The 461,373-nt window shown below is 53.1% G+C and carries 412 protein-coding genes, 13 tRNA genes, 3 other RNA genes, 9 pseudogenes and 1 other annotated feature (1 of these 438 only partly in view); of the genes and pseudogenes, 211 read left to right on the forward strand and 226 right to left on the reverse strand.

Annotation, left to right across the window (positions count from 1 at the left end):
* Positions 1–114 precede the first annotated feature (114 nt).
* The 8 genes from apt to M1D91_RS05510 all read left to right on the forward strand — a co-directional run bounded on the left by apt (position 115) and on the right by M1D91_RS05510 (position 8,974).
* The gene (gene apt / locus M1D91_RS05475; RefSeq protein WP_437432523.1) at positions 115–666 is read left to right on the forward strand and encodes an adenine phosphoribosyltransferase; all 552 of its coding nucleotides are present in this window, start codon (positions 115–117) and stop codon (positions 664–666) included.
* Between the two features lie 87 nt (positions 667–753).
* A complete protein-coding gene (gene dnaX / locus M1D91_RS05480; protein ID WP_437432524.1) occupies positions 754–2,688 on the forward strand; it encodes a DNA polymerase III subunit gamma/tau in 1,935 nt (644 codons plus the stop codon).
* Positions 2,021–2,085: a sequence feature (DnaX frameshifting element), on the forward strand. It overlaps the preceding gene by 65 nt.
* Before the next feature lie 54 nt (positions 2,689–2,742).
* Positions 2,743–3,075 carry a YbaB/EbfC family nucleoid-associated protein gene (locus tag M1D91_RS05485; protein WP_044184788.1) on the forward strand — a complete coding sequence of 111 codons (333 nt, stop codon included), beginning with the start codon at positions 2,743–2,745 and terminating at the stop codon, positions 3,073–3,075.
* Positions 3,075–3,680 (forward strand): recombination mediator RecR, encoded by a 606-nt coding sequence (recR, locus tag M1D91_RS05490; protein ID WP_437432525.1) that lies wholly within the window; start codon positions 3,075–3,077, stop codon positions 3,678–3,680. The genes M1D91_RS05485 and recR overlap by 1 nt, the downstream gene beginning before the upstream one ends.
* A 106-nt stretch (positions 3,681–3,786) precedes the next feature.
* On the forward strand, positions 3,787–5,661 hold the full coding sequence (gene htpG / locus M1D91_RS05495; RefSeq protein WP_437432526.1) for a molecular chaperone HtpG: 1,875 nt from the start codon (positions 3,787–3,789) through the stop codon (positions 5,659–5,661).
* Between the two features lie 225 nt (positions 5,662–5,886).
* The gene (gene adk, locus M1D91_RS05500) at positions 5,887–6,531 is read left to right on the forward strand and encodes an adenylate kinase (protein WP_437432527.1); all 645 of its coding nucleotides are present in this window, start codon (positions 5,887–5,889) and stop codon (positions 6,529–6,531) included.
* 112 nt (positions 6,532–6,643) lie between these two features.
* Positions 6,644–7,606, forward strand: a complete 963-nt coding sequence (hemH, locus tag M1D91_RS05505) for a ferrochelatase (RefSeq protein WP_437432528.1) — start codon at positions 6,644–6,646, stop codon at positions 7,604–7,606.
* A 63-nt stretch (positions 7,607–7,669) separates the two neighbouring features.
* Complete coding sequence (locus tag M1D91_RS05510) at positions 7,670–8,974, forward strand: inosine/guanosine kinase (protein WP_437432529.1); 1,305 nt, start codon at positions 7,670–7,672, stop codon at positions 8,972–8,974.
* A 129-nt stretch (positions 8,975–9,103) separates the two neighbouring features.
* Here M1D91_RS05510 and ybaL read toward each other — a convergent pair whose 3' ends face one another.
* Together ybaL and M1D91_RS05520 are read right to left on the reverse strand one after the other, a co-directional pair.
* A complete protein-coding gene (gene ybaL / locus M1D91_RS05515; protein WP_437432530.1) occupies positions 9,104–10,780 on the reverse strand; it encodes a YbaL family putative K(+) efflux transporter in 1,677 nt (558 codons plus the stop codon).
* Between the two features lie 232 nt (positions 10,781–11,012).
* Positions 11,013–12,233 carry an MFS transporter gene (locus M1D91_RS05520; RefSeq protein WP_437432531.1) on the reverse strand — a complete coding sequence of 407 codons (1,221 nt, stop codon included), beginning with the start codon at positions 12,231–12,233 and terminating at the stop codon, positions 11,013–11,015.
* A gap of 168 nt (positions 12,234–12,401) precedes the next feature.
* Here M1D91_RS05520 and ushA point away from each other — a divergent pair, with 168 nt between their 5' ends.
* Entirely contained in the window at positions 12,402–14,054 is a 1,653-nt protein-coding gene (gene ushA, locus M1D91_RS05525) for a bifunctional UDP-sugar hydrolase/5'-nucleotidase UshA (protein WP_437432532.1), read from the forward strand.
* Positions 14,055–14,510: 456 nt separating this feature from the next.
* Here the strand turns inward: ushA and ybaK are convergent, their stop codons facing one another.
* From ybaK to copA, 3 genes are all read right to left on the reverse strand, one after another.
* Positions 14,511–14,990 (reverse strand): Cys-tRNA(Pro)/Cys-tRNA(Cys) deacylase YbaK, encoded by a 480-nt coding sequence (gene ybaK / locus M1D91_RS05530; protein ID WP_437432533.1) that lies wholly within the window; start codon positions 14,988–14,990, stop codon positions 14,511–14,513.
* 183 nt (positions 14,991–15,173) lie between these two features.
* Entirely contained in the window at positions 15,174–15,974 is an 801-nt protein-coding gene (locus M1D91_RS05535; RefSeq protein ID WP_437432534.1) for a TraB/GumN family protein, read from the reverse strand.
* 78 nt (positions 15,975–16,052) lie between these two features.
* Positions 16,053–18,554 (reverse strand): copper-exporting P-type ATPase CopA, encoded by a 2,502-nt coding sequence (gene copA, locus M1D91_RS05540; protein WP_437432535.1) that lies wholly within the window; start codon positions 18,552–18,554, stop codon positions 16,053–16,055.
* 168 nt (positions 18,555–18,722) lie between these two features.
* Between copA and cueR the strand changes: the two genes are divergently transcribed.
* Positions 18,723–19,133, forward strand: coding sequence for a Cu(I)-responsive transcriptional regulator (gene cueR / locus M1D91_RS05545; RefSeq protein ID WP_437432536.1), 411 nt, complete (start codon positions 18,723–18,725; stop codon positions 19,131–19,133).
* On the opposite strand, the gene M1D91_RS05550 is transcribed toward cueR, so the two are convergent.
* From M1D91_RS05550 to tesA, 7 genes are all read right to left on the reverse strand, one after another.
* A complete protein-coding gene (locus M1D91_RS05550) occupies positions 19,123–19,833 on the reverse strand; it encodes a DUF3142 domain-containing protein (protein ID WP_437432537.1) in 711 nt (236 codons plus the stop codon). The genes cueR and M1D91_RS05550 overlap by 11 nt on opposite strands.
* Positions 19,803–21,962: a hypothetical protein gene (locus M1D91_RS05555; protein ID WP_437432538.1), complete on the reverse strand. Its 2,160-nt coding sequence runs from the start codon at positions 21,960–21,962 to the stop codon at positions 19,803–19,805. Before M1D91_RS05555 ends, M1D91_RS05550 begins: the two co-directional genes overlap by 31 nt.
* Before the next feature lie 2 nt (positions 21,963–21,964).
* Complete coding sequence (locus M1D91_RS05560; RefSeq protein ID WP_437432539.1) at positions 21,965–22,429, reverse strand: NfeD family protein; 465 nt, start codon at positions 22,427–22,429, stop codon at positions 21,965–21,967.
* Positions 22,426–23,343: an SPFH domain-containing protein gene (locus M1D91_RS05565; RefSeq protein WP_437432540.1), complete on the reverse strand. Its 918-nt coding sequence runs from the start codon at positions 23,341–23,343 to the stop codon at positions 22,426–22,428. The genes M1D91_RS05560 and M1D91_RS05565 overlap by 4 nt, the downstream gene beginning before the upstream one ends.
* Positions 23,344–23,428: 85 nt before the next feature.
* A complete protein-coding gene (locus M1D91_RS05570) occupies positions 23,429–24,283 on the reverse strand; it encodes a tetratricopeptide repeat protein (protein WP_437432541.1) in 855 nt (284 codons plus the stop codon).
* A gap of 57 nt (positions 24,284–24,340) precedes the next feature.
* Positions 24,341–25,108 carry an SDR family oxidoreductase gene (locus M1D91_RS05575; RefSeq protein WP_437432542.1) on the reverse strand — a complete coding sequence of 256 codons (768 nt, stop codon included), beginning with the start codon at positions 25,106–25,108 and terminating at the stop codon, positions 24,341–24,343.
* A gap of 28 nt (positions 25,109–25,136) precedes the next feature.
* On the reverse strand, positions 25,137–25,763 hold the full coding sequence (tesA, locus tag M1D91_RS05580) for a multifunctional acyl-CoA thioesterase I/protease I/lysophospholipase L1 (RefSeq protein ID WP_437432543.1): 627 nt from the start codon (positions 25,761–25,763) through the stop codon (positions 25,137–25,139).
* On the opposite strand from tesA, the gene ybbA reads away from it, so the two are divergent.
* The 8 genes from ybbA (at position 25,731) to M1D91_RS05620 (ending at position 35,274) form a co-directional block, all read left to right on the forward strand.
* Positions 25,731–26,417, forward strand: coding sequence for a putative ABC transporter ATP-binding protein YbbA (gene ybbA, locus M1D91_RS05585; protein WP_437432544.1), 687 nt, complete (start codon positions 25,731–25,733; stop codon positions 26,415–26,417). The genes tesA and ybbA overlap by 33 nt on opposite strands.
* On the forward strand, positions 26,414–28,831 hold the full coding sequence (gene ybbP / locus M1D91_RS05590; protein ID WP_437432545.1) for a putative ABC transporter permease subunit YbbP: 2,418 nt from the start codon (positions 26,414–26,416) through the stop codon (positions 28,829–28,831). The genes ybbA and ybbP overlap by 4 nt, the downstream gene beginning before the upstream one ends.
* 322 nt (positions 28,832–29,153) lie before the next feature.
* Positions 29,154–29,990 carry a MetQ/NlpA family ABC transporter substrate-binding protein gene (locus M1D91_RS05595; RefSeq protein ID WP_437432546.1) on the forward strand — a complete coding sequence of 279 codons (837 nt, stop codon included), beginning with the start codon at positions 29,154–29,156 and terminating at the stop codon, positions 29,988–29,990.
* Positions 29,991–30,049: 59 nt separating this feature from the next.
* Entirely contained in the window at positions 30,050–31,066 is a 1,017-nt protein-coding gene (sfbB, locus tag M1D91_RS05600) for a virulence-associated ABC transporter ATP-binding protein SfbB (RefSeq protein ID WP_437432547.1), read from the forward strand.
* The gene (locus M1D91_RS05605) at positions 31,059–31,718 is read left to right on the forward strand and encodes a methionine ABC transporter permease (RefSeq protein ID WP_437432548.1); all 660 of its coding nucleotides are present in this window, start codon (positions 31,059–31,061) and stop codon (positions 31,716–31,718) included. The genes sfbB and M1D91_RS05605 overlap by 8 nt, the downstream gene beginning before the upstream one ends.
* 1,069 nt (positions 31,719–32,787) lie before the next feature.
* Positions 32,788–33,312: a rhodanese-like domain-containing protein gene (locus tag M1D91_RS05610; protein ID WP_437432549.1), complete on the forward strand. Its 525-nt coding sequence runs from the start codon at positions 32,788–32,790 to the stop codon at positions 33,310–33,312.
* Between the two features lie 173 nt (positions 33,313–33,485).
* Positions 33,486–34,262, forward strand: a complete 777-nt coding sequence (locus tag M1D91_RS05615; protein WP_437432550.1) for an MBL fold metallo-hydrolase — start codon at positions 33,486–33,488, stop codon at positions 34,260–34,262.
* 52 nt (positions 34,263–34,314) lie between these two features.
* Positions 34,315–35,274 (forward strand): GlxA family transcriptional regulator, encoded by a 960-nt coding sequence (locus M1D91_RS05620; protein ID WP_437432551.1) that lies wholly within the window; start codon positions 34,315–34,317, stop codon positions 35,272–35,274.
* A 122-nt stretch (positions 35,275–35,396) separates the two neighbouring features.
* On the opposite strand, the gene purK is transcribed toward M1D91_RS05620, so the two are convergent.
* The 4 genes from purK to ppiB form a co-directional block, all read right to left on the reverse strand.
* Positions 35,397–36,464: a 5-(carboxyamino)imidazole ribonucleotide synthase gene (gene purK / locus M1D91_RS05625; RefSeq protein ID WP_437432552.1), complete on the reverse strand. Its 1,068-nt coding sequence runs from the start codon at positions 36,462–36,464 to the stop codon at positions 35,397–35,399.
* Positions 36,461–36,970, reverse strand: coding sequence for a 5-(carboxyamino)imidazole ribonucleotide mutase (gene purE, locus M1D91_RS05630; protein WP_437432553.1), 510 nt, complete (start codon positions 36,968–36,970; stop codon positions 36,461–36,463). Before purE ends, purK begins: the two co-directional genes overlap by 4 nt.
* A gap of 165 nt (positions 36,971–37,135) precedes the next feature.
* The gene (gene lpxH / locus M1D91_RS05635; RefSeq protein WP_437432554.1) at positions 37,136–37,858 is read right to left on the reverse strand and encodes a UDP-2,3-diacylglucosamine diphosphatase; all 723 of its coding nucleotides are present in this window, start codon (positions 37,856–37,858) and stop codon (positions 37,136–37,138) included.
* A 2-nt stretch (positions 37,859–37,860) separates the two neighbouring features.
* Positions 37,861–38,355, reverse strand: coding sequence for a peptidylprolyl isomerase B (ppiB, locus tag M1D91_RS05640; protein ID WP_437432555.1), 495 nt, complete (start codon positions 38,353–38,355; stop codon positions 37,861–37,863).
* Between the two features lie 173 nt (positions 38,356–38,528).
* On the opposite strand from ppiB, the gene cysS reads away from it, so the two are divergent.
* Positions 38,529–39,914 (forward strand): cysteine--tRNA ligase, encoded by a 1,386-nt coding sequence (cysS, locus tag M1D91_RS05645; RefSeq protein WP_437432556.1) that lies wholly within the window; start codon positions 38,529–38,531, stop codon positions 39,912–39,914.
* Between the two features lie 542 nt (positions 39,915–40,456).
* Here cysS and M1D91_RS05650 read toward each other — a convergent pair.
* From M1D91_RS05650 to folD, 5 genes are all read right to left on the reverse strand, one after another.
* On the reverse strand, positions 40,457–40,981 hold the full coding sequence (locus M1D91_RS05650; protein WP_437433773.1) for a metal-dependent hydrolase: 525 nt from the start codon (positions 40,979–40,981) through the stop codon (positions 40,457–40,459).
* A 208-nt stretch (positions 40,982–41,189) separates the two neighbouring features.
* Positions 41,190–42,206 carry a Mal regulon transcriptional regulator MalI gene (malI, locus tag M1D91_RS05655; protein WP_437433772.1) on the reverse strand — a complete coding sequence of 339 codons (1,017 nt, stop codon included), beginning with the start codon at positions 42,204–42,206 and terminating at the stop codon, positions 41,190–41,192.
* A 91-nt stretch (positions 42,207–42,297) separates the two neighbouring features.
* Positions 42,298–43,797 carry a PTS transporter subunit EIIC gene (locus M1D91_RS05660; RefSeq protein WP_437433771.1) on the reverse strand — a complete coding sequence of 500 codons (1,500 nt, stop codon included), beginning with the start codon at positions 43,795–43,797 and terminating at the stop codon, positions 42,298–42,300.
* 242 nt (positions 43,798–44,039) lie between these two features.
* Complete coding sequence (ybcJ, locus tag M1D91_RS05665; protein ID WP_437433770.1) at positions 44,040–44,252, reverse strand: ribosome-associated protein YbcJ; 213 nt, start codon at positions 44,250–44,252, stop codon at positions 44,040–44,042.
* 1 nt (position 44,253) lies between these two features.
* Positions 44,254–45,120 (reverse strand): bifunctional methylenetetrahydrofolate dehydrogenase/methenyltetrahydrofolate cyclohydrolase FolD, encoded by an 867-nt coding sequence (gene folD / locus M1D91_RS05670; protein ID WP_437433769.1) that lies wholly within the window; start codon positions 45,118–45,120, stop codon positions 44,254–44,256.
* Between the two features lie 221 nt (positions 45,121–45,341).
* Here folD and M1D91_RS05675 point away from each other — a divergent pair.
* Positions 45,342–45,418 (forward strand) — tRNA-Arg (locus tag M1D91_RS05675).
* 142 nt (positions 45,419–45,560) lie between these two features.
* Positions 45,561–46,028 carry a GNAT family N-acetyltransferase gene (locus M1D91_RS05680; protein ID WP_437433768.1) on the forward strand — a complete coding sequence of 156 codons (468 nt, stop codon included), beginning with the start codon at positions 45,561–45,563 and terminating at the stop codon, positions 46,026–46,028.
* Positions 46,029–46,088: 60 nt separating this feature from the next.
* On the opposite strand, the gene M1D91_RS05685 is transcribed toward M1D91_RS05680, so the two are convergent.
* Positions 46,089–46,679 (reverse strand): TetR/AcrR family transcriptional regulator, encoded by a 591-nt coding sequence (locus tag M1D91_RS05685; protein WP_437433767.1) that lies wholly within the window; start codon positions 46,677–46,679, stop codon positions 46,089–46,091.
* Between the two features lie 145 nt (positions 46,680–46,824).
* Between M1D91_RS05685 and M1D91_RS05690 the strand changes: the two genes are divergently transcribed.
* Entirely contained in the window at positions 46,825–47,226 is a 402-nt protein-coding gene (locus M1D91_RS05690; RefSeq protein WP_437433766.1) for a RidA family protein, read from the forward strand.
* 105 nt (positions 47,227–47,331) lie between these two features.
* Here M1D91_RS05690 and M1D91_RS05695 read toward each other — a convergent pair whose 3' ends face one another.
* Together M1D91_RS05695 and M1D91_RS05700 are read right to left on the reverse strand one after the other, a co-directional pair.
* On the reverse strand, positions 47,332–50,424 hold the full coding sequence (locus tag M1D91_RS05695; RefSeq protein ID WP_437433765.1) for an autotransporter outer membrane beta-barrel domain-containing protein: 3,093 nt from the start codon (positions 50,422–50,424) through the stop codon (positions 47,332–47,334).
* A 200-nt stretch (positions 50,425–50,624) separates the two neighbouring features.
* Entirely contained in the window at positions 50,625–50,939 is a 315-nt protein-coding gene (locus M1D91_RS05700) for a putative periplasmic lipoprotein (protein ID WP_437433764.1), read from the reverse strand.
* 179 nt (positions 50,940–51,118) lie between these two features.
* Between M1D91_RS05700 and M1D91_RS05705 the strand changes: the two genes are divergently transcribed.
* From M1D91_RS05705 to M1D91_RS05725, 5 genes are all read left to right on the forward strand, one after another.
* The gene (locus tag M1D91_RS05705) at positions 51,119–51,751 is read left to right on the forward strand and encodes a LuxR C-terminal-related transcriptional regulator (RefSeq protein ID WP_437433763.1); all 633 of its coding nucleotides are present in this window, start codon (positions 51,119–51,121) and stop codon (positions 51,749–51,751) included.
* Positions 51,748–53,529 carry a hybrid sensor histidine kinase/response regulator gene (locus tag M1D91_RS05710; RefSeq protein WP_437433762.1) on the forward strand — a complete coding sequence of 594 codons (1,782 nt, stop codon included), beginning with the start codon at positions 51,748–51,750 and terminating at the stop codon, positions 53,527–53,529. The genes M1D91_RS05705 and M1D91_RS05710 overlap by 4 nt, the downstream gene beginning before the upstream one ends.
* A 223-nt stretch (positions 53,530–53,752) precedes the next feature.
* Positions 53,753–54,589, forward strand: coding sequence for a PRD domain-containing protein (locus M1D91_RS05715; protein WP_437433761.1), 837 nt, complete (start codon positions 53,753–53,755; stop codon positions 54,587–54,589).
* A 94-nt stretch (positions 54,590–54,683) separates the two neighbouring features.
* Positions 54,684–56,594 carry a glucose PTS transporter subunit IIA gene (locus tag M1D91_RS05720; RefSeq protein WP_437433760.1) on the forward strand — a complete coding sequence of 637 codons (1,911 nt, stop codon included), beginning with the start codon at positions 54,684–54,686 and terminating at the stop codon, positions 56,592–56,594.
* Positions 56,595–56,656: 62 nt separating this feature from the next.
* Positions 56,657–58,084: a 6-phospho-beta-glucosidase gene (locus M1D91_RS05725; RefSeq protein ID WP_437433759.1), complete on the forward strand. Its 1,428-nt coding sequence runs from the start codon at positions 56,657–56,659 to the stop codon at positions 58,082–58,084.
* 52 nt (positions 58,085–58,136) lie between these two features.
* Here M1D91_RS05725 and M1D91_RS05730 read toward each other — a convergent pair whose 3' ends face one another.
* Positions 58,137–59,024, reverse strand: coding sequence for a LysR substrate-binding domain-containing protein (locus M1D91_RS05730; protein WP_437433758.1), 888 nt, complete (start codon positions 59,022–59,024; stop codon positions 58,137–58,139).
* Positions 59,025–59,191: 167 nt separating this feature from the next.
* On the opposite strand from M1D91_RS05730, the gene M1D91_RS05735 reads away from it, so the two are divergent.
* On the forward strand, positions 59,192–60,034 hold the full coding sequence (locus tag M1D91_RS05735; RefSeq protein ID WP_437433757.1) for an MBL fold metallo-hydrolase: 843 nt from the start codon (positions 59,192–59,194) through the stop codon (positions 60,032–60,034).
* An 845-nt stretch (positions 60,035–60,879) separates the two neighbouring features.
* On the opposite strand, the gene M1D91_RS05740 is transcribed toward M1D91_RS05735, so the two are convergent.
* The 5 genes from M1D91_RS05740 to M1D91_RS05760 all read right to left on the reverse strand — a co-directional run bounded on the left by M1D91_RS05740 (position 60,880) and on the right by M1D91_RS05760 (position 65,863).
* On the reverse strand, positions 60,880–61,908 hold the full coding sequence (locus M1D91_RS05740) for an NAD(P)H-quinone oxidoreductase (RefSeq protein WP_437433756.1): 1,029 nt from the start codon (positions 61,906–61,908) through the stop codon (positions 60,880–60,882).
* A gap of 278 nt (positions 61,909–62,186) precedes the next feature.
* Complete coding sequence (locus M1D91_RS05745; RefSeq protein WP_437433755.1) at positions 62,187–63,194, reverse strand: alpha/beta hydrolase; 1,008 nt, start codon at positions 63,192–63,194, stop codon at positions 62,187–62,189.
* A gap of 201 nt (positions 63,195–63,395) precedes the next feature.
* The gene (locus M1D91_RS05750) at positions 63,396–63,872 is read right to left on the reverse strand and encodes a nuclear transport factor 2 family protein (protein ID WP_437433754.1); all 477 of its coding nucleotides are present in this window, start codon (positions 63,870–63,872) and stop codon (positions 63,396–63,398) included.
* Between the two features lie 683 nt (positions 63,873–64,555).
* Positions 64,556–65,128: a TetR/AcrR family transcriptional regulator gene (locus tag M1D91_RS05755; protein WP_437433753.1), complete on the reverse strand. Its 573-nt coding sequence runs from the start codon at positions 65,126–65,128 to the stop codon at positions 64,556–64,558.
* 159 nt (positions 65,129–65,287) lie between these two features.
* A complete protein-coding gene (locus M1D91_RS05760; RefSeq protein WP_437433752.1) occupies positions 65,288–65,863 on the reverse strand; it encodes a CGNR zinc finger domain-containing protein in 576 nt (191 codons plus the stop codon).
* Between the two features lie 92 nt (positions 65,864–65,955).
* Between M1D91_RS05760 and M1D91_RS05765 the strand changes: the two genes are divergently transcribed.
* A complete protein-coding gene (locus tag M1D91_RS05765) occupies positions 65,956–66,867 on the forward strand; it encodes an alpha/beta fold hydrolase (RefSeq protein WP_437433751.1) in 912 nt (303 codons plus the stop codon).
* 165 nt (positions 66,868–67,032) lie between these two features.
* Entirely contained in the window at positions 67,033–67,437 is a 405-nt protein-coding gene (locus M1D91_RS05770) for a VOC family protein (RefSeq protein ID WP_437433750.1), read from the forward strand.
* A 188-nt stretch (positions 67,438–67,625) separates the two neighbouring features.
* Here M1D91_RS05770 and M1D91_RS05775 read toward each other — a convergent pair whose 3' ends face one another.
* Together M1D91_RS05775 and M1D91_RS05780 are read right to left on the reverse strand one after the other, a co-directional pair.
* Complete coding sequence (locus tag M1D91_RS05775) at positions 67,626–68,429, reverse strand: hypothetical protein (protein WP_437433749.1); 804 nt, start codon at positions 68,427–68,429, stop codon at positions 67,626–67,628.
* A 398-nt stretch (positions 68,430–68,827) separates the two neighbouring features.
* Complete coding sequence (locus M1D91_RS05780; RefSeq protein WP_437433748.1) at positions 68,828–69,322, reverse strand: glutathione peroxidase; 495 nt, start codon at positions 69,320–69,322, stop codon at positions 68,828–68,830.
* 294 nt (positions 69,323–69,616) lie between these two features.
* Here M1D91_RS05780 and M1D91_RS05785 point away from each other — a divergent pair, with 294 nt between their 5' ends.
* Positions 69,617–70,198, forward strand: coding sequence for a DUF4142 domain-containing protein (locus tag M1D91_RS05785; protein ID WP_437433747.1), 582 nt, complete (start codon positions 69,617–69,619; stop codon positions 70,196–70,198).
* Between the two features lie 210 nt (positions 70,199–70,408).
* Here the strand turns inward: M1D91_RS05785 and M1D91_RS05790 are convergent, their stop codons facing one another.
* The 4 genes from M1D91_RS05790 to M1D91_RS05805 form a co-directional block, all read right to left on the reverse strand.
* Positions 70,409–70,957, reverse strand: coding sequence for a GNAT family N-acetyltransferase (locus tag M1D91_RS05790; protein ID WP_437433746.1), 549 nt, complete (start codon positions 70,955–70,957; stop codon positions 70,409–70,411).
* A gap of 350 nt (positions 70,958–71,307) precedes the next feature.
* A complete protein-coding gene (locus M1D91_RS05795; protein ID WP_437433745.1) occupies positions 71,308–71,538 on the reverse strand; it encodes a hypothetical protein in 231 nt (76 codons plus the stop codon).
* A gap of 378 nt (positions 71,539–71,916) precedes the next feature.
* The gene (locus tag M1D91_RS05800) at positions 71,917–74,529 is read right to left on the reverse strand and encodes a bifunctional diguanylate cyclase/phosphodiesterase (RefSeq protein ID WP_437433744.1); all 2,613 of its coding nucleotides are present in this window, start codon (positions 74,527–74,529) and stop codon (positions 71,917–71,919) included.
* A gap of 273 nt (positions 74,530–74,802) precedes the next feature.
* The gene (locus M1D91_RS05805; protein WP_437433743.1) at positions 74,803–76,713 is read right to left on the reverse strand and encodes a methyl-accepting chemotaxis protein; all 1,911 of its coding nucleotides are present in this window, start codon (positions 76,711–76,713) and stop codon (positions 74,803–74,805) included.
* Between the two features lie 859 nt (positions 76,714–77,572).
* On the opposite strand from M1D91_RS05805, the gene M1D91_RS05810 reads away from it, so the two are divergent.
* Positions 77,573–77,857 carry a hypothetical protein gene (locus tag M1D91_RS05810; protein WP_437433742.1) on the forward strand — a complete coding sequence of 95 codons (285 nt, stop codon included), beginning with the start codon at positions 77,573–77,575 and terminating at the stop codon, positions 77,855–77,857.
* Between the two features lie 233 nt (positions 77,858–78,090).
* Here M1D91_RS05810 and M1D91_RS05815 read toward each other — a convergent pair whose 3' ends face one another.
* Positions 78,091–78,981 (reverse strand): oxidoreductase, encoded by an 891-nt coding sequence (locus M1D91_RS05815; protein ID WP_437433741.1) that lies wholly within the window; start codon positions 78,979–78,981, stop codon positions 78,091–78,093.
* Positions 78,982–79,506: 525 nt separating this feature from the next.
* On the opposite strand from M1D91_RS05815, the gene M1D91_RS05820 reads away from it, so the two are divergent.
* The gene (locus tag M1D91_RS05820) at positions 79,507–79,764 is read left to right on the forward strand and encodes a hypothetical protein (protein WP_437433740.1); all 258 of its coding nucleotides are present in this window, start codon (positions 79,507–79,509) and stop codon (positions 79,762–79,764) included.
* Between the two features lie 600 nt (positions 79,765–80,364).
* Here M1D91_RS05820 and cspE (M1D91_RS05825) read toward each other — a convergent pair.
* From cspE (M1D91_RS05825) to M1D91_RS05850, 6 genes are all read right to left on the reverse strand, one after another.
* Positions 80,365–80,577: a transcription antiterminator/RNA stability regulator CspE gene (gene cspE / locus M1D91_RS05825; protein WP_437433739.1), complete on the reverse strand. Its 213-nt coding sequence runs from the start codon at positions 80,575–80,577 to the stop codon at positions 80,365–80,367.
* Positions 80,578–80,929: 352 nt separating this feature from the next.
* Positions 80,930–81,142 (reverse strand): cold shock-like protein CspF, encoded by a 213-nt coding sequence (gene cspF / locus M1D91_RS05830; protein ID WP_437433738.1) that lies wholly within the window; start codon positions 81,140–81,142, stop codon positions 80,930–80,932.
* Positions 81,143–81,339: 197 nt separating this feature from the next.
* On the reverse strand, positions 81,340–81,504 hold the full coding sequence (locus M1D91_RS05835) for a YnfU family zinc-binding protein (protein ID WP_437433737.1): 165 nt from the start codon (positions 81,502–81,504) through the stop codon (positions 81,340–81,342).
* A gap of 958 nt (positions 81,505–82,462) precedes the next feature.
* Positions 82,463–82,867 (reverse strand): H-NS family histone-like protein, encoded by a 405-nt coding sequence (locus M1D91_RS05840; RefSeq protein WP_437433736.1) that lies wholly within the window; start codon positions 82,865–82,867, stop codon positions 82,463–82,465.
* A gap of 674 nt (positions 82,868–83,541) precedes the next feature.
* Positions 83,542–83,763: a hypothetical protein gene (locus tag M1D91_RS05845; RefSeq protein ID WP_437433735.1), complete on the reverse strand. Its 222-nt coding sequence runs from the start codon at positions 83,761–83,763 to the stop codon at positions 83,542–83,544.
* Between the two features lie 522 nt (positions 83,764–84,285).
* Positions 84,286–84,972, reverse strand: a complete 687-nt coding sequence (locus M1D91_RS05850) for a DUF2076 domain-containing protein (protein WP_437433734.1) — start codon at positions 84,970–84,972, stop codon at positions 84,286–84,288.
* A gap of 319 nt (positions 84,973–85,291) precedes the next feature.
* Between M1D91_RS05850 and M1D91_RS05855 the strand changes: the two genes are divergently transcribed.
* Together M1D91_RS05855 and M1D91_RS05860 are read left to right on the forward strand one after the other, a co-directional pair.
* Positions 85,292–86,737, forward strand: coding sequence for an MFS transporter (locus M1D91_RS05855; protein WP_437433733.1), 1,446 nt, complete (start codon positions 85,292–85,294; stop codon positions 86,735–86,737).
* 312 nt (positions 86,738–87,049) lie between these two features.
* Positions 87,050–88,357, forward strand: coding sequence for a sensor domain-containing diguanylate cyclase (locus tag M1D91_RS05860; protein WP_437433732.1), 1,308 nt, complete (start codon positions 87,050–87,052; stop codon positions 88,355–88,357).
* A gap of 275 nt (positions 88,358–88,632) precedes the next feature.
* On the opposite strand, the gene M1D91_RS05865 is transcribed toward M1D91_RS05860, so the two are convergent.
* Positions 88,633–89,082 (reverse strand): winged helix-turn-helix domain-containing protein, encoded by a 450-nt coding sequence (locus M1D91_RS05865; RefSeq protein ID WP_437433731.1) that lies wholly within the window; start codon positions 89,080–89,082, stop codon positions 88,633–88,635.
* Positions 89,083–89,626: 544 nt separating this feature from the next.
* Between M1D91_RS05865 and M1D91_RS05870 the strand changes: the two genes are divergently transcribed.
* From M1D91_RS05870 to M1D91_RS05885, 4 genes are all read left to right on the forward strand, one after another.
* A complete protein-coding gene (locus M1D91_RS05870; protein WP_457976074.1) occupies positions 89,627–90,556 on the forward strand; it encodes a fimbrial protein in 930 nt (309 codons plus the stop codon).
* Between the two features lie 44 nt (positions 90,557–90,600).
* Entirely contained in the window at positions 90,601–91,320 is a 720-nt protein-coding gene (locus M1D91_RS05875; RefSeq protein ID WP_437433729.1) for a fimbria/pilus periplasmic chaperone, read from the forward strand.
* Positions 91,321–91,380: 60 nt separating this feature from the next.
* Complete coding sequence (locus M1D91_RS05880; protein WP_437433728.1) at positions 91,381–94,041, forward strand: fimbria/pilus outer membrane usher protein; 2,661 nt, start codon at positions 91,381–91,383, stop codon at positions 94,039–94,041.
* A gap of 646 nt (positions 94,042–94,687) precedes the next feature.
* Positions 94,688–95,629: a hypothetical protein gene (locus M1D91_RS05885; RefSeq protein WP_437433727.1), complete on the forward strand. Its 942-nt coding sequence runs from the start codon at positions 94,688–94,690 to the stop codon at positions 95,627–95,629.
* Between the two features lie 11 nt (positions 95,630–95,640).
* On the opposite strand, the gene M1D91_RS05890 is transcribed toward M1D91_RS05885, so the two are convergent.
* The 10 genes from M1D91_RS05890 to M1D91_RS05935 form a co-directional block, all read right to left on the reverse strand.
* Complete coding sequence (locus tag M1D91_RS05890) at positions 95,641–96,879, reverse strand: EAL and HDOD domain-containing protein (RefSeq protein ID WP_437433726.1); 1,239 nt, start codon at positions 96,877–96,879, stop codon at positions 95,641–95,643.
* A 276-nt stretch (positions 96,880–97,155) separates the two neighbouring features.
* Positions 97,156–98,451, reverse strand: a complete 1,296-nt coding sequence (locus M1D91_RS05895) for a Zn-dependent hydrolase (protein WP_437433725.1) — start codon at positions 98,449–98,451, stop codon at positions 97,156–97,158.
* 24 nt (positions 98,452–98,475) lie between these two features.
* Positions 98,476–99,924: a dihydropyrimidinase gene (gene hydA, locus M1D91_RS05900; RefSeq protein WP_437433724.1), complete on the reverse strand. Its 1,449-nt coding sequence runs from the start codon at positions 99,922–99,924 to the stop codon at positions 98,476–98,478.
* A 195-nt stretch (positions 99,925–100,119) separates the two neighbouring features.
* Positions 100,120–101,424 carry an NAD-dependent dihydropyrimidine dehydrogenase subunit PreA gene (gene preA, locus M1D91_RS05905; RefSeq protein ID WP_437433723.1) on the reverse strand — a complete coding sequence of 435 codons (1,305 nt, stop codon included), beginning with the start codon at positions 101,422–101,424 and terminating at the stop codon, positions 100,120–100,122.
* Positions 101,417–102,823: an NAD(P)-dependent oxidoreductase gene (locus M1D91_RS05910; RefSeq protein WP_437433722.1), complete on the reverse strand. Its 1,407-nt coding sequence runs from the start codon at positions 102,821–102,823 to the stop codon at positions 101,417–101,419. Before M1D91_RS05910 ends, preA begins: the two co-directional genes overlap by 8 nt.
* A gap of 233 nt (positions 102,824–103,056) precedes the next feature.
* Positions 103,057–103,710: a TetR family transcriptional regulator C-terminal domain-containing protein gene (locus tag M1D91_RS05915; protein ID WP_437433721.1), complete on the reverse strand. Its 654-nt coding sequence runs from the start codon at positions 103,708–103,710 to the stop codon at positions 103,057–103,059.
* Positions 103,711–103,749: 39 nt separating this feature from the next.
* Positions 103,750–104,763: an ABC transporter substrate-binding protein gene (locus M1D91_RS05920; protein WP_437433720.1), complete on the reverse strand. Its 1,014-nt coding sequence runs from the start codon at positions 104,761–104,763 to the stop codon at positions 103,750–103,752.
* A 41-nt stretch (positions 104,764–104,804) separates the two neighbouring features.
* A complete protein-coding gene (locus tag M1D91_RS05925; RefSeq protein WP_437433719.1) occupies positions 104,805–105,881 on the reverse strand; it encodes an ABC transporter permease in 1,077 nt (358 codons plus the stop codon).
* Positions 105,878–106,762, reverse strand: coding sequence for an ABC transporter permease (locus M1D91_RS05930; RefSeq protein ID WP_437433718.1), 885 nt, complete (start codon positions 106,760–106,762; stop codon positions 105,878–105,880). Before M1D91_RS05930 ends, M1D91_RS05925 begins: the two co-directional genes overlap by 4 nt.
* Positions 106,752–107,591: an ABC transporter ATP-binding protein gene (locus M1D91_RS05935; RefSeq protein ID WP_437433717.1), complete on the reverse strand. Its 840-nt coding sequence runs from the start codon at positions 107,589–107,591 to the stop codon at positions 106,752–106,754. Before M1D91_RS05935 ends, M1D91_RS05930 begins: the two co-directional genes overlap by 11 nt.
* A gap of 372 nt (positions 107,592–107,963) precedes the next feature.
* On the opposite strand from M1D91_RS05935, the gene M1D91_RS05940 reads away from it, so the two are divergent.
* The 3 genes from M1D91_RS05940 to accC all read left to right on the forward strand — a co-directional run bounded on the left by M1D91_RS05940 (position 107,964) and on the right by accC (position 110,880).
* On the forward strand, positions 107,964–108,476 hold the full coding sequence (locus M1D91_RS05940; protein ID WP_437433716.1) for a cupin domain-containing protein: 513 nt from the start codon (positions 107,964–107,966) through the stop codon (positions 108,474–108,476).
* A gap of 573 nt (positions 108,477–109,049) precedes the next feature.
* Entirely contained in the window at positions 109,050–109,520 is a 471-nt protein-coding gene (accB, locus tag M1D91_RS05945) for an acetyl-CoA carboxylase biotin carboxyl carrier protein (protein WP_437433715.1), read from the forward strand.
* A gap of 10 nt (positions 109,521–109,530) precedes the next feature.
* Positions 109,531–110,880 (forward strand): acetyl-CoA carboxylase biotin carboxylase subunit, encoded by a 1,350-nt coding sequence (accC, locus tag M1D91_RS05950; protein WP_457976078.1) that lies wholly within the window; start codon positions 109,531–109,533, stop codon positions 110,878–110,880.
* Between the two features lie 26 nt (positions 110,881–110,906).
* Here the strand turns inward: accC and M1D91_RS05955 are convergent, their stop codons facing one another.
* Genes M1D91_RS05955 through M1D91_RS05970 form a run of 4 tightly spaced genes read right to left on the reverse strand, consistent with a single transcriptional unit; the run spans position 110,907 to position 113,872 of the window.
* Positions 110,907–111,671, reverse strand: a complete 765-nt coding sequence (locus M1D91_RS05955) for a GGDEF domain-containing protein (protein WP_437434203.1) — start codon at positions 111,669–111,671, stop codon at positions 110,907–110,909.
* Positions 111,665–112,081, reverse strand: a complete 417-nt coding sequence (locus M1D91_RS05960; RefSeq protein WP_437434204.1) for a DUF1987 domain-containing protein — start codon at positions 112,079–112,081, stop codon at positions 111,665–111,667. Before M1D91_RS05960 ends, M1D91_RS05955 begins: the two co-directional genes overlap by 7 nt.
* Positions 112,074–112,655 carry a SiaB family protein kinase gene (locus M1D91_RS05965; RefSeq protein WP_437434205.1) on the reverse strand — a complete coding sequence of 194 codons (582 nt, stop codon included), beginning with the start codon at positions 112,653–112,655 and terminating at the stop codon, positions 112,074–112,076. The genes M1D91_RS05960 and M1D91_RS05965 overlap by 8 nt, the downstream gene beginning before the upstream one ends.
* Before the next feature lie 5 nt (positions 112,656–112,660).
* Positions 112,661–113,872: a SpoIIE family protein phosphatase gene (locus tag M1D91_RS05970; protein WP_437434206.1), complete on the reverse strand. Its 1,212-nt coding sequence runs from the start codon at positions 113,870–113,872 to the stop codon at positions 112,661–112,663.
* Positions 113,873–114,540: 668 nt separating this feature from the next.
* On the opposite strand from M1D91_RS05970, the gene M1D91_RS05975 reads away from it, so the two are divergent.
* The 3 genes from M1D91_RS05975 to M1D91_RS05985 all read left to right on the forward strand — a co-directional run bounded on the left by M1D91_RS05975 (position 114,541) and on the right by M1D91_RS05985 (position 118,515).
* Positions 114,541–115,623, forward strand: a complete 1,083-nt coding sequence (locus M1D91_RS05975; protein ID WP_437434207.1) for a YncE family protein — start codon at positions 114,541–114,543, stop codon at positions 115,621–115,623.
* A 50-nt stretch (positions 115,624–115,673) separates the two neighbouring features.
* A complete protein-coding gene (locus tag M1D91_RS05980; RefSeq protein WP_437434208.1) occupies positions 115,674–117,872 on the forward strand; it encodes a TonB-dependent receptor in 2,199 nt (732 codons plus the stop codon).
* Between the two features lie 193 nt (positions 117,873–118,065).
* Positions 118,066–118,515, forward strand: coding sequence for a GNAT family N-acetyltransferase (locus tag M1D91_RS05985; protein ID WP_437434209.1), 450 nt, complete (start codon positions 118,066–118,068; stop codon positions 118,513–118,515).
* A gap of 89 nt (positions 118,516–118,604) precedes the next feature.
* Here M1D91_RS05985 and M1D91_RS05990 read toward each other — a convergent pair whose 3' ends face one another.
* From M1D91_RS05990 to M1D91_RS06000, 3 genes are all read right to left on the reverse strand, one after another.
* On the reverse strand, positions 118,605–119,072 hold the full coding sequence (locus M1D91_RS05990; protein WP_437434210.1) for a helix-turn-helix domain-containing protein: 468 nt from the start codon (positions 119,070–119,072) through the stop codon (positions 118,605–118,607).
* 163 nt (positions 119,073–119,235) lie between these two features.
* Positions 119,236–119,376, reverse strand: a complete 141-nt coding sequence (locus tag M1D91_RS05995; protein WP_437434211.1) for a hypothetical protein — start codon at positions 119,374–119,376, stop codon at positions 119,236–119,238.
* A gap of 254 nt (positions 119,377–119,630) precedes the next feature.
* Positions 119,631–120,173, reverse strand: coding sequence for a hypothetical protein (locus M1D91_RS06000; RefSeq protein WP_437434212.1), 543 nt, complete (start codon positions 120,171–120,173; stop codon positions 119,631–119,633).
* Positions 120,174–120,382: 209 nt separating this feature from the next.
* Here M1D91_RS06000 and pheP point away from each other — a divergent pair, with 209 nt between their 5' ends.
* The 6 genes from pheP to M1D91_RS06030 all read left to right on the forward strand — a co-directional run bounded on the left by pheP (position 120,383) and on the right by M1D91_RS06030 (position 127,979).
* Positions 120,383–121,771: a phenylalanine transporter gene (pheP, locus tag M1D91_RS06005; RefSeq protein ID WP_437434232.1), complete on the forward strand. Its 1,389-nt coding sequence runs from the start codon at positions 120,383–120,385 to the stop codon at positions 121,769–121,771.
* A 168-nt stretch (positions 121,772–121,939) separates the two neighbouring features.
* The gene (locus tag M1D91_RS06010; RefSeq protein ID WP_437434213.1) at positions 121,940–123,178 is read left to right on the forward strand and encodes an MFS transporter; all 1,239 of its coding nucleotides are present in this window, start codon (positions 121,940–121,942) and stop codon (positions 123,176–123,178) included.
* 15 nt (positions 123,179–123,193) lie between these two features.
* Positions 123,194–124,258 (forward strand): sugar phosphate isomerase/epimerase family protein, encoded by a 1,065-nt coding sequence (locus M1D91_RS06015; protein ID WP_437434214.1) that lies wholly within the window; start codon positions 123,194–123,196, stop codon positions 124,256–124,258.
* The gene (locus M1D91_RS06020) at positions 124,255–125,403 is read left to right on the forward strand and encodes a Gfo/Idh/MocA family protein (RefSeq protein WP_437434215.1); all 1,149 of its coding nucleotides are present in this window, start codon (positions 124,255–124,257) and stop codon (positions 125,401–125,403) included. The genes M1D91_RS06015 and M1D91_RS06020 overlap by 4 nt, the downstream gene beginning before the upstream one ends.
* Before the next feature lie 599 nt (positions 125,404–126,002).
* Positions 126,003–126,983, forward strand: coding sequence for a LacI family DNA-binding transcriptional regulator (locus M1D91_RS06025; protein ID WP_437434216.1), 981 nt, complete (start codon positions 126,003–126,005; stop codon positions 126,981–126,983).
* A 132-nt stretch (positions 126,984–127,115) separates the two neighbouring features.
* Positions 127,116–127,979 (forward strand): DMT family transporter, encoded by an 864-nt coding sequence (locus tag M1D91_RS06030; protein ID WP_437434217.1) that lies wholly within the window; start codon positions 127,116–127,118, stop codon positions 127,977–127,979.
* Positions 127,980–128,069: 90 nt separating this feature from the next.
* Here the strand turns inward: M1D91_RS06030 and M1D91_RS06035 are convergent, their stop codons facing one another.
* From M1D91_RS06035 to M1D91_RS06045, 3 genes are all read right to left on the reverse strand, one after another.
* Positions 128,070–128,867, reverse strand: a complete 798-nt coding sequence (locus M1D91_RS06035; protein ID WP_437434218.1) for a PhzF family phenazine biosynthesis protein — start codon at positions 128,865–128,867, stop codon at positions 128,070–128,072.
* A 69-nt stretch (positions 128,868–128,936) separates the two neighbouring features.
* Positions 128,937–129,305, reverse strand: a complete 369-nt coding sequence (locus M1D91_RS06040; protein WP_437434219.1) for an MmcQ/YjbR family DNA-binding protein — start codon at positions 129,303–129,305, stop codon at positions 128,937–128,939.
* Positions 129,295–129,885: a TetR/AcrR family transcriptional regulator gene (locus tag M1D91_RS06045; protein ID WP_437434220.1), complete on the reverse strand. Its 591-nt coding sequence runs from the start codon at positions 129,883–129,885 to the stop codon at positions 129,295–129,297. Before M1D91_RS06045 ends, M1D91_RS06040 begins: the two co-directional genes overlap by 11 nt.
* Positions 129,886–130,079: 194 nt before the next feature.
* Here M1D91_RS06045 and M1D91_RS06050 point away from each other — a divergent pair, with 194 nt between their 5' ends.
* Positions 130,080–131,180, forward strand: coding sequence for an MBL fold metallo-hydrolase (locus tag M1D91_RS06050; protein WP_437434221.1), 1,101 nt, complete (start codon positions 130,080–130,082; stop codon positions 131,178–131,180).
* A gap of 30 nt (positions 131,181–131,210) precedes the next feature.
* Positions 131,211–131,552: a RamA family antibiotic efflux transcriptional regulator gene (locus M1D91_RS06055; protein ID WP_437434222.1), complete on the forward strand. Its 342-nt coding sequence runs from the start codon at positions 131,211–131,213 to the stop codon at positions 131,550–131,552.
* 39 nt (positions 131,553–131,591) lie between these two features.
* On the opposite strand, the gene M1D91_RS06060 is transcribed toward M1D91_RS06055, so the two are convergent.
* Positions 131,592–133,748, reverse strand: a complete 2,157-nt coding sequence (locus M1D91_RS06060) for a TonB-dependent siderophore receptor (RefSeq protein WP_437434223.1) — start codon at positions 133,746–133,748, stop codon at positions 131,592–131,594.
* Between the two features lie 152 nt (positions 133,749–133,900).
* Here M1D91_RS06060 and M1D91_RS06065 point away from each other — a divergent pair, with 152 nt between their 5' ends.
* Positions 133,901–135,493 carry an alpha/beta hydrolase-fold protein gene (locus M1D91_RS06065; RefSeq protein ID WP_437434224.1) on the forward strand — a complete coding sequence of 531 codons (1,593 nt, stop codon included), beginning with the start codon at positions 133,901–133,903 and terminating at the stop codon, positions 135,491–135,493.
* Here the strand turns inward: M1D91_RS06065 and M1D91_RS06070 are convergent.
* The 3 genes from M1D91_RS06070 to pdxR form a co-directional block, all read right to left on the reverse strand.
* The gene (locus M1D91_RS06070; protein ID WP_437434225.1) at positions 135,455–135,700 is read right to left on the reverse strand and encodes a DUF1158 domain-containing protein; all 246 of its coding nucleotides are present in this window, start codon (positions 135,698–135,700) and stop codon (positions 135,455–135,457) included. The two genes, M1D91_RS06065 and M1D91_RS06070, sit on opposite strands and share 39 nt — an antisense overlap.
* A 71-nt stretch (positions 135,701–135,771) precedes the next feature.
* Entirely contained in the window at positions 135,772–136,890 is a 1,119-nt protein-coding gene (locus tag M1D91_RS06075) for a YbdK family carboxylate-amine ligase (protein WP_437434226.1), read from the reverse strand.
* A gap of 123 nt (positions 136,891–137,013) precedes the next feature.
* Complete coding sequence (gene pdxR / locus M1D91_RS06080; RefSeq protein WP_437434227.1) at positions 137,014–138,477, reverse strand: MocR-like pyridoxine biosynthesis transcription factor PdxR; 1,464 nt, start codon at positions 138,475–138,477, stop codon at positions 137,014–137,016.
* Between the two features lie 233 nt (positions 138,478–138,710).
* Between pdxR and M1D91_RS06085 the strand changes: the two genes are divergently transcribed.
* The 4 genes from M1D91_RS06085 to M1D91_RS06100 are packed head-to-tail and all read left to right on the forward strand — an operon-like array spanning position 138,711 to position 141,679.
* On the forward strand, positions 138,711–139,559 hold the full coding sequence (locus tag M1D91_RS06085) for a transporter substrate-binding domain-containing protein (RefSeq protein WP_437434228.1): 849 nt from the start codon (positions 138,711–138,713) through the stop codon (positions 139,557–139,559).
* Positions 139,560–139,604: 45 nt separating this feature from the next.
* A complete protein-coding gene (locus tag M1D91_RS06090) occupies positions 139,605–140,246 on the forward strand; it encodes an amino acid ABC transporter permease (protein WP_437434229.1) in 642 nt (213 codons plus the stop codon).
* Positions 140,247–140,259: 13 nt separating this feature from the next.
* Positions 140,260–140,925, forward strand: a complete 666-nt coding sequence (locus M1D91_RS06095) for an amino acid ABC transporter permease (RefSeq protein ID WP_437434230.1) — start codon at positions 140,260–140,262, stop codon at positions 140,923–140,925.
* Positions 140,918–141,679, forward strand: coding sequence for an amino acid ABC transporter ATP-binding protein (locus M1D91_RS06100; protein WP_437434231.1), 762 nt, complete (start codon positions 140,918–140,920; stop codon positions 141,677–141,679). The genes M1D91_RS06095 and M1D91_RS06100 overlap by 8 nt, the downstream gene beginning before the upstream one ends.
* A 2,922-nt stretch (positions 141,680–144,601) precedes the next feature.
* Here the strand turns inward: M1D91_RS06100 and M1D91_RS06105 are convergent.
* A complete protein-coding gene (locus tag M1D91_RS06105) occupies positions 144,602–145,369 on the reverse strand; it encodes an SDR family NAD(P)-dependent oxidoreductase (RefSeq protein WP_437433593.1) in 768 nt (255 codons plus the stop codon).
* Positions 145,370–145,549: 180 nt separating this feature from the next.
* Between M1D91_RS06105 and M1D91_RS06110 the strand changes: the two genes are divergently transcribed.
* The 3 genes from M1D91_RS06110 (at position 145,550) to M1D91_RS06120 (ending at position 148,205) form a co-directional block, all read left to right on the forward strand.
* Positions 145,550–146,887, forward strand: a complete 1,338-nt coding sequence (locus M1D91_RS06110; protein WP_437433594.1) for an aspartate aminotransferase family protein — start codon at positions 145,550–145,552, stop codon at positions 146,885–146,887.
* Between the two features lie 144 nt (positions 146,888–147,031).
* Positions 147,032–147,409 carry a hypothetical protein gene (locus M1D91_RS06115; protein ID WP_437433595.1) on the forward strand — a complete coding sequence of 126 codons (378 nt, stop codon included), beginning with the start codon at positions 147,032–147,034 and terminating at the stop codon, positions 147,407–147,409.
* 148 nt (positions 147,410–147,557) lie between these two features.
* The gene (locus tag M1D91_RS06120) at positions 147,558–148,205 is read left to right on the forward strand and encodes a hypothetical protein (protein WP_437433596.1); all 648 of its coding nucleotides are present in this window, start codon (positions 147,558–147,560) and stop codon (positions 148,203–148,205) included.
* A gap of 102 nt (positions 148,206–148,307) precedes the next feature.
* Here the strand turns inward: M1D91_RS06120 and M1D91_RS06125 are convergent, their stop codons facing one another.
* The 5 genes from M1D91_RS06125 to M1D91_RS06145 all read right to left on the reverse strand — a co-directional run bounded on the left by M1D91_RS06125 (position 148,308) and on the right by M1D91_RS06145 (position 153,393).
* On the reverse strand, positions 148,308–149,012 hold the full coding sequence (locus M1D91_RS06125; RefSeq protein WP_437433597.1) for an ABC transporter ATP-binding protein: 705 nt from the start codon (positions 149,010–149,012) through the stop codon (positions 148,308–148,310).
* On the reverse strand, positions 148,999–149,835 hold the full coding sequence (locus M1D91_RS06130) for an ABC transporter ATP-binding protein (protein WP_437433598.1): 837 nt from the start codon (positions 149,833–149,835) through the stop codon (positions 148,999–149,001). The genes M1D91_RS06125 and M1D91_RS06130 overlap by 14 nt, the downstream gene beginning before the upstream one ends.
* Positions 149,828–150,661 (reverse strand): ABC transporter permease, encoded by an 834-nt coding sequence (locus M1D91_RS06135; RefSeq protein WP_437433599.1) that lies wholly within the window; start codon positions 150,659–150,661, stop codon positions 149,828–149,830. Before M1D91_RS06135 ends, M1D91_RS06130 begins: the two co-directional genes overlap by 8 nt.
* Positions 150,661–151,683, reverse strand: a complete 1,023-nt coding sequence (locus tag M1D91_RS06140; protein ID WP_437433600.1) for an ABC transporter permease — start codon at positions 151,681–151,683, stop codon at positions 150,661–150,663. The genes M1D91_RS06135 and M1D91_RS06140 overlap by 1 nt, the downstream gene beginning before the upstream one ends.
* A gap of 141 nt (positions 151,684–151,824) precedes the next feature.
* Positions 151,825–153,393: an ABC transporter substrate-binding protein gene (locus M1D91_RS06145; RefSeq protein WP_437433601.1), complete on the reverse strand. Its 1,569-nt coding sequence runs from the start codon at positions 153,391–153,393 to the stop codon at positions 151,825–151,827.
* A 720-nt stretch (positions 153,394–154,113) separates the two neighbouring features.
* Here M1D91_RS06145 and M1D91_RS06150 point away from each other — a divergent pair.
* Positions 154,114–154,638: a VOC family protein gene (locus M1D91_RS06150; protein ID WP_437433602.1), complete on the forward strand. Its 525-nt coding sequence runs from the start codon at positions 154,114–154,116 to the stop codon at positions 154,636–154,638.
* A gap of 369 nt (positions 154,639–155,007) precedes the next feature.
* Here the strand turns inward: M1D91_RS06150 and M1D91_RS06155 are convergent, their stop codons facing one another.
* The 3 genes from M1D91_RS06155 to M1D91_RS06165 form a co-directional block, all read right to left on the reverse strand.
* Positions 155,008–155,871 carry a GNAT family protein gene (locus M1D91_RS06155; protein WP_437433603.1) on the reverse strand — a complete coding sequence of 288 codons (864 nt, stop codon included), beginning with the start codon at positions 155,869–155,871 and terminating at the stop codon, positions 155,008–155,010.
* A gap of 462 nt (positions 155,872–156,333) precedes the next feature.
* On the reverse strand, positions 156,334–157,104 hold the full coding sequence (locus M1D91_RS06160) for a MipA/OmpV family protein (protein ID WP_437433604.1): 771 nt from the start codon (positions 157,102–157,104) through the stop codon (positions 156,334–156,336).
* Positions 157,105–157,175: 71 nt separating this feature from the next.
* Positions 157,176–157,775, reverse strand: a complete 600-nt coding sequence (locus tag M1D91_RS06165) for a TetR family transcriptional regulator (protein ID WP_437433605.1) — start codon at positions 157,773–157,775, stop codon at positions 157,176–157,178.
* Positions 157,776–157,883: 108 nt separating this feature from the next.
* On the opposite strand from M1D91_RS06165, the gene M1D91_RS06170 reads away from it, so the two are divergent.
* The 3 genes from M1D91_RS06170 to M1D91_RS06180 are packed head-to-tail and all read left to right on the forward strand — an operon-like array spanning position 157,884 to position 163,689.
* Entirely contained in the window at positions 157,884–159,377 is a 1,494-nt protein-coding gene (locus M1D91_RS06170; protein ID WP_437433606.1) for an MFS transporter, read from the forward strand.
* Between the two features lie 37 nt (positions 159,378–159,414).
* Positions 159,415–160,551 carry an efflux RND transporter periplasmic adaptor subunit gene (locus M1D91_RS06175; RefSeq protein WP_437433607.1) on the forward strand — a complete coding sequence of 379 codons (1,137 nt, stop codon included), beginning with the start codon at positions 159,415–159,417 and terminating at the stop codon, positions 160,549–160,551.
* A gap of 33 nt (positions 160,552–160,584) precedes the next feature.
* Positions 160,585–163,689, forward strand: coding sequence for a multidrug efflux RND transporter permease subunit (locus M1D91_RS06180; RefSeq protein ID WP_437433654.1), 3,105 nt, complete (start codon positions 160,585–160,587; stop codon positions 163,687–163,689).
* 527 nt (positions 163,690–164,216) lie between these two features.
* Here the strand turns inward: M1D91_RS06180 and bglB are convergent.
* From bglB to M1D91_RS06205, 5 genes are all read right to left on the reverse strand, one after another.
* On the reverse strand, positions 164,217–165,359 hold the full coding sequence (gene bglB, locus M1D91_RS06185) for a beta-galactosidase BglB (protein ID WP_437433608.1): 1,143 nt from the start codon (positions 165,357–165,359) through the stop codon (positions 164,217–164,219).
* A gap of 110 nt (positions 165,360–165,469) precedes the next feature.
* Entirely contained in the window at positions 165,470–166,561 is a 1,092-nt protein-coding gene (locus M1D91_RS06190; protein WP_437433609.1) for an alcohol dehydrogenase catalytic domain-containing protein, read from the reverse strand.
* 246 nt (positions 166,562–166,807) lie between these two features.
* A complete protein-coding gene (locus M1D91_RS06195; RefSeq protein ID WP_437433610.1) occupies positions 166,808–167,800 on the reverse strand; it encodes a LacI family DNA-binding transcriptional regulator in 993 nt (330 codons plus the stop codon).
* A gap of 196 nt (positions 167,801–167,996) precedes the next feature.
* The gene (locus M1D91_RS06200; protein WP_437433611.1) at positions 167,997–168,614 is read right to left on the reverse strand and encodes a histidine phosphatase family protein; all 618 of its coding nucleotides are present in this window, start codon (positions 168,612–168,614) and stop codon (positions 167,997–167,999) included.
* Between the two features lie 263 nt (positions 168,615–168,877).
* Positions 168,878–169,495, reverse strand: a complete 618-nt coding sequence (locus M1D91_RS06205) for a LysE family translocator (protein WP_437433612.1) — start codon at positions 169,493–169,495, stop codon at positions 168,878–168,880.
* 238 nt (positions 169,496–169,733) lie between these two features.
* Here M1D91_RS06205 and M1D91_RS06210 point away from each other — a divergent pair, with 238 nt between their 5' ends.
* Positions 169,734–170,171: a GNAT family N-acetyltransferase gene (locus M1D91_RS06210; protein WP_437433613.1), complete on the forward strand. Its 438-nt coding sequence runs from the start codon at positions 169,734–169,736 to the stop codon at positions 170,169–170,171.
* Between the two features lie 33 nt (positions 170,172–170,204).
* Positions 170,205–170,363, forward strand: a pseudogene (locus M1D91_RS06215) (TetR family transcriptional regulator); the annotation flags it as partial.
* A 111-nt stretch (positions 170,364–170,474) separates the two neighbouring features.
* On the opposite strand, the gene M1D91_RS06220 reads toward M1D91_RS06215, so the two are convergent.
* The 4 genes from M1D91_RS06220 to M1D91_RS06235 all read right to left on the reverse strand — a co-directional run bounded on the left by M1D91_RS06220 (position 170,475) and on the right by M1D91_RS06235 (position 176,174).
* Entirely contained in the window at positions 170,475–171,383 is a 909-nt protein-coding gene (locus M1D91_RS06220) for an ArsR/SmtB family transcription factor (protein ID WP_437433614.1), read from the reverse strand.
* 389 nt (positions 171,384–171,772) lie between these two features.
* The gene (locus tag M1D91_RS06225) at positions 171,773–173,134 is read right to left on the reverse strand and encodes an MFS transporter (RefSeq protein ID WP_437433615.1); all 1,362 of its coding nucleotides are present in this window, start codon (positions 173,132–173,134) and stop codon (positions 171,773–171,775) included.
* A 176-nt stretch (positions 173,135–173,310) separates the two neighbouring features.
* Positions 173,311–174,831 (reverse strand): arabinosylfuranosidase ArfA, encoded by a 1,521-nt coding sequence (gene arfA / locus M1D91_RS06230; RefSeq protein WP_437433616.1) that lies wholly within the window; start codon positions 174,829–174,831, stop codon positions 173,311–173,313.
* A gap of 20 nt (positions 174,832–174,851) precedes the next feature.
* Positions 174,852–176,174: an MFS transporter gene (locus M1D91_RS06235; RefSeq protein ID WP_437433617.1), complete on the reverse strand. Its 1,323-nt coding sequence runs from the start codon at positions 176,172–176,174 to the stop codon at positions 174,852–174,854.
* A gap of 309 nt (positions 176,175–176,483) precedes the next feature.
* On the opposite strand from M1D91_RS06235, the gene M1D91_RS06240 reads away from it, so the two are divergent.
* Positions 176,484–176,921, forward strand: a complete 438-nt coding sequence (locus tag M1D91_RS06240) for a helix-turn-helix domain-containing protein (protein ID WP_437433618.1) — start codon at positions 176,484–176,486, stop codon at positions 176,919–176,921.
* Between the two features lie 679 nt (positions 176,922–177,600).
* Here M1D91_RS06240 and M1D91_RS06245 read toward each other — a convergent pair.
* Positions 177,601–178,377: an alpha/beta fold hydrolase gene (locus M1D91_RS06245; protein ID WP_437433619.1), complete on the reverse strand. Its 777-nt coding sequence runs from the start codon at positions 178,375–178,377 to the stop codon at positions 177,601–177,603.
* A gap of 143 nt (positions 178,378–178,520) precedes the next feature.
* On the reverse strand, positions 178,521–178,733 hold the full coding sequence (locus M1D91_RS06250) for a hypothetical protein (RefSeq protein WP_437433620.1): 213 nt from the start codon (positions 178,731–178,733) through the stop codon (positions 178,521–178,523).
* A gap of 563 nt (positions 178,734–179,296) precedes the next feature.
* Here M1D91_RS06250 and M1D91_RS06255 point away from each other — a divergent pair.
* Positions 179,297–180,847 carry a methyl-accepting chemotaxis protein gene (locus M1D91_RS06255; protein WP_437433621.1) on the forward strand — a complete coding sequence of 517 codons (1,551 nt, stop codon included), beginning with the start codon at positions 179,297–179,299 and terminating at the stop codon, positions 180,845–180,847.
* 150 nt (positions 180,848–180,997) lie between these two features.
* Positions 180,998–181,673 (forward strand): annotated as a pseudogene (locus M1D91_RS06260) (class I SAM-dependent methyltransferase).
* Positions 181,674–181,733: 60 nt separating this feature from the next.
* On the opposite strand, the gene M1D91_RS06265 reads toward M1D91_RS06260, so the two are convergent.
* The 3 genes from M1D91_RS06265 to M1D91_RS06275 form a co-directional block, all read right to left on the reverse strand.
* Positions 181,734–182,036, reverse strand: coding sequence for a DUF1330 domain-containing protein (locus M1D91_RS06265; RefSeq protein WP_437433622.1), 303 nt, complete (start codon positions 182,034–182,036; stop codon positions 181,734–181,736).
* A gap of 89 nt (positions 182,037–182,125) precedes the next feature.
* Positions 182,126–182,875, reverse strand: a complete 750-nt coding sequence (locus tag M1D91_RS06270) for an aldo/keto reductase (protein ID WP_437433623.1) — start codon at positions 182,873–182,875, stop codon at positions 182,126–182,128.
* Between the two features lie 28 nt (positions 182,876–182,903).
* Positions 182,904–183,485 (reverse strand): flavodoxin family protein, encoded by a 582-nt coding sequence (locus M1D91_RS06275; protein WP_437433624.1) that lies wholly within the window; start codon positions 183,483–183,485, stop codon positions 182,904–182,906.
* Positions 183,486–183,600: 115 nt separating this feature from the next.
* Here M1D91_RS06275 and M1D91_RS06280 point away from each other — a divergent pair, with 115 nt between their 5' ends.
* On the forward strand, positions 183,601–184,506 hold the full coding sequence (locus M1D91_RS06280; RefSeq protein ID WP_437433625.1) for a LysR family transcriptional regulator: 906 nt from the start codon (positions 183,601–183,603) through the stop codon (positions 184,504–184,506).
* A gap of 154 nt (positions 184,507–184,660) precedes the next feature.
* Here M1D91_RS06280 and M1D91_RS06285 read toward each other — a convergent pair whose 3' ends face one another.
* The 4 genes from M1D91_RS06285 to M1D91_RS06300 form a co-directional block, all read right to left on the reverse strand.
* Positions 184,661–184,987 carry an NIPSNAP family protein gene (locus M1D91_RS06285; protein ID WP_437433655.1) on the reverse strand — a complete coding sequence of 109 codons (327 nt, stop codon included), beginning with the start codon at positions 184,985–184,987 and terminating at the stop codon, positions 184,661–184,663.
* Between the two features lie 56 nt (positions 184,988–185,043).
* Complete coding sequence (locus M1D91_RS06290; protein ID WP_437433626.1) at positions 185,044–185,349, reverse strand: hypothetical protein; 306 nt, start codon at positions 185,347–185,349, stop codon at positions 185,044–185,046.
* 140 nt (positions 185,350–185,489) lie between these two features.
* Entirely contained in the window at positions 185,490–185,678 is a 189-nt protein-coding gene (locus M1D91_RS06295; RefSeq protein ID WP_437433656.1) for a DUF6500 family protein, read from the reverse strand.
* Positions 185,679–185,902: 224 nt separating this feature from the next.
* Positions 185,903–186,151 carry an SOS response-associated peptidase family protein gene (locus M1D91_RS06300; RefSeq protein WP_437433627.1) on the reverse strand — a complete coding sequence of 83 codons (249 nt, stop codon included), beginning with the start codon at positions 186,149–186,151 and terminating at the stop codon, positions 185,903–185,905.
* Positions 186,152–186,283: 132 nt separating this feature from the next.
* On the opposite strand from M1D91_RS06300, the gene M1D91_RS06305 reads away from it, so the two are divergent.
* From M1D91_RS06305 to M1D91_RS06315, 3 genes are all read left to right on the forward strand, one after another.
* Positions 186,284–186,718: a hypothetical protein gene (locus M1D91_RS06305; RefSeq protein ID WP_437433628.1), complete on the forward strand. Its 435-nt coding sequence runs from the start codon at positions 186,284–186,286 to the stop codon at positions 186,716–186,718.
* Between the two features lie 11 nt (positions 186,719–186,729).
* The gene (locus M1D91_RS06310; RefSeq protein WP_437433629.1) at positions 186,730–187,287 is read left to right on the forward strand and encodes a hypothetical protein; all 558 of its coding nucleotides are present in this window, start codon (positions 186,730–186,732) and stop codon (positions 187,285–187,287) included.
* Positions 187,288–188,258: 971 nt separating this feature from the next.
* Positions 188,259–188,522, forward strand: coding sequence for a DUF4225 domain-containing protein (locus tag M1D91_RS06315; protein ID WP_437433630.1), 264 nt, complete (start codon positions 188,259–188,261; stop codon positions 188,520–188,522).
* Here the strand turns inward: M1D91_RS06315 and M1D91_RS06320 are convergent.
* The 3 genes from M1D91_RS06320 to M1D91_RS06330 form a co-directional block, all read right to left on the reverse strand.
* A complete protein-coding gene (locus tag M1D91_RS06320) occupies positions 188,512–188,823 on the reverse strand; it encodes a hypothetical protein (protein WP_437433631.1) in 312 nt (103 codons plus the stop codon). The genes M1D91_RS06315 and M1D91_RS06320 overlap by 11 nt on opposite strands.
* A gap of 159 nt (positions 188,824–188,982) precedes the next feature.
* Complete coding sequence (locus tag M1D91_RS06325; RefSeq protein ID WP_437433632.1) at positions 188,983–189,369, reverse strand: hypothetical protein; 387 nt, start codon at positions 189,367–189,369, stop codon at positions 188,983–188,985.
* A 3-nt stretch (positions 189,370–189,372) separates the two neighbouring features.
* Positions 189,373–189,660, reverse strand: coding sequence for a hypothetical protein (locus tag M1D91_RS06330; protein WP_437433633.1), 288 nt, complete (start codon positions 189,658–189,660; stop codon positions 189,373–189,375).
* A 27-nt stretch (positions 189,661–189,687) separates the two neighbouring features.
* Here M1D91_RS06330 and M1D91_RS06335 point away from each other — a divergent pair.
* Positions 189,688–190,105 (forward strand): annotated as a pseudogene (locus tag M1D91_RS06335) (hypothetical protein); the annotation flags it as partial.
* Positions 190,089–190,310: a hypothetical protein gene (locus tag M1D91_RS06340; RefSeq protein WP_437433634.1), complete on the forward strand. Its 222-nt coding sequence runs from the start codon at positions 190,089–190,091 to the stop codon at positions 190,308–190,310. The pseudogene M1D91_RS06335 and the gene M1D91_RS06340, both read left to right, overlap by 17 nt.
* A gap of 579 nt (positions 190,311–190,889) precedes the next feature.
* Here M1D91_RS06340 and M1D91_RS06345 read toward each other — a convergent pair.
* Positions 190,890–191,813 (reverse strand): LysR family transcriptional regulator, encoded by a 924-nt coding sequence (locus tag M1D91_RS06345; protein WP_437433635.1) that lies wholly within the window; start codon positions 191,811–191,813, stop codon positions 190,890–190,892.
* A gap of 126 nt (positions 191,814–191,939) precedes the next feature.
* Here M1D91_RS06345 and M1D91_RS06350 point away from each other — a divergent pair, with 126 nt between their 5' ends.
* Both M1D91_RS06350 and M1D91_RS06355 read left to right on the forward strand, forming a co-directional pair.
* On the forward strand, positions 191,940–193,319 hold the full coding sequence (locus tag M1D91_RS06350; protein WP_437433636.1) for an MFS transporter: 1,380 nt from the start codon (positions 191,940–191,942) through the stop codon (positions 193,317–193,319).
* On the forward strand, positions 193,316–193,705 hold the full coding sequence (locus M1D91_RS06355; protein ID WP_437433637.1) for a DUF4440 domain-containing protein: 390 nt from the start codon (positions 193,316–193,318) through the stop codon (positions 193,703–193,705). The genes M1D91_RS06350 and M1D91_RS06355 overlap by 4 nt, the downstream gene beginning before the upstream one ends.
* A 115-nt stretch (positions 193,706–193,820) precedes the next feature.
* Here the strand turns inward: M1D91_RS06355 and M1D91_RS06360 are convergent, their stop codons facing one another.
* Positions 193,821–194,729 carry a LysR family transcriptional regulator gene (locus tag M1D91_RS06360; RefSeq protein WP_437433638.1) on the reverse strand — a complete coding sequence of 303 codons (909 nt, stop codon included), beginning with the start codon at positions 194,727–194,729 and terminating at the stop codon, positions 193,821–193,823.
* Positions 194,730–194,882: 153 nt separating this feature from the next.
* On the opposite strand from M1D91_RS06360, the gene M1D91_RS06365 reads away from it, so the two are divergent.
* On the forward strand, positions 194,883–196,079 hold the full coding sequence (locus M1D91_RS06365) for an MFS transporter (RefSeq protein ID WP_437433639.1): 1,197 nt from the start codon (positions 194,883–194,885) through the stop codon (positions 196,077–196,079).
* A 233-nt stretch (positions 196,080–196,312) separates the two neighbouring features.
* The gene (locus M1D91_RS06370; RefSeq protein ID WP_437433640.1) at positions 196,313–196,498 is read left to right on the forward strand and encodes a hypothetical protein; all 186 of its coding nucleotides are present in this window, start codon (positions 196,313–196,315) and stop codon (positions 196,496–196,498) included.
* A gap of 517 nt (positions 196,499–197,015) precedes the next feature.
* On the opposite strand, the gene M1D91_RS06375 is transcribed toward M1D91_RS06370, so the two are convergent.
* Positions 197,016–197,651, reverse strand: a complete 636-nt coding sequence (locus M1D91_RS06375) for a DUF2268 domain-containing putative Zn-dependent protease (protein ID WP_437433641.1) — start codon at positions 197,649–197,651, stop codon at positions 197,016–197,018.
* A 287-nt stretch (positions 197,652–197,938) separates the two neighbouring features.
* On the opposite strand from M1D91_RS06375, the gene M1D91_RS06380 reads away from it, so the two are divergent.
* Positions 197,939–198,154, forward strand: a complete 216-nt coding sequence (locus tag M1D91_RS06380) for a hypothetical protein (protein ID WP_437433642.1) — start codon at positions 197,939–197,941, stop codon at positions 198,152–198,154.
* A 420-nt stretch (positions 198,155–198,574) separates the two neighbouring features.
* Here the strand turns inward: M1D91_RS06380 and M1D91_RS06385 are convergent, their stop codons facing one another.
* Positions 198,575–198,835, reverse strand: a complete 261-nt coding sequence (locus M1D91_RS06385; RefSeq protein WP_437433643.1) for a hypothetical protein — start codon at positions 198,833–198,835, stop codon at positions 198,575–198,577.
* Between the two features lie 423 nt (positions 198,836–199,258).
* On the opposite strand from M1D91_RS06385, the gene M1D91_RS06390 reads away from it, so the two are divergent.
* Positions 199,259–200,266 (forward strand): NAD(P)-dependent oxidoreductase, encoded by a 1,008-nt coding sequence (locus tag M1D91_RS06390; protein ID WP_437433644.1) that lies wholly within the window; start codon positions 199,259–199,261, stop codon positions 200,264–200,266.
* Between the two features lie 366 nt (positions 200,267–200,632).
* Here the strand turns inward: M1D91_RS06390 and M1D91_RS06395 are convergent, their stop codons facing one another.
* Positions 200,633–201,151 (reverse strand): LysR substrate-binding domain-containing protein, encoded by a 519-nt coding sequence (locus tag M1D91_RS06395; protein WP_457976090.1) that lies wholly within the window; start codon positions 201,149–201,151, stop codon positions 200,633–200,635.
* Between the two features lie 813 nt (positions 201,152–201,964).
* Between M1D91_RS06395 and M1D91_RS06400 the strand changes: the two genes are divergently transcribed.
* From M1D91_RS06400 to M1D91_RS06410, 3 genes are all read left to right on the forward strand, one after another.
* Positions 201,965–202,438, forward strand: a complete 474-nt coding sequence (locus M1D91_RS06400; RefSeq protein WP_437433646.1) for a hypothetical protein — start codon at positions 201,965–201,967, stop codon at positions 202,436–202,438.
* A 1,008-nt stretch (positions 202,439–203,446) separates the two neighbouring features.
* Positions 203,447–204,031 (forward strand): hypothetical protein, encoded by a 585-nt coding sequence (locus M1D91_RS06405; protein ID WP_437433647.1) that lies wholly within the window; start codon positions 203,447–203,449, stop codon positions 204,029–204,031.
* A 1,772-nt stretch (positions 204,032–205,803) separates the two neighbouring features.
* Entirely contained in the window at positions 205,804–206,394 is a 591-nt protein-coding gene (locus M1D91_RS06410) for an imm11 family protein (protein WP_437433648.1), read from the forward strand.
* A gap of 915 nt (positions 206,395–207,309) precedes the next feature.
* Here M1D91_RS06410 and M1D91_RS06415 read toward each other — a convergent pair.
* The 4 genes from M1D91_RS06415 to M1D91_RS06430 are packed head-to-tail and all read right to left on the reverse strand — an operon-like array spanning position 207,310 to position 212,076.
* The gene (locus tag M1D91_RS06415; protein WP_437433649.1) at positions 207,310–208,821 is read right to left on the reverse strand and encodes an FGGY family carbohydrate kinase; all 1,512 of its coding nucleotides are present in this window, start codon (positions 208,819–208,821) and stop codon (positions 207,310–207,312) included.
* A 30-nt stretch (positions 208,822–208,851) separates the two neighbouring features.
* On the reverse strand, positions 208,852–210,270 hold the full coding sequence (locus M1D91_RS06420; RefSeq protein WP_437433650.1) for an L-fucose/L-arabinose isomerase family protein: 1,419 nt from the start codon (positions 210,268–210,270) through the stop codon (positions 208,852–208,854).
* Positions 210,271–210,305: 35 nt separating this feature from the next.
* Positions 210,306–211,253 carry a transketolase family protein gene (locus M1D91_RS06425; RefSeq protein ID WP_437433651.1) on the reverse strand — a complete coding sequence of 316 codons (948 nt, stop codon included), beginning with the start codon at positions 211,251–211,253 and terminating at the stop codon, positions 210,306–210,308.
* Positions 211,246–212,076 carry a transketolase gene (locus M1D91_RS06430; protein WP_437433652.1) on the reverse strand — a complete coding sequence of 277 codons (831 nt, stop codon included), beginning with the start codon at positions 212,074–212,076 and terminating at the stop codon, positions 211,246–211,248. The genes M1D91_RS06425 and M1D91_RS06430 overlap by 8 nt, the downstream gene beginning before the upstream one ends.
* A gap of 317 nt (positions 212,077–212,393) precedes the next feature.
* Here M1D91_RS06430 and M1D91_RS06435 point away from each other — a divergent pair, with 317 nt between their 5' ends.
* The 5 genes from M1D91_RS06435 (at position 212,394) to M1D91_RS06455 (ending at position 217,561) form a co-directional block, all read left to right on the forward strand.
* Positions 212,394–213,344: a sugar-binding transcriptional regulator gene (locus tag M1D91_RS06435; RefSeq protein WP_437433653.1), complete on the forward strand. Its 951-nt coding sequence runs from the start codon at positions 212,394–212,396 to the stop codon at positions 213,342–213,344.
* A 368-nt stretch (positions 213,345–213,712) separates the two neighbouring features.
* A complete protein-coding gene (locus M1D91_RS06440; protein ID WP_457976092.1) occupies positions 213,713–214,408 on the forward strand; it encodes a fimbrial biogenesis chaperone in 696 nt (231 codons plus the stop codon).
* Between the two features lie 35 nt (positions 214,409–214,443).
* Positions 214,444–215,451, forward strand: coding sequence for a fimbrial protein (locus M1D91_RS06445; RefSeq protein WP_437434568.1), 1,008 nt, complete (start codon positions 214,444–214,446; stop codon positions 215,449–215,451).
* Between the two features lie 358 nt (positions 215,452–215,809).
* Positions 215,810–216,511, forward strand: coding sequence for a fimbrial biogenesis chaperone (locus tag M1D91_RS06450; RefSeq protein ID WP_457976094.1), 702 nt, complete (start codon positions 215,810–215,812; stop codon positions 216,509–216,511).
* Between the two features lie 36 nt (positions 216,512–216,547).
* Positions 216,548–217,561: a fimbrial protein gene (locus tag M1D91_RS06455; protein WP_437434305.1), complete on the forward strand. Its 1,014-nt coding sequence runs from the start codon at positions 216,548–216,550 to the stop codon at positions 217,559–217,561.
* A 57-nt stretch (positions 217,562–217,618) separates the two neighbouring features.
* Here M1D91_RS06455 and M1D91_RS06460 read toward each other — a convergent pair whose 3' ends face one another.
* The 6 genes and pseudogenes from M1D91_RS06460 to M1D91_RS06485 all read right to left on the reverse strand — a co-directional run bounded on the left by M1D91_RS06460 (position 217,619) and on the right by M1D91_RS06485 (position 225,364).
* On the reverse strand, positions 217,619–218,707 hold the full coding sequence (locus M1D91_RS06460; protein WP_437434306.1) for an ABC transporter permease: 1,089 nt from the start codon (positions 218,705–218,707) through the stop codon (positions 217,619–217,621).
* Between the two features lies 1 nt (position 218,708).
* Complete coding sequence (locus M1D91_RS06465) at positions 218,709–220,235, reverse strand: sugar ABC transporter ATP-binding protein (protein WP_437434307.1); 1,527 nt, start codon at positions 220,233–220,235, stop codon at positions 218,709–218,711.
* Positions 220,235–220,843, reverse strand: a complete 609-nt coding sequence (locus tag M1D91_RS06470) for a DUF2291 family protein (RefSeq protein ID WP_437434308.1) — start codon at positions 220,841–220,843, stop codon at positions 220,235–220,237. The genes M1D91_RS06465 and M1D91_RS06470 overlap by 1 nt, the downstream gene beginning before the upstream one ends.
* A 13-nt stretch (positions 220,844–220,856) precedes the next feature.
* On the reverse strand, positions 220,857–221,798 hold the full coding sequence (locus M1D91_RS06475) for a D-ribose ABC transporter substrate-binding protein (protein WP_437434309.1): 942 nt from the start codon (positions 221,796–221,798) through the stop codon (positions 220,857–220,859).
* A 134-nt stretch (positions 221,799–221,932) separates the two neighbouring features.
* Positions 221,933–222,577 carry an enterobactin synthase subunit EntD gene (gene entD / locus M1D91_RS06480; RefSeq protein WP_437434310.1) on the reverse strand — a complete coding sequence of 215 codons (645 nt, stop codon included), beginning with the start codon at positions 222,575–222,577 and terminating at the stop codon, positions 221,933–221,935.
* Between the two features lie 535 nt (positions 222,578–223,112).
* Positions 223,113–225,364 (reverse strand): annotated as a pseudogene (locus M1D91_RS06485) (TonB-dependent siderophore receptor).
* A gap of 256 nt (positions 225,365–225,620) precedes the next feature.
* Between M1D91_RS06485 and fes the strand changes: the two are divergent.
* From fes to entF, 3 genes are read left to right on the forward strand one after another with little or no spacing between them, the layout of a single operon-like run.
* Positions 225,621–226,829, forward strand: a complete 1,209-nt coding sequence (gene fes / locus M1D91_RS06490) for an enterochelin esterase (RefSeq protein ID WP_437434321.1) — start codon at positions 225,621–225,623, stop codon at positions 226,827–226,829.
* Between the two features lie 29 nt (positions 226,830–226,858).
* Positions 226,859–227,059, forward strand: a complete 201-nt coding sequence (locus M1D91_RS06495) for an MbtH family protein (protein ID WP_437434311.1) — start codon at positions 226,859–226,861, stop codon at positions 227,057–227,059.
* A gap of 13 nt (positions 227,060–227,072) precedes the next feature.
* Complete coding sequence (entF, locus tag M1D91_RS06500) at positions 227,073–230,948, forward strand: enterobactin non-ribosomal peptide synthetase EntF (protein WP_437434312.1); 3,876 nt, start codon at positions 227,073–227,075, stop codon at positions 230,946–230,948.
* 384 nt (positions 230,949–231,332) lie between these two features.
* Here the strand turns inward: entF and fepC are convergent, their stop codons facing one another.
* The 3 genes from fepC to fepD are packed head-to-tail and all read right to left on the reverse strand — an operon-like array spanning position 231,333 to position 234,123.
* Complete coding sequence (gene fepC / locus M1D91_RS06505; RefSeq protein WP_437434313.1) at positions 231,333–232,133, reverse strand: iron-enterobactin ABC transporter ATP-binding protein; 801 nt, start codon at positions 232,131–232,133, stop codon at positions 231,333–231,335.
* Entirely contained in the window at positions 232,130–233,122 is a 993-nt protein-coding gene (gene fepG, locus M1D91_RS06510) for an iron-enterobactin ABC transporter permease (RefSeq protein WP_437434314.1), read from the reverse strand. Before fepG ends, fepC begins: the two co-directional genes overlap by 4 nt.
* Positions 233,119–234,123 (reverse strand): Fe(3+)-siderophore ABC transporter permease, encoded by a 1,005-nt coding sequence (gene fepD / locus M1D91_RS06515; protein ID WP_437434315.1) that lies wholly within the window; start codon positions 234,121–234,123, stop codon positions 233,119–233,121. Before fepD ends, fepG begins: the two co-directional genes overlap by 4 nt.
* A 110-nt stretch (positions 234,124–234,233) precedes the next feature.
* On the opposite strand from fepD, the gene entS reads away from it, so the two are divergent.
* The gene (gene entS, locus M1D91_RS06520; protein ID WP_437434316.1) at positions 234,234–235,469 is read left to right on the forward strand and encodes an enterobactin transporter EntS; all 1,236 of its coding nucleotides are present in this window, start codon (positions 234,234–234,236) and stop codon (positions 235,467–235,469) included.
* Between the two features lie 5 nt (positions 235,470–235,474).
* Here the strand turns inward: entS and fepB are convergent, their stop codons facing one another.
* On the reverse strand, positions 235,475–236,398 hold the full coding sequence (fepB, locus tag M1D91_RS06525; protein ID WP_437434322.1) for a Fe2+-enterobactin ABC transporter substrate-binding protein: 924 nt from the start codon (positions 236,396–236,398) through the stop codon (positions 235,475–235,477).
* A gap of 222 nt (positions 236,399–236,620) precedes the next feature.
* On the opposite strand from fepB, the gene entC reads away from it, so the two are divergent.
* From entC to entH, 5 genes are read left to right on the forward strand one after another with little or no spacing between them, the layout of a single operon-like run.
* Positions 236,621–237,796, forward strand: coding sequence for an isochorismate synthase EntC (gene entC / locus M1D91_RS06530; RefSeq protein WP_437434317.1), 1,176 nt, complete (start codon positions 236,621–236,623; stop codon positions 237,794–237,796).
* A gap of 9 nt (positions 237,797–237,805) precedes the next feature.
* Positions 237,806–239,416: a (2,3-dihydroxybenzoyl)adenylate synthase gene (locus M1D91_RS06535; RefSeq protein ID WP_437434323.1), complete on the forward strand. Its 1,611-nt coding sequence runs from the start codon at positions 237,806–237,808 to the stop codon at positions 239,414–239,416.
* A 12-nt stretch (positions 239,417–239,428) separates the two neighbouring features.
* On the forward strand, positions 239,429–240,280 hold the full coding sequence (locus tag M1D91_RS06540) for an isochorismatase (protein ID WP_437434318.1): 852 nt from the start codon (positions 239,429–239,431) through the stop codon (positions 240,278–240,280).
* Positions 240,280–241,026 (forward strand): 2,3-dihydro-2,3-dihydroxybenzoate dehydrogenase EntA, encoded by a 747-nt coding sequence (gene entA / locus M1D91_RS06545; protein WP_437434319.1) that lies wholly within the window; start codon positions 240,280–240,282, stop codon positions 241,024–241,026. Before M1D91_RS06540 ends, entA begins: the two co-directional genes overlap by 1 nt.
* Complete coding sequence (gene entH, locus M1D91_RS06550; protein ID WP_437434320.1) at positions 241,027–241,440, forward strand: proofreading thioesterase EntH; 414 nt, start codon at positions 241,027–241,029, stop codon at positions 241,438–241,440.
* 194 nt (positions 241,441–241,634) lie between these two features.
* Here the strand turns inward: entH and M1D91_RS06555 are convergent, their stop codons facing one another.
* Positions 241,635–242,594, reverse strand: coding sequence for an IS110 family RNA-guided transposase (locus M1D91_RS06555; RefSeq protein WP_457975816.1), 960 nt, complete (start codon positions 242,592–242,594; stop codon positions 241,635–241,637).
* A 455-nt stretch (positions 242,595–243,049) separates the two neighbouring features.
* Here M1D91_RS06555 and cstA point away from each other — a divergent pair, with 455 nt between their 5' ends.
* On the forward strand, positions 243,050–245,155 hold the full coding sequence (gene cstA / locus M1D91_RS06560; RefSeq protein WP_437434383.1) for a pyruvate/proton symporter CstA: 2,106 nt from the start codon (positions 243,050–243,052) through the stop codon (positions 245,153–245,155).
* Between the two features lie 87 nt (positions 245,156–245,242).
* Complete coding sequence (locus tag M1D91_RS06565; RefSeq protein WP_437434382.1) at positions 245,243–245,440, forward strand: YbdD/YjiX family protein; 198 nt, start codon at positions 245,243–245,245, stop codon at positions 245,438–245,440.
* Between the two features lie 398 nt (positions 245,441–245,838).
* On the opposite strand, the gene M1D91_RS06570 is transcribed toward M1D91_RS06565, so the two are convergent.
* Positions 245,839–246,582, reverse strand: coding sequence for an SDR family NAD(P)-dependent oxidoreductase (locus tag M1D91_RS06570; RefSeq protein WP_437434381.1), 744 nt, complete (start codon positions 246,580–246,582; stop codon positions 245,839–245,841).
* An 84-nt stretch (positions 246,583–246,666) separates the two neighbouring features.
* On the opposite strand from M1D91_RS06570, the gene M1D91_RS06575 reads away from it, so the two are divergent.
* Positions 246,667–247,224 (forward strand): TetR/AcrR family transcriptional regulator, encoded by a 558-nt coding sequence (locus tag M1D91_RS06575; protein ID WP_437434380.1) that lies wholly within the window; start codon positions 246,667–246,669, stop codon positions 247,222–247,224.
* A gap of 41 nt (positions 247,225–247,265) precedes the next feature.
* Here M1D91_RS06575 and M1D91_RS06580 read toward each other — a convergent pair whose 3' ends face one another.
* Complete coding sequence (locus M1D91_RS06580) at positions 247,266–248,189, reverse strand: DMT family transporter (RefSeq protein ID WP_437434379.1); 924 nt, start codon at positions 248,187–248,189, stop codon at positions 247,266–247,268.
* 74 nt (positions 248,190–248,263) lie between these two features.
* Here M1D91_RS06580 and M1D91_RS06585 point away from each other — a divergent pair, with 74 nt between their 5' ends.
* Positions 248,264–249,118, forward strand: a complete 855-nt coding sequence (locus M1D91_RS06585) for a LysR family transcriptional regulator (protein WP_437434378.1) — start codon at positions 248,264–248,266, stop codon at positions 249,116–249,118.
* A 106-nt stretch (positions 249,119–249,224) separates the two neighbouring features.
* Here the strand turns inward: M1D91_RS06585 and M1D91_RS06590 are convergent, their stop codons facing one another.
* The 7 genes and pseudogenes from M1D91_RS06590 to M1D91_RS06620 form a co-directional block, all read right to left on the reverse strand.
* The gene (locus M1D91_RS06590) at positions 249,225–250,553 is read right to left on the reverse strand and encodes a glycoside hydrolase family 28 protein (RefSeq protein ID WP_437434377.1); all 1,329 of its coding nucleotides are present in this window, start codon (positions 250,551–250,553) and stop codon (positions 249,225–249,227) included.
* Between the two features lie 772 nt (positions 250,554–251,325).
* Complete coding sequence (locus M1D91_RS06595; protein ID WP_437434376.1) at positions 251,326–251,694, reverse strand: STY0301 family protein; 369 nt, start codon at positions 251,692–251,694, stop codon at positions 251,326–251,328.
* Between the two features lie 78 nt (positions 251,695–251,772).
* Positions 251,773–252,114, reverse strand: a complete 342-nt coding sequence (locus tag M1D91_RS06600; protein WP_437434375.1) for a BPSL0067 family protein — start codon at positions 252,112–252,114, stop codon at positions 251,773–251,775.
* 204 nt (positions 252,115–252,318) lie between these two features.
* Positions 252,319–252,546: pseudogene (locus M1D91_RS06605) on the reverse strand (transposase); the annotation flags it as partial.
* Between the two features lie 21 nt (positions 252,547–252,567).
* Complete coding sequence (locus M1D91_RS06610; protein WP_437434374.1) at positions 252,568–252,780, reverse strand: class I SAM-dependent methyltransferase; 213 nt, start codon at positions 252,778–252,780, stop codon at positions 252,568–252,570.
* Between the two features lie 317 nt (positions 252,781–253,097).
* A complete protein-coding gene (locus M1D91_RS06615) occupies positions 253,098–253,508 on the reverse strand; it encodes an ASCH domain-containing protein (protein ID WP_437434373.1) in 411 nt (136 codons plus the stop codon).
* Positions 253,509–253,652: 144 nt separating this feature from the next.
* Positions 253,653–254,741, reverse strand: a complete 1,089-nt coding sequence (locus tag M1D91_RS06620) for an oxidoreductase (RefSeq protein ID WP_437434372.1) — start codon at positions 254,739–254,741, stop codon at positions 253,653–253,655.
* Positions 254,742–254,901: 160 nt separating this feature from the next.
* Here M1D91_RS06620 and M1D91_RS06625 point away from each other — a divergent pair, with 160 nt between their 5' ends.
* The 4 genes from M1D91_RS06625 (at position 254,902) to M1D91_RS06640 (ending at position 259,972) form a co-directional block, all read left to right on the forward strand.
* A complete protein-coding gene (locus tag M1D91_RS06625) occupies positions 254,902–256,404 on the forward strand; it encodes a sugar ABC transporter ATP-binding protein (RefSeq protein WP_437434371.1) in 1,503 nt (500 codons plus the stop codon).
* Positions 256,401–257,396 (forward strand): ABC transporter permease, encoded by a 996-nt coding sequence (locus M1D91_RS06630; RefSeq protein ID WP_437434370.1) that lies wholly within the window; start codon positions 256,401–256,403, stop codon positions 257,394–257,396. Before M1D91_RS06625 ends, M1D91_RS06630 begins: the two co-directional genes overlap by 4 nt.
* An 18-nt stretch (positions 257,397–257,414) precedes the next feature.
* Complete coding sequence (locus M1D91_RS06635) at positions 257,415–258,479, forward strand: sugar ABC transporter substrate-binding protein (RefSeq protein WP_437434369.1); 1,065 nt, start codon at positions 257,415–257,417, stop codon at positions 258,477–258,479.
* A 248-nt stretch (positions 258,480–258,727) separates the two neighbouring features.
* Positions 258,728–259,972 (forward strand): LVIVD repeat-containing protein, encoded by a 1,245-nt coding sequence (locus tag M1D91_RS06640; RefSeq protein WP_437434368.1) that lies wholly within the window; start codon positions 258,728–258,730, stop codon positions 259,970–259,972.
* A gap of 47 nt (positions 259,973–260,019) precedes the next feature.
* On the opposite strand, the gene M1D91_RS06645 is transcribed toward M1D91_RS06640, so the two are convergent.
* The 3 genes from M1D91_RS06645 to mtnK all read right to left on the reverse strand — a co-directional run bounded on the left by M1D91_RS06645 (position 260,020) and on the right by mtnK (position 263,661).
* Entirely contained in the window at positions 260,020–260,982 is a 963-nt protein-coding gene (locus tag M1D91_RS06645) for a 5-bromo-4-chloroindolyl phosphate hydrolysis family protein (RefSeq protein WP_437434367.1), read from the reverse strand.
* A gap of 13 nt (positions 260,983–260,995) precedes the next feature.
* The gene (locus tag M1D91_RS06650; protein WP_437434366.1) at positions 260,996–262,129 is read right to left on the reverse strand and encodes a toxic anion resistance protein; all 1,134 of its coding nucleotides are present in this window, start codon (positions 262,127–262,129) and stop codon (positions 260,996–260,998) included.
* Between the two features lie 332 nt (positions 262,130–262,461).
* The gene (mtnK, locus tag M1D91_RS06655; RefSeq protein ID WP_437434365.1) at positions 262,462–263,661 is read right to left on the reverse strand and encodes an S-methyl-5-thioribose kinase; all 1,200 of its coding nucleotides are present in this window, start codon (positions 263,659–263,661) and stop codon (positions 262,462–262,464) included.
* A gap of 106 nt (positions 263,662–263,767) precedes the next feature.
* Between mtnK and mtnA the strand changes: the two genes are divergently transcribed.
* Positions 263,768–264,787 (forward strand): S-methyl-5-thioribose-1-phosphate isomerase, encoded by a 1,020-nt coding sequence (gene mtnA, locus M1D91_RS06660; protein WP_437434364.1) that lies wholly within the window; start codon positions 263,768–263,770, stop codon positions 264,785–264,787.
* An 807-nt stretch (positions 264,788–265,594) separates the two neighbouring features.
* Here the strand turns inward: mtnA and M1D91_RS06665 are convergent.
* Positions 265,595–266,446, reverse strand: coding sequence for a Vmh family MBL fold metallo-hydrolase (locus M1D91_RS06665; RefSeq protein ID WP_437430823.1), 852 nt, complete (start codon positions 266,444–266,446; stop codon positions 265,595–265,597).
* A gap of 8 nt (positions 266,447–266,454) precedes the next feature.
* Positions 266,455–267,105: a DsbA family protein gene (locus M1D91_RS06670; RefSeq protein ID WP_437430824.1), complete on the reverse strand. Its 651-nt coding sequence runs from the start codon at positions 267,103–267,105 to the stop codon at positions 266,455–266,457.
* 110 nt (positions 267,106–267,215) lie between these two features.
* On the opposite strand from M1D91_RS06670, the gene M1D91_RS06675 reads away from it, so the two are divergent.
* Positions 267,216–268,100 (forward strand): LysR family transcriptional regulator, encoded by an 885-nt coding sequence (locus tag M1D91_RS06675; RefSeq protein ID WP_437430825.1) that lies wholly within the window; start codon positions 267,216–267,218, stop codon positions 268,098–268,100.
* Here M1D91_RS06675 and M1D91_RS06680 read toward each other — a convergent pair.
* Entirely contained in the window at positions 268,091–269,020 is a 930-nt protein-coding gene (locus M1D91_RS06680) for a LysR family transcriptional regulator (RefSeq protein ID WP_437430826.1), read from the reverse strand. The genes M1D91_RS06675 and M1D91_RS06680 overlap by 10 nt on opposite strands.
* A gap of 288 nt (positions 269,021–269,308) precedes the next feature.
* On the opposite strand from M1D91_RS06680, the gene M1D91_RS06685 reads away from it, so the two are divergent.
* Positions 269,309–270,733: a M20 family metallopeptidase gene (locus M1D91_RS06685; protein WP_437430827.1), complete on the forward strand. Its 1,425-nt coding sequence runs from the start codon at positions 269,309–269,311 to the stop codon at positions 270,731–270,733.
* A complete protein-coding gene (locus tag M1D91_RS06690) occupies positions 270,730–272,004 on the forward strand; it encodes an MFS transporter (RefSeq protein ID WP_437430828.1) in 1,275 nt (424 codons plus the stop codon). The genes M1D91_RS06685 and M1D91_RS06690 overlap by 4 nt, the downstream gene beginning before the upstream one ends.
* A gap of 32 nt (positions 272,005–272,036) precedes the next feature.
* On the opposite strand, the gene M1D91_RS06695 is transcribed toward M1D91_RS06690, so the two are convergent.
* Positions 272,037–272,495 (reverse strand): hypothetical protein, encoded by a 459-nt coding sequence (locus M1D91_RS06695; RefSeq protein WP_437430829.1) that lies wholly within the window; start codon positions 272,493–272,495, stop codon positions 272,037–272,039.
* 143 nt (positions 272,496–272,638) lie between these two features.
* On the opposite strand from M1D91_RS06695, the pseudogene M1D91_RS06700 reads away from it, so the two are divergent.
* From M1D91_RS06700 to M1D91_RS06715, 4 genes and pseudogenes are all read left to right on the forward strand, one after another.
* Positions 272,639–272,941, forward strand: a pseudogene (locus tag M1D91_RS06700) (type II toxin-antitoxin system HipA family toxin); the annotation flags it as partial.
* Positions 272,942–272,980: 39 nt separating this feature from the next.
* Positions 272,981–273,307: an SdpI family protein gene (locus tag M1D91_RS06705; protein WP_437431024.1), complete on the forward strand. Its 327-nt coding sequence runs from the start codon at positions 272,981–272,983 to the stop codon at positions 273,305–273,307.
* Positions 273,308–273,443: 136 nt separating this feature from the next.
* Entirely contained in the window at positions 273,444–273,677 is a 234-nt protein-coding gene (locus tag M1D91_RS06710; RefSeq protein ID WP_437430830.1) for a type II toxin-antitoxin system Phd/YefM family antitoxin, read from the forward strand.
* A gap of 30 nt (positions 273,678–273,707) precedes the next feature.
* Positions 273,708–274,043: a type II toxin-antitoxin system RelE/ParE family toxin gene (locus M1D91_RS06715; protein ID WP_437430831.1), complete on the forward strand. Its 336-nt coding sequence runs from the start codon at positions 273,708–273,710 to the stop codon at positions 274,041–274,043.
* 73 nt (positions 274,044–274,116) lie between these two features.
* Here M1D91_RS06715 and M1D91_RS06720 read toward each other — a convergent pair whose 3' ends face one another.
* From M1D91_RS06720 to M1D91_RS06735, 4 genes and pseudogenes are all read right to left on the reverse strand, one after another.
* Entirely contained in the window at positions 274,117–274,680 is a 564-nt protein-coding gene (locus M1D91_RS06720) for a hypothetical protein (protein WP_437430832.1), read from the reverse strand.
* A gap of 136 nt (positions 274,681–274,816) precedes the next feature.
* Positions 274,817–275,360, reverse strand: a pseudogene (locus M1D91_RS06725) (1,2-dihydroxy-3-keto-5-methylthiopentene dioxygenase).
* Positions 275,357–276,046 (reverse strand): acireductone synthase, encoded by a 690-nt coding sequence (gene mtnC, locus M1D91_RS06730; protein ID WP_437431025.1) that lies wholly within the window; start codon positions 276,044–276,046, stop codon positions 275,357–275,359. The pseudogene M1D91_RS06725 and the gene mtnC overlap by 4 nt, the downstream one beginning before the upstream one ends.
* A complete protein-coding gene (locus M1D91_RS06735) occupies positions 276,046–276,657 on the reverse strand; it encodes a methylthioribulose 1-phosphate dehydratase (RefSeq protein WP_437430834.1) in 612 nt (203 codons plus the stop codon). The genes mtnC and M1D91_RS06735 overlap by 1 nt, the downstream gene beginning before the upstream one ends.
* Positions 276,658–276,795: 138 nt before the next feature.
* On the opposite strand from M1D91_RS06735, the gene M1D91_RS06740 reads away from it, so the two are divergent.
* Positions 276,796–277,956 carry a pyridoxal phosphate-dependent aminotransferase gene (locus M1D91_RS06740; protein WP_437430835.1) on the forward strand — a complete coding sequence of 387 codons (1,161 nt, stop codon included), beginning with the start codon at positions 276,796–276,798 and terminating at the stop codon, positions 277,954–277,956.
* On the opposite strand, the gene M1D91_RS06745 is transcribed toward M1D91_RS06740, so the two are convergent.
* Both M1D91_RS06745 and M1D91_RS06750 read right to left on the reverse strand, forming a co-directional pair.
* Positions 277,957–278,583, reverse strand: coding sequence for an IbrB-like domain-containing protein (locus tag M1D91_RS06745; protein ID WP_437430836.1), 627 nt, complete (start codon positions 278,581–278,583; stop codon positions 277,957–277,959).
* The gene (locus tag M1D91_RS06750; RefSeq protein ID WP_437431026.1) at positions 278,568–279,791 is read right to left on the reverse strand and encodes a phosphoadenosine phosphosulfate reductase; all 1,224 of its coding nucleotides are present in this window, start codon (positions 279,789–279,791) and stop codon (positions 278,568–278,570) included. Before M1D91_RS06750 ends, M1D91_RS06745 begins: the two co-directional genes overlap by 16 nt.
* An 886-nt stretch (positions 279,792–280,677) precedes the next feature.
* Here M1D91_RS06750 and ahpC point away from each other — a divergent pair.
* Both ahpC and ahpF read left to right on the forward strand, forming a co-directional pair.
* Positions 280,678–281,241, forward strand: coding sequence for an alkyl hydroperoxide reductase subunit C (ahpC, locus tag M1D91_RS06755; protein ID WP_437430837.1), 564 nt, complete (start codon positions 280,678–280,680; stop codon positions 281,239–281,241).
* A gap of 246 nt (positions 281,242–281,487) precedes the next feature.
* The gene (ahpF, locus tag M1D91_RS06760; protein WP_437430838.1) at positions 281,488–283,053 is read left to right on the forward strand and encodes an alkyl hydroperoxide reductase subunit F; all 1,566 of its coding nucleotides are present in this window, start codon (positions 281,488–281,490) and stop codon (positions 283,051–283,053) included.
* 60 nt (positions 283,054–283,113) lie between these two features.
* Here the strand turns inward: ahpF and uspG are convergent, their stop codons facing one another.
* The 4 genes from uspG to dcuC form a co-directional block, all read right to left on the reverse strand.
* A complete protein-coding gene (gene uspG / locus M1D91_RS06765) occupies positions 283,114–283,542 on the reverse strand; it encodes a universal stress protein UspG (RefSeq protein WP_437430839.1) in 429 nt (142 codons plus the stop codon).
* A gap of 301 nt (positions 283,543–283,843) precedes the next feature.
* The gene (rnk, locus tag M1D91_RS06770; RefSeq protein ID WP_437430840.1) at positions 283,844–284,254 is read right to left on the reverse strand and encodes a nucleoside diphosphate kinase regulator; all 411 of its coding nucleotides are present in this window, start codon (positions 284,252–284,254) and stop codon (positions 283,844–283,846) included.
* 169 nt (positions 284,255–284,423) lie between these two features.
* Complete coding sequence (rna, locus tag M1D91_RS06775) at positions 284,424–285,233, reverse strand: ribonuclease I (protein ID WP_437430841.1); 810 nt, start codon at positions 285,231–285,233, stop codon at positions 284,424–284,426.
* A 97-nt stretch (positions 285,234–285,330) separates the two neighbouring features.
* Positions 285,331–286,704, reverse strand: a complete 1,374-nt coding sequence (gene dcuC, locus M1D91_RS06780) for an anaerobic C4-dicarboxylate transporter DcuC (RefSeq protein WP_437430842.1) — start codon at positions 286,702–286,704, stop codon at positions 285,331–285,333.
* 396 nt (positions 286,705–287,100) lie between these two features.
* On the opposite strand from dcuC, the gene M1D91_RS06785 reads away from it, so the two are divergent.
* From M1D91_RS06785 to cspE (M1D91_RS06810), 6 genes are all read left to right on the forward strand, one after another.
* Positions 287,101–287,463 carry a DUF2946 domain-containing protein gene (locus M1D91_RS06785; RefSeq protein WP_437430843.1) on the forward strand — a complete coding sequence of 121 codons (363 nt, stop codon included), beginning with the start codon at positions 287,101–287,103 and terminating at the stop codon, positions 287,461–287,463.
* 54 nt (positions 287,464–287,517) lie between these two features.
* The gene (locus M1D91_RS06790) at positions 287,518–287,871 is read left to right on the forward strand and encodes a copper-binding protein (RefSeq protein WP_437430844.1); all 354 of its coding nucleotides are present in this window, start codon (positions 287,518–287,520) and stop codon (positions 287,869–287,871) included.
* 11 nt (positions 287,872–287,882) lie between these two features.
* On the forward strand, positions 287,883–289,139 hold the full coding sequence (locus M1D91_RS06795; protein ID WP_437430845.1) for a TolC family protein: 1,257 nt from the start codon (positions 287,883–287,885) through the stop codon (positions 289,137–289,139).
* Entirely contained in the window at positions 289,136–290,584 is a 1,449-nt protein-coding gene (locus M1D91_RS06800; protein WP_437430846.1) for an efflux RND transporter periplasmic adaptor subunit, read from the forward strand. Before M1D91_RS06795 ends, M1D91_RS06800 begins: the two co-directional genes overlap by 4 nt.
* Positions 290,581–293,700 (forward strand): efflux RND transporter permease subunit, encoded by a 3,120-nt coding sequence (locus M1D91_RS06805; protein ID WP_437430847.1) that lies wholly within the window; start codon positions 290,581–290,583, stop codon positions 293,698–293,700. The genes M1D91_RS06800 and M1D91_RS06805 overlap by 4 nt, the downstream gene beginning before the upstream one ends.
* Positions 293,701–293,906: 206 nt before the next feature.
* Complete coding sequence (gene cspE, locus M1D91_RS06810; protein ID WP_004100146.1) at positions 293,907–294,116, forward strand: transcription antiterminator/RNA stability regulator CspE; 210 nt, start codon at positions 293,907–293,909, stop codon at positions 294,114–294,116.
* Between the two features lie 54 nt (positions 294,117–294,170).
* Here the strand turns inward: cspE (M1D91_RS06810) and crcB are convergent, their stop codons facing one another.
* The gene (gene crcB, locus M1D91_RS06815; protein ID WP_437430848.1) at positions 294,171–294,554 is read right to left on the reverse strand and encodes a fluoride efflux transporter CrcB; all 384 of its coding nucleotides are present in this window, start codon (positions 294,552–294,554) and stop codon (positions 294,171–294,173) included.
* Between the two features lie 90 nt (positions 294,555–294,644).
* Here crcB and M1D91_RS06820 point away from each other — a divergent pair, with 90 nt between their 5' ends.
* Both M1D91_RS06820 and tatE read left to right on the forward strand, forming a co-directional pair.
* Positions 294,645–295,433, forward strand: a complete 789-nt coding sequence (locus M1D91_RS06820) for a deaminated glutathione amidase (protein WP_437430849.1) — start codon at positions 294,645–294,647, stop codon at positions 295,431–295,433.
* A gap of 125 nt (positions 295,434–295,558) precedes the next feature.
* Positions 295,559–295,759, forward strand: a complete 201-nt coding sequence (gene tatE, locus M1D91_RS06825) for a twin-arginine translocase subunit TatE (protein WP_437430850.1) — start codon at positions 295,559–295,561, stop codon at positions 295,757–295,759.
* 73 nt (positions 295,760–295,832) lie between these two features.
* Here tatE and lipA read toward each other — a convergent pair whose 3' ends face one another.
* From lipA to M1D91_RS06880, 11 genes are all read right to left on the reverse strand, one after another.
* Positions 295,833–296,798, reverse strand: coding sequence for a lipoyl synthase (gene lipA, locus M1D91_RS06830; protein ID WP_437430851.1), 966 nt, complete (start codon positions 296,796–296,798; stop codon positions 295,833–295,835).
* A 209-nt stretch (positions 296,799–297,007) separates the two neighbouring features.
* Positions 297,008–297,961: a YbeF family transcriptional regulator gene (locus M1D91_RS06835; RefSeq protein WP_437430852.1), complete on the reverse strand. Its 954-nt coding sequence runs from the start codon at positions 297,959–297,961 to the stop codon at positions 297,008–297,010.
* A gap of 302 nt (positions 297,962–298,263) precedes the next feature.
* Positions 298,264–298,905 carry a lipoyl(octanoyl) transferase LipB gene (lipB, locus tag M1D91_RS06840; RefSeq protein ID WP_437430853.1) on the reverse strand — a complete coding sequence of 214 codons (642 nt, stop codon included), beginning with the start codon at positions 298,903–298,905 and terminating at the stop codon, positions 298,264–298,266.
* An 87-nt stretch (positions 298,906–298,992) separates the two neighbouring features.
* Entirely contained in the window at positions 298,993–299,256 is a 264-nt protein-coding gene (gene ybeD, locus M1D91_RS06845) for a DUF493 family protein YbeD (protein WP_017455881.1), read from the reverse strand.
* Positions 299,257–299,358: 102 nt separating this feature from the next.
* Positions 299,359–300,570 (reverse strand): D-alanyl-D-alanine carboxypeptidase DacA, encoded by a 1,212-nt coding sequence (gene dacA, locus M1D91_RS06850; protein ID WP_437431027.1) that lies wholly within the window; start codon positions 300,568–300,570, stop codon positions 299,359–299,361.
* 147 nt (positions 300,571–300,717) lie between these two features.
* Positions 300,718–301,887 carry an endolytic peptidoglycan transglycosylase RlpA gene (gene rlpA / locus M1D91_RS06855; RefSeq protein WP_437430854.1) on the reverse strand — a complete coding sequence of 390 codons (1,170 nt, stop codon included), beginning with the start codon at positions 301,885–301,887 and terminating at the stop codon, positions 300,718–300,720.
* Between the two features lie 10 nt (positions 301,888–301,897).
* Positions 301,898–303,010 carry a peptidoglycan glycosyltransferase MrdB gene (gene mrdB, locus M1D91_RS06860; protein ID WP_437430855.1) on the reverse strand — a complete coding sequence of 371 codons (1,113 nt, stop codon included), beginning with the start codon at positions 303,008–303,010 and terminating at the stop codon, positions 301,898–301,900.
* A gap of 2 nt (positions 303,011–303,012) precedes the next feature.
* Positions 303,013–304,914, reverse strand: a complete 1,902-nt coding sequence (mrdA, locus tag M1D91_RS06865) for a peptidoglycan DD-transpeptidase MrdA (protein ID WP_437430856.1) — start codon at positions 304,912–304,914, stop codon at positions 303,013–303,015.
* 26 nt (positions 304,915–304,940) lie between these two features.
* Positions 304,941–305,408, reverse strand: a complete 468-nt coding sequence (gene rlmH, locus M1D91_RS06870) for a 23S rRNA (pseudouridine(1915)-N(3))-methyltransferase RlmH (RefSeq protein ID WP_041852135.1) — start codon at positions 305,406–305,408, stop codon at positions 304,941–304,943.
* Between the two features lie 3 nt (positions 305,409–305,411).
* Entirely contained in the window at positions 305,412–305,729 is a 318-nt protein-coding gene (gene rsfS, locus M1D91_RS06875) for a ribosome silencing factor (RefSeq protein WP_437430857.1), read from the reverse strand.
* 259 nt (positions 305,730–305,988) lie between these two features.
* Positions 305,989–306,600, reverse strand: coding sequence for an adenosylcobalamin/alpha-ribazole phosphatase (locus M1D91_RS06880; RefSeq protein WP_437430858.1), 612 nt, complete (start codon positions 306,598–306,600; stop codon positions 305,989–305,991).
* Between the two features lie 103 nt (positions 306,601–306,703).
* On the opposite strand from M1D91_RS06880, the gene cobD reads away from it, so the two are divergent.
* Positions 306,704–307,798 (forward strand): threonine-phosphate decarboxylase CobD, encoded by a 1,095-nt coding sequence (gene cobD, locus M1D91_RS06885; RefSeq protein ID WP_437430859.1) that lies wholly within the window; start codon positions 306,704–306,706, stop codon positions 307,796–307,798.
* Here cobD and nadD read toward each other — a convergent pair.
* The 4 genes from nadD to leuS are packed head-to-tail and all read right to left on the reverse strand — an operon-like array spanning position 307,773 to position 312,592.
* The gene (gene nadD, locus M1D91_RS06890; RefSeq protein ID WP_437431028.1) at positions 307,773–308,414 is read right to left on the reverse strand and encodes a nicotinate-nucleotide adenylyltransferase; all 642 of its coding nucleotides are present in this window, start codon (positions 308,412–308,414) and stop codon (positions 307,773–307,775) included. The genes cobD and nadD overlap by 26 nt on opposite strands.
* 1 nt (position 308,415) lies before the next feature.
* Entirely contained in the window at positions 308,416–309,447 is a 1,032-nt protein-coding gene (holA, locus tag M1D91_RS06895; RefSeq protein WP_437430860.1) for a DNA polymerase III subunit delta, read from the reverse strand.
* Positions 309,447–309,995, reverse strand: a complete 549-nt coding sequence (lptE, locus tag M1D91_RS06900; protein WP_437430861.1) for an LPS assembly lipoprotein LptE — start codon at positions 309,993–309,995, stop codon at positions 309,447–309,449. The genes holA and lptE overlap by 1 nt, the downstream gene beginning before the upstream one ends.
* A 14-nt stretch (positions 309,996–310,009) precedes the next feature.
* Positions 310,010–312,592, reverse strand: coding sequence for a leucine--tRNA ligase (leuS, locus tag M1D91_RS06905; protein WP_437430862.1), 2,583 nt, complete (start codon positions 312,590–312,592; stop codon positions 310,010–310,012).
* 224 nt (positions 312,593–312,816) lie between these two features.
* Here leuS and M1D91_RS06910 point away from each other — a divergent pair, with 224 nt between their 5' ends.
* A complete protein-coding gene (locus tag M1D91_RS06910) occupies positions 312,817–313,299 on the forward strand; it encodes a zinc ribbon-containing protein (protein WP_437430863.1) in 483 nt (160 codons plus the stop codon).
* Between the two features lie 516 nt (positions 313,300–313,815).
* On the opposite strand, the gene rihA is transcribed toward M1D91_RS06910, so the two are convergent.
* From rihA to miaB, 10 genes are all read right to left on the reverse strand, one after another.
* A complete protein-coding gene (rihA, locus tag M1D91_RS06915) occupies positions 313,816–314,757 on the reverse strand; it encodes a pyrimidine-specific ribonucleoside hydrolase RihA (RefSeq protein ID WP_437430864.1) in 942 nt (313 codons plus the stop codon).
* A gap of 118 nt (positions 314,758–314,875) precedes the next feature.
* Complete coding sequence (locus M1D91_RS06920) at positions 314,876–315,601, reverse strand: amino acid ABC transporter ATP-binding protein (protein ID WP_437430865.1); 726 nt, start codon at positions 315,599–315,601, stop codon at positions 314,876–314,878.
* The gene (gene gltK, locus M1D91_RS06925; protein ID WP_437430866.1) at positions 315,598–316,275 is read right to left on the reverse strand and encodes a glutamate/aspartate ABC transporter permease GltK; all 678 of its coding nucleotides are present in this window, start codon (positions 316,273–316,275) and stop codon (positions 315,598–315,600) included. Before gltK ends, M1D91_RS06920 begins: the two co-directional genes overlap by 4 nt.
* A complete protein-coding gene (gene gltJ / locus M1D91_RS06930) occupies positions 316,275–317,015 on the reverse strand; it encodes a glutamate/aspartate ABC transporter permease GltJ (protein ID WP_437430867.1) in 741 nt (246 codons plus the stop codon). Before gltJ ends, gltK begins: the two co-directional genes overlap by 1 nt.
* Before the next feature lie 158 nt (positions 317,016–317,173).
* Positions 317,174–318,109: an amino acid ABC transporter substrate-binding protein gene (locus tag M1D91_RS06935; RefSeq protein ID WP_437430868.1), complete on the reverse strand. Its 936-nt coding sequence runs from the start codon at positions 318,107–318,109 to the stop codon at positions 317,174–317,176.
* 360 nt (positions 318,110–318,469) lie between these two features.
* Positions 318,470–320,011: an apolipoprotein N-acyltransferase gene (lnt, locus tag M1D91_RS06940; protein ID WP_437430869.1), complete on the reverse strand. Its 1,542-nt coding sequence runs from the start codon at positions 320,009–320,011 to the stop codon at positions 318,470–318,472.
* Positions 320,012–320,016: 5 nt separating this feature from the next.
* A complete protein-coding gene (gene corC / locus M1D91_RS06945) occupies positions 320,017–320,895 on the reverse strand; it encodes a CNNM family magnesium/cobalt transport protein CorC (RefSeq protein ID WP_437430870.1) in 879 nt (292 codons plus the stop codon).
* 102 nt (positions 320,896–320,997) lie between these two features.
* Positions 320,998–321,465, reverse strand: a complete 468-nt coding sequence (gene ybeY, locus M1D91_RS06950; RefSeq protein WP_437430871.1) for an rRNA maturation RNase YbeY — start codon at positions 321,463–321,465, stop codon at positions 320,998–321,000.
* A complete protein-coding gene (locus M1D91_RS06955) occupies positions 321,462–322,508 on the reverse strand; it encodes a PhoH family protein (RefSeq protein ID WP_437430872.1) in 1,047 nt (348 codons plus the stop codon). Before M1D91_RS06955 ends, ybeY begins: the two co-directional genes overlap by 4 nt.
* A gap of 168 nt (positions 322,509–322,676) precedes the next feature.
* The gene (miaB, locus tag M1D91_RS06960) at positions 322,677–324,101 is read right to left on the reverse strand and encodes a tRNA (N6-isopentenyl adenosine(37)-C2)-methylthiotransferase MiaB (protein ID WP_437430873.1); all 1,425 of its coding nucleotides are present in this window, start codon (positions 324,099–324,101) and stop codon (positions 322,677–322,679) included.
* Between the two features lie 207 nt (positions 324,102–324,308).
* Here miaB and ubiF point away from each other — a divergent pair, with 207 nt between their 5' ends.
* Positions 324,309–325,484, forward strand: a complete 1,176-nt coding sequence (gene ubiF / locus M1D91_RS06965) for a 3-demethoxyubiquinol 3-hydroxylase (RefSeq protein WP_437430874.1) — start codon at positions 324,309–324,311, stop codon at positions 325,482–325,484.
* An 89-nt stretch (positions 325,485–325,573) separates the two neighbouring features.
* On the opposite strand, the gene M1D91_RS06970 is transcribed toward ubiF, so the two are convergent.
* The 12 genes from M1D91_RS06970 to nagB all read right to left on the reverse strand — a co-directional run bounded on the left by M1D91_RS06970 (position 325,574) and on the right by nagB (position 332,531).
* Positions 325,574–325,647, reverse strand: a tRNA-Gln gene (locus tag M1D91_RS06970).
* Between the two features lie 77 nt (positions 325,648–325,724).
* A tRNA-Gln gene (locus M1D91_RS06975) sits at positions 325,725–325,798 on the reverse strand.
* 50 nt (positions 325,799–325,848) lie between these two features.
* Positions 325,849–325,925 (reverse strand) — tRNA-Met (locus tag M1D91_RS06980).
* Positions 325,926–325,941: 16 nt separating this feature from the next.
* Positions 325,942–326,016: transfer RNA gene (locus M1D91_RS06985), tRNA-Gln, on the reverse strand.
* A 33-nt stretch (positions 326,017–326,049) separates the two neighbouring features.
* Positions 326,050–326,124 (reverse strand) — tRNA-Gln (locus M1D91_RS06990).
* 23 nt (positions 326,125–326,147) lie between these two features.
* A tRNA-Leu gene (locus tag M1D91_RS06995) sits at positions 326,148–326,232 on the reverse strand.
* An 8-nt stretch (positions 326,233–326,240) separates the two neighbouring features.
* A tRNA-Met gene (locus tag M1D91_RS07000) sits at positions 326,241–326,317 on the reverse strand.
* 227 nt (positions 326,318–326,544) lie between these two features.
* Entirely contained in the window at positions 326,545–328,209 is a 1,665-nt protein-coding gene (gene asnB, locus M1D91_RS07005) for an asparagine synthase B (protein WP_437430875.1), read from the reverse strand.
* A gap of 283 nt (positions 328,210–328,492) precedes the next feature.
* Positions 328,493–329,245, reverse strand: a complete 753-nt coding sequence (locus M1D91_RS07010; protein ID WP_437430877.1) for an HAD-IIA family hydrolase — start codon at positions 329,243–329,245, stop codon at positions 328,493–328,495.
* A 43-nt stretch (positions 329,246–329,288) separates the two neighbouring features.
* Complete coding sequence (gene nagC / locus M1D91_RS07015) at positions 329,289–330,509, reverse strand: DNA-binding transcriptional regulator NagC (RefSeq protein WP_437430878.1); 1,221 nt, start codon at positions 330,507–330,509, stop codon at positions 329,289–329,291.
* An 8-nt stretch (positions 330,510–330,517) separates the two neighbouring features.
* The gene (nagA, locus tag M1D91_RS07020; RefSeq protein WP_437430879.1) at positions 330,518–331,666 is read right to left on the reverse strand and encodes an N-acetylglucosamine-6-phosphate deacetylase; all 1,149 of its coding nucleotides are present in this window, start codon (positions 331,664–331,666) and stop codon (positions 330,518–330,520) included.
* Positions 331,667–331,730: 64 nt separating this feature from the next.
* Positions 331,731–332,531, reverse strand: coding sequence for a glucosamine-6-phosphate deaminase (nagB, locus tag M1D91_RS07025; protein WP_437430880.1), 801 nt, complete (start codon positions 332,529–332,531; stop codon positions 331,731–331,733).
* 320 nt (positions 332,532–332,851) lie between these two features.
* On the opposite strand from nagB, the gene nagE reads away from it, so the two are divergent.
* The 4 genes from nagE to chiQ all read left to right on the forward strand — a co-directional run bounded on the left by nagE (position 332,852) and on the right by chiQ (position 338,854).
* On the forward strand, positions 332,852–334,867 hold the full coding sequence (nagE, locus tag M1D91_RS07030; RefSeq protein ID WP_437430881.1) for an N-acetylglucosamine-specific PTS transporter subunit IIBC: 2,016 nt from the start codon (positions 332,852–332,854) through the stop codon (positions 334,865–334,867).
* Between the two features lie 176 nt (positions 334,868–335,043).
* Entirely contained in the window at positions 335,044–336,711 is a 1,668-nt protein-coding gene (gene glnS / locus M1D91_RS07035; protein WP_437430882.1) for a glutamine--tRNA ligase, read from the forward strand.
* A gap of 392 nt (positions 336,712–337,103) precedes the next feature.
* Positions 337,104–338,504: a chitoporin ChiP gene (chiP, locus tag M1D91_RS07040; RefSeq protein ID WP_437430883.1), complete on the forward strand. Its 1,401-nt coding sequence runs from the start codon at positions 337,104–337,106 to the stop codon at positions 338,502–338,504.
* A gap of 17 nt (positions 338,505–338,521) precedes the next feature.
* Positions 338,522–338,854: a ChiQ/YbfN family lipoprotein gene (chiQ, locus tag M1D91_RS07045; protein ID WP_437430884.1), complete on the forward strand. Its 333-nt coding sequence runs from the start codon at positions 338,522–338,524 to the stop codon at positions 338,852–338,854.
* Between the two features lie 62 nt (positions 338,855–338,916).
* Here the strand turns inward: chiQ and fur are convergent, their stop codons facing one another.
* The 4 genes from fur to ybfF form a co-directional block, all read right to left on the reverse strand.
* Positions 338,917–339,366 carry a ferric iron uptake transcriptional regulator gene (fur, locus tag M1D91_RS07050; protein WP_437430885.1) on the reverse strand — a complete coding sequence of 150 codons (450 nt, stop codon included), beginning with the start codon at positions 339,364–339,366 and terminating at the stop codon, positions 338,917–338,919.
* Between the two features lie 286 nt (positions 339,367–339,652).
* Positions 339,653–340,183, reverse strand: a complete 531-nt coding sequence (gene fldA / locus M1D91_RS07055) for a flavodoxin FldA (protein ID WP_437430886.1) — start codon at positions 340,181–340,183, stop codon at positions 339,653–339,655.
* 134 nt (positions 340,184–340,317) lie between these two features.
* A complete protein-coding gene (gene ybfE / locus M1D91_RS07060) occupies positions 340,318–340,626 on the reverse strand; it encodes a LexA regulated protein (RefSeq protein ID WP_437430887.1) in 309 nt (102 codons plus the stop codon).
* 131 nt (positions 340,627–340,757) lie between these two features.
* Positions 340,758–341,531: an esterase gene (gene ybfF, locus M1D91_RS07065; protein ID WP_437430888.1), complete on the reverse strand. Its 774-nt coding sequence runs from the start codon at positions 341,529–341,531 to the stop codon at positions 340,758–340,760.
* 182 nt (positions 341,532–341,713) lie between these two features.
* Between ybfF and seqA the strand changes: the two genes are divergently transcribed.
* Together seqA and pgm are read left to right on the forward strand one after the other, a co-directional pair.
* A complete protein-coding gene (seqA, locus tag M1D91_RS07070) occupies positions 341,714–342,265 on the forward strand; it encodes a replication initiation negative regulator SeqA (protein WP_437430889.1) in 552 nt (183 codons plus the stop codon).
* 24 nt (positions 342,266–342,289) lie between these two features.
* Positions 342,290–343,930: a phosphoglucomutase (alpha-D-glucose-1,6-bisphosphate-dependent) gene (pgm, locus tag M1D91_RS07075; RefSeq protein WP_437430890.1), complete on the forward strand. Its 1,641-nt coding sequence runs from the start codon at positions 342,290–342,292 to the stop codon at positions 343,928–343,930.
* 57 nt (positions 343,931–343,987) lie between these two features.
* Here the strand turns inward: pgm and kdpE are convergent, their stop codons facing one another.
* Genes kdpE through kdpF form a run of 6 tightly spaced genes read right to left on the reverse strand, consistent with a single transcriptional unit; the run spans position 343,988 to position 351,776 of the window.
* On the reverse strand, positions 343,988–344,665 hold the full coding sequence (kdpE, locus tag M1D91_RS07080; RefSeq protein ID WP_437430891.1) for a two-component system response regulator KdpE: 678 nt from the start codon (positions 344,663–344,665) through the stop codon (positions 343,988–343,990).
* Entirely contained in the window at positions 344,662–347,349 is a 2,688-nt protein-coding gene (kdpD, locus tag M1D91_RS07085) for a two-component system sensor histidine kinase KdpD (RefSeq protein WP_437430892.1), read from the reverse strand. Before kdpD ends, kdpE begins: the two co-directional genes overlap by 4 nt.
* Before the next feature lie 3 nt (positions 347,350–347,352).
* Positions 347,353–347,928 (reverse strand): potassium-transporting ATPase subunit KdpC, encoded by a 576-nt coding sequence (gene kdpC, locus M1D91_RS07090; protein WP_437430893.1) that lies wholly within the window; start codon positions 347,926–347,928, stop codon positions 347,353–347,355.
* Positions 347,929–347,940: 12 nt separating this feature from the next.
* Positions 347,941–349,989 carry a potassium-transporting ATPase subunit KdpB gene (gene kdpB / locus M1D91_RS07095; RefSeq protein WP_437430894.1) on the reverse strand — a complete coding sequence of 683 codons (2,049 nt, stop codon included), beginning with the start codon at positions 349,987–349,989 and terminating at the stop codon, positions 347,941–347,943.
* A gap of 18 nt (positions 349,990–350,007) precedes the next feature.
* Positions 350,008–351,687 (reverse strand): potassium-transporting ATPase subunit KdpA, encoded by a 1,680-nt coding sequence (gene kdpA / locus M1D91_RS07100; RefSeq protein WP_437430895.1) that lies wholly within the window; start codon positions 351,685–351,687, stop codon positions 350,008–350,010.
* Positions 351,687–351,776, reverse strand: a complete 90-nt coding sequence (gene kdpF, locus M1D91_RS07105) for a K(+)-transporting ATPase subunit F (protein ID WP_041852093.1) — start codon at positions 351,774–351,776, stop codon at positions 351,687–351,689. Before kdpF ends, kdpA begins: the two co-directional genes overlap by 1 nt.
* A gap of 337 nt (positions 351,777–352,113) precedes the next feature.
* On the opposite strand from kdpF, the gene M1D91_RS07110 reads away from it, so the two are divergent.
* The 9 genes from M1D91_RS07110 (at position 352,114) to nei (ending at position 360,477) form a co-directional block, all read left to right on the forward strand.
* A complete protein-coding gene (locus M1D91_RS07110; RefSeq protein WP_437430896.1) occupies positions 352,114–352,320 on the forward strand; it encodes a YbfA family protein in 207 nt (68 codons plus the stop codon).
* A gap of 621 nt (positions 352,321–352,941) precedes the next feature.
* Positions 352,942–354,360 (forward strand): deoxyribodipyrimidine photo-lyase, encoded by a 1,419-nt coding sequence (phrB, locus tag M1D91_RS07115; protein ID WP_437430897.1) that lies wholly within the window; start codon positions 352,942–352,944, stop codon positions 354,358–354,360.
* Between the two features lie 10 nt (positions 354,361–354,370).
* The gene (locus M1D91_RS07120) at positions 354,371–355,120 is read left to right on the forward strand and encodes a type 2 GTP cyclohydrolase I (protein ID WP_437430898.1); all 750 of its coding nucleotides are present in this window, start codon (positions 354,371–354,373) and stop codon (positions 355,118–355,120) included.
* Positions 355,121–355,363: 243 nt separating this feature from the next.
* Positions 355,364–356,077 carry a fimbrial biogenesis chaperone gene (locus M1D91_RS07125; RefSeq protein WP_437430899.1) on the forward strand — a complete coding sequence of 238 codons (714 nt, stop codon included), beginning with the start codon at positions 355,364–355,366 and terminating at the stop codon, positions 356,075–356,077.
* A gap of 29 nt (positions 356,078–356,106) precedes the next feature.
* A complete protein-coding gene (locus M1D91_RS07130) occupies positions 356,107–357,237 on the forward strand; it encodes a fimbrial protein (RefSeq protein WP_437430900.1) in 1,131 nt (376 codons plus the stop codon).
* A gap of 124 nt (positions 357,238–357,361) precedes the next feature.
* A complete protein-coding gene (gene pxpB / locus M1D91_RS07135; protein WP_437430901.1) occupies positions 357,362–358,018 on the forward strand; it encodes a 5-oxoprolinase subunit PxpB in 657 nt (218 codons plus the stop codon).
* The gene (gene pxpC, locus M1D91_RS07140; RefSeq protein WP_437430902.1) at positions 358,012–358,944 is read left to right on the forward strand and encodes a 5-oxoprolinase subunit PxpC; all 933 of its coding nucleotides are present in this window, start codon (positions 358,012–358,014) and stop codon (positions 358,942–358,944) included. Before pxpB ends, pxpC begins: the two co-directional genes overlap by 7 nt.
* Entirely contained in the window at positions 358,934–359,674 is a 741-nt protein-coding gene (pxpA, locus tag M1D91_RS07145) for a 5-oxoprolinase subunit PxpA (protein ID WP_437430903.1), read from the forward strand. Before pxpC ends, pxpA begins: the two co-directional genes overlap by 11 nt.
* Positions 359,675–359,685: 11 nt before the next feature.
* On the forward strand, positions 359,686–360,477 hold the full coding sequence (gene nei / locus M1D91_RS07150; RefSeq protein WP_437430904.1) for an endonuclease VIII: 792 nt from the start codon (positions 359,686–359,688) through the stop codon (positions 360,475–360,477).
* A gap of 42 nt (positions 360,478–360,519) precedes the next feature.
* On the opposite strand, the gene M1D91_RS07155 is transcribed toward nei, so the two are convergent.
* Positions 360,520–361,803 (reverse strand): citrate synthase, encoded by a 1,284-nt coding sequence (locus M1D91_RS07155; RefSeq protein ID WP_437430905.1) that lies wholly within the window; start codon positions 361,801–361,803, stop codon positions 360,520–360,522.
* 657 nt (positions 361,804–362,460) lie between these two features.
* Here M1D91_RS07155 and sdhC point away from each other — a divergent pair.
* From sdhC to sucD, 8 genes are all read left to right on the forward strand, one after another.
* Complete coding sequence (gene sdhC / locus M1D91_RS07160) at positions 362,461–362,865, forward strand: succinate dehydrogenase cytochrome b556 subunit (RefSeq protein WP_437430906.1); 405 nt, start codon at positions 362,461–362,463, stop codon at positions 362,863–362,865.
* Positions 362,859–363,206, forward strand: a complete 348-nt coding sequence (gene sdhD, locus M1D91_RS07165; protein ID WP_437430907.1) for a succinate dehydrogenase membrane anchor subunit — start codon at positions 362,859–362,861, stop codon at positions 363,204–363,206. Before sdhC ends, sdhD begins: the two co-directional genes overlap by 7 nt.
* Entirely contained in the window at positions 363,206–364,972 is a 1,767-nt protein-coding gene (gene sdhA / locus M1D91_RS07170; RefSeq protein ID WP_437430908.1) for a succinate dehydrogenase flavoprotein subunit, read from the forward strand. The genes sdhD and sdhA overlap by 1 nt, the downstream gene beginning before the upstream one ends.
* A 15-nt stretch (positions 364,973–364,987) precedes the next feature.
* Positions 364,988–365,704 carry a succinate dehydrogenase iron-sulfur subunit gene (locus tag M1D91_RS07175; protein WP_437430909.1) on the forward strand — a complete coding sequence of 239 codons (717 nt, stop codon included), beginning with the start codon at positions 364,988–364,990 and terminating at the stop codon, positions 365,702–365,704.
* 276 nt (positions 365,705–365,980) lie between these two features.
* On the forward strand, positions 365,981–368,788 hold the full coding sequence (gene sucA / locus M1D91_RS07180; protein WP_437430910.1) for a 2-oxoglutarate dehydrogenase E1 component: 2,808 nt from the start codon (positions 365,981–365,983) through the stop codon (positions 368,786–368,788).
* Between the two features lie 14 nt (positions 368,789–368,802).
* Positions 368,803–370,029: a 2-oxoglutarate dehydrogenase complex dihydrolipoyllysine-residue succinyltransferase gene (gene odhB / locus M1D91_RS07185; protein WP_437430911.1), complete on the forward strand. Its 1,227-nt coding sequence runs from the start codon at positions 368,803–368,805 to the stop codon at positions 370,027–370,029.
* Between the two features lie 147 nt (positions 370,030–370,176).
* Positions 370,177–371,343 carry an ADP-forming succinate--CoA ligase subunit beta gene (gene sucC, locus M1D91_RS07190; protein WP_437430912.1) on the forward strand — a complete coding sequence of 389 codons (1,167 nt, stop codon included), beginning with the start codon at positions 370,177–370,179 and terminating at the stop codon, positions 371,341–371,343.
* The gene (gene sucD, locus M1D91_RS07195) at positions 371,343–372,212 is read left to right on the forward strand and encodes a succinate--CoA ligase subunit alpha (RefSeq protein ID WP_437430913.1); all 870 of its coding nucleotides are present in this window, start codon (positions 371,343–371,345) and stop codon (positions 372,210–372,212) included. The genes sucC and sucD overlap by 1 nt, the downstream gene beginning before the upstream one ends.
* 72 nt (positions 372,213–372,284) lie before the next feature.
* On the opposite strand, the gene M1D91_RS07200 is transcribed toward sucD, so the two are convergent.
* On the reverse strand, positions 372,285–372,746 hold the full coding sequence (locus M1D91_RS07200; RefSeq protein WP_437430914.1) for a winged helix-turn-helix transcriptional regulator: 462 nt from the start codon (positions 372,744–372,746) through the stop codon (positions 372,285–372,287).
* A 90-nt stretch (positions 372,747–372,836) separates the two neighbouring features.
* Here M1D91_RS07200 and M1D91_RS07205 point away from each other — a divergent pair, with 90 nt between their 5' ends.
* Both M1D91_RS07205 and M1D91_RS07210 read left to right on the forward strand, forming a co-directional pair.
* Positions 372,837–374,048, forward strand: a complete 1,212-nt coding sequence (locus M1D91_RS07205) for an MFS transporter (RefSeq protein ID WP_437430915.1) — start codon at positions 372,837–372,839, stop codon at positions 374,046–374,048.
* Positions 374,049–374,065: 17 nt separating this feature from the next.
* Positions 374,066–375,409, forward strand: a complete 1,344-nt coding sequence (locus M1D91_RS07210) for a pyridoxal phosphate-dependent decarboxylase family protein (protein WP_437430916.1) — start codon at positions 374,066–374,068, stop codon at positions 375,407–375,409.
* A 106-nt stretch (positions 375,410–375,515) separates the two neighbouring features.
* Here M1D91_RS07210 and M1D91_RS07215 read toward each other — a convergent pair whose 3' ends face one another.
* A complete protein-coding gene (locus tag M1D91_RS07215) occupies positions 375,516–375,704 on the reverse strand; it encodes a hypothetical protein (RefSeq protein ID WP_437430917.1) in 189 nt (62 codons plus the stop codon).
* A 409-nt stretch (positions 375,705–376,113) separates the two neighbouring features.
* On the opposite strand from M1D91_RS07215, the gene cydA reads away from it, so the two are divergent.
* The 21 genes from cydA (at position 376,114) to pnuC (ending at position 388,566) form a co-directional block, all read left to right on the forward strand.
* Entirely contained in the window at positions 376,114–377,682 is a 1,569-nt protein-coding gene (cydA, locus tag M1D91_RS07220) for a cytochrome ubiquinol oxidase subunit I (RefSeq protein ID WP_437430918.1), read from the forward strand.
* Between the two features lie 15 nt (positions 377,683–377,697).
* Positions 377,698–378,837, forward strand: a complete 1,140-nt coding sequence (gene cydB, locus M1D91_RS07225; RefSeq protein ID WP_437430919.1) for a cytochrome d ubiquinol oxidase subunit II — start codon at positions 377,698–377,700, stop codon at positions 378,835–378,837.
* A gap of 14 nt (positions 378,838–378,851) precedes the next feature.
* On the forward strand, positions 378,852–378,965 hold the full coding sequence (gene cydX / locus M1D91_RS07230; RefSeq protein ID WP_049292487.1) for a cytochrome bd-I oxidase subunit CydX: 114 nt from the start codon (positions 378,852–378,854) through the stop codon (positions 378,963–378,965).
* Complete coding sequence (gene ybgE / locus M1D91_RS07235; RefSeq protein ID WP_437430920.1) at positions 378,965–379,258, forward strand: cyd operon protein YbgE; 294 nt, start codon at positions 378,965–378,967, stop codon at positions 379,256–379,258. Before cydX ends, ybgE begins: the two co-directional genes overlap by 1 nt.
* Before the next feature lie 148 nt (positions 379,259–379,406).
* Positions 379,407–379,811, forward strand: coding sequence for a tol-pal system-associated acyl-CoA thioesterase (gene ybgC / locus M1D91_RS07240; protein ID WP_437430921.1), 405 nt, complete (start codon positions 379,407–379,409; stop codon positions 379,809–379,811).
* Positions 379,808–380,500: a Tol-Pal system protein TolQ gene (tolQ, locus tag M1D91_RS07245; protein WP_437430922.1), complete on the forward strand. Its 693-nt coding sequence runs from the start codon at positions 379,808–379,810 to the stop codon at positions 380,498–380,500. The genes ybgC and tolQ overlap by 4 nt, the downstream gene beginning before the upstream one ends.
* A gap of 3 nt (positions 380,501–380,503) precedes the next feature.
* Positions 380,504–380,932 (forward strand): colicin uptake protein TolR, encoded by a 429-nt coding sequence (gene tolR, locus M1D91_RS07250; RefSeq protein ID WP_437430923.1) that lies wholly within the window; start codon positions 380,504–380,506, stop codon positions 380,930–380,932.
* Between the two features lie 39 nt (positions 380,933–380,971).
* Complete coding sequence (gene tolA, locus M1D91_RS07255; protein ID WP_437430924.1) at positions 380,972–382,306, forward strand: cell envelope integrity protein TolA; 1,335 nt, start codon at positions 380,972–380,974, stop codon at positions 382,304–382,306.
* Between the two features lie 131 nt (positions 382,307–382,437).
* A complete protein-coding gene (gene tolB, locus M1D91_RS07260; protein ID WP_437431029.1) occupies positions 382,438–383,730 on the forward strand; it encodes a Tol-Pal system beta propeller repeat protein TolB in 1,293 nt (430 codons plus the stop codon).
* Between the two features lie 34 nt (positions 383,731–383,764).
* The gene (pal, locus tag M1D91_RS07265) at positions 383,765–384,280 is read left to right on the forward strand and encodes a peptidoglycan-associated lipoprotein Pal (RefSeq protein WP_437430925.1); all 516 of its coding nucleotides are present in this window, start codon (positions 383,765–383,767) and stop codon (positions 384,278–384,280) included.
* Positions 384,281–384,289: 9 nt separating this feature from the next.
* Positions 384,290–385,075 carry a cell division protein CpoB gene (gene cpoB, locus M1D91_RS07270; RefSeq protein WP_437430926.1) on the forward strand — a complete coding sequence of 262 codons (786 nt, stop codon included), beginning with the start codon at positions 384,290–384,292 and terminating at the stop codon, positions 385,073–385,075.
* 164 nt (positions 385,076–385,239) lie between these two features.
* A tRNA-Lys gene (locus M1D91_RS07275) sits at positions 385,240–385,315 on the forward strand.
* Positions 385,316–385,442: 127 nt separating this feature from the next.
* Positions 385,443–385,518 (forward strand) — tRNA-Val (locus M1D91_RS07280).
* 3 nt (positions 385,519–385,521) lie between these two features.
* Positions 385,522–385,597: transfer RNA gene (locus tag M1D91_RS07285), tRNA-Lys, on the forward strand.
* Positions 385,598–385,741: 144 nt separating this feature from the next.
* Positions 385,742–385,817, forward strand: a tRNA-Lys gene (locus tag M1D91_RS07290).
* Positions 385,818–385,849: 32 nt separating this feature from the next.
* Positions 385,850–385,925: transfer RNA gene (locus M1D91_RS07295), tRNA-Lys, on the forward strand.
* Positions 385,926–385,954: 29 nt separating this feature from the next.
* Positions 385,955–386,082: non-coding RNA, RtT sRNA (locus M1D91_RS07300), on the forward strand.
* A 28-nt stretch (positions 386,083–386,110) separates the two neighbouring features.
* A non-coding RNA gene (locus M1D91_RS07305) (RtT sRNA) lies at positions 386,111–386,238 on the forward strand.
* Between the two features lie 28 nt (positions 386,239–386,266).
* A non-coding RNA gene (locus M1D91_RS07310) (RtT sRNA) lies at positions 386,267–386,394 on the forward strand.
* Positions 386,395–386,766: 372 nt separating this feature from the next.
* Positions 386,767–387,810, forward strand: a complete 1,044-nt coding sequence (nadA, locus tag M1D91_RS07315; RefSeq protein WP_437430927.1) for a quinolinate synthase NadA — start codon at positions 386,767–386,769, stop codon at positions 387,808–387,810.
* A gap of 36 nt (positions 387,811–387,846) precedes the next feature.
* The gene (pnuC, locus tag M1D91_RS07320; protein ID WP_437430928.1) at positions 387,847–388,566 is read left to right on the forward strand and encodes a nicotinamide riboside transporter PnuC; all 720 of its coding nucleotides are present in this window, start codon (positions 387,847–387,849) and stop codon (positions 388,564–388,566) included.
* Here the strand turns inward: pnuC and zitB are convergent.
* Both zitB and M1D91_RS07330 read right to left on the reverse strand, forming a co-directional pair.
* Positions 388,563–389,501: a CDF family zinc transporter ZitB gene (gene zitB / locus M1D91_RS07325; RefSeq protein WP_437430929.1), complete on the reverse strand. Its 939-nt coding sequence runs from the start codon at positions 389,499–389,501 to the stop codon at positions 388,563–388,565. The genes pnuC and zitB overlap by 4 nt on opposite strands.
* A 116-nt stretch (positions 389,502–389,617) precedes the next feature.
* Positions 389,618–389,989: a protein YbgS gene (locus tag M1D91_RS07330; RefSeq protein WP_437431030.1), complete on the reverse strand. Its 372-nt coding sequence runs from the start codon at positions 389,987–389,989 to the stop codon at positions 389,618–389,620.
* Positions 389,990–390,307: 318 nt separating this feature from the next.
* Here M1D91_RS07330 and aroG point away from each other — a divergent pair, with 318 nt between their 5' ends.
* Positions 390,308–391,360, forward strand: coding sequence for a 3-deoxy-7-phosphoheptulonate synthase AroG (aroG, locus tag M1D91_RS07335; protein WP_437430930.1), 1,053 nt, complete (start codon positions 390,308–390,310; stop codon positions 391,358–391,360).
* A gap of 183 nt (positions 391,361–391,543) precedes the next feature.
* Here the strand turns inward: aroG and gpmA are convergent, their stop codons facing one another.
* From gpmA to modE, 7 genes are all read right to left on the reverse strand, one after another.
* Positions 391,544–392,296, reverse strand: a complete 753-nt coding sequence (gpmA, locus tag M1D91_RS07340; protein ID WP_437430931.1) for a 2,3-diphosphoglycerate-dependent phosphoglycerate mutase — start codon at positions 392,294–392,296, stop codon at positions 391,544–391,546.
* 207 nt (positions 392,297–392,503) lie between these two features.
* Positions 392,504–393,544, reverse strand: a complete 1,041-nt coding sequence (gene galM / locus M1D91_RS07345; protein WP_437430932.1) for a galactose-1-epimerase — start codon at positions 393,542–393,544, stop codon at positions 392,504–392,506.
* Entirely contained in the window at positions 393,538–394,686 is a 1,149-nt protein-coding gene (galK, locus tag M1D91_RS07350) for a galactokinase (protein ID WP_437430933.1), read from the reverse strand. The genes galM and galK overlap by 7 nt, the downstream gene beginning before the upstream one ends.
* Before the next feature lies 1 nt (position 394,687).
* The gene (gene galT, locus M1D91_RS07355) at positions 394,688–395,734 is read right to left on the reverse strand and encodes a galactose-1-phosphate uridylyltransferase (protein ID WP_437430934.1); all 1,047 of its coding nucleotides are present in this window, start codon (positions 395,732–395,734) and stop codon (positions 394,688–394,690) included.
* Between the two features lie 9 nt (positions 395,735–395,743).
* The gene (gene galE, locus M1D91_RS07360; RefSeq protein ID WP_437430935.1) at positions 395,744–396,760 is read right to left on the reverse strand and encodes a UDP-glucose 4-epimerase GalE; all 1,017 of its coding nucleotides are present in this window, start codon (positions 396,758–396,760) and stop codon (positions 395,744–395,746) included.
* Positions 396,761–396,981: 221 nt separating this feature from the next.
* Positions 396,982–398,445 (reverse strand): molybdate ABC transporter ATP-binding protein ModF, encoded by a 1,464-nt coding sequence (modF, locus tag M1D91_RS07365; protein ID WP_437430936.1) that lies wholly within the window; start codon positions 398,443–398,445, stop codon positions 396,982–396,984.
* Positions 398,446–398,510: 65 nt separating this feature from the next.
* Positions 398,511–399,299, reverse strand: a complete 789-nt coding sequence (modE, locus tag M1D91_RS07370) for a molybdenum-dependent transcriptional regulator (protein WP_437430937.1) — start codon at positions 399,297–399,299, stop codon at positions 398,511–398,513.
* Between the two features lie 246 nt (positions 399,300–399,545).
* Here modE and M1D91_RS07375 point away from each other — a divergent pair, with 246 nt between their 5' ends.
* The 4 genes from M1D91_RS07375 (at position 399,546) to modC (ending at position 402,390) form a co-directional block, all read left to right on the forward strand.
* Positions 399,546–399,695 (forward strand): AcrZ family multidrug efflux pump-associated protein, encoded by a 150-nt coding sequence (locus M1D91_RS07375; RefSeq protein ID WP_437430938.1) that lies wholly within the window; start codon positions 399,546–399,548, stop codon positions 399,693–399,695.
* Positions 399,696–399,863: 168 nt separating this feature from the next.
* Positions 399,864–400,637, forward strand: coding sequence for a molybdate ABC transporter substrate-binding protein (gene modA, locus M1D91_RS07380; RefSeq protein WP_437430939.1), 774 nt, complete (start codon positions 399,864–399,866; stop codon positions 400,635–400,637).
* Positions 400,637–401,326, forward strand: coding sequence for a molybdate ABC transporter permease subunit (gene modB, locus M1D91_RS07385; RefSeq protein ID WP_437430940.1), 690 nt, complete (start codon positions 400,637–400,639; stop codon positions 401,324–401,326). The genes modA and modB overlap by 1 nt, the downstream gene beginning before the upstream one ends.
* Before the next feature lie 5 nt (positions 401,327–401,331).
* A complete protein-coding gene (modC, locus tag M1D91_RS07390) occupies positions 401,332–402,390 on the forward strand; it encodes a molybdenum ABC transporter ATP-binding protein ModC (protein ID WP_437430941.1) in 1,059 nt (352 codons plus the stop codon).
* Here the strand turns inward: modC and M1D91_RS07395 are convergent.
* A pseudogene (locus tag M1D91_RS07395) lies at positions 402,391–403,210 on the reverse strand (pyridoxal phosphatase).
* Between the two features lie 149 nt (positions 403,211–403,359).
* On the opposite strand from M1D91_RS07395, the gene pgl reads away from it, so the two are divergent.
* Positions 403,360–404,355, forward strand: coding sequence for a 6-phosphogluconolactonase (pgl, locus tag M1D91_RS07400; RefSeq protein WP_437430943.1), 996 nt, complete (start codon positions 403,360–403,362; stop codon positions 404,353–404,355).
* A 54-nt stretch (positions 404,356–404,409) separates the two neighbouring features.
* Here the strand turns inward: pgl and M1D91_RS07405 are convergent, their stop codons facing one another.
* The 3 genes from M1D91_RS07405 to bioA all read right to left on the reverse strand — a co-directional run bounded on the left by M1D91_RS07405 (position 404,410) and on the right by bioA (position 407,638).
* Complete coding sequence (locus tag M1D91_RS07405) at positions 404,410–405,693, reverse strand: putative acyl-CoA thioester hydrolase (RefSeq protein WP_437430944.1); 1,284 nt, start codon at positions 405,691–405,693, stop codon at positions 404,410–404,412.
* A 113-nt stretch (positions 405,694–405,806) separates the two neighbouring features.
* Positions 405,807–406,283 (reverse strand): kinase inhibitor, encoded by a 477-nt coding sequence (locus tag M1D91_RS07410; protein WP_437430945.1) that lies wholly within the window; start codon positions 406,281–406,283, stop codon positions 405,807–405,809.
* Positions 406,284–406,348: 65 nt separating this feature from the next.
* Complete coding sequence (gene bioA / locus M1D91_RS07415; protein WP_437430946.1) at positions 406,349–407,638, reverse strand: adenosylmethionine--8-amino-7-oxononanoate transaminase; 1,290 nt, start codon at positions 407,636–407,638, stop codon at positions 406,349–406,351.
* Positions 407,639–407,724: 86 nt separating this feature from the next.
* Between bioA and bioB the strand changes: the two genes are divergently transcribed.
* The 4 genes from bioB to bioD are packed head-to-tail and all read left to right on the forward strand — an operon-like array spanning position 407,725 to position 411,370.
* Positions 407,725–408,765: a biotin synthase BioB gene (bioB, locus tag M1D91_RS07420; protein ID WP_437430947.1), complete on the forward strand. Its 1,041-nt coding sequence runs from the start codon at positions 407,725–407,727 to the stop codon at positions 408,763–408,765.
* Positions 408,762–409,919, forward strand: coding sequence for an 8-amino-7-oxononanoate synthase (bioF, locus tag M1D91_RS07425; RefSeq protein WP_437430948.1), 1,158 nt, complete (start codon positions 408,762–408,764; stop codon positions 409,917–409,919). Before bioB ends, bioF begins: the two co-directional genes overlap by 4 nt.
* Positions 409,903–410,655 carry a malonyl-ACP O-methyltransferase BioC gene (gene bioC, locus M1D91_RS07430; protein WP_437430949.1) on the forward strand — a complete coding sequence of 251 codons (753 nt, stop codon included), beginning with the start codon at positions 409,903–409,905 and terminating at the stop codon, positions 410,653–410,655. The genes bioF and bioC overlap by 17 nt, the downstream gene beginning before the upstream one ends.
* A complete protein-coding gene (bioD, locus tag M1D91_RS07435; RefSeq protein WP_437430950.1) occupies positions 410,648–411,370 on the forward strand; it encodes a dethiobiotin synthase in 723 nt (240 codons plus the stop codon). Before bioC ends, bioD begins: the two co-directional genes overlap by 8 nt.
* On the opposite strand, the gene M1D91_RS07440 is transcribed toward bioD, so the two are convergent.
* Complete coding sequence (locus M1D91_RS07440) at positions 411,312–412,034, reverse strand: ABC transporter ATP-binding protein (protein ID WP_437430951.1); 723 nt, start codon at positions 412,032–412,034, stop codon at positions 411,312–411,314. The genes bioD and M1D91_RS07440 overlap by 59 nt on opposite strands.
* Before the next feature lie 750 nt (positions 412,035–412,784).
* Here M1D91_RS07440 and uvrB point away from each other — a divergent pair.
* The gene (gene uvrB / locus M1D91_RS07445) at positions 412,785–414,806 is read left to right on the forward strand and encodes an excinuclease ABC subunit UvrB (RefSeq protein WP_437430952.1); all 2,022 of its coding nucleotides are present in this window, start codon (positions 412,785–412,787) and stop codon (positions 414,804–414,806) included.
* A gap of 172 nt (positions 414,807–414,978) precedes the next feature.
* Here the strand turns inward: uvrB and pmrB are convergent, their stop codons facing one another.
* The 4 genes from pmrB to yeiP all read right to left on the reverse strand — a co-directional run bounded on the left by pmrB (position 414,979) and on the right by yeiP (position 419,197).
* Positions 414,979–416,046 (reverse strand): two-component system sensor histidine kinase PmrB, encoded by a 1,068-nt coding sequence (pmrB, locus tag M1D91_RS07450; protein WP_437431031.1) that lies wholly within the window; start codon positions 416,044–416,046, stop codon positions 414,979–414,981.
* A 41-nt stretch (positions 416,047–416,087) separates the two neighbouring features.
* Positions 416,088–416,750, reverse strand: coding sequence for a two-component system response regulator PmrA (gene pmrA, locus M1D91_RS07455; protein WP_437430953.1), 663 nt, complete (start codon positions 416,748–416,750; stop codon positions 416,088–416,090).
* Positions 416,747–418,390 carry a phosphoethanolamine transferase EptA gene (gene eptA, locus M1D91_RS07460; RefSeq protein WP_437430954.1) on the reverse strand — a complete coding sequence of 548 codons (1,644 nt, stop codon included), beginning with the start codon at positions 418,388–418,390 and terminating at the stop codon, positions 416,747–416,749. The genes pmrA and eptA overlap by 4 nt, the downstream gene beginning before the upstream one ends.
* Before the next feature lie 234 nt (positions 418,391–418,624).
* A complete protein-coding gene (gene yeiP / locus M1D91_RS07465; protein WP_437430955.1) occupies positions 418,625–419,197 on the reverse strand; it encodes an elongation factor P-like protein YeiP in 573 nt (190 codons plus the stop codon).
* A gap of 220 nt (positions 419,198–419,417) precedes the next feature.
* Between yeiP and M1D91_RS07470 the strand changes: the two genes are divergently transcribed.
* A complete protein-coding gene (locus tag M1D91_RS07470) occupies positions 419,418–419,672 on the forward strand; it encodes a YkgJ family cysteine cluster protein (RefSeq protein ID WP_437430956.1) in 255 nt (84 codons plus the stop codon).
* Here M1D91_RS07470 and M1D91_RS07475 read toward each other — a convergent pair.
* Complete coding sequence (locus M1D91_RS07475; protein ID WP_437430957.1) at positions 419,641–420,729, reverse strand: bifunctional transcriptional activator/DNA repair enzyme AdaA; 1,089 nt, start codon at positions 420,727–420,729, stop codon at positions 419,641–419,643. The two genes, M1D91_RS07470 and M1D91_RS07475, sit on opposite strands and share 32 nt — an antisense overlap.
* Positions 420,716–421,489, reverse strand: a complete 774-nt coding sequence (locus M1D91_RS07480) for an isocitrate lyase/PEP mutase family protein (RefSeq protein ID WP_437430958.1) — start codon at positions 421,487–421,489, stop codon at positions 420,716–420,718. The genes M1D91_RS07475 and M1D91_RS07480 overlap by 14 nt, the downstream gene beginning before the upstream one ends.
* Positions 421,490–421,874: 385 nt before the next feature.
* Here M1D91_RS07480 and fruB point away from each other — a divergent pair, with 385 nt between their 5' ends.
* From fruB to M1D91_RS07515, 7 genes and pseudogenes are all read left to right on the forward strand, one after another.
* Positions 421,875–423,005 (forward strand): fused PTS fructose transporter subunit IIA/HPr protein, encoded by a 1,131-nt coding sequence (gene fruB, locus M1D91_RS07485; protein WP_437430959.1) that lies wholly within the window; start codon positions 421,875–421,877, stop codon positions 423,003–423,005.
* The gene (fruK, locus tag M1D91_RS07490) at positions 423,005–423,943 is read left to right on the forward strand and encodes a 1-phosphofructokinase (protein ID WP_437430960.1); all 939 of its coding nucleotides are present in this window, start codon (positions 423,005–423,007) and stop codon (positions 423,941–423,943) included. The genes fruB and fruK overlap by 1 nt, the downstream gene beginning before the upstream one ends.
* Positions 423,944–423,958: 15 nt before the next feature.
* Positions 423,959–425,647 (forward strand): PTS fructose transporter subunit IIBC, encoded by a 1,689-nt coding sequence (fruA, locus tag M1D91_RS07495; RefSeq protein ID WP_437430961.1) that lies wholly within the window; start codon positions 423,959–423,961, stop codon positions 425,645–425,647.
* A gap of 635 nt (positions 425,648–426,282) precedes the next feature.
* Positions 426,283–427,392: a fimbrial protein gene (locus M1D91_RS07500; RefSeq protein WP_437430962.1), complete on the forward strand. Its 1,110-nt coding sequence runs from the start codon at positions 426,283–426,285 to the stop codon at positions 427,390–427,392.
* Between the two features lie 301 nt (positions 427,393–427,693).
* Positions 427,694–428,634, forward strand: a pseudogene (locus M1D91_RS07505) (pseudouridine kinase).
* A complete protein-coding gene (locus tag M1D91_RS07510; protein WP_437430963.1) occupies positions 428,622–429,557 on the forward strand; it encodes a pseudouridine-5'-phosphate glycosidase in 936 nt (311 codons plus the stop codon). Before M1D91_RS07505 ends, M1D91_RS07510 begins: the two are co-directional and overlap by 13 nt.
* A gap of 95 nt (positions 429,558–429,652) precedes the next feature.
* Positions 429,653–430,903 (forward strand): NupC/NupG family nucleoside CNT transporter, encoded by a 1,251-nt coding sequence (locus tag M1D91_RS07515; RefSeq protein ID WP_437430964.1) that lies wholly within the window; start codon positions 429,653–429,655, stop codon positions 430,901–430,903.
* A gap of 56 nt (positions 430,904–430,959) precedes the next feature.
* Here M1D91_RS07515 and M1D91_RS07520 read toward each other — a convergent pair whose 3' ends face one another.
* Entirely contained in the window at positions 430,960–431,658 is a 699-nt protein-coding gene (locus tag M1D91_RS07520) for a transcriptional regulator YeiL (RefSeq protein WP_437430965.1), read from the reverse strand.
* 127 nt (positions 431,659–431,785) lie between these two features.
* On the opposite strand from M1D91_RS07520, the gene rihB reads away from it, so the two are divergent.
* Together rihB and M1D91_RS07530 are read left to right on the forward strand one after the other, a co-directional pair.
* Entirely contained in the window at positions 431,786–432,718 is a 933-nt protein-coding gene (gene rihB, locus M1D91_RS07525) for a ribosylpyrimidine nucleosidase (RefSeq protein ID WP_437430966.1), read from the forward strand.
* A gap of 127 nt (positions 432,719–432,845) precedes the next feature.
* Entirely contained in the window at positions 432,846–434,096 is a 1,251-nt protein-coding gene (locus M1D91_RS07530) for a NupC/NupG family nucleoside CNT transporter (RefSeq protein ID WP_437430967.1), read from the forward strand.
* A gap of 23 nt (positions 434,097–434,119) precedes the next feature.
* On the opposite strand, the gene M1D91_RS07535 is transcribed toward M1D91_RS07530, so the two are convergent.
* From M1D91_RS07535 to M1D91_RS07545, 3 genes are all read right to left on the reverse strand, one after another.
* Positions 434,120–435,214: a sugar kinase gene (locus M1D91_RS07535; RefSeq protein ID WP_437430968.1), complete on the reverse strand. Its 1,095-nt coding sequence runs from the start codon at positions 435,212–435,214 to the stop codon at positions 434,120–434,122.
* Positions 435,215–436,072, reverse strand: coding sequence for a deoxyribonuclease IV (gene nfo, locus M1D91_RS07540; RefSeq protein ID WP_437430969.1), 858 nt, complete (start codon positions 436,070–436,072; stop codon positions 435,215–435,217).
* A gap of 76 nt (positions 436,073–436,148) precedes the next feature.
* The gene (locus M1D91_RS07545) at positions 436,149–437,201 is read right to left on the reverse strand and encodes a YeiH family putative sulfate export transporter (RefSeq protein WP_437430970.1); all 1,053 of its coding nucleotides are present in this window, start codon (positions 437,199–437,201) and stop codon (positions 436,149–436,151) included.
* Positions 437,202–437,302: 101 nt separating this feature from the next.
* Between M1D91_RS07545 and yieE the strand changes: the two genes are divergently transcribed.
* From yieE to M1D91_RS07575, 6 genes are all read left to right on the forward strand, one after another.
* On the forward strand, positions 437,303–438,169 hold the full coding sequence (gene yieE / locus M1D91_RS07550; protein ID WP_437430971.1) for a DNA-binding transcriptional regulator YeiE: 867 nt from the start codon (positions 437,303–437,305) through the stop codon (positions 438,167–438,169).
* Between the two features lie 166 nt (positions 438,170–438,335).
* Complete coding sequence (locus tag M1D91_RS07555; protein ID WP_437430972.1) at positions 438,336–439,121, forward strand: transporter substrate-binding domain-containing protein; 786 nt, start codon at positions 438,336–438,338, stop codon at positions 439,119–439,121.
* 9 nt (positions 439,122–439,130) lie between these two features.
* Entirely contained in the window at positions 439,131–439,796 is a 666-nt protein-coding gene (locus tag M1D91_RS07560) for an amino acid ABC transporter permease (RefSeq protein WP_437430973.1), read from the forward strand.
* Positions 439,796–440,452, forward strand: a complete 657-nt coding sequence (locus tag M1D91_RS07565; protein WP_437430974.1) for an amino acid ABC transporter permease — start codon at positions 439,796–439,798, stop codon at positions 440,450–440,452. Before M1D91_RS07560 ends, M1D91_RS07565 begins: the two co-directional genes overlap by 1 nt.
* Entirely contained in the window at positions 440,433–441,170 is a 738-nt protein-coding gene (locus M1D91_RS07570) for an amino acid ABC transporter ATP-binding protein (RefSeq protein WP_437430975.1), read from the forward strand. Before M1D91_RS07565 ends, M1D91_RS07570 begins: the two co-directional genes overlap by 20 nt.
* A 735-nt stretch (positions 441,171–441,905) precedes the next feature.
* Positions 441,906–443,375 (forward strand): amino acid permease, encoded by a 1,470-nt coding sequence (locus tag M1D91_RS07575; RefSeq protein WP_437430976.1) that lies wholly within the window; start codon positions 441,906–441,908, stop codon positions 443,373–443,375.
* Positions 443,376–443,446: 71 nt separating this feature from the next.
* Here M1D91_RS07575 and M1D91_RS07580 read toward each other — a convergent pair whose 3' ends face one another.
* Positions 443,447–445,432: a ligand-gated channel protein gene (locus M1D91_RS07580; protein ID WP_437431032.1), complete on the reverse strand. Its 1,986-nt coding sequence runs from the start codon at positions 445,430–445,432 to the stop codon at positions 443,447–443,449.
* A 246-nt stretch (positions 445,433–445,678) separates the two neighbouring features.
* Complete coding sequence (gene fghA / locus M1D91_RS07585) at positions 445,679–446,515, reverse strand: S-formylglutathione hydrolase (RefSeq protein ID WP_437430977.1); 837 nt, start codon at positions 446,513–446,515, stop codon at positions 445,679–445,681.
* A 147-nt stretch (positions 446,516–446,662) separates the two neighbouring features.
* Between fghA and M1D91_RS07590 the strand changes: the two genes are divergently transcribed.
* From M1D91_RS07590 to mglC, 7 genes are all read left to right on the forward strand, one after another.
* Positions 446,663–447,790 carry a YbfB/YjiJ family MFS transporter gene (locus M1D91_RS07590; RefSeq protein ID WP_437430978.1) on the forward strand — a complete coding sequence of 376 codons (1,128 nt, stop codon included), beginning with the start codon at positions 446,663–446,665 and terminating at the stop codon, positions 447,788–447,790.
* Positions 447,791–447,915: 125 nt separating this feature from the next.
* Positions 447,916–448,581: a GTP cyclohydrolase I FolE gene (gene folE / locus M1D91_RS07595; RefSeq protein WP_437430979.1), complete on the forward strand. Its 666-nt coding sequence runs from the start codon at positions 447,916–447,918 to the stop codon at positions 448,579–448,581.
* 21 nt (positions 448,582–448,602) lie between these two features.
* On the forward strand, positions 448,603–449,763 hold the full coding sequence (gene yeiB, locus M1D91_RS07600) for a DUF418 domain-containing protein YeiB (protein ID WP_437430980.1): 1,161 nt from the start codon (positions 448,603–448,605) through the stop codon (positions 449,761–449,763).
* A gap of 155 nt (positions 449,764–449,918) precedes the next feature.
* A complete protein-coding gene (galS, locus tag M1D91_RS07605) occupies positions 449,919–450,944 on the forward strand; it encodes an HTH-type transcriptional regulator GalS (protein ID WP_437430981.1) in 1,026 nt (341 codons plus the stop codon).
* Between the two features lie 291 nt (positions 450,945–451,235).
* Positions 451,236–452,234 (forward strand): galactose/glucose ABC transporter substrate-binding protein MglB, encoded by a 999-nt coding sequence (gene mglB / locus M1D91_RS07610; RefSeq protein ID WP_437430982.1) that lies wholly within the window; start codon positions 451,236–451,238, stop codon positions 452,232–452,234.
* 79 nt (positions 452,235–452,313) lie between these two features.
* Positions 452,314–453,834: a galactose/methyl galactoside ABC transporter ATP-binding protein MglA gene (gene mglA, locus M1D91_RS07615; RefSeq protein WP_437430983.1), complete on the forward strand. Its 1,521-nt coding sequence runs from the start codon at positions 452,314–452,316 to the stop codon at positions 453,832–453,834.
* Positions 453,835–453,849: 15 nt separating this feature from the next.
* Entirely contained in the window at positions 453,850–454,860 is a 1,011-nt protein-coding gene (gene mglC / locus M1D91_RS07620; protein ID WP_437430984.1) for a galactose/methyl galactoside ABC transporter permease MglC, read from the forward strand.
* Between the two features lie 77 nt (positions 454,861–454,937).
* Here mglC and M1D91_RS07625 read toward each other — a convergent pair whose 3' ends face one another.
* On the reverse strand, positions 454,938–456,749 hold the full coding sequence (locus tag M1D91_RS07625; protein WP_437430985.1) for a glycoside hydrolase family 15 protein: 1,812 nt from the start codon (positions 456,747–456,749) through the stop codon (positions 454,938–454,940).
* Between the two features lie 332 nt (positions 456,750–457,081).
* Positions 457,082–457,966 carry an SDR family oxidoreductase gene (locus tag M1D91_RS07630; protein WP_437430986.1) on the reverse strand — a complete coding sequence of 295 codons (885 nt, stop codon included), beginning with the start codon at positions 457,964–457,966 and terminating at the stop codon, positions 457,082–457,084.
* A gap of 447 nt (positions 457,967–458,413) precedes the next feature.
* On the opposite strand from M1D91_RS07630, the gene M1D91_RS07635 reads away from it, so the two are divergent.
* The gene (locus tag M1D91_RS07635) at positions 458,414–458,641 is read left to right on the forward strand and encodes a hypothetical protein (protein ID WP_437430987.1); all 228 of its coding nucleotides are present in this window, start codon (positions 458,414–458,416) and stop codon (positions 458,639–458,641) included.
* Positions 458,642–458,855: 214 nt separating this feature from the next.
* On the forward strand, positions 458,856–459,281 hold the full coding sequence (locus M1D91_RS07640) for a hypothetical protein (RefSeq protein WP_437430988.1): 426 nt from the start codon (positions 458,856–458,858) through the stop codon (positions 459,279–459,281).
* 11 nt (positions 459,282–459,292) lie between these two features.
* Here the strand turns inward: M1D91_RS07640 and sanA are convergent, their stop codons facing one another.
* The 3 genes from sanA to M1D91_RS07655 form a co-directional block, all read right to left on the reverse strand.
* The gene (sanA, locus tag M1D91_RS07645; protein ID WP_437430989.1) at positions 459,293–460,015 is read right to left on the reverse strand and encodes an outer membrane permeability protein SanA; all 723 of its coding nucleotides are present in this window, start codon (positions 460,013–460,015) and stop codon (positions 459,293–459,295) included.
* Between the two features lie 125 nt (positions 460,016–460,140).
* Positions 460,141–461,025, reverse strand: a complete 885-nt coding sequence (cdd, locus tag M1D91_RS07650) for a cytidine deaminase (protein WP_437430990.1) — start codon at positions 461,023–461,025, stop codon at positions 460,141–460,143.
* Between the two features lie 129 nt (positions 461,026–461,154).
* Positions 461,155–461,373: the 3' end of a CidB/LrgB family autolysis modulator gene (locus M1D91_RS07655; RefSeq protein ID WP_437430991.1), read on the reverse strand. The gene runs 477 nt beyond the window's last position; only the last 219 of its 696 coding nucleotides appear in the window; the start codon falls outside the window, past its right edge; its stop codon occupies positions 461,155–461,157.

Below are 461,373 nucleotides of genomic sequence, written 5' to 3' on the forward strand. Positions count from 1 at the left end.
CCAGTAAATTCTGGCGTTTTCGAGCACAGGTACGACTGGTTAAATGTTAACCGCAGGTTGCATTTAAATTCCCGGCGAGCCGTGAGTAATACCGTTTCTATCAGGCAAAAATCCATGACAGCGACTGCGCAGCAGCTTGAATTTCTAAAAAACAGCATCAAAAGCATTCAGGACTACCCGAAGCCGGGCATCCTGTTCCGTGATGTCACCAGTTTGCTGGAAGACCCCAGGGCTTACGCCCTCAGCATTCAACTGCTGGTTGAGCGTTTCAAAGACGCCGGGGTCACCAAAGTAGTAGGGACCGAAGCGCGTGGCTTCCTTTTCGGTGCGCCCGTCGCACTGGGTCTGGGCGTCGGTTTCGTACCCGTGCGCAAACCGCGTAAACTGCCACGAGAAACCATCGCGGAAAGCTATGAACTGGAGTACGGCACCGATCAGTTAGAAATCCACGTCGATGCCATCCAGGCTGGTGACAAAGTGCTGGTTGTAGACGATCTGCTGGCAACCGGCGGCACCATCGAAGCCACCGTAAAATTGATTCGTCGCCTCGGCGGTGAAGTGAACGACGCGGCATTCATCATTAATCTGTTCGATCTGGGCGGTGAACAGCGTCTGGAAAAACAGGGTATCACCTGTTACAGCTTAGTGCCTTTCCCGGGGCATTAATCCCCCGTCCCACAACCTCGCCCAATGGGTGAGGTTGTGTTAGCATTCCCCCAATCAATTCACCTTCCAGCGTTTCAGAGCCTGCCAATGAGTTATCAGGTCCTTGCCCGTAAATGGCGACCCCAAACTTTCGCGAGCGTTGTCGGCCAGGAGCATGTGCTCACTGCTCTGGCGAACGGCCTCACCTCGGGACGCATCCATCATGCTTACCTGTTTTCCGGTACGCGTGGTGTTGGTAAAACCTCTATCGCCCGACTACTGGCGAAGGGGCTGAACTGCGAAACGGGAATTACTGCCACACCTTGTGGTGTATGTGACAACTGCCGTGAGATAGAGCAGGGGCGTTTCGTTGATCTGATTGAAATCGATGCCGCGTCTCGCACCAAAGTAGAAGATACCCGCGATCTGCTGGATAACGTGCAATATGCGCCAGCCCGGGGGCGGTTCAAAGTCTATCTTATTGATGAAGTGCACATGCTCTCGCGTCACAGCTTCAATGCACTGCTGAAAACGCTTGAAGAGCCGCCCGCGCACGTGAAGTTTTTGCTGGCGACGACCGATCCGCAAAAGCTGCCGGTTACTATTCTGTCACGCTGCCTGCAGTTTCATCTCAAGGCGCTGGATGTCGATCAGATTCGCCAGCAGCTTGAGCACATTCTTGACGAAGAAAAGATCCCCCATGAAACCCGTGCGCTTCAGCTTATTGCACGTGCAGCAGACGGCAGTCTGCGTGACGCGCTGAGCCTCACCGACCAGGCGATTGCCAGCGGTGATGGCAACCTGAGCGCTCAGGTGGTGAGCACTATGCTCGGCACGCTTAATGATGACCAGGCGCTGGCCCTCATTGAAGCTATTGTTGCTGCCGATGGTGAGCGGGCGATGACACTGGTGAACGACGCCGCGTCGCGGGGCGTCGAGTGGGAAGCCTTGCTGGTGGAAATGCAAATGCTGATGCACCGGATTGCTATGGTGCAGCTCACACCTGCCGCCTTAGGCAGCGACATGGCCGCTATTGAGCAACGGATGCGTGAACTGGCGCGGATTATTCCGCCTACTGATGTTCAGCTCTATTACCAGACGCTGCTGATTGGCCGCAAAGAGTTGCCCTATGCACCGGACAGGCGCATGGGAATGGAGATGACTCTGCTGCGGGCGCTGGCGTTTCATCCACGTGAACCGCTTGCGGTGCCTGATGCACCTCAGCATACTTTTGCCCCGGTCGCCCCGACGGCTGTACTGACCCAGCCGCAGATCGCGCCCCGGTCAGAAGCCGTGGCGCCGCAACCACAGCATGATACCGCACTGCCTGAAACCACGAACCAGGTGCTGGCTGCCCGTCGCCAGCTCCAGCGCGCTCAGGGAGCGGACAAAGCAAAAAAGAGTGAACCGGCAGCCGCATCCCGCGTGCGGCCGGTGAATAACAGTGCCCTGGAAAGACTGGCCTCGATAACCGAACGGGTGCAATCCCGGCCGGCAGCCTCCGCGCAGGCCGACGTACCGGTTAAAAAAGAGGCCTATCGCTGGAAAGCGACGACGGTTGTTGACGAGGTCAAAGAAGCGGTCGCGACACCAAAGGCATTGAAGAAAGCGCTTGAGCATGAAAAAACGCCCGAGCTTGCCAAAAAGCTGGCTGAAGAGTCGATTGAGCGCGACCCCTGGGCGGCGGAGGTGAGCAAACTCACCCTGCCTAAGCTGGTTGAACAGGTAGCCCTGAACGCCTGGAAAGAGCAGGAAGAGAACCGAATTTTACTGCATTTGCGATCGGGTCAGCGTCACCTGAATTCAGCATCGGCGCAAAAGACCCTTGCGGATGCGTTGAGCGGCTTTTACGGCATGCCGGTTGAATTGACTATCATTGAAGATGATAATCCGGCGGTGCGAACTCCGCTGGAGTGGCGACAAGCCATCTATGAAGAAAAACTTGCGCAAGCGCGTGAGGCGATTATTGCGGATAACAATATCCAGACGCTGCGCCGATTTTTTGATGCAGATCTGGATGAAGAGAGTATTCGTCCCCTTTGATTGCAGGTCTGACTTGCGGTCATCCTTAACTACGACTTACTGAGAGAAAAGCCTATGTTTGGTGGAAAAGGCGGTCTGGGCAATCTGATGAAACAGGCCCAGCAGATGCAAGAAAAGATGCAGCAGATGCAGGAAGAGATCGCGAAGCTGGAAGTTACCGGTGAGTCCGGCGCGGGCCTGGTGAAGGTGACCATTAATGGCGCGCATAACTGCCGTCGCGTTGAAATCGATCCAAGCCTCCTCGAAGACGACAAAGAGATGCTCGAAGATCTGGTTGCCGCAGCGTTCAACGATGCTGCCCGTCGCATCGAAGAGACGCAGAAAGAAAAAATGGCCTCTGTATCCTCCGGAATGCAGCTGCCGCCAGGCTTTAAGATGCCGTTCTGATGCAAACCAGTCCGCTGTTAACGCAGCTTATGGAAGCGTTGCGCTGTCTGCCGGGCGTTGGTCCGAAGTCAGCGCAACGCATGGCGTTTACGCTTTTGCAGCGCGATCGCAGCGGCGGAATGCGCCTGGCGCAGGCACTGACCCGCGCCATGTCTGAAATTGGTCATTGTGCCGACTGCCGTACCTTCACCGAGCAGGAGATCTGCAACATTTGCAGTAATCCCCGTCGCCAGGAGAATGGGCAGATTTGCGTGGTAGAGAGCCCGGCAGATATTTATGCCATCGAGCAGACCGGGCAGTTTTCCGGTCGCTACTTCGTTTTGATGGGGCATCTCTCGCCACTGGACGGTATCGGACCGGATGATATTGGTCTGGACAGGCTGGAACAGCGTCTGGAGGCGGAAACGCTGAGCGAAGTGATCCTTGCCACCAACCCGACGGTGGAAGGTGAAGCCACGGCAAACTACATTGCCGAACTGTGTGCGCAATATGAAGTAGAAGCCAGCCGTATCGCGCATGGTGTACCGGTCGGCGGCGAACTGGAAATGGTAGACGGCACCACGCTGTCTCACTCTTTGGCCGGTCGTCACAAGATTAAATTCTGACCAAACGGAGGCTGCGCTGTCGGCCTCCGCTTGAAAATACCTTTCGTTAACCCCATCTCCCCTTCAACGCTTTTTTACTCATATGGCATTGTTGAGGTCGACGTAGATGAAAGGACAAGAAACCCGCGGTTTCCAGTCAGAAGTGAAACAACTTCTGCACCTGATGATCCATTCCCTGTATTCCAATAAAGAAATCTTCCTGCGCGAGTTAATCTCTAACGCGTCGGATGCGGCGGATAAACTGCGTTTTCGCGCGCTCTCCAAACCGGAGCTGTACGAAGGGGATGGCGAACTGCGCGTTCGCGTCTCTTTCAATAAAGAGAACCGCACGCTGACCATCGCGGATAACGGCATCGGCATGAATCGCGATGAAGTGATCGAAAACCTGGGCACCATTGCGAAGTCGGGAACCAAATCTTTCCTGGAGTCTATGGGATCTGACCAGGCGAAAGACAGCCAGTTGATTGGTCAGTTTGGTGTGGGCTTCTACTCCGCGTTTATCGTTGCAGACAAGGTCTCCGTTCGCACGCGTGCTGCGGGTGAAAGCGCAGAAAACGGCGTGTTCTGGGAATCCCAGGGCGAAGGTGAGTACACCGTTGCCGATATCACCAAAGAAGAGCGTGGTACAGAAATCACCCTGCACCTGCGTGAAGGCGAAGATGATTTCCTCGACGACTGGCGTGTGCGCTCCGTTATCAGCAAATACTCTGACCACATCGCACTGCCGGTTGAAATTGAAAAACAGGAAGAAGTTGACGGCGAGACCGTGGTTTCCTGGGAAAAGATCAACAAAGCGCAGGCGCTGTGGACCCGCAGCAAGTCTGAGATTAAAGACGAAGAGTACAACGAGTTTTACAAACACATTGCTCACGACTTTACCGACCCGTTGGCTTGGAGCCATAACCGCGTGGAAGGGAAGCAGGAGTACACCAGCCTGCTGTTTATCCCGTCACAGGCACCGTGGGACATGTGGAACCGTGACCATAAGCATGGACTGAAACTGTATGTGCAGCGCGTGTTTATTATGGATGACGCTGAGCAGTTTATGCCGAACTACCTGCGTTTCGTCCGTGGTCTTATCGATTCCAACGATCTGCCGCTGAACGTCTCCCGTGAAATCCTGCAGGACAGCAGCGTCACCCGTAACCTGCGTAATGCGCTGACCAAACGTGCGCTGCAGATGCTGGAAAAACTGGCAAAAGATGACGCGGAAAAATATCAGGGCTTCTGGAAACAGTTTGGTCTGGTGTTAAAAGAAGGCCCGGCGGAAGATAATGCCAACCAGCAGACTATCGCTAAACTGCTGCGCTTTGCTTCCACTCATATTGACTCTTCAGAACAGACCGTGTCGCTGGATGACTATGTCGCGCGCATGAAAGAGGGTCAGGAGAAGATTTACTACATTACCGCCGACAGCTATGCCGCTGCCAAGAGCAGCCCGCATCTGGAACTATTGCGTAAAAAAGGCATTGAAGTTCTGCTGCTCTCCGACCGTATCGACGAGTGGATGATGAGCTATCTGACAGAGTTTGACGGTAAATCTTTCCAGTCCGTCTCCAAAGCGGATGAGTCTCTGGATAAGCTGGCCGATGAAGTAGATGAAAGCGTGAAGGAGGCGGAGAAAGCCCTTGAGCCTTTCGTTGAGCGCGTGAAAACCCTGCTCGGCGAGCGTGTTAAAGAGGTGCGCCTGACGCATCGCCTGACCGATACGCCAGCGATTGTTACCACCGACAATGACGAAATGAGCACCCAGATGGCAAAACTGTTTGCCGCAGCGGGCCAGGCCGTCCCGGAAGTGAAGTATATTTTTGAACTGAACCCGGATCATCCGCTGGTAAAACGCGCGGCGGATACCACGGATGAAGGGCAGTTCAGCGAGTGGGTTGAACTGCTGATGGATCAAGCGTTGTTTGCAGAGCGCGGCACGCTGGAAGACCCGAACCAGTTTATCCGCCGCATGAACCAGCTCCTGCTGGCGTAATATCCTGCTTACCCAGACCTTCTTCCGGCGGGAGAGGGTCCGGGTGCCAGTTTTCCCGCTCTGCCCGTGAAATTGGGCGGAGCGGGCATCAAATCTCATTAATTCCACAATAACTGCGCCACTAACCGTTTCAGCCCTTTCGCCTTCCTTGAGCCATCGCCGTTCTGGTGGTATCGTTTAGCGCTTTTTTGAAAATTTGAACCGACATTTGAGGGGATTTCCGCAATGCGTATTATTCTGCTTGGCGCTCCGGGCGCGGGTAAAGGAACTCAGGCACAGTTCATTATGGAGAAATACGGTATTCCGCAAATCTCCACGGGCGACATGCTCCGTGCTGCTGTGAAATCTGGCAGTGAGCTGGGCAAGCAAGCGAAAGACATCATGGACGCCGGCAAGCTGGTGACGGATGAACTGGTTATCGCGCTGGTCAAAGAGCGCATTACTCAGGAAGATTGCCGCAACGGTTTCCTGCTTGACGGCTTCCCACGTACTATCCCTCAGGCTGATGCCATGAAAGAAGCGGGCATCAAGGTTGATTACGTACTGGAGTTCGACGTACCTGACGAGCTGATCGTTGACCGTATTATCGGTCGTCGCGTACACGCGGCGTCTGGTCGTGTATACCACATCAAATTCAATCCACCGAAAGTGGAAGGTAAAGACGATGTGACCGGCGAAGAGCTGACCACCCGTAAAGATGACCAGGAAGAGACCGTGCGTAAACGTCTGGTCGAGTACCATCAGATGACGGCACCGCTGATTGGTTATTATCAGAACGAAGCGAAATCTGGCAACACCCGTTACGCTAAAGTTGACGGCACCAAAGCCGTGAGCGACGTTCGCGCCGAACTGGAAAAGATCCTCGGCTAAGTTCTCTCCTCCCCGGCGCCCGCCGGGGATGCTTTATCAATCGCTGCAATTGGTTTCGTTTCCGCGCTTTTCAGTTACAATCATTAACCAGTTCAATGGTTAAGAGGCGCGAATGAGTCAGGCGAAAACAGGTATTCTGCTGGCCAATCTTGGTACCCCAGAAGCACCCACTCCCGATGCGGTAAAACGCTATCTCCGGCAATTTTTAAGCGACCGTCGTGTCGTCGATACCTCTCGTCTGCTGTGGTGGCCGCTGCTGCGCGGTGTGATTTTGCCCATTCGCTCCCCGCGTGTTGCCAAACTCTACCAGTCCGTCTGGATGGAAGAGGGCTCACCACTCATGGTCTTCAGCCGCAGGCAGCAGCAGGCGCTGGCCGCGCGTCTTGCGCAGGTGCCCGTAGCGCTTGGAATGAGCTATGGTAAGCCGTCGCTGGAAAGTGCCGTTGATGAGTTGCTGGCGCAGGATGTTGAACACATTATCGTTCTGCCGCTCTACCCGCAGTTTTCCTGCTCAACCGTGGGGGCCGTGTGGGATGAACTGGGGCGGATTCTGGGCAGGAAGCGTTCCATTCCGGGGATCTCCTTCATCCGTGATTATGCCGACGATCAGGCCTATATTACGGCGCTGGCTAACAGCGTACGTGCTTCTTTTGCCCGCCACGGTGAACCGGACCTGCTACTGCTCTCATACCACGGTATTCCTCAGCGTTACGCCGATGAAGGGGACGATTACCCCCAGCGCTGCCGTGATACGACCCGGGAACTGGTTTCTGCCCTGGCCCTGCCGCCGGAAAAAGTGATGATGACCTTCCAGTCGCGTTTTGGCCGCGAACCCTGGCTGACACCTTACACTGACGAAACCATGAAAATGTTAGGTGAGAAAGGGGTGAAGCATATCCAGGTCATGAGTCCGGGTTTTGCAGCGGATTGCCTGGAGACACTGGAAGAAATTGCGGTGCAGAACCGGGAGTTCTTCCTTGAGGCGGGCGGTGAAAAATACGAGTACATTCCCGCGCTTAATGACTCGCCGGATCATATCGAAATGATGGTCAGTCTTACGGAGAAATATCGCTGATCGCCTGCCGGACCGGGAATGTGCTACCATTCCCGGCCCACTTCTCACCCCGTAATGAAGACCATGAAATTTCCCGGTAAGCGTAAATCCAAACACTACTTTCCCGTTAATGCCCGCGATCCGCTGCTGCAACAAATCCAGCCTGAAAATGAGACCAGCGCCACCTGGGTGGTGGGTATCGACCAGACGCTGGTAGATATTGAAGCAAAAGTGGATGATGCCTTTATTGCCCGATACGGGCTGAGTGCCGGCCATTCTTTGGTGATAAGCGATGACGTGGCGGAAGCGCTGTATCAGGAGCTGGTGCGCGACAACCTGATTACGCACCAGTTTGCGGGCGGCACTATCGGCAACACCATGCACAACTACTCCGTGCTGGCGGATGACCGTTCCGTTTTGCTGGGGGTGATGTGCAATAACATTGAAATTGGCAGCTATGCCTATCGCTACCTGTGCAATACCTCCAGCCGCACCGATCTTAACTATCTGCAGGGTGTTGATGGCGCCATTGGGCGCTGCTTTACGCTTATCAGCGACTCCGGCGAGCGGACGTTTGCCATCAGTCCCGGACAGATGAATCAACTGCGCGCAGACAGCATCCCGGAATCGGTTATTGCCGGTGCCTCTGCGCTGGTACTGACTTCCTACCTGGTGCGCTGCAACCCCGGAGAACCCATGCCGGAAGCGACCATGCAGGCCGTGGCCTACGCTAAAAAACATAACGTACCGGTAGTCCTGACCCTGGGGACGAAATACGTGATTGCCGACAATCCGCAGTGGTGGCGCGACTTTTTGAAGGCGCATGTCTCCATTCTGGCCATGAACGAAGAAGAAGCCTACGCGCTGACCGGCGAAAGTGACCCGCTGGTGGCATCTGACAAAGCGCTGGACTGGGTGGATCTGGTGCTGTGTACCGCAGGCCCGATTGGTCTTTACATGGCGGGCTTTACCGAAGATGAAGCGAAACGTAAAACCCAGCATCCGTTGTTGCCAGGGGCAATTGCCGAGTTTAACCAGTATGAGTTCAGCCGCGCGATGCGCCATCAAGACTGCGTCAATCCGCTGAGGATCTTCTCGCACATCGCGCCCTATATGGGCGGGCCGGAAAAAATCATGAACACCAACGGAGCGGGTGATGGCGCGCTGGCCGCCCTGCTGCATGACATTACGGCGAATAACTATCACCGCCTTAATGTACCCAATTCCAGTAAACACAATTTCACCTGGCTGACCTACTCATCGCTGGCGCAGGTGTGCAAATACGCTAATCGCGTCAGCTATCAGGTGCTGAACCAGCATGCGCCACGTTTATCGCGCGGCCTGCCAGAGCGGGAAGACAGTCTGGAAGAGTCCTACTGGGCACGATAATCTCCCCTCACCCCGGCCCTCTCCCCAAAGGGGCGAGGGTGAAAATCAGCCAGGGCTGGATTGCGAAAGATGTGCACCGGTCAGTTCCCTCTCCCTATGGGGAGAGGGTGAGGGGCAAAGACAGAAGCGCTACCCCGTTACTGCCTCTTCAGTCGGCGGCTTTGCCAGCAGTGTCAGCATGGTATTGGCAATCTCACGCTCGCCCATTACCACCTGACTGGCCCCACGCTCCATGATGTAATCCACCTCATCATCGTAATGTGCGCGGGCGATGATCTCGATACCCGGGCATTTCTCACGTGCGGTGGTCACAATTTCACCGGCCTCATAGCCGTTTGGAATGGTCAAAAGCAGCCAGCGCGCGCAATCCAGGTGCGCCAGATTCATGATCTCTTCATTGGCCGCATTCCCTAATACTGCGCGGATCCCGCGTGCCCGAAGTTCATCCACCCGGGTGCGAGAGGTTTCAATCACCACCAGTGGAATCCCCTGTTCCATTAACTTCTCGCCGAGCAGGCTGCCGACGCGGCCAAAGCCCACCAGCAGCGCATGGTTGCAGATGTCCACCGGGATCTGCTTCTCTTCTTCGGTCGCCTCTTCCAGCGTCTGCTCTTCAAGGGTTTCGGTTTTATCGAGGTATTTTTCCAGCACGGTGAACAGCACCGGATTCAGCATAATCGAGAGAATAGCACCCGCCAGCACAAGGTTCTGGCCTGCCTGAGGCAGGAGATCCAGCGCCATCCCGAGGCCTGCCAGAATAAAGGCGAATTCACCGATTTGCGCAAGGCTGGCAGCGATGGTCAGGGCGGTGCGCGGTGAGTGCCCAAACATACGTACCAGGAAAAATGCCGCCACTGATTTACCAAAGATGATAATAGCCAGCGTGCCCAGCACCGCCAGCGGCTGATTAATCAATACCAGTGGGTCAAACAGCATACCGACCGAGACGAAGAAGAGTACCGCAAACGCATCCCGCAGCGGCAGGGTATCGTGCGCCGCCCGGTGGCTGAGTTCTGACTCGTTCAGTACCATCCCGGCGAAGAACGCACCCAGCGCAAAGGAGACGTCAAAGAGTTCGACGGCGCCAAACGCGATGCCCAGGGCCAGGGCCAGTACCGATAGCGTAAAGAGTTCACGCGAACCGGTGGCGGCGCTTCGCGCCATGATCCACGGCACCAGACGGCGACCCACCAGCATCATAATGGCGATGAAGGCGACCACTTTGCCGATGGTAATCCCCATATCAACGGCGAGTGTGGCTAACCCAACGTTCCCTTTCTCGACCATCCCGGCGACAGCGGGGAGCAGTACCAGGGTCAGCACCATCACCAGATCTTCAACAATCAACCAGCCGATGGCGATTTGTCCACGCTGGCTGTCAATCAGTTGTCGGCCTTCAAGCGCGCGTAACAGCACCACGGTGCTGGCGGTTGAAAGACAAAGTCCAAACACGATGCCGGTCATCAGTGACCAGCCCAGTGCAGCGGAGAGCGCCATACCCAGGAGTGTGGCAACAGCGATCTGCGCTATGGCTCCGGGGATGGCGATGGACTTTACCGCCATCAAATCCTTTAATGAAAAATGCAGACCCACGCCAAACATCAATAAAATAACGCCCAGTTCCGCCAGCTCAGATGCGAGCTTAGTGTCCGCCACAAAGCCTGGGGTGAACGGTCCGGCCAGTACGCCCGCAAGCAGATAACCCACCAGCGGTGAAATTCGTAGTTTATTGGCAAGCATACCGAGGATAAAAGCGAGAACAAGCCCGCCCACAATGGTGGTGATTAGCGGTGTGGCGTGATGCATTCCGTCTCCTTTCGTTGATGCGTGGATCCATTTTGGTTGATTAACCAAAACCCAGGTTACAGTTTATGACAATTTTAACCATTGTGTTTGTGAATAATTGTTGAATGTTGAAGAAAATGACACGTTGGGCGAAAAAAGAGGGGGTGATGGCCTGGAAAAACAGAGTTCGTTGGGTAAGGGCTTGCCCGCAAGCGAACTGCGGAGGCAAAGCAAGACTTTGCCCCCGGAGAAACTACCCTTTATGACGGTTATCGGGCAGGAATATGGTCAGAATTCCCAGTAATGGCAGGTAAGCACATATTTTATAGACCAAATCGATGCTGGTATGGTCAGCAATAACGCCCAGTACCGCAGCACCAAGGCCTCCCATACCGAAAGCAAAACCGAAAAAGAGTCCAGAAACCATACCTATACGCCCCGGTAACAGCTCCTGGGCATAGACCAGAATGGCAGAAAAGGCCGAAGCCAGGACAAAACCAATAATGACCGTTAAAACACCGGTCCAGAAGAGGGTTGCATAGGGTAAAAGAAGGGTGAAAGGAGCAACGCCAAGGATAGAGCCCCAAATTACATATTTTCTTCCAATCTTATCACCGACAGGCCCGCCAATTACCGTGCCCGCAGCCACCGCAAATAAGAAGATAAACAGATGCATCTGCGCGCTCTGCACCGTTAAATCGAACTTATTCATCAGATAAAAAGTGAAATAGCTGCTGATGCTCGCCATATAGAAGTATTTCGAGAAAATCAGCACGAGCAGTACGCAAACGGCCAGAATGACTTTGTTACGAGGCAAGGGATTTATTACCGGGGATGATTTTTTACCCGAATTCACCCGGTGCTGAGCGGCGTACCACCGGCTCACCTGCGCCAGGACTACGATGGCCAGCAGTGCGGCAAGTACAAACCATGCCACATTCCCCTTGCCATAGGGGGCAATCACGATAGCAGCCAGCAGTGGCCCTAACGAGCTACCAAAATTCCCCCCCACCTGAAAGATGGACTGCGCCAGACCATGACGCCCACCGGACGCCATACGAGCCACGCGCGAAGACTCCGGATGAAAGACCGAAGAGCCGGTTCCCACCAGCGCCGCAGCAACCAGCACGGCACTAAAGCTTCCCGCCAGTGCCAGCAGGACCAGGCCGCAAAGGGTAAAGCACATGCCAATCGGCAGGGACCAGGGCATCGGATGTTTATCCGTCCAGTAACCCACCACCGGCTGTAGCAAAGATGAAGAGAGCTGGAAGGTAAGCGTAATCATCCCAATCTGCATAAACGAGAGCGAAAACTCCCCCTGCAGGATGGGATAAATCGCCAGGATCAGCGACTGAATCATATCATTTAACAGATGTGAGACGCTGATGGCCCCAAGAATGCCAAAAGAGGTGCGCGTTTTTACAGCCGACCCGGACGGCGCGGTCAGCGGTTGAGGGTTTTCACTGATTGCCATAAAGACTCTGTCTTAGTTTGCGATGTAAAAAGTATCGGAACTGTAATAATTATCTGGCTAACATACCCGCCCTTAAGGTTTGAAGGAAGTCGCAATTCTGAAAACTTATTTGTCTATTCTTGCAATGGACAGTACTTTTGCGGTTGTTAATGAATCAGGGAGAGAAACGTGAAATTGTTAAAAAAAAGCAGGGTGCTGGCGATTCTGGCAGCACTGAGTCTGGCAAGCACTCAGGTACAGGCTTACGAGCAGGATAAAACCAATAAGGTCACTATTCTGCATACCAACGACCATCATGGTCATTTCTGGCGCAGCGACTACGGCGAGTATGGCCTGTCGGCACAAAAAACGCTGGTGGACAGTATTCGCAAAGAGGTCGCAGCCGATGGCGGTAGCGTATTACTGCTCTCCGGTGGCGACATCAATACCGGCGTACCGGAGTCCGATCTCCAGGATGCCGAACCCGATTTTCGTGGCATGAACCTGATTGGGTATGACGCGATGGCGGTGGGTAACCATGAGTTCGATAACCCTATGAGCGTTCTGCGTCAGCAGGAAAAATGGGCAAAGTTCCCGTTCCTCTCTGCCAATATCTATCAAAAAAGCACCAACGAGCGCCTCTTCAAACCCTGGATGATTTTTGACCGGCAGGGACTGAAAATTGCGGTGATCGGGCTAACCACTGACGACACGGCAAAAATCGGGAACCCTGAATTCTTCACCGACATTGAATTTCGCAAACCGGCTGAAGAAGCGAAGCTGGTTATCGATGAGCTCAATCAGACGCAGAAACCGGATGTGATCATCGCCGCCACGCATATGGGGCACTACGACAACGGCGAGCATGGTTCTAACGCGCCAGGCGACGTGGAGATGGCCCGCAGCCTGCCAAAAGGTGCACTGGCAATGATTGTCGGTGGGCACTCGCAGGACCCGGTCTGCATGGCCTCTGAGAATAAAAAACAGGTGGATTATGTGCCCGGCACACCGTGTGCACCGGATCAACAAAACGGCATCTGGATAGTTCAGGCGCATGAGTGGGGCAAATATGTAGGGCGCGCTGATTTTGAGTTCCGTAATGGCGAAATGAAAATGGTGCATTATCAGCTCATTCCGGTGAACCTGAAAAAGAAAATCACCTACGACAACGGCAAAAGTGAGCGCGTACTCTTTACCCCTGAAATTCAGGAAAATCCGCAGATGCTCTCGCTGTTAACGCCTTTTCAGAACAAAGGTAAAGCGCAGCTTGAGGTCAAGGTTGGCAGTGTGAATGGCCACCTTGAAGGTGACCGCAGTAAAGTTCGCTTCGTACAAACGAACCTGGCGCGCGTGATTCTGGCCGCACAGATGGCGCGTACCAGTGCCGATCTGGCGGTGATGAGCGGGGGCGGGGTGCGTGACTCCATTGAGGCGGGCGACATCACCTACAAAGATGTGCTGAAAGTGCAGCCCTTTGGTAACACCCTGGTCTATGCGGACATGGACGGTAAAGCGCTGAGCGACTACCTGACCGCCGTGGCGAAAATGAAGCCAGACTCCGGTGCGTACCCGCAGTTTGCCAACGTCAGTTTTGTCGCAAAAGACGGTGTGCTCAATGATCTCAAAATCAAAGGTGAACCGATTGATCCGGCAAAAACCTACCGTCTGGCAACGTTGAGCTTTAACGCCACCGGCGGTGACGGCTACCCGCATATCGACGATAAACCGGGCTATGTGAATACCGGCTTTATTGATGCTGAGGTGCTCAAAGAGTTTATTCAGAAAAACTCGCCGCTGGATGTAAATGCATACGAGCCGAAAGGCGAAGTGAGCTGGCAGTAACAGGACGGTGTGAGGGATCCCGACAAAAAAATGCGGGCATGGACGCTTCCCTCGCCCCACCGGGGTGAGGGAAACATGCGGCTCTGAGGGGTATTCCGTTCACCCTATGTTTATTGCTTCTCTGTCGCTCCAGAACCCGTGAACGTGCCAGGCCGATTCATCGCCACCGCCCTGGTGACCCGGGCTCCCGGCCAGGAAAATCGCCGCTGGCGCGGTCAACTTAGCTTCTTCTTCAGGCTTATCGGGGACGGGCGAAGGTAACGTCCGTGTAACGTCGCCCTCGCCGCGCATGCCTGTGCGGCGCCCCGGCCTTACGGATACGCGTCGTCGATTTTCAGCCGGACCCAGTCATCGCGGTGACGGTTTTATTCCCATTACGCAGTGTCATCCCTGCAAAACATAATATTACTGAGGTTCCCTCAGCCTTCGGATGAGGGAATAAAGCTGTACGAAATCTTACTCACGACGCGCGATATCGGCAAATTTTGCATCAAGGATGCTCGCCAGATCGCTTGCCGCCAGTTCAATATCTAACCCGCGTTTGCCACCGGAAACATAGACGGTGGCAAATTCCTGCGCCGGGGCGTCAATCACCGTGGGAAGCCGTTTTTTCTGCCCCAGTGGACTGATACCGCCCACCAGATATCCCGTAATACGTTGAGCCACCCCGGGATCGGCCATATCCACCTTCTTGGCTCCTAAGGCTTTCGCCACTTTTTTCAGATCCAGAAGCCCGGCGACGGGGGTAACGGCGACGGCAAGATGCTTCATATCGCCGTTGATCGCCACCAGCAGGGTTTTATAGACCTGATCGGGGTTGAGGCCCAGTTTGCGCACCACCTCATCACCAAAATTGGTTTCATTCGGGTCATGGTCGTAAGCGTGGATCTGAAACGGGATCTTATTTTTTTCGAGTAACTTAACGGCGGGGGTCATAGCAATCCTTTAAATCACGTTATTTCATCAGAACAGCATACGCCCGCCGGTGAGGGCAAAAATAGTACTATCTTGCGCAAGAGTATTGGCAGTGGCAAAAGTTTGAGCGACAATCTTGCCACCCGGAGCGTAAGCCCCGGCATAATAATAAAAGTGAAATTCCTCTTTGACGGGCCAATACACTTATTGGCCATTTTTTTGCCGCAACAGCGCCGGCAAATTCCCTTCACCATAAAGATGTAACGCCCCCGCAGCCACCACATAATGACCCGGCGGTAAGGCATCCAATCGCTCGCACCAGGCCCGGTTGCGCTGATGCATCAGGACATCATGCAGCGACGCGCTAAAGGTCGTTGGCAGGGTTAAAGGCGATTCGTGCGGAGGGGATTCCAGCCACCAGCTCAACATTACCTGCAGCAGGCGTGCATTTTCATGCCAGTGGGTAAGGGTATCCTGTAACAGTTCATTGCCGCCGTCCGCAAGACCAAGCAGGATGCCTACCTGATTCTCGGTACCCTCCAGTTCGATGACCGGTATCGCGTAAGCTTGCGCGGACTGCAGGAGCTGATAATCAATCCCAAATTCCGGGCGAAGTCCCAGCCGCTGCGCCTGTGTCGCCTGCAATACCAGCGCAATGTGCCATGCCGGGCGGGTATCAAACTCCTCTCGCGGCAGGCCTAACGAGCCCAGTGTTTCATCGAACGCCGTAAGCTGTTCAGCGGACAGTCGCTCCACCAGCGGCGGGCAGACGGGAAGATCTAAAAAAGGGGAGCCACTGCCTGCAACGTCAGCTTCAACGAGCAGGGCGTCAGCGTCACGTAACTTTTGCAGGAGGCCAGCGGGCAGGGGAGACATGCCCTGCGTGCCCATATGAATGCTGCCCACCAGATGAAGGTGGCGGTTACCGCGCAGGGTAATGTCAATGGCAGGCCAGGCATAATGGCGCGCACGAAAGAAATGTTTTATTCGCTGAAACAGCCTCATACGCGCTTCCCGAAGAGAAAACGCCATGCTAGCGCGTAGGGGAGAAAGGTGCAAACCCCGCCAGCACGGCGGGGAGGCTTACTCTTTTGGCGTGAAGCGCAGCAGCCGGTTGGCGTTACTGACAACCGTAATGGATGAGAGCGCCATCGCCGCCCCTGCAACCACGGGGTTCAGTAAGGTGCCGGTGAGCGGCCATAAAATCCCGGCGGCGATGGGGATCCCCAGCGCGTTGTAGACAAAGGCACCAAGCAGGTTCTGCTTCATGTTGCGCAGGGTCGCTCTGGAAATCGCCAGCGCATCGGCCACACCCGTCAGGCTGTGACGCATCAGGGTAATCGAGGCGGTTTCAATGGCCACATCGCTGCCACCCCCCATCGCAATGCCCACTTCCGCCTGCGCCAGGGCGGGCGCATCGTTGATCCCGTCTCCTGTCATCGCCACCCGGCAACCTTCCGCCTGCAGTTTCTTAATGGCTTCGGCTTTGCCATCCGGCAGTACCCCGGCAATCACATCATCAATACCCACCTCCCTGGCAATGGCGTTGGCCGTGATGGGATTGTCTCCGGTGAGCATGACCAGGCGATAGCCCGCACGGTGCAGACGCTGCAAGGCGCTCACGCTGTCATCACGCAGTGGATCACGAATAGCAAACAGTGCGGCAGCCCTGCCATCGACCGCCAGTAGCACCGGCGTCGCGCCCTGAGACGCCTGCGCATCGATCTCACCGAACAGTGCATCCAGACCCACGTTCTGCCCGGCCAACAACGCTTGATTGCCCAGCAGCAAGGTGCTCCCCTGTGCCTCGCCGCTGACGCCAAGCCCGCGCAGAGTGCGGAAGTTCTTTACCTCCGGCAGCACGCTGTCGCCCGCTTTTTCAATAATCGCTTTTCCCAGCGGGTGGCTGGAGCCTTGTTCCAGCGCAGCGGCAAAGGCAATGACCTGCTCTTCGCTGAATCCGTTGACGGTTTTAACCGCCACCACCTGCGGCATGCCGCGCGTCAGGGTGCCGGTTTTATCAAACACCAGCGTGTCCAGCGTGCTGGCACGTTGCAGGGCATCGGCGTCGCGTACCAGCACGCCAAACTCTGCCGCCCGACCCACGCCGGAAATGATAGACATGGGGGTCGCCAGCCCAAGTGCGCACGGGCAGGCGATGATCAACACCGTGGTCGTAATCACCAGGGTATAAACGATTTGAGGCGCAGGGCCAAAGAGATACCAGAGTGCGCCGCTCAATAGCGCAATGGCGACGACCACCGGTACGAAGATGGCCGAGATTCTGTCCGCAAGCTGGCCGATTTCCGGCTTACTGCTTTGTGCCTGGCGCACCATACGAATAATGCGCGACAACGTGGTGTGGCTGCCAACGGCGCTGGCGGTGAACAACACGCTCCCATCCTGCACTACTGTCCCGGCGTGGATGCCATCGCCGGCGCTTTTTTCCTGCGGCACCGGCTCCCCGGTCAGCATGGCTTCATCGAACCAGGCCTCGCCCTGTGTGATAGTGCCATCAACCGGTACACGATCGCCGGTAGTCAGGCGCAGCGTCATCCCCGGTTGCACTTGCGCGAGGGGCACACTGGTTTCGCCCTGTTCCGTGACGACACGTGCGGTGGGCGGCGTTAAATCCAGCAGCTTTTCCAGTGCTTTTGATGACCGCTGGCGGGCGCGGGCTTCGAGCATATGGCCAAGATTAATCAGACCGATGATCATCGCGCTCGCTTCATAATAGAGATGGCGGGCTTCCATCGGGAACCACTGCGGCCAGAGGTTGACGCTCATCGAATAAAGCCATGCCGCGCCAGTGCCGAGCGCGACCAGGGTATCCATGGTGGCGGTGCCATTGGTCAGGCTTTTCCAGGCGCTGCGGTAGAAATGGCCGCCAGCCACCACCATCACCGCCAGCGTAAGTACGCCGATGCACAGCCACAGGGTGCGGTTTTCAGCCGTGACCATCATGTTATCGCCGAGCATACCCCAGACCATTACCGGCACGCCCAGCAGCAGGGCGACAATGGCCTGCCAGCGGAAACGTCGCATGGTGGCGACCGCCGTTTCCTGCTGGCGCGCCCGGCGTTTCATATCATCCTCAATGGCTTCCGCACCGTATCCTGCGTTTTCAACGGCGTGGACTAAATCAGCGGCGGAGGCACTGCCCATGATTAGCGCAGAGCGCTCCGCGAGGTTAACCCGTGCCTGCGTGACCCCCGGTACTGCCTGCAAGGCTTTCTGTACCCGGGAGACACAACTGGCGCAGCTCATGCCGTTGATTAAAAGTTGTTGGCTGTCATCAAGGTCATCAACTACCGGAAGCTCAGGAGTGGCCGCTGTCAGTGCTTCCGACGGGAGTGATGACTCTGCCAGCGGTTTAGCCTTTGGGTGGCTGACGCTCGCGTCGTACCCGGCCTGCTTGATGGTGTCGATCAGCGCAGACGCCTCTGCACTGCCGGTGATTTGCGCATGCGTAATGGTGACTTCAGCCTGCTCGACATCGTCACGTTGCTCCAGGCTCTCTTTCACCCGTTTGACGCAGTGCCCGCAGGACAGCCCGTCCAGATCCAGCTCTATAATGTGAGACATAATTTATTTCCTGTATGATTGGTCGTGTATACCCTAACGCATTCACGTTGCAGCCAACGCACATGCGACGTGAAGTATGACGGGTATAAACATTGACCTGGTTAATCACGTGTACTGATTGAAGAACAGGTTAAACCTTCCATCAAGGGGAAGGTCAAGGGGGGAAAGGTGAATATCAGTATTGTGGCCAAAAAAACCGGGCTGACCAGTAAAGCGATCCGCTTTTATGAAGATAAAGGTCTGGTGACACCGCCGATTCGCGGCGAAAATGGTTATCGCAGTTACACCCAGCAGCAGGTCAACGAATTGACGCTGTTACGCCAGGCGCGACAGGTGGGGTTTAACCTCGAAGAGTGCGGCGAACTGGTAAATCTGTTTAACGATCCGGCCCGCCATAGCGCTGACGTAAAAGCGCGCACGTTGCAAAAGGTCGCTGAAATTGAGCGTCACATTGTGGAGCTGGAAGCGATGCGTAAGCAACTGCTCTCGCTGGCAGATGCCTGCCCCGGCGATGAGGGCGCGGAGTGCCCCATTATCGAAAATCTTTCGGGTTGCTGCCGGCACAACGCTAACGCCTGACGGGATTCACCATAAAAACCACAGTACCCCGGTAGTGTTCTGAGAAGTGGGGTACTCGCGTCGTATCCCACTCGCCACCCTGCACCAGCCCCAGCTTAAAAGGGATACGCAGCCCGCTGAGGGCAGGGAGATATTCGCTGTAATTGGGCACGGTTTTCCGGCCCTGGTAACTCTGAATCACCAGTTCATCTACAGGCAATGTGTTCAGCACATCGATGTTGCCGGTTTTCGCCCAGTCGAGTAAGCCGGTGACCCCAAGTGCATACTGCGAGGGGAGCTGGGTTCGTACCCGCCTGAGGAAAACCGCGTAGTTATCCAGTCTGTGCGAGGCGGCATCAAAGTCTATCTGTAACCCGACCACGTGATTTCCCGCGCTCTGCCAGTTATCGAGTAACCTGGTCATGCGCTGCAAAAACGCATCCGGCACGTCGAGCGTTTCGATGCGTACCGTCAGCCAGAGCTGAGGGAAGATAAGCTGGCTGACCGGAAGGCCAACTTTCTGAAATACCACCCCGGAGGGGCGCTGCACAATTTCTGCCTGATGCAGATAGAGGGTCTGCGCACCTTTCAGCGCGGTGCTCGGTTTCACCCCCGACCACAGCCAGAATGCACGGTGCGCTTCGGCGTTCACTGCCGCACGGGTTGCGTGCGGCAGTAGCAGCGCAGTAATTACCAGTAATATTTGAGCTGTTGTGCCCACGGGCTGCCTGGATAGCGTTGTTTGAGCTGAGTGAACCACGCTTTGCGCTGCGCCTTGTCCACCTCTTTGCCGCCACAGTCGTTATACCCGGATGGGGCATAGCACATTACTGCGCGGTAGAGGGCAAAGCTTTTATCTTCCGGTTCGGCTTTGCTGTTTGCGATGATCTGCATGTAAAAGCCCTGGCGATCGGGCTCTCCGCTCTCCCGCGCTTTATCCACCGCGCTATCCAGCATGTCGTTGCCATGCGAATCACTCATGTCATCCACGCGGGCCTGGGTGGCGCGGAAAAACTCACCGAGGCAGTTTAATGCATGTGGGTCCTGCGGATTTTGCGCCAGTACGCCCACGGTTTTTTCCAGCGAAGCACAATGATAATCGCGCTCTGCCTGCTCCCCGTTCCAGCCGAAAACCGTCAGGTCGACATCGGCAAACGCTTTATCAATCACCGGCTGAGTAATATGGCTGTTGAGCTTTTTATCGTCCAGCCAGCGTTTATACTCCCCGTGGAGGAGGCCTTTAATAAGCAGCGTATGCAGGGCGATGGTGCGTTCTTCATTGTTCGGGCCGTTGACAACCTGTTCACGCAGACGCTCCGGCGTTGCGAGGGTTTTCAGCACCAGTGCACGGTAGCGCAGGTTTTTCACTTCGCTGTCGGCGGCAAAGATGGCATCGACATTGCCGCTCAGCGCTTCCGTGGCTGCCACTTTAGCCTGCAGGTACTGCTGCTGTTCAACGTCTTTGCTCAGTTTAAGCAAATGCAGCCAGTGGGCGCGGGCCTGGGGCCACTGCTTTTGCGCCATCAGCGCTTCGCCGTAAAGCACCTGTTCACTGAACAGCAGGATGTTGTTTTCGGGCAATGTCTCTGCCGGTTTTATTGCCGCGACGATCCCGGCATACTTCTCCTGCTGATAATCGCGTTTCAGGGTCAAGTAGCGCCACAGACCGAGGGAATTGTGTTTCTCAAAGATGGGCTTGATGTGCTGCAGATAGGCGTCGTCCACGCAGGGCGCGCGGTCACTGCAGGTTGTGGCACGCATCAGGCGCAGGGCCTGCGTAAAAGTAATGAGCGGGGCATCCGGCGCGCTGGCGAAGTAGCTGTCGTACTGCGTCAGGTCTTTACTTTGCATTTTGCTGTCATTTTCGGCAACCAGCGCCACCAGTGCGTCGCCGTCCTCCGCCTGCAATAACGCCGTTTCATACAGAGCGGCCAGCGTGTCCCACTCCTCAAGATACCAGTTTATGCGGCGCAACAGCCCCCGGGTGGATGCGGCATAGTCGCCGTCTGGCCAGTGTTCCAGATAGGCACTGGCAAAGCTTCGGGCCTCTCCGGCGGCAGTTTTATCGATTTTTTTGACATCAAAATCGCCATATTCACCGTTGGCATTAACGGTGCTTTGGTTAAGCGCGGTACGCATCAGCATGTACGCTGCCGTTTCAGCCAGCCACGGCTGTTGTACCGCTTTCAGTCGGGTAAAGGCCGCGTTTGCCTCGGCATACTCGCCTGAATAGAAATCATTGGCCGCGAGCAGGTAATCTCGAAAATGGGCGGCAGCAGAGTCCTCGCTGGCGTTCAGTGTTGGCAGCGCGGTAAGCTCAGTAACCTCGCCGGGTATCTGAAGGCGGGCTCTGGCAAGTGCTGTACGCTGCTCCGGGGTAAGCGACGGCTCCGCCAGCAGCGCCGCATAAAAGTGTGAAACGGAATCGCGGTTATTAGAAACAAAGCGTCCTTCAGCCTCATTGCCATTCAGGGTGGTCTCTTTTATCAGCTCCGGCGGCAACGCGAGCTGCCTGAGCTGGTCGCCAAGCGTTGTGTCTTCGGCGGGGGCGCTTTGAGTGGAGGCCGGAGCGTTGTACCACTCCTCGGTATGATCACCAAAATAGTAATGACGGCTGCGGGTCACATCATCGGGCAGTGGCTGGCGCAGCGGTGTGAGCGCTCGCTTTTCACCCACCAGACGCAGCAGATTATCACGGGTATCATTGTCAATAGTCAGCACCGGTGGGCTGGAGAGATAGCAGCCTTCAGCCCCCCACGGGCAACTGTCCATATCTGAAGAGGCAAATGCGTTTGCGCTGGCAAGCGCGGTGGCGAGAAAAATCCCGATTCCTGTTTTTAATGTCTGCATTGTTATTGGTTTTCTGAGTAGAGTCTGATGCGAAGCGTAATGCCTTCCACGGCAACAACTTCAACGTTTGCGCCGGCGGGTAAATCGTTGCTGGCACTAACGGGCCAGGAGCTGTCGCCGACGCGCATGTGTCCACGCCCGTTGACCAGCGCATTATCAAGGGTAAATCGGCGGCCAACCAGTTGCTGCCCTCGTTGATTGAGGGCCGCATCTGCCGGTTTTTGGTCGCGCACGCGCTTTGAGAGCCAAAGCCACCAGAGCCAGGCGGCGGCAAGCGTCAGCAGGGCAAAGAGCACCCCCTGCCACTCCCAGCCCAAAGGCACGACCCACACCAGCAGGCCAGTGATGACCGCCGCCACGCCGCTCCAGAGCAGATAGCCATTGCCTCCGAGCATCTCGGCGGCCAGCAGCAGACCACCAAGACTTAGCCAGAAAATCCAGGCATGTTCAAACAGCAGGGCAATCATGGTTTATTCCGCTCACGGCTGTTCTCTTTGACCAGTTCGGCAATACCCGCAATTGACCCCATCAGACTGCTGGCATCAAGCGGCATCATGACCACTTTACTGTTATTGGCCGAGCCAATCTGTTGCAGGGCTTCAGTGTATTTCTGGGCCACAAAGTAGTTAATAGCCTGAACATCACCCGCGGCAATCGCTTCGGAGACCATTTTGGTCGCCCGTGCCTCTGCCTCTGCGGAACGCTCACGGGCCTCCGCTTCGAGGAAAGCAGACTGACGCTCGCCTTCCGCCTTCAGGATTTTTGCCTGCTTTTCACCTTCGGCTTTGACGATTTCTGCCTGACGAATCCCTTCTGCTTCAAGGATATACGCACGCTTGGTACGTTCCGCTTTCATCTGCGCGTTCATGGATGACACCAGCTCAGCTGGCGGGCGCACATCGCGGATCTCAATACGTGTGACTTTGATTCCCCAGGGGTTGGTGGCTTCATCCACAATATGCAGCAGACGGGTATTGATGCTGTCGCGCTGAGAGAGCATCTCGTCGAGCTCCATTGAACCCAGCACGGTACGGATGTTGGTCATCGTCAGGTTGATAATAGCCAGTTCCAGATTACTCACCTCATAGGCGGCTTTCGGGGCATCGATAACCTGTATAAAACAGACCGCATCAATGGTGACGTTGGCGTTATCTTTAGAGATGATTTCCTGGGACGGGATATCGAGAACCTGCTCCATCATATTGATCTTGCGACCAATCCTGTCCATAAAAGGTACAACAAGACTCAAGCCAGGTTGAAGGGAGCGGGTATAACGACCGAAGCGTTCTACGGTCCACTGATATCCCTGTGGCACAATTTTGACACCCGCACCCACAATAACCAGTGCGACGAAGATGAGAATGGGAATAACGAATAGCATCAAAAAAACCTCCTGTTTAATTTGATGCCATTCTAAACAAATTTGCGGATCATAACAGCGCGATCCCCAAATTTAGCAGGCGGGATCAGTAAAGCAGGGAGTAAAGCTGGCGGCGATACTTAGAGGCCAGCGCATCGCCGGTGCCGAGGGCTGCCAGGATTTCCTGCAACATTTTGCGCGCCTGGCCGTCAGCGGCACCGAGATCCTTACGCAGATGGCTGAACAACAGCTCCAGCGCCTCTTCGTTACGACCCACCTGGTGGAGCTGCAACGCCAGCTGCGTGGCGAGCTGCGCGTCGGCCGGGTTTTGCTCAACCTGCTGTTGCAGGAGCTGAATTTCAGGCGTATCGGCTGCCTGTTTGAGCAAGTCGATTTGCGCGACCAGCCCCTGATAGCGGGTATCCTGATCCTGTAAGGGGATCGTTTTCAGCACCGCTTCGGCCTCTTCTGAACGGTTGAGCGCAATCTGTGTTTCCGCCAGCAGCAGACCGATTTCGCTGTTTTGATTCGATAACTGCCAGGCCTCTTTCAGCAGCGGCAGCGCGTCGGCATAGTTGCCTTCCTGAATCAACTGCATTGCCTGCTGGGCTTTCAGCTCTTCTTCACGCGGCAGAACTTTATCGAGCAGGGCGCGAATCACCTCTTCCGGCTGCGGCCCCTGGAAACCATCGACCGGCTGACCATTCTGGAACAGGTAAACGGTGGGGATCGCACGCAGGCCAAACTGGGAGGCCAGCAGCTGCTCTGCGTCGCAATCCACCTTCGCCAGGATAAATTGCCCGTTATACTGCGCGGCCAGGCTTTCCAGTACCGGAGTCAGTTGCAGGCAGTGCTGACTGCGTTCAGACCAGAAGTAGAACAGCACCGGCACCGTGGCGGACTGCTCAAGAGTCTGGTGCAGATTTGCTTCGTTAATGTTGACGATGTTCTGTGCAGACATGGGCTTTCTCTGTTTAAGTGTTTAAGCATACATGGGGACAGGCGCTGCGCCTTCAACTCACCCGTGTAAAATTTTATCCATCATACGTGCCGGTAACAGGCGTTTAAGCAGGCTGACTACGTAGGTGACGACGGTTACCGGGTAGCGTAATTTCGGCGCTGGACTCTCAAAAGCATGGCGCACTTTAGCGACAACGGCCTCAGGGCCGAGGGTAAAGCGTGCGGCAATCCCTGGGTTTTCTACCGCTTTGTCGCTGGTCTGGTTGACGTTTTGTGTAAAGCGGGTACGAATGGGGCCAGGCTCAATCAGGCTCACTTTAATGCCGGAATGACGCAGCTCCATACGTAGGGCATCAGACCAGGCCTCCAGCGCGTATTTACTTGCCGCATAAGCGCCACGGCCTGGCGTTGAGATCAACCCCATCACGGAGGAGGTCATCACAATTCGCCCTTCGCCGTGGGGCAGCATGGCGGGCAACAGGCGCATGGTGAGCTGATGGGCGCCGAAAAAGTTGGCAGAAAATTGCTGTTCCATCTGTTCGCGGCTGATGCTTGTCAACGGGCCATAGACGCCATAACCCGCGTTGTTAAAAATACCATACAGCCGGTTGTCCGTCAGGGCGATCACCTCGCTGGCGGCGCGTTCCACGCTTTGCGGCGAGTCGAGATCCAACAGGACGCCGGTAAACCCGGCCTGATTCATCCGTTCCACATCATCGCTTTTGCGGCAGGCGGCCAGCACACGAAAGCCCTGACGCTTAAGCTCGTGGGCGCTCTCCAGACCAATTCCGCTGGAACATCCTGTTATTAAGACCGTTTTTTGCATAACTTTACCTGAAAGCATCCCTGATAAATCAGGAGTCGTGATTAACTAATGGAGCCAACCGGGTTGCCATCCAGTCAGCAATAAAGGGCTGTGCATCGCGGTTTGGATGAATACCGTCATCCTGCATCCACTGAGGTTTCAGATAGACCTCTTCCATAAAAAAGGGCACAAGAGGAATATCAAACTCTTTGGCGAGTTTAGGGTAGATAGCGCTGAAGGACTCAGTATAACGGCGGCCATAGTTAGCGGGCAGCCGGATTTGCATCAGCAACGGCTGGGCATTCGCCGCTTTCACCGCCTCTATAATGGTGCGCAGTGTCTGTTCCGTTTGCTGAGGTGCAAAACCGCGCAGGCCATCATTACCGCCAAGCTCCACCAACACCCAACGCGGCTGATGCGCTTTGAGCAGCGCCGGCAAACGTGCCAGCCCCTGTTGTGAGGTATCGCCACTGATACTGGCGTTGACCACCGGGGGCTTTTGTTGCCATTTGTCATTGAGCAACGCAGGCCAGGCGGTGTTGGCAGCCATACGATAGCCCGCGCTCAGGCTGTCTCCCAGAACCAGTAACCTGTCCGCCGCAGCGGCGCGCAGGCTAAACAGAAGCAAGAACAGGAAGGGCAAATGCCAGCGGAAAACAGTGTTGAAGTTCATCATCTTAAGAAGTCCGTCGGTCAGGGGGAGCATGAACTTTCCATCCTTACCGGAGTTGAGCTTGTTGTCAAACGGGCACAGACGATTGCCCTCATCGGTGAATCCGGATCGGGTAAGTCCACGTTACTGGCTATCCTCGCCGGGCTTGATGATGGTAGCAGCGGTGAGATCAACCTGCTTGGCAAGCCGCTGCATAAAATGGATGAAGAAGCGCGGGCGCAACTGCGTGCCGAGAGCATTGGCTTTGTCTTTCAGTCGTTTATGCTGATACCCACGCTCAATGCGCTGGAGAACGTTGAGCTTCCGGCCCTGCTGCGGGGTAAGAACAGCGCTGAGAGCCGGGCGAGCGCGAAAACCCTGCTGGAAACACTGGGGCTGGGCAAACGTCTTGACCATCTTCCGGCACAACTTTCTGGCGGCGAGCAGCAGCGTGTGGCGCTGGCCCGTGCCTTTAATGGTCAGCCTGAACTGCTCTTTGCTGACGAGCCTACCGGGAACCTTGACCGCCAGACGGGCGATAAAATTGCCGATCTGCTTTTTTCCATGAACCAGCAACATGGCACAACCTTAATCCTTGTTACGCATGATCCTCAGCTTGCGGCACGCTGCGACCGCCGCCTGCGTCTGGTGAACGGTGTACTGCAGGAGGAAGCATGATAGCCCGCTGGTTCTGGCGCGAGTGGCGATCGCCCTCGCTCCTCATCGTCTGGCTGGCACTGAGCCTGGCGGTCGCCTGCGTGCTGGCGCTCGGCAGCATCAGCGACCGGATGGAAAAGGGCTTAAGCCAGCAGAGCCGTGATTTTCTGGCCGGCGATCGGATGCTGCGTAGCTCGCGGGACATTCCGCAGGCCTGGCTTGAGGAGGCGCGAAAAGAGGGGCTTAAGGTCAGTGAACAACTCTCTTTTGCTACCATGACTTTCGCGGGTGATACACCACAACTCGCCAACGTTAAAGCTGTCGACAATCTTTATCCGCTGTATGGTGAGCTGAAAACGGCCCCATCTGGGATGAGGCCCGAGCCCGGCACGGTACTGCTGGCCGCCCGCCTGATGGCACTGCTTAACCTGAAAACCGGCGACAACATTGATGTCGGTGATGCCACCCTGCGCATTGCCGGGGAGGTGACCCAGGAGCCGGATGCCGGGTTTAATCCGTTTGAGATGGCACCACGTTTACTGATGAATACCGCCGATGTGGCCAAAACCGGTGCGGTGCAACCGGGCAGCCGCGTAAGCTGGCGGGTAAAATTTGCCGGTACGCCAGCGCAACTTGAAAGCTATGAAAAGTGGCTTCTGCCACAGCTTAAACCGGAACATCGCTGGACGGGGCTTGAGCAGGACAACGGGGCGCTGGGGAAGTCATTGCAACGTTCGCAGCAGTTCCTGCTACTTTGCGCCTTATTAACGCTCCTGCTGGCGGTAGCTGCCGTGGCGGTGGCGATGAACCATTACTGCCGCAGCCGCTACGATCTGGTTGCCATTCTTAAAACGCTGGGTGCCGGCAGGGCGCAACTACGCAAACTGATTGTGGGTCAGTGGCTGATGGTGCTGGTGCTCTCAGCGGCGACCGGGGGGATTATTGGCCTCACCTTTGAAAAAATCCTCATGGTGCTGTTAAAACCGGTGTTACCGGCATCACTGCCCGCCGCGAGCGGCTGGCCGTGGCTGTGGTCGATTGGGGCAATGGTGGTGATTTCGCTGCTGGTTGGCCTGCGCCCTTATCGCCTGTTGCTGGCAACACAGCCACTGCGGGTGCTGCGCCGCGATGTGGTTGCCCGCGTCTGGCCCCTGAAGGTTTACCTCCCCGTTATCTGCGCTGTCACCGTGCTGCTGCTGGCCTGGCTGATGGGGGCGAGTATGCTGTTGTGGTCAGTTCTGGCTGGCGCGGTGGTTCTGGCGCTGGTCTGCGGCGTGGTGGGCTGGCTGCTGCTGCGGGTCATGAAAAAACTGACATTAAAGACCCTGGCGCTGCGCCTTGCGGTGAACCGACTGTTGCGTCAGCCGTGGTCGACGTTCAGCCAGCTGTCTGCATTTTCACTCTCCTTTATGTTACTGGCGATGTTGCTGGTACTGCGCGGAGATCTGCTGGACCGCTGGCAGCAGCAGTTGCCGCCGGAAAGCCCCAATTACTTTCTGATCAACATTGCTCCTGAACAGGTGGCGCCGGTGAAAACCTTCCTCGCCGGGCATCATGTGCTCCCGCAGCCATTCTGGCCGATTGTGCGGGCGCGGTTAACGCAAATTAACGGTGAACCCACCGACAGCCATAGCGATGAGTCTCTTAATCGTGAATTAAATCTGACCTGGCAGGGGGCAGATGCCCGCCCGAATCCGGTCACTGCCGGAACCTGGCCGCCAGAGGTTGGTGGGGTCTCCATCGAACAGGAACTGGCAAAACGCCTGAAACTTAAGCTCGGTGATACGGTGACCTTTACCGGCGATACTCAGTCGTTCAGCGCCAGAGTGACCAGTCTGCGCAAGGTGGACTGGGAGAGCCTGCGGCCAAACTTCTTCTTTATCTTCCCGCAGGGGGCGCTGGACGGGCAACCCCAGAGCTGGCTGACCAGTTTCCGCTGGCAGAACGGCAACGCCATGCTGACCCAGCTTAATCGTGAATTCCCGACCATCAGCCTGCTGGATATTGGCGCTATTTTGAAACAGGTCGGTCAGGTGCTGGAGCAGGTCAGCCGCGCGCTGGAGGTGATGGTAGTACTGGTCACGATATGCGGTGTGCTGTTGCTGTTGGCGCAGGTGCAGGTTGGGATGCGTCAGCGCCATCAGGAGCTGGTGGTCTGGCGCACACTGGGGGCGGGCAAACGGCTGTTGCGCACCACCCTGTGGTGTGAGTTTGCGCTGCTTGGCTTTGTCTCCGGACTGGTGGCGGCCATCGGCGCCGAGACGGCGCTTGCCGTGTTGCAAACCAGGGTCTTTGACTTCCCGTGGGAGCCTGACTGGCGGTTGTGGCTGACGTTGCCCCTGTGCGGCGCGCTGCTGCTTTCACTGTGCGGTGGCTGGCTGGGAACACGCTTGCTCAGGGGCAAAGCCCTTTTCCGGCAGTTCAACCTTTCCTGATCGGAGCCGCCTGAGCAAATGGCCTGTCGCAACACGGGTGACAGGCCCGAAGCCGGGCCCTGCCCCCCCGGCGGTTAGCAAATATCTGCCACGGTTTAGCTAAAAAAAGCATAAAGACAGGGGCATGGGGTCACTTTTCTTTATGCTTCATCGCGTTACCATGCCAAATCCTCCGATCATTCAGTGACATAGTTCACAACAACATGAATTTTTTTCAATTACCGCTGCGCACGCTTTATGCCATCTTATTGCGTGAAATGAACAGCGAGCGCGCCGCCTGGAACGGTGCGCCACACGCAACACACTTTGTTAGGGAGAATATATGGGACGTCGTTTCGGTTTTCGTGCCGCCTTTGGGGCACTGCTTCTGGCCTGCGGATTAAGCTCCGCGCTGGCAAACAGCGATCCGCACACCATCGTCTTCGGCGTGGCGCCGGGGCCTTACGGTGACATGGTCAAACAGGCGATTGCGCCGTCACTGAAAGAGAAAGGGTATAAGGTCGTGGTGCGCGAGTTTAGCGATTACGTGCAGCCAAATATGGCGCTCTCTAACGGCAGCATCGACGCGAACCTTTTCCAGCACTCGCTCTATTTCGACAAATTCACCGCTGATAAAGGGCTGAAGCTGACCAAACTTATCAGCGTACCGACCGCCGGTATGGGCTTTTACTCGCACAAAATTAAGACCCTTGATGAGCTGAAAAAAGGCGACATTGTGACGCTCTCCAACGATCCGACTAACCTGGCGCGTGGCCTGCGTTTCCTGGCGTCCTTAGATCTGATAACCATCAAAGAGAATATCGATCCTACGAAAGCGTCCGAGCGGGATATCGCCAGCAACCCAAAAGGCCTGGTATTTAAGCCGCTGGAAGCCGCACAGCTGCCACGCACGCTGGACAGCGCCACCGCCGCGCTGGTGAATGGTAATTTCGCCATTGCTGCAGGACTGGATCTCTCTACCGCCATCAAACAAGAACATCTGGACGAGAACCTCAAAAACATCATTGCGGTGCGTAGTGAGGATGCTGACAAACCCTTCGCTAAAGACATTGTTGAGGTGGTGAAATCGCCGGCCTACCGTGCGGTGATTGACTCGCCGGAGCACGTGTATGGTGCTTTCCAGAAACCAGACTGGATGACCGCCGCGGACAAGAAGTAAGGGGCGGGTTGTGAGTTAACAGGCAGGCCGCGGCCTGCCTTTTGCTGTTTGAGGGAAACATGATTGAGCTAGATAAGGTCTGCGTAGACTTTCCGGCCGTGCGCGGGGCCATGCCAACCCGTGCGGTGGATGGTGTCAGTCTGCGTATCGCCGCCGGGGAAATTTTCGGTATCGTCGGCACCAGTGGTGCCGGAAAAAGCACGCTGCTGCGCACCCTGAATGCGCTGCAACGCCCGAGTGAGGGCAGCGTGAAAGTCAACGGCGTGGCCATTTCACAGATGGAAGGGCTGACCCTGCGTCAGGCGCGCCAGCGCATCGGGATGATCTTCCAGCACTTCAACTTAATGCACACCCGTACCGTGGCGCAGAACGTGGCCTTCAGTCTGAAAGCAGCGGGCTGGGAACGGGCGAAAATCGCTCCGCGTGTGGCAGAAATACTGGAGCTTGTGGGGCTGAGCGACAAAGCCAGTCGTTACCCGGTACAACTCAGTGGCGGGCAGAAGCAGCGTGTCGGTATTGCCCGCGCCATCGCCAACCACCCGGATGTGCTGCTGTGTGATGAACCCACCTCAGCGCTGGATCTGGAAACCTCTGCCACCATCCTGGAACTGCTAAAACAGATCAACGCGCAGATGGGGATCACGATCGTGCTGATCACCCATGAGATGAATGTGATCAAATCCATCTGCGATCGGGTGGCGGTGATGTCCGGCGGCAGGGTTGTGGAGAGTGGGGCGGTGTTTGATATTTTCGCCCATCCGCAGCATGCCTTCACTCAGCAACTGGTTTCGCGCACCCTCAATCTGACGCTGCCGGAGCGGTTACGCGAGCACCTGCCGGGTCAGCTACTGAAGATTTTGTTCATCGGCGATTCCGCCGAGCAGCCCGTTCTTTCTGACGCGGCCATTAACTTTGGCGTGGCGGTGAACATTCTGCACGGCAAAATCGAATACATTGGTGAGCGTGCGCTGGGCATTCTGGTGGTGCAACTGACCGCCGACGATCCCGCCGTGGTAGGGCAGGCGGTGGATTATATTCGTAACCGGACCGCACAGGTGGAGGTGATCCGTGGATGATTTACTGGCGGACCTGAGTCTCGCTTTTGGCGAAACCTTCCAGATGCTGAGCATTTCGACGGTACTGGCAGTGATCGGTGGCCTGCCGTTGGGCTTTTTGATTTTTGTTACCGACCGCAACCTCTTCTGGCAAAACCGCGCCGTATACCTCATAAGCTCCGTGCTGGTGAACATCATCCGTTCGGTCCCCTTCGTGATCCTGCTGGTGCTGCTGCTACCCTTAACCCAGTTTTTACTTGGCAACACCATTGGCCCGATTGCAGCATCAGTGCCCCTCTCCGTGGCGGCGATTGCGTTTTACGCCCGTCTGGTGGATGGCGCGCTGCGTGAAGTGGATAAGGGCATTATTGAAGCGGCGGAAGCCTTTGGTGCCAGCCCGATGCGCATCATCGGTACGGTGCTGCTGCCGGAAGCCAGCGCAGGCCTGTTGAGGGGCCTGACCATTACGCTGGTGAGTTTGATTGGTTACTCAGCGATGGCGGGCATCGTCGGTGGCGGCGGCGTGGGAGATCTGGCGATTCGCTATGGTTACTACCGCTACGAAACCCAGATTATGGTGGTGACGGTTATTGCGCTGATCGTGCTGGTGCAGGTCGTGCAGATGCTCGGCGACTGGCTGGCACAGCGCGCGGACAAACGCGACCGGCACTGAGTGCCGCCCCCTCTCCCTGAGGGCTGAGGGAGCCCCAGTAATATGACGTTTTGCAGGGATATCACGGCGCAATGAGAATAAAACCGTCACCGCGATGACAGGGTCCGGCTGAAAATCGATGAGGCGTTGACGGCTGACCGGGTCCGCCCGCAGGGAAGCGGGCGGAGGGGATAGCCTGCAGGGATGCAGGCTGGTCTCCGACCCGATAGTCAGACGACATAAGCATCATGGACCGCGAAGCGGCGATTTTCCTTGCCGGGAGCCCGGGTCGCCAGGGTGGTGGCGGTGAACCACCCTGGCACGTTCACGGGCTCTGGCGTGACAGAAAAGCAAGGAACATAAGGTGAACGGAATGACCACAAGCGCCGCAGGTTTCCCCTCACCCTGACGCTCTCCCCAGTGGGGCGAGGGGACCGATCGAGCGGTCTGAGGCCAGTATGCCTCTCCTGAAGAGATGTTGGAACCAATCCAGGGTGAGCTGAGTGGTGGTTTCCCCTCACCCTGACGCTCTCCCCAGTGGGGCGAGGGGACCGATCGAGCGGTCTGAGGCCAGTATGCCTCTCCTGAAGAGATGTTGGAACCAATCCAGGGTGAGCTGAGTGGTGGTTTCCCCTCACCCTGACCCTCTCCCCAACGGGGCGAAGGGATTTTCCGTGCTCGTATTATTTTGTGGGGATCCCTCAACTCTCAGGGAGCAAATCCTACGGCGTTAAATCCCATCATCTCCGCCATCGGCCGTGCGGTGGTTAACCTCTCGCATTACCCTGACGACTCACCGTCGCAAATCAACCTGACGCGTTTCTCACGGCGCATACTGGCTGGCCCGGGCTGTGAACCTGCCCGCCAGTAGGCGTTATTCAGCAAAACACCTTCTGGTTTGCGCTTCGGGCGGCGGGAAGTGGTTTACGCCCTGTAGGCGGCAGAGACGTCCTTTAGTTGGATCTGGCAGGTAAATAAAAAGATCGCTTAACGGTGGATGTCCGGGCAGAAGTCTGGTGGTAATGTTCGTGACAACGCGTTGGGACGCAAGAAAGCCGCAAACCTGTTCAAAAATAACACCGGAGGAGAGATGAAATACAGAACCGCCACGCCACAGGAAATAAACGCACTGGCCCGGCAGAACATAGGGGTGCTGGATATCAGGAGTCGCGAAGAGTGGGCGCGTGAACACCTGGCGGGCTCGGTGTCGGTACCACTGGGTGAAAATGGTTTTGATGAACGTCCTGATCTCAGAATCAACGCATCCGACGTCGTGGTATTTCATTGCCAGAGTGGCATGAGAACGGCCCGCCATGCGGATACGCTGGCCGCTCTGGTCGCTCCTGCCAGCGTGTTGATTATGGAAGGTGGGATCAACGCCTGGAAAAAAGCAGGTTATCCGACGCAGGTTAATCGCAAACAGCCGCTACCGCTGATGAGGCAGGTGCAGATAATCGCCGGAACGCTGACGCTGTCAGGAACCCTTGCTGGCACCCTTTTGTCACCCTGGTTTTACCTTATCCCCGGTTTTGTAGGAACCGGGCTTATCTTCGCTGGCATATCTGGATGGTGCGGTATGGCAAAATTACTCTCTGTCATGCCCTGGAATAAATAACATCAGGTCGTTATGAGCGCATTCCCGACGGGCCATCGACGGTGGGCCACGGGATATGGCTCAATTCCATCGAATAATGACCTGCGAGCAACTCACTGCCTGTCTGCGACTTTTTTATACTGCACGCTCAATGAACAGACCGCATCGCTGCGGTTAATCTGATGGAGTAAAGTATGCAACTGACGCAAATACGTAACGCCACACTGAAACTCGATTATGCCGGCGTTCGTTTCCTGATCGACCCGATGCTGGCGGATAAAGAGGCCTGGCCCGGATTTTCCGGTACCGCGCGCGCTCATCTGCGTAATCCTCTGGTGGCGTTGCCGGTTTCAGTAGACGCGCTGCTGGCGGTGGACGTGATTATTGTGACGCACACCCATCAGGACCACTGGGACGAAGCGGCACAGCAGTTAATCCCCAAAGACAAAGTTATCTACACCCAGAATGAAAGCGACGCATCACTCATCCGCTCTCAGGGCTTTACGTCGGTGAAAGTGCTGGCTGACAGCAACGTCATTTCCGGCATTAAGATCGTTAAAACAGATGGCCAGCACGGTAGCGATGAAGCCTATGCGATTCCAGAGGTTGCTGAGCGCCTGGGCGATGCGTGCGGGCTGATCTTTTCTGCAGAAGGTGAAAAAACGCTGTATGTGGCCGGGGATACCATCTGGGTGCCACCCTACATTGAGAGCCTGAAAAAATACGCCCCGGACGTTGTGGTACTCAATATTGGATGTGCCACTGTCGACGGCATCGGCCCTATTATCATGGGCAAAGAGGACGCACTGCGTACCCTGGAGGTGCTCCCTTCGGCGACTATAGTGGCGTCACATATGGAAGCGGTAAACCATTGCCTGCTGAGCCGCGCTGAACTGCGTGCATACACGGCAGATAAAGGTGTGCAGCAAAATGTGCGGGTCCCCGAAGACGGCGACACGCTAAGTCTCTGACGCACAGCCACGCTTCTGCCATATCCGGTTCAATCACCAGAAGGTGTCAATCATGTCTGCTCTGCACGTTGTTGTTATTGCCACGCCGGGCTTCAGCCCGTTTCACTTTTCCGTTCCGTCCATGGTGTTTGACAAGGCCATGCCAGCGCCGGGGCGGTTTTGTGTGACCATTTGTGCAGAGCAGCCCGGAACAGTGGCATCAGATATCGGTATTTCCATCAATGTGGAGCACGGGCTTGAGCTGCTTGATACGGCGGACATTATCATTGTTCCGTTCTGGGAGCATCCTGAGACGCGCCCGGCGCCTCTTCTGCTTGATGCGCTACGCAATGCCTGGCAACGCGGGGCTGAGGTAGTGGGGCTGTGTCTTGGTGCTTATGTCCTCGCCTATGCCGGACTGCTGGACAACCGTCGGGCCTCGACCCACTGGGAATTTGAGCAGGATTTTGCCGGTCGCTTTCCTCAGGTCAGACTGGACAGTAATGCACTCTATACCAGCGATGAGCGGCTTATCACCTCAGCGGGGACGGCGGCTGGAATCGACTGCTGTCTGAACATCGTGCGTGACCATTACGGTAGTGCGCTGGCAAACCGCGTTGCCCGACGAATGGTCATTCCTCCTTACCGGGAGGGCGGGCAGGCACAGTTTATCGAACATGCGGTGCCGGAGACGACCCGTGATGAGCAGATAAATGACCTGATTGACTATTTGCGGCGCAATCTGGACAAGCGTCATGATATTGACGCCATCGCCGGTTTTTCCGGTATGAGTCGGCGCACCCTGACACGCCACTTCAGCAAGGCAACGGGAATGTCGGTTGGAGACTGGCTCAGCGCCCAGCGGCTGCAGCGCAGCCAGGAATTGCTGGAAACCACCGATCACAGCATTGAAGTCGTATCATCTCTTGCCGGGTATCAGTCCCCGGTCTCTTTCCGCCAGCGTTTTAAGGCGCACTTTAACATCAGCCCGAGCGAATGGCGGCGCGCCTTCAGAGGACCGGGCCTGATGTAATGCGCAGGCGGTGCACGTTGCGGTATGCCTGGCCTCATAGCCCGTCAGGGATGCCCTCTCCTCGCTGAGAAGAGGGTATGGCCCGAGCCCGCATCGTTGCGTGAGGCGCCCGCAGAGAACCCCTACACCAGCTTCGCCTGGGCCCAGGTAATGCCGCTGGCGTATTCCGGCCCTAGCAGGGGCACCAGCGCTTCCAGCGTGGCGCTCAGGCGACCGTTATCGTCGTCATTCAGATTCAGGTGTCCCACCTTACGACCCGGACGTACCTCTTTGTCGTACCAGTGCAGATGCACCAGCGGCAGTTTCAGCCAGTCATAATTCAGTTCAGTGCCGATGAGGTTAATCATCACCGATGGACTGTTTACCACCGGCTGTGGCAGGGGCAAATCCACAACGGCACGCAGGTGCAGCTCAAACTGGCTGATGGACGCGCCGTTTTGCGTCCAGTGACCGCTGTTGTGCACGCGCGGGGCGAGTTCGTTAATCAGCAGGCCAGCCGGCGTCACAAAGCATTCCATCGCCATCACACCCACATAGTTAAGCTCGTTCATGATGGCCGTCAGCATGCTTTCTGCTTGCTTTTGCTGCTCTGTATTCGGTTTCGGGAAAGCCACGCTGGTACGCAGGATGCCATCCTGATGCAGGTTGTGTGTCAGCGGGTAAAACACCGTCGCCCCGTCGTGCCCGCGCGCGCCCACCAGGGAAACTTCACCTGAGAAGTTAATCCCCTGTTCAACGATGCACTCGCCATAGCACTCGTCCGGAAGCTCGTCTGTATCACCGGCGCGCAGACGCCACTGGCCGCGACCGTCATAGCCGCCGACGCGACGTTTTACGATTGCCAGATCGCCAAGACGGTTGAAAACAGAGGGCCACTCGTTTTTCTGAGCCAGCAACTGCCAGGGGGCGGTAGCGAGGCCAAGCTTATCGAATAGCTGCTTTTGGGTCAGGCGGTCAGCAATGATGGGAAAGACGTCGCGGTTAACAAACGCCGGATGACGCGCCAGCTCCCGCGTCAGGGCGGTTTCCGGCCAGCGTTCAATCTCTGCGGTGATGACGCTCTGGGCAAAAGGTACGGCCTGCGGATCGGCATCCAGCCCGACCGGCCAGACGGCAATGCTGAGCGGCTCGCCAGCCTGGCGCAGCATACGGCCCAGTTGACCGTTACCTAAGATGCAAACCTGTTTCATGCTGCACCCCGTGGGTCCGGATTCTCCAGTACCTCGTCGGTCTGTGCACGGCGAAATTCAGTCAGACGCTGATGCAGTTCGGCGTCATGCTGCGCGAGGATTTGTGCGGCCAGCAGGGCGGCGTTGGCGGCACCTGCTTTGCCAATCGCCAGCGTGCCAACGGGAATACCACGCGGCATCTGGACGATGGAGTAGAGGCTGTCGAGGCCGCTCAGTGCAGCGCTTTGCACCGGCACACCCAGCACCGGCACCAGGGTTTTCGCTGCAATCATGCCCGGCAGATGCGCCGCGCCGCCAGCACCAGCGATGATCACCTGAAAACCGTTCTCTTCGGCGCTTTCGGCGAAGGTAAACAGCTTGTCGGGAGTGCGGTGCGCGGAGACGACTTCAACGTGGTGCGGGACATTCAGGGTATCGAGGATTTCGGTGGCGAACTGCATGGTCGCCCAATCGCTTTTCGATCCCATAACAATGGCGATACGCGCCGGCTGGTTAGCAGAAGACATGCGTTAAGAAAACTCCTGTGGGTGTGACGACGAACAGCTTTTGAGGGCACAGAGAATAGCACGGAAAACCGGCAAGGAAAACGGTTGCGTCACGATGAATACGGGAATCTGACAGCGTAAAGACGGAGATTCTCCCCGTTATGCCAGCAACAAAATGACCCGTTATCAGAAGGGAAAATGGTGCAGTTCGACGTCATCGGGCGTCACGCGAACCAGTGACCCCTGGGTGTGCCAGGCACCGAGCACGACACGGATCGCAGGTTGATCGTTAATAATCAGTTCGTGAATAGCCGGGCGGTGGGTGTGACCGTGAATCAGGCACTGCACCTGGTGTCTGGTCATGGTGGCAACGACCGCGTTGGCGTTCACATCCATGATCGACAGGGATTTATGGCTGTTGGCCGCTTTGCTGCTGGCGCGCATTTTGCCGGCGATGCGCTGACGCACAAACAGCGGCAGGGCTAAAAAAAGCGTTTGAAGCCAGGGTTTATGCACTTTGGCGCGAAATGCCTGATAGCCTGCGTCGTCGGTGCAGAGCGTGTCGCCGTGCATGATGAGCACCTTGCGGCCATACAGCTCGAGCACTTTTTCTTCCGGCAGCAACTGCATGCCGCTTTCACGGGCAAAGCGTTTGCCGAGCAGGAAGTCACGATTTCCGTGAATGAAATAGCAGGGGACGCCGCTGTCGACCACGGCTTTGATGGCGGCGGCAATCTCCCGGTGCAACGGCGTGGGATCGTCATCGCCAATCCAGGCTTCAAACAGGTCGCCCAAAATGTAGAGCGCGTCAGCCGTGCGGGCAGTGCCGTGCAGAAAATGCAGAAAACCGGCGGTGATCGCCGGTTCTTCTGTTTGCAGATGAAGATCTGCGATAAAGAGTGTCGCCACGATTACTCGCTAACGGTCACGCTTTCAATCACAACGTCTTCTTTCGGTACGTCCTGGTGCTGACCGCTACGGCCGGTGGCAACCGCTTTGATTTTATCGACCACATCCATGCCTTCAACCACTTCTGCAAAGACACAGTAGCCCCAACCCTGGAGGCTTTCGCCGGAGAAGTTCAGGAAGTCGTTATCTGCTACGTTGATGAAGAACTGCGCGGTAGCGGAGTGCGGAGCCTGGGTACGGGCCATTGCCAGCGTACCACGGGTGTTTTTCAGGCCGTTGTTGGCTTCGTTTTTGATCTGATCTTTGGTCTCTTTCTGACGCATGCCCGGCTCGAAGCCGCCGCCCTGAATCATAAAGCCGTTAATAACACGGTGGAAAATGGTGTTGTTGTAAAAACCTTCGCTGCAGTAGTCCAGGAAGTTTTTGACTGTTTCAGGCGCTTTGTCATCAAAGGTTTTGATTACGATATCGCCGTGATTAGTGTGGAAAGTAACCATTTTTGCATCCTGTTCCGATAGTATGGTGCGCAAACCCCATCAGGGGTCAGAGATAGTCGCCTGTTATAGCATAACCGGGAGGTGGGATCACCTTGCAATCGGTGCTGCTTCCGCTACGAATTATGGGTATCATACGGATCGAACTGTTCACACACGTCTACATGGAATCTTCGATGTTAAAAATTTTTAATACACTGACGCGCCAAAAAGAGGAATTCAAACCTATCCATGCCGGGGAAGTCGGCATGTACGTGTGTGGTATTACGGTTTACGATCTCTGTCATATCGGTCATGGTCGTACTTTCGTTGCCTTTGACGTGGTTGCACGCTATCTGCGCTTTATCGGCTATAAGCTTAAGTACGTGCGCAATATCACCGATATCGATGACAAAATCATTAAACGTGCTAATGAAAACGACGAGAACTTTGTGCACCTTGTCGATCGCATGATTGCTGAAATGCATAAAGATTTTGATGCCCTTAACATCCAGCGCCCGGATCTTGAACCGCGTGCGACCCACCACATTCATGAAATTATCGAGATTACCGAGCAGCTGATTGCCCGCGGGCATGCGTATGTTGCGGATAACGGTGATGTGATGTTCTCCGTGCCGACGGATCCGAACTATGGTCAGTTGTCTCGCCAGGATCTCGATCAGTTGCAGGCGGGTGCCCGCGTTGACGTGGTGGATGTCAAACGTAACCCGATGGACTTTGTGCTGTGGAAGATGTCCAAAGCCGGCGAGCCGAGCTGGCCGTCGCCGTGGGGCGAAGGTCGTCCAGGCTGGCACATTGAATGTTCCGCGATGAACTGCAAACAGTTGGGCAACCATTTTGATATTCATGGCGGCGGTTCGGATCTGATGTTCCCGCACCATGAAAACGAAATCGCCCAGTCAACCTGCGCGCACGACGGCGAGTACGTGAACTACTGGATGCACTCCGGCATGGTGATGATTGACCGTGAGAAAATGTCCAAATCGCTGGGCAACTTCTTTACCGTGCGCGATGTTCTGCAGTATTACGATGCCGAAACCATTCGTTACTTCCTGATGTCTGGCCACTATCGCAGTCAGCTGAATTACAGCGAAGAGAACTTAAAGCAGGCACGTTCTGCCCTGGAACGCCTCTATACCGCGCTGCGTGGGACTGACACCTCGGTCGCCGCGGCTGGTGGCGAAGCCTTTGAAGCGCGTTTCATCGAAGCGATGGACGATGATTTCAACACCCCGGAAGCCTACTCCGTGCTGTTTGATATGGCACGTGAAGTGAACCGCCTGAAATCCGACGATGCGCAGGCGGCGAACGCGATGGCGGCACACCTGCGTAAACTCTCTGGCGTGCTGGGCTTGCTGGAGCAGGAGCCAGAACTGTTCCTGCAAAGCGGTGCGCAGGCGGATGATGGCGAAGTCGCGGAGATTGAGGCGCTGATTCAGCAGCGTCTGGACGCGCGTAAAGCGAAAGACTGGGCAGCGGCAGATGCGGCGCGCGATCGCCTGAATGAGATGGGCATTGTGCTGGAAGACGGGGCACAGGGTACGACCTGGCGTCGTAAGTAGTTTTCCCCTCTCCCTTGCGGCTGAGGGATCCCCACAAAAAAATGCCAGCCGGTCTGGTCCCCTCGCCCCACCGGGGAGAGGGCCAGGGTGAGGGGGAACATGCGGCTCTGAGGGTCGTTCCGTTCACCTTATGTTCCTTGCTTTTCTGTCACGCCAGAACCCGTGAACGTGCCAGGGTGGTTCACCGCCACCACCCTGGCGACCCGGGCTCCCGGCAAGGAAAATCGCCGCTTCGCGGCATTATTCGCCCCATCCCTGGGGCTCACCCTTTCAGGGCTAGCGCAGGCGCTATTCAAAATCGCTCCCGGCAATTTTGTCGTCTTATGTCGTCTGACTATCGGGTCGGGGACCAGCCTGCCTCCCTGCAGGCTATCCCCTCCGCCCGCTTCCCTGCGGGCGGCCCCGGTCAGCCGTCAACGCCTCATCGATTTTCAGCCGGACCCTGTCATCGCGGTGACGGTTTAATTCTCATTTCGCCGTGGTATCGCTGTAAAACGTCATATTACTGGGGATTTCCCCCCCGGCGGGGGAGAGGGCATTTCTCAACGCCTGCGCAAAAACATCATCACCGCCATAAAAATCACACCTGGCACCCATACCCATAATAACTCGGACATGATCACCTGATGCCCATAGGGCGTGGTGTACTTTGACAAAGCAAAAGGCGCGACCTTAATCACCTGCCACGGGGCAAAAAAGCGTTCATCCGACCACGGCCATAGCCAGCCGACCCCTTTACCGCCTGTTGTGACCGAGTCCAACAAACTGTGCGACAGCAGCGACACGGTCAGAAATGCCCAGCAGTGCATCAGGCTTGCCTTAAACCAGCGTCTTCCCAGCCAGAGAACGAGTATCGGCACCACAAAAGCAAAGATCAGCGAATGGGTAAAGCCACGGTGGCCGAATACATTGCCGTAGGCCACCCCGAGTTTAAAGGAGAGCACATCGGCATCCGGCAACATTGCCAGCGCAATGCCTGCCAGCAGTAAGCCGCGAGGGATCGCTTTGCTGCCAAGCCCGAGTCCCAGGCAGAGCGGTACGGCGGCGTGAGTAATAATGGTGGGCATCGTCAGTCCTTGAACAAAAGAGATTAGTATAAACGAGGCGACGCCATCACCGGATACCTGTTTTCTGAAAGTCAGCGCACAGGTAAACGTTCACTCTGATGGCGCGTGAACGTCATACGGGCCAACAAAGCCGGTGGCACAGAACAGCCATTATTTGTCTATCGGCAATGGCGAAACGAGATATTTGGGCAGAGAGTAAAAGGGAATATCAAGCTGACTCCTGCACCACCAGTTGCCCGGAGAGGGTAATGTGCTGGGTCTGTAAGTCAGGCTCTTTCAGTTTGCGCATCATCAGGCCTGCCGCCTGACGCCCGGTCTCTTCACTGGCGGAGGAGACGTAGGTAAAGGAGGGCGAGGTGAGGTTAACGTGCAGCATATCCTCAAAACCAATCAGCGCTACCTGTTGTGTCAGGAAGACATCCTTGCCCACGGTACGCCCCACCTGATGAATACCGCTGATCGAGCCAATGATGGCATTAGGCGAATGGCAGAGCAGGGCCGTTATCGTGTTATTTTTCTCCAGCAAATGACGGGTCGCCAGACTCACCGAGTCGGTGCTTTCGAGACAGGCGGGGGTGAAATCATCGCGCAGTGCCATGCCGTACTGTTTTAGCGCACTATGCATGCCCAGGAGCCGCTGATGGCGTACGCGATCGTTCTCCAGCCCGCCAACATAGGCGATGCTGCGGTGCCCGCGCTCAATCAGATAGCGGGTAGCAAGACTGGCAGCCTGACGATTATCCCGCATCACCAGATTACAGGGATCATCCACTACGGACTGAGACACCACGACCAGCGGCATGGGGCACTGGCGGAGATGTTCCGGTAGGTGCGTGGTGGTCGGGTCGCTGGCTAAATAAATCACTCCTGCGACACCCTGCTGTTTGAAGGAGAGCAGGCAGCGTTCAAGATGGTCGTGATCATCAAGCGGCTGGCCGAGAAACACCATAAATCCTTTACGTTCAAGCGCCTGAACAATACTCGCCATCACCTTAATCGAAAAGCTGTCGCTAAAGTCACGTAAAATGAGGCCAATCAGGTTTGAGGTGCTGGAGCGAAGGTTAGCGGCTGCTACGTTGTGTACGTAGCCCAGTTCATTGATTGCTGACTGAACGCGTTCGATGGTGGCGTCAGAAATCTTGCCTTTCTGACGCAACACCAGCGACACGGTTGAAACGGAAACGCCCGCCAGTTTTGCGACATCAATAATGCTGACCTTTTTCAAACGTGCTCCCTGAAAGTACAGATTAATCAATCAGAAATAGTAAAGCCTCCTGTACGAATACAGGAGACTTATTTACCTTACCAGCACAAGGTTATTTGCCAAGGGTTGTCGCCATCGACTGAGCAATAAACTGCGCACGCGCCCCGAAAATAACCTGTACGCCTTTGTCGCCGACGAAGACCACGCCACGCGCGCCAACGCCGTTAAGCCCCTCTTTATCGACATTTTCCCCGTTGTACACTTCCACGCGCAGACGGGTGATGCAGGAGCCCACGGTATCGATGTTTTTCGCCCCGCCAAGCAGGCTAATGATTTCCGTGACCAGCTCTTCGTCGGTTTTATCGCTTGCGTCTGCAGAGGCTTCCGTGCGGCCCGGTGTTTTCACATCGAAACGGCGAATAACGAAGCGGAAGGTGAAGTAGTAAATCAGCGCCATCGGCACGCCAATGAATACTGCGCTTAAGAAGTTGGTTTCGTAGCCGTTGAAGGAGGGCAGGATCCCAAAAGAGATATAGTCGATAAGCCCGGCCGAGAAGGACTTGGCGATGTGTGCATGCATCAGGTACATGCTCATGTATGCCAGACCCGCCATGATGGCATTAAACACATACAGAATCGGGGCGACAAAAATAAAGGTGAATTCGACCGGCTCGGTAATGCCCGTTAAGAAGCAGGTCAGCGCGGCGGAAAAGAGAATACCGGCGGCAATTTTTTTGTTTTTGGTGTGGGCTTCATGGTACATCGCAAGACAGGCCGCCGGCAGGGCGAACAGCATCAGCGGGAACTCGCCCTGCATGAATTTACCGGCATTCTGGTAGGTGTCGCTGCTAAAAGATTTGGTGCCTTCTTCCAGCATTTTGAACCAGATAGTCTGGTCGCCATGAATCACCTGGCCGGCCTGGGTGGTGTAGTCACCGAAGGAGTACCAGAATGACGGGTACCAGATGTGGTGCAGGCCAAGTGGGATAAGCGCGCGTTCCGTCAGGCCAAAGATAAAGGTCGATGCGGCCTGGTTATCCCCGTTCACAATCACCGAAAGCGCATCAATACCGGCCTGGATATGTTCCCAGATATAGGGCAGCAACAGGCCCAGAATAAAGGACATAAATGCCGTGGCGATAGCGACAAAGCGCTTACCGGAGAAGAAGCCGAGGAACTCCGGCAACTGCATGGTGTGAAAGCGGTTATAACACCAGGCCGCGAGAATGCCGCAAATAAGGCCGCCAAACACGCCCATCTGCAGGGTCGGAATACCGACGACCATAGCATACTTACCACCCTGAGAGGCCATCTCTGGCGTTATCGACAGTACGGTGCCAATGGTGATGTTGGTGATAAAGACCGAAACCGCAGCAGAGAGGGCAGCGATACCCGATTCTGATGCCAGCCCCACTGCCGAACCAATAGCAAACAGCAGCGGCAGGTTATCGAAGATAACGCCGCCTGCGTTCATCATCAGTGGTAAGTGAAACTTATCACCGAATGCCAGTAACAGCCCCGCAGCCGGTAACAGTGAGATAGGCAGCATTAACGCCCGCCCAATCATTGACAGCTTTGATAATGATTTTATGAACCCTGATAACAGTCTCATCCTGATTTCCCCCGAGTGTCGACCATTATTCTGCGCACATTGTGCACTATTATTGTAAGTAGAACGTTTTAGTAGAACGTTCTACCTATCGTGAAAGAGGAACCAGTCTGGTGCAACAGAAATTACTGTGCCGGACAGAGGAATTTGTGATTATGCGAAGAGGATCAAAATATGAAGATGGCAGGGGAAGGGGGGAGCAGTAGGGTTACAGGCCCGCAGCACGGGCCTGCAGAACAGGGTACTCAGGCAATGACCGTCACGCTCTGGCCTTCGAAAGCAACGGTTTGACCTGCAACGATCTTGCAACGTTTACGGGTTTCGACTTTACCATCGACCTTCACCAGACCTTCTTCAATAGCAATTTTGGCCTGTGCGCCGCTTTCGCTCCAGCCTTCCAGTTTGAGCAGGTCGCATAAATCTACGTGCGGGTGTTTACCCAGGGAAAAAGTTGCCATCTTATGCATTCTCCACGTCGTGATACTCTTCGCAGGCCTGAAGGGTGTTTTGAATCAGGGTGGCAACGGTCATCGGGCCAACGCCACCAGGCACGGGTGTAATGTATGACGCACGTGCGGATGCCGCTTCAAACTCCACATCACCTACCACTTTGCCGCTTTCAAGGCGGTTAATGCCGACATCAATAACGATGGCACCTTCTTTGATCCACTCGCCCGGAATAAAGCCCGGTTTGCCTACGGCAACCACCAGCAGATCGGCATTCTCGACGTGATGGCGCAGATTTTTGGTGAAGCGGTGGGTTACGGTGGTGGTACAACCCGCCAGCAGCAGTTCCATGCTCATCGGGCGACCAACGATGTTGGATGCACCAATCACCACGGCGTTCAGGCCGTAGGTATCAATGTTATAACGCTCAAGCAGCGTCACAATCCCACGTGGCGTGCACGGGCGCAGACGCGGCGCGCGCTGGCACAGGCGACCCACGTTATAGGGGTGGAAGCCATCGACGTCTTTATCCGGTGAGATCCGTTCCAGGACTTTCACATAATCTATGCCTGCAGGGAGGGGGAGCTGCACCAGGATGCCATCAATGGTGCCGTCTGCGTTGAGCTTATCGATAAGCGCCAGCAGTTCAGCTTCGGTTGTCGTTTCCGGCAGATCATAAGAGCGGGAGAGGAAACCAACCTCTTCACATGCTTTGCGTTTGCTGCCGACATAAATTTGCGAGGCCGGGTTGCTGCCAACCAGCACAACCGCAAGCCCGGGGGCACGTAATCCGGCTGCAACTCGGGCTTTCACCTTTTCAGCAACCTCAGCGCGCACCTGCTGCGCAATCGTTTTACCGTCAATAATCTTTGCTGCCATCAGAGAGAAGATTCCATCTGTAACTAAAAAAGAAAGGGGATGCGTATAGTTTGTCAGAAGTGTGTCTCGCTGTCAGTTACCGTTTATGTTCCCTGCTTAATGTTGCAGTAAGGAAAGTGCGGTCAGGTGCTCACTTCACGAGCATCTGACCGCAAAGTCATTGACTCGACAGGTGTTGACCGTATAATCCCTGTCCGCAACCCTCCCGAAAGGGAATCAGTGCGCCCTTAGCTCAGCTGGATAGAGCAACGGCCTTCTAAGCCGTAGGTCACAGGTTCGAACCCTGTAGGGCGTACCATTTTTAGCTCGACCCCCATCATTGTATCCCTGTCACCTCAGGCACCCCGCAGCGCTGCACGGTTTTCATATCATCTCTGTTATGCAATTATTAATAAATTCAATGTAATAGTTTTAATTATGCACTGTAAAAAGGATTTTATATGCTTATTCGTCCGGTCGAACCCTCTGATGTTGAACCCTTGCTCATCATGTTAAGGCGTAGTGGTCAGTTTGATGAGGAGGGGTTATTGCATGTACGGGAGAGGCTCCAGCGCTATTTTTCAGGCGAAACAGAAGAGATATGGTTTAGTGCCGACCAGCAGGGCCTCGTGGGTATGGCTTATTGCGCCCCGGAGGTCATGACCACGCATGTCTGGAATTTATTGCTGCTATGGATAACCCCTTCTCATCAGCGTCGGGGTATTGGTCTGGCTTTATTAGATCACGTTGAAAAAGCAGTGAAAGCCAGAGAGGGCAGACTCTTGTTAGTCGACACTTCAAGCCTGAGTGACTATAGCGCGGCTCGTGCGTTCTATAACCAGCAGGGTTTTATCAAGGAAGCCCGGATACGTGATTACTATGCTATCGGTGAAGACAAAATTACCTTCATAAAAACTATGCATCCGTGATCACGTTATGCTCTCTCCCGGTTTCAGGAACCTCTATGTGCCCCTGAAACCGGCTGGGCATCAACGGCTGCGTAACCCACCTGCGAGCAGAGTAAAAACCTCAATCACGTCCGGCAGTGTCTGCTGAGGTTTATCACTGGCTGCAACCAGCAGGGCAGCATTAAGCGCAGCACTGTTAAGCAGATGTGCCGCGACGGTTGTATCCATCGCTTTGATTTCTTTACGTTCGGCCATTTTTACCAGTGTCTGTCGTGTGGACTCAAGACAGCTATTCTGGCTCGGCCATTGAGTGGGATCCCCAAGAAAGGCCGGACCATCAAGTAAAACGATGCGCCTGACCTCCGGGTCGAGCGCCATCCTGATGTAGGCAATACCTTCCGCCAGCAATCTTTCCCAGTCATCACCCGCAGACGCAGCGGAGGCTCTGGCCTGTTGTGCCATTTCACTATCTATCTGTGCGACGACTGCGGCGAGAAGGCCCTTTTTATCGCCGAAGGTGTGATACAGCGCTCCACGGGTCAGGCCGACACTGGCCGTCAGCTCATCCATAGAGGCCTCGGCAAACCCTTTTTCAGCAAAAGCTTTTCGCGCGGCGGTAATCATTTTTGCGCGATTTTCTTCCATCATTTCACTGCGACGTTTTGTCGCCATAGACCCTCCTTTTTCACATACGGCACGTATTTCAATTGACATACGCGACGTATGTGATATCTATTCAACATACGCCAGGTATGTTAAATCATTCATGCGTGCTTTGCTTACCTGATCCCACATGGTTTAAAAAAGAGGTGTACCTGTGATCCAGCGCGAACCGATTTTTCCCGCTAACCGCCATGCACTCTATCAGGAGCATGGATACTCTGCCGCGATTCGGTCAGGCGATTTGCTGTTTGTGTCCGGCCAGGTCGGAAGCCGTGCCGATGGTACTCCTGAGCCCGATTTTACCGCGCAGGTGCAACTGGCGTTCGATAATCTGCAGGCGACGCTCACAGCGGCGGGATGTACGTTTGATGATCTGATTGATGTCACGACCTTCCATACCGATCCGGAAAATCAATTCCCCGCCATTATGGCGGTGAAGCAGGCCATTTTCCCGAAACCGCCTTATCCAAACTGGACGGCCGTTGGCGTGACCTGGCTTGCGGGATTCGATTTTGAAATAAAGGTGATTGCCCGTATTCCCGACAAAGAGAGTTAAGGCGCAGTGGTGAGACAACCACTCTGAAGGCGGGGGGCAGGTACGCCATAAACCGAAAAAAAGCCGCCCGTTGCGGGGCGGCCTGGTGTCAAATGGTAACAGAACTCAGAACGACCAGCGCAGATTGGCGTTCACCGAGTTGATACGCGTGTCGGAGCCGACTTGTCCCTTATAGCCCACGTTCAGCGTTGCCGCGTGCGGCAGCCTGAAGCTGACGCCCACATCGCCTACCAGCATATCCTTATCCACCGGCGCTCCTTCGGTGGTAAAGCCATCGCTACCGGCAAACGCCATCTGCGAGGAGGCTTTTTTATCACCGTAGGCGTGCTGCCAGCCCAGTGAACCATAGAGGCTGACGTTTTTCGGCAGTTCTGTCACGCCGCGCGCCCCAAGGGTGGAGTAGAACGTATCCGTCGTTTCGGTACGTACGCGCAGCGCGGCGGCCCCCCCTTTTTCCTGGAAATTATCCGTATCCACGCGGATATAGCTCAGGTTAATAAACGGCTCAACGTTCTCTTCCGGTTGACCGAAACGATAACCCGCTTCGGTATAAGCCAGCAGTGAACTGGCGTCATAGTCAGCGCTCAGTCGATCCGAGTAGCCGCTAAAGTCCACCCGACGCTCGGCGTCAATCTTATGCCAGGTATAGCCGACAGCGCCGCGCAGTGAGAAGGCCTCCTGACGTCCTGTCGCATACAGACCGAGATGGTAGTTATCGATATCTGATGAGGAGCGACGGCTGTCGATATCGTAGTTCCCACGGCTGTAACCGAAGAAACCACCGAGCCGCACGTTCTGCCCTTCCAGCTTACGATCGCCACCCAGCAGGAAACCTGCGGTGTTACCGTCCAGCTTGCCGGTATTACCATCGCCATCGGTTTTCACCCAGGAGCCAAAGGTCTGGCCCCATACACCGTTGCTCTGCTCTGCGGGAGATTGCACAAACGACATCGCCAGAGCCGGAACCGGCAGACCGTCATCGTCGAAGGACTGGATCATGCGCTGATTCAGTACGTTGAACACCTGATTACTGCCCGCAATCAAGGTGGACTGTACGGACGGATAAACCTCGCCTGATAACTGATTAAAGGCTTCACGGGCTTCCGGTGCGCTGAGCATCAGTAATGAGTTATAGAGCGCCAGCGATGGACCACTCTGCGTCAGGGTTGAGAGGGCACCAGCGGTATTCCACTGGTTACCCGTCTGGGCGACGGTCTGGAAAATGCCCGGTTTTCCGCTGCCCGGATTACCCGCGCCAGGGTTGCCTGGATTCTCAGGGTTGCCTGGGTTCTCAGGGTTGCCTGGATTCTCAGGGTTGCCTGGGTTCTCAGGGTTGCCCGGATTCTCAGGGTTGCCCGGATTCTCAGGATTGCCCGGATTCTCAGGGTTGCCCGGGTTCTCAGGGTTGCCCGGGTTCTCAGGATTGCCTGGATTCCCACCACTCTCTTTCTGCGCGATGCTCAGGTCGACGGCATTGGCGCTCTGGTTCAGCGCAACGTCGAGGAAGGCTGATTTTGACACTGCCGAGGCGAACTGGCCCTCAATGCCGCCTGCCGAGTTAAGGATGCGGTAAGTCTGACCCGTCTGATAGCTGGTTTGCGGATCAAGCGCGGTAACCTGCACGGTCGCCTGGTTGCTGATGGTTGTTTTGCCTTCAACGTTCAGCAGGTCGCTGCGACCGTCACCGGTGATATCGACGTCATAGAACGATTCGCCGATAAAGTTCAGGTAGCGTTTCAGCGTCAGGGTGCCGATACCACCGTCGCCAGGGGAGATGTGACCGCCAGAGAGAATTTCTGTCTGCCCGAGGGTGCCGTTACCCCCCAGAGTACCGCCCGCCTTAATCGACGCAGCGCTACTGTAGCCGAGGCCGTTGCTGACATCGCTCCCGGCGGTCGCGTTAAGGATCAGTGTCCCGCCATTTTCCGCGCTCAGGGTTTGAATCTCAAAAATATCGGTTTCAGGCTGCGTATTGATATCGCTGGCGATAATAATTTTGCCGCCTCGCGCAAGGACGTTTGCCTGCAACCCGGTCAGATCGCCGCTGAGCGTGGTTTGCCCGGAAGCGTTGATGACATCACCTTCACCACTCATGTTGTTGGTGAACTGGTAGTTTTCATCGGTATGGTTGAAGTAGACGTAGCTGCCAAACAGCCCGCCACGCAGGTTAATCGCCGTCTGTGGATCAATCGTACCTGCGCCACCCGCTGTACCCAGCGTCGGCTCAGTAAGACCAGTGCCGGTATCAAAATTGCCCCGGCTGCCGATAATCAGTGCACCGCGATTAGAGCCTGAACCCGTATCGCCCAGCACCAGCGTGTTGGCACCTGCAGAAACCGAGCCCCCGTCTGCTACCGATACTACGCCGTTACCGTAATCGCCGACGAGGAGGTTGCTGCCGCTGGTGAAGCGGGAGTTATTGCCCGCTACGTAGAGCTCGGCGGTTTTGCTCGACCCGGAAACCCCTGCGACCTCAATGCTGCCAACGGACACCGAGCCACCGTTAAGCACGTCCATATCGCCGTTCAGGGTGAGCAACTGGGCGACGTTCCACTGCGCGTTTTCCCCGGTTACCGTTGCTTTCGGGTTTAGTTTGTCAGCCTCATCCGGCTGGTAGCCATCGCCGATCCGCGCCTGGTTGGCGGTGGTCACCACTGCACCATTTTCGACGGATAAGGTGGAGCGTGAGCCTGCGGTGGTGCCAACACTCAGGTAGTTGCTGGTGACACGGGAGTTAGCACCGGTGGCAATGAGATGGCTGTCGTAGCCGCTCGTGGTGCCAACCACAATTTCTTTGGCACTGGCCAGCGCGCCGTTTTCCACCCGTAGCGTGCCGAGTCCCAAATCCAGACTACCGTGCAGTACGGCCTGATCGTTCAGGGCGTTCAGTTCGGCATCCGGCCCGCTGACCGTCACTGAGCTTTCATAAATCTGTCCGTTGAAGCGTCGGCCGATGTTGATGTTGTAAGCGGTGATTTTCCCATTATCTATCAGAAGGTTGCCGCTCTGATTACGACCTACATAGACATCATTGGTATAGACCAGTGACTCCGCGACGCGGTTATCGCCGTCAAAAATTGCATCAGCAGCCCGACTTTCCACGGGCGTTAAAAGCATCAGCGGGGCAGAGAACAGGGCGAGGTAAAGTTTAGAGAATGAAGTTTTTACTTTTAAATGGTGCGAGAAATTGTCATTCACGTGCTATCTCCAGATTGATTAACGTGATGTCGCGAAGGCCATTGTTTTATAAATATTAAAATACAGACGTGTGTGACCTTTTATTTCGCGAATTCAGGCGTGCAGGTAAATTAACCGGCGAAGCGAATACCTGTGACTCCCTGGCCATTACGCTTCGTCGAGTGAAAATAGAGAACGACAGTAATGTTCTCTGCGACAAATTATTTATGGGTAACGACAGGCGTACAGGTTGGTGCGCTCAGGGAAGGCGCAGAGCCTAAAATGCCTGGCATCATCATGGATGAGCAATCGAAAATTCGGCCCTTTTCAGTTGTCGCGCGGTAGGTAAGTTTCTGGCCGCCCAGCGCATCAGGCTGCGCGCCATTCACTTGAGTAACAGTAATTTCATCTGATGATCCCAGCCCCAGCATTTTTGCTGTTTCCGCCTGAAGCAGAGGAATAGCCTGATCGGTTTTTAGCGTTGAACAACCTGCTACCATCATTGTAACGGCAAGCGCGATGAGTGGTTTTTTCATAAATTATCCTTGTAACCAGGCAGTATCGATTGCTGCATGGCAATACGTTTATCTTTTTTAAACCCCGAGGTAAGATATTTCTCTTTCCGGGATTAAAAAACCCTCCTAAAGTAGGGAGTGGATGTTAATAGGAAAGTTGTCAGAATAACGCTGATACCACATACAAAAAGGAGAAAACGGTGGGAAAATATATTGCGTTGGTAATTGACGATCACCCTTTGGTGGGTAGTGGAATCGCCAATTTCCTGACGACCCATGTTGGCTTCAGACCCGGATTTGTGGTGACGGATGAGCAGAGTTGCAATCGTCATATTCGCGATAATGGCCCGCCGGACCTGCTGGTCATCGACTTTTGGCTCTCGTCAGGTACTGCACTGAAATTATTAAAAGAGATGAAGCAGCGCTTTCCCAAAACGCGTTTGCTGGTAGTCAGTGGCGATGAAAATAATGATATCTGGATGAAAGTGCAGAGTGCTGGTGGGCACGGGTTCGTACTGAAAAACGAGACGCCGGAATTATTTGGTCGGGCAGTTCAGGCATTGATGAATAACCAGTTGTGGTTTCCTGAGGCCAGAACAGATATCGCGGATAAAAATAGCAATATACTACAGAGATTTAACTTAACCCCCAGGCAATATGAGGTTCTTCAGATGATGATGCGCGGCCTGCCAAATAAACGGATTGCCTTGCAGCTTTCAATATCTGAACCCACGGTAAAAGAGCACATCAGCAATATTTTAAAAAAACTTGGCGTAAATACCCGCGTAGAAGTCATTACCCTCCTTCACGGCCACCGGGAAGAGAAACCATGAAGTGGATGGTTAATATGGAAGGTGGCGCCATTTCTCCCCGAGCCCAGATCCGGCTACTGAATAATACCTTCATCCGCCTGGTGTTTAGCTTCAGCGCCGTGCCTTTCGTGGGCATGCCCTTTGCGCTCTGGCTTTATTGGTTGGGTAAAGACTTTGCGCCGGTGGTGGTCTGGATTGTTATTTACCTGTTCTGTGCCGTGACTATCAGAATATGGCATCACCGTTATCAGCGTGAGGTCAGTGAAAAAAATGCAGAGGCGGTTCTGCAACGCTGGCTACCCCATATAAATAAAGTGGCCTTTGCCCACGGACTGGGAATTTCTTCGCTTTACTGGATAACACCGCAGGGTCAAAACTTTGATTTTTTCCTGCTGCTGAATATCAGCATCGCCGCGATCGTCGCCGCCAATGCAACGCATCTGACGCCGGTCATTAGTACTTTTAAACGCTTTTTTTTCACCTCCTGGGGCGTGCTGAATCTCGGCATTATCTGTCGCCTCGACAACGTGATGCTCATTGTTCTGATGCTGAATCTCCTCTATGGCTTTGCTATTTACCGCCACGCTTTAACGTCACACGCCTTTTTCATTCAGCAGGCCAGACTTGAAGAGGAGAGTGCCCGGCTGGCCGAACAATTTCGCCAGGCAAAAGAGGAAGCGGAGCAGGCGCTGCAGGATAAAAATCAGTTTCTGACCACCGCCAGCCACGATTTGCGTCAGCCCGTGCATGCGATGGGGTTTTTGATTGAGGCGATTGTCCATAAAAACCGCAACGATGCACTGATGCCGCAGTTGCTGGATCTCCAGCAAAGCGTGCGATCCGTGCAGTTGATGTTCAACTCACTGCTTGATTTGAGCAAAATTGAATCAGGCAATATGGCTACCGCTGCAACCCATGTGGATATCGGCGCGCTGCTGGACTCGGTTATCACGCTTTTTCGCGAGGAGGCGAGGAGCCGTGGCCTTGCGCTACGCACCTGGCGGCCCGGGCGGCGTATCCACGTGATGGGCGATCCGCTTCTTGTGCGCCAGTCCTTGATCAACCTTATTCAGAATGCCCTGCGCTATACCCAGCAAGGGGGCGTGCTGGTGGCGATTCGCCCGCGCGGTGCTGAGTGTCTCCTTGAAGTATGGGACACCGGCGTAGGCATCGCCGATGGCGAAAAAAACAAAGTTTTCTCACCTTACTATCGACCCGAACTGGCATGGAAGATAGACAGTGCCGGGCACGGCCTTGGACTTGCCGTGGTGGCGCGCTGCGCGAAACTGATGAACGTAAAATATGGCATGCAGTCCGTTGAGGAGAGAGGTTCCCGCTTCTGGATGCGGTTCAGGCAGTACGAGGGAGAGGTCAAGGCGGTGGACGTTGCGCCGGCTAGTAATGCTGCCGTCCCCGTTACGCGCCGCACTTCGTTGAGTGGTTCTTGCCTCGTGGTCGACGACGATCCGCTGGTGACCTCCGCCTGGGAGAGCCTGATGAGTAGCTGGGGCGTCGCCGTGCGCTGTGCCGCCTCTGCAGAAGAGGCATTTGCTATTGTCGACGACGGGTTTATCCCCGAGGTTGTGCTGTGCGATCAGCGGCTGCGGTCGGGTGAAAGTGGCTTTGAGATCTTAAAGGCGCTGCTTGAGCGTCTGCCAAACGTCAGCGGGGCGATGGTCAGCGGTGAATTTAACTCACCGGTGCTGCGCGAAGCGGAAGAAGAAGGGTATATGGTACTGCGCAAACCGCTTGAGCCTGCCACGCTGCATGCCCTGCTGACGCAATGGGCCGCTCGCTGATAAGCAGAGCGGCATGGCGTTACTGTTTAATCATCATCCTGATGAATGCTTTTCTGTGAATCTAATCACAAATAAGCGGGGCGACCATTGCCTTCGGCGACGGACTTCCTTATCAATAGCCGCAGAGGATCGTTACTGATAATGCAGGCGTGACCAATTTGTTCCCTGACGGGAATCAATTGGTCACGTTTTTTTTTACCTGAAGAAAACCGACGGCGCTGTCATGAAGATTTTGAAAGTATTTAATAACAATGTGTCTCTGGTTTTTAATGACAAGGGTCAGGAAGAAATCGTCATTGGTAAAGGGCTGGGATTCAACAAGCGCGAAGGGGATCTGGTGGATGCGGCCCTGGTGGAAAAGCGCTTTGTGCTGGCGACCGCGGCGCTCAGTAAAACCAACCACTCACTGGCGTCGCATATCAATGCCGAAGAAATTGAGATAGCCATTGGCATTATAAAAAATGGTGAACAGGTTTTAGGTTACCGGATTGACGAGGCGATTATTCCGGCTCTGGCGGACCATATCGGTTTTGCCCTCAAGCGTTCGCGTGAAGGGGTAACCATCAGTAGCCCGCTGAAATGGGATATTAAACAAATTTACTTCAACGAATATCAATATGCGTTGCAGGCATTACAAAAAATTCGCGACACCTTTTCCGTCGCCCTGCCCGATGATGAAGCCGTATTTATTACGCTGCATATCGTCAATGGTGGCATTCTGGAAAATGACATGCATGAAACCATGAAAGTGACGCAAATTATTAATAACATTCTCGATATTGTTAAATATCATTATCAAAAGGAGTTTAATGAGGCGGCCTATGATTATAACCGGTTCGTCACTCATGTGCGTTACTACATCATGCGTCATTTAAAAACTAAAGCCATTGATGACAGTGACACAACGCTGGAGCGGCTGCTGACCGGACGTTACAAAAACGATTATCTCTGTGCAATGAAAATAAAACGCTACTTAGAAAGTAAATATGACTGGTTAGTCACGCGGGACGATATTGTTTATCTCACCCTGCGTCTCAATCGGTTATCAGTAAATACCTGATTTTATTTATCAGCAGGCCAACACCAGGGAAATGTTCCGCCATTTTCTATGGCCTGCTATTACCTGAAGAAAAAAACAAAGACCAGGTGGCATCATGAAATATGAAAATGAGAGTAAAGAGATCGTCTCGCTGGTAGGAGGCAAAGAGAATATTCAAAGCGTGGTGCATTGTGCCACCCGCTTGCGTTTCTCTTTAAAAGATTCCTCTCTGGCGAAGGGCGAAGCACTTAAAAAATTGCCCTGGGTACTTACGGCCGTAGAGAGTGGTGGGCAATATCAAATAGTAATTGGCAGTGCGGTAGCAGAATATTATGAGGCCATACTGGCCGTAACCGGAAAAGATAAACAAGCCTCCGGTGAAGGTCATGATGCAGTAAAAAGTAAAAGATTCAGCATGGACGCGGTATTTGAAATTATCTCCAGCGCCTTTAGTCCATTAATTCCGGCGATGGCCGGTTCAGGGATGCTGAAAGCGGTGCTGACCGTGTTGGTAGAAGCAAAATTACTCTCTGACGCCAGCGATACCTATGCCGTACTCAGCGCTGCCAGTAATGCCATTTTCTATTTTCTGCCGGTGTTCCTGGGCATCACGCTTGCCAACAAAATCGGCGGTAATATGTACGTCGGGGGTACCCTCGGTGCGGCGTTGATGGAACCGACCTTTACCGCGTTGATTGGTAAAGCGGACACCACCTTTTTAGGCATAAGTCTGACGGCGGTAAACTACGCCACCACCATTTTCCCGATATTTATTGCCATCTTTATCTACGCCTGGCTCGATAAGCTGCTTAAACGCATCATCTATAAAGAGATCCAGCTCTTTGCGGTGCCGCTCATTTCCCTGATGATCATGGTACCTTTTACTGCTCTGTTCTTTGGCCCCTTCGGAACGGTACTGGGCAACGGTCTTTCGCATGGCGTGATGTGGTTGATTAACCAGAGCAAGCTGTTGTCAGGGATTGTGATTGGCGGCGGAATGCCATTTATGGTGATGCTGGGGCTACACTGGGGCTTTTCACCTGTCACTCTGGAAAACCTGCGCATCACCGGCGGGGACCCGATTGAAGGTATGGCAGTGGCCTCTGTCTTTGCACAAATTGGTGTGGCGATGGGCTTCTGGCTGCGCGCCCGCAAACACTCGAAAATGCGTGCGTTAACCGGTCCGGTTATTCTGACCGGTCTGCTCGCGGGGGTGACCGAGCCTATCGTTTATGGCCTGATCCTGCGCTACAAGCGTCTGATGGTGATCGTCGCGCTGGCTGGAGCTATCGGTGGGGCTATCTGTGGGGTAACGGGCGTGACCATGAACGCGTACGTTTTCCATAACGTCTTCTCTATCCCGGTTTACACCCCGAAACTCGGTTATTTCACCGGTGTGCTGGCAGCGATGATTTCAGGTGCTGTGCTGGCCTGGTGCTTTGGCGTTAAAAAAGGCGAAGAGGGAGAACTGCTCCCTGACGTGGCGGCTGTGCCATCCTCTGCACCTGCTGCACCTGCTGCACCGGTTGCTACGGCTACGACCCCGGCGGCAAAAAACGGACCGGTAAGCGATATTTTTTCGCCCCTGCGTGGTGAGGTTATCCCGCTTAGCGAAATCCCGGACGATGTCTTCTCCAGCGGCGTGGTGGGGCAGGGGGTCGGTATCATTCCACTCGACAACAGTGTTTATGCCCCCTTTGATGGCGTGGTCTCGTCCATGTTCCCTTCCCGCCATGCCATCGGCGTGACCTCGGATAAAGGCGATGAGGTGCTTATTCATGTTGGTATCAATACCGTGCATCTCAACGGTCGCTGTTTTACCCCAGCGGTGAAGGTGGGGGATCACTTTTCAGCAGGTCAGGTGTTGATGACCTTTGACAGGGAGGCCATCGCACGCGAAGGGCTCTCGCTGATTACGCCAGTGATTTATGTCGACGATCGGGGTTCCGGCGGCGATCTGCATATCGAGCAGGATGGCCGTGTTAGCGAAAACGACATTTTATTCAAAATTATTCGCCACCGGTGAATGCCGCTCTGCTGGCAGGGTAACGAACAGAAGATAACGGCTTTTTAAACAGGAATTTCAATATGAAGAACGATTTTCTTTGGGGCGGCGCGGTGGCCGCTCACCAGGTGGAAGGCGCATGGAACCTGGGCGGTAAAGGTATCAGCATTGCCGACGTGATGACTGATGGCACCAAAGTGACCGCGCGGAAGATAACGCCAGGCATTCTGGACGGTCATTTCTACCCCAACCATGATGCGATCGATTTTTATCATCACTACCCGCAGGATATTAAATTGTTCGCTGAGATGGGCTTCAAATGTTTTCGGACCAGTATTGCCTGGACGCGCATTTTCCCACGCGGCGATGAACTCACGCCCAATGAAGAGGGACTTGCCTTCTACGATGCGCTTTTTGATGAACTGCTTAAATACGGTATTGAACCTGTGGTTACGCTCTCGCATTTCGAGATGCCCTGGTATCTGGTAGAGACCTTTGGCGGCTGGCGCGATCGCGCGCTCATCGACTTTTTCACCACCTTCTCCACGACCGTCATGGCGCGCTATAAGCACAAAGTGAAATACTGGATGACCTTTAACGAGATCAATAACCAGCAGATCCTTGATAACCCCCTTTATGCCTTTACAAACTCCGGCATTATTTACGGGGAAGGGGAGGATCGCCAGGAGGTGGTCTACCAGGCCGCGCATTATCAGTTTGTCGCCAGCGCCAGGGTAGTGGAAGCAGGCAGAAAAATTAATCCTGAATTTCGCATTGGCTGCATGATTGCGGCAACGCCAAACTACCCTCTTACCAGCGATCCCCTGGATAACCTGCTTGCCCAGCAGGAAAACGAAAAGCAGCTTTTTTTCACTGACGTGCATGTGCGTGGGATCTATCCGTCATGGGTGCGTAAAGCCTGGGAGAATCGGGGTTATCAGATAGATGTGACTGACGAGGATCTTGCCACCCTGACTCGTGGCACCGTGGATTATATCGGTATCAGTTACTACCTCAGCAATACGCTCTCAGCGTCCGACAGAGGGGAGCGTCTGAAGGATAACCTGTTAGGTGATAATCAACTGGTGAAAAACCCCTGGATCCCCTCAACCGAATGGGGCTGGTCAGTGGATCCGACGGGGCTGCGCTATTACCTCAATATGCTCAATAACCGCTATGCGCGGCCCATCTTCATCGTTGAAAACGGCTTCGGGGCTAACGATGTCTTAACCCCGCAGGGAATAGACGATCGGCAGAGAATCGATTTTTTAAGCCTGCATATTGAAGAGATGAAGAAGGCCATTGAGTGTGACGGCGTGGACGTGATGGGTTACACCATCTGGGGCTGTATTGACCTGGTCTCGTTTACGACCGGTGAGATGAAAAAGCGCTACGGTCTGATATATGTCGACCGCGACAACGCCGGGAACGGCAGCGGCGCGCGCAGTAAAAAACGCTCTTTCGAGTGGTACAAAAAAGTGATTGCCACCAACGGCGATACCACTATCTAAGCGTCACTTAAGCGCCTGAAGCAGGCCCGTACCGGTGCGGGCCTGTTGCTATTTATCCTGCCGGAACTTCCTCCAGTAACCAGTGTGTAAAGGCCTCGAGCGCCACCTCGTTCGCCCCGGTCCCGGCAGGCTTCACCAGGCAAAAATCTTTACTCAGGCTGGCGGCAGCAGGCCAGGGTGCCACCAGCGCGCCACGGCGCACTTCCCTGGCAACATAAACTTCCGGCACCAGTGCTACACCCTGGCCGGAAAGCGCTGCGGCAATGGCCATTTCATGCAGATCATAACGAACACCAAGTGCGGGATTATCAAGCCGGATGCCGGACTCCCGCGCATAGCGCTGCCAGGCCTCGGGTGTCTGGCGCCGGTGGATGCGCGGCAGGGCATTTAACTGCGCGTCTGGATTGCTATCCTTTAGCAGATCCGGATGGCAAACGGGCACCAGCCTTTCCTGAAACAGGAAGATGATGCGCATCCCCGCCCAGGCCGGGTGGTCAAAATGGACCGCGGCATCGAACCCGCTGCCGGTAAGGATAAAGGGATCCGTCCGGACGGCAATATTCACCGTGATCTGCGGATGGTTCTGCCTGAAGTTGCCCAGCCGGGGGATTAACCAACGGCTGGCGAAGGTCGGTGGCGCGGCGATTTCCAGGCTGAGGCTGTCGGCAGGAATGCCTTTCAGATACTGCGTATCCCGGTCGAGACGTTCGAGTGTTTCACGTACCCGGTGCGCATAGCGTGCGCCATTCGGGTTAAGCTGCACGCGACTGCCGGTGCGATCGAACAATTTACACTCAAGCAGGCCTTCAAGGCGGGCGATCTGGCGGCTGATGGCCCCTTCGGTGAGGAAGAGTTCCTCCGCCGCGCGGGCAAAGTTGCCGTGCCGTGCGGCGGCTTCAAAGGCCTGCAGGGCAGCGTTGCTGGGGAGTTTTCTGCGCATTGTTAAACCTCATTGCCCGAAGGCGCGCCATTACTCAGTGATAAAATGTCACTGAGTAATGAAATAATATCGATTCTGAGGCCACTCTTTAGCAGGTAGCATGAAGAAACGTCAAGCAGACGGATGTTCGTCTTCGCGCTCACCGTCACTCAGGAAAGGTATTGTTAATGTCTCAGTCCGATTTGATCTCCTGCCAGGTGGGGGATTTTCAGATAACCGCGCTCAGTGACGGCACTATGAAGGCCAGCCTCGAGCTTCTCTCCGGCATTGAGATTGCTGAAGCCAGTGCGATTCAACAACGTGCCGGTATCACTGAGCCCGGCAACATCGATATTCATGGTTATTTACTTCGCGGCCGGGGGCGAACGCTCCTGATCGATGCGGGGACCGGGGGAAGAAATCATGCGGGTGGGCAATTAAGTGAGCGTCTTTCTGCCCTGGGCGTTCACCCTGAAGAGGTGGATACTATCCTGCTTACGCACGGGCATCCTGACCATCTTGGCGGGTTACTTAGCGCCTGCGGACAACCGGTTTTTCGCCATGCCCGGCTCTATGTCCATCCGCTGGAGGCGGCCTACTGGCAGGATGACGCGATGATGGCGCAGGCCGACGCGCGCAGAAAAGACAATTTCATGCTGGCCCGTGCCACGCTGGAAGCCTACGCCGGGCAATTGCGCTACCTGCAGGAAAATGAAACCATTGCCGGGATAGTACCGGTATGGCTGCCGGGCCACACGCCAGGCCATACCAGTTTTCGGATAGATGGCGCGGAAAAAAGTCTGCTTATCTGGGGCGATATCGTGCATTTCCCCCGGATTCAGTCAGAACAGCCTGAAGTTTCCATCGCTTTCGACTGCGATCCGGATAAAGCCCGTGAGACGCGACGACATATCATGTTGCAGGCGAGCAGGCAGAACTGGCTGGTGGGCGGTATGCATTTTGCCAGGCCCGGTTTTGCGTCTATTGCGCCATCCGAGGAGGGATTCAGGCTGACCTATATAGAGGAGTGATCGCGGATAAGCCAATACCAGGCGTCGGTGAAGCAAGTCAATAAAAAAGCCCCAACGGTAAACGTCAGGGCTTTCAGGTTACGATTAACACATTGTTTAACATTAATACACTTAATCGGTTCGTACTGCTATTTGTACAACCTTAAATGTACGCGTTTATCACTGATAATATTGGGTACTGAAAAAATAAAGCTATTCCTCCCATTAGTTATCGGTTAAACACTCCGCTGACAGAACTGATGCATTAAACACAGCGGACAAACAAGTACATCTCCCGGCGCGATATAAACTCTTTGATGCGTGACCTGACTGCCGTTGCGACAATAAAAAAACACTGGTTCGACCCAATCGCAACATTCGTTTTTGAATCATGGCGTTACATCATCGCGCGTTGGTCCACACCCTCTGCGATTGTCGAGATTTACAACATGGCCTGAAAGCACTGTCGCAAGGGAATAATAATTCTCCCGACGCAACTCACCCAAACAAAAATTACTTCGTGGCCTTTATCGCAGAAAAATTTAAAGAGCAGCGTCACTTTCAAATTAAGCGGTAAATATGTTTACTGCCCTTTGATATCTAATTTAGACAATTTTATGACGCTGTCAATACTGTCTTTAATAACATGTCTTTTAGATCAAGGTTGAATTAAATAGCCTATTAAAATCAGCGAGATAAAAAATTTACCCATGTTACTGTTTGGTTAAAATAAAAGCGGCAGGTGTTGCTTCTGTTACGTATTTACCGCTAATGAGGGCAAAGGGAGTAATTCCGCGCAATATTTGTTCAAAACAATCCGCCTGGCGCATTATTCCCTTGCCGCTCTTATGGTTACCTTAGGCGGGTTAGCCCAGGGTTTCGTCGGCAATGAGCACGACTTTACCAATATGACCGCTGGCATCCATTAACTGATGCGCCTCCCGGGCTTTCTCCAGGGGGAAGGTTTTGAATATCTGCGGTCTGACTGCGCCGGTTTCGATGAGCGGCAGTACCTTGTCACTCAGTGCCTTAATGATTTCTGCTTTCTCGGCAGGGGTGCGTGAACGCAGAGTGGATCCAAGGTGGGTCAACCGCTTGCTGAGCATGGGAAACAAATTTACCTCTTTTGCGACGCCACCGATGACACCGATCTGCACGATTCGACCATTCATCGCCGCTGCGGCGTAGTTTCGTGCAACGTAGTCGCCCGCCACAATATCGAGAATGATATCGGCACCCTGACCCTCCGTTGCCTGAAGCGTCGCCTCTACGAAATCCTCCTCTTTATAGAGGATAGCGACATCTGCCCCCAGCTTAAGGCTGGCCTCCTGGTGAGCTTGCGAACCGACAGTAGTGATAATCTTTCCGGCGCAAAAGGCTTTTGCCAGCATCGTAGCGGTGGTGCCAATCCCTGATGCGCCGCCGTGGATAAGAATCGTGTCACCCGCTTTGAACTGGCCGCGCTCGAACATATTTAACCAGACGGTCATGAAGGTTTCAGGCAGGGCGGCAGCTTCTGTCAGACTCAGACCTGGCGGTAGCGGCAGGGTGTTGCTTGCATCCGCCACGCAGTACTGCGCGTACCCACCGCCGGGAATCAACGCGGCGACATGGTCGCCCGGTTTGACCTTTTGCACATCCTTACCGGTCTGCACCACAATTCCGGCTACCTCAAGGCCGGGGATGTCTGACGCACCTGGCGGTGGCGCATAAAGTCCTTTGCGCTGCATGATATCCGGGCCGTTGACGCCTGCGGCGACAATGTGAATGAGCACTTCATTCTCTTTTGGCTGCGGCAGCGGGCGTGTGGTGGCCTGCAAAACCTCAGGCCCACCGGGCGCGGTAATTTCGATGGCGGTCATGGTTGAGGGCAGTTCCCCGTTTTCCCAGGACATGGTCTTCTCCTTACAATCAGTGAATCTTCAGCCATCCCGTTATGGATGCATTGCTAAAGACGGTGTCCTTAAAGATGGGTGCAGAGTGGCGCAAGCGCAAACCTGTCGCAGGGTTTCTCAAGCTGCGTGGACGTAAATAACCTGCGTTTTAACGATAAGCTCAGGGGGTGAACGGCAAAAATCGTGCATTTGAAAAAGAGAGAGCGGGCTGCCTTTGCCGCCAGTGAGTTTGAAAAAAGCGCCCGTGACCAGCCGGTGATGCCGGCTGGTCAGCTTCTTTATTTCAGGTGTGTTTTCAGTTCGTAAGCGGCCTGACCAAGCGCAGCCCGCACCGCCGGGACTTCGCTTAAGGCATTCAGCAGACCATAATCATGGATAAGCCCGTTATAACGCGTAACCGTGACGTCTACACCGGCAGCATCAAGTTTGCGGCCAAAAGCCTCGCCTTCATCGCGCAGCACGTCAAGTTCAGCTGTCTGGATAAGCGTAGGTGGCAGGCCCTGCAACTGCTCACGCGTTGCGCGCAGCGGAGAGGCGAGAATATTATTACGATCGCTCTCTTTTGTTGTGTAGGCGTCCCAGAACCACTTCATCATATTGCGTGACAGGAAATAGCCATTTTCATACTGGTTATAGGAGCCGGTATCAAAATGGGCGTCAGTGACGGGCCAGAGCATGACATTATAACGAATCTCAGGCGCATGATGCTGTTTAGCCTGAAGCGCCACGGCTGCAACCATGTTTCCGCCGACACTGTTACCTACCAGCGCCAGGCGTTTTCCGTCAACGCCAATTTCACTCCCGTGTTCAGATACCCAGCGGGTGGCGGCATATGCCTGATTAATGGCAACTGGGAAATGCGCTTCCGGCGATGGCGTGTAATTAACAAAGACCGCCGCCGCGCCCGAGGCTGTCACCAGGTCACGAACGAGGCGTTCGTGGGTCTCAAAATCCCCCAGAATCCAGCCACCGCCGTGGAAGAACATGAAAACGGGCAGGGTTCCTTGCGCATTCAGGGGCTTCACAATGTTTAGTGTCATTTCCCCCCCTTCAATATTTATTGTCCTTTCACTGACCTCTGCTGCAGGCAGTTTCGCGCCCTTCTGGGCATCGATGAGCACCTGGCGCGCTTCCTGCACAGAGCGTTGTTCAATCGGCTTACCTCCGCTGCTATTCAGCACATTCAGGAACTGCTGAACGTGATGTTCAGGTTGCGGTTGAGCGGCAAAGCTATTGATCGAAACGGCTGCCATTGCAGCAGTCAGTAACGCTGACTTGAATTTCATCGTCATACCCTTTTTAAATTTTGTAATATTAAATAGTGCACTATATAAATGGGCGGCATACTCAGGTATTCCTGCCCTGATGCACCTGCTTTTAATGAAAGTGGATACCTGGTACGCCAGCATTTTCGCCACACTGACGGGCCAGGATAAAGCCCCGGCCAGGTGAGTGACCACGGGCTTTCTGGAGGGTAATCGCCAGATTCAGAGGCCCAGATCCGACAGACCAGGGTGATCGTCCGGGCGGCGTCCCAGCGGCCAGTGGAATTTGCGCTCGCTTTCTTTGATAGGCATGTCGTTGATACAGGCATAGCGATGGTGCATCAGTCCATCTTCACCAAATTCCCAGTTCTCGTTACCGTAAGAACGGAACCAGTTACCGGCATCATCACGCCATTCATAGGCGTAACGCACGGCAATGCGGTTATCCGTAAACGCCCACAACTCTTTGATCAGGCGATACTCAAACTCTTTTTTCCATTTGCGGGCAAGAAACGCTTCTGCTTCTTCACGATTGTTGGCGAACTCGGCACGGTTGCGCCATTTCGTATCCAGTGAGTATGCCAGCGAGACCTTTGCCGCATCGCGGCTGTTCCAGCCATCTTCGGCAAGACGCACTTTTTCAATGGCGGATTCGCGGGTGAAAGGCGGCAGTGGCGGACGAACTTCGCTATGGGACATGTTAAAGACTCCTGTGTATGTGGGTATACCCGCAAAAACGGGGTTTAGATACTCAGACATTAAGTTTCTGCCACTGTCCCGCAACGTCCCTTACGCGAAGGGGGATGAGGCCATCACCTCTCTATCTGAGCCGGTGAAGTCTTCCTCAACTACGTTAAAAATTATCTGGCCAGAGGTATTGCTTCTTGTCCATGCATTAATGGTAGAACGATCGTTCTACCTTCGTCAAGCGACTTATTAAAACAACGGTGAAATTTACGCCAGCAAAGGCCTCTGACGGGTGGAGAATCGCTTTCAGTTTCCAGGAAAATTTAATTAAAACAATTGGTTATTTCGTAATGGGGATTCATTTTTTTATTGATGGTGTTCGGGCTAACACCGTGGGTTTAAATTTTCCCGGCCTGTCAGTGTGCCTGTGGTCAAAGATTAAACAGGGGAATTACGGGCGACTGGAAAGGCGGGGCAGGTAATAGCGCGTAGATTTCGGAAAATAAGGCTCGGGATTGTCACCAGCCGGACGAGGGCGGCAGAGCAGAAATAACATCTTCTCTGCCATGCGCAAAGTAACAAAAGCCGGAGTTGTGAAGAGAGGGAGTATTGCCAGAACTACAAAATGTCTCCCCGGCCAGGCTAGTGACCGGGAAGCTGTTAATACCTGAACTCAGGTCAGGCTCAGACGCCCGTTAAGAAACCTGCTCCAGTAACAGTTGCGCTATCTCTCTGGCATCGTCGGCGGCACGGTAATCGCCCATCACACGAGAGATGGTGATAGCACCTTCCACCAGCAGCAGCAGCTTTCTGGCGAGGGAGGACGCGTGGTCAATATTCAGCTGACCGGCAAGCTCAAGGGTGTAGTCGAGTAACTTTTGTTTGTGCATCCTGGCAATCTGGCGAACAGGATCGCTGCTGTCACCCACTTCCCCCGCCGTATTGATAAACGCACAGCCACGGTAGCCGTCTGACTCAAACCAGTCCCGGAGTACGGTGAATATATTCAGGATCCGCCCCTGTGGGGTCTCCGCTTTGTCGCACTCTGCCCGGAACCACGCCATCCAGCGTACATCACGGGCATTCAGCGCGGCGGTAGTCACTTCTTCTTTGTTGGCGAAATAGCGATAAATGCTCTTCCGGGCAACGCCTGAGGTTCTTACCAGAAGATCCATACCGGTGGCATGAATGCCGTTCTGATAGATGAGATCCTCGGCGGTGGCGAGAATTTTTTCTCGCGTAGTCGTAGTGGTGGTGTTCTTGTTCATAGAGTGATGGTAGAACTGGCGTTCTCCTTGGTCAAGTATCAGACAGTCCGGGGGTGACTCGGGATGAGGGTCACGTCAAAACTGAAGCTGACTGTAGAGCGTTACCTCATGGGAGACAATCAGTTTCCTACCCCTCCTCTGAGAAAACCTTCAGCGTGGTCAGGCTCTCGTTCTGTTTCTGAAGGCTGCCACTTTCATGCGGTTGCCACAGGTCGCCATGCTGCACCAGCGGCGGCGATGTGATTTGCTCAGATCATGGAACAGCAGAATGCAGTCGTGGGCTTCACACTGACGTACAAATTCGAATTTATCGTCCGTTATCAGCCTCACCAGGGCGTCGGCGACAGGCCAGAGAAGGCCTGAGGGGTGATGGCAATCAGGCTGAACGTCGACCTGGTACTGCTGCCTGTCCGGAGACCATTGCAGGTTGGTCATCGGGCGTCCTTCCACAAGTATCGCGTTAATGACATGCACATCAGCTGCAACAGCCTGCATCGCTGCCTCTACGACCCTCCTTGCTGCCTGCCTGAACTGACGCGCTGCTGCCAGTAATCCGGGCGGTGCTTCCGTGCCTTCAGATACCACACCTGCCATGACAAGCCAGTCGGTGACGCTGCGATCGTCTACCAGGCAATCATGCCGTGCATCGCCGGTACCGTATTCAGTATTGATGAAATCCAGCGCGAGGTTATCCGCGAGGAAGAGAGGCCGGGAAGCAGTGAGTTGGTTGTCCATATCAATCCGTAACCTATAAATTAATTTTGACAGGTTACCAAATTTATGTGTAACCTTCAAATAAGCAATTTAACGGTTACATAGGGGTTATCATGGTATTATCAACATCCACACTTCGTTCTGCTGGTGAAGCGGCAAAGGTCCATTACCGCGTGAAACAGACGGGTGATGTGAAGATTTTCTATCGCGAGGCAGGCGACCCGGCTTCGCCGACACTGCTTATGCTCCACGGCTTTGCGGGCTCTTCCTTCATGTTTCGTGATCTGATTTCTCGCCTCGCCGACCGCTATCATCTTATCGCGCCAGACTTGCCCGCTTTTGGTTTTACAGAGGCCCCGCCGCGGGGCGAATATGCTTATACATTCAGCCAGCTTGCAGAGACCATCAACCTGTTCACGCAGGCACTTAATCTTGAAAGCTATGCGTTGATGGTTCACGATTACGGCGCCCCTGTTGGCTGGCGGCTGGCTCTGGCACATCCGCAGCGGGTAACAGCCATCATTTCCCAGAACGGCAACGCCTATGAAGAGGGGCTGGGCGATGCCTGGGCACCTATTCAGACCTACTGGCGCGAACCGACGCCCGAAAACCGGGAGGCGTTACGCGGATTCCCGACGCCGGACTCCATTAAATGGCAGTACCTGGAGGGCGTTGCGGATAAAAGCCTTGTTTCACCTGATGGATATACGCTTGAAGGGGCGCAAATAGTGCGGCCTGGCAATGCTGAGATTCAGCTTGATCTGTTGCTGGATTACGCCTCGAATGTGCAGATGTATCCTCTTTTCCAGACCTATTTCCGTGATTATCAGCCACCGTTGTTAGCCGTATGGGGCAAAAACGATCCCTTTTTCCTGGCAGCAGGGGCTCAAGCATGGAAACGCGATCTTCCTGATGCAGACATTCAGTTCTTTGATACCGGACATTTCGCCCTCGAGACTCACGCAGAAGAAATAGCCGTTAAAGTGCGTGATTTTCTCGACAGACATCTGTGCGAGCAGGAATAACGCCGCTTCGGGCTGCGCGACGTTTAAGCAGGAAGTACAGCCTGAACCAAAGGAATAATGAAGGGCGTGAGTGACCAGCACTATTATTCAAAGTGTACCTCATGCCCAGTTCATGCCGAAAATAAGGCAACGTATTTCAATATTATCTGACGCAGAGGAATAACAATGTCACTGACAGCAGGTGTGCAACATATTGGCTTAGCTGTATCAAATCTTGAGGCAAGTGCGGCGTTTTTTACCAAACTGCTGGGCTGGGAGGAAGTAAAACGGCGTGAGGATTATCCCGCTATTTTTGTAAAAGATGAAGCACTGATGCTGACGCTCTGGAAAACACAAACTGAGGCCCCCGTTAGCTTTGATCGTAAAAAGAATGTCGGCCTTCATCATTTAGCGTTGCGGGTTAATAGTAAGGCGGATTTATACAGAATCCTTGATATTTTAAAAGCAAATCAGATAGAAATTGAATTTGAGCCAACTCTTATCAGAGAGGGGCCCTCAATGCATATGATGTGTTATGAGCCAAGTGGGATAAGAGTTGAATTTTACTGTTCAGATGAGCGGAATGGATAACATTATTTATTACTCTGCTGCTGCCCATTACGTGAGAGCCTGATGCCTCCCTCACTCAACCGTAAGACAGCGGTTTGCATGGGGGATGAATGAACGACGCCAGAGGAATACGAGTCACGTGGTTTATCGAGGCGTCCTTGCCTCTTCTGGCACTCCTTGTCAGGCCAACATAGTCTGTTTATCTGACGTTATTCAGGCGCATTGACCTGGGTGAGGACCGCTCCGTCTTCTCCGAGAAGCTGGAGTTTAAGCACTTCACTTTTAATCAGCGGCAGAGGAACCATATTAGGCTGACCACTGTTGCCAACATAGTCAGTGCCGGTTGCTTTCAGAAAGTAACGGACACTCATTTTGCCGCTTTCCAGCGATTTCGAAATGGTGCGAGCCAGTGTTTCGTCGGTGGCCGGAATAAAGCTGATGCGCTCCGTTTTAGACAGGTCGATAGCGCAGTTAGTATGTTTTTCGTAGCCGGTCTGTTCGTTGAATAAAAATTGCTTGCTGTCGCTGTTTACCCAGACCTGAAAACCTGCAACGCCTTTTGGATGCGCGGAGCTCTGATCGTTCGCTTCAATGTAGCGGGTGATAAACACGTTATTTGGTTTTCTGTCGTTGTGGATTAACGTCAGGGTAAAATAGTCGCTGACCTTCGTATCGGTCATGGCATCAATTTTTGCACGCATGCTGTTGATGAAGTCGGTTCGCTCGAAGTGTTCTTCTTTCTTCATCAGCTCTTGTGGCGCAATCAGGAAAGCGTAGTTCTCATCGGGTGAGGTACCAGAAACTTTTTTATATAACCCCAGGCATTGCAGGTTGGTATTAATGGCAGTGAATGCTGCGTCAGCAGGAATGTCGGGAGTTTTATTGACCGCTTGCGCCTGCTGTTTATGTTGGTCAGCAGGGGGAGTATTTTTTACCTCCTCTTTATTATCACAACCTGCAAGAAACAGGGCGGCAGTTAACAAAGATACCGTAGTAAAAGTTTTGGTCTTCAACGTCTTCCTCACTTTAAAATTAACCTACTTAAATTTCCATCTGACAAGTGACGCTCAATAAATGAGCATCTCTCAACCCGTAAAGACATCATTATGTAAAGCTCATGCTGAATAATTTACGCCCGTAACTAATGCGGCACTGATTTATCGGGGAAGTGGGTTCAGCGCTTGAATGTCTGTTTTTGCAATGTTGTTTTTAAGGCAAGCATTGTACTACGCAATTGTCATACTGCTACCTGCCATATTTTTCCCCTCTTTGCAAAAGCCGCACTGCGTAAAGCAACGGTTTCGGTACGCGGAGCGGCGCTAAAGCCCCTGGGCCTGACGCTGCTGTTCCGCGGTACGCCAGCAGGGAGATGAGTCTCATGTTTGTAAGTGCTGAGCATGGAATGACTGCATTAACAACGCTCGGGGAGATCGAGTGCTGCAAGAATGGCCGTTTCCATTTTTTGCGGGGAGGTGAAGGGGGCAAAACGCCTGAGCGGTGTACCATCGCGTCCAATCAGAAACTTAGTGAAGTTCCATTTGATTCGCCCGCCCGGCAAGCCAGGTAATTCGTTTTTAAGATAACGAAACAGCGGGTGCGCTGCGGTTCCGTTTACCTCTACTTTTCCGAACATCGGGAAACTTACACCGTAATTAATGTGGCAGGTCTGGGCGATGTCATCGGCGTCGCCGGGCTCCTGCTTACCAAACTGGTTGCAGGGAAATCCCAGCACCACCAGACCCCGGGCGGAATATTTTTTGTACAGCGCCTCAAGGCCGCCATATTGCGGGGTGAAGCCGCAATGGCTGGCGGTATTAACCACCACAACGACCTTGCCTGCGTAGTCGGCCATAGAGATAAGCTGGCCGTCCAGTGTGATCGCCGTAAATTGATGAAAAGTCTTCATATTATGGTCCTCAATTCCCCCCGTTCGACCGAGATGCTGCTGCATGGCGCGATACAGGTGGGCACAGTATTCATGGGGGCGATGCTACGATTCCGCTCTTTCCTGAGGCTTCGAACGCTACGATCTTCCCTGCTTTGCCTGGGGCATTTTCCGCTGTTCTCAGCGGCAAAGAGTCGTTAACCCCGGTCTTAAATCCCTGAGCCGCTATACTGACCAGTGCAGCTGCATTTTTTAGACGAGGCTGAGCCCGAAAAATTACCTCATACCTACCTTACTTGTTAGCAGGAGAGCAATATGCAGAAGAGTAAAACCCTGAAAGGGCTGATTGCCTTATCGGCAGTAGCCGCATTGTTCAGCACTGCAAGCGTGCAAGCCCAGACGCAGACGAATGCAGCGCAGAGTAACGTCGCAGGTCAGGCAGAATCGAGCACTAAGCTTAGCGCCGGCGACGCAAAAGCGTTAAAAGATATGGCCCAGGCCAATATCAATGAAATCGCTGCCGCGAAGATTGCGCAGGAGAAGGCGCAAAGTAGCGAAGTTAAAGCCTTCGCGGAGCAAATGATCAAAGACCACGGCGACGCGCTGACCAAAGTACAGACGGTCGCCCAACAAAAAGGGGTGGAACTACCGACTGAGCCGGACGCCACCCACAAGACCATGGCCGCTAAACTGGAAAAACAGAGTGGCGAGGCCTTTGACAAAATGTATATGGAAAATGCCGGTACCAAAGATCACAAAATGGTGCTATCGACCCTGAAAAGCGACGCTACAAAGATCAAGGATCCGGATGTGAAGGCGCTGGCCGACGCGCATACGCCTGTCGTTGAGCAGCACCTGAAGTCTGCGCAGCAGATGTCGAAGTCAGCCGATAAGTAATACGTTATTCGACAGGCACAGAATCTGCGCCCTGGACTGCGAGATTAAAGCGCATAGCAGGCAGGGCGGGATCGTTGCATGTTGCATAATGACTGTCGTTCCTGACCGCAGGTTTGCTGACGACTGCATTAACGTAAGGCCGCCATAAGAGAGGCGGCAGGACGAGACATTGCGAAGGACCGCATTTGGTTTAACACAGGCCTGGATAAATCAGCCGTTATGGCGGGCATTCCACTCTTCGCGGGTAATTTCCCATAGTTCGGAGTCAAGCAGACCACTCACATAGGCTTTCTTTTCCGTCCGAATAAGACGCATACCGCTACTGACTGAAATACGCTGGGACCGGCTGTTGTCTGCTGCTTTCGGCGCGCGCAACACTGGCTTATTCAGGGTATTAAACCAGTAATCGGTTGCGGCAATACTTGCCTCACGCATATAGCCCTGCCCCTGATATTCCGGTGCCAGCCAGAATCCGCGGTTATTATCCTCAACGTCGTAAAGACAGATTAGCCCCATGAGCTCGTCAGGCGTTTCACGACATCTGATGGTCCAGAACCAGGCCACGCCTTTTGCCATATCAGGAAGCGCGACGTTATTGACGTAATTCTCTGCGCCATTATCCGGGTAAGGCCAGGGTACTGAGGCGACCATATATCGAACCACCTCCCAGTGTGGGTAGCGTTTTTGAATCTGAACAGCATCCTCTGGGACAAGCGGCTTAAGTAAAAGGCGTTCTGTTACGAGAAGAGGGATTGTCATCGATATATTTCCTTATGTTTATTCCATTCTGTTCAACCCGGGATTCACTACCCTATGACTCTCTTCTGTCAGGGTATACGAGCGGAGACTGCGGTCAACAGGCGTCAGATTTATCGATGCTTCGGCTGACGTGCTCTGTCTTTTCGCCGTGGCATGATCCACGCCTGTTTTGTGCGAGCGAGGCCCTGGCGGCAGCGGTAAACCCCACGGCGGTATAAACCGGGCCTCTCAGGCGGTTACCTGTTAACTGCCGCTTAGCGCCAGAGTGTTGGGTCGGGCCATTCCCGCCAGTGCGGCGTTAGCATTATCGTTCATTCCTTTTGGCGTAACTATCAGGCCAGCAGTAAAGGTTAACGCCTGGTACCTAAGATCCTTGTGGCAATCGCTTTTGCACTCTTGAGCTTTACCTTTCCTGCCTCGGAATGCGTGCTGGATTCAAAGGTTTCAAAGTAAAGGTCGATGTTTTCTGCGGCTTTTTCTATAAATACCTGCGGGAGTTGCGAGCAAATAGACTGAAAAATTATTTCATAAGCTAAAGCACGGCACTGCAGGTCATCAATCACTTCTTCGACTGGCTTCATAACCTCTCCTTGATCAAGGCGGTGATACTCGCTGATAAACAGAAAACTTTCGAAAGCGAGTACCTGGGCGACAGGAATATTTAATGTAGCTGAATAAGTCTGACTTGACAGCATTCGCGCTATTTCAGCGAAAACCAGGTCGCCTCAGAGCGGCGAAAAGAGCATCACCAGGCTGTGGTTAACGAAGCCCGCCCGGGATGCTAAACCTTAAACTATCGCTATGACCACGCGCCAGAAACATAGCGGCGGGTCGGGAATCACACTGACGAGTCCGACTATAGTGGCTTGCCAACGCGCGGAGCGTAAACGGGTACCCAGGACGATGCTCGTGGGGTTTAAAAATCACCCCGTCAGCTACCTGTTTTCTCTGAAAGTTACCTATCGACATTTTAATAAATCTACAATTTTGTATGCCTCTTTTTCGTACATATTGCATCGAATAACTTCCAGCGAGGTAGGGCGACTAAAATAATAGCCCTGTGCAATATCACAATTGTATTTTTTTAATTGTAACAGCTGCTCCTGTGTTTCAACGCCTTCTGCAGTGACTTCCATGTTATAGTCTTTACTTATGCCAATGATTTTTTCAACTATATTTTTTGCAGTTTGTGAGTCATTCATGGCAAAGATGAACGATTTATCAATTTTTATTCCATGAAAAGGAAAACTATGCAGGTGGTACAGAGAGGTAAAACCTGTACCGAAATCATCGATAACTAATCTGATACCCATCTCTTTCAATTCCTGCATTATCTGCAATGCGCGCTCCGGTTTGCATAATGTGATGTTCTCGGTGACTTCCAGTTCGAGGCGAGATGAAGATAAACTGGAAGCCATTAGGGCTTTTTTAATTCTGAGAATTACATCACTGGTTTTAAATTCCAGGGGCGAAATGTTAACTGAAAGGCTAATTTTATCAAAAGTCTGGGCGACTTCCTTGCAGGCATTTTCAAGTACCCAATCGGTAATAGAGGTTATGATACCCGTTTCTTCAGCCAGAGAGATAAACTGATCGGGCATAATGACTCCATGCCGGGGATGCCGCCAGCGCACCAGGGCTTCCACTGAGGTCATGCATGACTTCTTGATATCAAATTTAGGTTGGTAAACCAGAAACAGTTGGTCTTTCTCTATTGCTTCACGTAAATCACTTTCCATTTCCCTGCGCTGGATAATTTGCTTGAACATATCAGATTGATAGATTTCATAGGAGTTCCCGCCTTTGTTTTTCGATTTATACAGGGCGATATCCGAATAGATTAATAAATCGTTAGCTGTCAGGGCATCCTGCGGCGAACGTGCACAACCGATATTCACACCTACAAATATTTGGTTATTATAGACATGATAAGGTTTACTCACCGAATCAATAATTCTCTGACAAAGAGCATCAATATCATTATCCTGGCTGGGGTCAGATACAATAATGATAAATTCATCTCCTCCCTGGCGTGTCACCATGTCTGAATCACTTAAGCAATGGCGTAACCTGTCAGCCACTTCGCTGAGAACGATATCGCCTGCGGCGTGGCCGTATAAATCATTGACTGATTTAAAATCCGTAAGATCCAGACTCAACATTACCAGCGAATTACCCGCTTCGCTTCGGGATTGTAATTTACCTGTAAGAAATTCCTGCATCATTACGCGATTAGGCAGTCCCGTTAATGCATCATGATGGGAGAGAAAGCGAATACGCTCATTCGCTTCCACCTCATGGGTGACATCAGAGGCGGTACCACGAAAGCCCATTGTGCCATCCGGCAACCGTGCTCTCTTTATAGTTAAGTTACAGTAGCGGTTATTGCCCGTCGCGGAAACGTAACGGCAATGAGACAAAGACAAACAGTTACCTGATTGGGTTGGCGTCAGCCAGCCTTTGATTGTGGCATGGTTATCTTCAAAAAAGTCTATTAAGCTTCGCTGAAGCCACTCATTGATACTGTAGCCAGTAATTAATGGGAAGCGCGCAGAAATCCATGTAATCTTTAACGAAGGGTTAGCTTCCCATATCCAGTCAGTCGTTGCATCGACAACGTCTTTAAAGCGTTGCTCGCTATATAATAATTCAGAGCGGCTTTGTTCCAACAAAAATGTCTGTTCATCATTCAAACGTGCTTTCATCATAGCCTTACGGGTAAGATGTAAGGCGAAGAGCGCAGCAGTGACCATGAAAAGAATCAGCAGAGGGATAACCCAGTAAAGTAAATGCTCAGAAGGGGATTTGCTCTGCCACGCAACCGTTAAGCACTCTTCAATATCTGAGGTGCAAATCTTACTCTGATTCAATATGGGATCCGCAGCGTGTGCTGATATTAAATGGAGATCGGTAATGCCGTATTCATCTCCAAGTTTCTGCATTTTCACTGGAGTTAATATGTCGAAAAAAATCATCAACGTATTTTTTTGATTAATATAAGACTCGAATTTAATGTTTTCACGCACAATCCATGCTGCTGCCACTAATGCAACCTGGCCATTAATATTAATCAATTTTGAAATGGTTTTTCCCTTACTTTCATCAAGGGCAGCGAAAAGGCTCCGGGAAATATCTTTTCCTAACCATTTATCCATTGGTACTGTACTCAGTTGCCCATTCTGTATGCTATACTGAGTTTTCCCATCTGGAGATAAAATAAAAACACCTTCGTAGTTAAATTTTGAGTAAAGAGAACTACCAAAATTTTGCTCATTCCAGGCCCAGTTTTTGTTCACGGTGCTTGAAAGGTTATCATAAGCCTCATTCCAGTTTGCATTATCTGTTAAATGCAAACGTAAATTTTCCTGGCGATTATCAAGGGATTTTGTTATTAAATGAGACTTTTCATTATAATCATAGTGATTTAAATCTTTTTTTATCTGAACAAGCGTGAGAATTATGGTTAAAAATATAAATATCATTAAACCCGGGATGAGTAATGTAATTTGCTGGAGTATCTCTTGAGTTTTGCCATCCAGCGAGGGTGGCGTTCTATTATCGAATAAGCTCATGATTAGACCTTGAATTAATGACTCATGAATCCCAAAAAAGTATCTTTGCTTGTCTTATAGAAATCTTAAAAAAGCTTACCAGGCATATAGTTGTGACTCTACTCATTCAAACTATCGTTAACGTTATAAAGTCGCACGGGTGCTGAGTGGTGTGCCGGCCACTATGGTAAATACTGCGCCTGGTAAGAAACGTTACTATAAAGAAGGCCTTAGAGTCGCTTCAGTGAAAATTAAAACCATTTTTATACCCTCCGGTTAAGGAGGGTATAAATATTAAAAGGATTCCCAGTCAGTCCCGGCGCTCGTCACTGCTGCAGGTCGCAGGGAACGTCTGACAGGCAAGGCGGATTTAGGTTTATTTTTTTGCGGTTCAGTGCCAATTTTGAATACTGAAACCAATTGAGAAAGCTGTTCGGCCTGTTGCTCAAGAGATAATGACGCTGCTGATGACTCCTGGACCAGGGCAGCATTTTGCTGGGTAGTAGAATCAAGCTCGGTGACAGCTTTCCCTATCTGGTCAATACCTCTGCTTTGCTCATCTGAAGCATCGGAAATTTCATTCATAATGCCGCTGACATTCGTAACCGATTCGACAATTTGCTCCATAGTCGAACCAGCCTGATTAGCCATTTCGGAACCAAGATGCACGCGATTGACTGACTCTTTGATCAGAACTTCAATTTCTTTCGCAGCCTGCGAGCTTCGCTGCGCAAGATTTCGTACTTCTCCGGCCACCACCGCAAATCCGCGACCTTGCTCTCCCGCGCGCGCTGCCTCGACTGCAGCGTTCAATGCCAGAATATTCGTCTGGAATGAAATGCTGTTAATAACATTAATGATATCTGTAATTTTATTAGAACTTTCAGTGATGGTTTCCATTGTGCTGACCACATCCCAGACAATTTTTCCACCAGCGCGAGCATGTTCGGCGGCGACCCCGGCAAGCTGGCTTGCCTCACGGGCGTTATCAGCATTACGTCTGACCGTAGAGGTCAACTCTTCCATACTCGCAGCCGTTTCGACCACTGCCGCTGACTGCTCTTCCGTACGGGAAGCGAGGTCAACATTGCCAGCCGAAATATCAGAAGAGGCGCTGGCGACGTGGACAACAGATTCTTTGATTTGGGCGATCATTTCCCGGAGCTTATCGTTCATTATGCCCATCGCGATGGTTAACCGCCCAAGTTCATCTTTCGACTGAGGCTCAATAATCGCAGTGAGATCGCCCCCGGCTATGCGTTCAGCAAGCGTCAGGTTATGTTTGATCTGGCGGGTCATCTGCCTTGTCAACAGCCAGGCCACGAGCAGTCCAGTTATTACTGCGCAGACGGCAACCAATGCCATGGTTAACATTACGTTTTGAATGACATCAATATTTTTTTGTGTTTGCCCTGCAACAAGATCGGTCGTAATTGTGTTTATTTTATCAGCCACACCTGTTAACACCGTAGCTGCTTTCTGGGATTCAATTAAGGAATGACTATAGGCCTCTACGTTTTCACGCATGAGCTTGAGATACTTTAACGCCTGTTCCTTTGCCGGGAGAGAAAGGACGATGTTTTCAGAATTTATCAACTTTAATGCAGCATTGTACTCCGTCATAAAGTCGTCCATCCCACGTTTCCCGGTGGAGGACTGTATCTCATACACGGACATTCCCATCTCATTCAAATCGACAAGTAACGACACTTCATCTTTAGAAATGCTTTGCTGCTGGAACAGGAGGGCACTGTATTGAACCAGTGGTGCTTTCGAATCCTGTGAGGTCAGTTGCGCTGCTTTTTGCTTTGTCAGGGAGTCTAACTGTACAAAGCTGTCACGCTGACTGGCGTAAAGAGGGATGGTATCGCGCAGTTCCTTAAATAAGATCCCTGCATCCTTATCCCAGGTGAAGTTTTGACCCTTAAACGCAATTTGATCCATTTTGCGGATGGCTGCTATATTATTCTGCAGGGCCGCATCTTCATGATTAAGCTGGTATATCAAACGATTACGTCTTGCCGTGTTCAGTTCGTCACTAATTTCATTAATGAGTTTTCCCTTAAGGGCATGATTGCGGATGGTGTCAGACTGAACAATACTGATCAAAGAAGAGAGTACGATAATAATTATTAAAACCGTAAAGCCACCAAATAGTTTAGCAGCCACAGGAAGGTTTTTTAGAGATGGTAGTAGCTGAGCCATAGAGGGTTCCTCGTTAAAATACCTGGTTTTCTTTAATTATCTTTATGTTACGGAAACTTTCACTCTACTGTTTCGCGTAGTGTAAATGCTGGGTCTAATATTCATTATGAATTGACTCATCTTGTCATCGGCCGTGTTTGATAAAACATTAATATTATCTGTAAGAAGCATGATGCAAGGTTTGTTTCTTTTAATATTTTTTTCTGTATTGCATAATATATGTGATCTGTTTAACACTCAGTAAATGCCACCCTGATAATAATTAGCATGAGAAGGGTGTTAACCTTAAAAACATCTCAATGATAATACTGTCAATCATTCTCGCAGCGAACATTTCCGGTCAATTGCAAAAGTCCCTGTTCAAATCTTCCGATATTTCGTCTCTTTACTATGAGTGGCTACAATCACCGTTAACATAATGGCGTTCTGCCTGGAGCACACGACTGTTCCTGAGCAGACAGAGCGACACCCAGGTGAAGTTATTACTTAAAAAATCTATCTTTTTGATATCTATCATAAATACACCCAGATTGTTGTCGGGTGTCCATGACCGATAACCCCTTGCATTCTCAGATGATAAACACCGGAATCACGCTTTGCACAGTGTTCGCATACTTTTGCACTATAACGAAAAAATTAAATCAGCCAGCTTTCCTGGAAAAGTAAACTTAAATTAAATTATTTTGGTGCATGTAAAAAATAACATTCATGTCGCAAACAGATAATAAAGGCCTGGTTATTGAAATCAAGCAAAAACGGCAGTATTTTTTAATTGCTTATACATCAATTCAGAACCGCAATAATGCAGGGCTGATTATGAGCAAACCTTAATTTTACCTTAAGAAATTAGGTCGCCACCATGATTTTTAAGCGTAGTGTGAGCCCCGAAGATTTAATTTTAATGCAAACGGTAAAGGAATTGCTGCTGGAAGAAAATCTTACTCATAGCGAGCTAATAAATAGCATCGTCAGTAAAATGCAGGTGTCATTAAATGAAGAACACCGTAAAACCTGCTCATCCTTGATCCGTGACATCTGGATATCTCAGGCGTTCAACGCAGAAAAGGAATCCAGTAAGGGTTCTCTATCCGGGAATAACAGGCTTGTAAACATAAAGCGTGGAGCCTTCAACCCGAAACAATGAATACAACCGGGAGCAAGGTAGCTTCTTATATATCATTTAACTTAAGGTGCAGAGTTATAGGGCAGGTAATGTCGCTTGCCCTTTTTTATGAAATACCTGGCTGTATGCCTGCTTAATAACAGCGTATAAGTGCATCACACTCCGCCGCTGGCAACACCTGGCGCGTAAAATCTGAGCTGTTTCTTTGCTTTTACGCAGGAGTGTTGTTTGCGGTCGCGGTTTTGCTGGCGTGATTAGCCAGGCCCCTCACTTCCCGCTGCCAGCAGCGGAACCAGCACATCGCTAACCGGAACTGGAATGCCATGAGCATGACCGTAGCGTTGTATCACGCCGTTACGGATATCCCATTCCATCGGGCGATTAGCCTGCCGGTCGGCCAGAATCGAGGTGCCTAAATCGGCGGGGGCGCGTTGAAAACCCTCTATGATCTCCTCCACGATACGATCATCCAGTACCGCCCCTTCTGCGCGAGCTACCGCCAGACACTCATGCAGATAAGCGTGGGCAAGCGTGCTGACGTCCTCGCGGGAAAACATACCGGCACGGCGATTTGCCAGAACCATCAGGCCGGCTACCGCATTTTGTAAAAGCTTGCGCCAGGCCACAGAACAAAAATCGTCGGACAGCTCAACGCTGCATGAGGTGCCGCTCAGGGCCTCTGTCACCCGTTTTGCCTGCGGAACATTCGGTAACGTCAGACGCGGTTTAGCGCGTAGCCAGACCGATGCATCAGGTTCACGCTGAGCCGGAAACCAGACCACCGACGGCAGTACCGTTGCGCCATTGACCAACCCTGCAAGTTGAGCTTTTTGTTCAACACCATTTTGCAAAGCGCAGACCACCGTATTTTCATCGCATAAAACGCACAGCCACCTGGCAGTGTCGGCGTTCTGAGTCGTTTTTACCGCCACGAAAACCAGGCTCATGGGGTGTTTGATGGTTGCGGGATCGGTTAACACCGGACCGGGAACAACAATTTCGCCTTCATCATGACGCAAGACTAATGTTGAATGCGCGGAGCGTCCGCAAAGTAGCGGCGTCCGGCCTGCTTCATGCAGTACCGCCGCGATAGTGGTCCCTATCGCACCCGGTCCAATCAGCGCAGTGGCTGGAAAGTCTGACATTGAACCTTCTCCTGATCTGCTATGCCATGGTCAAACAAGAGATGAACCACTGGCAGATGCCCGGCAGAGGGCGTTTGTAATGTGGCCTCTGTTGCGTATAACCCGTTTCAACTTTTTCAGGCGTAAGTAAGGCTAACCATATCTGAAAGTGTAGGGGAGAATGACAGCCTTAACGCTCTGTCAGAGCATATTTTATCTTTTAATAGCAGGAGCACGGCGTGGGGGATTTTATTTTCGGATCAAAAATGCCCAGAACGTAACGTCGCAGGGGAGGGGTAATAATGCATAAGCACGATTGAAAACGTAGCGGCAGAGACGCCAGTGGGTGACTCTTTTTAACGTTATGGAACTCTTTTTTTGCAGTTTCAGGACCAGGTCTGATTAACCGGTATTAAAACAAGCTATCCGCATGATAATGGCGTATGCTTAGGTTTAATGTAACCAATCAACCTTAACCGTGAATATTATCTAATTTCATTCGTATATTCATGGCGAATTGCACTTTAGTCCACATGATTATGCCTGATGATGAATTCTCATTTACTCCTTGGGTTGTTAAGAATATATCTTAAACAAGGGGTTGGCGTGAAAAATGAGAATGTAATAATTGGCGAAGCGATAGAGTTCCTGCTCAGTACACGCCCACGCGAAGAATTTAGTAGGGAAGCATTAATTGAGCATTTGAAACGTCAGTACGCCCAAAAATATGAATCCAGCGCATCGTTAGAAGAAATTGAACTTTATGAGCGGGCGCTTAAGTCGGTTATGTTTACAAAAAAATGAATGGCACGTCGAAAATAAGGCAAGGATTTTATTTTTACGACGTTATTATGTCAGCTTTCAACTATTACCTTTTTATAGAAGAAAGATTGCTAGTCATAGAGTCTGGCAAAAACATCCGCTTCGCTATAACCTACCTGATGTCGTGAAAAACCATAATCTGAGAAAGATGAGCGTCGTCTGGAATGCAGGATCTTATAGATAAACGGGTACCACAGGCCGAGCATAGCGCGCCATGTGGGGTATCTTTGTCTGCACTGAAGGTAGTAAAAATAAATTTCTTACAGTTACAGACCGGACATGTAAATTTAATGTTAGGAATAAATTTCTCCTCGCTGTTGCGTTATCACTCATTGTATCACTTCGCTTTTTGCTTAAAGGATATATCGAAGGAAAAATATACCACTGACATCCATAAATTTTGTCAGCTCTGGCAAAGACACCCTGGCAGGACGACGATCATGAGCACGGGTAAAAATGCATTGTCAGCGTTAAGGTATTAAAAAACCCGCAATAAGCGGGCTTTATGATTATCAGCAGAGCGTAATAAGGGGGCCTTAGACAGGACCGGTTTTTCACCTCTACACGATAACAGGGTCTTGCTTACAGCGCGGTAACGTTAGCCGCTGCCGGGCCTTTTGCACCATTTTCAATGGTGAAAGAAACCTGCTGACCTTCATCCAGAGTTTTAAAGCTATCACTTTGAATAGCAGAGAAATGTACGAATACATCTTTGCTGCCATCGTTAGGGGTGATGAAGCCAAAACCTTTATCGGAGTTAAACCATTTTACTAAACCAGTCATTTTATTAGACATAGATACTTCCTTAGTTGATGAGCCACGCGAGGCGGCGATGATGGCCTGTAATAAAAGAGTTACTTACTTGGCGCTTAGGAGAAGGCTCACGAAGAAGAGTATCTTTGGATAACACTTGAACTGAGGACTGCTTTACTAAAACTGCGTTCATAAGGTCTGTATTCCAAACCGGTAACGTCATTAAGGCACAGTAATTTTTATTTAGCAATGTTTAACTTTTTTTATTTTAACCGCTCACACGCCCGGATGGCTAAATGTCTGTCGGTTTCTCGCGGTGCGCTTAACATCCGCTTTGTCTATGCTTTTAAGTTTTTACTTAACCTTACGAAAAAACGTCTGGATGCAGTGACTGTTATGAGAGGTATATATTTGCCGCTACCGGTCCGCTAAGACCATTGATGCGGCAAAACTCAACGCGAATGCCTGGCAGGAGTTGTTCTGATTCACTGGTATTGAAAGCTGAAATATGCAGAAGAACGTCTTTTCGACCATCTGATGGGGTGATGAGCCCTTTACCACTGAGGCTGTCAAAGCTTTTGACAATGCCTGTCATTTTACGAGACAACGATGTTCCTTTTATGTAAACCCGGAACAACTATACGCTAAAATTAATACATTGCTACTCTTTAGCTTTTTATAAGCCAGGTCGCCTGACCAGTTGCCGAAAAAATTTGTTCGATCGGTCACGAAAGAGAGTGAACAACATTGCCAGATGAGTCGATTACTGAATCATTCATCTTTACACCTGGCATGAACGTTCTGTCAGAAACGTGGGGCAGATTTAAATAATTTATTGCAGTATGGGCAGACAAGCTGGGCACCTTTCTGAACCCGGCTGAAGCTATGTTCAGAATCTTTGGCACAGTTAGGGCACGGGCATTTTACTAAATGGTTACGGCGGGTTAATGCGTCTTTACGTCCGGACATAGGCAACTCCTGATATGAGGGGGGCCTACCATACACGTTTAATCAGGCTACTGCTTAGATTTATTAACCTCTGGGTCATATTTAAAAATGCAAGACCTTTCGCCAGGCATGTGTCATTGGCCCAGCGTCGCCTGGTATATAAACAGCCACGTCGTTTTGTTCTGGCGGATTTTCTACCAGCCACGTAACTCGGGGTTGATGCCGTGCAAGGGCAATATACCTTTTCTTAAAACCGGTGAAGGTCGATTGCCGCTACTGGTAAGCAAGGTCAAATTCTTACGGCAGCAGCCACTCTTTTAGAAGAACGATCTTCATAGCCGATAACCGAAGCCTGCATTCAGAAATGTTGACGGCTACTGACTGAAAATCAATGAGGCGTTTTTACGCTCAGGGAGTATAACTGGCGGCAGTGGAGGCGAGTAACCGAGGTGTGATGCTTATAAACAGCAATCTGCGGTAATTGCGACCAATCAGACCTGGTTGTTGCCTTGAATAACGTACCTGCCAGGCCTTAAGAAGAAGATAACCTGCCATGTTTCTTTAAAACTGATAACCCTGATAAAATTGTGCCCTACGAGAGTACTGAATGTCCCACGCGCCGAACATCCAACCTGATTTAAAACATATGTTCAGATGAAAATAGATTCAGCGTAAAACTATGTAGTTTCTGGGGGACGAAAAATCCTTTTCCTCGATCCACCTGTAATAACCACAGGAAGGGGCAGAATAATTATTCAGGAAACATCCTAATTTCAGGTAAACGGTGCGGTGATGAACTGACCTTGCAGATCGTGAGAAGGTAAACAGCACGTCAAAGTGATCGAGAATATCAGGACATATTCTGAAGTAATGTATGGTCAAAGCGAGAGAAAGGCGTCTGGCAAAGGGAAATGATCGTAAAGCGAAGAGGGTGTAAGAAAGAGAAGTGGGGAGAAAAAAACGCTCCCCACTAAAAAAATCAGATTGCGAAATCTTCGAGCTTTTTGCCTTGTTTAATCGCGGCAGTAATTGCTTTTGGCGTACGACCCTGGCCTGTCCAGGTTTTCTCGCTGCCATCTTCATCAATATACTTATATTTAGCCGGACGCGGCTCACGCACTGACTTACGCTTGGTAGTGGTGGTTTTCAGAGAAGAAAGAAGTTCAGTTGGATCAATACCTTCTTCCAGCAATTTCTGACGGAACGCAGCCAGTTTTGCTTCTTTCTCTTCAAGTTCGCGCTTCTGTGAAGATTCTTCTTCACGACGCTCTTCAACAATAACAACCAGTTTTTCTAGCATCTCTTCGAGAGATTCAAGAGAAACTTCGCGAGATTGCGCGCGAAGGGTACGAATGTTGTTAAGGTTTTTTAGTGCTTCTGACATCACATTACTCCTTGTCCTGGAAATTAAAATCTAACAAAACAATTTTTAGTTATTATTGAGTAAAAATCAATACCACAATAGAGAGTAATTCCGCTATACCGCATTATTTTTTTACTCATGCTCAGTTTTTAGCATCACGATATATTTTTTGCAGAGCGATATCCGAGTGCAGAGGTATAAATATGATACCGCGCTCCATAAAAGCGCAGCCTGATGCTTATATCCTGCAATTTCGTAGGTCTTTTCCGTCATTATGTGAGCGAGCGAGAAATTTTTTGTGCCTCAGGCTAAAAAATTTTGCGTTTTTGGGTGCTATTTTTATTGGTGCGTTGTGGGTGATGATACGCCTTGCGCATGTGCAGGCAAGAAAGGCGGCGTTGTGCACGCTACCTTCGCCGCTTCGCTATGGCGGAATAATGATACATTTTTTTCCAAAGCTGAAGATTGCCATCTGGCGACGTTACGTCGTGCGTAAGGTGAAACACATTGCAGAGTAAAAGTGTTTTGCACGTTAAGGCCAAACGGAGTTTTCGTTGTAACATCGGTTTCTTTGTAAACACAAGACTGCATGTTATTTATGCAGTCTGTTTTTGGCGCGAGAAAAGGCGTTACGCTGTGTGAATGACGGTAGCGGAAATGAGAATAATGAATAACGGGCAAATGATTGACTGGATTTATAACTTAGATTTGCGCTGTTTCCAGATTGCGATGGCGTCATTGATGTTGTGGGTGACGATATCGCCTACTTTTTCGTCATTCAGGTAAACGTCATAGTGGTCCTGATTGAACCTGAAGACAATTATTTCCCCCTGATAACGGACCCGTTTCTCCTTGACCGTAATGCCTCGGCTGCGCATAGCGATTTTTGCGATGGGGTCTACTTTCCTGTCTTTCATGTGGTGATCGATGAGCCTCTTATTATCATGTGTCGTATCCGGGCTGGCGCGCAGGCGTCATGATATTAATTTTATATGCCCGGCGAGAAAAGACCATTAATGTAAAAAGAGTATGGCAAAGAAAAATAGTGCCTGCTGATGTAAATCTTAAGGCTTTCTTAATCGAGACGTGTTCTCTGCATTCCGTCTTGAGGGGAGCTTTTTCAGGTTCTCAGGGCAGGAAATTAATCGCGAAGTAATGGCTGAGAATTATTCTGATTCTCATTTCGTAAAGTACGCTATCCCTCCAGCATTTATCAGGCGCAGAGGGAATATCCTGGTAGCGAAGCATTGCAATTACGCTCTCTTTAATCAATAACGCAGAGACTCACCACCAGGAATAAAAATAACCTTTAACCCGGTCAAAATAATCACTGCACCGGTGAGCGACGCTCATCGCCGGATATCACTAACAGGTTTTACCCGGCATGAAGTTAAGCCCCCATCCGGCGAGGGACAGGGGAAGATGAGGGCGAAAGACGATCAGATAAACCCATCGTCGTCGTTACTGGTATCAAAATCATCGTCACTGCTTTGATCAAAGAAGGGGTCTCGGGTGTCCTCACTGAGGCCGTCCACGCGGTTATCCGAAGCTTGCAGGAAACTGTCCTGACTGGGGTCGCCCCAGGAGTGATCGCGTGTGAAATCCGCTTCCGGTGTTACCGGGGGTTCAATGATATTCACTATCTCTTCCGGCTGAGCGTGATGAAACATACTGGTCAGCATATCGGCCAGCACAACCCCGCCCGCGACCCCGGCCGCCGTTTGCAGTGCACCAGACATAAACCCGCCCGCACGAGAGGGCGCAGCCGGTGGCAACTGTGTGCCGGAAGCGGAGTATGGTGGTGGTGTGCCGGTGTTGCCCTGCTGGGCCTGGGGCTGGGTTTTCCCGCCACCAAACAGGCTACTGAGAAAACTGCCGCCAGCAGGTTGTTGCGTTTTAAGCGTGGCGACCTCGTTTTGTAATGCCTGTACCTGGTCATGCAGCCGCGTTAATGCAGCCTCCTGAATAAGGATCGACTGAGCCATGTAATACGCGGCGGCGGGTTGTTGCCTTACATATGCTTCAATTATCCGTTCGGCTTGTGCATCCCTTGCACCGCTTTGCTGCTCCGCTTGTTTCAGACGCTGAAAAAGCCCCTCGATAAGCCGTTGTTCTTCGTGTTGCATAGCGAAAACCTCAAATGCAGGGAAGGTGATGAGCGCCGCTTGCGCTCACCGGATAAGGTAGATGTTAGCTTATGGTTAATAAGGGAAGAACAAACGGAACATCAACAAGGCGTAAAGCGTGTCGGGAGGAGGATGTCGTTAACTGAACATTGCGAGTGAGAGCGTGCTGCAGTAAGTGGAATGAAAATTTGCATCATTTCAAAACGAGGCCTTTCTTTAGCGAAAGTCATTATCGTGCTAACCATTTTTTGGTATAACAACTTTTTCATCCTGTCAGACCTTTGCATCGGCAAAAGGTTATTTATGCTAAGGGCACATTATGGCCTCGTCTGATACCGCTCAGGCAGAAACCGCTCGGGAAGGGGCAAAAGATCCCAAACGAATTTCCGGCGTGGCGCTACTGGTTGCCAGCGCATTTTTTATGGAGTTTCTTGACGGGACGGTCATTGCCACCGCCCTGCCGGACATGGCGAAAGCCTTCGGCGTCTCCGCCATCGATCTGAATATAGGCATCAGCGCCTATTTACTGACGCTGGCTATGCTGATTCCCGCGAGCGGCTGGATCGCCGAGCGCTTTGGTGCCCGCACCATCTTCAGTCTTGCAGTTGGAATTTTCACCCTGGCTTCGCTGCTATGTGGACTGACCCACAGCGTGACGGAATTTGTGTTGATGCGCATTTTTCAGGGGGTAGGCGGGGCAATGATGGTGCCGGTCGGGCGACTTGTGGTACTGCGCACTACACCAAAAAACCAACTGATTAAAGCCATTGCGACCCTGACCTGGCCGGCGCTGGTGGCCCCGATTATTGGTCCGCCACTGGGTGGTTTTATTACCACCTATGCCAGCTGGCACTGGATCTTTTTCCTGAATGTCCCGCTTGGGATCGTGGCTATCATTCTGGCACTGCGCATGATGCCTGGTCTTGCGGAGGAGGAAAAACGTCCGTTCGATGTTCAGGGATTCTTCGCTACCGGTATCACGATGTTGTGCCTGGTCGCGGGGCTTGAGATGTTCAGTCAGCAGCATGTCAGCCTGTGGCAGGCGGCGGCAACGCTGGCGGCTGGACTGATGGCCCTGGTCTGGAGCTTACGCCATCTCCGCCGCGCGCGCGCGCCGCTCGTTAGTCTGACGGCGCTGGCGGTTCCCTCTTTTCGCATTACCATGCGTGGCGGATTCATACTGCGCGCCACGATCAGTTCAGCCCCCTTTATGCTGCCGCTCATGTTCCAGGTAGGTTTCGGGATGAACGCTTTCGAAGCCGGTGCGCTGGTGCTGGCCGTGTTTGCCGGAAACCTCGCCATGAAGCCCGCTACCACGCCGCTGATTCGCCGTTTTGGTTTCAGACGGCTGCTGATTGGCAATGGGGTCGTCTGCGTGTTGTCTCTCTTCTTATGTGCTTTTCTGGCACCCGACTCGCCGCAACTGCTCACTCTGACGCTGCTGTTTATCGGTGGGCTGAGTCGCTCAATGCAGTTTACAGGGATAAGTTCCCTGGCCTTTGCCGAGGTGCCACCCGGCGAGATGAGCTCGGCTAATACCCTGTTTAGTACCTCGCTACAACTGGCCAGCGGATTAGGGGTTACGCTGGGCGCGCTCAGTATCCGGGCCGGGGGGTTGCTTACCGACTGGCTGGGTTATGAAGATATTCAGGGGATGGCATTCAAACTTGGGTTTGTGATTATTGCGCTTATCACGGCCATTGGTTTGTACGATATGACCCGTCTTAACGCCGATGCGGGCAGTACGGTTTCCCAAAAAGGCTGAGCAGTGAAGGGGCTGAAACAGGGCCCGCTTAAACAACGGTTAGCGAGGAGCGTACTGGCACTTATGAACACTGCTCATTAATTCATGTTTTGTTGCATTTTGCCGGTTTTAAGTCGCAACGCGGACGAACACGGTATTTACAGAGCGAAAGGCCGTTTCGGTTTTGTCTTAATTGCCATTATTGTAATGAATAAGTAAAACACTTACATTAATCGCATCCATGATGGGTGCGTTGTCATGCAGTAATATTGCAGGTGGAAAATCCCGCCTGGCCCGGCTGACCGGGTGGAGAAAGGCAAGCGGATCATAACAATGAACGATAAAAATAAGCAGGTGATCCTGCAAGACGACGACATTCATCATCTGTATGCACTGCTGAATGACAATTCAGATTGGGTGTGGGAAGTCGACGCCCAGGGACGCTATACCTGGTCTTCAGAAGTGGTCACCGACTTGCTTGGTTATCCTCCCGATGAGGTGATTGGCAAAACGCCGTTTGACTTTATGCCGCCAGGTGAAGCAGAACGCGTTGCGCGGACTTTTCTGGAAATTGTGGCGGAAAAAAGGGCATTCTCGGGACTGGTCAATCGAAACAGACGCGCGGACGGGCGCGTTGTCGTCCTGGAAACCAGTGGTATTCCCTTATTTGATGATAAGGGGGAGCTTCGCGGTTACCGGGGCGTGGATCGTAATATTTCGAATCTGGGGGAGCGAGTTCTCCAGCTTGAAACCATCTATGACACCACGCCAGTGGCGCTCTGCATGATAGACAGATACGGGTATCTTGTGATGTCTAACAAAGCAATGGCGCGTCTGCTGCACAATAATACTGACGAGCTTCTTCAACGGCACTTTTCAGAGTTGATGCCTGAATTCTGGCACCTTTTCGAAGAAGATTTTGCGCTGGCCGATATGGGAGAGTCCATTCCCGGCCGCGAAATCATCTGGCACGATCGTTGTTATGATACGCAGTCCGTTGCTGTCACCGACGCGAGTAGTAATGTGGTCGGACTGTCGGTTACCTGGGTGGATATCACCGCGCGGCGTCAGGCAGAACAGAAACTGGCCGGAGCCAATCAGGTTTTGCAGCGTCACGCGCAACACGATCACCTGACCGGATTATTTAACCGGCGCTACATGGATGAGTGCCTGCTTAACGAGATTGCCCGTTCCAGTGAGCTACAGTACCCGCTCTCCATATGTCTGGTGGATATCGATTTCTTTAAGCTATTTAACGATAGCCAGGGGCATCAGGCCGGGGATGAGTGTTTGCAAACGGTTGCCCGCTCCCTGGTGTCATCTCTGCTTCACAGAGATGACAATGTCAGTCGTTATGGGGGGGAGGAGTTTCTCGTCATCCTTCCCGATACGAATAAAGCCGCTGCACTGACGGTTGCAGAGCGTCTTCGTGCGCAGATAAATGCGCTCAAGCTGCCGCACTACTCGAGCCCGCTGGGGTTTCTGACTATCAGCATCGGGATAGCCACGTTAGATTGCAGCAATAAATTGCCCCATGACACGCCACAGCACATGATTGCCAGTACATTGATAAACCGCGCGGACAATGCCCTCTATGCCGCAAAAAAACAGGGGCGTAACCGGGTTGTCGTGGCAGATTAACCCAGAACAGCGTACGCGCGCTCATCGTAAAAAATGCCCCTTCTGAAAGAAAATCCATCCCTTCAGAAGGGGAGACCAGCTGGCCATTCGTTACATAAGCCTATCCAAAGTAGTGAGCTGGTTTTCAAAATCCCAGCTGTATCACTATTTTTCATGAATAAATGGAATGGACTCATTACCCTTATGAACAAATAAAAGCGGGGTAACGCCTGGCATTAATACTTATCGCTATGTAATTTATGATGAAATAAAACCTGGGTGAACGCTATTTCAACTCATGATGCGAGCGACGGTTGAGTTTTCGTTATGAATTTTGCACGGTTTTTTTCGACATCTTCACTCTGTTGACGGTTCTCACAATAAAGCGCGGTGACGATATCTGCCTTGATTTGGTAGCCCCGATTATCTACCCGAATAATAAAGTCGTCTTCAATACCTATCATGCTTAGGGTCAGTTTAAGATCCTGCATGACCTGCCACAACCGCGGTGCCGATGAGCGCAGACCGTGTTTGTCCCAGACCTGGGACATCAGCCTCTGGGTGGTGATAACACCTTTACCGCCATGTGCCAGTAAAAACATCAGCAAACGCAATTTTGTATCACGCAGGGGGATGCGGTCTCGTTTACCTGGACGACTGCGGCCGCTGACATTAATAAGATGTTTATGAATAAGATCCAGTTGGATATCCTGACCGATAATATATCCAAATAATGTTTTGTTCATTATTCATTTCCTTTATATATGTAACTGCATCTGGTCACGAAGTGAACATAAAGAAGCGGTAGTATACGAATTAAGTACATGCGGGAAAATATAAGAAATACGTCAGTTTATTAACGTGCTATTCATGTTGGCTGGTATGTATTATTTAAAGTTATCAGTCGAGCCCGTTAAAGCGCTATATATATTTCAGGGAAATGTGTTTCTCCAGGTCTGGCATCGCTATTGTGGCGACATGTGTTTTTTCTTTACGTAAATTTAAATAAAAGTAAGAAAGACTCGTTTGTAACTCATTGTTTTACAGTTAATTAATATTAGTTCTATTTAAAAAACGTGAAAAAGCTGAAAAATTTTCTTGAAAACTGTTGATGAAGAGATTGATTTAAAGCAATAAAAGAGCATACGAGAAATTTTTAATTCTACATGTATTTAATGTTTTGGATTTATCGTCTGGTTTCTTGCGGTTTTTATAGTGAAACATTTTTAGGGTTTGATGGATTATGTGTGTATCACATTTAAAGATAAATTTGTGCCCGAGAAGATGGCGATGCATAAGAAATCTCTTACTGGTTCCGACCTGTCTGTCGCTGCAAGTGTTATGACTGCACTGCCATCTTTATCTGCTTACTCATTAAGCAAATGGACGTTTGCAATTTTTATCTCAATTATGGGACATCACAATATGAAAAAGCTTCTGATTGCATCATCTGTGCTGGCTGCACTGGCAATGGGCGCGGCACATGCAGGTACCGAAACCACCAACGGCGGTACCATTGAATTTATCGGTGAAATCACCGACAGCACCTGTTTGGTCTCTGTTGCAAACACTGATAACGCTTCAGGCCCGGCGCGCACCAATAATACCGTTATTCTGCCTACCGTACCGACATCGCAACTGGCGGCTGCAAGCGACACTGCAGGGCGTAAGGGCTTTACGTTGTTAGTGGGCAGCAACCCTTTTAACAGCACAACGTGCAATCTGGGTAAAATCAGTGAACGAGATGTAAATGACGTGCCGACAGGTAACGTCATTAACATCACTAAGGTGCGTGCGATTTTCGGTGGGCCGCTTGGTGCTGGCAGCATCAATAACTCCGTCAACCCTACCACGGGATATGATTCAGCCTATTACAATAACGTTAATACAACGTCCGGTAATTTGCTGAACATTGCTGACATGGTTAACACCGGTGCCAATTCCACTGACCGTACCTGGCCAGCGACGACGGGTGCGAATGCTTACCCGAGTGCAACCAATGTTGAATTGCAACTGCTCGATAGCAACCTTGCCCCAATTAAAGTAGGGGATACAGCATCGCAAAAAGCCTCATCTTTGTTTACCTCCTTTGGTAACACGGCTCCAGCTAAACCTAGTACCCAGGTTGGGTTGCAATATTATGTTCAGTATATCGCCACTGGTACAGCTACTCCCGGTATGGTGCGTGGTTTCGTAAGTTACGATCTGGATTATCAATAATACAAAATGGGGCAGCAATGCCCCTTTTTCCAACAGGAGCATTTATGGGATTGCGTCATTGTATTAAATGCGCTGTGGTAGCCCTGGTTGCCTTAATTACCTGCGGAGTACACCTGGCGCAGGCGAGTGTTGTATTAAGCGGTACGCGCGTGATTTATCACGGCAAGAAAAAAGAAGTAACGGTCACGGTTACCAACAATAATGCTTCCCCAGTATTAATTCAAAACTGGATGGATGCCGGCAAAGAAAAAGCCATACCAGGGAAGATTGCGGTTCCGTTTGTATTAACGCCGCCAATTAACCGTGTGGATGCAGGTAAAGCACAGACATTACGTATTACCTACTTAGGTTCTCCACCGCTGCCCCAGGATAAAGAGTCCGTCTTCTGGATTAATGTGCTGGAAGTACCGGCAAAAGCTAAAGGCATTAAAGCCGATCAGAGTCGGCTCAATATCGCCTTTCGTTCACGTATTAAGATGTTTTACCGTCCGGAAGGGTTAAAAGGCAACGCGTTTCAGGCAATTAGCCAGCTTAAGTGGAATGTCGCCAGTGACGGTGGTGTGGATGTGACTAACCCGACGCCCTATTTCGTCTCATTGCAGGTTTTACAATATGGCAAGGAAATTTTGGAAGGAAAAATGATTGGGCCGGGAGAGGCTCAGCATTACAAATTCCAAAATGCGAAAGTAACGGATTTAAATAAATTAAATTACCACGCTATTAATGATTACGGTGCGCTCACTGAAGCCAAAGCACAAAAATAAATAATATCAATACCTCTGCGCTTTGCGGTTAATGGATTAACGGATTTCTGGAGTGGTCTTATGGATTTGTCTAACGCCAGATGTAAAATATCGCCATTTCGTGGCCGGTTGTCACCTGTGGCGTTGTCATTATTAATGGCCTTCCCGGTATGGGGGGAGGAAATAGCCAGTAAAGACGTGGAAGAGATTGCAGCCGCAAACCCGGATGAATATTCGCGTAATGTGGTCGAATTTGAAGACGATCTGTTACGCATGATGGGTCACAATAAAGTGGACCTTGATCGCTTTGCCTACGGTTCCAGCGCTTCGCCGGGAAAATACCGCATCAGCGTATACCTCAACGACATGCCAATTGTGAACAGCGAAGAAGTGGAGTTTAAAGAGGGAGCAGACAAACGTGTCTATCCTTGTTTAAGCCCGAAACTGGTTCGCCTTATCAATTTAAAAGAAGATCGTCTTGAGACCGAAGCTCGTGAAACCATCGAAGCGGCACATGAATGTACCGATCTTGAAAAACTGATCCCCCAGGCTAAAGTGGACTTCGATAGCGGCGAGCAACGTCTGGATATTACCCTTCCTCAGGCAATGGTCAGTCGCGCTATGCGCGGCGCGGTGAGTCCGGAACTATGGGAAAGTGGTATACCTGCACTTACCCTCGGTTATTATGTCAACGGTTATGATTCCAGCTACAGCGGCGGCTATGACTCCCGTTCGATGTTCGCGTCCATGAACGCGGGCCTCAACGTGGGTGCCTGGCAGTTACGCCACAACGGCTCCTATAACTGGGACAAAGATCAGGGCGGAGAATACATTGTAACCAATACGTATGTGCAGCGAGATATTGCACTGCTGCGCAGCCAGTTTATTGCCGGGGAAAATAATACCACCGGTCAGATATTCAGCTCCCTGCCTTTTACAGGTGCTCGTATCAGCAGCGATCCACGTATGTTGCCGGATGTGCAGCGCGGTTACGCCCCGGAAATTCGCGGTGTCGCCAAAACCAACGCCAAAGTGACAGTTCGCCAGCTGGGCAACATTATTTACGAAACTACCGTGACCCCGGGTGCGTTTGTTATTGATGACCTCTATCCCGCAGGGTACGGTGGGGACCTCGAAGTCACTGTTACTGAAGCTGATGGCAGCGTACAGCAGTACAGTATGGCTTATGCTTCTGTGGCCCAGTTATTGCGACCTGGCGTACATGAGTACAGCTTTACCGCGGGTAAACTTCGTAATACCGGCCTCGACGATGAACCGATGTTCTATGAAGCAACCTATCAACGTGGCCTGAGTAACCTTTTTACTGGCTATGGTGGCATTCAATACAGTAAAAATTACCAGTCGGCCCAGCTTGGAACAGCACTGGGGACAGGGTTTGGTGCGCTGAGCGCAGACGTAACCTTCTCCAGTAGCGATGTTGGAGAAAAAGGCGGCGGCACGCTTAAAGGCCAGAGCTATCGCATCAGTTATAGTAAGCTTATTAACGAAACCGACAGTAATATCACCCTTGCTGCGTACCGTTTTTCCAGTAAAAACTACATGGAATTCCTTACTGCCCTACAGACGCGCAATAACGTTAAACAGGGCTACAGCGTGGACAGCGTCTGGCGCTCTAAAAATCGCTTTAATATCAGTCTTAATCAGGGATTGCCGAAGGGCTGGGGTAATATTTACCTCAGCGCATCGACGGAGAATTATTGGAACAGTAAACAGGGCTATAACACCTATTACCAGATGGGCTACTCCAACAATCTCTGGCGTCTGAACTACAGTATCAGCGCCGGGCGCAGTAAGGCAGCCAACGGGCACGAGCAAACAAACTGGTATTTTGGCGTATCCATGCCGTTGTGGGATGGCTATGAAACACGTGCTCCCTATCTGAGCCTGCGTTATAACGAAAATAGTGACGGCGGCAGAAGTGAACAGGCCATGCTGTCCGGGGTGTTGGGTGAAGGTAATAAATACAGCTACAACATGACCGCAAGCCATGATAATTACAGCGGGTCATCAGGTAGTATTGGGGCAGGCTGGCAGGGCAGTGTTGCAACATTAAACGGCAGCTTCAGTAAAGGTAGAGATTACAGGAGCAGCTCGCTCAGTCTGAGCGGTGCCGCTGTAGCCCACTCAGGCGGTGTTACTCTCTCTCCCTTTAACAGTGATACCTTTGCGCTGATTGAAGCCAAAGGCGCGAAAGGGGCGAAAGTAGCGGGTTATGCCGGAGCTGAAGTCGACAACTTTGGTTATGCGCTTTATCCATCACTGGTGCCATATAGCATAAATACCGTAGGCATCGACCCGGAAGGTTCTTCGCTGGATGTGGAGTTTGAAAATACTTCGCAAAATGTGGTTCCACGCGCCGGGGCAGTGGTCAAAGTGAAATTTGAGACTCACCGGGGGACCGCGGTTCTGATTCGTTCCATGTTCGGCGGTGAACCCGTTCCCTTTGGTGCAGAAGTCTTCGACGAAAAAAATGCTAACGTAGGTACTGTTACTCAGGGGGGCTTGATCTACGCCCGCGTTGAAGAAGATAAAGGTACGCTGACGGTTAAATGGGGCGAAGAGATGCACAATCGCTGTCAGGTCAGTTATGTGCTTGCGCCTGAGCCAAAAGACAAAGAAATGCAGGGCTTGCCGCAGCAGTTCACTATGCCGTGTCAGACTTACCAGTCACCAGGACGTGTTTCAACGCCTGGCGGTGCGCTGGCAGCAGCGACACCTTAATTATCCTCCTCTTCTCTCTTGTCATATTTTTGGCGGTAATTTCGATTACCGCCTTTTTTACATCTTAAAATAAGAAAGGTTAATGGCTCTCTTTGGGTTTAACGGGTTATATTTACTCGTTTACTTTTCTTATGCATTATGTTTTCCATATTTCTCGTGTGAAATAATAATCTCTAAATAATATGATTGCTGAATGAATATCGAGAATATCCTGAGGTTTTTTTTAAGGCAAAAGGAGAATGTTTCGTTTTTTTAATGTTCTTATTCGGAGCTAGTGGAGGCTTGTTACTATTAGATAAAAAAGATAACATCCAAAGGTCTTTGCTAAGATTTTGGCTATTCATTAAGAGTGCTGACGGCTATGAGGGAATACATAAGGGAAATAATTAATTGCAGGCTTATCTCTGTTCCTCTTAAAGAAATGGTATTTATAATATTTCTTTGTTTGAGTTATGGCGCGAAATTAGATGCAAAAGAAGTTTTCTGCACATCAGGAAATAGTCCGTCCCCGGTTAATTTTGAAATTTCCCCAGCTAAAGTCACTGTTAGCTCTCATGTCGCCAATTACACCGAGCTTTATCTAATACAAATGAACCTCTCCAGCGGCGTTGCTGCCCGCTGCAAAACCACTCCAGCCGGGGGAAACATGGCTGTTGGGGCTTCATTAGACAATGTTCCTGGGCCGGGCGACACCTCGCATGCCGGGTATGTTATTTACCCTACTAACATCAGCGGTATTGGTATTTCCGTCAATAGTCAGGATGCTGCCGGAACACCACCGATCCCCGTCTGGCCGGACGTATTAGTAGTGAACACGGTAATGGCTAATGGCATGAATCGTATCTTCAGTCAAAATGTCGCTATCCGGTTGTGGAAAATACCTGGCGATATTTCTGTCGGCACGTCACCTTTCGCAGTGACTGGACCAATGATTCTGCAGGGTATTATGCCCGCAGCAGCGGGGGATACTCTGGATCCGGCAATGATGACCGCCGACCGTGCGCTTAGTTCGACATTCTGGACTTTAAGTTCGCGTAATCTTGTTGGCAGCGCCAACTATTACGTGGGCACCTGCAACCTGAGCGACAACAATCAAACGGTGTTATTAGGTAAGCATCTTAATTTCGAGCGCTACTCAGCATGGAAGGATGCAAGTTTTAGTATTGAATGCCCGTCCCCTGCATATGGTTACGGTGGCGTTAACGGTACAACGGCAAACAAAAGAAATAAGCCACCCTCCATTAACATCACTCCCTATAATGCGGAGATTACGCATGATGATTTGGGGAATACGCTCAGTAGTACAATAGCCCTTGATGCAGGTGGGGCTCAGGGCTATGGCGTTCAACTTGCCTGGGGCGATTATTCCACTCAGGCGGCGGGAGTAAATCCGGCCCAACCGGTGCCATTTAATACCCGGGTTTCTGTTGCCTCTCTGGTGGCCGGTTATCCCACACTCATTTCCCCGCTGGGTTCCACCGCCAAACCTGCCACCATCAAAATGGCCGCTCGCTTTATCCAGACCGAAGCAGTGCCGCAGCCGGGTCCGGCCAGGGCGGCCGTCGAGGTCATTGTTAATTACGAATAACGCAGCAGGGGCTAATTTGCCCCACCGGTCGGGATCGCTTCAGCCCACTGCCCGGCGGTTTTCATCAGCTCCGCTATGACACTTCGGTTCAGCCCTAACCGGTGACCCAGTGCGCTAACCTCTTCCCATTTATGGTTTTCATATAAAACAGCCAGATGAAGATAAGGGTAAAGCGGTCCGCGCTGCTCTTTTAACGCCATCATGACGCTGGCTGACACATCAATCTGGCCAATCAGATCCCCCATCGGCATTTCGAAAATGTTATCGAGCTGGGAAAACAGACCCACGATAAACGCATCATCTGATGAATGACGACTGACAGAACGCGCTGCCGCCAGCTCGCAGAACTTCCCACGGATCAGGCACTGATGATAAATTTCATCGGTTTTAACCACGTTGACGGAGGTCAGGCAGGCTACCAGCACAAAACGTCGCAATTCATTGGTGCCGAGATAGAAGATGATGTCCTTAAGGGACTGACTACGGAAATTTTTGATGCCGCGCGCGTTAAAGACAATGTTTTGCGCATAGCGCATCAGCTTAAAAGAGAGGGCCAGGTCCTGCTTCAGCAGCGCTTCGATTTTGCTGAAATCCGGGGAGTCTGCGTTAGCTTCTTTCATCAGCTTCAGGGTGACGGCCTGATTCTGAATCAGTTTATTACCCGCATGAATAACGGGTTTGCTGAAAAAATGCCCCTGGAAAAGCGTGCAGCCGAGGGCACGAAAGCGTTCATACTCTTCGAGTGTTTCCACTTTCTCGGCCAGAAAGACCGTCCCTTCCAGCAGGGCGGCTTTATCCTCGATATAATGTTTTATCTCTTCCGCAGTATTTTCCCGCACATCAAACTTAATGATGCTGACGTAGGGTAAAAAGTCATTCCACGTGTCACCGAGTTCAAAGTCATCCAGCGCGATGCGAAAACCGTGTTGTGAGAGTTGCTTGACCGTTTTTAGCAGGCGTGGCGTCGGCTCCGCCGTCTCGAGAATCTCGACGATAACACGATCTTTAGGCAGGGTTTCCGCCATGCCCTGAACCAGCAGTTCATACGGAAAGTTAACGAAAATAGCACTGTACTCTTTCAAACGACCGAGAGGGGCACCAAGAAACTGTTCTACGATAATTTGGGCAGTGGCATATTCCGGAGTAACGTCGGGAAACCGGTTCGTCATACTGTCTCTGAACAACAGTTCGTAACCGACCGTGTTCATATTTTCGTCAAAAATCGCCTGGCGGGCGACAAAAGAAAACATTGGATACTCCATACAGATGCCTGCAAATATCAAGTCCGGTAACAGGTCGTAACCGGTTAACCCTCATTATTTTCCCTGCATATCAGGAAGGAGGGGGAGCGAAATGGCAGCGTCGCAAGTTGGTCTGACAGAAGGCAGTATCTTTTGTAAACTTCTTAAGGACTTAAGTCAAATCCCTTATGCGAAAAGAGAGGAGCATAAAGCGAAATTTCTGCAAAAAATCGTGCGCGTAAAGCACATACTGACCCGATTGCCTGTAACCGGGTCATCTTTTAATCAAGACGCTTGCGACTTCAGAGTAGCCCCGGCTTTTTCCAGCATAGCGTGTAATAACACATTTGCTCCGGCAGTGACCTGTTCCGGTGATGCATATTCTGTTTCATTGTGACTGATACCGTCTTTGCAGGGAATAAAAATCATTCCAGTAGGTGCGAGCATGCTCATATAAACCGCATCGTGACCGGCACCTGACACAATATCCATTGATGAATAGCCCAGTTTTTCAGCGGCCCGGCGGATGACGTCTTTGCAATCAGGATGAAAAGGGGCAGCGGGGTAGTGCGATACCTGGTGTAACGCAATGCCAAGACTTGTCTCCTTTTCCACCTTCTGAAGAAAAGCGTTTAATGCCACATCCATCTCATCAACCTGGGCATCGGTCATATTACGAAAATCGACTGAGAATTTTACGCTGCCTGGCACCACGTTACGGCTGTTAGGATGCACCTGCACCATCCCGACGGTTCCCCGGCCATGTGGTGCGAACTGCCCTGCAATGTTGACCACCTCCTGCATGATCCGGGTGGCCACCTGCAAGGCATCTTTGCGCATCGCCATCGGAGTGGGACCCGCATGAGACTCCATGCCGGTAACGATACAGTCATACCAGCGGATGCCCAGTACAGCCTGCACGACCCCAATCTCAATGTGTTGAGCCTCAAGAATCGGCCCCTGTTCGATATGCGCTTCAAAGTAAGCGTTAATGGGATGCGCCCCAGGGGTAACCTCACCCATATAGCCAATTTCGGTGAGCGCCTCTTTCACTGTTTTGCCCTCGGTATCGGTGGCAGCGTAGGCTACCTCCAGAGGAATGATGCCGGCGAATACCCCAGAGCCCATCATCACCGGGACGAATCGGGAGCCCTCTTCATTGGTCCAGAACACCATTTCCACCGGGGCTTCAGTTTCAATTCCCTGCTCGTTGAGCGTTCTCATCACCTCCAGCGCGGCGAGTACACCGAAATTGCCATCGAATTTACCACCGGTAGGCTGGGTATCAATGTGGCTACCGGCCACTATCGGCGGCAGGGCGTTATTTCGTCCGGCCCGGCGCATAAAAACGTTGCCTATCTTATCAATCTCGACGGACAACCCCTCTGCTTTGCCCCAGCCAATTACCCGATCCCGCCCCTGACGATCAAGATCGGTGAGTGTCAGACGGCAGACGCCCCCTTTGGGTGTGGCGCCAATTTCAGCGAGGGTCATCAGGGATTGCCAGAGACGCTCGCCATTAACGCGTAGGCTGCTGATAGCGGTGGTATTGGGATCAAAAGTAACGACTTCACTGCTCATGACGGACTCCTTTGCTGAGGATAATTAACGGGCGACGGCTTTGGGGGCACGATGACGTTCCCATACCGCTGCCGCACTGAAGTCCGGTCCAAAAGCCGGACGTTTGATATAACGACCTGCACCTTCGCGTGCGCGTAACTCACCCTCAGCCCAGACGATACGGCCCTGGCTTACGGTAAAAACGGGTACGCCTGTCACGGTACGCCCTTCGAAAATGTTGAAATCGTTGCGTGAGTGGTGAGTCGTCGCGCTAAGGGTTTTGCTGCCCAGCGGATCCCACAACACCAGATCGGCATCGGCGCCCGGCGCAACACAGCCTTTGCGCGGGAAGATATTGAACAAGCGCGCCGTATTTGCTGATGTAACCGCAACAAATTCGCTCGGAGTCAGCCGCCCGCTGTTGACGCCAGCATCCCATAACACCGCCATACGCTCTTCCACGCCACCGCAGCCGTTAGGAATTTTGGTGAAGTTGTCGGTGCCTGCCGCTTTCTGGCCGGTGCAGAAGGTGCAATGGTCGGTAGCGGTGGTGTGAAGCTGACCAGACTGCAGACCATGCCAGAGTGCGGACTGGTGGGATTTATCGCGAAAAGGGGGGCTCATAACATGCGCTGCGGCAATGTTGAAATCCGGATGGCGGTAGACGCTCTCATCGATAACCAGATGTCCTGCCAGCACCTCACCATAGACGCGCTGGCCCTGGCTACGGGCACGGGCAATGGCTTGTGCTGATTCCCGGCATGATACATGCACCACGTAAATCGGCACCCCCATAATGCTGGCGACGGTGATGGCACGGTTAGCGGCTTCGCCTTCTACTTCCGGTGGGCGAGAGAGCGGATGGCCCTCCGGCCCGGTAATGCCCTGTTTTAATAGCTCCTGCTGCAACAACCAGACCATTTCGCCATTCTCGGCATGGACGGTGGGCATAGCCCCCAGCTCAAGGCAGCGGCGGAAGCTGTTCATCAGCGTTTCGTCATCACACATGATGGCGTTTTTATAAGCCATAAAGTGTTTGAAGCTATTAATGCCCTCCTGCTGCACCAGCGTCCCCATCTCCTGACGTACGCTCTCATCCCACCAGGTAATGGCGACGTGAAAACTGTAATCGGCAGCCGATTTTTCCGCCCAGCTGCGCCACTGATGATAGGCGTCCAGTAGTGGTTGTTGCGGATTGGGGATAACAAAATCGATGATAGTTGTGGTTCCGCCGGCAAGAGCCGCAGCGGTTCCGCTGTAAAAATCATCCACGGTAGTGGTGCCCATAAACGGGAAGTTCATATGGGTATGAGGATCGATGCCGCCCGGCATAACGTACAGCCCCGATGCGTCCAGGGTGTCAGTAGCAGCGGGAAGATCCCACTGCGAGGCGTTGCCGACGGCGGCCACAACGCCGTTGGTGCAGAGTACATCGGCGTGCCGCTGGTGGTCTGCGTTAACGACGGTGCCGCCTTTAATTAACAGATTACGCATGTGTGTATCTCCAGTGTGCCTGTTGTGAAATGGATGAGCGCTTTTCCCCTCACCCTAACCCTCTCCCCGAAGGGGCGAGGGGATCGATTGAGTGCCATCTTGCCTTTCGCTCTCTCCCGAGAGGGCTAGGGGGCCTTTCGGTTTTCTCCCTCTCCCTGAGGAAGAGGGTCGGGGTGAGGGGGAGAACACCTGGCTTTACGCCGACCTCGCCATCGGGTTATTCGGGTGAGTCGTCCAGTTGGCATAGACTTCCGTCACAACCTTACCGGTGCGCTTATCCACCTCGCCCGGCTGCAGGCTACGCAGAGAGATGCAGTTCTCTACCGGGCAAATCGAGGCACACAGATTACAGCCGACGCACTCCTCCTCCTTGACCTCAAAATGGCGCTCACCTTCGGTGAAGGCGGCGATTGCCTGATGCGAGGTATCCTCACAAACCAGATGGCAGCGTCCGCATTTAATGCAGGAGGCCTGGTCTATTACTGCTTTGTCCACGTGATTCAGGTTGAGAAAACGCCAGTCGGTAACGCTTGGCAGCGCCATACCGCGAAAATCGTCCAGCGACCTGAATCCTTTCTCATCCATGTAATTTTCCAGGCCGCTTATCATGTCGCGCACAATCTGAAAACCATGCACCATGACGGCGGTGCAGACCTGAACGGTGCCGCAGCCCAGCGCAATAAACTCTGCCGCATCGCGCCAGGTAGATATCCCCCCAATACCGGAAATCGGCAGCCCACGGGTGTATGGATCGCGGCCAATTTCAGAGACCATATTCAGCGCGATGGGTTTGACCGCCGGGCCACAGTAGCCGCCGTGCGACCCCTGGCTGCCGGTATGCGGCGACATCAACATCCTGTCGAGATCCACGCCGATCACCGAGTTGATGGTGTTGATCAGCGACACCGCGTCAGCCCCCCCGGCGTGAGCTGCCCGAGCCGGATAACGAATGTCGGTAATATTAGGGGTGAGTTTGACGATGACCGGCAGGCTGCAATACTGTTTGCACCAGCGAGTGACCCGTTCGATATACTCAGGCACCTGACCGACAGCCGCCCCCATTCCGCGCTCGCTCATCCCGTGCGGGCAGCCAAAGTTCAACTCGATGCCATCTGCCCCGGTGGCTTCAACCTGCGGCAGAATGGTGCGCCAGGCGTCCTCTTCGCAGGGCACCATAATGGAGACCACGACCGCACGATCTGGCCAGCGCTGCTTAATACGGGCTATCTCTTCAAGATTGATTGCCAGCGAACGGTCAGTAATGAGTTCAATATTATTGAGTCCAAGAATCCGTCGATCGTGGCCCAGCAACGTGCCGTAACGTGGGCCGCTCACGTTAACCACGTGGGGATCATGCCCCAGCGTTTTCCAGACCACGCCACCCCAGCCTGCCTGAAACGCACGCTCGACGTTGTACGCTTTGTCAGTTGGCGGCGCGGAGGCCAGCCAGAAAGGATTCGGACTGTTAATACCCAGAAAATTGGTCTGTAAACTAGCCATGAATACGCTCCTGAAAAGCAGTGACCCCGGCGGTATCGGTAGCCTGGCCTGCAAGAAATAACGCCATAGAATGGGCGGCGAGTTTGCCCATGCGCACGGCATCCACGGTCAGATCCAGACCGCCAGCGCAACAGTCGCCGCCTGCCCAGACGCCTGGAAGTGAGGTACGACCGTTATCATCAACCGCAATGCGCCCCTGCTTGAGTGCAATGGCGTGCTCGGTCGGTGCCGGGTCAAACGTCTGACCGATGGCTTTCAACACCATGTCAGCGGCAAGGGTGAACGACTCCTGATGCGACTCCCCTCCTGCGCTTTCTTCATGCATCACCTGAAAAGTGACCCCCGTAAGCTGATGGTTGTCGGTTTCAAAGCGCAGGGGAGCTGCCCAGAGTCGCAGAACGACACCACAGGCTCTGGCCCACTGGCGCTCTTTTTCAGAGGCTTTCATCTGGGCTTCGCCACGGCGATAAACCAGCGTGACCTCCCGCGCGCCAAGTTTTTTCGCCTGCACGGCGGCATCCACGGCGGTCATCCCGCCGCCTATCACCACGACGTTACGCCCCACAGGCAACAGGCTAAGATCAGCGCACTGGCGCAGTTCGGCGATAAAATCGACCGCTTCGCGTACTCCTTCAGGTTCCGCGCCGTGGTTATCCAGTTGATTTACGCCGCTTAAGCCGAGACCAAGAAAGACGGCATCGTAGTCATGACGTAATGCCGCGAGGGTGACATCTCGCCCCAGCGTCCTGCCGCACTGCAGCGTGATACCGCCAATGGAGAGCAGCCAGGCTACCTCGTCTGCAGCAGCATCATCACTGATTTTGTAACGGGCCAAGCCGTAGGTATTGAGTCCGCCGGCTTTGCCTCGGGTATCGAAAAGATCAATATCGTGCCCGGCCACTGCAAGGTGATGCGCTACCGTCAGACCCGCCGGACCTGCGCCCACCACTGCGACACGTTTGCCGGAAGAAGGGGCGCGCGTAAACAACGGCTTACCCGGCGAAGCAAAGAAATGGTCGGTAGCGTGGCGTTGTAGCAGGGCGATAGCGAGTGGCCGACCCTCCTGGTCTTTACGCACGCACTTCTGTTCACACAGGGTTTCGGTCGGGCAGACGCGGGCGCAGGTGCCTCCCAGCACATTGGCCATAAGAATATTTTCTGCCGCGCCGCGCACGTTGCCCTGGGCAATACGGTGAATAAAACCCGGCACGTCGATCCCGGCGGGGCAGGCGCGGGTACAAGGGGCGTCAAAACAGTAGTGGCAGCGTTCTGCTTCGATAACCGCCTGCACAGCGCTTAGCGGGGGGGCGCAATCGGCAAAGGCGCGAACGTACTCGGTGGGGTCACAACGACCGGGCTTAATCCCCGGCGCATTGCTACCTGATTCGTTGCTCATCATGGCTTCTCCTGAATAGTTGGCAGGGTTATCGCTCCCTGTCGTCAACAACCTGACCAAATGGTTAAGTTCTTCACGAATAACCTTGCTATTTACGTGCCATTTCTGGATGGGCACGTTCTGCGCCCGTGATGACGATAAATACCCTGTTGATTAACGATTTTTTTCGATTTCTTGCGCACATTTGGTGCAGATCGCACCATTATTGCTTACGTTCTCGCTCTATCGTGGCAGCGTTATTCCTCGTCAAAACCACAGATACGCCAGATACAGTTAAAAACGTGCTCCGTCGCGCGGCGTTGCGCAGCCTTTGATCGCGAGTCACCCCCCAGCACGGCGGCAATCTGGATATCAAAATCGGCATAGGTTTGGGTCATTGACCAGAGGGTGAAAAAGAAATGGGTGGTGTCCATCGGCTGCAATGCACCACGTCGTATCCAGGTATCGAGAATGCGTGCTTTCCCGGCCACAAGGTCATGCAGTTGGGTGGTTAACAAGGGATAAACGACCTGCGCGCCCTGCAAAATCTCATTGGCGAACAGGCGTGAGGCATCCGGGCGCGCAAAGCTGAAGGCCATCTTATTATTAATGTACTCCGCCAGCGCCCGTTTCGGATCGGCGCTTGCGCTGAGCCCCTCAAGCGGTGCCAGCCAGTCATGAAGAATGCCCTCCAGCACCCGCAGATAGAGGTGCTTTTTACTGCCGAAGTAATAATGCAGATTGGCTTTGGGGAGGGCTGCCTCATCGGCAATTTGCTGCATGGTGGCACCGTGAAAACCGTAGCGGGCAAATACCCGTTCAGCGGCCGGCAGGATGATGGCTTCGTTATCCTGACGGATGCGGCCTTTATCCTGTGATTTTGCCGCGTCGTTGAGAAAACCTTCGTGCATGGCTGACTCCGGTGGAAGTGCCGTCCCTGGCGGTGAGAATTAATTCAGTTTTGCCGCCGCATCCCACACGATGTGAGTCATTGCACTGTCGCCGGGATCGTTCTTAATCACCGGAGTATCGCCACCACTGTGCAGCAGAACATCGATGGTGCGGTGGTAAGCGGTCGGATCGAGATAGCCGATTTTCGGCGTACCGGCGTTGGTAATGAGCTTCGCCACATTCTCCATCTGGCGCGTCTGCACCTCTTCTGTTGCGGCCCCGGAGGCATCTTCAGCCACCACAATTTTTGCCGCTTCTTCCGGGTGCTTCACCGCATAGTCCCAGCCCTTAAATGAGGCGTTGAGGAATTTGGCCATCCTGGCAACGAAGGCCGGATCTTTCAGGTTCGACTCCAGCACATACAACCCATCTTCCAGAGTCGAGACACCCTGATCCTCATAGGGGAAAGTGATCAGATCCGTCTCTTTTAGTCCGGCGTCGATCAACTGCCAGTACTCGTTGTAATTCATGGTGGAAATACAGGCCGCCTGATCCTGTAGCAAAGGATCAACGTTAAAGCCTTGTTTGAGGATAGTGATGTCCTTACCCGGCTTCAGATTCAGCTTGTTCATCCAGTTGAAGAACGGGTACTCATTACCGCCGTACCACACGCCCAGGGTTTTACCTTTGAAATCTGCCGGGGTTTTAATACCGCTTGATTTTTTGCAGGTCAGCATCATCCCGGAGCGGTCGTAGATCTGGGCAATATTGACCAGCGGTACGCCTGCTTCACGAGAGGCCAGCGCATCAGGTAACCAGTTGACCACCACATCAGCTGATTTACCGGCAATGACCTGGACAGGGGAGATATCCGTCCCCCCCGGCTTAATGGTGACATCCAGCCCTGCCTGCTTATAAAACCCTTTTTCCTGGGCCACGTAATAGCCCGCGAACTGCGACTGTGGTAGCCATTTTAATTGCAGCGTCACTTTCTCGGCAGCCTGCGCTGAAAACGCAAAAACCGACATTGCCGCCAGCAACACCCCCCGGCGAAAAGCAGAACGTTTCATCATTGGATAACTCCTCGGGTTAATATGCATCACTATGTTGTTATTTACGTCGACGCGGCGTTCCCACGCAGGGAGGGATGCCAGAAATTAACCCGCTGGTCTAAACGCACCAGCAGGGCATAAATAAGTGAACCGGCCAGCGACGAGACCACAATCGCCGACCACACTACCGGCATGTGCATACGTGCTGATTCTGTTGAAATGCGAAAGCCCAGTCCGGCAGTCGGAGAGCCGAAATACTCCGCCACGATGGCGGTGATAAGCGCCAGCGTGGCATTGACCTTAAGCGCGCTGAAAATAAAAGGCATTGCGGCGGGCAGGCGCAGCATCAGCAGGTTCTGGCGTGGGGTGGCTGCGTAGCAGTACATCAGCTCCTGCTCCAGCTTGCCGCTGGCTTTAAGCCCCGCCAGGGTGCTGACCAGTGCCGGGAAGAACGTCACGAGGATGACCACGGCAGCCTTTGACGGCCAGTCGAAGCCAAACCACATCACCGCAATGGGGGCGACGCCGACCAGAGGAACGGTACTGGTGAGACTGGCGACCGGCAGCAGGCCGCGTTGTAAAAAGGGCAGACGGTCAATTAACAGCGCCACGCCAATGCCGAAACCGCAACCTGCCAGATAGCCGATCAGTACTGACTTGAGCACGGTTTGCACCAGGTCACCGGCTAATAAAGAGAGGCTCTCCAGCAGGGCGGTGAGAATAGCCAGCGGGGCCGGTAAGATAACCTGCGGAACAGCGTATCCGGTCACCAGTATCTGCCAGAACCACAGCAGCCACAGGCCGAGCAACCCGGCCACGGCACTGGCAGGCACGCTGGCATGGGCCATACGCTGCACGCTCACCATCGCCAGCAGCCCCAGCGCGCAGGTACTCAGGGCATGGTAAGGCAGCAGGGCCAGCCAGACGGCGCTTACCGCAAGCGTGACGGCAAACAACAAGGTGCGTAGCGGACGGGTCGAACAGGCCAGAAGGGCACTGATCATCAGTAACAGCGCGCTGACTGAAGGGGCAGTTATGGCAGGATTTGCCAGATTTAACGCAATCAACGCCAGCACCGACAGCAGAAAGGCCGCCACCAGCAGCACCGCACCTGGTATCGCTTTCGTTTTCATTTTCATCCTCTCCCCCTGCGCTGGCGAAGCACCAGACGCTCCGTTAGCGTGACAAGTCCGGTCAGCGCCAGCCCTGACAGTGAGGCCATCACCAGTGCCGACCAGATTTGCAGGGTGTTACCGTAGTAAGAGCCCGTCAGCAGGCGCGCACCAAGGCCCGCCTGTGCGCCTGTAGGCAGCTCTGCGACCATTGTGCCGACCAGTCCACTGGCAATGGCGACCCGAAAGGCAGGAAAGAGATAAGGTAATGAGGAGGGCAGGCGCACCATCCAGAATGTATCTATGCGGCGGGCAGCCCAGGTATGCATCAGTTCCATCTCCAGCTTTTGTGGCGAACGCAGCCCCTGGACAGTGGCAATAGCTACCGGAAAAAAGCACAGATACATAGCAATCGTCGCTTTCGGCAGCATGCCGGTGATCCCCACGCTACCGAGAATAATCAGCACAATGGGAGCAATCGCCAGCACCGGGATAGTTTGTGAGGCGACAATCCACGGCATCAGGGCTTTATCAAGGGTACGGGAGTGCACGATACCCACGGCCAGCAGCACGCCGAACACCACCCCCATCGCAAAACCCGTCAGGGCGGCGCTGGTGGTCACCCAGGTATGCAGTAACAGATTACGTGGGGAGGAGAGCGGCCACCGGGAGAGGCTGCTCCAGATATCGATAACCACCTGATGCGGAGCGGGCAGGAGAGGGCGTTTGGCGTTCAGCGCGGCATATATCAGGTCGCTGCTGCTCCACGCGCCGCGGGGAGCCAGCACACGGTCAATCACCCCGGATGCATTGAGCGCAAAGGCCAGCACGTACCAGAGGAGTAGCGCCGCCAGCAGCACGGTGCCGACCGGCAGCGCATACCAGTGCAGGCGTTGATTAATGGTCATGATGCCCCTCCACCAGCGCCTCGCGAACCTCTGCGGCTATCTGCAGAAAGGCGGGAGTATCGCGTATATCGAGCGTGCGCTCTGCCGGAAGCGGCGAATCAATCACCTTCACGATCCGCCCCGGTCGCGGTGACATCACCACAATTTTGGTCGACAAATAGACCGCTTCAGAAATGGAGTGGGTAACAAATACCATGGTGCGCTGTTCCTGACACCACAGCTGCTGCAACTGCTGATTGAGGTTGTCGCGGGTCAGTTCGTCCAGTGCGCCAAAAGGCTCATCCATCATCAGAATTTTTGGTGCAAACCCAAGCGCGCGGGCGATGGAGACGCGTTGCTGCATACCCCCGGAAAGCTGCCAGGGAAACTTCTTCTCAAATCCCGTTAACCCAACCCGCGCCAGTTGCTCCCGGGCGATAGCGTCGCAGCGCTCCGGCGGCACGCCCCGAATTTGCAGCGGCAGCATGACGTTGGTCAGCACGGTGCGCCAGGGGAGCAGCACGGGGGCCTGGAAAACATAGCCGTATGCCCCGGCCTTGCGTGCTTCAGAGGGTGACATCTCATTCACGCTGACGTCACCGGAGGTGATAGGTTCAAGATCGGCGATGAGGCGCAGCAGGGTGGTTTTACCGCAGCCTGAGGGGCCAATAAATGAAACGAACTCACCCTGGCGGATCGTCAGGTTAATATCCTTCAGCGCATGTACCGGCTGATCCGCAGCCGGATAGACCACGTTAGCTTGGTTGACCATGATGGCGGGTCGTGTTGTCACGACCGCCGGTTTCATTGAAACGACGGCGGCCGTCGGCGCGTACATTATCTGGCTCATTTCCGTGGACCCCTGATTATTGACTAACTGGTTAGGTTATTCTCTCCATGCCATTTTTGTGCCAGGGGTGATTTGTTAGCGATTTTACGTAATTTAGCTGCGATATAAGCAATTTTTATGGCTATTTTGGTGCAAATGGCGACAGGTTTGTCTGGTGGTGGGGCAGCGCAAGAAGGTGCGTGGAAACACGGGTAAGAGGTAAGGGGAGGGGGCAGTGTGCAGCGTAACGGTTCCGGGCTGCCAGAGCGAGGGACAGTTAACTGTCGGCGTCGTGGCAGTTAACAGGGGGCATGCCCGCGCTACCATTATCCCCGGCGTGGGCGCCCATCTTCTTCTACCCTGAAAGGATAAATCGCATGTTAAGGAGAGGCTATGAACCACGTTTCCCCCACGCCGGTAACCCAGGCGCTGATGCTTCAGCCACATGCATGGGTGCCCAACAACCCTGAGTTGCCCGTTCTGGTCTACCGGCAGGTCCTCCCTGCCCACAACCGCACGGCGGCAGCGCAACACCTGTTTACCACAAACGGCTGGCCTCCACAGTGGGTGGACGGGGTGTTTGATTATCACCATTACCATAGTAATGCCCATGAGGTACTGGGGTGTGTTGCAGGCGAGGCAAGACTGATGCTTGGCGGCCCCGGCGGGAAGGAGCTGACGCTCAGCGCCGGAGATGTGCTCCTTCTGCCCGCGGGCACAGGGCACTGTAATCACGGAAGTACGCCCGATTTCTCCATAGTGGGTGCCTATCCCCCGAACCTGGAGTTTGACCTGTGCCGTGAGGCCCCCACACAGGCAATGCTGGCTGCTATCGCCAGCGCCCCCTTTCCTGCAAGCGATCCGGTTTATGGTGCGCAGGGTCCGCTGCTGGAGAAGTGGCTGTAAGCCTGTTGCCAGGAATTTTCTTGTTTTATAGCAGGGAGTTACTTTGCTTTCTATTCTCAATAGGCATGAGGAATGCAAACTCTCTGACACTGCTAAAGGGGGCCGGTTTTTTTAAGCGACTCCCGGATAAAAGGTATTGTGCATGTTGCCGCCAGCCCGTTACGGGTTGGCTTTTTTTTGCATAAATGTTAACCGTTTTTTGACGCCATTCGGAAACTATGATCGGCATCATAAATCTGAAAATCTGGCCTGTTCGGGTTATTGATCGGAGTAATCCGATGGACTACTATGGCTTCACCCCAGACAGAGCTAACGCCACAATATAGTGAGTGCCGGAGATAAGCGCCGGGGGGCCAAACAACATTGTCCCACTTGTTTTACTTAATACACCAGGCCCTGGCATCTGCCAGGGCTTCTACGTTTCAGCCTGCCACACTCGCATTTCATTCCTGCTTCAAGTCCCTGCACACTCCTCTTTTTCCTGATGCGCTTTGTTCTAACCTCTTCTACACTCTGGCGTAATTGAATAATGGCTGACGTCGTCAGAAGAAAAGAGAACTGCAGAGAACCCTTATGGATATCGACAAAATTAGAAAATTGATTGAGCTGGTTGAAAAATCAGGCATCTCCGAGCTGGAAATTTCAGAAGGTGAAGAGTCTGTTCGTATCAGCCGCGCAACGGCAGGCCCCTCATACCCTATGATGCAGCAGGCTTATGCGGCACCGGCACCTCAACAACCGGCACTGTCCGATGCCATTGCGCCAGCGACCACGCCGGTGATGGAAGCCCCCGAAGCCCCAGAAATTAAAGGGCATGTTGTCCGTTCCCCGATGGTCGGGACGTTCTACCGCACCCCGAGCCCGGATGCGAAAGCATTCTGCGAAGTGGGCCAGAAAGTCAACGTGGGCGACACGCTCTGCATCGTTGAAGCGATGAAAATGATGAACCAGATCGAAGCTGATAAAGCGGGCGTGGTGAAAGCCATCCTTGCCGAGAGCGGTCAACCTGTCGAATTCGACGAGCCGCTGGTCATCATCGAATAACGAGGCGAAGATGCTGGAAAAAATTGTCATCGCAAACCGTGGCGAGATTGCCCTGCGAATTCTGCGTGCCTGTAAAGAGCTGGGCATCCGGACTGTCGCCGTGCACTCCACCGCGGACCGCGATTTAAAACACGTACTGCTGGCAGATGAGACGGTCTGCATTGGCCCGGCCCAGTCCGTTAAAAGCTACCTGAACATCCCGGCTATTATTGCTGCGGCTGAAATCACCGGCGCTGAAGCCATCCATCCCGGCTATGGTTTTCTCTCCGAGAACGCCAACTTTGCCGAGCAGGTTGAACGGTCCGGCTTTATTTTCATCGGCCCGAAAGCAGACACCATTCGTCTGATGGGCGACAAGGTCTCCGCCATCACCGCCATGAAACAGGCTGGCGTACCGACCGTACCGGGCTCCGACGGCCCGCTGACCGACGATATGGATCTTAACCGTGCCCATGCGAAACGCATCGGCTACCCGGTTATCATCAAGGCGTCCGGCGGCGGCGGCGGTCGCGGTATGCGCGTGGTGCGCGGCGACGCCGAGCTGGCACAGTCCATCTCCATGACCAAAGCGGAAGCCAAAGCGGCCTTCAACAACGACATGGTCTACATGGAGAAGTACCTGGAAAACCCGCGCCACATTGAGATTCAGGTGCTGGCAGACGGTCAGGGCAACGCGATTTATCTGGCCGAGCGCGACTGCTCCATGCAGCGTCGCCACCAGAAAGTGGTTGAAGAGGCGCCGGCACCGGGGATCACTCCGGAACTGCGCAGCTTCATCGGTGACCGCTGCGCGAAAGCGTGCGTGGACATCGGCTACCGTGGCGCGGGTACTTTTGAGTTCCTGTTTGAGAACGGTGAGTTCTACTTCATCGAAATGAACACCCGTATTCAGGTGGAGCATCCGGTTACCGAGATGATCACCGGCGTGGACCTCATCAAAGAGCAGCTGCGTATTGCTGCCGGTCAGCCGCTCTCCATCAGACAGGAAGATGTGGTGGTGAAAGGCCATGCGGTGGAGTGCCGTATCAACGCTGAAGACCCGAACACCTTCCTGCCGAGCCCGGGTAAAATCACCCGTTTCCACGCGCCAGGCGGTTTTGGCGTGCGCTGGGAGTCCCATATTTACGCCGGTTACACCGTACCGCCGTACTATGACTCCATGATTGGCAAGCTTATCTGCTTTGGCGAAACCCGTGACGTGGCGATTGCCCGCATGAAGAACGCCCTGCAGGAGCTCATCATCGACGGCATCAAAACCAACGTGGATCTGCAGTCCCGCATCATGAACGACGAGAAGTTCCAGCAGGGTGGCACCAACATCCACTACCTGGAGAAGAAACTCGGTCTGAACGAGAAGTAAACGCGGCGTATTCGCCAGAGGCTACGCTATCTGGCGAATACCGTGCCGGTGTGCAGTTGTACCGGCGGGCGGAAGAAATCCTCGTGGAGCACAACCTGGTTTCGCCCGCGCTTTTTCGCCATATAAAGTGCGGCATCCGAGGTGCTGTAGAGCGTCTCAAAATCACTCTCTTTCGCCCCAAGACTGACGCCAAAACTGGCGGTCACCAACTGTTGTGGCAGCACATCCAGCGGCGAGGCGTTCAGGGAGGCGTGAATATAGCTCGCAATAATCATTGCCTCTTCAATACGCGCTTCCGGCAGCAGGATGGTAAATTCTTCGCCCCCCACCCGGCCAATCGCTGCGCTCTCCGGCAGCGCACGCCGAATACGTGATACCAGCGAGCAGATGACACGGTCGCCCGTCGGGTGGCCATATTCATCATTGATTCGTTTGAAGTGATCGATGTCCAGTAGGATCAGCGCCACATTGGCCTGCGTCAGGGATTTGTTGATCTGATTAATGATGGCGCTGCGGTTAAAAACAGCGGTCAGGGGATCGTGGGTCGCTTCATACTCAAGCTGAGCCGCGAGCTTTTGCAACTGCTCGTTCATGCGATTAAGTTCGCGTTCAGCGCGATCGCTGCGGGTTATTAAACGATAGGATTCGCGGATCAAGCGCTGGTAGTGCTTTGCCACTGTCCACAATTTTTCACGGCAGAGATCGGCAGGAAGGTGCGTATCCGCCGCCGCCAGTCGAGCGTCTTCGAGTACGGAATATTCATCCCTGAAAAGCTCGTTAATATCTAACATTCGTTAAGATCCGGTATGAGAACAACAGCCAGAGAAGTGAAGTCGATACGTAACTCTTCACCGAATTCTTCGGAAATATCGTCTTCTGCGTCGTAGTACCAGTAGAGTTCACAGGGCGTACCACGTCTGGCAAACCCGTTCAGGCACTCAAAAAGTTCAAACAGCATCTTGGTGCTGGAGCTATTGAAATAGCTCAGAGCCACATGCAAACGAACGGGTTCGCTGCTGGCTGGCTTGTCCTGTAACCAGCCCTCAATCGCCTGTAACAGCGGGCGGAAAAATGCCGCCGCATTTTCAGGCCAGGCTTCACCTTTGAGCACCAGACGCTGCGCTGAAAAATCGAAATTCACTTCCGGCGTGGCCTGGGTCGCGGCCTGTTCAATGGAAGGGGGTAATGTCACTTCAGTCATGGCAAAAAGTCGCCTTTAAATGAAAGGCGGACAGCGAACTGGCCGCCAGAGGATGAATGCGATACTCCAGCGGAACACTGGTATCCCGCGCCATGGTCAACAAACCGATATTCGCCCCTTTGCTGGTGGCAGGCGCTTCGCTGCGTAATCCTTGCTTCCAGGCGTCGCGTATTTCCGCCTGCGTCATAGCACGCAACACTTCGAGGTTTGTTTTCAGCAGTGAGGATTCTTCCGGGCCCACCAGATTGGCGGTTTCAAGATAGTAATTTCCGTTGTCGGTATGAAAACAGAGTGAACCAAAGCGTAATTCTTCCTGGCCGGTACACATAAAACGTTCATCGGAGGAGTAGCGCACAATGTTCTGTCCCATCTCAATGAAGACGGAAAATAATTTGCGGCGCGTCACCGATGAGGATTCGTTTTTATCCAGCCAGGCGCGGATCACACTGCCCATCGACATAATATTCTGCTGGGAAAAATAGCCGGTATAAAAAAGCTCAACAGCGCTCTGGCGCTGGAGAGTAAACAGAGGTAACAGTACGGCCTCTTTGACCTGCAGGTCGTTAATTTTCATGGTGTTCATCGCCAGCTAAAACCAAACCATGTCATGTCGTCGCGCGACGGTTGCTTGCCCTGCCAGTCGGTCAACGCGGCCGTAAGTGCCCCGGAAACCACGGACATTGGCTGCCCACGTTGCTCGGTCAACAGTGACTGAATACGTTTTTTTCCAAACATTATGTCGCGCGGCCCGCCAATCTGATCCGTCACGCCATCGGTCACCAGCAAAAGCCGATCGCCAGGGCGAAGCGGGCGCTGATGGCGATGCCATTGATAATCCGCGGGCGTATCGGTATAGCCAATTCCTTTACGATCGTTATCCAGGGTGTAGGCCTCTTCATCGTCAACGCCCAGCATAAAGGCGTGCATACGGGCGCTGGACCAGATGAGTTGGGCATGGTGCGTATCAACAAATAACGCGATAGCGTCGCAGCCGTCGTTCGACTGGCTGGAGTCATCCGTGGGGTGCACCTGGCTCAGGGTCTGTTTGATGTAATCATTGATAATCGCCAGCAGGCGCTCAGGTTCACGGGCAGGGGCGAGACTGAGCGCTTTTTCCAGCGCAGATGAGAAGATAAAGGTCATAAAGGCACCGGGAACACCGTGACCCGTGCAGTCCGCCAGTACCAGCAACCAGCCATTTTCACAGGGCTGAAAGGCATAGATATCACCGCCGACGCAATCACGCGGGTGCCAGTAGAGGCACCAGTCCGCAAGGGTTTGTTCAATACTCTGACGCGAGCGACTCAGCATGGATTCCTGAATCACCCGCGCATATTCAATGCTTTGCATAATTTGCAGGTGCTGCTTGGCCTGCAGGTCTGAGACGGTACGAATCAAATCAAGACCTAAGCCAATGCCCATATACTGGTCGTTCTCCGTGAGGATAAAGCCCTCCGTGATGGCTTTATCACCGGTTTCGATAACGCGTTCGGCGAGGAAATCGAGCCCCGCTTTGGCATCAACGATCAGCGGTGTTTTATCCATAAAGGCAATGCAGCTTTTCTGGTCATAGAGTTCATGGAAAAACGGACGGCTCATCTGCGAGAGAAAAATATGGCGGTTGATCATGCCGATAGGGCGATTCTGTTCAAGAACGGGTAAACCAATTAAAGCTTTATGTTCATTGAACAGCGCCATCACCTGAAGGTTATTGGCATCCGCAGTCACGTGCGGAACGGCAAGACGGAGGGCACCCGCATTAAGTTGTCGCGATGAGAGAGGTAAGTCCATGATCCTGGATCGCTCCTTGATAAGAATAATCTTAGGATAGAGGCTGATTGTTGCGGATTTATTTCAAGGGGTTACCGATCCGGATAACGGAAGATTATTGTTCCCAAAGGCAAACCGTGACCGCTTTAGCGAGGTAAAAAAAAAGCCCGCACTTATGGCGGGCAAGTAATACTGGAAGCAATGTGAGCAATGTCGTACCGAATACCTGAGCGATTTGCTCAACTATTCGGTAATGAGAAAGATAATCTTTATCATCTTATCAATCAACCCCAAATTTAGTGCCGGTTTGAAATCGGCCGGATGCGGCTGGTAGCGCAACGGCGGACGTGGCACCCCCGTTTTTATTAACGTGCCGGCCTTTCTGCCACGTTAATGGCCAGCTGCCTGACTTTTATTTTCGGTCCTGCATTTCATTTTTCGTAAACCCGACCACGCGATAACGCTTGCCTGACCAGATAGAATGAGTATAGTTCTCATTCTCTTTAGTGTTATCGGGCGAGTCAGGATGGCTTTCCCGGATAAAAAGTGGGCATAAACGCTGACAGGGAACACTGAACAGAAGTGGCGAACGCACCAGGCCTGTGGCCTGCCCGTAACGCTTCTCACGTCACCTGCGTGATGCGCTTTTCGCCTGCCTTTTTGACTTTAATCGGTAAAGGATTTTCCCCATGAAAATGAAAACCTCCGCACTGGCGCTGATGTCCGTCATGATGCTGGCGGGCTGTACTGCTCAGTCGGCGCATCAGGCAAAACATCCCGCTGTCGCCCAACAGCCTGCTGCCAAAGCAGAGGCGGTGAAGGTGCAAAAACGCGATCTTGCCAGTGGCCTGTATGAAATGGCCCTTAGCCCGAAAGGGGATGCCCTTTATGTGGCGAGCGCGGAAGGTTTCAAAGATGTTCAGGGGGGTGTCATCTATAAACTCGACCCGACCAGCCTGAAAACCCTTGGTCTGACCCATACCGATCTGAAAAACTTCGGCATGGCTATCTCTGAAGACGGCAAAATCATCTATGTCACCAACTCCCTTGATGGCGGCGTGAGTGCGGTGGATACCGCAACCGGAAAGGTACTGAACCGTGTGCGCTTCCCGGAGCGTAATAAAGAGGGCTTCCCGTTCGGCGCACGTGAGATTTTGCTGCACAACCATCTCCTCTACGTTGGCGCGGTCGGCGACCCGGCACTGGTTTGGGTGGTGGACGCCAACACCATGAAGCTAAAAACCCGCATCAAAAATGCCGGCAAGTGGGTGACGGGGCTGCACTGGTCTGAACAGACGCAGCGCATTTATGTCGCTAACGGCGGCGGTGAAATTCTCGTGGTGAACCCGCGCACCAACCGCATTGAACAACGCTGGAAGCCTCTCGGCGACCAGCCTGCACTGCTGCTGAATATTGCCGAAGACAACGAGACAGGCCGTCTGTTTGTGACCGACAACGCCAAAGCGAAAACGACGCTGGTGCTGGATATTCACACCGGTAAGGTCATGAAAACGCTATCGGGCGATGCGCTGGCCGTCAAATTTAACCCGATACGTCATGAGATTTACATCACGCAACGTGAGTCCGGCAAACTGCTGAGTCTGGATGCCACCACCTACGCGGTGAAGAAAAGCTGGGATCTGAAGCCACACCCGAACAGCCTCCTGCTCACTGCTGACGGGCAGACGCTGTACGTCACCGTGAAGCAGGGTTTCAATAAAGATCACTCGACGAACGGCCCGGACAGCGTTGTCCGTATTCCGCTCAATTAATCAACGGGCCCGGAAACGGGCCTAACTTCTGTTTTAATCACGAGTTAACCATGAACGCTTACCCACATACCCCATTGCGCAAAACGTTACTGGCGTTAGCAATCGGTGCCGCTGCGCATTCTGCGACCGCTGCCACCACGGATGCCAACAGCAAAACCTCACCGGACGACACCATTGTTGTGCAGGCAACACCTGCAAGCGATTTCAACGCTGGTGGCGATGCGCTGGTCCCTGCTTATCTTGACGGCCAGGTGGCCCACGGCGGTCGTCTGGGCATGATGGGCGAGCAGAAGGCGATGGATGTGCCCTTTAACGTTATCGGTTACACCTCCAGACTGGTGCAGGATCAGCAGGCGAAAACCGTCGCGGATGTGGTCAGCAATGATGCGGGCGTGCAGGTTGTTCAGGGCTACGGCAACTTTGCGGAAACCTATCGTATCCGTGGCTTCAACCTGGAGGGTGACGACATGCTGTTTGGCGGTCTGCCGGGAGTGTTACCGCGCCAGGTGGTAGATACCCAAATGATCGAGCGCGTAGAGGTGTTTAAAGGGGCAAACGCCTTGCTGAACGGCGCAGCGTCAAGCGGCGTGGGGGGCATGATAAACCTTGAACCCAAACATGCAGAAGACGTGCCCGTGACCCGCGTGGGCGTGGATTATGGCACCCGTTCCCAGGTCGGCGGAACCCTGGATGTCGGTCGTCGTTTTGGCGATAACAATCAGTTCGGCGCGCGCGTTAACCTGGTGCATCGTGAAGGTGAGGCGGCAGCGGAGGATGATAAACGTCGCACGACGCTGGCCTCACTGGGCCTGGATTACCGTGGCGATCGTCTGCGCACCTCACTGGATGTGGGATATCAGAAAAAAACCTTCCACGGAGGCACGACCGGGCTGAATATCAGCGGTGTGGATTTTATTCCTGATGTCCCCGAACCGCGCAAAAACTTTGCCCAGAAATGGGGCTACAGCAACATTGAAAACGAATTCGGGATGGCGCGCGCCGAGTACGATCTGACCGATGACTGGACGGCGTATGCGGCCTATGGCGCGCAGCACGCCCATGAAGAGGGCATCTACAGCACGCCGAAACTCCTTAACAAAGAGGGCGATGCCACCGCCGGGCGGCTGGATACCAATCGCATCATGGACTCGTCGAGTGGAATGGGCGGCGTGCGTGGTCGCTTTGATACCGGCGCTGTCTCGCATGACGTCAACGTCGGGTATTCTGCGAACATCAAACGCGATAAAACCGCGTGGCGGATGGCGGGCAAAGGCGCGCCGGTCAATATTTATGACAATGACGATGTCGCCATTCCGGCAAATACCATTTTTGGCGGCAATTATCACGATCCGCTCACCACCAGCCGCACCCGTACTCAGGGCTGGCTCTTCAGCGACACCCTCGGGGTGCTCGATGACAGCCTGCGCTTTACCGCCGCGGCCCGCTACCAGAAGGTATGGGTACGTAACTACAGCAATGCCACGGGCGCAGAGACCACCGCGTCCCGCTATACCGAAGATCGCTGGATGCCGACTTTGGGTGTGGTGTATAAACCGCTGGAGAGCGTCTCCCTGTACGCCAACCATACCGAGGCGCTGCAGCCGGGCAGCACCGCACCGCGAGGGGCAGCTAATCAGTTTGAGTCCACCGGCATTGCCCACTCAAAACAGAATGAAGTGGGCGTGAAGACCGATTTCGGACGCATTGGCGGTACGCTGGCGCTGTTTGAAATCAAAAAACCGACCGCTATTCAGAACAGCAACACCAACGTTTACGCGCTTGATGGTGAGCAGCGTAACCGGGGTATTGAGCTGAACGTCTTCGGTGAGCCGATGCTTGGCCTGCGTCTGAACGGCAGCGCAACCTGGCTTGATGCTGAACTGACCAAAACGCAGAATGGGTTGAATAAAGGCAATACGCCAATTGGTGTGGCTAACTTCTATGCGGTTATCGGGGCGGAGTACGACATCAAACCGGTTGAGGGCCTGACGGCGACCGCACGTGTCAATCACACCGGTTCGCAGTACGCTAACAACGCCAACACCAAGAAACTGGACAGCTACACCACCCTCGATCTGGGCATGCGTTATCGTATGCGTCTGAATCAGGAGCAGAACGAGATGGTCTGGCGCGTGGGTGTGGACAACGTCACCAATGAGAAATACTGGGCCAGCGTCGAGGACAACGGTTCCTATATCTTCCAGGGGGAACCACGTACCCTGAAAGTCTCGATGAGTTACGATTTCTAAGTCTGACGCCGCTTTGCCGCGCAGGTAACAGGTTGGGCAAGGATGCCCGACCACACCTCTTCTGCCGTTTTTCCTCGTGCATCAACCTTCCTCTAAGCCAGTGGTCTGCACTCTGGCAGCATACCGGGGTGTTTTTTCTACTCCCCATCGTTAAAGTGAAGGTTCTGAATAACCCGCCTGAGAGCACACTGCCATGATTCATATCACCAGAGCCGATCCCTTATCGGTGGATTCCCGGACCCTCATCGAAAAATTGTCTGTCGCGCTTGCGACCCTCACCGGCAGCAGCGGGAAGCACTCCTTTAATATTGACGATGTGCAAGCAGACAGGGCGCTCTGGGTGCTGGCCTATGATGAGCAGGGTGTTGCCGTGGGTTGTGGGGCTATCCGTCCGTTGAGCGCAGAAACGGCGGAACTCAAGCGCATGTTTGCGTTGCACGCAGGGAAGGGGATTGGCTCATCGCTGTTGCGTTATCTTGAACAGGCGGCAAGAGAGTTGGGCTATCACGAAATGAAACTGGAGACCCGCCGCGTTAATCACCCGGCGGTGGCGTTCTATGAAAAGCAGGGCTACAGGCAAACCGGGAACTATGGGCGCTACATCGGCAGGCCGGAGGTGGTATGCTTTGTGAAAGTGCTGTAATGAAGGAAGTGGGGGATGTCCGTCATCACCGCCAGCGTGTAAAAGACGCACTCAATTTTCTACTGAACGGTTTTTAATCCAGTACTGCCTTACTTACGCAGCAATTTTTGCAGCCGTTTCTTTTGCCAGTCGGCAATCAGATTGCCAAAGATAAAAATACGCAGCCCACGTAGCAGAATCAGTGCGCCCCAGATGGCGGCGACCCACAGTGACCAGTGGCTTTGTGGCGATGTGGTGCGGTTGAGTACATAAAGGAGCCCGCAGACCATCACTGCCGTCAGCAGGCTGCGATAAAAACGGGTTTCTGCTTCAAGCTGGTTGCGGGCGCTGTGAATCCGCTGATCCACGGCCTCGTCATTTTTGCTTTCACGGTTTGCGCATAGCTCCGCGACGCTCACCTCAAATACCGCAGCTAACGCACTTAGCGTTTCCAGGCTGGGCTGTTCCTGATTTTCGATGCGTTGTACCGTGCGAACGCTGATGGCGGCCATTTCAGCCAGTTGCTCCTGGGACCAGGCGCGGGCGAGGCGGTAGGCTTTTACATTGTTGGTCATCATAAAGGATCTCCGTTTTGAACATAACCAAGCGTCGCTCAAATCGTAAAAAAGCAACACGACACGCACCCGACAGCAAGCTGACACGGACCTGACAGCGGGACTGGCGCGGTGAAGCGCCAGAATGTGCCTGCAAAAAATGACCGTCTCTCAGCGGCGAATGACGTTACTGGTCGTCAGCCTCCAGCGTGCCGCCAGACAGACGCAGGGTAGTAAGATCGTCAATAAAGTAGCGTTTTGATACCCGAAGGCTTGCAAACTCTTCTACCCCAAAGGCCTCGTGGTTAATACCCGTGATGGGCGTCATGCTGCCATTAAAAAGCGCTATCTGATAACCAGGTCTGACACCCGTCCCGGATAAACCCATACGCAGGAAAATTATTTAATCAGCTTCAGGCTGTTTTTTCATTTTCGCCAGCATACGCGCTGCACGTTCGATCTTTTCAATATGCTCTAAGTGAATGTCACCAACATTGCCTCCCAGTCTATACTCATTCCCGGCTCCGCATTTTATTTTATGATCAGGGCGTTAATCTGTTCATGACTGCAGGTGCCGGCGTGCTATGCCCGGATAATAATTTCGATACACTCTTCTGAAACTTCATACTTTTTGGCCAGCAGTTTTTTTGCCTGTTGGATGGTAATGCCGCTCAGGTCGGGTTCTGATGCTGACGCTTCGACAACGTTGGGCGGTGTAATGTCAACCGCAGGCATCTTATTGAAAACCAGCTTGTCCTCTTTAATGCCCAGCGCTTTCAAAGAAGAGTAGGCCACCGGGTTTCTGGCACCATCCCACATATCAGGAATGGCAAGGTGGGCATATTCACTGACCCTGATAAGCCACTTCTTCGGACGCGTACCGTCCCAGGCTGGTGAAGGAACGATGTCAGAGATTTTGCCAATAAAGAAAGCGTTTTTATGCGGGTCGGAGACGTCTCCCCAGTCATTATGCTGGTTATCGGCAGGATCCCGATTCTGCACGCAGACCACGTACTTACACCCTCTTGCACGCTTTTCATTGAGCACCCAGGCTTGAGAACCCCCTTCTTTGAGCATTCTGTCAAAGCCCCTGGCGGTAAATACAACGATCGCTGAATCTGTCATTTCATCCTCACGCTTTATTAAAAGTATGGTTAGATTATATAAATAAAAAATAGAGCGTCAATAGAATCTATAAAAACTATCATGACTATCACTCATGCCTTATGAACGAGCGATGCCTGATGGTAGGGGAGACCCTTTCCCTGGTCTTGCTACACCTTGCTGTAAGTGTTAAAAGGTGCGGCTTCATGACAACAAGAAAGGGGAAAGACGTGAAAAACGCGTCAATGGCATCTGAGCACTTCGCAGATGCCGCGTCGGAAACAGGGCCGACGCTGCAACGAGGACTTAAAAACCGCCACATTCAATTAATCGCCCTTGGCGGCGCGATTGGCACCGGATTGTTTCTCGGCATTGGCCCGGCAATCCAGATGGCGGGGCCAGCAGTGCTGCTGGGCTACGGTGTCGCAGGCATTATTGCCTTTCTGATTATGCGCCAGCTCGGTGAGATGGTTGTTGAAGAGCCGGTATCCGGGTCGTTCGCTCACTTTGCCTTTAAATACTGGGGGCCGTTTGCCGGGTTCCTGTCTGGCTGGAACTACTGGGCAATGTTTGTGCTGGTGGGAATGGCGGAACTGACCGCCGCCGGGATTTATATGCAGTACTGGTTCCCGGAGGTGCCGACGTGGATTTGGGCCGCAACCTTCTTCATCATTATCAATGCCGTTAATCTGGTGAACGTGCGCCTCTACGGCGAAACCGAATTCTGGTTCGCGCTCATCAAAGTCCTCGCCATTATCGGAATGATAGGCTTCGGCCTGTGGATGCTGTTTAGCGGCAACGGCGGAGAAAAAGCGAGCGTCGAAAATCTCTGGCGTTTTGATGGCTTCTTTGCCACCGGCTGGAACGGGCTGGTGCTGTCGCTGGCGGTGATCATGTTCTCCTTTGGCGGGCTGGAGCTTATCGGGATCACCGCAGCGGAAGCCAGCGATCCGCATAAATCTATTCCGAAAGCCGTAAACCAGGTGGTCTATCGCATTCTCCTCTTTTATATCGGTTCGCTGGTGGTACTACTGACCCTCTACCCGTGGGTCGATATCAAAGCCGACAGCAGCCCGTTTGTAATGATTTTCCATGATCTGAACAGTAACCTGGTGGCATCGGCGCTGAACTTTGTCATTCTGGTGGCCTCGTTATCGGTCTACAACAGCGGTGTTTACTCCAACAGCCGTATGCTGTTTGGTCTGTCAGTACAGGGTAATGCGCCTGCATTTTTAACGCGCGTCAGCCGTCGTGGCGTACCCGTGAATTCGTTGTTCCTCTCCGGGGCCATCACGTCGCTGGTGGTGCTGGTGAACTATCTGCTGCCGAAAGAGGCTTTTGGTCTGCTGATGGCGCTTGTGGTGGCCACACTGCTGCTGAACTGGATAATGATTTCGCTGGCACACCTCAAATTCCGTGCGGCCATGCGGCGTAAAGGCCGTGACCCCTTGTTTAAAGCGCTTATTCACCCGGCGGGTAACTATCTGTGCATCGCCTTTATGTTGATGATTCTGGCGCTGATGTGCACCATAGACGGTATGCGCACCTCTGCTATTCTGCTGCCGGTATGGATTGCCTTCCTGTTCGCTGCGTTCACACTCTCACGTCGTAAAGCCTAACGTGCTGATCTTTCGTCCCGCCGATCAGGGCGGGACGTTATCCCAACAAAATTTATCGTGACTGATCTCCCACTCCTGTTTCACTGAACAGGAAAATAATTTTGTAATCGATTACTTTTCATTTGATGGCGTTTGTAATCGATTACTTTTTTAGGGTGGGGCAAAAAAATGGTGTCAACAACCGAAAGTAGTGGAAGTCATGTTCAGCACCGACTGCTGGTTCCCCGGCTATCGCTGATGATGTTTTTACAATTTTTTATCTGGGGAAGCTGGTCGGTCACTTTAGGTCTGGTGATGACGCAGCACAACATGTCGCTGTTAATTGGCGATGCCTTCTCGGCGGGGCCTATCGCCTCGATTCTCTCGCCGTTTGTGCTGGGGATGCTGGTAGACCGCTTCTTCGCGTCGCAAAAAGTGATGGCGGTGATGCATCTGGCGGGGGCGGTTATTCTGATGTTTGTGCCTCAGGCGCTGGTCGCGGAAAATGGCTCGTTGCTGATTGCGCTGCTGTTTGGTTACACGCTGTGCTACATGCCGACGCTGGCGCTGACTAACAATATTGCGTTTCATAGTCTGTCGAATATCGACAAAACTTTCCCGGTGGTGCGCGTGTTTGGCACCATCGGCTGGATTGTGGCGGGTATTTTTATCGGCGTTACGGGCATCTCCTCCAGCGTGACTATTTTCCAGGTGGCGGCAGCCTGTTCTGTTCTGCTGGCGCTCTACAGCCTGACGCTGCCCCATACCCCCGCACCGGCAAAAGGGCAACCGGTCGCCCTGCGTGACCTGTTCTGTGCCGACGCCTTTGCGCTGCTGAAAACCCGCCACTTCTTTGTGTTTTCGCTGTGCGCGATGTTGATTTCAGTCCCGCTGGGCACCTATTACGCCTACACCGCCTCATATCTGGCGGATGCCGGGGTTGCGGATGTCAGTACCGCCATGTCGTTTGGTCAGATGTCTGAAATCTTTTTCATGCTGGTTATCCCACTGCTGTTCCGCCGTCTGGGTGTGAAATACATGCTGCTGATTGGGATGCTCGCCTGGTTTGTACGTTACGCCTTCTTTGCGCTTGGCGTCAGTGAAGAGGGGCGCTTCCTGCTCTATCTCGGCATTTTGCTGCACGGCGTCTGCTACGACTTCTTCTTCGTGGTGGGCTTTATCTATACCGACCGCGTGGCCGGGGAAAAGGTCAAAGGCCAGGCCCAGAGCATGATTGTGATGTTTACCTACGGTATTGGCATGCTGCTCGGCTCGCAGATTTCCGGTGCGCTCTATAACCGCCTCGTGGCGGGGCAGGCCATTCCCCAGGCCTGGGTGACCTTCTGGTGGATACCGGCCGTCGCGGCAGCGGTTATCGCACTGATTTTCCTGGTCTCGTTTAAATATAAAGACAGTGACCATGCATAAAAATTGGGAGACGCTATGAAAACCATTCAGGGGCCGGGCATTTTTCTGGCGCAATTTATCAGCGGGGAGCCTCCGTTTAACTCGCTCGTCGGGCTGGCGGGCTGGGCATCCGGGCTGGGGTTTAAAGCGCTGCAGATCCCCTGCAACCATCCGGCGATTTTTGACGTTGAGCGTGCCGCACAAAGCCAGACCTATTGCGATGAGGTCAGCGGGCTGCTGGCAGAGCATGGGCTGGTCATTAGCGAACTCTCTACCCATCTGGAAGGGCAGCTGATAGCCGTGCACCCGGCTTACGATGCCGCCTTTGATGGCTTTGCGCCTGCGTCGCTGCGCGGTAATCCGGCGGCACGTCAGGCCTGGGCGGTCGAAAAAGTGATGCAGGCCGCGGTGGCATCAAAAAATCTTGGTCTGAAGACGCACGCGACCTTCTCCGGGGCGCTGGCCTGGCCCTATTTTTACCCCTGGCCGCCGCACAATGCGCTGTTGCTTGAAGAGGCTTTTGACGAGCTGGCGCGTCGTTGGCTGCCGGTGCTCAACCGTTTCGACGAGCAGGGCGTGGACCTTTGCTTTGAAATTCATCCGGGTGAAGACCTGCATGATGGCGTCACGTTTGAGCGCCTCCTGACGAAGGTCGACCACCATCCGCGCTGTAACATTCTCTATGACCCAAGCCACTTGCATTTGCAGCAGCTTGATTATCTGGCGTTTATCGATATCTATCATTCACGTATCAAAGCGTTTCACGTTAAAGATGCGGAGTTTCGCGCCAGCGGGCGCAGTGGTGTCTATGGGGGATATCAGACCTGGGCCGACAGAGCGGGGCGTTTTCGATCACCGGGAGACGGGCAGATAGACTTTGGCGCGGTGTTCAGCAAGCTCACCCGCTACGGTTATGAGGGCTGGGCGGTGCTGGAGTGGGAGTGCTGCCTGAAGTCGGGTGAGGTGGGCGCGCGGGAGGGCAGTGAGTTTATTCGTCGCCACATTATCCCGGTTTCCGCCCACGCGTTTGATGACTTTGCCGCCGGGGCAGAAGACCGCGCAAGCGTGCGCAGGATGTTAGGTCTGGGAGAGGTTGAATGATTCAGGCAGGCATTATTGGCACCGGCTTTATTGGTCCGGCGCATATTGAGGCGCTGCGTCGCCTGGGGTTTGTCGAGGTGGTCGCCTTATGTGATGCGTCGCTGGCGAACGCCACGCAAAAAGCGCGTGCGCTGGGCGTTCCCCATGCCTATGGCAGCGTGGAGGACCTACTGGCTCATCCGGGACTTCAGGTAGTGCATAACTGCACGCCTAACCATCTTCACGCTGCGATTAACCGCCAGGTGCTCTGCGCCGGAAAACATCTTTTTTCCGAAAAACCGCTCTGCATGAACGCAGACGAAGCCCGCGAACTGGTGGCCTTAGCCGAAGAGGCGGGCGTGGTGCATGGCGTCAGCTTTGTCTATCGCCAGTTTGCGATGGTGCAGCAGGCTGCGAGCATGAACCGCAGTGGGAAAGTGGGGCGCCTGTTCTCGGTGTATGGCAGCTATTTGCAGGACTGGATGCAGCTTGAAACCGACTACAACTGGCGCGTGGATCCGTCAGTCGGCGGAGCCTCAAGGGCGGTGGGGGACATTGGTTCTCACTGGTGCGATACCCTGCAGTTTGTCACCGGAAAGCGTATCACGGAGGTGATGGCGGATTTGGCGATTGTCTGGCCGACCCGCCAGGTGCGCTCTTCTGCCGCGACGTTCTCATCGGCAGATGAGGGAGCGCAACGGGAAGCACGCCCGGTAACAACCGAAGATGCCGCCTCGGTCCTGCTGCGTTTTGATGATGGCAGCAAGGGCTGTTTCAGCGTTTCGCAGGTGAGCGCCGGGCGCAAAAACCGCCTCAGTTTTGAGATAAATGGTAGTGAGTGCTCACTGGGTTGGGACCAGGAGATCCCCCAGCAGCTGTGGATCGGGCATCGTCAGCAGCCGAACCAGATCCTCACCGATGATCCTGGACTGATGTCTCCGGACGTAGCCGCCAGCGCCCACTTCCCCGGTGGTCATATCGAAGGCTGGCCGGATGCCTTCAGGAACATGATGCTTAACTTCTACTCGGCAGTAAAAGTCGGCAAGATGCCTGCGCGTGAGCAGGCCCGGTTTGCCTCATTCCATGACGGCGCCAACGTGATGTTTATTATTGATGCCATTTTGCAAAGTCACGCTCAGCAAAAATGGGTAACGGTGGAGTATTGAGATGGATGTGCCTGCGGGCACGGACGGTCCCCTCTCTCTTGAGGGCTGAGGAATCCTCAGAAAAAATGTATGCACGGACAGTCCTCTCGCCCCTCCGGGGAGAGGGCAAGGGTGAGGGGAAACATGCGGCGCTGAGGAGGCATTCCGTTCACCTTATGTTTCTTGCTTTTCTGTCGCTCCAGAACCCGTGAACGTGCCAGGGTGGTTCACCGCCACCACCCTGGCGACCCGGGCTCCCGGCCAGGAAAATCGCCGCTGGCGCGGTCCACTTAGCTTCTCCTTCAGGCTTATCGGGGACGGGCGAAGGCAACATCCCTGCGCGTCACCCCGGCCTTGCGGATACGCGTCGTCGATTTTCAGCCGGACCCTGTCATCGCGGTAACTGCTTTATTCTCATTCAGCAATGATATCGCTGCAAAACGTAATATGACTGGGCATCCCTCAGCCTTTGGGGATCAGGGTGAGGGGAGCGACGCCAGAAGTAGCATATAGCTCTGATCCCCACTCTCTTCCTGAATAGCGAGGGAGTCCACCGTGCATGCCTTCCGGCAATATGATAGCCTGCTAACCCACCGCTAACCGCAGGAACTCTCGACGTTATGTCCATTCAGAAAATCGCCAGGCTGGCTGGCGTTTCCGTTGCCACGGTTTCACGTGTCCTCAATAACAGCGAGTCGGTAAAAGAGACCAACCGTGAACGCGTACTGAAGGCCATCGCGGAAAGCAACTATCAGCCCAACCTGATGGCGCGTCAGTTGCGTACCGCCCGCAGCTCAATGATCCTGGTACTGGTGTCGAATATCGCTAACCCCTTTTGTGCCGAAGTGGTGAAAGGGATAGAAGAAGCGGCCGAGCAGAACGGTTTTCGCATTCTGCTTTGTAATTCCGGCTCCGATATGGAGCGTTCCCGCTCTGCGCTTAAACTGCTCTCCGGTAAAATTGTCGACGGCATTATCACAATGGATGCCTTTGCTCGCCTGCCGGAACTGACAACACTGATAGGCAGCGCCCCCTGGGTACAGTGCGCGGAGTATGCCGATGAAGGAGACGTCTCCTGCGTGGGTATTAATGACGTGGAGGCCGCTCGGTGCGTCATTGAGCAGCTGCTTGCGCGCGGCTGCCAGCGCATCGCGCTTATCAACCATGATTTGAGCTACAAATATGCCCGCCTGCGTGAGCAAGGCTACACCAGCGCGTTAGCGGAAAAACAGCGTTGCTGGAAAGCGGTGGAATATGCCCAGGATTTAAGCTTCAGCGCCGGGAAAGCGGCAATGGAAAACCTGCTGCGTGCTGACGAACGCCCCGATGCGGTATTTGCCGTCTCCGACACCCTGGCCGCAGGGGCATTGCTGGCTATTCACGAGGCCGGACTCGCCATGCCCCAGGATATCGCGGTCGTCGGGTTTGATGGCACGGAACTGGCCGAAATGGTCACGCCACCTCTCAGCACGGTTTCGCAACCGTCGCGTGAGATTGGCCGCAAGGCGGTGGGCTTATTGCTCAATAAAATCGACAATCCCCAGGCCCCTGCAGAACGCATTATGATGGACTGGCACTATATTTCCCGTGCCAGTGCGTAATAACCCGTCATACTTCAGGTGGTAGCCTGCACATCCTTAACCCGGATTATTTAGGGTATAGTGGTGTATTATCAGTCAGATACCTATTACCAGCGATTTTCGCTGGTTTTTTTATGCTCAGGGAGCTTTGCCATGAACCGGCAACGACAAGCAGAACTCTTTCTCGTTTTCACCACGCTGATTGCCGCCTGTGGGTGGATTTTTTCCCGAGAGGCTATTTCCGGTATGCCGGTTTTCGCCTTTCTGGGGGTGCGTTTTTTGGGGGCGGCGTTGGTGTTATTGCCCTTTTGCCGTGGTCAGAGTATTCCCCCGCAATGGCGTCGCCAGGCGGTAACCAGCGGGCTGTGGATGGCGGCAAACATGTGCCTGTGGATCTGGTCGGTCTCCACCACGCCCTCGCTCGGAGAGGGGGCTTTTATCATGAGCCTCTCCATGCTGTTTGTGCCGCTGGTGGCCTGGGCGATGATGGGCGTGCGTCCGGCCCGCGCGTACTGGGAGTGTCTGCCGGTCGCCGTTATCGGACTTGCGTTACTGAGCTTACACACCCCGATTGTGTTTCACCCGAGCCAGGGGTGGTTCCTGCTGACCGCGTTTGTGCAATCCATCTCCTTTTGTTACACCAGCCGTTTAGCACGAGATGTCCCGCTCATTCCCCTTACCACCGTGCAACTGGCGGTAACGGGCAGCATCGGCGTCTTCTTCTCACTGCTGTTTGAACACTGGACCCAGCCGTTAACGGCCCCGACCATCATGTGGCTGGTGGCCAGTATTTTTATTGCCACCAGCCTGCGCTTTGGTCTGCAGATACAGGGGCAGAAGTATGCAGCGGTCGCCAGCGCGGCGCTGATTATGGTGCTGGAGCCCCTGCTCACGGTCATTGCGGCCTCGCTGTGGTACAGCGAGCGCCTGCCGCTACAAAAAATTCTCGGTGGTGTGCTTATCCTGCTTGCGCAGTTGTGGTTCCGCTGGCGAATGGTGGCGAAACTGCCTTCCTGAGTGAAAACTCCCTTTGCCGAACACCCTGATGCGAACCGCAGTGGTGCGACACTTCCACAGTGCCGGGCCACCTGCAAGGGAGCACCAGATTTAGATAAAGAGTTTTCCTGCCAGCACCGTATGGGCCGCGCCGAAGAGTCTTACGCGGTCGGAGCCGGCGAGCTCAATCACTACCTCGCCGCCGCGTGCGGAGGCCTGCCAGGCACGTAGTGAGCGCTTACCGGAGCGGGCTGACCAGTAGGCGGCGAGGGCGCAATGCGCCGATCCGGTCACCGGATCTTCGTTTACGCCGACCCAGGGAGCAAAATAGCGGGAGATAAAATCCTGATTTTCCCTGCCCGGCGCGGTAACCGCCACGCCGCGGCCTGGGAGTGCCGCGAGCGCCTGAAAATCGGGGGCAAGGTTCTCAATGCGCTGCGCATCTTCAATGACGATCATCTCTTTGGCTCCGTATCTGCCGCAGGCCACTATCTCCTTTTCCTCAAGCCCAAGCGCCGCCACTTTTCGCGCGTCGGGGAGATGACGCATATCCGGCGGCGTCAGCGGGAAATCAAGTTCAATCGTTGACGCGTGAGCGATAGCGGTAAGCGGGCCGGAGAGGGTGGTAAATTCGATGCGTTCACCCACCTGCAATTGACCCGTCTGGCGTAATACGTGGGCGGTAGCGAGGGTAGCGTGACCGCAAAGATCGACTTCGGCAAGCGGGGTGAACCAGCGTAACTGTCTTGTGCGAAGCGTCAAAAAAGCGGTTTCGGAGACGGCCATCTCCGCTGCAATGTTTTGCATCGTTGCAGCTTCCAGGGCGTCGGGGGTAATACACACTGCGGCCGGGTTGCCGGAAAACGGGCCGTTACTAAAGGCATCAACCTGATAAATCGCCAGTTCCACGCGTTCTGCTCCTGTCAGTCATCGGACCCACACGGTAACGCGTTTCGTCAGTGAGGAACAGGGGCAGGGCTAGCGTGGGCGCAGACGTTGTTGTGCTTTGCGCGACAGCGTGTCCACCACCAGTTCGCGTGAATCGTGAATCAGGTCAGCCAGCAGCGCTTTGGTGATATCGTCACCAGCGAAAACCGAGATCCAGTGCTTCTTATTCATGTGGTAGCCTGGCTCAATGCTGCGATAAATCTGTTGATTAAGCAGGGATTTTTGAGGATCGGACTTCAGAGTCACCAGGGGTCTGCCGTGTGCTGTGGTGGTCATCATGAAAATCTTTCCCTCCACTTTAAAGACGTCATGTTCCGGGCCAAACGGCCAGCAGTGGTCGGTAAAGGGCAACGCCAGCGCGGTACGGTGTGCAAACGCATGCAGGGTTTTACTGTCCACGGTGCCCCTCTGCGGTCAGTGCGCGCCACATGGCTTCAAAGCCCAGGCGTTTGGTCTCTTTCGACTTTTCAGGGTCGCGGCTGGCGAAATCCATGGTTGTCTCGGCAAGCGTCAGGAAGATGGCATCGCCAAAAGACGAAAACGCCTCAGAGAGAAACTCAGACATAATGGACCGGTGACAGATCTCGTGCAGCTCCGGGAACATCTCATGAACCTTCTGGCGCGTGGCGGGGGTGATTTTTTCGCTCACGGAAATCTGGCGAATGGCATTATGGCCTGTAGGGTGGCGAATTCCCCAGTCAATATAACTGTTCCAGATGGACTGGGTATGCAATTTCGGATCGGTGACGGCGCGGTCAAGCCCGTCGATCATGGTCCGACATAAATCGGATTTTAAATACAGATAGAGGGCGTTGAGCAGGTCATCTTTGGTGGCAAAGTAGCGAAACAGGGTGCCTTCAGCGACACCTGCATTACGGGCAATCGCCGCCGTTGAGGCCGCAATGCCGGTTTGACCGATAGCGACGGCCGCCGCATCCAGTAATGCCAGTTTTTTGTCTTCACTCTTAGGACGAGCCACTACATTTTTCTCCTCTGGGTTTAAAACCCACGATTGAAACATGCCCATTCCGGCGCTGCAACGTTCAATGTCAAACTTCGAAAATCATCTTGACGACATTCTAATCATTTCTATAATGAGTGCTTACTCACTCATATTCAAGTTTAACACATTTTGGCGTTCCAACGGATGGGGACCGCTTTCAGGAAGGGAAGATGAAACGTCTTACGTTCAGCGTGGTGCTCATAATGCTCCTTGTTTCAGCCGCCAGTTTACCCTTTGTGCTTAACGCCGGGTTCGGTCAGCCACCGCAGGGTGAACAGCGCATGCGTGTCGAGCAGTCGCCGCACTACCGTGACGGCGAGTTTCAGAATCAACTGCCGACACCCAACTATACCGGGCAGAAAAATATGCTCGCGGCAATGTGGGATTTTCTGGTCACCCGTCGTGAAAACGCGCGTCCGCAGCAGCCTTTACCGCTGATGAAGACCGATCTCATGAGTCTGCCGCTGGCGCAGGACACCGTGGTGTGGCTGGGGCACTCTTCCTGGTATTTGCAGCTCGCCGGTAAACGCATTCTGATTGACCCGGTACTGAGCCATTACGCGGCACCCTTCTCCTTCCTGAACAAAGCGTTCGCCGGGGAGTACCCCTGGACGGCGCAGACGATGCCGGAGATCGATCTGCTGGTTATCTCCCATGACCATTATGACCACCTCGACTACGCCACCATCAAAGGGTTGTTGCCGAAGGTCAAACGGGTGGTGACCCCGCTGGGCGTCGGGTCGCACCTGCGCTACTGGGGCATGAACCCGGACATTATTCAGGAAGCCGACTGGCAGCAAACCATCAGCGTGGCAGACGGACTGGAGGTGCATGTACTTCCGGCGCGGCACTTCTCAGGACGTGGTCTGAAACGTAACCAGACGCTGTGGGCCAGTTTTATGTTCGTGACCGGCGATCGCACGCTTTATTACAGCGGTGACTCCGGCTATGGGCCCCATTTCAAAGCCATTGGAGAGCAATTTGGCAAGGTGGATTTGGCCATTATGGAAAACGGTCAGTACGACGAGGACTGGAAGTACATCCACATGATGCCGGAGGAGACGGCCCTGGCAGCCCAGGAGCTTAACGCTCAGGCGGTGTTGCCGGGTCACGCGGGACGTTTTGTGCTGGCGAAGCACACCTGGGATGACCCTTATAAACGACTGGCTCTGGCAAGCCAGGGAAAAGGGTATCGACTGTTAACCCCCACGCTGGGCGAGCCGGTTCTGGCGGCAGACCCTGCGCAAGGCTTCCGGGCCTGGTGGGAATAGGTTTTTTCGAAGAGCAGAGGGGAGCGTAACATGACTATTTCCGCTCAGGTTATCGACACCATCGTCGGATGGATCGACGATAATTTGCATCAACCATTACGGATTGACGATATCGCCCGCCATTCCGGCTACTCAAAATGGCACCTGCAACGGCTGTTTTTACAGTACAAAGGGGAGAGTCTGGGGCGCTACATTCGTGAACGTAAGCTGTCGATGGCGGCGCAGGATTTATTAAACACCGATCAAAAGGTTTACGACATTTGCCTGAAGTATGGCTTTGATTCCCAGCAGACCTTTACGCGGATCTTTACCCGCACCTTTCATCAGCCGCCGGGCGCCTGGCGCAAAGAGCATCATCCGCAGACTCACTGATAAATAACCGGCTGGATAACAGCCGGTTTTTTTCAACAATTACCAGGCATAATTCACGGTCGCGGTCAGGGTACGACCCACGCCGTAGAAACAGGCGGTGTCGCTGGCGCAGGAGGCGACGTATTTGGTGTTCGCCAGGTTGTTAACATTAAACTGCACGCTCGCCCCTTTCAGGTTGTCATTGAGCTCACCGAGTGAGTATCCCAGCATCACGTCATACAGGTCCACCGACGCCACTTTGAAGGTGTTCTTTGCATCGCCATAGCTGGTGCCAATGTAGCGCATCCCGACACCAGCGGTCAGACTTTTGAGCGGACCGGAGGGCAGGGTGTAGCTGGTAAAGGCAGAGGCCATATGCGCAGGAACTCGCTGCGGGGTTTTGCCTTTCACGCCCGCCACCGTGGTGCTGGTCACTTCGGCATCGGTATAAGTGTAAGAGGCAATAATGTTCCAGCTCTCCCACAGGGTTGAGTGAACCTCTGCTTCCACCCCTTTTGAGCGAATCTCACCGGCGTTTTCAAACCAGCCTTCCGCGCTGTTGTAGGTCGGCACGTTGGTCTGGCGCAGATCCCAGGCGGCAACCGACATCAGCGTGTTGTCCACTGGCTGGTACTTCAGGCCCGCTTCGGTCTGCTTACCGGTGGTGGGTTTAAAGGGGGCGACGCCCGGTGCGCGGTTGGTTTGCAGATTCGGCTCAAACGACGTGCTGTAGCTGATATACGGCGACAGGCCGGAATCGAAGGCATAGAGCAAGCCGGTGCGCCAGGTGAATTTACTGTCATTCTGCTGAGTAAGCGCGTCTGAGGCGGTAAAGTCGGTGCTGCGCACTTCTGACCAGTCATACCGGCCGGACAGGAGCAGCTCCCAGTTATTCCAGCTCATCTGATCCTGTAAATAGACACCCATCTGGTCCAGATTCTGCTGCTCATCGGTGAGCGTCGCGAAGGTGCTCTCATCCACGCTCACGCCGTAAGTCGGTTTCGTCCAGTCGAAATCATATTGGGTGCCGGAACCGCGCTGTAGCAGCTGCTTATCTTTGCTCTGCTTGTAGTCCAGGCCGCCGAGTACCGTGTGACCAACAGCGGCGGTGACAAACTGGGCTTCAAGCTGGTTATCGAGGCCGAACTCGTTGGTGGTGCGCGCTTCATGCTGCGCCCGGCGGGTGAGCACGGTACTCTCTGGCGCACTGTTGGCATACACCAGATAACGGTATTTCTGTTTGATGGTGGCGTAGCGGGCGTTCTGGCGGAAGGTAAAGATATCATTGAGCTGATGTTCTACCTCATAGCCAATCATGGTCTGTTCACGCCAGGACTGATCGTAATCCGGGTCGCTGACGTTCATATTCCACGGCAGATAGTTACCGTTGGCGCTCACCACGGTGCCGTAGTAAGGCAGGAAGTTGCGGTAGCCCGCGTCGGGATCTTTCTGGTAGCTGGTAAGCAGCGTGAAGCGCGTCTGATCGTTCGGGTACCAGGTGATAGCCGGCGCAATGGCCATGCGTGTCTCTTTATAATCGCTTATCTGATTATCCTGGGTGCGGGCGATGCCGTTCAGGCGGTAGAGCACGCGACCGTCATCGCTCAGTTTACCGCCGAAATCAAACGCGCCTTCCCCCAGCTTGTTATTGCCGGTACGGAACTGAACGTTATGGAGGGATTCGCTGGTCGGGCGTTTGCTGGTCATGCTAATCAGGCCGCCTGGGTTAACCTGACCAAAAAGCACCGAAGCCGGGCCGCGCACCAGTTCCACGCGCTCCAGTAGCCACGGATCGACGGTGCCGGTTTGCGAAGAGGCGGTCGCACCGAAGCTCAGGCCGTCGAGGAATTTCGGCACATAGCTAAACCCACGGACAAACACTTCGTCGTTACGGTTGGACGCGCCACGGTATTCGGTGAACGTGCCTGCGGTGTAGCGCAGCGCCTGTGACACCGAGGTAGCATCCAGCGCTTTCATCTGGTCGCGGGTGATGACCGAAACGGACTGCGGCGTTTTCACCAGATCGGCGGAGGTTTTGGTTGCCGACAGGGTTTTGGTGGCGACTATCCCTTTAACTGGCGCAGTGGGCTCTTCAACCGCCTTCGCCGAAACAATGAGCGTCTCCTCACCACCGGTTTTTGCCAGCACCGGAGAACTTACCCCTGTAACAGTGAGACTGAGCAGCCAGAGCTGCGTTATTTTGTTCTTTTTAAACATTATTTTTATATTCCTGTTGTGGTTACCTGCTATCACGCCTCCCCAAAACATACCCAGACGCCGCGGGGAGCCATCCTTAACGGCGCAGATGATATTGCAAATTATTAGCATTTGCATTAGCGTCAATAGCAATTTTACAGGGAGCAACGCGAATGAAGATGGCTTGGGGTGGGTTACTGGTGGGGTTCAGCACACTGTCTGCGGTGGCGGCGCCCTGCGAATCGCCGTCGGTTCAGGGAGAGCAGCAGGGGAGATTCGATGCCAGCGGTGAAGTCTGTTTTCAGCTTCCCGTGCTCAGTGAAAATTATGTTCAGGCGACCCTGAAAGGCGTAACGGATGCACACCTGCTTGACGAACAGCATCATCACCTGCGCACGTTACTGGAAGGAGGGCCGGCTGACGGCGAGCAGTCGCTGCTCTTTTCTCTGCCGGTAAAACGCTCTTCATCGCTGGTACTCCACGGCAATGAGGGCATGCGCTGGTCGTTTAGCTGGCGCATGAAAGAAACAGAGCCGCTCTCCCGCGCGCTGGTGCTGGATCCTGCCAGCCCGGCGCTGCAAAAACTGGCAGGGGAGCTGGCAGCCGGGGGAAACACGGAAGCGTTCTGGGCCGCTCGTCAGCAAAACGGTACGCCGCTGGTGGAGCCGGTGGATGCAACCCATAAGCGCGTGACCTTCCTGTGGCGTGGCGCACGCGGCAATGTCTTTATTCTTGGGTCCCCCGCCGGCGATCACGATCCGCTGTTTAAACTCGCACATTCAGACGTCTGGTTTCGCAGCTATGTTGTCCCTTCTGATACGCGCATGCAGTATAAGCTTGCACCGGATGTGCCAAAGATCGATGGCACGCCGCGCGAGCAGCGCCGTGCCATTCTGGTCAGTGCGCAGGCCGATCCCCTTAACGCCCTCACGATGAGCTGCCCACATGCCGACCGCTGGAACCGCTCTTCGTTGCTGGACTTAAGCCCGGTCCGCTATTTCTCCCGTAAAGCCATGTCCCAACCCATTCTGCACGGTTCGCTCATGCGTAAATCCTTGTACAGCGCGCGCTTAGGTAACCGCCGGGAAATCATCATCTACCGTCCCCATACCGCTCAGCCCGTGCGCTGGACCCTGTTTCTGTTCGACGGGCAGATCTGGCAGGACGATTACCACACCGCCAATGTGCTGGACGGGCTGATAGCGCGGCACCAACTGCCGCCGGTGAACGTTGTTTTCATTGACAGCCTTGACCACGCGCGGCGGTCACGGGAGCTACCGCCAAACGCCGATTTCGCCGATTTTATGGCCCACGATCTGCTCCCCTGGCTGCGTCAACAGGGCATTAGGGTAGCGCGTAAGAAGACGATAGTCGCCGGTGCCAGCTATGGTGGTCTGGCATCCTCCTGGGTGGCGCTGCGTTACCCGCGCCTGTTCGGCAATGTACTGAGCCTGTCCGGCTCCTACTGGTGGGCGCCACAAGGGGAAAAAGCGGGTTGGTTAACGCGGCAATATGCCGAAGCGCCGCGTTACCCGGTACGTTTCTGGATACAGGCCGGACGTTTCGAAGCGCAGGGCCCGGATGGGGGTATTTACCGCAACAGCATGGACTTTGACAGTATGCTACGGGAAAAGGGCTATCACAGCCGTTTCCACCCCTGGTCGAGCGGGCATGATTATGCCGCGTGGGTCGAGGCCTTAGTGCATGGGTTACGGGACATCACCGGCTTACGCCAGAGAGAACCAGCGCCGCCAGATAAAGCGTAAAACATAAAATTCTACGGCACCCAGCAGCAGGAACCACAGACAAAACAGAATGGTATAGAGCTGATTGAGGTCCTGAAAATGGAAGGTGTCCATCAGCGTTTGTGCCAGCACCAGCCCCAGCGAAGGCGCGGGGAGCAGCAGGACGGAAACGAACGCCATTCCCAGAATGCCGGCTGCGGTGATCAAGGTTTCCAGTGGGTGCTTCATATCAGTTAATCGGTTGTTAAAAGAGGTATTGTCGGGGAAAGTGCACCCTGGTGCAATCTCCCCGCAGGCAATTACCCCGCCGCCCAAATCTCGGTGTGTTTTTGCACAAGCCCGATCAGGGAGCCACCATCGGCTACGAAATCGCGCATCAGTTGCGCTTCGCTTTTGCCGCGTCTCACAAAATAGCCCAGTTCGGTAATCGCGCTGCCCGCATTAAGCTTATCCGCCCAGGGGGCAACTTTTTCCAGCATACGTTCAATGTCATCGGCAATACGGCACTGCTCGCCAGTATGGACGTCGGTGATAACGCCATCCAGCCCGAAACGACAGGCCTGGAAACGGTTAAATTTATACAAAAGATAGTCGCGCTCCTGATGCTTAAAAGGGCGCTCTGCCAGTAACCAGTGGGCAATAGCCTGAATAAACCCGGTCATGTTAATAGCATGTGAGAGAGTAAGCGGCGTATCCATCACCCGCACTTCAACGGTGCCAAAATTGGGACTGGGGCGAATATCCCAGTGCAGATCCTTAATGCTCTCAATCATGCTGGTATAACTCAGACGGCGAAACAGCCCTTCAAATTCCTGCCAGTTGCTGACCCAGGGCATGGGTCCGTTGTCAGGGAAAGAGGAAAAAATGTTCAGACGCGATGAGGCAAAACGACTATCGGTGCGCTGCATATAAGGCGATGCGGCGCTAAGTGCAATAAAGTGGGGAACAAAACGCGACAGCCCGTGCAGCAGATAGATGGCGTCATCACCGTTCTGGCAACCCACATGGACATGCTGACCAAAAACGGTCGCTTGTTGCATCAGATAGCCGAACATCTCCAGCGTGCGGGCATAACGCTCATCTTTGCTTATCTCCTGGCGCTGCCATTTCTGGAAAGGGTGGGTTCCGCCGCCACAGATCTTCACGTGGTGCTCGTTCGCTGCCTGCAGAATGATTTGCTGCATGGCAGAAAACTGGCTGGCGGCCTGGTTAATGTCTTTACACACGCCGGTGGCAATCTCCAGCATGCTCTCGGTGATGTCATGTTTGACTTCACCTGCCTTTACCTGACTCTTTACGGCATCAATCAGGCGCGATGAGTCCTGACTCAGGTCGTAGCCCGGTGGGTTAACAACCTGGAGTTCAAGCTCAACGCCCAGGGTAAAAGGGTCAGATACGTGAAAATCGGGTAGTGGCATACTCTCTTATCCTTTCCTTGTGAGGGTTCAGGTAAGTATACCCGTCATACTTCAAGTTGCCTGGGCATTGGCTCTCCTCGCTCACCCCGGTCACTTACCAGCGTAAGCTCCTGGGGCGAGGAGTCAGGCGAGCTGCTGTAACTGACCGCGCAGCACTTCGACGCCTGGCATAATGGCGTCCGGGTTGATGGCATGAAACCCCATACGAAAAAAGTTATCCGGCGGCGAACCCTCCAGAAAATGACGGGCCCCAGGCTCTATTAATACTCCCGCGTGGGCTGCTCGCCAGGTCAACTGCTGGGTGCTGATATGCGCCGGGGTACTGAGCCAGAACGCGTTAGCATGCTCACTCCCGCTAAGGGTCTTGCACTCAGGCAAAAAGCGATGCAGCGCGGCGTGCAGCCTGTCCCAGCGCCGCGCGGAATCTTCGTGATAGCGACGCAGGTGGGTTTCGTAATGGCCCTGTGCCAGAAAATGGGCCATCTGGTACTGGAGGTTAGCAGGGGGATGACGATAGACCAGACGTCGCAGCGCACGGGCTTCGTCGATAATTTCAGGGGCGGCAACCATGTAGCCCAGACGCAGACCGGGCGACAGCGCTTTTGACAAACTACTGACATAAATCACGCGTCCGCTGCGGTCGCTGGCTTTAAGTGCGGGCAGGGGGTTTTGCGTGAAATTGCTCTCTGAATCGTAGTCGTCTTCGATGATCACTGCATCGTGGCGCGCGGCATAGTCCAGCAGTTGCGCGCGTCGCGCCTTGCTCATGGTGACGCCGGTCGGGACCTGGTGACCGGGCGTAACGTAGTAATAATCACAGGGCGTCTCACCTGGCACAAGTCCCTCATCGTCTACCGGATGAGGCACAATCTGCGGCTCGCCAAGCAGAAAGGTGTTGATGGCTTCGCGAAACCCTGGGTTTTCCACCGCCACTCGGGTCTGGCGTGACATTAACAGGCGGGTTAACAGATAAAGGGCATTCTGCGATCCCAGCGTAATCAAAATTTCATCCGGCGCGGCAACGATGCCTCGTTTTGGCAGTACGCGCGTGCGGATCTGCTCTATCAGCGCCGGTACATCCTGATCGATGTGATCAATCACCCATGCCGGATCGCGGGCACCACCATGCAGCCAGTTTGCCGCGGTACGCCAGGTGGCAAGCGGGAACTGCCGGGGATCCGGTTGACCGTAGATAAAGGGGTAACGGTAGTGCATCCAGCCAGCCGGCTTAAGGATAGACTCCTGCTGACTGGGGGTAATGTGCAGCCGTTTGCTCCAGAGTGGTGCAGCGCTTTCGCATTCAGGTGCACGTTGAGACACATTTTGCCCGGCGCTGTAGTAGTCGGGATGGAGATAATAGCCGCTGCGGGGCCGGCTTATCAGGTAGCCCTCATTCACCAGACTTTCAAAGACCAGGGCGGTGGTATTGCGCGATACGTTGAGCTGCACGGCCAGCTGCCGGCAGGAAGGTAACGGCGTTTCAGCCGGGAAAATGCCGCTCAAAATGGCATTAATCAATGATTCCCGTACCTGCTCCTGTAACCCACGTTGACCATCGAAATCGACATGCATCAGGTGACGAATCATATTGCCCTCCCCGGAGATCTCATCAAAAAAGAACGAGCAAAATCCATACCAGCTGTCGGAGATCTGACACAAACATTATCGCGGTCTGGCTCTATTCAGAATTCTGAAAGCGTCTCTATTGTTAAAACGCAGTCACAACACGCCGGATGACCATCGCTTTCGGCATATTTATTGCAAAGACTCCGGTACGACGGAAATGCATCAGCCTTGCAGAAAAAATTAAGGGTAGAGAAATGAAAAACGTATTCGGCAAATATTATCTTGCAGCCATCTTCTCGCTGGCTTTTTCTTTGCACGCAGTTGCAGCGGATTTACCCGAAATCGAAAAAAATGGCACCATGAAAGTCGCAACGGAAGATGACTACGCGCCGTTTAACTTTATGACTAACGGACAGGCAGATGGTTTTAATAAGGATATGCTCGACGAGTTTCGTAAATATGCGAAATTCAACATTACGCAAAGTATTTTACCCTGGACAGGGCTGCTCGCCGCTGTCTCAACGGGGCAATATGATATGGCCTTAACCGGTGCCGTTATAACCGATGAACGCCTCAACGTGTTTAATTTCACGCCGCCCTGGGCCTCCGCCCAGCACTATTTTGTAAAACGGGCTGACGATAAAACCCTGAATACGATAGCCGATCTCAGCGGTAAAAAAGTGGGCGTCCAGGCAGGCAGTGCACTGCTGGCGCGTCTGCCTGAGTTGAAAGCGATGCTGGAAAAAACCGGCGGCAAATTAGGGCCGGTGGTCGAGTATCAGTCTTACCCGGAAGCTTATGCGGACCTTGCCAATAAGCGCGTGGATTACGTGATTAACGTGGTTATCTCGGTCAACGATCTGGTGAAAGCAAAACCGAAAATCTTTGCCAAAGGTCTGGCGGTTTCCGGCCCCGGATACATGGCGTGGCCGGTGCCGAAAAACTCACCCGAACTGCTGGCTTACATGACCAAATTCATGAACCACATGACCGAGAGCGGCAAGCTGGCTGAGTTGCAGAAAAAATGGTTCGGCGAAACCTATGATATGCCGAAAGAGCCTATTACCAGCGCCGGACAGTTCCATCAGTTAGCGGGTTTTTAAGATCATCGCGGCGGGCAACCGCCGCCTGTTAAAGAAGGAGGGCATATGGATGCAATGGCCTGGCAGTTATTGATTGAAGGCGCATGGACGACCCTCTGGATCTCGGGTATTGCGATTGCGTCCGGGGTGATTATCGGGCTTGTGATCGCGTTCATCCGCATGATGAAAATTCCCGTTATCGACCAGATTTTAGTGGTTTACATTAGCCTGGCACGGGCGACGCCGCTGGTCACCCTGGTGCTGTTTCTCTTTTTGTCGCTGCCGACCCTCGGCATCAATATGGACAAAACGTTGGCGGCCATCGTGGCGTTAACGCTTAACACCTCGGCCTTTAATGCCGAAATCTGGCGCAATGCGTTTCGCAATTTTCCCCGTGAACAACGGGAAGCCGCAGAGTCCGTCGGCATGCGACGCTGGACCTATTTCCGCTACATTATGTTGCCGCAGATGTGGATTGAAAGTCTGCCAGCGCTGGTCAACGAAATGTCGTTCCTCATTAAAGGAAGCCCGGCCATCGCGGTAATTGGCGTGGTGGATCTGACGCGCGTCACCAACCGCATTTCGTCTGTCACCTATGAGCCACTGTCGCCGATTCTGGCGGCCGGGCTGTTGTATGTGGTTATTATCGGTCTGCTGCTGAAATGCCAGAGCATGGCGGAACGCAAAGCGAAGCGTCTGGCGCGGTAAAGCGGGAGGATATATGAATCAATGGGGCATTATCTGGTCAGCACGTGAAAGTTTCTTTAACGGCCTGCTGACAACACTCGAGCTGTTTATTATTGCGGCAGTTATTGGCCTGCTGATCGGTATTCTCTTATGTTACGTCATGGAATATCAGCACCGGTTTCTTGACAGCGTGATTATGGCTTTCGTCAGCCTGATGCGGGCAACGCCTTTTCTTATTCTGGCCTATCTGCTTTATTACGGGCTACCGGAAATAGGTATCAGTATGGAGGCATGGACGGCGGGGCTGGTGGCATTAATTATTTATCACGGTGCTTACTTCTTTGAAATATTACGTAGCCAGCGAAGGCTATTTTCTAAGGGGTATACCGAAGCCGCCGTTTCGCAGGGGTTCTCACGCTACAAAATATTTAAACGTATCGTGCTGCCCAATATTTTCTCCTCGGCACTGCCCCTGATGGGAAATCAACTCATTATTTGTCTGAAGGATACCGCCTTCCTGTGCATTATTACGGTTCAGGAGATAACCGCAGCGGCAAACGGCGTACAGTCCACCTATTTTATTCCCTTCAATGCGTTCATTGTGGCGATTGCGCTGTACTGGGGGATCAGCATCTTGCTTGAACTGATGATTAAACGTCTTAGCCAGTATGGCGCAAAAAGAGGAATGACCCATGCCTGAATCAAGTGCGGTGAGCATTAAAAACCTGTCCAAACAGTTTGATAACGTTGAGGTGCTGCGCGACATCAACCTGACGGTGGAAAAGGGCACGGTGGTCAGCATTCTGGGGTCATCCGGTTCGGGGAAGTCGACGCTGCTGCGCTGTATGAACTGGCTGGAACAGCCCGATCGTGGGGAAGTCCACATCAGCGGGCAGCGCATCGGGGTGGACGCCAGCACCGGTAAAGCGATGTCGCACAAAGATCTCTCAAAAGTACGCGAACGCATAGGTATGGTATTCCAGAGTTTCAATCTGTGGCCGCATCTTACCGTGCTGCAAAACGTCAGCGAAGCCCTGGTGCATGTGAAAGGGATGAGGCGTGACGCGGCAGAGGAGATTGCCCGTGCCCAGTTAGAAAAGGTCGGTATGGGCCATAAATCGGATGCTTATCCGATCACGCTCTCCGGCGGGCAGAAGCAGCGTGTGGCGATTGCCCGATCCCTTGCCATGTCCCCTGAAGTCATTTTGTTTGATGAACCGACCTCCGCGCTGGATCCTGAGCTGGTGAGCGAAGTGCTTGGGGTGATGAAAAACCTCGCCGCCGAGGGCTACACGATGGTGGTGGTGACCCATGAGATGGACTTTGCCCGCCAGGTGTCAGATGAAGTGGTGTTTTTAGAAAAGGGGTTGCTGATTGAAAAAGCACCGCCGGAGAAATTTTTCACCCATCCCGATTCGGACAGGGTAAGGAAGTTTTTGCAGTCGAGCCGTTAATACCCTCACCCCGGCCCTCTCCCTGAAAGGGAGAGGGAGAAAGGCTGGGCAAGCTTGCTTTTGAGGGTGGGTGCTAAGTCTGCAAACCGCTCGAACGGTTCCCTCGCCCCTTTGGGGAGAGGGAGAAAGGTTGGGCAAGCTTGCTTTTTGAAGGTGGGTGCTAAGTCTGCAAACCACTCGAACGGCTCCTCGCCCCTTTGGGGAGAGGGAGAAAGGCTAGCTCAGCTGATTTTTTAAAGGTGGGTGCTAAGTCTGCAAACCGCTCGAACGGTTCCCTCGCCCCTTTGGGGAGAGGGTCAGGGTGAGGGGAACATGCGGCGCTGAGGGTCATTCCGTTCACCTTATGTTCCTTGCTTCTCTTTCACGCCAGAACCCGTGAACGTGCCAGGGTGGTTCACCGCCACCACCCTGGCGACCCGGGCTCCCGGCCAGGAAAATCGCCGCTTCGCGGTTCACGACGCTTAATCCTTCAGGCTTATCGGGGACGGGCGGAGGAAACCTCCCTGTAAAGCCGCCCTCGCCGCGCATCCCTGCGCGGCGCCCCGGCCTTGCGGATACGCGTCGTCGATTTTCAGCCGGACCTGGTCATCGCGGTGACGGTTTTATTCTCATGACGCCGTGTTATCGCTGTAAATTGTGAGGGGTAAAAACAGTGAAAAACCACTCGAATGGCTCCTCGCCCCTTTAGGGAGAGGGAGAAAGGCTAGCCCAGCTGATTTTTTGAAGGTGGGTGCTAAGTCTGCAAACCGCTCGAACGGTCTCCTCGCCCCCAGGGGAGAGGGAGAAAGACTGGTTCAGCTTACTTTTTGAAGGTGAGTGCTAAGTCTGCAAACCACTCGAACGGTTCCCTCGCCCCTTTGGGGAGAGGGGCAGGGTGAGGGGAACATGCGGCTCTGAGGGTCATTCCGTTCACCTTATGTTCCTTGCTTCTCTGTCGCTCCAGAACCCGTGAACGTGCCAGGGTGGTTCGCCGCCACCACCCTGGCGACCCGGGCTCCCGGCTAAGAAAATCGCCGCTTCGCGGTTCACGACGCTTAATCCTTCAGGCTTATCGGGGGCGGGCGGAGGAAACCTCCCTGTAAAGCCGCCCTCGCCGCGCATCCCTGCGCGGCGCCCCGGCCTTGCGGATACGCGTCGTCGATTTTCAGCCGGACCTGGTCATCGCGGTGACGGTTTTATTCTCATGACGCCGTGTTATCGCTGTAAATTGTGAGGGGTAAAAACAGTGAAAAACCACTCGAATGGCTCCTCGCCCCTTTAGGGAGAGGGAGAAAGGCTAGCCCAGCTGATTTTTTGAAGGTGGATGCTAAGTCTGCAAACCACTCGAACGGTTCCCTCGCCCCTTTGGGGAGAGGGTCAGGGTGAGGGGAACATGCGGCGCTGAGGGTCATTCCGTTCACCTTATGTTCCTTGCTTCTCTTTCACGCCAGAACCCGTGAACGTGCCAGGGTGGTTCGCCGCCACCACCCTGGCGACCCGGGCTCCCGGCTAAGAAAATCGCCGCTGCGCGGTTCACGACGCTTAATCCTTCAGGCTTATCGGGGGCGGGCGGAGGAAACCTCCCTGTAAAGCCGCCCTCGCCGCGCATCCCTGCGCGGCGCCCCGGCCTTGCGGATACGCGTCGTCGATTTTCAGCCGGACCTGGTCATCGCGGTGACGGTTTTATTCTCATGACGCCGTGTTATCGCTGTAAATTGTGAGGGGTAAAAACAGTGAAAAACCACTCGAATGGCTCCTCGCCCCTTTAGGGAGAGGGAGAAAGGCTAGCCCAGCTGATTTTTTGAAGGTGGGTGCTAAGTCTGCAAACCACTCGAACGGTTCCCTCGCCCCCAGGGGAGAGGGAGAAAGACTGGTCCAGCTTGCTTTTTGAAGGCAGGTGCTAAGTCTGCAAACCGCTCGAACGGTTCCCTCGCCCCTTTGGGGAGAGGGGCAGGGTGAGGGGAACATGCGGCTCTGAGGGTCATTCCGTTCACCTTATGTTCCTTGTTTCTCTGTCGCTCCAGAACCCGTGAACGTGCCAGGGTGGTTCACCGCCACCACCCTGGCGACCCGGGCTCCCGGCTAAGAAAATCGCCGCTGCGCGGTTCACGACGCTTCATCCTTCAGGCTTATCGGGGGCGGGCGGAGGAAACCTCCCTGTAAAGCCGCCCTCGCCGCGCATCCCTGCACGGCGCCCCGGCCTTGCGGATACGCGTCGCCGATTTTCAGCCGGACCTGGTCATCGCGGTGACGGTTTTATTCTCATGACGCCGTGTTATCGCTGTAAATTGTGAGGGGTAAAAATAGTGAAAAACCGCTCGAACGGTCTCCTCGCCCCTTTGGGGAGAGGGAGAAAGACTGGTCCAGCTTGCTTTTTGAAGGCAGGTGCTAAGTCTGCAAACCACTCGAACGGCTCCTCGCCCCTTTGGGGAGAGGGGCAGGGTGAGGGGAACATGCGGCTCTGAGGGTCGTTCCGTTCACCTTATGTTCCTTGCTTCTCTGTCACGCCAGAACCCGTGAACGTGCCAGGGTGGTTCACCGCCACCACCCTGGCGACCCGGGCTCCCGGCTAAGAAAATCGCCGCTTCGCGGTCCACGACGCTTAATCCTTCAGGCTTACCGGGGGCGGGCGGAGGAAACCTCCCTGTAAAGCCGCCCTCGCCGCGCATCCCTGCGCGGCGCCCCGGCCTTACGGATACGCGTCGCCGATTTTCAGCCGGACCTGGTCATCGCGGTGACGGTTTTATTCTCATGACGCCGTGTTATCGCTGTAAATTGTGAGGGGTAAAAATAGTGAAAAACCGCTCGAACGGTCTCCTCGCCCCCAGGGGAGAGGGAGAAAGACTGGTCCAGCTTGCTTTCTGAAGGTGGGTGCTAAGTCTGCAAACCGCTCGAACGGTTCCCTCGCCCCTTTGGGGAGAGGGCCAGGGTGAGGGGAAAACATCAATCCCTGTCAATCGCAAACGGCTGCCAGGCCTGACGCACCGGCATTACCTCCACACGGTTGATATTCATATGGTCCGGCAGCGTGGCGATATAAAACATCTGCCCGGCGATATCCTGCGCGGTCAGGGGCGTGGTGCCACGGTACAAATTATCGGATGCCGTCTGGTCTCCTTTGGTACGTACCAGCGTGAATTCTGTCTCCGCAATCCCTGGCGCCAGATCCGTCACGCGCACGCCCGTGCCTAACAAATCACAACGCAGGTTGTAGCTGAACTGCTTCACAAAGGCTTTGGTTGCGCCGTAGACGTGGCTGCCCGGATAGGGCCACTGCCCGGCAATGGAGCCGATATTAATGATGCTGGCACCAGCACCGTGTCGGATGAGCGTCGGCAGCAGGGCATGTGTCACATTCACAAGCCCCGTCACGTTGGTGTCAATCATCGTCTGCCAGTCTTCCAGCGCGACCTGTTGTGCAGGCTGCGGTGCCAGCGCTAACCCGGCATTGTTAATCAGCGTGGTGATGTCAGCAAATTCCGCGGGCAGGGCGGCAACGGCCTGCTTTACGGCAGCGTTATCGCGCACATCAAGTTCGATGATATGAACGGGCACGCGCCCCTGAAGCGACTCTCGTAGCGCTTCCAGGCGCGACAGGCGACGCCCACTCAGCACCAAAGACCATCCCGCGTCAGCAAACACATGGGCGGCAGCTGCGCCGAACCCGGATGTTGCGCCAGTAATAAAGACCACTTTGTTTACCTTCGTCATTGCAAGCTCCTGTTCGGGTTTCGTTCTCACTATAAAAACGCGCGTGAGGGGCATACAGAGCCAGTTAGTCAGCGGGGATGTGACACCCGTGTCACAAGCCACTAACCAGACTGGCTCTACCCGCCTGAGAAGGGTGCGCCGCATGATGAATCTTCCACAACGGTATGAGAGGAGCAAGGCATGAAACTGGCACTTCAGCGAGAAATGGCGATAACCAATGATGAGGTACGTCAACTGGACCGCGCATACGTTTTCCATTCGTGGTCCATGCAGGGCAACCTCAATCCCCTGGTGATTGCCGGGGCACAAGGCTGTGAGCTCTGGGATTATGAGGGCAACATCTATCTGGATTTCAGTAGCCAGCTGGTCAATGTGAATATCGGCTACCAGCATCCGCGCGTGCTGGCCGCCATGAAAGCGCAACTGGAAGCACTGACCACGATTGCACCGGCAACGGCAAATCTGGCGCGCGGCGAAGCGGCAAAACGCATTGTCGACCTGGCTCCGGCGGGCTTTAGCAAAGTGTTCTTCACAAACGCAGGCGCGGATGCCAACGAAAACGCCATGCGTATGGCGCGCATCTATACCGGGCGTGACAAGATTTTTTCGGCCTACCGCTCCTACCACGGCAACACCGGTAGCGCCATTGTGGCGACCGGCGACGCACGCCGCATTCCGAACGAATATGCCCGAGGGCATGTGCACTTCTTTAACCCCTATCTCTACCGCAGCGAATTTAATGCCACTACTGAAGAAGAGGAGTGTCAGCGTGCGCTGGCACATCTGCGCCGGATGATTGAGTGCGAAGGACCGAACGCCGTGGCCGCCATTTTGCTGGAGTCGGTGCCGGGTACTGCCGGGATCCTGGTGCCGCCGGCAGGCTATATGCAGGGGGTACGAGCGCTGGCCGATGAGTTTGGCATCCTGCTTATTCTTGATGAAGTAATGGCCGGTTTTGGGCGTACCGGAAGCTGGTTCGCCTTCGAGCAGGATGGCATTGTGCCGGACCTCATCACCTTTGCTAAGGGCGTGAATTCCGGATATGTTCCCGCAGGTGGGGTGATCATCTCAGAAAAAATCGCCCACTGGTTTGACGACCACTTCTTTGCGGGCGGCCTGACCTATTCCGGTCACCCCCTGGCGATGTCGGCGATTGTTGCTACCCTGGATGCAATGAAAGAGGAAAACGTGGTGGAGAACGCGGCAACCATAGGTAATGGCGTGTTGCGTTCCGGGCTGGAAGCGCTGGCCGCCAGACATCCTGTCATTGGTGAAGTGCGTGGACGCGGTATGTTCCAGGCGCTTGAGCTGGTGACGCACCGGGGCAACAAAACCCCGGTTGCCGCCGCTGACATGGGGGCGATAAAAAACGCACTCATCAACGCAGGTCTGCTGCCTTTCGTGGTGGAAAACCGCATTCATGTGGTACCGCCCTGCACCATGAACGCCGCCGAAGTACAAAAAGGGTTGGCTATTTTTGACCGGGTGCTGGGGCAGTTTAGCGCTCTGGTGGAGTAAGGGGCATACCTTAACTGGCGGTGGCGTCCCGCGTGTAGAGCCTGGCGTGGAAGCGGGTCAGGGTAGCTCTGATGCTATTCGCTGACTGGATCCTGTCCAGGCTTGTGGCTATGCTCAACCTCTCTTTAATGGCGAGACATAGCGATGAGTCCAACGCTTCCAGAGGTTATCAGCTTTATCCGTGAGTATGCAGGGCTGCGAAAACAACCTATTGATGCAAATGCGTATATTGAGAAAGATCTCCATATTTGCGGTGATGATGGTGTGGAGCTTTTACAGGAGGCAGAGAAATTTTTTGGCGTCTGTTTTGAGACGGATGAGCATAATTTAAGGACGCTTTTTTCAATGAAAGAAAATGAGTACCTCTTTACTAGTGAGGGTCTGGATCTGCTCGGCATTAGCTATTTTTTTGAATGGGTACGCGGCATCCCGCATCCGACGACCCGGGATCTTACAGTCGGTGAATTTCATCAGGTATTAGTGAAGCTCAGGTCACAACAAGAGAGCGAGAAGCGTCGCTAAAACCGGGGCATATCAGCGCTACGGCTGGTGGGTAAGCGTTAACAGAATTGAGCTTCCAGCCCACGTCTTTATACATTCAATTATATATGTTAACTTATTTAACATTATTTCAAGTTGTGGAAGGGTTTCCACACTTTTAATGATAAAGATGAACGATGAAATCAATCTCAAAGGAAAGAAGATGAAAAAGAATTTATTTGCTTTGTCACCCGCTCTTTTAATCGCTCTGCCCTGGCTTGTTGCTCCCGCCTATTCTGCGCCGCCCGTTCGTTCTGTTGACGTCAAATCTTTCGATGTCGCTGGCGTAAAGACCGGAATGAGTGTTGAAGAAGCTCGCGCGGCAATGCAAAAAAATTTCGGTGTCTCAGCAGATAAAATCAGAGCCTCTGAGTCCATGAAAAATCAGTACGCTACCATTATTACAGGTAGCCCGCAGATTCAGCACCTTGTGTATGAAAATAATGGCACAAGAATGCAGGTGAATTTTCAACCGCGTATCCCCTACAACAAAGCTAACCCCATGGCCGCTTACCTCATTACCTATGAGATCCCCTGGACTAAAGAAAATGAGAAGGCGATGAAAGAGGCCGCCATCGCAAAATATGGCCCAATTTCAAGTGGTGGAATGAATCCGGTATGGTGTGAAAAACCGTTGCCTACGTCAGGTATGGGTTGTGAAACCAATACCGCTCAACTGACGGTTGGCAGTACCTCGTTGAGATTATTTGATCCTGCCTGGCAAAACGCTGCCACTGAATATATGGCGCAGCAAAAAGCGACCAAACCTCAATTCTAATTTCGCCTGCACCTTTTATCGCCCTTGCCCTGCAAAGTGCGGGGGAGGGCGATGTGGTATCAGACGTCCTTTGGCGCTAACAACCTTCTCGCGCGCCAGCACTTACCCCATCCGGTGCTCACCACGCGTCATGGCTGCCCGGTCAAAAAAGCGTTCAATGCGGCCATTTGCCATAAACGCTGCGCGATCGGACATATGGGCAATCACATCGGCATCGTGGCTCACCAACAGATAGCTCATTCCGTGCGTGGCCTTCAGGCGGTTGAGCAGATTAAGGATTTCCGCCTGCACCGACATATCCAGCGCCGAGGTTGGTTCGTCGAGCAGCAGGATCTGCGGATGCAGCAACAGCGCACGGGCAATGGCGACACGCTGGCGCTGACCACCGGAGAGCTGATGTGGGAAACGCCGCGCCGCATCTGCCGGTAGCCCGACCTGTTCCAGCGCCGTTGTTACCTTTTGCTCAATCGCCTGCTCACCATGAATTTTTAATGGTTCAGCAAGGGTGCGATAGAGGGTGTGATTGGGGTGCAAAGACGCATAGGGATCCTGAAATACCATCTGCACATTGCGCCGCAGGTTTCCCTGAAAACGGGTTTGCGCTTTTATCGGGCGACCAAACAGCGACACCTCACCCTGCCACTCCCGCTGTAAGCCTGCCAGCACCCGCAGCAGAGTGGATTTACCGCAGCCGGAGGCGCCGATAAGACTAAAGGTTTCCCCTTTTTCGACGGCAAAACTGGCGTCCGAAACCACGGTTTTTTCACCGAAGCTCACCTTCAGGCCGCGAATATCAACGACTGCCATGATTAACCTCACTAAAGGACAAAGCGCGATCGAGGGTAGGTAGCATCTGACCAAAGGTGCGCGCATCAGGGCGGCAGGTCCAGAGGGTACGGGTATAAGGGTGGGTGGCATGAGGCAAATCAGAGGCCGCCATCGCATCCACACACTCGCCCTGGTACATTACCATCACGCGGTGACAGTGCTCCGCCACCAGCGGCAGGTCGTGGCTTATCAGCAACATCGCCATTTGCCGCTGTTCGCACTGGGCGACCAGCAGTTCCAGGATCTGGTTACGCAGCCTGGCGTCCAGCGCAGAAGTGGGTTCATCGGCAATCAGCACTTTAGGATCGTTAATCAGCGCGATGGCAATCATCACGCGCTGGCCCATGCCGCCGGAGAGCTGACCGGGGTAGCGTTGCAGTACGTCAGCAGGCAGTTCCACCGCCTGCAAAACCGCATGAATTTTCTCCAGCCGTTGCGCGCGGTTGAGCCGCTGATGCAACGTCAGGGCTTCATCCAGCTGCGACAGGACGGATTTGACCGGGTTGAGCGCGTAGCGGGGATCCTGCAACACCATTGCCACCCCATTGCCGCGCAGACTGCGCCAGCCTTTCGCAGACAGGGTGCGCAGATCCTTACCCAGCACATTAAGTTCTGTTGCACTGACTTTTCCAGGCTGGCGCACCAGCCCCATCAGGGCGCGGGCGGTCATGGATTTCCCGGAACCGGATTCGCCCACCAGCGCCAGACGCTCGTTACCCAGGGTTAAGCTCAGGTTTTTTACCACCCTGGCACCGGGATAATCTATGTTCAGCCCCGATACCTGAACGCGTGTCTCAGTCATGGTGTGGCTCCAGTACGTCCCGCAGGCCATCGCCCAGCAGGTTAAAGGCAAGGCTTGCGATAAGGATAAGGGCGCCGGGGGCTGCGGCAATCCACCACTGGTCAAAGATGACCTGCATGCCATCAGCTATCATCGCCCCCCATTCCGCCATTGGCGGGCGGGCACCGAGCCCCAGGAAACCCAGGCCGGCGGCGGCGAGAATAATGCCCGCCAGGTCGAGCGCCAGGCGCACGATAGCAGAGGGTAAGCAGAGCGGCAGAATGTGTCCTGTTAACAGTCGGATTCCCCGGATACCCATCATTTCCGCTGCCGCCAGATAATCACTGTGCCGCAGGCGCTGGATCTCACTGCGTGCCTGGCGTGCATAGGCAGGCCAGGTGGTGAGAGCCAACGCCAGCGCACCATTCACCAGTCCCGGTCCGAGCATCGCCACAAAAGCAAACGCCAGAATCAGGCGCGGCATCGACATCACCACATCGGTAAAGCGCATTAATATACGCTCCAGCCAGCCGCCGTAATAACCGGACAAAATACCCATCAGTAACCCTGCGGGAAGCGTAATGACCGTGACCAGCGCCACCAGACCCAGCGCCGGGCGGGTGCCATAAATCAGTCGGGAAAGCAGGTCCCGCCCGTAGCTGTCTGTCCCGAGCCAGTGTTCGGCATTCGGGGCCTGCAGGCGCGAGGCGGCATCCTGCCAGTTCGGATCAAGTGGTGCCAGCCACGGAGCAAAAAGCGCCAGCAGCAAAAACAGCATGACAATCAGCAACCCTGTCACGGCGGCAGGGGAGCGGCGCAGACGGCGCAAAAAGAGAGACGTCGGCATCAGTGCACCCTCGGGTCGGTTAACCGTACCAGCAGGTCGGTCAGGTTATTGATCAACACAAAGCACACGCCAATCACCAGCGTACCGCCCATAATCGCGGTTGTGTCTCCGGCAAAGAGGGCGGTCGTGAGGTAGCGGCCAATGCCAGGCCAGGAGAAGACGGTCTCCGTCAACACTGCCCCTTCGAGCATCCCGGTGTAGGCCAGCGCCACCACCGTCAGCAAGGTGCCGCGAATATTCGGCAGCACATGGCGCAGCAGAATGGTCATCTCCCCGGCACCTTTAGCGCGGGCCAGCAGAATGTACTCTTTATTCATCTCCCCCAGGCATGCCGAGCGGGTAAGGCGCGTGATGCTGGCAAGAGAGTAATAGGCCAGCAGCAGCACTGGCAGGATCAGATGACTGATAGCATTTTTGAAGGCGGCAGGATCGCCGGAAAGCCAGGTATCGATTAACGCAAAGCCGGTTTGCGGCGTCACCGTGTACTGATAAATATCATCCAGACGGCCCGGTCCTGCACTCCACTGCAAACGGGCATAAAACAGCGCCAGCATCAGCAGGCCAAGCCAGAAAATAGGGACAGAATTACCCAGCAGCGTAAAGGTACGCACCGCCAGATCCCAGGGTGAACCGGCAAAACGTGCACATAATACGCCGGCAACCACGCCGAACACTGTGCCCACAATAAGCGCCAGGGTCGCCAGCTCAAGGGTGGCCGGAAAGGCAGAGAGTAAATCCTGTAATACCGGCTGCCCGGTGGCGCTGGCGGTGCCTAAATCACCGTGGAAAAGAGCGAGCAGATAGTGCCAGAACTGCACGGGCAGGGGCTGATCGAGCCCAAGCTGGTGGCGAACCTGGTCGTAGGTGGACTGGCTGGCGTGATCGCCGACTATCTGCAGCACCCGGTCAACGGGAGAGAAAGCGGACAGCGAAAAAGTGACCAGCAACAGGCCAAAAAGGGTCAGGGCGAGAGTGAGCAGCGCCTGTACGACGCGGATCACGCTGGGTGAAATAGCGGACATGAATAACTCATTGATAGCAGCTGTCTGGAAAACTGCCCCTCATCCCGCACCTTTGTCTTAAGCGGGTAAACAGGTACAACGTGCTTTGTACTGCCCCCTCTCGCGTGGGGGAGAGGGGCAGGCTGAGGGGCATAATAAGCATTACTTCGTTACGCGGTCATACCACACCATATCCGCATTCAGACCCTGCTGGTAGCCCTTCACGTTGTCTCGTACCACGATCTGGGTTTTACCCTGATCCACAAACACGTACGGTGAATTGTGCTGCAGTTCCTGCTGCATGTCTTTGTAAAGACTCAAGCGCTTCGCCGCATCCGGCTCGGCGACGGCGGCCAGCGTGGCTTTACTCAGTTCCGGGATCTGCCAGCCGTTCAGTCCGGCAACGGTGCTGGATTTGCCATCGTTATAGGCAAATGCGCTGGCGTTGGAGTGCGCGTCAAAATAGTCCGGGATCCACAGACGAATCGCGGCCTGGTGCTGTTTGGCGCGAACGCGGGCATAAACCTGGCTACCGGCAGCCGGCAGCAGATCCACTTTTACGCCGCCCTGAGCAAAGCTCGCCTGCATGGACTGGGCAATAGTAATGAACGGAGGCTTGTTCTCAACGTCCAGCGTGAAGTGAGCATCTTTAATTCCCGCTTTAGCCAGAATCTCTTTCGCTTTGGCTGGATCAAATTTGAACGGATTGTCTTCCAGCGCACCCGGCAGCCCCACCGGCAGGAAGCTCTGGTGTACAAAGTACTGACCTTTCAGAAGGTTTTTGGTAATGCCCTCGTAATCCACCAGCCAGCGCGAGGCTTCCCAGAACGCCGGGTTACTGAGTAGCGGATTGGCATTGTTACCGGCGTTAAACACCAGATAGTTCTGTTCAGCAGAGGGAATACTCAGCACTTCAATGCCTTTTTTACCCGTCAGGGCGCTAATCTGATCCGCCCCCAGGTCACGGGCGATATCCGCATCACCCTGTTCAATCAGCAGACGACGCGAGGCAGGGTCCGGCACGTTCTTAATAATAATGTTCTTCACTTTCGGTGCACCGCCCGGAGAGGTCGGGTTCGCGTCAAGCACAATGGCCTGATGTGGCTGGTACACGCGCATTTTAAACGCGCCACTGCCTGCGGAATGCAGCTTAAGCCAGGCGTTGCCGAAGTCGTTCGCTTTCACATTGGCGCTGACCAGTTTCTCATCCACGATTGAGGCAATCGGGGTAGAAAGAATGTTGAGGGCCACCGCAGGGCTGACGTCTGCCGTCCAGTGAAGCTGCACGGTATGCTCATCCACTTTCTTCAACTGGCTGGCGATGTTACTGGCTTCCCATCCCAGGACGTTGAGGATAAATGCCGGTGATTTGTTCATCGTCACCGCACGGGTGTAGGAGAAAATCACATCATCGGCGCGCAGCGGGTTGCCGGAGGCAAATCTGGCATCGCTTTTGAGTTTGATAGTCAGCGTTTTCGCGGCGGCATCAGCCTGCCAGCTCTCGGCCAGCACCGGGTTAATCTTTTCAGGGTTCTCACGATCCGGCTGCACCAGGCGCTCATACAGGCTCGGTACGGTCTGAATACTGGAGAGCTCATTGGCCTCTGCCGGATCCAGACTGACGATATCGTCCAGGCCTTGCGCCACGACCAGCGTATCCGGCGGCGTTGCGGCATAGCTGGTGGCAGAGAGCAGCGTCATGATGACGAAGGACAGCAGTTTTTTGGTCATATGAGATCCCTGTAACGTTAAGAAAGTATGTGTATTTTGTATCGCTAAAGTAGGCTGCTTCCGATTTTTCTTAAAGTCCAAATTCGTCTTTCTTTATGCACTTACGGCATAAGACAGAATTTTTTGGCATGACCGAAGCGCGGATGGCTGAGGTTTACTGCGTCCACCGGTTACAGGAGCCAGAAAGGCCAAAGCCAGAGGTTAACTTAAGGCCGTTTCACCCTTTGCGAAAACCTGAAGAGAAATAAAGGTGCAGCCTGTGGGTTGCGGGTGAAGAGGGAGTAGCACCATGCGCTGGAGAAACACACTCACAACAGATTTTTTGAGCGCTTTAGCCAAACGTAGCCTTAAGAAACGGTCAATGTTAATCGGTGCAGGACCCTGAATAAAAGGCGGGAAGGCAGGGAAATAGGCGATTTAAATTTATCTCCTTCAGGTGAAGAAATATAAGCTGACAGCCTTAGGCTGCATCAGCGAACGCCTGAAAGCTATCACTGGGTTATCAGAGGATGCCATCATGCAGCCTATAAAAGAATCGTATAATTTTTATGCTGATAATGGCGCTCTATTCTGTACGGCTTTCAGCACCATCCGGCGAAAATATCTCATTAGCCTTGCCTGAAAACTATCAGTCCAAATGGCCTCGGCGTGACAAACGTCAAAATTATGCCAGGATTATTTTAAGATTTATAAAATCGCTTTAAAAATTAGGGAGGAAAAATGATAGTACGTGGTATTGAACATATTGGTATTACCGTTAGTGATCTTAAGCAAGCAGAGAATTTTTTTGTTAATGCATTTAATGCGGTAGTGCTTTATCGCCTTGTTCCACCAGACTTCCCCGGTAAAGAGATTACGGGTGACAATATGTATCCTTTGAATGGTTTCCCGGTCGAAATGAATGTAACGGGTTTATCTATGTTACGCCTTGCCAACGGCTGTAATATTGAACTCTTTCAGACATCACCTTCAGCGCAGGATCATCAGGCTAACCCTGCAACACCGGGAATTAACCATTTTTCAATATATGTTGATGATATCCTTCTGGCGGGTGAAAGAATGCGTGAGAATGGTGCAAAAATGTTTGAGGGGCCGTCGGACTGTTTTGCTCAGGAAGAGGGAAAGGGCAATCAAACATGGTTTGGGATAACGACTTTCGGTGTTCTTATTGAATTAATTACCCTTCCTGCCGGGCTAAATTATGATGAGCAATCGACAGCAGCGCGATGGCTGCCATCGTCTTAATTGTAATAATCCAGACGAGCTTTAAGCGCGTTTAACGACAGTGCGTGATAATGTTAATTGCATTCTGCGTTCCCTGGTGGCATTAGTGCTTTTATTACCGGGGGCGTAGAAAATTCCCCAAAAATGGATTTGGTTGCTTCTGAAAAATCTGCGCGACCGCATGTGGCTCTATCTTTAACACCCGTCGAGGAATTCAGTTTTCCAGTCAGCGAGTTTATATTCGCAAGAAAACCCTGGTGATAATAACAGCAATAATGGCAGGCCGCATGAAGTATAGGTTGCACTGTTTTGCCAGCATTCATCAAAGACTCAATCCTGACAGGACGCTGAAGCACTCAAAAGGTAATGCATTAATTATGTTTTTATTTTTTAAATTATTATGCGACCTGACGAAAGAATGTCGCACCATTGTTTCTTATATTCCCAGCCTTTTAAATATATTCCCAGCGAGAAAATAGTCGGGATCTTAGAATGGGAACCTGACATTTTTGCTTCTGTAATATTTTGCCACAAAAGCGCCGTTCCTGCTCCTACGTTCATAAAGTTAGGATCCACCCCACCATTTATATCATCAAAATATAACCAAGTGGATGATTCTGCACGATAAATAAGATCATAAGCAGCTGGCTGGTTATTTATAAGCAAGACGTTGCCAAACAGTAGATCGTTTAGTTCTTTAAAAACATCTTCCAGAAGCGTTTCATCAAAGCACTTTATTTTACCATTCCAGCGCAAGTTAAAAAGCTCACAATAAATCTGACTAAGCGCTTTTGCAGAGAAACCAGAAATGCTTTTAAATTCTCCCCCTGATTCTTTAATTTTTCTTATCTCAGCGTTTCGCTTACGCACAGTTGTTTTTGAGAAATCCTCTTTTACGTAAGCAATTTTGTGCTTTAAAAGATCTGAGTATATACCGTTATGGTAGCTATGCTGTGCAAGCGGAGAGAGCCGTTTAGTTTTATGTGGCATAAATACTTTGCTGCCAGGAGCAACTGGAAAAAGCAAATCATCAAAAATAAAAGGAATTTTGGGATTATGATACACCAGAGAATCATTGAAGGTGCAATATGCAGCATTGTGTCTATTATAATAATTTATTTCAATACCCAGTGTCGCCCTTAGATAATTGAGAACGCGTGGGTGAACGCAGACACTACCGCCGAATTTATAGTAGAAATTAGCATAAACTTCAGGTGTGCAAGTATTCCAGCCGTATAAACTTCTTTTAAACATTTGAATGCTCATTAGTTAAGCTAAAAGAGATTTGCTAAAAAATAAGGAAGCGAGTGTTTTTATTAAAACGTTGTTGTGCTTTATTGGACTCAGTGTAACAGAAAGGATTTTATACTTTCAATCACCTCACGCATTTTTAAAGATTAATTTAGATATGGGGCTGCCCCCACTTGCATTGCCCCTTATGTTTGGAACATAATCTTTTGTTAAAGTAATGCCAGGAAAATCATGCAGCTTCCATTTATCTGAAGCATCTCAAAACCATCATGTTTAGTTAGTTTAATACCAAACACTGTTACAACTTGATGATGTAAAGTGTGCAATACGTGTACGGCACCGCATAATTAAAAGCTAATAAAAATATTGTGTTATAAATACTAAGATATTATTTACTTAACCCAGTTTCTGTGTTTGTTTTTATAAATTTCACTAAAAGTTAGCCGGGTAGCCCCGGCTGTCATTTTAAAAAGTATACGAGAACCCTGTCCAAAATGTTAACAGGGAATCTTTTGCAACCATTGGGCTTTTGCTTACTTCGTTGGGAATGAAAGTATACCGGGAACCACCATAGATATTCCATTGCTCTGTCAAGCTATAAATAATATTGAATTCAGCAAAAGGTGCCCAGCTATCCCCGGGCGTATATTTAGTGTTCCCACTTCTTGCAGCTTCATCTGAACTAATACCGTAATAGTAGCGGTTAAATTTACGATCGCTCCAGTTAACACCTACAGCAGGTAACAAATTGAACATACCCAGCTGAATGGGATAGCTCCATGTTTGACTAAAGTTGTATCCATTACTGTTATTCAGAGCATCAGCAGCCAAAACGGTTTCAAATATGCCCCATTCATCAGATTGATGCGTATAACTTACACCCGTCATTATGCTGCTGCGACGATCGTTAAGTTTACGCATTTGCGAGGAGTGGCTATCTGTTGCCTTATAAGAAAGTGGCAGATAGTAACCTAATATTGCCATTTGGTCTGAGGGCGTTTTGAAAAAATCATATCCTGTACTCAGTCCATGAAACCAGAATCGACCCGTTTCATATTCTATATTAGGGAATAAAAGATTATTTTTATTCTCATTAACGCCTTTGTAAATTTTAGAAGACCAGCTTCCTGTTAAACCCAATGAAAACTCATCAGCCTGAGCTGTAGTTATCAATAATCCATTGAGAATAAACGCGGTCAGCGCTGGATTAATGAGGGACTTTCTATTTATAACCATGATACCTTGCCATAAAAATATTTAACTAAAAATCTTTAGAATAAACCTACGTTGAAGATAAAACTCAAGGGTTATTCATGAATAATCACTAATTGACTTTTTAAGAATGCATTTGTATGCATTTCATACTCGTTATCGCCAAATTCTTCGAACTGAAGCCCCAGCACCCCGTCCAGTCCGCATGAGTAAGCAATACAATCCCATGCTACCGATTTGATTGGCCGAAGAGTTTTAAATTCACCATTTTTAGTACCCGTTTCAAGAAGGTCTACCAACGTAGCATGCCATTCCTTAATAGCTTTCCTTAGTGCGTTCAGCATAACTTCATCGTGATACGAAAGCACTTCCGCTTCCTTCCATAACTGGCTGTAGTGACGAACCTCTTCAATGTTTTTTGTGAAAAGGCACCAACCTATCATTTCCAGAGTTCCTGCATTTTCCTGGCAACCGGATTTTTTAAGCAGCGCCAGGGAATCTGTCACAGATAATAAAAATGCTTCCGCTTTGAGTTCAGATGCAGAAGAAAAGTGACGATGAATCTGGCCCAGGGCTATCTGCGCCTCTTGCGCAATTCTTCTCACAGTCATTGCGGTTAGCCCATCTGCAAAAGCGACTTTTACAGCTGTTTCAAGAATCATCCGGCGTCTTTCATTATGACTTAAGTATGACATATCAAACTTTTCCTCATTTCACACCAAAAGGTGGACAAGCGTTCATCTTCACTATAAATTCAAGCTGAACAGTTGTCCATCTTTTTGGTTTGTTAATGGTGTAATCAGATGTTAATCAAGTGGCGTATTCTTATTATCATTATATTCATATACTTACCTGTTTCGCTTGATGCTACTATTCTGTATGTGGTTGCGCCTGTTTTAAGTACTCAGCTCAAAACCACATACACAGAATTGCTGTGGATTATGGATATATATCCCATCGTTATGGCTGCTTTATTGATACCAATGGGTGCGCTGGGTGATCGCCTTGGCTTTCGAAAAATGGCTTACCTCGGCAGCGCACTTTTTGGCGTGGCCTCGGTGGGTACAGCGCTCGCTGATACACCGTTGCAGCTCATTTCCGCTCGTGCATTACTTGCCGTAGGGGCAGCAGTAATTGTTCCAGCTACGCTTTCAGCCGTAAGGATTTACTATCCGGTAGAAAAAGATCGTAATGTTGCTCTGGGGATTTGGACGACCATTGGCACGGGCGGCGCACTGGCAGGTCCTCTGCTAGGTGGAATGTTACTGGAAAAGTTTTATTGGGGATCGGTTTTTCTTATAAACATACCCGTTGTACTTGTCGTATTTATGTTGCTTCGCAAAGTGGCTCCGAATGCTCAGCGAGAGAGTAAACAGCCACTTAACCTTTCTCAGTCATTATTGCTAATGAGTGGACTTCTGCTGCTGATTTACGCTTTCAAAGGTCTTGCCAGGCAGGAATCTATGACTGTTATGTATATTTATATCAGTCTTGTTGCCATTGTTTTGCTGGGTCTTTTCATCATCCTACAGCTTGTGTTGCGTACTCCTTTACTTGATATGGGACTTATCAAACAGCGCAATGTCATAGCAGGTCTTATCCTTGCTTTAACCTCGATGATCTCACTAGTTGGATTTGAACTGGTTATCTCTCAGGAACTTCAGTTTGTTCATCAGTTTACGCCTATCGAAGTCGGTATTTATGTATTACCGCTGATGCTGGCATGTTGTCTTACCGGCCCATTCGCTGGGTATTTAATAAATCGTTTTGGCGTTAAAATCATTGCCACCGCAGGGCTTGGCGTGTCAGCTTGTTGTCTTTATGCCTTGTCGGGTATTGATTTTGTTAAGGAGTCCTTCAACGCGAAAATCTGGATGTTTTTATTAGGGATTAGCGATACCGCTGCATTAATGGCTTCTTCTTCAGCCATTATGACGGCAGCGCCAGAAAATAAAGCGAGTATAGCCGGGTCGATAGAAGGTATGTCTTATGAACTAGGAACAGGCCTGGGAATTACTATTTTTGGTTCTGTACTTGCGAGCATTTACTCTACCTCATTTCGGCTTCCCGAAATTTTTTCTGAAACTATTTCGCTTACGGCTGGAACTTCATTCAGTGAAGCGGTGACCATTTCAGAACAACTCGATGAACCAGCACGTACCGCGCTTCGTAATGCTGCCTCATCTGCATTTATTCATTCTCACTCCATTACACTCCAGTCGGCAGCATTAATTTTAGTTTTACTCATGATGCTTACCCTTTTTATTTTTAAGCATAAATGCGTGTCTGGTTATTAATTGTCACCCTTTACTTGATTTTAATCGGAAATATTAAATGAATATCAGAAAGCTGGCTATTTACACAACTTTTTGTCTTGGTTTTATCACGGGTTGTGACTCTTCTGAGCTTTCCGGGGGCCCCTCTTCACCTCCAAAAGCAAAGGTTGTCACTAAAACGCTTGAAGCTGAGGACATCTACCTGATTCGTTCTTTCCCGGCTCGTATTTCTGCGGTTAAAACCGCACAGATTCGCCCGCAGGTTGGAGGTATTATTCAAAAGCGATTATTCATGCAGGGCTCAGAAATACGCCAAGGGCAACCATTATTTCAAATCGATGCCGCGCCTTTTGAGGCAGATGTCGAAATGGCTAGCGCAGCGGTTGCAAAAGCGAAAGCAACCTATCAGCAAATGAGTAAAAAAGCTTACCGGTTCTCTTTACTCAAAAAAAATTCTGCTGTGAGCCAGCAGGATCTTGACGATGTTCAGGCCAGTAGCGCCCAGGCTGCGGCAGACCTTGCAGAAGCGTTAGCTTCATTGAACAGAAAAAAACTGGATCTGAATTACGCGACCGTAAAGGCACCTATAAGCGGGCGTATCGACCAGGAATTCGTTACAGAAGGTGCACTGGTAAGCCCGGGGGATTCACAAGCTATGGCTGTAATCCAGCAGCTTGATCGCGTTTATGTTGATGCCAGAGTTCCTACAGAGGAGCTTCGCTCAATTTATTTTGCAGATGATAATGAGACTTCTGTTCAGAAAAGTCGAGAGGCAACGGCGGCTGTTCTGGATGGAAATAATAACTCCTACGATGTCGACACTCATCTGCTTTTTTCAGGCATCAGTGTTAATGATGAGACCGGAGATGTTGTGCTTCGGGCAGAAGCGGATAACTCGCGCCGGATTTTATTGCCGGGAATGTTTGCAAAATTGCAAATTACCCGCCTTATCCAAACAGGTGGGCTGGCTATTCCAGAACAGGCGATAAGCAGAGCTGAAGACAAAACTACCGTATGGATTGTTGGTCAGGATAACAAAGCGAAGCGCATCGAGGTCAAGACCGGTGAACAAACAGCGAAAGGAATAACGGTAACAGCTGGCCTGAAAGCTGGCGATAAAATAGTGATCGAAGGTCAGGACAAGCTACATGAAGGCGCAGAGATTATTGATCTTTCAAATAAAAAACATAGCTAACTTGGTAATGACTCTTTATCACGGGAAATTATGATGTCACAGTTCTTTATACGCAGACCTATATTTGCCTGGGTTATTGCGCTTTTTATTATTCTTTTGGGTGTGATCGCTATTCCGCAACTTCCGGTCGCTCAATATCCGTCCGTTGCACCACCGAGCCTCTCTATTACGGTGACTTATCCTGGGGCAACCCCTCAGACGATGAATGAATCGGTTATTTCACTCATTGAACGTGAGTTATCAGGTGTTGACGATCTGCTTTATTATGAATCAACCAGCGATACCTCCGGCGTTGCTTCTATTACCGTTACTTTCAAACCCGGTACAGATATCCGGCTTGCACAGGTTGATGTGCAGAACCAGATTAAAGTCGTGGAACCTCGACTGCCACAAGCTGTCCGACAGAATGGATTAAGCGTAGAGGCTGCCTCTTCAGGATTTCTGATGATGGTGGGCCTCAACTCGCCTGATGGCAAGTTCAGCGAAGCCGACTTGAGTGATTACTTTGCGCGAAAAATTACAGACGAGCTTCGTCGTATTGATGGCGTCGGAAAAGTACAGGCGTTTGGCTCGGAGAAAGCCATGCGCATCTGGGTTGATCCTGCAAAGCTCATTGCTTACAAGCTCTCCATCAGCGATATCAATACCGCCATTACAGAACAAAATGCGCAGGTCTCCCCCGGCAAGCTGGGAGATTCTCCAGCAACCGCGAATCAGTTGACAGCCTATCCCTTAGACGTCAATGGTCAGTTGGGTACCCCAGAGGAGTTTCGTAACATCGTCCTCAGGGCGAATCCGGACGGCTCGCGGGTATCATTGGGTGATGTGGCCCGGGTTGAGCTTGGATTACAGTCTTATTCATTTGCCATCAGAGAGAACGGGCACGGTTCAACCGCCGCCGCTATTCAGCTCTCTCCCGGCGCGAACGCCGTTCGGACGTCTGATGCGGTTAAGGCAAGGATGGAGGATCTTGCAAAATCCTTCCCGTCAGGCATGGAATACTCCATACCTTTTGATACTTCGCCCTTCGTAAAAATCTCGATTGAAAAGGTTGTTCATACCTTTATCGAAGCGATGGTGCTTGTTTTCCTGGTGATGTATCTCTTTCTGCAAAACGTGCGCTACACCTTTATACCCGCGATCGTTGCGCCGGTTGCGTTGCTGGGCACTTTCACGGTGATGATGCTGGCCGGTTTTTCCATCAATGTTCTGACGATGTACGGCATGGTTCTGGCCATAGGGATAATTGTCGATGACGCCATTGTCGTGGTGGAAAACGTCGAGCGTTTAATGGCGGAAGAAGGGCTATCACCTAAAGAAGCTACGGTTAAAGCCATGAAGGAGATCACCGGCGCGGTCGTTGGTATTACCTTAGTTCTGACTGCCGTCTTCCTGCCAATGGGGCTCGCTTCTGGCTCAGTGGGCGTAATTTATCGCCAGTTTACACTGTCGATGGCGGTTTCCATTCTGTTTTCCGCGTTTCTGGCATTAACGCTGACGCCTGCGCTATGCGCAACGCTACTGAAACCCGTTACTGCTGATTCTCATAAAAAGAACCGGTTCTTCACGTGGTTCAACACATCCTTTGATCGCCTGACAGGCCGTTACGAAAATGGCGTGACCCGGGTCATACGTAAGACAGGAAGGATGTCATTCATCTATCTGGCATTGTGCGGTGTTCTCTATTTCGCCTTTAAATTCTTACCGTCGTCATTCCTGCCAGAAGAGGATCAGGGATACTTCATCACCTCAATACAACTGCCAGCCGATGCCACGATGAAACGTACTGAGGCGGTGGTGAAGGCCTATGAGAAACAGGTGATGGAACGTCCGGGCGTGGAACGTAACGTTTCAATTCTGGGGTTCAGCTTCTCCGGTGCGGGCACAAACTCTGCGATGGCGTTTACCACGCTCAAGGACTGGGACCAGCGCAACGGCGCAACAGCGCAGAATGAAGTGACAAATATTCAGAATGTGCTGGGCGATATTCCTGAAGCGACTATAACCAGCCTACTTCCTCCCGCTATCTCTGAGCTAAGTACCTCATCCGGTTTCACCCTACGTCTGGAAGATCGTTCCGGGCACGGTTATCCGGAGCTGGTGAACGCTCTCAATATGCTGCTTGAGAAAGCGGGGCAAAGCGAAGCACTGTATGGTGTTTATATGGATGGCCTGCCTGATGGTATGGGTCTCAGCCTGAAAATTGATAGACAAAAAGCGGAAGCGATGGGGGTCTCTTTCAACGAAATTAATCAGACGCTTACTGGTGCACTTGGCTCAAGTTATGTAAATGACTTCCCAAATAATGGTCGTGTACAGCAGGTCATAGTGCAGGCTGAAGCGGAATCACGCATGCAGCTGCCCGAAATTCTCTCCCTCAATGTGCGCAATAAAAATGGCGGGATGGTGCCGCTGTCGGAGTTTGTCCGCCCACAATGGCAAGTCTCGCCAGTTCAGATGGTTCGCTACCAGGGCTACCCGGCCTTCAGGATAACCGGCTGGCCAAACTGGGGTTATTCGAGCGGGGATGCAATGGCTGAAATGGAGAAAATTGCCGCAGATTTACCGGCGGGTTTTGCCATCGAATGGACGGGGCAGTCGCTACAGGAACAGCAGTCAGCTTCTGAAGCGCCGATGTTAATGCTGCTCTCAATGCTGGTTATTTTTCTGGTGCTGGCTGCACTTTATGAAAGCTGGTCGATACCGGTTTCAGTCATGCTTGTTGTGCCGTTGGGGCTTATCGGAGCAATGATTGCTGTCTACCTCAGAGGTATGCCAAATGATGCCTTCTTCAAAGTAGGGATGATCACTATCATCGGTCTGTCCGCTAAAAACGCCATCCTGATCGTTGAGTTTGCACGTCAGTTGCAACAAGACGGTGAAAGTCTGCTGAATGCTACGGTTAAGGCCGCACGGATGCGTTTAAGACCGATCATGATGACATCGCTGGCCTTTACTCTCGGAGTCGTGCCCTTAATGCTCGCCTCAGGGGCAAGTGCCACGACTCAGCAAGCGATTGGTACAGGGGTATTTGGCGGCATGGTCACCGGAACGCTACTGGCGATCTTTTTCGTGCCTGTATTCTTCATGACAGTGTTAACGCTGGTTGACAAATTTAAAAAGAAATCTGGCATCTGATTGTTTGTAATTTTCAGGAGAGGTTTGCCTCTCCTGTCGCCAATTATTGATCCCTTTACGGGTAGAAATGGCATTTTTCTCACATCTACAGCACGTCTTAAGTTGCAAAGCGTATATAAGATGACCTTGTGTAGGAGCGTAAGGGGAAGAAAAAACGATATAAACATTTTATCATCAGATGTTGTGATTATCAGTCCGGATTCGCCGACTTTTCAGCGAAAGAGCGGCGTACCGGCGCTGTCTACGATCTCATTAAGGAATAAATTTCGTGTTATCAGGCCGGGGGGCTGAAGAAGTTATCAGGTGTCTCGCTCCGATTAAGCAACCTTGATGACATTTATATATTCTTCTCCTGCCCGCTAACCGGAAGGAAATAATCTGGGAACATGTCAGCTTATTTTATTAATCTAAAAACATGGAGAGTGCTGGCATGCTTTTAAGAGGGGGAGGCTTTACTGTGGCTGCATCTGTAAACATGCGGGTTAGACCATTAAAGTAATGGCGATGTAACGCCATTACTTCTTATATCAGAGGTAGGTGTGCAAATATTCGGCCATACAAAGTACCGCCATTGCCTGCCCGTAGGGCATGGGGGTGAGGGGGATTTGACGGTAGTAGTCTAAATCGGGTCCCATTTCAGTGCCAAACGAGGATTGAGTCAGTTCCCCTTGCTCATTAATACAGCTGACTACGCCCCGAATCGCCTTTTCTGCCGTAAGAGCATATTCAGGACTAATGTAACGTTTACGTACGGCTTTCAACATTCCATAGGCGAAACCTGCAGTCGCTGAACTTTCAAGATATGATTTCTTGTCATTAAGAAGCGTATGCCACAGGCCACTTTCATCCTGAAGTTGCGCCAGCGCGCTTACCTGGCTCTTTAGCACTTCCAGTAAAAAACGACGCGTTGCATCAGACTCTGGTAGCCCAAGTAAGTCTATAAAGTCCGGGATCGCCACCGTCAGCCAGCTATTACCCCGTGCCCAGAGTGCGCGCGAGAAATTATGATTACCCTCGAATGTCCATCCGTGAAACCACAGGCCAGTCTCACGATCCATCAGGTACTGAATATGGGTAAGAAACTGGAACTTTGCCTCTTCGATATACTCTTGTCGCCCCAATAACTGACCAATTTTTGCCAGTGGCATGACGGTCATCATCAGCGTGTCATCCCACAATTGTTGATTATTTTCTTTATGTATAACGACGTGCTGAATCCCACCTTTTTCAGTACGCGGCATATAGTGCATCACCCATTCAGCCCAGCGTTCGAGCAGCGACAGCCAGACCGGGTTACGTGTTTCTTCATAACGATAGGCTAAGGTCAAAAGCGGGCAGACAGTATTAACATTTTTAGTGGGCGTACCTTCCGCTAATCGCGCGGCGAACCAATCGTCGATTATAGCAAGCACCTCTGGTTCGCCAGTTTGCTGATAGAACTGCAAAATGCCGTACAGCCCAATACCGTGCGTCCACTCCCACCCGGCTGCCCAGCCTTTGGCATCGATAATTCGGCCATCATCCAGATGCAGAGCAAACTCGCCTGTTTTGTCTTCAATTGAAATCAGATTCTGTGTGACTTTATGAATTAGTGTGGTTAAAGAATTACGCGAAATAAAGTGTTCTTGCTGACGTAATAGCGCGCTGTGCTTTACTGGATAAATCGTCATTGTCTCATTCTACCTGTTTGTCATTTACTGAAGAGGTAAAACCGTTATTCGGTGTTTCAGGTTTAATGCCCTACCGCTACGACTGTAGTGAAAGTAAACATAGGTTTCCCTTACTCTCCGTTCGGAACCAGAAGCACTTTTACAGCCTCCGGCGTGCCGAAGGTTTGAAAGGCGCTCACCCAGCTTTCAAGAGGAAATTTATGCGTAACGATGCCATCAGCGGTTAATAGTTTGCGACTGAAGAGATCGATAACGGTCTCATAGCAACCCGGGCTTAAATGCGCGCCACGAATATCAAGTTCTTTCCGATCGCCAATAATTGACCAGTCCACGGAAGTTTCCCGGCTAAACACGCTGAATTCAACAAAGCGGCCCAGTTTGCGGATCATCTGTAGCCCCTGCGTGACAGCAGCAGGATTACCTGACGCCTCAATATAAACATCGCAACCATAACCGCCTGTCAGCGCTTTTACCTCTGTAATGACATCCTCTTCTAGTGGATTCATGACCACATCTGCCCCCAGCCTTTTTGCCAGTGCCAGACGGTAAGGCATGGTATCGATAACAATTAGCTTTTTAGGTGTTTTCAGTTTGATAGCCTGAATCATTCCCAGCCCAAGCGTTCCGGCACCAGCAAGCACGACGACATCATTAAACTGAATGTCTGCGCGGTTTACAGCATGTACGGAACAGGAGAAGGGTTCAATGAGTGCACACTCTTCCAGCGATAATGATGGAGGGATTTTATGCACCCGGCTTGTGGGTTTGAAAAGCATGTATTGCGTCATGCCACCATCAGCATCCTCTTTTTGAAAGCCGTAAATATCATGCTTTTCGCACATCCAGTACTGACCGTTACGACAGAACCTACATTTGTCGCAGGGAACAATCTGTTCAGCTATAACCCGGTCGCCCTCCCTGACGCCAAAGTGCTCCAGTGCATTTGGACCTGCTGCCTCCACCGTACCAAAAAATTCATGGCCGCTTACGACGGGGGTTTTGACATAGGGTGGAAAAGTTTCATTTCCCCAGAACATTGGGGCACCGTGATAACAGTGAAAATCAGAAGCACAAATGCCGCATGCGCCAATCTTTACAAGAAGCTCATTGCGTTGAGGTTCAGGCAGAGGCGAAGAGACTAAGCGATAGTCATGAGGGCCATAATTGACCAGTTGTTTAATAACGGTGGGGGTAGTGTTCACATCAACTGTCCTTTAATCGATGAAGTCGATTCAACATACAATGTTTTCGTGAACATTTTTAAGTGCAAAACTGATTTTGTGATAAGGGTAACATTTGAATTTTATTAGTTATTAAATATCAATAACTTAAAAATGAAACGCCGTTTCTATTTTTAATTAAAGAGGGTTGAATCATGTGTGGGAAAAGGATTAAAATGTTTATGTAAACATCAGGTGATCAGCGGGAAAATTTATTAATGCTTTGAATTAACGAAAGTTCTTCAGGAAGCCATTTATTACGGTACGCGGCTGCCAGGGCTTGCCTTCAACGGCTGCAATGAGATTTTCAGCCACGATTTTGGCCCACAGTTTGTAATCATGAACAACAGAAGGGTAGAAAAATCCAAAGGCTTCCGCATTGGGGATATCGTCAATGGAAAGAAAGTCGACGTCCTTCAGAGACCAGTTTATCGAGACATTGTGCGCCGCTAACGAGATAGCACCATTGATGCCAACTATTGCATCATAGTTACTTACGCCCGCAGCAAAATGGGCCGCAATCATATCACGCGCGTTTTCATAGCGGTAATCGGTATAAAGATATGTGATTTGCGTTGCAGATGGCAGGTTCTCGCCGATGCTCTTTGTTCGGGCTCTGGTGATCCGCGACTGTTCCGGACCACCAATGATGAGAACTTTTTGGTGCTTCTTTTTCTTTATTACGGTAGCAATCATTTCTCCGGCGCGTTCATCGTTGACGTAGACGGCAGGCAGTGTGGTATCAAACTGTCGATCAAACTGAATAAGCTTTATGGCAGAGTTGCAAAGTATCCTCAGATGGCTGGTATCATAATCGGGTGAGTCATCAATAACGGATAACACGACACCTGCCGCTTTATAGCCTGTGAGTGTATTGATTGCTTTTACTTCTGAATCCCGGCTACCTCCGGTAGTAAAAATCATTACCGAATAGCCTTTCGACTCCGCATGTTTGCAAAGCTCCTGAATCACGTAGGAATAACTTTGATTAAAGGTGTCATCCGTCACGATGCCGATTATAGGGCTAAGTGTGGTCTTAATATTCTGCGCGAAGATGTTAGGGACATAATCGACTTCAGCGGCAATACGCAATATCTTTTCTCGCGTATCGATTTTTACTTTCTCAGGGTCGGTAAACGTCCTGGAAACGGTAATGCTGCTAACCCCCGCAAGGCGAGCAATGTCGGTGATGGTTGGTGCTTTTTTACCCGTTTCTTTCATGTCTACACATTTATCCAGCCAGAAAAAGTCACTATACCATCATAAGAGGTGAGGTTCTGAAATTCACCTGTTACAGCGCTACGTAAATAATGACTGGATGCCTGACCGGATGTTGTCTTCAGGGCGATACGCTGGCGTGGTGCTTAAATCAGAATTTTCCACGCAGGATAGGGCGTGAATAACGCAAGGGTAATAACTAATCAAGATAGCGTAAATGTGTGGCAATCCCCCATCTGAGTGAGGTGCATCTTCCGTTAATCAGGTCGAAAACCGAGTAACTCGCGTTGGGCTGCGCATATCTGGGGAAATCACTGACAACCCCACTTTTAAGCCTCGCCAGAACGCCCTGAATGACATGCCCGTGAGAAACAAGACAAAGTGTTTGATGATGTCGTGTTTTTTCCAGACTGTATAAAAAATCCAGCACCCGCTGAGAAGCATGCAGGAGAGACTCACCGCCTGGTGGCTGATACTGCGCATCACATTTGAATAACGCATTTGCATCGTCAGGGCGCTGTTGCAGGAGCTGTGCTGATGGCATGCCTTCAAACTCACCCAATGCCTGCTCTTTCAGGGCGGGCTCAGCGAGAAGTGAGCAACCAAAGCCCTCGGCCAGGCTCTGACCCATTTGCCAGGCACGCCCAAGCGGAGAGGCGTAAACAGATTCTACCCGGTACGCACTTGCTGCCAGGGTTGCCAGCAAGGCTGATGTCTGACGCTCCCCCTGTTGGGTCACCGTACTATCACTCTGCCCCTGAATAATTCCTCTCACGTTCCACTCTGTTTGCGCATGCCGGACAAGTATCACTTTCATCAGTAAGGGCCATGTCAGTTTTTGAATTAATTACACCAGACCAAAGCTGTCTGTTTAATGTAGCGGGATGCGTTCTGCTCCGAAAAAAACAGCGTCAGAGGTGGCTGAGTACCGTTACGTTCAGTCTCAGAGGTGAAGTGTTACATGTAGTTAACGTTCCCTTCTGGCTGGTCAAAGACAGGAAGCACAAGGATAAGGTTTGCTATGCGCTAAAAACAGAAATATATCATTCGTCTTAGTAGACGATAACGTGCTCCTCTGTCCTACTTCAGCAGCAATCGTATTCCAAGCAAGGCCATAATGCCTCCGCTTAGTTTATCTATAAACTTACGGTATTTAATGTACGCCTGGCGTGGCCCGTGAGTTGATAATAAGCATGCAACGACGGCATACCAAAGCACGTCAATAACAAATGCCATTGTAGGCAGAATGATGTACATCACCGGCTGAATATTTTTGCTAAGCGCAGCGGAAAAAATACTGGCAAAAACCAGTGCCGTATGGGGATTGCTGATCTGGGTAAATACGCCAGTCATAAAAGCTTTTGTGGCGCTGAGTTCCTCTGCTCTGGTGAAGTCATTAAAATGATTTGGAGGACGACGAAACATTTTTGAAGCTAACCATAAAAGGTAACAACCCCCTGCCACCTTGAGGCCGGTGTACAGTGATGGGATCATCGTCAGCAGGGTGTGAAGGCCCGCTAACGCTATGGCAGCAAAAACAAACGCACCAAAACCCATACCTGCAGCAACAGATAACGCGGCCCGTCTCGAAGTGGACATAGCCGTTCGGGCGACAAGAAGAAAGCTCACTCCCGGGCTCATTGCGCCAAACAGGATAGCTACGCCAATAGCAGAAAGCGCAATCACATCACTTGTCATTCATCTTCTCCGTCAGTAAAGAGTCCAGGCAGCTCCCTCATTACGCTAACCGCCATCCTTAAACGGCTTGTGATTAACAACATAACACAATGCCAATAATATCTGCCCCTGATACAAAACAAAGGCAGGAAAGGGAAACACGCATGGGGTCTGAGAGGGCTACACGCAGATAATTTTATTGAATTAACTAATTAAATCTGAATATCTTTATCGAAAGCAAAGTAAAGAAGCGATCACAATGATTTCAATCAGGGCAGCGGAACTCAAAGATATTCCATCGTTAAAACGGCTTTTCCTGCAGTTAGGCTACAAGCCAGACAGCGCGAACTTAGAACAACGTATCAGTGAACAGCATGACAGGCTATGTACTTTAGTTGCTGTATCAGAGAATGAAGTTTGTGGCGTGATTGTCATAAACTTCATTATGCCTGTTCATGAAGATAGTTTATGGGCATTAGTTTCAGCGCTGGTAATAGATGAGTCGGCACGCGGACAGGGAGTAGGGCAGCAACTTCTCATTGCCTCTGAACACATTGCGGCTTTAAAGAAATGTTCTCAGATTGAGCTTTCAAGCAGTGAAAAAAGGGTCAAAGCGCATAACTTTTATGAAAAAAACGGATATAAAGAAGTAAGAAAGCGCTTCGTAAAGCTCCTTCGCAATCTTCCCCCCGCTTGATTAACACCAGGATGGAGTAAGTAGCCTCCGCCTCTGGCACTAAGCGGGCCATCCGGTACACCGCGAACCCGGTCTGTCGCGAAAAGCAGGCGTCAGTGCCCGCAAGGTTTTTGTGCGCCTGGCTACGCTGAAACCTCAATGAATGAACTGACTGCACAGGCGGGGCTGACCCGCGGTGCGCTTTTCCGCCATGTTTAAAAGTAAAGTCCGGATATAATCATTTACTCTGCTGCACAAGTTTTTAAAAAGAGGCATCAATAGATTATATCAGGACATAGTAATTCTAAAAATTACACCTGCTGTTTACGTTTCGGTAATAATTCTCGCGAGAATATCCTGGTCATAACGGCCGAAATTTTTCCCATATAAGGTGAAGCCACGCGCATTTTCACTTTCTGGCTGGACACTAAAGCGTAGGGTGAAAGGTTCAGATTCTCTGTTATGAAGTATTTTTTCAATCGTGATGTCAGATATTTTTCGTCCATCAATGAACGAGCCGCTTTTATTTATTCTTAATAATTTTAAAAAACCATATTGGTTTAAATGAGGCGGCCACCACACCGGGTTTCCACTGTATTTAACACCACCGATATCACCCGGGCTTTGCCAATAACCTAAATCCACATCGTTAAGAGAGAAATGTATATCAGAAGGCCAATCGTTATTGTAGTATGGAGCCTCAGAGCCAATCTCGAAAGAAATTTGGATCTCACTTACTTTATTACCAGCAGAATAATTAGGAATGCGATATTCTAAATATCCGGTCGTAAACCAAATAATACCGGCATCGATATGTTTTGGATCGGCAAAAACCTGCGGATTATCAAACTCACCAATAATCATCTCTTTGGTTGCCATTCCACAAGTTGGCATTACTTTGAAATTACTATATTGCCCAACTTTAAGCTCGGATTCGTAAACATTATCTTTGTTAGAACCTCCAAACTCAATAAGGATTTTGTCCTCAATGACATAACAATTTTTCTGAATACCATTCTTGGCGTAATTAGAGATGGTTTGTACGATCCCTGCGTCTTCAAGTTTTTTAATGTGCATTGTAACGGCGCCGTTTGTAATCCCTAAATGTTCGGCTAGTGCATTCATATTCATGCCATTACGTTCACTGAGTATTTCTATGATGCTGATACGAACAGAAGAATTAAGTGCTTTAAAAACTGCAGCTCCGGTCGATAATTTATTAATAAACAACATTAATAGCACCTACTATATATACATCACATATGGGCAAGTATAAACCTTTTTAGGTTTTTGTAAAACAGTATTTGGGAACAGGAAAATACTGGCCAATATAATGTACCTGGAATAAGGTCCACTACGGCATTGTGATTAACATCACACTTCATACAGGGCATACCTGTTGTTTAATCGAGCAACAGGTATGCCTGGCATGAGTGAATCTCTCAGGACGTCTTTTGCTTACGCAGGTACCCGCGTTTTTATTTCATACCGCCATATTTTATAACTAAAAATATAATCAGGATAATGATGATAAAGGTAACCGTTACACCTGTAAAATGCGGCATGGATGACCTTCTGATAATCACAAAAAGTTGAGAACGGACAGCACGACCATCTTCCCTCTAAGCTTCGCTCACTTTTTTTGCTGTCGGCGAAAAATTTTCAACGTCCATTGAACGATAGTATTTATCATTTATGATGTACCTAAACATTACCAGCCCCGTAAGAAGATGAAATACGCCCGGGATAATGGTTAACATTAATGTTATACCTAATATTGAATTTGATGACTGAATTGCGTTTGGTACATAACCAAAATTGGTAAATAAGAAGCCAACAAGCGCACCAGCAATGCCCATACCAAATTTTTGACAGAACGCAATCCCTCCAAATGTCAGGCCTGATACGCGCTTGCCTGTTTTATGAAATCCATAATCTATAGTGTCAGGGATAGATGCCCAAAATATTGGCGCATAAAGTGTAGAGCAAAATGATAACAGGAAAAACAAAGCGTAAGATAAAAGATTGCTGCCCGTTCCCGCCAATGCAAAAAATAATACTGATATAATAAAAGTCGCTATCTGGCTGTATCTGAATACTTTAATTTTACAATACTTTTTAGTCAGCCATGTGGAAATAATTACCGAGCAGATAAAGGCGCAAACGCCAACGGTCAGGAAGTATGAAACCGTTGAAGCATCTCCCCCCATATTGTATTTCGCATAATAAGCAGCCACCGTTCCTCTTAGTACTGATCCAACAGACACGAATATACATGCCAGGCAAAGAATGATCCATTGCTCATTCTTAAAGAGTGTTCTTACCTGATCTTTAACCGGGATATCTTCTCCACCGTGATGTATACGTTCCTTTGTTGAAAAGTAACAAAATAAAAGGAACAGGGTTCCTAATAACCCCATCAATCCCATTGCATATTGATATCCTGACTGAATATCGTTTTTCCCCAAATAGGCAGCCAATTGCGGTACGACTATTGACACCATAAATGCTGCCGCTTTGGCAAAGAATAGACGATAGCCATTTGCTGATAACCTTTCCTTAGGATCGTCTGTCAATACGCTGATTAATGATATATATGGAATAGTTATTGCTGTGAACATCAGCGTGACAAAGATATAGGAAGCATATGCATACATCAATTTTGCGTTATAATCTAAATCAGGTGTGCTGAAAGCAAGGTAGATAGAGATTCCAAAAGGAACGGAAAAATATAAAATATAAGGACGGTATCGCCCGTTTTTTGTAGAAAATTTTTCCGTCAGCAGCCCCATAAGCGGGTCGGTTACTGCATCTAACAATCTTACGACAATAAAAAGTAAAGCAAGGTCTTCAGAACGAATGCCGAATACGTCAGTATAAAAAAAGGTGATAATCAGCATCATGGAAGAGAAAACCAAATTAATGGCCATATCCCCAGAACCAAACCCAATCTTTTCGAAAACGCTCAGCTTATATTTATACATAGACTCATGCCTTCAATGATAAAGTTTATCTGCCAATAACTGCTACCGCGTATACGTAAAAATATTAATTAATTTTCACTGCAATCATCTGCTTCGTATTTTTTAAATAGTAAACTGGCGTGGCAAAACCTACGCCAGCTCCATGATCTATAAATAGATTAAATGTTATAACATTTTTACTGGCAGTGGATTTTATACCTGACCATATTCCACGAAAGAGGTTCGAGCATTAACCTATTTATTTCGGCTCCAGTTTGTTTCTCACAAGGTAGCACTTTCCCTGGGTTTGAAAGCGTGTTTGTTGCGTATACATCATCATTTTCTAAAGCTATATGTTGAATCATCTCCAAATGTCCAAACGAGCGAAAATCACACTGAATTTCTAACCTTTCGGTTAAGGATTTATTGATTGAAAATAAGGTTAGCTCGGTTTCATTTTCACTCAACACGGCGACAGCATCCAGCATGGGGACATCGGTAAAGTCCTTACTGTCATATTTAGGAGAATCAATAATCCCTTGAATTGCGGTGCCACGGCCATACTTTGAAGTATAATAAATGGGATAGAAAATTGTGTTTTTCCATAATTTACCATTTTTATCGGTCATTACCGGCGCAAGTACATTCACTAGTTGGGCATAAGCGGCGATTTTTACACGATCACAATTGCGTAATAGTGAGATTAACATAGCCCCGGCAACCAGTGCATCTTCAAAGTTATAAGGTTCTTCTAACAAAGCGGGGGCTATCGGCCATTCGTCACCGCGGTCGCGAATACTCGCCATATCATCCTTACGTGTATGGTACCAGACATTCCACTCGTCCAGAGAAATATAAATATCATTGTTTGATCTGTTTTTAACTTTCATATAATCAATCAAACTACCGATGGATTTAATGTAGTCATCAAATGCCAGCGTTTTGGCCAGGAAATTGGCCGTATCTTTTTCCACATTCAGGTAGTATTGGTGTAATGACAAATAATCAATAAAAGGGTGTGCTTCCTGAAGAAGCGTTTGCTCCCAATCACCAAAGGTTGGATATTCTTGTCCAGCGCTACCTGCCGCCACTATCTCAATCGATCCATCCTGCCGCTTCATTGCCTTTGCAGTCTCGCGCGCGACGCGTGCATATTCAAAAGGTGTCTGCTGACCAACTTGCCATACGCCATCTAACTCGTTACCGATTGCCCACGTTTTAATACGATGCGGTTCTTTGTAACCGTGAGAGATGCGTAGATCGCTGTAATAGGTACCGGACTCTCTGTTGCAATAATCAAGTAAATTGAGGGCATCAAGGATCCCCCGGGTGCCGACATTGACCGTCATCATGGCTTCAGCACCCACTTTTTTTAACCAGTCCATGTATTCATTTGTTCCGATCTGATTGGTTTCTATACATTTCCATGCCAGATCGGGTTTACGGGGTCGCTTTTCTTTAGGACCTACGCCATCTTCCCAAACATAGGTAGCTACGAAGTTACCCCCAGGCAGGCGAATCATTGGAACATTCAGTTCATTGACTGCTGCAATGACATCCTGACGAAAGCCATCACTGTCGGCCGTTGGATCTTGCGGATCATAAATCCCGCCATAGACGCAGCGCCCTAAATTTTCTACAAAGGATCCATAAATACGGTTATCGATTTTTGAAATAATATAATCTTTGTCAAAGACGAATCTGGCTTTTTTAGTCATTACGTATCTATCCTTTTCTGTTATTTAGCGGAATATGTATTGTTTAATCTGATATTTTTTGCAGCAGTATCTAATTCAGGACTTCTTAAGGTTGCCAGCAGTAAACCTGCCATTATTTGTACGCCGACAATAAAGAACAGCCCCATTTGGGTACTACCTGTAAGATCTATCAGATAGCCAAAAAGGTAAGGGCCGACAAATCCACCGAGATTCCCTACACCGTTTATTAACCCTGTGGCTGCGCCAATAGCTGCGGAACTGATAACAATTGAAGGAATTGTCCAGAAGACGGGACTAAAACCGGCCCAAATTCCCTGAGCAATAAGAATGAATATAATTGAAACGAAAGGTGCACTACCCGTCATAGCGGAAACAGCGAGCGCCACACCACAGATTAGTAATATAGAAACGGCATGCCATTTACGCTCTCCGGTTCTATCTGAGTGGCTGGAGACAAAAAACATGACTGCCAGACCGATGAGCGGCGCTATCGTGGATAAAATACCTACCAGCGTATAACTCGATCCGGTTACTGAATTTGCTATGGTTGGCCACCATATACTAAGACCATAGTTAAACATGTTGTTAAGAAGGAAAACGATTGTCAGGAGCCAGACAAATTTATTCTTGAGCACGACTCTCATTACGCTCTTGTCTTTATTTTTTGCCGAGTTTTGCTCATCGTTTGAAAACTCTCTTGCTAAATATTCTTTCTCGGTTTGGCTAAGGAATTTTGCTTCAGTCGGGGTTTCAGCAATTAGCCATACCCAAAACAACACACCAATTAATACCGGGATGCCCTGGAAAACAAAAAGCATCTGCCATGAAAAATGATCAACTAAGAAGCCAGAGAGAGGTCCTACGATAAAATTGGAGACCGTTGCGCCAATCGACCAGTAACCGATGGCTCTTGCTCGTTCACGTTGTGGAAACCATTTACCAATCAAAATCAATGTGGTGGGATACAGCATACTCTGACTCAAGCCCAGTAAAAAACGCATCGTCAGTAGTTGCCCACCGCTTTGTACAAAACCCATTGAAACGCAGACTACGCCCCATGCCACCATGCAGTAGGTGATGATTTTTTTAGCGCTTACTTTCTGCGCCAAATGTCCACCGGGGATTTGCAGTAATAAATACCCAATAAAAAATATTCCTCCTACCAGACCTGAGATCGTGGCCGATAGATCGAACGACTGTCCCATCCCGTGGAAGGCATAACCAATGTTATTGCGGCAGATCAGAGCCAGGAGGTACATGACTGCCAGCATGGGAATAATACGGGTAAATCTTTTTCTGTCTGACCAGGACTGAGTCCCCGAATCGCTGTGCACTGAATTCATCTTTGCAACCTTGTAGTGTTTTAGTAAAACCTAAAATATTTATCAAAAGTCTAAAATTAAATTAATTTCGACACACAAGGTTGTCAATGTTCAGTCGCTGATTGCTTTAAAGATAATTGCTTTAAATATCAAATATTTAAATATTGTGATCAAAGCCGAGATCGCCATTTATTTTTCATAAAATACAATAGGTTAAATTTTGTTTAGCGCTGGGTTTGCGGGAGACTTGTGGAATATCAATTTTGTGATTTATCTATCTAAATTTATTTAGCTGTTTTGTGAAATGGTGGGTTTTCTCAAGGCAGGTGAATGATGAAATTTTGTACAGTGGTTAGCGCGTTGATTATCCAGCAGATGGCTTACACCATGTTGATCCAGGCGCTGCGTTTACATCTTTGTGATGCGAGCCGTTCCAGTGTGGGCTGGCTTTTTGCACTCGCCGATAAGCAACTAAGCGCAGCCATTAGCACGATGCACAGGAATCCTGGCCATAACTGGACGCTGCAAACACTGGCTGAAAATCTAGGTATGTCACGCTCAAGCTTTGCCAGACATTTCAAAGAAAAAGTCGGCACCTCACCGATGGAGTACCTTACCCGCTGGCGCAGGCTGTTGGCCTGCGATCGTCTAAAAAACATCCGTCACTCCGTCGCAGTGATTGCCAACGCTATGGATTACGAATCTGAGAGTGCATTTGGTAAAGCGTTTAAACGTGTGATGGACTATTCACCCAGGCAACATCGTTAGATGGCGTCTGAAAAGGGAGGAGGTCTGCAGTTTTTATATTCCCGGAGTAGCCTGAGCAGGGTGACTTGACCCCACCATGCCAGAGAGCCTTCATTTGCACATCTCGATTTCGCAGGAAAAGGCGCCTACCTGCCGCTTGTCGGCGACTTTCTCAGCTTCAGTGAGATTACTGACACGCTTAATCAGCTTGGGCACCCGGTAACCTTTAAACAGGCTCCACGCGACGTCTATGCCGGTTTCTTCCCTGGCGCTGAAGCACTGGACGATACGCTGGCCTATTACGAAAAATATACCTATCCTGGCCCGGGTTCACACGAAGCTGCGATTGCACTGGCAAATAATGTTGCAGGCTTTCAACCAGCCACTTTTCAATCCTGGGCCAGAGAGAATTTTGTACTTAACAGGAAATAGATCCCCTCAGATTGCCTTAATTTACCCACGAAGGGGATGAATCATTTTGCGGCGATCCTAATTTAGCCCCGCTTTGAGCGCTCCCGGATTGATGCGGAATTAACTTTATATTTCCGCGTCTGGCACTAAGCGGACAAGCTGACTGAGCTAAGGGCCCGCTGTGAGTGAAAGCGGGCATTGACCGAACGTTCCTGCGGCTAACGCTACCACTTTTAAATAAAAAGGCCACCTATGGTGACCAGTTTAATGAGCCTTTTCGTCATAAGGGCTATTCAGCAAAACACTTCCGGGCATGCTCTTCCACGAACGCCGTGACGGTTTCCGGCGCTTCAAGCGGCGGGAAATGGTTCACGCCTTTCAGGATTTTCAGCTCCGCGCCACCGCCCAGCACCTGCTGCAGCGCCGTTGCAAACGGAGGCGGGTTAGGCGCGTCATTTTCACCCTGCAGAATCAACGCAGGCGCGGTGATTGCATCATACTGATCGGCCATTTCATGATTCAGGAACGCGGCGGCATTGGCCTGCATCGAGTGCGCTGGCCATTTTGCAGCCTCTGCGCCCATACTTTCGGTAACCCCAAACGGCTCATAAAACGCTACAGCGCCGGAAGGCGTTGATACCGCCTCGCAGACCATATCGACCGTCATACCCGCTTCACGCATCTGCTTCCCATCCACATAACAGGCGGTATACACCAGCCCGGCAACCTGCTGCGGATAGTTCACCGCAAACGTGGAAATGATATTGCAGCCGATGGAGTGAGATACGAGCACGACCGGGCCCTTGATGCCAGCGGCATCAATCACGGCTTTTAAATCTTCAGCATGGCGGGGGATGCTGTAAGCCTCCGGCTGCAGTGGTTTGGCCGAGCGCCCGTAGCCGCGGCTGTCGTACGCAACCGTGTGGAATTTTGCAGACAGCGCGTCAGTCTGCGCCTGCCAGATATCACTGATGCCAAAGTAGCCGGCGACAAAAACAACCGGCATGCCCTGGCCCTTTGCATCAAAATAAATCTCAATGCCGTCATCAGTAGTTGCGTAAGACATTCTTTATTCCTCATGTATTAACCGTCAGGAAAGTTTAAAGAGTGTTCGGCGCTCTCCGTGAGTGGCAGAAAAGTCAAAATGCGATGCCTTCGGGTCAAATTAACGGCAGCCGGAAGATTACCAGGAGTGCACGACAGATGGCCTTACGGTATCTGCTGGCGGCTGTGCCGGATATAAACGCCTCGTCCAGCACCATAAAAAGCGTAAGGTTTACGAAGAGGTATTTTTGTCCCTATTCCATCGAATGTTGTGCTGGGCGTTTCTGGAAAACCATAACAACACAGTACAACCGGACCTTCACCGGCTTCGAGATACAGGAGTGTTATTTCGTTCACATTGACTGACTTACGCTGCATGGAATTCTCCCGAATTAATAAAGTGTTCATGCGCATCGTCGGCTTAAAAGCAGCATACACGCTGTGTTACGAAAGTCCGCTTCTGGCACGCGCTGGGCATTGCTGGCTGAGCTTGAGCTCCACTGTGAGCGAAAAACGGACATTGCTACCAGCATGGCGTGTGAAGCAACGGGGGGCAGGTCAGAACTTACTTTCAGGCTCACTATTTTCCTGACGCTTTGCTTTTCTGTATTTGTTGCAAAAGGCGTTATGCGCAAAGCAGGCTCAGGCAATATGTTATTTGATATATTATGTTTCCTCCGCAATTTTTAAATTTTCTGAGCTATGAAATGGTTTCTGATCTGTCCTCAACCAGTCAGTGTCGTGACATCGAAGAATATTCCCTTGAGCTTATATTAGCTATCCCTTTGAAAATTAATCGGTAAGAAAGCAAAAGTGAATATATCTTCCTGACTGCATAATTTTTGTCGGTTTTAGTTAAAGTCAGAAAAACTCATGCCGATATTTTATATGTTTTACGTCTCTTCAGGCTGCTATCTCAAATTATGTGGATCGAGGTTAAAATGTTCAGGAACTTGGCTATCAAGAAAAAATTCTCTTTTGCCTTTGGGGTCGTTTTAGTTTTGTTATTGGCGCTGTGCGCAGCCTTCTACAATAATTTTTCCAACATCGTTAGTACCAATGAATGGAACATTCATAGCTGGCGCGTCATTGATAAAAGCCGCGCCCTGACCCAAAGTCTGGTGAATATGGAAACCGGTCTGCGCGGCTATGCCATTAATGGTAAAGAGGAAATGCTGGCTCCGTGGAACTCGGGTAAAGAGGATTTTGCTAAATTTTGGCAGGAAACTAAAGACTTAACGGCGGATAACCCTGCACAGCAGACACGCCTGGATAATTTGCTTAATCAGGAGAAAGAGTGGCAGGAGAAGTTTGTCGCTGAGTTGCTTGAGCACCGTCGCGCATTAAATGCCGGGTCAATGACGCAGGGGGATTTCACTACCGCCTTCGAAGCCAATACCGGTAAGCCGCAAATGGATCAGATGCGTAAAACCATCGATGAAATCGTCCATGATGAAACGCGTCTGCTTCGCGAACGCCAGAATTCTGTCGATTCTGTACAGACACAGACCGGGCTTACCTTGTTTATCGGCGCGCTGTTGGGAGTAGTCATCGCTTCCGCTTTAGGCTATATCCTTGCCCGCACCATAACCCTTCCGCTTGGGGAGGCGGTAAAAGCAGCTAAGGCGATTGCCGCAGGCGATCTCTCTTCCCGTTTGGTAGCACGTTCAAAAGATGAAACCGGTGTACTGATCGGTGCCCTTACCGCCATGCAGGAGCAGCTCAAAAAAGTGGTATCGGATATTCAGAACGCGGCGTCCTCCATCGATAGCGCTTCTAAAGAAGTCGCGATGGGCAATACTGATCTCTCTGTACGAACTGAACAGCAGGCTGCCTCGTTGGAAGAAACCTCAGCCAGCATGGAGCAACTGACGGCGACCGTGAGGCAAAACGCCTCTAATGCGCAAAACGCCAGCAGCCTGGCTTCCAACGCGTCCGAGGTTGCGCAGCAGGGAGGAAAAGTGGTGGACGAAGTCGTCTCGACCATGGCAGCCATTTATGACAGCTCACAAAGCGTGGTCGATATTATTGGCACCATAGAAAGCATCGCTTTCCAGACCAATATCCTGGCGCTCAACGCTGCGGTGGAAGCCGCCCGCGCAGGCGAGCAGGGCCGCGGTTTCGCCGTGGTGGCAAGCGAAGTGCGTGCACTTGCTCAGCGTAGCGCGACTGCAGCAAAAGATATTAAATCGCTGATTGAAGCCTCGAATCACCGCGTATCCGTAGGCACAGAGCTGGTCGCACAGGCAGGCAAAACCATGGCTGAGATAGTCACGGCGATCAGCAATGTCTCAGTGATAATGTCAGAAATCTACACCGCCTCCGGCGAGCAGGTTAATGGTATTGAGCATGTAGGTATCGCTATCACGCAGATGGATGAAGTGACCCAACAAAACGCCGCGCTGGTTCAACAGGCCGCCTCAGCTGCCGCGTCGCTGGAGGATCAGGCTGCTCAGTTAAACCGCTCGGCTGCGATTTTTAAACTCGCCTGATAACTGGATTTACCTTTAAATAACTGGCACATATGTTTACGTCCGCTCTGAGCAAGGAGCGGAAGATATTGCATGACCAGGCTCGTAGATTCACTTCATCGATAATTAATATTAAATGAAGGGGTTTATTGCGAAAAGAGTGTCTTCAATATGAACCCCTATGAAAAACACTACAGGCAACTGATAGCAGACGAAGCTAACGCCTGGGCAGGTAAAGGCTATGCCAGGGCTAAAAACAGCAGGAAAAAATCTTTCACTGGCTCAACACGCATCAGTATTTTCCTAAGCCAGGCACGCGGGTACTTGAGAAGGGGTATGGGAATGGAGCAATGGCAGCCCAGTCTCTTGCTGAACGGGGATATTCTGTCTGGGGATAGACTTTTCGGAAAAAGCTATCCGGTGGGCAAAAGAGCATTTTCATCAAGCTGGTCCCTCTGCACATTTTTTTGTAGGAAATGTTTGTCGTATCCATCATTTTAAGGACTCATCGTTTGAGTTAATTATTGACGGCAATTGTTTGCATTGCCTCATTGACGATGACCGGGCTCTCTTTTTTTCAGAGGTGAAGAGATTGCTCAAACCCGGAGGAAGGGTTGTGATCAGTTCTATGTGCGGAATCCCTGATTATTCTTCAGACATTAGCGCTTATGATCCGGTCAGGTACCATTTACTAAAATAAGGTCAACCCTGGCGTACTCTGTAACTACTCGCGGCTTTAACTGATGAGGTACAGGAAGCACAATTTAATGTGCTTGCAATAGGAGTTAATAACAACCCGTGGTGGGCTCATGCCACACGGGTATGTGCATCATCCGGTGCTTCTTAACAGGAATTGAACAGTCAAATAATTACCCTTTGTCCGTTTTGAGCGAGTGGCGACATGATACTAGTTGGTGTCAAAGGATGGACCCTCAACCAGTACAAATGTTCCGGTTGCAGCACCTGCCCGTATTGACCTGGCTGCCTGATATCCAGGGCTTTTATAAAAACGTTTGGCCTCGGCATAAGAAGCAAACTCAAAGACAACATGCCGTTCATGTGAATCACCCTCAAGATTTTCATACTGCCCAGACCAGGCAATTATCTTCGGATTGAATTCCTGCATTGCCTCTTTGGCAGCTCTGGCATATTCAGCGTAAGCGACAGGGTCTGATACAGTTACATGGGCGATTAAATAACCTTTATTCATTTTTCTTTGTCCTTCGTGGGTGATGTTGTATTTCAGTGTAAACGCCCAGACATAGGTGACGAAGCTGAGATGTTTACAATGGTTCAGGTTTAACTCTGCGTTTTAAAAGTGAAAGGGTTCGGATAACGTTCTGCATCCTGATGTTCGATCATCCATCCCGGGTAATGAGGAGACATCGCGCTTATCGCATCAAGATGCGTCAGTTCTTCGGCTGTCAGAGTGATGTCTGTCGCGCCAAGATTATCGGTGAGCTGGGTGACCCGTTTTACCCCGATAATCACGCTGGTAACCCATGGCCTGGCAAGTAACCATGCCAATGCGATTCTGCTTACCGATACAGCGTATTTGTCTGCAATGACTCGCATTTCAGCAACGCATCGCCACGCGAGATCGCGATCAACGGGGGGAAAATCTTCTATAGGTGTGATGGGATCACTCGCATGTATCTGGAACAGATCAATATAATCGACCTGCAGTCGTTCCAGGCTTCGCTGCACTGAATCCATGATGTGTCCGCGTGAGGCACCCTTATCGTTCGGCCCGGATCCCATCACACCACCCGTTTTTGTGGCAAGAATGATATCGCTACGTACCACGCCAAGCTCTTTAATCGCCACTCCCGTTATACGCTCAGACTGACCAAAGGAATAAATGTCAGCGGTATCAATAAAATTAATGCCGGCAGATAATGCCTGCGCGATAAGCTGGTTCGCTTCTTTCTGCGCGACAGCACCGATTGAGGACCACATACCCGCATCCGCGTTTCCACCCAGGGTCATCGTACCGAGACACAATTCCGAAACGAACAGGCCTGTCCGGCCAAGCTGGTTATATTTCATTTGATCAGCCTCTTTTTATTTAACATCTTTAAGCTTTAGCGGGATGAAACTGCGCGGCAATATTTGCGACACGTGCCCCATACCGGCGTGCCGTTTCGAGATCACCGATGGACATCTCTTCAGGCGAAGCGTCAGCGGGGGTTTGTGCCATTGGACCGATATTTGATCCCATCCGGTTAAGATCATCACGCAACGACGCTTTGGTGTTTGAGGATTTGATATCCATGTTCACCCAGATACCGCCGTGCTGACCAGCCAGTAGAAAGAAATAGGCCAGGGTATTCAGTTTGTCACCATTGATGCTGGCGCTGTTGGTAAAGCCGCCAAAAATTTTGTTAACCCACTTACCCTCAAACCAGGGTTTTGACGAGGCATCGGCAAATTTTTTGAACTGCCAGCTTGGCCCTCCCATATAGGTTGGCGAACCGAGCAGAATGACATCGGCCTCGCTGATTTTCTCCCATGCGTTTTCAGCAATATTTCCTTCGGAGTCGATGGCTATCAGTGTGGCACTGGCACCGTCCGCGACAGCCGCTGCCATCCGTTCCGTATGCCCGTAGCCAGAGTGATAGATAACAACGGCATTAATCGTTCTCATGGGATGAGACATTTTGATTACCTCCAGAGAGAGTCAGTGGGATATAAAGTGTTAATGCAGTCTATTAGGTATTAATATCCGCATAAATGGCCCAAAAAATAACGCACTGTTACCCGGATGGTGAACAATGAAAAACCTCGAATCACTGATTATTTTTGCGCGTGTGGCAGAAATGAAGAGTTTTACTCAGGCGGCTGAAAGTCTGGGTATCAAGAAAGGACGCGCTTCAGTGGTGGTCCGTGAACTGGAACATGACGTAGGAACTACACTTTTGCACCGCACAACGCGAACCGTGCAGCTAACGGAGGACGGACGTGCTTTCTATACACGCGCACGCGATCTGTTATCGGAAGCTGAAGATTTGCGGTCAATGTTCACAAATTTCGGTAGGCCATTGCGGGGCCGGTTACGCGTTGATATGCCAGCCGTGCTGGCGGAAAGCGTGGTAATCCCGGCCCTGCCAGCGTTGCTAAAAGCACACCCTGAACTGGAGCTTGAGCTTTCAAGTACCGACCGTCGTGTCGATTTGGTTCCTGAAGGGTTCGATTGCGTGGTTCGTCTGGGGCCCATCGTGGATGAAACACTTATTGCCAGGCCCCTGGGACATTTACGCATGATCAATGCAGCAAGCCCGGACTATCTGGATTGCTTCGGTATGCCGCTGACGATTAATGATTTGCTTAACCAGGGACACAGAATGGTTCATTACATGCGGAATTTTGGTTCAAAACCTGACGGATGGGAGTATCCGACAGGCGATGGTTACAAGTCTCTTATGTTACCAGGCACAATGAGAGTCAACAGCGTACCGGCTTATCATGAGGCCGGACTGGCGGGTTTAGGTTTAATTCAGGGAGGGTATTCCTCGCTCATGCCGCATATCAAACGTGGTGCCCTGATTGAGGTCCTTCCTGATCTACGCCCTGAGCCGCTCACCGCATCATTTGTCATCGCGCACCGGCGCAATTTGTCGCCGCGTGTAAAGGCTTTTATGAGCTGGACAGAAGCGATTCTAAAACCTTATTTTGACTGATAATTCTGATAGTCGAAGATACATTTCAGGCACTATTGTGTATTAATCAAAAGGGAGCAGAATAATTTTAGGTCGTTGAGTTCTGTCACTAAAATGCCCCCTGCCTGCCACACATATTTACCATAATGTTACAGCGGCGAACTGGTTGTTTTGCTCATTTCCTCAACCCATCTATCACCGTTACAGGAAGGATCATGACTGACTTCACGCTGACTTTAATCCGATCGATGATTGCCGTTCTTGGTCCCTTCTGCCATGCCTCACTTCCGTAAAATGCTTCCTGCGATACCTTCATATGTTCAATATTATCGAATGCCCGGAACAGGTAGTACGAATCCTCATCATGCAGGGAGCAGCCAAAGGCAACGATATCGAGCCCAGCCTCACGATGGAGAGGCGCACTTATCCCGGACATAATTTCATGGAATTCCTGCCTGGTACCGGGTTGCAGGACATACTGCATTAACTCAACGGCTTTCATCAGTTCGGCTTCATTGGTATGCATACTTAAATTAACCATACTATCCCTGTTGCGAATTAAGTCCCGATGACTACAGGCTGATGTTTTTTCAACAAGTCCTGCCTGCCCGGATTACATTCCTGTTTTGTCCCTGGAAGATAAAATTTACCAGAAAAATCAGGAGCAGTACCGCCCGGACACCCCGGCCTGCCGGGCGTGTTACTCGCGCTACCGCCGTCTGAATCGTTCCCACCATCAGCGCCGTCTGCACTTTTATTCCCTATATAACCACCCGCCCCCGCTTTTCCGACAGAGCCGCCATGACCGGCGCTCACAGAAAAAGCGAACATGGCGAAAAAACAGGCCAGAAAATATTTACACATCTGTATCTCCCCATTCGTAAAAATCAGCCTTTGCGCCTGTTAGTATCACTGAGAAAGATACCCTAACTAAAGCTTTATACCGGCTGGATTAACTGTTTCTAAATGTCAAATTTACCGTAACACCCCTGCAGCGTACTGCATCAGCAGGAGTCACCGCCTGGCTGTTTACATTGCAGAGACAAGTAATTCAGCTTCATCTCCATAATCCACCTGTGCGCAACCTCCATCAGCAGTTCAGGAACATCAATTTTGTTTGCAAAAAAAGCATAAAATGAAAGCTCCATACCGGCACCCTTGGCCGTAATTTTTGATTTAAATGTCCTGATAATCTTTTCCCTTCATTTCTACTGCACGCGCTCTCCTTTTTCAGTTGGCTGTAGGTGACTTTATTTACCGATAACATCAGTCACCCGTACCTTTTGAGAGCACCTCAGTGCGTCTCTACGGCCTGTCGGCACTTTCCAGCACATTTTCTTTGACGAATGCCCAGAAAACGCCACTATTGATTCCGCTAAGTCTGCATGCCTGTGCAGTGAGATCTATTCTCCACCAATTAATGCATGCAGATGCTGGAAACGTCTGATTCTGGCACAACGGGGCGCCTGTCGTGGATATCCACCATTCCCTGGTCACTGGATGATGTCAGGATGACAAAACCTTCCTGACCATGCTCAATGTTAAAAATTGCGCGGCCAAGTGCCGCCATAAACAGCGGCCGGAGCGGGAATAGCAGGCAAAACTGGTTGAATATCAGCTGTTGATCGCCCTGCAACAGCGGCAACGTGTCCAGGAGAGCGTACACCGAAACGGCAGGGCGGGCGCGGGATGAATATGTATAAATAAAGAATTTTATTAGATAGTTTATCTTGTGTAACTTAATAAAATTGGCTAATTTTTAAGTTACACAAAATAAACTATACAGGGAGAAAGGTTTGTGAAAACGAAAAGTTTTAATTATTCACAGATTGCAGATTCAAGGATTGAAGGTGTTGGTCCTCACGCGAGTTATTCAGTTAACCTTAATGTAACTGAAGAAAATATACCAAATGGGAAAAGCGTAAACATATCAGTTACAGGTAAAACAACCGCTGCAAGGGCGGCCGGAAGTGGTAGCGTTTTGTTCTGGTGTAACGTCAAAGATTTTTTAAATAATAAGATATATAAACTTGACAGGAATAGAGGCGAATCTTTTGTTATAGATGTTAATGAATATTTTATCGACTCTGCTAAATTTCAAACCCCCAAGAAAGATCTTTCATTACCTAAAATAGAGATCGAGTCTGGTTATATTTATGATGGAGGTTATGTTGGTAGCGCCGTTCCTTTTCCGCCATCTATGAAAAGAAAAAATAGTATTAACCCAGTTTGATAGGGACTGATATGATTTATAAAAAAATTGTAAGTGTTATTTTAATGTTTCTGTTACTAGCAATGAATGCTTATGCTGTTGAAAATAAACATGAGAATTCAACTAGAGAAGCTTCTTTGTTGCTAAAGGAATATGTCAGCTCAACTGATAATGATGAAAAAAAATCCATATTAAATAGGTTGTCTTCTCTTTATCATGACGATCCAGAGAACATTAATGTCGTCAGGATGTATACTGGAATTTTATCTTCAACAGGTGACTATAAAAAAGCTATTTTTGTACTTGAATCATTTAACAGAAAAAATGAAAGCCCTTCTTTGCTGTTGCATGAGTGTATGTTGAAAGATCGGGTTGGTGATTACGAAGAGTCCTGCTATAGGAAAGTTATATCATTAAAAAAAAGCAATGGAATTAATGATGCTGATTATCTCATGGCTTTATTTATGGTTGGGGATAAAGGCTTCGATAAGGAAAAAAATATTTACATGAAGGGAAGGGGTGATAATGATGATCTTAAGATTTTTGAAAATAAGAAAGAAGATATTCTAAAAGAATTTTTTCCAAACTAAGATCTTATTAACAGAGTATTAGATAAAGGTTATAAACCTATAAATAATATTAGGATTATTAGCGAGCAGACAGGGGTGTGGCGAAATGAACGACGTCGCAGAGCTAAAGAAGCCATCGAATACCGAAAACTGTCTGAAGATCAGGACTATCCGGTGAATATGAAGTTTTGAGCGGCCTTGTTTCCTACACACCTCCTCTGCATCAGCTGACCCAGTTACCGATAGTCATCACTTTCCGGCGGCGCTGCGTCAGAAGGTGCCCCTCCATGCCGGACTGCCATAATATATGCTGGCGCCTGAAGTGAGTGCCCTGTCCCAGTACGTACCGGATCTTGAAGTAGAGGATTCAGGTGTAATCCTCATTATGTTTTCGCTACCGGGCTTTAGGGGGCCGCTTGGGAAACGGAAAATATCCTACGTTAAGCCTGTTTTTTGAGCAGGCATGACGGGCAGCTATGAGCGATAAGCGGACCTGGCAGAATTAATTTAATCCCTTTTAACGAATCGGATCTCCCCACCGTCAACTATGGGTACGTAATAGCACCCCCGGAGCCCTGAAACACCTTCGAGATGCTCTGCTTGACTTTCACAGAAACAAATCTTGCCCCGACCGGCGGCCTTGTTTCCTGAATGACATAATATGTCTGTAAATATGTAGCCACATTTCCATAAGTTGTGCGCGTTCCTCTAATAGGGAAACGCAGGTACATTAATGAACTGTTCGTGCCGGGCTCACTTTCTGGAAAATGCCGCCGGTTCATCGTTACTAATAGCACCTGAAGTTTACCTATACAGAGCACGATTAAGCCGAACAAGGAAATCAGCATCCGGGTTTGTTTTACTGTCACCCATACGTTCCTGAATCGCGGCCACGGCAAGGTTGCGGCGTGCCGGTAGTCGGGCAAGTGGGCTCACCTTGCTGACTGCGGCGATCTCACTCTGGAATACGGTATATATAGGCAGACGGCTCTATGGAAATAGCTGAATATCTGGGCTTCAGTCGGCAACAGGGGCTGGGTTTATATAAATCAGTTACGCTTGCGGGAGAAATGTATGGCGTTTACGGACTCAGGCTCAAACCAGACGCGCAGCGCCTCTACCGCTGGTTGAAACCTGATTTTTTCCGCAAGGTTAACAACATGCCACACCACTTGCAGACAATTAAAATAGTCGGCTGGGGTGTGAAAGCAAAAGTTGCCATAGACCTTTTGTCAGCAGGGCCAACTACAAATTGAGTTTACGGAATCGCCGGGCTTTACGTGACAGTGAGACGGGAATGGCACCCCAGACGATCAGTAAGGTGAGCAGGATCGCCAGGCCACTGGTCAGAATGTGAGTCCGGTTTCCCACTACCATCGTTAAGATGTAAACCAGAATCAGTACAGAGGTTATCCACATCGCGGCCCTTAAACGGTTTGAAAGCGTGGTGAGCAGCTCCTCGAACGTTCCCCCATGCTGCGCAAGGGTACGTTGTATTCTTGCGATATCCTTGCTGGTGAAGCCTGCTTTATGTAAGTCATTTTCATTAATGGCCATAACATTCTCCCTTGTGTCTGAGAAGTTTATACCCCTATCAATCAGCAGCAATAATGCCCCGTCTTCTGTTTTGTACATAACGATCGTCTGATGGCTGCTTGCTCCCTTGCCGGCGCGATGTTTCCTGTCGGAGAAAGGCAACACCCGCAAGGGGATGGTTCAGCCCTGCAGCCTGGTCTGTACTTGTTGCGGATACCCGATAGCCAGTAAGGCAGGGTACAGAGAGGGATCACTCCCGGCCTGCCGGTAGCGCGCTTTAACCAGTTCAACCGGGTGCTTAGTCCTGCCTGTTTCCAGGAACAGGCCAAACATCGCAATGTAGAACATGATGTCATCAAGAAGATCGGTTGTTTCCGGTAGCGTCAGCCCTTCAGAATGACGACATCTTACTGCCAGCGTCATGAACGCCGGTATATGCATCGGGATACACTCGTCCATGGGAAGAGAGCAGAAATATTCCGCTTCAGTCATATTCAGTTGCACGCACCGGTATCGGGTCATGCGGGAGAGACGTGAGCGATTCAGATCATGATCAGACGGATTCATATATCATTCCAGAAGCATCCCCGGCCCAGCGGGTATGGTAAGAGCAGCCAGTCTGATTGCTCCCAGGGGGAAAAACAGTGTGGGCAGAATGGTGTAGATCAGCGCAGAAAGCGTATTGTCCAGCAGATGTGACGCGCCGTTGAGCAGCAACAGGGCCAGCAGAGACAGATAACCCAGGCCGATTCCTGGAGATGTGGAGAAATCCGAAAGCCAGACGGCCAGTGATAACGCCAGCACAAGACCAGGGATTCCGTAGCTTGCCGGCATCAGAGGCCATGCCAGCAGGCACATCAGACCGATGCCGGTGAAAATGCCCCGCTGACCATCTTCAAAAAAAGTGTGCCGGAAAAGAAACAGAACAACATCTACGGTAACGTCGTCGCTTCAGTTGCTGGCAGGACTGTCACCAATTCCGTGATAGCGGGAAAACTGGCCACGATGATTGCTCAACGCAGCTCGCTGTTAATCTCACTGCGTGGGGGGGCTGATAGGTAATCTTCGTTTAGCCAGGGGCATGGCAGAAAGATCAATTTACACGTCTGAGCGTTTGCGGCAGAGTGACCCGGAAGTTTACTACGCGCTCCGACAACGCAATTTTGACCTGCTGTATTTTCTGGTTGAGACTGCACTGAATCCATTCCTTGAAGCACTGCACGTCAGGCGGACGCAGGGGCAGGGAGCGTTTGAACAGATACTTGACATGGTAGAGAGTGAACTACATGCAACAACGAAATGAGCCACCAAAGCTGAGCGTAGGGCGACGAATATTCCATTCGTTGCTTGAAACCGGAGCTGCAATCCAGGGGGGATTGCTTTTCTTCTTATGCTGCTACTGGTTCTTTCATTACGAAACCTGGCATGAACGCATTATCGCAATTAGCCTGTCGGTGCTGGTTGTTGCTGTCATCATCAAAATCCTGCCGGAAAGACCTGACCAGTAAAAATGGCCGCTCAATGCGGCCTTTTGGCCATGTTGTTAATTGTCCATAGTAGTAAGATTTACAGGACAAAAAGTTACTTAACGCGTGAAACCGCTCCGTTAAGCGTCAGCCCCTTTTACGTCCTGTTATCAGCAACGTACCGGCAGGCCAGACTATCGTTCACGGTCCCCCTGAAATGGTTCAGCAATAACGCCAGGTTGAATAAGGTGCCGAATTCAGGATTGGTCACTATATGGCTGCAGCGATGCATGACCGTCCCCTGTTTATGCGCGTATGCCCGGTATCGCTGAACAGCGTAAACTTCAATATGGCCCGATTTCTAAGAGCGAAACAGGCAGTCGTGCTCCACGATCAATATTGGCTTATCACTATGCTCTTTTCAAAACAATAGAAGATAAATCGACAAGCCCTATGCTTCCAGTAGTAATTGACTCGCTTAAATAGCAAGATCCAGATCCGCGCACAGAGCGGACGATACGTAATTACTGTCATCCTGAAAAAGGGCAACCAATTACAGGACCATCCTTTTTCATGCATGACATATCTGGTCCATTGCTTACCCCGGATTGTTTCAACAGGTTATGCAGGTATATCGCCTGCATCCATGTTTTCGATCCTGTTTTGTAGAAAATCAATAAATGCCCTCACTTTTTCTGGCACATGGCGTGTATGAGGGTAAAGCGCGTAAATGCCTTGTCGGGGAAAATTATGGTCTGGCAGTAAGCGAATTAAATTCCCTTTGGCTACCTCATCTTTTACCAGCCAGTCGGGCAAAATCGCAACGCCAGCTCCTTGCAGAGTAAAAGCCAGTAATGAGGAGGCGCTATCGGCCATTATCATCGCGGGGCTATCGGCACTTAAAATCACTTTTTCTTTCTCTGGTGTGGTTACCTGCCAGCTTAATGGCGTGGATAAACGGCTGTGAGCAATCCATTTCGCCTTAGCAAGCTGTGCCAGTTCCACGACAAACTGCTCTCCCAACGTATTCAGATAGTCAGGCGAAGCGACCGGATAAATATCGAATCGATCAATAAGACGGGCGTGGTGGCTGGAGTCAGCAAGATGACCCAGCCGTATCGCGACATCAAAACGGCCGGAAATGAGATCGTCATTTTGCGATGATGAAACATGCTGTATACGTAACTGCGGATGGCGGGCGCTGAAGGCCGCCAGTGCCGGGACAACCACGCGCACGCCATATTCTGCTGTTGTGGTAATTCTGAGTGAACCGCTTAATCCAGAGTGATCGCTACGAATGTCGTCCAGAACACGTTCGGCTTCCTGAAGAAGGCGCAGACAGTGCTGGTAAAATCTTTCACCGGTATCCGTCGTTGAAACGTGCCTCGTGCTTCTCGTCAGTAATGAAACGCCCAACTCTTTCTCCAGCACTTTGATACTGGCGCTGACGACCGCTTTAGTCAGACCCAGCGTCTGGGCTGCGTCGGTAAAACTTCCCGCCTCAACCACCGCAACAAAGATTGCAGCGCGTTGCATATTAATCATTTATTTGTGCTCGCCGAAATAACTACTGTCAAAATTATTTTGACAGTGTAACAACAGAGAGGAAATTTATCCTGATTTCCGCCGCGCTTATACTGCGCGCCTGATGTGTACTTCTTTGAGAACAGAATGAATTATCGTGCACGCGTTACCACCGTCTATCTGCTGGGATTTTTTATTGATTTAGTCAATATGTTTATCGCCAACGTTGCTTATCCCGATATTGCGCGACGTTTTGATGCCACCGTCAGCGAGGTAGCCTGGATAAGTAATGGTTACATCTTAGGCCTGACACTGGTTATCCCCCTTAGCAGCTGGCTGGCAAGATGCGCTGGCGCTAAACGTCTTTTCCTGTTTTCCCTGCTTATTTTCATTGCTGGCACCTGTGGTGTTGGGGCGTCATCATCTATTTCTCAACTGATTGCATGGCGCTGGATACAGGGGGTTGGTGGCGGATTACTCATCCCTGTCGGTCAGGCAATGACCTATGCACTCTATCAGAGTCATGAACGTGCAAAGCTCTCTTCCGTTGTGATGCTGATTGCCCTGCTGGCTCCGGCACTGTCACCGGTAGCAGGAGGGGTTCTGGTCGACAGCCTCAGTTGGCGCTGGGTGTTTCTGGCAAGCCTGCCGTTAGCCGTTGTCGCCCTGATACTGGCCTGGGTCTGGCTCAAAACTGAGGCGCGGGAAGGATCACGCGAGCGGTTAGATCTGGTGGGTTTGCTGAGTGGCTGCGCAGCGTTAACCCTGATACTACTGGGGCTGACATATCTGGGTGAACCCAATCATCATTTTCGTGGCGCCTTGATACTGACAGGTGGCCTATTTTGTCTGGCTGGCTATGCGCGGCAGGCCCTGAAAAAAAGCAAACCCTTACTCAACTTGCACCTGATCAGAGATCCGCTTTTGCAAACCGCCATGCTGATTTATCAGTTTGTACCAGGCCTATTTACCGGTGTGAACATGCTCTGCATGCTCTATCTGCAGAATCAGCTCGGCATGCGTGCCAGCTTTGTCGGCGCGATGATGTTGCCATGGTCACTGGCGTCGTTTGCAGCGATCGGCATGACAGGGAAAAAGTTCAACATATGGGGACCTCGCCCCCTGTTTATCACGGGTTGTCTGGTTAACGCTTTCGGTATGGCTCTACTGGCTCTGACGGGCCACACTATGGATGTGATCGTTTGTGTCATAGCGTTCACGCTGATGGGTTTTGGCAGCAGCCTGTGCAGCAGCTCAGCGCAAAGTTCCGCCTTCATCCAGATAGCAGATAGCGAACTCGCTGATGCCAGCGCGCTGTGGAATATCAATCGCCAGCTCAGCTTCTGCCTTGGCGTTACCCTGCTCAATCTTCTGTTTAATCTGGTCGCCAATACCGGCATGCCCACAGAAGGGGCTTATCATCTTTGCTTTGTATTAGCAGCATGCAGCGCCGTTATTCCCGTGTTGTGCTGTTATCGGCTCAATAATCAGCGCGTACTTTATTTAGTTAATCAGGAGCAGCAATGAATCGTTATTTCAAAGAAGTGCTGGATACCCACGTATTGATCGGGGATTGGTTAGGCGACGCTGATGCGCATGCTGATATCTGTGACAAATTACTGTTACGCTTCAGCCTGACATTCTCGATGGTGACACCGGGTGGAGTCTTGCTCGATTTTGCCGCATTAAAAGCTTTTTTCAGTACTCAGCGGGGTGCCCGCCCGGGACTAAATATTGAAATCACTGATATGCAGATCATCGCTGAAAGTGAAGGGGGAGCGACGGTCACCTATAAAGAAATACAGCAATTACCCGGAGCGGAAGCAACGCGCCGTTTTTCAACAGCTGTGTTTGAAAAGAGGGATGACAGTCATGCAATCTGGCGCCATCTTCACGAGACGTCTCTGCCTTAAAATCAGGCAGAAGTGCAGAGAGCTGCTGGAAGTAACATAGCATATTGTCAGCAAGGTCCGCCTTTGAGGAGGCGGACACCTCACTTACTATGGTGATGCCACGAAAGTTTCGCTACTAAACCTGCCGGTTGGTATTTTTTGTTGCAAAGAGGGTATCGACCATAAAGTCTATGAACACACGTATTCTGGGCGAAAGGTGCTTACTGGATGGCCAGAGCAACCTGAAAGTGCCCTGATGATCCATATACTTATCCAGAACAGGTAACAGGTCGCCTGTAACCACTGCCTGACGCACCATGAAGTCAGGCAGGCATGCAATACCCAGACCCGCCAGGGCAACGTCCAACAATGCTGCCGATGTGTTACATACCATCGTTACCGGTGGGCTTAATACCTGGCTACCGGTGGGGCTGGTGAGTGGCCAGGGTTCAAGCCTGCCGGTGCTGGGAAATCTGTGATGCAGGCAGGCATGATGGCCCAGGTCAGCGGGAGAGCAGGGCACACCGGACGCGTCAAGATAGCCCGGTGAGGCCACCAGTTTCAGCTGATAGCTGCCCAGCGTGCGGGACATCAGGCGTGAATCGGTCGGCTCGCCGGTACGCATTACGACATCAAATCCCTCTTCAATCACATCTACCATGCGATCGGAAAAATCCACGTCCAGCTCGACAGCCGGATAACGACGCATAAAGGCGGTAATCACCGGCATAACCAGCATGCCAACAAGCGGCAGGCTGATGCGCAAGCGGCCTCGCGGTGTCAGCCTGGTTTCAGACAGTTCAAGCTCTGCGGCTTCAACTTCGCTCAGAATCCGACGGCATCTTTCCAGAAACATTTTGCCCTCAGCAGTCAGCCTTATACTACGGGTGCTGCGGTGAAACAGGCGGACGCCAAGGCGCTCTTCCAGCCGGGAGACACTTTTCCCTACCGTTGATGAAGAAATGCCAAGATTACGTCCGGCTTCAGAGAAACTCAGCGTTTCTGCTGCCTGGACGAAAAACGATATACCGCTGAGTGATTCCATCAAGGATGCCATTTAAGAATATTTGTCCGATATGTTTTGAACATTAGCATTATTGTCCTGAATAAGTAACACCGTCATGATGCCTGACAAACTCATTTTGACGATCCAGCCTGATGAATACCGGGCATCGTCACACAGCAGGGCACAACTATTATGACGGATTCCACTTTCGCTCAACGTCAACATACGCAACAGGCTCGCTTCCCGGTTGCAGCGCTTCTGGCGCTCGCGCTGGCGGGTTTCATCACCATTCTTACAGAGGCTTTGCCTGCGGGATTACTGCCACAGATTAGTGCTGATATGCATATTTCGGGGGCGCTTGCCGGACAGTTCGTTACGCTTTACGCAGTCGGGTCACTGTTAGCTGCCATTCCCCTGATTACCGCCACGCAGGGCGTGCGTCGGCGTCCATTATTACTGATAGCGCTGGCAGGATTCGTTGTGGCTAATACCGTCACGTCGCTCTCCGTCAACTATGTTATTACGCTGGTGGCGCGGTTTATGGCAGGCGTATCAGCCGGACTTGTCTGGGCACTGCTGGCGGGCTATGCAGCGCGTATGGTGTCAGACGAAAAGAAAGGACGGGCCATAGCCATAGCGATGGTCGGTACGCCGCTTGCGCTGTCGCTTGGTGTGCCCGCCGGAACGTTTCTTGGCAGCCTGGTCGGATGGCGCACGTGCTTTGGTATTATGAGCCTGATGGCGCTGGGGCTGATGGTATGGGTGCGCATCCGTGTGCCTGATTTTTCGGGACTGCCAGCGAGTAAACGCCTGGCGCTGGGGCAGGTCTTCACGCTTGCAGGCGTTCGCGCGGTGTTGTTAGTGGTGCTGACTTTCGTGCTGGCACACAACATCTTCTATACCTACATCGCGCCGTTTCTGGCATCCGCGAACATGGCCGAACGAACGGACCTGATATTACTGATATTTGGTGTTGCATCTTTGCTGGGTATCTGGGTTATTGGCGTACTGGTTGACAGATATCTGCGTATGCTGACGCTGATGAGTACGGCACTGTTCGCTCTGTCTGCATTTGTGCTGGGAATGATGAGTGATATTCCGGCTGCGGTTTACATGGCGGTTGCCGCCTGGGGCTTATCTTTTGGTGGCGCTGCAACATTATTCCAGACCGCCATTGCCAGAGCTGCTGGCAACGCAGCCGATGTGGCACAGTCTATGCTGGTCACGGCCTGGAATCTGGCAATAGCAGGTGGCGGTATTATCGGCGGCCTGTTGCTGGATTTAGCAGGGGCTGGCGCTTTCGCACCTGCAATTATCATCTTGTTGCTATTAGCGATGGCAGTTGTATGGACAGCAAAGCAGCATGGATTCCCCGCGAAATCAGCGTAACATTCTATAAAGCCCGCTCAGGCTCTTTGCTGCCCTTTAACCAGACCGTGAAAATATTTACTTCGGCGTGCTGACGGAAAGCGATTAAGACGTCCGCTCCTGGCGCAGAGCGACGTTGAAGCACGGTAACAGGGTCGGTTGTGAGCAAGGCGCGGGCGTCGGGTGTCAACGTTCATCCGTGAAAACCCATCCCTGATGCGTTATGAGCCAAAAAGACAAACAATCAGGTGTTTATGAAAAATTTATTGCTAACTATTATTTTGATGATTTTAGTTCCGTCAGCTTACAGTACTGAACAAGTAGAGATTATTGCTGGGCCGGAAATCGATAATTGTTGGCGTAGTAATGCTGACCGAGGGACAGCGTCAGAATGCTTACGCACCCTTAGTGATAAAAGCAATAATGATATAGACGAATGAATTTCTGAGACTGTCAGGAAGATAAAAGAGAACAATAGTGGTCCCGTTTACAACGCTCATGATACTCAACAGACCATAGGTGATGTTTTCAGTAACCTTTTCCTTGAGTCGCAAAATTCCTGGAAAGAGTATCGAAAAAATCTCTGTTCAGGCGTTGGATCGCAAATCGGGCAAGATGCTTACGACTATTGGCCCTATATCTATCAGTGCCAAATCAATCTTAATAAAAGGCATGCTGAAGAGATAAAAATGATTCATGCAGGCGAAAAGTGATCGAATTCATAAAGTCATTTCGATTACATGCTGACTGAAATTCTATACTAAGCAAACCAACAAATTCATTTAATAAGAAGATGTTGTCGTAATAGGGTGCACCTGCTTCTCATCGAAAAGAGGTTAAAGTGAGCAACGTTCGTTTTAGGCACCGCGCCTCCTGGAAGCACAATAATAAGGTCCGCTTTGAGCGATGAGTGAACTATTCCGCTTGCGCTCACTCATCGCTCTGGATAACTGTACTTCAAACAAAGGTCTTTAACTCCTCAGCATTCATGTCCGCCAGCATTGAAGCCTTTAAATGTGGGTAGTATGTAAGATATCTGCAAATCAGATTAAACCCTGCGGTATATCCCAGCCACCGTGGCAGCTTCCCGGTTCCGAAAAACCAGGCATTATGGTCGTAATCCGTGCGATGCCAGTTTTCAAGCAATAGTGGACGACAGGACGGGAGAATATCTGATGTGAGGCTTTCCCAGGGCTCAGGTTCACCGCCAAAAAGCTCAAGCGAAAAATGCCCGGCAAGCCCCTCAGAGACTATTACCTCTCCCAACGATGAGCCGTAGCCCGGTCCTGCCCACCTCGCAGCATGATGCAGTTCATGAGCAAACATTCTTTCAACTGAGTGCGCTTCATTTTTGCAGAATAGCGGATTTTCAGGATCTACAGTGATATAGACGAGGCCAGCTTCAGGACAATAACCAAGATGTCCCTTTTCCGGGATAACAAATGTCCCGGCTTTAACTACAACATCCAGTGAAGGCACTGGCATCAATCTTTTGGCTTGTTCGTAGGTATGAATCAGGCTGCTTTGAAGCCATTCACAGTGCGCGGTGAGTTTCTTCTGAGCATTTAGCATATGGAGGGTCATTTGAGACATCGCGGCACGCCTTAAAGCAATAGTCGGTATCTCTATGTTAACAGAGATAAAGTGAACCTCATGCTGTTGCCACACCATCTTGTACAGGCACCGGCAGCATCACCGACCGTGTTTATCAAAATAATTGTGTGGTTATACCGCCCGTTATCATCTTTCACTCTGCACAGTGTACAGAATGGCCATGCATGTACGAGACGGCCAGGCCCTTCTGGAGACTTTAAACATACGGTGCTGTTGGTAACGGTCTCGATTTTAGTGAAATTGACTATGATGAAGTCGAGGAGGATATGACTACCTATTATATTCTTTTCGGTATAGATACCAAAAATCAAAATTATGATGTCAAAGTTCACACTGGTTACTACTGGAAGAACAGGGGTTTATCAAAAATAAAATTAAAAATAGGCTATTTTCTTGGCGGTGACCAGTATGTATTAATTATGATGATAAAAAGCATTTTCCTAATGCCAGATTTAATGGAGAGGGTTACTTTTATTGAGTAAATATTAATTTTTCAAGCTTTTTTAGGAGATAAATGAAGCAATGATTTCGCCACCAATGTTTATTATGCATGATGTGTAAATTGCTACTGTTAAATATTTTATAGAAAAATAAGTACGTAATTATGGCTACGGATAAGTCAGCGTGATCTGTATTGGCCATTGATTACAGCATTCTAATACGGGCTGGGGACAAAAGGGGCAGAACGCAGGAATAACCGGGCAGGGAGGAGTGCCTCGCCATGATGATGCTAATCAGGTTGTCACCGGCTACGCTGTTAACCGGCGTTACCCCTGCGGAGGCTGCCTTAGAGAACAACGATGTCGCGTCGCTTCCGCATAAGGTTCGGCAGCCTCCATACGGGCGTCGCCGCGAAGACAGTAAAAGATGAGGACATGCGATAACGAGACCTTAGGGTAAATCTACAAGGGATCATCTCTGATGTGTTTCAGGTAGAGATGACCAGATTCTGATACACGGTAGTAATGCATTCCCGATGGGTTTCCGCTCGGGATGATATCTACCAGACCGGCTTTAGAAAGATTATCGACAAACCTCGCTACGTTACCAGTGCCCTCCATTTTTTTGCTCGTCATTGCCCGATCAAGATTGTACCAGGTCCAGTTTATGGACTCTCTGGAGGCCAGAAGTTTCAGGATATTCAGTTCTGTTTTATTTAGCATAGTGGTGTATCCGGGTGACTGAGAACATTGACCTCACCATTAAAGGGGTAGTCTTCAATCGTAGCGGTGTGGGTACTATTTCACAACTCATGGGCCTCGAAGTATCTACAAGCGCGCCTGTTTCCCATCCTGAATGACAATAACGCTGGCAATGATGCCATTCCTGAGTGTAATTGCTTACACCTACTTGTTGATAGGGAATTTTCTCCTGTTAATCCTGAGTTTATTGACAAGCCTTCACAAACCATAACTTATGTTTCCAACCGTTGCACTTCCTTCATGGAAAGTGGGGACGTTCTTTTAATAATCACTATGCATTCAATCACTAAAAAATATTTAACCTACCAAAGGTAGATTGTTTAGGAAATATGCATTACCTTTCCTACTAGTAGTAGCTTGTCACATAAAAGAGGAAACACGCATATGTCATTTAATCCTGTACTTTTATTGGGTGGCTCAGGTTCGATTGGTCATCAGGCTACCCGGGCACTACGTGCGATTTATCCTGATATTCCCTTCCTGATAGGCGGTCGGGATATTGGCAAAGCGCAGCGTGCAGCGGCAGAAATTGGCAACGCGCAAGCTGTCGTGCCCGATATGAACGCTGCAGACCTGGGGTTGGGAGAGAAACACGTCAGTGCGGTGGTCGTTCTCTATAAAGATCATTCACTCGGCGGATTGCGCTTCGCCCAGGCGCGGAGAATACCTCATCTGAGTATCTCATCAGGCGTCTTCGAAATTGCCCCTGAGATAGCAAGCTTCATGCATGCACCGGCTGCTTCTGCGGTGGTGCTGGGTTATGAATGGCTGGTAGGCGCCACAACGGTTCCCGCGCTCCATCTGGCGAAATCCTTCTCGCTGGTGGAAGAAATTCGTATTGGTGCGCTGGTCGATGAGCAGGATACCGGTGGCCCGGCGGTCGCCGAAGATTTCAGGTATCTGAACCACCTGATGCCTGCCGCGCTTTCGCGCCGTGATGGGAACTGGATATGGCGTGAAGGTGATGACGCAAACGCGGTTTTCCCGCAGCTTGACGGCAACAAAATTAATGCTTCCGGCTTTTCTTCAATCGACGTAGCCGGACTGGCAGCCGCGACAGGAGCGCGCAGCGTACAGTTCGACCTGGGGCAGGGGGTGAGTTCAAGTCGACGCAAAGGTGGACCATTATCAACGGAAATCATTATTGATATATCTGGCCTTGATCACCGTGGGCAGGCGTTTCGAAGCAGACATGCGGTCGTGCATCCTGGCGGTGCTGCTCCCCTGACCGGAATGGGAATAGCACTGCTTCTTGAGCGACTGATAGGGCTGGATGGGAAACCACCGATCGCGCCTGGCCTGTATTTTCCTTATCAGATTCTCGATGCGTCGCACTACCTGGCACGCCTTTCACAGGAAGGCGGTGAGGTGGTGCAACTCTCCCTTTCATAAACATTGCCTGGCAACCCCCGGCGAGGCAGCCGTCAGCCCGCCGGTACTGGCCTGCAAAGAATGAAGTGCGTCTGAAAAACTCCCGACATCTGGCGCTCTCAGAGGGCACCGAAATTCAGCGTGATGCGTTTTTTGCTCACTGGCTTTACGGTAAATTTCATAAATAAAAGAACAACCAGATTATATTTCCAGTCACACCCAGGAAACTCAGGCAATCTTATGTATGGTGTCACTGCTATTTTTTGGTGTCGTCCAGAAAAGCAGAGTATAAACAGTCTCTTTACACAACATAGGGCAGTTCGAAGTTAAAAATCCTTTCCGACACCGCTGATGCTCTGAACGGCCCCTCCTTTAACAACCATAAAGTTATACGTTCAGCTGAGCGGCTACGTCTAAAGCCAGCTTAGTAAATGCCCGGGCCGCAAAGCTCTCGTAAGCAAGCCTTCGTCGTAAAAGAACCGCTGTACGCGTCAGGCGCTCGGGTTCAAGCGCGATCGCCACCAGATTTTCCTGAGCCAGGGCGGTTCTTGCGGGCAACAGCATGGATAATGATGTCCTGCGGACAATTTCTACTACCGCCCCAAGAGCGTTAACCTCCATCTTTACCTTAGGATAAATGCGGTGTTTACGGCAGTAGCTGTCAATCTGTTCGCGGGTCGCAAATTCCCTGCTGAGTAATACGAGGGATTCGGTGTGCAGAGCCTGCAGCCCGACAGATTTTGTCCTCGCCAGTGGGTGAGCGGTATTGACGACCAGAGCAAGCGCTTCGTCCAGCAACGGTATCGCTTCGATGTCAGGGGAGTGTACTTCTTCGAATGCTATCCCCACGTCCAGCTCTCCCTCCTGCAGCAGCGCTTCGATGCTTTCCTGTGAAATTTCCCTCACGTCAAGGGTGATTTCTGGATAGCTAAGGTGAAATGCACCGACCCCGGCGCGATTGAAATGCCTCAAGCATCTTGCGGTGACGCTGCGGAAAGTTTTTAAGATGCCAGTAAAAAAATCCTTCGCTGAGAAAGGGCGCAAGTATTTTTACTGCAGTAACGGCAGGCCTGTTTCAGGCATTTCACTGAGCTCGTTAAAAGGCGCTATCGTCTCCTGCGGCATTACCCTATAGCCGATACGCATAGCAGGCATAATCAGTTCTACTGAGCGTAACGCTATGAATCACGGGGTCATCACCAGTTAAGGGCGTCAGCATCAAGGCGCTCGTCGTGATGGCCACACTGCCGGATGATTATCGCTGAGGATATGCTCGGCCATTACGTGCAGTCGCGTTCTGCAGCTCCCCCCTTCCGTCATTGCTGCTGTATCAAGCCGTTCATCTATATTGATTATGGCCGTGGTCAATCGCATACGAGGTCTCGCAAAGTTAACCACCCGGCACCCATCCGCCTTATGACTATCAGGAGAACAACATGCCAAAAGTAAAGCCTGGAAAGGGCCTCTGGTCGTATCGGCAGTAGTCGCTATGCTTAGTACTCAAGGTGTGCAAACCTGAATTTACATTCTGCTGATAAAGTAAAACGTGTACTGGCTGCAAAAATCCTTGTGGGATTGCAAGGTACGACTCAGCGCTCCAGGGAAAGCCTGTAAAAAGACGTACGCGTGTAAAGGCGTTGATTAAAGAGATTGATGCTGGTTTACACCCCAATAAAGCTTAAAGAATTAAAAAACCTTTATTCATTCGGGAGATAACGCATGAAAATAACCAGTTTTGTTTATTCCGCCTTGATTGGTATTGTCGCCAGTTGCCGTTCCATGACGCCGATGGCGGCCATCGCTGCAGCACGCATTGCCAGGCGCGACACAACAGGCCGTCTTTTGCTGCTGGACCGTCCGTTATTCAAATACGGCGCGTTAGCGATGGGTATAGGTGAGCTATTTGGTGACAAGATGAAGTCAGCGCCAGACCGCACCGTATTTTTGGGCTTGTCAGCACGCGTGGCCAGTGCAGGGATTGCGGGGGCCGCGTTGGCACCTGGCGGAAAAGAAAAAACCGGTGCAGCGATAGCTGTCTCTGCCGCTGTACCACTCGCATATGCAACGCTTGCGGCACGCAAAAAAGCCATAGCAGGGATAGGGCAAACCAGGAGTGGCCTGATTGAAGATACGCTCATTGTTGCTATCGGAGCAGCAGTGGTCTTCTTCGCAACGCGCCCAAAAAGGTTTTAAACACGCTCAGTCCTCAAAGGATGATGGCGCCAGGTAATCATAAAGGAACAAATGATTGCTTTGGGCTCGAAGCGGACCAGCTAACTCAGTCGTGGTCCGCTATGCGCCAGAAGCGGACATTACTAACATCAGGTTAAGTTGATGCGCGAAGAGCAGAGTATCATTTTTACTGGCAGCACTCGGCTGCCAGTATGTTTTTAACCAGATAACCTAAGGTTATTACCTTAACTCTGGCGGCTGAGAGCAAGCGGAAAGGATAAGCCTGCGCATCCTGCTTATAAAGGGGCAGTCTTTACAAACGAGAAATACGCCAGGTTAAGCCAGTTTTTTGCGCGGGCATAATGGGCTGCTCATCAACATTAGGCCGTCATTGCAATCTATTGACACTCTTTTTGCTTTATCATTATTTTTCATCATAGCTGGCGTGAAAATTTCAAGCTTACCGGTTATTTGATAGCGTTATTTTCCTCATAAAAGCCTGCGGGTCAGTATGCCGACTGTGATACAGGTTTGCACTACACATTGTTGCGCTATTACAACCCGCAGGCGGGACGTTTAATTGTCCAGGAGCCGCCAGATTTGGCTGGCGGATGAAATCTGTATCAGTAAGCGTCTTCTCCACCAGGGCGGAGTGATGCGTGTAGCCTGACACTTACAATGCTTGAGAAAATGGTCAGGGAAGCGCGCAGCTTGCTTGAGGAATATGCCCAGGGACCTAAAACCGCCGCTATAAGTGTTGACAGGAGCGGGAGCTAACATCTTGCATGCAGCGAGCGTGTTGTTCCTTCAGTACAGCGTGTATGGGCAAAAGAAATAATGTGAATACTATCAGCGGTGACGGACATGCCGAGGAAACTATAATGAATAATCTTTGCAAGATTAAGCATATCGACGCATCAGGGCGGGTCTGCCTTGATAGCGAGGGAATCATGCATGAAAATGGCACGACGACAGATATGCCAAAATCAGGAAAACACAGCCGTAACAGGCTTATAGGGAGTCCTTAAAATGATCCTTGATAAATACATCCCTCAATATATCTCCGTACTGAAAGGGTTTTCAGAAAGAGAAAAGATACTTGTCGCGCTCTGTAACCTTCAGAGGCACGAAGTTTGTGTAGAAAAATTCGATAAAATTTACAATGAAAACCTATCGAATGATTTCAGAGCCAGCCTGGACAGACTGGTCAATTACCTTTCTGGTGCGCACCTTGATCTGGAAAGTTTAAAAAAAATAGCAATGTGCGGGCCAGACAGTGACGATTATCAACAAATTGAGGGCAGTATTGCTCAAAATGCATTCGGTGCATTGTACTTCTTATGTAATTACATTACTTCTAAAAATGACATGGATTTACTCCAGTCTATTGATAAGTCCTTTGAGAGCATGGATGTTCTTAATTATGACAAGGGCACCCCAGAAGAAGAGGAGCAATATTTCAATGACGAAGGCCGAAACCTGGGGTTACTTATTGAAAAGATAAGGAAAAGCCCTTCAGAAACCCATGAAGATATAAAAAACCTTATGGTGTTTGCACAGGCGAAAAGCATAAGCATCCAGACTGTTCTTTCTACTGGTTTGCGGTCATGTTAATTTGTGAGGGGATATTTTTTTGAAGGCTGCTTCAGCAGCAGATTTTAATATGAGGTTAGAAAAAACTTCGATGATAAAACCAAAGGTGTGAGGAAGCGGGAAAAGAAACTCATACCTGAGGTAAAATTATTTTTTTGCCATGTATATGAAATAAATCGGTTCGTATATGAGGAAATATCAGCTCGATGGGTTTGATGATATTGCAGTAGATATTTCCGGCCTTACTTTTCCCGCCTTTGAGAACATTCTTTTTCACTACCTCTTTATCTTCAGCCTGAACTCATTGCGCGCTTCCTGAAGAACCTCAGGTCAAACCTGCGATAGTGTGCAGGTTCCGTCCGAAACGCCACGCCGTTATATCACGGTGTGCATGAACAGCAGCCGGGCCAGGTTGCCGCCCTAATCCAGATAGAAGAATCTGCCGGGCATGAGTCTGAAGGGGGCCTGGCTGTAATAACGTCATCGCAGCTTGCGAAGCAACCACGGTGAACGTGTAAGTTGCTCTGAGAAAACATATCACGTAATGCTGATTGAGTGGTCAGGTTCACTAGTCAGGATGGTCTGCGCTTTACTGACAATACGAATCAACTTATTTCTTTCTAATACCTTGATGAGTTTGGTGATCCCTTTACCACGCCGTAAACCCTGATCGGTGCCCTGATTTTTTGGGGCGATATAGTTGTTCGGTCCGTCCACAGAACACAGAACACAAAAAATAGAACCTAAGGTTCGCGAAATGACTAAGAAAGCTGGCTTTTCGCTCCGGACAAATCCTGTCAGCCATCGCCAAATCCCGTGGCAGTATTCATAGACCGGAGCGATGAAATTAACGTACATGCCAGAGGGCGTTGAGTTATGGCATTGGCAAAGGACTTTCATGGGGCGTCAGTGGCATGGCAAACGAGTGGAACGATGGCTGGGATACTAAGTTTAATGCTGGCCGGAGACGGTTTGCTGAAGTGAAGGGAGAAAAGATATGACGCCTGTTTATTTTCCAGGCATCGTTGGCGATATCGATGGTAGTTCGGACTCTGAGCTCAGCGGGAAGTATGAAGGACACAAATCATTTCAGGGAGATCGCGAAAAATGAGAAAGCAAAATCTATTTCTGCATCTGGTTGTTTTTATCGCATTAAGTATTGTGTCTGTTTTTTTGACAGCAATGGCTTTATACGTAACTGCTGAGTTATTACTCTTCTTCTTAAAGGGGAAACCTATTCATTTCACAATGGATAATATCTTACTGCTCTGCAAGATAAGCCTTAGTGTCGGAGGCTTTGTCGGGAGCGGAATGTGGTTAGGTCGGGTATTGAACTTAAAAGGATTTTAAGTTGTTGTTGGGATTAATGGTCCTGGTCTGCCGAAAGGAGTGGATGACATGGGTTAATCCCAACAGTCTCCTGCTGGTAGTATGCTACAGGACGGGGCTTCACGGATGAGCTGGCGGCAGCGCTGGTTAAAAAATCACTGGGCCAGATACCCGAAGCGCGGGAGGCATTTTGAGATGGGGATGATTGCAAGGGCACACTATTTTAGTGTCCTTGTGAGCGCAGTAACGTATGAGGGCGAAATGCCGCCGCAGAGCGCTGTAAAAATATTATCCTTTAGCTGTAACCCCTGTTCGTTTTCTTCTGGGTGCGTAATGTGCTTCCCAGTCCGCACCGGCTCCCGAACAGGGCAAACCGGATGTGGCAGTCGTCGAGAGTCACGCCGTCGGTTTTTCTATCGCAGATTAATTACGTTAAACCGCGCCTGTTGAAAGGAGGTGAAAAAATGAATTATATAATCTCAGCAGAAGAAAATACATATAACTTGGTTGACTATCTCCATGATGTATCTACAGATTACTCGTTATTTAATGAAGGTCTCAGCCTTGATGGTCTTGATCATACATTAAAATATAAAGCCAGGAATAAAGCCAGTTTTAATAAAATAAAAAATTGCCACATGCTTTCTTCAACAGGGCCAGAGTTGGTTAGCCGACAACTCAGGTCTATTCTCGAACGTGAAACAGCAACGGAAGTTGAGTTTTTTGATGCTCAAATAATGTTTGGGAACGATATTTTAGATGGTTTTAGTGTGATAAATCCTATAGTAAAGATAGATTGTTGTGACATGAATAAAAGCGAATATGAGCTGACAAACTTCGACCCAAATCATCCTAACTATCTGTTTTTATATGCAGTAATATTAGAAGATAGAGCTGATGAGTATAATATTATCAGATGCAATGAATGGCATAATTTAATCGTGATTAGTGAAAAAATAAAGTCGGCGATCTTAAAGGCTGAATTGAAGGGTATCAAATTCTATCGCGCAATTGATCTGACGTATGAAAACAGAACCATATGTGAGATAAGTTAAATATATTATGAGTTTAATTCACTGAGAAAAAATAAAATTAAGTATAGTTTTATTGTTAATGGCCGGGTAAGGCTTCCCACCGGCTCTTTATTGGTAAACCCTTATTCACCACATAAAATATCTCTCTGAAAGTGAAATTTTCACTTTCATAATAACTTCCACGGCTCCAATGCTATGGGGACTGGATGTAACAAGACAATCAGCGTAACCAGCAGAAAGAAATGCAGTTCTGTGTTTTGCCGCAACGGCTGAAGGGTACGTTTTGAGAAAACAACAAACCAGGCAGAAAAATTCACCGCATACAACAGCGAAAACAGACCGGCAACCGCTTCAATCGCTGAGCTGTTCCAGTAACGTAGCGTTGCAAGGCAGTCTTCTCAGCTTAAAAGACCAATGTTGTGCAACTTTATATACGAAAATCTCTGAAGGCTTTTTAAACTCAAAAAAATTTGAATGTTGATAATGGCGCGATGACCTCGTTGCGTTAGTTCTGTTCAGCTTTGGATGACCACTCCTGACACAGAGCGAACATTCGGTTCCCACCATTCTGTCCAAAACCATTGAGTCCCGCCTTGCGGCGCAATTCCTGCCATGTGCGCAATCTCTCACATTATTCTTCACCCGCAGAGCGCCGACAGTGAGGGTATGCCTGGCAATCGGGACGATTAAGTTTCCGGCTGCGTTCACGCACGCTTAATTTTCATGGTGACGATCGTCATAATGGGTATGACAGCAACGGGTTTCACGCGGTTGGTTCGCGGCTCGCTCAGGAGGGGATTTACACCAGCGGATACAGCGTGTAAGGCTGTTCCTGTTTACGCAATGAAAGATGGCAGATAACGGCGTTGCTGATTTTTTGCGGAGAGCCACCCCCGCAATTTGTCTTCTCAGGCTTGCGCCTTCCCCCCAAGCGTTTCAGCTCGCCTGCGTTTTTTGCGTGCGGGCAAGCTGCACCGCGCATTGCCATTCGTGCCAGCGCTGTTGCAGCCGACCGTGGCGAGCGGTATCCGGGGTAAAGGTGACATGCTCAGGCAGATACTGGCGCAACTGTTCGGTATCCACCTTTAATAACGCCTTACGCGCCAGCAGAGCAGCCCCCATTGCCGAGAGTTCCGGCACGTCGCTGCGCATGACCGGGCAGCCGAGCAGGTCGGCCTGGTACTGCATCAGCCAGTCGTTTTTGGTGGGGCCACCGTCAACCATGAGCGCCTTCAGAGCGAAATCGCCGTGCTGGCGCATAGCCACCACCACATCCGCAATCTGATAAGTAATAGACTCCAGCGCGGCCCGCACCAGATGGGCGCGTTTAACGCCGCGACTTAAGCCATGAATCAGCCCACGCGCATTTTCATCCCACCAGGGGGCACCAAGCCCGGTCAGCGCTGGCACAAAGTAGACGCCGAGCGTGGAGTCCACCGAGGCCGGTAGCGTATTCAGCGCCTGAGCGAGTTCAGCTTCCGGCAGTTCACTCAGGCCCGTGCTTTCCACCATCCACGCTACCGCATCACCGGTATGTGGAATATTGCCCTCCAGCCCGAAGACCAGGCTGTCGCCGTCGTGCCAGGCCACGGTGGTGGCAAGGGATTTCACCTCGCACTGTGCCGAGGTTACGGGGGCCATCACCGAAGAACCCGTACCATAGGTGGCTTTGACACAGCCCGCCGCACCCAGACCGTGAGCAAACAGGGCGGCATGTGAATCACCTGTCATCGCCATTACCGGTATCCCGTCCGGGATGCCTTCAAGCCCTTTGGTGTGACCAAAAAGTCCGCTGGAGGGGCGGATCTCTGGCAGCGCCTGGCGCGGGATCTGGAACAGCGCCAGCATTTCGGCATCCCAGTCAGCGGTGCTGAGGCTCAGCAACTGGGTGCGCGACGCATTGGAATAATCACAGCAAAACGCCTCGCCGCCTGTCAGGTTCCACAGCAGCCAGCTGTCGATGGTGCCAAGGCAAATTTCGCCCTGTTGAGCCAGCAGATTGCCGTGCGGGACAGATTCCAGCAGCCAGCGCATTTTGGACGCTGAAAAGAGCGGGGCGACCGGCAGGCCGGTCACCGCTTTAATCCTGTCCTCTTTTCCCTCAACACGCAGTGCGTGGCAAAAATCCGCCGTGCGCGAACACTGCCAGCTTATCGCCGGGCCTAAAGGCTGGCTGCTCGCCCGATACCAGCCCATCGCGGTTTCCCGCTGGTTACTGATGGCCAGTGCGGCAACATGTTCTGCCCCTACGCGTTCCACCACCTGGCGAATCACCGCCAGCGAGGCCGCCAGCAGCGTTTCGCCCGACTGCTCCACCCAACCTTCGCGCGGCGTCTGGATGGTTAACGCACGGGAGGCTTTCGCCACCACATGCCCGCTTGCATCCAGCGCCACGGCTTTGGCGTTGGTAGTGCCTTCATCCAGCGCGATAACAATCTCTTTCGACATGACCTTTCTCCCTGAGCCCAAACCTGCGCATTACCGGTGCAGGTAGGTGTCAACGTTGAGATAACGGGTAAAGGCTTCGTGCAGAACCTGTCCGCTGGCAGCATGGTTCATGGCGACGTGGTGCTCAAAACCATTGCGGCAAATAAAGGAGAGCAACTCTTCCAGACGAGGAACCTGGATAACGGCGCGGCAGCCGACGGTGTCGAGCGGATCGTTCACCGACTGACCTTCGCCAACGTAGGCCTTAATTTCGCCCGTCAGATCGTCGGTGCTCAGACGGAAATAGGTGAGGGAGCCTGCTTTCAGGCGACCATGTACGGCCCCGCAGGTGTTCTCTTTGCCGACGGTAGTACCGATGATATCGGCAGTGCCCATGTGCGGGGACTCCAGACTGGCCGAGGCGAAGTTGCCGCAGTGAAAGAGCACGCATTTGTCGCGATCGTCGCCGAAGTTGTTGTTCCAGTCAGCAATCGAGGCCGGGCTCATGTTGGCACTGGCCAGCGCATACATCGACAGCGCACCCATCACGTCCACTTCGCAGGCGGACGGCATCAGCTGACCGGACATCACGCTCATAATAGAGCAGACGTTAATGCCGAGGTTTTCCTGCAATGACGTCCAGCACTGAATAGCAGTGGTATCGATATCGTTGGCGGTGACCCATTCGCTGATGACCACAAACAGTTTTGCCATGGTGACCAGTTTTTCCGCCGGGATGCGGCTGGCGTCGGCGTTATCCAGCAGCAGACGCCGTTTTTCATCCACGCGGATGTCATCGTCACGCAGGGTTTTTATGCGGGTGAAGACTTCCGAAAGATCGAGTGTCTCCACGGCAATGCCTAAACGCTCCAGCAGTTTTTCACTGTAACGCACGGTGTTAAAGCCCGCCGGACGTGCGCCAATCGCACCGACACGCACGCCGCGCATGCTGCTTACCACACGGCAAACTTGCTCGAAGCGCTTGAGGTCCTGCTCAAAGATCTCACCGTTGACCGCGCAGACGTGCTGGGTCGTCAGGGTAAAAGGAATGCCGTACTGACGCAGGTTGTTGCACAGGGAGATTTTGCCGCAGAAGCTGTCGCGACGGGTCGCCAGCCCCATTTTGTCGAGATTATCCTCTTCAGCCTGGACCAGTACCGGCACGTTCAGACCAGAAAGACGCAGGGTTTCCGCAATGGCTTTCTCGTCGCCAAAGTTAGGCAGCAGCACCACCACGCCGTGGATTTCATCGCGATGTGCACGGAACAGCTCGGCGCACACTTTTGCATCCTGACGCGTCTCCACGCCCCCCAGTTCCGTTTGCGTCTCATCCAGCATAATGGTGTTGATGCCCAGACGGTCGAAGAGGGCGACAGCGTGCTCACGGGCTTCTGCCACCAGGTAGCTTGGGAAGAACCCACGGTTGCCGATAATAACCGCCATTGTCAGTTTTTGAGGAATTCGGGACATTGCAATACTCTCCAGTAAGATGTGCTTTATTGTTTTTATTGCCGGTTCAGTAAGATCTGCCGGGCATGTTTTACGACGCCAGCCGCATCAATTTCATGACGGGCGCGGGTCGAGGCGCGATCGGCGGCGATGGCATACTGTCCATCCTGAATGCCCAGTCGACGCAACGGGAGTGCGCACCCTGCTTCAGCCAGCACTTCTGCCACCAGGCTACCCACACCGCCATTCACGTTGTGCTCTTCAACGCTCACCACGGCTTTGCAGGTTTTCAGCGCGTCCAGCAGTTGTGATGTATTGCAGGGGCGAATAGACGGTACACTGATAACACTGGCCTCAATACCCTGTGCTGACAGTTGTGTGGCGGCCTCGACAATTTCATGCACCGTTGAACCCATCGCGACCAGCGCAACATCCTGACCCTGCCGCAGTACGTCAATCTGGCCTGGCGCAAAGCGGTAATGTTCGTCATGGAGTTCCGGCAGGGCTTTACCATCCAGACGGATGTAAACCGGACCCACGTGCGCCAGGGCGTAATCAATGATCTGGCGGCACTCGACCGGGCAGGAGGGGGCGTAAATTTCGATATTGCCAAAGCCGCGCAGCACGGCGATATCGTCAATGCTGTGGTGGGTACTGGCGAGCGGGCCGTAGCTGGCTCCCGCATTCAGGCCAAACAGCTTCACGTTGGTGTTGTTGTAGCAAATATCGACCTTGATCTGCTCGTTGGCGCGGGAGATCAAAAACGGTGCGGCGTTACAGGTTACCGCCACTTTGCCACCAATCGCGAGGCCAGCGGCTGCGCCGACCAGGGTCTGCTCCGCGATACCCACGTTCACCAGGCGACCGGGAAACTTCTTCATAAAGGGGGCGATTTTAGCCGTTGAGGTCGAATCTGCTACCACCGGTATCAGATCCACGCCATTTTCGACCGCATCGATAAACGCATTCACCATCACGGTGGCGAGGTGTTCGCTGTTACTCATCTTTCAGTTCCTCCAGCGCCAGTTCAACTTCTTCGCCTTTCGGCACGCGGTGGTGCCACTCGGGACGTCCCTGAATGAAGGAGACGCCCGCGCCTTTGGTGGTATGGGCAATCACCACGTGCGGTTTACCGCCAGGCTGCAACCCTTCCAGCGTCGCCACCACGTCAGCCATGTCGTTACCCTTACATTCGGTCACCTGCATACCGAAGGCGCGCCATTTCTCATCCAGCGGATCGGTGTTCATGATCTCTTTGGTTGAACCAGCCAGCTGTAAATTGTTCTTGTCATTGATAATAATCAGGTTATCAAGCTGATAATGGGCGGCGACCAGCGCGGCTTCCCAGTTACTGCCTTCAGCCAGTTCACCGTCACCGGTAATGGCAAAGACGCGACGCGTGCTGTTGCTGCGTTTTGCGGCCAGCGCAATGCCCACCGCGACAGGCAGACCGTGGCCCAGCGCCCCGGTGTTCAGTTCAATGCCGGGGGTTTTATGCTTCACCGGGTGGCCCGGCAGGTGTGAGTCGGCATGTTGATAGGTAGAGAGCCAGTCGACGGGGATGAACCCGGCTTCTGCCAGTACGCAGTAGTAGCCGCCGACCGCATGACCTTTTGACTGGATATAAATGTCACGCTCGTCGCTGTCTGCCGTGTCCGGCGAGCAGTTCAGAATGCGGAAATAGAGGGCGGTCAGGAGTTCCACCTGCGACAAATCAGCACCCGTGTGCCCACCAGCCGGGCTTTCAGCGTTCAGCACAATAATGCGCCGACGAACCGCGCGTGCTTTTTTTTCAAGCTCTTCTACAGAGAGCGAAAACGGATTCATAGTCCACCTCTTGAATGTATAATCTGTATTGAATAAATATTCAATCAGGGTGAAAAAGTGCGCCTGCAAGGGACACTGCATCAGTTATCGCAAGGTCTTAAGACAGGTTTTAATGCACTCGGAATAAATATTCACTACTGATTTATTATTCATGGTTAAAGATATGCCCAGAAAGAGGCTTTGTCTACGCCTGGTCAGCGCAAATTTGAGAGAAAGGAGAAAACGATCACATTTGGATCCTGCACGAACCTCAGCCGTGGCTTGTTATCTATTCGGCTATGAATAAAAATGACGAGAGTAGGATTAAGGGGAAATCTATGTCGAAGCAGGATGAGCAGCGTCTGCTGGTGAAAATCGCGACGCTTTACTACAACGAGAACAAAAAACAGTCCGAGATTGCCTCTCTGATGAATTTGTCTCAGTCATTTGTCTCACGCGCGCTGACCCGCTGTCAAAAAGAGGGGCTGGTAAAAATCACCGTGGTGCAGCCCACCAATATTTTTGTCTCGCTGGAAAAAGCGATTGAACAGCAGTATGGCATCCGCCAGGCGATTGTGGTGGACGTGGGTGAGAATCCCACCAGTAGCCAGATTAAACACGCTATCGGCAGCGCAGCAGCTCACTATGTTGAAACCCGCGTGCGCCCGGAGGATCTGGTCGGCATCTCTGCCTGGAGTAGCACCATTCGCTGCATGGTCGATGAAATGCATCCGCAGAACATCCGTGCTGCGGGGGTGATACAACTTCTCGGCGGAGTGGGACCAAACGGCAATGTGCAGGCCACCATCCTCACTCAACAGCTTTCTGCTCATCTGGGCTGCCCGGCCTGGCTATTGCCGTCACAAAGCATCGAACACTCGGTGGAAGAACGCACACGTCTGGTCAACAGCCCCGATGTGGCTGCGGTGGTGGCGAAATTTGCTGAGGTGGACGTGGCGATTGTCGGCATCGGGGAACTGGAACCGTCGCAGTTACTGAAAAACTCCGGCAACTACTACAACGAAGACATGCTGCAGCTGCTTTCAGAGCGTGGCGCGGTAGGGGATATTTGCCTTCACTACTACGACGCAGCCGGTAAGCCGGTGCTCAGTCATGAAGAAGATCCGGTTATTGGCATGGAGCTGGAGCAAATTCGCGCCTGTAAACAGGTGATTGCGCTGGCAGGCGGGGCCGATAAGCAGAATGCCATTCGCGGTGCCCTGCAGGGTAATTACATTGACGTGCTGATAACAGACTACCCGACGGCGCGCAGTCTGGTGAAAAGCTAACGTAACGCTGAGTACCACAACGGCATGCCGGATAAGCGAGGGGCTATCCGGCATGATGCGTGACGAGGCAGATAAAGTGTAATTAAACAAGACGGAAACTCTCGCGAAACTCCCTTTACTCTCCCCACAACGGTCTCCTTCCGGTCATTCTCTTTCTGGAAATAACGGTTTTTTCAAAAACATTCCGACACCAATTTGCTGTTGCCACCCATCATCCATCACCAGCCCCCCGGCGGGATTTTGCTAAAATCCCGGTAAATAATTTCCCTTCCATCGATACCTGCGCCTGTACGCTCTCCCGCCAGATTCACCCTATTTCACGGACCATAATCTGTTTCCGCGAAATACATAACCACAGGGAGAGGGGCGTGAAAAACGGATGGCTTTTGCTGGTTCTTTTATTGATCTGCGATGCTCATGCCGGTATCCAGCTTGCCAGCACCCGGGTGATCTACCCGGCGGGTAAGCGCGAGGTCACGCTCGCCGTCACCAGCAAAGACCCCGCTCCGCGCCTGATCCAGACCTGGCTGGATGCCGACGGAACGGAAAAAGTGCCGTTTATCATCCTGCCGCCGGTCTTCCGGCTGAACCCCGGCAAAGGCCAGTCGCTGCGCATTATGTTCACCGGCGGTGCCGTGCCCCATGACCGCGAATCAGTGTTCTGGCTGAACGTACTGGAAATCCCACCGAAGCCATCGGGCAAAGCCGACCATATCCAGCTCACCGTGCGCTCGCGCCTGAAATTGTTCTACCGCCCGGCGGGTCTGCCGGGCACCCCGAAAGAGGCTGTCACGCAACTGCGCTGGCATTTAATCCAGAACGGGCAGCAGGTCGCCCTGGAGTGCCAGAACCCGTCGGCGTTTATCGTTTCGTTTAACCATGTCGGGCTGACAGAGAAGGCGGAAAGTGAAGATGAACGCCAGAGCGGGATGTGCCCGGCAAAGGGCCAGCAGCGTTTTACCGTGCAGCCCACACCCGCGCAACTAAGAGGCGGGACGCTCTTTTTTACCACCATCGATGACTATGGCGGTCAGCACCACCATCAGGCGACCCTGAGCCGCTGAGTCGCCACGTTCTTTTTTCGTAAGGGAGGATGAAAATGAACAGCTTAAAACTGATTATTAACGTGTCAACCGTCGTGGGGTTATGCGTCCTGAGTGGGCAGGGGTGGGCAGGGTGTGAGATAATCAGCGAAAGTGCTGCGACTGCCCGTGAAGTTACGATTGGCACACTCTCGGTTCCGCCTGGTGCAACGGTCGGGACGCTGCTGAAAACGGTCGCAGTGCCAAATACGGCAATCACCTGGATTTCATGTTCAGGCCAAGCTTACTTCAGGTTCCAGTATGGCTACGGTACAGGGCGCTCGGCAATCACCGGTTCGGGGATCCCTGTTGGTGTGGTCAGTTCCGGGGTGGAGGGCATCGGAGTGAAGGTCACCGCCAATACTACAATTCCCTACGCAAAATTGCCCAGCGTGTTAGGGGCTCAGGTAGGCGGTTCGAGCGTGACCCCCTGGGCAAACGCACTTAATACCAAAATAGAATTTTACAAGACAGGGGATATCACGCCGGGCGAATTGTTATTTCCTAAAAACTTTATTGAGCTCTGGGCATCAACTTCACCGACTGACACGGGAAACGGGTTTGGCGTACTCTACAGCACCCTAAACATCTCCGGCACCCCGGATGTCAAAGTCCCCGGCTGCGTGACCCCCAGCCTGAGCGTACCGCTGGGTAAACATCCGCAATCGGAGTTCAGCGGTATCGGCTCCACCAGCGCCTCGACCGCCTTCACCTTTGCTATCAACAACTGCGACGCCGGGCTGAACGCGGTGAAATACACCTTTAAACCTGCCTCGGGCATTACCCTGGAAAACAGCGGGCTGCCCACCCAGCACCTCACCGTGAAGGGTGGCCCCGGCACCGCCAGCGGCATCGGGGTGCAGGTGCTCTACGCCAACGACACCCTGGTACCGTTTAACACCGCCGTCAGCACCACGGCAGGCAGCCACACTATCCCGATGAAGGCGCGCTATATCCAGACCGCCTCTGACATCACCAGTGGCGATGCCGATTCCGCGCTTGAATTCACCATGACCTATCAGTAAAACATATGCCGGACAGAGGAAATCTTATCCGGCATGAATATGTCATGCCGCCGGAATAATAAAGTGTAATTAATGGCAACGGGCATGTTCGCAACCATTGCCTTAATACCGGTTTTACTACAACATCCTGGTCATACACACCACTGACCATTATCAGGGTCAGGGAAAACATTCTGATACCAAAACGCGTTTCACAACGGCCCGGCCAGATATAACGCCCCGGCGGGATTTTGTTAAAATCCCGGTAAATAATTTCCCTTCCATCGATACCTGCGCCTGTACGCTCTCCCGCCAGATTCACCCTATTTCACGGACCATAATCTGTTTCCGCGAAATACATAACCACAGGGAGAGGGGCGTGAAAAACGGATGGCTTTTGCTGGTTCTTTTATTGATCTGCGATGCTCATGCCGGTATCCAGCTTGCCAGCACCCGGGTGATCTACCCGGCGGGTAAGCGCGAGGTCACGCTCGCCGTCACCAGCAAAGACCCCGCTCCGCGCCTGATCCAGACCTGGATTGAGAACGACAACGCAGACACGGCGAAAGTGCCGTTTATCATCCTGCCGCCGGTCTTCCGGCTGAACCCTGGCAAAGGCCAGTCGCTGCGCATTATGTTCACCGGTGGTGCCGTGCCCCGGGACCGGGAGTCGGTGTTCTGGCTGAACGTACTGGAAATCCCACCGAAGCCTGCGGGCAAAGCCGACCATATCCAGCTCACCGTGCGCTCGCGCCTCAAATTGTTCTACCGCCCGGCGGGGCTGCCGGGTTCCCCAAAAGAGGCTGTCACGCAACTGCGCTGGCGTCTGGTGCAGACCAGTCAGGGTTATGCCCTGGAGTGCCAAAACCCATCGGCGTTTACCGTTTCGTTTAACCACGTAGGGCTGACAAAAACGGTGAACAGTGAAGATGAACGCCAGAGCGGAATGTGCCCGGCGAAAGGCCAGCAGCGCTTTACCGTGCAGGCCAGGACCGGGCAACTGACAGGCGGCAGGCTCTTTTTTACCACCATTGATGACCACGGCGGTCAGCACCACCATCAGGCGACATGGGGGCGGTAGGCCGTCGTACATTCTTTTTCGTGAGGGAAGATGAAAATGAAAACAGTAAAGCTGCTTTGTGGCGTGTCAGCTGTCGTGGGATTATGCGTCCTGAGCGGACAGGGGTGGGCAGGGTGCAGCATCAACAGTGGCAGTAGTGCGACTGCCCGTGACGTTACCATTGACACCTTCTCTGTTCCGGCGGGCGCTGCGGTCGGGACGCTGCTGAAAAGCGTCGCAGTACAAGATACGGCACCTACTTATCTCAATTGTTCGGGCCCTGGCTATCTAAAGTACCAGTACGGCTACGATACGGGGCGCTCGGCCGTCACTGGCCCTGGTATCCCGGAAGGAGTGGTCAGTTCCGGTGTGGCGGGGATTGGCGTGAAGGTAAGAACACGTTATTTTGGGATGCCGTATGTAAAATTGCCGGATGAGCCTGGAATTTTGGCGCTAACTTCAGGAGGATCAGCATACTGGCATGGTGTGTTTGGTTTTGTAATAGAGTTTTACAAGACGGGGGATATCTCGTCAGGTGAATTGTTATTTCCAAAAAATTTTGTTGAGATTTGGATGTCAACTTCACCGACTGACACGGGAAACGGGCTCGGGGTGCTCTACAGCACCCTAAACATCTCCGACTCCCCGGATGTCAAAGTCCCCGGCTGCGTGACCCCCAGCCTGAGCGTACCGCTGGGCAAGCATCCGCAATCGGAATTCAGCGGTATCGGCTCCACCAGCGCGTCGACCGCCTTCACTTTTGCCATCAATAACTGCGATGCCGGGCTGAATGCGGTGAAATACACCTTTAAACCCGCGTCGGGCATTACCCTGGAAAACAGCGGCCTGCCCACCCAGCACATCACCGTGAAGGGTGGCCCTGGCACCGCCAGCGGCATCGGGGTGCAGGTGCTCTATGCCAACGACACCCTGGTGCCGTTCAACACCGCCGTCAGCACCACGGTAGGCAGCCACACCATCCCGATGAAGGCGCGCTATATCCAGACCGCCTCTGACATCACCAGTGGCGATGCAGATTCCGCGCTTGAATTCACCATGACCTATCAGTAATGCATTTGCCGGATAAACGACACCTTATCCGGCAAACCCACCGGGAGCGCGGTCAATCTACTTTTTCTCCATCACCGCTTTTTGCGCCACCACGGCCGCTTTCTGCTGCATCCGGTTTTGCATCTGATCGATGATGACCGCCACAATAATCACAATCCCTTTGATCACCATCTGCCAGAACTCGCTGACGCCCATCATCACCAGGCCATCGGCGAGGAAGCCAATCACAAAGGCGCCAATTAAGGTGCCGAGCACGGTGCCGCGCCCGCCCGCCAGTGACGTGCCGCCGAGCACCACCGCGGCGATGGCGTTCATTTCAAAGGCGGTGCCGTTGGCCGGATGGCTCGCCAGAAGCTGGGCGGAGACCACAATGCCTGCCAGGGCGGCGCATAAACCGGAAATGGTATAGACCCAGATTTTGACCTGCTTTACCTTCACGCCAGACAACTCCGCCGCACGTTCGTTGTCGCCAATCGCATAAACGTGACGGCCAAAGGGCAGGCGGCGGGCAACATAGGCAATGACCAGCGCCAGCACAATCATCAGCCAGATGGCCCAGGGAATGCCGAACAGCGTGCCTGCGCCAATCTCATCAAACCCGGTGTTACCCAACTGCGGGTTACCCGACAGGCCGGGGAAGGTCTGCCCGTCCGAGGTCAGCATGGCCGCACCCCGCAGCACGTACATGGTGCCGAGCGTACAGATAAACGGGGCGACGTTATAACGGGTGATTATCCAGCCGTTCACCGCCCCTATCGCCCCGCCAATCAGCAGCACCAGCGGCACAATCACCCATACACTGGGGAAAATGGCGATGCCAAACATCGGCAACACAATACCTTTAGTGATCATCCAGCCGGCGATCATCCCGCACAGACCCAGGGTGGCGCCGATGGAGAGATCGATGCCCGCGGTGATGATGACGAAGGTGATCCCCAGGGCCAGGAAGGCGTTAATGGCAATGTGCTTGATCATGATGACCAGACTGCCCGTCGACAAAAAGCCCGGCACCGTGGCGGTAAAGAAGCCCACTATCAGGAACAGTGCGATAAAGGTGCGCAGCTTCAACAGTAAAAGCAGAATACTTTCGCGTGACAATGACGCGCCCGCTCGCGGAGCCACGGCCACAGATTGCGTTGTTTTCATATCAGAACCCCTGAGCACTTGCCGTTACCAGTGCCGATTCTTCGGCCCGATCGCGTACGATATCGGCGGTCAGTTTTCCGCCGGACATCACCAGAATGCGGTCAGATACCGCCATGATTTCTTTCAGATCCGAGGTGGAGAAGACCACCGCAATACCCTGTTCCGAGAGCTGCACCATCATGCGAAACACATCGGCTTTGGCACCCACGTCGATCCCCCGCGTGGGTTCATCCAGGAACAGCACTTTCGGGTTGGTCAACAGGGAGCGACCAATCACCACTTTTTGCTGGTTACCGCCGCTCAGCGCCTGAATCTCCACCTCTGGTGTTGAAACCTTAATCGACAGACTGCCGATGGTGCTGGCGACCACCGCCTGCTCCTCTTTTTCCGAGATGGTGAAGCCGCGCTGCAGCCGTCGCCATAAGCTGGCGATGGTCAGGTTGGTCGCAACCGAGGAAATCGGGAAGATGCCGGTGCGTTTACGGTCCTCCGGCACCAGACTCATGCCCATGCGGATGCGGTCGGCGGTGGCCAGCCGCTGTGGCACGGGTTTGCTGTCGAGCCACAACTTGCCCAGATAGTTGCGCTCCGTGCCGAGCATGCATTCAAACAGCTCGGTACGCCCGGCCCCCATCAGCCCGTAAATGCCGACAATTTCGCCGCTGTGCACCTTGAAGGTCACATCGTCAACCACCGTATTCCCGGCACTGTTCACACAGGTAATGTGCTCGGCCTCCAGTACCGGTGCGCCAAAGGTACGCCCCGGCGTCAGGAAGTTGCTGACCGGATCGCTGCCGAGCATTTCACGCACAATCCAGGGCACGTCGATATCACACACCTTCGCTTCGGCCTGGAATTTGCCATCACGCAAAATGGTGATGACATCGCCAATTGCCATCAGCTCTTCTAAGCGGTGCGAGATATAGATAATCGAAACTCCCTGGCGGGTCAGTTCGCGGATCACGCGAAAGAGAATCTCCACCTCCGTTTTACTCAATGCCGAGGTCGGTTCATCAAGGATCAGAATGTCCGCGTCTTCCGCCAGCGCTTTGGCAATCTCTACCAGTTGTTGTTGGCCCACTTTCAGATTGCCCACCAACGCCTTTGGCGAGATGGGCTGATCGAGGCGCTTGAGCAGTTCAGCGGTGCGTCTCTCCTGCTCGGCCTCATTAATGGGGGTCACCCCTTTTTGCAGTTCGCGACCGAGAAAAATGTTCTCCGCCACGTTGAGGTTTTCAAACAGATTCAGTTCCTGGTGAACCATGCCAATACCGAGTGCCGCGGCGGCGCGGGTACTGGAAATATGCACGGGCTTGCCGTTGAGTTCGATTTCACCCAGACTCGGCTGCTGCACACCGGCGAGGATCTTCATCAGGGTGGATTTCCCTGCGCCGTTCTCGCCGATTATCACGTTGACTTTGCCGCGCCAGACGTTGTAATCCACGTTATCCAGCGCGATAGTGCCGGGAAAGAGCATCGAAATGCCGCGCGTACGCAGGATAATGTCATCCTCTGGAATATCGCTCATTACTGCCCCTCCTGTTTCAGCTCCAGGGCCACGGCATCCTGGGTCTGACCGGCGTTAATCGTCACTGCCATCACCACGGTTGCGGATTTTCCTGCCCAGCCTGCGTCAACCTCTGGCAGGTCTTTCACGGCAATACGGTTGTAAGCGCGTGAAAGCTGAGCAAACTGAACCTGGTTGGTAAAGTCTTCAAATTTAAAGCCGGTCGCATCACGGATGGCGTTCCCGCGCACTACCGGACCGAGTTGGATCTCCAGCGGTTTGCCATTGAACGACATCACTAGTTTTTGCTCACGTTCGTTGCTCACGTCCACCTTTTCAACCTGACTGGTCAGGCGGACAAACATGCTATGTGGTTTATCGTTGGTGGTTTTCAGTTGCGTGGCGAGTGCGGTGGCGTCCAGCGCATGTTTATGGGATGCGTCGATGACGCGCTCTTGCCAGGTTTGTTGCGCGATCTGCTGTGGGGTCAGGTTGTCGAAGCTCGCTTTCGCATTCGGGTCGGCAGGCATGACTGGCTTGCCGTTTTCATCCAGATCCACCACGGTGCAGGCCGTCAGCAACAGGGTGGTGCACCCTATAAATGCAGCACCCCATTGTTTTAACGACATAACGTCTCCGCGATCACTTGCTCAGGTTGAAGAGTTTCAGTTTGCTGGCGTTGCTTTCATCGATCAGCATGCAGTCCATTAACTGTTTTTCATCTTTCTGTGCTTTGCCGTTTTTCAGGAAGTAATCCGCCTGTTCAACGGCCATCTGGGCCTGCTGCCAGCCCGGTTGCAGAACCGTGGCTTTGATGTTGCCTTTATTGATGATGGAGTCGCGCACATAGTCGCTGCCGTCAAAGCCCACCACGATCACATTGGTTTTGCCTGCGGCTTTCAGTGCCGCTTCTGCACCGAGCGCCATCGTGTCGTTACCGGAAATCACCCCGACGATGTCCGGGTTGGTTTGCAAAATGGCTTCCATACGGGTGAAGGCTTCGGTCTGGCTCCAGTTGGCGGTCTGTTGGGCCACCATTTTCATGTCCGGGTAGTCGTCGAGAATGTCGTGATAACCCTGAGAGCGTACGCTGGCGTTGGTATCAGACTGACGGCCCAGCAGTTCAACGTATTTACCTTTGCCGTTCAGCAATTTGGCGAATTTCTCTGCACCCAGCTGCGCGCCCTGGTAATTGTTAGAGACAATCTGGGCGACAGCCACGCCGGTTTTGTTAATTTCGCGATCAATCAGGAACGCAGGAACGCCTGCCGCTTTCGCTTTTTCCAGTGGCCCTACGGTGGCATCTGCGCCGGCGTTATCCAGGATTATCGCTTTGGCTTTGCGGGCAATCGCCGTTTCAATCAGCTGGTTTTGTTTATTCACATCATCATCATGCGAGGCCACCAGCGTGGTGTAGCCCAGCTCTTTGGCCTTCGCCGCCGCGCCATCGGCTTCGGCTTTGAAAAACGGGTTGTCGTGTGAGGGGGTGATAATGGCGATCAGTCCGTTATCCGCCGCAAACAGCGAACCGGAAGCGGTGATCAGAGAGGCCAGTACAGCAGATTTCAGTAGGGTCATTTTCATCTTTTTCTCCACATTGAATATTTATTCAATAATGATTTATTATTCAAATTAACGATAAATCGGCAAGAGCAAACTGTCTACGGTTTACCCGGCTAATTTCTTAAAAGGAGAAAAGGATCACGATCCTGCGGGGATTATCCTGCGAGGGTAATAACCCGGTTTTCCTGCTTAATCCAAGCTATATCAATGCATTTTCCTGCGTGATGAGGGGAAAAGCTTCTGTCGATACGCAGGCGGATGGCCTGGCTGTTAAGTGCGACCACCTGTGCGCTATGAAAGCCGGGGAAGGGGAGAGCGTCACGGGAAAAGGCTTTGAAAAGACTCTCTTTCGCGGAAAATGCCAGCGTCAGTGCGAGAGGAAACGGCAGGGAGGCATCGGCCAGTATCCGCTGTTCTGCCGGAGTAATAATGCTCGTCGTTAAGGTATGGCACAGCGCATCGGTGAACAACGTTTCAATGTCGATGCCTACAGCCGAGGGCGCGACAACTGCCAGCGCAACGCTGCCGCTGTGGCTGATACTGCCATACACACCTTCGGGCCAGCGTGGTGCACCCGTTTCACCGATGCCCGGCACGGCTTTGATAGCGTGTTCGCGTAGGGCATGTACGGCAGCAATACGCCCGGCCAGGTGCTCGGCTTTGCGCTTACGACCCGCGTCATGCAACTGCTGGTGATGAGGAAGCCACAGCAGATCGTTATCGTTAAAGGTTGAGATATCGAAGCGGATGAGATGAAGAGGGCGGGCGTTAAGGGTGAGGAGGGTGTGGCGAGTGTGCATGGCAAACCTCATGTGTGCATGGTAAACCTCATGTGTGCATGGTAAACCTCATGCAGTCCTCTCCCCGCAGGGCTGAGGAATTCCCAGTAATATTGCGTTTTACAGCGATAACACTGCGCCATGAGAACACAACAGTCACCGCGATGACAGGGTCCGGCTGAAAATCGACGAAGCGTATCCGCAAGGCCGGGGCGCCGCGCAGGGATGCGCGGCGAGGGCGGCTTTACAGGGATGTTTCCTCCGCCCGTCCCCGATAAGCCTGAAGGCATACGCTGAGTGAACCGCGCCAGCGGCGATTTTCCTGGCCGGGAGCCCGGGTCGCCAGGGTGGTGGCGATGAGCCACCCTGGCACGTTCACGGGTTCTGGCGCTACAGAAAAGCAAGGAACATAAGGTGAACGGAATGGCCATCAGAGCCGCATTTTCCCCCTCACCCTAACCCTCTCCCTCAAGGGAGAGGGAACTGTCCGTGCACGCATTTTTCTGGGGATTCCTCTCCCCGTAGGGAGAGGGGGGGCGGTACGTTCGGGACGACCTTAGAAGTGGGTATTCACACCCATGTACCAGGTACGGCCGGATTCGTTATAGGTGTTGGCACCTGCGCCATACATATAGCCGGTCGCGCCGCCGGTAGTCTGGGCATTGCCCATACGCCAGTGACGTTTATCAAACAGGTTGTCGACACCCGCCGTCAGGCTCACGTATTTGTTCACATCCCAGGTCCCGCTCAGGCCCACGATGCTGTAGGGACTGACACCATCTTTTGCAGAACCGGTCACCGGCTTGCCCTGGTAATCGTACTTCTTCGGCTCCTGTTTGCCGTACCAGGTGAAGGTGGACTGCACGGAGACATCCTGGACAATCTGCCAGCTCAGGGTGGAGTTCAGCGTGTATTCCGGAATGATCGACAGACGTTCACCGGTGGTTTTGTTCTTACTCTGCAGCATGTAAGTCACGTTGTTGCTTAAGGTAACCGCCTCGGTCACCGGCACGTTCAGCGTACCTTCCAGACCTTCTACGACCGCTTTAGGCACGTTCTCCCACTGATAAAGGTCGGTTTTCAGCGCGCCCTGATTGGTCTGATTCAGTGGTGAATAGCCCGCTTCAATCTTATTGCGGTAATCGTTACGGAACCACGTCACGCCGGCCAGCCAGCCGTCACGTTTGAACTCAAGGCCAATCTCTTTATTGATGCTGGTTTCCGCTTTCAGATCATCGTTACCCTGCATGTAACAGCCGACGCCGGTGGCGCTGGCGTAGCAGCCCTGACCACGGCTGTAGAGAATGTAGCTGGTGTTGGTCTGGTAGAGGCTTGGCGCTTTGTAGGCGCGCGCGATCCCCATTTTCAGGGTGAAGTCATCCCCCAGCCCCTGCGACAGGTTCAGCGACGGACTCCAGTTATCTCCCACCACCGTGTGATGGTCGAAACGCAGGCCCGGCGTCAGCATGGTGCTGTCGGTCACTTCGATATTGTCTTCGGCAAACAGAGAGAAGATTTCTGCGCTGGAGTAAGGGCTACGACCGGTGCTGTCATAACCCGGAATCGGCCCACCCTGCAGAGCCTGGGTATTGGATGCACGGTCCTTAAGACGCTGCTGATTCCACTCGGTGCCTACGGTCAGGTTCTGATTCACCAGGAGATCCAGGGGCAGGTTCACTTCGCTGTGCAGCATCAGGTCGGCAAGATTGGTGTCAGAGAATTTATCGCTGTTAAACAGACCTTCCAGACCACCGGCTAACCCTTCACCGAGACGGGAGTTGCGGGTGTGCTCGTACTGCACCCAGTTGCTGGTGGTAACACCATTGTCCCAGCCGCCGTTCCAGGTGACGGAGTAGTTCTGGCGATAAAGACGGTTGGTCTCTTTGCCGTAATTCTTCTTCACGTAGTTATTGGAGCTGCTGTCATTGTTGGTGTTCTGGGTGTCACCCGCGTAGAGGTTGCCCTGACGGCTGTAACCGGCCTGGAACTCCAGCGCCTGCATCGGGGCAAAGTCCCAGCGCACCACGCCGTTGATATCTTTATTCTCAACGCCTTCGCGGCCTGCGGCGAGGGTGTTGGCATAGATGCCGGTGCGCTCGGACTGGTGGTCTTTGTTGATATCCCAGGCATCGGCCTGGGTTTTATTCAGGTTGCCGTACAGACGGAAGCTGACGTCGCCGCCAAGCGGCCCCATCAGGCTGAAATCGGTGCGTTTAGTGGAACCTTCTTCTTTGTGTTCAGGGGCATTGAAGTAGCTGTTCCAGGAGCCATGCCACGCCTGGTCGGTGGATTTTTTAGTGATGATGTTCACCACCCCCCCGCCGCGCCGTTACCGTAGCGCGCCGCCGCCGGGCCACGCAGGACTTCGATGCGCTCAATCATATCTGCCGGTACCCAGTTGGTATCGCCACGGGTATCACGCTCCCCACGCCAGCCCTGACGCACGGAGTTGCGGCTGGTCACCGGTTTGCCGTCGACCAGAATCAGGGTGTTTTCCGGGCCCATACCGCGAATATCAATCTGACGGTTGTTGCCGCGCTGGCCGCTGGTGGAGTTACCGGTCAGGTTGACGCCCGGCATGGTGCGGATGATTTCAGAAACGTCACGCGCGGGGGGATTCTTGCGGATTTCATCGGCGGTGATGGTGGAAACCCCCGGCGCCTGCAGATTCTGCTGCGCGGCGGTTACCACAATGGTGTCTTCGTTGCTGGATGCGTCAGTGGCGGTCTCTGCAGCGAAAGCGGGCAGCGCGGCGCCATAGATCCCAAAATTGACCAGTAAGGTCAGGGAACGGATTTTGTTTTTCATTGTATTTCCTGCTTTTTCCGCCGCGTTCCCAGGTCCATCCTTTCCCAACGGGTAAGGAAAACGGCATGATGTCGCCAGCATGGTGCAACGGGAGCTCATCCTGAGAAAAATCGCAACAGCTGGCCTTTTTAAGATGAAAGACGCGCCGGTATGGGCGCGGGCAATACGCTATTGCAAATGAAAATAATTATCAATAATATTATCAAGAAATTTGATAGTGCAGACAAAAATTCCACAAGTGATTCGGGGTAATAGGGTGGTGTCAGAGACAGGAAGTGATGCCTGGTGGGCGTCAAAACAGGGGCCGGAGTGGGAAAAAATATCACCGGAACAGTACCTTGTCACCTTCTGGTGGCGTGATCCCTCTGGCTGCGAAGCAACCTCACAGGTAAAACGCGTCTGGCTTTATATTACCGGGGTGACCGATCACCATCAGCAGTCTACGCCTCAGTCTTTGCAACGCATCGCCGGCACCGATGTCTGGACATGGCAGACGCCGCTCGAAGCCAGCTGGCGCGGCACCTACTGCTTTATTCCCTCCACACGCACCGATGATTTCCCGCCGCAGGCCGAAATGACTCCCCCGGATCGCAGCGCGCTTCGGGAAGGCTGGCGCAGTCTTTTCCCCCATGCCATTGCCGACCCGCTCAATGCCCATTCCTGGCGCGGTGGTCGGGGCCATCCGGTCTCACCGCTCTCTTTGCCGGGTGCGCCTGAGCAGCCGGGCTGGGATGCAACCGGGGAGCCCTTTACGCCGCCGGTCTGCCTGGAGTGGAAGAGTGAACGTTTACACAATCACCGCCGCGTGTGGGTGTTTACCACCGGCGAGGACGCCTGCGCTGAACGTCCGCTCGCGGTGCTACTGGATGGTCAGTTCTGGGCAGAAAGTATGCCCGTCTGGCCTGCGCTGGCGGCGTTAACCCGGCAGGGCAAACTTCCCCCTGCCGTCTATGTGCTTATCGACGTGATAGATACCGCTCACCGCAGTCGGGAACTCCCGTGTAACCCTGACTTCTGGCTGGCGGTTCAGGAGGAACTTCTGCCTGAGATCCACGCCGTTGCCCCTTTCAGTGACCGCGCGGATCGCACGGTGGTGGCCGGTCAGAGCTTTGGTGGCCTGGCGTCTTTATATGCCGCACTGCACTGGCCTGCGCGTTTTGGCTGTGTGCTGAGCCAGTCCGGTTCTTACTGGTGGCCGCATCGCGGCGGTCGTGAGGATGGCCTGCTTATTGAGCAACTCAAACGTGACGAGCTCTCGGCGCAGGGCTTACGGATTGTGCTGGAGGCAGGTGTTCGCGAACCCCTTATTATGCGCGCCAATCAGGCCCTGCTTGCTGAACTACAGCGTACACAGCCTTCCGTTGTCTGGCGCCAGGTTGACGGCGGTCACGATGCGCTCTGCTGGCGCGGTGGACTGACGGCGGGGCTTATCACCCTCTGGCAGCCCCTGCTGCACGGTGAATGAGCCGCACTTTTTCATGACAGGAGTCAGGTATGGAATTCAGTAATCCCTTCGATAACCCCGAGGGGCAATTTTATATTCTGCAAAATAGTCAGCAGCAGTACAGCCTGTGGCCGCAACAGTGTGCGTTACCGCCGGGCTGGCAGGTAATTTGCGAGCCGGCATCGCAGGCGGAATGCGCCGACTGGCTTGCGCAGCGCTGGCAGACATTAACCCCGGCGCACCATGCCTGATAAGGAGAAACGGATGACCACGCGATTGCCTTTAGTGGCGGCCCAGCCGGGGATCTGGATGGCAGAAAAACTCTCCACGCTGCCCAACGCCTGGAGCGTTGCCCATTACGTGGAGCTGGACGGCGAACTGGATGCGCCTTTACTGGCGCAGGCGATAGCAGAAGGCGTGCGGCAGGCAGATACCCTGCGCATGCGTTTTACCGAAGATGACGGTGAAGTCTGGCAGTGGGTCGATGAGTCCCTGACTTTTCCTCTGCCGCAGCGGGTTGATCTGCGCGCTGAGCGTGACCCCCATGCCGCCGCACTGACGATGATGAATGCCGATCTGGCGCAAAACCTGCGCGTGGACGGTGGCAGGCCATTAGTGCACCACGCCCTTCTTCAGGTAAGTGATACCCGCTGGTACTGGTATCAGCGCTATCACCATTTACTGGTGGATGGATTCAGTTTCCCCGCCATTACCCGCCAGATTGCCGCCATTTACCGCGCAATGCGCCACGGCGCCCCCAACCCGGCATCGCCTTTTACCCCTTTTGCAGAGGTGGTAGAGGAGTATCAGCGCTACCGCGAGAGCGACGCATGGCAGCGGGATAAAGCCTTCTGGTCTGAACATCAGCGCACCTTGCCAGCAGCCGGGACATTATCCGACGCGCCACTGCCCGGGCGTGCTGCGACCACAGATATTCTGCGCCTGAAAATGACCCTGGATACCGCCGCGTTCCGTCGGCTTACTCAGGCGGCACCGGCCTGCCAGCCTGCTGACCTGGCGCTGGCGCTGGTGGCCCTCTGGCTTGGTCGTCTCAGCAGTCGACTGGACTATGCCGCCGGGTTTATCTTTATGCGCCGGATGGGTTCCGCCGCCCTTACCGCCACCGGACCGGTGCTTAACGTCCTGCCCCTCGGCGTACACATTGACGCCAGCCAGACCCTGGCAGAACTGGCGGCAAGCCTTGCCGGGCAGCTAAAAAAAATGCGCCGTCATCAGCGCTACGATGCCGAGCAGATCCTGCGCGATGCGGGTCGCGCCACCGGAGAAGAACCGCTGTTTGGCCCGGTCTTTAACGTCAAAATGTTCGACTACCTGCTGGATGTGGATGGGATTGCCGGGCAGACCCACACGCTTGCGACCGGGCCGGTTAACGATCTGGAGATCGCGCTTTTCCCGGAGGAAGCAGGTGGCCTGACGCTGGAGGTGCTGGCGAACCGCAGTCGCTATGAAGAGACCACGCTGCGCACGCATACTGCCCGTCTGCACGATTTACTCCGCCAGTTTGCCGCGAACCCGGCGCTTCGCTGCGGCGAGGCGCAGCTTCTCTCAGCCCGGGAGAGTGGTCAGCTTGAGAACATTAACGCTACCGGCATCATGCTGCCGGAGACCACGCTGAGTGAATTAGTGGCGCAGCAGGCCGCGAAAACCCCGAATGCCCCGGCGCTGGCGGACGCACACTGGCAGTTCAGCTACCGTGAAATGCGCGAGCAGGTCGTCGCTCTGGCAAACCTGTTGCGTGAGAAAGGCGTGAAGCCGGGCGACTGCGTTGCCGTCGCGCTGCCGCGCTCGGTATTTCTGACGCTGGCCCTGCACGGCATTGTGGAGGCCGGTGCCGCCTGGCTGCCGCTCGATACCGGTTACCCGGACGAGCGCCTGCGGATGATGCTGGACGATGCGCAACCGCGTCTGCTGATTACCTCTGACGATCAGCTTGCCCGCTTCAATGATATTCCAGACCTGGCGCACCTGTGTTACGGCGCACCGCTTGCGGTGTCCGGCGATGCGCCGCTGGCGCTCTCCCGCCCGGAGCACACGGCTTATATCATTTTTACTTCCGGCTCCACCGGTCGCCCGAAAGGGGTAATGGTCGGGCAGACCGCCATCGTCAACCGTCTGTTGTGGATGCAAAACCACTACCCGCTGAGCGCGCAGGATGTGGTGGCGCAGAAAACGCCGTGCAGTTTTGACGTCTCGGTGTGGGAGTTCTGGTGGCCCTTTATCGCCGGGGCGCAACTGGTGATGGCAGAACCCGAGGCGCACCGTGACCCGCTCGCGCTTCAGCAGTTCTTCGCCCGCTTTGGCGTGACGACCACCCACTTTGTGCCGTCGATGCTGGCGGCCTTTGTTGCCTCACTGACTCCGGCAATCGCACGGGAAACCTGTCATACGCTGAACAAGGTGTTCTGTAGCGGCGAAGCGTTGCCAGCCGCGCTGTGCCGCGAGTGGGAAGCGCTGACACACGCACCGTTGCACAATCTGTACGGGCCGACCGAAGCGGCGGTCGACGTGAGCTGGTATCCGGCCCACGGCGAGACGCTGGCGGCGGTGACGGGCACTAGCGTGCCGATTGGTTTTCCGGTTTGGAACACGGGACTGCGTATTCTCGATGGCATGATGCAGCCGGTTCCGCCAGGTGTGGCCGGGGATCTTTACCTCACGGGCATTCAGCTGGCGCAGGGCTACCTCGGCAGGCCGGATCTCACCGCCAGCCGCTTTATCGCCGATCCCTTTGCGGCGGGCGAGCGAATGTACCGCACCGGGGACGTGGCGCGCTGGCTGAACGACGGCGCGGTGGAGTACCTCGGTCGCAGTGACGACCAGCTTAAAATTCGCGGCCAGCGTATTGAACTGGGTGAAATCGACCGGGCGCTGATGACGCTGCCGGATGTGGCGCAGGGGGTTACCCACGCCTGCGTGTTGAATCAGGCCGTGGCAGGGGAGGGCGATGCGCGCCAGCTGGTGGGGTATGTGGTGTCTGACTCCGGTCTGCCGCTCGATGTCACCGCACTTCGCGAGAGGCTGACGCAGCAGCTTCCGGCACATATGGTGCCAGTGGTCCTGCTGCAACTGAGTGAGCTGCCGCTCAGTGCCAATGGCAAACTGGACCGTAAGGCGCTGCCGCTGCCCACGCCAGTGCGTCAGCAGGATGCCCGCCCGGTGCGTGAAGGGGCAGAAACTCAGGTTGCAGGCGCGTTCTCGGCGCTGCTTGGCTGCGAGGTGCAGGATGCGCAGGCCGACTTCTTCGCCCTCGGCGGTCACTCGTTGCTGGCGATGCGGCTCGCGGCACTGCTCAGTAAAACCTTTGAGCGCCATGTGACGCCGGGGCAGATCATGGTCGCCTCCACGGTGGAAAAGCTGGCGCTGCTGGTAACGCAGGACAGTGTCGACAGTCGTATGGGACTGGAAACCCTGCTGCCGTTGCGCGAAGGGAGCGGCCCGACGCTGTTCTGCTTCCATCCTGCATCCGGTTTTGCCTGGCAGTTCAGCGTGCTGGCGCGTTATCTCTCGCCGCGCTGGTCGATTACCGGCATTCAGTCGCCGCGCCCGGAAGGACCCATGCAGCAGGCGGCGACCCTGGATGACGTGTGTGAGCACCATCTGGCGACGCTGCTGGCACAGCAACCGCACGGACCTTACCACCTGTTCGGCTACTCCCTCGGCGGAACGCTGGCGCAGGGGATTGCGGCGCGACTGCGGGCGCGGGGCGAAACGGTGGCATTTTTGGGTCTGCTGGACACCTGGCCGCCGGAGACGCAAAACTGGTCTGAAAAAGAGGCCAACGGTCTGGACCCGGAAGTACTGGCAGAGATTGCGCGCGAGCGCGAGGCGTTTATCGCCGCCCGGCAAGGGCAGGGCTCAGACGAGATGTTTGCCACCATTGAAGGCAACTACGGAGATGCGGTTCGCCTGCTGAGCACCGCTCACAGTACCCATTTTGCCGGGAAAGCCACACTGTTTGTGGCAGAGCGGACACTGCCGCAAGGGATGGATCCGCAACACGCCTGGTCCCCGTGGGTGGATGAGCTGGAGGTGTACCGTCAGGATTGCGCACATGTGGACATTATTTCGCCACAGGCGTTTGAATCCATAGGCCCGGTACTGCGGGAGTTGTTGGGGTGAGGGCAACGTATCATGGTTAGGGGCAACATGCGGCGCTGAGGGTATTTCCGTTCACCTTATGTTCCTTGCTTTTCTGTCACACCAGAACCCGTGAACGTGCAAGGGTGGTTCACCGCCACCACCCTTGCAACCCGGGCTCCCGGCCAGGAAAATCGCCGCTGGCGCGGTGCATTCGTCTTATGTCGTCTGACTATCGGGTCGGGGACCAGCCTACATCCCTGTAGGCTATCCCCTCCGCCCGCTTCCCTGCGGGCGGCCCCGGTCAGCCGTCAACGCCTCATCGATTTTCAGCCGGACCCTGTCATCGCGGTGACTGTTTTATTCTCATTGAGCAATGTTTTCGCTGCAAACCGTGAGGGTGAGGGGGCAAACGCCCGGCAAACCTCACCCGGCGTATTTCCCCAGCGGCACCACCAGCGGCGTATGGGCCACTGGATCCTCAATAATCAAACAACGCAGCCCGTACACCGCTTCAATCAGCTCCGGCGTCACGATTTCCTTCGGCGCACCCTGCGCCACAATCTTACCGTCGCGCAGCGCAATCAGATGGGTGGCATACCGGCAGGCCTGATTCAAATCATGCAACACCGCCGCGAGCGTATACCCCTGCTCGCGGTTGAGATCGCTCAGCAGCTCCAGCACATCAATCTGATAACTGATGTCGAGCCAGGTGGTCGGCTCATCGAGCAGCATAATGGCAGTCTCCTGCGCCAGTACCATCGCAATCCATGCACGCTGGCGCTGACCACCGGAAAGGGTATCCACACTCTGGGTCGCCAGCGTGTCCACCCCCGTTGCCCGCATGGCACGCTTAACGGCCTCTTCATCTTCCTTACGCCAGCGGGTAAACAGCGGCTGATGCGGATAACGTCCGCGGGCCACCAGCTCCTGCACGGTAATATCTCCCGGCGTCGTCGCATTCTGCGCCAGCAGCCCGACGCGACGCGCTACCTCTTTGCTGGCAAAGCGCTGGATCTGCTCGCCATCAAGATAGACATGGCCCTGTTCCGGCGTCATCAGGCGGCTCAGGGTGCGCAGCAGCGTCGATTTCCCGCAGCCGTTGGGGCCGATAATGGCAGTGAAATGCCCATCGGGAATGGCGACACTCAACTCAGTGGCGACAATTTTCTTACCGTAGCCCAGGGTTAGGGCTTCGCCGCGCAAACGGGCTGCTGTATCGATCATTTTTTGCGGGACTCCTGAATCAACAAGGCGATAAGGTAAATGCCACCGAGGCTGACGGTGACGACGCCCACGGGTAACTGATAAGGGATAAACAACTGCTGGGCGCAGATATCTGCCAGTAACAGCAGTAACGCCCCACAGAGCGCCGACTGGGTAAGCCCCCAGCGCGCGGTGGCGCTGAGACGGCGGGCGATGTGCGGCGCGACCAGAGCGATAAAGGAGATGGGCCCGGCCACCGCCGTTGATGATGCGGTCAACACCACTGCCACCAGCATCAGCAGCAGGCGAGAGCGTTCTACATTCACCCCCAGCGCGCAGGCGCTGTCATCACCCATCTCCAGCAGCCGCAGGCGGCGAGAAAGCAGGGCCGCAAAAACAAACATCAGGATAATCACTGGCACCGAAGGCAGGGTTTTCGCCCAGGTCAGGCCGTTGAGCGAGCCGGCGTTCCACAGACCTGCGGAGAGGGCGGTCTCCAGGGAGGCATGCATTAACAGCCAGGTATTGAAGGCCACCAGCATGGCCCGGACCCCGATGCCGACGATGATAAGCCTGAAGGTTTCAATACCGTTGCGCCATGCCAGCAGCCAGACAATGATCGAGGTGATGATGCCACCGCCCAGCGCCGCCAGCGCAATTGCCGTTAAATCCTGACCATAAAACACCATCGCCACCAGCACACCGCTCCAGGCACCGGTGTTAAAGCCCATAACATCCGGGCTGCCAAGAGGGTTACGCATCAGCGACTGAAAGATCGCTCCGCTGATACCCAGCGCGGCCCCCACCAGCAGTGCAATAAACACGCGCGGCAGGCGCCATTCAGTCACCACCAACTGCATGGCGCGGGGAGCGGTGCCGCCAAGGGCGTCAATCACCTGCCCGACGCTGAGCATCACCGCACCGCTGCGTAGCCCCCAGACCGCCAGCGCAAGGCACATCAGGCACATTGCCACACAACTGAAAACCAGACGACGGGAAGGGGCGATCACAGGCCACCTCCACGAATGCGTCGTACCAGCACAATCAACACCGGCGCGCCGATAAAGGCGCTGACCACCGAGACACGCAGTTCCCCCGGCACCAGAAAGCGGCCCAGAATGTCGGCAAACAGCAGTAACGTCGGCGTGGCAATCAGCGTAACCGGCAAAGACCAGCGGTGATCGGCACCCACCAGCCAGCGTGCCAGATGCGGCATCATCAGCCCGATAAAGGCAATCGGCCCGACCACCGCCGTGGCGCTACCGCACAGCACGGTGATGGCAATCAGGCCCAGCAGCTGCGTCCGGGCGACTTTACTGCCGAGGGCCGTGGCGGTGTCATTACCGAGGCTCAGGCTGTTCAGGGCGCGGCTTGACAGCAGTGCCGCACCCGCCGCCAGCAGCACCGGGATCAGCACAATCCTGAGCGTTTGCAGGGTACGAATATCCAGCGAACCGGCCTGCCAGAAACGCAACTGGTCATAAACATCCGCATTGAGCAACGAAATACCACTGGACAACCCTTCGAGCACCGCCGCCAGGGCCACGCCTGCCAGCGTCAGACGCACCGGACTTAACTGCCCGCCGCCCGCGCTGCCGGTGAAGGCCACCAGCAGCGAGGCGGTGAAAGCACCACAAAACGCCAGCCCCAGTTGTTCCACCGGCGAGGCGGCACCAAACAGTGCGGCACCGACCACAATAGCGAAGCTGGCGCCGGAGTTAACACCCAGCAGACCAGGGTCAGCAAGGGGGTTACGGGTGAGGGTTTGCATTAACGCCCCGGCAATGCCGAGCGCGCCACCGGCCAGTAAACCAGCCAGCGTTCGCGGCAAGCGGGCGTCACGAATAATGGTGCAGTCAGCACTCTGGCAGGTGCCTGCGAGGGCATCCAGCACCACATCCGGGGACATGGCTTTTGCGCCAAGGAAGAGGCTGAGGGCCATTGCCAGTACCAGCAACAGCAATAACCCGACGACGGTAAACACGCGCGTCCGGGAACGGGAGAACGACATAATACTTTCCTGACTTGATAATGATAGTAATTATCGTTATCGATCTTGTTTGTATATGTTACCATGCACGCTCTGGAATGGATAAAAAAAGTTCGCGTTAAGGCGTTGTAATGAACCGACAATCCTGGCTGCTGAACGTCAGCCTTTTACGAACACACCCGGCCTTTCGCGCGGTGTTTCTTGCCCGTTTTATCTCGATTTTATCGCTGGGTCTGTTGGGCGTTGCCGTGCCGGTACAGATTCAGGCGATGACCCATTCAAGCTGGCAGGTGGGACTCGCCGTCACCCTCACCGGCAGCGCCATGTTTGTCGGCCTGATGACCGGCGGCGTGCTGGCGGACCGCTATGAGCGAAAAAAACTGATACTGATTGCCCGCAGCACCTGCGGCGTGGGCTTTATTGGCTTATGGCTCAACGCGCTGATGCCGGAACCTTCGCTGCTGGCGATTTACCTGCTTGGACTCTGGGATGGCTTCTTCGCCTCTCTCGGCGTGACGGCGCTGCTGGCGGCAACCCCCGCGCTGGTCGGGCGTGAAAACTTAATGCAGGCCGGCGCCATCACAATGCTGACGGTGCGTCTTGGCTCGGTTATCTCCCCGATGTGCGGTGGCTTACTGCTGGCAACCGGCGGTGTTGCCTGGAACTACGGCCTCGCGGCGGCGGGGTCGTTTATCACCCTGATCCCACTGCTCGGTTTGCCGCTGTTGCCACCGCCGCCTCAGGCGCGTGAACATCCGCTGGCCTCGCTGGTGGCCGGTTTTCGTTTTCTGCTCAGTAGCCCGCTGATTGGCGGCATCGCGCTGCTCGGCGGCCTGCTCACAATGGCAAGCGCGGTGCGCGTGCTATACCCGGCGCTGGCAATCCAGTGGCAGATGTCCGCGGCACAGATTGGTCTTCTGTATGCCGCTATCCCGCTCGGGGCAGCGGCAGGGGCGTTAACCAGCGGGCGACTGGCGCATCCACTGCGTCCTGGCCTGCTGATGCTGGGGTCGAGCGTGGGGGCATTTATCGCCATCGGGCTATTTAGCCTGATGCCGCACTGGGCGTTGGGCGCGCTGTTCCTGGTGCTGTTTGGCTGGCTGAGCGCCATCAGTTCGCTGTTGCAGTACACGTTGATTCAGACGCAAACGCCGGAGGCGATGCTCGGGCGCATTAATGGATTATGGACGGCGCAGAACGTTACCGGTGATGCCATCGGCGCGGCGCTGTTAGGGGGGTTAGGGGTGATAATGACCCCGGCTGCTTCGGCCAGCAGCAGTGGCTTCGCGCTGGCAATGGTTGGGGCAATATTGATGCTGGTCTTACGCGAGCTGCGCCGTTTCCGGCAGCAGCCTTCGGTTTCTTAGGTGCATTAGCCAAACAACGCAGACAGGCGCTGTAACACGCGGGTGGCGCTGTAGTAATCCAGACGGAAAGTTTCTGACCCCAGCGCATAGACCCGTTTGTTCTGTACTGCGGTCAGGTGAGAAAGCAGCGGGTTGGCAGAGAGTGCATCGGCATCTTTCTGGTCACTGGCGAAGAGGAACAGCGCTTCGCCGTTGAGGCCGCTGGCGAGGTTTTCGCCGCCCAGTTGCACGATGTCATGGCGCTTGCCCTGGCTTTTGCTGGTGTTGAGACCTTCTGGCAGCGTGGCGAGCGTGAAGCCCAGTTGCGCCAGCAACTGACCCTGCGCAGAGTCCTGGGTCCAGAGGTTGGCGCTATGCGCACCAGGGTTATAGACCAGCGCGGTGACGGGCTGCGGCGGGAGCGTCATTTTCGCTTTGACGTCGCTCAGTTGCTGATGGAATTCGGCAATACGCACGGCGGCTTGTTTCTCCTGCCCGGTAAGGGTGCCCAGTTGGGTCAACAGCGCCTGCCAGCTCTTGTCGTCGTAGTTGATGACAAGCGTAGGCGCGATGGCGGAGAGCTGGTCATACAGCGCGAGCGCAGAGTCGCCACCGGTCGCACTGATGAGGATAAGATCCGGCATCTGCGCGGCTACGGCTTCGGCATTGGGCTCACCAATATACATACGTGCGACATGGCGCTTTTTCGCCACATCGCTCCATTGACGCAGAAACCCCTGGTCATCAGCAAAACGGTTATTTGGCGTGGTCGCGCCGCTGGCAATCACCGGTGCATCAATGGCGAGCAACGAACCGGTTAGCGTAACGCTGGTGGAGACGATACGCAGCGGCTTTTGTTCAAGGGTGTGGCTTCCTTTGCTGTCAGTCACCTGACGGGGCCAGTCGGCGGCCATCGCTGAGGCCATCCCGGAAATAAAAATGAGCAGCATGATAAGGGGCTTACGGCATATCAAAGGGAGTGTCACGACTCGCATCCTGTTTTTATTGAGGTTAATGCTTCTCATTTTCATCGTTGCGGGGGTGGGATGCAAGCCCTAGCGTTGAGAGTACATTGCGCTGCGGTTGACACTCAGTGGCAATACCTTTAGCTTTATCGACCGAAATTCAAATGATAATCATTCGTAATTTATTTATCATTTTTGGAGGATGATATGGATACGTCACTGGCTGAGGACGTTCAACAGACGACAAAAACGCTGGCATCAGACCAGTTTTTCTTTATGTCGCCGTTTCGCAGTTTTACCACGTCCGGGTGCGTTGCCCGTATCAGTGAGCCTGCCGCAGGAGGGGATAACCCACACAGCGCGTTTCAGCAGTCGCTGAGCCAGGCTTTCGCGGACGCGAAGGCGAAAGGGGTGGTAAGGCCGGTGGTGGTGGGGGCTATTCCCTTCGATACCCGCCAGCCCTCCGAACTCTTTATTCCTGCGTCGTGGCAGACTTTTTCGCGCCCGTCTAAACAACATGCCTCCCGCTACTTATCCGCTCAGGGTGCCCCGGTGGTGACTTCACGTACGGAAATCCCTTCGCAGGCGGTGTTTATGGAGATGGTCGCCCGTGGCGCGGCGCTGACCGCCACGCCGGAAGTGGACAAGATTGTCCTGTCGCGGCTGATTGATATTGCCACCGATGCCCGTCTTGACAGCGGCAGCCTGCTGGAGCGCCTGATTGCCCAGAACCCGGCGAGCTTTAACTTCCATGTTCCGCTCAGCAGCGGGGCGGTGCTGCTCGGTGCCAGCCCTGAACTGCTGCTGCGCAAGGACGGTGAACACTTTAGTTCACTGCCGCTCGCCGGTTCAGCACGTCGCCAGCCCGATGACATGCTCGACCGTGAAGCGGGTAACAGACTGCTGGCGTCCGAAAAAGACCGCCATGAACATGCGCTGGTAACCCAGGCCATGAAACAGGTGCTGCAGACGCGAAGCCGTAGTCTGACCCTGCCGGGTTCCCCACAGTTGGTGAACACGCCAACTTTATGGCACCTCGCCACGCCCATTGAAGGCACGGCGCAACAGGGCGAAAACGCGCTGACGCTGGCCTGCCTGCTCCATCCGACGCCCGCGCTGAGCGGCTTCCCGCACGATGTCGCAAAAAGACTTATCGCTGAACTTGAGCCCTTCGATCGTGAGCTGTTTGGCGGCATTGTTGGCTGGTGTGATGAGGAAGGTAACGGCGAGTGGGTGGTGACCATCCGCTGTGCATGTCTTCATGAAAATCGTGTTCGATTGTTTGCCGGTGCGGGTATTGTGCCAGCATCGTCCCCGGCGGGAGAGTGGCGCGAAACCGGCATCAAACTGACCACCATGCTTAACGTTTTTGGCCTGCATTAAGGAGTGATGATGACCCTTCCCTTTACCCGTTGGCCGGAGGCGTTCGCCAGGCGCTACCGTGAGAAAGGTTACTGGCTGGATAGGCCAATGACCGAGATGCTGACCCGCCATGCGCAAAGCGATGCGACGGCAGTGATCGATGGCGAACGCCGTTTTAGCTACCAGCAGCTTCACCAGGCGTCTGACAACCTGGCAGCCCGACTGCAGGCACTGGGCATTCAGCGTGGCGAGACCGCACTGGTGCAGCTTGGCAATGTGGCCGAGTTTTACATCACCTTCTTTGCGCTGCTGAAAATAGGCGTCGCCCCGGTGAATGCGCTTTTCAGCCACCAGCGTACCGAGCTGAACGCTTACGCCGCGCAGATTAAACCTGCGTTGTTGATAGCTGACCGTGCCCATGCGCTCTTTGCGACCAATGACTTCTGGCAGAATTTTACCGCTGAACATGCTTCGGCGCGCGTCTCGTTATTCCTGAATGATGAAGGGGAGAACGCACTCACGGCGGCGATTCAGTACCCGTCCAGAAACGTTATCGAAACGCCAACCCCTGCCGATGAGGTGGCCTTTTTCCAGCTCTCCGGCGGCAGCACCGGTACGCCGAAGCTGATTCCGCGTACGCATAACGACTATTACTACAGTATTCGCCGCAGCAACGAGATCTGCGGCATTACGGCAGAGACCCGTTACCTGAACGCACTGCCCGCCGCGCACAACTTTGCGATGAGCTCCCCAGGATCGCTGGGTGTGTTTCTGGCGGGCGGTTGCGTGGTGCTGGCAAACGATCCCAGCGCCACGCTCTGTTTCCCGTTGATCGAAAAGCATCGCATCAACGTCACCTCTCTGGTGCCACCTGCGGTGAGCCTGTGGCTGCAGGCGTTAACCGAAGGCGCCGATGCCGCCCAGCTCTCCTCGCTTGCGTTGTTGCAGGTCGGCGGTGCACGTCTGCCTGCCACCCTCGCGGCACGCATTCCGGCTGAGATTGGCTGCCAGTTGCAGCAGGTCTTCGGCATGGCGGAAGGGCTGGTGAACTACACGGCGCTGGATGATACCCCGGAACGTATTTTCAATACTCAGGGCCGCCCGATGTGCCCGGACGATGAAGTCTGGGTGGCTGATGAGCAGGGTAATCCGCTGCCGCGCGGTGAGGTCGGTCGCCTGATGACGCGCGGTCCGTACACCTTCCGCGGCTACTTCAACAGCCCGGAACATAATGCCAGTGCCTTTGATGCCAATGGTTTCTACTGCTCCGGCGATCTGATTGCCATTGATGAAGCGGGCTACATCACCGTTCAGGGGCGCGAGAAAGATCAGATCAACCGTGGTGGCGAGAAGATCGCCGCCGAAGAGGTTGAGAATTTGCTGTTGCGCCACGAGGCGGTGATCCAGGCTGCGCTGGTCAGCATGGAAGACAGCCTGCTCGGTGAAAAAAGCTGCGCGTATCTGGTGGTGAAGCGCCCGGTGCGTGCGGTGGAGATCCGCCGTTTCCTGCGTGAGCTGGGGGTCGCTGAGTTTAAACTGCCGGATCGCGTGGAGTGCCTGGACGCGCTGCCGCTGACCCCGGTAGGCAAAGTCGATAAGAAACAATTACGCCAGTCGCTGGCACAACGCGCGCAGGCGTAACGAGGAGAGAAGATGGCTATTCCAAAACTGACCGGCTACGCACTGCCGACCGCGAATGACATTCCTGACAACAAAGTGCAGTGGGCGTTTGAACCCGAGCGCGCCGCCTTGCTGATCCATGATATGCAGGAGTATTTCCTCAACTTCTGGGGCGATAACTGCCCGATGATGGCACAGGTGATCGCCAATATCGCTGCGCTGCGCCACTTCTGTAAGCAGCACAATATTCCGGTCTACTACACCGCCCAGCCAAAAGATCAGAGTGATGACGATCGCGCACTGCTCAATGATATGTGGGGGCCGGGTCTGACCCGTTCACCGGAGCAGCAGCAGATTGTGGCGGCCCTTGCGCCGGACGAAGCCGACACCGTGCTGGTGAAGTGGCGTTACAGCGCCTTTCACCGCTCGCCGCTGGAGCAGATGCTCAAAGAGACCGGGCGTAACCAGCTCATCATTACCGGCGTGTATTCGCACATTGGCTGTATGACCACCGCGACTGACGCCTTTATGCGTGATATCAAGCCGTTTATGGTGGCCGATGCGCTGGCAGATTTCAGCCGGGAGGAGCATCTGATGTCGCTGAAATACGTGGCGGGACGCTCCGGACGGGTGGTCATGACAGAAGCGTTGCTGCCGGTGCCGACCAGCAAAACCGCGTTGCGCGCGCTGATCCTGCCGCTGCTGGATGAGTCCGACGAGCCGTTTGACGACGAAAATCTGATTGATTACGGCCTGGACTCGGTGCGCATGATGGCGCTCGCGGCACGCTGGCGCAAAGTGCACGGCGATATTGATTTTGTGATGCTGGCGAAAAATCCAACCATCGACGCCTGGTGGGCGCTGCTCTCCCGGGAGGTCAGATAATGGATTTTGCAGGGAAGAGGGTATGGGTGACCGGGGCTGGTAAGGGCATCGGTTACGCCACGGCGCTGGCGTTTACTGAAGCGGGCGCGCAGGTCACGGGGTTTGATCGGGCTTTTGACGGTGAACGCTACCCTTTTGCCACCGAAGTGCTCGACATTGCCGATGCTGAGCAGGTGGATCGGGTCTGCCGACGCGTGCTGGCGCAGAGCCCACGCCTGGATGTACTGGTTAACGCGGCGGGTATTTTACGAATGGGGGCGACGGATGCGCTCTCGCAGGAGGACTGGCAGCAGACGTTCGCGGTTAACGTCGGTGGGGCGTTTAACCTCTTCCAGGCGACGATGGCGCAGTTTCGCCAGCAGCAGGGGGGAGCGATTGTTACGGTGGCGTCCGATGCTGCCCACACGCCGCGAATCGGCATGAGCGCGTACGGTGCGTCGAAAGCGGCGCTGAAAAGCCTGGCGCTGACGGTGGGGCTCGAACTGGCGTCAAGCGGCGTGCGGGCGAACATCGTTTCGCCTGGTTCCACCGATACCGATATGCAGCGCACGCTGTGGACCAGCAGCGATGCGGAACAAAAGCGCATTGCTGGTTTTGGTGAGCAGTTTAAGCTGGGTATTCCGCTGGGTAAGATTGCCCGCCCGGACGAAATCGCCAGCACCATTCTGTTCCTCGCCTCCGACTATGCCAGCCATATCACCTTGCAGGATATCGTGGTGGATGGCGGCTCGACGCTGGGGGCGTAAATGATCTGGAAACGTCAGTTAACGCTCGGGGAGCTGAATGCCACCAGCGCGGGTACGATGGTCGCGCACCTGGGGATTGTGTACACCCGTCTCGGGGATGATGTACTTGAAGCCGAAATGCCGGTGGATGCCCGTACCCACCAGCCGTTTGGTCTGCTGCACGGCGGAGCCTCTGCGGCGCTGGCGGAAACGCTGGGGTCAATGGCCGGATTTATGATGACCGGCGACGGGCAGTGTGTGGTGGGGACGGAGCTAAACGCCACCCACCACCGTGCGGTGTCGCAAGGGAAAGTGCGCGCTGTCTGCCAGCCGCTGCACCTGGGTCGGCATAATCAGAGCTGGGAGATTGTGGTGTTCGACGAGCGAGACCGCCGCTGCTGCACCTGCCGGCTGAGTACGGCGGTGATGGGGTAGCGGGCTGCCCCTCACCCTAACCCTCTCCCCAAAGGGGCGAGGGGACCGATCGAGCGGATAGGGCTTTCCCATTCGTTCTGAAGACCTTCGCCCTCGTCTGAAGCGCGTCGGGGCGCCCTGTGCGAGAGGAGATCAAGCGCGTGGGGGGCCGCTTTTCTCCCTCGCCCCTTTGGGGAGAGATACCGTCTTGCGGTTCAGGCCGCAAGCGGTATCTCAGCGTCGAATATGCGACCCGATTTCACTACGCCATAAGCCAGTTGCAACAGCTTTCTCATTCCCGCGCAGACCTGCTCTTTCCCTGATTTTCCTCGTTCAGCCAGCCGCCCCATCAGGCTCTTCACCACTTCGTTATATCTGCCCGCGACGATGGCAGGCATGTACAACGCGCTACGTAACTCTCCCTGCCCCACCTTCGATATCCGGCTTTTCCCTTTCCACAACCCCGATTCACAGCGCCGTGGATTCAGTCCTGCATACGCCACCAGCGCCTTGCTGCTACTGAACCGGCGCAGGTTTCCCGCATATGCCAGCAGGCTGGCACTCAGCATATCTCCCACGCCCGGAATGCTCTTCAGCAGGGCTTTATCACGCTTCAGATCCGGGTTGTCGTCGATGTGCTGATTGATTTTCTTCTTCGTCTCTTCTATCAGCGCATCCAACTGGGCGATATGTTCAGTCAGGGACGCAAGGATGACCTCTTCAGCCCCTTCCAGCCGGTTTTCCTCCATCTGGCGCATCTCTTCCAGATTTTTCAGATGGCGGACCAGCGCAGTCAGTTGCCGCTCGTACAACGGCGCCGGGAACCAGGCCGATGGCTTATGCAGGGCGCAGTAACGCGCTATCAGCGCAGCATCACCTTTATCCGTCTTATTGCGGGTCAGTTCAGCCTTGCCAAAAGCGCTGATGCGCGCCGGATTTTCGAGGCTTACCCTGCAACCGTTATCAGCCAGCAGAGTGGCAAGTTCAGTGCTGTAGCAACCGGTGGCTTCCATGCAGACATGGCAGTCGCCAAAGCGCTTCAGCCAGGCCAGGAACTCGCGCGCCCCGGAAGAGGTATTCGCGAATTTTTTAGTTTTGTATTTCTGATTAGGAAGCAGAACGGCAACATCAAATTTGAGTTTGGCGATATCCACGCCGACAGGAACAAGATTCATGATGGCACTCCGTAACCTTATGACAATATCGCCGGACCATCCTTATATGTGGGTGCTCAGGGCACAGGATACCGTTCGGTCTTGAGGCGACAGGGAAACAGGTGACCGGGGCATAATCTCTCCCACGGGCTCAGAGGCACCAGGGCCAGGGGATGCTCACCGGTCACCTCCCGATGATCAGTCGGGGATCTTCTCCGGCTGAGCGGAGAAGATCAAGACATAAGGGCCGGGGTGAGGGGAGCAGACCGCACCCTTCCCTCAAATCCAGACCCGCTTCACCCTCTCATTCTTCCCTGACATTCTCATTACCGTACCTCATATAAGTGATCCCCGTAGCACACTGAAGTAAATGCCCGGTTTCATAACGAAATTCCTATGTTTCAACGTTGTTAAAAGTGACGAAGTGTTCTAGAAACAAAATGTAACATTTACTTTTACGCACACGGATAATCGCTATGAATAACTCAGGGAAATACCTTATATGGGCGTTGCTCTCCGTTGTCGGCGCGTTTGCTCTGGGCTACATCGCGCTGAATCGCGGTGAACAGATCAACGCGCTGTGGATAGTCGTTGCCGCAGTTTGTATCTATTTGATTGCCTACCGCTTTTATGGCTTATACATCGCTAAAAACGTCCTGGCTGTCGACCCGACCCGCATGACGCCCGCTGTGAAATACAACGATGGGCTGGATTACGTTCCCACAGACAAGAAAGTGCTGTTCGGTCACCATTTTGCCGCGATAGCCGGGGCAGGGCCGCTGGTCGGGCCGGTACTGGCCGCACAGATGGGCTATCTGCCGGGGATGATCTGGATCCTCGCCGGGGTGGTTCTCGCCGGAGCGGTGCAGGACTTTATGGTGCTCTTCGTCTCGACCCGCCGTGACGGTCGCTCACTGGGTGAACTGGTGAAAGAGGAGATGGGGGCCACCGCCGGGGTTATTGCGCTGGTGGCGACTTTTATGATCATGGTGATCATCCTCGCGGTGCTGGCGATGATCGTGGTAAAAGCGCTGACCCACAGCCCGTGGGGAACCTACACCGTTGCCTTTACCATCCCGCTGGCGATTTTCATGGGGATCTATATTCGCTACCTGCGTCCCGGACGCATCGGTGAAGTCTCCGTCATTGGCCTGTTTTTCCTTATTTTCGCGATTATCTCCGGCGGCTGGGTGGCGGAAAGCCCGACCTGGGCGCCGTACTTTGATTTTACCGGCGTACAGTTGACCTGGATGCTGGTGGGTTATGGTTTCGTGGCGGCAGTATTGCCGGTCTGGCTGCTGTTGGCCCCGCGTGATTACCTCTCCACCTTCCTGAAAATCGGCACCATTATCGGCCTGGCGATTGGCATTCTGATTATGCGTCCGACGCTGACCATGCCGGCGCTGACGAAATTTGTCGACGGCACCGGGCCAGTCTGGACGGGCAACCTCTTCCCGTTCCTGTTTATCACCATCGCCTGCGGTGCGGTGTCGGGCTTCCATGCGCTGATCTCGTCCGGCACCACGCCGAAGATGCTGGCGAACGAAGGGCAGGCCTGCTTTATCGGGTATGGTGGCATGTTGATGGAATCCTTCGTGGCGATCATGGCGCTGGTGTCAGCCTGTATCATCGATCCGGGCGTCTACTTCGCCATGAACAGCCCGATGGCGGTGCTGGCACCGGCAGGCACTACCGATGTCGTGGCCTCTGCCGCCCAGGTGGTGAGCAGCTGGGGTTTTAGCATCACGCCGGAAGCACTGAAAAATATCGCTGATGAGGTGGGGGAGCAGTCGATCATCTCCCGTGCGGGCGGTGCGCCAACGCTGGCGGTGGGCATGGCCTACATTCTGCACGGCGCGCTCGGTGGCATGATGGATGTGTCGTTCTGGTACCACTTCGCCATTCTGTTCGAAGCGCTGTTCATTCTGACGGCAGTGGATGCCGGTACCCGTGCCGCACGCTTTATGCTACAGGACCTGCTGGGGGTGATCTCTCCGGGGCTTAAACGTACCGATTCACTACCGGCGAACCTGATTGCCACGGCGCTGTGCGTGCTGGCCTGGGGTTACTTCCTCCATCAGGGGGTGGTCGATCCGCTTGGCGGCATTAACACCCTCTGGCCGCTGTTCGGCATTGCCAACCAGATGCTGGCAGGCATGGCGTTGATGCTCTGCGCTGTTGTGCTGTTCAAAATGAAGCGTCAGCGTTACGCCTGGGTGGCGCTGGTGCCAACGGCCTGGCTGCTGGTCTGTACCCTGACCGCAGGCTGGCAGAAAGCCTTTAGCCCGGATGCGAAAGTGGGCTTCCTGGCGATTGCCAATAAGTTCCAGGCGATGATCGACAGTGGTACTATTCCGGCGCAGTACACCCAGTCTCAGCTTTCCCAGTTGGTGTTCAACAACCGTCTGGATGCCGGGCTGACCATCTTCTTTATGGTGGTTGTGGTCGTGCTGGCATTTTATTCAGTGAAAACCGCAATGGCGTCACTGAAAACTGCCGCGCCAACCTCACAGGAGCGTCCGTTTGAGCCGATGCCGGACAATCTCAAAGAGATTGTGAACCAGGCGAAAAGCGCACATTAACCTTTGCCCTCACCCCGGCCCTCTCCCTGTGGGAGAGGGTATTAATGTTCCCTCTCCCTGTGGGAGAGGGGTAACGAGAGATGAAATATGTTCGACACCCTTTCGAAAGCAGGCAAATACTTAGGCCAGGCCGCCAAAATGATGATTGGCGTACCGGACTATGACAACTACGTGGAGCATATTCGCCAAACGCACCCGGACCAGACGCCGATGACCTACGAGGAGTTTTTCCGTGAGCGTCAGGATGCCCGTTATGGCGGTAAGGGCGGAGCAAAGTGCTGTTAGCCCCCTTTGGGCAAATCGCGTGCAAAGGTACGCAAGTCATTGAGTTGGACTCTCAGAGAGGAGAGTCCTGTGTCCGGTCATACATATACTCTCTACACGTGCCCTGACGTCGTTATGCACTCTGTTTCCCGTTCAGCCTGTTCAGTGATGAAACCGGCCTGCGGTGAGTGCGGCAGTGTATCCCCCTTTTAGCCGTTACTTTGTTTATGAGGTTCAGGTTATATCTGCTCCTGGCAGGAAGCAGTCCGCCTTGAGAGCACTGTCGGGTGCGGGCGGCGAGCGGGTACGCAGTCCAGCGAACGAGGGTAAAAAAACCGCCTCGCGGCGGCTTTATCACTCTTGCCAAAAACTCAATTGTATAAGTCGGTACGCCGGTCTGGTTGAAGCTTGCCATCCCCTTATACTGCGGCAACACCGCCATCAACGAAAAGCTCATGTCCGGCGACGAAGCTACTTTCGGCAGAGGCTAGGAAGAGAACCGCGCGCGCCACTTCGTTCGGCTCCCCTAATCGCCCAAGCGGAACGCCCATGTTCAAAGCGTCTTCGATGCCTGGATTTGAGTCGAGGTAACCTCTTATGAGAGGTGTTTCTGTACCGCCTGGAGATACAACATTTACACGGATACCTCGCTCTTTAAGATCGCTCGTCCAGCTTCGCGCGAACGAGCGCACCGCTGCCTTACTTGCGTTATATATCGACTGGCCTGGCAGACCTTTACTCCCGGCGATAGATCCGTTCAGGACGACAACGCCCCCTGACTGCATCAACGGTAGTGCTTGCTGTACAGTCAATACCACGCCCTTCACATTGACGTTGAAGATAGCGTCAACGTGCTTGCTTTCAATCGCATCGAGGTGAGCGACTTCATGAATGCCCGCATTGGCGAATACGACATCTACCTTTTGATAGTCTTGTTGGATCCGGTGGTAAAGCCTGCCGACAGCGGCTGAGTCAGTAACGTCACCCTGCACGCCGACCGCGCCGTGACCAATCTCTTTCACTGCCTCATCAAGCTGTTCTTGCCGACGCCCCGTAATGTAGACGTGGGCACCTTCGATGGCGAAAAGTTTTGCCGTAGCGAGGCCGATGCCATCACTGCCCCCCGTTATCACGACAACTTTATTTTCAAAGCGTTTAGTCATTTCGCAGCCCTTAGTTAAGTGGAGTGTTGCTCCACTTATAATATGGAGGCATACTCCACTTAACAAGCAGCAGGGGAAAATAAAGTGAGTGACGAACCAATCCTTCGGGCAGATGCGCAGAAAAACCGCGCACTTATCCTGTCTGCCGCCGAGGCGCTATTTCTGAAAAAAGGGGCGGGGGTTGCGCTTGAAGAAGTAGCCAAAACCGCAGGTGTCGGAATCGGTACGCTTTATCGTCGTTTTCCCACCCGTGAAGCGCTCTTTGCCGCAACCAGCAATGAACGTTTCCTGTCGCTGGCTGAAAACAGCCGGCTGCGCGATGCAGAGTTAACGCCTGTCGTTGCGGTAAGAACTTTTCTTGAAGAGCTGGCCATCTACACGAGCACCTATCAGAGTCTTGCGGCTTCAATTGGAACGGTCATTAAATGCGGAACACCCGGTTGTAATGCAATCACAGCAGAAGGGCACCGGTTGCTTCAGCGTGGGCAAGAGACAGGTACCCTCCGCCGCGATGTTACTTTCGAAGATTTTATCTACGTGATAACCGCCATCTCTATCGCCATCGAAAATGATCGCTCATCGGTATCCCGTATCGGTCATCTGGTGGATTTATTCCTCAACGGCATAGCAGAGAAAAAATAGAATTCGCCAGGTGCTGCCTGGCGCCCTCTGTAGGGAGCAGGTCACTTATCGTCGGCACGCATCACCAGCCAGATACCGATCGCGGAAATCACCATCCCGAAAGCCATCTGCCAGGACAGCGGTTCATCGAACATGGCCCAGGCCCAGAGCAAGGTAATGGGTGGGCTCAGATACAACACACTGGCAACCCGGGTGGGGGAGCTTCGTTTCAGGCAGAGCCAGTACAACCCGTAGCCGCCAAAGGTCGACAGGCCTACCGTCCACAGCACGCTCATAGCGAAGCCGGCAGTGGGAACGGGTGTCAGACTGCCCTGGCTGCCCTCTATGGCCGCGAAGGCGAAACACGAGACGAAACATTGCAGCCAGAGGTTGGGGAGTAAATCCATTGAGTGTGAGCGGCTGAGGCGTTTCTGCCATAACGTGGCTACGGCAAGTGACAGCATGCCTGCCACCGGCAAGCCGTATGCCCACAGCGGTGCCTTTCCCAGCTCCAGCACGTCAAGGGTGACCCATATCACTCCGATAAGGCCAACGATCAGCCCGAGCCAGACTTGACGCACTAAGCGTTCCCCAAGAAAAATGGCCGCCAGCAACGCCATGCCCAGCGGCAGCAGATCCGCGCACAGGGCCACCAGTCCCGCCGGAACCCCGAGCGCGATGCCCTGCGTCACCCCTGACATATACCCGGCCATTGCCAGCAGTCCTATCCCCGCATTGCTCAACAGGACCCTAAAAGGCGTCTTCAGAAGGGAGTTATAGACGAAGGGTAATAAGACAACGGAGACCACCACGCAACGCCAGAAGACAACCAGCAATGGCGGAGCGTAATCAATGGAAAATCGTGCGCCAATAAACCCTGAACTCCAGGCGAGCAGCAGCCCGGCCTCCAGCAAGGGCAGCGGCAGGGTCTGGCGCCAGCTATGACACGATAATTGTTGAGGTTGAATCTTAGTCGTTTTGCTCATTCCAAAAGGCTAAGGAACCAGGATAATCTAGTAAATCAAAATGTCTTGTAGCAGTTGTTCACAAGGATTGAATTATGACCGCCATTCTTGATATCGATCTGTTGCGCACTTTTCATGCCGTGGTGCGAATCGGCAAATTCAGCGCGGCAGCGAGGCACCTGCATAAAAGCCCGGCGGCGGTGAGCGTGCACATCCAGCGCCTTGAAACGGTGGCTGGCGGCAGGTTGCTTAATCGCGATAATCAGTCCGTTAGCCTTACGGTGTTGGGTACACGGCTGTTAGGCGCGACTGCCGAACTCTTACGTCAACACGATCAGGTGTTGGCTGATCTTCATGGCCCCGATCTGGCGGGGCGGATCATGCTGGGCGTTCCTGACGAATACGCAGCTCAAGTCATCAGAGAGATATTGCCGACATTTACCGCGGCCTGGCCGAACGTGGTGCTGGAGCTTAAAATGGGAACGAGTTATGTACTCAGAGAGTGGGTTGAGCGCGGTAATTTAGATGCCGCCGTTATCGTTCAGCATAAAGAAGAAACCAGCCGGGACATGCATGTTTTGATGTCAACTACACCAGTCTGGGTTAGTTCAGTAAGTACAGACATGACGCTTAACGATCCATTGCCTCTGGCCGTTTATTCAGCCCCATGCATCTACCGCGAGGCCATTACTGAAACACTTAAAGCAACAGGTCGGCGTGCGCGCATTGTACTTGAGAGCCACTCCAGTCAGGCGGTGCATGCGTGTGTCGAGGCAGGGTTAGCGGTTAGCCTGATAGATCGTGCAAAAGTGTCCCGACGTATGCAGATTCTGGAAGGGATGCCAGTCATTCCGGATCATAACATCATATTCATACGCAGCGCCGCATCTGGTGGGAACGAAGCCGTGGAGTTACTGGCCCGTGCAATGCAGCAGTCATTCCGTCTGTAAGGGGGGGTATTGGCGTGCAGGTGCAATGCAGATACAGAGCGGTAAGACTGTCAGGTGCGCTATGGGCGAAAAATACCCGGAGGCACAACGCTCTCCGGGCTGGCGGTCAGTTAAATTTTAGCGCCGCTTGCGGGCCTTGTTCCAGCACGGGACCCTGCTGGGTTTTGATCCGTACTGCTTCTCCTTTCCCGTTCACATAGCGTGCCTGCACGCCATATTTCGCCTCAATATCAATATGATGAAGCGAGACGTCTTGCACTGCAGATTCCGGTAAGCCGCTAAAAATCATGGCGTGATCCGCATTCGTGGCGGTGAGATTCGAAATATTGACGCCGCTGATTTTAGGCGTTGTCGCCGTAACTTGCGCGTTATCGAGCGCGGAAATGAGCGTGTTGCCTTTGGCGCCGGACTGACCACTGTAGCTGTTGGTCACCAGAATCGGTGTGGCGACATTCGTCATCGTCAGATTTTCGGCGACCAGCGGACCGATGGTGTTGCCACGATCCCGTGCGGATTTAATTCGCACCCCGTTTTCGGTATTGATAAAGGTGACATTACTGACCGTCACGCGGCCAATACCGTTGGCGGTTTCACTGCCAACCGATATGCCGTGACCGTCGCGCATGACAGAATCACGCACGGTAATATCTTTAGAAGGTGCAGCAGTCCCCGGCACCAGGCCAGATTTGATAGCAATGTTGTCATCCCCCGTGTGGATATCCATCTTCGAGACAGTCACATTGCGTGACGAGACAATATCCATACCGTCAGTATTTGGCGAGGTGGTCGGGTTATTAATACTGACTTCATGCACTTCAATATCGGCGCTGTTGCGGATAACTATGTTCCACATTGGCGAGTTCGTCAGATGAAGTTGTTCAATCTTGCCGCCGGTAACGTTATTAAATTCAACAAACCACGGGCGAGGCGCGCCATTTGCCAGTGGAATGCCAGGGAAACGATCCGTAAAGGCTTTGGGGTTACCGCTGCGTACTTCGGCCCGGATTTTCAGTGCCTCCGGCCACCAGGTCTTTTCTCCATCACCATCCAGCGTACCCCCGCCTGTTATCGCAACATTGTGCACGTCACTGGCAAAAATAAAGGCTTCGTTCGCCCGTGCCGGGTGGCCTATAAAGGCCTGCACAAACTTGCCTTCCTGGTTGTTCGCTTTCAGTGTGGCGCCTTTATCGATCTGGAGTGTGATGTTGCTCTTTAGCTGCAATGGGCCGCTGAGCCATACGCCCGGGGAGAGCCTTACCGTGCCGCCGCCGCGTTCGCTGCATTGTTGAATTGCCTGTTGGATAGCGTGCGTATTGAGGGTTCTGGCATCGCCTTTACCACCAAAAGATTCAGGAATACAAGATGTTGGCGCAGCCTGCGCAGCGAAAGATGTCATGGCACCACAGCAGAATAATGCCAGCAGAGATTTATTCATAAGGCCTCATAGTTATTAGTCAGACATTAGAAAATTCAAGGTGCAGGTTGACGGACCGTTGAGCAGCTTTTCACCGCAGGTGACAGCAGGAACCAGTAAATTGTCTGTCAAAAAATTTTGGTGGGAGTGGCGAAATCCACTAACGTGACGATTTGTTCAACAGCACACCCTGAAGATTCAGAATCATAAAGTGCCCAACCATCAAAAAATGTGAGGCAGCGAATAATAAGCCATTGAGTAATATCAATTATCTCTATTATCAGATAATTCTTGTATGGATATTATATATCGGGGACCGTTGCCGCCCCTGCACCCTCTCCGACCGTACTTATTGTATAAATTGAAAAATGTTCGTTTTTGGCACGGAGCGGGCACAGGTGCTGCAAGAGCTGCTGTGAGCGGGTAACGGAAGTTCGTAATTTATCCCCTAGTTGATGATGCGTGTTAATAAATGGGGAGCAGGTCACGCGTATCAGGTATAGGGGGAAAAGCATAGTAGATATCTAATCAGTAGTGATTGAAGTGGCCCGTCAGCAGGGCCATGAACTGAATGCCGGCAGCTACGTTGCCGCGTGGCCGGAACGCTCGCCGAAAAGGCGTGTCACTGCCAGCGCATGACCGCTCCGGAAAATCGATGGAGCAAGCCTGCGCCCCCGGAGATAATCCTTCTTCATGGCGCTGCTGGTGGCCATGTAATTTACGAGTTTCTCTTTTCTGTGGGAGAGAAATTGCCAGAAACACCGGCAGGGCGATATCTGGCAATAAGATGGGTTTATTCGCAGGAGGCGTAAAACTCTTCTTTGCTGTTTCCATACCACGCAGAGCATTTCTGTGCTGTTGTGGGTACCTTTACAGTGGCAGTTTTATGTATTCCCTTATACTGGCAAACAAGAAATACGGACGTGTTATGCTCCTTCGCATCATCCTGTGAGTCCTGAAGTGTCCATACCATTTCTTCATCCGTATCCGGTAATAGTGAAGCCCTTTCTTCTGGCGGCCCGACGAAAACATCAACTAAATTCATCCGGTGTGTTTTGTTACCTTCTTTTAAAACAGGCGGGCAGCTTACTTTTTCGGCAAAAACAGAACTGGAAAAAAGCAAGGCCACGCTACCTGAAATTAATGTTTTACTCCACGACATAGTAATTCCCTCCGACGTTTTCGGGACGCAGTTGCTGAGTGAATCGGATAGTTCGCTGACTGACAGAGTGAGGTGTTATTATTTTTTCGCCTCGTCTATCGGTACCCTGTCCATCCACTGATCCAGAACCTGAATCCCATTTTTATCCTGTCCAGGATAAATTGCTGCGTGGGATCTGCCATCAGTATGATTTCCGTATCGACCATCGACATCAAACGTTGCTATTGCTGTGCCGGGGGCAATCAATCTATTTCCTTTAACCAGAGCGCCGCGTCGCCATGCCGCCGTTCGCGGCATATTGGCTGCCTTTTGAGTAAATGCCACACACTGTCCACTGCCAACAGATTGCCCGATATAAGCCCGTGGGGTTTCCGCTATGTAAGCCATTTCCTTTGTTTCACTGTGGATTAGTGCGTCCATATTCTTTTACATGCCAGATTACAGACAAGCGGGGAATGAGTGAAAGTATCCGATTAAGATTATGCCTGGTCTGCGTCGAAATTTATTCTCCTGCCGAATCAGAAATGACGACAGCGGCCAGAGGGCTAAGGCGCATAGTTAACCGCGTTGCTAATTTGCAACTCACTACGACGTTGGCGCACACACTCGTACAGCAATCACTAGTTCGTCGATAACCCGCTTCAGCTCTTTCTGAAGACGACGTATCCCGACCTGAGCATCTGACTTTTCTTTATTAGTGTTAGGATCCGGACCGTACTTCTTTATCCAGGCATGAAGGCTGTGGGTGGTGATAACAAGACGTGTTGCAACGCTGGAAACAGAATAACCGCGATTAATAACCTGTTTGACTGCTTCAATTTTAAACTCTTCGGGGTAACGCTTACCGCTAATGGGCACTCTCCTCACGTCATCTTAAATGACTCTGGGGTGTCTGTTAAACCCGTGGTGATTCAGTGACCCATTTCCGCAACCAATGTCCAGAATATGTCCTCCTGCTGGCAGATAGCTTGCAAACCAGTCAAGCCATTGTTTTTCAGACAAATCGACAGGCCGCATGCTTTCGAAAGCTGAAGCATTTCTTTCATAAAGAGAGATTACTGCGTTGAAAGTTTCTTTTTTCGTCATATTCCTTTCCAACATTCTGAACTGACATCATTTGCTAATGCAATGTAGCAAGCCTTTCAGAAGGAGTATGCCTGCACAATAACAGGGGGCCGAACAGCCGATGAAGCGATGTATCAGCATAATTCATAGCATTAAAATCCGCTTCTGGCCCAAGGTGGACAGGGGCGCTGAAGGCCCGCTTAGCGCGGCGGGCGCGCCTTCAGCCCGTTTTTTATAGCCCCAGTAAAGGCAGATTTTTGCCCGCTGAGAGCGGGTAAATTTTATGCGTTGTCGGAACGGTTTCTGTGCTTTCAGGCGGCAAAAAAACACTGTCAGATTCACAGAACCTCAACCACCTCAAATTCTTCGGCGATCAGTTCCATATCATCAGAGAACACTCCCGCCCGGGTAAAAAAACGCTGATGCTCTTTCCGCCAGTATTCGAGGCTTAAATCGCCTTCGCCCTCTTTGCGGGCAAATTCCGCAGTAACATCACAAAAACGTACCAGTCGCAGTGAAACCAATCGGATAACGCATACAGGTACATCCTGACCATCAAGGATGATGTTATAGCTACCAATTTGGGGTGCGGACTCTTCCTCCTGATAAGAGACAAAAGATCCACATGAGGCGGTTTTCATCCCTCTTGTAACCAGGGCCGCGAGTTCATTGGCCAGTGCCTGACTGTCACCCATTTGCCAGGCATTCGCGCCTGGATACTTCTTTTTTAATCCATCAATCCCACACATCAGAAGACCTTTTTATTCGCCTGTTAACAACGCAATCCCGGAGCTGTTTTGCGCATCGATTTACCGGACATTAACATTGCTGCTTACATCCTGGTATCTCATTCCGGGAGTGCGCGTTCAGCCATGACCCCGTGGCCTGCCTGATTAACGGGCGAAGTATTCTACTTTTTCAAAGGCCGCACGCAGCCTCGCCGGACTCAGTTCACCCGGCAGGTAATGGATGGACTCGACCGGGCGCAAGGTATGCGCTATCACCCGGTCCAGCTCGTCGCGGTTGTTGATGTCCACCTCCAGCGCCGCCAGCGTGGTGGGCAGGTTAAAGCGCTGGTATGCGTTCACTAACTGTGCGAGCACTTCGTCCTGTCCAAGCAGGGCGCTCTGCACCAGAATGCCGTAGGCCACTTTAGTGCCGTGGAGGAACTTCTCCGTCTGCGGCAACACCGTCAGACCATTGTGCACGGCGTGCGCCGCGGCAACCCGGGTGTAACGTTCGCCCAGCCCGCCGACCATACCGCCGCCAGCGATAATCGCATCCACCACATCCTGAAAGGCCTGCGTGACCTCGCCACGCGCCTGATCCGCCAGCGCCTCTTCGCTGCTGGCAAGCAGCACATCGCGGATCGCCAGCGCGTTGTTAATCCCAAGGCGTACCGTCAGTGACAGATTTTCAGGCTCAGGCGCCAGAACCACCGCTTCATACCACTTTGCCAGGGTGTCACCGATCCCTGCGAGCAGGTACTCCGCCGGGGCATTCAGAATGATGCGCGGCTCAACCAGCACCAGGAAATTGGCATCGTCAAAGATTTCAAAATGCAGCGCCTGACCGGCATCGTTGTACCAGACCGATAGCGGCGTCCAGGCAGCGCAGGTTGCGGCGATAGTCGGAATCGCCACCACCGGCAGACCTAAACGGCGCGCCACCGCTTTGGCGGTATCGAGCAGCGCACCACCGCCCACGCCAATCACCACCGTGCGATCGTCACCGGACAACTGCGCCAGCTCCGCCACATCGTGCTCGCTGCAATGGCCTTTGAACAACAGATGCTTCGCGCCTGGTGCGTTAAAGCTCTCCGGCAGGAACGGGCGCGCCCCTTCGATGGCGCGCTCGCCATAAATCCACACCGCACGCGACAGCGCCTGGGGGCTATAGAAATCATGCAGATGCGCCAGACTGCCCGCGTGGGAGAAATAGTTGGCCGGGCCGGGAACGACGCGAATATTAGTGTTGCTCATTTGTTGTGTCCTTGTGTACTATCGCTATCCAGATGTTATGTCTGGACATCCGGATGGCTAATATTATTTTGCTTTATCTTATGCCTTTTCCGTCGTTGCCAGTCAAGGCAGGCTGTGAAAAATTCAACAAATAAACTTATTTATCAGGAACTCGCGTCGGATGAGCCTAAACCACCTCGACATGCGCAACATCAGCCTCGCGTTTGGCGGCTTCAGCGCGTTATCGCACGTTGATTTCACCCTCCGGGGCGGCTCGGTGCATGCCCTGACAGGCGCTAACGGGGCGGGAAAATCGACGCTAATGGCGGTGCTGTGCGGCACGCACGGTCATTACGAAGGTGAGATAGTCATCAACAATGTCCCTGTGAATATTCGCACCCCGCGCGATGCCAAACAGTCAGGCATTCACCTGGTCCAGCAGGAAGTGGACGTGGCGCTTATCCCTGGTCTGTCGATAGCAGAAAACATTATGCTCGACCGTCTGGCGGAGGCGGGTCATCGCTGGCGCTGGGGCGAAATGCGCCAGCTTGCGCAGCAGGCGCTTGCCCAACTGGACGTCAGCATCGATGTGCGCCGTTCTGTCGATACCTGTTCGCTTGCGGAAAAACAGCAAATTCTGCTGGCGCGGGCGCTCTCTCACCACTGTCGTTTTCTGATTCTGGACGAACCCACCGCCCCGCTCGATAAGCACGAGAGTGAGCGCTTGTTCACCGTGGTGCGCCGCCTGCAACAGCAGGGCATTGGCGTGGTGTTTATCTCCCATCGCATCCATGAGCTGAAAGCCATCTGCGACACCCTGACCGTGCTGCGTGACGGCAAGCTGATTGAGTCAGGCCCGATGGCGGAACTCAGCGGTGAGCAGATCGTCGAGAGGATGCTCGGTCATGAACTGAGTGACATCTACCCGCCGCGTCGCCCGCCGCACAGCGATGAGGTGCTGTTAAGCATTGACGGCCTGCACGATGAACAGCTACTGAAAGATATCTCTCTGCGCCTGCGCAAAGGGGAGATTCTGGGGATAGCGGGCCTTGCCGGAGCCGGGAAAACCGAACTGTGTAAAGCGCTGTTTGGGGCCAGCAAAAGCAAAGTGACGCGCGGCGAACTCAACAGTCAGCCGTGGCGGCCGCGTGACCCGGCCGATTCGGTGACGCGTGGCATGGCGCTGGTGCCGGAGGAGCGGCGCAAAGAGGGCATCTTCATTGATGAGCCTGTCGCCATGAATCTGGCGGTCAGCGCCGACCACACCTTCTCCCGCTGGAGCCTGTTTGGCCATCGTCAGGCCTGGCGCTGGGCGCAGGAGGTGATTGCCCGTGTTGGCGTGCGCACCACCGGTCCCGGGCAAACCTTACGTCGTCTTTCCGGCGGTAACCAACAGAAAGTGGCGATCGGCAAATGGTTGCGTGGCAATGCTAACGTGGTGATTTTTGACGAGCCGGCCAAAGGGGTGGACGTGAAAGCCAAAACCGATCTGTTTCAGCTGATTGACGGGCTGGCGCGGGAAGGGAAAGGCGTCATTTATGCCTCCGGGGAGTTTTCTGAACTGGTGGGATTGTGTGACCGTATTTGTGTGCTCTGGGACGGGCGCATTGTGGCAGAAGTGAAGGGCGAGGAGGCCCGCGAAGAGACCTTACTTTATTTTTCTACCGGAGGAACGGCAGCGTGAGCAAAGCCCTTTCAGTGAAGGCTGCGGTGTCACCCCGTCAGCAGTTTTTCGATTTTCTTTATAAATGGGGCATGCTGCTGACGGTTGTCGCGCTGGTCGCTATCTTTGGCCTGGCGTCAGATAACTTCCTCGACCCGTTTAACATCATCAATATCCTGCGTTCTATTGCCATCGTCACGGTGATTGCCGTCGGGGTATCTATCTCTCTGACCATCGGCGGCTTTGACCTGTCGGTCGGTTCCACCGCGTCGCTCGCCAATGCGCTGGTAATTTCACTTTTCGTCTGGCATGGCTTTGGCACCACCGAAGCCATCCTGGTGACGCTGGCGCTCTGTACGCTGGTAGGGCTGTTTAACGCCTTTTTAATTGTGGTGTTGCGCATTCCCGACATGCTCGCCACCCTCGGCAGCCTGTTTGTGATCCAGGGCGTGGCGATGACTTACAGCTACGGCGGGTCCATCACCCAGAACATGGTACTGCCGAGCGGCGAGATGGCAGAAGGGGTGATCCCGGAGGCCTTTGGCCTGCTCGGGCAGGTACCGGTCATCGTCATTATTATGCTGGTGGTCACTGTGGTGGCGCAGCTCGCGCTTTCACTGACTACCCACGGTCGTCGCATGTACGCCATTGGCGGCAACCCGGAAGCGGCGCGTTTATCCGGCATTCGTACCACCCGCTATAAGGTGGCGGCCTATGTGATTGCCTCCCTGTTGGCCGGTCTTGGCGGCATTCTGCTGGCCTCTCGCATCGGCTCGTCTCAGGTCAATGCCGGTGGCGGCTATCTGATGGATGCGGTCGCGGCGGCGTGGATCGGTTTCTCGCTGGCCGGTTCCGGCAAGCCCAATGCGCTCGGTACGCTGGTGGGCGCGGTGATTCTCGGTGTGCTGTCGAACGGGCTGGTGATGCTCTCGGTTCCGTATTACGCCATGGACATTATTAAGGGGCTGGTGCTGGCCGGTGCCCTTGCGTTGACTTACTTCCAGCGTCGTTAATTATTCAGGGGATAACAGATGAAAAAGATAGCACTCTCTTTACTGACGCTGGGATTACTGAGCGCGCTGCCGGGCTATGCGGCAACACCGGCACCGGTTCCGGAGGCCATCGCCAGCCATAACGGGCCGATCCGCATTGCGCTTATCCGCAATCTCGGCTCCGATGACAACACCACTCAGTTTGTTTCCGGGGCGTTGCAGGAGGGCAAAAAACTCGGTTTTAAGGTGAGCACCTTCCTCAGCAACGGTGATGATGCGAAGTTCCAGGATTTTATCAACCAGGCTATCAGCCAGAAATATGACGGGATTATCCTCTCTCAGGGGCGTGATCCGTACTCCACGGCACTGATCAAAAAAGCGGTGGATGCAGGCATTAAAGTTTCCGTCTTTGATACCGCTGTAAGCGGTGAGATTCCGGGCGTGACGGTGACTCAGCAGGACGATGCCTCACTCACCAGACTCTCCTTTGGCGCGCTGGCAAAGGATTTCAATGGTAAAGCCAATATCATCAAACTGTGGGTTGCCGGTTTCCCGCCGATGGAGCGCCGTCAGGCCGCTTATGCTGAGCTGCTAAAAGAGTACCCTGGCATTAAAGAGCTGGAGTCCATCGGTGCGGTCTCGTCTGACGTGCAGGGCGACACTGCCAACAAAGTGGGCGCGGTGCTGGCGAAATATCCGAAAGGGCAGATTGATGCCATCTGGGGTACCTGGGACGCCTTCAGCCAGGGCGCTTACAAAGCGCTGAAGGAGAATGGTCGTACTGAGATCAAACTCTACAGCATCGACGTCTCCAACCAGGACCTGCAACTGATGCGTGAATCCAACAGCCCGTGGAAAGTGAGCGTGGCAGTCGATCCGAAGCTGATTGGCGCCACCAACGTGCGTCTAATCGCCAACAAAATTGCGGGCGAACCGACACCGGCAACCTATGACTTCAAAGCGGCTGCCATTCCGCAGGCGCTGCTGGCGGCTCAACCCGGCGCGGTGAACGTGGCATCACTGGCGAAAATTATTCCAGGCTGGGGCCAGACCGAAGACTTTATCGCCCCGTGGTTCGCCACTCTCGAAGCCAAAGCGAAGTAACGGATGCTTTTCTCGCTCTCCCCGTGGGAGGGCGGCTTGCTTTTCTCTTTCCCCGTGGGCGGTGTGAATGCGTTTTGCTCCTCTCGCGGTGGGCGGTGTGAATGCGTTTTGCTCCTCTCGCGGTGGGCGGTGTGAATGCGTTTTTCTCCTCTCTCCGTGGGCGGTGTGAATGCGTTTTTCTCCCTCTCCCCGTGGGAGAGGGTCGGGGTGAGGGCAACAAACCGCCCCCCCGCTTAAAAGGAATACTTATGGCAACAGAACTCCCACGCCCGGAATACAGCCGCAACATGCGGCTCATTGGTCATAGCGACCAGGGCGGACGCCCGGATGGCGTACAACTGATGGTCCACCGTGGCTTTGCCTACATCGGTCACATGGTCTCTCAGGGCTTCTCCATCGTCGACGTGCGTGATCCCAAAAATCCCAGACCGGCTGGTTTCGTTCCGGCACCGCCCGGCACCTGGAACGTGCATTTACAGGCGCATGACGATCTCCTGCTGGTGATCAACGCCCGCGATCTGTTCGCCGATGCCCGTTTTGCCGATGAGAAGGTCTACTACACCCGCTCGGTCGGTGAGACGGTCAGCGACGTAGAGGACAGAGGCTGGAGCGCCGGGCTGCGTATTTTTGATATCTCCACGCCGGACAAACCGCGTGAAATCAGCTTCCTGTCGCTCAGCGGCATTGGTATTCACCGCATCTGGTACGTAGGCGGGCGCTGGGCCTATGTCTCTGCGCTGATTGACGGCTTTAGCGATTACATTTTTCTGACCATCGATCTGGCCGATCCTCGTAAGCCTGAAGTGGCGGGGCGCTGGTGGCTACCCGGCATGAACCAGGCGGCAGGCGAAACGCCGGACTGGGAAACAGGCAAACGCTATGCGCTGCACCACGCGATTATTGCGGGCGACACCGCCTATGGGAGCTGGCGTGACGGCGGGCTGACGCTGCTGGATGTGAAAGACAGAACGGCGCCGAAGCTTATCAGTCATCGTAACTGGAGTCCGCCGTTTGGCGGCGGCACCCATACCGCGCTGCCGTTGCCGGATCGCGACCTGCTGGTGGTGCTTGATGAAGCGGTACTGGATAACCAGGAGGATGGCGAGAAGCTGATCTGGCTGTTCGATATCCGCGAGCCGTCAAATCCAGTGAGTATCTCCACCTTCCCACAGCCGGATGAGAGTGATTATGTGGCAAAAGGAGCGCACTTCGGGCCGCACAATCTGCATGAAAACCGTCCGGGGAGTTTTGTCAGTTCAACGCTGATTTTTGCCACCTATCAGAATGCTGGTGTGCGTGCCTATGATATTTCCAATCCGTATCGTCCGGTGGAAACCGGTGCGCTGGTGCCTGCGGCACCGGAAAAAATGATGGATACGCGGCCGGGCCGTACGCAGGTGATTCAGTCCTGTGATGTGTTTGTCGATGCGCAGGGGATAATTTACAGCACGGATTACAATGGTGGTTTGTCGGTGATTGAGTATTTGGGGTGAATAAACCGCTCTCCCGGCAGAAGAATGCTGCCGGGAGGGTGTGAGATTTATTCTTTATAGCCATCCATTTTTAATAATGCGTCAAGCACATTGAGATCAACTGTTAAATCCTGCACATCATTTTCCAGTAGATTTAAATATTGTTTTTTGAATGCGGATTCAAGTGCATTTAACGAGGCTAGCATTCCTTGATTTACAACTTCATCTTCGGGATTTTGTTTTGTGATTTTTAAATAGTTTTGGATGATTTTATTTAAGTACGGAAGGTATCGGTTTAAAAAAGCTTTACCTTGTATTTCATCACGTTTATCTTCTTCAATGGCGCACATAATATTTTTAGCCAAAACTGCTATTTCAATGATTTTCGTGCTTAAATATGGTGCCATGTTTTGGCTGGAACATTTTAATTCGGTGATAAGATTTGTGTAGTTAATGCTTTTACTTTCCAGGATATCTTCGGTTTTGCCATTATCATTAGCATCAATCTTTGTTGGCGTTGATTTAGGTTTTGTTTCAATAAATCGGCCAAATTCGAGCAGGAAAATTACTGAGAAAATAATATAGTAGATAATGGAAATTTCAGGTAATGCTGCAAAGTTATATAAGGTTACAGAAATTATAATTAGTGTTATTCGTGTTATGGTCCATGCATCATGTTGATGGTCTGGATGCAATTCAGTGAAAGATAGCAGCATTGAATTCATTAGTGCTATCCAAAGTGGCATAATTATTAGCATTCCAAAAAACAAAGAAATCGCACCGGCTATGCTTGAGATAAACATATGTTGGATTTTCTTTTTTTCATAAAAAATAACAAAGAAAGAAATCCATAACATTATTAATATCAGTGCCTGAATGTCATCATTTGTCAGAATTAGCTTCTTTGTGTTATCGCTCATATCTGATATTGCAACGATATAGATCAGCGCTACCGCAAAAGAAATGAATGCGTATGCACCGAGTTTTACAATCTTTTTGAGTATATTAAAAACATTTTTCAATGTTTTCATCGTTACTTCCTCTTCAGATGTGGTTTGCATTGCGTTGATTTCCGGCAATGGATGCCAACCGCGCTTTGAGGTTGTGTTCCATAACAACTAATTCTTTTTCGACGGCAGTACGCTGAACACGAGCTTCATCTACAATAGAAACGGTTGACTCTATCGCATTTATTAGCTGGGTCTGCACTTCACGCAGTGTTTCAATGTCTACAACGGAACGTTCAACCTCTCTGGCGATTTCGACACTGCCTGAATTAAGCAACTGTGCATTTTTTCTGAGCATTTCGTTGGTTGCGTTGGAAATATCTTTTTGTAAATGCACTGCGTTTTGTTGGGTATTGAGCGCAACAGCCAGGACAATTTGGCTTTTCCATACTGGAATGGTTGAAAGTATGCTACTTTGAATTTTCTCCACCAGCGAACGGTCGTTGTTCTGTATGATACGTATTTGAGGTGCAGTCTGGATAGCGATGGTCCTGGAGAGTAAGAGATCATGAATCCTGCGTTCGAAACGATTAATTCTTTCTACCAGGTCAGTTACATATTGCGCATCTGAAGCGTCACCAGTCAATTGCACTTTCTGTTGTGCCGCTGGTAATTCATTTTCTTTTACTAACGATAGCTTTTTCTTCCCAGCAACAATATATCTGTTTATTTGGATAAGGTAGTCACTGTTATGAATGAATAGTTCCTCAAGAAATGATATATCTCGTAGTAGGGCTAATTTTGCTTGTTCGAGTTGCGCGACAATAATTTCAACATGCTGTGAGAGAGTCTGATAATCTAAAATTACGCGATGCACGCTTTCGAATAGATGACCAATTAGTGGTATTCTGGTTAGCACACTTTTTTTATTATTGAAGGCAGTAGGTTCTATGCGTTTAATGTGAAGAAGTAAATCAGTCAATTGCTCACCGATAGCGCCAGCATCTTTTGCTCGAACATGTTGCATCAATGTGTCAGAGAAGTTTGCAATACCTGCCATTGCTTTTACACCCCATGACAAGGAAAGGGTCGGATCGCTAAAGTTAATTTGGTCTAACAGAGATTCGATCTCTTTTTCTTCGCTTTCATTCAGAGTGATATTTTCTGTTTTGGTAGTCGTAATTAATACATCTGATGAATTATTGTTACTGGTTTCATTCCTTGAAATCATGATTTGTACCTTCCGTTATACTGTTTTTTAAAAATTAATGGATAGGGTAATCGAATATTTGTTGAAAGTGTAGCGGCGTGTATATTGATAGCAAGGCAATATTTTTCTTTGCCGCACAATCATCATTGCTAACAATGAAATACACTCAGATGGAAGGTAAAGGAATGGTTCTGGGTAATATAAATCAAAAAACGGATGAGACTCAGCAGGAAATCCATTTCGGTGTGAGTCCAACGAAATAATGACTGGGTTAACGTTTATTAGATTACCCCTTTGCTTAGGGTATAAAAGCAAAGGGGGGTTTATAACGTCAATTCTTTGCTACGAAACACTCAACTATACTGACGTACTCTCGCCACCAGCTCCTCCACGCTATCAATGCGTGGAGCAATCACAATCAGCACCTTACCGAGCGCAATGGCATGGCGCTGGCACGCATGACGCATGTCGTCATCGGCAATGGTGTCGATATCCGCCACATGCGACAGTCCCACGATGCGGCGAATCAGCTCGGTGCCGCAGAAGCCCACCGCATCGGCCCAGACTTTCCTGAGAAACTCAGAAGCATAGCCCGGCGCATTCAGCGCGGCGTCCTGGGTTTTCTCGCGGGCCAGTGTCTGGAAACGTTCCGCGAAGGTTGCCCAGAGTTGCTGAATATCTGTAAGACGCTGCTCACGGGCGGCGGCGGCATCGCGGATGCCCAGGTGACCCGGCACACCGCAGTAGTTCAGCAGCAGGTTACCGATGGCGGTCCCGATATCAAAACCGATGGGGCCAAAGTAACCAAACTCGGCGTCGATGGCCTTCAGGCTGCCTTCGGCGACAAAAATGGAGCCGCTGTGGATATCGCCGTGCAGCAGGGCTTCAGCATGGGAGAAGAAACGGTGCTTCAGCGAGGCGACCGCCAGCTGCAGTTGGGTATCCTGACGCAGCGCATCAACGTCAGCTTCGAGCTCGGCGGGGTAGTTATTGCGCTCGTGAATTTGATAAGGATCGTTGAAGAACAGATCTTCAGTGATCTCACACATTTCCGGGTTAATAAACTGCGCCACCTGGGCTTTTTTGACATGCGGGTGCAGGTAAAAATCGCTGGTATGGAAAAGGGTGTGCGCCAGGTACTCACCAAGCTGGCGTGCCGCCTGTGGATAGTAGACGTTTTTAATCAGCTCCCCGCGCCAGATGCGATGATCGGAGAGATCTTCCATTACCATCACCGCCAGCGCCGGGTCGTAATGGAGAATATTGACCGTATGCTCCGGCGCGTGTTTGTAGTGCTCCACCAGGGTCTGCGCTTCCAGGCGTGCGCGATCCAGCGTCAGCGGCCAGGACTCGCCCACGCAGCGCACATAGGGCAGCGCCTGCTTAACGATAATGCGGCTTACACCCCTGGCGTCGAAAATTTTGAACACCAGGTTCAGGTTCCCGTCGCCGACCTCCTGCGCTTCAACCAGTTCGGACGGATTGTCCAGACCACCAAATTGTTGTGCGTATGCCACAGCATCCTGGGCATTGAAGGTACGGTATTGCGACATTGCCAGATCCTCTTGTTCTTATGCTAATAAAGCCATTCAGACGTCTATACATCTGGAATTCATCCTGACACAATACGATACAACAACGCAACAGGGATTTAACGCAATGCAGACATTACAGACCACCAGCCTGCGGGTTGTTGATAACCAACTTTTTATTCTTGACCAGCAGGCCCTGCCGCAGGAAAAACGCTGGCTGCCCGCGGATTCTGTCGCCCTGCTGGTAGAGCATATTCATGCGCTTCGCGTGCGGGGCGCGCCGTTGATTGGCCTCTCTGCCAGCCTGCTACTGGCCCTGCTCGCGGAGAATGGCGAAGACCGTGACACCCTGGCGCAGTCGCTGGAGACTCTGCGTGCGTCGCGCCCGACGGCGGTCAATCTAATGAACAACCTTGACCGCATGAAGCTGGCGCTTGCGCAGGAGAACTTCGTCCCCGCGCTGGTGGCAGAGGCGTTGCGCCTGATTGAAGAAGATAAAGCCTTGTGCGACAGCATCGCGCAGGCGGGCAGTGCCCTTGTGAAACCGGGCAGCCGCCTGTTAACGCACTGTAATACCGGCGGGCTGGCGACGGCGGGTGTTGGTACTGCGCTGGGGGTGATTGCGCTTGCCCATCAGCAGGGCAAGGTGGCGAATGTCTGGGTGGATGAGACGCGTCCGTTGTTGCAGGGCGGGCGATTAACGGCCTGGGAGCTGGGTGAGCTCGGCGTGCCTTATCAGTTAATTACCGATTCAATGGCCGCCAGCCTGATGGCGAAAGGGCAGGTGGATGCGATCTGGGTCGGGGCAGACAGGATTGCTGCTAACGGCGACGTTGCCAATAAAATTGGCACCTATTCACTGGCAGTGCTGGCAAAATTCCACGGCATTCCATTCTACGTAGCCGCACCGCAGACCACGCTTGACCCGAACTGCCCGAACGGTGAGGCGATCCCTATCGAGCAGCGTGCTGCGAGTGAAGTGACGGGTGTAGCCGGGAGCTTTGGTGCCGTGCAGTGGGCACCGGAAAATGCACGGGTTTATAACCCGGCGTTTGACGTGACGCCTGCTGCCCTCATCAGCGGCTGGGTACTCGACAGCGGCGTGGTGACGCCGGAGCAGGTCAGTGCCGGGTTTTTCAGGCGCTGAGTGGTGATTGCCCCTCACCCTGACCCTCTCCCCAAAGGGGCGAGGGGACCGACCGAGCGGCTTGAGGCCTGTGTCTCTCCTGAAGAGATGTGAGAGCCGATGCAGGGTGCGGTGGCCTGCCTTTCTCCCTCCCCCTCAGGGCTGAGAGATCCCCAGTAATATGACGTTCTACAGCGATACCACGGCGAAATGAGAATTAAACCGTCACCGCGATGACAGGGTCCGGCTGAAAATCGATGAGGCGTTGACGGCTGACCGGGGCCGCCCGCAGGGAAGCGGGCGGAGGGGATAGCCTGCAGGGATGCAGGCTGGTCCCCGACCCGATAGTCAGACGACATAAGACGACAAAATTGCCGGGAGCGATTTTGAATAGCGCCTGCGCTAGCCCTGAAAGGGTGAGCCCCAGGGATGGGGCGAATAATGCCGCGAAGCGGCGATTTTCCTTGCCGGGAGCCCGGGTCGCCAGGGTGGTGGCGGTGAACCACCCTGGCACGTTCACGGGTTCTGACGCTAAAGAGAAGCAAGGAACATAAGGTGAACGGAATGACCACAGGAGCCGCATGTTTCCCCTCACCCTGACCCTCTCCCCAAAGGGGCGAGGGGACTGACCGAGCGGCCTGAGGTCTGTGTGCTTCCACCAAAGCGGCGAGGGAGTCGATCGAGCGGCCTGAAACCGTTGTGTCTCTCCCAAAGAGGTGTGGGAGCTGATGCAGCGTGCGGTGGCCTGCCTTTCTCCCTCTCCCTCAGGGAGAGGGCAGGGGTGAGGGTGGGGCAGACGGCGCTAAAGCGACAGCGCCCTCAACGGTCTTACCACTTCATCTCGCCGGTGTTCACTTTGGCACTCAGCTCCAGTGAACTCTCATCCGCCAGTTGTGGGTACGCCGCTTTCATGGTTTCAATGACCGCCGCCGAACTTTTCTTTTCAGCCAGCGCCTGCTCAAAGGTTTTCAGATAATCATAGGTAAAGGTAATCGCTGCGTCGCCTGCCAGGCGTTCACCCAGGTAGTGTCCCGGAATCACCTGCTGCGGTTTTAACGCCTGCATCTCACGCAGTACGTTCATCCAGCCCTGGCGGACTTCAGGCGTCTGCGTGTCAGCCGTCCAGACATGCATTCCCGACGCAATGGCCGTCCCGCCCAGAATCGCTTTGTTCGCCGGGATCCAGACATAAGCGGCATAATCACCCGCGTGTTTCAGCTCCAGCGCTTCGCCGTCGACGGTAAAGTGCGTCGTGGTGGCCACCTGTGGAACGATGATTTTGGACGGCGCACCCTCTTTCATCTGCGGACTCCAGAAAGCCAGTTTGGCCTCTTTAGTCGCCTTGATATGGTCGACAACGGCTGATGAGGCCACCACTTTTGCCTGCGGGAAGGCTTTGACCAGCGGCTCCAGGCCGAAATAGAAATCCGGGTCGCCGGAGGTAATCACAATCTCTTTGAGCGTCCTGCCACGCTTTTTGATGAGCTTCACCAGTTCCTCGCCATCTTTCACGCTGAACTGCGCATCAAACAACACGGCTTCTTTTGGCCCGGAAACCAGCGTAGAGGAGACCGGGAAAATCCCTTTATCTTGTGGGTTGTATACATCCAGTTGCAGCGGTGCGGCAAACGCCGGGGCAGCGGCCAGTGAGAGTATCAGGGCTGCGGATTTTACGTTCATGGTGTTCCTTAACGGCTAAGTGAAGAGAGAAGCGGTTTAACCAGGCCAAAGAAAGCCGCCGGTTGCCCGTAGTAGCGTGAAACAGGCAGGAGTCTGTGCTGCCCGTCATTATCAATAAATACGGCGGTGGGGAAGCCCTGTCCGCCCGTTTGCGCCATCAACATGCGGGCATGCTGAATGGCAGCCAGCGCTTCATTTTCCGGGATTTGCCCGAGTGCTGCCCCTGACGCAATAACCTGACTCATCACCCTATTAACCACATCAATGCGGGTGACATCCCGCCCATGTTCATACCACGCATGCTGGATGGCGTTCAGAAACACGAGGTCGCTACCGTCAGGCGCAAAACGCTGCACGGCGAGAAGCCCACGGGATGATGGCAGGGAATCCAGCACAATCTCGCTGTTTGCCAGCAATTGGGTGCGGTAATCGCTGCCAAAAGGCATGCCGGTGAGTGAGGCAATGCGCGCATCATGTTCATGAACGTGCGCGAGCCAGTTGTCATCGAGCTTTCTGCGCTGGCTGCCGACAAACAGTCCGCCTGGTAAGATGTGCTGTTGCGTGAAGTCCTGCGCCACCCGGTTGAGCAAAGGCAGTGCGCCGTAGCTCCAGCCGCAAAGCGGGTCGATTATCCAGTAAAGGCCGGGTTGCAATGCCATGATGAAACTCGTTGGGTTGTCAGGAATAACCATTCTACGGATTGATGCGTCTGCTACTATTCCTGAAACAATTCATGCTGTGTTTCATGAAACGATCAAATGGAGTAACAATGGACAGGGTCATGGCGGCACTCACCTACAATCGCATCTGCGAGCTGGGTAGCCTGAGTGCGGCGGCGCACTCGCTGGGTATCTCGCGTCCGATGGTCAGCCGCTATCTGGATGAAATGGAAAAGTGGGCGGGGGCACGGTTACTTCACCGCTCGACGCGCCGACTTACCCTCACCCCTGCCGGGGAGAAAATCCTTGAGAAAACGCGGCAGCTGGCCGTTCTGTCGCAGGATATCGAAGGCGATGCGACAAGCCAGACACCGTCAGGTACGCTGCGCATCGCCTGCGCGCATTTTACTGCGACGCATCTTCTGGGACCGCTTATCCCGCCTTTTTTGACGCGCTACCCGGCACTGCGCATTGAAGTGGATATCAATAATCAGCCGGTCAGCCTGGTAGGGGAGCGCATCGATCTGGCGATTCGCATCACTAACTCACCTGAGCCTGGGGTGATTGCCCGTCTGCTCGGGGAGTGTCAGTCGGTGCTGTGCGCTTCACCGGCTTATCTTGCGCAGATGGGGACGCCCGTTACCCTTACGGATCTGGCGCAGCATAATTGTCTGCATTACAGCCGATTTTCAGGGCAATCCTGGTCATTCCGCGATCCGCAAAAGGGCGCGGTCGCGGTGGCGGTAAGCGGGAATTTCAGCGCCGGGATTTCATCACTGCTTTGCGATATGGCAATGGCAGGCGTGGGACTGGCGATGGTGCCGGAAACAGAAGCGCGGCCAGGGCTTGAGAGTGGGCGCCTCGTCAGGGTGCTTGCGCAGCTGGAGCCGCAGCCGCTGGGAATTTATGGCCTGTATCAGTCACGTGACCACCAGCATGCGGCGCTGGGCCTGTTTCTGGATGCCATCAGACAGCACCTTGCGACTCAAACCTGATTCAGGTGGGCCATCCACTGTCGGTGCTCTTTCTCCAGCGCCTGCGCGGTAAGGTCGAGAAACGTCCTCACCGCGGCCGGGCGATGTTTACTGCCCGGAACCTGGATTTGCAACGTGCGCTGGCTGAGTGATGAGTTATTAATCGCGCTGAGGGCCATGCCATCCTGCCTGGCACGCCACAGCACGCTGAAATGACTGCAGACGGTCATGGCATGCGGGGTATGCCGGGTAAAACCATAGAGGGCGGCAAAATTATTGCTGCTGAATACCGGCTCCAGGAATGTACCTGCCATACGACACGAGAGATCAAACAGCTGGCGCAGGGTGGTGCCCGCCTCCGGTAATATCAGCGGGTAATGATGTAAATCTTCCATCACCACGGCTGATTGCTGCAACAGGGGATGGCTCTCTGCCAGCAACAACAGCACCGGCGCAGGCCAGGCAGCGATGATTTCCACATCCCGCTCGGGAGCGAGACTGAACTGGAAGGCGACGTCGCAATCGTTGCGCCGAATCCACTCCGCGACCTGCATGGCGGAGCCCACCTGCAGATCAAAACTCACGCCCGGTTGCGCCAGCCGAAATTGCGCCAGCAGGCCGGGAAGCAGATCGAAGGCCATACCGTCGGTACAGGCGATTCGCACCAGCGCTTTGCGCACGGCCGTCAGCCCCTGAATTTCTGCCAGGGCAAACTCCATGTCGCGCATACTTTTACGCACATGGTTAGCCAGAATTTGTCCGGCATCGGTCAGCACCATACCGCGCGCATGGCGCTCAAACAGCGTGACGCCCAGCCGGGTTTCGAGCTTCTGTATCTGTCGGCTGATGGCAGAACCGGCCACATAAAGCTGTTCGCTGGCGGTGCTGAGCGAGCCGGTGGTGGCGACTGCGAAAAAGTAGCGTAGTTCATTGCTCAACATAGAGGATTCCTCTGCGATGCCCTGAAACCGTGCAGTGTACCCTTATCAAAAAGGCAACGCCAAATTGCAATTATTATTATTGTGGCAAAGCTCTGTTCTGGTTTAGAACAAAAAGACAACAACAGCTATTTGCGCTACGGCAGCAAATGACCCCTAAATAATTCGAGTGGCGGCAAGGCGGCAACTAAGGGAATCCCGATGAGCTTACATCGGTAAGTGATTCGGGTGAACGAACGTAGCCAACGCGGCAGCGGCTCGACGTATGACGGGGAGGACAGGGTAAACAACATGACAACACAACAGATCGTTGACCAGGCGCTGGCGTGGTTCGACAGCGGCCATTTTAAAACAACGCTTGCCAGCCGGGTGGCTATCCCCAGCGAAAGCCAGCGTACCGACCGGGATGATCAGCTCAAACGTTATTACGACGAAGCCTTCATTCCTGCATTCCATGAGATGGGGTTCACTACAGAGGTTATTGCTAACCCGGTTAATCCGGCCCGGCCCTTCTTACTCGCCAGCCGCGAAGAAGACTCATCCCTGCCTACCGTGATGTGCTACGGACACGGCGACGTGGTGTTCGGCGACGACGCCCGCTGGGCTGAAGGGCTGTCGCCGTGGACGCTGGTGGAGCGTGAGGGAAACTGGTACGGACGCGGTACGGCGGACAATAAAGGCCAGCACTCGGTAAACCTTGCCGCGCTCGAACAGGTATTCCATGCGGGCAACGGACGCTTAGGTTTTAACTGCGTCTGGTTGTGCGAAATGGGCGAAGAGATGAGCTCACCGGGGCTGGCAGCGGTATGCGAGCAGCTTAAAGATCGCATCAATGCCGATCTCTTTATCGCCTCCGATGGTCCGCGCCTCAGCGCAGAACGTCCGACGCTGTTCCTCGGCTCGCGTGGCTGCGTCAACTTCCGCCTCACCATTGAGGCACGGGCCAAAGATTATCACTCCGGTAACTGGGGCGGGCTGTTAAGCAACCCTGGCACTCAACTGGCGAACGCCATTGCAAGCCTGGTGAACAGTCAGGGTGTCATCCAGGTTGCCGCTCTCAGGCCGCCGGCGTTAACCCCGGCACTGAAAGCGATTCTGTCGGACATTACTCCCGCGCGTGGGGAAAAGGATCCCGCCGCCGACCCGCACTGGGGAGAGCCTGGCCTGTCGGCAGCAGAAAAATTGTTTGGCTGGAACACGCTGGAAGTGCTTTCGTTCCTCACGGGCAACCCGGCTCAGCCGATGAACGCCATTCCGGGGCAGGCAACAGCGGTGTGCCAGCTACGCTTTGTGGTTGGCACCGACTGGGAGCAACTGGAACAGGCGGTTCGTGCTCACCTTGACGCCCAGGGTTTCACGATGGTCACCATCAGTGAGGTGCGCGGCACGCCTGCAACCCGCTTTGATCCCACCGATCCGCTGGTTAACTGGACGCTGGATGCGATGGCGGAAACCACCGGTAAAAAACCAGCTCTGTTGCCTAACCTGGGCGGTTCATTGCCTAACGATGTGTTCGCCGGGATTCTGGGCCTGCCGACGCTCTGGGTGCCGCATTCGTACCCCGCCTGCGGGCAACATGCGCCGGACGAGCATCTGCCGATTGAGATCGCGCGGGAAGGACTGGCTATCATGACCCGACTTTTCTGGGACCTGCATGAACGCGGTGCGGAGCTGCTGATAAGCCACCTTGAGCATCAGAAAGGAGGTGCAAAATGAGTACGCTCGCCCGTGAAGCAGAGCAGGGCGGCACACGCCCGAGCCTGGCAAAAACGCTTTTTGCGACCTGCATCGGTAATGCTTTAGAGTGGTTCGACATTGCGGTATACGGCTTCTTTGCCAGCTATATTGCGCAGGTCTTTTTCCCGACCACTAACCCGACCGTTTCGTTACTGCTGGCGTTTGGCAGCTTCGGGATCGCCTTTCTAATTCGCCCGCTGGGGGCGGTGGTACTAGGTGCGTATGCGGACAAGCACGGACGTAAGGCGTCGCTGCTGCTCTCCATCAACCTGATGATGCTGGGCGGGGCCATCATCACCTTTATGCCCGGCTATGCCACCCTCGGCGTGGCGGCACCGCTGCTGATCCTGCTGGCGCGCCTGATTCAGGGCTTTTCGGCAGGGGGAGAGTTCGGTAGCTCCACGGCGTTTCTGGTGGAACATTTCCCGGAGCGGAAAACCTTTATCGCCAGCTGGCAGTTTGCCACCCAGGGGGCCAGCACGCTGATGGCCTCGGCCTTTGGCCTGGGGCTGGCGCACTGGCTGACCCCGGAGCAGCTTCTGGACTGGGGCTGGCGTATCCCGTTTGCTTTCGGTTTGCTGATTGGTCCGGTGGGGCTGTGGATCCGCCGTCACGTCCACGAGCCGACGGCCTATGTGGAAGTTGAAAAACCGCGTCACCCGGTCAGGCTGCTGTTTGGCTCGCAGAAGCGTTTGATTGCGCTGGCAATAGGGCTGATGGTGGTCTCCACGGCAATTAACTATATGCTGAACTATGTGCCGACCTGGGCGACCAAAACCCTCGGTCTGCCGGCCTCTTCCGCCTACAGCGCGACGCTGATTGCCGGGATCATCCTCACGGTGGTGACGCCCATTGGCGGCCTGCTCGCGGAGCGTGTCGGACGTGAGCGCCTGCTCTGGACGGCGCTGGGACTGCTGGCGTTTACGCTGCTGCCGGCCTTCTGGCTGACCAGCCTGAACGTGACGCCGCTGTCGCTGTCGCTGCTGGTAGGCTGGATGGCGCTGCTGAAGTCGATTTACTTCTCAACCATTCCTTCCGTGATGGCGGATATCTTCCCGGTCTCAACGCGCGCCAGTGGGATGTCCATCAGTTATAACGTTGCTGTCACGGTGTTTGGTGGTTTCGCACCGTTCATCTGTACGCTGCTTATTAGCGCCACGGGCAGTCAGTTCGCACCGGGCTTCTACCTGATGGTCACCGTGTTCCTGAGCGTCGCCGCGCTCTGGCACACGCAAAAGCAACTGCGTTAACCTGCCTTCCCCTCTCTGCCCGGAGAGGGGATTTACCCCTGCGCACCCGGCCTGCGTAAGATCACCTGCGAACTGCCTTCTTCCCTTTCTGCTTCGGCCTCCGCTTGCGCGCTGTTTTTGCTGTTCGCGAGGCTATTTTCGTAGCGTGGTGGCGTAATGACCGGGTAGAGATAGCTGCCCTGCACCGTACATTGCGCAGGTTCGCTGGCCCCTGCATAAAAGAGATAGTACTGGCCGCTGTTGGGGAAGAACGTCAGCTCATCGCCATTGCCGAATTCTGTCGCCCAGAACGGCACGCCGCTTTTGGTGTGACTCTGTGTCTTACCGGACGCCACCTGGAAATGGTCACCCCACTTCATGGTGATGAGATAATAGTTAAAAAAGGAGACGGTCATCTCCCCGCGTGGCGGGCAGTTAAGCTTGATGGCGTTGTCGGCTTGTGCCGCTATGGCAGGCAAAGTGAGTAACAGTAAAAACAGGGAGTATTTCACGCATCCATTCTCGTGGGCATAACGTCAGGAACGTGGATCCTACGGCGTCTGCCCGCCGCCTGACCAGCAGCAAGCTGTTACATCTCCACATAAAGTTAATCAAAATATGACGTTAAAGTGATGTAACGGCGCTGCCTTTACCCCCTGTTCTGGGCGGCACCGGGTTGCACCTTCGCGATCTCACACTCGCCATGAGCCTGAAAGCCACGAAAGGTCGCAAAAGTGAAATTCATCAAATTCACCCCCGGCACTTTTTCGCCACGGCGAAAGAGGTGAATTTTGCCGATACGCAGATGCGAAATATTCTGGATGATTTTGCCCGGAATGTTCCGCGAGCTGTCGAAGACGTCGAACGCACGTTGCCGGGTGATTTTTCGGAACAGGTGGCGGAGTCTATTTTTAGCAACATGATGAAGCTGCATGCGAGGCTGATAGCCAGTCAGTAAGCGAATTTATTAAGAAAAGAAGGAGAGAGTGTGGTGGACATGAATTTCATCTGGCTGGGGATTGTCAGCCTGGTTCTGATGGCAATTGCCATTCCGCTGGTGCTGCAAAAAGTGAAGCCCAACCGCTGGTACGGCGTGCGAACCGCGCGAACGCGCAATGATGAAGGGCAGTGGTACCGGGTAAACCGCTTGTACGGCAAAGTGATGATTGTGGCGGGCGTGGCGTTTTTTGTGTTTTCAGCTCTGCTGGGAAACTGGCAGCCGGGTGAAGATAACCAGAAGATTAGCCTGGTGCTGTTTATGCTCGAAGTGCTGATCCCGGTGTTTTTTACTCAGGTCAGAGCGAGAGCCCTGGGGCGGAAATGATGCTCATGGTGGGTCCATTAAAGTGGAGAAGATGCGTAGCTAAGGGCTGAAAATTGATTCGTCCGGTAGCCAAAATGAATATTGTTATGAGTCTATATTTGGTCTAAATTAAGACCGATCAGAGCAAGGACAATATATGAAAATTGAAACGATAAGCTATATCAAGAAGAATGCTGCGACGCTTGAACTGGACGAGCCTATTCTGGTCACGCAAAACGGCGTACCTGCTTATGTCATTGAATCCTGGGAGCAAAGGCAAGACAGAGAAAATGCCATCGCACTTCTTAAATTGTTGACGCTATCCGAAAAAGAAAAATCCGAAGGTAAGGCAGTGAGTAAGGAACAACTCCTGGACGGCCTTGGTTTGTAAATCAGGGATCTTTGAGCAAAAGGAATTCAAATGGCAACGTCAATTGTGTCTTTCGAGTACACCCCAACAGTGGATATGTGCCTGAAGGAAATTATCAATCACCTTCGCCGCCACGACATTAATGCGGGTCCCGTCATCAAAGAGCTTCTTGAGGAATTTGAACGTAAGGTTCGTCAGTTCCCTCAAGGCTGCCATGTTTGCCCGGAACTTTTAAAGATTGGCTCTGGGAAATATCGGGAATGTAACACGAGCAGAGGCTATAGGATCCTGTATTCAGTCGATGCGGAAGTCATCACTGTCCATGCTGTTCTGGCCCAAAAACAGGATATAAAGCAACTGCTATTTAAGCGCCTCTTACTCATGTAAAGGCGCTCATCTGTGTGAGTAATCTATTACATCTGATTGCTCCACTATCCGCAAAAAATGGCAGAAGGTCCCCTTACACACATGGCCCGGTCGCACAGCCGTACATCATCACCAGCGGGAAAATAGGGATCATGAGCGGTGCCAGATAACTGACATTCTGCTCGGTCCTGTCGGTTATCATCACCGTCACGGGAGGTTCCAGTCTGGTCGCGTCAGTGGTGCGATAACGCAGAATCCCATCATAAGTGCCTCTCGCTTTAAAGACCGCCACCAGCGTTTTTCCGGACTCCATCACGTGGGCGTTATAGTGATATTTGAGTCTGTCAGCCTGAGCGGGAGTGAGCTGTGTTGCGTCGACAATTGCACGATACTCCGCCGTGACCTCTTTATCTTTCACCACAAAGTACACCGCCACACCGGGGCTTTTATCCCTGAACTCATCATAAAAGGCTTTATAGTCGTTATACACATCGCTCGTCTTATCGCGTTCAAAAACGTAGCCGTAGTTGTCCGACAGAACGGTGATGTAATGCTCCGTCACCCGCAGATAGGTGAGGGTATCCTCTTTCGGCATCGGCGTAGTGGTTGCGCAACCGGCCAGTAACATCATCATGAGCAGCAATACAATTTGCTTCATTGTCTCTTCCATGTGAATCGATCTTTATTGGGTGAGAAGTATAGTCCGTACAGAGTTGAGGGAAAGAGGCGCTACGGGAATGGGTAGGGAAAGGGAATCAAGCCCCCGCAAGGGTGGGCCTGATAAAACACTAAAATCACGCCAGGCGCGGATACCCGTCCGCAATCGCATCGCCGGTGAACTGGGCAATCCAGCCCTCCGGGTTGTCGAAAATGCGGATGGCGGTAAAGTTCGGCTCTGAGCCCATGTCAAACCAGTGCGGTGTGCCGGCGGGCACGGAGATCAGGTCGTTTTTCTCGCACAATACCTGATAGACCGCATCGTCGATGTGCAGGCAGAACAGCCCGGCACCTTCCACAAAAAAAACGCACTTCATCTTCGCCGTGGGTATGTTCGTTGAGGAATTTGGCGCGTAGCGCCTCCTTTTGCGGATTGTCGGCGCGCAGGCTGATGACGTCCCAGCTCTGGTAGCCTTTTTCTGCAACCAGCTTATCAATGGCGTGCTGATAGGCGGTGATCACCGTTTCGGGCGACGGGTCAGCACCCAGGTCGCGATCCGCTTCCCAGCGCTCAAAGCGCACGGCTTTCGCGTTCAGTTTTTGCTGGATTTCGGTGGCGTCAGTGCTCTGCCAGAGGGGCTGGCTGGCGTCTTTGTCTGAATAAATAGTCAGTGCGCTCATGAAGGGATCTGCTCCGGCTTAATGTGGTCGAAAGAGGGGACCTGGTGATGATGGCTGGCGGCATCGTTGTCGCCTCGAATCAGCTGTAGGGTACGCAAACCGGCCTGTTCGGCAGCGTCCAGCTCCTGATGAATATCTGACAGGAACAAAATCTGCACCGCAGGAATGCCCAGTTGTTCAGCGATATTGCGGTAAGACTGCACCTCGCGCTTCGCCCCTACCCGCGTGTCGAAGTAACCGCTGAACAGATGAGTAATATCACCTTCGTCGCTGTAGCCAAATAACAGTTTCTGCGCCGCCACGGAGCCAGAGGAATAAACATACAAATCAATGCCTTCTGCTTTCCATTGCTCCAGTGCTGGCAGTACGTCCGGGTAGAGATGACCGGTGAAATCACCGTTGACGTAACCGTCGTGCCAGATAATTCCCTGCAGGGCTTTCAGTGCGGTGGATTTGCGGTCTTCGTCCATAAACGCCAGTAGGGTGGCGAGCAGGTCGGCGGTGGTGGCATCAGGCTCATCGATTTCTTCGCGCAGGTTGTCGAGGATGGTTTTCACCGGCTCCCCATATTGCTGTGTTGCGAGAAGCGCCGGCAGGCGTTCGCGGGCGTAAGGAAATAACACGTTGTGCACAAAGCGGATATCGCTGGTGGTGCCTTCAATGTCGGTTACAATCGCTCGGATCATCATTTCTCCAGCAGTCGTCGCTGCATGTCGCATTCAAACAGGAATTCCAGCCCTTCAAGATGCCGACGGGCCTCCGCCACATCACGCCCCCAGCAGGTCAGACCGTGTCCGCGCAGTAAAAAACCATAATTGAGCGGGCGGGCGCGAGCATACTGCTCAATCTGGCGGGCGAGGGCATCAATATCCTGGCTGTTGTCAAAAATTGCAATGGGCACGGTATCAAGATGGGTCGTCTGCCCGCGCAGGGATTTTTGCATTTCGTAGCCGCTCAGCAGAAGTTCAGGCGCAGGTTCCACGCGAGAGAGCACCGTCGCATTGACCGTGTGGACGTGCAGTACGGCCCCGGCATCGGGAAAAAGACGGTAAATCAGCGTATGCAGCCCGGTCTCGGCTGAGGGTCTGCGCCCGGACGGCGCATGATTGTCGGCAATGGACACCTGAAGGAAATCATCCGTGGTCAGGCTGCCCTTGTCTTTGCCGGACTCGCTCAACCAGCACCACTGCGCATCTTCTCGTACCGACATATTGCCGCCGGTGGCCGGGGACCAGCCTTTCTGGCCAATCCAGTGGCAGGCGCGAACAAGTTCTTGAAGTTGCAGGTTGTCTGTCATGGTCTTCCTTTATGTGCGCCATACGCTCGCGTCGGCAGGAATATTGTTATGGTTTAGACGTCTAAGCGTCTTGATTGCCAAATACTAACATCGTGTTATAGTGGCGGCAACATCAGTATCACAAGCAGGCACGCAACCATGAGCGACAACACACTGATTCCGCAAAGTAAACTTCCCGCCCTGAGCACCACCATTTTCACGCAAATGAGCGCGCTGGCGCAGCAGCATCAGGCCATTAACCTCTCGCAGGGGTTCCCGGATTTTGACGGCCCACGCTATTTGCAGGCGCGTCTGGCGCACCATGTGGCCGAAGGGGCGAACCAGTACGCACCGATGACGGGTGTGCAGGCGCTGCGCGATGCCATTGCCGACAAAACCGAAGCGCTCTATGGCTATAAACCGGATGCGGGCACCGACATCACCGTGACCGCTGGTGCGACCGAAGCGCTGTATGCGGCAATCACCGCGCTGGTGCGCAAGGGCGATGAAGTTATCTGCTTTGACCCAAGCTACGACAGCTACGCCCCGGCGGTGCAACTGTCTGGTGGTGTGCTGAAGCGGATTGCCCTGCAGCCGCCGCATTTTCGTGTCGACTGGCAGGCATTTGCCGGGCTGCTGAGTGATAAAACCCGTCTGGTTATCCTCAATACGCCACATAACCCGTCGGCGACGGTGTGGCGAAAAGAAGATTTTGCAGCGCTCTGGCAGGCAATTGGCGATAAAGAAATTTATGTGCTGAGCGATGAAGTTTACGAGCATATCTGTTTTGCAAAAGAGGGCCATGCCAGCGTGCTGGCACACCCGCAACTGCGTCAGCGGGCGATTGCCGTCTCATCCTTCGGTAAGACCTATCACATGACCGGCTGGAAAGTGGGTTACTGTGTGGCACCGGCGGCCATCAGTGCAGAATTACGCAAGGTGCACCAGTACCTCACCTTCTCGGTCAATACGCCTGCACAGCTGGCGCTGGCGGACATGCTGCGTGCCGAGCCGGAACATTATCGTGAATTACCGGAATTTTATCGCGCGCGGCGGGATCTACTGATCAATGCGCTCAGCAGCAGTCGTCTGGAAATTCTGCCCTGCGAAGGGACGTACTTCCTGCTGGCGGATTACAGCGCCATTTCCAGTCTTGATGATGTGAGTTTTTGCCAGTGGCTGACCAAAGAGGTGGGTGTGGCCGCGATCCCGCTCTCCGTGTTCTGCGCCGATCCCTTCCCGCATAAACTGATTCGTTTGTGCTTTGCGAAGCAGGAATCGACGCTGCTGGCCGCCGCTGAGCGGTTATGCCAGCTGTAGTTATTTCACCGTCCAGGCACGGGAGAACCGACGGCCGGCAAAGAGCTCTGTCAGGCCGTTGATCTGTTTCAGACGCAGCACTTCGTCACTGTCCATTCCCAGCTCTTTGCCGATTCGCTCATCATCCCAGCCGCTGCGCGCCAGCTCGCGAATGATTTCGGACATCTCACTGATCTGGTGACGCCCCCGCGCACGGTTGTGGCGGATGGTAGAGGCCATACGGTCGGATTTACTGGCGTGATCGCTGCTAAGGCAGGTCACCGGCAGATAGCCTCTGAGTTTTTTCTTCAGCGATGCCCGATTTTTCCCTAATTCGTGACGGTGAAAGCCATCGACGATTTCAAAATGGTCGGGCTTCGCCTCCTGCACCACAATGGGCTGGGTAAAGCCGTCCGCCTCAAGGGATTTGAGTAAAAGCCTTTTTTCCGGCGGGGCGACGTTATTGGGATTGTAGTCATTGGGTGAGATCTTACTGCTTTCAATCCACAGCACGCAGTCTACAGGCTGATCGTTAAAGGGGCTGTATTCATGAAGCAGGATACGAAACCGGTTGATGACATCAATGCGTTTCTCTGCGGGTAATGAAGCGAGTAACGTCCTCAGTTCTTGCATTAATTGCTGTTGCATAGGATGCCCCACTCTTTACGTTTGTTTTTGACACGGTCGTGATAACGCTTGTAATTGCTGGTCTTAGTCGGACTGAAAGAGAGCGCCCGGCACCAGTAATCATTGTTGAGCAGAACCTTGCAGATGCGCCGCCAGGAGGGAATGTCTTTCGCGCCGGCGTCACAGTTTTGATAATCAGGAATATGCGCCATACCCTGCTTTTCATACCAGTGTAAATAGACGGCAATTTTATTTCGGTAATGTTCTGCGGTTTGCTCTGGCATGCTGTCGAGCAGCAGTAGAGCGTACTCGCGCCAGCTCAGATGAGCCGGTTTGAGCAGTTTGCGGTGGCCATAGAACTGATTGTCCTGCCCGGCATAGACCCCGCCGCTGCTGACGCCGCTTACCCGTTCACACATCAGTGCCCACCGCTCTGGCTCCACAACGTGATAAAGCCACAGCCCCTGGCGTTGTTCCGGCCCAAAAGGCTCACAGATACGCATGTACCTGGCCGCGACGCCAGCCTGATACATCAGGTTGTAAAGCGGGTTGTAAGGCGCGCCGGTTTTCGCAAACCAGGTCCAGATATCCGCCGTTTTCCAGTCGTAAATGGGGTAAATATACCAGGCGTGTCCGCGAGGAGCGGCCGTTGTCCAGGGTTTATCATCGGCAAAACGCATTTTTCGTGCCGAGGCGATGGACATAAAACGGTTGTAAGACTCGTCCGCGCGAATACCAATCAGCATGGCGGCAGGACGGTTATTGGCAAACCAGTCCGCAAACTTGCCGACGAAAGCCTCAAAGGTCATGCCCTGCTCATAAAAGGGGAGCGTTTCAGGCCGGGTAATCGCATGTGCCGGAGGCTGGCGCACCCACTCAACGCCCGGCTCCCAGCACTGCCAGGTCGGTGCGTACTGAGATAATCCGTTTTGTGTGGTGAGAGGAAGCGCTACCCAGTAAAATTTGTCGATAACATCTTCATACTCCACCCGCATCTGCTCGACAAAATTAATGGTGTAAGTAAATTGCGCTTCCCAGTCGATAAATAACACGCTGATTTTCTTTTTAAACTTACGGGCAAGCTGAACGGTTAAATTCAGCATAATGCTTGAATCCTTGCCGCCGGAAAAAGAGAGGCAGACTTTTGGGAACGTCTCCAGTGTCCACGTAATCCTCTCTATGCTGGCTTCCAGGACATTCTGATCCAGCGTTCTTTTTTGAATATGCATCATCAATGATTCCTGAATGAACGCGTCAATAAGCGAGAGATGATAATAAAAATACGCGGCGGGGTAATCTTTAATTTTCTATAGATTTCAATGATATAACATTTTAAAATATCCTGTATTACTTATATTTAAACACTGTTGCGCTTTGTCGGTATTTACAAGCAAAGGGGAGTAAGTTTTTCCATGTGTAATTATGTGTAGGCTTTAGAGAATAATTCATTGGTCTGGTCTATGAGTGAATACGGGTTGCGTGGCAGGTTCCTGCCGTCATCTTTCCCTTTGACGCGCCCGGTTAAAGGGGGGCAGGAGCGATGAGTGATATGAAAAGTTTTAACTATTATTCATTGGATGAATATTTTTTATGGCAGTGATGGTTCAGGCGGCTATACATTTCTCGTTACTATTTACCAGAGCCTTTTTATTTCCCGGGTAAATAGCATTTCAGTTCATATCGCAGACATAACCTGCGGTGAAACGCAGAAAACCCTGACGATGACCCTCTGCGTGTGCAGGAGCTTTAATGGCGAAACCTATCACAATCATAGGCAGTATCAGACGGGTTTACATTGTTATACGCGCGCGAGAGTGTTCTAATCCCTAACGTCTGTGTGACAAACCATGCCGCTGTCACGCAGGCATTGCCAGCCTTACTGGCGCTGAAGCACCCACGGGTCTTTCAGGTATCAAGCCACCCGTGAGGTGGCTTTTTTGTTTCTGCCGGTGCGGCTGCGGTTTTGCAGCTTCATCGAATGTTCATGTACGGTTTATTAAACAGTTTCGTGCGGGTTGTTAGCTAACGCTTATTGATTTGATAATGCAAATGCATTAGCCGGGTCGAATAAATTTCGTTAACTTACATCCCAACGAAAACACGGAGGAAGTACAGATGTCTTTAATCAACACTAAAATCAAACCTTTTAAAAACCAGGCGTTCAAAAACGGTGAGTTCGTAGAAGTTACTGAGAAAGATACCGAAGGCCGCTGGAGCGTGTTCTTCTTCTACCCGGCTGACTTCACCTTCGTATGCCCGACTGAACTGGGTGACGTTGCTGACCATCATGACGAGCTGCAGAAACTGGGCGTAGACGTTTACTCTGTTTCTACCGATACCCACTTCACCCATAAAGCATGGCACGGTAGCTCTGAAACCATCGCTAAAATCAAATATGCGATGATCGGCGACCCGACTGGCGCCCTGACCCGTAACTTTGAAATCATGCGTGAAGACGAAGGCCTGGCTGACCGTGGTACTTTCATCGTTGACCCGCAGGGTATCATCCAGGCAATCGAAGTTACCGCTGAAGGTATCGGCCGTGATGCATCTGACCTGCTGCGTAAAATCAAAGCGGCACAGTATGTTGCTTCCCACCCAGGCGAAGTATGCCCGGCTAAGTGGAAAGAAGGCGATGCGACGCTGGCTCCATCCCTGGACCTGGTTGGCAAAATCTAAAATTTCCGTCGCCTTTCGCGCCATAGCGGCGTTGGCGTCACCTGCTCGCCCCGGTCACTTACTGATGTAAGCTCCCGGGGACTCGCAGGCTAGCCGCCTTGCTCTGACGCGAAATTCTCGGAAATTGCGTAGTACTATCAGGGCGCTTTTGCGCCCATTTTATTCCAGCATCATGATGCAAGTTGCGTACACGCAGCTCATATGTGGCAGCTTGCATGATGATGTTTTAAGCCCAGGAGATTAAAAATGCTCGACACAAACATGAAAACGCAGCTCAAGGCCTACCTTGAGAAACTGACTAAACCTGTTGAGCTGATTGCCACGCTGGATGACAGCGCCCGATCGGCAGAAATCAAGGAACTGTTGGCTGAGATTGCTGAACTGTCAGAGAAAGTCTCTTTCAGAGAAGACAACACCCTGGCGGTACGTAAGCCCTCGTTCCTGATTACTAACCCAGGTTCCGACCAGGGGCCGCGTTTTGCGGGGTCGCCGCTGGGCCATGAATTTACATCACTGGTACTGGCTCTGCTGTGGACCGGTGGTCATCCGTCGAAAGAAGCGCAATCTCTGCTTGCGCAGATTCGCGACATTGACGGTGATTTTGAGTTTGAAACCTACTACTCATTGACCTGCCACAACTGCCCGGACGTGGTGCAGGCATTTAACCTGATGGCGGTGCTGAACCCGCGTATTAAACATACGGCGATTGATGGTGGCACCTATCAGAACGAAATTACCGATCGCAACGTGATGGGCGTTCCGGCAGTATTCGTCAACGGTAAGGAGTTCGGTCAGGGGCGTATGACGCTCGCCGAAATCGTCGCCAAAATTGATACCGGTGCCGAGAAACGTGCCGCTGAAGAGCTGAACAAACGTGATGCTTATGATGTGCTGATTGTCGGCTCCGGCCCTTCCGGTGCGGCGGCGGCAGTTTACTCCGCCCGTAAAGGCATCCGTACCGGCCTGATGGGTGAACGTTTTGGTGGGCAGGTGCTCGACACCGTGGACATCGAAAACTACATCTCAGTACCGAAAACCGAAGGTCAGAAACTGGCGGGAGCGCTGAAAGCTCACGTATCAGAATATGACGTGGACGTGATTGATTCTCAAAGTGCGACCAGACTGACGCCGGCTGCGGTGGAAGGCGGTCTGCATCAGATCGAAACCGCGTCAGGTGCCGTGTTAAAAGCACGCAGCATTATCATTGCCACCGGCGCGAAATGGCGCAACATGAACGTGCCGGGTGAAGAGCAGTACCGTACCAAAGGGGTGACCTACTGCCCGCACTGCGATGGCCCACTGTTTAAAGGCAAACGCGTGGCGGTGATCGGTGGCGGTAACTCCGGTGTGGAAGCGGCAATCGATCTGGCGGGTATCGTGGAACACGTTACGCTGCTTGAGTTTGCACCAGAGATGAAAGCAGACCAGGTGTTACAGGATAAAGTGCGTAGCCTTGCCAATGTCGACATTATTCTCAATGCACAGACCACCGAAGTGAAAGGTGATGGCAGCAAACTGACCGGGCTGGAATACCGTGACCGCGTAAGCGGCGATGTGCACCATATTGCTCTGGCCGGTATCTTCGTACAGATTGGATTACTGCCGAATACCACCTGGCTGGAAGGTGCCATTGAGCGTAACCGCATGGGCGAAATCATCATTGATGCGAAATGTGAAACCAGCGTCAAAGGTGTGTTTGCGGCGGGCGACTGCACCACAGTGCCGTACAAACAAATCATTATCGCCACTGGCGAAGGTGCGAAAGCCTCTCTGAGTGCCTTCGACTACCTGATCCGCACCAAGAGTGCATAAAAAGAAAGTAAGACTACACCTGCAATAGCAAAGAGGCTGCCACTGGCAGCCTCTTTTTTTTCAGCGAACAACCAGCACCGGAACGCGCGCGTACCGCACCACACTTGAAGCATTCGACCCCAACAGATGGGTGGTAATGGACGGGTTGTGGGAACCAATCACCACCATGTCGGCCTTCAGCTCCCCGGCCATTTCATTGACCACATCCCTCACGCTGCCTAAGCGAACGTGAATATGGATACGCTCTGGACTCAGCGTGAAATGGCTGATCATGGTTTTCAGTCTTGACCTGGCTTCAACCTCCAGATGCTCTTCAAAACGGCGAATATCGGCGGCGAAGCGGTGCAGGCTTAAGCTGGCGGAGGAGGGCAGGACATGCAGCAGGTGAATGACCCCCGTCTCCTGTGCCAGAAACTCAGCGTGTCGGATGGCTTTGTCGCTCAACTCCATCTCAAATACATCGACTGGCATGATGATTGTCTGATACATAAACGCGTCTCCCTGTGGGTTATGTTGCACATATTGCAGCATAAACGGCAGGAAATTTTTGCCATACCGCTGGCAATTATTCACATTCCCGATGGATGACCCAAATACAGAATGGCGAGGGTAACGTACCGCAGCCACCATGATTGCTGGGTGAGAAGATAAAGAGCAGGCTCGCCCCTTTGCAGGCGTCGTTGCGCTAAAAATCAGAGTCGAACGCGCCGCGAAATGACGACATGTGGGAGGTCAGGGTCAGTCAGAGGATGCAGAACGCACCCTCTGTTATTACGCACAATGGCACCACTCAGAGCAGGTAGTCACCCGCCGCTTCTGGCTGGTAAACCAGCTCCAGCACTTCAAGGTCGGTTGAAGCTCCGCCGGGTAACTCCCAGTGAATGCTGTCACCCACGCGTAATCCCAGCAGCGCGGCACCGACGGGCGCCAGCACCGAAAGCTGGTTTGCGCTGTCGGTCATCCGGGTAGGGTAGACCAGGGTTCGGGTACGTGCTTCGCCACTTTTCAAATCGCGAAACGTGACGGTGCTGTTCATGGTGACAACATTAGCTGGCATAGCCTCAGGGCTACACATTTGGGCACGATCCAGCTCTGTGTTTAACGCCTGCGCAACCGGCAGGTTCGCGTAAGCCGGTTTCTCCAGCAAGCGGTCAATGCGCTCAGCATCGAGTTCGTTGATGATAATGGCAGGTCTGGACATCTCTTGCTCCATGTCTTGGGCGGTGCACCGCCTGGTTGATCCAAAGAAAAACCCTCGCCGACTGGCAGCGAGGGTTTAGCTGATCCGATGATACTGACACTGGCGACAAGTTTGAAGTGACCCGGCTCACATTTGCCGGGTTTATGATAAGTTTGTCGGCGATCCTGTCTCAGTAACCCTGAGGGTCGATGATAAAGCTCTCGCCGCAGTTGCCCGGATGGGGTTGTTGACGAAAAGATTGGGCGGTAAGCGGTTCGTTTATTGATTCAGCATCCAGAGTGAACTGCAGTTCGGTGAGATAGGCTGGCTTTCCGCTGCAGCTTAATTTAACCGACTTTATGCTGCCGTCACCCCAGGATTGCGCCATCGCCAGGTCAAGGTCCCGACGTGTTACGCGCTTACCATAATGCGTTGCGAGGAAAGTGCCCAGTGGACTCTGTCTTACCTCCTGATTCAGGCGAACCATCACGCCAGACCATGCATCTGGATCAAAACCAAAGCAGACGCCATGTTTGGCGTACTCATAGCGCTCCAGGCACGAATTGCCTCCGGCACCAGGCATGACCGCATTGAGTTTATCGGCCATCTCCAGCGACAAACCGGTTTCAGCGGCGGCACATTTTCGGCTGGCTTTGGCTTCCGGCATGTCAGGAATGGGGCGGCTGGCGCAACCGTAGCGCATCCAGCGATTATTATCGACCCCGCGGGCCGCGATAGATTTTGGCAGGCCCGGCCACAATCCATGCACGGTAAGGTAATCACGCTTTTGTGCTGGCTCTTTTTGCAGCCGACACTCGTCCGGCTCCCTGCTACCCCGATCATGCTGGCTCTGACAAAAACCAGTCTGCCAGGAGAGAGCCAGAACATAGCTGTCAAAATCCCCATACTTTTTAGCAACCAGCGGTTCGGCCCGAACTGGCGTGAGCGAGAGGATCGCCACAGCGACGCTAAGGCTGGCGACGAGACCCTTTCTTAACATTGATATTCCTGATACTGACGGTGAGATAATTTCTGGCAGTTATTAAAGCACAAAAAGCGCCGGGGAGGCGCTTTTTGCATATCGGGCAGGGTACGCGTTAGCGGATTGCCGCTCCTGGCACCAGCACTTCAGTGGCTATGATCACCACAATCAAACCCACCAGCACCGGCACTGATGTCCGTTTCACCACCTCGAAGGGCGAGATGTTTGCCATCCCTGCAACTGCCACCACCACGCCGGAAACGGGGGAAATAGTACGCCCCAGATTAGAAGCCTGCAGCATGGGAATGGAGAGGTAGGCCGGGTTGATGGCGGACTCATGCGCCAGTTTGGGGATCATCTCCACAAACGCATAGAAGGGAGCATTGCCCGAACCGGTGGTCATCGCCGCCAGCATGGTGAGGATAACCAGCACCAGCATCAGGATGATACTGGCTGACCCGAAGGAGGTGGCAATGGAGATAAGACTCTGGATAAAGCCGATGGTACTCAGCCCCTGTGCAAAGACCCCGGCGGCAACCAGCAGCATCACCACGCCCGCAAAGGCATCAGCCATGCCGCGATAAGCGACTTCAAGCCCTGAGAAGACGTTTTGCGTGTTGAAACCACGGAAGAATTCCAGCACCGCCGACAGCAGCATACAGATAACCAGAATAGTGATGATATGCAGTTCAGGACCCCATTTGCCGTCAAAAATCAGGACGCCAATAATGGGGGTAAACGGCAGAATGGCATAAAAAGCCGGGGCTTTGGTGGTGATGTCTTTCACGTCGAGAATTTCGGCGGTGATATTCTCTTTTTTATCTAAATAGCGCTGCCAGAAAAAGTGAGCAATTGCCATGGCGATAATGGCGGCAATGGAAATAGGCAGGGTGGTTTTAAAGGCGAAATCCACCAGCGGCATTTCTGCTGCTTTCGCTGCCAGCACCACGTCACCTGATGTGGGTGATAAAATAATCGCAGCCGGAGAGGCGCAAATTGCGGCCGCCGCACCGCGACTGATACCGACATTGACCATCACCGGGAAGAGTGTCGCCATTAATAATACGCCAAGTCCGGTGGCGGATGAGACGGCCAGTGACATCAGACAGGCGACAAAATAAGCCGCAATCATCAGCAGATAAGGCGAGTTAATAAAACGCAGTGGGCGGGAGGCCAGCTTCACAACCATGTCGTTAGCGCCGATGTGCGTCATATAGGCTGCAAATCCGCAGAGCATCATGATCATCATGCCAAGATCGCCGCCACGGCTCATCAGCAGAATTTTCACATACTCGACAATATCGGTGGCGGTGTAACCGGTGCTGGTGGCGCTGCCTGGCAGTACTTTATGGCCCATAATGGCACTGATAATGAGCAGGGTCAGGCCGCCGACAAAGAGTACGCCAGTCGCTGAGTATCCTTTAATGATATAGCGTGCGACGCCGACGATAACGGCCACGCCAATAAGAAGTTCGATAATCGTTAACATAGTGTTCTGGATCCCAGGGTGAAGGTCAGATAAAAACGGCTGCGGGAAAACGAAAAAATGCAATGTGCCGAAGAACGGTCAGGGAGTAGATGATTAAAATCAAGGAAGGATCGTTTTAAGAATATAATCGTGTAAATTTGTTCTCCGCACCGGCCTGCTTCTAACAGGAATTACCCGATACAGGTTGGAGGGCTGAAAACAGGTCGACGGAAAAGAAAATAAAAAGTTAATAATATTCGAGAGTTTGGTTACCCATTCATTCATCGCGTAAATTAATTAAAAAAGCCTTTAAAAATTAAAAATCGGGTGCTTATACTCACCCCTCTCTCTCCCTGCTCTCGGGTAAATATGCATACTGGCAGGCCAGGTCAACTGCGCGTCATAAAGCGACACCTTATGTTGTTGCTGATGGCCTTCGGCTGGCTGTTCATCCAGAGTCAGGTGGCAATTGCTGCACATGATTGTGACCTCAACGTGCAGGGTGCGACGGTCATGACGCAGCATTACGAACATGTAATGACCAGTCATGCACAAGAGCGTTTGCAACACGGGATGAAAGCCCCCTTGTGCGACAAACATTGTGTGCCTGACGTGGTGCAAAAAGAGACCGGCCATCAGCCGGTTGTGGCGTTGCCCGTCAGTATGACCCTTGCGGTTGCTAAACCGGTGAGTGTTGCACTCGTCGGGGAGGGATGGGCATTAACCCCACCGGCCGCTGGCCCGCCGGCCACTATCCGCTTTTGCCGATTCAGAGAGTAGAAACCTGTTAATTCGTTGAAATTTCTTTCTTTTACGATCAACAGGAGTTCTGATATGTATTCTTACCTTCGTTTTTCGCTGGCCTGTCTGCTGGCGCTGCTCTCCCTTTCTCTCTTTTCTGCCGTACAGGCTAATGACGCGACGGCTATGCAGCACGACATGTCGCAGCACGCGGCAGGGCATGCACCGGTTTACCGCTCGCTGGGCGTTATCAAAAAAGTGACCCCTGACACCGTTTCTATTGCTCACCAGGCCATCCCCGATCTCAACTGGCCGCCGATGACCATGCAGTTTGCTCTGCCGCAACGCGACGGTGCACTGGCAATGCAGGTGGGCGAAAAGGTCAGTTTTACCTTCAGCCAGAACGATAACGGCTATCAGTTGGTTTCCCTGACGCCACAACACTGATCGGGGACACTATGAAACGATTCTCACTGAGCCTGCGGCTGAGTGGGGTGGTGCTGGGTCTGATGTGCTCCGCCGCACAGGCGGAGTCATTCACGCTGGCACAAACCCTTTTCGCCACAGAACGCTACTCGGCACAGCTCTCTGCCAGTCGCAATGAAGTCCATGCGCTGGATGCCATGGCAACTTCCGCACGCCAGCTCCCCGACCCGAAGCTGAAATTTGGGATTGAAAACCTTCCCGTACAGGGCAGTAACGATCGCCGTCTTACCCGTGAAGGCATGACCATGCAGCGGGTTGGCGTAATGCAGCAATACGTCAGCGCAGAAAAGCGGGAGCGCAAAGCCGATACGCTGCTGGCAGAAGCGCAGAGCGCTAACGCCAGGTCCGCCGTGACCCGCGCGGCGCTTCAGCGTGATGCCGCTCAGGCCTGGCTTGATCTGGCGCTTTCGACACGCGCACTGGACATCACACGCAGGCTGCTCGCCGAAACCACGGCGCAACAGGGGGCGCAAAAAGCCAGCGTTGCCGCGGGCAATGCAACCCCTGACAGCGTCCTCGTCTTTCAGATTGGCCTCAGCGGGATGCAGGATAAAGTGACCCTCGCCGAACGTGATGTTGAGCTTGCTCAGGCTCGATTAAGGCAGCTCACCGGGCAACCGGTCACCGCTACCGGGGGAGCTCTGCCGCGCTATCAACGCTTGCCTGCTGATGAGCGCACCCTGGAGAGTGGGGTTGCCCGCCACCCGGAAATGGTGGCCGCGGTCAGTGACGCCAACAGCGCCAGAGCACGTTCAGCCCAGTCGGCGATTGCTGCCATCCCGGATGTGGAAGTCGAGGTCTGGTATGGCCGCCGCGCTGAGGGCTATGAAGACATGGCGGGCGTGATGGTGACCGTCGACCTGCCGCTGTTCACCTCAAGGCGTCAGGATAAAGACCACGCCGCAGACCTCTCCCGCACGATGCAGGCGAACGATCAGCTGGCCCTGATTGCGCGTGAACATCTGGCGCAGGTGCAATCGCTTGTTGCGCAGTACAACGCCGCGCGGACGCTCTGGTCCCGGCAGAAGGACAACGTGTTGCCACGGATTCGTCAGCGGGCATCCCTGATGGCAGCACAGTATCGCAGCGGGCAAAGTCAGTTGCCTGAGTTGCTGGAAGCGCGTCGGGCCGTACTCGATGGTGAACTGGCTCTGCTGTCGGCGGAAAAAGAGATGGCCCGCAGCTGGGCCGCCATTAACTGGTTGATTCCCGAGGCGCTGGCGCAATGAAAAAAACGCTTTTAGCGATATTAATGGCCGCCAGTCTGGCTGCAGGGGTGGGTTATGGCCCGGGACGTCAGCATTCGTCGACGACAGATGAACCCTCTTCTCCACCACCGGCCGGGCGTAAGGTGCTGTACTGGTACGATCCAATGGTGCCAGGGCAGCGTTTCGATAAGCCGGGGAAATCACCCTTTATGGATATGCCCCTGGTCGCCCGCTATGCCGACGAAGCGCAAGATAACGGAGGCGTCATCGTCAGCGCGCGCCAGCAACAGAACCTGGGGATGACCACTGCGAAGGTGGAAAAACGTATGCTGGCTCCGGCATTTTCAGCGTTTGCGACCGTCACCACCGATGAGCGCGGTCTTCAGACGGTGCCTTCTCCGGCGGCCGGAGTGGTGGAGAAGCTGTATGTGCGTGCAGCGCAGCAGTGGGTGGAAAAAGGGGAGCCGCTGGCACAACTGTGGATCCCGCAGTGGACGGCAGCCCAGCAGGAGTATCTGGCCGTTCGTCAGTTGGGCGACGAGGCGTTGACCCGTGCAGCCCGTGAGAGACTGGCCCTGCAGTTTATGCCCGCGTCGATTGTTCAGGCAGTGGAGCGCAGCGGTAAGCCACAGACCCGCCTGACTCTGCGCGCTGAACGGAACGGGTATGTGGTCAACCTTGATACCCGCGAGGGCGCGCAGGTCGCCGCCACGCAAACGCTGTTTGAACTGGCAAGCCTCGACCCGGTCTGGCTGGTGGTAGATTACCCACAAACCGAGGCCCGAGCCCTTACCCTGGGCGATGAGATTGTTGCGAGCGCGGCAAGCTGGCCGGGTGAACAGTTTCACGGGCGGGTGAGTGAGCTATTACCACAAATGGACACCACGACCCGGACGCTCAGGGCGCGAATTGTGCTCGAAAATCCCCGGCAAAAGCTGAAACCGGGCATGTTCCTGACCGTGTCTCAGCCGGAGAACGCCAGACAGCCTGCGGTACTGACCATTCCTGAAGAGGCCTTAATTGCCACCGGCACGGCAAACCGTGTGCTGCTGGCATCAGGTGAGGGGCAGTTCCGGGCGGTGGAGGTGACCATCGGCAGAACGTCGCGCGGCTGGAGCGAAGTGCTCTCCGGTCTGGCAGAGGGGGATGACGTGGTCACCTCCGGTCAATTCCTGATTGATTCCGAGGCCAGCCTGCGCAGCGCGCTGCCCGACACGCCGGTTGAGAAGAAGGCCCATGAGTATGAGAGCACCGGCGTGGTGGAAGCCATCGACAAGGGTTCAGTGACGCTGGCGCATCAGCCTGTTCCGGCGCTGAAGTGGGGTGCGATGACCATGGATTTCGTGCTCACAAAGCCACAGCCGGAGATTAAGGTCGGTCAGCCGGTAATGTTCAGCTTCACCCTTGATGATGAAAACGGTGCGGTGATCACCCATCTGATGGCAAATGAAGGGGAAATGAAATGATTGCCGACATTATTCGTGCCTCGTTGCGTAACCGTCTTCTCATCTTGCTCGCCGCGCTTGTGCTAACCGGGTGGGGTATCTGGTCGGTGCAACGCGCCCCGCTGGATGCGCTGCCGGATCTCTCTGACGTGCAGGTGATCGTTCGTGCCAGCTATCCGGGTAAAGCGCCGCAGCTTATCGAAAACCAGGTGACCTACCCTCTGACGACCGCGATGCTGTCAGTTCCGGGGGCGAAAACGGTGCGGGGCTACTCCATGTTTGGTGACGCCTACATTTATGTTCTGTTTGAGGATGATACCGATCTCTACTGGGCGCGCTCCCGGGTGCTTGAGAATCTCAGTCAAATCCAGTCAACCCTCCCGGCGGGGGTTAACGTCGCGCTGGGGCCGGATGCCACCGGTGTGGGGTGGATCTATGAATACGTGCTGGTTGACCGAAGCGGTAAACATAACCTTGCCGATCTGCGTGCGTTACAGGACTGGACGCTGAAGTTTGAACTTAAAACGGTACCGGATGTGGCGGAGGTGGCAAGCGTCGGCGGTATGGTGCGTCAGTACCAAATCATTCCCGATCCGGCAAAGATGCGGGCGCTGAATATCACCCATGAGCAGTTGATTACCGCCGTAAAGGCCGCCAATCAGGAGAGCGGCGGCGCGCTTATAGAGAGGGGAGAGGCGGAGTTCATGGTTCGTACCACGGGCTATCTCAGGTCGCTTGAAGATTTTCGCCAGGTGGTGATTACCAGTCGCAACGGCGTGCCGGTGATGCTTTCGGATGTCGCCAGCGTGCGTACTGGCCCTGAGCTGCGCCGTGGCGTGGCCGAATATAACGGAGAAGGGGAGGTGGCAGGGGGCATTATCGTCATGCGCTATGGCAAAAATGCGCTGAAGACTATCCACGCTGTAAAAGAGAAACTTCAGGCAGTAGAGAAAACGCTGCCAGCCGGGGTCGAGATTGTGCCGGTGTACGATCGGTCAACACTCATCGGGCATGCCGTTGAAACCCTTACGCACAAGCTGATTGAGGAGTTCATTGTGGTGGCTGTGGTGTGCAGCCTGTTTTTGTTCCACTTTCGCTCGGCGCTGGTGGCGATGGTCTCTCTGCCGCTTGGCATCCTGGGGGCGTTTATTGTGATGCATTACCAGGGGATCAACGCCAACATCATGTCACTGGGCGGGATCGCGATCGCAGTAGGCGCCATGGTCGATGCGGCAATCGTTATGATCGAAAACATGCACAAGGTGATTGAACAGTGGCGGCATGATAACCCTGACCGCGAACTGACCTCAGGTGACTACTGGCGCTTGTCCGAACAGGCGGCGGTGGAGGTTGGCCCGGCCCTGTTCTGTAGCCTGCTTATCATAACCCTGTCGTTTATTCCCGTGTTTTCGCTTCAGGCCCAGGAAGGACGAATGTTCTCTCCGCTGGCGTTTACCAAGACCTGGGCTATGGCCGTTGCGGCAGGGCTGGGTATTACGCTGGTGCCGGTACTGATGGGGGTGTTTATCCGGGGACAGATTCCTGATGAAAAAGCGAACCCGATTAATCGCTTTCTGATTCGTCTGTATGAACCTGCGCTGGAACGCGTGCTGCGCTGGCCGAAAGTGACACTGGCCCTCGCTCTGCTGTTGTTGCTGGCCACCTTATGGCCGCTGAGCCGTCTCGGCAGTGAGTTTATGCCGCCACTCAATGAAGGGGATCTGTTGTATATGCCCTCAACCCTGCCGGGTATTTCTGCGCGCGAAGCTGCGCGGCTGCTTCAGCAGACCGATCGTCTGATCAAAACCGTGCCGGAAGTGGAAAGCGTGTTTGGCAAAGCAGGAAGGGCGGAGAGTGCGACAGACCCTGCGCCGTTAACGATGCTCGAAACCACCATCAGGTTTAAGCCTCGTGACCAGTGGCGACCCGGTATGACCCCGGATAAGCTGGTGGATGAACTGGACAAAACCGTAAGTATTCCCGGTATTGCCAATGTCTGGGTGCCGCCAATCCGCAACCGGCTCGACATGCTGGCGACAGGCATCAAAAGCCCGGTCGGGATTAAAGTGAACGGGAGTAATATTGCGGACATCGAACGCGTGGCGCAGCAGATTGAACAGGTGGTGAAAAACGTACCCGGCGTCACCTCCGCACTGGCCGAGCGTCTTGCCGGAGGACGCTATATCGATATCATTATTGATCGTCAGCAGGCGGCGCGTTACGGGGTGTCGGTTAACGAGTTACAGTCGCTGGTGGCTACTCTGGTAGGCGGGGAAAATGTCGGAGAAGTATTGCAGGGGCGCGAGCGCTTCCCGATCAACATTCGCTACCCGCGAGAGCTGCGCGCAAACGTTGACGATCTGCGTGCGTTACCGGTGATCACCGAAAACGGCAGTCAGGTGGCGCTGGGCGACCTGGCGCAAGTGGTGGTCAACGAGGGGCCACCGATGCTGAAAAGCGAAAATGCCCGTTTATCAAACTGGATCTATGTGGATCTGCGTGGGCGGGATTTAAAATCCGCCGTGGATGACATGCAGCAGCGTGTGGCCAGAGAGGTGGCGCTGCCACCGGGGGTTACGCTCTCCTGGTCAGGCCAGTATGAGTATCTTGAGCGTGCAAGTGCAACGCTGAAGGTGGTAATACCTGTCACCCTGTTGATTATTTTTGTGTTGCTGTTCATCACCATCAGGCGAGTCTCTGACGCATTATTGATCATGGGGACGCTCCCTTTTGCGTTGATTGGGGGCGTGTGGCTGTTATGGTTTCTGGACTACAACTTATCGGTTGCAGGCGCGGTAGGATTTATTGCGCTTGCAGGCGTGGCGGCGGAATTTGGTGTCATTATGGTGCTCTATCTAAACCACGCGCTGGAGAAATACCGCCGCCAGGAGCCCGATGGCGGACACACCATGTTGCGTCGCGCGATCCATGAGGGGGCGGTGCTACGTGTGCGACCTAAAGTGATGACGGTGGCGACCATTATGGCCGGGCTGCTGCCCATCATGTGGGGGGGCGGTAGCGGCGCTGAAGTGATGAGTCGGATTGCTGCACCCATGATTGGTGGGATGATCACCGCACCGCTGCTCTCTTTATTTGTTATCCCGGCGGTCTATGAACTGATACATCGACGGGGCTAAAATCTGCCGCGTCCTGTTACCGGGCGCGGCGGTGAGTGCGAGCATTTATTGACCAACCGATAAAACACGGGACAAACAGCAGATTCGAATAAACTTCGCGACATTTATCACTTTTTGATGAATAACGACTGGACAAAAGTCTCTACAATTGTTGTACTGTTACTCGACACAGCATTTGTGTCGTTTTTCATGTAAAGGTAATATTGATGTCTAAGATTAAAGGTAACGTTAAGTGGTTTAATGAATCCAAAGGATTCGGTTTCATTACTCCGGAAGATGGCAGCAAAGACGTGTTCGTACACTTCTCTGCAATCCAGAGCAATGGTTTCAAAACTCTGGCTGAAGGTCAGCGTGTAGAGTTCGAAATCACTAACGGTGCCAAAGGTCCTTCTGCTGCTAACGTGATGCCTATCTAAGTTAGCAATAAGACAGAATTTCAAAACCCGCTGAGAAGCGGGTTTTTTTTGCCTTCAATTCGCGTTAGCGCTGGTGACAAGCCAGAACGCGAGGGCAGTCATTGCAAACGATCCTAACAGATTGACCGCAATGTTTAACAGCGCCCAGCCCGCACGACCTTCCTGTAGAAGAAAAACGACTTCGGCTGAAAAGGTCGAAAATGTCGTGAGTCCACCGCAAAACCCCGTTGTCAACAATAATTTCCATACGGGGTCGATTTGCGGCATTCGATTGAACCAGGCCAGCCCCAGGCCAATAATAAACGCGCCGACCAGATTTGCCGTCAGCGTGCCAATGGGAATGGCATGGTGCGCGGGATTTAGTTTCATGCTGAGTGCCCAGCGCGCGACGCTGCCTGTCCCACCACCAATAAAAACGGCCAAAAGGAGTTGTAACACCGGGAAATCCTGCTATTTGAATTAAGAGAGTGACGAGTGTAACGCCGAACCGGTTCTCTGACTATGTCGGCACCTTCAGGAGAAGAAAAGATGATTGTTGCTGCTGGTCAGTTTGTTGTAACCCCGGACTGGCGTGTTAACGCCAGCATCTGTGTAGAGATGATGGCGCGCGCCGCGCACCAGGATGCAGCCTTGCTGGTCTTGCCGGAGGCAGTACTGGCACGCGATGATAGCGATCCGTACCTGTCAGTGAAGTCGGCGCAGCCGCTGGATGGCGAGTTCATGCAACATCTTTTGCATGAGAGCCGCAGGAATACCCTGACGACTATTCTTACCATTCACGTCCCGTCAACTGAGGGGCGTGCAATCAATACCCTGGTGGTGCTTCGGGAAGGCAACATTATCGCCCAGTACGCCAAGCTGCACTTGTATGACGCGTTTAACATGCAGGAGTCCGCAAGAGTAGACGCCGGTGATGACATTGCTCCGCTTATTGACGTAGCCGGTATGAAAGTGGGGCTGATGACCTGCTATGATGTACGCTTTCCTGAGCTGGCAATGGCGCTGGCACTCCAGGGTGCAGAAATGCTGATATTGCCTGCGGCCTGGGTTCGTGGTCCGCTCAAAGAGCACCACTGGGCAACACTCCTGGCTGCGCGGGCGTTAGATACCACCAGTTATGTGGTGGCATCAGGTGAGTGCGGCAACAAAAACATTGGTCAGAGCCGGATTATCGATCCACTGGGTGTGACTTTAGCGGCGGCGGCAGAATTACCGCAGCTTATTTTTGCTGACGTAACCCAAACCCGCCTGACAGAGGTGCGTGACGCTCTGCCTGTTTTGCGCAACCGTCGTTTTACCATACCCGTTCTCAAGTGATGTTTTTTTAAACAATGCTTGATTCATCTCGTTACAGATTGCTATTGTGTGCGCGCGCCGGATGACCGTTAATAACGTCCGGGTATAATGGCGCTTTACGCTGTGTTATATGAAAGAAGGTATCTATGGGTGAAATTAGTATTACCAAGCTACTGGTCGTGGCCGCGCTGGTCATTCTGCTGTTTGGTACCAAAAAACTGCGTACGCTGGGTGGCGATCTGGGCACGGCCATCAAGGGCTTTAAAAAAGCGATGAACGATGATGACACCACTGCCAGGAAGAGCACGGATGACGTCACGGCGGAAAAGCTCTCTCATAAAGAGTGATGCTTCCCGACACGAAAAAAAACCGGCATACAGGCCGGTTTTTTTATCTCAAGTGTAATGGGATGTTACACCATTATTTTACTTCAATGCCTTTTGCCTGCAGGTCGGCATGATAAGAAGAGCGGACAAACGGACCACATGCAGCGTGGGTAAAGCCCATCGCCAGTGCTTCTTCTTTCATCTCATCAAACTCTTCCGGGCTGACGTAACGCTGCACGGGCAAATGGTGGCGGCTTGGCTGTAGATACTGGCCCAGCGTCAGCATGGTCACACCATGACGTCGCAGATCGCGCATGACGTCCACGATTTCCGCATTGGTTTCGCCTAAGCCTACCATCAGACCCGATTTGGTCGGAATGTGAGGATGGGCTTCTTTAAAGCGCTCAAGCAGCTTCAGTGACCAGTTGTAATCCGCCCCCGGTCGTACCTGACGATAGACACGCGGAACGTTTTCCAGATTGTGGTTAAACACGTCGGGCGGCGTTGCCGTAAGAATATCCAGCGCGCGATCCATACGACCACGGAAGTCAGGGACCAGCGTCTCGATTTTGATGGAAGGGGTTTTCTCACGAATCGCGGTAATACAATCGGCAAAATGCTGAGCGCCACCATCACGCAAATCATCGCGGTCAACGGAGGTGATGACCACATAGCGCAAAGCCATATCAGCGATAGTTTGCGCCAGTTTGCCAGGCTCGTTGGCATCCGGTGCCACGGGGCGGCCGTGTGCGACATCGCAGAACGGACAACGGCGCGTACAAATGGCACCCAGAATCATAAAGGTTGCCGTACCGTGGTTGAAACACTCAGCAAGGTTAGGGCAGGACGCCTCTTCGCAAACAGAATGCAGCCCGTTTTTACGCATGGCGGCTTTGATACCCTGAATACGGGAAGAGTCAGCCGGAAGTTTTATTTTCATCCATTCCGGTTTTCTCAACAGGGCTTCGCGCTCTGTTGCCACGTTTTTAACCGGGATAAGAGCCATTTTATCGGCATCGCGGTACTTAACACCGCGTTCCATCACAATGGGTTTACTCATAGCGTGCGTGTTCCAGTTGCGGATAACGAAGTAAGTGATTCAATTCAAGGGAACGTTGTATTTATCAACTATTTTTGAATTCACGGCGTGCAGTATATCATTGATGAGGGGCGGAAAGCAGCCTGACAACAGGGCAAATTGTAAAATAGTTGTTGTTTTGTGCCAAATGCCCAGTGAGCATTAGCCGTTTTGCCAGGCTGGATGGGTAATTAGAACGCGCGTCGAATAACGTTGATCACATTTTCCAGTACAGGGTCTCGTAAGCTCAACTTATTGTAATACAGTGAAATATCAAGTCTTTCATTGCTGACCGGTGGAAACTCGATTTCTGCTAAAGGCCAGCAAGCACTGAATAATTTAAACAGTCTGGTTGGCATTAACCCGAGCATATCACTGTTACCGATGAGTGCAGCAATAGTAAACATGTTGTAACTGCTAAAACTTACCTGGCGCTCAGGAAAAAGATCCTGCACCCGTTGACGTAAGCTACTCAGGTTTTGACCTTCCATCATTAAAAGCGTGTGGTCGTAATGCTGAAGCACATCTTCATTGATGGGCGCATGCAGGCAGGGATGACCTTGCCTGCATACCAGCATTAACCGGTCCGTGTAGAGCGCATGGTGGTTAAGCGTCCTGGTCGTGGGAATGTGCGTATCAATGATGAGATCGGTCTGAAACTGGCTTAGCTGATTTTCCGCATCGTGGATAGGAATATTGCGCATCAGTAAATGTGGCGCAGCTTCTTTAATGGCTTTCCAGATGACAGGAATGACAATAGCGCCGAGAGAGGGAGGTGTACCAATCGTAATGGTACGCTGTTTGTCATAACTGCCCGTTAAATCCAGTGCGCCGAGAATGGACTCCAGCCCCTGGCTAATATACTCATGCAGATGGGAGGCATAGGCGGTGGGTGTGACGCCCTGGCCCTTCCTGATAAATAGCGGATCCGGAAATATGGTCCGCAGTTTCTGAATGGACTGACTAATGGCAGAAGGTGTGAGGTTAAGCACTTTCGCTGCATTTACTATCCCTTTTTGCACATATACCGCCTCGAAAATAGTCAATAAATTGAGGTCGATATTGCGCAACGTTCGGAAGATTTGCGGCTTGTCTTCTTCGGGGCGTTCCGTTATTCGCTGTTCCGACGGGTTATTATAATCCACGCTTGTGCTCCGTAATCATTCCCATAACGAATGATAGTTGAATTTATTTTGTGGTGACGAATTTTGGAATGTGCCAGTCCATCGCATACCACCATTATGGATGTTTTTCAGGAAGATGCTCCATACACTGTCTAAATTTAATCTTATCAACGACGATTCGACGTAGCACAAATGTTCTTGTCCTAAGAAATATGCCAGACAGGATAAAGCAAATGAAAATAGAAAATATATTTTCAAAAGTAAAGATTAGACGTGTGAATAAATAGCGGCCTGACGGAATGCAGGCCGGGAAACATCATATATTAAGCGTCAGTATATATATGTGGTGGATAGTTTAGCAGGGCTAAAAGATTATCCAACAATACTGGCCTGATGCTATCCATGTTAACAGTTGGCTGATAATGGGTCACTTGCGTCATTTCCATTCCGGCATAACCACATGGGTTAATACGTAAGAAGGGGGCGAGATCCATGTCGATGTTGAGCGCCAGCCCGTGGAACGAGCAGCCTTTACGAATGCGTAAACCCAATGAACAAATCTTTTTACCCTGCACGTAAACGCCAGGTGCGTCGGCGCGCGGATAGGCTTCAATACCGACGCTGGCCAGAGTGTTAACGACGGTTTGTTCAAGTAAGGTCACTAAATCCCGAACCCCAAGTTTGCGACGCTTAAGATCAATCAGTACATACAGGATTTGCTGACCGGGCCCGTGATAGGTGACCTGCCCGCCACGATCGCTCTGTACAACCGGAATATCGCCGGCGGCCAGAACGTGTTCGGCTTTCCCCGCTTGCCCCTGGGTAAAAACAGGGTGATGTTCAACCAGCCAGATTTCATCCTGGGTTGTATCGGTGCGGGTATCGGTAAAGTCATGCATTGCCCGGGAAACGGGATCGTAGGGCTGCAGGCCCAGATTACGGATTAGGATTGTATCCTGAGACAAAACAACATCTCCGGGAGAAGAAAGGGTGCGGGGAGTATATCACAGAGAAAGGTGTTACCCAGCGCGAGCCGGATAACACCCTGGGCATTACAGAACCATACGAACGATTTCGATGTTACCAAGTTCTTCGTAAAGCGTTTCAACCTGTTCTATATGCGTTGCATTGATGGTGATGGATACCGAGTGGTAATTGCCTTTGCTGCTCGGTTTTACCTGTGGAGAGTAATCACCGGGCGCATGGCGCTGTACCACTTCGACCACCAGATCAACCAGCTCTGGTTTCGCCAGACCCATCACTTTGTAAGTAAAGGGCGTTGGGAATTCAAGCAGTTCTTTAAGATTGGTTTTCATGTCAGCTCCGGCGTAAAAATAATAACTCCTGCCAGCGGGGCAGGAGTTTTTTGAGATGCTAAGTATATGGGGACGAAGATCACACTTTCAAGTGGGCAATCTTTAGCCGAACCAGTGGTGGAACATCAGTTTGATGTAATCAATGATTTTACCAAAGAAATTACCTTCCTGAATCTCCTGCAACACCACCAGAGGGCGCTGCTCTACGGTTTTACCGTCCAACTGGAAGTTAATGGTACCGACGACCTGGTTTTTCTGCAGCGGCGCATGCAGCTCGCTGGTAGTCAGCACGTAGCTGGCTTTCAGGTCTTTCATGCGACCACGCGGGATGGTCAGGTACACATCTTTATCGACACCTAATGATGCGCGATCGCTGTCGCCAAACCAGGCTGGCTCAGAAGCAAACTCTTTACCGGCTTTGATAGGACTCACGGTTTCAAAGAAACGGAAGCCCCAGGTCAGCAGTTTTTTGCTCTCTGTCTCGCGGCCCTTAAAGGTTCTGCCACCCATCACCGCAGAGATCAGACGCATCTGACCTTCGGTTGCCGACGCAACCAGGTTGTAGCCTGCTTTATCGGTGTGACCGGTTTTGATGCCATCAACGTTCAGGCTGTTGTCCCAGAGCAGACCGTTACGGTTGGTCTGACGGATGCCGTTAAAGGTGAACTCTTTTTCTTTATAAATGGTGTATTCGTTCGGCACATCGCGAACCAGCGCCTGGCCAATCAGCGCCATGTCGCGAGCGGAGCTGTACTGACCTTCTGCATCCAGGCCGTGCACGGTCTGGAAGTGGGAATTTTTCAGACCCAGCGCATTCACGTAGTTATTCATCAGGCCAACAAACGCATCCTGACTTCCGGCAACATAGTCCGCCATGGCCACGCAGGCATCGTTACCCGATTGCAGGTTGATACCACGGATAAGCTGGGAAACTGGCACCTGCATGCCCGGCTTCAGGAACATCAGGGAAGAGCCACGGAAAACCGGGTTACCCGTTGCCCATGCGTCGTTGCCGATGGTCACCAGGTCTGTCTCTTTAAACTTACCCGCTTTCATTGCCTGACCGATAACGTAGCTGGTCATCATTTTAGTCAGGCTGGCCGGATCGCGACGGGCGTCGGCGTTCTGTTCTGCCAGCACCTTACCTGAGTTGTAATCAATAAGGATCCAGGATTCAGCGTCAATTTGCGGCGCACCGGGAATCATGGTTTTAATGTTCAGGTCGTCGGCATGTGCGGCCCCGAGAGTGGCGGCGGTCAGTGCCGTGGTGAGCGCCAGGCGCTGTACGAATCGAGCGGAGAAAGTGGTCTTCATGGTCTGAACAACGACATCCGTGATGGAGTTAAAAAAGTGCCTTACTATAGCAAAAGCTATAGGGGGAGGCATCCGACTTTCCGCATGATTTGTTAATGCGGTTTACGTATCTTGACAATGTCAAAAGCGTGTCGGATGCCGCTGCTATTACTGCGCGCCGGTCACAAAAGACTGTAATTGTGCTTCGCTTTGCAGACGTTGTTGCAAGCGACTGGCGTCCGCTTTACTGGTAAATGGCCCAAGCTGAATACGCCACACCGCGCCGTTTTGTACCACACGCCCGGGCACTGAGAACTGTTGCGCAAGGCGCTGTTGATACTGCTGAGCACGGGCCTGGTCACTGACCGCACCTACCTGAACCATATAGCTGCCGCTGTCGGCTGTCGCCGCGGGGGCCGGAGTCACAGGGGTCACGTGACCTTGGGTTGAGCCCGGAGCGGTGACGGGAGCCGGGCGGGTCACCGGAGCCGGTGCCGGTTGTACGCTGGTTGCCGGTGCAGCAGTCGCCGATGAGCCTTCACTCCCTTCAAGCACGCCTGAAGCCAGCGGCGCTGGCGCACCTAAAAAGCCACTGTTGCTGTTACCAGCGGGTGCAGCAGGCGGCGTGTCAGGCTGATCGGGCTGCGCGCCAGGTTGCGTGCTGTCATCCAGCGTTCTCACGGGCGCCTGGGGCTGAGGGGCCGGTGCAGGCGAAGAGGCACTGCCCATTCCACCACTCAAATCCGGGCGAGCCGGCAGGGCGTATGTCTGCTTCGCGACGGTGGTACAGGCCGTTCCCGGACCCGACATACTGCCATCCTGAGCGACAACGATAGGATCAATACGCACTTTGGTGTTGTTTGACGTATTCAGTCGATCTGCCACGGCGCGAGAAATCGAGATAACGCGATCGTTACCGTACGGGCCACGGTCGTTGATCCGCACCACGAGCATTCGCCCGTTAGCCAGGTTGGTGAGGCGCACATAGCTCGGGATGGGAAGTGTTGGATGCGCAGCGGTAAGTTGCATCGGATCGAAGGCTTCGCCACTGGCCGTTAAATTACTGCCTGGTTCAGCATCATAGATAGCGGCAAACCCGGCCTGGCTAAAGGTAGACGGGTCCTGCACAATCTTATAGCGCTTACCGTCGCGCTCATAATCCTGATTAACGGAGGGATTAAGCGTTTCGTAACGAGGTTCTGCACCGGTTATCTCAACGACCGGACCGTTACATACCGCAGGCTGCGGCGCAACAATCGTCTGTTGTTGCCCATCATCACTTGAACATGCCGCCAGTAACCCTGCCGCTATACAGACTCCAAGCCATTGCTTTCGCATTGCGAACCTCTTATACGCTTTTTGACAACATTTTCCTGTGGGTATGGATAGACATCACTATTCCAAACCCGGCCATCAGCACAATCAGCGCTGACCCTCCATAGCTCACCAGTGGCAGCGGAACGCCCACCACCGGTAAGATACCACTCACCATACCAATATTTACGAACACATAGACGAACAAAATCAACATCAAACCACCCGCCATAACGCGACCAAAGGTGGTCTGCGCACGGGCGGCAATCCATAATCCGCGCATGATCAGCAGGACATAAAGCCCAAGCAGGATAAGAATACCCACCAGACCCAGCTCTTCAGCAAGCACGGCGAAAATAAAGTCAGTGTGGCGTTCAGGCAAAAACTCCAGTTGCGACTGGGTGCCGTGCAGCCAGCCTTTCCCACTCAGCCCGCCTGAACCTATTGCAATTTTAGACTGAATAATATGATAGCCTGCCCCCAGCGGATCGGTTTCCGGATCGAGCAACATCATCACGCGCTGACGCTGATACTCATGCATCAGGAAGAACCACAGGATAGGAATAAACGCCGCAATCAGTACCACTGCCACGCCAATCAGACGCCAGCTCAGGCCGGATAAAAACAGCACAAAGAGACCAGAAAGCGCGACCAGAATCGAGGTGCCGAGGTCAGGTTGAGCCGCAACCAGTAACGTCGGCATAAAGATCAGGACCAGCGCGATAGCCGTATTTTTGAGCGATGGCGGGCAGACGTCACGGTTAATAAAACGGGCCACCATCAGCGGTACGGCGATTTTGGCAATTTCGGAGGGCTGAAAACGGACAATCCCCAAATCCAGCCAGCGTTGCGCCCCTTTGGAGATGGCCCCGAAGGCGTCCACGGCGACCAGCAGAATCACACAGATAACGTAAAGATAGGGTGCCCATCCCTCGTAAACACGGGGCGGAACCTGCGCCAGCACGACCATGGCAATCAGGCCCATGGCAATCTGCCCGACCTTACGCTCCGTCATGCCAATGTCCTGGCCGCTGGCGCTCCAGATAACAATGGCGCTGTAAAAGAGTAGAGCCAGAACGATCAGCAAAAATGCAGGATCGATGTGGATTTTATCCCAGAACGATTTCTTGTTCGGATTATCCGTCATGATTAATGGTCCTCTGCGGCGACCGACGCCGGGTTTTCAGTCGGCAATTCGGTGTTGTTATCGCCAAGCATGATATGGTCAAGGATCTGGCGCATGATGGTACCCACCGCAGGACCGGCCCCGCCGTTTTCCAGAATCATCGCCACAGCGACCTGGGGATGATCGTAAGGGGCAAATGCCGTCATCAGTTTGTGGTCACGTAAACGCTCCGCAATGCGGTGGGCGTTATAGGTTTCATTGGCTTTTAAGCCAAAGACCTGAGCGGTACCGGATTTAGCGGCAATTTTATAGGGGGCACCAGCAAAGTATTTGTGACCGGTGCCGTTGGCGCGGTTCGCAACGCCATACATACCGTCCTTGGCTATTTCCCAGTAACCGGAGTGAATATCGCCCACGGGTTTCTGCTCTTCCTGCTTCCACGGCACCTGTTTGCCATCCTGCAGCGTACTCATCAGCAGGTGAGGCACTTTGACGACCCCATCGTTAATCAGGATCATCATCGCTTTATTCATCTGCACCGGCGTTGCGGTCCAGTAACCCTGACCGATGCCTACAGGAATGGTATCCCCCTGATACCAGGGCTTTTTAAATCGCTTTAGCTTCCACTCACGGGTCGGCATATTGCCGGAACGCTCTTCCGCAAGGTCAATGCCGGTGTACTCACCGTAACCAAATTTGGTCAGCCACTCTGAAAGACGATCGATGCCCATGTCATAGGCAATCTGATAGAAGAAGGTATCCGCCGACTCTTCGAGCGACCTGGTGATATTCAGGCGGCCGTGGCCCCATTTTTTCCAGTCACGATAACGCTTTTCTGAACCAGGAAGCTGCCACCAGCCCGGGTCAAAGAGCGTGGTATTGCGGGTGATGACCCCGGTACTGAGCGCCGAGACGGCAACGTAGGGTTTAACCGTTGACGCTGGCGGATAGACCCCCTGCGTGGCGCGGTTAACCAGTGGCGTATTCGGATCGTTGAGCAGCGCCGAATAATCCTTACTGGAGATGCCGTCAACAAAGAGATTGGGGTCGTAGCTTGGCGTAGAGACCAGCGCCAGAATGCTGCCCGTGCGGGGATCGGTCACCACCACCGCAGCACGACTGCCTTGCAGCAGAGTTTCGATGTACTGCTGAAGTTTGAGGTCAATCGTCAGGTAGATATCGTTACCAGCCTGCGGCGGGACTTCTTTCAGTTGACGAATAACGCGCCCACGGTTGTTGACCTCGACCTCTTCGTATCCGGTCTGTCCGTGAAGCACATCTTCGTAATAACGTTCAATGCCCAGCTTGCCGATATCATGCGTGGCGGCGTAGTTGGCGAGCTTCCCGTCTTTATCGAGTCGTTCTACATCTTTATCATTAATTTTAGAAACGTAGCCGATGACATGGGTCAGTGCAGAGCCATAAGGGTAGAAGCGACGTTTGTAACCCTTCACTTCGACGCCAGGGAAGCGGTACTGGTTGACCGCAAAACGGGCGACCTGAATCTCGCTTAAGTTGGTCTTAACGGGGATAGAGGTGAAACGATGCGAGCGGGAACGCTCCTTTTTGAACGCAGCAATGTCATCGTCGGTTAAATCCACCACATCCCGCAGGGCATTCAGCGTTTGCTCAACGTTGTCTACCTTCTCCGGCATCATCTCAATCTGGTAAATAGTGCGATTAAGTGCCAGCGGGGTGCCGTTGCGGTCATAAATTATTCCGCGGCTTGGCGGAATCGGCACCAGCTTGATGCGGTTTTCATTGGAGCGCGTTTGATAGTCGGCGAAACGAACGATTTGCAGATTGTAGAGGTTAGCAATCAGCACGCCGGTCAGCAGCAAAATCCCCAAAAAAGCGACCACTGCCCGGCGCACAAACAGCGCAGACTCAGCCGAATAGTCGCGAAAAGAATTCTGTAATTTCATCCGCTGCTTAGTTTACCTGGTCTGTATTACTCACGATGATAAGGATGGTTGGTCGTGATACTCCATGCGCGGTAGAGACTTTCTGCAACCAGCACGCGCACCAGCGGGTGAGGAAGCGTTAACGCAGAGAGTGACCAGCTTTGTTCTGCCGCTGCTTTACAGGCGGGGGATAACCCCTCCGGGCCACCAATAAGCAGGCTAACGTCACGACCATCCTGCTTCCAGCGCTCCAGTTCATTCGCCAGCTGCGGCGTATCCCACGGTTTTCCGGGGATATCGAGGGTGACAATACGGTTTTTGCCTGCCGCAGCAAGCATCAACTCACCCTCTTTGTCGAGAATGCGTTTGATATCCGCATTTTTACCCCGTTTTCCTGCCGGGATTTCTACCAGCTCAAACGGCATATCCTTAGGAAAACGGCGTAAATACTCGGTAAAACCCGTCTGTACCCAGTCCGGCATCTTAGTGCCGACGGCGACCAGTTGCAGCTTCACGCATTAACCCCAGAGTTTTTCCAGCTCATACAGGCTACGGCTTTCCGCCTGCATCACATGAACAATGACATCGCCTAAGTCCACAACAATCCAGTCGGCGGCATTCTCGCCTTCCACACCGAGCGGCATCATGCCAGCGGCACGGGATTCCTGCACCACGTGGTCGGCGATAGACATAACATGGCGAGTGGAGGTACCGGTACAGATGATCATACAGTCGGTGATACTGGATTTACCGTGAACGTCGATCGCCACGATGTCCTGACCTTTCAGGTCATCAATTTTGTCGATTACAAAATCCTGGAGTGCTTTACCCTGCAAGTGTTCCCCCTGGGAGAAAAAGATGATGGTGTCAATAAATGGCCCGGCATTATACCTGAAGTGCAGCCATTTTCGGGACTAATGTCCGGCTCAGGTTACAAAAAGTGGGCTATCATCCCACCCCCGGCACGAGAATGCATCGCCATTTTTGTAAAACAATTTCTGGATGGCTACAAATGGCGGTGCGGAGAATAGCAGCCTGTTAGTCTGTGTCAATCACCCGCGTGCGCTGGCCGGGGCCTGGAAAAGAAAATAGCCGTTATTCCCCCTGCCGCCACGCCGCCCGGCTGTTCAGTACACGTAATGTGGCAAAGTCATCCTGAATATCCAGTGCGCTCCATGCGCCCTGATCTACGCGAAAATGCCAGAGTGATGAGGCGGGCATGTTGAGCAGTGTCGCTATCAGTAAACTGAGCACACCCTGGTGGCTGACGATGAGCACGTTTTGCGATTCAGCCCAGGTGGGTAATTGCGCAATAAAGTGCTGCACACGCGCCGAAAAAGCCTGAAAACCTTCACCGTTGGTCGGGACCGCATTTTGCCAGTCGGTGCACCAGGCGGCATAGCTTTCAGGATCTTCATGAGTGAGGTCGCGATGATGGCGCATCTCCCAGTCACCAAAGAACATCTCATTTAGCAACGGTGTTGTATGGGTTGGGATCGTCCGCTCATGCAGTACCAGTCGGGCAGTGTGCTGCGCACGTTCAAGTTCACTGCAAATTATCTGGTCGAAGGGAACATCAAGCAGCAGACGGTGCAGAGTCTGGGCCTGAGCAATTCCTTTTTCTGTTAATGGGGTTGGGGAATGGCCACTATAAAGGCCAGCAACATTTGCGTCGGTCTCCCCATGACGAATGAGCCAGAGTCGCATTTTTTTCTCCCATGCAGTTTTCTGGACAAAGTTTATCACCGCACCCCCATTCATGAGCTTTTTTTCGATTAAGATACCCCTTTTAAGCGGAGCAAAAGGGACAATGGCTTTATTTCATAGCGCACACGGGGGCAATGTTCGCGAAGCCGCCGCATTGTTGGGTATGTCTGCCGAGCGCTTGCTGGATTTTAGCGCGAACATTAACCCGGCCGGCTTGCCCGGCTCGCTGAAACGTGCCTTACAGGACAACCTGGCTATTGCAGAGCGTTACCCGGATCCTGACTATCATCACCTGCATCAGACGCTGGCGGCGCATCATCAGGTTCCTGAAAGCTGGGTTCTGGCAGGAAACGGCGAAACCGAGTCCATCTTCACGCTGGTAAACGGGCTTCAGCCCCGTCGTGCCATGCTGGTTACGCCAGGATTTGCGGAGTATCGCCGCGCACTGCAACTGACAGAGTGCGATATTGTGGATTATGCCCTGCAGGAAGAGGAGGGCTGGCAGCTCACCGGGTCGATTCTGGACGCTCTGACCAGCGGTATTGATTGCCTTTTTTTATGTACGCCGAACAATCCCACAGGATTATTGCCTGACGAGTCGCTATTGCACGCTATTGCTGCGCGTTGCAGGCAGTTGCATATCACGCTGGTGCTGGACGAAGCGTTTATGGATTTTCTCTGCGATCGCGAGGGTTTTATTCCTCACCTTGCGAACAATCCCCACATCTGGGTCCTGCGCTCTCTGACCAAATTTTACGCTATGCCTGGTTTGCGCCTGGGCTACCTGGTGAGCAGCGATGTGGCAAAGGTACGCCGTATGCGTGAACGGCAGATGCCGTGGTCAATCAATGCCTTTGCGGCGCTCGCCGGTGAGCTGGTGCTGCAGGACAGCGATTACCAGCAGGCGAGTTGGACGTGGTTGCGAATGGAAGGCCCTCGCTTATATCGTGCGCTGCAAAAGGTGAAGGGCGTGCATCTCTGGCCCGGCGTGGCCAATTATCTGTTTCTGCGTTGTGATGTAACAGGACTTGATCTGCAACGCGCGCTTCTGGAGAAACAGATACTTATCCGCAGTTGTGCTAATTATCCGGGTCTTGATGAACGCTATTATCGTGTGGCGGTACGGAGTGCGTCAGAAAATGATGCACTGATTACCGCGATGGAAAGTGTGTTTAGCGATATAAACCCTGGCACCTGATGTAGTCCAGAACCGAAGAGGGCAGCAGCTCATCGCAGGCCTCACCCTTTTCCAGCCTCTCGCGAATCACTGTCGCAGAAATGTTGAACCAGGGCGTTTGCGCCAGGTAAATTTTACCTGCAGGTTGCGTATGGAGGTCATCAGGATTCTGCGTCAGATGGGCCTCCAGCCACCGCTGATCTTTCTCCTCCGTCATGGTGAGTGGATAACCCGGACGGCGGCAGACAATCAGGTGGCTGTTATCAAGAATGGTCTCGTATTCATGCCAGGTCGGGAAAGTCAGTAAAGAATCCTGGCCGATGATGAAAGCCAGCGGCCGCGTCGGGCCTTTTTCTTCACGCCACTCCCGCAACGTTTGCGCAGTATATGAGGGCGATGAGCGCTTCAGTTCGCGTTCATCCAGGGTAAACAGGGGCTTATCATGAATCGCCAGGGCCACCATCGCTTTGCGCTGTTCGCTGGTGGCTTCGGGTTGAGGGCGGTGGGGAGGCACGTTATTGGGCATAATCACTACCCGCGACAGGCCGATATGCTCAGCCAGTGCTTCGACCGGTTTCAGGTGACCATAATGGATAGGATCAAACGTACCGCCAAACATAGCCTGCAACTGATTCATATCACCCATCAATAAAAATGTCCGCCAGTGCCTTATGACAGAGTAGCAGAGACAGACTTTCGAGCTCGGCCCAGACGGACTGACCAAAATCTTGTTTCACAATCAGCTCAATGCGGCTCAGCAGGTGGACAGCCTGGCGGAGTTGATCAAGGCTAAGGCGTTGCAGCGCGTCGCCGGTGATGCCGCGTCTGTTTTGCCAGATACGATGCTTATCAAACAGCGTGCGTAAGGGAACGCTGGCAGACTGGCGTTTCAGGTTCACCAACAGGAGTAATTCGCGCTGTATAGTGCGCAGCAAAATTACCGGCTCACAGGCCTCCAGCCGAAGCTGGTAGAGCACATGTAGTGCGCGCTTGCTTTTTCCGGCAAGCAGGGCATCGACCCAATGAAACGGGGTAAAATGTGCCGCATCGTTAACCGCCTGTTCGACCCGAGGCAGGGTCAGTTTGCCATCCGGGAACAGCAATGCCAGCCGTTCCAGCGCCTGTGAAGCGGCCAGTAAATTCCCTTCGTAGCAGTAACAAAGCAGCTGATTCGCGGCATCATCAAGTTCTAAATTGTTCTGTTTAGCCCGGGCGGCCACCCAGCGAGGCAGATTTGCCTGTTCAGGGGTCTGACAACTAACCGCAACGCTACGGTTTGCCAGTGCCGTATACCATGCAGCATTTTCCTGCGCCCTGGTAAGCTTGTTACCACGCACCACCAGAATGAGGTCGTCATGCAGCAGGCTTACCAGCATGGCCATGCGTTCATTGATTGCCGCGTTAGGGCCATTTTCCGGGAGTTGAAGGGTGAGGGTTTGTCGACTCGCGAACAGACTCAGCGCCTGACAAAGGGAGTAGATGGCATCCCAGTCGGTGCTCGCATCAATCGTAAAGGAGTGGTGTTCAGTAAAATCTGCTGCCGCTGCTGCATGGCGTACCTTATCCTGGCTTTCCTGCAGAAGAAGGGGATCATTACCGAGCAATAAATAGGCGGCGCGCAGCCCTTCTTTAAGCTGCGCGCCGAGTTGTTCCGGATACAGCCTGAGCATCAGCTACCCGGTGTCCTGGTCACATGTGTTGATGTCGTCTCTTTTTCGCTGTCAGCGGCATGGACGCTGGGCAGTTTACGAATCAGCTGTTCCGCCGCTTTATCGTACATTTCCTGCACGATAATGTCTTGTTCAGCATCTTTCGCCAGCGCCGTTTGCGGGTTGTCGAAGAACGAACGATACACTTTCGTATTAATAGGATAGATATCGTGACCCGGTATCAGCACGGTGGCATTAACCGTCAGTACCATCTGATACTCTGCGGTACGACCATCCTGGAAAATGGATGCGGTGTCACGAGCAAAAGTAACGGCACCCAGACGAAGTGACGGTATGTCCTTACGCAGCGATCCCTTCTCAACGACGTCGACGCCATTCAGGCGCAGCTGATTACGCAATGCACGACTGAGTGGTCCGTTAGGATCCCCTGAGTCAAATATCATTGTTTTCATCTCAGCGGGCACTTGTGTGCTGTCACGCAAGTGCCAGCCGCAACCGGCGGTGAGTAACACCGCCAGAGATAACAACCATGTTGCCAGATGTCGCACGCTTCCTCCCGCGCTTAGCCAACGACCAGATTAAGCAGTTTGCCCGGTACGTAGATAACTTTACGTAGGGTAACGCCATCAAGATATTTTGCGACCAGAGGTTCCTGGCCGGCACGTTCGCGAACCTGTTCTTCGGTTGCATCAACCGCAACAGTAATTTTACCACGCACTTTGCCATTTACCTGGACGACCACAAGCGTGGTGTCTTCCACCATAGCTGCATCGTCTGCAACAGGCCACGGCGCGTTGTCGATATCGCCTTCACCTTTCAGCTCCTGCCACAGCGTGAAGCAGACGTGCGGGGTGAACGGGTTAAGCATACGTACCACTGCCAGCAGCGCTTCCTGCAAGAGGGCGCGGTCTTGATCGCTGTCCTGCGGGGCTTTCGCCAGCTTATTCATCAGTTCCATGATCGCGGCAATCGCCGTGTTGAAGGTCTGACGGCGTCCGATATCATCGGTCACTTTCGCAATTGTTTTATGAACATCACGACGCAGGGCCTTCTGATCTTCCGTGAGTGCCGCGACATCCAGCGGTGCCGTTGCACCCTGTGAGCTGAGTTCGTAAACCAGTTTCCAGACGCGTTTAAGGAAGCGGTTCGCCCCTTCAACGCCTGACTCCTGCCATTCCAGCGTCATGTCAGCCGGAGAAGCGAACATCATAAACAGACGAACGGTATCCGCACCGTAACGTTCAACCATCTCCTGCGGGTCAATACCGTTATTTTTCGACTTGGACATTTTGCTCATGCCGGTATAGACCAGTTCATGGCCGGCAGCATCTTTCGCTTTAACGATGCGGCCTTTTTCGTCACGCTCGACAATAGCCTCTTTCGGGGAGACCCAGTTGCGCTCTCCGCCTTCGCCAACGTAATAGAAGGCGTCGGCCAGCACCATGCCCTGGCACAGCAGCTGTTTAGCCGGCTCGTCGGAGTTGACCAGACCCGCATCACGCATCAGTTTGTGGAAGAAGCGGAAGTAAAGCAGGTGCATGATGGCGTGTTCGATACCACCGATATAGATATCAACCGGTAACCAGTAGTTCGCGGCCTTAGAATCCAGCATGCCTTCCTGGTGCTGCGGACAGGTGTAGCGGGCATAGTACCAGGAGGATTCCATAAAGGTATCGAAGGTGTCGGTTTCACGCAGCGCAGGCTGACCATTAACCGTGGTTTTCGCCCACTCAGGATCGGCTTTAATCGGGCTGGTGATGCCATCCATCACTACATCTTCCGGGAGAATGACCGGCAGTTGATCTTCCGGTGTCGGCACCACGGTGCCGTCTTCGAGCGTTACCATCGGGATTGGCGCACCCCAGTAACGCTGACGGGAGACGCCCCAGTCACGCAGACGATAGTTCACTTTACGCTCGCCAACGCCTTGCTCTGCCAGTTTATCGGCAATCGCGTTGAAGCCCTCTTCAAAGCTCAGGCCGCTGAACTCACCGGAGTTAAACAGGGTGCCTTTATCCGTCAATGCCTGCTCAGACAGATCGGGTTCAGAACCGTCAGCTGCCAGGATAACGCCTTTGATTGGCAGGTTGTATTTGCTGGCAAATTCGTAGTCACGCTGATCGTGGCCAGGAACGGCCATGACGGCGCCTGTACCGTATTCCATCAACACGAAGTTAGCGGCCCAGACCGGAATCTCTTCACCGGTCAATGGATGAACGGCTTTAAAGCCGGTATCCACACCCTTTTTCTCCATGGTCGCCATATCGGCTTCGGCTACTTTGGTGTTGCGACATTCGTCGATAAAAGCAGCCAGTTCAGCATTGTTCGCGGCGGCTTGTTGCGCCAGCGGGTGACCGGCGGCAACGGCCAGGTAGGTCGCGCCCATAAAGGTGTCCGGGCGGGTAGTGTAAACGGTCAGCGTTTTATCATAGCCGGTAACGTTAAAGGTGATCTCGACACCCTCAGAGCGGCCAATCCAGTTACGCTGCATGGTTTTGACCGTGTCAGGCCACTGATCCATGCTATCGAGGTCGTTAAGGAGCTCTTCGGCATAGGCGGTGATTTTGATAAACCACTGCGGGATCTCTTTACGCTCAACTTTAGTATCACAGCGCCAGCAGCAGCCGTCGATAACCTGTTCGTTAGCAAGGACAGTCTGGTCGTTTGGGCACCAGTTAACCGCAGAGGTCTTTTTATATACCAGCCCTTTTTTGTAGAGCTCAGTGAAGAACTTCTGCTCCCAACGGTAATATTCTGGCGTACAGGTGGCCAGTTCGCGGCTCCAGTCATAACCAAAACCCAGCATTTTGAGCTGGTTTTTCATGTACGCGATGTTGTCGTAAGTCCACGGCGCCGGGGCGGTGTTATTTTTTACTGCTGCACCTTCAGCGGGCAGGCCGAACGCATCCCAGCCGATAGGCTGAAGTACATTTTTGCCGAGCATACGCTGATAGCGAGAGATAACGTCACCGATGGTGTAGTTACGCACGTGCCCCATGTGTAGTCGACCAGAAGGATAGGGAAGCATCGACAGGCAGTAATACTTCTCTTTGCTCTCGTCTTCAGTTACTTCGAAGGTGCGCTTCTCTTCCCAGTGAAGCTGTACTTTGGATTCTATCTCTTCCGGGCGATATTGCTCTTGCATGGCAGCCAGTGGTCCTGTTTTTGATACGGCTACAAATGTAGCGTTATTTCGTGGTTTTTCAGATCCGCATAGCATAGCCCAAACGCCCACGTCAAAACAGCCTTTCGCACATTAAGCCTGAGAAAAGCACTCGTCCGAATTTACGTACTCTGTGGGGTAATTGACAAAGCGAGAAGAAAATAAGGTCTATTATTAGAACAGGTTAACGACCCGGGAGAAAAGTGATGAACAAGGTTGCTCAATTTTACCGCGAACTGGTGACGACATTAACGGAACGCTTACGCAATGGTGACAGGGATATTGACGCACTGGTAGAGCAGGCAAGACTCAGGGTCAGCCAGACCGGGGAATTAACGCGCACCGAAATTGATGAGTTAACACGGGCTATCCGTCGCGATCTGGAGGAGTTCGCCCGTAGTTATGAAGAGAGCCAGGAGGAGGTCGTTGACAGCGTTTTCATGCGCGTCATTAAAGAGAGCCTCTGGCAGGAGCTGGCGGACATCACGGATAAAACCCAGCTTGAGTGGCGCGAAGTGTTTCAGGATCTCAACCATCACGGTGTATACCATAGCGGTGAAGTGGTAGGGCTTGGCAATCTGGTCTGTGAGAAATGCCATTTTCATCTGGCTATCTACACCCCGGATGTGCTGCCACTTTGCCCGAAATGTGGTCATGATCAGTTCCAGCGCAGGCCCTTTGAACCCTAGGAAAACGCAAAACGGCAACTTCAGTTGCCGTTTTGGTGTTTGCGCTCTCACCCATTGGGTTGAGGGAGCCTCAGTAATATTACGTTTTACAGCGATAACACTGCGTAATAAGAATAAAACAGTCACCGCGATGACAGGGTCCGGCTGAAAATCGACGAAGCGTATCCGCAAGGCCGGGGCGACGCGCAGGGATGCGCGGCGAGGGCGACTTTACAGGGACGTTACCTTCGCCCGTCCCCGATAAGCCTGAAGGATTAAGCGTAGTGGACCGCGAAGCGGCGATTTTCGTGGCCGGGAGCCCGGGTCGCCAGGGCGGTGGCGGTGAACCGCCCTGGCACGTTCACGAGTTCTGGCGTGACAGAAAAGCAAGGAACATAAGGTGAACGGAATGACCCTCAGAGCCGCATATTCCCCTCACCCTGGCCCTCTCCCCAAAGGGGAGAGGGGAGCGTTCGTGCTCGCATTTATTTGTGGGAATCCCTCTCAGACCGGTGAAAAATGGACTGAATGAGGGCATCATTTTGCACTGTAGAATGTCAAACGCTCCGCCAGTAAATCCACAAATCCTTGACGATCCACATCGACCATCACGGTTGCGTTTGGCCTGTTACCGGTAAGGAAATAGTAATCCACGACCGTCATTCCCTGGGTGTATTTCCCCTGCGTCTCCACCCCGACCCAGCGCTCAACAGTGGTGAAAATTTCCGGCTTCAGCAGCCAGGCAATGGTGCAGGGGTCATGTAACGGGGCGCCGACAAATCCCCATTTCTCCTGTTTATGGTACTCCATAAAAAAGTCGAGCAGCTCCGCCACGATGGTGGAGATGGGGTTACCCAGCGTACGAAAACGGCTGATATCCTCGGCATGGATCTGCGCCCGATGCGTGACATCCAGCCCGGCCATGACCACCGGAATGCCGGACTGGAAGACAATCTCCGCCGCTTCCGGGTCAACATAGATATTAAATTCCGCCGCCGGGGTCCAGTTACCCAGCGACATAGCCCCGCCCATAATCACAATGCGATTGATTTTGCCGTGCAGCTCAGGGTGGCTGTTGAGCAACAGCGCTACGTTGGTTTGGGGGCCGGTAGAGACTACCGTGACGGGGGTGGTAGATTCGCGTAATACCTTCGCCATCAGCTCCACTGCCGTACAGTTTTGGGGGCTGAAGGCAGGTTCGGGTAATTTCGGCCCATCCAGCCCGCTCTCGCCATGCACGTTATCAGCGATGATTAGCTCGCGCATCAGCGGCTTAACGGCTCCGCCCGCTACGGGTATATCGGTACGTTTTAGCAATGTCAGCATCCGCAACACATTATTGAGCGTCTTATCCGGGGTCTGGTTACCCGCCGACGAGGTAATGGCTTTTACGCTGAGTTCGGGGGAGGCAAGGGCAAGAACAATGGCGATTGCGTCATCATGGCCCGGATCGCAATCAAGAATAATGGGCTGAACCATAGCAACTCCTTGTTAGCATTAATATGCGATAAGGTTAAAGCGTTGCTGTAAAACAGACGAGAAGTGAAACGACAAAGCGTGATGAGACGCGCACTCCTGGGAGCACGCGTCGGAACGATTAATGCAGGATTTTGGCGAGGAAGTCTTTCGCGCGTTCGGACTTAGGATTAGCAAAGAACTCTTCTTTCGCTGAGTCTTCAACAATTTTACCCTCATCCATAAAGATAACGCGATGGGCCACTTTACGGGCAAAGCCCATTTCGTGGGTCACCACCATCATGGTCATCCCTTCATTCGCCAGCTCGACCATGACGTCCAGCACCTCGTTGATCATTTCCGGGTCAAGGGCCGAGGTCGGTTCATCAAAGAGCATGGCAACCGGATCCATACAGAGTGCGCGCGCAATCGCCACGCGCTGCTGTTGCCCACCCGACAGCTGGGCCGGGAATTTATTGGCATGGGCGGAGAGCCCCACGCGATCCAGTAATTTCAGCCCCTTCTCACGCGCAGCCGCCTTGTCGCGCTTGAGCACTTTCACCTGCGCCAGGGTCAGGTTCTCGATGATCGACAGGTGAGGGAATAACTCAAAATGCTGAAACACCATTCCCACCCGGGAGCGCAGTTTAGCCAGATCGGTTTTTTTATCGTTTACCGGCGTACCGTTAACTTCAATATTGCCTTTCTGTACCGGCTCAAGCCCATTGACGGTTTTAATCAGCGTGGATTTTCCCGAGCCGGATGGCCCACACACCACCACCACTTCACCTTTTTTCACTTCGGTGGAGCAGTCGGTCAGCACCTGAAAGTGACCATACCATTTAGAAACATTTTTCAGGGTAATCATTGAACTGTCCTTCTTTTCAGATAGCTGACCAACAACGAGGCACTCAGGCTAATAGCAAAATATACGGCACCGGCAAACAGGATCATCTCCACCTGGGTTCCGTCACGCTCACCAATGGTGGAGGCGGTACGGAAGAAGTCGGCAAGGCTTAATACATAAACCAGCGACGTATCCTGGAACAGCACGATCCCTTGCGTAAGCAGCAGGGGCACCATGGCACGAAACGCCTGCGGCAAAATAATGAGTTTCATGGATTGCCAGTGCGTCATCCCCAGAGCCAGGGCCGCACTCGACTGCCCACGGGAGATACTCTGGATGCCAGCACGAATAATTTCAGAATAGTACGCGGCCTCAAACATCGAGAACGCTACCATCGCGGAAATCAGGCGAATGTCTGATTTGGGTGATAGGCCCAACACGTTTTGCAGTAGTCCTGGCACAATCAAGTAAAACCACAACAGCACCATGACTAAGGGTATTGAGCGGAAAACGTTGACGTACGCTTTGGCAAACCAGGCGACGGGGGCAAAACTCGACAGTCGCATCACCGCCAGGATAGTTCCCCAGACAATACCCACAATAACGGCTGTCACGGTAATTTTAAGGGTGATAACCAGCCCGGCCATCAGATAAGGCAGGGAGGGAACAATAGAACTCCAGTCAAATTCGTACATTATTTGCCTCCCATATTGCCTGGCAGGCGAATTTTGCGTTCAACCAGGTTCATCACCACCATGATGACGGCGTTAATCAATACATAGGCGAGGGTAATGGCCGTAAAGGATTCCCAGGCATGCGCTGAGTAGTCCAGTAGTTTTCCGGCCTGGGCCGCCATGTCCACCAGACCGATAGTGGAGGCGATGGCCGAGTTTTTCACCAGGTTCATCATCTCTGAGGTCATGGGCGGCACGATAACGCGATAAGCGTTTGGCAGCAGCACATACCGGTAGGTTTGTGGCAGCGTCAATCCCATTGCCAGACCGGCATTCTTCTGACCACGCGGCAGCGACTGAATGGCGGCACGCACCTGCTCGCATACGCGCGCAGCGGTAAAAAGCCCGAGGCAAATCATTGATGAAAGGAAGAACTGAATATTGGGATCGAGCTCGGCCTTAAACCACATGCCAAGATCTTCCGGCAAGAGTTCAGGTACAACCAGATACCAGGTAAAGAACTGCACGATAAGCGGAACGTTACGAAACAGTTCCACGTAAAGCGTACCAATACCGGATAAAAAACGGTTAGGAACGGTGCGCAGGATGCCAAACAGTGAGCCAACCAGAAAAGCGATAATCCAGGCGGTGATCGACAGGGCGATCGTCACCTGAAAGCCGCTCCACAGCCAGCCAAGATAGGTGGTGTTGCCGAACGGGGCTTGTTGCAGGAAAATTCCCCAGTTCCAGTCTATTGACATAAATCTACTCCGGAAAAAAAGGGTAGCAGCGCTACCCTCGAAGATTGTGTGAAGAGCCTGAGTTCGCGCTGAATGGGGAACGACCATTCAGCGTATAGTCTGTCCGTGCTGCTTCGACAATCGAGAGGGCAGGGTAAACCCGCCCCTAATCGTTTTAATTAGTTCAGCGCTTTATCATTGGGTTCTTTGAACAGGGCTTTCATCTCGTCAGAGAGATCAAAGTTCAGGTTCAGGTTTTTCGGTGGGATGGGGTTTTTAAACCACTTATCAAACCATTTTTCCGCTTCGCCTGAGGTTTGTACCTGGGCGATAGTGTCATCCATCAGCTTCTTAAACTCGGTATCCCCTTTACGCAGCATACAGCCGTAGGCTTCCTGCGACTGTGGTTTACCCACGATGTCCCAGTTATCGGCTTTTTTAGCCTTCGCACGTTCACCTGCTAACAGAGCATCGTCCATCATGAACGCAACAGCACGACCGCTTTCCAGCGTACGGAAGGAATCACCGTGGTCTTTGGCACTGATGATTCGCATGTCCATTTTCTGCTCATCGTTCAGTTTATGCAGTAACACTTCGGAAGTGGTTCCTGACGTCACGACAACAGCTTTGCCCTTCAGATCCGGGAAATCTTTGATGTCGCCACCTTTTTTGGTCAGCAGGCGCGTACCAACCACGAAAATCGTGTCAGAGAAGGCGGCTTGCTTCTGGCGCTCGAGGTTGTTGGTGGTGGAACCACACTCGAAGTCAAAGGTACCGTTCTGCAGCAGCGGAATACGGTTTTGTGAGGTAATAGGGATCAGTTTGACCTGCAAATCCGGCTTGTTGAGCTTCTTCTTCACCGCTTCAACAATGGCGTTGGAGTAGTCCTGAGAATAACCCACGACTTTTTGTTCATTGTTGTAATAGGAGAACGGTACGGAGGATTCACGGTGTCCGACCACAATCACACCGTTTTTGGCAATTTTTTCCAGCGTCGCCCCTTGCGCTGCCGGCGTAGCTGCGGCATCGGCTGGTTTCGCTTCATCGGCGGCATGTGCGAGACCGGCAGACATTCCCATTACCAGCATTGCGGTGGCCAGTTTACGTAATTGCATATCCAACTCCTTTATCGTCGCGCCAGAGACGCATTGATACCCATTGTGAGTGTTGTGTTTGTTATATCCTGCTGCAAATGCGTGCAGTGTAGTCTGCGTTTGTTAGCATTTAGTTTGGCTTAATGTAAAGATTTTGCTGCGTTATTGTTTGTTTTTGCGAAGTGCACCGCACCGTTTAAAGGCAAAAATCTTCCATTGCACCGTTTTGGTGCTCATCATGATCCGTTATGGTGCGAGACAGTTGCGCATCCATAAAATTTCCCAGGGTCAGGATGAATAAAGCAATTGATGTGCCAGAAATGGATTCTGACGAGTCAGAGGCGGAGAAAGCCCTCATCATAAAGAGAGGGCTGAAGAGAATTATTTCGAGCGGCGTTGTCGCAGACTCATAATGAGCGCGCCAAAGCCCAGCAGCGCGGTGATTACCCACATCGGCCAGTTCCCCATGCGGGCATAGGGTGTCAGGCCTGAGGTAGGCGTCACGGTGGTAGTCAAAACCTGGCGGGTGAATTGCGGAAGCATCGCCTGAATCGCACCCGTGGGACCAATCACCGCCGTGATGCCGTTATTGGTACTGCGTAACAACGGGCGAGCCAGCTCCAGCGAGCGCATGCGTGCCATCTGGAAGTGTTGCCACGGGCCGATAGATTTACCGAACCAGGCGTCATTAGAAATAGTCAGCAGGAAATCCGTGTCAGGACGGAAGTTATCCCGCACCTGTTCGCCAAGGATAATCTCGTAGCAGATAGCCGGGGTCAGTTTAAAGCCATGTGCCATTAACTGGGGCTGAACATAGGGGCCACGGCTGAATGATGACATCGGCAGGTCAAAAAAGGGTGCCAGCGGGCGCAGGATGCTCTCAAGGGGCACAAATTCTCCAAAAGGCACAAGATGGTTCTTGTTGTAACGGTCGCTGGAGTTGTAGCTGTAAGGGTTGCCTTTGCCGAGCGTGATAATCGTATTATAGGTATCGTAACGGTTTTGCTGGTTAAGACGCGCATCAACAATGCCGGTGATGAGTGAACTGTTATTTGACTGCATCAGTCCGTCAATCATGCCCAGATAGCGCTGCTGGTTAATTTCCAGATCGGAAATCGCCGATTCCGGCCAGATGATCAACTGTGACTTACCCATCACGGATTCACTGGCGTTAAGGTAAATCTTTAATGTATCCAGCAGTTGTCTTTCATCCCACTTAACCGACTGGGGGATGTTGCCCTGTACCAGCGAGACCTGCGTTGCTCTCTCCGGCAGCAGTTGATACCACTGGATGTAACGCAACGGGAAGGGGAGCGCAAAAAGCACCAGTGCGGCAACCAGTGGACGCCAGGAACGCGTAGTGGCGGCCAGTACCAGCAATCCACTGACCACCATCAGTAAGAACGTAATCGCATCGACGCCCATTACCGGAGCAAGCCCCTTCAGTGGACCATCAATCTGGCTATAACCAAACTGGAGCCACGGGAAGCCCGTCAGTATCCAGCCGCGCAGAAACTCACTGAGCTGCCACACCACGGGCGCTGCAACAGCAAGCCGTATCCAGGTCGTTGCAGGCCATAGGCGCGACAGCACCCCCGCAAATAAGCCCGTGTACAGGGAGAGATAAGCGGCAAGCAACACGACGAGGAAGACGTTGACCGGACCCGGCATACCGCCAAACTGCGCAATGCTGACATAAACCCAATGTACCCCGGAACCAAAAAGGCCCATCCCCCAGGCGTAGCCAATTGCGGCGGCCTGAAGCGGGCGGCGGTTAAGGGTAAGGGCTTGCAGTCCCATCAGGGAGATCAGTGCGGCAGGCCAGATATCATAAGGAGAAAAAGCCAGCGTTCCGCTGGCTCCGAATAGCAGCGCCAGCAGCATTCTAACGCGCTGGCGTTCAAACAAGGGGGCAAATGCCATTTAGGTTATTCGTCCAGTTTCGGTTCGGGGGAATCGTCCGGTATTTTGACATGAACCTGAATAATACGTCGACTGTCGGCCATAGCGACCTTGAATTGGTAACCATCTATATCAATGGATTCGCCACGTGCAGGAAGATGACCAAACGCCTGCATCACCAGCCCACCGATGGTGTCAACTTCGTCATCGCTAAACTGGGTGCCGAAGGTTTCATTGAAATCTTCAATCGGCGCAAGCGCACGCACGGTCCAGGTATGACGGCTGAGTTGACGGAAATCGATATCCTCTTCTTCGTCGTACTCGTCTTCGATTTCACCGACGATAAGTTCCAGGATATCTTCAATAGTGACCAGGCCGGAAACGCCGCCAAACTCGTCAATCACAATCGCCATGTGGTAGCGCTGTGAGCGGAATTCTTTCAGCATCCGGTCAACGCGTTTGCTTTCAGGAACGACAACGGCCTGGCGCAGCACTTTTTCCATACTGAAGGCTTCGGCATCGCTGCGCATAAACGGCAGCAGATCTTTGGCCATCAGAATCCCTTCGATGTGATCTCTGTCTTCGCTGATGACCGGGAAACGCGAGTGCGCAGATTCGATGATGACATCAAGACATTCATCCAGGGTCTGGTTACGTTTCAGGGTGATCATTTGCGACCGGGGGATCATGATGTCACGCACGCGCTGGTCGGCGATGTCCATTACCCCTTCGAGCATTTCGCGCGTATCTTGATCGATTAGCTCGTTTTGCCCGGAATCACGGATGAGGGCCAGTAAATCCTCACGGTTTTTCGGTTCGCCGTGGAAAAGCTGGCTCAGTAAAAGAGAGAAAAATCCCTTTTTGTTGGTAAGTGTGTCACTACTGTGTGAGTTATCGTCGCTCATGGCGTCGTGTGGGTTCTCATGTTAGTTGAAATGTCGCCGTCACGCGTAAACTCAGCACCTGACGGCATAATGCTCCTGCGCACCAGTAAACTGGCGCCGGGGCTACTCCTTTTCGGCAATGTACGGATCCTCATAGCCCAGAGCAAGCATTATCTCTGTTTCGAGGCCTTCCATCTCTTCCGCTTCGTCATCCTCGATATGGTCATATCCCAGCAAATGTAAACTGCCGTGAATGACCATATGCGCCCAGTGTGCCTCAAGCGGCTTGCCTTGTTCTTTCGCTTCCTGCTCCACGACCTGACGGCAAATAATCAAATCACCCAGCAGCGGCAGTTCAATCCCCGGCGGGGCTTCAAACGGGAAAGAGAGCACGTTGGTGGATTTATCTTTCCCGCGGTAAGTCAGGTTTAAATCATGGCTTTCAGCCTCATCCACGATGCGGATGGTGACTTCTGCTTCTTCCTGAAACTGCGGGATAACCGCGTCCAGCCAGCCCTGGAACTGGGCCTCTTCCGGCAGACCGCTGTTATCCTCACATGCCAGTTGTAAATCGAGTATCACCTGACTCATTTTTGCTCATGCTCCTGGGCTTCGCGTTTACGCTCGGCGGCTTGCTCCGCGCGGCGTTTTTGATCGGCTTCTTCCCACGCTTCGTAAGCATTGACGATACGTGCGACAACAGGATGACGAACAACGTCCTCGCTGTGGAAAAAGTTAAAACTGATTTCGTCGACGTTTGCCAATACCTCAATAGCGTGGCGCAGGCCCGATTTCATGTTGCGTGGCAGGTCAATCTGCGTCACGTCGCCAGTGATGACCGCTTTGGAGTTAAAGCCAATACGGGTCAGGAACATTTTCATCTGTTCGATGGTCGTGTTCTGGCTCTCATCAAGAATAATAAAAGCATCGTTCAGTGTGCGACCACGCATGTAGGCCAGTGGTGCGACTTCAATGACGTTGCGTTCAATCAGCTTCTCGACCTTTTCAAAGCCCAGCATCTCAAACAGCGCGTCGTACAACGGGCGCAGGTAAGGGTCAACTTTCTGACTTAAATCGCCAGGCAAAAAGCCCAGCTTTTCGCCCGCTTCAACCGCCGGACGGGTCAGCAGAATGCGGCGGATCTCCTGGCGTTCAAGCGCATCCACCGCTGCGGCGACGGCCAGATAGGTTTTACCCGTACCAGCAGGGCCAACCCCAAACGTGATGTCATGATCAAGGATATTGGCAATGTACTGCGCCTGATTCGGCGTGCGCGGCTTAATTACGCCACGTTTAGTTTTGATATTTACGGCTTTACCAAACTCCGGCACGCTCTCGGCGCTTTGTTCAAGCACACGCGCTTCTTTGATGGCCAGATGGATTTGTTCAGGTTCAATATCCTGAATCTGACCGCGCATCGGTGCAGTATCAACGTACAGGCTCAGCAGAATATCGGCGGCCGCAGTGACGCAAATTGGGCGTCCGGTAAGTTTGAAATGGTTATCGCGACGGTTGATTTCGATGCCCAGTCGCCGCTCCAGTTGTTTGATGTTGTCATCAAACGGTCCACACAGGCTCAGCAGGCGAGCGTTGTCCGCTGGCTCAAGGGTGATGTCACGCGTATCTATATTCAAACTGTTCCTCTTATCTGTGAAATGCCGGGAAGGGCTGGCTTATCATCTCAGAGACCATAAGCCCTTAAAGAATTATTCACGCCACTTAATAAAGGCGCAAGCACTGAAGAAGAAATGGGGGCCGGTGACGGGAAAAACAAGGCCTGCCGCAGAGACAGGCCAACTGAATCAGGGCTGGTAAAAACCGACACCAGCCTCATTTTCTTTGCGGGTTCGGGCGATAACCGATGCCGGAGATTGCGCGACGCGAAGTCCCATCTCCGCTTCGGTACGGACTACTTTGCCGCGCAGGGAGTTGGTGTACACATCCGTTATCTCAACATCTACAAATTTGCCGACCATATCCGGACTACCTTCGAAGTTGACCACCCGGTTATTCTCCGTGCGGCCGGTGAGCTCCATCACGCTCTTGCGAGAGGTGCCCTCAACCAGGATACGCTGTGTGGTGCCCAGCATCCGACGGCTCCAGGCCATTGCCTGTTGGGTGATACGCTCCTGTAGGATATAGAGACGCTGCTTCTTCTCCTCCTCTGGCACATCATCCACCATATCCGCAGCCGGTGTACCCGGACGGGCAGAGAAAATAAAGCTATAGCTCACATCAAAATTCACCTCAGCGATAAGCTTCATGGTCTGCTCAAAGTCCTGCGTCGTTTCCCCAGGGAAACCCACAATAAAGTCAGAGCTGATTTGAATATCCGGGCTTACGGCGCGCAGTTTACGGATGATGGATTTGTATTCCAGTGCGGTATGGGTACGGCCCATCAGATTCAGTACGCGATCGGAACCACTTTGCACCGGCAGATGCAGGAAGTTCACCAGTTCCGGGGTGTCGCGGTAGACTTCGATGATGTCGTCGGTGAATTCAATCGGGTGGCTGGTGGTAAAACGGATACGATCGATGCCATCGATGGCCGCGACCAGACGCAACAAATCAGCAAAAGAGCCCGTGCTGCCATCGTAATTTTCACCACGCCATGCGTTTACGTTCTGACCCAGTAGATTCACTTCACGCACGCCCTGGGCGGCAAGTTGCGCTATCTCGAACAGAATGTCATCGCTCGGGCGGCTAACCTCTTCACCACGGGTATAGGGCACGACGCAGTAGGTGCAGTATTTATTACAGCCTTCCATTATGGAAACAAACGCCGTTGGGCCATCCGCGCGCGGTTCGGGAAGACGGTCAAACTTCTCGATCTCCGGGAAGCTGACGTCCACCACCGGGCTGCGGTCACCGCGCACAGAATTGATCATTTCCGGGAGGCGATGCAGCGTTTGTGGTCCAAAAATAATATCGACATAATGGGCGCGCTGACGGATGAGCTTCCCTTCCTGGGAGGCGACGCAGCCGCCAACACCAATGATCAGATCAGGATTTTTCTCTTTGAGTAACTTCCAGCGCCCCAATTGATGGAAGACTTTTTCCTGCGCTTTCTCGCGAATAGAGCAGGTATTAAGCAGCAGCACATCTGCCTCTTCCGCCACCTCGGTAAGCTGATAACCATGCGTGGCATCCAGCAGATCGGCCATCTTTGATGAATCATATTCATTCATCTGACAGCCCCAGGTTTTAATATGGAGTTTTTTTGTCATCGACTTGCTCATGCTTAAGTGGGTATACCCGCATTCTTATGATTAGTGCCAACGCACCTGCGATGCGAAGTATGACGGGTATAGCGTCAGAATTGCAGGGGGAATAGTGTAATGCTTTGGTTGCGCCCTGACCAGTATGACGCTTGTCAGCCTCAAGTTGTCAAAAATCCGGTAGACTTAAGGGATTCTCGTTAAAGGACAATGAGCATGATTAATCAATCCACTGAGGTTGCCGTTGTTGGCGGCGGTATGGTCGGCGGGGCGCTGGCGCTGGGGCTGGCGCAACATGGCTTTGCTGTCACGGTTATTGAGCATACTACTCCGCCTGTTTTCCGGGATGACGCGCAACCGGATGTTCGTATTTCCGCCATCAGCGCCTCGTCAGTGGCGTTGTTAAGGGGACTTGGCGTCTGGGAGCGTATTGAGGCGATGCGCTGCCACCCTTACCGGCGTCTGGAGACCTGGGAGTGGGAGAATGCCCACGTTGTCTTTGATGCGCATGAGCTGAAACTACCAGTGCTCGGTTATATGGTTGAGAATAACGTGCTGCAGCGCGCGTTATGGGAGGCGCTTGACGCCCATCCCGCTGTGACGCTTCGTGTTCCTGCATTGCTTAACACTATCGAGTTTCAACACGATAGCCATGAACTGCTGTTTGAAAACGGTAGTTCGCTGTCAGCCAGACTGGTGGTTGGTGCCGATGGCGCTAATTCCCGGGTCAGACAGGCTGCTGGTATTGGTATTCACGCCTGGCACTATCAACAATCCTGCATGCTTATCACCGTGCAGTGTGAACAGGCGCCAGGGGAAAGCACATGGCAGCATTTCACCCCCGCCGGGCCTCACGCTTTCTTACCGTTATTTGATAACTGGGCATCGCTGGTGTGGTATGACACTCCCGCCCGCATCCGTCAGCTACAGTCATTGAGCCTGCCGCAACTGCGAGAGGAAATTGAGCGGTGCTTCCCCTCGCGTTTAGGGCGCATCACACCGGTTGCTGCCGGGGCATTTCCGTTGACGCGTCGTCACGCGTTGCAATATGCCCGTCAGGGGCTGGCGCTGGTAGGCGATGCCGCACACACCATTCATCCACTGGCAGGGCAGGGCGTAAACCTGGGTTACCGGGATGTGGATTGCCTTCTGGATGTGTTAACCCGCGCGCGCAGTCATGGCGAGGCCTGGGACAGTCATCAGGTTCTCAAACGGTATCAGTCACGCCGGATGGCAGATAACTTCATTATGCAAAGCGGGATGGATCTGTTCTACGCCGGGTTCAGTAACGATCTCGGGCCGGTGCGTATTCTGCGCAATCTTGGGTTAATGGCGGCTGAACGCGCAGGGGTGCTGAAACGACAGGCACTGAAATATGCACTAGGACTGTAATGAATCAGGCCTCTCCTCGCATGAGAGGCTGAAATCATCCGCAGACAGAAAAGCAAAAAGCCCGCCGAAGCGAGCTTTTTGCATTTAAGTGGCTGGGGTACAAGGATTCGAACCTCGGATGGCGGAATCAGAATCCGCTGCCTTACCGCTTGGCGATACCCCAATAGCGTGAAATTTTACGCGATTATCATAAAACTTCAACTACTGTGCGCTAACCCGAAGGAAAACGACTTTTTAAATTGGCTGGGGTACAAGGATTCGAACCTCGGATGGCGGAATCAGAATCCGCTGCCTTACCGCTTGGCGATACCCCAATTTGTTTCTTTTCTACCGCCATGATGCCGGCGATAGGCTAAATCTTTAATGGTGGCTACGACGGGATTCGAACCTGTGACCCCATCATTATGAGTGATGTGCTCTAACCAACTGAGCTACGTAGCCAGACTGCATTCTTCGATGGCTGGGGTACCTGGATTCGAACCAGGGAATGCCGGTATCAAAAACCGGTGCCTTACCGCTTGGCGATACCCCAAAAACCGCGGAGAACCGCTTACTCGAAGAAATATGGCTGGGGTACCTGGATTCGAACCAGGGAATGCCGGTATCAAAAACCGGTGCCTTACCGCTTGGCGATACCCCATCCGTGCAACGCTTACTGGTGAATGGTGCGGGAGGCGAGACTTGAACTCGCACACCTTGCGGCGCCAGAACCTAAATCTGGTGCGTCTACCAATTTCGCCACTCCCGCAAAAAAGATGGTGGCTACGACGGGATTCGAACCTGTGACCCCATCATTATGAGTGATGTGCTCTAACCAACTGAGCTACGTAGCCATCTTTTTTCGCGTTACCTTATCGGCGTTGCGGGGCGCATTATGCGTATTGGGCCTGACAGCGTCAATACCTTTTTCATCGAAAATTGCCGTAATGTGATTGTTTGGTTAGGTTGCGAACAGCCTGACGCATAATTCGGCAATTATTGGTTATTTATCGCTTTTGTGCAGTAAATCCTTTGCAGAAACAAAAACAGGCCCCGAAGGGCCTGAATGGATAATAACCTGTTATTGATAAGCAGACTGGTGCACGCCAACTGCGCGACCTGATGGATCGTTCATAGCTTTGAAGGATTCATCCCACTCAATCGCTTTTGCCGACGAGCAGGCGACGGACGGGCCGCCAGGCACACACTCTGCAGCACTTGCCAGCGGGAACAACTCTTCAAAAATTTCGCGATACAGGTACGCTTCTTTCGAACCCGGCGTGTTGTACGGGAAACGGTAGCTGGCAGTGGCCAACTGCTGATCGCTGATCTGCTGTGCCGCCACCTCTTTGAGCGTATCAATCCAGCTGTAACCTACACCATCAGAGAACTGCTCTTTCTGTCGCCAGGCAACGCTTGCCGGCAGATAGGATTCAAAACACTCACGAAGCACATGTTTTTCCATTTTACCGTTTCCGCACATCTTATCCTGCGGGTTGATGCGCATCGCCACGTCGAGGAATTTTTTATCCAGGAACGGCACGCGCGCCTCAACTCCCCAGGCAGACATCGCTTTGTTAGCTCGCGCGCAGTCAAACATATGCAGCGCCTGCAATTTGCGAACCGTCTCTTCGTGCAGCTCTTTGGCATTCGGCGCTTTATGGAAATAGAGGTAGCCGCCAAAGACTTCATCCGAACCCTCTCCCGACAGCACCATCTTGATGCCCATAGCCTTGATCTTACGAGACATCAGGTACATTGGCGTGGAAGCGCGAATCGTGGTCACATCGTAGGTTTCAATGTGGTAAATCACATCGCGAATAGCATCAAGACCTTCCTGCACGGTGAAGTGAATTTCGTGATGCACGGTACCCAAATGGTTTGCTACTTCCTGCGCAGCTTTCAGATCCGGCGCACCTTTCAGGCCAACGGCGAAAGAGTGTAGCTGCGGCCACCAGGCCTCTGTACGCTCCTCATCTTCAACGCGACGAGCCGCAAATTTTTTGGTGATAGCGGAGATCACGGAGGAGTCCAGGCCGCCAGAGAGCAGCACACCATAGGGCACGTCGGACATCAGGTGGCTTTTTACAGAATCTTCCAGCGCCTGACGCAGCGCGTCTTTGTCCGTGACGTTGTCTTTAACTGCGTCGTAATCGAACCAGTCACGCTGATAATAAGAACGGATTTCGCCGTCTTTACTCCACAGATAGCTGCCTGCCGGGAACTCTTTAATGGTGCGACAGACAGGTACCAGTGCTTTCATTTCTGACGCAACGTACATATTGCCGTGCTCATCATGCCCCATATACAGCGGAATGATACCGATATGGTCACGGCCAATCAGGTAGGCGTCTTGTTCAATATCGTAAAGAATAAAAGCAAACATGCCCTGCAGATCATCAAGGAATTCCGGACCTTTCTCCTGATAGAGCGCCAGAATAACTTCACAATCGGAACCGGTCTGAAATGCGTAGCGGTCGCCATACTCAGCGCGCAGGGCCTGATGGTTATAGATTTCACCGTTGACGGCCAGCGCATGTGTTTTTTGTTCGTTGTAGAGCGGCTGAGCACCGGCGTTGACGTCGACAATCGACAGGCGTTCATGGGCAAGAATCGCTTTATCGCTTGCATATACCCCAGACCAGTCCGGGCCGCGATGGCGCATCAGGCGGGATAACTCCAGCGCTTTCTTACGCAATTCAACTGCGTCGGTTTTAATATCCAGTACGCCAAAAATAGAACACATAGACTTCTCCGTTACTGTCAGGCATTGCAGTGTTGTAGTGTGCAGACGCCGCGTCATCGCGTTGTCTTATTGCTTGTTAAAGAAAATGCCGTAAAGCGGGAGTGTCCGCAAGCCTTTTACGGGTGGAAAAGTAAAAAGCGCAATGGTGATTGCGGAATGCTGAAAAAAGCACAGGTAAAAGGCACCATTATTGATGAATTATCATTTTTGAGGGGGATTTATTAATGGTGATTGGCGAGGCGTGCAATAAAAATGCGAAACCACGTCCGGGACGTGGTTTTCGTTAAATTACGTCGATCTCAGCAACCGATGGATAAATCCAGGAAGGGCGGAAAGGCATCGTATCGATATCATCGAGGGTTGAAACCCCTGAAAGAACCAGGATGGTTTCCAGTCCGGCCTGAAAACCCGCCAGTATATCGGTACGAAGATTGTCGCCCACAATCACCGTTTGTTCAGAATGCGCCTGCATTTTGTTGAGCGCGGCGCGGATTATCCACGGGCTGGGTTTCCCTACATAAAACGGCTGACGACCAGAAATTTTTTCGATACCTGCGCATAATGCCCCGCAGCCCGGATAGTAGCCGCGGCCGTGAGTATCCGGGTTGGTCGCAATAAAGCGGGCGCCGTTAGCCACAAAAAATGCCGCCTTGTGCATCATTTCCCAGTTGTAAGAGCGGGTTTCACCCACAATCACGAAATCAGGATTGATGTCAGTAATGGTGAATCCCGCTTTGTACAGTTCGTGAATCAAAGCGCCTTCACCCACAACATAGGCTTTTTTTCCTTCCTGACGTTTAAGGAAGTCCGCTGTCGCCATGGCTGAGGTATAAAAGACCGAGGATGGCACATCAATGCCTGCCGAGGCGAAACGGTTGGCCAGGTCCTGCCCCGTCTGAGACGGATAGTTAGTCAGGACTACCAGCGGCATCCCTTTTTCAAGAAGCCGCGTGAGAAATTCAGCGGCTCCCGGCACCGCGACGTTATCGTGCATCAGCACGCCGTCAATGTCACAGATTACATTCTGAATGGTCATGGACTACCCAGTTTAAAAAGAGAAGCAGTAACTATAATCCCGGTTAGCTTTCCAGCAAACGTTGCAGCAGCAAACCGTTAAGCATGGCGCGTTTAACCAGGGCGAAAGCACCAATGGCGGAGCGGTGATCCAGCGTCGAGCGCACAACCGGGAGATTCCTGCGAAATGCTTTAAGCGATTGTGTATTTATGCAGCCTTCAATGGCGGGAAGCAACACTTTCTCAGCTTCAATAATCTCACCGGCAATCACCACCTTTTGGGGATTGAAGAGGTTAATGGCGATAGCAATGGTTTTGCCCAGATGACGGCCGACATGCTCAATAACTTCACAGGCAAGGGCATCACCTTTATTGGCCGCTTTGCAAATGGTTTTAATGGAGCAGTCATCGGACGTTAAACGGCTGTGATGTCCCTGCTGTAACAGATGGCGCACACGCTGCTCAATGGCCGCGTTAGCCGCAATGGTTTCGAGACAACCAAAGTTTCCGCAGTGACAACGCTCGCCAAGCGGTTCGACCTGAATGTGACCAATTTCACCCACGTTACCGTTACGACCAATAAAAATACGGCCATTCGAGATTATCCCCGCACCTGTTCCACGGTGAACGCGCACCAGGATGGAGTCTTCGCAGTCCTGGCTTGCCCCAAAGTAGTGCTCAGCAAGCGCCAGGCTGCGAATATCGTGACCCACGAAGCAGGTTAATTTAAACCGTTTTTCAAGCGCCTCTACCAGCCCCCAGTTCTCCACCGGTATATGCGGCATATAACGGATTACCCCGCTCTCCGGGTCAACGAGCCCTGGCAGGATCACGGAGATGGCGATCAATTCGCGAATTTTTCGCTGGCAGGATTCAATAAAGAGGCTGATGGTTCTGAGCAGGGCGTGTTCGAGGGTTTCCTGGGTGCGCTCAGGGAGCGGGTAATGCTCTTCAGCAAGGACTTTGCTGCTCAAATCATAAAGCGTAAGCGTGGTGTCGGTTCGCCCAAGGCGAACGCCGATGGCCTGAAAACTACGGGTTTCGGTGACAATTGAGATAGCGCGACGACCACCAGTTGAAGCCTGCTGGTCCACCTCTTTAATCAAACCGCGCTCAATAAGTTGTCGCGTAATTTTGGTTACGCTTGCTGGTGCAAGCTGGCTTTGTTCGGCAATTTGAATGCGCGAGATAGGGCCAAGCTGATCAATCAGGCGGTAAACTGCCGCACTATTTAGTTGTTTAACGAGGTCAACGTTACCAATTTGAGCTTGTCCGCCTGATGTCATACTTTTACTTACTCAGTGACGACCTCGTTACCATTAACGATGGTCTTGATGATTTTATAATCGCGCGTGAAAGCCGTCAGATTCGCGACTTTGCCCGCCGCAATGCTGCCGAGACTGTCCGCAACGCCTATCGCCCTGGCAGGATAAAGGGTCGCCATACGCAGTGCTTCGTCCAGCGCGATGCCGACATGCTCAACCAGATTATAAATCCCTTCGATCATCGTCAGGGCGGAACCGCTTAGCGTACCGTTTTCATCCACGCACAATCCATTACGGTAGTATATTGTTTTACCAGCAAAAATGAACTGGTCAATAGTAGCGCCCGCAGGAGCCGTTGCATCGGTTACCAGGCAAAGTTTGTCGCCTTTCAGACGTTTAGCGGTACGAATATTAACGTAATCGACATGCAGGCCGTCTGCAATAATGCCGCAATACACATCCGCATCATCGAGGATGGCTCCCGCAAGCCCAGGCTCGCGACCGGTAATATAAGGCATGGCGTTAAACAGATGTGTAGCGAAAGTGATACCAGCACGAAAACCAGCTTTCGCTTCTTTTAACGTGGCATTGGAGTGGCCCGCAGAGACCACGATGCCAGCGGCGGCCAGCTTCCCGATAACCTCTGCACCCACCATTTCCGGTGCAAGCGTAACTTTGGTAATCACGTCGGCATTTTTACACAGGAAGTCCACCAGTTCAGCGTCTGGTTTGCGTACATATTCTGGGTTATGCGTCCCTTTTTTTATAATATTCAACCAGGGGCCTTCCAGATGCAGACCGAGCGCCTGGTTAGGATGCGCTGCCAGGTATTCACGCATGACCTGAACACCCTGTTTCATCAGTTCATCACTGCTGGTTATCAGCGTCGGCAGAAAGCTGGTGCAGCCAGATTTTTCATTCGTACGCTGCATGATTTCCAGAGTCTTAACGCTGACAGCATCAGCCGTATCGTTAAACTGAACGCCACCACATCCATTTAACTGAACATCAATAAAACCGGGGGCAAGTATCGCGTTGTGCAGGCTTCGCTGCTCAATATCTGACGGCAACTCCGCCAGAGGACAGACGCGCTCAATCAGGCCATTCGCGACAATCAGCGCATGGTCATCCAGAATTTCATGGCCGGTAAAAATCCGGCATTGAGTTAAAGCATACATAACGACCCCCGGTTAACAAATCAGTACCGTTGCGCAATGTGGCTGTTGCGAAACGGAAATTCACTTACAGACCTTTAATATTTTCAGCTTCTAATTCATTGAAATATTTCAATGTCTTAACCTTAAGCTCCATCGTAGACGGATCGTCGCAGACCATGACAGCTTTTGGATGCAGTTGCAGGCAACTGATGGTCCACATATGGTTGACGTTTCCTTCAACGGCCGCCTGTAGCGCCAGTGCTTTCTGGTTACCCAGCACCAGAATCATGACTTCTTCAGCATCCAGCAGCGTACCCACACCCACGGTCAGGGCATATTTTGGCACAAGGCTGACATCGCCATCGAAGAAGCGCGAATTCGCCACACGCGTGTCATGAGTCAGGGTTTTAATACGAGTACGAGACGCCAGCGAAGACGCCGGTTCGTTAAAGGCAATATGACCATCGTTACCTACGCCGCCCATGAACAGGTGAATCTTGCCATAGGAGCGGATTTTTTCTTCATATTGACGACATTCTGCGTCAATATCCGGGGCGTTGCCATCCAACAGATTAATATTTTCTTTCAGAATATCAACGTGATCGAAGAAGTTACGATGCATAAAGCTATGGTAGCTTTCCGGATGCTCTTTTGGCAGCCCGACATACTCATCCATGTTGAAGGTGACCACGTGCTGGAAACTAACCTGGCCCGCTTTGTGCATTTCAACCAGAGCTTTATAAGCGGTTAATGGTGTGCCGCCTGTCGGTAAACCGAGAACGAAAGGGCGATCCGCGGTCGGTTTGAAGGCATTAATGCGATTAACAATATGACGGGCGGCCCATTTTCCGACTTGTTCAGCTGTTGCCAGGGGAATCAGTCTCATTATTCACCTCGATGTTGAGTTTAAAAGTTTGCGGATTGCAGGCCAGTGATAGTGTAAGCGTAATGCAGTTTTGCTTCGCAGGGAGCAATCCGTTTTGATTTTTTTAATCATAAAATAAGTTTTGCTTGTTAGCTAGCAAAGTGGAGGGTTAATAACGATATTTGGTGATTAAAATCACAAAAAGTGCGCTTTTAATTTGCGAGGCGAATTAATTTTTCACACACTTACACTGTCGTGAAAAAGGCCGTGCTTTCAGGTTAAGTAAGACAATAAAAAATACTGTTTCTATGCACCCGGTGTGGGGTCAGAGGGGGAATAACGTGAGTCTTTTAGGTTACTTGCAAAAGGTTGGCCGCGCACTGATGGTGCCGGTCGCCACGCTGCCCGCAGCAGCAATTCTTATGGGGGTCGGTTACTGGATCGATCCGGTAGGCTGGGGTGGGGATAATGCGCTGGCGGCGCTTTTTATCCAGTCTGGTTCTGCCATCATTGACAACATGGGTGTGCTGTTTGCAGTGGGTGTCGCCTACGGTATGTCCAAAGATAAAGACGGGGCTGCTGCTCTTGCAGGCTTCGTCGGATTCCTGGTATTAACGACGTTGTGTTCGCCAGCCGCCGTCGCCATGATTCAAAAAATCCCGGCCGATCAGGTGCCTGCCGCTTTCGGTAAGATTAAAAACCAATTCGTTGGGATCATGGTGGGTATTATCGCCGCCGAGCTATACAACCGCTTTAGCAGCGTTGAACTGCCAAAAGCGCTCTCCTTCTTTAGTGGTCGTCGTCTCGTACCGATCCTGACCTCGTTCATCATGATCGTTGTTGCCTTTATTCTGATGTATATCTGGCCTGTCGTGTTTAGCGGTCTGGTAGGCTTTGGTGAACATATTCAGAAACTAGGGTCGACGGGTGCGGGCATCTATGCCTTCTTTAACCGCCTGCTAATCCCTGTCGGTCTGCACCATGCGCTGAACTCCGTATTCTGGTTTGATGTTGCGGGTATTAACGATATTCCTAACTTCCTCGGCGGCGCGCAGTCCATTGCTGCAGGTAAAGCTGAAATTGGGATCACGGGTCGTTATCAGGCAGGCTTCTTCCCTATCATGATGTTCGGTCTGCCGGGTGCGGCACTGGCTATTTACCACAGTGCCCGTCCCGAAAACAAAGCCAAAGTGCTGGGTATCATGATGGCGGGTGCGTTTGCCGCCTTCTTCACCGGCATCACCGAACCGCTGGAATTCTCCTTCATGTTCGTGGCACCAGTGCTCTACTTCATCCACGCAGTGCTGACCGGCATTTCCGTATTTATTGCCGCGACCATGCAGTGGATTGCAGGGTTCGGCTTTAGTGCGGGTCTGGTGGATATGGTGCTTTCATCACGTAACCCACTGGCTGTTCACTGGTACATGCTGATTCTGCAAGGCCTGGTCTTCTTCGTTATTTATTATGTGGTGTTCCGTTTCACTATCCAGAAATTCAACCTGCTGACACCGGGCCGTGAACTGGCTGTTACTGGTGACGAAGCAGACGGTCAGGATGTGAATGTAAGCGCGAATGCTGACCAGGATGTTGCCGGTCTGGCTCGTCAGTACATTGCGGCTGTGGGGGGGTCCTCGAACCTGACTGGCATTGATGCCTGTATCACGCGTCTTCGTCTGAACGTTAAAGATTCTGCGTTAGTGGATGAAGCGATGGCGAAACGTCTCGGCGCTACCGGAATTATTCGTCTGAATAAAACCAGCGTGCAGATTATCGTAGGTTTCGTTGCTGAAAAAATTGCCAACGCCATGAAAACCACCGGCAATGTTCCAGCCGCTGACAACGTTGCACCTGCTGCTACAGTTGCACCGGTTAAACCTCAGGCTGTGCCGAATGCGTCCGTGATTGCTGAACTGGTCTCACCCATTACGGGTCAGGTTGTTTCTCTGGATGAAGTGCCAGATGAAGCGTTTGCCAGTAAAGCTGTTGGTGACGGAGTGGCTATCAAACCAACCGATAAAGTGGTGGTATCCCCGGCTGCCGGAACCATCGTAAAAATCTTCAACACTAACCACGCGTTCTGTCTCGAGACGGAGAAAGGAGCGGAGATTGTGGTTCACATGGGCATCGATACCGTAGCGCTGGCTGGACAGGGCTTCTCCCGTCTGGTCGAGGAGGGGGCACAGGTGGTGGCCGGGCAACCTGTCCTGGAAATGGATCTGGATTACCTGAACGCCACAGCACGTTCAATGATAAGTCCGGTGGTATGCAGCAATATTGATGACTTCTCCGGGCTGGTAATTAAAGCTCAGGGCGCCGTTGTTGCAGGTCAAACGCCGCTGTACGACATCAAAGGCTAATCGCGTTTCGTAGTGGTTTTGCCAAAAGCGGCAGAGGACATTTTCTCTGCCGCTTTTTTTTGCATTAACTTGCATAGTCCGTTTTGTATATATTTTCCGTAAACAAGGGTTGTCTGGAAGACCCGCTTATAAGATCATGTTCCGTTATACGTTGTTTACGCTTTGAGGAATCTACGATGAGTGAGGCTGAAGCCCGCCCGACTAATTTTATTCGTCAGATCATTGACGAAGATCTTGCTACCGGTAAGCACAATTCCGTTTGCACCCGTTTCCCGCCTGAACCGAACGGCTACCTGCATATCGGCCACGCGAAATCTATCTGCCTTAATTTTGGTATCGCGCAAGACTATAACGGGCAATGCAATCTGCGTTTCGATGACACGAACCCGGTGAAGGAAGATATCGAATACGTTGACTCCATCAAAAATGACGTAGAGTGGCTGGGTTTCCACTGGTCTGGTGATGTGCGTTACTCCTCGGACTACTTTGATCAACTGCATCAGTATGCGGTTGAGCTGATCACCAAAGGTCTTGCCTTTGTTGATGAACTCTCAGCAGACGAGATCCGCGAGTATCGCGGTTCGCTTACCGCGCCTGGCAAAAATAGTCCATTCCGCGACCGGAGTGTTGAAGAGAACCTTGCCCTGTTTGAAAAGATGCGGGCTGGTGGCTTTGAAGAAGGTAAAGCTTGCCTGCGCGCCAAAATTGATATGGCTTCCCCCTTTATTGTGTTGCGCGATCCGGTGCTGTACCGCATCAAATTTGCGGAACACCATCAGACAGGTAACAAGTGGTGCATATATCCGATGTACGACTTTACCCACTGCATCAGTGATGCGCTGGAAGGCATTACGCATTCTCTGTGCACGCTGGAATTCCAGGATAACCGTCGCTTGTACGACTGGGTGCTGGACAACATTTCTATTCCGGTTCACCCGCGCCAGTATGAATTTTCGCGCCTGAATCTGGAATACACCGTAATGTCAAAACGTAAGCTGAACCTGCTGGTGACGGACAAACATGTTGAAGGCTGGGATGACCCGCGTATGCCGACCATCTCCGGGCTGCGTCGCCGTGGTTACACCGCCGGATCCATCCGTGAATTCTGCAAACGTATTGGCGTGACGAAGCAGGACAACACCATTGAGATGGCTTCGCTGGAATCCTGCATCCGTGAAGATCTTAACGAAAACGCGCCGCGCGCGATGGCAGTAATCGATCCGGTTAAACTGGTTATCGAAAACTACCCGCAGGGTGGGAGCGAAATTGTCACCATGCTTAATCATCCGAACAAACCGGAAATGGGCAGTCGGGAAGTACCCTTCAGCGGTGAAATCTGGATCGATCGCGCCGATTTTCGCGAAGAAGCTAATAAACAGTACAAGCGACTGGTGATGGGCAAAGAAGTGCGTCTGCGCAACGCCTACGTGGTAAAAGCTGAACGCGTTGAGAAGGACGCCGAAGGCAATATCACCACTATTTTCTGCACCTATGATGCTGACACTCTGAGCAAAGATCCGGCAGATGGTCGCAAGGTAAAAGGCGTGGTTCACTGGGTCAGCGCTGCGCACGCGCTTCCGGTAGAAATTCGTCTGTATGACCGTTTATTCAGCGTCCCGAACCCGGGTGCTGCTGAAGACTTCCTGTCGGTGATGAATCCGGAATCCCTGGTCATTAAACAGGGTTATGCGGAGCCATCCCTGCAGGCCGCAGAAGCGGGTAAAGCTTATCAGTTCGAACGTGAAGGTTATTTCTGTCTCGATAACCGCTACGCCACGGCACAGAAACTGGTCTTTAACCGCACGGTTGGTCTTCGTGATACCTGGGCGAAAGTCGGCGAATAATTGCAGCTAATCTCATGAACGCCGCTTTGTGCGGCGTTTTTTTATTCTATAACGACGCTGTTATTACTGAACGTAAATAATGGTTTGTGGTTGACCTGAAAAATTGTTTTAATTTTATTATTTTCTATTTTCATTTTTAGCAATTTTTTTAGTGAGCCCTTTCTTCTCTCAATAATATTTCTAATCCTCTTCCTCTATTCAAGAAATATGTGTCCCTTGTCATATTCTTGGTTTTCTTTCTGGCAAATAACTTGATCCTGATAGTCGGTAAAAATAACCTTGATTCGTGGTGTGAAAGAAGTTTGCAGCCACACTTTGCCATTTTTTTATGCTTATTTTCTTGCTGCCTGCCTTTGCACAGCATTTTTGTATTTAGTCAAAGAGGAACAATTATGATCGCGTTTACCGCTAAACGTAAGGCGATAGCATTAGCTATTGTCGGTACAACAACACTATCAGCTTTAATAGCACCCCCGGTGGCCAGGGCCGCAGGGTTTGTTGAAGATTCTACACTTACTGGCGGTGTCTATTACTGGCAGCGTGAACGCGACCGTAAAGATGTCACTGATGGTAATAAATATAAAACCAATCTGGCGCATTCTACCTGGAATACCAATCTCGATTTCCAGTCTGGTTATGCAGCAGATATGTTTGGTTTCGACGTTGCGGCATTTGCAGCTATTGAAATGGCCGAATCTTCAGGTAGCGCACATCCTAATGAAATGGCGTTTTCTAACAGCCATAAGGTCTATGATGAAGACTGGGCTGGAGACCGAAGTGGGGCAAGTCTCTATACTGCTGCGGCAAAATTTAAGTACGGGCCGTTATGGGCCAGAGCGGGCTATATCCAGCCCACCGGTCAGACGCTACTGGCGTCCAACTGGAGTTTTATGCCGGGTACGTATCAAGGTACGGAAATTGGCGTAAATCTCGACTATGAAGATTGCGGTACCCTGAGTTTCTCCTATATGTGGGCCAATGAATATAAGGCCCCCTGGTATAACGAAACCGATAATTTTTACCAGAATGATGGCGTGAGTAAAATTGATTATGTCCACTCCATTGGCGCGCAATATGATTTTAAAAATGATTTCATTTTAGAAGCGGCATTTGGACAGGCACAGGGCTATGTAGATCAGTACTTCGCGAAAGCCAGTTATAAATTTGATATTGCTGGGAGTCCGCTGTCTACAAGCTATCAGTTCTACAGCTCACGTGATAAAGCATCTAATCACACTATCAATGATATTTATGATGGTACGGCCTGGTTACAGGCGCTGACCTTTAATTATGCCGCAGGGCCCGTTGATTTACGTCTGGAGGGCACATGGGTAAAAGCGGACGGCCGGCAGGGAAATTTCAACTCACGTATGACACCACTTTATGGCTCGTCAAATGGCCGACTGGATATCTGGTGGGATAATCGTTCTGACTTTAACGCCCATAATGAAAAAGCGGTATTTGTTGGCGCTATGTATGATTTGAAAGATTTAAATCTTCCGGGCTGGGCGGTAGGTGCCTCATATGTTTATGGCTGGGATGCCAAACCATCCAACGTTTCGTCTGGCGATAAATACTATAAGGCCGGCAATTCAATTAAGGAATCCGCTTACAGCCTGGATGTGGTTTATACCCTGCAGGACGGCATGGCGAAAGGCACATTATTTAAGCTGCACTTTACCCAGTTCGATAATCACTCCGATATTCCAAGCTGGGGTGGGGGTTACAACAACATCTTCCAGGATGAGCGCGACGTGAAATTTATCGTCATTGCACCTTTTACGATTTTCTGAGGCGAGGGTAGGGCAACATGAATAAAAGTATAATGACTCTGTTTATGGTTCTGGGGCTTACCGCCTGCGTACAGCAACCTCAGGCGCCGAAAGAAGATATGCGTTTGAGAGCGGCTTATAGTGCCTGTATTAATACTGCAGAAGGTTCATCGGAAAAACTTGAAGCCTGCCGTAGCGTGCTGGAAGTGCTGAAGTCAGAAAAGGCGCATCAACAATTTGCCCACGAAGAGTCGGTACGCACCCTGGATTATCAGCAGTGCCTTGAAGCCACCCATACGGGGAATGGTCAGGCGGTAAAAGCCAACTGCGATCGTATCTGGCAGGAAATTCGTAGCAACAATACGCAGTAGCCACCCAGGGTAAACCAATAAAAAAGCCAACCTTCAGGTTGGCTTTTTACGTTTACGGAAGATTACTTAGCAATCTCGTGGGCGTTTTCATCGCTGCGGCAGTCGCCTTCAGCGCAATGGCCGTAGAGGTACAGGCTATGGTTCGTCAGGCGAATGCCGTGTTGGGAGGCAATTTCACGCTGCCGGGCTTCAATGGAGTCATCACTGAATTCAATCACTTTGCCACAGTCGAGGCAAATCAGGTGGTCATGGTGATGCTGCTGAGTCAGTTCAAAGACAGATTTGCCGCCTTCGAAATTATGGCGGGTTACGATCCCGGCATCATCAAACTGGTTCAGTACACGGTAAACCGTTGCCAGCCCGATCTCTTCGCCCATATCGATAAGGCGCTTATATAAATCTTCCGCACTGACATGATGGTTGTCCGGCTCCTGAAGCACTTCCAGGATTTTCAAGCGAGGAAGCGTGACTTTCAGGCCGGCCTTCTTTAATGCGGTATTGTTGTCAGTCATGCGGAATCTGTCCTGTTGCTAAACGATTCGCTTCCGGGGAGGGAAGCTACAAGGAATGCTCTGGGAAATGCGTCTCATTATAGAACTGCCATGTCTAAATGAAAACTGCAAGTCCTCAAGTAAAGTAAGCGTATAAAACGTGGTAGCGCCAACAAAGTCATGCGGTATCCGTTTCAACCAGGCCATATTGTACAGTGCTGGCGGCAAAAGTTAAAAAAATGTAGCAATTATTTCCATTGGTTTTAACTATCAATAAGGCGCAACATGTAGATTGCGCCATATACTGTCAGGCATTAATAATTGCGGTAAGGTTCAGCTCTTCAGAAATCTGTTTCACCCATTTTTCGACGCGACCCGCGGTGAGCTCCGGTTGACGATCTTCATCAATAGCCAGACCTACAAAGTGATCATCGTCAGCAAGGCCTTTGGACGCTTCAAAATGGTAACCTTCTGTCGGCCAGTGACCAACGATGACCGCGCCGCGCGGTTCGATGATGTCACGGATAGTCCCCAGTGCATCACAGAAGTATTCGGCATAATCTTCCTGGTCACCGCAACCAAAAAGGGCAACCAGCTTTCCATTGAAATCAATCTCTTCCAGCGTCGGGAAAAAGTCGTCCCAGTCACACTGTGCTTCGCCGTAATACCAGGTTGGAATACCCAGCAACAGAATATCGTAACCTTCCAGATCTTCTTTGCTGCTCTTCGCAATATCGTGAACATCCGCAACATCTTTACCAAGCTGCGCCTGAATCATTTTTGCGATGTTTTCGGTATTACCGGTGTCGCTGCCGAAAAAAATGCCAGTGATTGCCATGAGTAAAATAACCTCTTGAAACTTAATGATATGGTGGTGGCGTTTAGCCCACGGATAAGGGCAATCATAGCAGATAGGAGAAGCGCGCGGAAACTGCAATCGCCTCGGACTGCACTCTCTGCTACATGAAAGCGTTAATCAGACGAAGATTCAGAGTAATCAATGCTGTTCAGCGCTTTGAGCTGTTCCAGCAACATCTCTTCAATGAGTTCACTGCGGCTCATTTGACGCGCGTCTGCCAGGGCATTCAGTGCGTCCACTGCCTCAGCATTTATTTTCAATTCGACGCGTTTAAGCCCACGAAATTTATCGCGTTTAAGCTGGTTACGCTTGTTAATGCGTAATTGCTCGTCGCGAGAGAGCGGATTGGTTTTGGGACGTCCCGGGCGACGCTCATTCGCGAACAGATCTAGTGTCGTGCGGTCCGTTTGTTCTTTAGCCATGGTTTAAGGATACTACGGGAAGTACAAGCAATCGGGTCATTGCCCGGGCTGATTAGCGCGCCATCATACATCAGCGATGCAGGGACGCCAACGCCCGGGCGCGTTATGGCGACCGGTCGCCGGGTTTTTAATCAGTTCGTCTTTTCAGAGAGATAACGGCGGATGGCGCGTAAAACGGCATCTGGCTTTTCTGCATGTACCCAGTGCCCCGCGCCCGCAATGACATGCGCCTTCGCCTGAGGAAACTGGCTGAGTAACGCCTGCCGGTACTGCTCAGTCACATAAGGGGAGTTACCGCCGGGAATGAAAAGAGCGGGGTGGTTCCAGGCCGGAACGGCTTCCCAACCCACAATATGCGGATACTCTTCCCATAATACGGGAACGTTAAATCGCCACTGGCCCTCACTAAAAGATTTCAGAAGAAACTGAATAACGCCCTCTTCATCAATTACCGTGCGCATCACGGCCGCTGCTTGCTGGCGCGTGGTGACCTTTGCATCCGTTACGGCATTGATGGCGGCGAAAATCTCGTCATGGCGACGTACAGCGTAATCGACAGGGGCAATATCAATAGCCACCAGCCCGTCAATACGTTCCGGCGCAATCGCCGTTAATGCCATCACCGCTTTGCCGCCCATGGAGTGGCCGATGAAGGTAGCGCGTTCGATACCCTGCGCGTCCAGTGTCTCGACCAGATCCTGCGCCATTGCCGGATAATTCATCGTGTCGGAACGGTCAGACTGCCCGTGATTACGCATATCCACTTGCAGAATATCATGATCAAGGACGAGGTCGCGGGCAAGGATACCCAGGTTGTCAAGGCTGCCAAACAGGCCATGAACCAGGACGATGGGAGAATTGTTGTGCGATTGTTGTGCAGTTTGCGCTCGGGTATTCAATTTCATGGCAAAGTTCTTTTTTTCGCTCTTTCGGATTAGGGTATTATGTTGAACATTCTGCCGCCCGGCTGCAAGGTTCAGAGGTAATCTAACTTAGCCGCCACTCAGGTTAAGCGCTATCCGCTGTTGAGATTTGACTCTATAATCTCAATAACTTGTATTCAGATAAGACACTGCACTGGATTAAAATGAAAACGATTGAAGTTGATGATGAACTCTACAGTTATATTGCCAGCCACACGAAGCATATTGGTGAGAGCGCATCCGACATTTTACGGCGCATGTTGAAATTTTCCGCCTCCTCTCAACCTGCTGCCACGCTGACCGCCGCTGCAAAAGAAACCCCTGTTACACCGAAGGTTGAAGAGACTAAACCGACGAACACCGCGAAGGACAGGGTGCGTGCCGTGCGCGAGCTTCTGCTTTCGGATGAATACGCTGAACAGAAAAAAGCGGTTAACCGTTTCATGCTGGTGCTGTCTACACTCTATTCTCTGGACAATAAAGCCTTTGCAGAATCCACTGAGTCTCTGCACGGGCGGACCCGCGTATACTTTGCGTCTGACGAACAAACCTTGTTGCAAAATGGCACGCAGACTAAGCCAAAACAGGTGCCAGACACGCCATACTGGGTCATCACCAACACTAATACGGGTCGTAAATGCAGCATGATCGAACACATCATGCAGTCAATGCAGTTCCCGGCGGAATTGATTGAAAAGGTTTGCGGCACAATTTAATCCTTGCATAAGAAGGACCAGGCAATGGCTAACCATGAACGTGCAGGTCAACCTGCGCAGCAGAGCGATTTGATCAACGTCGCCCAACTTACCGCCCAGTACTACGTGCTGAAGCCGGAAGTGGGTAACGCTGAACATGCGGTAAAATTTGGTACATCAGGCCACCGTGGCAGTGCGTGGCGCCACAGCTTTAACGAGCCTCATATTCTGGCGATTGCTCAGGCGATTGCTGAAGAGCGCGCTAAAAACGGCATCACCGGGCCATGCTACGTGGGTAAAGATACCCATGCTTTGTCTGAACCTGCGTTCATCTCCGTGCTTGAAGTGCTGGCAGCAAATGGCGTTGACCTCATTGTGCAGGAAAACAACGGCTTTACGCCTACGCCGGCCGTCTCAAACGCCATCCTGGTCCACAACAAAAACGGCGGCGCGCTGGCAGACGGTATTGTTATCACCCCCTCACACAACCCGCCGGAAGATGGTGGCATCAAATACAACCCACCTAACGGCGGCCCGGCAGATACAAACGTTACCAAAGTGGTAGAAGATCGTGCTAACGCGCTACTGGCTGACGGTCTGAAAGGCGTGAAACGCATTTCGCTGGATGCCGCGCTCGCTTCCGGTCATGTAAAAGAACAGGATCTGGTTCAGCCATTTATCGAAGGGCTGGCGGAGATCGTTGATATGGCGGCGATTCAGAAAGCCGGTCTGAAGCTGGGCGTTGATCCGCTTGGTGGCTCCGGTATCGAATACTGGAAACGCATCGCCGACTTCTACAAACTTGATCTGACCCTCGTGAACGATCAGGTTGATCAGACGTTCCGCTTTATGCACCTCGACAAAGACGGTGTGATCCGCATGGACTGCTCCTCTGAAAGTGCGATGGCGGGGCTTCTGGCGCTGCGCGACAAGTTTGACCTGGCCTTCGCCAACGACCCTGACTATGACCGCCACGGCATTGTTACCCCGGCTGGTCTGATGAACCCCAACCACTATCTGGCGGTGGCGATCAACTACCTGTTCCAGCATCGTCCGCAGTGGGGCAAAGAGGTGGCAGTAGGTAAAACGCTGGTCTCCTCGGCGATGATTGACCGTGTGGTCAACGACCTTGGCCGTAAGCTGGTGGAAGTGCCGGTGGGCTTTAAATGGTTCGTAGATGGTCTGTTTGACGGAAGCTTCGGCTTTGGCGGGGAAGAGAGCGCGGGGGCATCCTTCCTGCGCTTTGACGGCACGCCCTGGTCAACTGACAAAGACGGTATCATCATGTGCCTGCTGGCAGCAGAGATCACGGCCGTTACCGGCAAAAACCCACAGCAGCACTATGACGAACTGGCCGAGCGCTTCGGTGCGCCGAGTTACAATCGTCTGGGGGCCAGCGCCACTTCTGCACAGAAAGCCGCGCTGTCTAAGCTTTCTCCGGAGATGGTCAGCGCCAGCACGCTGGCAGGCGACCCAATCACCGCGCGCCTGACGGCGGCACCGGGCAATGGTGCTTCTATTGGGGGCCTGAAAGTGATGACCGACAACGGCTGGTTTGCGGCACGTCCGTCCGGTACGGAAGACGCCTATAAAATTTATTGCGAAAGCTTCCTCGGTGAGGAACACCGTAAGCTTATCGAGAAAGAAGCGGTTGAGATTGTCAGCGAAGTGCTGAAAAACGCCTGATGCTATAGTCTTGTCCGGCCCGGTCGCGTTCGCGTGACCGGGCTTTTTTATGCCCGCTCAGAGCATAAAGCGATAGCCAATGCCGGTTTCGGTTAACAAATGGCGTGGGCGCGCCGGATCCTCCTCAAGTTTTTGCCGAAGATGACCCATATAAATACGCAGATAATGGCTATGTTCCACAGCGTTTGGTCCCCAGACCTGGCTTAATAACTGGCGCTGGGTGAGAACTTTCCCATGATTATTCAGCAGCACGGCGAGCAGCCGGAATTCAATAGGCGTCAGGTGCAGCTCTTCACTGCCTCGCTGGATTCGCCGACTGGCAAGATCGACCTGAATATTCGAAAAGGTTACCACCGGATCGCTTTGCGGCGTACCAGCATGGCGGCGCAACGCCACTCTGAGACGCGCCTGCAACTCCCCGATGCCAAACGGCTTGCTGAGATAATCATCTGCACCCGCATCCAGCGCCGCGATTTTATCGCTCTCTTCGCTCCTGGCGGAAAGGACAATAACCGGCATCTGGCTCCACTGACGCAGGTCACGAATAAAATCAATGCCCTCTCCATCCGGCAAGCCCAAATCCAGGATGACCAGATCAGGCTTGCGCGTCGCGGCCTCAATCAAACCGCGTTGTAACGTCTCCGCTTCAAATACCCGCAGCCCTTCAGCTTCCAGCGCGGTGCGCAGAAAACGGCGAATAGCCTGCTCATCTTCAACAATAAGAACGTTAATCACAGATCCTCAGAAAGGTCATCCAGTTGCGGGGGCGTCTCCAGCGGGAGTGTAACATGAAAACAGGCTCCTCCCTCAGGACGGTTTGCCGCGCTGATGGTTCCCCCGTGAACATCGACAATCGCCTGACAGATAGCCAGACCAAGCCCTACGCCGGGGATGGCCGATTCTTTATTACCACGGGCAAATTTAGCAAAAATGGCATCTTCCTGCCCCTCAGGAATACCCGGCCCGGTATCCCAGACCTCCAGCGTTAAGCGAGAGGAGGAAGCGATGGCGCGAATGCCGATCTCCGCCCGAAAGCCTGCATATTTGACCGCATTTTCCAGTAGATTAATCAGCACGCGTTCAAATAAAGGCCCGTCCACGTGGACCAGCATTAACGGGTCAGGGAGATCCAGCGCAATACGCCGTCCGCCAAGACCAGGTTCCAGCGTCCGCAAGGCGCTGCCCACCACCTCTTCGAGCGTCAGCCACTCTTTTTTTAAATTAAAACCACCGGACTGAATACGCGCCATATCCAGCAGATTGTTCACCAGCCGCGTGGTGTTGAGCACATGCTGGCGTATTTCGCTGGCCTGAGGCGCATGTTTTGACCCCTCGCTGGCGAGATCGAGCGTCAGAATTTCTGCCTGACCAAACAGCACCGTCAGCGGTGTGCGCAGATCGTGAGAGAGAGCAGCCAGAAGAGCGTTTCGAATGCTCTCCCGTTCACTGGCAAAGCGGGCCTGCTCTTCACTGGTTATCAGCGCCTGGCGCTCCAGCGCACTGGCAACCAGCAGAGTAAAGGTTTCCAGCAACCGCTGCTGCTCCGGCACCATCAACAAGCGCAGGTTAGCCGGTTCGACCACCACCAGTCCGTGAGTTTGCTGCGCACTCTTCAGCGGTAAAATTTGATAAGGCACGCCGGGTAGCGTATCGGTACCGGCACCGGCTGGCTGACCTTTATCGAAGCTCCAGCGGGCAATGGCGTCATCCCAGGAGGTGATATTTTGCGTACGGGTGATAGCAATGAGTTTGCCTGATCTGTCGGGCATGAGCACCTGACTGCGGGCATTGAAGGTAGAGCGAATAAACGTCTCGCTGGTGGCGGCAATAGCTTCAACGCTCCGTCCCGCAGCCAGCGCTTTTGACATCTCGTACAAATGGCGGGTGCGCTGCTCACGATAGCGGGCTACGCGAGCCTGATAGCGCACCCCGGCGGTCAGATTGCCAATCACCAGCCCAACGGTCAGCATGACGCCAAAGGTCAACAGATACTGCACATCAGAAACGGCCAGCGTTCCTCGCGGCGCAATAAAAAAGAGATCGAAGCTGACCACGTTAATGACGGTGGCAAAGGCTGACGGCCAGCGGCCATACAGTAACGCGATAACCACCACACCCAGCAGATAGATCATCACCAGGTTAGCCGCATCAAATGCGACTAACCACTGCATCGCAATCAGCGTAATAGCCGCACATAAGGCCAGTGCGACAACACAGCCTTTCAACTGCACGCGCCAGCGCTCCATAAACGGACGGCTATCATTCGGGCGAAGGGGCAGGGGGGCAGGCGTATCGTCCGGCGCAATGATCACCAGGTCAAGGTCCGGAGCGCGTCGTGCCAGACGATCAGCAAACGACTCGCGGTTAAACCAGCCGCGTTTTGCGCGTCTGCCAATCAGAATTTTGCCGAGATTGTGCTCTCTTGCGTAGCGCAAAATGGCCTTGTCTTCAGCGGGGTCTGAGAGCGTGGCCGTTTCTGCGCCCAGCTCTTGCGCCAGATGCAGAGCGGCGAGAATCGCCCGTCGCTGCGGTTCCGGAAGTTTGTGCAGCGCCGGGGTTTCGACGTATACCGCATGCCAGACGCTGCCAAGTTTGGCGGCCAGACGAGCCGCAGTACGAATCAATTTTTCGTTACCGCTGCCGTGTCCTATGCAGAGCAGAATGGCATCACGCGTATGCCAGACTTTTTCATCCCCCAGGCGGTCACGCCAGGCCCGCATCTGGTCATCCACACGATCCGCAGTGCGACGCAGCGCCAGTTCACGCAGGGCGATGAGGTTTCCTTTACGGAAAAAGTGTTCAATGGCGCGTTCGGCCTGACCACCAATATAGACCTTTCCTTCGTGCAGGCGTTGTCGCAGATCGTCCGGGGGGAGATCCACCAGCACAATCTCGTCGGCCGCATCAAAAAAGGGATCGGGGACCGTTTCACGCACCTGAATACCGGTTACGCCGCTGACCACATCATTCAGGCTTTCCAGATGCTGAACATTCACCGTGGTCAGCACATTAATTCCTGCGTCCAGTAGCTCTTCGACATCCTGCCAGCGCTTCGGATGGCGGGTGCCCGGCGCATTGCTGTGCGCCAGCTCATCCATCAGTATTAACGCCGGACGCCGCGCAAGGGCGGCGTCAAGATCGAACTCCTGAATCAGTCGCCCGCGGTGGGCGACCCGTTTTGCAGGTAGTACCGCCAGCCCATTGAGCAGGGCCGCGGTCTCTTTACGTCCATGCGTCTCCACCACGCCAATCACAACATCCAGCCCCTGCGCCCGTTGCCGCTGGGCTTCCTGCAACATGGCAAAGGTTTTACCTACCCCGGCGCAGGCACCGAAAAAAATCTTCAGCGTTCCGCGATGGGCGGTTGCGGCGTGTTCCAGCAACCGGTCGGGGTCCGGGCGCAAAGGCTCGTCGGTCATGTCTTAGTTATCCTTACGTGCGTCCAGCGCCAGATTCAGTTCGACAATATTTACCACCGGCTGGCCCAGGAAATCTACCAGCGGTTTTTCAGTGTGTTCCGCCACAAGCTTAGTCACCTCCTCGCGGGAGAGTCCACGCGCCGCAGCCACGCGCGGGATTTGCCAGGCAGCAGCAGAAGGTGTCAGGTTGTTATCCAGCCCGCTTGCCGAGGCGGTGAGCAACTCAACGGGTATCAGCGCGTCGGCCTGAGGATTATGCGCACGCAGTTCGCTAACGCGAGCGCTGACCTGTTTATCCAGTTCCGGGTTGCTTGCCGCAAGATTGCTTCCGCCGGATGCCATTGGGTTATAGGGCGCATCAGCGGTGGCAGACGGACGCCCCTGAAAATAACCCGGTGCGGTAAAGTTTTGCCCTATCAGGCGAGAGCCACGTATTTCACCGGCATTCTCAATCAGCGAGCCGTTAGCCTGCGCCCTGAACCACCACTGACCCAGTGTCGTTGTCACCAGCGGATAAAGGCCACCGGTAATAAGCGTCAGTAAAATTAACAGCAGTAAAGCGGGACGAATCAAAGACATTGTATGTTCCTTTTACACCAGGCCGAACAGCGTCAGCAGCAGGTCAATCAGTTTGATGCCGATAAAGGGCACCACCAGGCCGCCAAGACCATATATCCACAGATTGCGACGTAACATGGCGGGCGCGCTCAACGGCTTGTAACTCACTCCTTTCAGGGCGAGTGGGATCAGAAAGACAATGATCAGGGCGTTGAAAATCACCGCGCTCAAAATCGCCGATGCGGGTGAATGCAGATGCATCACGTTCAGCGCGTTAAGCTGCGGATAGGTGGCGGCGAAGGCTGCCGGAATAATGGCAAAATACTTTGCCACGTCGTTGGCGATACTAAAGGTGGTCAGCGAACCACGGGTCATCAGCATCTGTTTACCAATGTGCACCACTTCGATGAGCTTGGTGGGGTTAGAGTCCAAATCCACCATGTTGCCCGCCTCTTTTGCAGCCTGGGTACCGGAGTTCATCGCAACGGCGACATCCGCCTGCGCCAGGGCAGGCGCATCGTTGGTGCCATCACCGGTCATCGCCACGAGGCGACCTTCTGCCTGATACTGGCGAATCAGTGCCAGTTTGGCTTCTGGCGTGGCCTCGGCAAGGAAATCGTCCACGCCAGCTTCGGCGGCAATCGCCGCAGCGGTCAGGCGATTGTCGCCGGTTATCATCACGGTTTTAATGCCCATTTTGCGCAACTGGGCGAAACGCTCTTTGATGCCGCCTTTCACCACATCCTTGAGCGAAATAACACCGAGCACGTGCGCCCCTTCTGCGACCACCAGCGGGGTGGCCCCCTGACGGGCGACCTGCTCGACCAGCGCATCGACGTCTGCCGGAAACAGCCCGTTGTTGGCGGCAATATGACGGCGAATGGCATCCACCGAACCTTTGCGAATCATGCGCTCACCCAGGTTGATCCCACTCATGCGGGTCTGCGCTGTAAAGGGCACAAAGGTGGCCTGCAGACTTTGTACATCCCGTTCGCGCAGATTAAAACGCTGTTTAGCCAGCACCACGATGCTGCGGCCTTCCGGTGTTTCATCCGCCAGTGAGGAGAGTTGTGCGGCATCGGCCAGCGTTTTTTCCTCTGTTCCCTGGGCCGGAAGGAAGGCTGAGGCCTGGCGGTTGCCAAGGGTGATGGTGCCGGTTTTATCCAGCAGCAGTACATCGACATCCCCGGCGGCTTCCACGGCGCGCCCGCTGGTGGCAATCACGTTTGCCCCCAGCATACGGCTCATTCCCGCCACCCCAATGGCTGAAAGCAGGCCGCCGATGGTGGTTGGGATAAGACAGACCAGCAGGGCCACCAGCACGGTGACGCTTACTGCGGTGCCGCCGTATACCGAGAATGGCCACAGCGTGGCCGTGGCCAGCAGAAAGACAATGGTCAGCGCGACCAGCAGGATGGTCAGCGCAATTTCGTTGGGGGTTTTACGCCGCTGCGCCCCTTCCACCATCGCTATCATCCTGTCGAGAAAAGTTTCACCAGGGTTGACGCTACACTGAATAACCAGCCAGTCGGACAGAATGCGCGTGCCCCCTGTTACAGAGGCGAAATCGCCGCCGGATTCACGGATAACCGGCGCAGACTCCCCTGTTATTGCACTCTCATCAACCGATGCTCCCCCTTCAATAACCTCGCCATCGCAGGGAATAATATCGCCCGCTTCGACCAGCACGATGTCGCCTTTTCGCAACGCTTCAGCCGGTACGTGGTCAACCTGCGCGTCATGCTGAGGGGCACGCAATTTACGGGCAAACGCCGTCTTTTTCACCCCTTTGAGACTGTTGGCCTGCGCTTTACTGCGTCCCTCTGCCAGCGCTTCTGCAACGTTGGCAAACAGCACCGTAAACCACAGCCAGAGGCTCACCGCACCGGTAAACCAGGCGCTGCCTTCAAGGTGTCCGGTCGCCATTGCCACCGCCAGCAGCGTGGTCAGCAGACTCCCCAGCCAGACGATGAACATGACCGGATTACGCCACTGTATATGCGGGCTTAATTTGGTGACGGAATCTATCAGCGCCTGACGAACTAAAGCGGGTTCGAGCAGCGTCATCTGTTTACGACTCATGAAAAATAATCCCCGAAATCAGCGTAAAGAAAGGTATTCCGCCACCGGGCCTAAGGCCAGCGCGGGAATAAAGGTCAACGCACCTACCAGCAATACGGTGCCAATCAGCAGGCCGACAAACAGCGCACCGTGCGTAGGTAAGGTGCCGGTACTCGCGGGTTGGCTCTTTTTGATAACCAGCGACCCGGCAATTGCCATCACCGGCACGATGACGCCAAAGCGACCAAAGAACATGCAAAAGGCCAGCAGACAGTTCCAGAAAGGGGTATTGGCGCTCAGACCAGCAAAGGCGCTGCCGTTGTTGTTGGCGGCTGACGAGACGGCATAAAGCACTTCACTAAAGCCGTGGATACCCGGATTGAACATGCCGCTGCGCCCGGCTTCGGTCATCATGGCAAGCGCCGTTCCCAGCAGCACCAGCGCAGGCGTAACCAGGATAGCGAGCGCGGTCATTTTCATTTCACGCACGTCGATTTTTTTACCCAGATATTCCGGCGTGCGGCCAATCATCAGCCCGGCGATAAACACCGCCAGCAGCACGAAGAGCAGCATGCCGTAGAGGCCTGAGCCCACGCCGCCAAAGACCACTTCACCGATTTGCATTAACCACATCGGCACCATGCCACCGAGTGCAGTAAAGGAGTCATGCATGGCATTGACCGCCCCGCAGGACGCTGCGGTGGTGACCACAGCAAACAGGCTGCTGGCAAGAATGCCAAAGCGGGTCTCTTTTCCTTCCATGTTGGCGGCGCTGTCGGCCCCGGCGGTGAGGAAATGTGGGTTGCCCTGCCACTCGGCCCACATCACTACCGCAACGCAAATCACGAAAATAACCGACATTGCCCACAGGATGGCATGCCCCTGACGGCGGTCACTGACGGCATCACCAAAGGCAAAGCACAGTGCCGTTGGGATCAAAAAGATGGCCAGCATTTGCAGGAAATTAGTCAGGGCAGTGGGGTTTTCGAAAGGATGCGAAGAGTTAGCATTAAAGAAGCCACCCCCGTCAGTGCCGAGCATTTTAATCGCTTCCTGCGAGGCCACCGGCCCCATCGGGAGCAGGTGCTCGACACCTTCGATCGTGGTAAACGGCTGGTAAGCGTGCAGGTTTTGCAGTGCCCCTTGCTGAATAAAGACAAGCGCGAGCACCAGCGACAGCGGCAGCAGGATCCACAAGGTGATACGCGTGATGTCGACCCAGGCGTTACCCAACGTATTCACGTTGTGACGGGCAAAGGCGCGTATAAGAGCGAAAATAACCGCAATGCCGGTGGCGGCGGAGAGGAAGTTTTGCACCGTCAGGCCGACCATCTGGCTGAAGTAGCTCATTGTGCTTTCGCCCGCATAGGACTGCCAGTTGGTATTCGCTACAAAGCTTACCGCAGTGTTCAGCGCCAGATGCCAGGAGAGTCCGGGGAGCTGCTGTGGATTCAGTGGCAACACACCCTGTAGCATTAGCAGGGTAAAGAGCAGGGCCAGCCCGAACAGGTTGAGAGATAAAATAGCCATCAGATAGCGGCGCCAGTCCATTTCCCGGCTATCAATACCCAATATGCGCCAGAGACCAGCCTCGATTCTGCCACTACCCGCAAGCGGGGTTCCTGCAATCAGTGTTGCCAGTACCGAACCCAGCGGGCGGGCGAGAATAAAAAGGACCAGCAGGAAGCTGGCAATCAGTAAAAATGCCTGGGCCGTCATCAGAAAGCCTCCGCATTTATCAAGGCATAAACCAGATAGCCCAACAACAGGAACACCAGCACGATACCGGTTACGACGCCTGCACTCACAGTCCACCTCCAGGTGTGTTCATTGATTACCGGGAGAGTAGGCATTCGTGTGCAAAGATTTCGCAAAAATCAGCAGGGCGGGTGTAAAAAAAGTATAAAAACGGCAAGACCCTAATTTAACTAATGATTAGTATTAATTTAACTTTTATGTAACTCAGTTACGGGATGAATGTAAATAAAGCTTAAATTGACAAAAAATAGTGGTCGGATGAGTAGTAAAATTACAAACAAAACGGTACTATTTTAATCAGATTCCAGTTGAGCCCTGAGATGAGAATGTCGTCAGGGTATCTATTTTCCGGTGAAGATTACCGGCCAAACAAAAGGGGAGAGTATTATGGCTATCTATAAAGCGTTTCCAGCTCATGTTGTGTTAATGCGTCGTACTTTCGCCGTTCTGGCGGGTCTTCTGGCATTACCGGTGATGATGTTCTGGAAAGATCGCGCCCGTTTTTACAGCTACCTGCATCGTGTCTGGGCGAAAACCAGCGACAAACCGGTGTGGATGGATCAGGCCGAAAAAGCGACCTGCGACTTTTATTGATCACTTGATTACACACAGCAATAAAAAAACCGCTACGTTTCTGCGTAGCGGTTTTTTTGTCCCTCAGGATTCGCGGTCCGTTGGGGGAAAGTCTCAAGCCCCATCCAGGGAAATCGATTCTTATACTCCTCGCAATCATCGTCAACCCATTGCCCTTAAACGTATTCCTAAACAACCTTCTGGCGCTGGCTCACTGATTTTTTTTCAATGATTATGCTTCGCCCCTTTCCGCTATCTCGCAAATGGGTATCGGCTGTAAGGAAGGTGTCCTTTCCATCGTAAAACGAACTCCATCCAGGGCTTGTGTCTACCGCAATGTCGCGGTGGCAATACGGTGGAGCGGTGTATACAGGGAATGTAAAAATGAATCGCTATCTTTGCATAGTATTCATTATCACCAGCGTGATGCTGGCAAAAAGCGATCGACCAGTGCGGTTGCTTGATACTGCCAGTGTTGCGTTAAGCAAGTAACGTTCAAAGGCCGCTACGTGCGGCCTTTTTTCCTTCCCCTGCTACCGTTAAACTTTTGAATGTCGCAACATACAACCTCTGCTTGCACTCATAACTTTCCTTTAACACACTACGCTACGTTTCGGACGGACATTTTTTATCAGGAGAGTTATGGCCACCCATCTGGTCTGGTTTCGTGCGGACTTACGCGTCCACGATAATTTTGCCCTTGCTGCGGCCTGCAGCAACCCCTCGGCCACCGTTAAAGCGCTATTCATCGCCACGCCTGGACAGTGGAAGTTGCATGCGATGGCTCCGCGTCAGGCGGCGTACATGAACGCCCATCTGAATTCGCTTCAACAGATGCTGGCTGAAAAAGGTATCCCGCTGATTTATCGGGAAGTGAAGGATTTTACCGCCAGCGTTGATGCGCTGGTGTCGGTGTGTGAAGAGGAGCAGGTCAGCCACCTCTTTTACAACTACCAGTATGAAATCAATGAGCGCTTGCGCGATGCTGCCGTCGAAAAGGCGTTGTCGAATGTGGCGTGTCAGGGATTCGATGACAGCGTCATGCTCCCACCGGGCAGTGTGATGACCGGCAATCAGGAGATGTATAAGGTCTTCACACCCTTCAAAAATGCTTATCTGCGCCGTTTAAAAGAGGATTTGCCTGAGTGCGTCGGTGCACCGCGCGTGCGGGAATCCGGGGCGCTGAATGGGCATTTATCCGTTCTACATTTTGACTATCCACAGCAGGAATTTGACCCGACGCTGTTCCCGGCTGATGAGAAAAGCGCCATCGGTCAGTTGCGTCATTTCTGCCAGCATCATGCAGGTGAATATGAAGAGCAGCGAGACTTCCCGGCAATTGAAGGCACCAGTCGTCTCTCAGCTTGTCTCGCTCTTGGCATACTCTCTCCGCGCCAGTGTTTGCGCCGCTTACTTGCAGAACACCCCGATGCCCTGAACGGCGGGAAGGGCGCTGTCTGGCTGAGTGAGTTGATCTGGCGTGAGTTCTACCGCCATTTAATAACCTACCACCCCTATTTATGTAAGCACCGTCCTTTCATTCCCTGGACAGATAAGGTGAAATGGAATGATACGCCCGATTTATTCCAGGCCTGGCAGCGAGGGGCAACCGGTTTTCCCATTGTGGATGCGGCAATGCGGCAATTGAACAGTACTGGCTGGATGCATAATCGCCTGCGCATGATTACCGCCAGCTTCCTGGTTAAAGATTTACTGATCGACTGGCGCCTCGGCGAGGACTATTTTATGTCGCAGTTGATTGACGGCTGTCTGGCCGCGAACAATGGGGGATGGCAGTGGGCGGCCTCAACCGGCACCGATGCAGCTCCCTATTTTCGTATCTTTAACCCCACCACGCAGGGCGAGCGCTTTGATGCCGAGGGCCATTTTATTCGCCAGTGGATCCCTGAACTGGCCAGTGTACCGGGGAAAGCCATCCACGATCCCTGGTCGTGGGCAGATAAACATGGCAGAAATCTGAACTATCCACGGCCCATTGTGGATCATAAACAGGCTCGTGCTGCCACGCTTGGGGCATATGAAGCCGCCCGTAAATCCTGAGAGAGTGACAATGAAAAATAGCGAACTGGAAACGCTGATTAACGAAAAACTAAACAGTGTGGCGTTCAGCGATTACGGCCCGAATGGCTTGCAGGTCGAGGGACGCGAAACGGTGCAGAAAATTATTACTGGCGTGACGGCAAGCCAGGCGTTGCTGGATGAGGCGGTGCGTCAGCAGGCCGATGCGATCATTGTGCATCATGGATATTTCTGGAAAAACGAACCGGCAATCATCCGTGGCATGAAGCGTCATCGCCTTAAGACGCTGCTGGCAAACGACATTAATCTTTATGGCTGGCACCTGCCGCTGGATGCGCATCCGGAGCTTGGGAATAATGTTCAGTTAGCATCGCTGCTGGGCATTACCGTCATGGGCACGGTGGGCGGTGAACAGCTTCTGCCGTGGGGCGAGCTGTCAATGCCGGTGCCGGGGCTGGAGCTGGCCTCATGGATTGAAGCACGTCTCGGTCGCCGACCCTTGTGGTGCGGCGATACCGGACCAGAGCTGGTAAAACGCGTTGCCTGGTGTACAGGCGGTGGACAAGGCTTTATCGATAACGCCGCGCGTTTTGGGGTAGATGCGTTTATTACCGGCGAGGTTTCTGAACAAACTATTCATTCTGCTCGCGAACAGGGGCTGCACTTCTATGCTGCGGGTCATCACGCCACCGAGCGCGGTGGTATTCGCGCGCTGAGCGAATGGCTGACCGCCAATACCGAGCTGGATGTCACTTTTATTGATATTCCAAATCCGGCGTAAATAATAAGACGCGATACGTCTGCGTATCGCGTCTTAGCAGAGGCTGAGCGTTCAGATGCCTACAAAATAATGAATATTTCCCGATTAAATATAATTCTGCTGAATATTATTTGTTAATAATCCGCTCTGTTAACATTTTTTATTACATTCGCATATTAATGATGCCGATAACGCTTTTTTTGCACCCTGTAATTGCTATTATTCATTCTTCCACTAACTCAGTTGTTCTTAATCATTCTGGTTATGGATTATCAGACGATGAAATTTTGCGGGTTAATAGTTGCTGCATCTTTAATGGTTGCTGCTCCCCTTCGTGCAGGCGTGGTGTTGAGTGAAACGCGGGTAATTTATCCCGCTGAAAAACATGAAGTCACGGTGGGGCTTAAAAACACGGGGTCACAGGCGGTTCTGGTGCAGAGTTGGCTCGATGCTGGCGATCCGCTGGCCGATCCGGGAAAGCGCTTCGTTCCCCTGGTGGTTATGCCACCTGTTCAGCGTATTGACGGCGGAAAAGGCCAGAGGTTAAGGATTACCTATATTGGCGGAACGTTGCCGGGCGATCGGGAGTCCGTATTCTGGTTAAATGTGCTTGCGGTTCCACCCAAGATTAAAGATGTTGAACATCAATACCTTAATATTGCTTATCAGACGCGAGTAAAACTCTTTTATCGTCCTGTAAACCTTAATATCAAAGCAGAAGAGGCCGTACAAAAACTGCAGTGGAATAAAACGGCGGGTGGGCTGACCGTTTCTAACCCGACTCCCTATTATATTTCTTTGCTTAACATTGACGTGCTGCCTGCCGGTCAAACGCTATCGGTCCGGGGTGAAATGGTCGCGCCTTATGGAAAATTGTTGCTCACAAATAATGTAAAAATGACAGACGTTAAAACAGTAAATTACACCGTTATTGATGATTCAGGCAGAGCCCGGAATTTTTCGGCTGCAGTAGATTAACAAGAACGTGTGAATAAAAGGAGGAAAGAGTGCGCTATTATCTTTTTTTATTGGTGCTCATGAGCATAACTAAGCCGTTATATGCCTCCTCCTGGGGAACAGATTGTAGTTACGATACGAAAATCATTAACATCGAGATACCCTCCGGAAAAAAAGTGACGCTCGATCCCAATGCACCTGTCGGCACGGTATTTTTCGAACATTTTGTGGCCGCTCAGGCTGGGCAAAATTTTAAATGCCAGACGGCAAACAGCTATTCCTTACAGGGCGGTTACCTCTATGGCTCAGGTGGCCAGACGGTTGCCATGAGTGGTGGTGGCTTAGTCAGTCAAAGCGGTTCCACTTACCCGGTATATAAAACCAACGTACCGGGTATTGGTCTGGTGGTGCGCTACAGCGGCAGTGCGTTTCCATACTGGTGGGGGACTTACTCTTATACCAACAGGGTGCTGGATTATACGGGTTCAATGACGCAGGTTTTTGATATCGATATTGTAAAATATGGCGATATTCCGGCGGGCTCACGAACAGTCGTTATTGATTCTACGGTCATTTCCAGCATCAATTCGGTTGTCCGAATCACTAACAGCGGCGATGCCTCACGCATGCCCAACGGCAATGTGCTGATGGCGCAATTTGTTCTGTCGCCTTCCACTTTTGATATTGTTTCCGGCACCTGTGATACCCCGGATATGACCATAAATCTGGGGTCTCATAGCCTTAAAAACCTCAGCAATCGGGAAGGAAATAAATTTGTCTCGCCCTGGACTGATGCCAGCATCCACCTCACTCACTGCCCGGTGTTTTACGGCACAGGCGAACGTAGCAGCAATAAGGATACGGTGCGCAACAATATGATGACCGTTACCCTGATACCGGGTAATGCGACCACCAGTAACCAGGGGATTATGCCTGTGGATAGCGGAGGCCTGGCAGCCACGGGGGTGGGGATCCAGTTAGCCTACGGCACTTCAGCGTCGCCTCAACTGGTTGATTTATCCACGGGCAAAGGCACTAAAACCTATACCATGTCTTCAACTCAGGGCCCCACTTATACGATCCCTCTGGTAGCCCGCTATATTCAAACGGCAGGCGCGTTCGCTGATATTGTGCCCGGAAAAGCCAACGGCAAAGTCACTTACCTGATTAATTATTATTAATCTTCTTACCTTGCCTAAGGGCGGAACGGCTATTCACTAAAGATATGCCTGTCGACGGAAGCCACTGTGCACGTTATCTTATTTTACGTATCGATGACGGACCTGTGGCGAAAGGAGCGGGAGAGTGCAAAGAGCACGTTGTTATCTGTTAGGGGAAACGGCAGTGGTACTGGAGCTGGAACCTCCGGTAACCCTGGCGACCCAAAAAAGGATATGGCGCTTAACCCAGCGCGTAGCTGAGGTGCCGGAGGTGGTGGAAGCCATTCCTGGCATGAATAACATCACCGTGGTGCTGCGGGATCCGCAGACGCAGGCGCTGGATGCCATTGAGCGTCTTCAGCGCTGGTGGGAGGAGAGCGAGGCGCTTGAGCCTGACTCCCGCACGATAACGATCCCGGTGCTGTACGGCGGTGAGGCCGGGCCGGACCTGGCGCTGGTAGCCCGTCACGCGAATCTCTCCGAAAAACAGGTGGTCGAACTGCATGCCTCTGTGGATTACGTGGTCTGGTTTTTAGGTTTTCAGCCGGGGTTCCCTTACCTGGGGGGATTGCCTGATGTACTTGCGACACCACGCCGAGCGGAACCTCGTGTCAGCGTACCGGCAGGTTCAGTCGGTATTGGCGGCAGCCAGACGGGAATCTATCCCCTACAAACGCCGGGCGGCTGGAACCTGATTGGCCGCACGGATTTGCCCCTTTTTAATCCTGCATTACCCGAACCGGTGCGACTTCGCCCCGGTGACACCCTCAGGTTTATTCCTCGCAAGGAAGGCATATGCTGACAATCATTCATGCCGGGATCCATACCAGCGTGCAGGGCGGTAAGCGCATCGGGCTGCGTCAGTCGGGCGTCAGTTACTGTGGTGCGCTTGACGGCCCGGCGTTATCTATTGCTAACGCGCTGGTAGGCAACGCGCTCGATGCGCCGGGTCTTGAAATCACTCTGGGGCAGTGTGAAATTGAATTTGGTCGTGACGGCTGGTTTGCGCTGACCGGGGCAGGGTGCGAGGCCAGACTGGAGGGTAAAGCCGTCTGGACCGGTTGGCGCACGGCGGTAAAGGCCGGGCAGCGGCTGGTCCTTAAGCGTCCACAACATGGTATGCGCAGCTATCTGGCGGTGGCGGGCGGGCTGGATGTGCCTGAAGTCATGGGGTCGTACAGCACCGACCTGAAAATCGGCGTTGGCGGGCTGGAAGGGCGTCTGCTGCGTGATGGCGATGTGCTCACCCTGAAGCCACCCGCGAAAACATTCCGTGGGCCACAAGGGGTTAAGCAGCTCCTCTGGGGTAACCGTATTCGGGCGCTGCCAGGCCCGGAATATCAGGAGTTCGCCAAAACCTCTCAGGAGTCCTTCTGGCGTCTTCCCTGGCAACTGAATCCACAAAGCAACCGTATGGGCTACCGCCTGCAGGGGCAGCCGCTTGTGCGAACCTCGGATCGTGAACTCGTTTCACATGGCCTACTGCCAGGCGTCGTACAGGTGCCGTCCAGTGGTCAGCCCATCGTGCTCATGAACGATGCGCAGACCACCGGCGGTTATCCGCGCATCGCCTGCATCATTGAGGCCGATATGTACCATCTGGCGCAGATCCCGCTGGGACAGCCTATCCATTTTGTTCCCTGCACTCTGGAAGAGGCGCTGGTGGCCCGTCGCGAACAGTCACGTTTTCTGGAGCAGTTAGCCTGGCGCATTCTTCATGAAGATTGATCTTAACGCCGACCTTGGTGAGGGCGGTGCGTATGACGCCGCCCTTATGACGCTCATCTCCTCGGCCAATATTGCCTGCGGTTTTCATGCCGGGGATGCGCACACCATGTTGCTCTCAGTCCGCGAGGCCCGCAAAAACGGCGTGGCGATTGGCGCACACCCCAGTTTTCCCGATCGGGCGAATTTTGGCCGCACAGCGATGCAACTTCCGCCGGAGGTGGTTTATGCCCAGGTGCTGTACCAGACAGGCGCGCTGGCAGCCATCGTCAGGGCTGAAGGGGAACGGCTTCGCCATGTGAAGCCCCACGGTATGCTCTATAATCAGGCCGCTGTCGATCCCGGCCTTGCGGACGCGATAGCCCGCGCGGTGCATGACACTGACCCCGCACTCATTCTGGTGGGGCTTGCCGATAGCGAACTGATTCGTGCCGGCGCGCGCTACCGGCTGATTACGCGTCAGGAAGTCTTTGCCGACCGTGGCTACCAGGATGATGCCAGCCTGGTGCCACGAACACAGCCTGGCGCGCTGATTACTGATGAAGAGCAGGCGCTGTCACAAACGCTTGCGATGGTGCAGCAGGGCAGGGTGACCAGCATCAGTGGCCAGCAGGTGTGCGTCACGGCGCAGACCGTCTGTTTGCATGGAGACACAGACCATGCGCTGGCGTTCGCCCGTCGCCTTCGACGCGCCTTTGAGCAGCAGAATATTACCGTGAGTGCAGAGATTTAGCAGGAGAGGCCATGCCAGAAGGACCAGAAATTCGCCGCGCGGCAGATAACCTGGAAGCGGCGATTGTCGGCAAACCGTTAACAGCTGTCTGGTTTGCCTTCCCCCGGTTACAACCTTTCGCCGCCGGGCTGACAGGTTGTCGCGTTGAAAAGATTGAAACCCGTGGTAAGGCCCTGTTAACCCACTTCTCCAGTGGCCTGACGATGTACAGTCATAACCAGTTGTATGGCGTCTGGCGGGTTACAGAGGCAGGAAAAACGGTGGAAACGACGCGCATTTTGCGCGTGCGCCTTGAGACGGCAGACAAAGCCATTTTACTTTACAGCGCTTCCGATATTGACATTCTTACTGCGGAGGAACTGGCGGCGCATCCTTTCTTACAGCGCGTGGGCCCGGATGTGCTGGATATGACGCTCACGGCCGGGGCGGTAAAAGCGCGTCTGCTCTCCCCGCGCTTCGCAAGGCGCCAGTTTTCAGGACTACTGCTCGATCAGGCTTTTCTGGCAGGGCTGGGCAACTACCTGCGGGTGGAGATCCTCTGGTCTGCGGCCCTGTCGCCCCGGCACCGGGCCTGCGATCTCAGTGACGCGCAGCTAACCCAGCTTTCACAGGCGATGCTGGATATTCCCCGTCTCTCTTACCAGACCCGGGGCAGGGTGGATGAAAACCGACATCATGGTGCGCTGTTCAGCTTTAAGGTTTTTCACCGTGCCGGTAAGAAATGCGCGCGTTGCGGTACCCTGATTGAGAAAACCACGCTCTCCTCCCGACCCTTTTACTGGTGCCCTGGCTGTCAGCAATAAAAAAACCCGCTCACTGAGCGGGTTTTTATTAACAGGCGATCGTTATTTTTTAAGATCGGAACTGAAATCGCGCTTGTCATAGCCGGTGTAAAGCTGACGCGGACGGGCAATTTTCAGGCCATCGTCGTGCATCTCATTCCAGTGTGCAATCCAGCCCACGGTACGCGCCATCGCGAAGATAACGGTAAACATGGAGGAAGGAATGCCCATCGCTTTCAGGATGATACCGGAGTAAAAGTCTACGTTCGGGTAGAGTTTACGCTCGATGAAGTAGGGGTCATTCAGCGCGATGTGCTCAAGCTCCATCGCCACTTCCAGCAGATCGTCCTTGGTGCCCAGCTCTTTAAGAACCGCATGGCAGGTTTCACGCATCACGGTCGCACGCGGATCATAGTTTTTGTAAACGCGGTGACCGAAGCCCATCAGACGGAACGAATCGTTCTTATCTTTAGCGCGACGCAGGAATTCCGGAATGTGTTTGACCGTGCTTATCTCTTCCAGCATTTTCAGCGCTGCTTCGTTGGCGCCGCCGTGAGCAGGTCCCCACAGGGAGGCGATACCGGCGGCGATGCAGGCAAACGGGTTGGCACCTGAAGAACCAGCAGTACGCACGGTAGAGGTTGAGGCATTTTGCTCATGGTCAGCATGCAGGATCAGAATACGGTCCATCGCACGTTCCAGCACCGGGTTAACCTCGTAAGGTTCACATGGGGTGGCGAACATCATGTGCAGGAAATTGCCGGCGTAAGAGAGATCGTTACGAGGATAAACGAAAGGCTGACCGATGGAGTATTTGTAACACATTGCCGCAACCGTCGGCATTTTGGACAACAAGCGGAAAGCAGCGATTTCACGGTGGCGTGAATTATTCACATCCAGGGAGTCATGATAGAACGCCGCCAGCGCGCCGGTCACGCCGCACAGTACGGCCATTGGATGCGAGTCGCGACGGAAACCGTGGAACAGACGGGTAATCTGTTCGTGAATCATGGTATGGCGGGTAACGGTCAGTTTGAACTCGTCATACTGCTCCTGCGTCGGTTTTTCACCGTAAAGCAGAATGTAAGAGACTTCGAGATAACTAGAGTCGGTAGCCAACTGGTCAATCGGGAACCCACGGTGCAGCAGAATACCTTCATCACCATCAATAAAAGTAATTTTTGATTCGCAGGATGCGGTAGAGGTGAAACCAGGATCAAAAGTAAAAACTCCTTTTGAACCGAGACTACGGATATCAATAACATCCTCACCGAGTGTGCCTTTTAGCACATCCAGTTCAATAGCAGCGTCACCATTATAGGTGAGATTTGCTTTTTTATCAGCCATTTACGGTCTCCTTAGCGCCTTATTGCTTAAGACTACCTGTTACCGGATTTGCATTCAAACTGTCTTCAACGCTACCAGATTATAATGTGGCTCGCTGCTCTGTTGAGAGGAGATACCAGGGTACAGAGCGATGGGCGCATGCAGGTCAGCATCTAAAGTTCAGTTGAAACAACAACAAATCAGGGAGTCGGCAGTCCGAAATTTACAAAACTGGTTATCACTAATAACTGTCCTGATTAATTCGGTCAACACCATCACACTGTTGCATAACTTATTTGTAGTTGCATAACTTATTTGCAGGTGAAAGATAGACCCCATAACTTTTGCGAATTATATCTCTCTTCTGGTGAAGTTTGTAACAATAATGTTTAATATTTGTCAAATCCGATGGTTAAAATTTAAAAAAATGTTGTTATCGTGACGCCAGTCACTGTTCTGCATAAAACCCGACAAACTATATGTAGGTTAATTGTAATGATTTTGTGAACGACCTATACTGCCGCCAGGTCTCCGGAATACCCTGCAATCCCGAGCCACCCAGCGTTGTAACCTGGCGTTTAGCATCTGGAAGCTCATTTTTTGCATGACGCGCAGTTATAGAAAAGGACGCTGTCTGACCCGCACGCAGACCGGAGGAAGGAAACTAATAAGAACAGCATGTGGGCGTTATTCATGATAAAAAATGTGAAAAAACAAAGACCTGTCAATCTGGATCTCACAACTATCCGGTTTCCTGTCACGGCTATAGCCTCCATTCTCCACCGTGTTTCCGGCGTTATCACCTTTATCGCTGTTGGCATTCTGTTGTGGTTACTGGGCCTATCGCTATCGTCTGAAGAAGGCTTCCAGGCTGCTGCTGCCATCATGAATGGTTTTTTTGTTAAATTCATTATGTGGGGCATTCTGACTGCACTGGCGTACCACGCCGTGGGCGGTATTCGGCACATGCTGATGGATTTCGGCTGGCTGGATGAAACTTTTGAGGCAGGAAAACGTTCCGCTAATATCTCTTTTGCAATAACTGTCGTGCTTTCACTTCTCGCAGGAGTCCTCGTATGGTAAGCAATGCCTCCGCACTAGGACGTAACGGCGTACATGACTTCATTCTGGTCCGTGCAACCGCCATCGTCCTGACGCTTTACATCATCTATATGGTGGGCTTCTTCGCTATTAACGGTGATATCACCTGGCAAGTCTGGTCAGGCTTTTTCTCCTCCGCCTTTACCAAAGTTTTCACCCTGCTGGCGCTATTCTCAATATTAATCCATGCCTGGATTGGCATGTGGCAGGTGTTGACCGACTACGTTAAATCCGTGGCTTTACGCCTGATGCTGCAACTGGTGATTGTGGTTGCGCTTGCGATTTACGTTATTTATGGATTCGTTGTGGTGTGGGGTGTGTAATGAAACTGCCAGTCAGAGAATTTGATGCTGTTGTTATTGGCGCAGGCGGCGCAGGTATGCGCGCGGCGCTACAAATTTCCCAGAGCGGCCAGACCTGTGCGCTGCTCTCGAAAGTCTTTCCAACCCGTTCGCACACCGTTTCTGCGCAAGGTGGTATCACCGTTGCGTTGGGTAATACCCACGAAGATAACTGGGAATGGCACATGTACGACACCGTAAAAGGGTCGGATTACATTGGTGACCAGGACGCGATCGAATACATGTGTAAAACCGGCCCGGAGGCGATTCTGGAGCTGGAGCATATGGGCCTGCCGTTCTCTCGTCTGGATGATGGCAAAATTTATCAACGTCCTTTCGGCGGGCAGTCAAAAAATTTCGGCGGTGAGCAGGCAGCACGTACGGCGGCGGCGGCGGACCGTACCGGCCACGCACTGTTGCATACGCTTTATCAGCAAAACCTTAAAAATCATACTACTATTTTTTCGGAGTGGTATGCGCTCGATCTGGTGAAAAACCAGGACGGCGCTATCGTCGGTTGTACGGCGCTGAGCATTGAAAGTGGTGAAGTGGTCTACTTTAAAGCGCGTGCCACCGTACTGGCGACCGGTGGCGCAGGCCGCATCTATCAGTCCACGACCAACGCCCATATTAATACGGGTGACGGCGTCGGGATGGCACTGCGCGCTGGTGTGCCGGTGCAGGACATGGAGATGTGGCAGTTCCACCCGACAGGCATCGCCGGGGCGGGGGTGCTGGTGACTGAAGGCTGCCGTGGTGAAGGCGGCTACCTGTTAAATAAACACGGTGAGCGTTTTATGGAGCGCTATGCGCCTAACGCGAAAGACCTGGCGGGTCGTGATGTGGTGGCGCGTTCCATCATGATCGAAATCCGCGAAGGTCGCGGCTGCGATGGCCCGTGGGGTCCGCATGCCAAACTGAAACTCGATCACCTCGGCAAAGAGGTGCTCGAGTCGCGTTTGCCTGGCATTCTGGAACTCTCCCGTACCTTTGCGCACGTCGATCCGGTGAAAGAGCCGATCCCGGTGATCCCAACCTGCCACTACATGATGGGCGGGATCCCGACCAAAGTGACCGGTCAGGCGCTGACCGTGAACGAGCAGGGCGAAGATGTGGTCATTCCTGGTCTGTTCGCCGTGGGCGAAATCGCCTGTGTCTCCGTACACGGTGCGAACCGTCTGGGCGGCAACTCACTGCTGGACCTGGTGGTGTTTGGTCGTGCGGCGGGTCTGCATCTGCAGGAATCCATCGCTGAACAGGGCGATCTGTGCGATGCGACCGACGATGAGATTGAAGCCTCGCTGGCACGTCTGAATCGCTGGAACGGTAATCGTGATGGCGAAGATCCGGTGGTGATTCGCAAAGCGCTGCAGGAGTGTATGCAGCATAACTTCTCGGTGTTCCGTGAAGGTGATGCGATGGCTAAAGGGCTTGAAGAGCTGAAAGCGATTCGCGAGCGTCTGAAAAACGCCCGTCTGGATGATACCTCCAGTGAGTTCAACACCCAGCGCGTTGAGTGCCTGGAGCTGGATAACCTGATGGAAACCGCTTATGCAACGGCGGTATCGGCTAACTTCCGTACCGAGAGCCGTGGTGCCCATAGCCGCTTCGACTTCCCGGAGCGTGATGATGAAAACTGGCTGTGCCATTCCCTGTACCTGCCAGAGACGGAATCCATGACACGCCGCAGCGTCAATATGGAACCGAAACTGCGTCCGGCATTCCCGCCGAAGATTCGTACTTATTAATGCGGAGACAGGAAAATGAAATTCGAGTTTTCAATTTATCGCTATAACCCGGATGTTGATGACGCTCCGCGCATGCAGGATTACACCCTGGAAGGTGAAGAGGGGCGTGACATGATGCTGCTGGACGCCCTGATGCTGATTAAAGAGCAGGATCCAGGTTTGTCGTTTCGCCGCTCCTGCCGTGAAGGGGTCTGTGGCTCCGACGGCGTGAACATGAACGGCAAGAACGGTCTGGCCTGTATCACCCCGCTCTCAGCGCTCGGAAACGGCAAGCAGAAGATTGTGATTCGTCCGCTACCTGGGCTGCCGGTCATCCGCGATTTGGTGGTGGACATGGGGCAATTCTATGCTCAATATGAGAAGATTAAACCTTACTTATTGAATAATGGACAAAATCCACCCGCTCGTGAGCATCTGCAGATGCCGGAACAGCGCGAGAAACTCGACGGATTGTATGAGTGTATTTTGTGCGCCTGCTGCTCTACATCCTGCCCGTCGTTCTGGTGGAATCCGGATAAATTCATCGGCCCGGCCGGTCTGCTGGCGGCTTACCGCTTCCTGATCGACAGCCGCGACACCGAAACCGATAACCGCCTGGAAGGCCTGAGTGATGCTTTCAGTGTATTCCGCTGCCATAGCATCATGAACTGCGTCAGTGTGTGTCCGAAAGGGTTAAACCCGACGCGCGCCATTGGGCATATCAAGTCGATGTTGTTACAACGCAGTGCGTAAGAAAAATGAAGGGAGCGCTGTTCCCTTCACCCTGACCCTCTCCCCCGTGGGGAGAGGGGAATAAAGCAGGAAACCTTTAAAAACTGCCGCACGTTCTTCCCCCTCTCCCTCCGGGAGAGGGCAGGGGTGAGGGAAAATATTCAGACAGTTTTTAAAGGTTCCTTCGCGAGCCAGGTAGAGAGAAGAGCTCGCAAGTGAACCCCGGGACGTGCGCGTTGCTGCGCGCGTCGTAGTTATCCACGGCGATGTAAGCATAACAATGCTTAAGGGATCACGATGCAGAACAGCGCTTTGAAAGCCTGGCTGGACTCTTCTTACCTCTCTGGCTCTAACCAGAGCTGGATAGAACAGCTCTATGAAGACTTCTTAACCGATCCTGACTCGGTTGATTCAAACTGGCGTGCCATGTTTGAAGAGCTACCGGGCACCGGAGTGAAACCGGATCAATTCCATTCCAAAACACGTGACTATTTCCGTCGTTTAGCGAAGGACGCCTCACGTTATTCCTCTTCCGTTTCCGACCCAGATACTAACGCTCGTCAGGTTAAAGTCCTGCAGTTGATCAACGCCTACCGTTTTCGTGGTCATCAACAGGCTAAACTGGATCCGCTGGGACTCTGGCAGCAGGAGCGTGTTGCCGACCTTGATCCCTCTTTCCATGATTTAACCGAGGCTGACCTCCAGGAAACCTTCAACGTCGGCTCCTTTGCTATCGGCAAAGATACGATGAAGCTCGGCGATCTGATTGAGGCGCTCAAACAGACCTATTGCGGCTCTATCGGTGCAGAATACATGCACATTACCAGTACCGAAGAGAAGCGCTGGATCCAGCAGCGCATCGAGTCGGTCGTGGGTCACGCCTCTTTCAGTAAAGAAGAGAAGAAACGTTTCCTGAGCGAGCTCACCGCCGCAGAAGGGATGGAGCGCTATCTCGGTGCGAAATTCCCCGGCGCGAAACGCTTCTCGCTGGAAGGTGGCGACGCGCTGGTGCCGATGCTCAAAGAGATGATTCGTCACGCCGGTAAAAACGGTACCCGCGAAGTGGTACTGGGCATGGCACACCGTGGTCGTCTCAACGTGCTGATTAACGTACTGGGTAAAAAACCGCAGGATCTGTTTGACGAGTTCGCGGGGAAACACAAAGAGCATCTCGGCACCGGCGACGTGAAGTACCACATGGGCTTCTCGTCTGACATGGAAACCGAAGGTGGCCTGGTGCATCTGGCGCTGGCATTTAACCCCTCGCACCTGGAGATTGTCAGCCCGGTGGTGATGGGTTCCGTTCGCGCCCGTCTCGACCGTCTTGACGAACCTGGCAGCAACAAAGTGCTGCCGATTACCATTCACGGCGATGCGGCAGTAGCCGGGCAGGGTGTGGTTCAGGAAACCCTGAACATGTCCAAAGCGCGTGGTTATGAAGTGGGCGGTACCGTGCGTATCGTCATCAATAACCAGGTGGGCTTTACCACCTCTAACCCGCTCGATGCGCGCTCTACGCCTTACTGTACCGACATCGGTAAAATGGTGATGGCACCCATCTTCCACGTTAATGCGGATGACCCTGAAGCGGTCGCTTTTGTTACCCGCCTTGCGCTGGATTTCCGTAATACCTTCAAACGTGATGTCTTTATCGACCTGGTTTGCTACCGCCGTCACGGCCATAACGAAGCCGATGAACCGAGCGCAACCCAGCCGCTGATGTACCAGAAAATCAAAAAGCATCCGACCCCACGCAAACTCTACGCGGACAAGCTGGAGCAGGAAGGCGTTGCGACTCTGGAAGATGCAACAGAACTGGTCAATCTCTACCGTGACGCGCTGGATGCCGGTGAGTGTGTGGTAGAAGAGTTCCGACCGATGAACATGCACTCCTTTACCTGGTCGCCGTACCTCAACCATGAGTGGGATGAGAGCTACCCGAACAAGGTAGAAATGAAGCGCGTGCAGGAGCTGGCAAAACGCATCAGTACCGTGCCGGAAGCTATTGAAATGCAGGCGCGCGTGGCCAAGATCTACAACGATCGCCAGGCGATGGCCGCCGGTGAGAAGCTGTTTGACTGGGGTGGGGCGGAAAACCTGGCCTACGCGACGCTTGTCGACGAAGGCATCTCGGTGCGTCTTTCTGGTGAAGACTCCGGCCGTGGCACCTTCTTCCATCGTCACGCGGTGATTCACAACCAGGCGAACGGCTCAACCTACACGCCACTGCACCATGTGCACAACAGCCAGGGGCCTTTCAGAGTCTGGGACTCTGTCCTCTCTGAGGAGGCAGTGCTGGCGTTTGAATACGGTTATGCCACCGCTGAACCGCGTACCCTGACTATCTGGGAAGCCCAGTTTGGTGACTTCGCCAACGGCGCGCAGGTGGTTATCGACCAGTTCATCTCCTCCGGTGAACAGAAATGGGGCCGGATGTGTGGTCTGGTGATGCTGCTGCCACACGGTTACGAAGGTCAGGGACCGGAGCACTCCTCCGCGCGCCTGGAGCGTTATCTGCAGCTTTGCGCAGAGCAGAACATGCAGGTCTGTGTGCCGTCCACCCCGGCTCAGGTTTACCACATGCTGCGTCGTCAGGCGCTGCGCGGTATGCGCCGTCCGCTCATCGTAATGTCACCGAAGTCTCTGCTGCGCCATCCGCAGGCGGTCTCTTCGCTGGATGAACTGGCAAATGGCACCTTTATGCCTGCCATTGGTGAAGTGGATGAACTGGATCCGCAAGGCGTTAAGCGCGTGGTGATGTGTTCTGGTAAGGTTTATTACGACCTCCTTGATCAGCGTCGTAAGAACGATCAGAAAGATGTCGCCATTGTTCGTATTGAGCAGCTTTATCCGTTCCCGCATCAGTCGGTTCAGGATGTGCTCAAGCAGTATGCTCATGTGAAAGATTTTGTCTGGTGCCAGGAAGAGCCGCTCAACCAGGGCGCATGGTACTGCAGTCAGCATCATTTCAATGAAGTGATTCCATTTGGAGCGTCACTGCGTTACGCAGGTCGCCCGGCCTCCGCGTCGCCTGCGGTAGGTTATCTGTCCGTTCACCAGAAACAGCAACAAGATCTGGTCAATGACGCGCTGAACGTCGATTAAATAAAGGATAAACAATGAGTAGCGTAGATATTCTTGTACCCGACCTGCCTGAGTCCGTTGCTGATGCGACCGTTGCGACCTGGCACAAAAAACCGGGCGATAGCGTCCAACGCGATGAAGTGCTGGTAGAAATCGAAACTGACAAAGTGGTACTGGAAGTACCGGCGTCGGCGGATGGCATCCTGGATGCCGTGCTGGAAGATGAAGGCACCACCGTCACTTCTCGCCAGATTCTGGGTCGCCTGCGTGAAGGCAACAGTGGCGGAAAAGAGAGCAGCGCCAAATCGGATGCCAAAGAATCTACTCCAGCGCAGCGCCAGCAGGCCTCGCTGGAAGAGCAAAACAACGATGCACTCAGCCCGGCGATCCGTCGCCTGCTGGCTGAGCACAACCTCGACGCCAGCGACATCAAAGGCTCGGGTGTGGGTGGACGTCTGACCCGCGAAGATGTTGAAAAACATCTGGCGAAAGCCCCGGCTAAGCAAGAAGAGAGCAAACCGGCGGCCCCTGCTGCAGCCCCGGCGACGCCACAACTGGCGGGGCGCGCTGAGAAACGCGTGCCAATGACTCGCCTGCGTAAGCGCGTTGCTGAGCGTCTGCTGGAAGCGAAAAACTCCACCGCGATGCTGACCACTTTCAACGAAGTGAACATGAAGCCCATCATGGACCTGCGCAAGCAGTACGGTGACGCTTTTGAAAAACGTCACGGTATCCGTCTGGGCTTTATGTCTTTCTACGTGAAAGCAGTGGTTGAAGCGCTGAAACGTTACCCGGAAGTGAACGCGTCTATTGATGGCGATGATGTGGTGTACCACAACTATTTCGACGTGAGCATGGCCGTGTCCACTCCGCGCGGCCTGGTAACGCCGGTGCTGCGTGATGTGGATACCCTGGGCATGGCTGACATTGAAAAACGTATCAAAGATCTGGCGATTAAAGGTCGTGACGGCAAGCTGACGGTAGAAGATCTGACCGGCGGTAACTTCACTATCACCAATGGCGGTGTCTTCGGTTCACTGATGTCTACCCCAATCATCAACCCGCCGCAGAGCGCAATCCTCGGCATGCATGCTATCAAAGACCGCCCAATGGCGGTGGACGGTAAAGTGGAGATCCTGCCGATGATGTATCTGGCGCTCTCCTACGATCACCGTCTGATTGATGGTCGCGAGTCCGTTGGTTTCCTGGTGGCTATTAAAGAGCTGCTGGAAGATCCGACGCGTCTGCTGCTGGACGTGTAGCACCTGAGAATATCCCCTGCCTCGCAGGCCGGGTAAGACGTACACACCGCCATCCGGTGCTGGTGCGTTGCCTGATGGCAATGCTTTTGCGACTTATCGGGCCTGCGGGTTCAAAGATAATGATGACCTGAAGGATGGACAGAATAGATGAACTTACATGAATACCAGGCAAAACAGCTTTTTGCCCGTTACGGTCTGCCTGCGCCAGTAGGCTATGCGTGCTCAACGCCGCGCGAAGCTGAAGAAGCGGCGTCTAAAATTGGTGCGGGTCCGTGGGTAGTAAAATGCCAGGTTCACGCGGGCGGCCGTGGTAAAGCGGGCGGTGTGAAGGTTGTAAAAAGCAAAGAAGAGATCCGTGCCTTTGCTGAGCACTGGTTGGGTAAACGTCTGGTCACCTACCAAACGGACGCCAACGGCCAGCCGGTAAACCAGATCCTGGTTGAAGCGGCGACCGATATCGATAAAGAGCTGTATCTGGGTGCGGTGGTTGACCGTAGCTCCCGTCGCGTGGTGTTCATGGCCTCTACCGAAGGTGGCGTGGAAATCGAAAAAGTGGCTGAAGAGACGCCACACCTGATCCACAAAATCGCCCTCGATCCGCTGGCAGGTCCGATGCCTTATCAGGGTCGTGAGCTGGCGTTCAAACTGGGTCTGGAAGGCAAGCAGGTTCAGCAGTTCACTAAAATTTTCATGGGCCTTGCGACCATTTTCCTGGAGCGCGATCTGGCTCTGATCGAAATTAACCCGCTGGTTATTACCAAACAGGGCGATCTGATCTGCCTTGATGGCAAACTGGGTGCGGATGGCAATGCCCTGTTCCGTCAGCCGGATCTGCGTGAAATGCGCGACCAGTCTCAGGAAGATCCGCGTGAAGCGCAGGCAGCACAGTGGGAACTGAACTATGTTGCGCTGGACGGCAACATCGGCTGCATGGTTAACGGCGCAGGTCTGGCGATGGGCACCATGGACATCGTAAAACTGCACGGCGGCGAACCGGCAAACTTCCTCGATGTGGGCGGTGGTGCGACCAAAGAGCGCGTAACCGAAGCGTTCAAAATCATTCTCTCTGATGACAATGTTAAAGCCGTTCTGGTAAACATTTTCGGCGGCATCGTGCGTTGCGACCTGATCGCTGACGGCATCATTGGTGCCGTAGAAGAAGTAGGCGTTAACGTGCCTGTTGTGGTACGTCTGGAAGGCAACAACGCGGAGCTGGGCGCGAAGCGTCTGGCTGACAGCGGCCTGAATATTATTGCAGCGAAAAGTCTGACGGATGCAGCACAGCAGGTTGTTGCCGCAGTGGAGGGTAAATAATGTCTGTTTTAATCAATAAAGATACCAAGGTTATCTGCCAGGGGTTCACCGGTAGCCAGGGCACTTTCCACTCTGAACAAGCGATTGCTTACGGTACGCAGATGGTTGGCGGCGTTACGCCCGGCAAAGGCGGCACCACGCATCTGGGTCTGCCGGTGTTCAACACCGTGCGTGAAGCAGTAGAAGCAACGGGTGCTACCGCCACCGTGATTTACGTTCCGGCACCGTTCTGCAAAGACTCCATCCTGGAAGCCATCGATGCTGGCATCAAACTGATTATCACCATCACCGAAGGCATCCCGACTCTGGATATGCTGACCGTGAAGGTGAAACTGGATGAAGCAGGCGTTCGCATGATCGGGCCGAACTGCCCGGGCGTGATTACCCCAGGCGAGTGCAAAATCGGCATTATGCCGGGCCACATTCACCAGCCGGGTAAAGTGGGCATTGTCTCCCGTTCCGGGACCCTGACCTATGAAGCGGTTAAGCAGACCACCGACTACGGTTTCGGCCAGTCCACCTGCGTGGGCATTGGTGGCGACCCGATCCCGGGCTCTAACTTCATCGATATCCTGAAACTGTTCCAGGAAGATCCGCAGACCGAAGCGATTGTGATGATTGGTGAAATCGGCGGCAGCGCAGAAGAAGAAGCGGCGGCTTACATCAAAGATCACGTGACCAAACCTGTTGTTGGCTACATCGCCGGTGTGACGGCGCCGAAAGGCAAGCGTATGGGTCACGCGGGTGCCATCATCGCAGGCGGTAAAGGCACGGCGGATGAGAAATTCGCAGCGCTGGAAGCAGCAGGCGTGAAAACGGTTCGCAGCCTGGCCGATATCGGTGAAGCGCTGAAATCCATTATCAAATAAGATGCATGCCCCTTTGTAAAAGGGGCGGTATGATGTTCGACATGGTTGGCCGCTCTGTATGAGCGGCCTTTTTTATTGCGGTTTTAACGCATCAAGCTTTTGTACCCGCGTATGGTCCGCCGTCAGCGCGCGGCCATCTTCAGCACAGGGCTGCATCGGGGCGACCGGTTTTCCTGTATGGGTATCAATCAGTACCGAGTGAGGTTCGTCCGGGGTAAAAAGATGACCCTCACCCCACTGACGCAACGCGACGATAACCGGAAATAACGATTTGCCTTTCATCGTGAGTACATACTCCTGGTAGGCGCTACCGTCCGATGCTGGCCGGGTCTCCAGTATCTCTGCGTCAACCAGTTTGCGTAACCGGTCGGTAAGAATGTTACGCGCCATCCCCAGTCCGCGCTGAAAATCGCCAAACCGTCGTGCACCATCAAAGGCATCACGGATAATCAGAAGCGCCCACCGGTCACCCATTACCTCAACAGCACGTGCGACAGGGCAGGGTTGGTAAGAGGGGGAAAGGGGAGTAGACATCGGCAGGCCTCATGCAAAAATATTCTGGTTGCATTTTAAAACTGGAGTCTTTAGGCTGCAACTAGTTTCAATTCGCAACCAGGTTTGCAGATGAAGATATGGGCAAAGGAGCCGCTGGCACCTGTTTACACACTGCCAGGCGGGCTGGTGATGCTGTTTGCGGTTTCCAGCGGGATGAGCGTCGCCAATGTGTATTATGCGCAGCCGCTGCTCGACGCGCTGGCGCACGATTTCTCAATAAGTTATGCCGCCGTGGGAGGCATTGTGACCGCCACTCAGGTGGGGTGCGCGTTGGCGCTGCTACTGCTGGTGCCGCTGGGCGACATCGTAGCGCGGCGCACATTGATGCTGTTACAGCTTGTGGCGCTGGTTATCGCGCTCGGGGTTGTGGCTTTAGCCGCGTCAACGCCGATGCTCCTTGCGGGGATGCTGGCGGTGGGTTTACTGGGGACGGCGATGACCCAGGGACTCATTGCCTGCGCGGCCAGCGCCTCAGCACCGCACGAACGGGGCAGGGTTGTCGGGGCGGCGCAAGGGGGGGTGTTTACAGGGTTGTTGTTGGCCCGAGTTTTCTCCGGCGCGGTAAGCGATCTGGCTGGCTGGCGGGCGGTGTACGGACTCTCGGCACTCCTGATGCTGTTATTACTCCCTCTTTTGTGGCGGCGTCTGCCGCAGGGCGAGGTGGCGGGTGAAAGAACAGGGTGGCCACGGCTGATTCTGTCGATGCTGCATCTGCTGTTTACTGACCGCGTGCTGCAGATACGGGGCACGCTGGCGTTACTGATGTTTGCCGCCTTTACCATCTTCTGGAGTGCGATGGTATTACCGCTCAGTGCTCCTCCCTATAACTTCTCTCATACCGTGATTGGTTTATTTGCGCTGGCGGGTGCGGCAGGTGCGCTTGTCGCCGCGAGGGCAGGGCAGGCCGCCGATCGGGGCCAGGCTCAGCGTACCAGTCTTATTGCCCTGCTACTTTTAGTGCTGGCGTGGTGGCCGCTTTCACAGCTTGAGTATTCCATTACGTGGTTGCTGCTGGGGATTGTGCTGCTGGACTTCGGTGGACAGGCGCTGCACGTCACAAATCAAAGCCTGATTTTACGTGCGTCGCCCGATAAGCATGGTCGGCTGGTGGCGCTCTATATGCTGTTTTATGCCACCGGTAGCGGCGCAGGTGCGATAGCCACCACGGCGGTCTATTCAGGGTCGGGCTGGCAGGGCGTCTGTGGGCTTGGTGCCCTGGTCAGTTTACTGGCACTGATAATATGGGCATTGACCCGGCATCTGATGCCAGAACACAAATAAAAACGCAGAGGAACAAGATGGAAGAGCAAAAATTACTGACAGAAGCACATCGGCGTGGTTTGCGTTATCTGGAGGGAATTGAGGCACGCCCTGTTTTCCCCTCCCCGGAAGCGATAGCGGCGCTGTCGGCCTTTGATGAACCGCTTCCCCAGGCTGGCATGCCCGCAGAATCTACTCTGTCTATGCTGGATGAGCTGGGTTCACCCGCGACAACAGCATCAAACGGCCCGGGCTATTTTGGTTTTGTGGTGGGGGGAACGCTTCCCGCCGCCTCGGCAGCAGAGCATCTACTCACGACCTGGGATCAGTGCGCCTCATCGTTTCTCAACTCACCGGTTGCCGATTACGTCGAGCGCATAGCCGGGAAATGGGTACTGGAGGCGCTGGATCTGCCCCGCCAGAGCGCCGTGGGCTTTGGTACCAGCGCGACGGCCTGTACGCTGGCCGCGCTGTCGGCCGCACGGCGTGAACTGCTGGCGCGCCAGGGCTGGGACATTGACAATGATGGGTTACAGGGCGCTCCGGACATCACCGTCGTGGTATCCGAGCTTGTGCACATTACGGTAAAAAAAGCGCTGCGGATTTTAGGGTTTGGTCTTTCCCGACTGAGGATCGCCCCGGTTGACCCGTTCGGGCGAATAGATGTCGCACAACTTCCACAGCTGGATAATCGGACTTTACTCTGTTTACAGGCCGGAGAGGTGAATACCGGTGAGTGCGATCCCTTCGCTGAGATCATTCCGCTTGCCCATAAGGCAGGTGCCTGGGTTCATGTGGACGCTGCCTTTGGCCTGTGGGCAAGAGCCTCAGCGCAGGCCTCGCTTACTGAGGGTATCGATCTTGCAGACAGCTGGACGACGGACGCCCATAAGTGGCTGAACACCCCTTATGATTGCGCAATGGTAATTTGCCGTGAGCCTCAACTGCTGGCCGGTGCAATGAACAGTGATGCGGTCTACACGACAGCCAGCGCCGATGCGCAAAAAAATCTGACGCTGGAGTTTTCCCGCCGTCCTCGCGGCATCCCCGTCTGGGCCGCATTGCGCGTTCTTGGACGAGACGGGTTACAGACGATGATTGACCAGCATTGTGCAATGGCACGCAGAATCAGCGAAGGATTAACGACGCAGGGATTTGAAGTGCTGAATCGGGTGGTGCTCAACCAGGTTCTCTTCCGCTGCGCCACTGAAGAAGAGACGGCAACCCTCCTCGCGGCGGCGCAAGCATCGGGACGCATCTGGTTTGGCAGTACGCGGTGGCAGGGGCGTTTGGCCCTGCGAATTAGCGTCTCGTCCTGGCGTACCCGGCAGGTGCATGTCGATATGCTACTTGAAACCCTTAAGTCACTTTGCGTAAAGTAATAAATCTATAACCGCCAGGAATGGGATCTATTTTTTCTGCCGAGAGCAAATGTTAATAAAGCCATAGATTAACGTCGTGGCTTTTTTTAATAATCACCTTGAGGTGTTAAATACTGGATTCTCTAAAGTGAAATAATTGTAAAATAATGAAGTCAGCCTCTTCGTAACCGTGTTTGTTAGCATGCGTAATAATGGGCAAAGGGAAAAAGCCAGCCAGAACCAAACGAGAAATATACCCGCCAGTTTGTCCTTTTTCTTGCCGATTGATAACCATATCACAGGTTAAAATATACATATCGTTAACATGGTTTTCACTATGTGGATACGATAGCTACAAAATTAACACCTCTGAACTAAATTGATTTAAATCAATATTTAAAAGCTTGGAAAAAGCACTAAAAATCGATAAATTGTCGCCGATCAAATTGGCTTAAAGCGAGCAAATTAGGTATAAATTGATCACTGTCGAAAAACGTAAAACAAACCCAATAAAAACCTTTTTATTGTAAGGGTTTTGCGGAGTAATATATTCGAGAGATCAATTTGGGTTTTTTATTAACGTAGTTGTAACTTTTTTGAATCAACATCAATTTTATTCATGATAATGATTTTAAAGTGCAACAACTTTGTATTGGGGCATGCGTGTAAACCTTCACTAACAGGGTTTACTCTCGGAGTCTTCATGCGATGAGCAAGGAGTCAAGATGTTAGATATTGTCGAACTGTCACGCTTACAGTTTGCCTTGACCGCGATGTACCACTTCCTTTTTGTGCCACTGACGCTGGGTATGGCGTTCCTGCTGGCCATTATGGAAACGGTCTACGTCCTTTCCGGCAAACAGATTTATAAAGATATGACCAAGTTCTGGGGCAAGTTGTTTGGTATTAACTTTGCACTGGGCGTGGCAACCGGTTTGACCATGGAGTTCCAGTTCGGGACTAACTGGTCTTACTATTCTCACTATGTTGGGGATATCTTCGGTGCGCCGCTGGCCATTGAAGGTCTGATGGCCTTCTTCCTCGAGTCGACTTTTGTAGGTCTGTTTTTCTTCGGTTGGGATCGTCTGGGTAAAGTGCAGCATATGGCCGTGACCTGGCTGGTGGCGCTTGGCTCTAACTTGTCTGCCTTGTGGATCCTTGTTGCAAACGGCTGGATGCAAAACCCGGTAGCAGCAGACTTCAACTTCGAAACCATGCGCATGGAAATGGTGAGTTTCGCCGAACTGGTGCTCAACCCGGTAGCCCAGGTGAAATTCGTCCACACCGTCGCCTCTGGCTATACCTGCGGCGCTATCTTCGTGCTGGGGATTAGCTCTTACTATCTGCTGCGTGGTCGCGATCTCGCTTTTGCCAAGCGTTCTTTTGCAATCGCGGCGAGTTTCGGTATGGCTGCCATTATCTCTGTTATCGTACTGGGTGATGAGTCCGGTTACGAAATGGGTGACGTACAGAAAACCAAACTGGCAGCTATCGAAGCTGAGTGGGAAACCCAGCCGGCACCGGCAGCCTTTACCCTGTTTGGTATTCCGGATCAGGACGGGCAGAAAAACAACTTCTCCATCCAGATCCCTTATGCGCTGGGCATCATTGCTACCCGTTCTGTCGACACGCCAGTGGTGGGTCTGAAGGACCTGATGGTGCAGCATGAAGAGCGTATTCGTAACGGGATGAAAGCATATCATCTGCTGGAGCAGTTACGTTCAGGCTCGGCCGACCCTTCAGTGCGTGATGCCTTCAACAACGTGAAAAAAGATCTGGGCTACGGGCTGTTGCTCAAACGCTATACCCCGAACGTCTCTGACGCGACGGAAGAGCAAATCAAGCTGGCAACGCAGGACTCCATCCCACGTGTCGCACCGCTTTACTTCGCCTTCCGCCTTATGGTGGCGTCTGGCGTGCTGATGCTCTTGATCATTGGCGTGGCGTTCTGGACCGTTTGTCGTAACCGTATCGGCGAGAAAAAATGGCTGCTGCGCGCTGCCCTGTATGGCATTCCGCTGCCGTGGATTGCTATCGAATCCGGCTGGTTTGTTGCTGAATATGGTCGTCAGCCGTGGGCCGTGGGCGAAATGCTGCCAACAGCAGTGGCAAACTCTACCCTGACCGCAGGCGACCTTATCTTCTCGATGGTGCTCATTTGCGGCCTCTATACCCTGTTCCTGGTGGCTGAGATGTTCTTGATGTTCAAATTTGCACGCCTGGGTCCAAGCAGCCTGAAAACCGGTCGCTACCACTACGAGCAGTCCACCGTGGCTTCTCAGCCGGCACGCTAAGACAGGAGTCGTCAAATGATCGATTATGAAGTATTGCGTTTTATCTGGTGGCTGTTGGTTGGCATTCTGCTGATCGGGTTTGCTGTCACCGATGGTTTCGACATGGGGGTCGGCATGCTGACCCGTTTCCTGGGGCGGAGCGATACCGAGCGCCGTGTGATGATTAACTCCATCGCACCGCACTGGGACGGTAACCAGGTATGGCTTATCACTGCAGGTGGCGCACTCTTTGCGGCGTGGCCGATGGTTTATGCGGCGGCCTTCTCCGGCTTTTATATGGCGATGATCCTGGTGCTGGCTTCGCTCTTCTTCCGTCCGGTCGGGTTTGATTACCGCTCCAAGATTGAAGATAACCGCTGGCGTAACATGTGGGACTGGGGCATCTTCATCGGCAGTTTTGTACCGCCGCTGGTGATTGGCGTTGCCTTTGGTAACCTGCTGCAGGGCGTACCTTTTAATGTGGATGAGTATCTGCGTCTGGCCTACACCGGCAACTTCTTCCAGCTGCTGAACCCGTTTGGCCTGCTGGCCGGGGTGGTGAGCGTTGCGATGATCATCACTCAGGGCGCCACCTACCTGCAAATGCGCACGGTTGGGGAACTGCATCTGCGTTCCCGCGTCACGGCGCAAATTGCCGCACTGGTGACGTTGGTCTGCTTCGCGCTGGCAGGTGTTTGGGTGATGTACGGCATTGATGGTTATGTTGTGACCTCTACGCTGGATCACCATGCCGCGTCTAACCCGCTCAACAAAGAAGTTGTGCGTCAGGCGGGTGCCTGGTTTACCAACTTTAATAATGCACCGATTCTGTGGCTGGTTCCGGCACTGGGTGTGCTGCTGCCGCTGTTGACCGTGCTGACGTCACGACTGGAGAAAGGTGCCTGGGCATTTGTTTCCTCCTCCCTGACGCTTGCATGCATTATTTTGACCGCGGGTATTGCGATGTTCCCGTTCGTGATGCCATCCAGCATCATGATGAATGCGAGTCTGACCATGTGGGATGCGACATCCAGTCAGATGACGCTGAATCTGATGACCTTTGTGGCGTTGGTGTTTGTCCCGCTGATTCTTATCTACACCGCCTGGTGTTACTGGAAAATGTTCGGACGCATCACCAAAGAGCACGTTGAATCCAATACCCACTCTATGTACTAAGTAAGGAGCTAATAATGTGGTATTTCGCATGGATTTTAGGAACGCTTCTTGCCTGTGCTTTTGGGATTATTACCGCGCTGGCGCTTGAGCACGTGGAAGCGACCAAAGCCGGGAAAGAAGAACATTAATGAATGAAATTATCGCGAAGCTCTATGCGGTAATGGATAAGCGCCCGTTACGGGCGCTTTCATTGATTATGGCATTAGTGCTGGCAGGCTGTATTTTCTGGGATCCCTCCCGATTCGCGGCTAAAACCAGTGAGTTCGAAATCTGGCAGGGCTTTCTGCTGATGTGGGCAGTCTGTGCAGGCGTGATTCACGGAGTAGGTTTTCGCCCGCGTGCCATCGTCTGGCAGGGGGTGTTTTGCCCGTTAATCGCCATCATTGTTATGTTAACGGGTCTGATCTTTTTCTTCTTTTGAATAAGAAATCTCCGTTTACGACATGGGCTTGCAAAAGCCCATATATTTTTACTCTCCGTTTACTTCAACCCATTCCAAACCACCTTCCCCGCGCGTATAGTAGCGAAGTTTAAAAGCTCTAACTTTTTTTGCATTACCGGGATGTAAAGTGAATACAACGCTGTTTCGATGGCCGGTTCGGGTCTATTACGAAGACACTGATGCCGGTGGTGTGGTTTACCACGCCAGCTATGTTGCTTTTTATGAACGAGCACGCACTGAGATGCTGCGCCATCATCACTTTAGCCAGCAAGTCCTGCTGGCCGAACGGGTCGCATTCGTGGTACGTAAAATGACGCTGGAGTACTTTGCACCCGCCAGACTCGACGATATGCTCGATGTCCAAACGGAAATAACATCAATGCGTGGTACCTCCCTGGTCTTCACGCAGCGGATCGTCAACGCAGAGAACACGGTGCTTAATGAAGCCGAGGTTCTTATTGTTTGCGTTGATCCACTCTTAATGAAGCCTCGTGCGCTTCCCAAGTCTATTGTCGCGGAGTTTAAGCAGTGACTGACATGAACATCCTTGATTTGTTCCTGAAGGCTAGCCTTCTGGTCAAACTTATCATGTTGATTTTGATTGGTTTTTCAATCGCATCCTGGGCCATCATCATCCAGCGAACGCGTATTCTTAATGCTGCTGCCCGTGAAGCGGAGGCCTTTGAAGACAAGTTCTGGTCCGGTATTGAACTCTCACGTCTGTATCAGGAAAGCCAGGGGCGTCGCGAAAATCTGACCGGCTCGGAACAGATGTTTTACAGCGGATTCAAAGAATTTGCGCGCCTGCACCGTGCTAACAGCCATGCGCCTGAAGCCATTGTTGAAGGGGCGGCGAGGGCGATGCGTATTTCCATGAACCGTGAGCTTGAAAATCTGGAAACGCATATTCCTTTTCTCGGCACTGTGGGTTCTATCAGCCCTTACATCGGTCTCTTTGGTACCGTATGGGGGATTATGCATGCCTTCATCGCGCTTGGCGCGGTGAAACAGGCCACCTTACAAATGGTTGCGCCGGGTATTGCTGAAGCGTTGATCGCGACCGCTATCGGTCTGTTTGCGGCGATTCCAGCGGTAATGGCATACAACCGCCTGAACCAGCGCGTGAACAAACTGGAAATGAACTACGACAACTTTATGGAAGAGTTCACGGCTATTCTGCATCGTCAGGCGTTTACCAGCACCGAGAGCAACAAGGGGTAAACCATGGCCAGAAAGCGTGGACGCGGCAGTCGTGACCTCAAGTCCGAAATCAACATTGTGCCTCTGCTGGATGTGTTGTTAGTGTTGCTGCTGATCTTTATGGCAACCGCTCCCATCATTACGCAGAGTGTTGAAGTTGATCTGCCAGACGCGACAGATTCGAAAAGCGTCAGCACCAACGACGATCCACCGGTCATTATTGAGGTTTCGGGTGTCGGCCAGTACAGCGTGGTAGTGGAAAAAGATCGTCTGGATCAGCTACCGCCTGAACAGGTTATTGCAGAGGCGCAGCGCCGTTTGCAAGCCAATCCGAAAACCGTTTTCCTGATCGGTGGCGCGAAAGAAGTGCCTTACGATGAAATCATTAAAGCGCTAAACCTGTTACATAGCGCGGGTGTGAAGTCGGTTGGCTTGATGACGCAGCCTATTTGATCCCCGGCATAACAGGCGGGCAGTTTTTGGGAACCGAGAGTGTCAAAGGCAACCGAACAAAACGACAAACTTAAACGCGCGATCATCATCTCAGCCGTGCTGCACGTAGTGCTTGTAGCTCTGCTGATTTGGAGTTCGTTCGATGAAAATATTGACGCTTCTGCCGGCGGTGGTGGCGGTTCATCCATCGATGCGGTGATGGTTGATCCCGGCGCCGTGGTGCAGAATTACAACCGCCAGCAACAGCAGCAGTCCAGTGCGAAACGTGCTGAAGAGCAGCGTGAGAAACAGGCGCAACAGCAGGCTGAAGAGTTACGTGAAAAGCAGGCTGCCGAGCAGGAGCGCTTAAAGCAGCTTGAGCAGGAGCGTTTGCAGTCGCAGGAAGCGGCACGTCAGCAGGCTGAGCAGCAGAAGAAAGCGGAAGAAGCGGCGAAAAAGGCTCAGGAAGCGCAGAAGCAGGCTGAAGAGGCCGCTGCAAAAGCGGCCGCTGATGCAAAAGCGAAAGCGGATGCTCAGGCAAAAGCCGCTGCGGATGCTGCTAAGAAAGCAGCAGCAGACGCCGCGAAGAAAGCCGAAGCCGATGCAGCTAAAGCGGCGGCGGATGCGCAGAAAAAAGCCGAAGCTGAAGCTGCTAAAGCTGCAGCAGACGCTCAGAAGAAAGCGGAAGCAGACGCGGCGAAAAAAGCCCAGCAGGATGCTGAGAAGAAAGCCGCTGCTGAGGCTGCGAAAAAAGCGGCTGCAGCAGAGAAAGCCGCCGCTGAGAAGGCTGCTGCTGCTGAAAAAGCCGCTGCCGAGAAAGCTGCGGCCGCTGAAAAAGCGGCTGCTGAGAAAAAAGCTGCCGCCGCTGAAAAAGCCGCTGCCGATAAAAAAGCCGCTGCTGAGAAGGCCGCCGCTGACAAAAAAGCGGCTGCTGACAAAAAAGCGGCTGCTGACAAAGCTGCTGCTGCGAAGAAAGCGGCTGCAGAGAAAGCGGCGGCTGCGTCAGGCGTGGATGATCTGTTTGGCGACCTGAGTTCCGGTAAGAATGCACCGAAAGCGGGCGGAGGAGCGAAGGGGAATAGTGCGGCAGCAGCAGGTGCAGGTAATACTAAAAACAATGGTGCGTCAGGAGCTGATATCAGTAACTATGCGGGCCAGATTAAGTCGGCGATTGAAAGCAGGTTCTATAACGACCCTTCTTATAATGGCAAGACTTGTACATTACGCATTAAGCTCGATCCGGATGGGACACTTAGAGACATTCAGTCCGAAGGGGGTGATCCAGCTCTCTGTCAGGCAGCGCTTGCGGCGGCACGACAGGCTAAAATTCCTAAACCCCCTACACAGGCGGTTTATGAAGTGTTTAAAAATGCACCACTGGACTTTAAGCCATAACCATAGATTTCTCATGAAAATGTAGAAAAAGTGGCTATGTTATGACCATGAACTAAGTCATTTTGTGTCTTTGAGTTTGTTAACATTCTGCTAAATTATCGCGGGTTTTCCGCCCGGATAAGGGAGATATGATGAAGCAGGCATTACGTGTAGCGTTTGGTTTTTTAATGCTGTGGGCAGCGGTGCTGCATGCAGAAGTACGTATCGAGATCACCCAAGGGGTCGACTCGGCACGCCCAATCGGTGTTGTACCTTTCCAGTGGGCAGGGCCGGGTGCTGCACCTGAGGACATCAGTGATGTCGTTTCCTTCGATTTGCGCATGAGTGGAAAATTCAATCCGCTGGACAAATCTCGCCTGCCCCAGTCACCGGCAACCGCACAGGAAGTTCAGCCTGCGGCATGGTCTGCGCTGGGCATTGATGCAGTCGTCGTCGGCCAGGTAACACCTAACCCGGACGGCAGCTTCAACGTGGCCTACCAGCTCGTTGATACCGGCGGAGCGCCAGGTACTGTCCTTTCACAGAACTCTTTCAAAGTCACTAAACAGTGGCTGCGCTACGCGGCGCACACCGCCAGTGACGAAGTGTTCCAGAAGCTGACCGGCATTAAAGGCGCGTTCCGTACCCGTATCGCTTATGTGGTACAGGCTAACGGCGGCCAGTTCCCGTATGAGTTGCGCGTATCCGATTACGATGGTCACAACACCTCGGTGATTCACCGTTCGTCTCAGCCGCTGATGTCTCCTGCCTGGTCTCCGGACGGTTCGCAGCTGGCTTATGTGACGTTTGAAAGTGGTCGTTCTGCGCTGGTGATTCAAAATCTGGCAACCACTGCAACGCGTCAGGTGGCTTCTTTCCCGCGTCATAACGGTGCGCCTGCGTTCTCGCCTGACGGCAGCAAGATCGCCTTTGCACTGTCTAAAACCGGTAGCCTGAACATCTATGTGATGGATCTGGGTTCCGGTCAAATCCGTCAGGTTACCGACGGTCGCAGCAATAACACTGAACCGACCTGGTTCCCGGATAGCCAGAATCTGGCGTTTACTTCCGACCAGGCAGGCCGTCCACAGGTCTATAAAGTCAATGTGAATGGCGGTGCAGCACAACGTATCACCTGGCAGGGTTCGCAGAACCAGGATGCTGACGTCAGTGCTGATGGTAAATTTATGGTAATGGTGAGCTCCGAAGGCGGTCAGCAACACATTGCCAAACAAGATCTGGCAGCGGGTGGCGTACAAGTTTTGTCGTCAACGTTCCTGGATGAATCGCCAAGTCTGGCACCTAACGGCACGATGGTAATCTACAGCTCTTCTCAGGGGATGGGATCCGTGCTGAATCTGGTTTCTACAGATGGGCGGTTCAAAGCGCGTATTCCGGCGTCTGATGGACAGGTAAAATCACCTGCCTGGTCGCCGTACCTGTAAATAATAAATAATTGATTACTAAAGGATCAAAGAAATGCAACTGAACAAAGTGCTGAAAGGGCTGGGTATCGCTCTGTCCGTAATGGCAATCGCCGCATGTTCTTCTAAAAAGAACGTGAGCAACGACCAGAGCGGCGAAGGCATGATGGGTGCTGGCACCGGTATGAACGGCAACGGCAATATGTCTTCTGAAGAGCAGGCGCGTCTGCAGATGCAGCAGCTGCAGCAGAACAACATCGTTTACTTCGATCTGGACAAATTTGACATTCGTTCTGATTTCGCTGCGATGCTGGATGCTCATGCTAACTTCCTGCGTAGCAACCCGTCCTACAAAGTCACCGTAGAAGGTCACGCGGACGAACGTGGTACGCCGGAATACAACATCTCCCTGGGCGAACGTCGTGCTAACGCCGTTAAAATGTACCTGCAGGGTAAAGGCGTTACCGCTGACCAGATCTCCATCGTTTCTTACGGTAAAGAAAAACCTGCAGTACTGGGTCATGACGAAGCGGCTTACTCCAAAAACCGTCGTGCCGTACTGGTTTACTAAGAGAATTGCATGAGCAGTAACTTCAGACATCATCTAATGAGTCTGTCGTTACTGGTTGGCATAGCGGCCCCCTGGGCCGCTTTTGCTCAGGCGCCAATCAGTAGTGTCGGCTCTGGCTCGGTAGAAGATCGGGTCACTCAACTCGAGCGTATTTCTAATGCTCACAGTCAACTATTAACGCAACTTCAGCAGCAACTCTCTGACAACCAATCCGATATTGATACCCTGCGCGGTCAGATTCAGGAAAGTCAGTATCAGTTGAACCAGATTAATGAGCGGCAGAAGCAGATTCTGACGCAGATTGAAAGTCTGGGCAGTGGTGCAGGTGCGGCTGCAGGGCAGAACCCGCAAGCCTCTGGCGACCAAAGTGCGGCAGCGGCACCTGATGCCTCTGCATCCACTGCGGCCCCTGTGCAGAGCGGTGACGCCAACACGGATTACAATGCGGCAATCGCCCTGGTGCAGGATAAGTCTCGCCAGGATGAAGCGATGACTGCATTCCAGAATTTCGTCAAAAATTACCCGGATTCGACCTATATCCCGAATGCCAATTACTGGCTCGGTCAGTTGAATTACAACAAGGGTAAAAAGGACGATGCGGCATACTATTTTGCGTCGGTAGTGAAAAACTATCCGAAGTCACCAAAAGCGCCTGATGCCATGTTTAAAGTCGGCGTCATCATGCAGGACAAAGGTGATACAGCAAAAGCGAAAGCTGTTTATCAGCAAGTGGTCGCGAAATATCCTGGCACTGACGGCGCAAAACAAGCGCAAAAACGTCTTGGTTCGATGTAGCGAATAGCGCTTGACCAGAAATCGCGTTATTTCTGGTCTTGTCGCGTGAATCGTAAGCAGTTAAGTGATCTTCCTCGAAATTTTTGTTGCGCTGAATTCTTAAATCAGTAATATATGCCGCCGTTGCCAAGGGATATCAAACATCTCAAAAGCAGCGCAGAAGTGGGTCGTTAGCTCAGTTGGTAGAGCAGTTGACTTTTAATCAATTGGTCGCAGGTTCGAATCCTGCACGACCCACCAATCGTTCTGGTGGAACGCGATAGTAAAACGTGAAGGATAAGGTTGCGACAGCAACGGCCCGTAGGGCGAGGCGAAGCCGAGTCATCCTGCACGACCCACCACTTAAAGTAGTATCCAGCGCAGTATCGGGTGATTAGCTCAGCTGGGAGAGCACCTCCCTTACAAGGAGGGGGTCGGCGGTTCGATCCCGTCATCACCCACCACTCGGGTCGTTAGCTCAGTTGGTAGAGCAGTTGACTTTTAATCAATTGGTCGCAGGTTCGAATCCTGCACGACCCACCAATAGTTCTGGTGGAACGCGATAGCAAAACGTGAAGGATAACGTTGCGACAGCAACGGCCCGTAGGGCGAGGCGAAGCCGAGTCATCCTGCACGACCCACCACTGTATGTGGTTCCGAGTAAAAATCTTCAGGCGACACCCGAATGGGTCGTTAGCTCAGTTGGTAGAGCAGTTGACTTTTAATCAATTGGTCGCAGGTTCGAATCCTGCACGACCCACCATCCTGAATGATTTAAGCAGTAAATCCCGCAAGGGGTCGTTAGCTCAGTTGGTAGAGCAGTTGACTTTTAATCAATTGGTCGCAGGTTCGAATCCTGCACGACCCACCAATGTAAAAAAGCGCCCTAAAGGCGCTTTTTTGCTATCTGCGATATATAAGATTCGAACCTGCAGCAGGTTCGGGTCTCACGCAGTGCGACAACGGAGCCGCTCGCGGCGACGGCCCGAAGGGCGAGGCGAAGCTGAGTCATTCTGCACGACCCACCAATGTAAAAATGGCGCTGGCGGCGCTTTTTTGCTATCTGCGATATATAAGATTCGAACCTGCAGCAGGTTCGGGTCTCACGCAGTGAGACAACGGAGCCGCTCGCGGCGACGGCCCGAAGGGCGAGGCGAAGCCGAGTCATCCTGCACGACCCACCAGGGTAAAAATGGCGCTGGCGGCGCTTTTTTGCTATCTGCGATATATAAGATTCGAACCTGCAGCAGGTTCGGGTCTCACGCAGTGAGACAACGGAGCCGCTCGCGGCGACGGCCCGAAGGGCGAGGCGAAGCCGAGTCATCCTGCACGACCCACCAGGGTAAAAATGGCGCTGGCGGCGCTTTTTTGCTATCTGCGATATATAAGATTCGAACCTGCAGCAGGTTCGGCTCGACAAAATTGTCGGGAACAATTTTGCACAACGCGAAGCGTTGCCCGAAGGGCGAGTCTCAGGATGAGACAAGTAGCGCAGTGAGACAACCGAGCCGCTCACGGCGCTTTATTATCCACCCTCTCTTCTGGGTATAACCTCGTTACCTATGCCTGTACCTGGCGCAGCTAATCAATTCCTGTGACTTTTGCCGCCCGATCCGCTATCGTGTTTAGTATATAAAACACATTAGCCTTTCTTTTCTCCCCATCCTTCAAAGACAGGCATTTTTGTTAAGTCAGCAAAACGAGTGAGCAGAATGAGCGTAATGTTTGATCCGGAAGCAGCCATTTATCCTTTCCCGCCTAAACCCATGCCTCTCAGTCGGGATGAGAAACAGTTTTACCGCGACAAAATCAAGCGCTTACTAAAAGAGCGCGATGCGGTAATGGTCGCGCATTACTATACCGATCCAGAGATCCAGCAGCTCGCTGAGGAGACAGGTGGTTGCATCTCTGATTCCCTGGAGATGGCGCGCTTTGGCGCGAAGCACGCCGCCTCGACGCTGCTGGTAGCCGGGGTGCGTTTCATGGGTGAGACGGCGAAAATACTCAGCCCGGAGAAAACCATTCTTATGCCAACCCTCCATGCAGAGTGTTCACTCGATCTTGGCTGCCCCATTGAGGCTTTCAGCGCTTTTTGCGATGCCCATCCAGACAGAACCGTGGTGGTGTACGCCAATACCTCCGCTGCGGTAAAAGCACGCGCCGACTGGGTTGTCACCTCCAGCATTGCCGTGGAACTGATAGAACATCTGGACAGTCTGGGGGAGAAAATCATCTGGGCCCCGGACCGCCATCTCGGTAGCTACGTGCAAAAGCAGACCGGTGCCGATGTGCTGTGCTGGCAGGGGGCCTGCATTGTCCACGATGAGTTTAAAACGCAGGCGCTGGGTCGGATGAAGGCCCTCTATCCTGACGCGGCGGTGTTAGTGCATCCTGAATCCCCCCTCGCCGTGGTCAGGCTCGCCGATGCCGTAGGCTCAACCAGCCAGTTAATTAATGCTGCAAAGACCCTTCCGCACAAACAGCTTATCGTTGCCACTGATCGTGGGATTTTTTATAAAATGCAGCAGGCGGTGCCAGAAAAAGAGCTACTGGAAGCGCCAACAGCCGGAGAGGGCGCTACCTGCCGCAGCTGTGCCCACTGCCCGTGGATGGCGATGAATGGCCTTAAAGCGATTGCTGATGGCCTTGAAAATGGTGGAACAGCTCATGAGATTCATGTGGATGCGGCACTGCGTGAAGGGGCGTTACTGCCGCTTAACCGTATGTTAGATTTTGCGGCTACACTACGTCCGTAACATTTATAACGCGTAGGAATACGCTCTGGGGAAAAGATGGATTTTTTTAGCACGCAGAACATTCTGGTACATATTCCGATCGGGGCCGGAGGCTACGATCTTTCATGGATAGAGGCGGTAGGAACGCTGGCGGGGCTACTGTGTATCTGGCTCGCCAGCCTGGAGAAAATCAGTAATTATGCGTTTGGCTTAATCAACGTCACGCTGTTCGCCATCATCTTTTTCCAGATCCAGCTCTATGCCAGCCTGCTATTACAGCTCTTCTTTTTTGCGGCAAACATTTATGGCTGGTATGCATGGTCCCGACAAACGACATCGAACGAAGCCGCGTTGCAGATTCGTTGGCTGCCGTTGCCGAAGGCCATTGGCTGGCTGGTAGCCTGTGTCTGTGCCATCGGGCTGATGACGGCCTTTATTGATCCTGTCTTTGCGGTACTGACCCGCATTGCGGTGAGCCTGATGCAGACGCTCGGGCTTAATGTCGCCATGCCGGAACTGCAACCCGATGCCTTCCCGTTCTGGGATTCCTGCATGATGGTGCTGTCGATTGCTGCCATGATCCTGATGACCCGTAAGTATGTTGAAAACTGGCTACTTTGGGTCATCATCAATGTCATCAGCGTTGTTATCTTCGCACTGCAAGGCGTCTGGGCCATGTCGCTGGAATACATGCTGCTGACCTTTATCGCGTTAAACGGCAGCCGTATGTGGATGAAGAGCGCCCGTGAGCGTGGCTCCAGAGCGTTTTCCCGTTAATGATGATGTAAATGGGCGTGCTCAGACTGCATCTCGCTGAGGTGGCAGTCTGGCACGCTGCAGGGGTGATACTCCATCTGAATAGTGGCGTGTTCAATTTGGTAATGATGGGCCAGGAAATGCGCAATCTGGCGGAGAAGACCATCATGGTCGTGGGGCGGGATAACATGCACATGCAGCGTCATAAGCCTTTTCTCGCCCACCAGCCAGACATGCACATGATGAACATCGCGTACCGCCGGAATAGCACGCCGGACATGGCGTTTAAGCGCCTCCACATCCATTGACACCGGCGCCCCCTCCAGCAGTTCATTGACACTCTCGCGTAACAGTGACCATGCGCTACGCAGTACCAGTAGCGAGACCAGTACCGAGAGGATCGGGTCGGCAGCCGTCCAGCCGGTATACATGATAATGAGCGCGGCGATAATCGCCCCGACCGATCCCAGTAAATCGCCCAGCACATGCAAAGCCGCCGCGCGCACATTGAGATTCTTCTCTTCGTTGCCGCGATGCAGCAGCCAGAATGCCAGCAGGTTTGTCAGAAGCCCGGCCACCGCGATAGCCATCATGGTCGCACCGGCCACCGGTTGCGGGTGTCTGAAGCGAACAAAAGCTTCCCAGATGATAAAAACCGTAATCACCACCAGGGCAATGGCGTTAACGAAAGCAGCTAGTGTGGTCAGTCGCAGCCAGCCAAACGTGCGGGTGGCGCTGGGAGGTCGTCTGGCAAAATGAACCGCCAGCAGGGCGAAAAAGAGGGCCGCGGCATCGGTAAGCATGTGGCCCGCATCGGCCAGCAGAGCCAGCGAGCCTGAAATAAACCCGCCGACCACTTCCACCAGCATAAACAGCGCCGTAACGCTAAAAGCCAACAGTAGACGTCTGGCGTTGGCATCTTCAGGAAGGGATGAGTGTGAATGAGAATGCGCCATGTTAAGCGTCCTGTGTCAAAACGATATCAGCGACTTACATCATTGCAGATCTTTTCCCATCCCACAGAAAAAATTAAGGAGAGCCGAAGCTCTCCTTTTTCATTCCCGAATCAGTGTTACTGAGTCGTACCGTCGGTTTTAGTGTTGGTATCGTTGTTAATACCCTCACCGGTCTGGACTTTTTCATTGATGTCCGGACATTTACCGTCTTTACACTGGGAATTTTTATGAATTTCATCTTTGGTCATGCTGTTATCGCTCATCCCGTGTTTACCATCATTGTTGGAATGCAGCATGGTACCGCTTTGAGTGCCCGAGTTGTTCGGCGCAAGATTTTCTTTTGCATCTGGTGCAACCTGGCCTGCATTTGCCGCGGCGTTAGCCTGGCCGTTATTCGTTTGTGAAGTGGAGTCCGCTGCTAATGCCGCGCCACTTGCCATGGTCAGGGTAGTCGTCAGTAAAAGTGCCGCTAATTTATTCATTTTCATCATGATGCTCCTGTTCTGGTCGTCATTTGCCGATCGGCTGATCGGTTTAACGTGCGCGAACGAGTTATCACGCTCAGTGGTTAAAAATTCCTTACATGCAATAAATTGCAGCATGGAATATCGCAATAAAATAAAAACAAAGTATTTACACTTAAAAAGTGTAGCCCTGGAATCACTGTTCGCTACTTTCTGGCGGTTTTTAGCGTAATTCCAGGAATTTTCTGCCCGTAGTGTAAAATCGCGTTTACACTCCTTGACCGACAAGTTAGATTGGATAGATTGCATTCATTAAAAATAGTTGGCAAAGCTGGAACGAACATGACTTATCAGAACGATGATTTACGCATAAAAGAGATCAACGAGTTATTACCCCCGGTCGCACTCCTTGAGAAATTCCCCGCCACTGAAAATGCAGCCAATACGGTTTCCCATGCCCGCGCTGCTATCCACAGCATTTTGCGCGGCAGCGACGATCGTCTGCTGGTGGTCATTGGTCCTTGCTCCATTCACGATCCCGCAGCGGCGAAAGAGTATGCCGCACGGCTGCTGACGCTACGCGAATCGCTTAAAGATGAGCTGGAAGTGGTAATGCGCGTCTATTTTGAAAAGCCGCGTACCACCGTGGGCTGGAAAGGGCTTATCAACGATCCGCATATGGATAACAGCTTTCGGATCAACGATGGACTGCGCATTGCACGTAAGTTGCTGCTTGAGATAAATGACAGCGGTCTGCCGGCAGCGGGTGAGTTTCTCGATATGATAACCCCACAGTATCTTGCTGATTTGATGAGCTGGGGGGCCATTGGTGCCCGCACCACTGAATCGCAGGTCCACCGTGAACTGGCCTCCGGCCTCTCATGCCCGGTTGGTTTTAAAAACGGTACTGATGGCACCATCAAAGTAGCCATCGACGCCATTAATGCTGCCAGCGCGCCGCACTGCTTCCTGTCGGTGACGAAATGGGGCCATTCAGCTATTGTTAACACGGCGGGTAATGGCGACTGCCATATCATCCTGCGCGGCGGGAAAACGCCTAATTACAGCGCCTCGCACGTGGCAGAAGTGAAGCAGGGTCTGGAAAAAGCCGGTCTTAAAGCCCAGGTCATGATTGACTTCAGCCATGCAAACTCCAGCAAGCAGTTTAAAAAGCAGATGGACGTGGGTACGGATGTCTGTGGCCAGATTGCCAGTGGCGAAAACGCCATTATGGGCGTGATGATTGAAAGTCATCTGGTAGAAGGTAATCAGAGTCTGGAAAGCAGTGAACCGCTGGTCTATGGCAAGAGTGTGACCGACGCCTGTATCGGCTGGGAAGACACGGAAATCCTGTTGCGTCAGCTGGCAGAGGCAGTAAAAGCCCGCCGCAAATAAATACACTTCATCCTTTGGTCTGTCTCTTTGTTGGCCGGACTCAGAAGCCCCAGTTACATAGTTATATGTTACTGGGGATTTCTTCCTTTGCCGCCTCGACACAGCCTCAAATGAGTTTGTGTATTGGACCCACAAAGAAAAAAAGCGTGGATTTCTCCACGCTTTTTCATGCAAAACGAAAAATTACTTCGCTTTACCCTGGTTGGCGACGGCTGCTGCTTTTGCAGCGATTTCGTCGGCGTTACCCAGGTAGTAATGCTTAACTGGCTTGAAGTTTTCATCGAACTCATAGACCAGCGGGACGCCAGTCGGGATGTTCAGTTCGAGAATTTCATCTTCACCCATGTTATCCAGGTATTTCACCAGCGCACGCAGGGAGTTACCGTGGGCCGCGATGATCACGCGCTCGCCGCTTTTCAGGCGTGGCAGAATGGTTTCTTCCCAGTAAGGCACAACGCGTTCGATGGTCAACGCCAGACTTTCTGTCTGCGGCAGCTCTTTATCGGTGAGTTTTGCGTAACGCGGATCATGGCCCGGGTAACGCTCATCATCTTTAGTCAGCTCCGGCGGGGTTACCGCAAAGCCGCGACGCCATTGCTTAACCTGCTCGTCACCATACTTCTCAGCAGTTTCCGCTTTGTTCAGACCCTGCAGCGCACCGTAGTGGCGTTCGTTCAGCTTCCAGGATTTCTCAACCGGCAGCCAGGCCTGATCCAGTTCGTCCAGTACATTCCACAGGGTGTGGATGGCACGTTTCAGCACAGAGGTATAAGCGAAATCGAAGCTGAAGCCTTCGTCTTTCAACAATTTACCTGCCGCTTTGGCTTCGCCCACGCCTTTTTCTGACAGATCAACGTCATACCAACCGGTAAAGCGGTTTTCGTTGTTCCACTGACTTTCGCCGTGACGAACCAGAACCAGCTTAGTTACAGCCATATACTTACTCCTCATAAGCCTGATTGAATGATAACAATTCTCATTATATTGCCCGGCGATGCGCCGCAGCAACGATTACCCTTAACCATAGCGAAAATAGTCGCGCAGTGTAAGGTGCATGTGAATCAGGGGTTACCATTTTGTCGATAACTGACCGATTTTTCAGCGTTTCGGGCAAAAAAAACCCTCCGCAGGGAGGGTTTTACATCAGGCTGGAATGAACTGATACACCGTCTGGCTGACGTACCTGTCGCCGGGCTTAAGCACGCAGTCAGGCTGCGGGAAGTCCGGGCGGTTGGGGCTATCAGGTAAAAATTCACTTTCCAGCGCCAGGCCCTGCCACGCGCTGTAGACGTTGTTACCCCGCGCCGGGGCGCCTTCCAGATAGTTACCGGAGTAAAACTGTAAGGCGGGTGCAGTAGTGAAGACGGTCATCTGCAGCTGCTTATCTGTTGACCATAGCTGGGCGGCTGGCTTTGTGACGTCGCCCTGGGTCTGCAGTAAGAACGCATGATCATAGCCCTTCACGGCCCGCTGATCGTCATCGCTGAGGAATTCCAGGGCGATAGGTTTCGGCTGGCGAAAATCGAAGCTGGTTAAGGCTACTTTTTTCAGACTACCAACCGGGATCCCCATCTCATCAACCGGAAGATAGGTATCGGCCAGCAGTTGCAGGGTATGGTTACGCACATCGCTCTGCTCGCCATCAAGATTGAAATAAGCATGGTTAGTAAGATTGACAGGGCAGGGCTTGTCGGTAGTCGCCTGGTATTCAATCGCAAGGCGGTTATCGTCATCCAGCCGGTAGAGCACGCTGGCGAGAACGTTACCTGGAAAACCCTGGTCCCCATCGGGAGAGGTAATAGAGAGCAGGGCTTCGCTGTCGTTCTGACGCTCAATTTTCCAGCGACGCTTGTCGAAGCCTTCCGGGCCGCCGTGCAGCTGGTTTTTCCCCTGGCTTGGGGTGAGTGGGTAGGTTTTACCGTCCAGAGTAAACGAGCTGTTCGCTATACGGTTGGCATAGCGCCCCACTGAGGCACCCAGAAAGGCGGTCTGCTCAATGTAGTGTTCAGGCGTGGCACAGCCTAACAGCGCTTCACGAACGGTCCCGTCTTTCATCGGTACCCGGGCGGAGAGCAGGGTGGCCCCCCAGTCCATAACGCTTACAACCATCCCTGCGCTGTTGCGCAGGGTAATCACTCGAAAAGGCAGGCCGTCAGGTGCGGCCCCGGTGGTTTCATTTAGCACTGTCCTGCTCCCTGTGATGGTTTACAGACATAAAAGGTCTCTTTGATCCCGGTTTTCGCTTCGTATTGTGCTTCTACCGCTTGTTTAACGGTATCCACCATTGATTCGGGCACCAGTGATACGATGCAACCACCGAAACCACCGCCGGTCATACGCACGCCGCCGTGATCGCCAATCACCCCTTTTACAATCTCAACCAGTGTATCAATTTGTGGGACGGTAATTTCGAAGTCGTCACGCATAGAGGCGTGGGATTCCGCCATCAGTTCACCCATGCGTTTCAAATCCCCTTTTTCCAGGGCGGAAGCCGCTTCAACGGTGCGGGCGTTTTCGGTCAACACATGGCGAACGCGTTTTGCCACCACCGGATCAAGCTCATGCGCCACGGCATTAAACTGAGCGATATCGACGTCACGCAGCGCTTTTTGCTGGAAGAAACGCGCACCGGTTTCGCACTGTTCGCGGCGGGTGTTGTACTCACTTCCCACCAGCGTACGCTTAAAGTTGCTGTTAATGATGACGATAGCCACCCCTTCCGGCATGGAAACCGCTTTGGTTCCCAGGGAGCGGCAGTCGATAAGCAGAGCATGGTCTTTCTTGCCAAGCGCAGAGATGAGCTGATCCATGATGCCGCAGTTACAGCCGACAAACTGATTCTCCGCCTCCTGGCCATTAAGCGCTATCTGGGCGCCATCCAGCGGCAGATGATACAGCTGCTGGAAGACCGTCCCCACCGCCACTTCCAGCGAAGCCGAGGAGCTTAGCCCCGCACCCTGTGGAACGTTGCCGCTGATCACCAGATCCGCGCCGTGGAAGGTGTTGTTGCGCTGTTGCAGGTGTTTTACCACGCCACGCACATAGTTAGACCACTGTTGGCTCTGATGCGTCACGATAGGGTCATCAAGGGAAAACTCATCCTGCTGATTGTCATAATCTGCGGCTATAACGCGCACAATATTGTCAGGACGTGGGGTACAGCTGATTACCGTCTGGTAATCAATGGCACAGGGGAGCACGAAACCGTCGTTATAATCGGTATGTTCACCAATCAGGTTCACGCGCCCCGGTGCCTGGATGGTATGAGTGGCAGGGTAGCCAAATTTTTCAGCAAACAGAGCAAGCGTTTTTTCTTTCAGACTCATTTTAAACTCCTGATTCGCGAAAATGGATGTCACTGACCGCGCGCAGGCGTTCGGCAGCTTGTTCGGCAGTCAGATCGCGTTGCGTTTCCGCGAGCATTTCATATCCGACCATAAATTTACGCACGGTGGCAGAACGCAGCAGCGGCGGATAGAAGTGCGCATGCAGCTGCCAGTGGGTATTGTCCTGTTCAATAAAGGGCGCGCCATGCCATCCCATAGAGTAAGGGAACGAGCACTGGAACAGATTATCGTAACGGCTGGTGAGGCGCTTCAGTGCCAGCGCCAGATCGCTGCGCTGGGCATCGGTGAGATCCGTCATCCGCAGGATATGGGCTTTTGGCAGCAGCAATGTCTCAAACGGCCACGCGGCCCAGTAAGGCACAACCGCCAGCCAGTGTTCGGTCTCCACAACCGTGCGGCTGCCGTCTTTGCTTTCACGAGCGGCATAATCCACAAGCATAGGTGAACCGTACTGACTGAAGTATTCTCTCTGCAGTCGGTCTTCGCGTTCGGCTTCATTAGGCAGGAAGCTGTTGGCCCAGATTTGCCCATGCGGGTGTGGGTTAGAGCAACCCATGGCCGCGCCTTTATTCTCAAACACCTGAATCCACGGATAGCGTTGACCCAGCTCCAGCGTCTGTTCCTGCCAGGTTTTCACCACATCTTCCAGCGCGCTCAGGCTCAGTTCTGGCAGCGTCTTGCTGTGATCCGGCGAGAAGCAGATGACGCGGCTGGTGCCGCGAGCGCCCTGACTGCGCATCAGCGGGTCGTCACTTTCTGGCGCATCCGGCGTGTCGGTCATCAGGGCTGCAAAATCGTTGGTGAAGACATAGGTGCTCGGATAATCGGGGTTTTTGTCTCCTGTGACACGGGTATTACCCGGGCAGAGGAAACAGTCCGGATCATGTTTCGGCAGCGTTTCTTTCGACGGCGTCTCCTGCGCGCCTTGCCACGGGCGTTTGGCACGGTGCGGGGAGACCAGGATCCATTGCCCGGTCAGGGGGTTGTAACGGCGATGCGGATGATCGACCGGATTGAATTGCGTCATGATCCTTCCTTAATCTTCGTAGCCTTGCGGGTGGCGAGACTGCCAGCGCCAGGTATCTTGTGCCATCTCATCAAGCGTGCGGGTAACGCGCCAGTTGAGTTCAGTGTCTGCTTTGCTGGCATCCGCCCAGTACGCCGGGAGATCGCCATCGCGACGGGGTGCAAAGTGGTAGCTGACGGGCTTGCCGCAGGCTTTGCTGAAGGCGTTAACCACATCCAGTACGCTACTGCCTACGCCCGCACCGAGGTTATAGGTGTGTACACCTGATTTACCGGCCAGTTTCTCCATGGCGGCAACGTGGCCATCGGCCAGATCCATGACGTGGATGTAATCCCTGACGCCGGTGCCATCAGGCGTCGGGTAATCATTGCCGAAAATGGCCAGCGAATCGCGACGACCGACAGCAACCTGTGCGATGTAGGGCATCAGGTTATTGGGAATACCTTGCGGGTCTTCCCCCATATCCCCTGACGGATGTGCGCCAACCGGGTTGAAGTAACGCAGCAGGGCAATGCTCCACTCTGGTTGGGCTTTTTGCAGATCCGCCAGAATCTGTTCCACCATCAGTTTGCTTTTGCCGTACGGGCTTTGTGGGGTGCCGGTCGGGAAACTTTCGACATAGGGGATGTTGGGCTGATCGCCGTAGACGGTGGCGGAAGAGCTGAAAATGAAGTTCTTGACGTTAGCCGCGCGCATGGCATTCACCAGCCGCAGAGTACCGTTCACGTTGTTATCGTAATACTCCAGCGGTTTAGCGACCGATTCACCGACGGCTTTTAAGCCAGCAAAATGGATGACAGCCTCAATAGCATGGTCATGCAGGATTTCCGCCATCAGCGCTTCGTCGCGAATATCCCCTTCAACGAAAAGCGCGGATTTTCCGCCGAGGCGCTCCAGCACCGGCACCACGCTACGCTTACTGTTACAGAGGTTGTCGAGAATGATGACGTCATGGCCATTTTGCAGCAATTGTACGCAGGTATGGCTTCCTATGTAACCGCTACCACCGGTGACAAGAACTTTCATTTTTCACTCCATTAGGCGTATGTTATGAACTAACAGTAGCATAACAGAGATGTCAAAACTGTGATATGCGATAAGTTTGTGGAATCGCTTACACTAAGATTTCAATGCAGGGATAGAGCGGAAAAAGAGATTATAAATCAAAAGAATGAATAACGAATGATGCATAAAATCCGAAAATGAATCGACAAGAGAGCAGGAGCGACAGCTCCCGCCCATGAAACTTAATCAAACTGATAGCGCCAGCCCTCGCCATCGGACACAAATTGTAAGCGGTGCGTGATACAGTCAGGGGCATCATCAGCATGATGAGAAACAAACAGCAGCTGCGTTTCACCTTCCCCGATAAGCACGTCAATAAAACGTCTGATCAACTGGCGGTTTAGCGGATCCAATCCCTGTAAAGGTTCATCCAGAATCAGTAAGGTCGGGTGCTTCACCAGCGCGCGGACGATAAGCGCAAGCCGCTGCTGCCCCCAGGAGAGACTATGGAAAGGGGCATCAGCCGTTTGGGCAGTGAAGCCCAGAATATCCAGCCACTGCTGTGCGAGCTTACGCTGTTTATCTGATACCGCCTGGTAAAGCCCAATCGAATCGAAATACCCTGAAAGAATGACGTTGCGCACGGTGGTGCTGACGCGGTAATCCAGATGCAAGCTACTGCTGACATAACCTATGTGCTTTTTGATGTCCCAGATGGTTTCTCCGCTGCCGCGACGGCGCCCAAATAAGGTCAAATCGTTGCTGTACCCCTGAGGATGATCGCCGGTCACTAAACTTAACAGCGTCGATTTTCCTGCGCCGTTAGGGCCACTGATCTGCCAGTGTTCTCCCGCTTTCACCGTCCAGTTGAGATGCTGAATGATGGGCCGATCGTTGTAAGAGACGAGGCCATCGTTAAGAACAATCAGCGGCTCGCCCTGGTTGAGCAACTCGCGGGCTGGCGGAGCATCAGGCTCCGGCAGACGCATACCCGACAGTTTTTCACTGTGCGCCAGTTGGGCTATCAGCGCCTGCTCCAGCAGGGTGGCCTTTTCCCCCGTCGCCGTCAGGGTGCAGTCGACCAGCACTCCTGCACGCTGCACAAAACGTGGGATCTCATCGAACCGGTTCAGCACCAGCACCAGGGTATAGCCGTCAGTATTTAACTCCGCGAGTAATTCAGCCAGCTGTTCGCGCGACTGGACGTCGAGCCCGTCGAAGGGTTCATCAAGAATCAGCAGATCCGGTTGCGACATCAGGGCCTGACAGAGCAGCGTCTTTCGGGTCTCACCGGTCGAGAGATACTTAAACCGGCGGGCGAGCAGGTGGGTAATACCAAAACGTTCCGCCAGCGCCTGGCAGCGCGCACGGTCTCTGACCTCTTCCTGAATGATGTCCGCCGTGGTACGACCGGTATCCTCTTCACCAGGACTCAGCAGATCGGTGTTGTTACGTTGCCACTCCTCGCTTACCAGCTTCTGTAACTGCTCGAAAGAGAGGCGGGTGATACGGGTAAATGTGCACTGGCGTGCGCCGTTGAGGAGCGTCAGCTCCCCGGCGAGGGCTCTGGCGAGCGCGGATTTACCGCTACCGTTTGCGCCGACAAACGCCCAACTCTCCCCGGCGCTCAGGGTTAAATTCTCTATGGTGAGCGTGCGGGTGTCACTCAGACGAAACGTGCCTTGCGCAATTTGCAATGATGACATGATGTATCCCATTTTTTGCAGCGATACCACAGGGATACGTCCTGAACAACAACTTGTCAATCGGCTCAGCACAACGTGGCAAGAATAACCTTATCGGCATTAAAATATGCGGTGACCTGCCCCCCTTCTGCCAGATCTTGCGTTTCAGCCAGCGGAAGGGTGGCGCAGAGCTGCTGGCCATCAGGGAGGGTCATCAATACTTCGCTCTGGGTTTCGCCACGTTCAATATGGCTGATGTATCCACGAAGTTTATTATCCGCGCAGGATGCCTGGGTATCGTCCAGCGTAATGCCAACCCAGGGCGCTTTCAGTAATACCAGCACCTGTTTCCCCCGCACCAGATCCAGGCGTTGCGCGCTCTGGGCTGTGATTGCCACTTTCAGTGAGGTTTCGCCATCTGCCAGCAGCACCTCGACATACTGTTGTACCTGCTTGTATTCAAGCGCCGTTATGGTGCCAAACCACTGGTTGCGGGCGCTGGTTTGCAGTGAAAAACGGGAAATCGCCGCCAGCAAACTGTTCAGCGGCAAAGCTTCATCGTCGCTCAGTACATCAAAGGCTTTTTGCTGGATTTGCCCAAGCAGGTCATAAAGTTGGATAAGCCGCTGCCCGTAGCGGGTGACCAGTGCGCCGCCGCCGCCTTTGCCGCCCGTTGCGCGTTCCACCAGCGTATGCTCGCTAAGCTGGTTCATTTCATTGATAGCATCCCAGGCGCTTTTATAGCTGATACCTGCATTTTTGGCCCCCTGGCTTATCGATCCGGTCAGCGCTATCTGTTTAAGCAGGGCAATACGTCGGGGATCGGCGAAGAGGCGTTGCTGGAGTTTAAGAGTAAGAAGAATTTCAGCCTGCATAGCGTCGTGTCCTGGCTTAAAACCACTATTGTGAAGGAAAAGCCACTATAAGCCTAATGCGCAACGTTTGACGTGATTTGCCTGAAGATTAATGCGTTAGGCGCGACATACCCTCCGGTGGAGCGGAGGACCGGAAAGCCACAGCTACCTGAAAACGTCCTGCAAAGCAGGGCGATGGCACAAAAGGGGAGTGTTTTTTTGAAAGTGCAGGTTAAAATAGTCAATTCACACTGAATGGAGTCGACCATGTTAGAGTTGTTAAAGAGTCTGGTTTTCGCCGTAGTCATGGTCCCGGTGGTGATGGCAATCATCCTGGGTTTGATTTATGGCCTGGGTGAAGTGTTTAACGTGTTCTCCGGTATTGGTCACCGCGATCGTCCCGCGAAAAACCGCTGATTTCTGTAAACGCCCGCTTTTGCGGGCGTTTTGCTTTTTAAGTAACGTCCACTCCTGCCGGTATCTTATTAATTCCTGTAATGCTTCAGAGGTATGATCTCTCCCCCGGTAATATCTGTTATCATCGCTATATTCTGGAATATATAACGACACGCACAGGAGTTAGAGATGGCACGTACATGGTTACGCCTTTTTGCCGGGGCAACATTATCGCTTTCCATCGCCGGTCACGCCGTGGCTGAGGAAGGGAAAATCACGGTTTTTGCGGCAGCGTCGCTGACTAATGCGATGGAGGATATTGCCGCTGCGTATAAAAAAGAGAACCACGTCGAGGTCGTCTCTTCGTTTGCCTCTTCTTCTACGCTGGCGCGTCAGATTGAAGCGGGTGCCCCTGCCGATCTCTTTATTTCTGCCGATCAGAAGTGGATGGACTATGCGGTAGAGAAGAAAAGCATCGATACGGCGACCCGTGACACGCTGCTCGGCAACAGCCTGGTTGCGGTGGCACCAAAAGCCAGCGCACAGAGCAATATCACCATTGATAGCAACACTGACTGGAAAAGTTTGCTCAAAGGCGGGCGTCTGGCGGTAGGCGACCCTGAACACGTTCCGGCAGGCATCTATGCCAAAGCGGCCTTGCAGAAACTGGGCGCGTGGGAAGCCTTGTCTCCGGCCCTGGCACCGGCGGAAGATGTACGCGGCGCTCTGGCGCTGGTTGAACGTAACGAAGCGCCGTTGGGCATCGTCTACGGCTCCGACGCCGTGGCCAGCAAAGGGGTGAAAGTCGTCGGAACCTTCCCCGAAGAGAGTCACAAAAAAGTGGAGTACCCGATGGCCGTGACAGCGGGGCATAACACTGCGGCGGTTAGCGCCTTTTATGACTACCTGAAAGGCCCCGAAGCGTCCGCCATCTTCAAACGTTACGGATTTACGACCCACTGATGATATTAACGGATCCCGAATGGCAGGCGGTATTGCTGAGCCTTAAAGTCTCATCCCTTGCGGTTCTCTTTAGTCTGCCTTTTGGGATCTTCTTCGCCTGGCTGCTGGTGCGCTGCACTTTTCCTGGCAAAGCGCTACTCGACAGCCTCCTTCATCTCCCCCTGGTGCTCCCTCCGGTTGTGGTGGGATATCTGCTGCTGATTGCTATGGGAAGGCGGGGATTTATCGGCGAAAAACTCTTTGACTGGTTTGGCATTACGCTGGCCTTTAGCTGGCGGGGTGCGGTGCTGGCGGCGGCGGTGATGGCCTTCCCGCTCATGGTGCGTGCCATCCGTCTGGCGCTTGAAGGAGTAGACACCAGGCTTGAACAGGCAGCCCGAACCTTAGGGGCAGGCCGCCTGCGGGTTTTTGTGACCATCACGCTTCCGTTAACCCTGCCCGGTATCATTGCGGGCACCGTGCTGGCCTTTGCCCGCTCGCTCGGTGAATTCGGTGCGACTATCACCTTTGTCTCCAATATTCCTGGCGAAACGCGCACTATCCCTTCGGCGATGTATACCCTGATTCAGATGCCGGGAGGGGAAGGCGCTGCCGCCCGCCTGTGTATTATCTCAATCGTGCTGGCGCTGGTTTCGCTGTTGTTCTCAGAGTGGCTGGCGCGTTTGAGCCGTAAACGGATTGGGAGATAACCGGGATGCTGGAGCTCAATTTCACCCAGACGCTGGGAACACACACACTGCGCCTTAATGAATCGCTGCCTGCCAGCGGTATCACCGCAATTTTTGGGGTATCAGGCGCGGGTAAAACCTCGCTCATCAATGCCATCAGTGGCCTGACGCGCCCCCAAAGCGGCCACATTATTCTTAACAATCGTGTGCTGTACGATGCACAAAAGAAAATCTGTCTGCCGCCGGAAAAGCGCCGCGTCGGTTACGTTTTCCAGGATGCGCGTCTGTTCCCTCACTATAAGGTACTGGGTAATCTCCGCTATGGCATGGCGAAATCCATGACCGGGCAGTTTGACAAGCTGGTGGCGTTGCTGGGTATTGAAGCTCTGCTGGACCGCTTGCCCGGCGGGCTGTCCGGCGGTGAAAAACAACGCGTTGCCATTGGCCGCGCGCTGCTGACCGCCCCGGAACTCCTCTTGCTGGACGAGCCGCTGGCTTCGCTGGATATCCCGCGTAAGCGTGAGCTGCTTCCTTATCTGCAGCGTCTGACAAAAGAGATTAATATTCCGATGCTTTACGTCAGCCACGCGCTGGATGAGATCCTTCACCTGGCCGACAAAGTCATGGTGCTGGAGGCGGGTGAGGTGAAAGCCTGCGGCAATCTGGAAGATGTCTGGGGAAGTCGGGTTATGCACCCCTGGCTGCCTCAGGATCAGCAAAGCAGCGTGCTGAAAGCGAGCATACTGGAGCACCATCCACACTACGCCATGACGGCACTGGCGCTGGGCGACCAGCCTCTGTGGGTCAATAAACTGGATCGCCCGTTGCAGTCTGACGTGCGCATTCGCATTCAGGCCACCGATGTCTCGCTGGTGCTACAGCCGCCGACCCATACCAGTATTCGCAACATTTTGCGGGCTAAAGTGATGGCCATTTTTGACGTAGACGGGCAGGTAGAAGTGCAACTGGATGTAGGCGGACGTTCATTGTGGGCGCGTATCAGCCCCTGGGCCAGGGATGAACTTAATATCAAACCCGGCCAGTGGCTCTACGCACAAATCAAGAGCGTATCGATTACCGCCTGATCACAGCAGGTGGCTGTAGATAAAGCTGGCGATGCTGTCGGTAGTGTTATCACCAATCACGACATTGGCGCGGGCTTTCACCGCGTCATCGGCATTACCCATCGCGACCCCTACACCTGCCGCTTCCAGCATGCTGATGTCGTTATAGTTATCACCAAAAGCAACCACGTCCTGCATGGAGAGACCCTGCGACGTGACCCACTCGGTCAGACGCTTGCCTTTGCTGTTACCGCTGCGCGCAATATCCACCTGGTCATGCCAGGACCACTCGCATTCCAGCCCCAGCGTCTGTTCAACGCTGCACGCAAAACGTTTCAGTTTCTCTGTGTCTTCATCCGTCAGGGCAAACTTCCAGATAGCCTCGACTTCGCTTGCCGCCGCACGCAGAGAATCGACCTGAGTAAAGACCGGACGTTGTTCAGGCGGCAGCGTTTGCGCCCAGTTATGGGTACGAATGACATGGCCGGTTGGTTTTTCGTACAGCATGGCATTGTCGACATACATCAGGCCGTGAACGTCGTGGGTGTCCAGCATCTCAATCAACTGCAGGGCTTGTGATACAGGCAGCGGATCGGCAGTTAACACTTTTTTTGCATGATAATCATACAAATAAGTGCCATTACAGCAAATTGCAGGTGTATCGAGGGCCAGCGCCTGATAAAAAGGATGGATGGCGATGTGATGCCGTCCGGTAACAATAATTAACTGGTGCCCGGCGGCTTTAGCGCGGGCGAGCGCTTCCAGCGAAGCGGGGAGAAGCGTTTTTTTTGGGGGTCAGTAAGGTACCGTCTAAATCCAGTGCAATCACTCGCGAGGTCATGGCGTTTTCCGTGGTCAATGATCAATTTTAGCTCTCCCGGATGGTACACCGGGTCGGCCTGCGGGCAAAATCTCAGGGCGAAATTCGGCATTAACGACGAAAAAAGGCTATCCTGGTTAATTAACGCAGTATTGAGGAAAGGAGTATTCATGAAGCAAACCGTTTATACCGCCAGTCCGGAAAGTCAGCAAATCCATGTCTGGCGTTTAAATCAGGAAGGCACCCTGACGCTGGTGCAGGTGGTGGATGTGCCGGGCCAGGTTCAGCCGATGGTCATCAGCCCTGACAAGCGCTACCTTTATGTGGGCGTACGCCCGGAATTCCGCGTTATCGCCTACCGCATTGCGCCTGATGATGGTGCGCTGACCTTTACCGCCGAAGCGGCGTTGCCAGGCAGCCCGACGCATATTTCTACCGATCGCAGCGGACGTTTCCTGTTTAGCGGCTCCTACAACGCAGGCTGTGTGAGCGTCACCAAACTGGACGATGGTATCCCGACGGAGACCCTGGACGTGGTGGAAGGGCTGGAAGGGTGTCATTCCGCGAATATTTCCCCGGATAACCACACGCTGTGGGTGCCGGCACTGAAACAGGATCGAATCTGCCTGTTCACCCTGACGGAGGAGGGCAATCTGTTGGCGCAAGAGCCTGCTGAAGTCGCCACGGTGGAAGGCGCTGGCCCGCGTCATATTGCCTTTCATCCCAACCAGCGCTATGCCTATTGCGTTAACGAACTGAACAGCTCGGTTGACGTATGGCAGCTCAGCAATGCGCACGGCAACATCGAATGCGTGCAGACGCTCGACATGATGCCGGCTGATTTCACCGGCACGCGCTGGGCAGCAGATATCCACATCACCCCGGACGGTCGCCACCTGTACGCCTGCGACCGTACCGCCAGCGTGATTACCGTGTTCAGTGTCTCTGAAGATGGCAGTATTCTGGCTGTTGAAGGCCATCAATCGACAGAGACGCAACCGCGCGGTTTTAATGTCGACCATAGCGGTAAATTCCTGATTGCCGCCGGACAAAAATCACACCATATCGCACTGTATGAAATTGCAGGTGCGCAGGGACTACTGACTGAAAAAGCCCGCTATGCGGTAGGTCAGGGGCCAATGTGGGTGGTGGTGAACGCTCACTAAGTCTGAGCCATAAAAAAACCTCGCCGCGGCGAGGTTTTTTGTTATCCGTGGCGGTTACTTTTTGGGTTCTGCCACGACCTGGCTGCCTACGCCACGGTTATTAAATTCCCAGGCACGATTGAACTGGCTGTCATTCAACTGACGCTGAACGTTGCCTTTGTCGTCCACGGCACCCGTATTGCCTGCAAAGGCGCGACCGGAGATCGCCGCATTTCCCCAGGGCTTCGCGACGTTAAAGCCTTCGTTGATGACGCTATCACGAATAACCACCTGGCCATTGGTATTGCCATCAACGTCCAGCGAGCGACCCAGTTGTGCGACACCGTTGCCCGCCGCGGTAAAGCGGCTGTTGGTGGCGAGGAAGCCATAGTAGATGTTGGACAGCGTTGCCGGGGCAAAGACATAACCTTCCTGCTGCGTACGGGAGTTAACTATCCGGAAATCGGTATTGTCGAATACCACCGCACCACGACCCGCGACGATATCAACATCGCCTTCTATGTAGCTGTTGGTAACCTGAGTACGCGTCTGACGATCGGTACGCAGGGCATTTTCAACGCCGCTGTTGGTCACAAAGAAGGTGTTCTGACGCCCCAGGATGTTCACGTTATTCAACTGAACTTTGTCACCATCGCTACGGAAGGCCACGGCCTGATGGTTACCAGCGTCAACGCTGTCCCCAAGGGTATTCTGGATGGTCAGGTTCTGCAGTTGCAGGCCATTGTTCTGTGACCAGAAGACTGCAGAGCACATCACGCCGATGGTTGCCGTACGTTTGTTCTGGCAGTTATCAAACATGTACCAGGCCGGTTTACCCGGCATGTATTTGCCTGACGGGTTCACCAGCTTACGCCAGGTGTTTGCATCCATTTCCGCATCGATAGCAAGACCAATTTTTACGTCAAGCGGCTTCTCACCGGTGCCGTAAATTGTCACGCTGCCGGAAGCTGCGGGGACAAAGACTGTGCCTTCATAGTCGCCCGGCATCACGGCGATAAACTGACGATCGCTGGAGTGCTTGTTAATTGCCGCATCAACGGCTGCCTGAATGGTGGTGTGGGTCACGCCTGGCGTTCCGGCCGGACCTACTACGAAATTCGCCTGCGCCGGAACGCGGATAGCGAACGGTTTCCACGCTTCAGCGTTGGGCGTCAAAGAGGCAAAGTAATTCGCCGCAACAAAGTTTTTCGCTTCGCCCGCAGAGAGGACCGGACGGGAAGCCGTACCCGGCGCCGTTTGCGTGGAAGGAAGTTGATCCGGTGGCGTTGAGCTGCAGGCGGTCAATGTCACGCCAAAAGCCAGTGCCAGCGTCAGACGAGAAACCGAGAATGTGTTCAAGGAGTGCTCCAGCTGTACAAGTTTAAATGAATTCCTCAGAAGCCTGCTTTTTTATACTAAGTTGAGCGAAACGGGAAGCCGATTGTGCAAATCGGCTTCAATTCAGTGATGTTCTAGCTGAAATACACGGTAATGGAGGCACTGGCCAGGGTATGGAAATGGACGTTAAAACCGACCATTGCGCCGCTGGCATTTTCGTCGACCTCAAGGGCGGGAACATTGAGCGCGAAAACAGTGAAAACATAGCGGTGCGTCTCACCCTTTGGTGGTGCGGCACCGCCATAGCCTGCCGTGCCAAAATCGGTACGGGTCTCAAGCGCACCCTCCGGCAGGGCGGTCAGTGACGAACCTGATCCCTGGGGCAGCACACGGGTATCCGCAGGCAGATTCACCACCACCCAGTGCCACCAGCCGGAACCCGTAGGCGCATCCGGATCGTAACAGGTCACCACAAAGCTCCTGGTGCCGGCGGGCACATCGTCCCATGCCAGATGGGGAGAAATATTATCACCGTCATAACCCATGCCGTTGAAGACATGACGATGATGCAGTTTATCCCCGTCGTGTAAGTCATGGCTTACCAGTTTCATTTCACCTCCGCAGGTCGATTGTCAGCCTTCTATTTTAGTCCATTTACACCCAACGCAAGCCACGCTTAAGCCATAAAGAGATCGTCACGCCAGACGGCCGCCGTCACCGCATCCGTCAGGCAGGTGAGCTGTTCGGGGGAGATGACGTAAGGCGGCATCAGGTAAATCAGGCGTCCAAACGGGCGGATCCAGACCCCCTCATCGACGAAGAAACGCTGCAGGGCGGCCATGTTCACTGCTTTTGTCGTTTCAACGACGCCAATCGCCCCAAGTACACGCACGTCGGCTACGTTGTGGCTTGCACGGGCCGGTAAGAGGGCTGTCCGTAGCTGCGCGTCAATAGCGGCAACCTGTGACTGCCACTCCCCGTTCTCCAGCAGGCTCAGGCTGGCGTTGGCCGCAGCGCAGGCCAATGGGTTGCCCATAAAGGTCGGGCCATGCATAAAACAACCCGCGTCACCGTTGCTGATAGTGTCAGCGACCGCGCGGGAGGTAAGGGTAGCCGACAGCGTCATGGTGCCGCCGGTCAGCGCTTTACCGAGGCAGAGGATATCGGGAGCCACCCCTGCATGGTCGCAGGCAAACATTTTTCCGGTGCGACCAAAGCCAGTGGCTATCTCATCGGCAATCAACAAAATGCCTTCCCGGTCACACATTTTACGGATGCGTTTGAGCCATGCGGGATGGTACATCCGCATGCCGCCCGCGCCCTGTACGACAGGCTCCAGAATTACGGCGGCAATCTCATGGCGATGCGCTGCCATCAGACGGGCAAAACCCACCAGATCGTGCTCATCCCACTCGCCGTCGAAACGGCTTTGCGGTGCGGGGGCAAAGAGGTTCTCAGGAAGATAACCCTGCCAGAGACTGTGCATGGAGTTATCCGGGTCGCAGACTGACATCGCACCAAAGGTGTCGCCGTGGTAGCCATTGCGAAAGGTAAGAAATCGCTGACGAGGCTCCCCTTTTGCCTGCCAGTACTGGAGGGCCATCTTCATCGCCACTTCCACCGCGACCGAGCCGGAATCGGCCAGAAACACGCACTCCAGGTTATCCGGGGTCATTGCCACCAGTTTGCGGCACAGCGTAACGGCGGGCGAATGGGTAATACCACCAAACATCACATGCGACATCTCATCAATCTGCGCTTTCATCGCCGCATTCAGTACCGGGTGGCTATAGCCGTGGATCGCCGCCCACCAGGAGGACATGCCGTCGATAAGACGCTCGCCGCTGCTCAACAGAAGCTCGCAGCCGTGCGCGGACTGGACCGGATAAACCGGCAGAGGAGAGGTCATAGAGGTATAGGGGTGCCAGATATGGCGCCGGTCAAAGGCAAGATCGTCCGCTGTCATAATCGACTTGTAAACCAAATTGAAAACATTTAGGTTTACGAGTATAACCCGAATCGAATTTTTACAACACCCTTTGGAGACGCCCTATGGCTCACCACGCACGCTGGACACTGTCGCAGGTCACTGAGCTTTTTGATAAACCTCTCCTTGAACTGCTGTTCGAGGCCCAAATCGTGCATCGTCAGCACTTCGATCCGCGCCAGGTGCAGGTCAGTACGCTGTTGTCGATCAAAACCGGCGCATGCCCGGAAGATTGCAAATATTGCCCGCAAAGTGCGCGCTATAAAACCGGGCTGGAAGCCGAGCGCCTGATGGAAGTGGAGCAGGTGCTGGACTCTGCCCGCAAAGCGAAAAACGCCGGATCGACCCGTTTTTGTATGGGCGCGGCCTGGAAAAACCCTCACGATCGCGATATGCCCTACCTTGAGCAGATGGTTGAAGGGGTCAAAGCAATGGGGCTTGAGGCCTGCATGACCCTTGGCACGCTCAGCGACAGTCAGGCTCAGCGTCTGGCCACGGCGGGGCTGGATTACTACAACCACAACCTCGATACCTCGCCGGAGTTTTACGGCAACATCATCACCACCCGCACGTACCAGGAGCGTCTTGATACCCTCGGTAAAGTGCGGGATGCCGGCATCAAAGTGTGTTCTGGTGGGATTGTCGGGCTGGGAGAAACGGTGAAAGACCGCGCCGGACTTCTGCTGCAACTGGCGAATCTGCCGACCCCGCCGGAGAGCGTACCCATTAACATGCTGGTGAAAGTTAAGGGGACGCCGCTTGCGGATACCGATGACGTTGATGCCTTTGAATTTATCCGCACCATTGCTGTGGCCCGTATCATGATGCCGACCTCCTTCGTGCGTCTCTCAGCCGGGCGTGAGCAGATGAACGAGCAAACCCAGGCGATGTGCTTTATGGCCGGAGCAAACTCCATTTTCTACGGCTGCAAACTGCTGACTACACCCAATCCGGAGGAAGACAAAGACGTGCAGTTGTTCCGCAAACTGGGGCTTAACCCGCAGCAGACGGATGTACAGGCCGGAGATAACGAGCAGCAGCAACATCTGGAACAGCAACTGCTGCATGCTGACACTGAGCAGTTCTATAACGCGGCCGCCCTGTGAGCTGGCAGCAACGTATCGACGAGGCTAACCGAGCCCGTCGCGTGAATGACGCGTTTCGAACGCGCCACTGCGTCGGGCAGGGCGCAGGGCGCTGGCTGATTCAGGAGGCACACCGCTACCTCAATTTCTCCAGTAATGATTATCTGGGACTCAGCCAGCACCCGGCGCTGATTCGCGCCTGGCAACAGGGCGCTGAACGCTACGGCGTGGGCAGTGGCGGATCGGGTCACGTCAGTGGCTATACCGCTGCTCATCGCGAGCTCGAAGAGGCGCTGGCGGAGTGGCTCGGCTACCCGCGGGCACTGCTGTTTATCTCCGGTTTTGCCGCCAATCAGGCCGTGATTACGGCTCTGATGGCTAAAGATGATCGGATCCTGGCCGACCGGCTCAGTCACGCATCGTTACTGGAGGCTGCCGATCGCAGTCCCGCCCGGTTACGCCGGTTTCACCATAACGACACCGCCCACCTTGCCACGCTGCTGCAAAAGCCTGTTGCCGGAGAGCAACTGGTGGTGACTGAGGGTATTTTCAGCATGGACGGCGATGCGGCCCCACTCGCCGATCTTTACGCCCTGACGCGCAGCGCCGGGGGCTGGCTGATGGTTGATGATGCGCACGGCATTGGCGTGTGGGGTGAGGCCGGACGCGGCAGCTGTCATGCCCGACAGGTCATGCCCGATATCCTGGTCGTCACCTTTGGTAAGGGCATGGGCGTGAGCGGAGCGGCCGTGCTCTGCCGTGAACCGGTAGCCGATTATTTATTGCAGTTCGCCCGCCACCTGATTTACAGCACCTCAATGCCGCCTGCTCAGGCGGTGGCGCTTCTGGCGTCGCTCAACGTCATCCGCAGTGCAGAAGGCGATGCGCGACGCGAAAAGCTTGCTGAACGGGTTGCCCAGTTTCGCGCTGGCGCATCGTCGCTGGGGTTAACGATAAGCGGATCGCAGAGTGCCATTCAGCCGTTAAGGGTGGGTGAAAACAGCCGCGCGCTCATGCTGGCCGGCGCCCTGCGCGATCGCGGATGTTGGGTCACGGCCATCCGACCGCCGACGGTGCCCGCGGGGACCGCCCGTCTGCGCCTTACACTTACTGCGGCCCATGAAGCCGCAGATATCACGCAGTTGCTGGAGGTGCTGAATGACGCCAGTCAATAAGCAGGCCGTGGCCCGTGCCTTCGGGCGGGCGGCGCAACACTACCGGCAACACGACGACGTGCAGCGCCAGAGCACTGAACTGCTGCTCTCCCGTCTGGGCAACATTCCGGTTCGCAATGTACTGGATGCCGGATGCGGCCCCGGTTCGACAGGGCACTACTGGCGACGTCTGGGGGCGCAGGTCACCGCGTTCGATCTCAGCGTGCCCATGCTGGATGAAGCCCGTCAGCAGCAAACGGCACACCATTACGTACAGGGTGATATTGAAGCCATGCCCTTCCCTGACGGGCAGTTTTGCCTTGCCTGGAGCAACCTGGCTGTGCAGTGGTGCAATTCGCTGCGTCAGGCGGTAAACGAGCTCTGCCGGGTGGTTCGTCCGGGCGGGTATGTGGCCTTTACCACCCTCGCGCACGGCTCGCTACCGGAGCTGAACCAGGCGTGGCGGGCGGTAGATGGTCTGCCTCATGCTAATCGCTTTATGGCTATTGAGCAGATCCATGCCGCGCTTGCAGGGCGGCGTTATCAGGCCGGTGTGGAAACTCTCACCCTGCATTTTGATGAGGTGACGCAGGCGATGCGTTCGCTCAAAGGCATTGGGGCAACCCATCTTCATGCCGGACGTCGTTCAGGATTAACGCGGGGAGGGTTACAGCAGCTGCGGCAGGCCTGGCCACAGCAGGGCGGCGGCTACCCGCTCAGTTATCAACTATTTTGGGGAGTTATCAGCCGTGACTGAACGTTATTTTGTCACCGGAACAGACACTGAGGTCGGGAAAACGGTCGCCAGTTGTGCCTTGCTACAGGCGGCGAAAAAGCAGGGATGGCGCACCGCAGGGTACAAACCCGTTGCCTCGGGCAGTGAGCTGACCCCCGCGGGACTGCGTAACGGCGATGCACTCGCACTCTTGCGCAACAGCACACTGTCGCTCTCATATGAGGAGGTAAACCCCTGGACGTTCGCCGAGCCAACCTCACCACATATTGCCAGCGCGGCGACGGGCAAACCAATAATACCCGCAGCTCTTTCAGCCGGGCTGCGCCATCTGGAACAGCAGGCAGAGTGGGTGCTGGTCGAGGGGGCAGGGGGCTGGTTTACGCCACTGAGCGATGCTTACACTTTTGCAGACTGGGTAGTGGCCGAGCAGTTGCCGGTCATTCTTGTGGTGGGGGTAAAGCTTGGGTGTATTAACCACGCGATGCTGACCGCACTGGCGATTGAACAGGCGGGCTTAACGCTGGCAGGGTGGATTGCCAATGATGTCCAGCCGCCGGGGCGTCGTCACCCGGAGTATATCGCAACGCTGCGGCGCGTGATTAAAGCGCCTCTGATCGGGGAGATCCCCTGGCTTTCTCACGCGCCGGATGAGGCAAATAACGGTCATTATCTCGATCTCAGCGTACTGACTCCGGCGTCATCCAGTGGGACAGGACCTCTTCATTCAGTTGACTGACATCCCCCTGGGCAACATTGCGCCCCCTGTGTAGCAGGCAGAACCGGTCCGCCACGCGGCGGATAAAACCAAGGTGCTGCTCAGCCAGCAGGACGGTCATACCGACATCCTGATTCAGACGCACGATAAAATTACCGAGCTTATGAATAAACGCCTGCCCCATGCCCCGTGTAGGTTCATCAAGAATGAGCAAGCGCGGGCGGTTCACCATCGCCCGCGCCATCGCCAGTTGATACTGATTCTCCTCCGATAATACCGCCACTTTTTCCTGACGAAAGGCGTACAGCTCGGGAAAGAGGTCGTAGACCTCACTGCTCACAGCCTGACGGGGCGTCGCGCCCGCCAGCAGGGCGATGTGCAGGTTCTCTTCCACTGTGAGCTGCGAAAAAATGCGCCTGTCCTGAGGCACATAACCTATCCCCATAGCGCTACGGTGCGCCGCCTGCAGTGCCAGCAGATCTTTCGGAGGGCCGCTGGCATCCTGCCAGACCATGCTGCCACTCTCTACGGGCAGGAAACCCGTTATACAGTTAAATAACGTTGTTTTGCCCATACCTGGCAGGCCAATCACGGAGGTACAGCTACCGGTCACCAGATCAAGGTCGAGGTTCCACAACGTATGCTGATCACCGTAATACTGATTTACCGAACGTAAATGCAACATAACCTGCTCCTGTTGTTGCGTTAAGGTGGAGTAATAGGTGCAAAACGCTTGCCAACGCGCCAAAGCGTGGCTGTTTTCAGAGTCCGCTGATGAATTGCCCCGCACTGCACCGGTTCAGGAAAATAGGGCGTTATTGGCTGCACGTTGCCAGTGCTGCAGATGATGGTTATTGGTGCAGCAAATGAGAGAAATGTGAGAACGTTCGCAGGATATTTTGCCGTTTCGTCAACAGTCGTCATGCAAAAATAAGTGATAAAAAATTTTTACTGACGGCTGAAAAGGAGTTGTTAACATTTTGTGGGCTGGCTGTGGATGTGGCCTGGAATGAGTTATCCACTATTCCTGTGGATAACCTTGTGTATTAGAGTTAGAAAAAGTGCGACAAGCGAGTAAACACGCGGCTTGCGCCTGAATTGATGCGAAACGCGGCTTTTTATATAAAATGATAAATTTCAACGGGTTATATAAAAGCAATGGTTGTAAAAAAAGTGTCACCCGCTGCCACAAAACTTTCATCACCTTACTTGACAAATGTTAAAAAAGGAAATGTTCTGGGGATAACCTGTTTCGTCAGGCGTTTTATGCCATCCGGCCACCGTTTTACGGTGAACAACACAAGCTGTTCCCTGCGCTAGTCCAGATTTGGCATATTGCTACTGTTTTTTCATCCAGTATTAATGACTGGCATTTCCCGCCACGGTGAGTAAAATTACTAACCTGCCCGCTCATTCCTTCATCAGGTAGCTGTCCATGAGTAAACCGTTAAAATTGCATTCCGCTTTTCGCCCTTCCGGCGATCAGCCTGAGGCTATCCGTCGCCTGAAAGAGGGCCTGGAAGATGGGCTGGCCCATCAGACGCTGCTGGGCGTGACGGGGTCGGGTAAAACCTTTACCGTCGCCAATGTGATTGCTGACCTGCAACGCCCGACGATGGTGCTGGCGCCCAACAAAACGCTGGCTGCCCAGCTCTATGGCGAAATGAAAGAGTTCTTCCCGGAAAACGCGGTGGAGTACTTCGTCTCCTATTACGATTACTACCAGCCGGAAGCCTATGTGCCAAGTTCGGATACCTTTATTGAAAAGGATGCCTCGGTAAACGAGCACATAGAGCAGATGCGTCTGTCTGCGACCAAAGCATTGCTGGAGCGGCGCGATGTGGTTGTGGTGGCCTCTGTCTCAGCGATTTATGGTCTGGGTGACCCGGATTTGTATCTCAAGATGATGCTGCATCTCACTAACGGGATGATCATCGATCAGCGCGCCATTCTGCGTCGCCTGGCAGAGCTGCAATATACCCGTAACGATCAGGCTTTCCAGCGCGGCACCTTTCGGGTACGCGGCGAAGTCATTGATATTTTCCCTGCGGAGTCTGACGACATCGCCCTGCGGGTGGAGTTGTTTGATGAGGAGGTTGAACGGTTATCCCTGTTTGACCCGCTGACCGGGCATGTGGAGTCCGTGATCCCGCGGTTTACCGTTTACCCGAAGACGCACTATGTCACCCCGCGCGAACGCATTGTTCAGGCTATGGAAGAGATCAAAGGCGAACTGGCAGTACGGCGTAAGACGTTGATGGATAATAACAAGCTGTTGGAAGAACAGCGTATTACGCAGCGAACCCAGTTCGATCTGGAGATGATGAACGAACTTGGCTACTGTTCTGGCATCGAAAACTACTCGCGTTATCTCTCCGGGCGTGGGCCGGGTGAGGCACCGCCAACGCTGTTTGACTATCTTCCGGCTGATGGTTTGCTGGTGATTGATGAATCCCACGTAACCATTCCACAAATTGGCGGCATGTTTAAAGGCGACAGGGCGCGTAAAGAGACGCTGGTCGAATACGGTTTCCGCTTACCTTCAGCGCTGGATAACCGCCCATTGCGTTTTGAGGAGTTTGAAGCTCTCGCCCCCCAGACGATTTATGTGTCAGCCACTCCCGGCAAATATGAGCTGGAAAAATCGGGTGATGAGGTCATCGATCAGGTGGTGCGTCCAACAGGACTGCTCGATCCGGTTATTGAGGTACGCCCGGTTGCAACCCAGGTAGACGATCTTCTTTCTGAAATCCGTAAGCGCTCCACCATCAACGAGCGCGTGCTGGTGACGACCCTGACCAAACGGATGGCGGAAGATCTGACCGAATACCTTGAAGAGCATGGGGAGAAGGTGCGTTATCTCCATTCTGATATCGACACCGTCGAGCGTATGGAAATTATTCGTGACCTGCGCCTTGGGGAGTTCGATGTGCTCGTCGGCATCAACCTGCTGCGTGAAGGTCTGGATATGCCTGAAGTGTCGCTGGTGGCGATTCTGGATGCCGATAAAGAGGGCTTTCTGCGTTCAGAGCGCTCACTGATTCAGACCATCGGTCGTGCCGCGCGAAACATCAACGGTAAAGCGATTCTGTATGGCGACAAAATCACCCCCTCTATGGCAAAAGCCATTGGCGAAACGGAGCGTCGTCGTGAGAAACAGCAAAAGTACAATGAAGAACACGGTATTACCCCGCAGGGCCTGAATAAGAAAGTGGTGGATATTCTGAGCCTCGGGGAGAACCTGGCGAAAACCCGGGCCAAAGGGCGTGGCAAGTCACGCACGCCTGCGCAGGCGGAGGCAGCAGAGATGGCGCTGTCGCCGAAAGCCTTGCAGCAGAAAATACAGGAGCTCGAAGGGATGATGATGCAGCATGCGCAGAATCTGGAATTTGAGGAGGCGGCAAAATGCCGCGACAAGCTCCATCAGCTAAGAGAGCTGTTTATCGCAGTGTCATAACGGGAGGCCCGTCACAACGTGGTGAACGGGCCTTAATGTTCGCTTAATGTTGTTCCGGTACTCTCCCTGCCACTACCCCGGAGGGTCCCTATGCAAAAAGAAAACGTCTATCAGTTTCTCGCCATTGCGCTCTCATTGGCGATTGTGATTGCCTTCAGCCACAGCTGGGTGCTCAGTTACTGAACCCCGTCTGGCGTGATACCGGTTTGAATTTGACCCATGCCCGCACGCCGGGCGTGGTTGTTTTGTTCTGCAGGAAAAACTGAGCATCGTGCAGACGGGCAATGCGCGTCACGATACTCAACCCCAGTCCCGCGCCATCGTACCGGCTGTCCATACGCACAAACGCTTTGCTTAACTCTCCGCTACGAGATTCGTCGATGCCCGGGCCATCATCTTCAACCGCCAGAACAGGCTCGTCGCTGCTATCGATGCAAATACGAATAGTCGAGCCGGTGGGGCTGTAACGATGGGCGTTTTCCACCAGGTTTCTCACCAGCACTCGCAACAAGGTGACATCGCCGGCGACCGCCACATCCTGATTGCTTTGCGGCAGTAACAGCGTCTGCCCCCGCTCGGCCAGCATCGCATCCAGTTGCCCCCATACGGGCAGCACCACGTCGGTCATTAACATTACCTGCTGATAACTTCCCGCTGAGAAAGACTGCCCCACACGGGCGAGCTGCAGTAACTGCGCGATGTTTTCGGTCATCTGGTCGAGGCGCTGGATAAGCGGCGCAACGTTAAGATTGTGCGTTCTGGACATTAACTCCAGATGCAAACGTAAGCCTGCCAGCGGAGTGCGAAGCTCGTGAGCGACGTCGGCAGTAAAAAGTCTTTCACGATCCAGCGTCAGCGTTAAACGTTCTACCAGCTGATTAATAGCCGACTGCACGACTTCCACTTCCGGCACCGCATTATTCAGTACAATGGGTTGGAGGTTATCCGGCGTGCGGGCGTCGAGCTCCCGCTGCAATTCCGCGAGCGGGCGCAGGATCATTTTGACGGCCTGTAAACACAACAACAGCGCAAGGCCAATAATCAGCAGGCTCGGCACCAGTAAACTGGCTACGGCTTCATGCACCTCATGCCGGATGTGCCGGTGGTTGTTTTGGTTATGTACCGCGCTTTCTACCAGCAGCTGAATCTGCTCTTTGCTCTCGTGCCAGAGCCAGAACACGCTGACAAGCTGGCAGAACAGCAGAATGATGCCGATGGTCAGTACCAGACGGCGGCGCATGGACCAGCCTTTTACCGTGAATTTCACCCTGTACTATCCTGTCACTCTGCGTTAACCAGCATGTAGCCATAACCGCGAACGGTGCGGATACGAGCTTTGCCAATTTTGTCGCGTAGGTTATGGATATGAACTTCAAGCGTATTGGTTGCCGGTTCGTTATCCCAGTTATAAATGTCATTATAAAGAATTTCGCGGTGCACCGGGCTGCCTGCTTTCAGCATCAGCCGGGAGAGCAGGGCATACTCTTTTGGCGTCAGTTCAATCTGCTGGCCAGCCCGCCATGCCTGACGCCGCGTAACGTTCAGGGTTAAATCACCGTTGATGATTTCGTTGTCAGCCTGGTTGTTATGACGGCGCAGTAACGCCCGAATGCGCGCGTTGAGTTCTTCCAGTGCGAAGGGTTTGACAAGGTAATCGTCGGCACCGGTATCCAGACCGGTGATGCGATCACCCAGCGTATCGCGGGCGGTCAGGATCAGGACCGGCAGAGTAAACTTCTCCCGGCGGATACGCTGTAAAAAGTGCAGGCCATCTTCGTCCGGCAGGCCTAAATCGAGCACCATCAGGCTGTAATGTCCGGTGGTCAGACTGAGTCCTGCCTCATGGGCTGTAGATACCCCATCACAGGCGTAACCTTCGCTTTGCATGGCCAGCAGCAGTCCCTGTAGCAGCAGGGCATCATCTTCTACCACCAGAATTTTCATTTTTGCTCTCCACGGCAGGCGGTCAAAATATCATCCTGTGCCCGGTATTCTTTGGTTTCAACGCCGGTTAATCCCAGCATGGTTGAAAACAGATTATCCTGCGACACCTTTTTCTGCTGCGCTTCTTTTTGCAGGCAGGTACTGCTCACACCGTAGCGGTGCTGATAATCGTCAGATAGCCAGATTAAAAAAGGCACATGTTTTTGGCTCGCCGGGGCAATGGAGTAGGGCAGACCGTGCAGGTAGACGCCATTCTCCCCCAGAGATTCACCATGATCGGAGAGATAAACCAGGCTTGTGGTAAATCTGTCCTGCTTGCTTTGTAATAATTTAATGACCTTATCAACAATATAATCCACATACAGGATGGTATTGTCATAGGTATTCACTAACTGCTCCCGGGAACAGGTCTGGATTTGGTTGGTGTCGCAGGTTGGTGTGAATTTACGGAACGATGCAGGGTAGCGGTTATAATAGGTCGGCCCGTGGCTACCAATTGTATGTATTACAATAACGCCGTCCTGTTGGAGATTATTAATATACTCCTCAAGCTGGTGGAACAGCACCTCATCCAGACACTCACCCTCAATACACTGGCCCGGCAATTTCAATGCCGTCATATCCTGGTGTGGGACGCGATCGCAGGCACCTTTACAGCCGCCGTCATTTTCATTCCATAACACCTGAAGACCGGCACGCTGAATGATATCCAGAAGGCCTTCCTGGTGGTGGGCTAACTGTTCGTTATAACTGGCTCTTGGCATGCCTGAAAACATACAGGGTACCGAGATGGCCGTAGCGGTTCCACAGGAGGTAGTGTCGGGAAAATAGACCACGTTATCCTGCTTAAGCAACGGATTCGTTTCCCGCGTATAGCCGCCAAGGGAAAAATCATCTGCACGGGAGGTTTCACCCAGCACCAGAATAGTCAGGTTTTTCCGCGGGCCGTGCTGCATGGCCGGGTTTTGTCTGGCATCTTCACCGATGCGCACCAGTGGCAGATTTGCCATACGGTTATGCGTATACCAGGAGAGCGATGCCGCAATACTGTTCGACGGATTCAGGGATTTCACCAGCTCCTTATTGTTGCGAAACAACGAGGCGTAATCTTTATAGAAAACCAGGGCGACCAGGATTATCAACAATGCGGAGAGAACAATATTAAGGGTTCGCACTGTTATACCGCGCCAGAAAGAGCGGGCCGGTTTACTTTTCACCCACCAGGCTATCGCGACTGGCACAAAGGCGGAAAAGAAAAGCACCATCACCATCCGCAATGAGAGAAGGGCAAAACTCTCAGCCGGCGTAGTATCAAGAATATTGGTTATCATTGAGCGGTCGATAATCACGCCAAAGCTCAGGATGAAATATTGCGCCGCCGCACTGAGGATAATAAACAGACTTATCACCATGCGCTCTAACCGTAAAAAAGAGGCCAGTGACAGCACAATATTTATCACGCTGAAAGCCACTACCGGCATGGATAAAAAGACCAGCGTGTTGTGCAGCGAATTGACCGGCAAAAGCGTAAACGCCTGGTGATAAAAAGCGATATTTAAGAGTAGTGAAATATAGAGCGCAAAAAAGATAATCAACTGCAGACGGCTTAACGCTGGCCGGCGAAGCGTGAGTCCAGACATGGCGGCACTTCCTGGGAGAACATGCGGTCATGGTAGGCGGCGATGTTTAAGACAACCTTAAGAAATTAAGATTACGGGAAAAGCCACGCCGCTGCGAGAGAGGCACAAGGGCTGGCGAAACGGCGAGTGCTGATAAAAAAAATCCGGAAACGGGTAAGCGTTTCCGGACAGGAGTAGGTATAAACCGCCTGACGGATGCTGAACGGACAGTGCAGTCGTCAGGATCAGCAGAGGTTAGTCGGCGCGACCCATATAACGTTTTTCTTCGATATGGATACGAATTTTTTCCCCGGCGGAGAGATACTCAGGCACCTGAACCACCAGGCCAGTGGTCAGGGTTGCAGGTTTGTTACGCGCGCTGGCGGAGGCGCCTTTGATGCCCGGCGCCGTATCCACGATTTCGAGATCCACCGTCTGTGGCAGTTCGAGTGCGAGCAACTGACCATCCCAGGTCAGAACCTGCATGTCCGGCATGCCGCCTTCAGGAATGAATTGTAACTCTTCTTCAATCTGATCTTTGGTGAAGATATACGGAGTGTAATCTTCTTTATCCATGAACACATATTCGTTGCCGTCGATGTAAGAGAAATCGACATAACGGCGGGTCAGCGTCACGGTATCGACGATATCATCGCCTTTAAAACGCTCTTCTACCTTAAGCCCGGTGCGAACATCAGCAAAGCGCATTTTGTAGAGCGTCGCAGCACCACGGGCGCTGGGTGCCTGAATATCAATATCTTTTACAATCAGCAGTTTGCCGTTGTAATTCAGCACCATACCTTTTTTAATCTCGTTCGCTCTTGGCATCGCGTAAATCCTGTAAATTTAAAAGAGAGAAAATATCGCGACAAATTACTCGGGAGGGCCTTTCCAGGCAAGCGGAATCGCTGAGTTTTGCGTTTCGCACCGTGGACTTCAGACGTGCGGACCCCTCGATACAACGGCCAGTGGTCTTTCTTGCGAATTAGCTAGGGTAACGGGGATGAAAATGGTAGCCTGGTGGTTTACTGGTTAAAGAGTTGTCATTATGGAATGCCGCCCGGATTGCGGGGCCTGCTGTATCGCCCCCTCTGTATCAAGCCCGATCCCCGGCATGCCGCACGGCAAGCCGGCAAATACCCGCTGCGTTCAGCTGGCGGACGACTTCACCTGCAAGATTTTCACTTCGCCTTTGCGCCCGAAAGTGTGTTCCGGGCTGCAGCCGAGTCCTGATATGTGCTTCAGCCGCCGGGAAGAGGCGCTGACCTTTCTCATTGACCTGGAAGTGGCAACGGCACCTTAACCGCCGCAGACGATGTCAGCGCCTCCTCGTGCTCTAGCAGCCATTTTTTACGTGCAATGCCACCGCCATACCCGGTCAAGCCGCCAGCTTTGCCGGAAATCCGGTGGCAGGGGATGATAATGGCGATGCGATTCGCCCCTGTTGCACTGGCGACGGCGCGAACAGCATCCGGCCTTCCCGTTTTTGCGGCCAGCAGGGCGTAATGAGCCGTCTCGCCGTAGCCAACCTGCCGCAGCGCCTGCCAGACAGCCTGCTGAAAGGGCGTCCCGGGGATATCCAGGGGCACGGTAAAATGGGTGCGTGTCCCGCAAAAATACGCTTCGATCTCTTTTATGGCCTGCTGCGTATGCGCATTCTCTCCTGCCAGAATGCGGGCCTGATATACCCGTTGCAGAGCGTCGATTTCCCTCTTAAGCATTTTGCGGTCGGTGAACTCAAGCAGGCAGACCCCCTTATCGGTGGCGCAGACCACCATCGGCCCCAGCGGTGTGGTAAAGCGCTGCATAAGGATGACGCTGACCACCCCGGTGGGTGCTGCGCCGGTCAACTTTTTAAAGGTATAGCCGAAGCCGCTCAGGGAGTCATAGCCACTGTCAAACGCGGTTTCAGTGGCCGTACGTCCCGATTTCAGCGACAGCAGGGCATCATTGACCCGTTGCATACGCTGATAGGCCTGAAACGTCATACCCTGATGTTTACGAAACCAGCGCCGCAGGGCTTCCGGGCTTATCTGATGCTCACGCAAAACCCTATCACTGATTTTCATTCCGGCATGGTGACGCAGTAAGGCCAGCGCTTTTTCCACTTCTTGTGGCGGGCTGGCGGCGTTTTCCGTGGGGCGGCACACTTTACAGGGACGAAAGCCCGCCTCCTGTGCCGATCTCATCGTCGAATAAAACTGTACATTTTCACGCCTGGGTTTGCGCGCACGGCAGGTGGCGATACAAAAAACGCCGGTTGTCCTGACGCCAACAAAAAAGATACCGGCATAGTCCGGCGCGCGTTCAAGCAGCGCCTGGTACCAGGTATCACAGGTCGCCTCGTCATTCACCTGCATGGGCAAACACCGCCTCAAAAGATTGGTCATTCAGAATAGAGGAAAACAGACGGTGCGACGATGCCTGCGCGTGTTGGTGGATAACATTTCCCATCGAGATACGCTTAACGCCCAGCGCTTTTAGCGTGGTGAAATCGGCAAGCGCTGGCATGCACATGACATTAAGCGGCAGGGGAACGGCCTGCACGATGGCTGAAATTGCCTCCGGTTCCGTCAGGCCAGGGACGAAGAGACCATCAGCGCCGTGCTCAGCATACAGCATGCCTCTGGCGAGGGTCTTTTCACAGGCGTTTTCAAGACCCAACAAAAAAGTATCCGTGCGCACATTAATGAACAGCGGCAAGCCCCTGCGCGCCAGTTGCTGACGACAGGCGCGCAGAAGTAAGGCAAATTCCGTTGCGTCCTGTAATGTCCGCTCCCCTTGCCGGACCAGACTGTCCTCCAGATTGATACCGGCAACGCCCGCTTCAGCAAGCGTAAGCACATTCTTCACAATTTCTTCTGAGTTCGCACCGTAGCCATACTCCATGTCCACGGTGAGCGGGAGCGTGCAGCAGGCGAGCAGTCGTTGCACCAGATGGTGCAGTTCAGAGAAGGAGAGTCCCTCTCCGTCGGGATAACCGTAGATATCGGCAAGGGCGGCACTTGAGGTGCCCACTGCGTTAAAGCCGGCATACTGCGCGGCTTTCGCACTCGCCACATCCCAGACGTTGGCAATAAGCAAGGGGGTGGATCGGGCATGTAATTCCGTAAAATTCATTTTGAAGCTCCTGAGTCGACGAGCCATGACGATATAAAGCGTGCTCTCTCCTCACAACCGAAAAACAGACAGGTATTTTTTTGCCTGGCGTGCCTCACGTTTATTCCTTTCCCCTCAACCGTCAGCTTCAGCCTGAAGCTGACGTTAGCTGAAACATCAGCAAAAGGGCGGTCAGCTTTGTTCAGCAAAAAATTTACGTTCGGGGATAAAATGTGCAGTAGATCGAAATTTTGCGATTGAAAATGAGACTTTTCTTGCGTGCTGACGCGGAAAGGTCAAAACTTCGCGAAACGTTTCAGCGTCATCTTGGTTTACACACAGTTCAGGGTGGCGCATTATTTCTCAAGTTAGCTGAAACGATTCAGTTCAGCAGGAGAGGACCCACATGTTCCAGTTATCCGTTCAGGACATCCATCCGGGCCAGCAGGCCGGGAATAAAGAAGAGGCGATTCGTCAGATTGCCGCCGCTCTGGCAGAAGCAGGCAACGTAGCCGGGGGTTACGTTGAGGGCATGCTGGCGCGCGAGCAGCAGACCTCTACCTTCCTTGGCAATGGCATTGCCATTCCACATGGCACGACGGACACCCGCGACCAGGTGCTGAAAACCGGCGTGAAAGTCTTTCAGTTTCCGCAGGGCATTCTGTGGGGTGACGGTCAGGTGGCCTACGTGGCGATTGGTATTGCCGCCAGTTCCGACGAACATCTGGGCCTGCTGCGTCAGCTGACGCATGTTCTCAGCGATGACGCCGTCGCCGCACAGCTGCAATCAGCTACCACTGCTGAAGAGCTGCGTGCGCTGCTGATGGGTGAGCAACAAAGCGCCACCCTGAAGCTGGACAACGACACGCTCTCCCTTGACGTGGTCGCCAGTGACCTGGTGACGCTGCAGGCGCTGAACGCCGCGCGTCTTAAAGAAGCTGGCGCGGTCGACGCGGTTTATGTCGCGCGCGCTATCAATGAGCAACCGCTGAACCTGGGCCAGGGCATCTGGCTGAACGACAGCGCACAGGGCAATATGCTGAGCGCCATTGCCGTTAGCCGGGCGACCACCCCCTTCACTGCTGAGGGTGAAACCGTTGCGCTTCTGGTGAGTGTCGCAATGGTCGATGACCAGCCAATAGCAGTGCTGAAACGCCTGAGTGACCTGCTGCAGGCCAACAAAGCCGATCGTCTGCACGCGGCTGATGCCGCCACTTTGCTGGCATTGCTGACCAGTGACGACGCTATTGCTGACGATGTGCTGAACGCTGAATTCGTTGTGCGTAATGAGCATGGCCTGCACGCGCGTCCTGGCACCATGCTGGTGAACACCATCAAACAATTTAACTGTGACGTGACCGTGACCAACCTCGATGGTTCCGGCAAACCGGCCAACGGACGCAGCCTGATGAAAGTCGTAGCGCTGGGCGTGAAGAAGGGCCATCGCCTGCGTTTCACCGCGCAGGGTGAAGATGCGGAACTGGCGCTGAAAGCGATTGGCGACGCCATCGCCGCGGGCCTTGGGGAGGGAGCGTAATGAGCAGACGTGTTGCCACAATTACGCTTAATCCGGCTTACGACCTGGTAGGATTCACTCCGGAAATTGAACGTGGTGAAGTCAACCTCGTTCGCACCACCGGGCTGCACGCCGCCGGTAAAGGCATCAACGTAGCCAAAGTGCTGAAAGATTTAGGTATTGACGTCACCGTTGGCGGTTTCCTCGGGAAAGACAACCAGGACGGCTTTCAGCAGCTCTTCAGCGAGCTGGGCATTGCTAACCGTTTCCAGGTAGTGCAGGGCCGTACCCGTATTAACGTAAAACTGACTGAAAAAGACAGTGAAGTGACCGATTTTAACTTCTCTGGCTTTGAAGTGACGCCGGCAGACTGGGAACGCTTTGTTGCGGACTCCCTGAGCTGGCTGGGGCAGTTCGACATGGTCTGCGTGAGCGGCAGTTTGCCATCGGGTGTAAGCCCGGAAGCCTTCACCGACTGGATGACCCGTCTGCGCAGCCAGTGCCCGTGCATTATCTTTGACAGCAGCCGTGACGCGCTGGTCGCAGGACTGAAAGCCGCGCCGTGGCTGGTGAAACCGAACCGCCGTGAACTTGAAATCTGGGCGGGACGTAAATTACCGGATCTGCAGGATGTCATCGAAGCGGCGCATGCGCTTCGTGAACAAGGCATTGCCCATGTGGTGATTTCACTGGGCGCGGAAGGGGCGTTGTGGGTTAACGCTTCTGGCGAATGGATCGCCAAACCGCCGTCAATGGAAGTGGTAAGCACCGTTGGCGCAGGGGATTCGATGGTTGGCGGTCTGATTTATGGTCTGTTGATGCGAGAGTCCAGTGAACATACGTTGCGCCTGGCCACGGCGGTTGCAGCACTGGCAGTGAGTCAGAGCAACGTTGGTATTACCGATCGTACCCAGTTAGCCGCGATGATGGCGCGTGTTGACTTAAAACCCTTTAACTAACAGCAGGAGAGCATAATGAAAACGCTGCTGATAATTGATTCTGAACTCGGTCAGGCGCGTGCATACATGGCGAAAAGCCTGTTGGGCGCAGCCGCACAAAAAGCAAATTTGCAGTTTATCGACAACCCTGGTGAAGCGGATTTAGCCATTGTTCTGGGCTCACGCGTCCCTGCTGACGCTGCTCTGACGGGCAAAAAAGTCTGGCTGGGCGATATCAACCGTGCGGTGGCACACCCGGAGCTGTTTTTAAGCGAAGCGAAAAATCACGCTTCCCTTTACACGGCACCGGCGACCGCCCCCGCGACGGCCAGTGCGGGTCCGAAACGTATCGTGGCGGTCACTGCCTGCCCGACAGGTGTGGCTCACACCTTTATGGCTGCTGAAGCCATCGAAACCGAAGCGAAAAAACGCGGCTGGTGGGTGAAAGTAGAAACCCGTGGTTCCGTGGGCGCAGGCAATGCTATCACCCCGGAAGAGGTGGCAGAGGCGGATTTAGTGATTGTGGCCGCAGACATCGAAGTGGATCTGGCGAAATTTGCCGGTAAACCGATGTACCGCACCACAACAGGTCTTGCGTTGAAGAAAACGGCGCAGGAACTGGATAAAGCCCAGGCTGAAGCCAGACCTTACCAGCCGAGTGGCGGCGCGCAGGCGGGCAATGGTGAGAGTAAGAAAGAGAGCGCAGGCGCTTATCGTCACCTGTTGACCGGTGTCTCCTACATGCTGCCAATGGTGGTGGCGGGTGGTCTGTTAATCGCGCTCTCCTTCGCCTTTGGTATCGAAGCGTTCAAAGTGGAAGGTACTCTTGCCGCTGCACTGATGAAAATCGGTGGTGGTTCAGCCTTTGCACTGATGGTTCCGGTACTGGCGGGCTTTATCGCCTTTTCCATCGCTGACCGTCCTGGCCTGACGCCGGGTCTCATCGGCGGGATGTTGGCGGTGAGCACGGGCTCTGGTTTTATCGGCGGTATCATCGCTGGTTTCCTTGCAGGTTATCTGGCGAAAGGCATCAGCAAAGGGCTGAAGTTGCCACCGAGCATGGAAGCCCTTAAGCCAATCCTGATAATCCCGCTGGTTTCCAGCTTGGTCGTCGGTCTGGCAATGATCTACCTGATTGGTACGCCGGTTGCGAAAATCCTTGCGGGCCTGACCACATGGCTGCAGGGCATGGGCACCGCGAACGCCGTTCTGCTGGGCGCAATCCTCGGTGGCATGATGTGTACTGATATGGGTGGACCGGTGAACAAAGCGGCATACGCCTTTGGCGTCGGCCTGCTGAGTACCCAGACTTATGCGCCGATGGCCGCCATCATGGCAGCAGGTATGGTGCCACCGCTGGCGATGGGTCTGGCGACGATGGTTGCCCGTAAGAAGTTCGACAAAGGGCAGCAGGAAGGGGGTAAAGCTGCGCTGGTTCTCGGCCTGTGCTTCATCTCTGAAGGTGCGATTCCGTTCGCGGCGCGTGACCCTATGCGTGTGCTGCCATGCTGCATCGCCGGTGGCGCGTTGACGGGTGCTATCTCTATGGCGATTGGCGCTAAACTGATGGCGCCGCACGGCGGTCTGTTTGTGCTGCTGATCCCGGGCGCAATCACGCCGGTGCTGGGTTACCTGTTCGCTATCGTGGCGGGCACCCTGGTGGCTGGTCTGGCCTACGCCTTCCTGAAACGTCCGGAAACCGAAGCGGTTGCCAAAGTCGCATAAGCGTATTTATGAGTTCAAAAGGCCGATTCGTTCGGCCTTTTTTATTGCCTCAGTTCCGCACGCTTATGCATCTGTTTTTATCCGTGCCTTCCTCCGTTCTGCTTTTTCTACCGATATCCGTCCTGGTGGCATTTAACACCCGCTATTTTTCATACTTGATGATAAAAGAGGGCGACAGATTAAGTTGTCATGGCGATGTATTGAAATTTTCCTGAGGCATTACTTTATTGACACAATTAACTGTGACGGCGGAGGAGTAACCATTAATTCCGTTTCAGGGATGCAATAAAGTTCTGTTTAAGTGGCTTGTGTTATTACTGCGCTGGTTTTAATGATAGGTGTAATATGAATCATTCATTATAAATATAATAAAGAAATAAAGAATTCATAGGGGTTATGAAAAATAAAGACAATCAAAGCGGCGCATCATTTTTATAAAGTGTACGCTGGCGCTGAGAGGCGGATCCAGCGCTGTCTTGCCCCTAAAATGCTTATTTACATTACAGAGACTTCTAACAAATCAGGCGTTCATGGTAGGATTCGGGGCGTGACAGGAGGGTGCCTGCACCATTTTTTACCCATTAATCCATGCATTGTTATTCCCTTCTCCATTAACAACAACGATAAGGATTTCTATGTTGTGTTACCTTAAAGTATTTCCGTTAATGTTACTTTCGCTTATTTTTTTTGGCACTTGCGCATATGCAGGGTGTGGGTTTAACCAGACAGCTGAATATACGGCTAATGCGACAAGAAATTTCACTGTTCCTTTTGTGGCAAATACGACGATATCCGTGCCACCAGGTACGGCAATCGGGCAGGTTATTTATCAACAAGAAATTCAAATTAAAAATTTCGAGCCCGTACAAATTAAATGTGACAGTGCCGATAATTTCTTTTTTAGCTACACCTACGGTGTGCTGCCGCTGCCAGTATCGACAACGGATTCAAATATTTATGAAACAGGGGTGGCGGGAATAGGAATTAAATTTACTGTTAATTCCGCCGTCAATGTTCCCTACCTCTCTACCAGCATCAGTCACTGTGCGCATAGTCTAAGCTGTGTGCCTACCACAAGCTGGTACTATCCCGTGCAATTTGCCCTTGTCAAAACCGCAAATACCGTCGCTGCTGGTATGATTTCCGCCAACAATCTCCCCTCGATCCTTTTCAATCTGGGGCAAAAAAACAGTATGGTAACCCTGCACAATGTTAAGTTGACCGGGGGAATTACCGTAACGGTGCCGACCTGCGATGTGACTCCCGCCAGTGGCTCTATGAGTATTAAGATGGGTGTACATGATGTCGATGCCTTTTCCGGTATCGGCACGGGAACGGAGTGGAAGGACGCCAGTATTATGCTTATGAACTGTGCCCGCTTTTACGGCACGACCAGCGCCTCCATCGCCAGCTTTAATGGTTCAACAAACACCTCAATGGGGACGCTGGCTAACAATGAGTGGGCCCTTACGTTAGCCCCCCACAGCGCCATTATCAATGCCACACAAGGGATAATGGATATAGACAATGATCCCCTGCGGGCGACCGGGATCGGCATACAGCTTTCAACCAGCAGCAGTACAAGTGGGGTGGTCGATCTCTCTCAGGCGGTAAAGGGGGCATTACCTAAAGATGGCAGCCCGAACGTGACTATCCCTTTGTTTGCACGCTATGTTCAGACTCAAAATAACCTTTCTGCGGGCACCGCCAACGGAAAACTGGTTTATACCGTCACCTATCAGTAGCTAAGCGTACCAGCACAGCGCTACACCATTTTTTATCGAGGCCGCTTTTGCGGCCTTTTTCATTGTTTATTTGACATATATCGCAACTTTAAACGCTATCCATTGAGAATGGCTAAATAATTGTGACCGCCTTCATATCTGTAAACCCAGGATCGTTTTGCACGCTTTACTTTAAACAAAACCCACTTACTATGAACACATGTTTGAAGATAAACATGTGCTCTAATAGAGTGATTCATTTTCCTGTAGTGTATTTTCAGCGATCTCACTGATATGGCAATAAGTTGCCAGAGGGCGTTTTATGCGTAAAAAGGATTATATTGTCACTGTCGGCTCCGCTAACATGGATGTTGCCGGGTATTCTCACGGTGTACTGAATTATGCAGATTCCAACCCCGGTAAAATAAAGTTCACGCCCGGCGGCGTCGGGCGCAATATTGCGCAGAACCTGGCGCTGCTGGGTAAAGAGTCATGGTTATTAACCGCCGTTGGCGACGATTTTTATGGTCAATCTCTGCTAAATGAGACCCGCCGTTCCGGGGTTCATGTCAATAAGTGCCTGGTGGTGCCGGAAGAGAATACTTCAAGCTATTTATCCCTACTGGATAATACCGGTGAAATGCTGGTGGCTATAAATGACATGAATATTAGTAGCTATTTATCCGCAGCGTTTCTGGCAAAACATATTGATTTTATACGCGATGCAGCGGTGATTGTGGTTGATTGTAATATCAGTGAAGATGCGCTCTCCTGGCTTCTCACGCATGCCGGTAATACACCGATTTTTGTCGATCCGGTTTCCGCCTGGAAGTGCGTGAAAATTCGCAACTGGCTCCCTCAGATACACACCCTGAAACCGAATCGTGTCGAAGCGGAAACCCTGAGCGGCCTTGCACTGACCGGGCGTGATGACGTGAGCAACGTTGCAAGGTGGTTTCATGAGCGCGGGCTTAAACGTCTGGTGCTGAGCATGGGGGGCGATGGCGTCTACTACAGCGAGCTGGGTGGAGAAAGCGGCTGGTCACTCCCTTTTAAAACGCAAATTATTAATGTTACCGGCGCAGGCGATGCCATGATGGCCGGGCTGGCGGCGTGCTGGGTAGAAGGTTTTTCATTTAGTGATTCGGTCCACTTTGCGCAGGGTTGCTCTTCAATGGCACTCGCCTGTGAATATACCAATAACCCCGACTTGTCTTTTTCAAATGTCATTTCGTTAGTGGAGAAACAAAATGTCTGAATTAACACTCTCACCTGCATTGTTAGAAATATCACCCGAAGTACAAGATGCACTTAACAATAAACAACCGATTGTTGCACTCGAATCAACTATTATTTCTCACGGTATGCCCTTCCCGCAAAATGCGCAAACGGCCATTGAAGTTGAAGACACTATTCGTAAACATGGAGCGGTTCCTGCCACCATTGCCATTATTAATGGGGTGATGAAAGTTGGTCTTTCGAAAGAGGAGATCGAATTATTAGGCCGCGAAGGTCATGACGTAGCGAAAGTCAGTCGCCGTGATTTACCCTTTATTGTCGCGGCAGGATTAAACGGCGCTACCACCGTTGCCTCGACAATGATTATTGCGGCTCTTGCAGGAATTAAGGTTTTTGCAACCGGCGGCATTGGTGGTGTTCATCGTGGCGCCGAGCACACCTTCGATATTTCGGCTGATTTACAAGAGCTGGCACATACGAATGTCACAGTGGTCTGTGCAGGGGCGAAATCAATACTCGACCTGGGCTTAACCACTGAATATTTAGAAACCTTTGGCGTTCCGTTAATTGGTTATCAAACCACCTCCCTGCCGGCCTTTTTCTGTCGCACCAGTCCGTTCGATGTGAGCATTCGCCTCGATACGCCGCAAGAGATTGCCCGCGCGATGGCGGTGAAGTGGCAAACCGGCCTGAACGGTGGCCTGGTGGTGGCTAATCCTATCCCAGAGCAGTTCGCGATGGCAGAAGAGAGCATCAATGCGGCCATTGACAGGGCGGTTGCCGAAGCCGAAGCCCAGGGAGTAACGGGAAAAGCCAGTACCCCGTTCCTGCTGGCGCGTGTTGCAGAACTGACCGGTGGCGATAGCCTGAAATCGAATATTCAACTGGTGTTTAACAACGCCATTCTGGCTTGCGAAATAGCGAAAGAGTATCAACAGCTCGCCTGACTTTTATGCGGGCAGTTTGTGGTCGCCCGCCACGTTATCAGACACACCAAAACCTGGCGCAATCGCCGGGTTTCCTGGCATGAAGGGAAATCATTATGGATATAATGAGAAGTGTTCTGGGGATGATGGTATTACTGGTCATCGCATTTCTGCTGTCCGTTAATAAAAAACGCATCAGTTTACGAACCGTCGGGGCGGCATTGCTGCTGCAAATCGTGATTGGCGGGGTGATGCTCTACTTTCCGCCAGGCAAATGGCTGGTGGAGCAGGCGGCACTCGGCGTGCATAAGGTCATGTCCTACAGCGATGCGGGCAGCGCCTTTATCTTTGGTTCGCTGGTCGGCCCTAAAATGGATCTCCTGTTTGACGGTGCGGGTTTTATTTTTGCCTTCCGTGTTCTGCCGGCGATCATTTTTGTGACTGCATTGATAAGCCTTCTTTATTACATCGGGGTTATGGGGCTGTTGATTCGTATTCTGGGGGGAATTTTCCAGAAGGCGCTCAGGATCAGCAAAATAGAATCTTTTGTGGCGGTGACGACGATTTTCCTCGGGCAGAACGAAATCCCGGCTATCGTCAAGCCCTTCATCAATAAGCTTAATCGTAATGAACTCTTTACCGCTATCTGTAGCGGGATGGCCTCCATTGCCGGTTCGATGATGATTGGCTATGCCGGCATGGGCGTACCGATTGACTATCTGCTGGCGGCATCATTAATGGCCATTCCGGGTGGCATCCTCTTTGCTCGTTTGCTGAGTCCGGCAACGGAAGACTCACAGGTCACCTTCGAGCATCTCTCTTTTACCGACACGCCGCCAAAAAGCATTATTGAAGCGGCGGCCAGTGGCGCTATGACCGGGCTGAAGATTGCCGCTGGCGTAGCAACGGTGGTGATGGCCTTTGTGGCGATCATTGCCATGCTGAACGGTATCATTGGCGGTATTGGTGGCTGGTTTGGCTACGGGCAGGCCTCGCTTGAGGGGATTTTTGGCTATGCGCTGGCACCGCTGGCGTGGATCATGGGAGTGGACTGGAGCGACGCGACCCTTGCCGGTAGCCTTATCGGGCAGAAACTGGCTATTAACGAGTTCGTGGCCTATCTGAATTTCTCCCCCTATCTGCAGACAGCAGGTGCGCTGGACGTGAAAACCATCGCCATCATCTCATTTGCGCTGTGCGGCTTTGCCAACTTTGGATCGATAGGGGTCGTGGTGGGGGCGTTTTCTGCCATCGCGCCGCAGCGCGCGCCGGAAATTGCTCAGCTTGGCCTGCGGGCGCTGGTAGCGGCCACGCTCTCTAACCTGATGAGTGCGACCATTGCCGGCTTCTTTATTGGTCTGGCCTGATATTGAGCGTGCGCCAGCGGCGGCTGGCGCATGTGAAAGTCTGCCGCCTGTCATGGTTAGTGGAGTAAATGACCAAATTTATTCTCAGGATCCATCTCACGTGCCAGCGCGGTTATACGCTTTTTATCCCTGAGGAGATAGCCAGATTTCTGCTTCTCTAATATGCCTTGCTTCGTAAACTGCGCTATTACAAACAAGAGATGACGGTAGGAGACGCCCATGTATTCCGCTGCCTGGGTATGTTTTTCATGATAGACGTCGTTATGTTGCGTCAGCAGGATAAACGCCGCCAGCCGGTTCGCCAGGGGAAATGACTGATTTTGCGTTAACGAGACAATGTTACGGTAATTTTTATGACTCAACGCAACACAGAGGTAGCGCAGGAAAACCACGTCATTTAATAGCTGGGGCCGAAACGCTTTCATTGGCAGGGCAAGGCACCAGCACTCTTCGATAGCCTGTACCGCCCGTGGTTCATGGCTGATGTCCACCAGTTCAATCTCACCGATGAAACAGGGCGCACCGAAAAAATCGATCAGTGATACCCGCCCATTGGGTAAGCTGGCGTAGAGTTTTGCTCGTCCCCGTGCCAGATAAAACAGGTAAGCCGGCTGGGTGCCTTCTCTGATAATAAAATCGCCTGCCATCACATGAAACAGCCGGGTTTCGCTGACGACCGTTGCGGTGAATCGCTCAATATAGCCGGAATCCCGGATAAGCTGTTGTTTTAGTTCTTTATTTTGTATTTCTTTCACAATGATTTCCTGGTATGAGATTTCTCATATTTTGCAACGGTTTTCTGTTGTTATTCTTCAGTCGTCGGCCTGAATAGTTTTCTTTGATGAAGTGAAAATAACCTAACAGCAACAGAGGAAATAGAATATGGAAAGAAGAAAGATTATCCTGGATTGCGATCCCGGTCATGATGATGCTATTGCCATTATGATGGCGGCAAGGCATCCGGCAATAGAATTGCTGGGCATTACCATTGTTGCTGGAAATCAGACGCTGAATAAAACATTAATCAATGGATTAAACGTTTGTCAGAAGTTAAGCATTAATGTTCCTGTCTATGCAGGAATGCCTCAGCCTATCATGCGCCAACAGATTGTCGCTGATAATATACACGGCGAAACTGGATTAGATGGTCCTGTATTTGGACCGCTCACCCGTAAAGCAGAAAGCACACATGCTGTTAAGTATATTATTGATACGCTTATGGCAAGTGATGGTGATATTACTCTGGTGCCGGTCGGGCCACTCACCAATATTGCGGTTGCCATGCGTATGCAACCCGAAATTCTGCCGAAAATTCGTGAGATCGTATTAATGGGCGGTGCTTACGGGACCGGCAATTTCACCCCCTCGGCTGAATTTAATATTTTTGCCGACCCGGAAGCGGCCAGGGTGGTCTTTACCTCGGGTGTCCCGCTGGTGATGATGGGACTGGATCTTACAAACCAGACCGTATGTACCGCAGACGTGATTGCCAGAATGAAAAAAGTGGGTGGGCCTGCGGGTGAATTATTCAGCGATATCATGAGTTTTACTCTGAAAACCCAGTTTGAAAACTACGGGCTCGCAGGCGGGCCGGTACATGATGCCACCTGCATCGGATACCTGATCAATCCGCAGGGCATCAGGACCCAGGAGATGTATGTTGAGATCGATGTGAACAGTGGCCCCTGCTACGGACGTACCGTATGTGACGAACTCGGCGTGCTGGGGAAAGCTGCCAATGCAAAAGTTGGGGTAACCATCGACACCCAATGGTTCTGGGATTTAACCGAAGCGTGTATACGGATGTATATTTGATTTACGGAATCTGTACTCCCGGTTTTCACGTGTAAAGACTCTTACTCCTGACCTGTATTAATGGGCAGTTTGCTGTCGCCCATATCAATATCAGTCATACCAAAAAAATAATATTGAGATAATCATTATGGATATAATGAGAAGTGTTCTGGGTATGGTGGTATTACTGGCGATAGCATTTCTGCTGTCAGTAAATAAAAAATGCATTAGCTTAAGAACCGTCGGCGCTGCGTTAGGGTTGCAGATTGTTATTGGCGGTATCATGCTCTATTTCCCGCCGGGTAAATGGCTGGCGGAGCAGGCGGCGCTGGGTATTCATAAAGTAATGACCTACAGCGATGCGGGCAGTGCGTTTATTTTTGGATCGCTTGTGGGGCCAAAAATGGATGCGTTATTTGACGGGGCAGGCTTTGTATTTGCATTTCGCGTCCTGCCCGCCATCATATTTATTACCGCACTGGTGAGCTTACTTTATTACATTGGCGTTATGGGGTTCCTGATTCGGATCCTCGGCGGCATTTTCCAGAAAGCGCTCAGTATCAGTAAAATCGAGTCCTTCGTAGCGGTCACCACTATCTTCCTCGGTCAAAACGAAATCCCGGCGATTGTTAAACCCTTTATCCACAAGCTCAACCGCAATGAGCTTTTTACGGCTATCTGTAGCGGCATGGCATCTATTGCCGGTTCGACGATGATTGGCTATGCGGGGCTCGGCGTACCTATTGATTATTTGTTAGCAGCATCGCTCATGGCGATTCCGGGCGGCATCCTCTTTGCCCGTCTGCTCAGCCCTGCAACAGAGGCAACTCAGGTTACCTTCGATAATCTCTCATTCACCGAAACGCCGCCGAAGAGTTTTATTGAAGCGGCGGCCAGTGGCGCAATGGCAGGGTTAAAAATTGCGGCGGGTGTGGCAACGGTGGTGATGGCTTTTGTGGCAATCATCGCCATGCTTAACGGCATTATTGGTGGTATCGGTGGCTGGTTTGGCTATGATCAGATTTCGCTTGAGGCGATCTTCGGCTATGCGCTGGCGCCGCTTGCCTGGCTGATGGGCGTTGACTGGGGTAATGCTACCCTTGCCGGTAGCCTGATTGGACAGAAACTGGCTATTAACGAGTTCGTGGCCTATCTGAATTTCTCCCCCTATCTGCAGGCTGCAGGTACGCTGGATGTAAAAACCATCGCCATCATCTCATTTGCGCTGTGCGGCTTTGCCAATTTTGGATCGATAGGGGTCGTGGTGGGGGCGTTTTCTGCCATCGCGCCGCAACGCGCACCGGAAATTGCTCAGCTTGGCCTGCGGGCGCTGGCAGCGGCCACGCTCTCCAACCTGATGAGCGCAACCATTGCCGGGTTCTTTATTGGGTTAGCTTAATTTCTGGAGAAAGCCGCTCTGCTTCAGGCCAGCGAGGCCTGAAGCAGAGAAAGCGCATTTTCGGCAGACAGGGCAGGGTTATTAATGCTGACACTGGCGCGGGAAATGGCGGCGCAGGCCATGGCGAAGTGGGCGCACTCTCTGAAATCACCCCCATCCATAAAGCTGTAGACCAGCCCTGCCATGAAGGCATCATCAGCGCCAAAGCGATCAATTACCTGATGATCCGGGGAAGGGATCAGATACTGTTCACCCTCACGTTTACTGCAAAACACCGAATCGTCGTCAAGACAGACAAATATCCGCTGAACGCCCTGTTCATGCAGTGAGGCTATTGCCGCGAACTGGTCTGCCTCCCGGCGAATGGGCTCTCCCCACAATATCTGCAACTCTTTAAGGGTCGGCTTCAGGGTGTGGATACGCGAAAGCCAGGGACGGATTTTATCCGCTTTAAACTCTGATACGGTATCCACAAACACCGGAAGATGGCCAGCCATAGTGAAAATCCACTCCAGCGCCTCTTCCGTCAGATTACAGTCCGCTACCACCACGCCCGCATGCAACACCAGATCCCGGGAGTTATTGAGTAACTGTGGCGTAAGCTGCTGCAAAATATGGGTGTCGTTAATCGCCAGCACCGTCTCTTCCTGCTGGTTGGCCACTGAAAGATAGGTAGAGGTATTATGACCGTGCAGGCGCAGACAGCTTTGAACATTCACCCCGGCGACACGCGTCTGTTCCAGCAGCGTTTCACCATAGAAGTCATCACCCACGGCGGAAATCAGATGCACATCGCGTCCGAGCAGGGCCAGATTGTGCGCCACATTGCGCGCCACACCGCCTGCCGAGCAGTGAATACTGCCAGGGTTGGAGGAGGACTGAGGATAATGGATAGCTGCCGTACCGCGAATATCCATGTTAATGGCACCGAAAGCGACGCAATAATCCTGCTCGGTGAGTATATAGCCTTTGCCTTTAATAAGTCCTTTGCGCATCAAATCCATGATATGAGCCGCAACGCGTGAACGGCTTATCTGCAGAATATCGCCAATTTCATTTTGCTGAATCAGCGGGTTACTGCGCAGGATTTTGAGTATCTGTTTTTCCCTGTCATTCATTTACGCGGCTGCCTCTTGATGTTGCTGCGCTTTAAGCCAGGCGATCTCTTCTGCCCAGATATCCGGGTTAATGGTTTCCAGAATCAGTGGAATACCGTCGAAACGGCTGTCCTGCATAATCCAGCGAAAAGCATCATGACCGATGTTGCCTTCGCCGAGACTATGGTGACGGTCAACACGGCTGGCAAACTGGCTTTTCGCATCATTAAGGTGCATCCCCCGCAGATACTGAAAACCCACCACACGATCAAACTCAGCGAAGACATCTGCCGTGGTTTCAGCACTGCGCAAATCGTAGCCAGCAGCAAAGGCGTGGCAGGTATCAATGCAGACGCCGACGCGGGATTTATCCTCCACGCCCTCAATGATAGCCGCCAGATGTTCAAAGCGAAAACCCAGGTTGCTGCCCTGACCGGCGGTATTTTCAATCACGGCTGTCACACCGGTGGTTTTATCCAGCGCAATATTAAGGGACTCAGCAATACGTGCCAGACACGCGTCTTCACTGATTTGCAGCAGGTGGCTGCCGGGATGGAAGTTCAGCAACGTCAGCCCGAGTTGCTCACAGCGCTGCATCTCATCCAGAAATGCGTCGCGGGATTTCTCCAGCGCATCCTGAACCGGATGACCCAGATTTATCAGATAGCTGTCGTGCGGCAGGATCTGCCCCGGTTGATAATGGTATTTTTCGCAGGCGGCTTTGAAACCATCAATCACCTCTGTCGTCAACGGGGCGGCCCGCCACTGACGCTGGTTTTTAGTGAACAGGGCAAATGCGGTGGCATCAATTTCAGCGGCACGGATTGCGGCATTTGCAAGGCCGCCAGCGGCGCTGACGTGCGCTCCAATGTATTTCATGAATAACTCCTGTTAAACCCGCCAGGGGAAAGCAATCCCCTATCATAGCGGGTAAACCGGAGGGAGATGTATGGGTTTATGCCATCACATGGTGTACAAGGAGATTTATTGCCCCGCCCCCTACGATTAACCAGATAAACAGCATCAGCGCCATCAACAGCGGTTTAGAACCTGCACGTTTCAGGGCGCTGATATGGGTGGTTAACCCCAGCGCGGCCATCGCCATGGCGAGGAACAACGTGTCGACCGTGACCAGCGCGTTCACCACACCCTGCGGCAGCAGGTGAAAAGAGTTAAAGAGCGCGACAACGATAAAAAACAGGGCGAACCAGGGGATGGTGATTTTGCTCTTCTGCGCCGCATTCGCCGGTGCCAGCGTTTTTACCCGCATCGCCAGAATAATCAGAAAGGGGGCCAGCATCATCACGCGGAGCATTTTGGCAATAACCGCTGCGTTTTCCGCATCGGGACCGATAGCATGCCCGGCAGCCACCACCTGCGCCACTTCGTGCATGGTCGACCCCATATAGATACCGTAATTTTCCAGGGTAAACAGGTGGCTCAGAAAGGGATAAAGCGCCGGGTATAAAAAGATGGCGAGCGTACCGTAAATCACCACCGTTGCGACGGCTACCGTTACTTTCGACGCTTCAGCTTTCACCACCGGCTCAGTTGCCAGCACCGCCGCTGCGCCGCAGATGCTGCTGCCAGCCCCAATCAACCAGCTGGTCTGGCGGTCAAGACCAAACACTTTCTGCCCCAGCCAGCAGGCTAAAAGAAAGGTGGAACTGAGGGTCAGAACGTCAATAACGATGCCGCTGACGCCAACGTCAGCAATCTGGGAAAAGGTCAGGCGGAACCCGTACAGAATGATGCCCAGACGCAAAAGATAATGTTTTGCCACGCGCACCCCGTCGTCACAGGAGCGGCTTAAACGCGGATAAAGGGTATTGCCGAGCAGTATGCCGAGCAGTATCGCCAGCGTCAGTGCGCTCATGCCTGCTGCGGTCAGCGTCGGAACAGTCCCTGCCCATAAGGCCACGCCTGCGACCAGTGCGCTGAGTGCAAGCCCCGGTAACAGGCCAGGCTTCAGCAGGGGGGCATGTTGGGATTGTGTGATGTTGTTCATAGCCTTCTCCTTTGTCTGCGGAAAAGGGTACGTCGCGATGGTTTAAAGGTAAAATTGATTATATATTTATAATTAATCTTTATAAGTGGTAAGGGCAGGGTATGCATATCACGCTCCGGCAGCTTGAAGTGTTTGCCGAGGTTTTGAAAAGCGGATCAACGACGCAGGCCTCACAGAGGCTTGCGCTGTCGCAGTCTGCGGTCAGCGCCGCATTAACCGATCTGGAAGGCCAGCTCGGTGTACAGCTGTTTGACCGGGTAGGTAAAAGGCTGGTGGTGAATGAGCATGGCCGCCTGCTTTATCCGCGCGCGCTGGCATTGCTGGAACAGGCGCTTGAAATTGAACAGTTATTTCGCGAAGAGAACGGGGCCATACGGGTGTATGCCAGTAGCACCATCGGCAACTATATTTTGCCGGAAGTGATCGCCCGCTATCGTCGCGATCTGCCGGATCTGCCGCTGGATATGCGCGTCGGTAACAGTCAGGACGTGATCAACGCGGTGGCAGATTTTCGTGTGGATATCGGCCTGATTGAAGGACCGTGCCACATGGCCGAAATCATTGCCGAGCCCTGGCTTGAAGATGAGCTGGTAGTGTTTGCGCCGCCGGGCTGCGCATTACTCCAGGGTGAGGTCACGCTGTTACGGCTTGCGGCAGCCCCCTGGATCCTGCGTGAACGCGGTTCAGGGACCCGTGAAATTGTCGATTATCTGCTGCTTTCTCATCTGCCTGAGTTTCACCTGGGCATGGAGCTTGGAAACTCCGAGGCAATAAAGCATGCGGTGCGCCACGGTCTGGGCATCAGCTGTTTATCGCGACGGGTGATTGCCGAGCAACTGGATGCCGGCTCACTGGTGGAGGTGCCGCTGCCATTGCCACGCCTGGTGCGCACCCTCTGGCGGATCCATCACCGCCAAAAACACCTCTCCAGCGCACTCCATCGCTTTTTGCGCTACTGCGACATCTGACTGCACCATCACGATGCGCCTGCACCTTTCTGGTGTGCAGGCGTAGCCATAATCTCTCCCCCGACGCCCGCAGCGACAGCGGCCGTCGTGTAGCGCCGCGTTGGCACATTAGTTGCAAAATATGATTCAAAGAATCTTTTGTTTCATAAGCGACAGGGTGATGACGATGAAAAAGTGGATGCGGGCAGCAGCAGGTGCTGCATTAATGTTCTCCTCAGTGAGTGCGGTTCTGGCGGATCAACTGCAGGATATTCAACAGCGCGGCGTGTTGCGCGTTGCGGTGCCGCAGGATTTCCCGCCGTTTGGGTCAGTTGCTATCGACCTTAAGCCGCAGGGCTACGACATTGACATGGCAGAATATCTGGCAAAAGGCATGAAGGTGAAAGTAGAGCTGGTGCCGGTGACCAGTGCCAACCGCGTTCCCTACCTGCAGACCAATAAAGTGGATTTGGTGATTTCCAGCCTCGGTAAAAACGCGGAGCGCGAAAGGGTCATCGATTTCAGCCGCGCCTACGCGCCGTTCTTTCTCGGCGTATTTGGCCCCAAAGATGCCGCGCTTGCCGATGCCAACGCCCTGAGCGGGAAATCGGTGGGGGTCACGCGCGGTGCCGTCGAGGATATGGTCCTGACCGACCTGGTGCCGAAAGATGCGCAACTGAAGCGCTATGAAGATAACAACACCACCATTTCTGCTTATCTTTCCGGACAGGTGCAGTATCTCGCTACCGGTAACGTCGTGGTCGCGGCCATCGCGCGCCAGAACCCATCGCAAGCGCCGGTGAGCAAATTTATGCTCAAAGATTCACCCTGTTACATCGGCCTGAAGAAAAATGAACCAGCGTTGAAAGCGGAAGTGGACAAGCTGGTCGCGCAGGCGCTGAAAGAGGGCACGCTGAACACCTTCTCCGAAAAATGGATGCAGGCGCCATTGCCGGCTCATTTCGGCGCTTAAGGGGTCGGCATGACGACAACCCTTGATTTTGCCGCCCTCTGGCCCTTCTGGCCGCAGTTGCTGGCGGGGCTGTGGACCACGGTCACCCTGACCACTGTGGCGACCCTCGGTAGGGTGTCGCTCGGGATCATCGGCGCGGCGCTGCGCAGTGGTAAACCGACTCTCCTCAGTCACCTCTGGGGGGCGTATGTGGAGCTGATTCGCAATACCCCCTTCGTGGTGCAGCTTTTTTTCATTGTGTTTGGCCTGCCAGGGCTTGGCCTCAAGCTTACGGCAGGGCAGGCGGCGCTGATTGCCATGTTGATTAACCTCGGCGCGTACAGCACTGAAATTATCCGCGCCGGTATTCAGGTCGCGCCAAAAGGCCAGTGGGAAGCGGCGAGGGTGCTGGGATTAACGAAAGTGCAGACCTTTATACGGGTGATTCTCCCCCCGGCGCTGGGGCGGATTTACCCGGCGCTGGTGAGTCAATGCATCATCGTGATGCTGGGGTCATCGGTGGTGTCGCAGGTCTCATATGAAGAGCTGACCTTTATGGCAAACCTGATTCAGTCTCGCACTTTTTTGAGTTTTGAAGTCTATCTGGTCACCACGCTGTTGTACCTTGCGCTCTCATTGCTGATGCGTCAGGTTTTGCTGGCCGCCGGGCGCAAGTGGTTAGGGAGTGAACACTGATGAGCACATTTACCGACTGGGATATTCTGCGCAACCTGCTGCTGGCCGCACGCTGGACGCTGCTGCTCTCCCTGATTGCCTTTATTTGCGGCACCTTAGTGACTCTGCCGCTGCTGGTGCTGCGCATCAGCCGCTGGGTGTGGCCGAAACGTTGTATTGCAGCTTACGCCGCCCTGTTTCAGGGCACGCCGCTGCTGATGCAGCTCTTCCTGGCGTTCTTTGGTCTTGCGCTGTTTGGCATTGATGTCAGCCCCTGGACGGCGGCCACGCTGGCGCTGACCTTATTCACCAGCGCTTTTTTGCTCGATATCTGGTACGGCAGCATCAAAGCGTTACCAAAGGGGCAGTGGGAGGCGTGCCGCTGCCTGGGGTTAAGCTTCGGTCAGACGTTGTTTCGCGTGATTGCGCCCCAGGCAATACGTATTGCCATCGCCCCGACGGTGGGCTTCTCGGTGCAGGTGGTGAAGGGGACAGCCCTGGCTTCCATTATTGGCTTTGTTGAACTCACCAAGGCGGGCACCATGCTCAATAACGTCACCTTTGCACCCTTTAAAGTGTTTGGCCTGGTCGCGCTGGGCTATTTCCTGATGTGTTACCCGCTGTCGCGTTACAGCCGTTACCTGGAGAAGAAATTCCATGCCGCTCATCACCATTAATGACGTGCAAAAATATTACGGCGACAACCATGTGCTGAAGGGCGTCAGTCTGGATATCGAAATGGGTGAAGTGGTGTCGATTATCGGGCGCAGCGGCTCGGGAAAAAGCACGTTGCTGCGCTGCATGAACGGCCTGGAAGGTTACCAGGACGGCAGCATCAAGCTCGGTGGCATGACGGTGACGGACAGAGATTCGCAAGCCCGCGAGATCAGCCGTTCTGTCGGGATGGTGTTCCAGAGTTTTAACCTGTTTCCCCATATGACCGCGCTGGAAAACGTGATGCTGGCGCCGCGCCGGGTGCTGAAATTGCCCGCTGATGAGTGCCGCCAGTTGGCAAAAGAGATGCTGGAGAAGGTCGGGTTAGGGGAGCGTATGGACTATTATCCGTCGAACCTCTCCGGGGGGCAGCAGCAGCGCGTGGCCATTGCCCGTGCGCTGGCGATGAAACCCAAAGTGCTGTTGTGCGATGAAATCACCTCAGCACTGGACCCGGAGCTGGTGGGGGAGGTATTGCGCGTGCTGGAGCAACTTGCCGCTGAAGGTATGACGCTGATTCTGGTGACCCATGAGATGAGTTTCGCCCGGGAAGTGGGTGACAGGGTGGTGTTTATGCATCAGGGAAAAGTCTGGGAGCAGGGGGAGAGCAAGTCGTTCTTTAATCAGCCGAAGACACCAGAATTACAGCAGTTTATTGCGTCGGTAAGAGGGCTGAACTAGCCCTTGTGTAACCACCCCTCATCCTTACCTTCTCCCCAAAAGGGGGGAGGGACCCTGGTAATATTACGTTTTTACCGCCATAACGCGGCGCAATCAGAATAAAGCAATTACAGCGATGACAGGGTCCGGCTGAAAATCGGCGACGCGTATCCGCAAGGCCGGGGCGCCGCGCAGGGATGCGCGGCGAGGGCGGCTTTACAGGGAGGTTTCCTCCGCCCGTCCCCGATAAGCCTGAAGGATTAAGCGTCGTGGACTGCGCAGCGGCGATTTTCTTAGCCGGGAGCCCGGGTCGCCAGGGTGGTGGCGGTGAACCACCCTGGCACGTTCACGGGTTCTGGAGCTACAGAGAAGCAAGGAAGATAAGGTGAACGGAATGACCCTCAGAGCCGCATGTTCCCCTCACCCTGACCTTCTCCCCCAAGAGGAGAGGGAGCTGTCCGTGCTCGCATTTTCTTTGTGGTAATTCCTTAACCCTGAGTGAGAGGGAACTGTCCGTGCTCGCACTTTCTTTGTGGTAATTCCTTAACCCTGAGTGAGAGTGAACCGAACGAGAATGGCTTTGATTTTCTCCCTCTCCCTTAGGGAGAGGGCCGGGGTGAGGGGGCGTCATCCACTGCCTTACTTATAATCCACCTGCTATCATGAAGGTGTCTAATATGAGGGTTTTTGTGCCAGATTGAACCCTTTTCGTTTGCTACAATCGCGCCTCATTTTTTGGATGGATAGCATTTTCTTATGGTTTGTGAAACTAAAACCACACAAGCGCCCACGCTTCGCCGTGCGCTCAAGGCGCGTCACCTGACGATGATCGCCATTGGCGGATCTATCGGAACTGGTCTTTTTGTTGCATCCGGGGCGACGATTTCCGCAGCGGGCCCGGGCGGCGCGCTCTTCTCTTATATTCTCATCGGCCTGATGGTCTATTTCCTGATGACCAGCCTGGGCGAGCTGGCGGCGTACATGCCGGTTTCCGGTTCATTTGCCACCTATGGTCAGCAGTATGTTGAAGAGGGTTTTGGCTTCGCGCTGGGCTGGAACTACTGGTACAACTGGGCCGTCACCATCGCCGTGGACCTGGTTGCCGCGCAGCTGGTAATGACCTGGTGGTTTCCCGATACGCCGGGCTGGATCTGGAGCGCCGTGTTCCTCTGCGTCATCTTCCTGCTGAACTATATCTCGGTGAAGGGCTTTGGTGAGGCCGAATACTGGTTCTCGCTGATTAAAGTGGCGACCGTGGTTATCTTTATCGTCATCGGTATCATGATGATTGTGGGCATTTTCAAAGGCGCGCAGCCTGCGGGGTGGAGCAACTGGACGACAGGAGATGCGCCTTTTGCCGGCGGCCTGTCGGCGATGATTGGTGTGGCCATGATCGTTGGCTTCTCTTTCCAGGGCACCGAGCTTATTGGCATCGCGGCGGGTGAATCTGAAGATCCTGAGAAAAATATTCCGCGCGCCGTGCGCCAGGTCTTCTGGCGTATTCTGCTGTTCTATGTGTTCGCGATTCTGATTATCAGCCTGATCATTCCGTACACCGATCCGAGCCTGCTGCGCAACGATGTAAAAGACATCAGTGTCAGCCCATTCACGCTGGTGTTCCAGCATGCCGGTCTGCTCTCTGCGGCTGCCATTATGAATGCGGTGATCCTGACGGCGGTACTCTCAGCCGGTAACTCTGGCATGTACGCGTCGACCCGTATGCTTTACACCCTGGCCTGCGACGGTAAAGCGCCGCGTATCTTCGCTAAGCTGTCAAAAGGCGGTGTCCCACGCAACGCGCTGTATGCCACTACCGTGATTGCGGGGCTGTGCTTCCTGACCTCTATGTTTGGTAACCAGACGGTTTATCTGTGGTTATTGAATACCTCCGGCATGACGGGCTTTATCGCCTGGCTGGGGATTGCCATCAGCCATTATCGTTTCCGTCGTGGTTATGTGATGCAGGGGCACGATCTCAATAATCTGCCGTACCGCTCGGGTTTCTTCCCGCTGGGGCCGATGTTTGCCTTCGCCCTGTGCCTGATCATTACCCTTGGTCAGAACTATGAAGCCTTCCTGAAAGACACCATTGACTGGGGCGCAGTGGCAGCAACTTACATTGGTATCCCGCTGTTCCTGATTATCTGGTTTGGTTACAAATTCTCCAGAGGCACCCGCTTTGTTAGCTACAAAGAGATGGTGTTCCCGGAGCGTTTTACGAAGTAAATCTCAGTTCCTGGCAGTCACAAATAAAAACGCCCCGGCAATCTGTCGGGGCGTTTTCTCATGTACGGATATCAGAAGCTATAGGTTAAACCGAGAGTATAACGGCGGCCATCAAGCACGGTGTCGTAGGTATCATAGTCAATTTGCTTATCAAGCACGTTATAGACACCCGCAGAAACCAGCAGATCTTTGGTGGCGTTATAGCGCACGCCCACATCCACCTGCGTGTAGGATGGCGTGCCCTGAGACATAGAGGTACGGCTCAGGTATTCCGAGGTTTTGCCGCGGAAGTTCAGGCGGCTCCATAAGCCCACATCCTGCATCGCCTGCCAGTCCAGCGTGGTGTTCAGCATGTGTTTTGGCATTTTGTTCAATGGTTTGCCAGAGAACTGCCCGCTTTTTTGCTCAGACTCCGTGTAGGTGTAATTGGCGGTCAGGTTCAGGTCAGGGGTGATTTTCCAGCCAAAGGAGGACTCCACGCCGCGCATGTTAGCTTTGTCGACGTTCACCCGGTCACTGACGAAATCATAGCTGACGTTACCGATAGTACAGGCCGGATCGGCGCTACTGTTGCAGCGACGAACTTCAGTTATTTTGTTTTTAAAATCGGTGTTAAAGAGGGTGATCCCGGCGTTCAGGTTATCGTTGTTATCCCACAACAAGGCCAGTTCTTCGCTTACGCTCTTCTCGGGCTTCAAATCCGGGTTACCCACGATAATGCCGTTCAGTCGACCGCCCCCTGTCACCTGTCCCCAGTTCGCGGAGGACTGACGCAAATCAGGTGCCCGATAACCGGCGGATACGCCCCCTTTCAGCGTCCATTGATCGGTCAGATGCCAGACACCGTAGCCACGCGGCGTCCAGTTGGTGCCATAGTTTTCATCCTTGTCCATACGCAGACCGCCGGTCAGACTCAGATTATCGAGAATGGCCCACTCATCTTCAGCAAACAGCGCCCAGCTCCAGCGGGTCAGTTTATTCAGACCGTCTGCCGCTTCCAGCTGGTTACCGTTATCGCGCAGTTTTTCGTAGCGATACTGACCGCCCAGCGTCAGGGTATGCGCATCCAGGAAGATCTGGTTCTGGGTGTTAAAGGTGGTGTTCCAGGACTTCATTTCACGACCTGGGTTATTGGTCTCTTCCTGCTGGAGATAGCTGACGGTGTTGACGTCTTCGTAATACCCGCTGTGGGTCAACGCATAAGTGGTGTGCTCGTAGCGGCTTTCACTTTTGCTGTTGGGGGTGCAGACGCTTCCACGGCAGCTTTGCGCAGCAGACGATTTACCTGGCGTACTGTTTCGATCCTGTAATTCACGTGAGACATCGAAATCGATGTCGTTTTTATCATCCGGTGTAAAGTTCAGTGTGACCCCGCCGTTGCGCAGACGCTGCTCGTTGTAGCCATTAAGAATCTTATCTTCGGCACGACGGGAGAAGAGGCCGGTCGCCTTCACGCCCAGCAGACCATCAATTAACGGGCCGGAGGCATAGGCATTGGTCTGATACAGATCGCCGGAGTCGCGATTTTCCTGCCAGGTGGCATCGCCATGCAGCGAGCCTGTCCAGGCCTGGGTATTGGAGACTTTTTTGGTGATGACGTTGATAACCCCGCCCATTGCATCCGAACCGTAGAGCGAGGACATCGGGCCACGAATCACTTCAATACGCTCTATGGATTCCAGAGGGGGCAGCCAGCCCTGTTCTATACCGGCGTTGTCGCTGTTCGGCCGAGTGCCACGGGTGCTGACGCGTTTGCCATTAACCAGGAAAAGGGTGTACTGGGAGCCCATACCGCGAATGCTGATATCGCTGCTACTGCCTCCGCCCGTTACCACTACGCCCGGGACATCTTTCAGGGCGTCGGTAACATCACGATAGGCCTTATCTTCGATTTGTTGTTTAGAGATAACCGAAATTGAGGCCGGGGCATTCTGGATTTTTTGTTCAAAACCGGTAGCGGAGACAACAACGGTATCCTGGTCGGCGGCGTGTAACAGGGAGGGGGAGAGTGCTGCACAGATTGCGACAGCAAGGACGTTTGCGCGAGGTGTCATCATCATGTCATTCCGTTTCAATGAAAAAGATGCCATATCAAAACCATGAAAACGCTAAGTGTTTGTCTTTTAAGCCTTCATGAGATGGCGAAGCGCAGGGATTGTGAAGAAAAAATGTCTTTATGTAAATACAAGTGAGAATTGAAATCATTTGTATTTAATTATTAATAAATGAAGAAAGCAAAGACGTTCAACGGGATAGGGGTGAATGTAAGGAAAAGTAAAGGGGAGGGCAGGTGCCCTCCCGCCTTATTTCAGGAGATGCCCGGCATGAAAACGCAGGTGATCTTCAATAAAGGAGGCAATGAAATAGTAGCTATGATCGTAACCCGGCTGCACGCGAAGCGTCAGCGGCCATGCATTCTGACGGGCGACTTCGGTCAGTCGCGCAGGTTGCAATTGCTCCGCGAGGAACTGGTCTGCATCTCCCTGATCGATAAGGGTCGGGATAGCATCTTCAGCCTGGCTTGCCTGCATCAAAAGGCAGCTGTCCCACGCCTGCCATGCAGACGTATCGTGACCAAGATAGGCCGTAAAGGCTTTCTGGCCCCAGGGGACTTTTATTGGGTTAACAATAGGGGCGAATGCCGAGACGCTGGTAAAACGGCCCGGGTTTTTCAGCGCCATTATCAATGCGCCATGACCTCCCATTGAGTGACCGCTGATAGCCTGACGATCGCTTACGGCAAATTCCGCCTGAATTAGTGCAGGCAGCTCATCGCGCAGATAGTCGTACATCCGGTAGTGAGAAGCCCAGGGCTGCTCGGTCGCATTAAGATAAAAACCCGCCCCTTTTCCCAGATCGTAACCGTCAGCATCCGCGACATCGTCACCGCGCGGGCTGGTGTCCGGCATGACTAGCGCTATACCCAGCTCAGCCGCCACGCGCTGCGCGCCTGCTTTGAAGGTAAAGTTCTCGTCATTGCAGGTCAGGCCGGAGAGCCAGTAAAGGACCGGCGGCGGTGTATTTTCACGGACAGGGGGCAAAAAGATGCTGAACGTCATCGCGCATTTCAGCACGGTTGAGTCATGTCGCACACGTAGCTGACGCCCTTCAAAACAGCGGTGCTCTTCAAGCAATTCCATGCAAGGCTCCTTTGAACTCGATTAAATAAAAGCGTGATAGCTCTCCATAATACAGATTATTCATGTCGCTGTGAGCAACTTTAACTTTCGCTTCGTTTCATCATATTGCATCATAAATTTTACTTTTTTTTAACTTTCGGGGTGCGGATGGCGCTTAGAATTGCGCTGAGCGGTTTTATTGTGCTGGTCGTGGCGATGGGAATAGGGCGCTTTGCTTTCACGCCTCAGGTGCCGCTGATGATCCACGATGGGCAACTGACCCTGACCAGCGCCGGGCTGGTGGCCGCCATGAACTACCTTGGTTACCTCATTGGCGCATGGGACGCAATGCGTGCCCGTCGCCACGTCGAAATGCGTCTGTACCTCGGCGTCGCGGGTGCCGTTGCTTTGACCTTGCTCTCCGCTGTTGCCGACAACCCGTTCACGCACGCTGCGCTACGTCTGGTGATTGGTGCCATGAGCGGCTGGGCGATGGTGCTGACCGCCGCCTGGACCAACGAGCGTCTGGCACACCATGCCCGCCCCGGCCTCAGCGCCGCCGTGTTTGCTGGGCCTGGCGCAGGCATTGCCTTAAGTGGCGTGCTGGCAGTGGCTATTCAGTCGCGCGGTCTTTCTGCCGCGGCGGCCTGGCAGGTTTACGGCGTGCTGGCGCTGATCCTGATTGCCTTTATTGGACGTTATCTGCCGCGCCCTGGGCAGTTACATCGCTCTGGCGACCAGCCGGCGCCTTTGCCTCTCACCCCTGACCTCAGGCGCCTGGTCTTAAGTTATAGCCTGGCGGGCTTTGGTTACATCCTGCCGGCCACCTTTTTATCGCAAATGGCGGCGCTGCGTTTTCCGGGAAGCCTGTTTGCCCAGTTTGTCTGGCCGGTCTTCGGCGCGGCGGCGGTGGTGGGTATTGCGCTGAGTATCGCGCTGCGTCATCTGGGAGAGAGCCATCAGCGCCTTGCCATAGTGTTATGGCTGCAGGGCGCAGGCGTATTAGCAGCAAGCGTGCTGCCGGGAATGAGCGGACTGGTGACTGGCGCGCTGTTAGTCGGCGGCGGTTTTCTGTGTGCGGTGCAGTTGTCGCTGTTATATGGCCGTGAACTGGCACCGAACCACGCGCGATATATGGCCGGGTTATTGACCACCGGTTATGCTATCGGACAACTGATTGGGCCCGTAACCTCAGCGCTCTCAACCTGGCTTACGCAGCGGCTGGAACCCGCGTTGGGGCTGGCGGGAATCGCCTTGCTGACGGGTGGTCTTCTGGTGTGGAAGCGTGCGCGTTAACAGGCGCGGGCTATTTCATTAATTATCGCCGTGAATACTGGATTCTGTGCGCGACCTCACGCACAATGCTTGCTCACTTCGCTTGTCATTCGGGCGAAGATGCCACACCTGCAGGAGAATAAAAAATGTCATCACTCAGTAAAGAAGCGGCTCTCGTTCATGAGGCCCTGGTTGCTCGCGGCCTTGAAACCCCCTTGCGTCCACCCGTCGACCTGGATAACGAATCCCGCAAGCGCCTGATAGCCGGTCATATGACTGAGATTATGCAGCTTCTTAATCTCGATCTTGAGGATGACAGCCTGATGGAGACGCCGCACCGTATTGCTAAAATGTACGTTGATGAGATCTTCTCGGGCCTCGACTATGCCAATTTCCCGAAAATTACCGTCATCGAAAATAAGATGAAAGTGGATGAAATGGTCACGGTACGCGATATCACGCTGACCAGCACCTGCGAGCACCATTTTGTCACCATCGACGGTAAAGCGACCGTGGCGTATATTCCAAAAGATTCGGTCATTGGGCTCTCCAAGATCAACCGCATTGTGCAGTTTTTTGCCCAACGTCCGCAGGTGCAAGAGCGTCTTACGCAGCAGATCCTGACCGCCCTTCAGACCCTGCTCGGCACCAACAATGTCGCGGTTTCCATTGATGCCGTGCATTATTGCGTGAAAGCGCGCGGTATCCGCGATGCCACCAGCGCCACCACCACCACCTCGCTGGGGGGATTGTTTAAGTCCAGCCAGAACACGCGTCAGGAATTCCTGCGCGCCGTGCGTCACCATAACTAGTTTTTAACAGGAGCCGGGTACATGGAAAGAAATGTCACGCTGGATTTTGTTCGTGGCATTGCCATTCTCGGTATCCTGCTGTTGAACATCGTCGGCTTTGGTCTGCCTAAAGCCGCCTATCTTAATCCCGCCTGGAAAGGCAGCATCAGTTTGCAGGATGCCTGGACATGGGCGGCACTCGACCTCGTGGCGCAGGTCAAATTTCTCTCTCTGTTCGCCATCCTCTTCGGGGCCGGCTTACAAATGCTCTTACCGCGCGGTAAACGCTGGATACAGTCACGTTTAACCCTGCTGGCGCTGCTTGGCTTCATCCACGGGCTGGTGTTCTGGGACGGCGATATTCTGCTGGCGTATGGTTTGATTGGCCTGGTCGCCTGGCGAATGGTACGTGATGCCGTCAACGTGAAAACGCTCTTTAATACCGGTGTGGCGCTCTACATTATTGGCATTGCGGTGCTGCTGCTGTTGGGGGTGATTTCCGGGAGTACGCCAAACCGTTCATGGCTGCCGGATGCGGCTACGCTGCAGTACGAAGGTTACTGGAAGACCACGGGCGGGTTCATGGAGGCCATTGGTAACCGTGCCGATATGCTCTCAAATGGATTGCTGGCGCTGGGAGCGCAATATGGCTGGCAGCTTGCCGGGTTAATGCTGATTGGGGCAGCCCTGATGCGTAGCGGCTGGCTGAAAGGGCAGTTCAGTCTGTCACATTATCGCCGCACGGGGCTTTTCCTGACGTTGCTGGGGCTTGCCATAAATCTGCCCGCCATTATTGCCCAGTGGCAGCTGGAATGGGCCTACCGCTGGTGTGCATTTATTTTACAGGCACCCCGCGAACTCAGTGCGCCGCTCCAGGTGCTGGGTTATACCTCACTCATTTTTGGCTTCTGGCCGCAGCTCTGCCGGAGCAGGCTGGTGAATGCCATTGCCTGCGTCGGACGCATGGCGCTCAGTAATTATCTCTTGCAGACGCTGATTTGCACCACGCTGTTTTACCGTTTTGGTTTGTTCATGAAGTTTGACCGCCTGCAGCTGCTGGCACTGGTTCCCCTCGTCTGGGCGGTCAATATCCTCTTCTCCCTCTTCTGGTTACGTCGCTTTCGTCAGGGTCCCTTCGAGTGGCTCTGGCGTCAGTTAACCGCTCGTGCTGCGGGGATGTCATTACCCCGCACATCCAGATAACGATCTGGATCACAATCATTAACAAAATGGATGTAACCGTTTCCATTCGTGTGATGCCACTCACGTAGCGGACTTACGCCGACTGAGAGAATACTCGCCTTGCTAACGACAGGGGGTGTGTCTGTGAGCTTCCGCCATCCATACAGGGTAAAACTATGGTAACCATTCGTGACGTGGCCCGTCAGGCGGGCGTTTCCGTTGCGACGGTTTCTCGCGTATTGAACAACAGTGCGCTGGTAAGCCAGGATACGCGTGAGGCCGTAACCCGTGCGGTTGCGCAGCTTGGCTACCGGCCAAACGCAAACGCGCAGGCGCTGGCCACTCAGGTCAGCGACACCATTGGTGTTGTGGTGATGGACGTATCCGATGCTTTCTTCGGTGCGCTGGTGAAAGCGGTGGATGTCGTCGCGCAGCAGCACCAGAAATATGTGCTGATAGGTAACAGCTACCACGAGGCTGAAAAAGAGCGTCATGCCATTGAGGTTCTGATTCGTCAACGCTGTAACGCCTTGATTGTTCACTCTAAAGCACTGAGTGATGAAGAGCTTGTCGGGTTTATGGAACAGATCCCCGGCATGGTGCTCATCAACCGTGTGGTGCCCGGGTATGCCCACCGCTGCGTTGAGCTGGATAACGTAAGCGGCGCCATTATGGCGACCCGAATGCTTCTTAATCATGGGCATCAGCGCATCGGGTATCTTGCTTCAAGCCATCAGATTGAAGATAACGATTTGCGCCGTGAGGGCTGGTTTAAGGCGCTGGCAGAACACGGTGTTACTGCACCGGACACCTGGGTTGGCACCGGCTCGCCCGATATGCAGGGCGGAGAGGCGGCAATGGTGGAGCTGCTGGGGCGTAACCTACAACTTACCGCGGTATTTGCCTATAACGACAGCATGGCCGCAGGCGCACTGACGGCGCTGAAAGACAATGGCATTGCGGTGCCACCGCATCTCTCCCTGATTGGCTTTGACGACATCCCCATTGCTCGTTACACCGACCCGCAACTGACCACGGTGCGCTATCCCATCGCCTCAATGGCGCGACTGGCGACCGAGCTGGCGCTGATGGGGGCCGCGGGCAAGCTTGATCCTGAAGCAAAACACTGCTTTATGCCGACGCTGGTGCGTCGTCACTCTGTTACATCACGGCAAATTGGGGTAACGATCACTAACCTATGAGTTTTGATGATGTAACCGTTTTCAATCTGTGAGTAAATTCACAGTATCTTAACAACGCGCTGACTATGATGTCAGCGTTTTAAGAGCTGAAACACGATGTAACGGTGGCGACCCGGCAATGGGGGCGTCAGTAAGCCTGAAGCATCGACAATTGCGCATCACTGGAGCGTTACCTTACACGGAAGAAAGAATTTTTTGAGTGAACTTCGGCCGACAGTAACGTTTCACTACCTTGCTGCCCCGCCGACCCTTGAATTCACAAGAACTACCCTGCAAAAAACCGGAGATACCATGAATAAGAAGGTGTTGACTCTGTCTGCTGTTATGGCAAGCATGCTGTTTGGCGCGGCCGCTCACGCTGCGGATACCCGTATTGGTGTGACCATTTATAAATACGATGACAACTTTATGTCCGTTGTACGTAAAGCCATCGAGAAAGACGCTAAAGACGCTTCCGGCGTACAGCTGCTGATGAACGACTCGCAGAACGACCAGTCCAAACAGAACGATCAGATTGACGTGCTGCTGGCAAAAGGCGTGAAAGCACTGGCGATCAACCTGGTTGACCCGGCGGCTGCAGGTACCGTCATTGAGAAAGCACGTGGGCAGAATGTGCCTATCGTCTTCTTCAACAAAGAACCGAACCGTAAAGCGCTGGATAGCTACGACAAAGCCTTCTATGTGGGTACTGACTCTAAAGAATCCGGCATCATTCAGGGCGACCTGATTGCTAAACACTGGGCTGCGAACAAAAACTGGGACCTGAACAAAGATGGTCAGATCCAGTTCGTTCTGCTCAAAGGCGAACCGGGCCACCCGGATGCAGAAGCACGTACCACTTACGTTATCAAAGAGCTGAATGATAAAGGCATCAAAACTGAGCAGCTTCAGCTTGATACCGCGATGTGGGACACCGCAATGGCGAAAGATAAGATGGATGCATGGCTCTCTGGCCCGAATGCAAACAAAATTGAAGTCGTGATTGCCAACAACGACGCCATGGCGATGGGTGCAGTTGAAGCACTGAAAGCGCACAATAAGTCCGCTATTCCGGTATTTGGTGTGGATGCCCTGCCAGAAGCACTGGCACTGGTTAAATCTGGCGCACTGGCCGGTACCGTTCTGAACGATGCCAACAACCAGGCGAAAGCGACCTTTGATCTGGCGAAAAACCTCGCCGACGGCAAAGGCGCGGCGGATGGCACCGACTGGAAAATCGACAACAAAATTGTGCGTATTCCTTACGTTGGTGTAGATCAGGAAAACCTGTCTCAATTTACTGGTAAGTAATCTTTAGCTTTTCGTACACACAGGGCGCGAGATCCTGCGCCCTGTTATAATAACTATGCCAGGCCAACAAGGTATAATTATGGTCAGCAACAATACTCAGTCGTCCGGTGAATTCTTGTTGGAAATGAGCAATATCAACAAGTCCTTTCCTGGCGTAAAGGCTCTCGATAATGTGAATTTAAAAGTGCGTCCTCATTCTATCCATGCATTAATGGGAGAGAATGGCGCGGGTAAATCAACATTATTAAAATGCCTTTTTGGGATCTACCAAAAAGATTCCGGCAGCATTCTTTTTATGGGAAAAGAAATAGATTTCCATTCTGCAAAAGAAGCACTGGAAAATGGTATCTCAATGGTTCATCAGGAATTAAACCTGGTGTTGCAACGTTCTGTTATGGACAACATGTGGCTGGGTCGTTATCCGACCAAAGGCGTGTTTGTCGATCAGGACAAAATGTATCGCGATACCAAAGCCATTTTCGATGAGCTGGATATTGATATCGATCCCCGTGCGCGTGTCGGAACCTTATCCGTTTCGCAAATGCAGATGATCGAAATTGCGAAAGCGTTCTCCTATGACGCCAAAATCGTTATTATGGATGAGCCTACTTCCTCGTTGACCGAAAAAGAAGTTAATCATCTTTTTACTATTATTCGTAAGCTGAAAGATCGTGGCTGCGGTATCGTTTATATCTCACATAAAATGGAAGAAATTTTCCAGCTGTGCGATGAAATCACGATCCTGCGCGATGGTCAGTGGATTGCCACCCAGCCGCTTGAAGGGCTGGATATGGATAAGATCATCGCTATGATGGTTGGCCGTTCACTGAATCAGCGTTTCCCGGATAAACATAACACCCCTGGCGAAACTATTCTTGAGGTGCGCAACCTGACGTCGATGCGCCAGCCGTCAATTCGTGATATCTCCTTTGATTTGCGCAAAGGTGAGATCCTCGGTATCGCGGGACTGGTCGGGGCGAAGCGTACTGATATTGTGGAAACGTTATTTGGCATCCGTGAAAAAGCATCGGGTACCATTAAGCTACATGGCAAAAGTATTAATAACCACAACGCGAATGAAGCCATTAATAATGGTTTTGCGCTGGTGACGGAAGAACGTCGTTCTACCGGTATTTATGCTTATCTGGATATTGGTTTCAACTCACTGATTTCTAATATTCAGAACTACAAAAATAAAGTTGGTTTGCTCGACAATTCCCGCATGAAGAGTGACACCCAATGGGTAATTGACTCAATGCGCGTGAAAACGCCTGGCCACCGTACACAAATCGGCTCCCTTTCCGGTGGGAACCAACAGAAAGTGATTATTGGTCGCTGGCTGTTGACTCAACCTGAAATACTGATGCTGGATGAGCCTACTCGTGGTATCGACGTAGGTGCGAAATTCGAAATCTATCAGCTGATTGCGGAGCTGGCGAAAAAGAATAAAGGGATAATTATTATCTCCTCAGAAATGCCTGAATTGTTGGGTATCACTGACCGTATTCTGGTGATGAGCAATGGTCTCGTCGCTGGAATTGTTGACACGAAAACGACAACGCAAAACGAAATTCTCCGTCTTGCGTCTTTGCACCTTTAAGATCAGGGGCTCCTCATGAGTGCGTTAAATAAAAAAACTTTTCTCACTTATCTGAAAGACGGCGGTATCTACGTTGTTCTTTTGGTGTTGCTGGCAATTATTATTTTCCAGGACCCCACCTTCTTAAGTTTGCTGAACTTAAGTAACATTCTGACCCAGTCCTCGGTGCGCATTATTATTGCACTGGGCGTTGCCGGTCTGATTGTGACGCAGGGTACTGACCTTTCCGCCGGTCGTCAGGTGGGTCTGGCAGCGGTTGTTGCCGCAACGTTGTTGCAGTCCATGGAGAACGTTAACAAAGTTTTCCCGGAAATGCAGACCATGCCAATCATTGCCGTTGTGGCGATTGTGTGTGTTATCGGGGCGATTATCGGCCTGATTAACGGGATTATCATTGCCTACCTGAACGTGACGCCCTTTATTACCACCCTGGGTACCATGATCATCGTTTACGGTATTAACTCCCTGTACTACGACTTCGTGGGTGCGTCGCCAATTTCGGGTTTCGACAGTGGTTTCTCCACCTTTACGCAGGGCTTTGTTGCGCTGGGCTCGTTCCGCCTCTCTTACATCACCTTCTACGCGCTGATTGCCGTGGCGTTTGTTTGGGTGCTCTGGAACAAAACTCGCTTCGGTAAAAACATTTTCGCTATCGGTGGTAACCCGGAAGCAGCGAAAGTGTCTGGCGTTAACGTTGCGCTGAACCTGCTGATGATTTATGCCCTCTCCGGTGTGTTCTACGCCTTCGGTGGGATGCTGGAAGCGGGCCGTATCGGTTCGGCGACCAACAACCTCGGCTTTATGTATGAACTGGATGCGATTGCGGCCTGCGTGGTGGGTGGCGTCTCCTTCAGCGGCGGTGTAGGTACCGTTCTGGGTGTGGTAACCGGTGTCATTATCTTCACCGTTATCAACTACGGCCTGACCTATATCGGTATTAACCCTTACTGGCAGTACATCATCAAGGGCGGCATCATCATCTTCGCGGTGGCGCTGGATTCTCTGAAATACGCCCGTAAGAAATAAGTGCTCTGCGCCGGCCGCTACCTGGCCGGTAAAGCTAAAACCCCGTCTCGTTGCAGACGGGGTTTTTTATGGGCGGTTTACGCACATCGGGAGAGGGCATCCGCTGCGGTGATGAGCGCCAGATGGCTCAGACCCTGAGGGACGTTTCCGCGCCACTCGCCGCTGCGGACATCAAACATCTCGTTAAAGGTTTCAACGTTGCCTTTGTCGCAGAGCGTTTCCAGTATGGTGTCCATACAGGTTGTGGCGCGTTCCTGTTCACCCATATAGGCCAGCGCTTCGACCAGCCAGAATGAACAGGCGACAAACGTACTCTCTTCCTTTTCCACCTCGCTGTAGCGATAGAGCATGGGGGTGCCATGACCCAGTTCGCGGATGATGGCATCAAGCGTCGACTTCATGCGCGCCGGGTTGCATTGCCGTCCGTAGTGCCATGCCATGCAGAGCGAAGCATCCAGTTTGTCGGTGCCCGCATAGAAGGTGTATGCCTGCTTTTTCTCCGACCAGCAATGCGTTTCAATCCACTCCTGAATGCGCACTTTCTCCCGGTCCCAGCGCTCAAGCCAGGTCTTTTCAATGTGCCCTTCATTGGCGAGGTAAACGGCCACATCCAGGGTAACCCAGCAGGCCATCTTTGAGTGGGTATAGTGCTGGAGATCGTGCAGTTCCCAGATGCCTGAATCATCCTGACGCCAGGTATCTGCACAGGTGTTGGCGAGTGCGGCCAACAGTCTGGCGGTAGTGAGATCGAGAATATGGCCTGCCCGGACAAACAGCATTGCGGTTGCCAGTAAATCGCCGTACATACTCAGTTGCTGCTGATCCCGTGCATTGTTGCCAATACGCACCGGGCGGGAGTTTTTATATCCACTCAACGGTGGATAGTGCTCAGCCGGGACAATTCCCCCTTGCAGGGTATAGCAGGCAAGCACCTTACCGTCGTGGCGCAGGATAGTATTGGTAAGCCATGAGAATGCCGCTTTACACTCTTCAAGGGCCCCAATAATGCTGAATGCGCGAATGATAAGGCAGGCATCGCGGGTCCACGCATAGCGATAATCATAATTTTTTTCCCCACCTATCCCTTCCGGAAGCGAGGTGGTAGGCGCAGCCGCCAGCGCGCCGGTCGGCGAGTAGAGCAAAAATTTCAGCGCCAGCGCAGAGCGTGTAACGTGGCCCGGATAGGCCCCTTCATAGGTCAGGCTTTCGGCCCAGATGCGCCAGACATGGTCAGAGGTATCAATATGCCCGTCTATTTTTTCCAGGGACGGGATAGCAAGCGGCTCTTTTTCACTGACTAACAGGGCAATAAGGGAGCGCACGCCTTTACGGGTGATGAGTGTGCCTTCAATGGCGTGATCGTCATAGCAGGTAATGCTGACGTCCTCTGTTGAACGCAGCATGCTCATCAAATCACCGATGTGCATCACCTGACCCTGTTCCGTCTTCTGCATCCAGGGCGCTCGCGTACAGGCGGCGCTACCGGGAACAAACATCATGCGAAGTTCGACTTCACCCTCAATGCCCTCAATACGCCGCGCCAGTTCACACCACGGCAGTCGACCTGCATAGTTACTGTTCAGTGACTCGGTAATCAGCACGCTGCCTGAGGCAGTGTCAAAGCGGGTTTCAAGCACATTGCTGTTATCACGATAGCGTCGCTGAACACGGTACTCTTCTACCGGTTCAATCTGGAAATAGCCGCCCGTGGCAGCATCCAGAATGCGATCGAAGAGAGGAGGGGAGTCCATATTGGGGGCGCACCACCAGTCGATAGCGCCATCCGGCGCAATCAGTGCGACTGAGCGCCCGTCACCAATAGCCGCATAATCGCCCAGTCCCGCGTACCCGTCGATTCGTTTTGGGTGAATGTACGACTCGTTCTTCATCTTTTCTCCTGTTTAAGACAGGACAGCAGAGAGCCGCCCCGTATTAAGCGTAAACAGAATTAGCGAGAACGCTGAAAAATGCCGATGATTTCACAAAAATTTTCAATGATGACTTATTGCAGGGGGCAGGTTTGCACTTGCCTGGCCTGAATTGACGACACTTTCTGTCGGAATGTACCGGGCATACAGCGGGAGGAGAACAGCAGGCAGCTATCCTGGAGAATAGTCATTTTTGAGGGGGTAGCCACGGTAAGGGAGAATCACCGTCGTCATGGCGTTGAGCAGATGTAGGCTCCAGGAGCAGGTCAAAACCTGCCCCTGGATGTGACGGATTACACCGTACCGGTGCCGCCATCTGAGCACCATACCTGACCGGATGAATAAGAACTTTCATCAGAGGCAAACAGCACGTACAACGGCGCAATTTCTACTGGCTGACCAGGGCGGCCAAGCGGGGCAGAAGCACCAAATTGTTTCACTTTTTCCTGAGGCTGCCCGCCGCTCGATTGCAGCACGGTCCAGTAAGGGCCGGGAGCAACGGCATTAACGCGAATGCCTTTCGAGCCCAGCTGTTGGGCCAGTGCTTTGGTAAAGGCCGCGTTACAGGCTTTGGTCTGCGCATAGTCGAGCAGCATCGGGCTTGGCTGGTAAGCCTGAACGGAAGTGGTATTGATAATCACCGCCCCTTCCTGCAGGTGCGGAATTGCCGCTTTGGTTATCCAGAACGGTGCATACACGTTGGTTTTGAAGGTCGCGTCGAAGGCTTCGGTAGTCAGGTCTTCAATGGACTCGCAAAATTGCTGGCGGCCCGCGTTATTTACCAGCACTTCCAGCCCGCCGAGCTGACTTACCGCATCTTCCACCAGTTGCTTACAGAATGCTTCGTCGCGAATATCGCCAGGCAACGCAACGGCTTTGCGCCCTTCAGCGTTGATAAGGGCAATAACGGCTTCAGCATCCGACTGCTCTTCTGGCAGATAATTTATTGCCACATCTGCCCCTTCACGAGCGAATGCGATAGCAACAGCGCGCCCGATACCTGAGTCACCCCCGGTGATGAGCGCTCGTTTGCCAGCCAGTCTTCCGGAGCCGATATAACTGGTTTCACCATGATCGGGGATAGGTTTCATCTCCGATGCCAGTCCCGGTGGCTGCTGTGGCTGTTCAGGAAAAGGTGGGCGCGGATATTGAAGATGTTTTTTGTCTGCAGGAGTCATATTTATCTACCTCTTAGAGAAAGCCATTTACACAAAACCAGAATTTTAAGGTAGACCCAAATATTCGTTTTCGCTAACAACCAGGAATAAACCAAACATTAATTTGATTATTTATACAAATTTAAGGGTGCCAGTGGATTATTAAAAATGCCAAATTAAAACTTCGTTTTAAATAATCTTTAATTTATGAACGTCAAGAATATATCCTTACAATGTGCTTTTTTGAACATAAAACCAACAACTTGTTAACTAATCAATGTGCCGAAAATAACATTGTTAGAGAATTATCTTAAAAGAGCTAATAAGAGGTCTTACCACTAATGTCACCCAAAAAATATATTGCTTCAGAAACGAAAAGTTCACGCATTACGTGTTGTTAAATTTTTCGTTTCGGTGCTACGCTCATGGAGGCATAACTTTCGTCACAACATTCACAAGGAGATTAGGATGAACAACGAATCAGCATTTCCTGCATTTCCAGTTAATGGATGGCAGGTAGGCGCAGTGGAAGATCTGAATAGTGTGGTGATACAGTTTGGCTATAGCACATCACCTTATGCACCGGGTGGCTCAACGTTCGAATCGCAGTTTTTCAGCCTCACACCTGAAAAGGTACGCAGCCTGATTTATGATTTGCAGGTCAGTTTGCACAAGTATGAAGATAAAGTAGCCTGACGGATTACTGTCAGCAGGGGTGCGTGTAGTGGCAGCAGTCTGTAAAGTATCAACGGTCTGCTGCAAGGATATATTTGTAGCATTACAACGTTTTACCTGATTAATCGTGCAGCGCTCACAAATATGGATGTTTAAGGCTAATCTTAATGTCAGGATCGTAATCAGATCTATGCTTATTGATGAGACAATGAAGTAATGATGAGCTGGAGCGCCTATGAATGTTGTGTATTTCAAAGTTGATCATCCGCCGCATGAAAAAATTCACCCCATTCACTTCTACCTGAAATCGGTAAAGCTTATCCGTGATAATGAGGTTATTGCCGATCTGGGCGACCTTAAAATCACCTCATTGCCATTTTACTCCTTCAGCATTGTCCCCACGGGCTTTGGCAAAATAGAGTTTAGCCTTGCAAACCGCTCTCAGCTGCGTATTGAATGCTCGACAGGATATATAAAAACCGGTGAATATTTGGTTGCTACACCTGAAGGTGAAGTAATCATGTCTTTTAACGCGTTAAGCGGTCTGTGGACGTTAAATAAGGCGGAGAAACGGGTTATCGATATTCAGGAGTTTACCGAGCGCCACTATTATTTACTTGGCCCGGTGAGAAATATTAACCGTGGCGCCTCGGTTTACTGACCCGACACGCACTATTCCTGACTGTTTTTCTTTTGCAGATCAAGCAACTGTTCGATGGTAACTGCAGGGTAGTCCTGCGCATCGTTCGGCACTTCCTGTAAAGAGGGGATCGGCTCCAGCGGCCCCAGGAAGCGTGGCTCGCGTTTGAACACATACAGATCAGCAATGGTGGCGAGCCGCGCGCCAAATTCCCGTACCCGCACACTCCACATATTCTTCGGCGAAGGCACGGCATAACATTGTGCCTGAATCCCCATATAACGGGCGATAAACAGGGCGCGCTCGCAATGGAAACGCTGGGTAATAATAATAAAATCGTTGGTATCAAAGACTTTGCGCGTGCGCACAATCGAGTCCAGCGTGCGGAATCCCGCATAATCAAGAACGATATCGGAAGGGTCAACGCCGCCTGCTATGAGGTCTTTGCGCATGGTCACCGGCTCATTGTAGCTCTGCTGGGCATTGTCGCCGCTTAGAAGCAGGTAGTTAACTTTGCCGCTGTTATAAGCATTTAACGCGCCCTGAATGCGGTAGCGGTAATACTGATTAATCACGCCGGTGCGGTAATATTTTGCTGTACCCAGTACCACGCCCACCTGACGCCACGGAAGGTCCTGCAGATCATCGTAAATGTAAGGGGCGGTTTTCCAGCTCATCCAGCGATCCAGGCCGAGCGCCGTTAACAGCAGTAAGCCGATAAGGACAAACAGGCTGTAAACAAAACGCTTCAACATGTAGACAAACTCGGTACAGGATTAAATTTCACTCAAGGCTACTTTACCCGTTCGGCAAGCGCAAGAAACGGAGGTTCAACTGCGGGGTTTTTCACCACTGCGGGAGCGAGCCCGCAGGGGAGAGATCAGGCAAGACGTTCGTGGTCAACGTTCTGACAGCCCAGCGCACGCAGGGTGGCCATTGTGGCATCCCACTGCGTTAAAGGCGCGTCCGCTTTTTCTGCCAGCACCGCACGTTGGATATCCGGATAATCATAACCGCTGAGGCTCAGCAGATTGAGCGCCCCTTGCAGAGGGGGAAGGGTGGGGTTAAACGCCGCATTTTCGGCATAACTGCCACTGAAGATCTGCCCGTCACGGCAGAGAATGGCGACACCAGAATAGGAGTGGGTATAAGGGCTATGGCTTTTATTCGCCGCGACAATGGCCGCCTGAACGAGGGCATCGCCACGCAGGGAAAACCCATGATCCTGCTCATCGAGCAGCAGCGTTTTGATCTCCAGATCTCTCGGGCCAAAGGCATCGGGAAGGTAATCACCCAGCGTATGCGGTGCGCGACCAGGCAGGTTAATACGCAGCGTCAAACCACTGTTCAGCTCATTCATAAACTGGCGACAGTGACCGCACGGGGTGTAATTCACCGTGATGCAAACCAGCGCTTTCTCACCGCGCGACCACGCATGGCTGATGGCGCTCTGTTCAGCATGCACGGTCTGTTGCATGGTGGCACCGAGGAACTCCATGTTGGCACCAAAATACCAGGCACCGCTGACGCCCCTGGCAATGGCACCGACGTTGAAATGGGAGAGTTCAGTACGCGCGCAGGCGGCGGCAAGGGGGAGCAGAGCGAAGGCCAGCGCGTCTTCGTCCATCCCGGTGGCGTCAAGCAGGTCAGATACCTGCTGCGCGCTTAACATCGCAGGAAAGTGCGCGTCATCGAGAAGCGGTGCCAGCGCGGTCCTGAGTGTGTCCGCGAGGGCCGGAAACGCAGTGTGGAAACGTGAATGCATGGCGTTGCCTCATAACAGTGTAATGGGATCGTAGTTTACGGGCCGTTTGCGCCTTTATATGTGATCAGCATCGCACTGTATATGCAACTTATGAAATTCAAATGAAAAATGCGCGATCCATCGCAAATTTTAGCCCGCCATCGCCAGAATAAGCGGGAATAAAAAGGGGGCAATAAGCGAGGTGATAATGCCGCAGATCACCAGGGCCAGCGAGCTGAACGCCCCTTCCTGATAATCAAGCTCAGTAGACCGGGCAGTACCGAGCGCATGCGAGGCGGTCCCCATCGCGAGCCCTCGGGCAGATTTCGTCTGTATTTTCATCAAATTCAACAGGGTATGACCAAAAAC

This window comes from Enterobacter sp. SA197 (assembly GCF_054131575.1).

What these genes read in the sequence shown, in the direction of transcription:
- recR (WP_437432525.1), top strand. Translation starts at nt 3,075, where the DNA reads ATGCAAACCAGTCCGCTGTTAACGCAGCTTATGGAAGCGTTGCGCTGT.
- dcuC (WP_437430842.1), bottom strand. Translation starts at nt 286,704, where the DNA reads ATGTTAACGATTATCGAACTTCTTATTGGCGTGGCCGTTATCGTCGGC.
- M1D91_RS05740 (WP_437433756.1), bottom strand. Translation starts at nt 61,908, where the DNA reads ATGTCCTGGGAAAACGGGGAACTGCCCTCAACCATGACCGCCATCGAA.
- M1D91_RS05865 (WP_437433731.1), bottom strand. Translation starts at nt 89,082, where the DNA reads ATGAACAAAACATTATTTGGATATATTATCGGTCAGGATATCCAACTG.
- M1D91_RS05975 (WP_437434207.1), top strand. Translation starts at nt 114,541, where the DNA reads ATGAAAATGAAAACCTCCGCACTGGCGCTGATGTCCGTCATGATGCTG.
- sucD (WP_437430913.1), top strand. Translation starts at nt 371,343, where the DNA reads ATGTCTGTTTTAATCAATAAAGATACCAAGGTTATCTGCCAGGGGTTC.
- M1D91_RS05555 (WP_437432538.1), bottom strand. Translation starts at nt 21,962, where the DNA reads ATGCAGACATTAAAAACAGGAATCGGGATTTTTCTCGCCACCGCGCTT.
- sucA (WP_437430910.1), top strand. Translation starts at nt 365,981, where the DNA reads ATGCAGAACAGCGCTTTGAAAGCCTGGCTGGACTCTTCTTACCTCTCT.
- M1D91_RS06280 (WP_437433625.1), top strand. Translation starts at nt 183,601, where the DNA reads ATGAAAAACCTCGAATCACTGATTATTTTTGCGCGTGTGGCAGAAATG.
- M1D91_RS06720 (WP_437430832.1), bottom strand. Translation starts at nt 274,680, where the DNA reads ATGAAGCAAATTGTATTGCTGCTCATGATGATGTTACTGGCCGGTTGC.
- M1D91_RS06110 (WP_437433594.1), top strand. Translation starts at nt 145,550, where the DNA reads ATGAAACTGGCACTTCAGCGAGAAATGGCGATAACCAATGATGAGGTA.
- M1D91_RS06060 (WP_437434223.1), bottom strand. Translation starts at nt 133,748, where the DNA reads ATGTTTAAAAAGAACAAAATAACGCAGCTCTGGCTGCTCAGTCTCACT.
- M1D91_RS05730 (WP_437433758.1), bottom strand. Translation starts at nt 59,024, where the DNA reads ATGCGCAGAAAACTCCCCAGCAACGCTGCCCTGCAGGCCTTTGAAGCC.
- M1D91_RS07635 (WP_437430987.1), top strand. Translation starts at nt 458,414, where the DNA reads ATGAACAACGAATCAGCATTTCCTGCATTTCCAGTTAATGGATGGCAG.
- M1D91_RS06710 (WP_437430830.1), top strand. Translation starts at nt 273,444, where the DNA reads ATGAAAATTGAAACGATAAGCTATATCAAGAAGAATGCTGCGACGCTT.
- yeiB (WP_437430980.1), top strand. Translation starts at nt 448,603, where the DNA reads ATGGAAAGAAATGTCACGCTGGATTTTGTTCGTGGCATTGCCATTCTC.
- M1D91_RS05965 (WP_437434205.1), bottom strand. Translation starts at nt 112,655, where the DNA reads ATGAAAATTAACGACCTGCAGGTCAAAGAGGCCGTACTGTTACCTCTG.
- mtnC (WP_437431025.1), bottom strand. Translation starts at nt 276,046, where the DNA reads ATGATCCGAGCGATTGTAACCGACATTGAAGGCACCACCAGCGATATC.
- M1D91_RS06015 (WP_437434214.1), top strand. Translation starts at nt 123,194, where the DNA reads ATGAAAACCATTCAGGGGCCGGGCATTTTTCTGGCGCAATTTATCAGC.
- M1D91_RS06935 (WP_437430868.1), bottom strand. Translation starts at nt 318,109, where the DNA reads ATGCAATTACGTAAACTGGCCACCGCAATGCTGGTAATGGGAATGTCT.
- M1D91_RS06120 (WP_437433596.1), top strand. Translation starts at nt 147,558, where the DNA reads ATGAACGATGAAATCAATCTCAAAGGAAAGAAGATGAAAAAGAATTTA.
- M1D91_RS05870 (WP_457976074.1), top strand. Translation starts at nt 89,627, where the DNA reads ATGCATAAGAAATCTCTTACTGGTTCCGACCTGTCTGTCGCTGCAAGT.
- M1D91_RS05895 (WP_437433725.1), bottom strand. Translation starts at nt 98,451, where the DNA reads ATGAGCAGTGAAGTCGTTACTTTTGATCCCAATACCACCGCTATCAGC.
- M1D91_RS06420 (WP_437433650.1), bottom strand. Translation starts at nt 210,270, where the DNA reads ATGTCCCGAATTCCTCAAAAACTGACAATGGCGGTTATTATCGGCAAC.
- M1D91_RS05535 (WP_437432534.1), bottom strand. Translation starts at nt 15,974, where the DNA reads ATGAGGCTGTTTCAGCGAATAAAACATTTCTTTCGTGCGCGCCATTAT.
- yieE (WP_437430971.1), top strand. Translation starts at nt 437,303, where the DNA reads ATGCATATCACGCTCCGGCAGCTTGAAGTGTTTGCCGAGGTTTTGAAA.
- M1D91_RS05935 (WP_437433717.1), bottom strand. Translation starts at nt 107,591, where the DNA reads ATGAGCCAGATAATGTACGCGCCGACGGCCGCCGTCGTTTCAATGAAA.
- hemH (WP_437432528.1), top strand. Translation starts at nt 6,644, where the DNA reads ATGAGTCAGGCGAAAACAGGTATTCTGCTGGCCAATCTTGGTACCCCA.
- M1D91_RS06740 (WP_437430835.1), top strand. Translation starts at nt 276,796, where the DNA reads ATGAGCGACAACACACTGATTCCGCAAAGTAAACTTCCCGCCCTGAGC.
- M1D91_RS05920 (WP_437433720.1), bottom strand. Translation starts at nt 104,763, where the DNA reads ATGATGAAACGTTCTGCTTTTCGCCGGGGGGTGTTGCTGGCGGCAATG.
- M1D91_RS07510 (WP_437430963.1), top strand. Translation starts at nt 428,622, where the DNA reads ATGTCTGAATTAACACTCTCACCTGCATTGTTAGAAATATCACCCGAA.
- rlpA (WP_437430854.1), bottom strand. Translation starts at nt 301,887, where the DNA reads ATGCGAAAGCAATGGCTTGGAGTCTGTATAGCGGCAGGGTTACTGGCG.
- M1D91_RS06345 (WP_437433635.1), bottom strand. Translation starts at nt 191,813, where the DNA reads ATGATTAATATGCAACGCGCTGCAATCTTTGTTGCGGTGGTTGAGGCG.
- M1D91_RS07530 (WP_437430967.1), top strand. Translation starts at nt 432,846, where the DNA reads ATGGATATAATGAGAAGTGTTCTGGGTATGGTGGTATTACTGGCGATA.
- M1D91_RS05570 (WP_437432541.1), bottom strand. Translation starts at nt 24,283, where the DNA reads ATGTCTGCACAGAACATCGTCAACATTAACGAAGCAAATCTGCACCAG.
- pxpC (WP_437430902.1), top strand. Translation starts at nt 358,012, where the DNA reads ATGCTGACAATCATTCATGCCGGGATCCATACCAGCGTGCAGGGCGGT.
- preA (WP_437433723.1), bottom strand. Translation starts at nt 101,424, where the DNA reads ATGGCTAGTTTACAGACCAATTTTCTGGGTATTAACAGTCCGAATCCT.
- M1D91_RS05980 (WP_437434208.1), top strand. Translation starts at nt 115,674, where the DNA reads ATGAACGCTTACCCACATACCCCATTGCGCAAAACGTTACTGGCGTTA.
- M1D91_RS06920 (WP_437430865.1), bottom strand. Translation starts at nt 315,601, where the DNA reads ATGATTACCCTGAAAAATGTTTCTAAATGGTATGGTCACTTTCAGGTG.
- M1D91_RS06570 (WP_437434381.1), bottom strand. Translation starts at nt 246,582, where the DNA reads ATGACTAAACGCTTTGAAAATAAAGTTGTCGTGATAACGGGGGGCAGT.
- nadA (WP_437430927.1), top strand. Translation starts at nt 386,767, where the DNA reads ATGAGCGTAATGTTTGATCCGGAAGCAGCCATTTATCCTTTCCCGCCT.
- kdpC (WP_437430893.1), bottom strand. Translation starts at nt 347,928, where the DNA reads ATGTCTTTGATTCGTCCCGCTTTACTGCTGTTAATTTTACTGACGCTT.
- M1D91_RS06075 (WP_437434226.1), bottom strand. Translation starts at nt 136,890, where the DNA reads ATGCCACTACCCGATTTTCACGTATCTGACCCTTTTACCCTGGGCGTT.
- fghA (WP_437430977.1), bottom strand. Translation starts at nt 446,515, where the DNA reads ATGGAATTGCTTGAAGAGCACCGCTGTTTTGAAGGGCGTCAGCTACGT.
- phrB (WP_437430897.1), top strand. Translation starts at nt 352,942, where the DNA reads ATGGCCACCCATCTGGTCTGGTTTCGTGCGGACTTACGCGTCCACGAT.
- mglB (WP_437430982.1), top strand. Translation starts at nt 451,236, where the DNA reads ATGAATAAGAAGGTGTTGACTCTGTCTGCTGTTATGGCAAGCATGCTG.
- accC (WP_457976078.1), top strand. Translation starts at nt 109,531, where the DNA reads ATGCTGGAAAAAATTGTCATCGCAAACCGTGGCGAGATTGCCCTGCGA.
- ahpC (WP_437430837.1), top strand. Translation starts at nt 280,678, where the DNA reads ATGTCTTTAATCAACACTAAAATCAAACCTTTTAAAAACCAGGCGTTC.
- M1D91_RS06405 (WP_437433647.1), top strand. Translation starts at nt 203,447, where the DNA reads ATGATCCTTGATAAATACATCCCTCAATATATCTCCGTACTGAAAGGG.
- M1D91_RS05875 (WP_437433729.1), top strand. Translation starts at nt 90,601, where the DNA reads ATGGGATTGCGTCATTGTATTAAATGCGCTGTGGTAGCCCTGGTTGCC.
- M1D91_RS05910 (WP_437433722.1), bottom strand. Translation starts at nt 102,823, where the DNA reads ATGATGAGCAACGAATCAGGTAGCAATGCGCCGGGGATTAAGCCCGGT.
- tesA (WP_437432543.1), bottom strand. Translation starts at nt 25,763, where the DNA reads ATGATGAACTTCAACACTGTTTTCCGCTGGCATTTGCCCTTCCTGTTC.
- M1D91_RS06590 (WP_437434377.1), bottom strand. Translation starts at nt 250,553, where the DNA reads ATGAATAAATCTCTGCTGGCATTATTCTGCTGTGGTGCCATGACATCT.
- M1D91_RS06555 (WP_457975816.1), bottom strand. Translation starts at nt 242,594, where the DNA reads ATGAATCTTGTTCCTGTCGGCGTGGATATCGCCAAACTCAAATTTGAT.
- M1D91_RS06910 (WP_437430863.1), top strand. Translation starts at nt 312,817, where the DNA reads ATGAACAAGGTTGCTCAATTTTACCGCGAACTGGTGACGACATTAACG.
- M1D91_RS06685 (WP_437430827.1), top strand. Translation starts at nt 269,309, where the DNA reads ATGACAACACAACAGATCGTTGACCAGGCGCTGGCGTGGTTCGACAGC.
- mtnA (WP_437434364.1), top strand. Translation starts at nt 263,768, where the DNA reads ATGCAGACATTACAGACCACCAGCCTGCGGGTTGTTGATAACCAACTT.
- M1D91_RS07440 (WP_437430951.1), bottom strand. Translation starts at nt 412,034, where the DNA reads ATGTTGCATTTACGTTCGGTAAATCAGTATTACGGTGATCAGCATACG.
- M1D91_RS06220 (WP_437433614.1), bottom strand. Translation starts at nt 171,383, where the DNA reads ATGTTGTTTATTAATAAATTATCGACCGGAGCTGCAGTTTTTAAAGCA.
- cspE (WP_004100146.1), top strand. Translation starts at nt 293,907, where the DNA reads ATGTCTAAGATTAAAGGTAACGTTAAGTGGTTTAATGAATCCAAAGGA.
- galS (WP_437430981.1), top strand. Translation starts at nt 449,919, where the DNA reads ATGGTAACCATTCGTGACGTGGCCCGTCAGGCGGGCGTTTCCGTTGCG.
- M1D91_RS05955 (WP_437434203.1), bottom strand. Translation starts at nt 111,671, where the DNA reads ATGTTAGATATTAACGAGCTTTTCAGGGATGAATATTCCGTACTCGAA.
- pmrB (WP_437431031.1), bottom strand. Translation starts at nt 416,046, where the DNA reads ATGCGCCGCCGTCTGGTACTGACCATCGGCATCATTCTGCTGTTCTGC.
- M1D91_RS06155 (WP_437433603.1), bottom strand. Translation starts at nt 155,871, where the DNA reads ATGTTTAAAAGAAGTTTATACGGCTGGAATACTTGCACACCTGAAGTT.
- M1D91_RS06680 (WP_437430826.1), bottom strand. Translation starts at nt 269,020, where the DNA reads ATGTTGAGCAATGAACTACGCTACTTTTTCGCAGTCGCCACCACCGGC.
- M1D91_RS05710 (WP_437433762.1), top strand. Translation starts at nt 51,748, where the DNA reads ATGAAGTGGATGGTTAATATGGAAGGTGGCGCCATTTCTCCCCGAGCC.
- M1D91_RS06495 (WP_437434311.1), top strand. Translation starts at nt 226,859, where the DNA reads ATGGAATTCAGTAATCCCTTCGATAACCCCGAGGGGCAATTTTATATT.
- M1D91_RS06455 (WP_437434305.1), top strand. Translation starts at nt 216,548, where the DNA reads ATGAAAACAGTAAAGCTGCTTTGTGGCGTGTCAGCTGTCGTGGGATTA.
- cstA (WP_437434383.1), top strand. Translation starts at nt 243,050, where the DNA reads ATGAATAACTCAGGGAAATACCTTATATGGGCGTTGCTCTCCGTTGTC.
- M1D91_RS06145 (WP_437433601.1), bottom strand. Translation starts at nt 153,393, where the DNA reads ATGACCAAAAAACTGCTGTCCTTCGTCATCATGACGCTGCTCTCTGCC.
- ybeD (WP_017455881.1), bottom strand. Translation starts at nt 299,256, where the DNA reads ATGAAAACCAATCTTAAAGAACTGCTTGAATTCCCAACGCCCTTTACT.
- galK (WP_437430933.1), bottom strand. Translation starts at nt 394,686, where the DNA reads ATGAGTCTGAAAGAAAAAACGCTTGCTCTGTTTGCTGAAAAATTTGGC.
- M1D91_RS06165 (WP_437433605.1), bottom strand. Translation starts at nt 157,775, where the DNA reads ATGTCATACTTAAGTCATAATGAAAGACGCCGGATGATTCTTGAAACA.
- M1D91_RS05840 (WP_437433736.1), bottom strand. Translation starts at nt 82,867, where the DNA reads ATGTCAGAAGCACTAAAAAACCTTAACAACATTCGTACCCTTCGCGCG.
- M1D91_RS06250 (WP_437433620.1), bottom strand. Translation starts at nt 178,733, where the DNA reads ATGCAGCGTAAGTCAGTCAATGTGAACGAAATAACACTCCTGTATCTC.
- M1D91_RS06375 (WP_437433641.1), bottom strand. Translation starts at nt 197,651, where the DNA reads ATGTCTCAAATGACCCTCCATATGCTAAATGCTCAGAAGAAACTCACC.
- entD (WP_437434310.1), bottom strand. Translation starts at nt 222,577, where the DNA reads ATGCACACTCGCCACACCCTCCTCACCCTTAACGCCCGCCCTCTTCAT.
- copA (WP_437432535.1), bottom strand. Translation starts at nt 18,554, where the DNA reads ATGTCTCACATTATAGAGCTGGATCTGGACGGGCTGTCCTGCGGGCAC.
- M1D91_RS06125 (WP_437433597.1), bottom strand. Translation starts at nt 149,012, where the DNA reads ATGGCAGTCGTTGATATTCGCGGCCTGAAGGTGAGCTTCGGTGAAAAA.
- M1D91_RS07470 (WP_437430956.1), top strand. Translation starts at nt 419,418, where the DNA reads ATGGAATGCCGCCCGGATTGCGGGGCCTGCTGTATCGCCCCCTCTGTA.
- M1D91_RS06670 (WP_437430824.1), bottom strand. Translation starts at nt 267,105, where the DNA reads ATGGCATTGCAACCCGGCCTTTACTGGATAATCGACCCGCTTTGCGGC.
- M1D91_RS05800 (WP_437433744.1), bottom strand. Translation starts at nt 74,529, where the DNA reads ATGAGCTTATTCGATAATAGAACGCCACCCTCGCTGGATGGCAAAACT.
- M1D91_RS07375 (WP_437430938.1), top strand. Translation starts at nt 399,546, where the DNA reads ATGTTAGAGTTGTTAAAGAGTCTGGTTTTCGCCGTAGTCATGGTCCCG.
- nagB (WP_437430880.1), bottom strand. Translation starts at nt 332,531, where the DNA reads ATGAGACTGATTCCCCTGGCAACAGCTGAACAAGTCGGAAAATGGGCC.
- accB (WP_437433715.1), top strand. Translation starts at nt 109,050, where the DNA reads ATGGATATCGACAAAATTAGAAAATTGATTGAGCTGGTTGAAAAATCA.
- lnt (WP_437430869.1), bottom strand. Translation starts at nt 320,011, where the DNA reads ATGGCATTTGCCCCCTTGTTTGAACGCCAGCGCGTTAGAATGCTGCTG.
- galE (WP_437430935.1), bottom strand. Translation starts at nt 396,760, where the DNA reads ATGAAAGTTCTTGTCACCGGTGGTAGCGGTTACATAGGAAGCCATACC.
- M1D91_RS07110 (WP_437430896.1), top strand. Translation starts at nt 352,114, where the DNA reads ATGGCTATCTATAAAGCGTTTCCAGCTCATGTTGTGTTAATGCGTCGT.
- M1D91_RS05745 (WP_437433755.1), bottom strand. Translation starts at nt 63,194, where the DNA reads ATGAAATTCAAGTCAGCGTTACTGACTGCTGCAATGGCAGCCGTTTCG.
- M1D91_RS06020 (WP_437434215.1), top strand. Translation starts at nt 124,255, where the DNA reads ATGATTCAGGCAGGCATTATTGGCACCGGCTTTATTGGTCCGGCGCAT.
- M1D91_RS06150 (WP_437433602.1), top strand. Translation starts at nt 154,114, where the DNA reads ATGATAGTACGTGGTATTGAACATATTGGTATTACCGTTAGTGATCTT.
- M1D91_RS06565 (WP_437434382.1), top strand. Translation starts at nt 245,243, where the DNA reads ATGTTCGACACCCTTTCGAAAGCAGGCAAATACTTAGGCCAGGCCGCC.
- sucC (WP_437430912.1), top strand. Translation starts at nt 370,177, where the DNA reads ATGAACTTACATGAATACCAGGCAAAACAGCTTTTTGCCCGTTACGGT.
- M1D91_RS05915 (WP_437433721.1), bottom strand. Translation starts at nt 103,710, where the DNA reads ATGCACGAAGGTTTTCTCAACGACGCGGCAAAATCACAGGATAAAGGC.
- M1D91_RS05930 (WP_437433718.1), bottom strand. Translation starts at nt 106,762, where the DNA reads ATGACCATTAATCAACGCCTGCACTGGTATGCGCTGCCGGTCGGCACC.
- M1D91_RS05650 (WP_437433773.1), bottom strand. Translation starts at nt 40,981, where the DNA reads ATGCCCACCATTATTACTCACGCCGCCGTACCGCTCTGCCTGGGACTC.
- M1D91_RS05520 (WP_437432531.1), bottom strand. Translation starts at nt 12,233, where the DNA reads ATGGCAATCAGTGAAAACCCTCAACCGCTGACCGCGCCGTCCGGGTCG.
- rnk (WP_437430840.1), bottom strand. Translation starts at nt 284,254, where the DNA reads ATGTCCAGACCTGCCATTATCATCAACGAACTCGATGCTGAGCGCATT.
- M1D91_RS05565 (WP_437432540.1), bottom strand. Translation starts at nt 23,343, where the DNA reads ATGCTATTCGTTATTCCCATTCTCATCTTCGTCGCACTGGTTATTGTG.
- M1D91_RS05860 (WP_437433732.1), top strand. Translation starts at nt 87,050, where the DNA reads ATGAACGATAAAAATAAGCAGGTGATCCTGCAAGACGACGACATTCAT.
- M1D91_RS06130 (WP_437433598.1), bottom strand. Translation starts at nt 149,835, where the DNA reads ATGACTGAGACACGCGTTCAGGTATCGGGGCTGAACATAGATTATCCC.
- M1D91_RS05960 (WP_437434204.1), bottom strand. Translation starts at nt 112,081, where the DNA reads ATGACTGAAGTGACATTACCCCCTTCCATTGAACAGGCCGCGACCCAG.
- M1D91_RS06175 (WP_437433607.1), top strand. Translation starts at nt 159,415, where the DNA reads ATGAATATCAGAAAGCTGGCTATTTACACAACTTTTTGTCTTGGTTTT.
- M1D91_RS06290 (WP_437433626.1), bottom strand. Translation starts at nt 185,349, where the DNA reads ATGTGTAAATATTTTCTGGCCTGTTTTTTCGCCATGTTCGCTTTTTCT.
- M1D91_RS06640 (WP_437434368.1), top strand. Translation starts at nt 258,728, where the DNA reads ATGGCAACAGAACTCCCACGCCCGGAATACAGCCGCAACATGCGGCTC.
- M1D91_RS06200 (WP_437433611.1), bottom strand. Translation starts at nt 168,614, where the DNA reads ATGAAAGTGATACTTGTCCGGCATGCGCAAACAGAGTGGAACGTGAGA.
- fruA (WP_437430961.1), top strand. Translation starts at nt 423,959, where the DNA reads ATGAAAACGCTGCTGATAATTGATTCTGAACTCGGTCAGGCGCGTGCA.
- M1D91_RS06410 (WP_437433648.1), top strand. Translation starts at nt 205,804, where the DNA reads ATGAATTATATAATCTCAGCAGAAGAAAATACATATAACTTGGTTGAC.
- M1D91_RS05720 (WP_437433760.1), top strand. Translation starts at nt 54,684, where the DNA reads ATGAAATATGAAAATGAGAGTAAAGAGATCGTCTCGCTGGTAGGAGGC.
- M1D91_RS05560 (WP_437432539.1), bottom strand. Translation starts at nt 22,429, where the DNA reads ATGATTGCCCTGCTGTTTGAACATGCCTGGATTTTCTGGCTAAGTCTT.
- ppiB (WP_437432555.1), bottom strand. Translation starts at nt 38,355, where the DNA reads ATGGTTACTTTCCACACTAATCACGGCGATATCGTAATCAAAACCTTT.
- ybcJ (WP_437433770.1), bottom strand. Translation starts at nt 44,252, where the DNA reads ATGGCAACTTTTTCCCTGGGTAAACACCCGCACGTAGATTTATGCGAC.
- uspG (WP_437430839.1), bottom strand. Translation starts at nt 283,542, where the DNA reads ATGTATCAGACAATCATCATGCCAGTCGATGTATTTGAGATGGAGTTG.
- M1D91_RS06535 (WP_437434323.1), top strand. Translation starts at nt 237,806, where the DNA reads ATGACCCTTCCCTTTACCCGTTGGCCGGAGGCGTTCGCCAGGCGCTAC.
- M1D91_RS05510 (WP_437432529.1), top strand. Translation starts at nt 7,670, where the DNA reads ATGAAATTTCCCGGTAAGCGTAAATCCAAACACTACTTTCCCGTTAAT.
- sdhD (WP_437430907.1), top strand. Translation starts at nt 362,859, where the DNA reads ATGGTAAGCAATGCCTCCGCACTAGGACGTAACGGCGTACATGACTTC.
- bioC (WP_437430949.1), top strand. Translation starts at nt 409,903, where the DNA reads ATGACGCCAGTCAATAAGCAGGCCGTGGCCCGTGCCTTCGGGCGGGCG.
- cydX (WP_049292487.1), top strand. Translation starts at nt 378,852, where the DNA reads ATGTGGTATTTCGCATGGATTTTAGGAACGCTTCTTGCCTGTGCTTTT.
- M1D91_RS06275 (WP_437433624.1), bottom strand. Translation starts at nt 183,485, where the DNA reads ATGTCTCATCCCATGAGAACGATTAATGCCGTTGTTATCTATCACTCT.
- M1D91_RS06805 (WP_437430847.1), top strand. Translation starts at nt 290,581, where the DNA reads ATGATTGCCGACATTATTCGTGCCTCGTTGCGTAACCGTCTTCTCATC.
- M1D91_RS06675 (WP_437430825.1), top strand. Translation starts at nt 267,216, where the DNA reads ATGGACAGGGTCATGGCGGCACTCACCTACAATCGCATCTGCGAGCTG.
- odhB (WP_437430911.1), top strand. Translation starts at nt 368,803, where the DNA reads ATGAGTAGCGTAGATATTCTTGTACCCGACCTGCCTGAGTCCGTTGCT.
- M1D91_RS06065 (WP_437434224.1), top strand. Translation starts at nt 133,901, where the DNA reads ATGAAGATGGCTTGGGGTGGGTTACTGGTGGGGTTCAGCACACTGTCT.
- miaB (WP_437430873.1), bottom strand. Translation starts at nt 324,101, where the DNA reads ATGACAAAAAAACTCCATATTAAAACCTGGGGCTGTCAGATGAATGAA.
- M1D91_RS07535 (WP_437430968.1), bottom strand. Translation starts at nt 435,214, where the DNA reads ATGAATGACAGGGAAAAACAGATACTCAAAATCCTGCGCAGTAACCCG.
- M1D91_RS05765 (WP_437433751.1), top strand. Translation starts at nt 65,956, where the DNA reads ATGGTATTATCAACATCCACACTTCGTTCTGCTGGTGAAGCGGCAAAG.
- tatE (WP_437430850.1), top strand. Translation starts at nt 295,559, where the DNA reads ATGGGTGAAATTAGTATTACCAAGCTACTGGTCGTGGCCGCGCTGGTC.
- rna (WP_437430841.1), bottom strand. Translation starts at nt 285,233, where the DNA reads ATGTTAAGAAAGGGTCTCGTCGCCAGCCTTAGCGTCGCTGTGGCGATC.
- M1D91_RS05970 (WP_437434206.1), bottom strand. Translation starts at nt 113,872, where the DNA reads ATGGACTTACCTCTCTCATCGCGACAACTTAATGCGGGTGCCCTCCGT.
- pnuC (WP_437430928.1), top strand. Translation starts at nt 387,847, where the DNA reads ATGGATTTTTTTAGCACGCAGAACATTCTGGTACATATTCCGATCGGG.
- gpmA (WP_437430931.1), bottom strand. Translation starts at nt 392,296, where the DNA reads ATGGCTGTAACTAAGCTGGTTCTGGTTCGTCACGGCGAAAGTCAGTGG.
- M1D91_RS07330 (WP_437431030.1), bottom strand. Translation starts at nt 389,989, where the DNA reads ATGAAAATGAATAAATTAGCGGCACTTTTACTGACGACTACCCTGACC.
- M1D91_RS05575 (WP_437432542.1), bottom strand. Translation starts at nt 25,108, where the DNA reads ATGCAAAAAACGGTCTTAATAACAGGATGTTCCAGCGGAATTGGTCTG.
- nfo (WP_437430969.1), bottom strand. Translation starts at nt 436,072, where the DNA reads ATGAAATACATTGGAGCGCACGTCAGCGCCGCTGGCGGCCTTGCAAAT.
- M1D91_RS07575 (WP_437430976.1), top strand. Translation starts at nt 441,906, where the DNA reads ATGGTTTGTGAAACTAAAACCACACAAGCGCCCACGCTTCGCCGTGCG.
- kdpB (WP_437430894.1), bottom strand. Translation starts at nt 349,989, where the DNA reads ATGAGTCGTAAACAGATGACGCTGCTCGAACCCGCTTTAGTTCGTCAG.
- M1D91_RS05815 (WP_437433741.1), bottom strand. Translation starts at nt 78,981, where the DNA reads ATGTCAGACTTTCCAGCCACTGCGCTGATTGGACCGGGTGCGATAGGG.
- M1D91_RS07010 (WP_437430877.1), bottom strand. Translation starts at nt 329,245, where the DNA reads ATGACCATTCAGAATGTAATCTGTGACATTGACGGCGTGCTGATGCAC.
- M1D91_RS07565 (WP_437430974.1), top strand. Translation starts at nt 439,796, where the DNA reads ATGAGCACATTTACCGACTGGGATATTCTGCGCAACCTGCTGCTGGCC.
- nei (WP_437430904.1), top strand. Translation starts at nt 359,686, where the DNA reads ATGCCAGAAGGACCAGAAATTCGCCGCGCGGCAGATAACCTGGAAGCG.
- M1D91_RS05725 (WP_437433759.1), top strand. Translation starts at nt 56,657, where the DNA reads ATGAAGAACGATTTTCTTTGGGGCGGCGCGGTGGCCGCTCACCAGGTG.
- M1D91_RS06180 (WP_437433654.1), top strand. Translation starts at nt 160,585, where the DNA reads ATGTCACAGTTCTTTATACGCAGACCTATATTTGCCTGGGTTATTGCG.
- modF (WP_437430936.1), bottom strand. Translation starts at nt 398,445, where the DNA reads ATGTCATCATTGCAAATTGCGCAAGGCACGTTTCGTCTGAGTGACACC.
- rihA (WP_437430864.1), bottom strand. Translation starts at nt 314,757, where the DNA reads ATGGTTCAGCCCATTATTCTTGATTGCGATCCGGGCCATGATGACGCA.
- ubiF (WP_437430874.1), top strand. Translation starts at nt 324,309, where the DNA reads ATGATTAATCAATCCACTGAGGTTGCCGTTGTTGGCGGCGGTATGGTC.
- chiP (WP_437430883.1), top strand. Translation starts at nt 337,104, where the DNA reads ATGATCGCGTTTACCGCTAAACGTAAGGCGATAGCATTAGCTATTGTC.
- M1D91_RS06350 (WP_437433636.1), top strand. Translation starts at nt 191,940, where the DNA reads ATGAATTATCGTGCACGCGTTACCACCGTCTATCTGCTGGGATTTTTT.
- corC (WP_437430870.1), bottom strand. Translation starts at nt 320,895, where the DNA reads ATGAGCGACGATAACTCACACAGTAGTGACACACTTACCAACAAAAAG.
- M1D91_RS05850 (WP_437433734.1), bottom strand. Translation starts at nt 84,972, where the DNA reads ATGCAACACGAAGAACAACGGCTTATCGAGGGGCTTTTTCAGCGTCTG.
- seqA (WP_437430889.1), top strand. Translation starts at nt 341,714, where the DNA reads ATGAAAACGATTGAAGTTGATGATGAACTCTACAGTTATATTGCCAGC.
- lipA (WP_437430851.1), bottom strand. Translation starts at nt 296,798, where the DNA reads ATGAGTAAACCCATTGTGATGGAACGCGGTGTTAAGTACCGCGATGCC.
- M1D91_RS06095 (WP_437434230.1), top strand. Translation starts at nt 140,260, where the DNA reads ATGAATCAATGGGGCATTATCTGGTCAGCACGTGAAAGTTTCTTTAAC.
- M1D91_RS07630 (WP_437430986.1), bottom strand. Translation starts at nt 457,966, where the DNA reads ATGACTCCTGCAGACAAAAAACATCTTCAATATCCGCGCCCACCTTTT.
- M1D91_RS06650 (WP_437434366.1), bottom strand. Translation starts at nt 262,129, where the DNA reads ATGATTTCAAGGAATGAAACCAGTAACAATAATTCATCAGATGTATTA.
- M1D91_RS06070 (WP_437434225.1), bottom strand. Translation starts at nt 135,700, where the DNA reads ATGAAGCACCCACTGGAAACCTTGATCACCGCAGCCGGCATTCTGGGA.
- M1D91_RS06790 (WP_437430844.1), top strand. Translation starts at nt 287,518, where the DNA reads ATGTATTCTTACCTTCGTTTTTCGCTGGCCTGTCTGCTGGCGCTGCTC.
- dnaX (WP_437432524.1), top strand. Translation starts at nt 754, where the DNA reads ATGAGTTATCAGGTCCTTGCCCGTAAATGGCGACCCCAAACTTTCGCG.
- M1D91_RS06025 (WP_437434216.1), top strand. Translation starts at nt 126,003, where the DNA reads ATGTCCATTCAGAAAATCGCCAGGCTGGCTGGCGTTTCCGTTGCCACG.
- M1D91_RS06360 (WP_437433638.1), bottom strand. Translation starts at nt 194,729, where the DNA reads ATGGAATCACTCAGCGGTATATCGTTTTTCGTCCAGGCAGCAGAAACG.
- M1D91_RS07205 (WP_437430915.1), top strand. Translation starts at nt 372,837, where the DNA reads ATGAAGATATGGGCAAAGGAGCCGCTGGCACCTGTTTACACACTGCCA.
- apt (WP_437432523.1), top strand. Translation starts at nt 115, where the DNA reads ATGACAGCGACTGCGCAGCAGCTTGAATTTCTAAAAAACAGCATCAAA.
- M1D91_RS06610 (WP_437434374.1), bottom strand. Translation starts at nt 252,780, where the DNA reads ATGACGAAAAAAGAAACTTTCAACGCAGTAATCTCTCTTTATGAAAGA.
- pdxR (WP_437434227.1), bottom strand. Translation starts at nt 138,477, where the DNA reads ATGATTCGTCACCTGATGCATGTCGATTTCGATGGTCAACGTGGGTTA.
- M1D91_RS05750 (WP_437433754.1), bottom strand. Translation starts at nt 63,872, where the DNA reads ATGTCCCATAGCGAAGTTCGTCCGCCACTGCCGCCTTTCACCCGCGAA.
- tolB (WP_437431029.1), top strand. Translation starts at nt 382,438, where the DNA reads ATGAAGCAGGCATTACGTGTAGCGTTTGGTTTTTTAATGCTGTGGGCA.
- M1D91_RS06430 (WP_437433652.1), bottom strand. Translation starts at nt 212,076, where the DNA reads ATGAATCCGTTTTCGCTCTCTGTAGAAGAGCTTGAAAAAAAAGCACGC.
- rihB (WP_437430966.1), top strand. Translation starts at nt 431,786, where the DNA reads ATGGAAAGAAGAAAGATTATCCTGGATTGCGATCCCGGTCATGATGAT.
- M1D91_RS06415 (WP_437433649.1), bottom strand. Translation starts at nt 208,821, where the DNA reads ATGTCGAAAGAGATTGTTATCGCGCTGGATGAAGGCACTACCAACGCC.
- M1D91_RS05855 (WP_437433733.1), top strand. Translation starts at nt 85,292, where the DNA reads ATGGCCTCGTCTGATACCGCTCAGGCAGAAACCGCTCGGGAAGGGGCA.
- M1D91_RS06705 (WP_437431024.1), top strand. Translation starts at nt 272,981, where the DNA reads ATGAATTTCATCTGGCTGGGGATTGTCAGCCTGGTTCTGATGGCAATT.
- M1D91_RS06665 (WP_437430823.1), bottom strand. Translation starts at nt 266,446, where the DNA reads ATGAACGTAAAATCCGCAGCCCTGATACTCTCACTGGCCGCTGCCCCG.
- pmrA (WP_437430953.1), bottom strand. Translation starts at nt 416,750, where the DNA reads ATGAAAATTCTGGTGGTAGAAGATGATGCCCTGCTGCTACAGGGACTG.
- leuS (WP_437430862.1), bottom strand. Translation starts at nt 312,592, where the DNA reads ATGCAAGAGCAATATCGCCCGGAAGAGATAGAATCCAAAGTACAGCTT.
- M1D91_RS06635 (WP_437434369.1), top strand. Translation starts at nt 257,415, where the DNA reads ATGAAAAAGATAGCACTCTCTTTACTGACGCTGGGATTACTGAGCGCG.
- M1D91_RS05990 (WP_437434210.1), bottom strand. Translation starts at nt 119,072, where the DNA reads ATGATGACCAACAATGTAAAAGCCTACCGCCTCGCCCGCGCCTGGTCC.
- M1D91_RS07500 (WP_437430962.1), top strand. Translation starts at nt 426,283, where the DNA reads ATGTTGTGTTACCTTAAAGTATTTCCGTTAATGTTACTTTCGCTTATT.
- M1D91_RS06580 (WP_437434379.1), bottom strand. Translation starts at nt 248,189, where the DNA reads ATGAGCAAAACGACTAAGATTCAACCTCAACAATTATCGTGTCATAGC.
- M1D91_RS06115 (WP_437433595.1), top strand. Translation starts at nt 147,032, where the DNA reads ATGAGTCCAACGCTTCCAGAGGTTATCAGCTTTATCCGTGAGTATGCA.
- M1D91_RS05770 (WP_437433750.1), top strand. Translation starts at nt 67,033, where the DNA reads ATGTCACTGACAGCAGGTGTGCAACATATTGGCTTAGCTGTATCAAAT.
- cpoB (WP_437430926.1), top strand. Translation starts at nt 384,290, where the DNA reads ATGAGCAGTAACTTCAGACATCATCTAATGAGTCTGTCGTTACTGGTT.
- M1D91_RS06615 (WP_437434373.1), bottom strand. Translation starts at nt 253,508, where the DNA reads ATGTGTGGGATTGATGGATTAAAAAAGAAGTATCCAGGCGCGAATGCC.
- mtnK (WP_437434365.1), bottom strand. Translation starts at nt 263,661, where the DNA reads ATGTCGCAATACCGTACCTTCAATGCCCAGGATGCTGTGGCATACGCA.
- eptA (WP_437430954.1), bottom strand. Translation starts at nt 418,390, where the DNA reads ATGTCTGGACTCACGCTTCGCCGGCCAGCGTTAAGCCGTCTGCAGTTG.
- cspE (WP_437433739.1), bottom strand. Translation starts at nt 80,577, where the DNA reads ATGTCTAATAAAATGACTGGTTTAGTAAAATGGTTTAACTCCGATAAA.
- M1D91_RS07515 (WP_437430964.1), top strand. Translation starts at nt 429,653, where the DNA reads ATGGATATAATGAGAAGTGTTCTGGGGATGATGGTATTACTGGTCATC.
- htpG (WP_437432526.1), top strand. Translation starts at nt 3,787, where the DNA reads ATGAAAGGACAAGAAACCCGCGGTTTCCAGTCAGAAGTGAAACAACTT.
- M1D91_RS05685 (WP_437433767.1), bottom strand. Translation starts at nt 46,679, where the DNA reads ATGGCGACAAAACGTCGCAGTGAAATGATGGAAGAAAATCGCGCAAAA.
- M1D91_RS05785 (WP_437433747.1), top strand. Translation starts at nt 69,617, where the DNA reads ATGCAGAAGAGTAAAACCCTGAAAGGGCTGATTGCCTTATCGGCAGTA.
- M1D91_RS05755 (WP_437433753.1), bottom strand. Translation starts at nt 65,128, where the DNA reads ATGAACAAGAACACCACCACTACGACTACGCGAGAAAAAATTCTCGCC.
- M1D91_RS05615 (WP_437432550.1), top strand. Translation starts at nt 33,486, where the DNA reads ATGCAACTGACGCAAATACGTAACGCCACACTGAAACTCGATTATGCC.
- M1D91_RS05620 (WP_437432551.1), top strand. Translation starts at nt 34,315, where the DNA reads ATGTCTGCTCTGCACGTTGTTGTTATTGCCACGCCGGGCTTCAGCCCG.
- M1D91_RS07560 (WP_437430973.1), top strand. Translation starts at nt 439,131, where the DNA reads ATGACGACAACCCTTGATTTTGCCGCCCTCTGGCCCTTCTGGCCGCAG.
- M1D91_RS07580 (WP_437431032.1), bottom strand. Translation starts at nt 445,432, where the DNA reads ATGATGACACCTCGCGCAAACGTCCTTGCTGTCGCAATCTGTGCAGCA.
- M1D91_RS06425 (WP_437433651.1), bottom strand. Translation starts at nt 211,253, where the DNA reads ATGAGTAACAGCGAACACCTCGCCACCGTGATGGTGAATGCGTTTATC.
- dacA (WP_437431027.1), bottom strand. Translation starts at nt 300,570, where the DNA reads ATGAAGACCACTTTCTCCGCTCGATTCGTACAGCGCCTGGCGCTCACC.
- mglA (WP_437430983.1), top strand. Translation starts at nt 452,314, where the DNA reads ATGGTCAGCAACAATACTCAGTCGTCCGGTGAATTCTTGTTGGAAATG.
- bioA (WP_437430946.1), bottom strand. Translation starts at nt 407,638, where the DNA reads ATGACAGCGGACGATCTTGCCTTTGACCGGCGCCATATCTGGCACCCC.
- tolR (WP_437430923.1), top strand. Translation starts at nt 380,504, where the DNA reads ATGGCCAGAAAGCGTGGACGCGGCAGTCGTGACCTCAAGTCCGAAATC.
- M1D91_RS05595 (WP_437432546.1), top strand. Translation starts at nt 29,154, where the DNA reads ATGGGACGTCGTTTCGGTTTTCGTGCCGCCTTTGGGGCACTGCTTCTG.
- M1D91_RS06105 (WP_437433593.1), bottom strand. Translation starts at nt 145,369, where the DNA reads ATGACGAAGGTAAACAAAGTGGTCTTTATTACTGGCGCAACATCCGGG.
- ybbA (WP_437432544.1), top strand. Translation starts at nt 25,731, where the DNA reads ATGCCAGCGGAAAACAGTGTTGAAGTTCATCATCTTAAGAAGTCCGTC.
- M1D91_RS05795 (WP_437433745.1), bottom strand. Translation starts at nt 71,538, where the DNA reads ATGAAGCCAGTCGAAGAAGTGATTGATGACCTGCAGTGCCGTGCTTTA.
- fepB (WP_437434322.1), bottom strand. Translation starts at nt 236,398, where the DNA reads ATGCTGCTCATTTTTATTTCCGGGATGGCCTCAGCGATGGCCGCCGAC.
- M1D91_RS06235 (WP_437433617.1), bottom strand. Translation starts at nt 176,174, where the DNA reads ATGAATTCAGTGCACAGCGATTCGGGGACTCAGTCCTGGTCAGACAGA.
- chiQ (WP_437430884.1), top strand. Translation starts at nt 338,522, where the DNA reads ATGAATAAAAGTATAATGACTCTGTTTATGGTTCTGGGGCTTACCGCC.
- M1D91_RS06210 (WP_437433613.1), top strand. Translation starts at nt 169,734, where the DNA reads ATGATTTCAATCAGGGCAGCGGAACTCAAAGATATTCCATCGTTAAAA.
- folE (WP_437430979.1), top strand. Translation starts at nt 447,916, where the DNA reads ATGTCATCACTCAGTAAAGAAGCGGCTCTCGTTCATGAGGCCCTGGTT.
- bglB (WP_437433608.1), bottom strand. Translation starts at nt 165,359, where the DNA reads ATGACGATTTATCCAGTAAAGCACAGCGCGCTATTACGTCAGCAAGAA.
- M1D91_RS06460 (WP_437434306.1), bottom strand. Translation starts at nt 218,707, where the DNA reads ATGAAAACAACGCAATCTGTGGCCGTGGCTCCGCGAGCGGGCGCGTCA.
- M1D91_RS07410 (WP_437430945.1), bottom strand. Translation starts at nt 406,283, where the DNA reads ATGAAACTGGTAAGCCATGACTTACACGACGGGGATAAACTGCATCAT.
- cysS (WP_437432556.1), top strand. Translation starts at nt 38,529, where the DNA reads ATGTTAAAAATTTTTAATACACTGACGCGCCAAAAAGAGGAATTCAAA.
- M1D91_RS06195 (WP_437433610.1), bottom strand. Translation starts at nt 167,800, where the DNA reads ATGAAAGAAACGGGTAAAAAAGCACCAACCATCACCGACATTGCTCGC.
- M1D91_RS06140 (WP_437433600.1), bottom strand. Translation starts at nt 151,683, where the DNA reads ATGTCCGCTATTTCACCCAGCGTGATCCGCGTCGTACAGGCGCTGCTC.
- M1D91_RS07625 (WP_437430985.1), bottom strand. Translation starts at nt 456,749, where the DNA reads ATGAAGAACGAGTCGTACATTCACCCAAAACGAATCGACGGGTACGCG.
- M1D91_RS06050 (WP_437434221.1), top strand. Translation starts at nt 130,080, where the DNA reads ATGAAACGTCTTACGTTCAGCGTGGTGCTCATAATGCTCCTTGTTTCA.
- M1D91_RS06310 (WP_437433629.1), top strand. Translation starts at nt 186,730, where the DNA reads ATGATTTATAAAAAAATTGTAAGTGTTATTTTAATGTTTCTGTTACTA.
- M1D91_RS06225 (WP_437433615.1), bottom strand. Translation starts at nt 173,134, where the DNA reads ATGTATAAATATAAGCTGAGCGTTTTCGAAAAGATTGGGTTTGGTTCT.
- mrdB (WP_437430855.1), bottom strand. Translation starts at nt 303,010, where the DNA reads ATGACGGATAATCCGAACAAGAAATCGTTCTGGGATAAAATCCACATC.
- modC (WP_437430941.1), top strand. Translation starts at nt 401,332, where the DNA reads ATGCTGGAGCTCAATTTCACCCAGACGCTGGGAACACACACACTGCGC.
- mglC (WP_437430984.1), top strand. Translation starts at nt 453,850, where the DNA reads ATGAGTGCGTTAAATAAAAAAACTTTTCTCACTTATCTGAAAGACGGC.
- M1D91_RS06355 (WP_437433637.1), top strand. Translation starts at nt 193,316, where the DNA reads ATGAATCGTTATTTCAAAGAAGTGCTGGATACCCACGTATTGATCGGG.
- M1D91_RS05735 (WP_437433757.1), top strand. Translation starts at nt 59,192, where the DNA reads ATGTCTCAGTCCGATTTGATCTCCTGCCAGGTGGGGGATTTTCAGATA.
- M1D91_RS06465 (WP_437434307.1), bottom strand. Translation starts at nt 220,235, where the DNA reads ATGAGCGATATTCCAGAGGATGACATTATCCTGCGTACGCGCGGCATT.
- M1D91_RS06090 (WP_437434229.1), top strand. Translation starts at nt 139,605, where the DNA reads ATGGATGCAATGGCCTGGCAGTTATTGATTGAAGGCGCATGGACGACC.
- nagA (WP_437430879.1), bottom strand. Translation starts at nt 331,666, where the DNA reads ATGTATGCTTTAACTCAATGCCGGATTTTTACCGGCCATGAAATTCTG.
- M1D91_RS06330 (WP_437433633.1), bottom strand. Translation starts at nt 189,660, where the DNA reads ATGTGCCTGCTGGCATGGCCTCTGATGCCGGCAAGCTACGGAATCCCT.
- bioB (WP_437430947.1), top strand. Translation starts at nt 407,725, where the DNA reads ATGGCTCACCACGCACGCTGGACACTGTCGCAGGTCACTGAGCTTTTT.
- cydA (WP_437430918.1), top strand. Translation starts at nt 376,114, where the DNA reads ATGTTAGATATTGTCGAACTGTCACGCTTACAGTTTGCCTTGACCGCG.
- fldA (WP_437430886.1), bottom strand. Translation starts at nt 340,183, where the DNA reads ATGGCAATCACTGGCATTTTTTTCGGCAGCGACACCGGTAATACCGAA.
- M1D91_RS06135 (WP_437433599.1), bottom strand. Translation starts at nt 150,661, where the DNA reads ATGCCGACGTCTCTCTTTTTGCGCCGTCTGCGCCGCTCCCCTGCCGCC.
- M1D91_RS05940 (WP_437433716.1), top strand. Translation starts at nt 107,964, where the DNA reads ATGAACCACGTTTCCCCCACGCCGGTAACCCAGGCGCTGATGCTTCAG.
- arfA (WP_437433616.1), bottom strand. Translation starts at nt 174,831, where the DNA reads ATGACTAAAAAAGCCAGATTCGTCTTTGACAAAGATTATATTATTTCA.
- M1D91_RS05845 (WP_437433735.1), bottom strand. Translation starts at nt 83,763, where the DNA reads ATGAAAGACAGGAAAGTAGACCCCATCGCAAAAATCGCTATGCGCAGC.
- M1D91_RS06370 (WP_437433640.1), top strand. Translation starts at nt 196,313, where the DNA reads ATGAAAAATTTATTGCTAACTATTATTTTGATGATTTTAGTTCCGTCA.
- pxpA (WP_437430903.1), top strand. Translation starts at nt 358,934, where the DNA reads ATGAAGATTGATCTTAACGCCGACCTTGGTGAGGGCGGTGCGTATGAC.
- M1D91_RS06475 (WP_437434309.1), bottom strand. Translation starts at nt 221,798, where the DNA reads ATGAAAATGACCCTACTGAAATCTGCTGTACTGGCCTCTCTGATCACC.
- sdhC (WP_437430906.1), top strand. Translation starts at nt 362,461, where the DNA reads ATGTGGGCGTTATTCATGATAAAAAATGTGAAAAAACAAAGACCTGTC.
- pgm (WP_437430890.1), top strand. Translation starts at nt 342,290, where the DNA reads ATGGCTAACCATGAACGTGCAGGTCAACCTGCGCAGCAGAGCGATTTG.
- sfbB (WP_437432547.1), top strand. Translation starts at nt 30,050, where the DNA reads ATGATTGAGCTAGATAAGGTCTGCGTAGACTTTCCGGCCGTGCGCGGG.
- kdpA (WP_437430895.1), bottom strand. Translation starts at nt 351,687, where the DNA reads ATGACGGCCCAGGCATTTTTACTGATTGCCAGCTTCCTGCTGGTCCTT.
- adk (WP_437432527.1), top strand. Translation starts at nt 5,887, where the DNA reads ATGCGTATTATTCTGCTTGGCGCTCCGGGCGCGGGTAAAGGAACTCAG.
- M1D91_RS06735 (WP_437430834.1), bottom strand. Translation starts at nt 276,657, where the DNA reads ATGACAGACAACCTGCAACTTCAAGAACTTGTTCGCGCCTGCCACTGG.
- M1D91_RS06400 (WP_437433646.1), top strand. Translation starts at nt 201,965, where the DNA reads ATGAAAATAACCAGTTTTGTTTATTCCGCCTTGATTGGTATTGTCGCC.
- M1D91_RS07125 (WP_437430899.1), top strand. Translation starts at nt 355,364, where the DNA reads ATGGATTATCAGACGATGAAATTTTGCGGGTTAATAGTTGCTGCATCT.
- M1D91_RS05995 (WP_437434211.1), bottom strand. Translation starts at nt 119,376, where the DNA reads ATGACGCCCATCACGGGTATTAACCACGAGGCCTTTGGGGTAGAAGAG.
- M1D91_RS05660 (WP_437433771.1), bottom strand. Translation starts at nt 43,797, where the DNA reads ATGAGACTGTTATCAGGGTTCATAAAATCATTATCAAAGCTGTCAATG.
- entF (WP_437434312.1), top strand. Translation starts at nt 227,073, where the DNA reads ATGACCACGCGATTGCCTTTAGTGGCGGCCCAGCCGGGGATCTGGATG.
- M1D91_RS05880 (WP_437433728.1), top strand. Translation starts at nt 91,381, where the DNA reads ATGGATTTGTCTAACGCCAGATGTAAAATATCGCCATTTCGTGGCCGG.
- M1D91_RS06820 (WP_437430849.1), top strand. Translation starts at nt 294,645, where the DNA reads ATGATTGTTGCTGCTGGTCAGTTTGTTGTAACCCCGGACTGGCGTGTT.
- M1D91_RS06595 (WP_437434376.1), bottom strand. Translation starts at nt 251,694, where the DNA reads ATGTCGTGGAGTAAAACATTAATTTCAGGTAGCGTGGCCTTGCTTTTT.
- M1D91_RS06645 (WP_437434367.1), bottom strand. Translation starts at nt 260,982, where the DNA reads ATGAAAACATTGAAAAATGTTTTTAATATACTCAAAAAGATTGTAAAA.
- modB (WP_437430940.1), top strand. Translation starts at nt 400,637, where the DNA reads ATGATATTAACGGATCCCGAATGGCAGGCGGTATTGCTGAGCCTTAAA.
- fepC (WP_437434313.1), bottom strand. Translation starts at nt 232,133, where the DNA reads ATGATCGATACAGCAGCCCGTTTGCGCGGCGAAGCCCTAACCCTGGGC.
- entA (WP_437434319.1), top strand. Translation starts at nt 240,280, where the DNA reads ATGGATTTTGCAGGGAAGAGGGTATGGGTGACCGGGGCTGGTAAGGGC.
- M1D91_RS07155 (WP_437430905.1), bottom strand. Translation starts at nt 361,803, where the DNA reads ATGGCTGATAAAAAAGCAAATCTCACCTATAATGGTGACGCTGCTATT.
- purK (WP_437432552.1), bottom strand. Translation starts at nt 36,464, where the DNA reads ATGAAACAGGTTTGCATCTTAGGTAACGGTCAACTGGGCCGTATGCTG.
- M1D91_RS06160 (WP_437433604.1), bottom strand. Translation starts at nt 157,104, where the DNA reads ATGGTTATAAATAGAAAGTCCCTCATTAATCCAGCGCTGACCGCGTTT.
- M1D91_RS06435 (WP_437433653.1), top strand. Translation starts at nt 212,394, where the DNA reads ATGTCGAAGCAGGATGAGCAGCGTCTGCTGGTGAAAATCGCGACGCTT.
- M1D91_RS07545 (WP_437430970.1), bottom strand. Translation starts at nt 437,201, where the DNA reads ATGAACAACATCACACAATCCCAACATGCCCCCCTGCTGAAGCCTGGC.
- M1D91_RS06265 (WP_437433622.1), bottom strand. Translation starts at nt 182,036, where the DNA reads ATGAATAAAGGTTATTTAATCGCCCATGTAACTGTATCAGACCCTGTC.
- ybfE (WP_437430887.1), bottom strand. Translation starts at nt 340,626, where the DNA reads ATGGCTAAAGAACAAACGGACCGCACGACACTAGATCTGTTCGCGAAT.
- M1D91_RS06380 (WP_437433642.1), top strand. Translation starts at nt 197,939, where the DNA reads ATGACTACCTATTATATTCTTTTCGGTATAGATACCAAAAATCAAAAT.
- M1D91_RS06325 (WP_437433632.1), bottom strand. Translation starts at nt 189,369, where the DNA reads ATGAATCCGTCTGATCATGATCTGAATCGCTCACGTCTCTCCCGCATG.
- entC (WP_437434317.1), top strand. Translation starts at nt 236,621, where the DNA reads ATGGATACGTCACTGGCTGAGGACGTTCAACAGACGACAAAAACGCTG.
- M1D91_RS06880 (WP_437430858.1), bottom strand. Translation starts at nt 306,600, where the DNA reads ATGCGACTCTGGCTCATTCGTCATGGGGAGACCGACGCAAATGTTGCT.
- hydA (WP_437433724.1), bottom strand. Translation starts at nt 99,924, where the DNA reads ATGCGTAATCTGTTAATTAAAGGCGGCACCGTCGTTAACGCAGACCAC.
- M1D91_RS06690 (WP_437430828.1), top strand. Translation starts at nt 270,730, where the DNA reads ATGAGTACGCTCGCCCGTGAAGCAGAGCAGGGCGGCACACGCCCGAGC.
- galT (WP_437430934.1), bottom strand. Translation starts at nt 395,734, where the DNA reads ATGACGCAATTCAATCCGGTCGATCATCCGCATCGCCGTTACAACCCC.
- M1D91_RS06785 (WP_437430843.1), top strand. Translation starts at nt 287,101, where the DNA reads ATGTTGTTGCTGATGGCCTTCGGCTGGCTGTTCATCCAGAGTCAGGTG.
- ahpF (WP_437430838.1), top strand. Translation starts at nt 281,488, where the DNA reads ATGCTCGACACAAACATGAAAACGCAGCTCAAGGCCTACCTTGAGAAA.
- M1D91_RS05715 (WP_437433761.1), top strand. Translation starts at nt 53,753, where the DNA reads ATGAAGATTTTGAAAGTATTTAATAACAATGTGTCTCTGGTTTTTAAT.
- M1D91_RS07200 (WP_437430914.1), bottom strand. Translation starts at nt 372,746, where the DNA reads ATGTCTACTCCCCTTTCCCCCTCTTACCAACCCTGCCCTGTCGCACGT.
- M1D91_RS05985 (WP_437434209.1), top strand. Translation starts at nt 118,066, where the DNA reads ATGATTCATATCACCAGAGCCGATCCCTTATCGGTGGATTCCCGGACC.
- M1D91_RS07480 (WP_437430958.1), bottom strand. Translation starts at nt 421,489, where the DNA reads ATGAATTTTACGGAATTACATGCCCGATCCACCCCCTTGCTTATTGCC.
- M1D91_RS06745 (WP_437430836.1), bottom strand. Translation starts at nt 278,583, where the DNA reads ATGCAACAGCAATTAATGCAAGAACTGAGGACGTTACTCGCTTCATTA.
- M1D91_RS06030 (WP_437434217.1), top strand. Translation starts at nt 127,116, where the DNA reads ATGAACCGGCAACGACAAGCAGAACTCTTTCTCGTTTTCACCACGCTG.
- M1D91_RS05780 (WP_437433748.1), bottom strand. Translation starts at nt 69,322, where the DNA reads ATGAAGACTTTTCATCAATTTACGGCGATCACACTGGACGGCCAGCTT.
- M1D91_RS06470 (WP_437434308.1), bottom strand. Translation starts at nt 220,843, where the DNA reads ATGTCGTTAAAACAATGGGGTGCTGCATTTATAGGGTGCACCACCCTG.
- M1D91_RS06625 (WP_437434371.1), top strand. Translation starts at nt 254,902, where the DNA reads ATGAGCCTAAACCACCTCGACATGCGCAACATCAGCCTCGCGTTTGGC.
- M1D91_RS06320 (WP_437433631.1), bottom strand. Translation starts at nt 188,823, where the DNA reads ATGGCCATTAATGAAAATGACTTACATAAAGCAGGCTTCACCAGCAAG.
- M1D91_RS06800 (WP_437430846.1), top strand. Translation starts at nt 289,136, where the DNA reads ATGAAAAAAACGCTTTTAGCGATATTAATGGCCGCCAGTCTGGCTGCA.
- M1D91_RS06085 (WP_437434228.1), top strand. Translation starts at nt 138,711, where the DNA reads ATGAAAAACGTATTCGGCAAATATTATCTTGCAGCCATCTTCTCGCTG.
- M1D91_RS05805 (WP_437433743.1), bottom strand. Translation starts at nt 76,713, where the DNA reads ATGGCTCAGCTACTACCATCTCTAAAAAACCTTCCTGTGGCTGCTAAA.
- M1D91_RS05700 (WP_437433764.1), bottom strand. Translation starts at nt 50,939, where the DNA reads ATGAAAAAACCACTCATCGCGCTTGCCGTTACAATGATGGTAGCAGGT.
- fepD (WP_437434315.1), bottom strand. Translation starts at nt 234,123, where the DNA reads ATGTCGTTCTCCCGTTCCCGGACGCGCGTGTTTACCGTCGTCGGGTTA.
- modE (WP_437430937.1), bottom strand. Translation starts at nt 399,299, where the DNA reads ATGCAGGCTGAAATTCTTCTTACTCTTAAACTCCAGCAACGCCTCTTC.
- cdd (WP_437430990.1), bottom strand. Translation starts at nt 461,025, where the DNA reads ATGCATTCACGTTTCCACACTGCGTTTCCGGCCCTCGCGGACACACTC.
- M1D91_RS06170 (WP_437433606.1), top strand. Translation starts at nt 157,884, where the DNA reads ATGTTAATCAAGTGGCGTATTCTTATTATCATTATATTCATATACTTA.
- M1D91_RS07570 (WP_437430975.1), top strand. Translation starts at nt 440,433, where the DNA reads ATGCCGCTCATCACCATTAATGACGTGCAAAAATATTACGGCGACAAC.
- sanA (WP_437430989.1), bottom strand. Translation starts at nt 460,015, where the DNA reads ATGTTGAAGCGTTTTGTTTACAGCCTGTTTGTCCTTATCGGCTTACTG.
- modA (WP_437430939.1), top strand. Translation starts at nt 399,864, where the DNA reads ATGGCACGTACATGGTTACGCCTTTTTGCCGGGGCAACATTATCGCTT.
- M1D91_RS06795 (WP_437430845.1), top strand. Translation starts at nt 287,883, where the DNA reads ATGAAACGATTCTCACTGAGCCTGCGGCTGAGTGGGGTGGTGCTGGGT.
- M1D91_RS06385 (WP_437433643.1), bottom strand. Translation starts at nt 198,835, where the DNA reads ATGCTAAATAAAACAGAACTGAATATCCTGAAACTTCTGGCCTCCAGA.
- folD (WP_437433769.1), bottom strand. Translation starts at nt 45,120, where the DNA reads ATGGCAGCAAAGATTATTGACGGTAAAACGATTGCGCAGCAGGTGCGC.
- fruB (WP_437430959.1), top strand. Translation starts at nt 421,875, where the DNA reads ATGTTCCAGTTATCCGTTCAGGACATCCATCCGGGCCAGCAGGCCGGG.
- ybaK (WP_437432533.1), bottom strand. Translation starts at nt 14,990, where the DNA reads ATGACCCCCGCCGTTAAGTTACTCGAAAAAAATAAGATCCCGTTTCAG.
- M1D91_RS05835 (WP_437433737.1), bottom strand. Translation starts at nt 81,504, where the DNA reads ATGTCCGGACGTAAAGACGCATTAACCCGCCGTAACCATTTAGTAAAA.
- M1D91_RS06315 (WP_437433630.1), top strand. Translation starts at nt 188,259, where the DNA reads ATGGAAATAGCTGAATATCTGGGCTTCAGTCGGCAACAGGGGCTGGGT.
- glnS (WP_437430882.1), top strand. Translation starts at nt 335,044, where the DNA reads ATGAGTGAGGCTGAAGCCCGCCCGACTAATTTTATTCGTCAGATCATT.
- M1D91_RS06585 (WP_437434378.1), top strand. Translation starts at nt 248,264, where the DNA reads ATGACCGCCATTCTTGATATCGATCTGTTGCGCACTTTTCATGCCGTG.
- kdpD (WP_437430892.1), bottom strand. Translation starts at nt 347,349, where the DNA reads ATGACCGACGAGCCTTTGCGCCCGGACCCCGACCGGTTGCTGGAACAC.
- M1D91_RS06205 (WP_437433612.1), bottom strand. Translation starts at nt 169,495, where the DNA reads ATGACAAGTGATGTGATTGCGCTTTCTGCTATTGGCGTAGCTATCCTG.
- gltJ (WP_437430867.1), bottom strand. Translation starts at nt 317,015, where the DNA reads ATGTCAATAGACTGGAACTGGGGAATTTTCCTGCAACAAGCCCCGTTC.
- M1D91_RS06270 (WP_437433623.1), bottom strand. Translation starts at nt 182,875, where the DNA reads ATGAAATATAACCAGCTTGGCCGGACAGGCCTGTTCGTTTCGGAATTG.
- asnB (WP_437430875.1), bottom strand. Translation starts at nt 328,209, where the DNA reads ATGTGTTCTATTTTTGGCGTACTGGATATTAAAACCGACGCAGTTGAA.
- M1D91_RS06390 (WP_437433644.1), top strand. Translation starts at nt 199,259, where the DNA reads ATGTCATTTAATCCTGTACTTTTATTGGGTGGCTCAGGTTCGATTGGT.
- M1D91_RS07590 (WP_437430978.1), top strand. Translation starts at nt 446,663, where the DNA reads ATGGCGCTTAGAATTGCGCTGAGCGGTTTTATTGTGCTGGTCGTGGCG.
- nadD (WP_437431028.1), bottom strand. Translation starts at nt 308,414, where the DNA reads ATGAATCAGTTGCAGGCTATGTTTGGCGGTACGTTTGATCCTATCCAT.
- M1D91_RS07210 (WP_437430916.1), top strand. Translation starts at nt 374,066, where the DNA reads ATGGAAGAGCAAAAATTACTGACAGAAGCACATCGGCGTGGTTTGCGT.
- M1D91_RS06010 (WP_437434213.1), top strand. Translation starts at nt 121,940, where the DNA reads ATGGTGTCAACAACCGAAAGTAGTGGAAGTCATGTTCAGCACCGACTG.
- M1D91_RS06540 (WP_437434318.1), top strand. Translation starts at nt 239,429, where the DNA reads ATGGCTATTCCAAAACTGACCGGCTACGCACTGCCGACCGCGAATGAC.
- M1D91_RS05885 (WP_437433727.1), top strand. Translation starts at nt 94,688, where the DNA reads ATGGCTGTTGGGGCTTCATTAGACAATGTTCCTGGGCCGGGCGACACC.
- M1D91_RS05925 (WP_437433719.1), bottom strand. Translation starts at nt 105,881, where the DNA reads ATGAAAATGAAAACGAAAGCGATACCAGGTGCGGTGCTGCTGGTGGCG.
- M1D91_RS06340 (WP_437433634.1), top strand. Translation starts at nt 190,089, where the DNA reads ATGCAACAACGAAATGAGCCACCAAAGCTGAGCGTAGGGCGACGAATA.
- M1D91_RS05820 (WP_437433740.1), top strand. Translation starts at nt 79,507, where the DNA reads ATGATGAATTCTCATTTACTCCTTGGGTTGTTAAGAATATATCTTAAA.
- ybaL (WP_437432530.1), bottom strand. Translation starts at nt 10,780, where the DNA reads ATGCATCACGCCACACCGCTAATCACCACCATTGTGGGCGGGCTTGTT.
- M1D91_RS05760 (WP_437433752.1), bottom strand. Translation starts at nt 65,863, where the DNA reads ATGGACAACCAACTCACTGCTTCCCGGCCTCTCTTCCTCGCGGATAAC.
- ybbP (WP_437432545.1), top strand. Translation starts at nt 26,414, where the DNA reads ATGATAGCCCGCTGGTTCTGGCGCGAGTGGCGATCGCCCTCGCTCCTC.
- M1D91_RS05680 (WP_437433768.1), top strand. Translation starts at nt 45,561, where the DNA reads ATGCTTATTCGTCCGGTCGAACCCTCTGATGTTGAACCCTTGCTCATC.
- M1D91_RS05890 (WP_437433726.1), bottom strand. Translation starts at nt 96,879, where the DNA reads ATGTTTTCTTTTGTCGCCCGCCAGGCGATTTTTGACGAAAATATGAAC.
- pgl (WP_437430943.1), top strand. Translation starts at nt 403,360, where the DNA reads ATGAAGCAAACCGTTTATACCGCCAGTCCGGAAAGTCAGCAAATCCAT.
- yeiP (WP_437430955.1), bottom strand. Translation starts at nt 419,197, where the DNA reads ATGCCAAGAGCGAACGAGATTAAAAAAGGTATGGTGCTGAATTACAAC.
- ybgE (WP_437430920.1), top strand. Translation starts at nt 378,965, where the DNA reads ATGAATGAAATTATCGCGAAGCTCTATGCGGTAATGGATAAGCGCCCG.
- M1D91_RS07215 (WP_437430917.1), bottom strand. Translation starts at nt 375,704, where the DNA reads ATGTATATTTTAACCTGTGATATGGTTATCAATCGGCAAGAAAAAGGA.
- fur (WP_437430885.1), bottom strand. Translation starts at nt 339,366, where the DNA reads ATGACTGACAACAATACCGCATTAAAGAAGGCCGGCCTGAAAGTCACG.
- cobD (WP_437430859.1), top strand. Translation starts at nt 306,704, where the DNA reads ATGGCTTTATTTCATAGCGCACACGGGGGCAATGTTCGCGAAGCCGCC.
- M1D91_RS06715 (WP_437430831.1), top strand. Translation starts at nt 273,708, where the DNA reads ATGGCAACGTCAATTGTGTCTTTCGAGTACACCCCAACAGTGGATATG.
- M1D91_RS06055 (WP_437434222.1), top strand. Translation starts at nt 131,211, where the DNA reads ATGACTATTTCCGCTCAGGTTATCGACACCATCGTCGGATGGATCGAC.
- M1D91_RS05485 (WP_044184788.1), top strand. Translation starts at nt 2,743, where the DNA reads ATGTTTGGTGGAAAAGGCGGTCTGGGCAATCTGATGAAACAGGCCCAG.
- holA (WP_437430860.1), bottom strand. Translation starts at nt 309,447, where the DNA reads ATGCTCAGGCTGTATCCGGAACAACTCGGCGCGCAGCTTAAAGAAGGG.
- M1D91_RS06000 (WP_437434212.1), bottom strand. Translation starts at nt 120,173, where the DNA reads ATGACAGATTCAGCGATCGTTGTATTTACCGCCAGGGGCTTTGACAGA.
- nagC (WP_437430878.1), bottom strand. Translation starts at nt 330,509, where the DNA reads ATGACATCAGGCGGACAAGCTCAAATTGGTAACGTTGACCTCGTTAAA.
- M1D91_RS06445 (WP_437434568.1), top strand. Translation starts at nt 214,444, where the DNA reads ATGAACAGCTTAAAACTGATTATTAACGTGTCAACCGTCGTGGGGTTA.
- M1D91_RS06600 (WP_437434375.1), bottom strand. Translation starts at nt 252,114, where the DNA reads ATGGACGCACTAATCCACAGTGAAACAAAGGAAATGGCTTACATAGCG.
- mrdA (WP_437430856.1), bottom strand. Translation starts at nt 304,914, where the DNA reads ATGAAATTACAGAATTCTTTTCGCGACTATTCGGCTGAGTCTGCGCTG.
- M1D91_RS06240 (WP_437433618.1), top strand. Translation starts at nt 176,484, where the DNA reads ATGATGAAATTTTGTACAGTGGTTAGCGCGTTGATTATCCAGCAGATG.
- M1D91_RS05790 (WP_437433746.1), bottom strand. Translation starts at nt 70,957, where the DNA reads ATGACAATCCCTCTTCTCGTAACAGAACGCCTTTTACTTAAGCCGCTT.
- M1D91_RS07120 (WP_437430898.1), top strand. Translation starts at nt 354,371, where the DNA reads ATGAAAAATAGCGAACTGGAAACGCTGATTAACGAAAAACTAAACAGT.
- ybfF (WP_437430888.1), bottom strand. Translation starts at nt 341,531, where the DNA reads ATGAAATTGAATACCCGAGCGCAAACTGCACAACAATCGCACAACAAT.
- M1D91_RS07475 (WP_437430957.1), bottom strand. Translation starts at nt 420,729, where the DNA reads ATGCAGGTGAATGACGAGGCGACCTGTGATACCTGGTACCAGGCGCTG.
- M1D91_RS06365 (WP_437433639.1), top strand. Translation starts at nt 194,883, where the DNA reads ATGACGGATTCCACTTTCGCTCAACGTCAACATACGCAACAGGCTCGC.
- M1D91_RS06285 (WP_437433655.1), bottom strand. Translation starts at nt 184,987, where the DNA reads ATGAAAGCCGTTGAGTTAATGCAGTATGTCCTGCAACCCGGTACCAGG.
- purE (WP_437432553.1), bottom strand. Translation starts at nt 36,970, where the DNA reads ATGTCTTCTGCTAACCAGCCGGCGCGTATCGCCATTGTTATGGGATCG.
- gltK (WP_437430866.1), bottom strand. Translation starts at nt 316,275, where the DNA reads ATGTACGAATTTGACTGGAGTTCTATTGTTCCCTCCCTGCCTTATCTG.
- M1D91_RS05810 (WP_437433742.1), top strand. Translation starts at nt 77,573, where the DNA reads ATGATTTTTAAGCGTAGTGTGAGCCCCGAAGATTTAATTTTAATGCAA.
- M1D91_RS06255 (WP_437433621.1), top strand. Translation starts at nt 179,297, where the DNA reads ATGTTCAGGAACTTGGCTATCAAGAAAAAATTCTCTTTTGCCTTTGGG.
- sdhA (WP_437430908.1), top strand. Translation starts at nt 363,206, where the DNA reads ATGAAACTGCCAGTCAGAGAATTTGATGCTGTTGTTATTGGCGCAGGC.
- M1D91_RS07175 (WP_437430909.1), top strand. Translation starts at nt 364,988, where the DNA reads ATGAAATTCGAGTTTTCAATTTATCGCTATAACCCGGATGTTGATGAC.
- cydB (WP_437430919.1), top strand. Translation starts at nt 377,698, where the DNA reads ATGATCGATTATGAAGTATTGCGTTTTATCTGGTGGCTGTTGGTTGGC.
- entS (WP_437434316.1), top strand. Translation starts at nt 234,234, where the DNA reads ATGAACCGACAATCCTGGCTGCTGAACGTCAGCCTTTTACGAACACAC.
- fruK (WP_437430960.1), top strand. Translation starts at nt 423,005, where the DNA reads ATGAGCAGACGTGTTGCCACAATTACGCTTAATCCGGCTTACGACCTG.
- pal (WP_437430925.1), top strand. Translation starts at nt 383,765, where the DNA reads ATGCAACTGAACAAAGTGCTGAAAGGGCTGGGTATCGCTCTGTCCGTA.
- aroG (WP_437430930.1), top strand. Translation starts at nt 390,308, where the DNA reads ATGACTTATCAGAACGATGATTTACGCATAAAAGAGATCAACGAGTTA.
- zitB (WP_437430929.1), bottom strand. Translation starts at nt 389,501, where the DNA reads ATGGCGCATTCTCATTCACACTCATCCCTTCCTGAAGATGCCAACGCC.
- M1D91_RS06100 (WP_437434231.1), top strand. Translation starts at nt 140,918, where the DNA reads ATGCCTGAATCAAGTGCGGTGAGCATTAAAAACCTGTCCAAACAGTTT.
- M1D91_RS06245 (WP_437433619.1), bottom strand. Translation starts at nt 178,377, where the DNA reads ATGTCTTACGCAACTACTGATGACGGCATTGAGATTTATTTTGATGCA.
- M1D91_RS06620 (WP_437434372.1), bottom strand. Translation starts at nt 254,741, where the DNA reads ATGAGCAACACTAATATTCGCGTCGTTCCCGGCCCGGCCAACTATTTC.
- M1D91_RS07640 (WP_437430988.1), top strand. Translation starts at nt 458,856, where the DNA reads ATGAATGTTGTGTATTTCAAAGTTGATCATCCGCCGCATGAAAAAATT.
- M1D91_RS06750 (WP_437431026.1), bottom strand. Translation starts at nt 279,791, where the DNA reads ATGCATATTCAAAAAAGAACGCTGGATCAGAATGTCCTGGAAGCCAGC.
- entH (WP_437434320.1), top strand. Translation starts at nt 241,027, where the DNA reads ATGATCTGGAAACGTCAGTTAACGCTCGGGGAGCTGAATGCCACCAGC.
- M1D91_RS05610 (WP_437432549.1), top strand. Translation starts at nt 32,788, where the DNA reads ATGAAATACAGAACCGCCACGCCACAGGAAATAAACGCACTGGCCCGG.
- uvrB (WP_437430952.1), top strand. Translation starts at nt 412,785, where the DNA reads ATGAGTAAACCGTTAAAATTGCATTCCGCTTTTCGCCCTTCCGGCGAT.
- M1D91_RS07555 (WP_437430972.1), top strand. Translation starts at nt 438,336, where the DNA reads ATGAAAAAGTGGATGCGGGCAGCAGCAGGTGCTGCATTAATGTTCTCC.
- ybeY (WP_437430871.1), bottom strand. Translation starts at nt 321,465, where the DNA reads ATGAGTCAGGTGATACTCGATTTACAACTGGCATGTGAGGATAACAGC.